Source organism: Prevotella sp. 10(H) (assembly GCF_000711235.1).
GTDB lineage: Bacteria > Bacteroidota > Bacteroidia > Bacteroidales > Dysgonomonadaceae > Dysgonomonas.
Genome location: NZ_JOMI01000003.1, coordinates 461372 through 875588 on the forward strand (window position 1 = coordinate 461372; position 414217 = coordinate 875588).

The 414217-nt window shown below is 39.4% G+C and carries 340 protein-coding genes, 5 tRNA genes, 2 pseudogenes and 4 riboswitches (1 of these 351 only partly in view); of the genes and pseudogenes, 175 read left to right on the forward strand and 172 right to left on the reverse strand.

Going from position 1 to position 414217, the window contains the following annotated elements; translation table 11 throughout:
• The 3 genes from K348_RS0107515 to K348_RS0107525 form a co-directional block, all read left to right on the forward strand.
• On the forward strand, positions 1 to 438 hold the 3' end of the coding sequence (locus K348_RS0107515) for a MalY/PatB family protein (RefSeq protein WP_029904350.1). Its footprint begins 744 nt before the window's first position; 438 of the gene's 1182 nt are visible here — the last part of the coding sequence; the start codon falls outside the window, past its left edge; its stop codon occupies positions 436 to 438.
• 105 nt (positions 439 to 543) lie between these two features.
• A complete protein-coding gene (locus K348_RS0107520; protein WP_029904351.1) occupies positions 544 to 1155 on the forward strand; it encodes a peptidylprolyl isomerase in 612 nt (203 codons plus the stop codon).
• Between the two features lie 199 nt (positions 1156 to 1354).
• The gene (locus K348_RS0107525; RefSeq protein WP_029904352.1) at positions 1355 to 2077 is read left to right on the forward strand and encodes a hypothetical protein; all 723 of its coding nucleotides are present in this window, start codon (positions 1355 to 1357) and stop codon (positions 2075 to 2077) included.
• Positions 2078 to 2153: 76 nt separating this feature from the next.
• Here K348_RS0107525 and K348_RS0107530 read toward each other — a convergent pair whose 3' ends face one another.
• From K348_RS0107530 to K348_RS0107565, 8 genes are all read right to left on the reverse strand, one after another.
• Positions 2154 to 3062 (reverse strand): alpha/beta fold hydrolase, encoded by a 909-nt coding sequence (locus K348_RS0107530; RefSeq protein ID WP_029904353.1) that lies wholly within the window; start codon positions 3060 to 3062, stop codon positions 2154 to 2156.
• Positions 3063 to 3108: 46 nt separating this feature from the next.
• Positions 3109 to 3513, reverse strand: coding sequence for a GNAT family N-acetyltransferase (locus K348_RS0107535; protein WP_029904354.1), 405 nt, complete (start codon positions 3511 to 3513; stop codon positions 3109 to 3111).
• A gap of 5 nt (positions 3514 to 3518) precedes the next feature.
• Positions 3519 to 5000 (reverse strand): DUF3943 domain-containing protein, encoded by a 1482-nt coding sequence (locus K348_RS0107540; protein ID WP_029904355.1) that lies wholly within the window; start codon positions 4998 to 5000, stop codon positions 3519 to 3521.
• A gap of 107 nt (positions 5001 to 5107) precedes the next feature.
• On the reverse strand, positions 5108 to 7747 hold the full coding sequence (locus K348_RS0107545; RefSeq protein ID WP_029904356.1) for a TonB-dependent receptor: 2640 nt from the start codon (positions 7745 to 7747) through the stop codon (positions 5108 to 5110).
• 23 nt (positions 7748 to 7770) lie between these two features.
• Positions 7771 to 8658, reverse strand: a complete 888-nt coding sequence (locus K348_RS0107550) for a GLPGLI family protein (protein ID WP_029904357.1) — start codon at positions 8656 to 8658, stop codon at positions 7771 to 7773.
• 287 nt (positions 8659 to 8945) lie between these two features.
• Positions 8946 to 9926: a ketoacyl-ACP synthase III gene (locus K348_RS0107555; RefSeq protein ID WP_029904358.1), complete on the reverse strand. Its 981-nt coding sequence runs from the start codon at positions 9924 to 9926 to the stop codon at positions 8946 to 8948.
• 176 nt (positions 9927 to 10102) lie between these two features.
• Positions 10103 to 11317 (reverse strand): multidrug effflux MFS transporter, encoded by a 1215-nt coding sequence (locus tag K348_RS0107560; RefSeq protein WP_051697701.1) that lies wholly within the window; start codon positions 11315 to 11317, stop codon positions 10103 to 10105.
• Positions 11318 to 11402: 85 nt separating this feature from the next.
• A complete protein-coding gene (locus tag K348_RS0107565) occupies positions 11403 to 12236 on the reverse strand; it encodes an AraC family transcriptional regulator (protein ID WP_029904360.1) in 834 nt (277 codons plus the stop codon).
• A 136-nt stretch (positions 12237 to 12372) separates the two neighbouring features.
• Between K348_RS0107565 and crcB the strand changes: the two genes are divergently transcribed.
• The 8 genes from crcB (at position 12373) to K348_RS0107605 (ending at position 27712) form a co-directional block, all read left to right on the forward strand.
• Positions 12373 to 12729, forward strand: a complete 357-nt coding sequence (gene crcB / locus K348_RS0107570; RefSeq protein ID WP_029904361.1) for a fluoride efflux transporter CrcB — start codon at positions 12373 to 12375, stop codon at positions 12727 to 12729.
• Between the two features lie 100 nt (positions 12730 to 12829).
• A complete protein-coding gene (locus tag K348_RS0107575; RefSeq protein WP_029904362.1) occupies positions 12830 to 18802 on the forward strand; it encodes an alpha-2-macroglobulin in 5973 nt (1990 codons plus the stop codon).
• A gap of 18 nt (positions 18803 to 18820) precedes the next feature.
• On the forward strand, positions 18821 to 19486 hold the full coding sequence (locus K348_RS0107580) for a murein L,D-transpeptidase catalytic domain-containing protein (RefSeq protein WP_029904363.1): 666 nt from the start codon (positions 18821 to 18823) through the stop codon (positions 19484 to 19486).
• 177 nt (positions 19487 to 19663) lie between these two features.
• Positions 19664 to 20056: a DUF1573 domain-containing protein gene (locus K348_RS0107585; protein WP_029904364.1), complete on the forward strand. Its 393-nt coding sequence runs from the start codon at positions 19664 to 19666 to the stop codon at positions 20054 to 20056.
• 64 nt (positions 20057 to 20120) lie between these two features.
• Entirely contained in the window at positions 20121 to 20891 is a 771-nt protein-coding gene (locus K348_RS0107590) for a M15 family metallopeptidase (RefSeq protein ID WP_029904365.1), read from the forward strand.
• An 82-nt stretch (positions 20892 to 20973) separates the two neighbouring features.
• Entirely contained in the window at positions 20974 to 22830 is a 1857-nt protein-coding gene (locus K348_RS0107595) for an endonuclease/exonuclease/phosphatase family protein (RefSeq protein WP_029904366.1), read from the forward strand.
• Positions 22831 to 22939: 109 nt separating this feature from the next.
• Entirely contained in the window at positions 22940 to 26167 is a 3228-nt protein-coding gene (carB, locus tag K348_RS0107600; RefSeq protein WP_369793887.1) for a carbamoyl-phosphate synthase (glutamine-hydrolyzing) large subunit, read from the forward strand.
• A 105-nt stretch (positions 26168 to 26272) separates the two neighbouring features.
• Positions 26273 to 27712, forward strand: coding sequence for an alpha/beta hydrolase (locus tag K348_RS0107605; RefSeq protein WP_029904368.1), 1440 nt, complete (start codon positions 26273 to 26275; stop codon positions 27710 to 27712).
• 12 nt (positions 27713 to 27724) lie between these two features.
• On the opposite strand, the gene K348_RS0107610 is transcribed toward K348_RS0107605, so the two are convergent.
• The 4 genes from K348_RS0107610 to K348_RS18760 form a co-directional block, all read right to left on the reverse strand.
• Positions 27725 to 28288 (reverse strand): GyrI-like domain-containing protein, encoded by a 564-nt coding sequence (locus K348_RS0107610; protein ID WP_029904369.1) that lies wholly within the window; start codon positions 28286 to 28288, stop codon positions 27725 to 27727.
• 108 nt (positions 28289 to 28396) lie between these two features.
• Positions 28397 to 30151 carry an aspartate--tRNA ligase gene (gene aspS, locus K348_RS0107615; RefSeq protein ID WP_029904370.1) on the reverse strand — a complete coding sequence of 585 codons (1755 nt, stop codon included), beginning with the start codon at positions 30149 to 30151 and terminating at the stop codon, positions 28397 to 28399.
• A 93-nt stretch (positions 30152 to 30244) separates the two neighbouring features.
• On the reverse strand, positions 30245 to 30535 hold the full coding sequence (locus K348_RS0107620; RefSeq protein WP_029904371.1) for a putative quinol monooxygenase: 291 nt from the start codon (positions 30533 to 30535) through the stop codon (positions 30245 to 30247).
• 166 nt (positions 30536 to 30701) lie between these two features.
• Positions 30702 to 31112, reverse strand: a complete 411-nt coding sequence (locus K348_RS18760) for a putative quinol monooxygenase (RefSeq protein ID WP_051697704.1) — start codon at positions 31110 to 31112, stop codon at positions 30702 to 30704.
• A gap of 300 nt (positions 31113 to 31412) precedes the next feature.
• Here K348_RS18760 and K348_RS0107630 point away from each other — a divergent pair, with 300 nt between their 5' ends.
• Both K348_RS0107630 and K348_RS0107635 read left to right on the forward strand, forming a co-directional pair.
• Positions 31413 to 32093, forward strand: a complete 681-nt coding sequence (locus K348_RS0107630; protein WP_029904373.1) for an MIP family channel protein — start codon at positions 31413 to 31415, stop codon at positions 32091 to 32093.
• 237 nt (positions 32094 to 32330) lie between these two features.
• On the forward strand, positions 32331 to 32921 hold the full coding sequence (locus tag K348_RS0107635; protein ID WP_029904374.1) for a sigma-70 family RNA polymerase sigma factor: 591 nt from the start codon (positions 32331 to 32333) through the stop codon (positions 32919 to 32921).
• 73 nt (positions 32922 to 32994) lie between these two features.
• Here the strand turns inward: K348_RS0107635 and K348_RS0107640 are convergent, their stop codons facing one another.
• Positions 32995 to 33948 carry an aldo/keto reductase gene (locus K348_RS0107640; RefSeq protein ID WP_036930337.1) on the reverse strand — a complete coding sequence of 318 codons (954 nt, stop codon included), beginning with the start codon at positions 33946 to 33948 and terminating at the stop codon, positions 32995 to 32997.
• 96 nt (positions 33949 to 34044) lie between these two features.
• Here K348_RS0107640 and K348_RS0107645 point away from each other — a divergent pair, with 96 nt between their 5' ends.
• On the forward strand, positions 34045 to 35004 hold the full coding sequence (locus K348_RS0107645; RefSeq protein WP_029904376.1) for a hypothetical protein: 960 nt from the start codon (positions 34045 to 34047) through the stop codon (positions 35002 to 35004).
• Positions 35005 to 35230: 226 nt separating this feature from the next.
• Complete coding sequence (locus tag K348_RS0107655; RefSeq protein WP_029904377.1) at positions 35231 to 37579, forward strand: ATP-dependent helicase; 2349 nt, start codon at positions 35231 to 35233, stop codon at positions 37577 to 37579.
• A 118-nt stretch (positions 37580 to 37697) separates the two neighbouring features.
• On the opposite strand, the gene K348_RS0107660 is transcribed toward K348_RS0107655, so the two are convergent.
• The 4 genes from K348_RS0107660 to K348_RS0107675 form a co-directional block, all read right to left on the reverse strand.
• Positions 37698 to 39377, reverse strand: a complete 1680-nt coding sequence (locus K348_RS0107660) for a hypothetical protein (RefSeq protein ID WP_029904378.1) — start codon at positions 39375 to 39377, stop codon at positions 37698 to 37700.
• A gap of 20 nt (positions 39378 to 39397) precedes the next feature.
• Positions 39398 to 40435 (reverse strand): hypothetical protein, encoded by a 1038-nt coding sequence (locus K348_RS0107665; protein ID WP_156032823.1) that lies wholly within the window; start codon positions 40433 to 40435, stop codon positions 39398 to 39400.
• A gap of 701 nt (positions 40436 to 41136) precedes the next feature.
• Positions 41137 to 42348 (reverse strand): DUF6348 family protein, encoded by a 1212-nt coding sequence (locus K348_RS0107670; protein WP_029904380.1) that lies wholly within the window; start codon positions 42346 to 42348, stop codon positions 41137 to 41139.
• On the reverse strand, positions 42348 to 42797 hold the full coding sequence (locus tag K348_RS0107675) for a GTP pyrophosphokinase (protein ID WP_029904381.1): 450 nt from the start codon (positions 42795 to 42797) through the stop codon (positions 42348 to 42350). The genes K348_RS0107670 and K348_RS0107675 overlap by 1 nt, the downstream gene beginning before the upstream one ends.
• 417 nt (positions 42798 to 43214) lie before the next feature.
• On the opposite strand from K348_RS0107675, the gene K348_RS19000 reads away from it, so the two are divergent.
• Both K348_RS19000 and K348_RS0107695 read left to right on the forward strand, forming a co-directional pair.
• Complete coding sequence (locus K348_RS19000; RefSeq protein ID WP_081852536.1) at positions 43215 to 44672, forward strand: hypothetical protein; 1458 nt, start codon at positions 43215 to 43217, stop codon at positions 44670 to 44672.
• Positions 44673 to 44763: 91 nt separating this feature from the next.
• A complete protein-coding gene (locus K348_RS0107695) occupies positions 44764 to 46368 on the forward strand; it encodes an OmpP1/FadL family transporter (protein ID WP_029904385.1) in 1605 nt (534 codons plus the stop codon).
• A gap of 66 nt (positions 46369 to 46434) precedes the next feature.
• On the opposite strand, the gene K348_RS0107700 is transcribed toward K348_RS0107695, so the two are convergent.
• From K348_RS0107700 to K348_RS0107740, 9 genes are all read right to left on the reverse strand, one after another.
• Positions 46435 to 47388, reverse strand: a complete 954-nt coding sequence (locus tag K348_RS0107700) for an N-acetylornithine carbamoyltransferase (RefSeq protein ID WP_029904386.1) — start codon at positions 47386 to 47388, stop codon at positions 46435 to 46437.
• On the reverse strand, positions 47388 to 48290 hold the full coding sequence (locus tag K348_RS0107705) for an acyltransferase (protein WP_029904387.1): 903 nt from the start codon (positions 48288 to 48290) through the stop codon (positions 47388 to 47390). The genes K348_RS0107700 and K348_RS0107705 overlap by 1 nt, the downstream gene beginning before the upstream one ends.
• A 27-nt stretch (positions 48291 to 48317) precedes the next feature.
• The gene (locus K348_RS0107710; RefSeq protein WP_029904388.1) at positions 48318 to 49220 is read right to left on the reverse strand and encodes an acyltransferase; all 903 of its coding nucleotides are present in this window, start codon (positions 49218 to 49220) and stop codon (positions 48318 to 48320) included.
• On the reverse strand, positions 49220 to 49402 hold the full coding sequence (locus K348_RS0107715; protein WP_029904389.1) for a hypothetical protein: 183 nt from the start codon (positions 49400 to 49402) through the stop codon (positions 49220 to 49222). The genes K348_RS0107710 and K348_RS0107715 overlap by 1 nt, the downstream gene beginning before the upstream one ends.
• A complete protein-coding gene (locus K348_RS0107720; protein WP_029904390.1) occupies positions 49402 to 50652 on the reverse strand; it encodes a glutamate-5-semialdehyde dehydrogenase in 1251 nt (416 codons plus the stop codon). The genes K348_RS0107715 and K348_RS0107720 overlap by 1 nt, the downstream gene beginning before the upstream one ends.
• Before the next feature lie 2 nt (positions 50653 to 50654).
• Entirely contained in the window at positions 50655 to 51731 is a 1077-nt protein-coding gene (proB, locus tag K348_RS0107725; protein ID WP_029904391.1) for a glutamate 5-kinase, read from the reverse strand.
• A 122-nt stretch (positions 51732 to 51853) separates the two neighbouring features.
• Positions 51854 to 52372, reverse strand: coding sequence for a ribosome maturation factor RimM (gene rimM / locus K348_RS0107730; RefSeq protein ID WP_029904392.1), 519 nt, complete (start codon positions 52370 to 52372; stop codon positions 51854 to 51856).
• A 38-nt stretch (positions 52373 to 52410) separates the two neighbouring features.
• Positions 52411 to 53013 (reverse strand): DUF4290 domain-containing protein, encoded by a 603-nt coding sequence (locus tag K348_RS0107735; RefSeq protein WP_029904393.1) that lies wholly within the window; start codon positions 53011 to 53013, stop codon positions 52411 to 52413.
• Between the two features lie 246 nt (positions 53014 to 53259).
• Positions 53260 to 54990, reverse strand: a complete 1731-nt coding sequence (locus tag K348_RS0107740; RefSeq protein WP_029904394.1) for a S41 family peptidase — start codon at positions 54988 to 54990, stop codon at positions 53260 to 53262.
• 434 nt (positions 54991 to 55424) lie between these two features.
• Between K348_RS0107740 and rfbA the strand changes: the two genes are divergently transcribed.
• The 5 genes from rfbA (at position 55425) to K348_RS0107765 (ending at position 61193) form a co-directional block, all read left to right on the forward strand.
• The gene (rfbA, locus tag K348_RS0107745; RefSeq protein ID WP_029904395.1) at positions 55425 to 56288 is read left to right on the forward strand and encodes a glucose-1-phosphate thymidylyltransferase RfbA; all 864 of its coding nucleotides are present in this window, start codon (positions 55425 to 55427) and stop codon (positions 56286 to 56288) included.
• 18 nt (positions 56289 to 56306) lie between these two features.
• Positions 56307 to 56855, forward strand: a complete 549-nt coding sequence (rfbC, locus tag K348_RS0107750) for a dTDP-4-dehydrorhamnose 3,5-epimerase (protein WP_029904396.1) — start codon at positions 56307 to 56309, stop codon at positions 56853 to 56855.
• Positions 56856 to 56864: 9 nt separating this feature from the next.
• Entirely contained in the window at positions 56865 to 57665 is an 801-nt protein-coding gene (locus K348_RS0107755; protein WP_029904397.1) for a glycoside hydrolase family 25 protein, read from the forward strand.
• Positions 57666 to 57681: 16 nt separating this feature from the next.
• Positions 57682 to 58689, forward strand: coding sequence for a S41 family peptidase (locus tag K348_RS0107760; protein ID WP_029904398.1), 1008 nt, complete (start codon positions 57682 to 57684; stop codon positions 58687 to 58689).
• 215 nt (positions 58690 to 58904) lie between these two features.
• On the forward strand, positions 58905 to 61193 hold the full coding sequence (locus K348_RS0107765) for an NADP-dependent malic enzyme (protein ID WP_029904399.1): 2289 nt from the start codon (positions 58905 to 58907) through the stop codon (positions 61191 to 61193).
• 64 nt (positions 61194 to 61257) lie between these two features.
• On the opposite strand, the gene K348_RS0107770 is transcribed toward K348_RS0107765, so the two are convergent.
• From K348_RS0107770 to K348_RS0107800, 7 genes are read right to left on the reverse strand one after another with little or no spacing between them, the layout of a single operon-like run.
• Positions 61258 to 62874, reverse strand: a complete 1617-nt coding sequence (locus K348_RS0107770) for a hypothetical protein (protein ID WP_156032825.1) — start codon at positions 62872 to 62874, stop codon at positions 61258 to 61260.
• Between the two features lie 47 nt (positions 62875 to 62921).
• Positions 62922 to 64289: a DUF58 domain-containing protein gene (locus tag K348_RS0107775; protein WP_029904401.1), complete on the reverse strand. Its 1368-nt coding sequence runs from the start codon at positions 64287 to 64289 to the stop codon at positions 62922 to 62924.
• Complete coding sequence (locus K348_RS0107780) at positions 64253 to 65227, reverse strand: MoxR family ATPase (RefSeq protein WP_029904402.1); 975 nt, start codon at positions 65225 to 65227, stop codon at positions 64253 to 64255. Before K348_RS0107780 ends, K348_RS0107775 begins: the two co-directional genes overlap by 37 nt.
• An 11-nt stretch (positions 65228 to 65238) precedes the next feature.
• Positions 65239 to 66594 (reverse strand): DUF4350 domain-containing protein, encoded by a 1356-nt coding sequence (locus tag K348_RS0107785; RefSeq protein WP_029904403.1) that lies wholly within the window; start codon positions 66592 to 66594, stop codon positions 65239 to 65241.
• The gene (locus K348_RS0107790; protein ID WP_029904404.1) at positions 66584 to 67285 is read right to left on the reverse strand and encodes a hypothetical protein; all 702 of its coding nucleotides are present in this window, start codon (positions 67283 to 67285) and stop codon (positions 66584 to 66586) included. Before K348_RS0107790 ends, K348_RS0107785 begins: the two co-directional genes overlap by 11 nt.
• Positions 67286 to 67336: 51 nt before the next feature.
• Positions 67337 to 68218, reverse strand: coding sequence for a hypothetical protein (locus tag K348_RS0107795; RefSeq protein ID WP_029904405.1), 882 nt, complete (start codon positions 68216 to 68218; stop codon positions 67337 to 67339).
• The gene (locus tag K348_RS0107800) at positions 68196 to 69167 is read right to left on the reverse strand and encodes a stage II sporulation protein M (RefSeq protein ID WP_029904406.1); all 972 of its coding nucleotides are present in this window, start codon (positions 69165 to 69167) and stop codon (positions 68196 to 68198) included. The genes K348_RS0107795 and K348_RS0107800 overlap by 23 nt, the downstream gene beginning before the upstream one ends.
• Before the next feature lie 124 nt (positions 69168 to 69291).
• Here K348_RS0107800 and K348_RS0107805 point away from each other — a divergent pair, with 124 nt between their 5' ends.
• The 3 genes from K348_RS0107805 to K348_RS0107815 all read left to right on the forward strand — a co-directional run bounded on the left by K348_RS0107805 (position 69292) and on the right by K348_RS0107815 (position 71985).
• The gene (locus K348_RS0107805; RefSeq protein WP_029904407.1) at positions 69292 to 70041 is read left to right on the forward strand and encodes an RDD family protein; all 750 of its coding nucleotides are present in this window, start codon (positions 69292 to 69294) and stop codon (positions 70039 to 70041) included.
• 143 nt (positions 70042 to 70184) lie between these two features.
• Entirely contained in the window at positions 70185 to 70544 is a 360-nt protein-coding gene (locus tag K348_RS0107810; RefSeq protein WP_029904408.1) for a BlaI/MecI/CopY family transcriptional regulator, read from the forward strand.
• Between the two features lie 4 nt (positions 70545 to 70548).
• The gene (locus tag K348_RS0107815; protein ID WP_051697707.1) at positions 70549 to 71985 is read left to right on the forward strand and encodes a M56 family metallopeptidase; all 1437 of its coding nucleotides are present in this window, start codon (positions 70549 to 70551) and stop codon (positions 71983 to 71985) included.
• 62 nt (positions 71986 to 72047) lie between these two features.
• Here the strand turns inward: K348_RS0107815 and K348_RS0107820 are convergent, their stop codons facing one another.
• The 4 genes from K348_RS0107820 to K348_RS0107835 all read right to left on the reverse strand — a co-directional run bounded on the left by K348_RS0107820 (position 72048) and on the right by K348_RS0107835 (position 77449).
• On the reverse strand, positions 72048 to 72407 hold the full coding sequence (locus K348_RS0107820; protein ID WP_029904410.1) for a hypothetical protein: 360 nt from the start codon (positions 72405 to 72407) through the stop codon (positions 72048 to 72050).
• 93 nt (positions 72408 to 72500) lie between these two features.
• Positions 72501 to 74093 carry a polysaccharide deacetylase family protein gene (locus K348_RS0107825; protein ID WP_081852537.1) on the reverse strand — a complete coding sequence of 531 codons (1593 nt, stop codon included), beginning with the start codon at positions 74091 to 74093 and terminating at the stop codon, positions 72501 to 72503.
• 15 nt (positions 74094 to 74108) lie between these two features.
• Positions 74109 to 75380, reverse strand: coding sequence for a glycosyltransferase (locus K348_RS0107830; protein WP_029904412.1), 1272 nt, complete (start codon positions 75378 to 75380; stop codon positions 74109 to 74111).
• Between the two features lie 101 nt (positions 75381 to 75481).
• A complete protein-coding gene (locus K348_RS0107835; protein WP_029904413.1) occupies positions 75482 to 77449 on the reverse strand; it encodes a glycogen debranching enzyme N-terminal domain-containing protein in 1968 nt (655 codons plus the stop codon).
• Between the two features lie 362 nt (positions 77450 to 77811).
• Here K348_RS0107835 and lgt point away from each other — a divergent pair, with 362 nt between their 5' ends.
• Together lgt and K348_RS0107845 are read left to right on the forward strand one after the other, a co-directional pair.
• The gene (gene lgt, locus K348_RS0107840) at positions 77812 to 78879 is read left to right on the forward strand and encodes a prolipoprotein diacylglyceryl transferase (protein ID WP_029904414.1); all 1068 of its coding nucleotides are present in this window, start codon (positions 77812 to 77814) and stop codon (positions 78877 to 78879) included.
• Between the two features lie 2 nt (positions 78880 to 78881).
• The gene (locus tag K348_RS0107845; protein ID WP_029904415.1) at positions 78882 to 80084 is read left to right on the forward strand and encodes an FprA family A-type flavoprotein; all 1203 of its coding nucleotides are present in this window, start codon (positions 78882 to 78884) and stop codon (positions 80082 to 80084) included.
• 443 nt (positions 80085 to 80527) lie between these two features.
• Here the strand turns inward: K348_RS0107845 and K348_RS0107850 are convergent, their stop codons facing one another.
• Positions 80528 to 82168 (reverse strand): sulfatase-like hydrolase/transferase, encoded by a 1641-nt coding sequence (locus tag K348_RS0107850; protein WP_029904416.1) that lies wholly within the window; start codon positions 82166 to 82168, stop codon positions 80528 to 80530.
• A 136-nt stretch (positions 82169 to 82304) separates the two neighbouring features.
• On the opposite strand from K348_RS0107850, the gene corA reads away from it, so the two are divergent.
• Positions 82305 to 83381 carry a magnesium/cobalt transporter CorA gene (gene corA, locus K348_RS0107855; protein ID WP_029904417.1) on the forward strand — a complete coding sequence of 359 codons (1077 nt, stop codon included), beginning with the start codon at positions 82305 to 82307 and terminating at the stop codon, positions 83379 to 83381.
• A gap of 14 nt (positions 83382 to 83395) precedes the next feature.
• Positions 83396 to 84559 carry a tetratricopeptide repeat protein gene (locus tag K348_RS0107860; RefSeq protein ID WP_197027635.1) on the forward strand — a complete coding sequence of 388 codons (1164 nt, stop codon included), beginning with the start codon at positions 83396 to 83398 and terminating at the stop codon, positions 84557 to 84559.
• Positions 84560 to 84564: 5 nt separating this feature from the next.
• On the opposite strand, the gene K348_RS0107865 is transcribed toward K348_RS0107860, so the two are convergent.
• Together K348_RS0107865 and K348_RS19005 are read right to left on the reverse strand one after the other, a co-directional pair.
• Positions 84565 to 85977 (reverse strand): DHA2 family efflux MFS transporter permease subunit, encoded by a 1413-nt coding sequence (locus tag K348_RS0107865; RefSeq protein WP_029904419.1) that lies wholly within the window; start codon positions 85975 to 85977, stop codon positions 84565 to 84567.
• Positions 85978 to 86435: 458 nt separating this feature from the next.
• On the reverse strand, positions 86436 to 86618 hold the full coding sequence (locus K348_RS19005; RefSeq protein WP_231496755.1) for a hypothetical protein: 183 nt from the start codon (positions 86616 to 86618) through the stop codon (positions 86436 to 86438).
• 190 nt (positions 86619 to 86808) lie between these two features.
• Here K348_RS19005 and K348_RS18385 point away from each other — a divergent pair, with 190 nt between their 5' ends.
• Positions 86809 to 87465 carry a hypothetical protein gene (locus K348_RS18385; RefSeq protein WP_036930263.1) on the forward strand — a complete coding sequence of 219 codons (657 nt, stop codon included), beginning with the start codon at positions 86809 to 86811 and terminating at the stop codon, positions 87463 to 87465.
• 339 nt (positions 87466 to 87804) lie between these two features.
• Positions 87805 to 89139, forward strand: a complete 1335-nt coding sequence (gene dgt / locus K348_RS0107880) for a dGTP triphosphohydrolase (protein WP_029904421.1) — start codon at positions 87805 to 87807, stop codon at positions 89137 to 89139.
• 9 nt (positions 89140 to 89148) lie between these two features.
• On the opposite strand, the gene K348_RS0107885 is transcribed toward dgt, so the two are convergent.
• From K348_RS0107885 to K348_RS0107895, 3 genes are all read right to left on the reverse strand, one after another.
• Positions 89149 to 89601 carry an RpiB/LacA/LacB family sugar-phosphate isomerase gene (locus tag K348_RS0107885; protein WP_029904422.1) on the reverse strand — a complete coding sequence of 151 codons (453 nt, stop codon included), beginning with the start codon at positions 89599 to 89601 and terminating at the stop codon, positions 89149 to 89151.
• Between the two features lie 92 nt (positions 89602 to 89693).
• Entirely contained in the window at positions 89694 to 91721 is a 2028-nt protein-coding gene (locus K348_RS0107890; RefSeq protein ID WP_029904423.1) for a transketolase, read from the reverse strand.
• 116 nt (positions 91722 to 91837) lie between these two features.
• Entirely contained in the window at positions 91838 to 93028 is a 1191-nt protein-coding gene (locus tag K348_RS0107895; RefSeq protein WP_081852538.1) for an L-serine ammonia-lyase, read from the reverse strand.
• Positions 93029 to 93608: 580 nt separating this feature from the next.
• Here K348_RS0107895 and K348_RS0107900 point away from each other — a divergent pair.
• Positions 93609 to 94895, forward strand: a complete 1287-nt coding sequence (locus K348_RS0107900; RefSeq protein WP_029904425.1) for an MFS transporter — start codon at positions 93609 to 93611, stop codon at positions 94893 to 94895.
• A gap of 73 nt (positions 94896 to 94968) precedes the next feature.
• On the opposite strand, the gene K348_RS0107905 is transcribed toward K348_RS0107900, so the two are convergent.
• Positions 94969 to 95865, reverse strand: coding sequence for a hypothetical protein (locus K348_RS0107905; RefSeq protein WP_156032827.1), 897 nt, complete (start codon positions 95863 to 95865; stop codon positions 94969 to 94971).
• A gap of 164 nt (positions 95866 to 96029) precedes the next feature.
• Here K348_RS0107905 and K348_RS0107910 point away from each other — a divergent pair, with 164 nt between their 5' ends.
• The gene (locus K348_RS0107910; RefSeq protein WP_029904427.1) at positions 96030 to 97595 is read left to right on the forward strand and encodes an NAD(P)/FAD-dependent oxidoreductase; all 1566 of its coding nucleotides are present in this window, start codon (positions 96030 to 96032) and stop codon (positions 97593 to 97595) included.
• 59 nt (positions 97596 to 97654) lie between these two features.
• On the opposite strand, the gene K348_RS0107915 is transcribed toward K348_RS0107910, so the two are convergent.
• Complete coding sequence (locus K348_RS0107915) at positions 97655 to 98218, reverse strand: sugar O-acetyltransferase (protein ID WP_029904428.1); 564 nt, start codon at positions 98216 to 98218, stop codon at positions 97655 to 97657.
• Positions 98219 to 98351: 133 nt separating this feature from the next.
• On the reverse strand, positions 98352 to 99743 hold the full coding sequence (gene mgtE / locus K348_RS0107920) for a magnesium transporter (protein WP_029904429.1): 1392 nt from the start codon (positions 99741 to 99743) through the stop codon (positions 98352 to 98354).
• Positions 99744 to 99995: 252 nt separating this feature from the next.
• Between mgtE and K348_RS0107925 the strand changes: the two genes are divergently transcribed.
• From K348_RS0107925 to K348_RS0107945, 5 genes are all read left to right on the forward strand, one after another.
• Positions 99996 to 100406, forward strand: coding sequence for a Fur family transcriptional regulator (locus tag K348_RS0107925; protein WP_029904430.1), 411 nt, complete (start codon positions 99996 to 99998; stop codon positions 100404 to 100406).
• Between the two features lie 9 nt (positions 100407 to 100415).
• Complete coding sequence (locus K348_RS0107930) at positions 100416 to 102845, forward strand: TonB-dependent receptor (RefSeq protein ID WP_029904431.1); 2430 nt, start codon at positions 100416 to 100418, stop codon at positions 102843 to 102845.
• Between the two features lie 98 nt (positions 102846 to 102943).
• On the forward strand, positions 102944 to 103534 hold the full coding sequence (locus K348_RS0107935; RefSeq protein WP_156032829.1) for a hypothetical protein: 591 nt from the start codon (positions 102944 to 102946) through the stop codon (positions 103532 to 103534).
• 135 nt (positions 103535 to 103669) lie between these two features.
• Positions 103670 to 105706, forward strand: coding sequence for a TonB-dependent receptor (locus K348_RS0107940; RefSeq protein WP_029904433.1), 2037 nt, complete (start codon positions 103670 to 103672; stop codon positions 105704 to 105706).
• Between the two features lie 10 nt (positions 105707 to 105716).
• Positions 105717 to 106355 carry a YiiX/YebB-like N1pC/P60 family cysteine hydrolase gene (locus K348_RS0107945; RefSeq protein ID WP_029904434.1) on the forward strand — a complete coding sequence of 213 codons (639 nt, stop codon included), beginning with the start codon at positions 105717 to 105719 and terminating at the stop codon, positions 106353 to 106355.
• 63 nt (positions 106356 to 106418) lie between these two features.
• On the opposite strand, the gene K348_RS0107950 is transcribed toward K348_RS0107945, so the two are convergent.
• From K348_RS0107950 to K348_RS0107960, 3 genes are read right to left on the reverse strand one after another with little or no spacing between them, the layout of a single operon-like run.
• Entirely contained in the window at positions 106419 to 107552 is a 1134-nt protein-coding gene (locus K348_RS0107950) for an ABC transporter substrate-binding protein (protein WP_029904435.1), read from the reverse strand.
• Positions 107553 to 107555: 3 nt separating this feature from the next.
• Positions 107556 to 109238: a YncE family protein gene (locus K348_RS0107955; RefSeq protein WP_156032831.1), complete on the reverse strand. Its 1683-nt coding sequence runs from the start codon at positions 109236 to 109238 to the stop codon at positions 107556 to 107558.
• Between the two features lie 23 nt (positions 109239 to 109261).
• Positions 109262 to 111253, reverse strand: a complete 1992-nt coding sequence (locus tag K348_RS0107960) for a TonB-dependent siderophore receptor (RefSeq protein ID WP_036930266.1) — start codon at positions 111251 to 111253, stop codon at positions 109262 to 109264.
• Between the two features lie 107 nt (positions 111254 to 111360).
• Positions 111361 to 111565, reverse strand: a riboswitch (cobalamin riboswitch).
• A 145-nt stretch (positions 111566 to 111710) separates the two neighbouring features.
• Here K348_RS0107960 and K348_RS0107965 point away from each other — a divergent pair.
• From K348_RS0107965 to K348_RS0107995, 7 genes are all read left to right on the forward strand, one after another.
• Positions 111711 to 112913 (forward strand): pyridoxal phosphate-dependent aminotransferase, encoded by a 1203-nt coding sequence (locus K348_RS0107965; protein WP_029904438.1) that lies wholly within the window; start codon positions 111711 to 111713, stop codon positions 112911 to 112913.
• A 48-nt stretch (positions 112914 to 112961) separates the two neighbouring features.
• Positions 112962 to 113810 (forward strand): hypothetical protein, encoded by an 849-nt coding sequence (locus tag K348_RS0107970; RefSeq protein WP_029904439.1) that lies wholly within the window; start codon positions 112962 to 112964, stop codon positions 113808 to 113810.
• 79 nt (positions 113811 to 113889) lie between these two features.
• Positions 113890 to 114471, forward strand: coding sequence for a non-canonical purine NTP diphosphatase (locus K348_RS0107975; protein WP_029904440.1), 582 nt, complete (start codon positions 113890 to 113892; stop codon positions 114469 to 114471).
• 38 nt (positions 114472 to 114509) lie between these two features.
• Complete coding sequence (locus K348_RS0107980) at positions 114510 to 115319, forward strand: carboxypeptidase-like regulatory domain-containing protein (RefSeq protein WP_029904441.1); 810 nt, start codon at positions 114510 to 114512, stop codon at positions 115317 to 115319.
• Positions 115320 to 115493: 174 nt separating this feature from the next.
• The gene (locus tag K348_RS0107985) at positions 115494 to 116990 is read left to right on the forward strand and encodes an acetyl-CoA hydrolase/transferase family protein (protein WP_029904442.1); all 1497 of its coding nucleotides are present in this window, start codon (positions 115494 to 115496) and stop codon (positions 116988 to 116990) included.
• Between the two features lie 89 nt (positions 116991 to 117079).
• Positions 117080 to 117760 (forward strand): RluA family pseudouridine synthase, encoded by a 681-nt coding sequence (locus tag K348_RS0107990; protein ID WP_029904443.1) that lies wholly within the window; start codon positions 117080 to 117082, stop codon positions 117758 to 117760.
• Positions 117761 to 117787: 27 nt separating this feature from the next.
• Complete coding sequence (locus tag K348_RS0107995) at positions 117788 to 119911, forward strand: Tex family protein (protein WP_029904444.1); 2124 nt, start codon at positions 117788 to 117790, stop codon at positions 119909 to 119911.
• 87 nt (positions 119912 to 119998) lie between these two features.
• Here K348_RS0107995 and K348_RS0108000 read toward each other — a convergent pair whose 3' ends face one another.
• Positions 119999 to 120832, reverse strand: a complete 834-nt coding sequence (locus tag K348_RS0108000) for an energy transducer TonB (RefSeq protein WP_029904445.1) — start codon at positions 120830 to 120832, stop codon at positions 119999 to 120001.
• Positions 120833 to 121090: 258 nt separating this feature from the next.
• Here K348_RS0108000 and K348_RS0108005 point away from each other — a divergent pair, with 258 nt between their 5' ends.
• The 16 genes from K348_RS0108005 (at position 121091) to K348_RS0108080 (ending at position 138321) form a co-directional block, all read left to right on the forward strand.
• The gene (locus tag K348_RS0108005) at positions 121091 to 121828 is read left to right on the forward strand and encodes a polyprenol monophosphomannose synthase (protein WP_029904446.1); all 738 of its coding nucleotides are present in this window, start codon (positions 121091 to 121093) and stop codon (positions 121826 to 121828) included.
• Positions 121829 to 121872: 44 nt separating this feature from the next.
• Positions 121873 to 122499, forward strand: coding sequence for a fumarylacetoacetate hydrolase family protein (locus tag K348_RS0108010; protein ID WP_029904447.1), 627 nt, complete (start codon positions 121873 to 121875; stop codon positions 122497 to 122499).
• Positions 122500 to 122638: 139 nt separating this feature from the next.
• Positions 122639 to 123805: a type IX secretion system outer membrane channel protein PorV gene (porV, locus tag K348_RS0108015; protein WP_029904448.1), complete on the forward strand. Its 1167-nt coding sequence runs from the start codon at positions 122639 to 122641 to the stop codon at positions 123803 to 123805.
• A 6-nt stretch (positions 123806 to 123811) separates the two neighbouring features.
• The gene (ispF, locus tag K348_RS0108020; RefSeq protein ID WP_029904449.1) at positions 123812 to 124291 is read left to right on the forward strand and encodes a 2-C-methyl-D-erythritol 2,4-cyclodiphosphate synthase; all 480 of its coding nucleotides are present in this window, start codon (positions 123812 to 123814) and stop codon (positions 124289 to 124291) included.
• A gap of 19 nt (positions 124292 to 124310) precedes the next feature.
• The gene (gene mnmD / locus K348_RS0108025; protein ID WP_029904450.1) at positions 124311 to 124988 is read left to right on the forward strand and encodes a tRNA (5-methylaminomethyl-2-thiouridine)(34)-methyltransferase MnmD; all 678 of its coding nucleotides are present in this window, start codon (positions 124311 to 124313) and stop codon (positions 124986 to 124988) included.
• An 81-nt stretch (positions 124989 to 125069) separates the two neighbouring features.
• Complete coding sequence (gene dusB, locus K348_RS0108030) at positions 125070 to 126053, forward strand: tRNA dihydrouridine synthase DusB (protein WP_029904451.1); 984 nt, start codon at positions 125070 to 125072, stop codon at positions 126051 to 126053.
• A gap of 39 nt (positions 126054 to 126092) precedes the next feature.
• Entirely contained in the window at positions 126093 to 127562 is a 1470-nt protein-coding gene (gene cysS / locus K348_RS0108035) for a cysteine--tRNA ligase (protein ID WP_029904452.1), read from the forward strand.
• A 141-nt stretch (positions 127563 to 127703) separates the two neighbouring features.
• Positions 127704 to 128468 carry a peroxide stress protein YaaA gene (gene yaaA / locus K348_RS0108040; RefSeq protein ID WP_029904453.1) on the forward strand — a complete coding sequence of 255 codons (765 nt, stop codon included), beginning with the start codon at positions 127704 to 127706 and terminating at the stop codon, positions 128466 to 128468.
• A gap of 109 nt (positions 128469 to 128577) precedes the next feature.
• The gene (gpmA, locus tag K348_RS0108045) at positions 128578 to 129324 is read left to right on the forward strand and encodes a 2,3-diphosphoglycerate-dependent phosphoglycerate mutase (protein WP_029904454.1); all 747 of its coding nucleotides are present in this window, start codon (positions 128578 to 128580) and stop codon (positions 129322 to 129324) included.
• A gap of 176 nt (positions 129325 to 129500) precedes the next feature.
• A complete protein-coding gene (locus tag K348_RS0108050; RefSeq protein WP_029904455.1) occupies positions 129501 to 130082 on the forward strand; it encodes a 50S ribosomal protein L25/general stress protein Ctc in 582 nt (193 codons plus the stop codon).
• A gap of 79 nt (positions 130083 to 130161) precedes the next feature.
• Positions 130162 to 130725 (forward strand): aminoacyl-tRNA hydrolase, encoded by a 564-nt coding sequence (gene pth / locus K348_RS0108055; RefSeq protein WP_029904456.1) that lies wholly within the window; start codon positions 130162 to 130164, stop codon positions 130723 to 130725.
• A 77-nt stretch (positions 130726 to 130802) separates the two neighbouring features.
• Positions 130803 to 131228 carry an RNA-binding S4 domain-containing protein gene (locus K348_RS0108060; protein WP_029904457.1) on the forward strand — a complete coding sequence of 142 codons (426 nt, stop codon included), beginning with the start codon at positions 130803 to 130805 and terminating at the stop codon, positions 131226 to 131228.
• A gap of 93 nt (positions 131229 to 131321) precedes the next feature.
• Positions 131322 to 131530, forward strand: a riboswitch (cobalamin riboswitch).
• Positions 131531 to 131657: 127 nt separating this feature from the next.
• A complete protein-coding gene (locus K348_RS0108065; protein WP_029904458.1) occupies positions 131658 to 131885 on the forward strand; it encodes a cysteine-rich CWC family protein in 228 nt (75 codons plus the stop codon).
• Between the two features lie 252 nt (positions 131886 to 132137).
• A complete protein-coding gene (locus K348_RS0108070; RefSeq protein WP_029904459.1) occupies positions 132138 to 133868 on the forward strand; it encodes a phosphoenolpyruvate carboxykinase in 1731 nt (576 codons plus the stop codon).
• A gap of 162 nt (positions 133869 to 134030) precedes the next feature.
• Positions 134031 to 136670, forward strand: coding sequence for a phosphoenolpyruvate carboxylase (gene ppc, locus K348_RS0108075; RefSeq protein WP_029904460.1), 2640 nt, complete (start codon positions 134031 to 134033; stop codon positions 136668 to 136670).
• 424 nt (positions 136671 to 137094) lie between these two features.
• Positions 137095 to 138321: a 3-phosphoshikimate 1-carboxyvinyltransferase gene (locus K348_RS0108080; protein WP_029904461.1), complete on the forward strand. Its 1227-nt coding sequence runs from the start codon at positions 137095 to 137097 to the stop codon at positions 138319 to 138321.
• A 2-nt stretch (positions 138322 to 138323) separates the two neighbouring features.
• Here the strand turns inward: K348_RS0108080 and era are convergent, their stop codons facing one another.
• On the reverse strand, positions 138324 to 139205 hold the full coding sequence (era, locus tag K348_RS0108085) for a GTPase Era (protein WP_029904462.1): 882 nt from the start codon (positions 139203 to 139205) through the stop codon (positions 138324 to 138326).
• A gap of 118 nt (positions 139206 to 139323) precedes the next feature.
• Between era and K348_RS0108090 the strand changes: the two genes are divergently transcribed.
• Together K348_RS0108090 and K348_RS0108095 are read left to right on the forward strand one after the other, a co-directional pair.
• Entirely contained in the window at positions 139324 to 139968 is a 645-nt protein-coding gene (locus K348_RS0108090) for an HAD family phosphatase (protein WP_029904463.1), read from the forward strand.
• Between the two features lie 79 nt (positions 139969 to 140047).
• Positions 140048 to 140947, forward strand: a complete 900-nt coding sequence (locus K348_RS0108095; protein ID WP_029904464.1) for a PfkB family carbohydrate kinase — start codon at positions 140048 to 140050, stop codon at positions 140945 to 140947.
• A 79-nt stretch (positions 140948 to 141026) separates the two neighbouring features.
• On the opposite strand, the gene K348_RS0108100 is transcribed toward K348_RS0108095, so the two are convergent.
• Positions 141027 to 142238, reverse strand: a complete 1212-nt coding sequence (locus K348_RS0108100; protein ID WP_029904465.1) for an MFS transporter — start codon at positions 142236 to 142238, stop codon at positions 141027 to 141029.
• A gap of 476 nt (positions 142239 to 142714) precedes the next feature.
• Between K348_RS0108100 and K348_RS0108105 the strand changes: the two genes are divergently transcribed.
• Positions 142715 to 144094: an aminopeptidase C gene (locus K348_RS0108105; RefSeq protein WP_029904466.1), complete on the forward strand. Its 1380-nt coding sequence runs from the start codon at positions 142715 to 142717 to the stop codon at positions 144092 to 144094.
• Positions 144095 to 144388: 294 nt separating this feature from the next.
• Here K348_RS0108105 and prmA read toward each other — a convergent pair whose 3' ends face one another.
• Positions 144389 to 145231 carry a 50S ribosomal protein L11 methyltransferase gene (gene prmA / locus K348_RS0108110; RefSeq protein ID WP_029904467.1) on the reverse strand — a complete coding sequence of 281 codons (843 nt, stop codon included), beginning with the start codon at positions 145229 to 145231 and terminating at the stop codon, positions 144389 to 144391.
• A gap of 153 nt (positions 145232 to 145384) precedes the next feature.
• Here prmA and K348_RS0108115 point away from each other — a divergent pair, with 153 nt between their 5' ends.
• Positions 145385 to 146080, forward strand: a complete 696-nt coding sequence (locus K348_RS0108115; RefSeq protein ID WP_029904468.1) for a DUF554 domain-containing protein — start codon at positions 145385 to 145387, stop codon at positions 146078 to 146080.
• Between the two features lie 68 nt (positions 146081 to 146148).
• Here the strand turns inward: K348_RS0108115 and K348_RS0108120 are convergent, their stop codons facing one another.
• Together K348_RS0108120 and K348_RS0108130 are read right to left on the reverse strand one after the other, a co-directional pair.
• Positions 146149 to 146655 (reverse strand): DUF4252 domain-containing protein, encoded by a 507-nt coding sequence (locus K348_RS0108120; protein WP_029904469.1) that lies wholly within the window; start codon positions 146653 to 146655, stop codon positions 146149 to 146151.
• A gap of 204 nt (positions 146656 to 146859) precedes the next feature.
• Positions 146860 to 146935, reverse strand: a tRNA-His gene (locus tag K348_RS0108130).
• 220 nt (positions 146936 to 147155) lie between these two features.
• Here K348_RS0108130 and K348_RS0108135 point away from each other — a divergent pair.
• The 13 genes from K348_RS0108135 (at position 147156) to K348_RS0108195 (ending at position 161017) form a co-directional block, all read left to right on the forward strand.
• Positions 147156 to 148400 carry a dicarboxylate/amino acid:cation symporter gene (locus K348_RS0108135; protein WP_029904470.1) on the forward strand — a complete coding sequence of 415 codons (1245 nt, stop codon included), beginning with the start codon at positions 147156 to 147158 and terminating at the stop codon, positions 148398 to 148400.
• 12 nt (positions 148401 to 148412) lie between these two features.
• A complete protein-coding gene (locus K348_RS0108140) occupies positions 148413 to 150251 on the forward strand; it encodes a membrane dipeptidase (RefSeq protein WP_029904471.1) in 1839 nt (612 codons plus the stop codon).
• A 73-nt stretch (positions 150252 to 150324) separates the two neighbouring features.
• Positions 150325 to 151119 carry a thymidylate synthase gene (locus tag K348_RS0108145; RefSeq protein ID WP_029904472.1) on the forward strand — a complete coding sequence of 265 codons (795 nt, stop codon included), beginning with the start codon at positions 150325 to 150327 and terminating at the stop codon, positions 151117 to 151119.
• 92 nt (positions 151120 to 151211) lie between these two features.
• A complete protein-coding gene (locus tag K348_RS0108150; RefSeq protein ID WP_029904473.1) occupies positions 151212 to 152933 on the forward strand; it encodes a hypothetical protein in 1722 nt (573 codons plus the stop codon).
• Positions 152934 to 153155: 222 nt separating this feature from the next.
• Positions 153156 to 153611 carry a 50S ribosomal protein L13 gene (rplM, locus tag K348_RS0108155; RefSeq protein WP_029904474.1) on the forward strand — a complete coding sequence of 152 codons (456 nt, stop codon included), beginning with the start codon at positions 153156 to 153158 and terminating at the stop codon, positions 153609 to 153611.
• A 6-nt stretch (positions 153612 to 153617) separates the two neighbouring features.
• Entirely contained in the window at positions 153618 to 154004 is a 387-nt protein-coding gene (gene rpsI, locus K348_RS0108160) for a 30S ribosomal protein S9 (RefSeq protein WP_029904475.1), read from the forward strand.
• 193 nt (positions 154005 to 154197) lie between these two features.
• On the forward strand, positions 154198 to 155055 hold the full coding sequence (rpsB, locus tag K348_RS0108165; protein ID WP_029904476.1) for a 30S ribosomal protein S2: 858 nt from the start codon (positions 154198 to 154200) through the stop codon (positions 155053 to 155055).
• Between the two features lie 196 nt (positions 155056 to 155251).
• Positions 155252 to 156076 (forward strand): translation elongation factor Ts, encoded by an 825-nt coding sequence (gene tsf, locus K348_RS0108170; RefSeq protein ID WP_029904477.1) that lies wholly within the window; start codon positions 155252 to 155254, stop codon positions 156074 to 156076.
• Positions 156077 to 156222: 146 nt separating this feature from the next.
• The gene (locus K348_RS0108175) at positions 156223 to 156900 is read left to right on the forward strand and encodes a hypothetical protein (RefSeq protein WP_029904478.1); all 678 of its coding nucleotides are present in this window, start codon (positions 156223 to 156225) and stop codon (positions 156898 to 156900) included.
• Positions 156901 to 156946: 46 nt separating this feature from the next.
• Positions 156947 to 158518, forward strand: a complete 1572-nt coding sequence (locus tag K348_RS0108180) for a hypothetical protein (protein ID WP_029904479.1) — start codon at positions 156947 to 156949, stop codon at positions 158516 to 158518.
• A 105-nt stretch (positions 158519 to 158623) separates the two neighbouring features.
• Entirely contained in the window at positions 158624 to 159862 is a 1239-nt protein-coding gene (locus K348_RS0108185; RefSeq protein ID WP_029904480.1) for a pitrilysin family protein, read from the forward strand.
• A gap of 107 nt (positions 159863 to 159969) precedes the next feature.
• Entirely contained in the window at positions 159970 to 160599 is a 630-nt protein-coding gene (locus K348_RS0108190) for a porin family protein (RefSeq protein ID WP_197027636.1), read from the forward strand.
• 94 nt (positions 160600 to 160693) lie between these two features.
• Positions 160694 to 161017: a hypothetical protein gene (locus K348_RS0108195; protein ID WP_029904482.1), complete on the forward strand. Its 324-nt coding sequence runs from the start codon at positions 160694 to 160696 to the stop codon at positions 161015 to 161017.
• A 29-nt stretch (positions 161018 to 161046) separates the two neighbouring features.
• Here the strand turns inward: K348_RS0108195 and K348_RS0108200 are convergent, their stop codons facing one another.
• The 3 genes from K348_RS0108200 to K348_RS0108210 form a co-directional block, all read right to left on the reverse strand.
• Entirely contained in the window at positions 161047 to 162807 is a 1761-nt protein-coding gene (locus K348_RS0108200; RefSeq protein ID WP_029904483.1) for a L,D-transpeptidase family protein, read from the reverse strand.
• Between the two features lie 176 nt (positions 162808 to 162983).
• Positions 162984 to 165077 (reverse strand): M3 family metallopeptidase, encoded by a 2094-nt coding sequence (locus K348_RS0108205; protein ID WP_029904484.1) that lies wholly within the window; start codon positions 165075 to 165077, stop codon positions 162984 to 162986.
• A gap of 58 nt (positions 165078 to 165135) precedes the next feature.
• Complete coding sequence (locus K348_RS0108210) at positions 165136 to 165774, reverse strand: nitroreductase family protein (RefSeq protein ID WP_029904485.1); 639 nt, start codon at positions 165772 to 165774, stop codon at positions 165136 to 165138.
• Between the two features lie 180 nt (positions 165775 to 165954).
• On the opposite strand from K348_RS0108210, the gene ruvA reads away from it, so the two are divergent.
• From ruvA to K348_RS0108235, 5 genes are all read left to right on the forward strand, one after another.
• On the forward strand, positions 165955 to 166536 hold the full coding sequence (ruvA, locus tag K348_RS0108215) for a Holliday junction branch migration protein RuvA (RefSeq protein WP_029904486.1): 582 nt from the start codon (positions 165955 to 165957) through the stop codon (positions 166534 to 166536).
• Between the two features lie 100 nt (positions 166537 to 166636).
• Positions 166637 to 174175 (forward strand): cell surface protein SprA, encoded by a 7539-nt coding sequence (gene sprA / locus K348_RS0108220; protein ID WP_029904487.1) that lies wholly within the window; start codon positions 166637 to 166639, stop codon positions 174173 to 174175.
• 162 nt (positions 174176 to 174337) lie between these two features.
• Positions 174338 to 175909: a sensor histidine kinase KdpD gene (locus tag K348_RS0108225; RefSeq protein ID WP_029904488.1), complete on the forward strand. Its 1572-nt coding sequence runs from the start codon at positions 174338 to 174340 to the stop codon at positions 175907 to 175909.
• Between the two features lie 22 nt (positions 175910 to 175931).
• Complete coding sequence (locus K348_RS0108230) at positions 175932 to 176645, forward strand: response regulator transcription factor (RefSeq protein ID WP_029904489.1); 714 nt, start codon at positions 175932 to 175934, stop codon at positions 176643 to 176645.
• Between the two features lie 309 nt (positions 176646 to 176954).
• Positions 176955 to 178193, forward strand: a complete 1239-nt coding sequence (locus tag K348_RS0108235) for an FISUMP domain-containing protein (protein ID WP_081852539.1) — start codon at positions 176955 to 176957, stop codon at positions 178191 to 178193.
• Between the two features lie 100 nt (positions 178194 to 178293).
• Here the strand turns inward: K348_RS0108235 and K348_RS0108240 are convergent, their stop codons facing one another.
• On the reverse strand, positions 178294 to 179097 hold the full coding sequence (locus K348_RS0108240) for an inositol monophosphatase family protein (protein WP_029904491.1): 804 nt from the start codon (positions 179095 to 179097) through the stop codon (positions 178294 to 178296).
• 156 nt (positions 179098 to 179253) lie between these two features.
• Between K348_RS0108240 and K348_RS0108245 the strand changes: the two genes are divergently transcribed.
• From K348_RS0108245 to K348_RS0108255, 3 genes are all read left to right on the forward strand, one after another.
• Complete coding sequence (locus K348_RS0108245; protein ID WP_029904492.1) at positions 179254 to 179823, forward strand: AraC family transcriptional regulator; 570 nt, start codon at positions 179254 to 179256, stop codon at positions 179821 to 179823.
• An 85-nt stretch (positions 179824 to 179908) separates the two neighbouring features.
• Positions 179909 to 182128: a cation-translocating P-type ATPase gene (locus K348_RS0108250; RefSeq protein WP_029904493.1), complete on the forward strand. Its 2220-nt coding sequence runs from the start codon at positions 179909 to 179911 to the stop codon at positions 182126 to 182128.
• A 30-nt stretch (positions 182129 to 182158) separates the two neighbouring features.
• Positions 182159 to 182374, forward strand: coding sequence for a heavy-metal-associated domain-containing protein (locus K348_RS0108255; RefSeq protein ID WP_029904494.1), 216 nt, complete (start codon positions 182159 to 182161; stop codon positions 182372 to 182374).
• Positions 182375 to 182471: 97 nt separating this feature from the next.
• Here K348_RS0108255 and K348_RS0108260 read toward each other — a convergent pair whose 3' ends face one another.
• Both K348_RS0108260 and K348_RS0108265 read right to left on the reverse strand, forming a co-directional pair.
• On the reverse strand, positions 182472 to 184814 hold the full coding sequence (locus K348_RS0108260) for a GH92 family glycosyl hydrolase (RefSeq protein ID WP_029904495.1): 2343 nt from the start codon (positions 184812 to 184814) through the stop codon (positions 182472 to 182474).
• A gap of 214 nt (positions 184815 to 185028) precedes the next feature.
• A complete protein-coding gene (locus K348_RS0108265; protein WP_029904496.1) occupies positions 185029 to 185760 on the reverse strand; it encodes a phosphodiester glycosidase family protein in 732 nt (243 codons plus the stop codon).
• A gap of 198 nt (positions 185761 to 185958) precedes the next feature.
• On the opposite strand from K348_RS0108265, the gene K348_RS0108270 reads away from it, so the two are divergent.
• On the forward strand, positions 185959 to 187368 hold the full coding sequence (locus K348_RS0108270) for an amidophosphoribosyltransferase (protein ID WP_029904497.1): 1410 nt from the start codon (positions 185959 to 185961) through the stop codon (positions 187366 to 187368).
• A gap of 15 nt (positions 187369 to 187383) precedes the next feature.
• On the opposite strand, the gene K348_RS0108275 is transcribed toward K348_RS0108270, so the two are convergent.
• From K348_RS0108275 to pstS, 9 genes are all read right to left on the reverse strand, one after another.
• Positions 187384 to 189060, reverse strand: coding sequence for a putative transporter (locus K348_RS0108275; protein WP_029904498.1), 1677 nt, complete (start codon positions 189058 to 189060; stop codon positions 187384 to 187386).
• Between the two features lie 149 nt (positions 189061 to 189209).
• Positions 189210 to 189917, reverse strand: a complete 708-nt coding sequence (locus K348_RS0108280; protein ID WP_029904499.1) for an SGNH/GDSL hydrolase family protein — start codon at positions 189915 to 189917, stop codon at positions 189210 to 189212.
• Between the two features lie 205 nt (positions 189918 to 190122).
• The gene (locus K348_RS0108285; RefSeq protein WP_029904500.1) at positions 190123 to 191850 is read right to left on the reverse strand and encodes a cell wall metabolism sensor histidine kinase WalK; all 1728 of its coding nucleotides are present in this window, start codon (positions 191848 to 191850) and stop codon (positions 190123 to 190125) included.
• A 90-nt stretch (positions 191851 to 191940) separates the two neighbouring features.
• Complete coding sequence (locus K348_RS0108290; RefSeq protein ID WP_029904501.1) at positions 191941 to 192642, reverse strand: response regulator transcription factor; 702 nt, start codon at positions 192640 to 192642, stop codon at positions 191941 to 191943.
• A complete protein-coding gene (locus K348_RS0108295; RefSeq protein ID WP_029904502.1) occupies positions 192626 to 193306 on the reverse strand; it encodes a PhoU domain-containing protein in 681 nt (226 codons plus the stop codon). Before K348_RS0108295 ends, K348_RS0108290 begins: the two co-directional genes overlap by 17 nt.
• A gap of 84 nt (positions 193307 to 193390) precedes the next feature.
• Entirely contained in the window at positions 193391 to 194173 is a 783-nt protein-coding gene (pstB, locus tag K348_RS0108300) for a phosphate ABC transporter ATP-binding protein PstB (protein ID WP_029904503.1), read from the reverse strand.
• Positions 194158 to 195036 carry a phosphate ABC transporter permease PstA gene (gene pstA / locus K348_RS0108305; RefSeq protein ID WP_029904504.1) on the reverse strand — a complete coding sequence of 293 codons (879 nt, stop codon included), beginning with the start codon at positions 195034 to 195036 and terminating at the stop codon, positions 194158 to 194160. Before pstA ends, pstB begins: the two co-directional genes overlap by 16 nt.
• Positions 195033 to 195947: a phosphate ABC transporter permease subunit PstC gene (gene pstC / locus K348_RS0108310; protein WP_231496756.1), complete on the reverse strand. Its 915-nt coding sequence runs from the start codon at positions 195945 to 195947 to the stop codon at positions 195033 to 195035. The genes pstA and pstC overlap by 4 nt, the downstream gene beginning before the upstream one ends.
• Before the next feature lie 47 nt (positions 195948 to 195994).
• Positions 195995 to 197065 carry a phosphate ABC transporter substrate-binding protein PstS gene (pstS, locus tag K348_RS0108315; RefSeq protein ID WP_029904506.1) on the reverse strand — a complete coding sequence of 357 codons (1071 nt, stop codon included), beginning with the start codon at positions 197063 to 197065 and terminating at the stop codon, positions 195995 to 195997.
• Between the two features lie 184 nt (positions 197066 to 197249).
• Here pstS and K348_RS0108320 point away from each other — a divergent pair, with 184 nt between their 5' ends.
• Positions 197250 to 198596, forward strand: a complete 1347-nt coding sequence (locus K348_RS0108320) for an MATE family efflux transporter (RefSeq protein WP_029904507.1) — start codon at positions 197250 to 197252, stop codon at positions 198594 to 198596.
• Between the two features lie 7 nt (positions 198597 to 198603).
• Here K348_RS0108320 and K348_RS0108325 read toward each other — a convergent pair whose 3' ends face one another.
• The 4 genes from K348_RS0108325 to K348_RS0108340 all read right to left on the reverse strand — a co-directional run bounded on the left by K348_RS0108325 (position 198604) and on the right by K348_RS0108340 (position 205100).
• Positions 198604 to 199629, reverse strand: coding sequence for a hypothetical protein (locus K348_RS0108325; RefSeq protein WP_029904508.1), 1026 nt, complete (start codon positions 199627 to 199629; stop codon positions 198604 to 198606).
• A 96-nt stretch (positions 199630 to 199725) separates the two neighbouring features.
• Positions 199726 to 201729: a hypothetical protein gene (locus K348_RS0108330; protein WP_029904509.1), complete on the reverse strand. Its 2004-nt coding sequence runs from the start codon at positions 201727 to 201729 to the stop codon at positions 199726 to 199728.
• A gap of 120 nt (positions 201730 to 201849) precedes the next feature.
• Positions 201850 to 204654, reverse strand: a complete 2805-nt coding sequence (locus tag K348_RS0108335) for a pitrilysin family protein (protein ID WP_029904510.1) — start codon at positions 204652 to 204654, stop codon at positions 201850 to 201852.
• A gap of 50 nt (positions 204655 to 204704) precedes the next feature.
• Positions 204705 to 205100, reverse strand: a complete 396-nt coding sequence (locus tag K348_RS0108340) for a diacylglycerol kinase family protein (protein WP_029904511.1) — start codon at positions 205098 to 205100, stop codon at positions 204705 to 204707.
• Between the two features lie 166 nt (positions 205101 to 205266).
• On the opposite strand from K348_RS0108340, the gene K348_RS0108345 reads away from it, so the two are divergent.
• Together K348_RS0108345 and K348_RS0108350 are read left to right on the forward strand one after the other, a co-directional pair.
• Positions 205267 to 206568: a mechanosensitive ion channel family protein gene (locus tag K348_RS0108345; protein ID WP_036930267.1), complete on the forward strand. Its 1302-nt coding sequence runs from the start codon at positions 205267 to 205269 to the stop codon at positions 206566 to 206568.
• A 114-nt stretch (positions 206569 to 206682) separates the two neighbouring features.
• Positions 206683 to 207027 carry a hypothetical protein gene (locus K348_RS0108350; protein WP_029904513.1) on the forward strand — a complete coding sequence of 115 codons (345 nt, stop codon included), beginning with the start codon at positions 206683 to 206685 and terminating at the stop codon, positions 207025 to 207027.
• A 9-nt stretch (positions 207028 to 207036) separates the two neighbouring features.
• On the opposite strand, the gene K348_RS0108355 is transcribed toward K348_RS0108350, so the two are convergent.
• A complete protein-coding gene (locus K348_RS0108355; RefSeq protein ID WP_029904514.1) occupies positions 207037 to 207897 on the reverse strand; it encodes a metallophosphoesterase in 861 nt (286 codons plus the stop codon).
• Positions 207887 to 208510, reverse strand: coding sequence for an inorganic pyrophosphatase (locus K348_RS0108360; RefSeq protein ID WP_029904515.1), 624 nt, complete (start codon positions 208508 to 208510; stop codon positions 207887 to 207889). The genes K348_RS0108355 and K348_RS0108360 overlap by 11 nt, the downstream gene beginning before the upstream one ends.
• A gap of 565 nt (positions 208511 to 209075) precedes the next feature.
• Between K348_RS0108360 and K348_RS0108365 the strand changes: the two genes are divergently transcribed.
• From K348_RS0108365 to K348_RS0108375, 3 genes are all read left to right on the forward strand, one after another.
• The gene (locus K348_RS0108365; RefSeq protein WP_029904516.1) at positions 209076 to 209519 is read left to right on the forward strand and encodes a dCMP deaminase family protein; all 444 of its coding nucleotides are present in this window, start codon (positions 209076 to 209078) and stop codon (positions 209517 to 209519) included.
• Between the two features lie 15 nt (positions 209520 to 209534).
• Entirely contained in the window at positions 209535 to 211253 is a 1719-nt protein-coding gene (locus tag K348_RS0108370) for a S41 family peptidase (protein WP_081852541.1), read from the forward strand.
• A gap of 119 nt (positions 211254 to 211372) precedes the next feature.
• Positions 211373 to 212476: a transglutaminase family protein gene (locus K348_RS0108375; RefSeq protein WP_029904518.1), complete on the forward strand. Its 1104-nt coding sequence runs from the start codon at positions 211373 to 211375 to the stop codon at positions 212474 to 212476.
• Positions 212477 to 212480: 4 nt separating this feature from the next.
• Here the strand turns inward: K348_RS0108375 and K348_RS0108380 are convergent, their stop codons facing one another.
• A complete protein-coding gene (locus K348_RS0108380) occupies positions 212481 to 213677 on the reverse strand; it encodes a glycosyltransferase family 87 protein (RefSeq protein WP_029904519.1) in 1197 nt (398 codons plus the stop codon).
• Positions 213678 to 213821: 144 nt separating this feature from the next.
• Between K348_RS0108380 and K348_RS0108385 the strand changes: the two genes are divergently transcribed.
• From K348_RS0108385 to K348_RS0108415, 7 genes are all read left to right on the forward strand, one after another.
• Positions 213822 to 214379 (forward strand): 5-formyltetrahydrofolate cyclo-ligase, encoded by a 558-nt coding sequence (locus K348_RS0108385; RefSeq protein WP_029904520.1) that lies wholly within the window; start codon positions 213822 to 213824, stop codon positions 214377 to 214379.
• Between the two features lie 100 nt (positions 214380 to 214479).
• Positions 214480 to 215619: a hypothetical protein gene (locus tag K348_RS0108390; protein ID WP_029904521.1), complete on the forward strand. Its 1140-nt coding sequence runs from the start codon at positions 214480 to 214482 to the stop codon at positions 215617 to 215619.
• 71 nt (positions 215620 to 215690) lie between these two features.
• Positions 215691 to 217247: a glycoside hydrolase family 32 protein gene (locus tag K348_RS0108395; RefSeq protein WP_036930284.1), complete on the forward strand. Its 1557-nt coding sequence runs from the start codon at positions 215691 to 215693 to the stop codon at positions 217245 to 217247.
• A gap of 126 nt (positions 217248 to 217373) precedes the next feature.
• The gene (locus K348_RS0108400) at positions 217374 to 219227 is read left to right on the forward strand and encodes a DNA topoisomerase IV subunit B (protein ID WP_029904523.1); all 1854 of its coding nucleotides are present in this window, start codon (positions 217374 to 217376) and stop codon (positions 219225 to 219227) included.
• Between the two features lie 6 nt (positions 219228 to 219233).
• The gene (gene purU / locus K348_RS0108405; RefSeq protein WP_029904524.1) at positions 219234 to 220094 is read left to right on the forward strand and encodes a formyltetrahydrofolate deformylase; all 861 of its coding nucleotides are present in this window, start codon (positions 219234 to 219236) and stop codon (positions 220092 to 220094) included.
• Positions 220095 to 220185: 91 nt separating this feature from the next.
• Positions 220186 to 221268 (forward strand): hypothetical protein, encoded by a 1083-nt coding sequence (locus tag K348_RS0108410; RefSeq protein ID WP_156032833.1) that lies wholly within the window; start codon positions 220186 to 220188, stop codon positions 221266 to 221268.
• A 164-nt stretch (positions 221269 to 221432) separates the two neighbouring features.
• Entirely contained in the window at positions 221433 to 222965 is a 1533-nt protein-coding gene (locus K348_RS0108415) for a peptide MFS transporter (protein WP_029904526.1), read from the forward strand.
• A 227-nt stretch (positions 222966 to 223192) separates the two neighbouring features.
• On the opposite strand, the gene K348_RS0108420 is transcribed toward K348_RS0108415, so the two are convergent.
• Both K348_RS0108420 and K348_RS0108425 read right to left on the reverse strand, forming a co-directional pair.
• Positions 223193 to 223672: a hypothetical protein gene (locus tag K348_RS0108420; protein WP_029904527.1), complete on the reverse strand. Its 480-nt coding sequence runs from the start codon at positions 223670 to 223672 to the stop codon at positions 223193 to 223195.
• A 5-nt stretch (positions 223673 to 223677) separates the two neighbouring features.
• The gene (locus K348_RS0108425) at positions 223678 to 224556 is read right to left on the reverse strand and encodes a helix-turn-helix transcriptional regulator (protein ID WP_029904528.1); all 879 of its coding nucleotides are present in this window, start codon (positions 224554 to 224556) and stop codon (positions 223678 to 223680) included.
• A gap of 330 nt (positions 224557 to 224886) precedes the next feature.
• On the opposite strand from K348_RS0108425, the gene K348_RS0108430 reads away from it, so the two are divergent.
• From K348_RS0108430 to K348_RS0108440, 3 genes are all read left to right on the forward strand, one after another.
• Complete coding sequence (locus K348_RS0108430) at positions 224887 to 225462, forward strand: superoxide dismutase (RefSeq protein WP_197027638.1); 576 nt, start codon at positions 224887 to 224889, stop codon at positions 225460 to 225462.
• 222 nt (positions 225463 to 225684) lie between these two features.
• On the forward strand, positions 225685 to 226593 hold the full coding sequence (locus K348_RS0108435) for a DUF3943 domain-containing protein (protein ID WP_051697716.1): 909 nt from the start codon (positions 225685 to 225687) through the stop codon (positions 226591 to 226593).
• A 15-nt stretch (positions 226594 to 226608) separates the two neighbouring features.
• Positions 226609 to 227394: an isochorismatase family protein gene (locus tag K348_RS0108440; protein ID WP_029904531.1), complete on the forward strand. Its 786-nt coding sequence runs from the start codon at positions 226609 to 226611 to the stop codon at positions 227392 to 227394.
• Here K348_RS0108440 and K348_RS0108445 read toward each other — a convergent pair.
• Both K348_RS0108445 and K348_RS0108450 read right to left on the reverse strand, forming a co-directional pair.
• The gene (locus K348_RS0108445; RefSeq protein ID WP_029904532.1) at positions 227391 to 227996 is read right to left on the reverse strand and encodes an EcsC family protein; all 606 of its coding nucleotides are present in this window, start codon (positions 227994 to 227996) and stop codon (positions 227391 to 227393) included. The genes K348_RS0108440 and K348_RS0108445 overlap by 4 nt on opposite strands.
• 112 nt (positions 227997 to 228108) lie before the next feature.
• A complete protein-coding gene (locus tag K348_RS0108450) occupies positions 228109 to 228615 on the reverse strand; it encodes a peroxiredoxin (protein ID WP_029904533.1) in 507 nt (168 codons plus the stop codon).
• A gap of 417 nt (positions 228616 to 229032) precedes the next feature.
• Here K348_RS0108450 and K348_RS0108455 point away from each other — a divergent pair, with 417 nt between their 5' ends.
• The 6 genes from K348_RS0108455 (at position 229033) to cydB (ending at position 234081) form a co-directional block, all read left to right on the forward strand.
• Positions 229033 to 229464 (forward strand): YbaN family protein, encoded by a 432-nt coding sequence (locus tag K348_RS0108455; protein ID WP_197027639.1) that lies wholly within the window; start codon positions 229033 to 229035, stop codon positions 229462 to 229464.
• A 128-nt stretch (positions 229465 to 229592) separates the two neighbouring features.
• The gene (locus K348_RS0108460) at positions 229593 to 229907 is read left to right on the forward strand and encodes a DUF3467 domain-containing protein (protein WP_029904535.1); all 315 of its coding nucleotides are present in this window, start codon (positions 229593 to 229595) and stop codon (positions 229905 to 229907) included.
• Positions 229908 to 229940: 33 nt separating this feature from the next.
• Positions 229941 to 231041, forward strand: a complete 1101-nt coding sequence (ald, locus tag K348_RS0108465; protein WP_029904536.1) for an alanine dehydrogenase — start codon at positions 229941 to 229943, stop codon at positions 231039 to 231041.
• A gap of 25 nt (positions 231042 to 231066) precedes the next feature.
• Positions 231067 to 231312, forward strand: coding sequence for a DUF4492 domain-containing protein (locus K348_RS0108470; protein WP_029904537.1), 246 nt, complete (start codon positions 231067 to 231069; stop codon positions 231310 to 231312).
• 41 nt (positions 231313 to 231353) lie between these two features.
• Entirely contained in the window at positions 231354 to 232907 is a 1554-nt protein-coding gene (locus K348_RS0108475) for a cytochrome ubiquinol oxidase subunit I (protein ID WP_029904538.1), read from the forward strand.
• Between the two features lie 28 nt (positions 232908 to 232935).
• Complete coding sequence (gene cydB / locus K348_RS0108480) at positions 232936 to 234081, forward strand: cytochrome d ubiquinol oxidase subunit II (protein ID WP_029904539.1); 1146 nt, start codon at positions 232936 to 232938, stop codon at positions 234079 to 234081.
• A gap of 124 nt (positions 234082 to 234205) precedes the next feature.
• Here cydB and K348_RS19010 read toward each other — a convergent pair whose 3' ends face one another.
• Positions 234206 to 234373 (reverse strand): DUF362 domain-containing protein, encoded by a 168-nt coding sequence (locus K348_RS19010; protein ID WP_081852542.1) that lies wholly within the window; start codon positions 234371 to 234373, stop codon positions 234206 to 234208.
• A 276-nt stretch (positions 234374 to 234649) separates the two neighbouring features.
• Here K348_RS19010 and K348_RS0108485 point away from each other — a divergent pair, with 276 nt between their 5' ends.
• A complete protein-coding gene (locus tag K348_RS0108485) occupies positions 234650 to 235375 on the forward strand; it encodes a porin family protein (RefSeq protein WP_029904540.1) in 726 nt (241 codons plus the stop codon).
• Positions 235376 to 235460: 85 nt separating this feature from the next.
• Here K348_RS0108485 and dnaK read toward each other — a convergent pair whose 3' ends face one another.
• Positions 235461 to 237365 carry a molecular chaperone DnaK gene (dnaK, locus tag K348_RS0108490; RefSeq protein ID WP_029904541.1) on the reverse strand — a complete coding sequence of 635 codons (1905 nt, stop codon included), beginning with the start codon at positions 237363 to 237365 and terminating at the stop codon, positions 235461 to 235463.
• A 226-nt stretch (positions 237366 to 237591) separates the two neighbouring features.
• Positions 237592 to 238560, reverse strand: a complete 969-nt coding sequence (locus K348_RS0108495) for a hypothetical protein (protein WP_029904542.1) — start codon at positions 238558 to 238560, stop codon at positions 237592 to 237594.
• A 182-nt stretch (positions 238561 to 238742) separates the two neighbouring features.
• On the opposite strand from K348_RS0108495, the gene K348_RS0108500 reads away from it, so the two are divergent.
• The 3 genes from K348_RS0108500 to K348_RS0108510 are packed head-to-tail and all read left to right on the forward strand — an operon-like array spanning position 238743 to position 241407.
• Positions 238743 to 240011, forward strand: coding sequence for a replication-associated recombination protein A (locus K348_RS0108500; protein WP_029904543.1), 1269 nt, complete (start codon positions 238743 to 238745; stop codon positions 240009 to 240011).
• Positions 240012 to 240029: 18 nt separating this feature from the next.
• Positions 240030 to 240836 carry an alpha/beta hydrolase gene (locus tag K348_RS0108505; RefSeq protein ID WP_029904544.1) on the forward strand — a complete coding sequence of 269 codons (807 nt, stop codon included), beginning with the start codon at positions 240030 to 240032 and terminating at the stop codon, positions 240834 to 240836.
• Between the two features lie 7 nt (positions 240837 to 240843).
• A complete protein-coding gene (locus K348_RS0108510; protein WP_029904545.1) occupies positions 240844 to 241407 on the forward strand; it encodes a GrpB family protein in 564 nt (187 codons plus the stop codon).
• Here the strand turns inward: K348_RS0108510 and K348_RS0108515 are convergent.
• The 7 genes from K348_RS0108515 to nusB form a co-directional block, all read right to left on the reverse strand.
• Entirely contained in the window at positions 241404 to 242192 is a 789-nt protein-coding gene (locus K348_RS0108515; RefSeq protein ID WP_029904546.1) for a metal ABC transporter ATP-binding protein, read from the reverse strand. The two genes, K348_RS0108510 and K348_RS0108515, sit on opposite strands and share 4 nt — an antisense overlap.
• Positions 242193 to 242194: 2 nt before the next feature.
• Positions 242195 to 243085, reverse strand: coding sequence for a metal ABC transporter solute-binding protein, Zn/Mn family (locus K348_RS0108520; protein WP_029904547.1), 891 nt, complete (start codon positions 243083 to 243085; stop codon positions 242195 to 242197).
• A 14-nt stretch (positions 243086 to 243099) separates the two neighbouring features.
• Positions 243100 to 243771 (reverse strand): carbonic anhydrase, encoded by a 672-nt coding sequence (locus K348_RS0108525; RefSeq protein ID WP_029904548.1) that lies wholly within the window; start codon positions 243769 to 243771, stop codon positions 243100 to 243102.
• A gap of 3 nt (positions 243772 to 243774) precedes the next feature.
• Positions 243775 to 244359, reverse strand: coding sequence for a dephospho-CoA kinase (gene coaE / locus K348_RS0108530; RefSeq protein WP_029904549.1), 585 nt, complete (start codon positions 244357 to 244359; stop codon positions 243775 to 243777).
• Positions 244360 to 244371: 12 nt separating this feature from the next.
• Positions 244372 to 245355, reverse strand: a complete 984-nt coding sequence (locus K348_RS0108535; protein ID WP_029904550.1) for a hypothetical protein — start codon at positions 245353 to 245355, stop codon at positions 244372 to 244374.
• A gap of 35 nt (positions 245356 to 245390) precedes the next feature.
• Positions 245391 to 245741 carry a preprotein translocase subunit YajC gene (gene yajC / locus K348_RS0108540; RefSeq protein WP_029904551.1) on the reverse strand — a complete coding sequence of 117 codons (351 nt, stop codon included), beginning with the start codon at positions 245739 to 245741 and terminating at the stop codon, positions 245391 to 245393.
• A 115-nt stretch (positions 245742 to 245856) separates the two neighbouring features.
• Positions 245857 to 246783 (reverse strand): transcription antitermination factor NusB, encoded by a 927-nt coding sequence (gene nusB / locus K348_RS0108545; RefSeq protein WP_029904552.1) that lies wholly within the window; start codon positions 246781 to 246783, stop codon positions 245857 to 245859.
• Between the two features lie 257 nt (positions 246784 to 247040).
• On the opposite strand from nusB, the gene cmk reads away from it, so the two are divergent.
• The 3 genes from cmk to pfkA all read left to right on the forward strand — a co-directional run bounded on the left by cmk (position 247041) and on the right by pfkA (position 249681).
• Positions 247041 to 247730: a (d)CMP kinase gene (cmk, locus tag K348_RS0108550; protein ID WP_029904553.1), complete on the forward strand. Its 690-nt coding sequence runs from the start codon at positions 247041 to 247043 to the stop codon at positions 247728 to 247730.
• Positions 247731 to 248606 carry a 4-hydroxy-3-methylbut-2-enyl diphosphate reductase gene (locus K348_RS0108555; RefSeq protein WP_029904554.1) on the forward strand — a complete coding sequence of 292 codons (876 nt, stop codon included), beginning with the start codon at positions 247731 to 247733 and terminating at the stop codon, positions 248604 to 248606.
• Positions 248607 to 248700: 94 nt separating this feature from the next.
• On the forward strand, positions 248701 to 249681 hold the full coding sequence (gene pfkA, locus K348_RS0108560; RefSeq protein WP_029904555.1) for a 6-phosphofructokinase: 981 nt from the start codon (positions 248701 to 248703) through the stop codon (positions 249679 to 249681).
• Between the two features lie 78 nt (positions 249682 to 249759).
• Here pfkA and K348_RS0108565 read toward each other — a convergent pair whose 3' ends face one another.
• The 7 genes from K348_RS0108565 to K348_RS0108595 form a co-directional block, all read right to left on the reverse strand.
• Complete coding sequence (locus K348_RS0108565; RefSeq protein WP_029904556.1) at positions 249760 to 250284, reverse strand: collagen-like protein; 525 nt, start codon at positions 250282 to 250284, stop codon at positions 249760 to 249762.
• 50 nt (positions 250285 to 250334) lie between these two features.
• Positions 250335 to 251966 carry a hypothetical protein gene (locus tag K348_RS0108570; RefSeq protein ID WP_051697720.1) on the reverse strand — a complete coding sequence of 544 codons (1632 nt, stop codon included), beginning with the start codon at positions 251964 to 251966 and terminating at the stop codon, positions 250335 to 250337.
• 375 nt (positions 251967 to 252341) lie between these two features.
• Positions 252342 to 252752: a secondary thiamine-phosphate synthase enzyme YjbQ gene (locus K348_RS0108575; RefSeq protein WP_029904558.1), complete on the reverse strand. Its 411-nt coding sequence runs from the start codon at positions 252750 to 252752 to the stop codon at positions 252342 to 252344.
• 11 nt (positions 252753 to 252763) lie between these two features.
• Positions 252764 to 253606 carry a lipoyl synthase gene (lipA, locus tag K348_RS0108580; RefSeq protein WP_029904559.1) on the reverse strand — a complete coding sequence of 281 codons (843 nt, stop codon included), beginning with the start codon at positions 253604 to 253606 and terminating at the stop codon, positions 252764 to 252766.
• A 434-nt stretch (positions 253607 to 254040) separates the two neighbouring features.
• Entirely contained in the window at positions 254041 to 255222 is a 1182-nt protein-coding gene (locus K348_RS0108585; RefSeq protein ID WP_029904560.1) for a peroxiredoxin, read from the reverse strand.
• Positions 255223 to 255344: 122 nt separating this feature from the next.
• Complete coding sequence (locus K348_RS0108590) at positions 255345 to 257498, reverse strand: S9 family peptidase (protein ID WP_029904561.1); 2154 nt, start codon at positions 257496 to 257498, stop codon at positions 255345 to 255347.
• A gap of 151 nt (positions 257499 to 257649) precedes the next feature.
• Positions 257650 to 257907: a hypothetical protein gene (locus K348_RS0108595; protein ID WP_029904562.1), complete on the reverse strand. Its 258-nt coding sequence runs from the start codon at positions 257905 to 257907 to the stop codon at positions 257650 to 257652.
• Between the two features lie 257 nt (positions 257908 to 258164).
• Between K348_RS0108595 and K348_RS0108600 the strand changes: the two genes are divergently transcribed.
• Positions 258165 to 261056 carry a PD-(D/E)XK nuclease family protein gene (locus tag K348_RS0108600; protein WP_029904563.1) on the forward strand — a complete coding sequence of 964 codons (2892 nt, stop codon included), beginning with the start codon at positions 258165 to 258167 and terminating at the stop codon, positions 261054 to 261056.
• A gap of 6 nt (positions 261057 to 261062) precedes the next feature.
• On the opposite strand, the gene aroC is transcribed toward K348_RS0108600, so the two are convergent.
• On the reverse strand, positions 261063 to 262139 hold the full coding sequence (gene aroC, locus K348_RS0108605) for a chorismate synthase (protein WP_029904564.1): 1077 nt from the start codon (positions 262137 to 262139) through the stop codon (positions 261063 to 261065).
• A 130-nt stretch (positions 262140 to 262269) separates the two neighbouring features.
• Here aroC and K348_RS0108610 point away from each other — a divergent pair, with 130 nt between their 5' ends.
• The 4 genes from K348_RS0108610 (at position 262270) to K348_RS0108625 (ending at position 266001) form a co-directional block, all read left to right on the forward strand.
• Complete coding sequence (locus K348_RS0108610; RefSeq protein WP_231496757.1) at positions 262270 to 263838, forward strand: DUF3078 domain-containing protein; 1569 nt, start codon at positions 262270 to 262272, stop codon at positions 263836 to 263838.
• A 126-nt stretch (positions 263839 to 263964) separates the two neighbouring features.
• A tRNA-Met gene (locus tag K348_RS0108615) sits at positions 263965 to 264036 on the forward strand.
• A 104-nt stretch (positions 264037 to 264140) separates the two neighbouring features.
• On the forward strand, positions 264141 to 264611 hold the full coding sequence (locus tag K348_RS0108620) for a nuclear transport factor 2 family protein (protein WP_029904566.1): 471 nt from the start codon (positions 264141 to 264143) through the stop codon (positions 264609 to 264611).
• A 196-nt stretch (positions 264612 to 264807) separates the two neighbouring features.
• Positions 264808 to 266001, forward strand: coding sequence for a DUF418 domain-containing protein (locus K348_RS0108625; protein ID WP_029904567.1), 1194 nt, complete (start codon positions 264808 to 264810; stop codon positions 265999 to 266001).
• A gap of 36 nt (positions 266002 to 266037) precedes the next feature.
• Here the strand turns inward: K348_RS0108625 and K348_RS0108630 are convergent, their stop codons facing one another.
• On the reverse strand, positions 266038 to 266529 hold the full coding sequence (locus K348_RS0108630; RefSeq protein WP_029904568.1) for a GNAT family N-acetyltransferase: 492 nt from the start codon (positions 266527 to 266529) through the stop codon (positions 266038 to 266040).
• 107 nt (positions 266530 to 266636) lie between these two features.
• Positions 266637 to 266966, reverse strand: coding sequence for a DUF3192 domain-containing protein (locus K348_RS0108635; protein ID WP_029904569.1), 330 nt, complete (start codon positions 266964 to 266966; stop codon positions 266637 to 266639).
• A 694-nt stretch (positions 266967 to 267660) separates the two neighbouring features.
• On the opposite strand from K348_RS0108635, the gene K348_RS0108640 reads away from it, so the two are divergent.
• The 3 genes from K348_RS0108640 to K348_RS0108650 are packed head-to-tail and all read left to right on the forward strand — an operon-like array spanning position 267661 to position 271609.
• A complete protein-coding gene (locus K348_RS0108640; protein ID WP_029904570.1) occupies positions 267661 to 268878 on the forward strand; it encodes a hypothetical protein in 1218 nt (405 codons plus the stop codon).
• Positions 268879 to 268890: 12 nt separating this feature from the next.
• Complete coding sequence (locus K348_RS0108645) at positions 268891 to 270075, forward strand: hypothetical protein (protein ID WP_029904571.1); 1185 nt, start codon at positions 268891 to 268893, stop codon at positions 270073 to 270075.
• 58 nt (positions 270076 to 270133) lie between these two features.
• A complete protein-coding gene (locus tag K348_RS0108650; protein WP_156032838.1) occupies positions 270134 to 271609 on the forward strand; it encodes a hypothetical protein in 1476 nt (491 codons plus the stop codon).
• A gap of 311 nt (positions 271610 to 271920) precedes the next feature.
• Here the strand turns inward: K348_RS0108650 and K348_RS0108655 are convergent, their stop codons facing one another.
• From K348_RS0108655 to recR, 14 genes are all read right to left on the reverse strand, one after another.
• Positions 271921 to 273021 carry a glycosyltransferase family 4 protein gene (locus tag K348_RS0108655; protein WP_051697722.1) on the reverse strand — a complete coding sequence of 367 codons (1101 nt, stop codon included), beginning with the start codon at positions 273019 to 273021 and terminating at the stop codon, positions 271921 to 271923.
• Positions 273022 to 273076: 55 nt separating this feature from the next.
• Entirely contained in the window at positions 273077 to 273658 is a 582-nt protein-coding gene (locus K348_RS0108660; protein ID WP_051697724.1) for a rhomboid family intramembrane serine protease, read from the reverse strand.
• Positions 273659 to 273669: 11 nt separating this feature from the next.
• Positions 273670 to 274617, reverse strand: a complete 948-nt coding sequence (locus K348_RS0108665; RefSeq protein ID WP_081852543.1) for an ABC transporter ATP-binding protein — start codon at positions 274615 to 274617, stop codon at positions 273670 to 273672.
• Between the two features lie 9 nt (positions 274618 to 274626).
• The gene (locus K348_RS0108670) at positions 274627 to 275493 is read right to left on the reverse strand and encodes an ABC transporter permease (RefSeq protein ID WP_029904576.1); all 867 of its coding nucleotides are present in this window, start codon (positions 275491 to 275493) and stop codon (positions 274627 to 274629) included.
• A gap of 30 nt (positions 275494 to 275523) precedes the next feature.
• Positions 275524 to 277059: a phosphate ABC transporter substrate-binding/OmpA family protein gene (locus K348_RS0108675; protein ID WP_051697726.1), complete on the reverse strand. Its 1536-nt coding sequence runs from the start codon at positions 277057 to 277059 to the stop codon at positions 275524 to 275526.
• A gap of 33 nt (positions 277060 to 277092) precedes the next feature.
• Entirely contained in the window at positions 277093 to 278130 is a 1038-nt protein-coding gene (locus K348_RS0108680) for a PspA/IM30 family protein (RefSeq protein WP_029904578.1), read from the reverse strand.
• Between the two features lie 6 nt (positions 278131 to 278136).
• Entirely contained in the window at positions 278137 to 278859 is a 723-nt protein-coding gene (locus tag K348_RS0108685) for a hypothetical protein (protein WP_029904579.1), read from the reverse strand.
• 196 nt (positions 278860 to 279055) lie between these two features.
• Positions 279056 to 280108 (reverse strand): CDP-glycerol glycerophosphotransferase family protein, encoded by a 1053-nt coding sequence (locus K348_RS0108690; protein WP_029904580.1) that lies wholly within the window; start codon positions 280106 to 280108, stop codon positions 279056 to 279058.
• A gap of 161 nt (positions 280109 to 280269) precedes the next feature.
• A complete protein-coding gene (locus tag K348_RS0108695) occupies positions 280270 to 282237 on the reverse strand; it encodes a RagB/SusD family nutrient uptake outer membrane protein (protein ID WP_029904581.1) in 1968 nt (655 codons plus the stop codon).
• A 79-nt stretch (positions 282238 to 282316) separates the two neighbouring features.
• A complete protein-coding gene (locus K348_RS0108700; protein WP_029904582.1) occupies positions 282317 to 282880 on the reverse strand; it encodes a pentapeptide repeat-containing protein in 564 nt (187 codons plus the stop codon).
• Complete coding sequence (locus K348_RS0108705; RefSeq protein ID WP_029904583.1) at positions 282880 to 283443, reverse strand: L-threonylcarbamoyladenylate synthase; 564 nt, start codon at positions 283441 to 283443, stop codon at positions 282880 to 282882. The genes K348_RS0108700 and K348_RS0108705 overlap by 1 nt, the downstream gene beginning before the upstream one ends.
• Positions 283440 to 283967: a GNAT family N-acetyltransferase gene (locus tag K348_RS0108710; RefSeq protein ID WP_029904584.1), complete on the reverse strand. Its 528-nt coding sequence runs from the start codon at positions 283965 to 283967 to the stop codon at positions 283440 to 283442. Before K348_RS0108710 ends, K348_RS0108705 begins: the two co-directional genes overlap by 4 nt.
• A gap of 72 nt (positions 283968 to 284039) precedes the next feature.
• Positions 284040 to 284495: a BT0820 family HAD-type phosphatase gene (locus K348_RS0108715; protein ID WP_029904585.1), complete on the reverse strand. Its 456-nt coding sequence runs from the start codon at positions 284493 to 284495 to the stop codon at positions 284040 to 284042.
• Between the two features lie 89 nt (positions 284496 to 284584).
• On the reverse strand, positions 284585 to 285208 hold the full coding sequence (gene recR / locus K348_RS0108720) for a recombination mediator RecR (protein WP_029904586.1): 624 nt from the start codon (positions 285206 to 285208) through the stop codon (positions 284585 to 284587).
• 438 nt (positions 285209 to 285646) lie between these two features.
• On the opposite strand from recR, the gene K348_RS0108725 reads away from it, so the two are divergent.
• The 3 genes from K348_RS0108725 (at position 285647) to K348_RS0108735 (ending at position 288974) form a co-directional block, all read left to right on the forward strand.
• Complete coding sequence (locus K348_RS0108725; protein WP_029904587.1) at positions 285647 to 287431, forward strand: ABC transporter ATP-binding protein; 1785 nt, start codon at positions 285647 to 285649, stop codon at positions 287429 to 287431.
• A gap of 76 nt (positions 287432 to 287507) precedes the next feature.
• Positions 287508 to 288167 carry a suppressor of fused domain protein gene (locus tag K348_RS0108730; protein WP_029904588.1) on the forward strand — a complete coding sequence of 220 codons (660 nt, stop codon included), beginning with the start codon at positions 287508 to 287510 and terminating at the stop codon, positions 288165 to 288167.
• 24 nt (positions 288168 to 288191) lie between these two features.
• A complete protein-coding gene (locus K348_RS0108735) occupies positions 288192 to 288974 on the forward strand; it encodes an ion transporter (protein ID WP_029904589.1) in 783 nt (260 codons plus the stop codon).
• A 68-nt stretch (positions 288975 to 289042) separates the two neighbouring features.
• Here the strand turns inward: K348_RS0108735 and K348_RS0108740 are convergent, their stop codons facing one another.
• Together K348_RS0108740 and K348_RS0108745 are read right to left on the reverse strand one after the other, a co-directional pair.
• Positions 289043 to 291163 carry a S46 family peptidase gene (locus K348_RS0108740; RefSeq protein WP_029904590.1) on the reverse strand — a complete coding sequence of 707 codons (2121 nt, stop codon included), beginning with the start codon at positions 291161 to 291163 and terminating at the stop codon, positions 289043 to 289045.
• A 31-nt stretch (positions 291164 to 291194) separates the two neighbouring features.
• Positions 291195 to 292700, reverse strand: a complete 1506-nt coding sequence (locus K348_RS0108745; RefSeq protein ID WP_029904591.1) for an oligosaccharide flippase family protein — start codon at positions 292698 to 292700, stop codon at positions 291195 to 291197.
• A 246-nt stretch (positions 292701 to 292946) separates the two neighbouring features.
• Between K348_RS0108745 and K348_RS0108750 the strand changes: the two genes are divergently transcribed.
• Both K348_RS0108750 and hemW read left to right on the forward strand, forming a co-directional pair.
• On the forward strand, positions 292947 to 294758 hold the full coding sequence (locus K348_RS0108750) for a long-chain fatty acid--CoA ligase (protein WP_029904592.1): 1812 nt from the start codon (positions 292947 to 292949) through the stop codon (positions 294756 to 294758).
• Positions 294759 to 294812: 54 nt separating this feature from the next.
• On the forward strand, positions 294813 to 295952 hold the full coding sequence (gene hemW / locus K348_RS0108755) for a radical SAM family heme chaperone HemW (RefSeq protein WP_029904593.1): 1140 nt from the start codon (positions 294813 to 294815) through the stop codon (positions 295950 to 295952).
• A 57-nt stretch (positions 295953 to 296009) separates the two neighbouring features.
• On the opposite strand, the gene K348_RS0108760 is transcribed toward hemW, so the two are convergent.
• From K348_RS0108760 to K348_RS0108785, 6 genes are all read right to left on the reverse strand, one after another.
• Complete coding sequence (locus tag K348_RS0108760) at positions 296010 to 296657, reverse strand: 30S ribosomal protein S16 (protein ID WP_029904594.1); 648 nt, start codon at positions 296655 to 296657, stop codon at positions 296010 to 296012.
• A 181-nt stretch (positions 296658 to 296838) separates the two neighbouring features.
• The gene (gene rpsT / locus K348_RS0108765) at positions 296839 to 297093 is read right to left on the reverse strand and encodes a 30S ribosomal protein S20 (RefSeq protein WP_029904595.1); all 255 of its coding nucleotides are present in this window, start codon (positions 297091 to 297093) and stop codon (positions 296839 to 296841) included.
• 44 nt (positions 297094 to 297137) lie between these two features.
• A tRNA-Glu gene (locus K348_RS0108770) sits at positions 297138 to 297209 on the reverse strand.
• 195 nt (positions 297210 to 297404) lie between these two features.
• Entirely contained in the window at positions 297405 to 298115 is a 711-nt protein-coding gene (locus K348_RS0108775; RefSeq protein ID WP_029904596.1) for a LytTR family DNA-binding domain-containing protein, read from the reverse strand.
• 35 nt (positions 298116 to 298150) lie between these two features.
• The gene (locus K348_RS0108780; RefSeq protein ID WP_231496758.1) at positions 298151 to 299110 is read right to left on the reverse strand and encodes a sensor histidine kinase; all 960 of its coding nucleotides are present in this window, start codon (positions 299108 to 299110) and stop codon (positions 298151 to 298153) included.
• Between the two features lie 105 nt (positions 299111 to 299215).
• Positions 299216 to 300190 carry a sensor histidine kinase gene (locus K348_RS0108785; protein ID WP_197027640.1) on the reverse strand — a complete coding sequence of 325 codons (975 nt, stop codon included), beginning with the start codon at positions 300188 to 300190 and terminating at the stop codon, positions 299216 to 299218.
• A 378-nt stretch (positions 300191 to 300568) separates the two neighbouring features.
• On the opposite strand from K348_RS0108785, the gene K348_RS0108790 reads away from it, so the two are divergent.
• Complete coding sequence (locus tag K348_RS0108790) at positions 300569 to 302002, forward strand: carbon starvation protein A (RefSeq protein ID WP_029904599.1); 1434 nt, start codon at positions 300569 to 300571, stop codon at positions 302000 to 302002.
• Between the two features lie 94 nt (positions 302003 to 302096).
• Complete coding sequence (locus K348_RS0108795) at positions 302097 to 303785, forward strand: M23 family metallopeptidase (protein WP_029904600.1); 1689 nt, start codon at positions 302097 to 302099, stop codon at positions 303783 to 303785.
• Position 303786: 1 nt separating this feature from the next.
• Here K348_RS0108795 and K348_RS0108800 read toward each other — a convergent pair whose 3' ends face one another.
• Both K348_RS0108800 and K348_RS0108805 read right to left on the reverse strand, forming a co-directional pair.
• Entirely contained in the window at positions 303787 to 305247 is a 1461-nt protein-coding gene (locus K348_RS0108800) for a bifunctional ADP-dependent NAD(P)H-hydrate dehydratase/NAD(P)H-hydrate epimerase (RefSeq protein WP_029904601.1), read from the reverse strand.
• 11 nt (positions 305248 to 305258) lie between these two features.
• The gene (locus tag K348_RS0108805) at positions 305259 to 305921 is read right to left on the reverse strand and encodes a B3/4 domain-containing protein (RefSeq protein WP_029904602.1); all 663 of its coding nucleotides are present in this window, start codon (positions 305919 to 305921) and stop codon (positions 305259 to 305261) included.
• 101 nt (positions 305922 to 306022) lie between these two features.
• Positions 306023 to 306226, forward strand: a riboswitch (cobalamin riboswitch).
• Between the two features lie 43 nt (positions 306227 to 306269).
• Here K348_RS0108805 and K348_RS0108810 point away from each other — a divergent pair.
• The 6 genes from K348_RS0108810 (at position 306270) to K348_RS0108835 (ending at position 312024) form a co-directional block, all read left to right on the forward strand.
• The gene (locus tag K348_RS0108810; RefSeq protein ID WP_029904603.1) at positions 306270 to 307778 is read left to right on the forward strand and encodes a cobyric acid synthase; all 1509 of its coding nucleotides are present in this window, start codon (positions 306270 to 306272) and stop codon (positions 307776 to 307778) included.
• On the forward strand, positions 307775 to 308782 hold the full coding sequence (locus K348_RS0108815; RefSeq protein ID WP_029904604.1) for a threonine-phosphate decarboxylase: 1008 nt from the start codon (positions 307775 to 307777) through the stop codon (positions 308780 to 308782). The genes K348_RS0108810 and K348_RS0108815 overlap by 4 nt, the downstream gene beginning before the upstream one ends.
• Positions 308779 to 309729: an adenosylcobinamide-phosphate synthase CbiB gene (gene cbiB, locus K348_RS0108820; protein WP_369793888.1), complete on the forward strand. Its 951-nt coding sequence runs from the start codon at positions 308779 to 308781 to the stop codon at positions 309727 to 309729. Before K348_RS0108815 ends, cbiB begins: the two co-directional genes overlap by 4 nt.
• The gene (locus tag K348_RS0108825; protein ID WP_029904606.1) at positions 309726 to 310304 is read left to right on the forward strand and encodes a cob(I)yrinic acid a,c-diamide adenosyltransferase; all 579 of its coding nucleotides are present in this window, start codon (positions 309726 to 309728) and stop codon (positions 310302 to 310304) included. Before cbiB ends, K348_RS0108825 begins: the two co-directional genes overlap by 4 nt.
• Positions 310297 to 310812, forward strand: a complete 516-nt coding sequence (gene cobU / locus K348_RS0108830) for a bifunctional adenosylcobinamide kinase/adenosylcobinamide-phosphate guanylyltransferase (protein WP_029904607.1) — start codon at positions 310297 to 310299, stop codon at positions 310810 to 310812. The genes K348_RS0108825 and cobU overlap by 8 nt, the downstream gene beginning before the upstream one ends.
• A gap of 156 nt (positions 310813 to 310968) precedes the next feature.
• Entirely contained in the window at positions 310969 to 312024 is a 1056-nt protein-coding gene (locus K348_RS0108835; RefSeq protein WP_029904608.1) for a winged helix DNA-binding domain-containing protein, read from the forward strand.
• Here the strand turns inward: K348_RS0108835 and K348_RS0108840 are convergent, their stop codons facing one another.
• The 7 genes from K348_RS0108840 to lepA all read right to left on the reverse strand — a co-directional run bounded on the left by K348_RS0108840 (position 312025) and on the right by lepA (position 319334).
• Positions 312025 to 312981, reverse strand: a complete 957-nt coding sequence (locus K348_RS0108840) for a DUF3667 domain-containing protein (protein WP_029904609.1) — start codon at positions 312979 to 312981, stop codon at positions 312025 to 312027.
• Between the two features lie 61 nt (positions 312982 to 313042).
• Positions 313043 to 313810, reverse strand: a complete 768-nt coding sequence (locus tag K348_RS0108845; protein ID WP_029904610.1) for a hypothetical protein — start codon at positions 313808 to 313810, stop codon at positions 313043 to 313045.
• 62 nt (positions 313811 to 313872) lie between these two features.
• Positions 313873 to 315765 carry a biosynthetic arginine decarboxylase gene (speA, locus tag K348_RS0108850; protein WP_029904611.1) on the reverse strand — a complete coding sequence of 631 codons (1893 nt, stop codon included), beginning with the start codon at positions 315763 to 315765 and terminating at the stop codon, positions 313873 to 313875.
• Positions 315766 to 315788: 23 nt separating this feature from the next.
• Entirely contained in the window at positions 315789 to 316256 is a 468-nt protein-coding gene (locus tag K348_RS0108855; RefSeq protein ID WP_029904612.1) for a GyrI-like domain-containing protein, read from the reverse strand.
• The gene (locus K348_RS0108860) at positions 316253 to 316762 is read right to left on the reverse strand and encodes a flavin reductase (RefSeq protein ID WP_029904613.1); all 510 of its coding nucleotides are present in this window, start codon (positions 316760 to 316762) and stop codon (positions 316253 to 316255) included. Before K348_RS0108860 ends, K348_RS0108855 begins: the two co-directional genes overlap by 4 nt.
• Positions 316763 to 316765: 3 nt before the next feature.
• A complete protein-coding gene (locus K348_RS0108865) occupies positions 316766 to 317536 on the reverse strand; it encodes a carboxypeptidase-like regulatory domain-containing protein (RefSeq protein ID WP_029904614.1) in 771 nt (256 codons plus the stop codon).
• Positions 317537 to 317546: 10 nt separating this feature from the next.
• A complete protein-coding gene (lepA, locus tag K348_RS0108870) occupies positions 317547 to 319334 on the reverse strand; it encodes a translation elongation factor 4 (RefSeq protein ID WP_029904615.1) in 1788 nt (595 codons plus the stop codon).
• 310 nt (positions 319335 to 319644) lie between these two features.
• Between lepA and K348_RS0108875 the strand changes: the two genes are divergently transcribed.
• Complete coding sequence (locus tag K348_RS0108875) at positions 319645 to 320193, forward strand: AAA family ATPase (RefSeq protein WP_029904616.1); 549 nt, start codon at positions 319645 to 319647, stop codon at positions 320191 to 320193.
• Between the two features lies 1 nt (position 320194).
• Here the strand turns inward: K348_RS0108875 and K348_RS0108880 are convergent, their stop codons facing one another.
• Positions 320195 to 321247 (reverse strand): tyrosine-protein phosphatase, encoded by a 1053-nt coding sequence (locus K348_RS0108880; protein ID WP_029904617.1) that lies wholly within the window; start codon positions 321245 to 321247, stop codon positions 320195 to 320197.
• A 219-nt stretch (positions 321248 to 321466) separates the two neighbouring features.
• On the opposite strand from K348_RS0108880, the gene K348_RS0108885 reads away from it, so the two are divergent.
• From K348_RS0108885 to K348_RS19015, 7 genes and pseudogenes are all read left to right on the forward strand, one after another.
• Positions 321467 to 322288 carry a Spy/CpxP family protein refolding chaperone gene (locus K348_RS0108885; RefSeq protein WP_029904618.1) on the forward strand — a complete coding sequence of 274 codons (822 nt, stop codon included), beginning with the start codon at positions 321467 to 321469 and terminating at the stop codon, positions 322286 to 322288.
• Positions 322289 to 322743: 455 nt separating this feature from the next.
• A riboswitch (cobalamin riboswitch) is annotated at positions 322744 to 322949 on the forward strand.
• Positions 322950 to 323087: 138 nt separating this feature from the next.
• Positions 323088 to 325139 (forward strand): TonB-dependent receptor domain-containing protein, encoded by a 2052-nt coding sequence (locus K348_RS0108890; RefSeq protein WP_029904619.1) that lies wholly within the window; start codon positions 323088 to 323090, stop codon positions 325137 to 325139.
• On the forward strand, positions 325136 to 326305 hold the full coding sequence (locus K348_RS0108895) for a YncE family protein (RefSeq protein WP_029904620.1): 1170 nt from the start codon (positions 325136 to 325138) through the stop codon (positions 326303 to 326305). The genes K348_RS0108890 and K348_RS0108895 overlap by 4 nt, the downstream gene beginning before the upstream one ends.
• A gap of 21 nt (positions 326306 to 326326) precedes the next feature.
• Positions 326327 to 328132: a PKD-like domain-containing protein gene (locus K348_RS0108900; protein WP_081852544.1), complete on the forward strand. Its 1806-nt coding sequence runs from the start codon at positions 326327 to 326329 to the stop codon at positions 328130 to 328132.
• A gap of 38 nt (positions 328133 to 328170) precedes the next feature.
• On the forward strand, positions 328171 to 328959 hold the full coding sequence (locus tag K348_RS18390; RefSeq protein WP_029904622.1) for a hypothetical protein: 789 nt from the start codon (positions 328171 to 328173) through the stop codon (positions 328957 to 328959).
• Positions 328960 to 328989: 30 nt separating this feature from the next.
• A complete protein-coding gene (locus K348_RS0108910; RefSeq protein WP_051697728.1) occupies positions 328990 to 330879 on the forward strand; it encodes a DUF5074 domain-containing protein in 1890 nt (629 codons plus the stop codon).
• Positions 330880 to 331399: 520 nt separating this feature from the next.
• Positions 331400 to 331621 (forward strand): annotated as a pseudogene (locus K348_RS19015) (transposase); the annotation flags it as partial.
• A 35-nt stretch (positions 331622 to 331656) separates the two neighbouring features.
• Here the strand turns inward: K348_RS19015 and K348_RS0108915 are convergent.
• On the reverse strand, positions 331657 to 332778 hold the full coding sequence (locus K348_RS0108915) for a glycosyltransferase (RefSeq protein ID WP_051697731.1): 1122 nt from the start codon (positions 332776 to 332778) through the stop codon (positions 331657 to 331659).
• Positions 332779 to 332989: 211 nt separating this feature from the next.
• On the opposite strand from K348_RS0108915, the gene K348_RS0108920 reads away from it, so the two are divergent.
• The 4 genes from K348_RS0108920 to K348_RS0108935 all read left to right on the forward strand — a co-directional run bounded on the left by K348_RS0108920 (position 332990) and on the right by K348_RS0108935 (position 335210).
• Complete coding sequence (locus K348_RS0108920; protein ID WP_029904625.1) at positions 332990 to 333445, forward strand: DUF4494 domain-containing protein; 456 nt, start codon at positions 332990 to 332992, stop codon at positions 333443 to 333445.
• A gap of 17 nt (positions 333446 to 333462) precedes the next feature.
• Positions 333463 to 334131, forward strand: coding sequence for a YggS family pyridoxal phosphate-dependent enzyme (locus K348_RS0108925; protein ID WP_029904626.1), 669 nt, complete (start codon positions 333463 to 333465; stop codon positions 334129 to 334131).
• Positions 334132 to 334147: 16 nt separating this feature from the next.
• Positions 334148 to 335089: a hydrogen peroxide-inducible genes activator gene (locus tag K348_RS0108930; protein ID WP_029904627.1), complete on the forward strand. Its 942-nt coding sequence runs from the start codon at positions 334148 to 334150 to the stop codon at positions 335087 to 335089.
• 47 nt (positions 335090 to 335136) lie between these two features.
• Positions 335137 to 335210 (forward strand) — tRNA-Ala (locus K348_RS0108935).
• A 45-nt stretch (positions 335211 to 335255) separates the two neighbouring features.
• On the opposite strand, the gene K348_RS0108940 is transcribed toward K348_RS0108935, so the two are convergent.
• From K348_RS0108940 to K348_RS0108950, 3 genes are all read right to left on the reverse strand, one after another.
• Positions 335256 to 335564: a hypothetical protein gene (locus K348_RS0108940; RefSeq protein WP_051697732.1), complete on the reverse strand. Its 309-nt coding sequence runs from the start codon at positions 335562 to 335564 to the stop codon at positions 335256 to 335258.
• An 89-nt stretch (positions 335565 to 335653) separates the two neighbouring features.
• Positions 335654 to 336190 (reverse strand): redoxin family protein, encoded by a 537-nt coding sequence (locus K348_RS0108945; protein ID WP_029904629.1) that lies wholly within the window; start codon positions 336188 to 336190, stop codon positions 335654 to 335656.
• Positions 336191 to 336316: 126 nt separating this feature from the next.
• Positions 336317 to 336724, reverse strand: coding sequence for a nuclear transport factor 2 family protein (locus K348_RS0108950; protein WP_029904630.1), 408 nt, complete (start codon positions 336722 to 336724; stop codon positions 336317 to 336319).
• 105 nt (positions 336725 to 336829) lie between these two features.
• On the opposite strand from K348_RS0108950, the gene K348_RS0108955 reads away from it, so the two are divergent.
• Positions 336830 to 337294: a TspO/MBR family protein gene (locus tag K348_RS0108955; RefSeq protein ID WP_029904631.1), complete on the forward strand. Its 465-nt coding sequence runs from the start codon at positions 336830 to 336832 to the stop codon at positions 337292 to 337294.
• A gap of 87 nt (positions 337295 to 337381) precedes the next feature.
• On the opposite strand, the gene K348_RS0108960 is transcribed toward K348_RS0108955, so the two are convergent.
• Together K348_RS0108960 and rbr are read right to left on the reverse strand one after the other, a co-directional pair.
• On the reverse strand, positions 337382 to 338632 hold the full coding sequence (locus tag K348_RS0108960) for a spondin domain-containing protein (protein WP_029904632.1): 1251 nt from the start codon (positions 338630 to 338632) through the stop codon (positions 337382 to 337384).
• Between the two features lie 372 nt (positions 338633 to 339004).
• Entirely contained in the window at positions 339005 to 339583 is a 579-nt protein-coding gene (rbr, locus tag K348_RS0108965) for a rubrerythrin (RefSeq protein WP_029904633.1), read from the reverse strand.
• A 251-nt stretch (positions 339584 to 339834) separates the two neighbouring features.
• On the opposite strand from rbr, the gene K348_RS0108970 reads away from it, so the two are divergent.
• Positions 339835 to 341544, forward strand: a complete 1710-nt coding sequence (locus K348_RS0108970) for a SulP family inorganic anion transporter (protein WP_029904634.1) — start codon at positions 339835 to 339837, stop codon at positions 341542 to 341544.
• Positions 341545 to 341624: 80 nt separating this feature from the next.
• On the opposite strand, the gene K348_RS0108975 is transcribed toward K348_RS0108970, so the two are convergent.
• The 7 genes from K348_RS0108975 to K348_RS0109010 all read right to left on the reverse strand — a co-directional run bounded on the left by K348_RS0108975 (position 341625) and on the right by K348_RS0109010 (position 354622).
• Positions 341625 to 343043: a TolC family protein gene (locus K348_RS0108975; protein ID WP_029904635.1), complete on the reverse strand. Its 1419-nt coding sequence runs from the start codon at positions 343041 to 343043 to the stop codon at positions 341625 to 341627.
• Between the two features lie 2 nt (positions 343044 to 343045).
• On the reverse strand, positions 343046 to 346219 hold the full coding sequence (locus K348_RS0108980) for an efflux RND transporter permease subunit (protein WP_029904636.1): 3174 nt from the start codon (positions 346217 to 346219) through the stop codon (positions 343046 to 343048).
• A 90-nt stretch (positions 346220 to 346309) separates the two neighbouring features.
• Positions 346310 to 347422: an efflux RND transporter periplasmic adaptor subunit gene (locus tag K348_RS0108985; RefSeq protein ID WP_029904637.1), complete on the reverse strand. Its 1113-nt coding sequence runs from the start codon at positions 347420 to 347422 to the stop codon at positions 346310 to 346312.
• A 14-nt stretch (positions 347423 to 347436) separates the two neighbouring features.
• Positions 347437 to 347901, reverse strand: a complete 465-nt coding sequence (locus tag K348_RS0108990; protein ID WP_029904638.1) for a MarR family winged helix-turn-helix transcriptional regulator — start codon at positions 347899 to 347901, stop codon at positions 347437 to 347439.
• 261 nt (positions 347902 to 348162) lie between these two features.
• Positions 348163 to 349908, reverse strand: coding sequence for a phospho-sugar mutase (locus tag K348_RS0108995; RefSeq protein WP_029904639.1), 1746 nt, complete (start codon positions 349906 to 349908; stop codon positions 348163 to 348165).
• A gap of 172 nt (positions 349909 to 350080) precedes the next feature.
• On the reverse strand, positions 350081 to 352198 hold the full coding sequence (locus K348_RS0109005; RefSeq protein WP_231496760.1) for a tetratricopeptide repeat protein: 2118 nt from the start codon (positions 352196 to 352198) through the stop codon (positions 350081 to 350083).
• A 132-nt stretch (positions 352199 to 352330) separates the two neighbouring features.
• The gene (locus tag K348_RS0109010) at positions 352331 to 354622 is read right to left on the reverse strand and encodes a cation:proton antiporter (RefSeq protein WP_029904641.1); all 2292 of its coding nucleotides are present in this window, start codon (positions 354620 to 354622) and stop codon (positions 352331 to 352333) included.
• Positions 354623 to 355099: 477 nt separating this feature from the next.
• Here K348_RS0109010 and K348_RS0109015 point away from each other — a divergent pair, with 477 nt between their 5' ends.
• From K348_RS0109015 to K348_RS0109025, 3 genes are all read left to right on the forward strand, one after another.
• Positions 355100 to 357622: a hypothetical protein gene (locus K348_RS0109015; protein ID WP_029904642.1), complete on the forward strand. Its 2523-nt coding sequence runs from the start codon at positions 355100 to 355102 to the stop codon at positions 357620 to 357622.
• 184 nt (positions 357623 to 357806) lie between these two features.
• The gene (locus tag K348_RS0109020) at positions 357807 to 359795 is read left to right on the forward strand and encodes a DUF4954 family protein (RefSeq protein WP_029904643.1); all 1989 of its coding nucleotides are present in this window, start codon (positions 357807 to 357809) and stop codon (positions 359793 to 359795) included.
• Between the two features lie 90 nt (positions 359796 to 359885).
• Complete coding sequence (locus K348_RS0109025; RefSeq protein WP_029904644.1) at positions 359886 to 360911, forward strand: toxin-antitoxin system YwqK family antitoxin; 1026 nt, start codon at positions 359886 to 359888, stop codon at positions 360909 to 360911.
• Between the two features lie 72 nt (positions 360912 to 360983).
• Here the strand turns inward: K348_RS0109025 and K348_RS0109030 are convergent, their stop codons facing one another.
• On the reverse strand, positions 360984 to 361244 hold the full coding sequence (locus K348_RS0109030; RefSeq protein WP_029904645.1) for a type B 50S ribosomal protein L31: 261 nt from the start codon (positions 361242 to 361244) through the stop codon (positions 360984 to 360986).
• Between the two features lie 157 nt (positions 361245 to 361401).
• On the opposite strand from K348_RS0109030, the gene K348_RS0109035 reads away from it, so the two are divergent.
• The gene (locus tag K348_RS0109035; protein ID WP_029904646.1) at positions 361402 to 362601 is read left to right on the forward strand and encodes a lactonase family protein; all 1200 of its coding nucleotides are present in this window, start codon (positions 361402 to 361404) and stop codon (positions 362599 to 362601) included.
• A 4-nt stretch (positions 362602 to 362605) separates the two neighbouring features.
• Here the strand turns inward: K348_RS0109035 and K348_RS0109040 are convergent, their stop codons facing one another.
• The 15 genes and pseudogenes from K348_RS0109040 to K348_RS0109105 form a co-directional block, all read right to left on the reverse strand.
• A complete protein-coding gene (locus K348_RS0109040; protein WP_029904647.1) occupies positions 362606 to 364270 on the reverse strand; it encodes a mechanosensitive ion channel family protein in 1665 nt (554 codons plus the stop codon).
• Positions 364271 to 364455: 185 nt separating this feature from the next.
• A complete protein-coding gene (locus tag K348_RS0109045; protein WP_197027641.1) occupies positions 364456 to 365541 on the reverse strand; it encodes a porin in 1086 nt (361 codons plus the stop codon).
• A 62-nt stretch (positions 365542 to 365603) separates the two neighbouring features.
• Positions 365604 to 366674 (reverse strand): type II asparaginase, encoded by a 1071-nt coding sequence (locus K348_RS0109050; RefSeq protein ID WP_029904649.1) that lies wholly within the window; start codon positions 366672 to 366674, stop codon positions 365604 to 365606.
• A gap of 25 nt (positions 366675 to 366699) precedes the next feature.
• Entirely contained in the window at positions 366700 to 368343 is a 1644-nt protein-coding gene (gene aspD, locus K348_RS0109055) for an aspartate 4-decarboxylase (RefSeq protein ID WP_036930299.1), read from the reverse strand.
• Positions 368344 to 368378: 35 nt separating this feature from the next.
• Positions 368379 to 370079: an aspartate-alanine antiporter gene (gene aspT, locus K348_RS0109060; protein WP_029904651.1), complete on the reverse strand. Its 1701-nt coding sequence runs from the start codon at positions 370077 to 370079 to the stop codon at positions 368379 to 368381.
• Between the two features lie 175 nt (positions 370080 to 370254).
• Positions 370255 to 371670 (reverse strand): collagen binding domain-containing protein, encoded by a 1416-nt coding sequence (locus K348_RS0109065; RefSeq protein ID WP_029904652.1) that lies wholly within the window; start codon positions 371668 to 371670, stop codon positions 370255 to 370257.
• 261 nt (positions 371671 to 371931) lie between these two features.
• The gene (locus K348_RS0109070; protein ID WP_029904653.1) at positions 371932 to 372156 is read right to left on the reverse strand and encodes a winged helix-turn-helix domain-containing protein; all 225 of its coding nucleotides are present in this window, start codon (positions 372154 to 372156) and stop codon (positions 371932 to 371934) included.
• A 31-nt stretch (positions 372157 to 372187) separates the two neighbouring features.
• Entirely contained in the window at positions 372188 to 372394 is a 207-nt protein-coding gene (locus tag K348_RS19020; protein ID WP_081852545.1) for a hypothetical protein, read from the reverse strand.
• Positions 372395 to 372495: 101 nt separating this feature from the next.
• A pseudogene (locus tag K348_RS0109075) lies at positions 372496 to 373395 on the reverse strand (UDP-3-O-acyl-N-acetylglucosamine deacetylase); the annotation flags it as partial.
• A gap of 27 nt (positions 373396 to 373422) precedes the next feature.
• Complete coding sequence (locus K348_RS0109080) at positions 373423 to 374370, reverse strand: 3-oxoacyl-ACP synthase III family protein (protein ID WP_029904655.1); 948 nt, start codon at positions 374368 to 374370, stop codon at positions 373423 to 373425.
• 19 nt (positions 374371 to 374389) lie between these two features.
• The gene (locus tag K348_RS0109085) at positions 374390 to 375130 is read right to left on the reverse strand and encodes a lipopolysaccharide kinase InaA family protein (RefSeq protein WP_029904656.1); all 741 of its coding nucleotides are present in this window, start codon (positions 375128 to 375130) and stop codon (positions 374390 to 374392) included.
• Positions 375127 to 375555 carry a co-chaperone YbbN gene (locus tag K348_RS0109090; RefSeq protein ID WP_051697734.1) on the reverse strand — a complete coding sequence of 143 codons (429 nt, stop codon included), beginning with the start codon at positions 375553 to 375555 and terminating at the stop codon, positions 375127 to 375129. The genes K348_RS0109085 and K348_RS0109090 overlap by 4 nt, the downstream gene beginning before the upstream one ends.
• An 11-nt stretch (positions 375556 to 375566) precedes the next feature.
• Positions 375567 to 376466 carry a phospholipase A gene (locus K348_RS0109095; RefSeq protein WP_029904658.1) on the reverse strand — a complete coding sequence of 300 codons (900 nt, stop codon included), beginning with the start codon at positions 376464 to 376466 and terminating at the stop codon, positions 375567 to 375569.
• Positions 376467 to 376540: 74 nt separating this feature from the next.
• Positions 376541 to 376843: a hypothetical protein gene (locus K348_RS0109100; RefSeq protein WP_029904659.1), complete on the reverse strand. Its 303-nt coding sequence runs from the start codon at positions 376841 to 376843 to the stop codon at positions 376541 to 376543.
• Positions 376844 to 376950: 107 nt separating this feature from the next.
• Entirely contained in the window at positions 376951 to 377565 is a 615-nt protein-coding gene (locus tag K348_RS0109105; protein ID WP_029904660.1) for a TetR/AcrR family transcriptional regulator, read from the reverse strand.
• Positions 377566 to 377839: 274 nt separating this feature from the next.
• Between K348_RS0109105 and K348_RS0109110 the strand changes: the two genes are divergently transcribed.
• Complete coding sequence (locus K348_RS0109110; RefSeq protein WP_029904661.1) at positions 377840 to 378463, forward strand: viroplasmin family protein; 624 nt, start codon at positions 377840 to 377842, stop codon at positions 378461 to 378463.
• A 6-nt stretch (positions 378464 to 378469) separates the two neighbouring features.
• Here the strand turns inward: K348_RS0109110 and K348_RS0109115 are convergent, their stop codons facing one another.
• Entirely contained in the window at positions 378470 to 379057 is a 588-nt protein-coding gene (locus K348_RS0109115; RefSeq protein WP_156032840.1) for a hypothetical protein, read from the reverse strand.
• Between the two features lie 359 nt (positions 379058 to 379416).
• Between K348_RS0109115 and K348_RS0109120 the strand changes: the two genes are divergently transcribed.
• Both K348_RS0109120 and K348_RS0109125 read left to right on the forward strand, forming a co-directional pair.
• Positions 379417 to 381033 carry an ABC-F family ATP-binding cassette domain-containing protein gene (locus K348_RS0109120; RefSeq protein WP_029904663.1) on the forward strand — a complete coding sequence of 539 codons (1617 nt, stop codon included), beginning with the start codon at positions 379417 to 379419 and terminating at the stop codon, positions 381031 to 381033.
• A gap of 77 nt (positions 381034 to 381110) precedes the next feature.
• Positions 381111 to 381596, forward strand: a complete 486-nt coding sequence (locus K348_RS0109125; protein WP_029904664.1) for a hypothetical protein — start codon at positions 381111 to 381113, stop codon at positions 381594 to 381596.
• Between the two features lie 69 nt (positions 381597 to 381665).
• Here the strand turns inward: K348_RS0109125 and K348_RS0109130 are convergent, their stop codons facing one another.
• Positions 381666 to 384314 carry a glycoside hydrolase family 78 protein gene (locus K348_RS0109130; protein ID WP_029904665.1) on the reverse strand — a complete coding sequence of 883 codons (2649 nt, stop codon included), beginning with the start codon at positions 384312 to 384314 and terminating at the stop codon, positions 381666 to 381668.
• Positions 384315 to 384644: 330 nt separating this feature from the next.
• Here K348_RS0109130 and ilvD point away from each other — a divergent pair, with 330 nt between their 5' ends.
• The 6 genes from ilvD to ilvC all read left to right on the forward strand — a co-directional run bounded on the left by ilvD (position 384645) and on the right by ilvC (position 391801).
• Positions 384645 to 386477, forward strand: a complete 1833-nt coding sequence (ilvD, locus tag K348_RS0109140) for a dihydroxy-acid dehydratase (RefSeq protein ID WP_029904666.1) — start codon at positions 384645 to 384647, stop codon at positions 386475 to 386477.
• A gap of 25 nt (positions 386478 to 386502) precedes the next feature.
• The gene (locus K348_RS0109145) at positions 386503 to 387540 is read left to right on the forward strand and encodes a glycosyltransferase family 8 protein (protein WP_081852546.1); all 1038 of its coding nucleotides are present in this window, start codon (positions 386503 to 386505) and stop codon (positions 387538 to 387540) included.
• The gene (gene ilvB / locus K348_RS0109150; protein WP_029904668.1) at positions 387522 to 389225 is read left to right on the forward strand and encodes a biosynthetic-type acetolactate synthase large subunit; all 1704 of its coding nucleotides are present in this window, start codon (positions 387522 to 387524) and stop codon (positions 389223 to 389225) included. Before K348_RS0109145 ends, ilvB begins: the two co-directional genes overlap by 19 nt.
• 107 nt (positions 389226 to 389332) lie before the next feature.
• Positions 389333 to 389887 (forward strand): acetolactate synthase small subunit, encoded by a 555-nt coding sequence (ilvN, locus tag K348_RS0109155; protein WP_029904669.1) that lies wholly within the window; start codon positions 389333 to 389335, stop codon positions 389885 to 389887.
• A gap of 67 nt (positions 389888 to 389954) precedes the next feature.
• Positions 389955 to 390692, forward strand: coding sequence for an acyl-[acyl-carrier-protein] thioesterase (locus K348_RS0109160; RefSeq protein WP_029904670.1), 738 nt, complete (start codon positions 389955 to 389957; stop codon positions 390690 to 390692).
• Positions 390693 to 390754: 62 nt separating this feature from the next.
• Positions 390755 to 391801, forward strand: a complete 1047-nt coding sequence (ilvC, locus tag K348_RS0109165) for a ketol-acid reductoisomerase (protein ID WP_029904671.1) — start codon at positions 390755 to 390757, stop codon at positions 391799 to 391801.
• Positions 391802 to 391875: 74 nt separating this feature from the next.
• On the opposite strand, the gene K348_RS0109170 is transcribed toward ilvC, so the two are convergent.
• The gene (locus tag K348_RS0109170) at positions 391876 to 392466 is read right to left on the reverse strand and encodes a hypothetical protein (RefSeq protein ID WP_029904672.1); all 591 of its coding nucleotides are present in this window, start codon (positions 392464 to 392466) and stop codon (positions 391876 to 391878) included.
• A gap of 382 nt (positions 392467 to 392848) precedes the next feature.
• Positions 392849 to 393790 carry a malate dehydrogenase gene (gene mdh, locus K348_RS0109175; protein ID WP_029904673.1) on the reverse strand — a complete coding sequence of 314 codons (942 nt, stop codon included), beginning with the start codon at positions 393788 to 393790 and terminating at the stop codon, positions 392849 to 392851.
• Between the two features lie 249 nt (positions 393791 to 394039).
• On the opposite strand from mdh, the gene K348_RS0109180 reads away from it, so the two are divergent.
• The 3 genes from K348_RS0109180 (at position 394040) to K348_RS0109190 (ending at position 398191) form a co-directional block, all read left to right on the forward strand.
• Positions 394040 to 394930: a hypothetical protein gene (locus K348_RS0109180; RefSeq protein WP_029904674.1), complete on the forward strand. Its 891-nt coding sequence runs from the start codon at positions 394040 to 394042 to the stop codon at positions 394928 to 394930.
• Positions 394930 to 395424: a GNAT family N-acetyltransferase gene (locus K348_RS0109185; protein WP_029904675.1), complete on the forward strand. Its 495-nt coding sequence runs from the start codon at positions 394930 to 394932 to the stop codon at positions 395422 to 395424. Before K348_RS0109180 ends, K348_RS0109185 begins: the two co-directional genes overlap by 1 nt.
• Positions 395425 to 395806: 382 nt before the next feature.
• Positions 395807 to 398191, forward strand: a complete 2385-nt coding sequence (locus tag K348_RS0109190) for a sodium-translocating pyrophosphatase (protein WP_081852547.1) — start codon at positions 395807 to 395809, stop codon at positions 398189 to 398191.
• A gap of 63 nt (positions 398192 to 398254) precedes the next feature.
• On the opposite strand, the gene K348_RS19390 is transcribed toward K348_RS0109190, so the two are convergent.
• Positions 398255 to 398467, reverse strand: coding sequence for a hypothetical protein (locus K348_RS19390; protein ID WP_231496761.1), 213 nt, complete (start codon positions 398465 to 398467; stop codon positions 398255 to 398257).
• A 241-nt stretch (positions 398468 to 398708) separates the two neighbouring features.
• Here K348_RS19390 and panB point away from each other — a divergent pair, with 241 nt between their 5' ends.
• From panB to K348_RS0109210, 3 genes are all read left to right on the forward strand, one after another.
• Positions 398709 to 399527, forward strand: a complete 819-nt coding sequence (gene panB / locus K348_RS0109200) for a 3-methyl-2-oxobutanoate hydroxymethyltransferase (RefSeq protein ID WP_029904677.1) — start codon at positions 398709 to 398711, stop codon at positions 399525 to 399527.
• Between the two features lie 277 nt (positions 399528 to 399804).
• Positions 399805 to 401901 carry a DNA topoisomerase 3 gene (locus K348_RS0109205; protein ID WP_036930306.1) on the forward strand — a complete coding sequence of 699 codons (2097 nt, stop codon included), beginning with the start codon at positions 399805 to 399807 and terminating at the stop codon, positions 401899 to 401901.
• Between the two features lie 30 nt (positions 401902 to 401931).
• Complete coding sequence (locus K348_RS0109210; protein ID WP_051697736.1) at positions 401932 to 402753, forward strand: FRG domain-containing protein; 822 nt, start codon at positions 401932 to 401934, stop codon at positions 402751 to 402753.
• Positions 402754 to 402839: 86 nt separating this feature from the next.
• Here the strand turns inward: K348_RS0109210 and K348_RS0109215 are convergent, their stop codons facing one another.
• Entirely contained in the window at positions 402840 to 403373 is a 534-nt protein-coding gene (locus K348_RS0109215) for an RNA polymerase sigma factor (protein ID WP_029904680.1), read from the reverse strand.
• Between the two features lie 370 nt (positions 403374 to 403743).
• On the opposite strand from K348_RS0109215, the gene htpG reads away from it, so the two are divergent.
• Positions 403744 to 405633 carry a molecular chaperone HtpG gene (gene htpG, locus K348_RS0109220; RefSeq protein WP_029904681.1) on the forward strand — a complete coding sequence of 630 codons (1890 nt, stop codon included), beginning with the start codon at positions 403744 to 403746 and terminating at the stop codon, positions 405631 to 405633.
• 68 nt (positions 405634 to 405701) lie between these two features.
• Here the strand turns inward: htpG and K348_RS0109225 are convergent, their stop codons facing one another.
• Positions 405702 to 406199, reverse strand: a complete 498-nt coding sequence (locus tag K348_RS0109225; RefSeq protein ID WP_029904682.1) for an OmpH family outer membrane protein — start codon at positions 406197 to 406199, stop codon at positions 405702 to 405704.
• 372 nt (positions 406200 to 406571) lie between these two features.
• On the opposite strand from K348_RS0109225, the gene K348_RS0109230 reads away from it, so the two are divergent.
• Positions 406572 to 407834, forward strand: coding sequence for a hemolysin family protein (locus K348_RS0109230; RefSeq protein WP_029904683.1), 1263 nt, complete (start codon positions 406572 to 406574; stop codon positions 407832 to 407834).
• Between the two features lie 14 nt (positions 407835 to 407848).
• Here K348_RS0109230 and K348_RS0109235 read toward each other — a convergent pair whose 3' ends face one another.
• The 3 genes from K348_RS0109235 to K348_RS0109245 form a co-directional block, all read right to left on the reverse strand.
• A complete protein-coding gene (locus tag K348_RS0109235; protein WP_029904684.1) occupies positions 407849 to 409327 on the reverse strand; it encodes a DUF3943 domain-containing protein in 1479 nt (492 codons plus the stop codon).
• Between the two features lie 163 nt (positions 409328 to 409490).
• Positions 409491 to 409817 carry a multidrug efflux SMR transporter gene (locus K348_RS0109240; RefSeq protein WP_029904685.1) on the reverse strand — a complete coding sequence of 109 codons (327 nt, stop codon included), beginning with the start codon at positions 409815 to 409817 and terminating at the stop codon, positions 409491 to 409493.
• 63 nt (positions 409818 to 409880) lie between these two features.
• Positions 409881 to 410486: a TetR/AcrR family transcriptional regulator gene (locus K348_RS0109245; RefSeq protein WP_029904686.1), complete on the reverse strand. Its 606-nt coding sequence runs from the start codon at positions 410484 to 410486 to the stop codon at positions 409881 to 409883.
• Positions 410487 to 410666: 180 nt separating this feature from the next.
• On the opposite strand from K348_RS0109245, the gene K348_RS0109250 reads away from it, so the two are divergent.
• The 3 genes from K348_RS0109250 to K348_RS0109260 all read left to right on the forward strand — a co-directional run bounded on the left by K348_RS0109250 (position 410667) and on the right by K348_RS0109260 (position 413876).
• On the forward strand, positions 410667 to 412760 hold the full coding sequence (locus tag K348_RS0109250; protein ID WP_029904687.1) for a S9 family peptidase: 2094 nt from the start codon (positions 410667 to 410669) through the stop codon (positions 412758 to 412760).
• Between the two features lie 206 nt (positions 412761 to 412966).
• Positions 412967 to 413040, forward strand: a tRNA-Asp gene (locus K348_RS0109255).
• A gap of 182 nt (positions 413041 to 413222) precedes the next feature.
• Complete coding sequence (locus K348_RS0109260; RefSeq protein ID WP_029904688.1) at positions 413223 to 413876, forward strand: IS1 family transposase; 654 nt, start codon at positions 413223 to 413225, stop codon at positions 413874 to 413876.
• The last annotated feature ends 341 nt before the right edge of the window (positions 413877 to 414217 follow it).

Consider the following 414217-nt stretch of genomic DNA (forward strand, 5'->3'; position numbering starts at 1 on the left):
ATTCCTAATAAGGAGTTAAGGGAAAAATTCGATGCATACCTAACCGCCAGTGAACTCGATGCAGGCCATATTTTTGCTTACCTTGCTACACAGGCCGCATATGAGCATGGCAGCGAATGGCTCGACGAGGCAAAGGATTATATATGGAAAAATGTTACCTTTGTAGACGATTATCTGAAAAAGAATATTCCTCAGATTAAAGCCATGTTGCCGCAGGCATCTTTCTTGGTATGGCTCGATTGCAGGGAATTGGGATTGTCACAGGCAGAACTTGTTTCTTTGTTTGTCAAAGATGCCAGATTGGCACTGAACGACGGTACAATGTTCGGACAGGGAGGTGAAGGATTTATGCGCATGAATGTAGGCACGCCTCTAGCTAATATACAAAAAGCGTTGGATAATCTTAAAAGCGCCGTTGAGGCCAAACAAATTAATTAGAGAATTTGTTTTAAGTCGAATTTAGGCACGATTGTTGTCTTACAAAATAAACAAAAAGAGTCTTTGTCAGACTTGGTTATTAATTTAAACAAACAATACTTCAAAATGAAAATTTCAACTAATAAGTTTGTTTCTTTATCATACGACCTGAATGTGGGTGAAGGTGAAGAACGTGAACTCATGGAAAGAGCCACAGCAGAGACTCCTCTTGAATTTATCTACGGGACTAACTCGATGCTGGAAGCTTTCGAAAAAAATCTTGACGGACTGGCACAAGGCGATTCTTTCGATTTTGTACTAACTCCCGATCAGGCTTACGGTGAATATGACGACGAAGCGGTGGTAGACCTGCCACGTAATATATTCGAACAAGACGGCAAGCTAAACGAAGATGTTATCTTCGAAGGCAACATGGTGCCGATGATGGATTCTAACGGTAACCGCCTTAACGGTTCTGTCGTAGAAGTAAAAGAAGACATCATTAAGATGGACTTCAATCATCCTTTGGCAGGTGAAACTTTGAATTTCTCGGGAGAAGTGCTTACTGTAAGAGATTCTACACCTGAAGAAATTGCCGCATTATTTGCTCCTCAGGGCTGCGGTTGTGGATGTTCAGGCTGCGGAGACGGTGAAGAAGATTCATGCGGTTGCGGCGGTCATTCCGAAAAAGAAGCTGCAGGTGGCTGTGGTTCGGGCTGTGGCTGTGGCGGACACTAAGAAATAGATTTTAAGATATAAATGCAGGGAATATCCAGATGGGTATTCCCTTTTTATTTAAACATCAATTATGAATTATTAATTACTATCGGCATTTTAGTAACAAACCTTTTATGGATATGTAATGTTATAAACTACACTTCCCCCCAAATAACATCCCCGCTATAATTTTACTTGTTCACAATTAAATAAAAGGTTTATGAAAAAGATTTTATTAATGTTCGTTTCCCTTATCGGGGTAACAGGACTTGCGGTTGCTCAGGACGATTGCATGCAGTTTTTCCCTAATACGCAAGGCGCTCAGTTGGTAAATACCACCTACGATGCTCAAAACAATATGCTGAGCACAATGACTTATACCATAGATAAGGTTTACGACTATCAGGATGGTACAAATATGCAGATTGGTTTTACCATGACGGGTAAAGACGGTAGTACAATCGATACGGGTACAATGAATGCCAGCTGTATGGACGGTAGCTTCCGTATGAATATGATAAACAGGGGAATGACTTCGGATATAATGAATGCTATGACAACAGACACTGAACTTGTCGGCGATTTTCTCGATTATCCGAATGTATTTAACGAAGACAACGAACCGATGGAAAGCCCTTTCACAATGGATGGCGGACAATTCCTTGTGCAGTCTAAGAGTGATAAGAAAGAATGGGTGAAAGTAAACATCTATAACCGCCAGTATGTAGGTGATGAAAATATTACTACTCCTGCAAAATCAGCTCCTTTCCATGCTGCTAAAGTTACATTCGATTTCGACGTGACTAAAGACGGCAAGACCACTACTTACAAAGGAACAGAATGGTACGCCATGAATTCCGGAGTTGTACGCGCCGAAACTTATGATAAAGATGGAAATATGATGACCAGCACGATCCTTACTACATTGAAGGATAATAAATAAGTTTAGTTTATGTTAGGTGAGAAAGGCAGGCCATATGGCCTGCCTTTTTTATCTTTAGTTACATCTTAGCATATATCTAATTATTGAGTAAAGCTACTACCTCATTCATGATTAGCTCAGGCTCTTCCAGATATATATAATGCGAACTTTTATCAGTTATTATGTGAGTAAGGTTTCCATATTCTTTGTCTAATTGATTGTTCAACCTAAGATGAACTTTAAAGGCCATTTTATTAAACTCCACGAATTTTTCTTCTATCGGCACTTCTTTAATGGATGTAAATAAATATACCGGAATATCAGAAGGTATAATATACCTTTCATCAGATTTCATCAATTCGGACGTGAAACCTATCTCATCAGCAATCCCGGATGAAACATTGTTTTTAATACTTTCCCAATTACCGACATAATCGCTCCACATTTTCTCAGTTACGGAATTTTTAAGTTCTTTGTAAAACAACTCATGATAAGCATCTATTAAAAATAATGCTTTTACTTTCTCCGGAAATAACTCCGTGTATTTTCTGACAATATATCCGCCCACCGAATGACCTATTAATATGATAGGAGAATTTAAGTCAAGATGATTTATAATTACATCTAACTCCCCGGTCATAGCAGCCATATTCTTACTGTTTGGAATATAGTCCGAATTCCCAAGTCCGTTTCTGTCATAAGAAATTACTCTGGCATGTTTTGACAACTGCTGTTGTAAATCTTTCCATGTGTCAAGACCAAGTGTCAATCCTGAAACTAAAATAATTGTCGTATTACCGGAACCTGTATCACAATAAGCTATTTTATTGCCATTATTCTCAATGTAATTAATATCCTTATTTTCAATGTTTTTTGTCATAGTAGGATCTTCAACAATTTCTATATTTTTGTTTCGGGCTTTCGATTCCGTGATACCTGAATCTTGTCCTTGAACAAACTGCTGCATCAATGAAGCTGTTATCAATAATAATAATATTTTCTTCATGATTTAATTATAGAAAATTCTTTTGTTATACTTTATTGTATATAAATCAGAATTTTCTTTCCATAACTACATATTCGTAGCCGTTCTTTTCGAAGCGTTCATCCGTTTCCACATATCCGAATTTTTGGTAAAATCCTGTTGCACCTGTACGTGCATTGCACCACAGTCGGTTTAGCTTCATATCGTTTGCATAGTCGATAAGCCATTGCATAAGTGCCGAAGCGAAGCCTTTTCCCCGCATATCGGTGCGGGTGGCAAGTTTGCGGAACTGAACATCTCGTCCTTGCAGGAAGATAGACATGACAGACACAAGTTCTTCCTTTTCATATACGCCGATATGAATGCCCATATTGTCATCGGCTAGTTTTACGAATTCTATATCCTTGTCGGGATACATTACTTCTTTGCGCATGGCAAGAACATCCTCGTAGGGTACTTCTGTAATTATCATAGTTTTTAGAATTTATAGCTTAATAATAGACGGCCTTCCGATGTCTGGGAAAACACATCCTCGAAATATCTGTAATTGGTATCGCGGGTATAATTGCTGAATATGCCCGTCAAATAGATATGGTCTGTCAGCTTTAAATCAGTCCTTAGTGTAAAGGCATGCAGTATAGCCTGCGACCTGTCGCCCTGATAATCGAATTCGTGTACATTGATATTATCCCAGTCTACATTTTCGGGATATCCCTTCCATGTAAACATGCGGTACATTTCGTATATAGCCGATACACTGATCTTATCTTTATAAATAAGGCTTCCTCCAATTTTCGAACTGAAGCCGCTCGCAAGATTATAATTGCGCTTGTCTACTACATAGTGGTCGCTAAGTGTTGCCCCCATTAAGATAACCGTACCATGCATAAAAGCGTTGAAACCGATATTTTTCCACCTGTTGCTTTTGTAAATAAGACCTGAGCCGACCGATGCCGGCGTACAGAATTTATATGGAATCTTAGCAGATACGTCAGAAATCGTATCCGAGTCGTAATAATCGAAATGCTGATAGAATCCGAAGCTGAGGAAATCTTTTTCATTATCGATTACCTCCGTGACATAAAGCCGTCCTAATATATTAATCTGACTAAGTAGAGGTTGCGAACCCTGTACACTCAGATTGCTGCGAAAGGTGAAATAATCGTAAGGCTTTTCGTGCTCCGTTGCATAACGGTCACCGTATTCTATATTGATATCGACGGCAGCACCGACCCCTTTATCGAGTATTTGCCCTTTAAGTTCGAGTACACGTACTCCTGAACTTACCTCTACCGATACGTCAGGTACTCCGAATTGCTTTCCGGTTGTAGCGCGCCTGCGCCATGCATCGCCATTCAGCACACGGGTAAGTCCGCGGGTAGGAGCTATAAGGAATCCGGCCAGTTCGCGGCCGAAGCGGTTCATACCCTCTCTGCGGTCGTCCAATACAAGGTCGGATGTGCGGTAAAGCACTTCACCCAAAGCAAGTCCGCCGACAGGAGTAGCGATTATATCATTGATCGAAGGATATTCGTTTTCCATAAACAATTCCCACATGGCACTACCTCCAAGGGCAAATCCTCCCGATTCCCAGAAGTTATATCCGCGCGAACGGGCGGAATTGAAATAGAGGCTGCCATGATAGGGGTGCAGGAACATATTATTTCCCATATCGTCATTGTCCCATACCCATGAATGTTTCAGGTTGCGCCGTATGGTATTTATGCTAATGTATGCATAGTCCTGTTTAGCTACATATCTGTTGAATGCCCATAAACCCATATTGAATGAAAAATTCTGGGCAGCTGCACCCCAGCCGTTTTTCTTCGAATAGTAAGCTATATCGATGGAATCGGCAGGTTTGGATGGAACAACGGTTTTGTGAATCGCAAATTGAGGGTATAATGATGCTGTAGTAGCAAGCATTAACACGATAGTGATGAGAAACTTTTTAAACATAAATAAAGTCCGGTTCATGTCCTTTTCTGGGAGCAAAGATAGAATAATTAACTATTCAACAATAATAATGTGGAATAGTTTAATACACATCTTTATCTACTATTGAACTATTTCAATTTGAAGCGGACTTTCACCAATACTTCGGAAGGACGGAGATCGTATGAATAATAATATCTGCTAACATCGCTGTAAGAAGAAGATACATACTGTTTGGCATTGAATATATTGGTATAGTCTAGCATTATTTCGGCTTTCTTCCATTTATATTTTATACCGAGATCGCCGAATGACATAGACCTGCTGCCCGATCTTATAGCACTATTATAGAAATTCTCATATCTGAGGTTAATAATCAGCCCTTTCATCGGAAAAATATTCAATTGTGCATAATGAGTTGTTGTCCGGATCGGTTTTAAACTTCTGTCGTCATTCTTTATCTTACTTTTGCTATGAGAATACCGCAGTGAATAATCAAAGGAGGCAACAGAACCGAATTTTGTGACGATGCCTGAACCGAGGGAGAAACTGTAATTAGAATAGTCGGTCAATTGCCCCTGACTGATCTGCGAAGAATTATTGCTGTTATAATCGGCTACTAATTTGAAAGTTGTATTTATTGGCTCAATTTCTTTACTACCGTCCATATTAAAATTTATTCCGCTGGTAGTATTAGGTATATCGACACTCGATTGCATTCTCAGTATGCCGTTGTAATAATAATCATAGAGCAGATTGGCTTTGTTATTAAAATAAGAGACATTGAATGACCCGAACAATGAATTCAGTACATTTCTGTATCTGAAATATAGAGCATAGTTCTGCGATTCTTGTTTGAATAATTCTCCATCGTTGCTCAAGAGGTTACGGTATGAGGATAAAATATAACCTGTGTACATGTTATTTATATTGCCCATCGATTTGCTATAGCGGGCATTAAGAAAAGTATTCCAATATCCGGATAACTGATAGCTAAGGAAAAAGGAAGGATTGAAGTGCAGATAGCCTTTAGTTTCTTTATCACCGGCAATCTTATTATTTGTAGTAAGGACAATATATCTGAATGGTAGGTGCAGAGAAGTATTTAGCTTACTGCCTTTGCTATAAGAGTAATTAGGCGAGAATGTCCATTCAAACTTATTTCTCCCTAAATCATTTCTCAAAGAATCGGGGGAGTTGCTCAGACCTGTTTTAGTATCAGCCCGTAATTCCGACTCCATATGCTCTATATCGGTTTTAAATCCAACATTGTAGTTTTGTTTAAATTCTTTTTTCCCAAGCCCTAATGTAACCGAACTGTATGAAGAAAAGTTAGTCTGTCCGACATCCTGTACCATTGCCTCCGGAATAGGCGAGGGGTCGAACAACTGGCTGTATAAGACCGGCTGGATACGCAATGTATGTTCGGATGAACTGTATCCGTTGAAAGAATAGAATGTCCATACAGACTTCTCTTTCGTTTTTACCATATTGAAAGTGTTGCTGATACCATAATCAGGTTTTTTCAAATGTTGATAAACATTTTCATCTGATATAGCGTCGCCCCTTTCCCTGTCCCATACACCTTCCAACTTCAGCAGGTTGTTGAAAAAATATTTAGTTTCGTTTGCATTCAGTTGTATATCTGCATTTACTCTTTCTTTGCGCAGGCGCGAACTAAGTACTTCTTCGATTTTTACGACTTCATCATTCGGAAGGTAATTCTCAGTATATGCATAGCTGTCTCTCTTCTGATAATCGTTGAGGTAATTAATATTCGCTGTCAGCTGGTAATCTTTCTTAATGCTTTTAAGATTATTGAAAGAAACCATATTTGCCATATTATCCAGATAGCGTTTTTCCCTGATCGACGGTGTTGAAGGGCTTTGTACACTCAGCAGGCTGTTATTACTCATTTTCGAAGCATCACCAGAGTAGAACGAATTCAGTTCACGGCTGACATCATCTCCCGAATTATTCCCTTTGTAGGTCGTAATGTTCTGCAACTTTTTCGAAATATACATTCCCGTCAGCTCATTGTTCCAAAGCAGAGGCGAGGCTCCTGCCCCCAGTTGCGCATTGGCTATAATAGTTCCTTTTGCCGAATCTTTAAGTTTAAGGTTTATGGCCGCATCTTCCGAAAATTCACGGTCTTTCAGCGCTTTTATCGGCTGATGATTTTCCATAACCTGTACTGTGGCAACGTCTTTTGCCTCAATATTATTTGTAGCTATCCCGTAACGGCCTTGCAGAAGATCTGAGTCTTCTATGTAAAACTTATTTATCGGTCTGTTCTGATATAAAATTCCGCCGTCGTCTTTAACCTGTATACCGGGTAACTTTTTTAATACATCACCTATAGTACGGTCGTTGGCATCGGTAAAACTTCCCACCATATAATTAAGCGTGTCGCCTGTCATCCTTATTTTAGGCGGTTTTATTCTAACCTCTTTCAGTACTATCGATTCTTCTACAATGTCGAAATTGACAGTCTGGCTGCGGTTTGCAACAGTTTTAGTTTGTTTACCGATATTGAAGCCCGATATTATGATGACTATACTGTCGCTTTTCCCCTTATATTCTATCTCATATTTGCCGGCTTCGTTCGTCATCACATAGGCCAGCATCATAGTACTGTTCTTTTCCTGCAATGTAACATTGATATCGGGCACTGGCTTTTTATCCTCATTTTGCACTGTACCTCTTATTATTGTCTGTGCGTGAGTGAAGCCGGATATTAAGAGAAGAATTATAAGGAAGTGTTTTTTCATCAGACAGTCGGTTTTTCAAAAAACTATTCTATTTCAAGAGGCTGATATTGGTTTTCATTTTTCTTGTTTACTATAACTACATTGCCGCCGTTTACATTTATTGCCGTGCCGCCCGAGCGTTTTCTCTTCAACTTCTCAAGGTCTTTTACGCTTGCTTTGATGTAGTCTGCCATAGGCAGATTAATCTCTACAGGGGAAGCAAGGTTTTCAAGACCGATGATTTCGAATGAAAATAAATTCTCCGTATCGTTAGCTTTCAAAATTAAACCGGGCAGTCCGTACAATTTCCAAGGGCCGTCATTTACCGGAATATCAGGGCTGAACCATACTTCATAATTGCGGCCGCGGAACGAAGTTGTCGCTTTCTGGCAGAGGTAATTCAGTACGGTAAGTGTATCAGTAGTTATATTCCACTTCTGAGCGGGCACAGACTCGGTGCATTTATATTTCTCAGGCCCGTTTTCGGCATTGTCGGTAGTTATCATTTGGCCTGCCTGCCGCTTTTTGTAAAGTTTGGCTGTTTCCCCTCTCGATGTGCCGTCGAATGTAGTGCCTGCACTACCGTCAAAAGCAGAAGGGTCAGCTTCTTTTAATACAGTTACGCTTTGGATGGTGTTGATATCCATTTTGTTAGTCATGAAATCAGTAAGTAAGGAATCTCTTTTCTCACGGCTAGCATCATAATATTTCGATACTTTCCCGCCTATGTCGAGTGTCATCGTATCTCTCACCTGAATTGTTTCCTTATCTACCGTTACTGGTTGTGTAAATTTATAATAGCAACGGATAGTTGCAGCATCCAGTTTTTCCTGTTTGGAACCATCGTCCTTTCTTCCGGCTGCTACAACTACCTGTGCGGATGTGATTAATGAAACAGTGGATAATGTAATTAGTAAAAGTGCTTTTTTCATAATGTATATATTTTAAGTTCTACGACAAATATAGTCTAAAAAATTAGACGTGAAAATATTTTGTCTATTTTTTTAGACAAAATATAAGGGTAATAATTATTTTGTGCTTTGAAGTATCCCTATTGTCGTTGCAGACGATGAAAGAATTTCTATTTCTGTCTATGATTTCAGAAATCCGAAAAGAATGACAGATGTTATAATATTCGATACAGTCGAATTAAGAAATACCCCGATAATCTATTCAAGACTATCGGGGTATTTTTATGAAGTTCTCCAATATGTGAGTTTTATTTTTTCTCTATTTTATTTTGCAGACAAATTCCCGCACAGGTAAGTCCGCCTCCGAATCCGATTAAAAGCAATTGGTCGTCTACTTTTACTTTTCCCGACTCAATTCCGTTGTACCATGCAAGAGGTATAGATGCCGCCGATGTATTTCCGTAGTTCCTGATACTCTCTAAGCATTTATCCATCGGTATATTCAGTCCTTCACAGATGGATTCGAGTATACGGATATTGGCGCTGTGAGGCACAAACCAGTCTATATCTTCAAGTTTGAGATGATTTTTGCCGGCAAGCTCCTCTATCTTTTTTATCAACGTAGTTACCGCCCATTTGAATACTACACGTCCGTTCTGATGTAGTTTATTGTCTGCAATTACTTCTTCGCCATTCACAGGCACATTCTGATATGACAGATAAAGGTCTTTCCCGTGTGAGCCGTCGCTCTCGGTCAGGCCCTCGAATATATAATTCTCATTACTGGCTTCTACTAAAACCGCTCCCGCTCCATCACCAAAAAGTATACAGCTTGTCCGGTCGGTGAAATCTGTAATTTTAGACAGTGTTTCTGCGCCTATCACCAGAACTTTTTTGTGTGTGCCCGCTGCAATAAGCCCTTTTGCCAGAATGATTCCATATACGAATCCGGCACATGCGGCGTATACATCGATGCATCCTGCATTCGGAATATTCAGCGCTGTCTGTACGCGGGTAGCCATGCTGGGCATCACCTGTTCGCCACTCGTAGTAGCTACAATAATAAAATCCACTTGCGACAAATCCTTATTGTATTTGTCGGAAAGATTTTGTGCGGCTTTTACACAAAGGTCGCTTGTATACTCATTTTCGGCAGCATAGAACCTTGTGTTTATACCCGTACGTGTTCTTATCCACTCGTCACTAGTGTCGAGTATACTTTCAAAGTAATGGTTGTCTACTTTTTTCTCAGGGACATAAATCCCGATGGAATCGATAATCGCATTCATTTTGTTACATATTTTCATTTTAGTAAACAAAAAAAATCACAGTCTGGTTTTAATGTGACTTTATCTTTTTCAATTTTCCGGTGCAAATATATACATTTCTGTTAAAATCAATCAAAAAAAGAATCCGGATTGTATGTTACAAGCCGGATTCATAATTATATATGCGTGATAACTATTTATTTAACAATCGTTTCGCCGCTAAATTCTTCTTTCGGATTTATCCTGACGAAAACAATGACAAAAGATACCAAGGCGCAAAGCAGAAATGCAATGCCTAAAGCCACCACTGAGCCGTCGCTTATAAAGTTTGCCAGTATGGAGCAGATGAATGCCATCAATAGCTGTATGGAGCCGAAAAGTGCCGAAGCTGTACCACTGTTGTTGCTATTGGCGAAAGGAGTGATTGCCAGTTCGGTAGTAGCCGGAAATAAGATACCTATAGGGAATACATAGAAGAATAATGCAATCAGAATGACTATCATATTCATATCTAAATACATTGCAGTTAGAAGTACAATGCTGATAACGAGCATGAACGATAAGGCATGTTTCACCAACTTATTTGTCGGTATATATTTCTGCAGCACGTTGGTCAGATAAGAAGCCAGCATCAGCCCGAAAGCATTGGTTGCAAATATGATGCTGAACCAATTGCCGGAGAATCCGCCTTTTTCCATAATCAGGAATGGCCCGTTGGCTACATAAATCATCAGTGCCCCGTTGACAATACCGGCAATAAGTGAATATATAACGAACTTACGCACTTTCAATATATTGGCATAATCACGAAATACGTTCTTTTTTACTTCCGTTTCATTTCTCCTGTATGTTTCCGGCAGGCAGAAAACTGTAAGCAGGAACATCAACACGCCCAGTCCTGCCATGACTTCGAATGCACCTTCCCAGCCTAAAAGTTTCAATACTCCGTTTCCGATTACAGGGGCAATAATAGGCGCTATGCCCATAATGAGAGCAAGTAAAGAATATATCTTTAGTGTCTTCGACTTATCGAAGTAATCGGTAACCACGGCGCGCGAAATTACGATGCCGCCACATCCGCCGATTGCCTGTATAAAGCGCATCACCCATAGTTGCTCGATCGTGTTTACATAAATACAGGCTATAGATGCTGCTATGAAGATGACGAGAGAAAGCAATATAGGTTTTTTCCGTCCGAAACGGTCGGCCATTGGTCCCCAGAATAACTGTCCGATAGCGAATCCACCGAGGAAAGTGGATAGTGAAATCTGAACGGCAGAAATATTCGTACCGAAGGCTTCGGATATTTTGAGGAATGCGGGTAAATACAGATCGATGCTAAGAGGCTCTAAGGCTGTCAGTAATGATAATACAAGAATGACAAGCCACTGCATAAGACTAAAACTTTTCATATGTTTATTCCTTTTGGGTGACAAAAGTAGGAAACAAGATCAGCCCGTCTCTTATAATTTTGGTCCGATTACTTGCACAAATGGACTATTTGTCGCGAAATTCGGTAGGAGTGAGGGAGGTGTGCTGCTTAAAGAAGCGTGTAAAATAAGCAGGTTCGTTAAATCCGAGGTCGAACGCTATCTCTTTCAGGCTCTTCTTACGCAGCCTTATTTCTTTTTTGATTTCTAGAATAAGTTTTTCCTGCAGATGTTGCTTTACAGTCTTTCCTGTTCCTTTTTTACATATTTCGTTTACTCTTCTGTTCGTTACTCCCAGCGTATCGGCATAGAAGTCCGTTTCTCGCTGGCTGATAAAGTTCTTATCGATGAGTTTCATCAGTTCGGCAACGAAAGAATCGCCATTATTTAATGAATGGGTATCATGAAATAGGGCTGATACATGAAAGAGGAAAGCTTCCATATAACTTTCCATGAGTATTAGCCTGTTCCCAGAAGTGTATTCCAGATACATCAGCACCTTTAGTTTTTCGAGAATTTCTTTCGTATTATTATCCAGCGAAATAAAAGAATTGGAAAAATATCCGTTCAGGTAATCGGAATTTATATGCTGAGTAATATTGTAGAAAGTGTCGTTATGAATGGCGAAAGAATACCCTTCTTTTCCCTCGATATTCAGTTTGTCGATTTGTCCGGGGAATATCAGCACGATCTGGTCTTCTTTTATTTTATATTCGTTGAAATCGAGAAAATAGATATTATCCCCCTCTACTTTTGTAAACCAGAGCAGCTGAAAAAAATCATAACGCTGATAATTATCGAATATGGTATCGTCCCCCATATCCTCCAGACGAAAAATCTCTATAAAAGGCTCGTCTTTCAACTGGTTCAAAAATATTTTCTTGCTCTCTTTTTCTATCACATCAGTAAAATTACAGAATCATTGAAAGCCCTAAATTACAAAAAAATGCCCGATACTTATTTTTTATTTTTTTATCCCGCACCATATTACAGCTTATAATCGTTATATATTGGAAATAATAATGTAAATTTGATGCATGCTAAAGCAAATATTATTAGTTGCAACAGGTGGAGCTGTAGGTAGCGTTATGCGTTATCTCACATCGGTGCTGGTCACACGGTCGGAACCATTCGTTTTTCCCTTAGCGACATTTATAGTCAATATATTAGGCTGTTTCTGTATCGGCCTGTTTGCTAATCTGTTACCGTTTAATAATCTGCGTTTTCTTCTTATTGCAGGTTTCTGCGGTGGATTCACTACTTTTTCTACTTTCGCTATTGAAACTTTAACACTGGCCAACAACAACCAGATGGGGATGGCCTTTGTTTATACCTTAGCCAGTTGTGTACTGGGCGTCGGCGCAGTATGGCTGGGAATGTACATCAGTAAATGAAATATTAAGTTGGATAACTTAATTTAACATTTGCTTTTGTGAATATTGTAACATAAACCCGTCTATAATATAGTCGAGAGATAATACAAAACGTAATAATATGAAGAAGAATTTATTAATCAGTCTGTTCTTATTATTGAGCATCAGTATGATAGCACAAACATCAAATAACAAGTATGAGGGGGAATGGAAAAAAGTAGAAGATTTCGATAACCAGAGTCTGCCCCAATCTTCGGCGCAAATTGTAGAAGAGATTTTGCAGAAAGCTATAGCAGATAAAAACAATACGCAGGTTATCAAAGCCCTGATTTACAAAAATAAATACAAAATCCAGATTGACATAGAAGATAAAGAAGGTCTTCTGACCGATCTTCAGGCATTGGTTTCACAATCGGATAAAGCGGAAGAAAAAGCATTGTTGCATTCCATGCTGGCAGAGCTTTATTCCAATTATTTCAACAGGAACCAATGGCAAATCAATCAGCGGACTAACCTTTCGGATGTTGTTCCACAGGACATAAAAGAGTGGAGCACCAATATTTTTAAGGACAAAATAATTGAAAACCTCGATTTGTCTGTAAAAGATGTTGCAACACTTAAACAGCATACAACTAAAGAATATGACGATATAATCCTACTGGGTACCGACGGACAAAAATATTACCCTACGCTATATGACTTCCTTATGGAACGTACTATCGGCATAGCCCAAATGATAGAGGGAATGGGATATAGGGAGTATGACACATCGTCTACAGGCGCAAGCCTCGAACAGTTAATTGCCCCGGCAGATGAATATATTAAGCTAAATATAAATGCCGGTACTGATAGAAGGCACATCATATATATCTACTATCAGCAGTATATGAAAGATTTGCTGGCTAGGAATATGACGCCGACACTTATATTTACCGAGATAGATAAGGTGAAATATATGAGTCGCAATTCGCGGACTTTTTCCGGTGATGTGGTACGGGATGCTTACATAGCATTGGAGAAGAAGTATGAAAATAGTGAGTATTCAACGGAAATTATAAAAAAAATAATCGATTCTTATTATAGCCGTCCTTCGACGTATATAACAGAAGATATATACAAATGGATTCAGAAAGGAATCAGTAAATATCCGGATTCTTTCGGAGGAAAGATACTAAAGGGCAAACTGGTTGAAATGCAAAATCCGTTTTTACAGATTATCGGCGATCAGCTGCAATATCCTGAAAATCCGGTGAAACTCACACTGTTTCATAAAAACCTACAGGTTTTGGAAGACAAGCCTGTTTTTAAACTATATAAGATAGAAAACGGCAATTACAATCCTGTTAAGGATTTTGCTTTAGATTTGGTTTCCCAAGTTCCTTACCGTACGGATACTTTGTTGCTCGATCTGGGTACATTCACTTTCGGAAAATATGCTTTCAGTTCCTTAACGAAAGATCAACTGGAGAAAAGAAAGAATGGTGATGATATCGGGACAGAACGGAATAATACTTTCGAGTTCGCAGTATCTGACCTGATCGCTTTCTCGAGAAACAGCGCAAAGGATGAATATGAAATATTTGTGACGGATCGTATGTCGGGCAAGCCGGTAAAAAATGCATCCGTTAAAATATTCTCTTTTGTAAGGCCGGGCACCGACGAAGTATCAGCCTTGCTGACCACTCTTAAAACAAATGATTTAGGTCTTGCCATTTATAAAGATAAGACGGAAAAGACAGATAAGTACAGATATGCAGTTGCCACCTACAAAGTTGAAATAGGTGCAGATACTTGCCTCCGTGCAGAAAATCTGCAACCACAGGATTACAGATGGATAAGACAAGAAATGGATACTGATGCAGAGGATGCAATCAGCCTTTTCACCGACCGAAGTATTTATCGTCCGGGGCAGACTGCTTATTTCAAAGCTATAGTATTAGATAGCAACTCCAAGCCTAAAGCCAATGAAGAATATACAGTCCAGTTATTCAATACAAATGGGGAAGTAGTCGATGAAAAGGATATAATTACAAATGAATTCGGTTCCATATCAGGCGAATTCATATTGCCGCAAACCGGACTGCTCGGTGGTTATCGTATCGAAATCGACGATGCATCCGCATATTTCAATGTGGAAGAGTATAAGCGTCCGACATTCGAAATTACATTTGATAAGGTCGATAAAACTTATACATTCGGTGAAGAAGTGAGGCTGAAAGGTTATGCTAAAAATTTCTCAGGTATTAGTTTACAGGATACCGAAGTGAAGTACCAAATCAACCGCGAACAGTTCAATTTCTGGTCGTGGCGTTCGGGCAATATTACACCATTTACCGATGGAATGGTAAAAACAAATGCCGACGGTTCATTCGAAATTGTATTTACGCCTGAAGCAGGAGACGGGAACAGGATGCTTCTGCGCACGATTAATGACAAGCAGATTTATACATTTTCGGTAACAGCTACGGTGACTGATGTAAACGGTGAAACCCAATCGAACAATTACAGGCTGGTAGTCGGTAATGTATCTATGGTTATCAATTTGAATATACCGGAACAGATAGAAAAATCCGGAGATTACGATTTGAAGATAGAAGCCCGTAATTTGCAGATGCAGGATATTGAAACTTCGGGCAGGTATGAAATATATTCTCTGGACGATAATGACTCTATAAAAAGCAATGTAATCGGAGGCATATTCAAGACCGGTAAACAACCTGAATTAATGGCAAGGCTTAAAACACTGGCCTCGGGTAAATACCAGATACAGGTGAAAGCAGCCGATAGTAAAGGTAACAATATAGAAGAAAAGAAGAATTTCGTACTTTATTCTTATAAAGACAAGAAGCCGCCTATTAAGACAAAAGAGTGGTTTGTCATAAAAAATATTATTTTCGGCAAAGACAAGCCTGCCGAAATTATTTACGGAACATCAGATAAAGAAGCATATGTGCTTTATCAGTTATCGGATAATAAGCAAATATATGAACGTAAAGTTCTCCGTTTAAGCAATGAGAATAAGACTTTCACTATTCCTTATAAAGAAGAATACGGGGATGAAATAAAAATAACTTTTACCTCGGTTAAAGACGGTAAGATGTATCAAAAGCAGGCATCCCTTTACAAAAAGACCGATGCTCCGGATACAAAACTCAATATAAAACTGGAGGTGTTCCGCGACAAACTGCGTCCGGGTCAGGAGGAAACATGGACTATCAGTGTAAAAGATACGACAAGTCAGCCCGTTCTGGCAGAACTACTGGCATCGATGTATGATACTTCGCTCGATAAGTTATATCCATACATGGAGTGGTCGTTTAACCGTCCGTATTTAAATAACAGGTATGTAGATGCTGTAACTTACAATTTTCCCTGGTATAGCAGGGACTATGGCCAATGGTTTAGCTTCAACTATAAAGTGCCATACGAAAAGATGCAGGAAAGGACTAAAGATATTATCAACTGGTTCGGATATCCTGTATATAATAATAACTTGATTGGTGATCCGCTTCCGTTTAATTTAACATTATCCGAGGAGGACGTCGTAGTTGTCGGATACGGTACTCAAAGAAAGGCTAATATAACAGGCTCTGTATCGCGAATGAAGCCTGAAAGCAATTTTATGATCAGAGGATATTCATCCGTTCCTACTCCGGAGGCTGCCGCTTATGGCGTACTTAACGAAACAATGGTGGTATCATCCGATTCTGCAGCACCGGAAAAAGGTGATGCCGGCGGTGAAATGAATACAGGAGGAACTGCTCCTCAAATTCGTCAGAATTTTAATGAAACAGCATTCTTCTATCCTCAGTTGAGAACGAATGAGAAAGGTGAAGTTCTGATATCATTCACCGTGCCCGAAAGTAATACTACATGGCGGTTCAGAGCACTTGCGCATGATAAGGATGCACGGGTAGGTACATTAGAGCAGTTTGTTGTTACACGTAAGGAACTGATGGTAACGCCTAATATGCCGCGTTTTGTCCGTCAGGGGGATAAGACAAGTATATCGACCAAGATTTCAAATCTGTCGGATAATGATATTTCGGGGGATGTGCGTATAGAATTCTTCGACCCGCTAACTGATAAGGTTATCGATTTAGCTATTCCAAACCAGAAACAGACATTCTCTATAGAAAAAGATGCTTCCACATCGGCAAACTGGACATTCGATGTGCCGAATGATATCGAACTGATCGGTTGCCGCATAGTCGCTCAGAATGCAACATTCAGCGATGGAGAACAGCATGTCTTGGCTGTATTATCGAATCGTATGCTGGTAACAGAAAGCATGCCGATAGATATTACCAAACAGGGTACAAGCACATTTACATTCGATAAACTGTATAACAATAATTCGAATACAACAGAAAATTACCGCCTGACACTGGAATATGCTTCCAATCCGGCATGGTACGCCGTTCAGGCATTGCCTACGATGAGTAATCCGTCGAACGAAAATGCTGTTAACTGGTTTGCAAGCTATTATGTGAATACATTAGGTTCATCTATTGTACGTCAGTATCCGAAAGTTGCAGCTATGATACAGGCTTGGCAGATGCAAGGCGGAGATAAGCAAACATTAGTATCCAAACTGCAGAAAGATGAAGAACTGAAAGCCGTATTACTCGAAGAAACCCCGTGGGTGCTGGATGCGAAAGATGAAACAGAGCAGATGAAACGTTTATCACTGCTATTTGACCTCAACAATACGAAGCAGCAGACAGATGCTGCCACACGTAAGCTAGCCGAACTTCAGACAGGTGATGGTGGCTGGTCGTGGTACAAAGGCCTTTACCCTAGCCGTTCGGTAACGCAATATATACTGTATGGCTATGCCAAACTGCAGCAGGTAGGGCAGGTGCAATATCCGTCTGAAATAAAAGAAATGCAGATGAGAGCTTTACGGTATATCGATAATCAGATAACTGAAGATTTCAAGAACCTGAAAAAGTATAATAAGGATTGGGAAAAGATTACATCCATATCTACCAACCAGCTTGAATTTGCTTACGTACGTTCGTTTTACCGCGATATACCAATCAGTCAGGAAGCGCGTGCTGCCGAACGTTTCTATACGGATGTAGCAAGTAAGAACTGGACAAAACTGAATATGTATGAACGTTCTATCCTCTCTATGGTACTTAAACAAAACGGTGATAAAGACTTAGCAAATAAGATTATAAAATCTATAAAAGAACATGCCGTTAAGAGCCCGAAACTTGGCATGTACTGGCCGAACAACCGCAGCAATGTATTTATGTCACTATCTGCTATCAGTGTGCATACATTCCTCATGGATGCCTTGGAGCAAAACGGAGCCACTGCTGCAGAAATGGATATGATGAAACGCTGGCTTTTGAATCAGAAACGTACACAGGTATGGGAATCTACTCATGCTTCGATAGATGCTATTAGTGCATTGTTGAGTACCGGCACAGACTGGTTCACTACTGAGAGTACACAGGCTGTTATCAAGGTTGGAAATAAAACAGTCGAGCCTCAGAATAAAGAAATGGGCACAGGCTATTTCAAACAGGCATGGAATAAGCAGGAGATAAGTAAGGATATGGGTAAAGTAGAAGTGACTACTAATACATCTCAACCTGCCTATGGCGCTCTTTACTGGCAATATTACGAGAATCTGGATAAGATTACGGAACAGAAAGGTGACCTGAATGTAAGCAAACAGCTATTCAAAGAAAATGTATCGTCTACAGGCAAGAGCCTCACTCAGATTACCGAAAAAAATCCGTTGAAAATAGGGGATAAGGTGATTATGCGACTGACTATCCGTGTTGATAGGGATATGGATTTCGTCCAGCTCAAAGATATGCGCGCCCCTTGTTTCGAACCGATTCAGGCATTATCCGGTGTCCGCTGGGCAGGAGGACTGATTTATTATCAGACTACAAAAGATGCATCGACCAATTTCTATTTCGATCATCTGCCGAAAGGTACTTATGTACTTGAATATCCTGTATATGTAAATCGTAGCGGCGAATATGCCAACGGTATCACTACTATCCAGTGTATGTACGCTCCGGAATTCGTATCGCATACACAGGGGATAAAAGTGACAGTAAAAGAGTAGAAAAATAATCAGGACTACATGAAAATATACGGAACTATTATATTAGCCATTATCCTGCTTGCCGGACTTGTATCGTTTGTGAGGTACAATTCCGGTAACAAGGCAAAACAGCAAGAGGAAGAAATAGAAAGAGTAAGGCTGAAAGAACATAATGAAAAACAAGCTTCTTTCAATCGCCTCAAAACTAAGGCTGATTCAGCATTAGCGTATTGCAAAGCCAAAGGCTTCAATACAAAATATTGCATCCTTATCGATTTCAGCATCCATTCGGGAAAGAAGCGTTTCTTCGTATGGGATTTTGATAATAACGATGTAAAATATTCAAGCCTGTGCTGTCATGGATATGGGAAGGAGAGTACTCAATCGAAGCCTGTATTCAGTAATGTAGAAGGAAGTTATTGCTCGTCACTCGGTAAATATAAAGTAGGAGCACGCGCTTACAGTAGCTGGGGTATAAATGTACATTACAAGATGCACGGCTTGGAAAAAACAAATAACAATGCATTCAAACGCTGGATTGTTTTACATTCTCACACACCCGTATCTAACAATGAAATCTATCCTAGGCATCTGCCTCTTGGCTGGAGTCAGGGCTGTCCTGTAATAAGTAATGATATGATGCGCAAAGTAGACCCTTTGTTGAAAGATGTAAAAAAGCCGCTATTACTTTGGATATATATTTGATTTTTTATTAATGGTCATATTATCAGATTATTATGTTTTGTTTGGTTGTTTTGTTTGTATAAATTATTGCAAAAAATTAAACATGTAAGTAATATAATTGTTACATTTGTAAGTTATTTAGAGTAAAGAACTTGAAAAACTACATATTTTAGAAACAGATAATTAGACATTAACAATATGAAAAAAATTGGATTTATCTTATTAACATTAATGCTGTCTGCAGGTTTTGTTGCTGCACAGGATGCAAAAAAAGAACCTAAGGTTGTTTTTACAAAGACAGTACATGATTTTGGGAAAGTTGCAGAAAGTGCAGGTTCGGTAAGTTGTGAATTTACATTTAAGAATACAGGTACTGCCCCTTTTATTATACAAAGAGTACAGGCCAGTTGCGGATGTACAACTCCGGAATATACAAGTGAACCGGTATTGCCGGGCAAAGAAGGTAAAATAAAAGTTACATATTCTACTACAGGCCGTCCCGGAACAATCAACAAGGATATCACTATATTCTCCAATGTTCCTGATTCAATCTACAGATTGAATATCAAGGGTGAAGTAGTACGTAAGTAATCGATATGGAAATATAAGAAAAGGATATACCAATAATGGTATATCCTTTTTGTTTATAATCAATATGAAAATCAATACGCTGATAGCCTTATTTCTGATTTGCTCATTAGTTATTAATGCGCAGGATATTGCATCATATCCCACTGGCGTGCAAAAATTGCTCAAAGCCTATCCCGAACAGATAAAAGGATATAATGGTTCATCTATTATTTTTACCAATGGTACGAAGATATTGTATAAAGAGGGGGAAAAGAAAACACATGAAGAACTAATCAATAGCTCTGATTTAGCTGATATTTTCAAATATCCATATCTTAAAGGAAAAGTAGAATCAATTCCTAAAAACTATGACCCGGGCCGCATTCGTAATGAAGAATTATTGAAAAACATGTACGGTTCATCTTCGGCGGAGGTACAGAAAAATCTGGAAACTATCATCTGGTGCCCCAACCTTGTCAATCAGAAGCTTCGCGTAACGCGAATTAACGGTGTGGATAAACAACTACAGAAAATTTCGGATGAACTGGACAAACATCCCGCACTGAAAGATTACTTATACAGCGCAGGCACTTTCAACTGGCGTAAAGTAAGGGGTGCAGACCGGCTGAGTTCGCATAGTTTCGGAACGGCTATCGACCTGAATGTAAAATATTCCAACTACTGGCAGTGGGATTGCCGCTGTACTTCGGAAGATACAGAATTAAAATATAAAAACCATATTCCTCAGTTGATAGTGGATATATTTGAGAAGCACGGCTTTATATGGGGAGGCAAATGGTATCATTACGATACGATGCATTTCGAATATCGCCCTGAATTATTAGTAGAAGAATAAATACAGTATTTTCACTCCGATAATTAGATTGTTTTTTAGGTTTTTAATAACTTTACATCTGTTAATCCTGTAAAGTTATAGCATGAAAAGACATATTTTTCTCTGCCTGATATTGGCATCCGTCTGCTCTTTATTTGCCCAGGAAGAGCGTTTCCCGAAAGAAAATAATACAATTCGTATAATGAGTTATAACATCCGTAATGCGCGCGGTATGGACAATGTGACCGATTACAACCGGATTGCAAATATTATAGAATCCATTTCACCGGATATTGTCGCTTTGCAGGAAGTAGATAGTATGACTCAGCGCAGCCATGGGGTAGACGTGTTGGCCAAACTGAGCGATCATATAAAGATGCATGCCGTATATGGTGCTGCCATTTCGTTTCAGGGAGGGAAATACGGTGTAGGCATCTTATCTAAAAAACGCCCCTTATCATGGAAAAATATTCCTTTACCGGGAAAAGAAGAAAAACGGACTTTGCTTATGGTCGAATTTCGGGAGTATATTGTTTTTGCTACTCACTTTTCTTTGACAGAAGATGACCGGAAAACATCTGTAAATATTATAAATGAACAGGCAAAGTCATACAACAAACCGGTATTCCTTATCGGCGATTTGAATGCAAAGCCCGATTCGGAAGAAATAAAATCTCTTTCTGTAAACTGGAAGATGCTCAACAATCCTAAGAAGAATACTTTTCCGGCAGATAAACCCGACAGGGTAATCGATTATATATTCGGATATACTGCTAAAGGTAAAACTTATTCGGTCATTAAAACGGAGGTTGTCGATGAGGCTGTCGCATCCGACCACAGGCCGTTATTCTCGGATATACGATTGAAAACCGATCCTGAAAAAGTAATGCGGACACAGCCTTACCTGCAAAACCCTGCCACAGACGGAATGACTGTGATGTGGCTGACGAATGTTCCGTGCCGCAGTTGGGTGGAATATGGAACAGACAGTACGAATATGAAACGTGCCCGTACTTTTGTGGAAGGTGAGGCAATGGCAAATAATATGATAAATCGCATACGTTTGGATAATCTGATTCCAAATACGAAATATTATTACCGTGCTGTATCACAAGAGATAACCTTATATGAGCCTTATAAGAAAGAATTCGGTGATACCGTACGGACAGCCATATCATCGTTTACCACATGGGGTGATAATAAAACCGATTTCACCGCTGTAATTTTTAACGATCTTCATGATAACTACCAATTATTCGATCAACTTTATGATCACGTAAAGAACTTGGATTATAATGTAGTCTTCTTCAATGGCGATTGTATAGCTGATGTACAGAGTGAAGCCAATGCCGTGAAAACTATATCTCATTACTGCAATAAATTAGGAGGTGATCGTATACCGACTGTATTTATAAGGGGAAACCATGAAACAAGAGGGGCATACTCCATGTTTTTATGGAACCTTCTGGAAAAGAAAGGCGGAGAACATACTTATGCAGCTTTCAATATTGGTGATACCCGTTTTGTATTGCTCGATTGCGGTGAAGATAAAAAGGATAGTACACCTGTGTATTATGATTTGAACGATTTTACCCATTATCGTGAGGCACAGGCTGAATTTCTGCGAAAGGAAATTGCATCGGAAGAATTCAAGTCTGCAAATAAAAGGGTGCTGATTCATCATATCCCTGTCTATTGCGAAAGGCTTAAATATAATCCTTGCCGCGACTTATGGGGATCGGTGCTTTCGAAAGCGGTGTTTGATGTCTCATTGAACGGACATATGCATAAGTTTGAATTTATTCCTGAGGGTAAAGCGGGAAATAAATTTCCGGCGGTAATAGGCGGAGGGCCGTCAGATAAAAACGGTACCGTATTTATATTGCAGAAAAAAGGTGAAAAAATGACGCTAAAAGTACTGAATGTAAAAGGAGAAGAAGTACTCGCTCTCGATTTGTAAAATAATTCTTTCTTTCTGCCGAATGACGGCTTTTCACTAAAGGTTTATTCATAAAAATGCCTTATCTTTGCGCCGTTATTAAAAGATCTAACACATTAGCCATAATTCTATGTCAATTAACCAAAAAATTAAGAAAGTTGTAGTTCTTGGTTCGGGAGCTCTAAAAATCGGTCAGGCTGGCGAGTTTGACTATTCCGGATCGCAGGCATTGAAAGCATTGAAGGAGGAGGGGATATCTACAGTCCTTATCAATCCTAATATTGCGACCATCCAGACCTCGGAAGGTATAGCCGACAAGGTGTATTTCCTGCCTGTAACCCCATACTTTGTAGAGGAAATAATAAAGAAGGAAAAAGTAGACGGAATACTACTTGCTTTCGGCGGACAAACGGCATTGAACTGCGGTACTGAAATGTACCTGAATGGAACATTGCAGAAATACGGAGTAGAAGTACTCGGCACATCCGTAGAAGCAATTATGGCTACTGAAGACCGTGACCTTTTTGTTAAAAAGCTTGACGAAGTAGATATAAAGACCCCGATAAGTCAGGCTGTAGAAACAATGGAAGATGCCATTGCTGCTGCCAATAAGATAGGATTCCCAGTAATGGTGCGTTCTGCTTATGCGCTTGGAGGACTGGGAAGCGGAATCAGCGACAATCTGGAAGAATTTAAGACTTTGTGTGAAAGTTCTTTTGCTTATTCCAAGCAAATATTGGTAGAAGAATCACTGAAAGGCTGGAAAGAAATAGAATTTGAGGTTATACGCGATAAAAACGACCATTGCTTTACTGTTGCCAGTATGGAAAACTTCGACCCGCTCGGTATCCATACAGGAGAAAGTATCGTAGTGGCACCTACCTGCTCGCTCGATGAAAAAGAGCTTACATTGTTGCAGGAGATATCTAAGAAAGCAATTCGCCATATCGGTATCGTGGGCGAATGTAATATACAATATGCATTCAATTCAGAAACTGATGACTACCGTGTTATCGAAGTGAATGCCCGTTTGAGTCGTTCATCGGCGCTTGCATCCAAGGCTACCGGTTATCCGTTGGCTTTTGTGGCTGCGAAGTTGGCATTAGGCTATACTCTCGACCAGATTGGTGAAATGGGAACGCCTAACTCGGCCTACGTAGCTCCGTCGCTCGATTACCTTATCTGTAAGATACCGCGCTGGGATTTGACTAAGTTTGCTGGTGTTTCACGCCTTATCGGTTCAAGTATGAAATCGGTAGGTGAAATAATGTCGATTGGTAAGACCTTCGAAGAAATTATACAAAAAGGTCTTCGTATGATAGGGCAGGGGATGCATGGCTTTGTCGGCAATCACGAACTGGAATTTAAGAATCTGGAAGAGGAATTATCAAATCCTACCGATCTACGCGTATTTGCCATATCGAAAGCTTTCGAAGAAGGCTACAGTATAGATAAAATACATGACCTGACAAAAATAGATCCTTGGTTTTTAGGTAAACTGAAAAATATACATGACTATTCCCTTGTACTGAAAGGCTACAACAAGATTGAAGATATTCCTTCCGATGTATTATTAAAAGCTAAGCATCTGGGATTCTCTGATTTTCAGATTGCCCGCTTTGTGGAAGACCCTGACGGCAACGTGGAAAAGGAATCGCTTCGTGTTCGCACTTTACGTAAAAAAGAGAATATCTTGCCATCCGTTAAACGTATCAATACGGTAGCATCTGAAAATCCAGATTTGACGAACTATCTGTATATGACATACGATAGCTCGGATCATGATGTACCGTATTTCAAAAACGATAAATCGGTTGTCGTTCTCGGTTCGGGTGCATACCGCATCGGTAGTTCTGTAGAATTCGACTGGTGTTCGGTAAATGCTGTACAGACAGCCCGTAAGCTTGGATATAAGTCTATTATGATTAACTACAATCCTGAAACGGTGTCTACGGATTACGATATGTGCGACCGTCTGTATTTCGACGAACTGTCGTTCGAGCGTGTACTGGATGTATTGGATTTGGAAATGCCAAAGGGTGTAATTGTATCTATGGGCGGACAGATTCCAAATAATCTGGCTATCAGGCTGCACCGTCAGGATATACCGATTTTGGGAACATCGCCGCTTTCTATCGACCGTGCCGAAAACCGTCATAAATTCTCCAGTATGCTCGATCAGTTGGGTGTAGACCAGCCGGCATGGCAGGAACTTACCAGTATGGAAGAGATAAAAGGTTTTGTTGATAAGGTAGGATATCCGGTATTAGTTCGACCGTCGTATGTGCTTTCGGGTGCAGCGATGAATGTTTGCTATAACGATGAAGAATTAGATACTTTCCTAAAGCTGGCAGCCAATGTATCCAAAGAATATCCTGTAGTGGTATCACAGTTCCTGCAAAATGCGAAAGAAATAGAATTCGATGCTGTTGCCCGTAACGGTGAAGTCGTTGAATATGCCATTTCAGAGCATGTGGAATTCGCAGGAGTACACTCAGGTGATGCAACGCTTGTTTTCCCTGCACAGAAGATATACTTCGAAACGGCGCGACGTATCAAACGTATCAGCCGTAAGATAGCTAAAGAACTGAATATAAGCGGACCGTTCAATATACAGTTCCTTGCAAAGAACAACGAAGTAAAGGTTATCGAATGTAACCTGCGTGCATCGCGCAGCTTCCCGTTTGTATCGAAAGTATTGAAGCGCAATTTCATAGAAACTGCTACACGTATTATGCTGGATGCCGACTATGAAAAGCCGGATAACTCTAATTTCGATATCGACTGGATTGGAGTTAAAGCGTCGCAGTTCTCATTTGCCCGTCTGCATAATGCCGACCCTGTGTTGAGCGTGGATATGTCTTCAACAGGAGAAGTAGGCTGTCTGGGAGATGATTTCAGTGAAGCATTATTGGTATCGATGATATCGGTAGGATATAACATTCCGAAGAAAAGCGTTATGGTTTCATCGGGTGATAGCAAATCGAAAGTTGACTTGCTGGATGCCTGCAAAATGTTGCAGGACAATAACTACAATATTTATGCAACTGCCGGAACGAAGAAATTCTTAGAAGAAAACGGCGTAAAAGCAGAAGTTGTCGGCTGGCCAGATGAGGATTCGAAAGACCTGAATGTGATGGATCTGATGTCGAATCATACTTTCGAATTGATTGTAAATATTCCGAAGAACCATACCCGCCGTGAGCTTACCAATGGGTATAAAATCCGTCGTGGTGCTATCGACCACAATATACCGTTAATAACTAATGCGCGTCTGGCGAGTGCCTTTATACAGGCATTCTGCGAAATGAAGGAGACGGATATTCCGATTAAGAGCTGGCAGGAATATAAATTGTAATAATAATTATAACAGATAATTGAAATACTACTTTCGGGTCGGAAACTTTATGGATTCGACCCGAAAATATTTAAGCCGACAGTAAAAGGCATCCTTTCTGAAACCATGAATATTATAATCTGCATATTACTATTCATTTTCGTACCGGCATTTATATTTTATGACTTGTACACCAGAAAGATATTGTCTTCTAAATACATTGCTTTTCCTTTACTGATACTGACTAATAATATACTCTTATTTTATGCTTTCTTATCTCAATATCTTGAAGATTCGGGGTTTATATTGAGTCTATCGCTAAAAGCCATTTCATGTATCTTTCTTATTTATGTATGGCTTCGCATACAAATCCTGCCCGTTTCGACAGAAGAAGATGCTTCTGCAAGGGCAAAAATAATATATGGAGGCAGAAGGCTTTTGCATTTATCGCTGGCGTTGTCTATTGTGCAGTTTTTTATACTGTTCGGTTACGGTTATTTTACTCGCACTTTACATATCGAACAAAGCTATTTTATCTATAATAATATTCTTGCTTTTGCCCTTATATTTTTGATTTTCCTGAATGGTTGGCTACGCATCTTTATCTTGTCGGTGCGTTTGCGCCTTGTACGTCGGGCAGTGGTTGCTATGCTGATATGGATTCCTATTGTTAATATTGCTGTTATCCTCTATATGTGTAGGATTGCAATGCTGGAATATGACCATTCATGTAATATGACTTACAATCATAATATGCGACGTGAATCTTTGGTATGCAAAACCAAGTATCCGTTATTACTACTGCATGGTGTGGGTTTCCGCGATTTTAAATATGTAAATTACTGGGGACGTATTCCCAAGAATCTGATTAAAAACGGTGCAACTATCTATTACGGGCATCAGGAGGCGTTCGGCACCATACAGGATAATGCAGCTATGGTCAGGGAAAAGATAATTGAAATAATTCAGAAAACAGGGTGCGAAAAAGTAAATATCATAGCGCATTCGAAAGGAGGACTTGATGCAAGATATACTATCAGCAGCCTCGGAATGGGAGAATATGTAGCTTCCCTGACGACTATTTCTACTCCGCACCGAGGAAGTTTTCTTGTCGATTTCGCAAATGAAAGGTTATCGGAAAAGGCTTATAAATCAGTAGCTAACTTCTTCGATAAACGTTTTCTAAAAATAGGGGATAAAAACCCCGATTTTTATAGGGCTACTCAGCAGTTTACAAAGGAATATGCGGAGAAGTTCAATATCGAAAATCTGGATGTCGAGGGCGTATATTATCAAAGTTATATGTCCGTCATGAAAAACTGTTTCAGCCACACATTACTGACTATCCCGTATCAGATTATGTGCCGTTCGGATAAGGTGAACGACGGGTTGGTTTCACTTGAATCTGCAAAATGGGGTGAATTCCGGCAAGTGTTTACGAGCAAGAGGCTTCGGGGAATATCACATGGTGATATTATCGACCTCGGCAGGCAGGATTATAAGGGTTTCAATGTCATTGAAACGTACATTAATATCGTATCTGAACTGAAAACTAAAGGCTTTTGACTTCCTATCTGTTTAAGGCTTTTCTATTTCCTGACGGTATATTATCGTTTTATTCGGAGTATCGTATATCTCCATGGTAGGGCCGGCTGCTTTATATCCATTTTCTTCTATATAGTTATTCAGCGCTGGATATATTTTTATGATTCCTACCATCACAGACATAAATCCTTTGAACGGGAATTCTGTAACTGTACACGTTTTTTGAGGTATAGTCTTGATTTTGAATTTAGAAGATATCTGAGCCGTCTTTAAACTATCCAAAGGAGAATCCAACAAACAGCCAATATCGGAGCGAAGTTTGCTCTTCTCCACATGCTGAGGATTGTCATAATATATGCCTGCACCTTTTGTGGTCGCGATGCCGTATTCATTCAGTAAGGTGTAATATACAGTGTCCATATATAATGCAGTCTGACCATAATCACCTGTTAAATCGGTATAGACCATCGTTTCACCTCCCGCCTCTTTTACTTCAAAATTTACACTTCTGAAACCTCCGTAATAGGCGTATGTAGCAGTTATGATAACGATTATTGCTATAACAATAGTAAGCAGGAATTTTACAGGGTTTTTCATAAACAGATTTATTGTGATTTCCAGTAATCAAAGATAAAACTATTTGTTAAAAACAGAAAACGCCCCGATGGAAAATCGAAGCGTTTCATTTATATAAGAATAATTTTATCAGTCTTTTATTTCCACTTTCAGATGAAGTTCATCCAATTGCTCCTCATCGATAGTCGACGGTGCATCTACCATTACATCGCGTCCCGAATTGTTTTTAGGGAAGGCAATGCAATCGCGGATACTATCCAACCCCGCAAACAGCGACACAAGGCGGTCTAGCCCGAAAGCAAGGCCTGCATGCGGCGGTGCGCCGTATTTGAATGCATTCATCAGGAAGCCGAACTGAGCCTGCGCCCTTTCTTCTGTAAATCCGAGAGTGTGGAACATCTTATTCTGCAGCTGGCTGTTGTAGATACGTATAGAACCGCCGCCTACTTCTACACCATTAATAACCATATCATAGGCATTGGCACGTACGGCACCCGGATCAGAGTCGAGTAGGGGAATATCTTCCTCCTTGGGACTGGTAAACGGATGATGTTTGGCAAAATAGCGTCCCAGTTCTTCATCTTTTTCCAATAAAGGGAAATCGACAACCCACAGGCAATTGAATTTATTCTTATCGCGTAAACCGAGTTGCTCCCCGACTTCGAGGCGAAGTTCGCAAAGCTGCTTCTGTGCCTTCTCCGTTTCACCGCAAATGATAAGGATAAGGTCGCCCGGTTGTGCCTGACAGCGTTCCGCCCATTTTTTGAGGTCGTCCTGATTATAGAATTTATCAACAGACGATTTTAGCGTTCCGTCAGTTTCGTAACGCACATATACAAGGCCTTTCGCTCCTATTTGCGGACGTTTAACGTAATCAGTGAGTGCATCCAGTTGTTTGCGTGTATAGGATGCCGCACCTTTGGCACAGATAGCGCCTACGTAGTCAGAAGAATCGAATACAACAAAATCTTTGCCTGTAGTAAGGTCTTTGATTTCCACTAATTCCATACCGAAACGTGTATCCGGTTTATCCGAACCGTAACGTTTCATGGCATCCGTATAAGTCATACGCGGGAAATCAGGAATATCGATGCCTTTTACTACTTTGAAAAGATGCTTGGTAAGCCCTTCGAACATATTTAATACGTCTTCCTGATTGACAAATGACATTTCGCAGTCGATTTGTGTAAACTCAGGCTGACGGTCGGCACGCAGGTCTTCGTCGCGGAAACATTTCACTATCTGAAAATAGCGGTCGAATCCCGATACCATCAGCAATTGCTTGAATAACTGTGGCGATTGCGGCAAAGCATAAAACTCGCCCGGATTCATACGTGAAGGTACAACGAAGTCACGTGCACCCTCGGGTGTAGAGCCGACAAGTATAGGTGTTTCCACTTCGAGGAACTGGCGTTCATCCAGATAGCGGCGTGTTTCGAATGCAATCTTATGGCGCAGTTCCAGATTCTTACGAACCGGAGTACGGCGCAAGTCCAGATAGCGGTATTTCATGCGCAGGTCATCGCCTCCGTCCGTTTCATCCTCAATGGTGAAAGGCGGAACTTCCGATGTGTTGAGAACGACCACTTTGCTGACAATAATCTCAATTTCACCTGTCGGTATATTCATGTTCTTGCTCGAACGTTCCTGCACGGTACCAGTAACCTGCAATACGTATTCGCGTCCGAATTTATTGGACTGTTCGTACAAATCGGCGTTCACATCCTTACTGAATGCGAGTTGGGTAATGCCGTAGCGGTCGCGTAAATCGACGAAAGTCATTCCACCGCCCAGTTTACGAACTTTTTGTACCCAGCCCGAAAGGGTTACTTCTTTATTTACGTCTGCAAGAGTGAGTTCTCCGCAAGTATGATTTCTGTACATAATTATAAGTTTAATGTGCTAATATGCCAATTTATTAATATGCCGATTTATTTCATTGGCACATCGGCATATTAGAATATTAGCTCATTTATATTAATATATTTTCTTAATAACGTCTACAGTCAGGCTGTCCACTTTTCCTTCCACACCGGCCACAAATGCCTTGAAGTGTGCACTTTCGTTATGTTCGTCTATTGCAGCCTGCGATTTCCATACTTCGAGTATGGTATATTTTAAAGGATTCTGGCAATCCTGATGGAGGTCGTAAGAAACATTTCCCGCTTCTTTGCGTGTTTCGTCTACTACGGTATGGAATACCTTTTCCAACTCTTTCTGATATTCAGCCTTAACAACAATAACTGCTACAATTTTCAATTCTGTCATAACCTGATTTGTTTAATATTATTTCGGTTACAAAAGTATGGATTTTATTTCTTTTTCGGTCAGTAGAAGGGGAAAATATATATACTAATTCATATCGCTCCGGCCAAACAAAAAAGTTCCTGTTTATAACGACAGGAACTTTAGCTATATTATAAAATGAATCCGCTCAAAGCGCTAATTTCACGATAGTTACATCCGATTTTATAATCATATCTTTAGAAGCTTCCTTGAATGTTTTGTAATGTTCTGTATTATTATGAAAATCGATTGCAGCCTGTGACTCCCACTCTTCCAGCATAATGAATTTAGTAGGATCATTGATATCCTGATGCAGATTATAGTATATACAGCCTTCTTCTTCCTGGCTGCCTTGTACTACGGCCTGAAATACAGGTAATATCTTTTTCACATCTTCCGGCTTCACGGTCATAATAGCCACGATTTTCAGTTCATCGCCTGTCGGTTCTTCTATTTCCGGTTTCACAACGATAGTTTCTTCCTGAGTTACTTCCTGTTTTTTATTACATCCAGCCATACATAAAAGAATAATAGTTATAGCAAATACGATTTTTTTCATGATCTTCTTTTTATTAGTTGTTATTTTATATTTGAGTTATCAATAATTGAAAAGGCATCTAAGTAGTGTGTGAAAGAAAAAGCACAAACTGAAAAACAATAATTTTTCATATTTGTTAGAATTGTGTTTGATAAATTAGTGTGTCAAAGATAGGGAATGATATTCAGAAGAGAGAAGTTTAAGTTAAAAAAAGTATAATTGTTCTTCATTTTATTCAACTTTTATGACTATCTTCGTTCTTTAACTATTAAAAGAAGCATACGGATTTACCGAAGACACAAATTTTTAAATAAAAAATCAATGAAAAAGTATTTCGCAGAAATGATTGGGACGATGGTTCTGGTCCTTATGGGATGCGGTGCTGCAGTATTTGCAGGTGCTTCCCAGCCTTTTGCACCGGTGGGTACACTCGGTGTAGCTTTCGCATTCGGATTAGCGGTTTTAGCTATGGTATATACTATCGGCAAGATTTCGGGATGTCATATCAATCCCGCAATTACCTTAGGTTTACTTCTGTCTAAAAAAATATCCGGTAAAGATGCTACTATGTATATGATTTTTCAGGTTATAGGAGCTATTCTCGGTTCGGCTATTTTGTATATGCTGGCGAAAGATTCGGGTTCTTCCACCACCCATACAGGAGCAAACGGCTTTGCCGAAGGGTCGATGCTTACGGCATTTATTGCCGAAACTGTCTTTACATTTATTTTTGTACTGGTAGTACTGGGTGTTACTTCTAAGGGGGCTAACAACCAGTTTGCAGGCGTAGCTATCGGCTTGGCTTTAGTACTGATACATATTGTATGTATACCGATTACAGGTACATCCGTAAATCCTGCGCGTAGTGTAGGGCCTGCAATATTCGACGCAATAGAAGGAGGAAAAGCATTGTCGCAGCTATGGTTGTTTATCGTGGCTCCATTCTTAGGCGCTGCCATTTCGGCTTTAGTGTGGAAAGCTATCGATACCGAACAGGAATAAGAGATATAGGGGAATAAGGCTTTCCGGATTCCGGAAGCCTTATTAACCCTCATTTTCAGGCATATTATAAAATTAAGTAAAATAGCCTTTCACTGTTAAATAATCTTTTTCTTATTGCCTGATTGATAAATTTATCCTTTATTTGCATTATTAACGCATAGATTTTAAATTAATAACTTCAAAATTTTAGCCTATAGAATAAACATTACTCTTTGTAACTTTTAAATATAAGAGATAATGGATACATTGATAACCATGACCGACGAGCAGTTAGTCACCGATTATTCTAATGGCAACAATCAAGCTTTTGATATCCTGTTGGCACGACACAAAATGAGTGTGTTCAACTACATCTATTTCACTGTACGAAACAGGGAGTTGGCCGAAGATATATTTCAGGAAACCTTCATCAAGGCTATTATAACCATAAAGCAAGGCCGTTATACCGAAACAGGCAAATTCCGCGCATGGATTTCACGCATCGCGCACAACCTTATTATAGACCATTTCCGTCAGGAGAAGAATGAAAACACTATTTCAAACGATGATGCTCCTATCGACCTGTTGAACAATCCGACGCTCTGCGACGGAACCATCGAGGATGAAATGGTACGTATGCAAATCACATCAGATATCCGCAAACTCATCTCATACCTTCCCGACAGCCAGCGCGAAGTATTGGAAATGCGTTATTATCAGGATTTAAGCTTTAAGGAGATAGCAGACCAGACTGGGGTAAGTATTAATACTGCTTTGGGGCGCATGCGCTATGCTATCCTCAATATACGCCGTATGGCTGAAGAAAACAACATCGTACTGACGATGTAATAAGTTGTAGTTTTTTTAGTTATAAGGTTTGGAAAGTTAATAAGCATCCCCGAAAAGGGATGCTTATTTTAGTTTAAGCGAGTATCATTTCTATTAAAGCCAGTTCTTCTCCTGTAAAACGAGAGTTTTCTTTTGCTTTCAGATTATCCTTTAGCTGATTTAACGAACTGGTGCCTATTATGACTGAAGTTACATGCCTATTGTGTAACAGCCATGCCAAAGCCATTTCAGCAAGTGTCTGTCCGCGTTGATGTGCCAGGTCATTCAGTGCGGTTACTTTCTTTATTACTTCAGGCGTAATTTCGCTTTCCTGAAGGAATCCATGACTTTTATGCGCCCGTGAAGTTTCAGGTATGCCGTGTAAATACTTATTCGTCAAAATACCTTGCGCTAAAGGGGAAAAAGCAATAAAGCCGACGCCGTACTTCTCATTAATAGCCATATGCTCGATTTCCGGTTCGCGAACCAGCATACTATACTTATCCTGATAGATAAGGCATGGCACATTTTGCGATTTCAATATATCATATGCCTGAATCAGTTTTTCCGGCGGATATTTTGAGATACCAACATATAAAGCTTTTCCTTGACGAACGATATCTATCAGTGCCTGCATCGTTTCTTCGACAGGTGTCTGCGGATCGTAGCGGTGCGAATAAAATATATCGAAATACTCTAGTCCTGTACGCTTCAGACTTTGGTCGATACTTGCCATGATGTATTTGCGTGAACCGCCGTCGCCGTATGGGCCGTCCCACATCAGATGTCCGGCTTTGGACGAAATTATCAATTCGTCGCGATGTCCTTTCAGTTCTTTTGCCAAGACTTTACCGAAGTTGGTCTCGGCGCTTCCCGGAGGTGGTCCGTAGTTATTCGCTAAGTCGAAATGTGTAATGCCGCTGTCGAAAGCGTGCAAAATCATCGAAGTAGCCATTTCGAAACTGTCTACATCACCGAAGTTATGCCATAATCCCAGTGATATCTCGGGCAATTGAAGCCCGCTGTTTCCGCAAAAATTGTATTTCATGATAAATATTGATTTGTCGATCATAAAGTTAATTTAATTATAGACAAATGTCTAATGAATAATTAAATTTGTGATACAAATAATCACATGTTTTCCATGAAAAGAAGTATTACCTTTCTCATAACGGTTTTGTTTTGGAATAACCTGTCTTTTGCTCAAACTTTGCCTGTCGATACCATTACGATTAAAACAGAGGCTTCCGTTATTTCCGCTACGTTTTACAATGGATATTTTTACTATCTGGATGAAAATCATCGTATTTTTAAAACGAATGCTGAACGGGATAGGGAAGAAATATACAATGCCGGGCGGGAGTTCACCCATATTACAAATGTGAATGGGAAACTTATAGGATTGGAAACGCTCTTCAAGCCCAATAAATATAATACATTCACCGAATATCATTATAATGGTAAAACCTTTAAGAAAAAAGGCCGAATAGATGAAATCAGACAAGAATTATATGAGGATGATAGCTATAAAATAACTTCTGCTTGTCATGGAGAATGGGGCGGTAAAGTATATTTTAAGAATAAGCGTTCTGGTAAAACTTACCAATATCAGGCGACATGCCCGATAGTAATTAATAATATAGGGAAGAGTTATTATGTAACCGCCGCGTTGGCTCATATGGTAGGTTTCACCGAAGTTATACGAATAGATAATCCCGAATCTCTCAAATTACATGAAAAAGAGTGGAAATCGGAAACTGAGAAAGATACCTTAAAAGAAGGTAATTCTGTTCTTGTCGATTCTGTCGGTATTCAGGCTATAACTTCTTTTTTACATAAGGGTGAGTTATATCATATTCTGACAAAATTTTACGATTTGAGTAGGAATCTGCCTGTTTCCTATCTCGCAAAAATAGAAAACGGAAAATTCGAAAAGGTACAAAATATATCCGATCACGTTTTGTGGCGATCTGATTATCATAGGGAGGTATCTTATAAAGACGGATTCCTGTTATCCGTATCAGATGGTGATTCGAATGAAAATTTATTGATAGGTTTTGATGGTACTAAAATTATAGTCGTCAGGTTTGAAAAAGAAGAATAATTGTTTTTTGCATCTATTTGTTTTCGAATAAGCTTGCATGCTAATATTTCAAAGAACTTCATATTATTGATTCTTACTGTATAGATAAATTATATTAAAGTAGATAATGAAGAATGCTGCGGCCTGTAATTTACCCCAGTAACTCGATATTATCTTTACCTGCCCTTTAAAAAAAGGATATATTCCTGAAAAAGCCTTATCTTTGTTACCCGAACGCAAAACTCCTATGAATAATCTGTTAGATCATCTCAATAAACAACAACGTGAAGCTGTCGAGTACATCGCCGGACCCTCACTAATCATAGCCGGGGCAGGTTCGGGCAAAACCCGTGTCCTTACCTATAAAATAGCCTATCTGCTAAAGCAGGGTCTTATGCCTCACAGCATACTGGCTCTTACTTTTACCAACAAAGCCGCCCGTGAGATGAAAGAGCGTGTAGCACAACTTATAGGCTGGCAATATGCCCGTTATTTGTGGATGGGAACTTTTCACTCCGTGTTTTCGCGGATATTGCGTACCGAAGCAGAGAGGATAGGTTTTACCTCCAATTTCACTATCTTCGACTCTGCCGATTCGCGGAATATGATAAAGACCATAATCAAGCAATATCAACTCGACGACAAGGTTTATAAACCCGCTAAAATACAGGCGATAATATCCAATGCCAAAAATGCGCTGATCTCACCTCAGATGTATGCTCAGGATAAAGAGCTGCTGGAGTATGACCAGCGGGCAAAAATACCTGTTGTCAAAGATATTTACCGCGATTATAATAATCGCTTGAAGGCATCCAATACAATGGATTTCGATGACCTGCTGTTCTATACCAACTGTCTGTTCCGCGATCACCCCGATGTGTTGAAAAGTTATCAGGAGCGCTATCAGTTTATTCTGGTAGATGAGTATCAGGATACGAATTTTGCACAGTATCTGGTTGTAAAGCAATTAGCCGATGCACATCACCGTGTTTGTGTAGTAGGGGACGATGCACAAAGCATCTACTCATTTCGCGGAGCCAATATAGATAATATCCTTAAGTTTAAGGAGGTCTATCCCGAATCGAAGCTCTTCAAGTTGGAGCAGAATTACCGCTCTACACAAAATATTGTAAATGCTGCCAACAGCTTAATACAGCAAAACCGTGAGCAGATTAAGAAAACCATATACTCCGAAAACGACGAAGGTGAGCGCATCGAGATAGCTAGCGCTTTCACCGACTTAGAAGAAGGGGGTATCGTATCGAATAAGATATGGGATTTACGGAGAGATAAAAAAGCGTCTTACAGCGATTTCGTTATCCTGTACCGTACCAATTCTCAGTCGCGTGTATTCGAAGAGGCATTACGCAAGAAAAATATACCATATCGCATCTATGGAGGGCTTGCTTTCTATCAGCGTAAGGAGATAAAAGATGTAGTAGCCTATTTCCGTATGGTAGTCAATCCTTACGATGAAGAGGCTTTTCGCCGTATAATCAACTTCCCCACACGAGGAATAGGAAATACTACTGTGGGCAAAATAGCTGACGCAGCGCGCCTGCATAACGTAAGCTTGTGGGAAGTAATTGGCGACCCGCTGGGTTACAATCTGAATGTAAATGCCGGTACAGCGAAGAAACTAAGTGAGTTTAGAATACTTATAGAAAGTTTTATCTCTCAGTTAAAGGAGCTTTCTGCCTACGAAATGGCATCACGGATTGTGAAACAAAGTGGCATTGCCAGCGAAGCTTACCAAGACCAGACACCCGAAGGCATGAGCAGGCAAGAGAATCTGCAGGAGCTGCTCGGCGGTATCCACGAATTCTGCGAAAGCCGTCAGGAAGAAGGCATAGAAGGTATCGGTCTTATGGATTTCCTTGCAGAAGTTTCGCTGCTCAGCGATCAGGATACAGACAAGGAAGCCGATCAGGAGAAGGTGACGATGATGACCGTGCATGCTTCCAAAGGCCTCGAATTCAATAATGTATTTGTTGTAGGAATGGAAGAGGATCTTTTCCCGTCGGCCATGGCAAAGAATGAATTCCGCGGACTGGAAGAGGAGCGGCGGTTGTTCTACGTAGCAATTACCCGGGCAAAGGAATTCTGTATGATAACCTATGCCAAAAGCCGCTTCCGCAACGGACAGATTAATGCATCCAATCCGAGCCGTTTTTTGCGTGATATCGATACTTGTTACCTGAATGTAAATGGCGGTGTATTAGGTAGCAGCAACTTCGGAGTGCTTAACCGTCCTCAGACTTATACAGACGAATTGTTTGATTATACGAATACCCCGCGGACTTCATTGCCCGAGCGTCCGGCTATTCAGCAGCTGCAACCAAATCCTGCGAATGTAAGTCAACCATCTTCACGCGGGAACTTCGTAAATGCCCGCAATGCAACCCTTAAACCCTCGGCAGGAACTAACTCGGGAGAGGTGCAGATAGGAGCCGTTATAAAGCATGAACGCTTCGGAATCGGTAAAGTTACCGCCGTGACAGGCGACCCCGATAGCCGTAAAGCGACGGTGGAATTTGAAAACTCGGGTATTAAACAGTTGTTATTGAAATTTGCCCGGTTCGAGATAGTAGAATAATTTTTATAAATCACCAGAATGCAAAAGATAAGGTTACCCTTAAAAGCAACCTTATCTCAAGTCTGTAATATCCTGAAGCAATTGATAATATTCCGGTATGAATTTTAAAAATGCGATTTTACTTTTTAAAAGGCCGGCTGGTCACCATTTTATTTGTTATAAGTACCCTTTTTACCGTTGGCTCTACCTGATCGTCTGTTTTTATTACCAGATCGGCTTTCAGTGAACGGTAGGCCTCATCTTCATAAGGGCCGGCTTGCGGAGTATTATCCTTTTTCCCTTTTATGTCGTATGGTATTCTTTTCACTCCTGTCGAGCTGTCAAGACGCTGGAATGTTACCAGTTGGGTATTAACATCGTATCGCCATTTGACCTGGTCGACAGTAGCTTCTACAAATGTCTGACCCGAAGGCACAGGTTTTGGAACACCGTTGACTATAAACCTGAACTGGGTAGGATCGATATTCTGTTTTTTTCCTGTCTGTGTTCTACTAATCACACCGTTGTATGCTACATCGTTATCATATGGAGAAATGGTCCCTGTCATCTGGCTAGGATTGATTCCGATAGAATCCATATATGCTTCTGCTGCACGCGGCAGGGATACTTTTATATGCTTTATAATATGGGTGTTGGTGCTCTTTCCGGTTGCGGCAGCAAAACCTATTCTCAGGAAATCGGGTATCTCTGCATCAAGGGTATAAGGATTAGGGTCGTTCGGCGATTCTGCATTATAAGAAAATGGTTCAGGAGTTTCACGATATGTGAAGCTTTCTTTATATTGGTAGTCATCTATTATTACATCGGTCTGATTACCATGTTGTATCTTTACTGTTACATAAAAACCACCGCCGGCCTTTCCGCTTTCGACCGGAAAGAGTTCGATAATCGCTTTTCTATATTCAAGGTTAGAACTACCCGAACCTTGTGTAAGAGAGAATTTGTTTCCGGAATAATTACTTGAAACATGCCTGCCATCATCGGCTAAAATATATCCGTGCCCTTGCTTTGTAGAACGGGTAATCAATACCGGATATCCTGAAAATCCATCGCCGAAGATTTGTGCTTTTCCGGTTTCCGGACCCATTCCGGGATCTGATGATCCTGTCGTTTGCTGATATCTAAAAGTTATTTCCTTTCCTATTCCTTTCCCTCTGGCACCTCTTATGGTTACCTGGTCGCCGGTATCGTCCCCGACAGGTTTCTGGTCATCCAAGTTAAAACGGTTAGGAGGAGGTGTTGCATAAGATATTCCGCCCCTCATCTCATTTCGGTACCAGCGCAAGGCTTTATAATTCCCGTATTCGTCGAGTGCGACCCCCAGATAAGCACCGGTAAGGCCTTCGTATCTTCCCGTGAGATATTGACTTTTAAATACTTGATTATAAGTATATCCTATTCCTGCTCCGGGGGCACCCATCTTTGGTTGACTGACCGAGGCATCAAAGAGGAACATGCTTATCCCGTCTCCTCCCGTACCTCCATACATCATAAATTCGAATTCAATGATAATACCATTTGTACATCCGAATTGCCTGTCGTATATAAATACACCACCGAAGGATGTTTGCTGGTTACTTGTTAACTGAAGTCCTTTTCCCTGTACAAAGGTTGCACTGTTGGTAATATTTTGTGGTGCGGCATAAGATATAGCTGCGGGCTTCCCATTCAAGCAACTTTCTTCATACGGAAAGTTCCCAAATTGTTGTGCATAGGCATTTACAGGTTTTAGAGTGAAAAATATAGCGATCAGGGAAACGCCTGTAAGTTGCAATAATATGTTTATATTTCTTTTCATAAGCTTAGTTTAAAACTTAATTATTTTACTACCAATACAATATTTATATATGAGCAAAAAGAATCGGCAGACAATCCGCTCTTCAATGTATATTTCAGTTTTTTATCGGTGGTCAATTGCACCGATGCGAAGATGTCCTCATCGTAGTCCGTCACATAAAAATTTATATTACCTTTCTCTATTGTGGGCATTGGATCCGGTGAAGAGAATGCTTTCGGGTTGTCAAATTGTGCGAAATATTTATCATACAGATCAATACCATTGGTAGGTGGGGCCTGAGTGAGGTCTATTTTGATTGACGGCATATAGAAGAAATTGAGTTTGCTCAGGTCTGCGGGCGGTATTGTAGCTTCATTTACAACGAATACTATATTTATATATGAGTTGCTCACATTGGTTGGCAGATTACTCTTCAATGTATAAGTCATCATTCCCGAAGAATTTAGTTGTACATTCGAGAAGATTTCACTATCGTAATCCGTCACATAAAATTTAAGGTCTGCCTTATCTATTATGGGCATTGGAGTGCCCAGATCGTTACCGGCTTTCGGCGACATAAACTGGCTTGCATATCTCTGATAAAGATCGATGCCTCCGGCAGGAGGTGCCTGGTCCAGGTCTATCGCAATGGATGGCATGTAAAAAAAATTAATTTTACTCTGGCTGGGCGGCGTTGTCCCTTCGCAACAGCCCGATTTTTGCCATTTTTCGCCGTCCCAGGTATAAAGGCCTTCATCCAGAACATCGCCTATGTTATATACCGTCAGGCCTATATGTCTTTTATGTTGTTCATCCGAGATCAAATCAGCGTCTTGCCAATCGGTGAATGCATTCAGGTTTTTTTCATCTTTAATCACTACACGAGGAAACAATATACCTCCGCTGGTTGACGATATCTTTCCGTCAGCGGCTTCTTTCGTTTTTATATCCAATACAGCTGCCTTTTCAGGCTCTTTTCCCGAACCTATAGTAACCTGGGCCGGGGCAGTTGTTGCCAAAATTAAAAATAATAATAGAAAGATTACACAAGGTCTCATAAAGTTTCTTCTTCGTTTCATATTAATAAGTTTTAGTAAAGTCTTAATAAAATTTATTAGCACTCACAACCTTTATTTTTACATATATATATAGGATATATAATCAAGACTCTTGTCAGTCTCCACATAATCCCGTTCAATTTTATACAAGCAGGATCTACAAGATAATTCGAGCGATAATCAATGAGTACATTATGTAATGTATTGGCTCCTTTACTGGTTTTCGAATATTACCAGTAATTTCATTTTTTGATTAAGGGAATTTTTGTCTCCATTTAGTTTGAGTAAAGTACGTTTTACCTCAAAAAAGAATTTCTTTTATTGATGTCATTCATTATTTTAGAAAGCGGACATTTATTTGAAAGATTGTCTCCAAATAAAATTATATAACAATTTAATATTAACCGTATCACAGGATAAATATATGTCGTAATATCTTACCTGACTATCGATTAATATTCTTATTTAAAAGAAGTCATTTTTTGTAGAATAATGATGTATTGTCCTTGGTTGTTTATATTATATAATGTGATATTTTTGAGATAAAGTCTCATATATGTAATTTTATATGCAAAAAAGTGTGATTTTTTTCATTTCTTGGATTTTTGAAATGAAATCTTTTAAAAGTGAGAATTTATATACGCTGGAATGCAAAAACCAGCAATCACGGTAAAAACCGGGTTGCTTTATACATACTGAATTTCTTTATTGAAAAATGATAATTATTTCTTTTTCCAGAAAAACCAATGTCTTCTTCTTGTTTTTTGCTCTTTAAAATCAGAATGGGAGATTTCTGTTTGAGTAGCTTCTTCCTGCTCTATAACTGGTGGCTCGTAATCAGATAAATATATCATCGGCGGACTAAATGTCGCATTATCCAGATCTTCGGGTTTACTGCCTTCGTTCAGTGCATTGTTATAAGCATTCAGTTCAGCACTTTTAGTAAAGAGTAGTTGGAATTGTTTTTTATCGACACAGCCCTCTTCCATTATTTTCTCGGCCAACTGATATGCATTTGTATAAATAGGTTCATCACTCAGATTAATAGTGAATTGTTCCTCTTTTCCGTTAGTTATAACCGCTTCATCTGTAAAATTCAATTTGGTAATTCCTTTTAGAAATACCCTGCCGAAGGCAAGTGGTATGAATACAGTTGCTTTTTCTGCATCGATAGGAGAGAAGCCTTCTTCAATCATCCTTTCTACAATGGCCTCATTATCTTCTTCCGCCATACATGCCATGATTGCAGCAGCACGGCTTACATCGAAACTATCACGTAAAATACAGAATAAACGCACTGATAAAAAATCCCTGTGTTTAGGAAATTTGAATGTCAGGATTGTCTTTTCTACTGATGTCCATATCTCATTGTCGAGCAATATTTCACTTGATAACATTTCATGCTCCGATTGGGCATAATACAGACGTATCCAATGGCAACCTTCTGTTAACGGCTGTTCCCTTATTAAATTTTCCAGTTGTTCGAGCCAAGGCTGTGGTTGCAACTTTTCATATTGGCCTCTGACGCTTAAGTGGCTCATTACTATGTCGTACATTCGGCCGTTTACCGGCCATTGATAACGGTTTATCTGGTCGTCGAAATCTTTTGTGAAAAAGGCCGAAAGCAGTACATGAAACGAGTTTTGCAGGAAATTCTTCCATGCATCGGCAATAGCGGTTTCTATATTCATTCCAAGGCCTACGCACGATTCGTTGATTTCCCTGCCGAGCCCTATCTCCAGACGGACGTCCAATTGTAATATAAGGGCAGATGATGAAGAGCGGTTGAATAATCTGGTATGGGCGGTCATGAATTCTATCGGAAATAATACCAGATTATCTTTGATTTCACACTTTACTCCATGTTTGCCAAATGCTTCAGCTAAGAAATTATTTAGTTGAAGTTCGTGTCTGATAAGTTCGTCGTCTTTCATCAGTTCAGGTTTTTATTGTTGTTTAATGCCTTTTTCAGGAATAAATAACTTTTATGATATTTCCTCAAGCGTTCGATATCTTTATCGGTGATTTCCTTTAACCGTGTAATATCCATATTGTCTCTCAGGTCGGCCAGCTTTACTGCAGAGGCTATACGATGCCCTGCAATTAGCTCTATATAACAACTATACTCCATATCGGGCGCGTGTGTCAATACTTCGATTTCCTTTACCAGATATTCGGGTATGCCTCCATTTCTCAGATCGTCTGCCGTTACATGAGTGTCTTCTATCACATCGTGCAATGCAGCAACAATTTTTTCCTCTATAGTATTTACATTATCCATCACCCTGAAGGGATGAAATATGTAAGGGTTTCCAGACTTGTCGGTTTGACCGGAATGTGCATCTATAGCAATCCGGATTGCTTTCTCTGATATGCTGTTCATAATATAGAACAAATTGTGTTAGCTGAAAGTTGTTAGTTTGAGTTGAAATTACACAAAACTATATAAAATTAACGGAAAACAGTGTTGTATAGCCGATTTTAACCTGTTTTTACCAAAACTATGTTTCCTCCTGTCAGAAAAGGAGTTTTTTGAATGAAAATGATAAATATTATTTATCTATACTTTTAATTTTATTACTTTTTTAACATAATTATACGCAGCAAATAACGCCCGGGATGCATCTTTCATATATGAAATCTTGAGTAAAAGGAATAAATTCGCTATATTTGTTTCATATATATAATATTTATCGATATAGCATTAAACCTTTTTCAAACGTATTAGTCTAAAGTATAAAAGTCAGCTATAACAAGCACAAGACATAGAGGTTAAAAAATAAACATAGGAGAGCAGATTATGAAAGTAAAAAATTTAGTACTGATGTTTTTGATGTCTGTATTGCCATTCATTGCTTTTGCACAGGATGACTGGGATGACATTTATGCTACTTCTAAATCAAAAGATAATAAGAAGAAAGAAGTAAAAGTCAAAAATACGACCTCTCAGAATCAACAGCAAACAAAACCCTCACAGGTATTAGTGGTCCGCGATAATGGCGAAGTTACTCTCGAAACAGAAGGTAACGTGAACATCGACGTGGATGCTTATAACCGCCGCGGGGGAGATGTGACCGTATACGAAAAGCAATATGACGATTCGTTGGCATATGCAGATCAGTATCAGGATTATGAATATACAGATCGTATAGTGAAATTCCACGATCCGGCTAACAGTGTTAAGATATCCAGCGATAATGAAATCAATGTATATGTCACTAACGACCTCTATAGTAATTACTACCGCAATCGTGGTTGGAACTTCGGTATAAACTTCGGCTGGGGCTGGGGTGGATATTACGGCAGTTACTATCCTTTCTATGACCCTTGGTATTACAGTGGCTACTGGGGTGGCTTCTACGACCCATGGTATTACGGTTCCAGTTGGGGCTGGGGTTGGAGCAGACCTTGGTACTACAGCAGTTGGGGCTGGGGTGGCTGGTACGGCGGCGGCTGGTATGTTGGCGGCGGCTGGTACGGTGGACATCATCACCATCATGGCTATTACGGTTCCCGCTACAGCTATTCGGGACGACCTCGCGCAAGCTACGGATCAGGACGCTATGGCTATTCGGGACGAAATTCATATGGCTACTCAGGCCGAGGAAGCAGTCGTCCGAGTTATGGTACTTCATCGGGCAGAGGATCATCAAGTGTAGGATCATCCAGACCGTCTTCACGTCCAAGTTATGGCAATTCCGGCAGGGGCTCGTCAAGTGGTGTTAGCACAAGGCCATCAACAAGGCCAATCTACGGCACATCTACAGGCAGAGGTAATTCCGGCGGAGTTAGTACAAGACCGTCAACACGTCCTAGCTATAACAGCAGTACAGGTACATCTACAGGCAGAGGTAATTCCGGTAGTGTGACAACAAGGCCTTCAACAAGACCAAGTTACAACAATTCAGGAAGTAGTTCAACTACACGTCCTAGTACTCGTCCAAGTTATAATAGTTCAAACAGTTCTTCTTCTCGTCCGAGCTACAGTGGTTCGAGCAGTTCAAGTTCTCGTCCTAGTTACAATAGTTCATCGAGCAGGAGTTCTAGCTCACGCCCAAGTTATAATAGTTCAAGCAGTTCATCCTCTCGTCCGAGCTACAGTGCTCCTAGCAGAAGTTCAAGTTCGAGTTCTCGTTCAAGCTATAGCAGCGGGTCCAGCAGTTCTTCTTCAAGAAGTTCTTACAGCTCAGGCTCATCTTCATCAAGCCGTCCATCTGGCGGCGGCGGAGGAGGACGCAGTAGCGGACGCGGCAGATAAAATACAGTAAAAATCAACAAAAAAAGCTGTTTCAATGTTTACTTTTGGGACAGCTTTTTTGAAAAGATATAGAAATAATAAAAATTGTATTATGAAACATGTATCGTTACTATTGTTAGCAACTGCGTTATCGTTTGGAGCGGCTCAGGCCCAAAACGAAATGGATGCATACAGATATTCTAAAAACGACCTTGTAGGTACAGCCCGATCGGTATCGATGGGAGGTGCATTCGGAGCCTTGGGAGGTGATATAACGGGTATCTCTATCAATCCGGCAGGTATAGGTATTTATCAAAGTTCGGAGATCGTCACTACTCTTAACTTCCAGAATTCGGAAGTGAAAACGCATATGGTAGGTCCGCAGGTGAATGCAGGCCAATTTAAAGAAAGTAAATTCAAATTCAGTTTTGATAATCTTGCTTTTGTAAATGTGTTTCCTCTTTACAATAATGATGTGGTTAAAAGTATTAATGTCGGTTTTTCATATAACAGGCTTAAGAATTTCAACCGCAAATACCGTATGGTAGGAAAAAACCTGTCGTATGATATGGCTGAATATATGGCTCAAAGAGCTAACTATAATGGTGTTGCAGGTGATAAACTTGACCTTTTCTCAGGAGATAACGATTTCAGAAGGGTTTGGGATTATGAGGATTGGATGAGTGTTTTAGGTTATAATGCAGGTATTATAGATCAAGATGAAGAAGGTTATTATCCGACATCTCCTAATCCTGCGTCATCTAATGATTTATTTGTTGAAGAAAAAGGTTCTATGAGTACTTATGATTTCAATATCGGAACTACATTTTCTGATATCATAAGTATTGGTGCGACAGTTTCATTGACCGATATTAATTATCGACTGTACTCTAGTTATATAGAAGATTATCAAGATAATGGCAGCTTTTGGGGTATGCAGGAATTACAGAACTGGATGCGTACAGATGGTACGGGATGGCAGGTAACTGCAGGTGTGATAGTTAAGCCTATACAGGAATTACGAATCGGAGTATCTTACCATTCTCCTACATGGTATAATATGACAGATCATTTTGCAGCTGATATGTATTATGAATATGGTAACGGACGTAGTGGTACTATTCCTAGCTATGGTGAACCGACAGAAATAAGTGATCGAAACGGTGAAGATGCCATAATTGATTATAAATTACGTACGCCTGATAAATGGACATTCAGCCTTGCAGGGGTTATAGGAAATAAAGCTATTATCAGTGCTGATTATGAGTTGACTAATTATCGCAACAACATGAAGTTGTTTAATGATAATGGAAATGCTTTAGATTATGGTATGGCTGATCCTAATTATTATATCAGTCAGGACTTCCGAAATGCGTCTACTCTTCGCGTAGGTTTGGAATACCGTATTACCGACCAGTTCTCCGCACGTGTAGGTTATGCTTGGATGCAGAGCCCGTTCAAAACAGAGGTAAAGGATCATCCGGGAGATCATGAGGTCACAACAGACAAGCGTTCTATGACCCAATATGTGTTGGATGGTGATACTAATTACTTCACATATGGTTTAGGTTACAGATTTACACGCAATTTTTATACAGATATAGCTTTTGTAATGAAGAATTCGAAAGATGACCTTTATGCATTTACTGCTGCAGATAAGGCCGAATTCAAAACAAATAATTTTCAGGGTGTAATGACTTTGGGATACAAATTCTAGAAAAAGACATATAATGAAAAGGCGCATATTACTACAATATGCGCCTTTTCTATTTTATATTTCAGTTTACAAACTTTCCAGCATCCGTTTAATAACCGTCTGTGCAGAAATCTCACGGTTCGTAGCTTCCGGTATCACAATCGATTGCGGGCTTTCTATCACATCGTCGCTGACAATCATATTCCTTCTTACGGGCAGGCAATGCATGAAGTAAGCATTATTAGTTAATGCCATTTTTTGTGTAGTTACAGTCCAGGACATATCCTTGCTTAGTATCTTGCCATAGTTAGGATCGGTATAGGCAGCCCAGTTCTTAGCATATACAAAGTCGGCTCCTTCCAGCGCTTTATCCTGATTGTATTCTACCCTTGCACCTCGTACAAATTTAGTATCCAGATCGTAACCTTCGGGGTGGGTGATTACAAAATCTACATCCGCTTCGTTCATGAAATCTGCAAAAGAATTCGGTACAGCCTGTGGCAGTGCCTTCGGATGAGGTGCCCATGTCATTACAACTTTCGGACGCGCAGATTTCTTATATTCCTCTATCGTGATCAGGTCGGCAAAAGCCTGCAAAGGGTGTCCTGTAGCAGCTTCCATACTGAATACAGGTTTCCCGGAATATTTTATAAACTGGTTTAGTATTTTTTCTTGATAATCGTCTTCTTTATTTTCGAACTGTGCAAAGGCACGCACTCCGATAATGTCACAGTAGCTGCCCATTACGGGGATTGCTTCGAGAATGTGCTCCGATTTGTCACCGTCCATAATTACACCCCGCTCTGTTTCCAGCTTCCATGCCCCTTGGTTGATATCCAGTACCATTGTATTCATGCCCAGATTCATGCCTGCCTTTTGTGTACTGAGGCGGGTGCGCAGGCTGGAATTAAAGAATACCATCAACAGGGTTTTGTTTTCTCCCAGATGCTTATATGCATAGCGGTTTTTCTTTATTTCGAGGGCTTCCTTTACGGCAGCATTCAGGTCGCCGAGGTCTTTAACGTTGGTATATGTTCTCATTATAAAAATATTTTTATGCGTTTGTTTATTCCGACTATAAAGATAGCTAATAGTATGGATACTATCATTATCAAAGGCAGTTTGTAAATATTATTTGAATCCGAAACGGGTATAATTAGTGTTATAACAAGTATATGTACGTAATATATGGCGGCTGAGAGTTTCCCTGCACTATTTCCTTTCGATATGCTTTTTGAATTTTTTAGGATAAGCATAAATAAAACAGGACAAAGTACCATCAGAGATATGAACAGATTATGATAAAACTCATTCTTATATCCGCAGTAAGATTCTATAATTAATGTACATAAGCTAATGAGTATGAGAGGATACAGATAAATGTTCGGAATGTTTTTTATCAAATCCTTTTTACGAATATACCACCCTAATGCCAAGAAAGGATATCCAAAGAAAATACCATTACAGAATGATCGATAGGGCATATCTGCATTTTCCATAATATATCCTGCCACAAATAGGATTATTCCACTAAGCAGAACAAACAAGTTATTTTGAAATATCTTTTCAACTACGGCAAGCATTATTATACCGATAATCAATGCAGGCAGGAACCAAAGATGATAATACCCCATCAGGGCAAATGTTATCAATGACCGGGGCTCTATTGTATTATAATAAGTAGGGAGATATATAAGAGACCAAATGATATAGACCAGAAGTATATGCAGTAGATATTCTTTCAATACTTGCTTATCTTCCAGCTTTTTATTTATAAAATAACCGCTGATTATAAAAAAGCATGGTACGGCTATCCGGGCAATTCCGTTAGATATCAGCCATCCGTATACAGAATCTTCATCGAAGAGCGATTGTGTATGAATAGTAATGACTAGCAGGCTGAGAATAATTTTGAAATAATCAAGTATTATATTCCGTTCCATAAAATATGTCCGGTTTGCAGAACTTTTCTACAAAAATATCTTAACCTTTTTATTAACCATATAAACGATAAATGAAAATACGGTTGCAAGAAGAAATACTAACGGCAATGCGGTTATTTTGTATTCATCCGGTACACTTATCAGTGAAATAGCAAAGGGGTGCACAAAATAAATAGCTGACGGCAGTGTATTGAGGAATCCTTTGCCGGCCTTCATTATAGGATGTTTAATAATCAGAATAAATAATATAGGGCTTAGTAACAATATCGATAGCATCATGTCCTGATTTGGCCGCGGCGAATACTGGAATGTATAATAAGCTTCATAAGTATTAATTGCAAGTGCGAAAATTGTCAAAGGGATAATATACCAGTCACTCTTCTTTTCCAGCTGCATTCTTCTGATAATATATCCGATAAATACAAACATGAAGCCGATCGTGAATCCGTTGCGGTAAACATAAATTTTATCGTAACTGAGGCTGAGGATATATCCGGCAATATAAAGGATTATAGCCAGAATGAATATATAAGAATCCTTTTTCAGATATTTCTTAGAAAAGTAAAGCATCAATAATCCGACAATCGCAGTAGGCATATACCATAAGTGATAGTATCCTGATAATAATATAATTAATACATCGACAGGTCTTACCGAATCGTAGAAATAAGGGATGTATATTATCGTCCAGACAAGATATATGGTTATAAAGTGTTTTATATACTTTTTGAATGCTTTTGGATCATTCAGTTTAGATAAAACATAATATCCGCTGATAAGCAGGAAAGTAGGTACTGTTATGCGCGATATGCCATTGGCTATATACCAGCTGCTGAACTGCCCTTCTCCGAGTAGGGGCTGCATATGCCCTCCTATGACGAGAATACACAACAGGATTTTAAAATAGTCGAGTAAGATGTTGCGTTCCATTATTCTTCTGTAAAGTTTTTTTTCTGTGTTTTACGGCTGTATACTTTTTTGCTTTTGTGGACGTTCGTCACACGTCTCCATCCTGCCGACCGTTCCAATTCGTTTTCCCTATCAGCCTTCTTAATAGCTTTAATATAATCTTCGACGCTTATTTTACTTTTTTGTTTCTTCTTCTTTTTCATTATCTGGTCTGGCCATTGCCTTCTATTATCCACTTGTATGTGCACAGTTCTTCCAAAGCCATAGGCCCGCGCGCATGCATTTTCTGTGTGCTGATTCCAATCTCGGCACCGAGACCGAATTGCGCTCCGTCGGTAAATGCAGTTGAAGCATTGGCATAAATACATGCAGCATCGATCATCTTTTCGAAAAGGATTATGGCTTCACGGTCTTCGCTTATAATAGCTTCACTGTGCCGGGAACTGTAAGTAGATATATGTTCTATGGCTTCATCGATACCCGTAACGGTTTTGATAGCCATTTTATAATCTAGAAATTCTGTGCCGAAGCTGTCACTATCGGCTTTTTTGAGTAAATCGTATGAATAAAAAGGGAATAACGCGTCGTATGCCGGTTTATCTGCGTAAATAACGACATCTTTTTTCTCCAATTCTTCGCAGAGATAATGCAGGTCTTCGATCCGGTCTTTATCTATTACAAGGCAGTCGAGAGAGTTACATACGCTGACTTTTCGGGTCTTCGCATTGAATATAATATCCTTACCTTTCTGTATATCGCCGTCTTTATGAAAATAAGTATGGCATACACCGGCACCCGTTTCTATTACAGGAATACGGGAGTTATCCCTCACGTAATTTATAAGATCTTTTCCGCCTCGTGGTATAATCAGGTCTACATATTCACGCGCATTCAGTAATTCATCGGTAGCGCCCCGTTCGTTGGATAACAAGGTACATACATTTGGGTTTACACCATTTTCATCCAGTACATTGCGAATAATATCTATAATTGCCTCATTTGAAAAACGGGCATCAGAGCCACCTTTCAATATGCATGCATTCCCTGATTTGAGACAAAGTGAAAATACATCGAAACTTACATTCGGCCTTGCTTCATAAATAATACCTATCACCCCGAACGGTACGGTTATTTTTGAAAGGTGTAAGCCGTTTGACAATGTTTTTTGCATCAGTATTCTCCCCACAGGAGAGGGGAGTGTTGCCACATTGCGGATATCTTTTACAATATCAGCTATCCGTGCTTCATCGAGCAACAGACGGTCATATTTGGGGTTATTAGTATCCATCCGTTGCAAATCTTTCTGATTCTCGGCAAGGATGTAATACATTTTCGATTCTGTCTCCGAAGCTATAGCTTCCAGTATTGCGTTAATTTCTTTTTCTTCCAGTAAGTTCAGACTTTTACCGGCTTCCGATACCTGCTGGAACGTGTTCTGGTGATAATCGTCCATTTTTATTTTTCAATATATAAGTAGTCGTAATGTACAATTGGCTTTTTATTGTTCTTTCCTATAGCCTCTTTTGCTTTTTCGCTGCTATAGCTTGTCCGTCCGATACCGACTTGTTTACCGTTTTCATCGATAATACGTACAATATCGTCAGCCTCAAAGTTACCAATAATTTTTATTACTCCAACGGGCAACAGGCTTACGGCTTTATTTCCGAGCAAAACTTCTGTTGCACATTTGTTTATGTGTATCTCCCCTTTAGTAAATCCTTCGGAGTGGGCAATCCATTTTTTTACACTGGTAGTTCCTTTCGGTGAGGGTTTGAAGCGGGTCGAAACCACGTCTTTACCATTAATGAGTTCTACAAGCACATTCTCTCTGCGTCCATTGGCTATGATTACCTCTATGCCTTCTTCAGCGGCTTTACGGGCAACATTATATTTGGTAGTCATCCCTCCCCGTCCAGTAGCAGACTTAGAAGATTGAATACAATTTTCGATGTCGTCTTTTTTTATATCTATTTCCCTGAATATAAACGCTCCGGCATTGGCAGGGTTATCACTGTATATACCGTCTATATTGCTCAGGATGATAAGCTTCTTTGCACCCATCATCGCCGCAACCAGTCCCGAAAGCTCGTCATTATCGGTAAACATCAGTTCGTTTACCGAAATGGCATCATTTTCATTTACAATGGGAATAACATTATTATCTAACATCACAGACATGCAGTTTCTCTGATTCAGATAATGGCGGCGTGTGGCAAAATCTTCCTTTGTAACCAGTATTTGCCCGCAAACAATGTTATGTTGATGAAATAGATCGTAATAGCGGTTGATAAGTTTTACCTGTCCTATGGAAGAATATAGTTGACGTGCAGAAACCGTATCCAGTTTTGCTTTAGCCTTTATTTCCGATTTGCCGGACGCCACCGCGCCGGAAGATACAAGTATTACCTCCACATTGTTTTTATGCAACTCTGCGATCTGGTCCACAAGGGCAGACATCCGGGTAACATCAATCATGCCGTCTTTACGCGACAAAATCTGACTGCCTATTTTTACAACTATACGCTCTTTCATTTTGATAAGGCTCGAATCGCAAAGTTATAATTTTATTTTAAAGTAAAATGTCGGATAATCAGGAAAAAGGTTGGAAAAAGAATCTTATATTATCGAAAATTATACCAATATGTTAATTTATATCATATGAGCCCTTCCGGTAAATTCAGGTATATCATTTTTTTCTTTGCGTCTATTTTTTCTATAAAGTCTTCTGTTGCAGGTATGATGTGTTCATCTTCTCTGTCCTTTATCAGGAAAAGAGTATTTATGGTTTTGTCGTCTATGTCTTCTATTACTCCCAGCTTACCTGCAATTTTGTCGGTAACTGAAAATCCGATAAAGAAATTCCACGAATATTCGATGTCTTCATCCGTTTCCTCTTCATAATATTTCCGTGGAAAGTAGACATCCAGTCCCGACATGCGGCGGGCTTTCTCTTCATCGTCGATATCTTCGAATGTAATAAGCGCGGTTTCTTTTCCTTTAAAACGGTATTCTTCGATAAAGAAAGGTACAAGTATACCGTCTATCGAGCAGATAAGATATGGGCAATCCACCCTGTCAAATACATCGTTTTCAAAAGCAAAACTTATCTCGCCCTTTATTCCGTGGGGTTTGATAAGCTTACCTATTTTAAAAACTTCACTGTCTTTTATCATCTCCGGCCGTTTTTCAGATTGTACCAACTCGTGTGAGGCTACTTCTTTTTCTGATTTTTCTTACCGTTGTTGTTATTGTTATTATTGCGCTGGCCTAGGTCTTTCATTTCGGGCAATTTGATTCCCGAATCGCGGATATCTATTTTCCTGTTAGACAGATCATACAGATCGATAAATATTTTCATATCGTCCACATCCTTATTCCACTGGATATATGATTTCTTCATATGCGTAGCCACAAGCAGTACAAATTGCTCTTTTTCCTGCGGATCTTCAAGTTCTGTGGCTATCTTCACCATCTTCTCCAATGTCTTGCCATAGTGACGGTACAGCATGTCGGGACGGCTGTATTCGATTTTTCCCGGTTTCGAATATAGTTCTTCTTTAGTCACTATTTCGTAAGGATAATCTATATCCAGTTTGAAATCGGACATAATAGCCAGATGATCCCAAAGTATATGTTTGAAATCATTAACATCGCGCAGATGAGGGAACATATTTCCCATTATGTTTATTATTGTATTTGCACAGCGTTTGCGTTCATTCCGGTCAGGTATGGCCAGGCAATAATCGACCATGTTTTGTATATTCCTTCCATATTCGGGAAGAGCCAGTTTTTTTAATTGCGTATTGTATTCCATTTTATAGTAAAGGATTATGATTCGTTAATTGATTGTTTGCCAAAATCGCACGTAAGCCTTGTAGTTTTCAATCCCCGATTATCGATTTCGGCACTAACAGGACAACAAAGATAATACTTTTAGCTGAATCCTTAATACTCAATAGAAAATATTATATTGGCTTGTCCTATTAGTACTAAAAAAGCACGGTATAATATCCGTGCTTTTTCCTCAGGCGATTTGAAAACGCCATTTTTATCTTTTTATTTATTTCAGGGCAATATTATTTTCTTCAACCGGAGCCGACAGTATTTTATTATATTGCTCCTTATCTTTCAATATTTCGATTGCCTTTGTCAGTTCTTTATCGTTTCTCAGGGCATATTGATATTCACCCTTCTGATAATAATATCGTCTTACGATCTCTGTATTTATCTGGTCTTTGATTTCACTTTTGAAAGTTTCCAGATCGCGGTCGAGATTAGGTACGAGCATTGCTTCCAAGGCTTTAAACTCATTTTCGGCATATTTCATATATCCTTCAAATTCCATGACTTCTTTCAGTGACGACATCGATTTCTCACTCATACGGTCGTACTGGAAATCTTTGGATTTAACAAACGCTTTGAAGCTTTCGTAATCTTCGTCCGTAATGCTGAATTTTTCAGGCACGTCTATCGTTTTGTGTTTTGAAGCCCAGTCAGTTACCCAATCGAATACGATATACTGGTTTGCCAGATAATAGGTTATAGTAGGTGTTTTGGTCTCTTCCAGCGCAATGTCGGGTGAAACCCCTCCGCCATCTCTTACCGGCCGGCCGATTTCAGTTTTATATACGGTGGTAAGACTATCGGGGATTCTTCCTACACTGCCGTCAGGGTTACGATGCGTATAGTCGATAGCCTGTATGCATCTGCCGCTCGGGATATAGTATTTTGAGTTTGTTATTTTAACACCTCCGCCGTAAGGCAATTCACGTGTAGATTGTACCAGCCCTTTACCGAAAGTGCGTTCGCCTACAAGCACAGCCCTGTCCATGTCCTGCAATGAGCCTGCTACAATCTCTGCAGCAGAGGCAGAAGACCTGTCTATGAGTACAACGATAGGAATCTCTGTATCTATAGGTTCGAGGGTAGTACGGTATGTCCTGTCCATCTGTTTCAATTTGCCTTTTGTCGATAATACGACTTTTCCTTTCGGCACAAAGAAGTTTACTAACTGTACGGCTTCTTCAAGAATTCCCCCTCCGTTTTGGCGAAGATCGAGGATCAGGGATGTCGCTCCCTGCTTTTTCAGGTCGAGGAATGCTTTCTTTATATCTGCAGCGCTTTTATCGGAAAATATAGGGCTAAAGTTTATATATCCGGTAGATTCGTCGGTCATTCCGTAATAAGGAATCGGGTCGATTGTGATTTTTTCCCTTACCAATTTTGTTACGATCGGCTTTTTCTCTCCCGGGCGTTCCACTTTAATCTGAAGCGTTGTTCCCGGCTGACCTTTAAGGTTTGTACTTACATAATTGCTTAATGTACGACCGTAAGCTTCACCTTCTACCTTTTCGCAGGTAGTCATATCTTTTCCGTCTATTTCGAGGATATAATCACCCGTTTTTAGTCCGGCTTTGTCAGCAGGTTTTCCTTCAAACGGTTCGGTTATCGCTACCTTGCCGTCCTTGTACTGGATTCCCGCACCGATTCCCGCATATTCTCCTGTAATCTGTGTACTGAATTCCTTCATGTCGTCCTGATTGAAGTATGTAGTATAAGGGTCCAGTGTACCTAGCATATTGTCGATACCGCTGCGTATCGTCTTATTCAGGTCGAGTGAATCTACATAGAACATATCTACCTCGCGCACAACCGAATTGAATATTTCGATATTCTTATTAATGTCGAAATAACGCTGCTGCTGGTTTTTGTCAGGAACGTTTTGTGCTTGTATATAAGTGATTCCGCTGAGAATCGATAGCGTAAAGAATGCAATAAATTTACTTTTCATTGAATACAGATATCTAATAATGTTTTGTACCGTAAAAAACAACACACAAAGGAATACTTTTTTTTATAAAAAGCGAAATCTTAAATGGTTATATATATCTTATTTTTAACAAAAAAACGTAAAAGAATTGATATCAGGCTCTTTACAGCCTATGGGAGCATACAGATACTATGAGCCCCGATTCATTAATTCGCATTATTTGTCTTATATTTGTACCATAATAAGTAATTGTTTAAATTTTATTGGTATTCCTCTTTGGTTATTTTAAGATAGATTTTTTGATTTTTGCTTGCAGGTTTAGCGGGCTAAACCAAGAGAGAAAAGTGAAAAAGATGCTTAAAAGAACCAAAAGGGAATGCCAAAGAAAAAATAAATAGTTACAAAAGAAATGATTTCGTTAAAATTTAAACAGTTACTAAACAAAACTGACTAAGATGAAAGGAATTATCCTCGCAGGAGGCAGTGCCACACGACTTTACCCCTTATCAAAAGCTATATCGAAACAGATAATGCCTGTTTATGATAAGCCGATGATCTACTATCCATTATCTACTCTGATGCTTGCCGGAATACGCGAAGTACTCGTTATTTCCACTCCACGCGATTTACCTCTCTTCAGGGAATTACTGGGTACGGGAGAAGAATTGGGAATGAAGTTCGAGTATATTGTACAGGAAGTGCCTAACGGACTAGCACAGGCTTTCGTTCTGGGTGAAGAATTTCTGGATGGCGAGCCTGCTTGCCTGATTCTCGGCGATAATATGTTTTACGGTCAGGGATTTTCACGGATGCTGAAAGAAGCTGCTTCGATACAGAAAGGAGCCTGCATATTCGGCTATTTTGTAAAAGACCCGCGTGCCTACGGTGTGGTTGAATTCGATGAAAACGGCAAGGTAATCTCATTGGAAGAGAAGCCTGAAAACCCGAAATCGAATTATGCCGTACCGGGATTGTATTTTTATGACAATACGGTTACGGAAAAAGCAAAAGTATTGAAACCTTCAGCCCGTAATGAATATGAAATTACCGACCTCAACAAATGCTACTTGAATGAAGGCACATTACAAGTACAACTCTTTGGCCGCGGCTTTGCATGGCTCGATACAGGCAACTGCGACAGCCTGCTCGAAGCAAGCAATTATGTAGGAACCATACAGAACAGGCAGGGCTTTTATATATCATGTATAGAAGAAATCGCATGGCGAAATAAGTGGATAAGCGACGAACAGTTGCGGGCATTAGGCAAAAAGCTGGACAAGACGGCATACGGCAGATATATACTGAGCCTTTTGGATTAAAGAGAATTAAATTAATATATGAAATTTACAGAGCAGGAAATTAAAGGCGTCTGGATTATCGAGCCCCGTATATTCATCGATGAACGCGGCTATTTTATGGAATCGTATAAAAAAGATGCTTTCGAGGAGCATATCGGAAGAGTAAAGTTTATTCAGGATAACGAGTCAAAATCGACCCGTGGTGTATTGCGCGGAATGCATTACCAGACAGGGGAATACTCACAGGCTAAACTGGTGAGAGCGCTTATGGGCAGCGTATTGGATGTCATAATAGATTTACGGAAATCGTCACCGACTTTCGGTAAATATCTGGCAGTGGAACTGAGTGACGAAAATAAAAAGCAATTGTTCATACCGAGAGGATTTGCCCACGGTTTCCTTGTCCTTAGCCCCGAAGCCATATTTTCATATAAGGTAGATAATGTATATGCTCCTGCTTATGAGGCTTCTTTACTTTGGAACGACCCTACAGTCGGTATCGATTGGGGTATCGATGAAAAAGAACTGATTTTATCGCAGAAAGACAAAGTCGGGAAATTATTTGCAGAAACGGTGCTGTTCGATTAAATCAGATTGATGGCGAAAAAGACGGTAAAGAAAAGAGTTCTCAGAAAGGCAGGCAGGAAAAGAAAATCGAAGAAAACGGATAAAAAGAAGTATATTCTGATTTTTTCAATAGCTGCTGCTGTGTGCCTGTCAGTTATCGCTTTTTTTGTCATAAAAGATAGTTTCGGAGAAGCCGAATCGTTCGAATCGAGCAAGTATTTTGTAAAAGGCGTAGATGTATCACATCACAATCCTATACTGAACTGGGAAAGCGTTCTCGAACAGGGTATTACTTTTGCTTACATGAAAGCAACCGAAGGCACTTCGCATGAAGACCGTAATTATCGCTATAACTATCAACTGGCACGGGGAACGAATATAAAAGTAGGTTCTTATCATTTTTATACCTTCGGTCTGTCGGGAAAAGAACAGGCGCAGCATTTCCTGAAAATAGCAAAGTTCGGTTCGGGTGATATGATTCCGGCTATCGATGTGGAACATTCGCCTGCAAACATCTACAGTAAGGATAAAGATTACATAAAGGGTGTTATCGATGAACTGAAGTTACTGGAGAACGAACTGTACGAACATTTCGGTGTTAATCCCGTTATCTATACCAACAAAGATTGTTACAAACTCTATATAAAAGGGAATTTCCCCGACAACCTGATCTGGATGTGCGACCTGCACAACGAGCCGTCCGATGACATCAAGAACTGGCGCATATGGCAGTTCTCTCATAAAGGGGAACTTCCGGCGGTGGAAGGGCATATAGATTTGAATTACTATCGTTATTCATTTCAGGATTTTAAAGAATTATTATTACCTTGAGTGCCAAAATAAAACAATGAAGTACAAAACTGTTATATTTTTTGCGTTAAGTATTCTTCTCACTTCTTGTTTCAGTGAGGAGAAGTTCGAAAATTCCCGCAAAGGCAACTTCGAAGCCTTGTGGAAAATAATGGATGAGCATTATTGTTTTTTCAGCTATAAGGATGTAGACTGGAACGAAGTACATACACGTTATTCGGCTCGTATCAGCGAAAATATGAGTAACGATGCCTTGTTTACAGTATTAGGGGAGATGCTCGCAGAAGTAAAAGACGGGCATGTAAATCTGGTGGCTTCCCACGATGTGGCGCGTTATTGGAAGTGGTATGAAGATTATCCTTATAATTTCGATACCAAGATACAGGATAATTACCTTGGAACGGATTACAGTATCTCAGGCGGACTGAAATACAAAGTACTTGAAGATAATATCGGATATGTCTATTATGGTAGCTTTTCGAGCGGGATAGGAGACGGAAACCTTTCTCAGGTGTTCAGTCGTCTGGCCGTATGCGACGGCGTTATTGTGGATGTAAGGAATAACGGAGGCGGTAAGTTGACAAACAGCGAAAAACTGGCATCATATTTCTTCAATGATAAGACGCTGGTAGCCTATATGCTGCATAAAACCGGAAAAGGGCATGACGACTTTTCCAAGCCCTATGAAATGTATATCGAACCAGCCGAAGGGCTGCGTTATCAGAAGAAAGTGATAGTGCTTACTAACCGCAGATGTTACAGTGCTGCCAACGATTTTGTCAATGCAATGCGTTATGCGCCGAATGCCGTTATAATGGGCGACCGTACAGGAGGCGGTTCCGGTATGCCGTTTACTTCCGAGCTTCCGAATGGCTGGTCGGTACGTTTTTCGGCCTCTCCAATGCTCGATGCTTCGATGAATCATACTGAATTCGGTATCGACCCCGATCCCGGTATGGAAGTGCATATGACAGAAGAAGATATGGCAAAAGGGCTGGATACAATGATTGAGAAAGCACGCGAGGTGTTAAAGGCTTCAAAATAAACATTTTTGATAAAATCTATTTTCTATTAACTTTTTGATGTTAATGAAGTTTAAAAGCATTGTTGATGATGTTTTTTAGATGTGTAATTGTGTTTAAAAGTGTTATTTTGTGTCATAATGTTGGATTTAATCTTGGTTATATCCAATTCATTTTTCGTAACTTTGGAATATATACAGCACTAGCTGATTAGTCAAACTCATAAAAACTGGAGATTATGCCTAAAGTTACAAGAGAGGCTGCTTTAAAGTATCACTCGTCAGGCAGACCGGGGAAAATTGAAGTTGTTCCTTCAAAACCCCACAGTACTCAAACCGATTTATCCTTAGCTTATTCACCCGGCGTAGCCGAGCCGTGTCTTGAGATCGAAAAAGATGCTCAGACAGCATACGATTATACCGCAAAAGGGAATCTTGTTGCCGTAATATCGAACGGTACTGCCGTACTCGGACTGGGAGATATCGGTGCTCTTGCAGGAAAACCTGTCATGGAAGGCAAGGGATTATTGTTTAAAATTTTCGGTGGAATCGATGTCTTTGATATCGAAATAGACGAAAAAGACCCCGAAAAATTTATCCAGACTGTTAAAGCGATTTCTCCTACTTTCGGTGGTATCAATCTTGAAGATATAAAAGCGCCCGAATGTTTCGAGATAGAGCGTAGGCTAAAAGAAGAACTCGATATACCCGTAATGCATGACGACCAGCACGGAACAGCTATCATTTCGGCTGCTGCCTTACTGAATGCCTTGGATATAACAGGAAAAAATATAGCCGATATAAAACTGGTGGTAAATGGGGCAGGGGCTTCGGCGATAGCCTGCACCAAACTGTATATGAAGTTTGGCGTCCGCAAGGAAAACATCATTATGTGCGACAGTAAAGGCGTGCTTACTACCCGCCGGAATAACTTGAATGATATAAAGAAATGTTTTGCCATAGACAGTGATATAACTACCCTGGACGAAGCACTCGATGGAGCAGACGTATTTCTTGGTTTATCCAAAGCCGATATACTGACTAAGGAAATGATACGGAAGATGAACCACGATCCGATCGTTTTCGCCTTGGCAAATCCTAACCCCGAAATATCATATGATGAAGCAATGGCTTCGCGGGAGGATATTATATTTGCTACAGGGCGTTCCGATTACCCGAATCAGGTAAATAATGTATTGGGATTTCCTTATATATTCCGCGGCGCACTCGATGTGAGGGCTACGGGCATAAACGAAGAAATGAAAATGGCTGCTGCAAAAGCTATTGCCGACCTTGCAAAAGAGCCCGTTCCGGATGTGATAAATACGGCCTATGAAATTAAACGTCTCTATTTCGGAAGGCAATATATTATACCTAAACCGCTTGATCCGCGGTTATTGACAACGGTATCTACTGCTGTTGCCAGAGCTGCTATGGATAGCGGTGTAGCACGCCGTCCGATAACCGACTGGGAATCGTACGAAGATAAACTGGTAGAAAATCTGGGATATAGCAATAAGCTGGTTCATAGGTTGACCAGTTTGGCTAAGAGCGATCCTAAACGGGTTGTTTACTGTGAGGGTAACCATATCAATATGATTAAGGCCGCTATATTTTCCAAGAAAGACAATATCTGTATTCCTATATTATTGGGAAGCGAAGACCGTATCAGGAATATAGCAAGAGATAACGGGCTAGACCTGAACGGTATCGAAATTATAGATCACCGTAATATATCGGAAGATAAGCGCCGCAGCCGTTACGCAAGGAAGCTGAGCGATAAAAAATCGCGCGAAGGCATACGTTATCAGGAAGCTTTTGAAAAGATGAGCGACCGTAACTATTTCGGAATGATGATGGTAGAGACCGGAGATGCCGATGCTGTTATAACGGGTATTTACAGCCATTACCGCGAATTTGCCAAAACAGCGCTCGAAGTAATAGGCTTGCGTCCTCAGTTCAATCATTTCGGCGCTATGCATATCGTGCAAACAAAAAAGGGCCCTTATTTCCTTGCAGATACGCTAATTAACCGTTGGCCGGATGAAGATGTGCTGATTGAAATAGTGAAGCTGACGCATGATGCCGTGCGCTATTTTGCAACTGAGCCGGTTATGGCAATGTTGTCCTTCTCGAATTATGGCGCTGATGACAACGGTAGCCCGAAAAGTATTTCGAATGCAATAAGATATTTCCATGAAAATTATCCGGAATATGATATCGACGGCGAAATGCAGCTTAATTTTGCAATGAATAAGGAATTGAGGGATAAGACATTTCCGTTCAATTCATTGAAAGGTAAAGATGTGAATACGCTTATATTTCCTAACCTGAGTTCTGCGAATATTTCAAGTAAGTTGCTGATAGAACTCGGTATAGCAGGCGAGAGCATCGGCCCTATACAGATGGGATTGCGCAAGCCTGTGCATTTTACCGATATTGAAAGTTCTGTACGCGATATTATAAATCTGACGGCTGTCGCTGTAGTAGATGCAATGGCTAGTCAGGGTGGGCTTGAAGAAGATTAGAATTAGTGGACAGTTGATAGTTGACAATGTAGAACTATCGCTATCAACTGTCCATTATCAATTGTCAATTGAAAGGGAATGCCTTAATGCGAAGTGTATGCGGATATGTCCATTCACCGCCAATGTATTTTGCGTCGTATGAGGTAAAAGATGTAATAAGTTTGTTGCCGCATTCTTTCATTTCAAATCCTGTTAATCCGAAATAAGCAGGCGTTTCCATTTGTTGGATGAGATTCCCTTCTTTATTGAAAACAAAGATAAGCATGCTTAATACACTATTTTCTACAGATTTGTCGCGAATAAAGAGAAAAAATACAAAATCTCCATTTGCACGAAGAAAACCTTCCGAACTATTGATATATGGTATCTCATAATTATTAGGGAATTCAAATTTTATCTGCCATAAGACAGTACTATCTGAGTGGTTCAGCTTTTCAAATATAGCCTCGTTTGAATTTATCTTTTTTTCTTTTATCAGATAAGAGCAATCGGTAACTTTGTCCTCATACATTACATTATAACTGGACCATGACTCGGTTTCATCAGGTAATGATTCATCATTCTCTTCTGTTTCACAATTATATTCCTCGCCACTTTTGGAATCATCACCCGCTTCCTGTTCTATACTTTCACTTTCATCATTTTCTTCCTCTTCTTCGTCAGAATCAGAATCATAGTCATAATCAGGTGCAGAAGGTCCGCGATAAAAAGAGTAATAAGGTTCTTTGTCGGAATAATCGGCTGTTATTTGTAATTTCTCATTAACCGAAAATCGTATGTGTGTACTGTAATAGGTTCCATCAGCGGCATCCGATTTAGTTCCCTCTATATAGTAATGATCCTTATCTGGACTTATACTGCTGATAGAGGTTTGCGGATATTCATTAAACTCATTCAGATATATTAAATCCAAATCTTTATTCAACATGGCAATGAATGGAATTTCTTCTTCGTGAAGACGTCTTACATCACCTATGAGAAAAAGTTTGTCGTTAACATTTTTCAAAGATATAGAGCCGATGGATACAATGCCTTTTATTAACAGACGATCGAGCAACAGTTCGGTTAGGTTTTTTTCATGTAAGCTACTCTCAGCATAATTATCAGAAAAAGAAAATCTGTCTATCTGCCTTGTCTTTAGTTTATTGCGCATCTTTACTTCTTCAGGGTCTTCATATACGGATTTATTCAGATAATCCATCTCCTTCATCAGGTAAAGTATAAAACCGCCTCTATTATCGGTAATGACAGCCGGCCTGTATAAATCGTACTTTGTTTTCGGTGTTACACTTATATTTTGTTTTAGCAGTTCTTTGCCCTGATTGTCCTGTATCAGAATAAGAGGTTTGTATTGGTAGTCACCGTCTCCTTCCTCACCGATAAATAGCAGATTGCCATTGGATAATTCGTTTATGGTCCTAAAAGAGCCCTTTTCAACTTTCAGATCATACTTCCATAATACTGATGAATTGTATTCTTTGGAAAAACGGATTATTGATTTTTTGCGAATACTTTCATTTTCTTCATTGGTGTCATCCAATTGATAATTATCTGCGATAGGTGTATAAGTGTGAACATCTATGTTTGTAGTTTGCTGTAGATTTTTCTTACAGGAACCCCCAAATATACATAAGCATATAATGTAAGCAAAGAGTAGATGATAGTTAGTTTTGTAAGTCATATGTGTGAGGTAATGGTGGATAGTTAAGAATTATAACTCATAACTAATTAAATCAGCCCTCTGGACTTGAATTCCAGATATTTATTAATCGAGTCTATCGTCAGATTCTCCGGCTTTGAGAGGATAGTATAAATTCCGTGGCGGTTCAGTTCCTTTACTATCAGTTGCTTATCATATGACAGCTTTTCGGCCATACCTTTACGGAATGTTTCTTCAATGTTTGTCGGTGTGGTATCCAAAACCTCGTTGAATTCGGAATTCAGGAAGAAAGCAACCAGTACAAGGTGGTCTTTAGCCAGACTGCTCAGATATTTCAGCTGTCGGCGCATACCGTTTACCGTTTCGAAATTGGTATAAAGTATGATGAGGCTGCGTTGCGTCAGTTTTCGGCGAACGGTTACATAAAGGCGCTCGTAGTCCGATTCCTTGAAGTCGGTTTTTTGTGCATACAGCGTTTCCAGTATTTTGTTGCGCTGGCGGCGGTGTTTATCGGCAGGAAGTATTTCATCTATTCCTTTCGAGAACGTGATAAGCCCGGCTTTATCGCCTTTGTTGAGCGCCGTGCTACACACCATTAATGTCGAATTGATCGCATAATCGAGTAATGTCAATTCATTGAAAGGCATCTTCATGGTACGTCCTTTATCGATAAGGCAATATACAGGCTGCGATTTTTCTTCCTGATAAGTATTCACCATAAGCTGGTTCATACGTGCTGTAGCCTTGTAATTGATCGTGCGCGGGTCGTCACCAATAGTATAGTGCTTTATATGGTCAAATTCGGTTGCGTGTCCTATCCTCCGTATTTTCTTTACGCCGTAATCGGTCAGACGGTGCGATGCAGCCAGCAATTCGTATTTGTGCATTTCGATGAAAGACGGATAAACAGCTACATCTTTATGGTTGTCGAAAATATACCGTCTGCTAACGAAGCCGAATAATCCGGCAGCATAAATATTCAATGCACCGAATTGGTATACACCGCGTTCGGTTGGGCGCAGATCGTAGTGAAGTACTTCGGTCTTATCCATTCCAAGAGAAAACCGGAATGACAGATCTCTTTTCTGGAACTGGAAAGGAACTTCTTCTACAATCTTTAATTTCAGCCGGAAAGGGTAGCGGTTGGTAACGGATATGGATATTGTATTCGGGTCGCCGTTCGATAATCTGTCGGGACAAGTACGCGCTGCTACTATGCCTTTCTTTTGCCTGTATACAGTGAATATGTCGAGTAAAATGAATACAAAGTAGGTACCCAGCACAAGCTGCATCAGGTAATAGTATTCATCGAAAATAAAGCATGCGAAGAATCCCAGCACACATAAAGCCAGTGTGATGAAAAACAGGTTTGTAAGATACAGGCTCTTAAAAAACCGGATTATCGGGGAACCTCCGCCTTGTCTATCAGCTGCCATATAATCGTATCGGTAGATGTACCGTCCATTTCTTTTTCAGGAGTTAATAATACCCTGTGGCGAAGCACAGGCACGGCCATTTCTTTTATGTCGTCGGGTGTAATAAAATCACGTCCGCGGATTGCTGCCAATGCTTTCGATGCATTCAGTATTGCCAACGATGCACGCGGTGATGCACCCAATGTTATCCAAGGGCTTTGACGCGTAGCCGATACTATTTGTGCGATATATTCCAGCAGATGATGTTCTACCAGCACTTTTTCCACTGCCTGACGTAAACGGTTGAGTTTCTCTGCTGTAAGAACAGGATTGATGCCTATGTCGACAGTAAGTTCGCCTTTATTCTGGCGGTCGAGTATGGCGATTTCATCGACAATATTCGGATAGTCCACTACAATCTTGAATAGAAAACGGTCAAGCTGTGCTTCGGGCAGACGGTAAGTGCCTTCCTGCTCGATAGGGTTCTGCGTAGCAACCACGAGGAACGGATAATCCATTTTATAAGTTGTTCCGTCGTTTGTTACCTGCCGTTCTTCCATTACTTCGAAGAGTGCTGCCTGTGTTTTGGCCGGCGAACGGTTTATTTCGTCTATAAGGACGATATTTGAAAATATCGGCCCTTTCTTGAATTCGAATTTAGCGGCTCCCGGCAAGAAAATACTTGTTCCCAATACATCGGAAGGCATCAGGTCGGGGGTAAACTGTATACGGCTGAATCCTACATCGATTGTCTTGGCGAGTAGCTTTGCCGATAAGGTTTTTGCCACGCCGGGCACACCTTCTACAAGGACATGGCCGTTTGCCAGAATAGCCACAATCATCTGTTCTATCAGCTGATGCTGGCCGACAATAACACGTCCTATTTCACTCTTTATGCTCTGAACGCTCTGGCTCAATTCGGAGAAATCTATTCTCGACTGGAATTCTAAATCTGACATATATGTTATGTTTATTTGTTTTTCACGGTTCTGTAAAATTCTTCCAAGAGATTATTATACCTCAGGAAAGGTTGTATTTCTATAAAGGCCAGTGTGGATAAATCTTTGTAGACAAGGAATAATTCACTGAGTTTATCCTTATCCATTCCCGATTTTGCACTGAGTACATTTACAAATTCGTTATCGATATTTTCGGTCGACATATAATAACTTTTCCTGATGTAATCGAGGAAAAACGCATGCCGTTTTTGCAATATCGTACTGAAATCCTTTTTCCTGTAATAGAGATTGCTTATCGTTCCTAAAAACTCCAGAGATGAATTTACAGGCGGGTTTATGATTGGTATGGCCCTTTGTATCCTCTTGGAACGGAATAGCATAAAGAGCAAGAATCCGCAAAGAATGACATACAATGCTGTCCGCAATGCAGGATTATTAAGTATTACCTGCAGGTCGCTGCCTTCGCCTATCATTCCCTGTTTCTGGTATTCGTCCCAGATAATATTGCTGTTTTGAGGCAGGTAAGAAAGGCAACGGAATCCGAAATCGTATTTCTCGTTCTGCAGCATGTTTATATTGGCAAAAGCCGATGGAATCGAATGTAAATAAATATGTCCTTTACCATATTTCACATCGATGAAAACAGTATCATTCTTCTTATTTGTAGCCAGCACCCTTACCGGAAGCTTGCAGCTGTCGGTATTGAACTTTGTTTGCCCCTGTACATTCTTAAACCTGTATCTTTCGGTCTGATAATCTTTTAATGTATATACTGTGTCTGTTTGGAAATATTGGATATTTGTCTTTATCTTCAATGTATCCAATAATTTCCGATCCATTACTTCGGCAGAAATAAAGACATTGTTTCCTAATCCCACAAAGTCGAGCATATATTCCATATCCAGTTTATCGAGTGAGAAACGGGAATTTATGAAAAGGTATGAAGTTGTGTCTGAAATATTGTCCAGCTCATTGTACCATTCAGACGGATCGTAGTCTTCATTTGCTATAATATCCGATGTCTGCGGTTCGCTTTCTGTGTACTCTGTATCCGTTTCCGGAGATTCTTCATATGTATCGTAATATTCCCTGTCATATGTCGGACTGTCTTCTTCATACAGCAGGTATTCACCGACGTTGTTTTTCAGGTTGTTGTATATCGGCATACGTGTAGAACGGATTTTCTTTTTTTCGAATATATCGCTCAACAGCTGATAGGTGATGTAAGTACCGTAAGGATCTGTCTTGATATTGATAAAAGTAGGAGACCAGTCGATAGGTCTAGGGCCTCTCGAACGGGCAAATGACAGTCCGAAAACTAAGAGGACGATCACTACGATCAGTATTATCATCTTCTTATCTTTCATTGGCTATCATTTTTGAGAATGAATCCATTTTGCCGTATATCGCCGGGAAGTTAGATTCCGAAGGAATAAACTCACCGTACCATATATAGTCGAACAGGAGCGTGGTTTCCAAGAATCCCGACCGTATATTCGAATTTTCGATCTCGTACTGGTAGCTGTAGTTGGTTTTATTGGCTTTCCATTCTATGATCTCTTTATCCGATAAGAGTTTCAGATTTTTCAGATACAGAAAACGTACTACGAGGCGATAATCTTTATTCTTCATAGCTGCGGCTATCAGCGAATCGAAATCCATTTCATGAACATTCTCCGTGTAAATATCGATTTCGGGCGTGTCCATTTTCTTTTTCCGGAATGCCGTCCGGAAATCTACACCCATAAACTTCAAAACCACAAGGCAGATGATAACGATAACAGCTATAATAACCACATAGCCCGGTACGCCCGAACGCACTATGCCTTCAAACAAGGTAGCAAAAAGTTCGCCAAACCAGCCCATGAGCTTATCCCACCACGATGGCGTTTTCTCCACCCTTTTGTATTGAAAACGCGGGTCGTCCTGATATTTTTGTAGTTTCTCTTCTTTGGGAACGCGGAAGTCAACAGCCTGTTCTGATATCGGGGTAGTAACTACCTGAACCGAGTCGGCTGTTTGCGCAGGCAGGTATAGATATAAACAGGTTAAGAGCATCAGTAGAATGCTCTTGCCCAGTGTTATATTTTTTATGCCCGACACTATTATTTAATAAGAGTTGTTCGGATAATTGTTTGACCCGATGCTGTCTATTTCGGTTTCCATATCCACACCCTCAATCTTATTGCGATGACTGTAGTACATGACACCCATAGCCATATAAAAAGCTGAATAAATGAATATGTATCCTACAAAAAGAATCATTGTTGAGATGATAAAAAATATTTCACTGGACAGAATTTCCACCTGAAGCATACTCCCTATCAGCCCCACATAGAAAGGTACAACAAATACAATGCTGACCATACCGATAATAAATGAAAAAGCCAGAGAGTAGCCTAATGTCACCCAAAAATTATTCTTGACTAAATCCATACTCCGCTGGAAAGAATCAATAATACCAATATCTTCATTTATATAAGCATAAAGATAAAATCCGAGATATACACCGGCAATAATACCCGGGATATAGCATAATATACCGCCAATAATAACAGCTAACCCGAAGAGAATCGCTCCCCCGAAAGCAGGCAGAGCTACTTTAGATACTTTCGCCCATACATCTTTACTATCTACTACGCCGTCTTCCGATTTTACATAGAGCGCCATGTAGGATATCACATACACACCCATAATAAACAGGGTAAGCATGATAAGTAGATAACCCCCTACTGCAGCCAGTACGGTAAAGACTGAATAATCGTCAAAAATGGTATTTGCTACATTCGGATTGTACCTGCTCGAACCCAGTGTATAATACATTTTGAACAGGTTTGGCATAAGAAATGCCGCTACCAGTAACACAGGTATCAGATATGAAATTCCTCTGGCTATGGGAGCAAAATTTTGTTTGATAAATTTGATTGACATGTCGAAATTACCGCTGAAATCGCGGCTTCCGAACAATTTAATTTTTTCTGTCGGTTGCATTCGTTTTTCTATTTACGAGATAAGGATAAATAATAAAATACCATATAATAAATAAGGCGGAAAGGCCTATTATTGTGAGTTTAAGATAAAGCGGCATTTCCGTAAGCCGCGTAATATAACTTTCGATAAAGGCGGCAACGATAAAGACGGGGATCAGTCCTACAACTATCTTTACGGCATCTTTCACTGCCCGCTGCACTGCATCGATACGCTTATAGCTTCCGGGAAATAATATACTGTTGCCAAGAATCAGTCCTGCGCCGCCTGCTATAATAATCGCCGATATTTCGAGTGTGCCGTGAAGCCATATTATAGATGCAGATTCACCCAGCAATCCTTTGGTATAAAAAAAGTACTGAAAAACGCCGAGCATCACACCGTTCGAAAACAATACATAGACTGTACCTACCGAACAAAGTATTCCCAATATGAATGCATAGAAAGCTACTCTTATATTGTTGGTTCCGATTCCGAAAAACATCAGCGCTTTAGAATCGTCCTTATATACGGCCATCGGATCGCCTTTTTCAATATTCTCCAAAGTCATATTCACATATCCCTGACCGAGCACTACACTGGCAAAATTCGACTCCTGCTGAAGCGAGAATATGCCCAGTAATACTCCTGCAAACATAGCAAGAAATGCATACAGCATATTTTTCCTGTAGCGGTACATGATAAGAGGCAGTTCGGTTTTCCAGAAACGGAAAAAGCGCCCGTTATCTTTCTTGCGATATTGGTAAATATTAATAAAATACCTGCCGGCCAACTGGTTTAGGTATCTTACCGTCTGCGATCTGGGATAGAAAGTCCTTGCGTACGAAAGGTCGTCCGTGAGTTCTACAAAGTTGTCTGCTAATGTTTCAGCCGGAATATTCTTATCTCTGGTCTGGCTGTCGATCTGCTGCCACTTATTTCTATTCTCCTTTACAAATGCGGCTTCTCTCATCAAACAATAGTTCGCTTTTTTTAATATTCTCACAAATATAGTCCTTTGTATAAAAAGAAAGAAAAAAATATACTAATAATCATCTAAAAAAATTAATTTTGCCAAGGTATATAATATTTCCGCGATGATCATAGAAGTTCAAACCACTCAGAATGTAACCATAGACTACGAAACAGCAGGTGTGGGCAAACGTATACTTGCCTATCTCCTCGACTGGATTTTTATTATCGTGTGGGTTGTCGGCTGGTTCTGGATTATGGGCATGGTTGCTTCTGTGGCCTTAAACAGCGCTCTTGATGGAGAAATAACAGCTATTTTATTGATAGTTATTATATTTTTCCCCGTGCTCTTCTACGATCTTTTATTCGAAACATTAAACAAGGGGCAGAGTCCCGGAAAAATGATAATGAAAATACGGGTTGTGAATGTAGACGGTACGGCGCCTACGTCCAGTTCTTTTCTTATCAGGTGGCTGTTCCGACTTGTAGACTTTTCAATGACCAAGGGTTTCCTTGCCGTCATCATGGTAGCTGTGACAAAGAAATCGCAGCGATTAGGTGATATGCTTGCCGGAACTACCGTAGTCGATCTCAACCTGAATAGCCGCAACAGGGAATTGTCAATTACCGACCTCGATTTTCACGAGGACTATAAAGTAAGTTATGTCGATGTATTGGATAAATTATCGGATAAAGACATACAGACTATCACTTCTATTATCGAAGACCAGCGTATGCGAGACAGCGATTATTTCAACCAGCGACTGGCAGAACGTATAAAGTCTATAACAGGCTACAAATATGACGGCCCCGATAGAGTTTTCCTACGCAAAGTAGTAAGCGATTACAATTATCTGGCAGTGCAGGATATGTAGTTGATATCTATTCTCTTACCTTTTTATTATTTCATTCGAATAGATTAATTAATGTTAATCTTACGGATTAACTATGTCTTGTAGTTGTGTAACTATAAAATATAGTTATATTTGTGATGTATTCAATACTAATTCGGAATATCATGAAGAAACTGACTCCAAAAGAAGAAGAGATATTATCTTATTTCTGGTCTAACGGCCCAATGTTTGTACGGGAACTACTCGACTTACACGATGAGCCGAAGCCGCATTATAATACATTATCCACTATTGTGCGTACACTCGAAGAAAAGGGCTATATCGGATATAAGTCTTACGGGAATACTTACCAGTATTATGCGCTGGTATCGGAAGACGATTACCGGAAGGCGACATTAGGAAATGTTGTAGACCGGTATTTCGGCAATTCCTATACGCGGGTAGTATCTACTTTGATAGAAGAGGAAAAGCTATCGGTAGACGAATTGCAGGAACTGATCAGGCAAATAAAGAATAAATCGTAAGGGGATGGAAGCTTTGCTGCTGTATATAATTAAATCGGGAATATGCCTTACCATATTTTATCTGTGTGTGAAGACATTCTTGTCTAATGAAACATTCTTCCGTTTCAACAGGATTGTTTTGCTTGCAGGAATGGCTGTATGTTTGTTATTGCCATTCATAAAGATCAATGTAAATGAGTTGACAATAGTACAGAAGCCTTTCATTGCCATAGAAGAAGCCTTTAAGCTGGAAAATAAAAATGGCGAGATAGAAGAAAATATTGAAATTGCAGAAAACTCTAATATTTCAGAGTCTTCACCGGAAAAGGCATCCATTAATGTCGGTAAATTATTACTTGCTATATATATGCTGGGAGGCGTTGTGAATATAACTCTCGTATCAAGATCATTCTTTAATATGCATAGCCTTATCCGTTCGGGAAAGAAAAAAACTCTGGATAAATATATACTGGTAGTTATACCAAAAGACATTACACCTTTCAGTTGGGGAAAATACATAGTACTCTCCGAAAAGGATTATGATAATCATCCCGATGAAATCATTACACATGAGATCGCCCATGCAAAACACCGCCATTCCATCGATCTTTTTTTTATGGAACTGATTGTGGCGTTCCAATGGTTTAATCCGGCAGTATGGCTACTCAAAAGGGAATTGAAAGATGTACACGAATATCAGGCAGATATGAGTGTCTTGAAATCTGGCATCGATGCAACCAAATATCAATTGTTATTAGTGAAAAAAGCTGTTGGCACAAGCTCCTACACTCTGGCCAACAGCTTCAATCACAGTAAAATTAAAAAGAGAATTACTATGATGTTAAAAGAAAAATCAAACAAATGGGCGCGGCTCAGGCTGCTTTTGACGCTGCCGCTGGCTATACTGTCGGTATATGCCTTTGCCCGTCACGAAGTGAATGAACCGTTACATTCATTAGTCAATTACGAAAGTATGAATAATTTTCAGAAAAAGAAACAGGTACCGCCTCCACCGCCTCCTTTACCTGCGGAGAAGCAAAAGGGTGACAAAAAGGCTCCGCCACCTCCACCTTTCCCGGCTGAAAAAGATAAGAAAGCTTCGTCTTTGACAGGGAAATATACTACTGTAGCTATTAGTGAGATAATCTCCGAAGAAGCTGATGGGACTAAAAGCGTGACAGTGACAATAACTCAGCCTAATGGTATTGTAAAGTCCTATCCTATTCAAATTAATTCTACAGGTAACAAGAAATTTAAAGAACTGAAAGACCCTGTGGTGAGAATTATTCCTAAAAGGGGAGAGCATGGTGTAAGTGGTACAGTTGAAAAGATACCCGATGAAGGAAAGAGGGTATATGCCATACATAATCCACCCGGCAAATATGATATTGTAGTCGATTTTCAGGGTGTGAACGAAGAGGGTACGGTTGGTCCCGTGCTGCTTATCTTACCGCCGAATTAATATAAAAAAGCTGCTTTCGATGAAAGCAGCTTTCCTTTACATACTTTTTTCAGGTTAAATGATTACATGAGTATCCCGATAACAAAACTTCGGTTTATAAGTCCGATGGATTTTACTTTTGTTTCAGGGTTACTATTTTTTCTGTCCACATTGTTTATTCTCAAAGCAAATTGTTGGGACTCCGGATATTCTATAAAATTTAATTGAAAAGAACCTTCAATATCGGTTTTTATATTATCGACATAATATACACGCTCGCTATCATCGTGCTTACGGGGTTTACCCACTACCACTTTGATGTGTTTTACAATGTGTTTTCCTGCTTCACTATTGATCAACGCCTTTTTACCGAAAGACCCGCCAATAAGCGTAAGCAGCGAAGAATAAAATTTTGAACAAGCAGAAAGCATCTTTATTTTCATAGGTGTAGATTATTGAGTGTTCTAAATACTATACTACCTAATAATAAAGATGCTTTCTGTTTTCAAAAAGCTGCATACCTTAATAAGGACAGCTTATTTTTTTTCCGCTTTTTCCTTCGCTTTGGCTGTGGATGCGGTTTTTGTGCTGATTGTTTTTTCTTTTGGTTTAGCAACAGCTTTTGTTTTAGGGGTTGAAACGGCTTTTGTTTCAGCTTTTACTTGCGGTTTAATATTTTTAGTCGTTGTGGCCTTTTCCTTTTTTGCAGCGGTTTTTGGGGCAGGAGCTTTCTCTTTCACTTCTGCAGCTGTTACTTTTTCTTCTTTTTTTACAGTTGCAGGCGCCGCCTTCTCCTTTTTCTCAACCTTTGGTGCTGTTTCTTTTTTCACCGGGCTTTTAGACGCAGGGGCTTTAGCATCCGTTTCGAATTTCTTTATTTTCTCATTCAGTTTTTCTATTTCGTCGGCCTGATTGTGTATCGTTGTCAGCAAGGCGTTCAATTCTTCATTATCGATTGAACTAGGGAATTCGGCATCAACTCTTTCCTTGAAATCGCTCAACACATTCATATAGGTATTAAATGCTTCATACGGCGATGCATAGGGGCTGAAAGGCAGGTCGTTCTTAGTTCCCATATAGTAGAAATGATCGCTCGACTGCAAATAAGTCCAGTCCTGAAGCAATCGGCGCGACTGGCTCAAACTTACGCGTTCGGCTATTTCATACAATTTGTTGAAAGCTTCCTGTTGAAGCGTATTTCCCAACCATGCAGAAATATCTTTTTCTTCTCCAATCCACGAAATCGGATGCATGGAAGAAATAGTGTCTACAGGTTTCATCATGCTCAATACCTCGGACGGAGTGGCGAACCCGATATTTTTTTCAGCTGCAAAACGAGGTAAGGCTTTCATAAACTCGAATATACCGGAACTTTTCTTTTGGAAATTGCCCAGCGCTTCGTAGTTCATAAAAAGGTTTATCACTTGCTCTTCTTTCGGTGTGGCTGCGATCCAGCCCATGAATTTATCTGCCGTAAGCGGATATTCACTCCAATTGTAATTAGAGAAACGGGTAGAAATATCATCACTGAAACGCGGATTGCGTACTAACAGTTTTAGTTTTGGCTGAACTGCCGATTTATAGACATAGTTCGGGCTTTTCCATCCCAGTGTCCTTTTGGCGCCCGGTGTTAATACACCCGTATATCCCATTTCATAAACGAGTTCGGCTATATCGTCGGAATAGATAAGTTCCGTATTGCGGAATACTTTCGGCTTTTGTCCGAAAAGGCTTTCTATTTTTTCGTCGTGATCCTTTACCTGCTTTTTAAAGCCTTCGGGATCGATCAACGAGGCAAGTGAATGTCCCTGAGTTTCCGAAAGGAACTCAACGCATCCGGTATCGGCCAGCTCTTTGAACCCTTCAATGACTTCAGGGGCATAAATTTCCAACTGGTCTAACGCTACTCCTGAAATGGAAAACGCCACTTTGAATTTACCGTTGTTTTCGCGAATCATGTCCAGCATCAGCCTGTTGGCCGGCACAAAGGAAATTTCAGCTACACGTTGTATAAAATCTTCGTTGGCAAAGTCGTCATAGTAATAATGATCTCCTCCTATATTGAAGAATCTGTATCTTTTTAACCGGTGCGGCTGATGTATCTGGAAGTAGAAACAAATATTTTTCATAACTATATTGTTGTATTATTGTTGACTCATTCCTGTTAACTGATTGTATATATTCCTGACTTTCTGTCCTGCATATTCCCATTTGATATTGTCTACTTCAGCTTTCCCTTCCTCGCTGAGGAATTTAGCCATTGCATCGTATGTACAAATAGAGTATATGGCATCGGCCATTCCGTCTACATCCCAATAGTCGATTTTTACGGCCTTGTCAAGTATTTCGGCACAACCCGATTGCTTGGATATAATGGTCGGTATGCTGCATTGCATCGCTTCCAACGGGGAAATCCCGAATGGTTCGGATACGGACGGCATCACATATACATCGCTGCGTTTGAGCATTTCATATACCTGTTTTCCTTTGAGGAAGCCAGTGAAATGGAACCTGTCCGATATACCTTTTTCGGCAGCCAGATAGAGCATCCGCTCCATCATATCGCCACTGCCCGCCATAACGAATTGTACATTTTGGGCTCTTTCCAGTACTCTGGCAGCGGCTTCGACAAAGTATTCAGGGCCTTTTTGCATGGTGATGCGGCCGAGGAAAGTGACGACTTTGTCCTTTATTCCTTTTCCGGGATTGATCGCCAGTATTTCGGGGCTTAACGGCTCTACCGCATTGTGTACGGTAGTTACCTTAGCCGGATCCTGATAATATTTCTCGATAACTGTCTGGCGTGTAAGGTTACTCACACATATGATATGATCGGCATTATCCATGCCGTTCTTTTCCATCTGGTACACCTGCGGATTGACATTCCCGCGGCTACGGTCGAAGTCGGTAGCATGCACATGTATTACCAAGGGTTTGCCTAGCACATTTTTGGCATGTATTCCGGCAGGGTAGGTGAGCCAGTCGTGTGAATGTATGATATCGAAATCGTGCGAGCGCGCAATCACTCCTGCCACTATGGAATAGTTATTTATTTCCTCAAGCAGGTTATCAGGATAACGTCCTGAGAATTCGATACATCCCAGATCGTTGGTATACATATAGCTGAAATCGGCGTATATATGATCTCTCAGGTTGTAGTATTCCTGCGGATCCATATATTTAGAGAGCCTTTCATTCACATAATCCCAATGGACATCTTTCCATACGATAGGCGTATTGCATGCGCCGATGATTTTCAGAAAACTCTGGTCTTCATCGCCCCACGGCTTAGGTATCACAAATGTAATATCCATATCGGGCTGTAGTGACATCCCTCTTGTTAGCCCGTAACTCGCCGTTCCGAGCCCTCCCAATATATGAGGAGGAAACTCCCATCCAAACATCAATGCTTTCATATGCTTTCAATTTTAGACATTAATGATTCGGAATAAATAACGACTTTCAATTTCCTTTCTCCCATTAATAATAATTATTATATGGTTAATACTTTTTATACTTATAATTCGTCTGCAATAGCCCTTTGCAGATTCAAAGCCCTAATCACTCCGGCAACGCTTATTGCATACGATATAGGCCCGTGGCCGAAATACGGTATGCTGCCGTCATACAAGGCTGACAGAGAGGCAATGCAATCGTTCGACATCTCGTCTTCTACTCCGATGAGTAGCCTGTCGAGGAATGAAAAGCCACTCCGCTGGAAAATTTTCAGATATGCTTCCATATACGGCCCTAGCAGCCATGGCCATGAGGCACCGCTATATGCACTATGCACTTTATCGTTTATCGTACCTTCACATCGAGGCATAAAGCCGATACTTTTCGGGCTCAGAGAACGTATGCCTTTCGATGTCAACAGTTCCTTGGTTATTATATCTATCACGGATTTGCTTTGCCGCCTATCCAGTATAGGGTAATCGAGTGAAATAGCCAGTAACATATTCGGACGTACACTCCAGTCTACATAATTCCCTGATACATAGTCGTAAAGATATCCTCCGTCGTTGTAGAATAGCTCTACGAATGAAGTTTTTACCAGTTCTGCATGCAGTCCCATCTTCTTTTCGAGACGCTCGTCTTCCAGATACAGGGCAATATCTTTGTTGAACATCAATGCGTTATACCAGAATGCATTGATTTCTACCAGACAGCCTGTACGTGGCAATATCTGATAATTTGCAGCTGCTTCGTTGTTCATCCAGCTGGGAAATCCTACACGGTTGTCGACAGTTAGCAAGCCATTAGTCAACGGTTTAAGATTCGGGTGTTTACCTTCCTGAATGAAAGCTATAATCCTGCAGACAAGTGATGCATATTTCTGATAGAATCTTTCTTTATTAGCATCCGAAAATCTTTTCATTGCCCATATTAACCAAAGCAATACATCCGAGTTGCCTATGTCTTTCAGGAATCCGTTTACAGGTTCTCCTTTCATAAATGCTTCTATCGTCGGTATGGCAGTATCGGCGATTTCTTCGAATGCTTCGGGTTTGTCTATTCCTATGGTAAGCCCCGGCAGAGCCATGAATTGCTCTCTGGCTGTTACTTTTCCCCATGGGTAGCCGTTCAGCAGGTACAGTTCGTCTTTTGACGGACGGAAATAGAATTGATGACCCGAGTTTTTAAGGCAATTATAGAAAGATGAACGCGGCGTACGCGCTTTTTCTCCCTCATCGAACAAAGCGGCCAGCCTGCTAGTATTTGCTTCTACATCGCTTGCTGAGAAAATGATTGATTCACCCTTTTTGATCGGTAATTCAAAATAGCCGGGTACATACAGGTCTTCTTTAAATGGTAGCCCGTCTTCTTTATCGCGTTCGTATTCTATTCCTTTGTACCAGTTAGGGTCGAATACAAAGTCTACCTTTTTGCTGAACTGCATGAATAATTCAGGATATCCGCTGTACATACACATACTGATGCCGTTTTCCACTTCCTTGTAGCCATGTTCGGCGACGGTATTTTCTCCGGTCAATGTGTTAATTTCACGGAAAGCAAGGAATGGCTTAAAACGCATTGTAGTCGGCGAATGCGCGTCCAATAAGGTATAACGGATAAAAATAGTATTGTCTTCGAGTGAAAACATCTTTTCTTTTGACAAGATGACGCCCCCGACACGATATATCGTCTTCGGCAAAGAGTCGCAACTGAACTCACGGATATATTTGTGCCCCATCGGACTGTAATTGTTGCCGTCGTACTTGTGTATTCCCAGATTGAAATCGGCGCCGTGCTGTATTACGGTTTCATCGAATGACGAAAGCAGTACATGATTTGAATTGCCGAGCTTGGGCACCGGCATCACCAGTAATCCGTGCTGTTTTCGCGTATTGCATTCTACAAGGGTAGTGCAATGGTAGGCACCGCGGCGGTTTGTCCTGAGTATTTCCCTGCGCAGGGAATATTCAAGGTTAACCATGCGCGATTTGTCGAATTTCAAATACGTATTTGTTTTGTTATAATCCATAATTTATTAACAGTTACACTGTTTATACATAGGCCATTGAGCATATAGATATTGTTCCGGGCCTTTTTCTGCTTTTAAAGATAGTAAAAATGTTAATAAATCTTCCAATTTGATCATAATGTTTATTAACATAAAAGTCAGGCTGTATTTATATGCTGCAAACTCTTGGTTTTTTAGAATTAATTTACATTATATGCATGTTTAACGTTATAACAAAATAATAGTGATTGAGTTTTTAGTAATACCGAAATATTGGCATTTAATTTAACTTATTCACCAAACGATTACCGATTGAATACTATTTTTATATCTTTGTAATCCGTAGAATTGCGGTAGTTTGTGTAAAATAAAAATAATCAAATATGCTTTCTTTCATCACATGGGACGTCGATCCCGAAGCATTTTCCATATTCGGACGTGGAATACGCTGGTATGGAATTTTATGGGCAGGAGGGGTTCTCCTTACTTCAATGGTTGTACAGCGGATGTACAAATGGGAAAAACTGCCCGAGAAATGGTTCGATAGCCTGTTTATCTATGTAGTGGCAGCTCTTGTTATAGGTGCCCGCATCGGTCACTGCCTGTTTTATGATCCGGTACATTACCTGTCCAATCCCCTTGAAATACTCAAGGTATGGGAAGGCGGGCTTGCCAGTCACGGGGGAGCTATCGGTATGACGATAGGGGTATGCCTCTATGCACTGAAAATAACCAAGCAGAAAATGAACTGGAAGCATTTCGGCATATTTGCCGCGATAGGTCTGGTATTGGGTGTTGCTGTTCAGTTGGGCTACAGTATGATATCAGGTACATCTACAGCGCTGGGTATGTGGGAAGCAGGTTTTATGGGATTATTGATAGGCATCTGTGTATCTATGGTATATACTACCCGTGAAACCACGATAAAAACGCTCGACCGCCTTGTTGTAGGGGTTGCTATAGGTGCAACATCTATCCGGCTAGGTAATCTGATGAATTCCGAAATATACGGCGGGCCTACCACTTTGCCGTGGGGCTTTAATTTTGTGAGGGATAGGGATTGGCATGAACCGCTTAGTGCCGGAGGCTCAGGCGAATTGCCATGTCATCCAACACAGATATACGAAGCGCTTATTTACCTCTTTATATTCGGACTGGGGATGTATCTGTTCTATAAAACGACTGCCCGCAACAAGACAGGACTGATATTGGGTATTTCGCTGATAGGCATTTTCCTCTCGCGTTTCTGTATCGAGTTTATAAAGAATCTGCAGGAACCGTTCGAAATAGATATGGTGAATACGTTCGGCATAAATATGGGGCAACTGCTCAGCTTACCGTTTATCATCTGGGGTATATGGCTGGTATGGAGTGCATTGACCAGAAAGGAGCAACCGATAGCCGCAACGACAAATAATACAAACAATATAAAAAAGAAAAATACTAAATAGTGATGTTGAAACCAATAGCTATTAAGAATGATTTGTTCTATATCGGTGTAAACGACCGTACAAAGCATCTTTTCGAAAATCTATGGCCTTTGCCTAAAGGCGTTTCTTACAATTCATATCTCATCTCGGACGAGAAAACAGCATTGTTCGATACAGTGGATGTCTGCTATTCCGATATTTTCTTCCATAAACTGGAGATTGCGTTGGACGGCAAACCGCTCGACTATGTTATCATCAATCATATGGAACCCGACCATTCAGGTTCGCTCGGTCTGCTTAGAAACCGTTATCCGAATGTACAGGTAGTAGGCAATAAACGCACGGCCGATATGGTGCAGGGCTTTTACGGTATTACCGACGGCGTTATGGTGATCGAAGATGGTAACCATTTGTCGCTGGGTAAGCATAATCTGGTCTTCTATATGACGCCGATGGTGCACTGGCCGGAGACAATGATGACTTACGATACTACCGATAAGGTTATCTTTTCGGGCGATGCATTCGGTACTTTTGGCACATTGGACGGGGGAATTACCGACACTCAGTTGCATCCCGAACGTTATTACGACGAAATGATACGCTATTATTCGAATGTAGTCGGTAAGTTCGGTTCACCTGTTCAAAAGGCTCTCGAAAAGTTGAGTGCCATAGATATTAAAATGATCTGTTCTACTCATGGCCCTATCTGGACAATGGACGACCAGATCAAGAAAGTGATTTCTATCTACGATAAACTTAGCCGCTATGAAGGTGACGAAGGTGTAGTGATAGCATACGGCAGTATGTACGGAAATACTGAACAAATGGCCGAAACTGTAGCTTATGAACTGGCGCAGCAAGGAATAAAAGAGGTTATCCTGCATAATGTATCCAAACGTTCACATTCGTATATTATCCGCGATATTTTTAAATACAAAGGTCTTATTGTGGGTTCTCCTACATACAACAATAAGTTATTTCCCGAAGTGGAATATTTACTTTCTAAAATTGAAGGCCGTGATATGAAGCACCGTTACTTCGGTTATTTCGGCTCTTTTACATGGGCGGGGGCTGCTGTAAAGCGTCTGGCCCAGTTTGCTGAGGATACCAAATTCGAGGTAATAGGTGAGCCTGTGGAAATGCGTCAGGCTATGCGCCTAGATACTTACGATGCGTGTATTTCATTGGGTAAATCGATGGCGGAAAGACTAAAGCTGGACAGATAAGTTTTTTACTGATAAATTATAAATGATGAGTTATGGATTGAGGTTCATAACTCATTTTTTATTTGAGGTCGCTTTTATTCTGCGCGTAATTGAAAATTACTTGCGTTCCTTTTGCCCAAAGCCGCAAAAGGAACCAAAAACGCTTTAGCGCCCCGCTTCAACGTCCGACCCGTAACGGGCTTAAAGGCTAAACGAAAAAACTCGCTCGCAACAATTATAAATATCGTAATTCCAATAAGCTCAAACACGTTTTCGTTTTTTAGCCTTTTTCACCCTACGGGTACCCCGTACTTGAAGCTAACGGCGCATGCTGACGCATAACGAGAGTTATAAATAAAAGATTGCTATAAGTATTATGACAAAAGGATGAATAATCCCGGTAAGGGACGGCCGAAATGAGCTGTCTTTGAAATATTAACTAAGTATTAATAACTTGTCTTTATTTATTTCCCCTCAAATTTATTCTTAATATCTTCATATTTCTTTTCCCCTACATAGCGTCTCTTCAGTTCATACTTCTTCGAAAACAGGCTTCTGGTATCATTATAATCTTTATATTTCAAACCGGCAAGATCGGAAACGGAATATATAAAATCTTCGGTGGAATAGGGGAGTTCCGGATTAAAGATAAGGTCTTGGCGCGTTTCCCTGTATGACGGCGACATCCATACCATAAACGGCACTTCGCTCATTGTCGGCGATACTTTTTCATAAGCATGCCCTGCAAATTCACGGTAATCGTATAGCTCTTCGCCATGATCGGAAAAATATACCATGACGGCATCCTGCCCCTGAAGACTTTTCAGTGTATTGATAATGCTGTTTATAATATAATCGTTGTATAGTACCGAGTTGTCAAATTTATCGATTGTCTTTTTTGCTTTTTCATCTCTGTAAGGTGCATCCGGTACGAGATTATCTTTCTTATGGTTGAAGACGATGTATTCTTTCGGGTAACGGAATTCGTAAGCCATATGATTACCTATAAGATGTATAAGTATAAGTCTGTTTTTCCCGTTGTTTTCGGGATTTTTAAATATTTTCTCCATTACGGGCAGTACAATATCGTCGTGTTGCTTAAATGGGGCGACGTTATATTTTTTCTTTGCTAGTGTCAGCAGGATGTCATAGCTGGATTTATATTCTTCGCTGAATTCCTGATTGCTGATCAGGTAAGTGTCGTATCCTGCACGGTTGAAAAGTTCATACAGCGACGGCTTTTGAGTAAAATATGACGGATGAGACAGTTCCGACATCGACATCAGCGAGCGCATTACAGGAATGGTATGTACCTGCGGCGCAACTAAATCCTTATAAACTACAAGGCTGTCACCTAATTTCTTTAACAATGGATTGGTTTCGCGTTGATATCCGTAAAGCGACATGTGGTGTTTATTCAACGATTCACCTATTACCACTACCAGTGTCAACGGTACGGAATCCGGCCGGATACTTTCTACTTTGTAATCTACATTCTGCCGTTCCTTTATGGTCTTTACTTCGTAGTTTGTCCGGATTTTATAACTGATGTAGGTTCTGTAAAAGTTGACAAAATACACCGAGCGTGAAACTCTTTCTATACCGACGATGCATAATATAACAGCTACGCTCAGTACAAACAATACTTTATTATTTCTTACTCTCAACCGTTTGAACGATTTCATCGAACAAATCATTACAATAGGTACGGCTGCATAAGCCACTACACCGGCGATAACCCACAGGCTCAGATAATGTGCAACGAATTCCTTACTTTCTTCCGGATTGGTTTCGAAAAGGCTGGTGACACTGTTTTGCTCCATCATCACATGGGCAAACAGCAAATAAGCAAGATAGATAGAGCCGGGAATAATAGATATGGCGAGCATTACCGAATAGACGATCTTTTCAGATTTGGAACTGATAAAAAGCGAGATCACCCATATGGCGGCAAAAAATAACCCGCAGACGAGAAAAACGGCGACTTTATCGAGGAAAGTAAAATTTTCGGCCAGCGGACATAATATAGGTACAAGAAGCAGGATATAAAACAGAAAGAAGAATTGTATCTTTTTCTGCTTCAGTATAGATAATACCTCTCTCATTGGCAGCTTGTTTACAGTTTCGTTTTTTCTTAATAGTCATGTTGCAGAAAACAAAATAATCCCGCAATCGTTACAAATATAGTATTTTATTCTTACTTTTGATACAACTTATATTATGGTTAACGCTATAAGTGACATGAACAAACGAACGTCTAGGAAATCAAAGAAACAGACATCCCCACATCGTTACCTCCTTACCAAACCTACATATTTGGGTGATAAGGATATACCTATGAGTATCGAACTGATGCAGTACGATGTATCAAAGGCGGAAGTCAAAGAATTACAACTCCAGACCTCGTTAAAGGACAGCATTGACAAAACAAAGGTGAACTGGTTCAGGGTTACCGGAATTTCAGATGCTGCTACGGTGAACCGCATTTGCCGCGAATTCGACCTGCATGGCTTCGATGTGAAGGATTTATTATCCGATCAGCAGGTAGTAAAAGTACTTGCTTACGATAATGTGACCTACATTTTGATGTCTGCTTTCTATCAGGAAAAAGAGAACGCAGAAACCGATGACATACAGATTGCATTTATACTGGGCGAGAATTTTGTCGTAAGTTTTCAGGAGGCTCTTCTCCCTGTTTTCGATGAGGTGAAGCAGGATATTGAAGAGAATAACGGGCTGATAAGGCAGAAAGGAGCCGATTTTCTTTTGTACATCCTATTGTGCGCAGTCAATTTATCGAATGTCAATCTGGTAATGACTGTCGAGGACAGGCTGGTGGAAATTGAAGACCAGCTTATAGAGAAGAAGAATTCGGGAAATATACTGCAGTTTATGCACAAGTGCAGGGTAAATAATACACATATAAAGCGTTCTGTAATGTCATTACGCGAAGAGTATAATAACTTGCTGAATAATACCAATAAACTTATAAAAGACGAAAATATAGTCTATTTCAACGATTTTGATGACCGTATGCGTATTACCCTGAGTGATTTAGGCTCTCTGCACGAAACGCTCGCATCGTTACTCGATCTGTATTATAACAACAACAATCTGAAATTGAATGAAATAATAAAGCGGCTGACCATAGTTTCCACTATGTTCATCCCGCTCACATTTCTTGTCGGTGTATGGGGTATGAATTTCAAATTTATGCCCGAAACAGATTGGGAATACGGCTATCTCTTTTCTTGGATAGCAATGGCAATTGTCGCTCTCGGCACATACATATGGATGAGAAAACAAAAATGGTTCTAAAATATAACACAACAATGAAAACATTCGCATTCTTATTACTGGCTTCCTTATTTATCTGTCCTGCTTTTATGGATAGCACAACTTTACAATCAAAGAATTTTCAGGTGGTGAAACCGCGTGCCGCTATTAGTATCAAACAGATGTTCGAAAACGGGCAATATTCCGAGATTATAGAAAAATACGGGAAAACTCCCCGTACCTCTACAGCCGACCAGTTGGCTTACGTGGCCGAATCCTATCTTCGCCTCGATGATCTGACCAATGCATCGCGCTATGCTGATCTGGCAATACAGAAAAGTGCAAAGAATTCACAGGCACTCTTTATAAAAGGTTCTGTGAACAGTGCTAACGGGAAGTATACGGAAGCTATAGCCGATTTGCAGAAAGCTATCAGCCTTTCTCCGAAGCAATCCGGTTATTATGCGGGATTGGGCGATATATACTTTGCACAGGAAGATTATACAAAGGCTATGGATAACTACCGTAAGGCTATAAATCTACCGAATCCATCGGAAAAAGCCTATTATATGATTGGAGCCGTTCACGCCAATCAGAACAATCTGAAACAGGCGCTTGATACTTTCTATGTGGCAAAATCTAAAGTGCAGAAGGATAAGGAATTATATGTAACTATCCTTTATAATATAGGAAAGACGGAGTTCGATGCAAAGAACTATTCGCAGGCGTTAACCGCATATACCGAACTTACAGATCATTTCCCGGACGATTATTATTCTTTGGAAAAACTGATAGAATGTAACAATGCCTTAGGCTATTACGATCAGGCAGATGCTGCTAAAAAGAAATTATTCACTGCTTATCAGAATGGTGAATTATGGTCGACAAGTATATCCGATATGTGTTGCGTCGATCATTTTACAGTAGGAGATAAAGAGGTTTCTGCGTATGAACGCTATGAAGATGCACCTTGTAGTACTATTGATAAATACATTTTCTACGTAGCCGATAAAGACGGGCAGATAGGTTCTACTATCACACTTGAATTAACGCCTGCCGAAGAAGGCAAATCTGCACGTCTTGATCCCGTAATGGTAAAAGGTGATAATAAGTATGGTTTCAGTATAGTGTATGATGCCAATCTGGCTTATACAACTATCCGCACGCTTGTTCAGGATATAATACAGGGAAAAGTGGAATCTATTCCGTATGTGAAGTAATTGATTTAAGCATTACGGTCTCTTTTCTTTACCCTTACCGCATCGCCAGCATCAGGTGTCAACTTGGTATATCCGTAGAGTGATATAATGCCTAATGCAGCAACAAAGATAAATGCAAGACGGAAGTCTGCCACGCTATAATGTGGCGTGCTTCCGTTTATCATATTCGAAAATCGCAGGAATACGGCACCCATAGCAATACCCATACCTGTCGACATCTGCTGTACGGTACTGTATAATGTATTGGCGGCTGTCATCCTCGGCTGGGGAATATCGGCAAAGGCGAGTGTCGTAATAGCACTGAACTGCATAGAGCGGAACATTCCCGAAATAAACATCACTACCACAATCAATATTACCGGAGTAGTAGGCAGTAGCAAGGCTGTAAAGAATGTGAATAATGCTACCATAAATCCATTAGCGATCAGTACTGTGCGGAAATTATAATGGCGCATAATCCAGATTGTAGCCGGTTTCATCGCCAGATTACCCGCCATAGTGGCAAGGAATAGTGTTCCCGATTCGAACGGAGTCAGTCCGAATCCTTCCTGAAACATCAATGGAATAAGATAAGGGGCAACCCCTATTACCATGCGCGACAATGAGCCTGTAAATATGGTTACGCTATAGGTCGGTATCTTAATCACCGAGTAATCTATCAACGGATTGGATATATGGCGCGAGTAGCGGATATTGAAAGCCAGCAGGCCTATACTAACCAGTACCATTATTACCGAAACATAATACGGCACTTCGGTACGGCTTAGCAATTCCACCCCATACATAAAACCAGCCAGTGCAAGCCCGCTGAGCACAAAGCCGACGAAATCAAACCTACGCCGTGCGGGATTCGTATCCTTTTCTTCGGGAATATGGTGCCATGCCAGAGCAACACAGACGATACTGATTGGTATATTCAGGTAAAATATCAGGTTCCAGTTCCAGTATGTTGTCAGATACCCCCCTACAAGCGGCCCCAGTATAGGAGCAACCAGTGCAGGCCATGTGATATAGGCCATAGCGGTCACCAGATTTTCTTTCGGTGTTGTCTTCAATACAGCCAATCGTCCTACAGGTGTCATCATTGCTCCTGCCATTCCCTGAAAGATACGGAAGATAACAAACTGAGTCAGATTTTGGGACGTTCCGCATAGCGCCGAGGCTATAATAAACAGGACGATTGAAGTACAGAATACCTTGCGCGTACCGAAACGGTCGGCAATCCACCCGCTCACGGGAATGAATATAGCCAATGCTATCAGGTAAGAAGTAACACCCGCACTCAGATGCACAACGTCCGTCCCGAACGACCGCGCCATTGCCGGCACAGCCGTATTCACTGCTGTCGTGTCCAGCCCCTGCATAAAAAATGCTATGGCTACAATCAGCGATACGGTGTAGGACTTGTCTATCTTCATGTATGAATGCGAATTGTTAATCAGGCGCAAAGATAACTCTTTTTTGTATGGCTATACAGCCTTATGTGTCTGACAAATATGTCAGGTGATAATTTAATGTTTATGGTTAATAAACGCAAGGAATATGGAAAAGTTTATAGATAATATGTTTAAAGACTCTTTTTATTTTATCTAAAATTTCAATCTTTATTTGATATTTCAAATTATACTCATTGCTGCCGCGCCCTCCCGGGCTTGTCCATTCTTTTTTCTTGATAAAAAAGGATGCAAAAAATCAAGGCTTCATCCCTCGGCGACCCAAAACCGCAACTACGGCGAAGCAAAATAATACGGACTCATCGGCGTATTGGTTATCAGTACCCTATAGCACCAACCCTATTTTGCTTTTCGCCTTCGTTTTGCGGATTGGGAGCCCCGCCTGCGGAACAGAGGCCGGAATCGCAATGCGACGACAAGAATTAAAAAAGACCTGATGGCAGTCTGTATTCTTGTTGTGCGTTAGCTCTCCGTGCATTAGTTCCCAAGTCGGGCACCTGTCCGGTGAAGACGGCGTAGAAAGGGACGGGGCGAAGCCCGTTTGTCACTTTCAGCCGGCAAGCCGTTGACAGGTCGACGGGGAACGGAGCACTAGCCTTTTGCATCCTTTTGGGCAATGCCAAAAGGATGGACAAGCCCGGGAGGGCGCGGCAGAAAGAAACAAAACTCAATAAATATTACAAAAGTGAAATTTGGATAAAGACAATAATCCATTTGGATACTACCAATTTGCTTTATTAACAAAGTTTTAAAACAATTATCTATACAATAAAAACCCTTTAAAACATTATCATCATGGCAAAATTTAACAACAAACTTGCAACCCGTATTATAGAAATGATAGAACAAGACCTCTTCGGTATCTCCGAAATCTGTAAAATACTTCACATTGCCCCGAAAACATTTTACGAATGGAGAAAAACAAAGCCCGAATTCAATGAAGCTGTAGAAGCTGCTATCGACCACCGCGAAGAATCCTTGGTAGCATCTGCCCGCATGGGATTGAAACAACTGCTCGAAGGCTATATCCAGAAAGAAGAAAAGATTACATATATTCCCGATAAGAACAATCCGGCCGAAGATATCGAAAAGAACAGAATAATAAAGAAAAAACACTGTGCCCCAAGCATCCGCGCTATCAGGTATGTACTCGAGCGGAACGATAAGATGAAAGAAAAGAAAGCGGAGCAACCTTCCCAACAACGCCCGTTAATAATAGAAGTCCCCGATGAAGAGACGAAGCGCCAACTGATGATTTTCCGCAAGAATGATTTCCATACAGGTGGGGCAGAAAATGCGAAGATAGTTGTGGCTGTTGATGAAGAGCTGGAAAGGGAACGCGAGAAAAAAGCGCAAACGAAGAGGATAGAATCGAAGAAACAGAAAATATCGGAAATATTGCCTTCATCCATCGATTGCTGTTTACCTCCGGGATATACCAGAAGAGGATGATAGCCCCTCCAACCTCCCTAAAGGGGAGACTTTCCCCACTTCGGGGGCTAGGGGACCGATATCCGTTACTTTCGTTACTTTTTAACAATATAGTTAATAAATGTAAGAATGATTGAATGTTATTAATTATGAGTAACTCTTTACTCCATTGGCATATCGGCACATTTGCTAATTTACACATTGATTTTCGTTACTTTCGTTACTTTTTAACAATATATAGTTAATAAATACAAAATGCATATAGCCGGATTTCGTCTATACTCTATAATTATCAGATACTAAATATTCTATGAAGTCGAAAATCCTTATCTTTGGCACAACCAAAAACCAAAAGATGATATGAATTGGGAAAAGCTTCTATCGGCAAAGCGTTTCGGGATGGAGAAATACCACGACGAAAAGCATCATGACAGGACTGATTTTCAGCGTGACTACGACCGTCTGATATTTTCGTCTCCGTTTCGTCGCTTGCAAAACAAGACACAGGTATTCCCGCTTCCGGGCAGTGTTTTTGTTCACAATCGGTTGACGCACAGTATAGAAGTGTCCTGTGTGGGACGTTCGTTAGGAGAGATAATCGGCAGGGAACTAAGAAAAAGATACCCAGATTCGCAGGCGCATTTTGAAGAAATCAGTTCAATCGTAGCCGCCGGATGCCTTGCCCATGACCTTGGGAATCCGCCGTTCGGACATTCGGGTGAACGGGCAATTACAAGCTTCTTTGTGGAAGGTAACGGCCGGCATCTGGAAGAGAAAGTCAGAGCAGAAGGCGGTCGCTGGGAAGATTTCGTCAATTTCGAAGGGAATGCCAATTCTATCAGGATGCTTATTCACCAATTTAAAGGGCGTCGTCCGGGCGGGTTTGTATTGACCTATTCTACGTTAGCCTCTATTGCCAAATATCCCTATTCGGCTCTGGCTGCAGGGAAGAAAGGCAAGTTCGGATTTTTTCAGGCTGAGGAAGAAGATTTCCGTAGAATAGCCGACGGGTTGGGTATGCTTTGCCTACAGGAATCCCCTTTGAAATATGCGCGGCATCCGCTGGTATATTTAGTCGAGGCGGCAGACGATATTTGCTACAGGACAATGGATATCGAAGACGCGCATAAGCTGGGCTTGCTGTCTACAGAGCAGACTAAAAGCCTGTTCATGAATTTCTTTTCAGAAGAAAGGCAGGAAAAGATGCTGAGAACTATGGAGCGTGTGAGCGATACCAACGAGCAGATAGCTTATCTTCGGTCGAGCCTTATCGGGTTGCTGGTGGAAGAATGCACAACGGTGTTTCTGGATAATGAGCAGCTTATACTCGACGGCACTTTTGAAGGTGCGCTTATCGACCATATTTCACCTTTGCCGAACAAAGCAAATAAGGTAGCCGGAGATATCAGCTTCAGAAAAATATACAGGGCTAAAGATGTGGTAGATATTGAACTGGCCGGATACCGTATCATCGGCTTCCTACTCGATACCTTTATCTCAGCTGCTACAGCGGAAAATCCGAAAGGAAAATATGCGGAACTGGTATTGAGCCGTGTTTCGGAACAGTTTGAAACGGATGCACCGACACAATACGGGAAGATATTGGCTATACTCGATTTTATCTCGGGAATGACCGATATATATGCACTAGACCTCTATCGTAAGTTAACGGGAATGAGTCTGCCTAGTGTGTAATTCAGATAATCAGCAAGGGATTTTATCGATTCTGTTCTGATGTCTTCCGCCTTCGAACAGGGTATTGAAGAAGACTTCGATCATATCATAGGCTTCTTTCTGGTTGATAAATCGTCCCGGCAAGGTCAATACATTAGCATCGTTGTGCAGTCTGGCAAGCCTTGTTATCTCGGTGTTCCAGCACAAAGCGCTCCTTACATACTTATGATGGTTCAGTGTCATATTGATACCGTTGCCCGATCCGCAGACAGCAATACCTTTGTCGCACTGGCCTGAGTCGATAGCTTCTCCCAGTTTGTGGCCGAAATCGGGATAATCGACACTATCGGTGCTGTATGTACCGAAGTCGATATAAGGAATATCCTCACTTTTGAACAAGGTGATAATGTATTCTTTGAGAGAAAAGCCGGCATGGTCGCTGGCAAGGCCGATTGGTTTATCGGGAGTAGGGAATAAACTCATGTGTTTGAATTATGAATAATGAGTTATGAACTTTAAACATAAGCTGCAGGCTGAGAGCAGCCTGCAACTATATAGTGATTGTTAAATGTCAATTATTTAAGAAATTCTTTGACCTGATTGTATACATTCTCCGGAGTAAAGCCGAGTTTCTCATCCAGTACCTTGTATGGTGCGGAGAAACCGAATGATTCCATGCCCCATACCTTTCCTTTGCTGCCTACAAGGCCTTGAAGGGTGACTGGCAATCCGGCGGTAAGACCGAACACTTTCTTATCTTTAGGAATCACATTCTCCTGATAAGCAAGTGTCTGTGCACGGAAGAGGCCTTCGGACGGCACCGATACGATGCGTGTCTTTATATTGTCCGCTTTCAGCAATTCTGCTCCTTCTACAAGAGTGGATACTTCCGAACCGGATGCTAACAGGATAATATCGTAGTTGTCGTCTTCCTGTACAATGTATGCTCCTTTTTCTGCCTGAAGAGCTTCTGTATAACGGTTTGTTTTAGCAGGAAGGTCGTTTATATTCTGTCGAGAGAAAATAAGACCTGTAGGAGTCGATTTGTTCTCCATAGCCATTTTCCACGATATGGTAGCTTCGGTAACATCGGCAGGACGCAATACCAGCATAGAGTTATGTCCGTGGTGGTTCTGCAATTTCTCAAGCAGGCGAATCTGTGCTTCCTGTTCTACAGGCTCGTGAGTAGGGCCGTCTTCACCGACACGGAAAGCGTCGTGCGTCCAGATGAACTTAACAGGTAGTTCCATTAAGGCAGCCAGACGAATAGCAGGCTTCATATAATCGGAGAAAACAAAGAAAGTGGCACATGCAGGAATAACACCGCCATGCAGGCACATACCGATAGTAAGACAGGCCATTGTTAACTCTGATACTCCGGCTTGTAGAAAAGCTCCCGAGAAGTCGCCTTTCTTCATGCTATGGGTATTCTTGAGGAAGCCGTCTGTCTTGTCCGAGTTGGAAAGGTCGGCAGAAGAAACAATCATATTCTCTACCTGTTTAGCCAATATACCCAATACGGTTGCAGAAGCTGCGCGGGTAGCCTGATTCGGTTTCTGTTCGATAGATTTCCAGTCTATCGGTGGAATATAGCCGTCGAACCATTGCTGAAGTTTGGTAGCCAGTTCAGGGTTTTGTTTTGCCCAGGCTGCTTTAGCTTCTTGTTTCTTGGCTACTATTTCTTCGAGTTCTTTGGCTCTATTGTTATATAGCTCTTGTACTTCAGGGAAGATTGCAAACGGGTTTTTAGGGTCACCGCCGAGGTTTTCGATAGTCTTCTCGAAAGAGGCTCCTGCTGCAGTCAGTGGCTGTCCATGAGTATCCGTTTCATCTTCGAAACTGCTGCCATCGGCTTTTACAGCACCTTTACCCATAGTAGTATTACCTATTATAAGGGTAGGTCTTTCTTTTTCCTGTTTGGCTTCGGTAAGAGCGGCGCGGATTTCAGTGACATCGTTACCGTTAATAGTAATAACACGCCATCCCCAAGCTTTATATTTTGCGGCTACATCTTCTTCGGAAACTTCTGTAGTCTTAGTAGAAAGCTGGATGCCGTTGGAGTCATAGAACATAACAAGGTTATCAAGACCTAAGTGTCCGGCTGTGCGGCCTGCACCCTGTGAGATTTCTTCCTGTATACCGCCGTCGGAAATGTAAGAATAGATAGTGTGATCCATACATTCACCGAAGCGATGACCTAAGAACTTGGCAGCAATGGCAGCACCTACAGCAAAGGTATGGCCTTGGCCTAACGGGCCGGAAGTATTCTCGATACCGCGCATTACATCGCGTTCGGGATGCCCGGGAGTAACGCTGCCCCATTGACGGAACTGCTGAAGATCTTCAAGTTTGAATTTACCCGCCAGACAAAGGGTACTATATAGCATGGCCGACATATGACCGGGATCTAAGAAGAAACGGTCACGGTTTTCCCACGTAGGATTTTTCGGGTCGTAAACCAGAAACTCTGTAAACAAGACATTAATATAGTCGGCACCACCCATAGCACCTCCGGGATGTCCGGAATTGGCCTTCTCGACCATCGAAGCTGATAAGATACGTATGTTATCAGCACTTCTGTTGAGCAAATCTGTTGAAGTCATTATGATATAAGTTAATTAATTTACGTTTGCACAAAAATAGGAAATAAGCCCGTAATACCGAACTAAAGTCGTATAAATGTTATATAAACGCAGCCGTCTTCTTTATTGTTTATCTTTTAATCAAGATTCACAGCTAAGCCTCCGGTAGATGTCTCTTTGTAGAGGCTAGGTAAGTCATGACCTGTCTGCTGCATGGTACGTACCACTTTATCGAAGTTGATAAGATGCTTTCCGTCCGACAACATTGCGAAAGAGCATGAATCGAGGGCACGCGCTGCAGCAAAAGCATTTCGCTCGATGCATGGAACCTGAACCAGACCGCATATCGGATCACAAGTCAGTCCGAGGTGGTGCTCGAGTCCCATTTCAGCAGCATATTCAATTTGCTGAGGAGAACCGCCAAATAACTGGCAAGCGGCACCTGCAGCCATTGCGCAGGCTACCCCGACTTCACCTTGGCAACCGACTTCCGCACCTGATACCGATGCGTTGGTCTTTACTATGTTGCCTATCAATCCGGCCGTCGCTAAAGCTCTTATAATTTTTTGCTCACTGAAGTCATGATTCATTTTCAGATGATATAATACTGAAGGAAGTATTCCGCACGAACCACAAGTGGGAGCGGTAACAATAATATTCCCACTGGCATTCTCCTCCGATACGGCCAGCGCATAGGAATATATCAGTGCCCGGCTTCTCATCGATCCCTGATAGCCCTTTGCCTTGATACTATACATAGACGCTTTGCGTTGCAGGCCTAAACCTCCGGGTAATAAACCTTCTGCATCCATTCCACGATGAATAGCGCTTTCCATTGTTCTCCAAACAGTGAGCAGATAGTCGTAGATTTCCTTGCCTTCGGTATCTTCGACATATTCCCAGAATGTTTTGCCTGTTTGCTGGCACCATTCCAGAATGTTCTTCATAGTGCTCTTATCATATAAGGATTCTTTTTTTGTTTCGGAAGTACCGTCCGATAGATCGCCTCCTCCTATGCTATATATGATCCACTCTTTTACAGATTGGCCTTTTACCACTGCTTCGAACTTCATTCCGTTGGTATGATAGGGCAGAACTATCTCGGGTTTCCATACTATTTCTGTTTGATAGGGTTGTAACGTGTTTACAATAGCTACATCTGTCATGTGCCCCTTACCTGTTGCCGCCAGACTGCCGTATAAGGTAACCCTGAACGAATCGGCATATCCGTTTTCTTCTTTAAACCGTAGTGCTGCTTTTTGAGGCGCCATAGTATGGCTGCTGGAAGGCCCGTGACCTATTTTGTACAAATTGCGAATAGATTCCATTTATTTACATTTTTCTATGTGATAGTCTATAATGGCATTCGTTTGCCGGAAATAATTATCCAGTATAAAGATAACCTTATTAAATATTGTTAAACGAATTTTCAGAAAAGACAGAAGTTGTAAGAAACCATTATTATAATATCAATCTGCATATAATTCTCTATTTAATTATATTTATATATGATTATGCGATGGATAAAATATATTAATCTGTTAATATACAGACTATTATTTTTTATTGCTTTAAGGTGCTAAAAGTAGTCAATTTCGTTCTAATAAAAAAAGAATATGGCCGGATGTAAAAAGATATGATATCTCAATACGATTTTTTATGTTATACAACACGTTTTTTGGTGTCGTAAGCTCAAAATGTATAAGTATTTTTACAACGTTTTTGAGTAAACAATCTTCACTTAGCCTTTTAAAACCATGAAATCGGATACATTAAAAACCTGATGTATCTTAAATAAGTCAGGGGGTAATTGAGTTATTTATAAGATTTAATTACTCCCTGAATAATTTAGGCTATGAAAGGAATAGAGAGAACTTTAATAATATAAAACATCTAAGTAAATTTATCATGAGTAGTACAGAGAAGAAGAATTATGTATTGCCTATTATAATGATGATCGCCCTCTTCGGGATGATTTCATTCGTAACGGGCTTACAAAACCCAATGGGGGTTATTGTAAAAAGCCAGTTCGAGGCATCGAACTTTATGTCGCAGCTTGGTAACGCTGCGAACTTTATAGCCTATGCCTTTATGGGGCTTCCGGCAGGTTTGTTGCTTCAACGTATTGGTTATAAGAAGACTGCACTGGCCGCTATCGCTGTAGGATTTATCGGTGTAGGTATCCAGTATCTTTCGGGACAGGCTGAGAGTTTTGTAGTCTACCTTATCGGTGCATTCGTAGCCGGTTTCTCCATGTGTATGTTGAATACAGTGGTTAACCCGATGCTGAATACGCTCGGTGGCGGTGGTAACAAAGGAAACCAGTTGATTCAGGTAGGTGGTTCTTTCAACTCGTTGATGGCAACTATCGTTCCAGTATTGGTAGGTTACCTGATCGGTAATGCTGCTCAGGCAACTATAAAAGATGCGAACCCTGCATTGTTTATTGCAATGGGTATCTTTGTACTGGCATTCATCGTTCTGTTCTTTGTAAATATTCCTGAGCCTCGTTTGGCTAAGGCTGCAGCTACTGTAGAAAAACCGAAACACAGTCCTCTTTCTTTCCGTCACTTTATATTAGGTGCCGTGGCAATCTTTGTATATGTAGGTGTTGAAGTAGGTATCCCTAACATCACAAACCTTTTCATGACAGAAGGAGTAGACAAAGGCGGTCTGGGTATCGATACTACTATTGCCGGCACGGTAGTAGGTACATATTGGTTCCTGATGCTTATCGGACGTCTTGTAGGTGCATCTATCGGTGCTAAAGTATCCAGTAAGATGATGCTTTCATTCGCATCTCTTCTCGGTTTGGTTTTCGTTTTACTGGCTATTATGATGCCTGTGACAACTACAGTAAGTATGCCTGTATTCCAAGCTGATATATCATTCGGTATGGCTTCAGTGCCTATCGGTGTCATGTTCCTTATTCTTTGCGGTCTGTGTACTTCTATCATGTGGGGTGGTATCTTCAACCTTGCAGTAGAAGGCTTAGGTAAGTATACAGAAGCTGCGTCGGGTATCTTTATGGTGCTTGTTTGCGGTGGTGGTATCCTGCCTCTTATCCAAGGATCGGTTGCAGACTCGTTCGGATTCATCTCCAGCTACTGGGTTGTAATCGCCGGACTTGTTTATCTGTTATCTTATGCTTTGATTGGTAGTAAGAATGTAAATAAAGATATCCCTGTGGAATAATCAATATAGTATAATATAGAACAGGCGGTAAACATTATGTTTACCGCCTGTTTTATTTATATAATATCTTTCCTTAAAAGGCGATAACTGCGCGAACAGCGGATTCTGATTTATTGAGATTATCATATGTCAGACTCTTTGATGCATATGTACCACTAAGGCCGTCGGTAGTATCGAAGCAGATTCCTGTCGCAATTTCTGCTGAGAATTGGGAAGACGTCCAGTACCATACTTTTAAAGGACTGATTGGTGTACTACCGGGTATTTTATTGAGGCTTGTATTTATATTATCCCTGTATTTTCTTAGTCTATTCAATTCCTCGCTGGACGGCAGATACCATTCAGGCCCTTTTGCTATGCACCACTTGAAAGCAGGATAATCATCAAGATTATAGTTGGCTTTTATCCGGTCTGTATTTACTTTTCCGTCGTTTGATGTACAGTCGGTATCTACCTTATGAACAGACCATGCCAGCCTTTTTGCTTCGTCTATTGATATTGCCATGCCATGCACACCGGGTACTTTATTGTCTTTAATCCAGAATACTACTCCGGTAGCCGAAACGGCATCATCAGGGTCAGGATAGAAGTCTCCGATTTTGTATTTTACACCGGGTTCTTCCTCTATAGTAACGAATACTGCATACATCTCCTGAGTTCCATTTTCGGCAGTTACTGTATAATAAACTTTCCCGTTGCTGAAATCTGTTACAGTTCCCGATGCCGGATTTATCCTGGCTTTATCCGATACTATTATAGTCGGGGAAAGTTTGGTAGCATCGGTGTCAAAAGGTAATGAGATATTGATTGTCTTTATATTTTCTGTAATTATTGCCGCTTTTCCGTTAATGGAAAACTCCAGTATTTTCTTTTCATCTGAACGGGTATCCGTTTCATCATCGTTAGAGCAGGATGAAAAAAATGTAAGAGCCATGATTAATAGCATGGACAAAGTGTTGAGCTTCTTCATAAAAGAGTGTGTTAATAGTTAATAGTTTTGTGTTTGTTTAAGAAAGTACAATGTTAAGCTATTTAACCGGATTGTGCAAGGAATATAATATGGTTATTTTGTGAGATGAGAATCATAGTTCAGCTAAATGTACTTACCTTTGCTGTTCAAATTTATTACATTCCATGCAAAAAGATATTGACTTACGCATTACGCCAGAGCAGGCGTCGAATATTGAAAAAGTCAGGCTCATATTTTCTTCCCAAACGGGAATTCCCCTCAATGATATTAATTCGGTACGTATTCTCCGCCGATCGATAGATGCCCGGCAACGGAATATTTTTGTCAATCTGCGGGTGAGGGGATATATCGATGAAGTACAAAACGACCCGGTTTTCATCAATACATATTATCCCGATGTAAAAGATTGTCCGCAGGCAGTTGTGGTAGGAGCCGGTCCTGCCGGACTGTTTGCTGCATTAAGACTAATAGAACTGGGCATTCGTCCTATTGTGATTGAAAGAGGAAAGAATGTACGCGACCGCAAGCGCGATACGGCATTGATGAATCGCGAACATGTAGTAAACCCCGAATCAAATTATTGTTTCGGAGAGGGTGGGGCAGGAGCCTATTCCGACGGAAAGTTATATACCCGCAGCAAAAAGCGTGGCAATGTGGAAAAGATACTGAATGTATTTTGCCAACATGGAGCCGATCCGTCAATACTTGTCGACGCTCATCCGCATATAGGTACGGACAAGCTTCCGGGGATAATCGAAAAAATGAGGGTACAGATTATCCTGTCGGGTGGCGAAGTACACTTCGAAACGCGCATGGATAAACTAATATTAGAACAAGGAACGGTAAAGGGCATAGAAACCAATACGGGCAAAGCATTCATGGGGCCTGTTATTCTTGCTACCGGACATTCTGCCCGTGATGTGTATTATATGCTCTACGAACAGAAGATTAAAATAGAGGCTAAAGGGCTTGCCGTAGGTTTCCGTGTAGAACATTCATCGCACTTGATAGACCAGATACAGTATCATAATCAGGAAGGGCGGGGCAAATATCTTCCTGCCGCCGAGTACAGCTTTGTAGTACAGGCAGGTGGACGCGGTGTATATTCATTCTGTATGTGTCCGGGTGGAACAATTGTGCCTTCTGCCAGCGGGCCGAAGCAGGTTGTTGTAAACGGTATGTCGCCCTCGAACCGAGGTTCGCGTTGGTCTAATTCGGGAGTAGTGGTAGAAATTCATCCCGAAGATTTTCCGGAATATGCCAAATATGACGAGTTATCTTTGCTGAAATTTGTGGAAGACCTAGAAGAACTGGCGTGGATACATGGCGGTAAAACACAGGTTGCTCCGGCTCAACGGCTATATGATTTTGTCAACGGGCGGAAAAGCATCTCATTGCCGGATACTTCATATGTTCCCGGAGTGGTTTCATCACCTATGCATGAGTGGATGCCCCAATTTGTATCTACACGTTTGCAGGAAGCATTCAGGAAAGTAGGGAATAGTTATAAAGGATACCTCACTAACGAAGCAATAGTATTAGGTGTCGAAAGCCGCACTTCTTCACCCGTACGCATTTTACGCGACAGAGAAACAATGCAGCATGTACAGGTTGAAGGATTATATCCATGCGGAGAAGGTGCCGGATATGCTGGCGGGATTGTGTCTGCTGCCATGGACGGAGAACGCTGTGCAGAAGCCTTGGCTGCAAAAATAAAACAGCCAAAATAAATACTGTAAGCCTATTTCATGTAGGCTTACAATAAAATAATAAAGCAGAAGGAAATATATCAATCGACTTCGACAGTCGTATCTATATATTTTATCACTTTTGCAGGATTGCCTCCGGCAATCGCATTGTCAGGAATATTTCTTGTAACGATACTACCCGGAATAATCAAGGCATTATCGCCTATAATTACACCGGGCAGTATGATTACTCCTCCGCCAATCCATACATCATTGCCGATAACGACAGGTAATGCTGGTCTGACAGATTCTTCTTTTACGGGATTTATTGCTGTATATATCCCTACATCAGGCCCCAATAATACATTGTCTCCAATATCGATTCTTGCCTCATCGAAGAATTTACAACCTGTATTTGCATAAAAGTTGTTTCCGATGATTATATTATTTCCGTAATTGCATGAGAAAGGTTGTTCGAGTTTGAAATTTACTCCAATACTTCCGAAAAGGTCTTTAATAATACGTTCTTTTTCTTTTTGTTCCGATGCGTACAGGCTATTATACTCACGTATTATTTCTTTAGTACGCTGTTTTTGACTACTTAATTCATCGTCGGAAAAGTCTCCGGCTTCTCCTTCCTGAATTTTTCCTTTATTACTCTTCATTAGTTTATATTTGTGGGTGTTCCCGAGAGAACACTCGTTGATATATCAGGCTGTATATTATCAACAATATTGTTACTGTCCTTGTTTAAAAATTAATCCTTTTTTTACATTTACAAGTCAGTTTTAACTTTTATCACCCATGCATTAACGGTCCGAAAATCCAGCTCGCTATTGTCAGGTATATCATAAGTCCTGTAACATCCACTATAGTAGCCACAAAAGGCGCGGAAGATGTTGCCGGATCGGCACCCAAGCGCCTGAGAATAAATGGCAACATAGAGCCTATCAGCGAACCCCATAGTACAATGCCTATCAGAGCCAGCGAAACAGTCGATCCTACCATTATCCAATGTTCGCCGTATAAATCGGGAAATATCAGATGCCATATATAAATTCTGAAAAATCCGATTGTTCCAAGTATGATACCGAGGCTAAGTCCTGAAATTATCTCTCTGCGGAATACCTGCCACCAATTCTTTAATTTTACTTCTCCGGTAGCCATAGCCTGTATGACAAGTGTAGAAGCCTGAGACCCGCTATTACCACCACTCGAAATCATAAGTGGAAGAAACAGGGCAAGTACAATAACCTGTGCCAACTGCTCTTCGTAATATTGCATTACAGAAGCTGTAAGCAGTTCGCCGATAAATAAAATAATCAGCCATCCGGCCCGTTTCCATATCAATTTGTATACGGGTAAATCCAGATAAGGTTCGTCGAGGGCGGAAGTACCCCCCATACGCTGCATATCTTCCGAATATTCTTCATTGGCTGCCCACAGAATATCGTCTATGGTAACAATTCCGAGTAAAGCCCCTTGCGAATCGATTACGGGCAATGCGACTCTGTTATTCATTTTGAATATTTTGATACCTTCCTCTACAGGGTCGAGGGCATTAAGATAAATCAGCCGTCCGTCCATCAATTCGGAGATAGGAACCTGCGGCTGGCTTATCAGTAATTCTTTTATACGCAGGTCGTCTATCAGTATACCTTCTTCATCCAGAATATATATTACATCGATTGTTTCCGTATTTTTACCATTCTCACGTATATAAAGCAAAGCTTCATCAACAGTATAATCTTTTGAGATAGCAAGAAAATCCGGTGTCATCAGCCGTCCGATGCTATCTTCGGGGTAGGAAAGAAGGGTAAAAACTTCTTTACGGTCTTCGGGTGTTAAAAGAGAAATCAGGCGGTGCTGCAAATCCTGATCGCGGAGTTCACCGAACAGGGATGTGCGGTCATCGGGCGGCAACCCGTTTATGATAGCGGACAACTTCGTGCCCGAAAGTTTATTTATTATACGTTCTTGTGTCGGTACATCCAGTATCCTGAATACATTTATCGCTCTCTTAAGGCTTAATGTATCGATAAATAAGGGAGCATACTCCGGTAATTCGTCGATCAGGTCTTCTACATCCGAGATGTTCAGATCGTCGAGATATACGCGCAGCATAGCCACATCTCCGGCTTCAACCAGAAGTTTTGTCTGTTCGGTTAGTTGTTCGATATTCTCCTTCATCCGGCTTATGAATTATATTGTGAACTAATACAAAAACAGTTTAGTCTCAGATACTGTTTTTGGGATGAATTAGCATTAACAGGCTGTAGATTAGTGATGTTTACACAACGTCATGATTAAACCCGGAAATGCGGTGCAAAGGTAATCCTTTATTCTCGAAATAATATTTATTCAGGAATTTTTTTCAATATAAACTTTTTCAAAGAAACATTGTTATATTTGCAACATTGTTTCATTTGCGATTGATAATATATGAATGCCGAACAGATATTGAAGCACCACAATCTGAAAAATACGGGTTGCCGTAAGTTTATAATCAACGAATTACTTACAAACGAAAGCGCATTGTCGGAAAACGAGATCAAGAAAACTTTGCCCGACCTCTTCGACAGGGTTACCTTCTACCGTTCACTAAAGACACTGGAAGAGAATAATATAATACATCGTATTGTCTTGCATGATTCTACAGTAAAGTATGCTATCAATAAAGAAGCTGTGCCTGTAGCGGATCATGCCCATTTCCATTGTAAAAAATGTGATTCGGTAACCTGTCTCGAAACGCAGATGCAAATGCCTGTTTCTTTACCTGCCGGTTTTTCGGTCGATTCTGTAGAGGTATTGCTCGAAGGTACATGTCCTGAATGTATAACTAAGAATGTCTGAATTGCTTTTATGAAAAAGATATTACCGTTACTCTTCTTTTCAATTATAAGTCTTCATGTATTGGGGCAATCGACATGTGCGATATCGGGCAGAGTAACAGACAGTGGTACAAATGCTCCTGTCGAAGGAGTAGCCGTATCTGTAAAGGGTACAAATATAGGTACGCTTACAGACGACTCAGGAAATTTTAATTTTTGCCACATGAATGGTAAAGACTTTATTCTTATAACAAACTATATTGGTTATGAATCGGATACGATAGCTATAAGATTACTTAAAGATACAGTTCTTAATATAAGCCTAAGACCAAAAACAATGGTGCTGGGTGAAGTAGAAGTTTCTGCAACTTTAAAAGGAACTACACAGTCAAGACCGATAGAATATGATAAACCGGCTCTCTCATTCAACAAGCAACTAGCTCTCACTCCTGGAATAACGACAATGAACATCGGTGCAGGCATATCCAAACCTGTCATAAGAGGTTTCAGTACCAACAGGGTTTCGGTTATAAACAGGGGAGTGGAACAGCAAAACCAGCAATGGGGTGCCGATCATGGTATTGAAATAAGCCAGCTGGACGTATCACATACAACCGTATATAAAGGGCCGAATGCTTTATTACTGGGGTCGGGCACGATTACCGTTATCGATATCCAGCCTGCCGGATTTAAAAATAAAGATTTTTTCGGTGGTAAAGCTCAGTTATGGGGAGCATCTAATAATAATTTGTACGGAGCAGGTATCTCAGCCGGGTGGCAAAAAGACAAATGGTTCCTGCAAGGTTCATATGAATATAAAGATTATGCTGATTACAGGCTCCCTGCAAAAGATGCAATGTACGAATCGCATACAATAGAATTTCCAGACAAGCGTTTTCCCAATTCGGCAGGGAAAGACTACTCGATATCAGGAACCTTGGGCTTCAGGGAAAAGAATGTCACCACTTATCTGAATGTAAGCAACGGCTACCAGAAATCAGGGCTGTTCCATACTCCGGAAGACCATTCGGGACACGATCACGGAGAGGAAGACCACGACCATGACCATAAAGACGATCATCATCACGACCATGATCACGAAGTTACCGACGCTTCGCATCGGAATATCAGCCTGCCGTATGCCACTGCCAATCATTTTGCAGTAACTAATAATACCGAGTGGACAACTTCTGCTTTCCGCTTATTAATCAACACAGGATTTCAATACAATCATCGTCGCGAATACGAGCATTTCCATGAACATTACGAAGGACAGGCGGCTCCTCAGATGGATGATGATATTGCCGTTGATTTCAAACTGAAAACTTATTCTATGAATGCGCGACTTTTCCTTGACGAGAATAAAACATGGACAAAGGCGATCGGTGCAAATGTACAATATCAGCAAAACAAAGTAGGTGGCTTTGAATATTTCTTACCTGAATATAGCAATATTTCAGGTGGCCTTTCATTTGTGAATACATTCAAACCCTCTACGGAATGGATCTTCACCGCCGGAGTAAGATATGATATCGGACATATGGATATTACAGGTTTTTATGATAAAACATTGGCTGCACATCTCGAAGAAGAAGGACACGATGCTGCTGTGATCGGTCAGTATGCACAACGCTCGTATGATGTAGACCGTAATTTCGGTAACGGGTCGGCTAGTGCAGGATTTGAGTATAGACCGGATGCAAACAGGAATCTGATGTATAAATTGAATATCGGAAAAACATTTCGTTTCCCGTCAGCTAATGAATTGGCGTCGAACGGTGTACATCATGCTGCTTTCCGTTACGAAATAGGTAATCCCGATTTGAAAGCAGAGAACGGTTATACACTTGATTTAGGTATTAACTATAAAAATAAGAACGGTTTTTCCGCGGAATTTACCCCTTTTCTAAGTTATTATTCAAACTTCATATATCTGGAACCTGTAAAGGAGATTGCAGTCGACCTATATCATGAAAAGCCATATCGATATTCGCAGGCGAAAGCAATATTCGGAGGAGCGGAATATAATATATCATGGTTATTTCTCAATAATTTTCAATTATCATCTATGGGAAGCCTTGTAATAAACGAGAATCTGGACGATGATAAACCGCTGCCATACACCCCGCCATTTATGATGACAAACGAAGCAAAATATCTGAAGAATACCGGTAAAAAGAAAGGATTGACTTATTATCAGTTTTCAATATCACATCAATTGTATGCAAAACAAAGTAGGGTAGGATATGACGAAGAGAAGACTGACGGAACGAACTTATTTCATTTGGGTACGGGTTTCGACTACCGCTTCAACAGAAGATTTGCAGTAAATATGAATCTACAGGTACAGAATATATTCAATACTCGTTATCTGAATCACATGAGTCTTTATCGCCGTTTGAATATCCCTGAACCGGGCACGAACATTCAACTGTTTATAAGTATTCCGTTTGGAGGCTGATTAGAAATAAGTATCTATAGCCAAAAAACTGATGACTCATAACTTATAACTCGTAACTTTGTACTATTTTCGTAGTCGGTAATTTTATGAAAAGTCCAATGAGAAAATTTTGTCTGTCGGTATTATTCTTTGTTCTTCTGCCTGTCTTTTATTTTTCATCCTGTGCTAAAGATGAGAACGATGAAAGCGAATTCCCTACTATATCGGATGTCCGTGTGAATATAAACGATACGTTAAGGTACGGACAATTGGTAGTGAGAATTAATGACAGCTTAAATACTAACCCGCAACGGCTGGATACATTAATTTCTACAAAATGGATGTATATATCGGCACGATTTACTGATAACCATGGCTTGTCTTCCTATAAAGTGGAATTGTATCCGCTGTATAAAGATAAAAGAGGACGCGAAGACAGGGATTCGATTATGCCATTTATAAAACTGGGACAGAGAATATTCAACCAGACAGATATCACCGTACACCGCAACAGGCTCGGACAAATCCCCGATACTATCAACAGAGTTTATAAGACAGGCGAGCGCGATACATTGGTCTTAGTACATGATACTTATAATGCAAAAGTAGCTGTTATCGATAAAGCCGGAAATGCCGATTCAATAACGAATCATAAAGTTGTTTTGCTTAGCAGAAAAGCCCTGTATGACATACGCGTAGGAACAGAATAAATTTGAAAAATAAATAAATGAGAGCATGATTCTTATACGGATTCATGCTTTTTTATTTCTTAACGTTAGTATACTTCATTTTAGAATCCGTACTTTTGCGCCGACACTTTTATTTTATTAACAAATTCTAAAAAAATGAATCAAAGACATTTTGAAGAAAGAGGAGCCTACCGTTTCAAACGATTTGTACGGAAGGCTTACAGTGCATTTAACAGTATGCACCGAATTGTAAACATCGGAGTGGTAAGAGGTTGCGCCATTTCGTTTCTCACTGTATCGACAGTTGCGGCCCAGACATCCGCCGACGGAGAACAACAGCAGAAAGTATTGGAAAAGGAACTGGATGAAGTGATGGTGACAGCTTCGCGTATTGAAACACCAATCAATCAAACTGCAAAACAAGTTACAGTATTATCTAAAGAGCAGATTCAGCAGGCTCCCGTCCAGAGTATCCAAGACCTTCTCATCTATGCAGCCAACATAGATGTAGTGCAACGGGCCGGACACGGCGTACAGGCAGACATCTCGATTCGCGGAGGATCAAAAGACCAGACAGCAATATTACTCAACGGCGTTAACCTATCCAATTCCCACACAGGACTCTACAGCCTCGACATTCCCATCAACCTTTCAGACATCGAACGTATCGAAATCATTCACGGGCCATCTGCATTGATATATGGAACAAGTGCATTTGCCGGAGGGGTCAATATCATTACCAAAAAAAATGTAGACGCTAAAGGATATGCGCGTATCGAAGGCGGAATGCATAACCTTCGCGGCATGGAAGTACGCGGGGCAACCAAACAAGGTATTACGACGACCAGTCTTTCGGCAGGATATAGTTCCTCGGATGGCTATACCGACAATACCGATTACAATATGTATAACATATTAATGCAATCGCGGTTTCAGTTCAAGGAAAATTCACAGCTCGATTTGAATCTGGGTTATAATGATAAAAAATATGGTGCCAATAGTTTTTATACAGCAGCATTCCCCAATCAATATGATCATACGTCCCGCTACATAAGTTCGCTGAAAGGAGAATTTGGCTCGAAACTTAAATTTATACCTATCCTTTATTGGTTCAGACACTATGATACCTTCGAGCTTCGGAGAGGCTCAGAAGAAGGGAAAAATTACCACAGGGGAGATACCTATGGAACAAACCTTATTATGCAATATACGTCAAAACTGGGAAGTACAAGTTTAGGCGGAGAACTCAGGCGTGAAGATATAATGAGTTCTAAGTTGGGTAAGGAAATGGTAGAACCACACCGAAGATATACGAAATATGACGATCGCTTGAGTTCCAGCGTTACTTTGGAACACACTGCAAGAATAGATCGCTTTGTAATCTCGGCAGGTGTATTAATGAATCACAATACGATGGAGAAAGGAAAATATAAATTCTATCCTTCTGCCAGCGTGGCATACAGACCAACAGACCAGATCAATATATATACTACTTGGGGAAACTCGACCCGTATGCCCTCATTTACGGAATTATATTATACAACAGAAACACATGAAGGTAATGAAAATCTGAAACCCGAACGTTCTCAATCCGTAGACTTAGGATTCAAATACAAGAATTCACTTATCAGTGCCTATCTGACTAGCTATCTGATGTGGGGACGGAATATAATCGACTGGGTAAAGAAAGAAGGAGCAGACGGGAAGCCAATCAGTGCATCATGGAACCACACAGCCGTAAATACACAAGGCTTGGAAATGGGTGTGCGTTTCAGGCTGGTGGATATACTACCTATACTGGGTGAGAACTCGTCTTTTTCACTGGATTATACCCGTTTGCATCAGGATTGTGATACGAAAGGGGAAATTTCTGAATTCAGGCTGAATTATCTTCGCGACAAGTTCACAACAACATTCAATCATCATATATACAAAGGATTTTCGGCAGGATGGTATCTGCGTTATCAGAAGCGTATGGGAGGATATACTGTTTACGAAAATGCTGTGAACACAAAGAGATTGGAACCGTATAAGGCATTCTCGACACTGGATGTAAAACTGAACTATAATCACGAAAATTTATTATTATACGTGAAGCTAAATAACCTCTACAATACAAGGCATAACGATATGGGCAATATAGCTCAACCTGGATTCTGGCTCACCGGAGGCATAAGTTATACTTTCCTTTAATTCGTCTGATATGAAGAAGATTTTATTATTAATTATTCTCCTCTTGTCGGGGATGATTCTATATGCCCAGGATTTCAAACTTCAAAACGGGGATTTGATTTTTCAGGAAGATTGTGCCGGAAATACTGACAATACAATAAAGGCAGTCACGGCAAGTATCGGTGATTACCGGTTTACGCATGTCGGTATTGTTTATATAGACAATAAGGACAGTGTCTATGTTTTAGAAGCCACGCGGCCGAAAGTTGCATTAACTCCTTTGAATGAGTATCTATATCCTAATGACAAAGATATCTATCCGATATCGGTAGTAGGACGTTTAAAGGAGCAGTATAGAAGTTGTATCCCCGATGCGCTAAAGGAAGGTCTTTTGTTGCTTGGTAAAGATTATGACGACGGGTTTATATTAGGTAATGATAAATATTACTGTTCTGAACTCATTTATGAGATATTGCTGAAAGCCAATGGCGGTGTTCCCGTGTTTCCTTTGAATGTGATGACTTTTAAATCGCCGGATACGGGAGAAGTAACCGAGGGCTGGAAAGCATATTTCCGGAGATACGATCTGCCTGTCCCCGAGGATGAGCCAGGTATTAATCCCGGAGCCATGTCGAGGTCGGATGTGATCGATATTGTTCATTATTATTAATGCAAAATGAAAAAGGCTTTGGTGAAACATTCATCCAAAGCCTTTTTACAAACCTATATACATTTACTCTCCGATTTTCTTGTAATATTTCGGCGTATAATCCGGGAAGAGTTCGGGATGAAACACATACGCCATATCTTTCAGAATATAATCCGGATGGATAGGCAAATCTTCATAATAACTCGAATTAGCCGTATTACATCCGTAAATATTCTTTTCTTTAAATGCCTTAAAATATGAATATGGCTTATATTCTTTTTCCAGTGATTTATAAGTCATATCCTGCGGCCAATTGTACTTTATAATCCAGAAATCTGCATCTCCGGCCTTATCCAGTACCGACTCGAATGACAATGGGGCATAGGTGCCCTCTATCTCATCCGACCACGGATATGATGCCCCTGAATCAGCAAGCATATTTGCCATAAAGCTTTTTCCTCCCGGCATATTCCATTTACCCTGATAGCGCAGGTCGGTCAGTACGGATGGGCGGGTGGATGTTTTGGCGACGGCATCCTTCACCTCATTGTAATTCTTTTCAGTGATAGCAAATAGGGAATCTGCCAACTTTTCCTTACCTATAAAGAGTGAATAGTAGCGTATCCATTCGGCACGTCCCAGCGGATGCGATTCGGTATAATCGGTTGTCTCGAGAATTGGAATGCCCGTTTTTTCTATACTGCCATATGTCCAGCCTTGTATCGGGGTGGCGAAAATAGCATCGGGGCTGAGCATAATCAGTTTCTCCGTATCCGGTTTGCTTGCCATGCCCAGATCGACGATTGCTCCGCTTTTAATTCCGTCCTGAATATTTGCCAGTTTTATATACTGTGGTTCGCAGACACCTTTTATTATATTCACTGCATCCAGTTCGTTGAGTGACGAGCAGTGGATTGTGGAATAAGTTGCCACTACTTGGAGCGGTGTACGTACCAGCGTGCCCTGCGGTAAGTTTGCAGGTAATTCCTTATTCCTGTCTACAAGGACATAGGTCTGCAACATGCGGGTCGAATCCCACGGGTCGCGCACCGATATACTAGTATACTCGTCGTACTTCTTCACCTGAAAGCCTTTGGCATAATGTACTTTATACTCTGTTTCGGCCTGCAGATTATCCTGTCCGGCAGGCTTCGGTTTGTTGCAGCCTGCGAGGACTAGGATAAATGAAGTAAGTAGTGTTATTTTGAAGAATTTCATAAATTATTTTACTATCCAACTGGCATAATAAGCGCCCGCTGGCGATATACCTCCGGTATCGAATTTGTTGATAAGTTTACCTTCAGCGGAGAAAATATACATATCACCATTATTTGTATAGTCGGATGTTCCGATATATACATAGTTATTTACCGGATCGGTAGTTATGCTAAATGGTTTATTGACGACAGTACCGTCGGTAATGAATTTGTCAGTTATTATCTTCTCGGTTTTTGTATCGTATACACTGTATGTAATTACCTGATTCCAGTTAGCGTCATATTGAGAATAGATAATGTATAATTTATCATTATTAATATTCATCCATGTGGCATTACCAACATTGGTTACTTTGTGCGTTTTGGCATCGATTCTTTGCAGTGTGTTTGGTATCGTCTTATAATCACCATTAGATATAACATAAATATCTCCCTCGCTGTCAACAGCCATTTTATCAGGGTTGATTACAACCGGGATTTTTGTTGTTTCTTTGAATGTGGCAATATCTACTACCGATACAAATTTGTCATATCCTATAGGATTATTATAATCCAATCCGCCCGAATTGGCTACATATAAGTTATTATTTGCTACACGTACATATTCAGGATTACGTCCTACAGGTACCTGTGCTTCTATTTCCATCTTCGTAGTATCTATCTTTGCCAGATTTCCGTCGAAGTATGTAACGTATACTTTCCCATCGTGTGTTGTAAATCCGCGCGGTTGTTGTGCCTTTCCGTTTTTAACAGATTCAATTTTACCCAATTGTTTGCCTTGTTTGTCTGTCACAAAAATAACACCGGAGCCATACACAGCAATATACATCTTGGTACCGTATACAATTATATCCTGACCTGTATCCCCAAGGCTGATACCATTAGCTGCTTCGAATACTTTCGTGCTGAGCGTTTTTGCAGTCAGGTCATAAAAAGACATATTTGCATTATTGTGTCCTTGCTTACCACTATTCAGTATATATATGCCGGAAACTTCGTAAGCGTCTTTAACTTCTGTTTTAGCGAAGTCTTCCACTTCTTTATTTTCCAGATCGGTAGCCACTACGATAAAAAATTCAGTCATACTACGGCTTTCCACAATATATTCTTCAATGTCAGTGTCTACTTCTGCTATTTTATCCTTTTTGGTAGTTCCATCTTCCGATGTGTAAATAATGTATTTTGAAAGATTGACAATACCTGTTGGTTTTGTCCACGTCAGTTTACCGCCGATTTTTCCTTTAGCATAATCGGTATCATCAAAGCTTAGGTCGGTGACAACATTGTTTCCGACTTCGTCTTTCAACTCTATCTTAGCAAAAGTGTTACCCTCCACATTGTTTTTGTTTTTAGGAACAAGCAATAAATATTTAGCATAGTTTATTCCTGTTAATGTGTATTTTTCGTCATTAACGGGTATTTCTTTTAACTTGGTTTCTTTATTTGTTCCGTCATTGGATGTGTAGATAACAATGGCAGAAAGTTCGGATGTATTTACAGGTTTTGTCCATGTCAGGTCACCGCTTATTTCACCGCCTTTCAAATTTATGTCTTCGAAAGCAATGTTAGTAGGAAGCGTTTCGGCAGAATTGATGAAGATATTGTCATCATCATCGTCGTCACTACAAGAAGAAAAGCCAATGGCCAATAGTGCGATAAAAAGGAAAAGATTGAATAGTTTACTCATTTTCATGACTTTAAATATTTATATTAAAATTGATAATTTGCTGAGAAAGTAAATGATCGTCCCGGCATCGGATAATATTTTATTATCTGGTAATTTTTATTAGAAAGGTTGGTGAGATTGAGTTGGAGCCGCAGATTATGGTCTCTTATAGAAAAAGACTTGTTAAGGGAAATGCTATGATCAGTATATGATTCTATTTCGTTGTCGGGTATATTTTGGTCAAGAGCATATCTCTTGCCTGAAATTATAATAGTATAAGCAATATTTACCCAAGGGTTCTCGATACTAATCGATCCCGAACCATAATGGCGAGGGGTATAAGGAATCTGGTGTTTGTAGTTTTTATTATTTTCATCAGTAACATCAATTACTTTCTGATAACTGTAATTTCCTGCAATATCAACTGATAATTTATTGATAATAGCAATATGTGCACGGGTATTAACATCCAGTCCCGTCATGTCCACTTTCCCATAATTGCGCATTTTAAAGATATTCATTGTAGGGAACGGTACTATTTTATCATCTACCTTATTCTTATATCCGTCAGCCGAAATGCTAATTAAGTCGAACATGTCCGAAATCCTTCCTGTCCATGTTAATCCGGCATTGTATTGGGTTGCATATTCCGGTTTAAGGTTTATATTTCCCATGCGTACATAGTACAGATCGTTGAAAGTGGGTACTCTGAAAATCTTTTTATATGACGCACGTATTCTCAAGTTTGTCTTCAGAAAAGGCAAATATGAAACGCTGATAGCGGGAGTTATTTTTTTCTTGTCATCAGGTTCTTCTCCCGATCTTACTTTCTCATCTACATATGTTGCCAGCAAGCTCCCTGTTATAGTAAGATGTCTATTGCTGAACTGTGCTGCCAATGCTGTCAGAGATGATAATCTTGTAGGTTTGTCTACATCAGCAAAGTTGCTGTGCAGGCGGTTTTGAAACACATCTTCAAACAAGCTGACAGAAAAGTTTTGTACAGGTTTATACACTATACCTGCCGATGCGTAATATTCGAACTGAGTAATACGATCTTCCTGTAGATTATTCCCAATATTATTATTTACAGATATATATTTATAATATGTCCGGCTGAATTTGGCTTGTGCCTTTAGTTCAAGTTTTTGTGAGAAAGTATTTTTATAATGCAGCTGGGAAAAGAAGTCTTTGTTCCACACACGTTCATCATTGTCATCTTTATAGAAAATGATAGAACCCGGCAATCCTCTTTCAGAATCGTAATAATTGGCTTTAAATTTCAATTCTCCTCCTTTTCCCAGATTACCGTAAAGATTAAATTCGGTACGCCATATATTCACATCGGAATTCCTTCTTTTTCTTTCTTCGGTTTTGTCAGCATTCTTATATGTGAATTTATACATTCCATCGTTGCGTTCCCATCCTACGTTTGTTGCTATAGAAAACTTCTTATTGAGCCTTTGTGCATAATAAACCATCGGATTGAATAGACCAAACGACCCGGTCTTGGCTTGTATATTTAATTTATATGATTTGTTGCTGAAAACAGGTTGTGATGTATTTACCTGAAGCAGTCCTGCTGATGCATACGACCTTGCAGACTGAAATATGTCATCTGACTGGCCTATCGATAATGAAATATCAGAAATATTATCGAGAGAAAAACGTCCGATATCTATTTGTCCTGATTGTATGTCGCTTATAGTTACACCATCATAACTCACTGCCGTATGCTGAGCCCCCATTCCTCGTATAGAAACGGTTTTTATACCGCCTATTCCTCCATAATCTTTTACTGTAACGCCAGAAAAGCGGCGCACAGCATCCGATACGGATAGTATTCCTATGCGTTCCATTTCGGTGTTGTCAATTACCTGGAGGGGAGTCGTAGAACGAGACGATGAGGGTTTTACATTTGCAGAAACTTCCACTTCCGACAAATTCTGTGTCTTTATAGTATCGGTGGTCTGTGCTTGCAACAATTGATAACCGGATAAAATAAGAAATAAAATAACTGAAAGTGAAGTTCTCATGTATGCAAAAGCAAATTTTAAAATCAATAAATTGCTTTCGTTAAGAACAAAGAAAAGAAAATGGTTATATCTTTTGCAGATGTTTCTTAAGCCTTATTCCACGAAAGCTATCCGAATAATTGCTTTGCAGGTCTTCTGACTTGCTCTTGTTTATATCACCTTCCCATTATATTATAGTAACAGTGGTATTCTGATATAAACATTCCCAGAGCTTACAGCAGCGGGTCTGTTCAGGATTTTCACCTGATTCCCTTTTAATCCGTATAGGATAAGTAATTATCCATTAACGGAACAAAGCGGTGCAAAGGTAAGAATAAAAATGTGAATTATTAATATGGATTGTTAAAAATAGGAAGCTGATTTGCTTTATAATTCATAACATATAATTTACAATTCATAACGATAAATTCGTATATTTGTGCCTTATTGATTGAATAATCTATAGAATACTAACATTATGCCAAATATATCGCAACGTGGGATAGAGATGCCGAATTCTCCTATCAGGAAACTGGCTCCGCTATCGGATTCTGCTAAAGCAAGAGGGCTTAAAGTCTATCATCTGAATATCGGCCAACCCGATCTACCGACACCACAAGAAGCACTGGATGCAATAAAGAATATTGACCGTACGATACTAGAATATAGTCCGAGTGACGGCTACCGTTCCTACCGTGAAAAGCTTGTCGGCTATTATGCCAGATATAAGATTAATGTATCGGCCGATGATATAATCATTACCACAGGAGGGTCGGAAGCAGTATTATTTGCTTTTCTTGCCTGTCTTAATCCGGGCGATGAAATCATTGTTCCCGAACCTGCTTATGCTAATTATATGGCTTTCGCCGTTTCTGCCGGTGCGGTTATACGTACAGTGCCGTCGTCTATCGAAGAGGGATTTGCATTGCCGCCGATAGAAAAGTTCGAAGAACTTATCAATGAGCGTACAAAAGGTATAATGATCTGTAATCCGAATAATCCGACAGGTTATTTATATTCCCGCGCCGAGATGAATCAGATAAAACATCTGGTGCAGAAATATGACTTGTATTTGTTTTCGGATGAAGTATACCGCGAATTTATATATACCGGTTCACCCTATATTTCAGCCTGTCATCTTGTAGGCATAGAAGAAAATGTAGTATTGATAGACTCCGTTTCGAAACGCTACAGCGAATGCGGAATACGTATCGGGGCATTGATAACAAAAAATAAAGAATTACGTAAGACGTTGATGAAATTCTGTCAGGCGCGTCTTAGTCCGCCGCTTATTGGGCAGATTGCAGCAGAGGCTTCTCTGGATGCCAGCCCCGATTATTTGCAGGATACATACGATGAATATGTAGAAAGGCGTAAATTCCTTATCGACCGCCTGAACCGCATTCCGGGTGTATATTCTCCCATCCCTATGGGGGCATTTTACACTGTAGCCCGTCTGCCGGTAGATGATGCGGATAAGTTCTGTGCATGGTGCCTGTCTGATTTCGAATATGAGGGGCAGACTGTGTTTATGGCTCCGGCTTCCGGTTTCTATACAAATCCTAATCTCGGAAGGAATGAAGTACGTATAGCATATGTATTGAATAAGGATGATTTGGGCAATGCGCTGACTGTATTGGAGAAAGCATTGGAAGCCTATAATAAATTGGACGGCGAATAATTATTTTTATATAAACACTTTCTTTTTAAACTACATATTATAATTTTTATGAAATGGAATGTACTGGCACTCTCCGTATTGCTTGTTGTACTGTTTGGTTCATGTGCTTCGAATAAATATACTGTCTATTATTCGTCTTTAGTGATAGATAGTACAGCTACAGATATGGAGATTTATTCGAAAGACCGGAGAGTAAACGCAGAATGGATGGGGAACGATGGAAAGAAACAAGACATATCTATGTATTTAGATATATCGCAAGATGACATAGAAATGAATATGAAATGTTCGGCACCGGTCTATATTGATCATTCGAAAACTAAGATTTGCATTAATAATGAGTGCTATCGGTTAGAGAATGGTTTTGGAACGTCTAAAGGCGATTCGATAGTGGAAATTACCGAACATATTTCAAGTGTTGGCTTAGGAAATGTTGATATATCCGATACAACGTTCTATAAAGTGTATAATTCTTTTGCCGATAGTCTCTATTCTTACTCGACATATATAGCTGAATCTGATGATAAAGAAAAGGAAGTCACAGTGGCTTCACTTTCATTTTCAAAGATAGAAAGTCCTTTGAATATTTCAGGTTATATGGTTTATTATACTGATTATCTGTATAAAGAAGAACAAAATCTAAGCATAAGTCTTTATCAGAATAATTTACAAAAAGTAGTAGATACTCGGGAAAAGCAGCCATTAACAGGCAGAGCCTACGTAATCGACAAGTACTACACTACTTTTCTTATAACTCAAAAAACAGGAAAATACTGGGGATGGTATGAAATAAGAAGAGGACTTTTGCAGGGGACTGCTATTATACTTTTCCCTGTTATAATGGTTGGTGGAGGGCTTTATTCTTTAGGTAGGGCAATAGCAGGAGGTTATGATTAGTTTCGTTTGTTAGTATTTCATCCTTTTACAGGCTAAAATGTTTTGTGAAAATCAGTTCGATTATAAACGCTCATTTATTATGAAAAGAAAACTTGTATTTGCTACCAATAATGCTCATAAACTCGACGAAGTAAGAGAAGTTGTAAAAGATAATTTCGAAATTCTCAGCCTGAAAGATATAGGTTGCTACGAAGATATAGCCGAACCGGGCGAAACACTCCAAGAAAATGCTTTAATTAAAGCCCGCTATGTAAAGGAGAAATACGGCTATGACTCTTTCGGGGACGATACCGGTCTGGAAGTGGAGGCTTTAGACGGCGCACCGGGAGTATATTCAGCGCGTTATGCCGGAGAGGGGCATGATGCAAAAGCAAATATGAAAAAACTTTTAGAAAATCTCAAAGGAATAGAGAACCGTAAAGCCTGCTTCCGTTCGGTAATTGCTCTTATTCTCGATGGAAAGGAATATTTGTTTGAAGGGCGGATAGACGGGGCGATCATAGAAGAAGAAAAGGGTAGCGCCGGATTTGGCTATGATCCTATATTTATGCCTGATGGATATAATGAAACCTTTGCCGAGCTTGGTATGGATGTCAAGAATAATATTAGTCATCGGGCTCTGGCTGTAAAAAAGTTATGCGAGTTTCTTAAAGGTATTTAATCCGGATATTAAAATCAAATATCGAACCTTATGAATATATGAAAAATGCAATCCTGTTTGTTTCACTATTCTTTTTTACTTTCAGCCTCAACGCTCAACAAAAAAAGATAACAGGTATTGTAACAAATAATAGCGGTGAGACATTGATAGGAGTAAATATACGTGTGAAAGGTACAAATAACGGAATTATTACAAATATTGACGGAGAGTATGAGCTTTGGGCTTCTGCAGAGGATATTCTGCAGTTTAGCTATATCGGTTATTTGTCACAGGAAACAGTAGTCGGTAATCGTGATCAGATAAATATCAGATTAGAAGAGTATTATGATGATTTAGGACTTCCCACTGAATATTATCACGGAGGTAATATATCAGGTTCGGCTCAGGCAACGTATACAGGAAAGACCTTTGGTTATGCTTTCGACGTCCGTTCTACGTTTCCTTACTGGTGGTCGTCGCGGAAGAATGATTACATCACTTTTTACGATAAAATAAAGGGCAGAAGCAGTTTTGGATTCAAAATGGCGAAAACCGACCCATCTGTGGATAACTGGAAAGTGAGTCTGTCTTTACAGGCAAATGTATTAAACCGCCTAATAGAATTTGACCGATTGCTATATATTCGCCCGTATCTTTACGCAGGCATTTATCTTGATACATATGATAAGCAAATAAAATCGCAGAACTTAGAATACGGAGGAGGAGTCGATATCAAAATTGACCGTCGCTGGACTTATATATTTAGTTTTACGGCAGGTTATCAGGGGTTTACCCGGCGCCACGAGAGTAATAATTTTTTTCTGGGTATCCGTGTGACACCCAGGCCGATACCTGTCATTTATTACTGATAGTCTTTGATTTCACATATTAAGTATCATTATTATTTGATACTCTTTTGCTTATAAAATTTAATGATTTAAAATAGCAGTTAAGATTTTTATTTCGTACTTTTGCACCGCCAAACAATAAGGCGTATACGAATCGCAACTAAATAACTTATATAAATCATACATTTTAAAAACATGGCATTAAAATTTATGACTGCTGAAGAGGCAGCCGCACTTATCAGCAACGGCGACAATGTGGGATGCAGCGGTTTTACACACGCCGGATGCCCAAAAGTAGTTCCGGGATTCATCGCTAAACGCGCCGAAGAAGAACATGCAAAAGGAAACCCGTTCAAAATCAATATTTTTACGGGCGCTTCTACAGGCGATAAGCTTGACGGGGTGTTGTCGCGAGCAAAAGCAATCAATTTCCGTGCTCCTTACCAGACTAACAAAAGCATAAGAGAGGCCATTAATAGCGGTGAAGTAAAATATTGCGATTTACATCTTTCCACTATGGCACAGGATATCCGTTACGGATATTACGGAAAAATAGATTATGCCATAATTGAAGCCTGCGACGTAACTGAAGACGGAGAAATTGTGCCTACCTGTGGTGTCGGTATCTCTCCGACTGTAAGCCGTCTGGCTAAAAAAGTAATAGTAGAACTTAATGAGTGGAATCCGAAAGAAATGCGTGGAATGCATGACATTCCGGAACCTTTGGATCCGCCTCATCGCAGAGATATTCCTGTATATGCCGTTCGCGACCGTGTAGGAAAAAACCATATAAAAATAGATCCTGAAAAAATAATCGTAGTAAAAACTAACGAACCGAATGAAGGCAGTGGTTTTGCTCCGGTAGATGAAGTAACAGCCAAAATCGGTGCAAATGTGGCCGCTTTCTTTGTGAAAGAAATGGCAGAAGGCCGTATGCCTAAGACATTCCTTCCGGTTCAGTCGGGAGTAGGTAATATAGCCAATGCAGTACTTGCAGCTATGGGGGATAGTAAGGAAATTCCTGATTTCGACGTATACACCGAAGTTATTCAGGATGCTGTTATCGGACTGATGGAATCGGGACGTGTTAAGTTTGCCAGCGGCTGTTCACTCACAGTAAGTAATCCGTGCATCGAACATATCTATCAGAATCTCGATTTCTTTAAAGATAAAATCGTTCTGCGTCCATCCGAATATTCAAACAATCCGGAAGTTGTACGCCGCTTAGGTGTTATCGCTATCAATACTGCTATCGAAGCGGATATTTATGGTAATGTCAACTCTACTCATGTAATGGGTACAAAGATGATGAACGGAATCGGAGGTTCGGGTGACTTTACACGTAGTGCTTATGTATCTATTTTTGTTACACCTTCTGTCGCAAAAGACGGTAAGATCAGTTCTATTGTACCGATGGTAACGCATGAAGATCATAGCGAACATTCGGTGAAGATCATAGTAACAGAATACGGAGTGGCTGACCTTCGCGGTAAATGTCCTACAGAACGTGCCCAGGAAATTATCAATAAATGCGCTCATCCAGATTATCGTCCTCTATTGCAGGAATATATCAAGAATGCACCTCAGGGCAATACTCATTTCGATATGTATAATGCTTTTGCGTTTCATGAAGCATTTCAGGAAACAGGTGACATGAAAAATGTTACATGGAGGAAACCAAAAAAAGCTTAACACATAAATATTGAACATTATATCTGAAGAAGCCTTTCGATTTCCAATCGAAAGGTTTTTCTTTGTAGTAAATATAGAGATTTATAAAAATGACAGTTCTCTACGAAGATAACCATATCATTATAGTCAATAAGGCTGTATCGGAAATAGTACAGGGCGATAAGACCGGAGATAAACCACTCTCAGAAATCGTAAAAGAATACCTGAAAGAAAAATATAATAAGCCGGGCAATGTCTTCTGCGGCGTAACTCATCGCCTTGACCGGCCTACAAGCGGTATTGTAGTTTTTGCCAAGACAAGCAAAGCTTTGCCCCGGCTGAACGACATGTTCAAGAATAAAGAAGTAAAAAAGACATACTGGGCAGTAGTAAAAAATACACCTAAAAAAACAGAGGGTACACTCAGGCATTATCTGGTAAGGAATGAGAAACAGAATAAATCATATGCATTCGATTCGGAAAAACGATTGTCGAAATTGGCAGTTTTACATTATAAACTTATTGCCAAGTCAGATAATTATAGTTTGCTAGAGGTAGATTTGGAGACAGGACGCCATCATCAGATACGTTGCCAACTAGCCAAAATAGGAAGCCCTATAAAGGGCGACCTGAAGTATGGAGCGGATAGGTCAAATCCCGACGGAGGTATAAATCTGCATGCCCGTAGTATATCATTTGTACATCCGGTATCTAAGGAACTTATACAAGTTACTGCTCCTGTTCCTGATGATAATTTGTGGCAGACTCTAGAAAAAACTGTACAGGAATAATTATACATATAAAACAATCTCAAACATATGACTATAACAGACCTTATATCTTCTGCCTTAAATATCAAGGCTTCACAAATAGATAAGACTATCGAATTACTCGATTCCGGTGCTACTATTCCTTTTATCAGCCGTTACCGCAAGGAAGTGACAGGAGGGCTGGACGAAGTTCAGATAGGAAATATAAAAGAACAAAACGATAAGTTGAATGAACTTGTCAAACGTCGCGAAACAATACTGAAATCGATAGACGAGCAGGAAAAACTTACACCGGAACTGAAAACCCGTATCGAAAACTGCTGGAACAGTTCAGAACTAGAAGATATTTACCTGCCGTATAAACCGAAACGGCAGACCCGTGCTGAAATCGCTCGAAAGAAAGGCTTGGAACCTTTGGCTAAAATAATTATGGCACAACATCCGGCGAGTGTTGAACCTCAAGCTAAGCCATATGTAAAAGGAGATGTAAAAGACATAAAAGAGGCGATTGCAGGAGCGTGCGATATTATTGCCGAATGGATAAATGAGGACGAATATGCCCGTAATTCAATCCGCAATCTTTTCGAAAGGGAAGCTGTAATTACATCCAAGGTAGTGAAAGGAAAAGAAGAGGAAGGAGATAAATACCGCGATTATTTCGACTTTTCAGAGAAACTGAGCAAGTCGTCTTCGCATCGTATTCTGGCTATCCGTCGTGGTGAATCGGAAGGTTTTCTGCGTGTCAATATATCTCCGGATGAAGATGCCGCATTGGAAAGGCTGGATAAACGTTTCCTGAAAGGAGATAATGATAATGAAGCTACCAACTATGTGGCTGATGCTATAGAAGATTCTTATAAACGTTTGTTGAAGCCGTCGATAGAAACCGAGTTTGCCGCACGTTCCAAAGAGAAAGCAGATGAGGAAGCTATCCGCGTATTTATTGAGAACCTGCGCCAGTTGTTACTCGCGCCCCCATTAGGACAGAAAAGAGTACTGGGCATAGACCCGGGGTATCGTACCGGATGCAAACTTGTATGCCTCGATGCAGAAGGCAATTTGTTGCACAACGAAACTATCTATCCACATCCACCACAGAATGAAACTTCGAAAGCTGCTGCTAAAGTATCCAAGTTGGTCACTACTTATAATATAGATGCGATCGCTATCGGTAATGGTACGGCCAGTCGCGAAACGGAACGTTTTATTACAAATATCCGTTATGAAAAGGAGGTGAAAGTCTTCGTTGTTAGCGAAAACGGCGCATCTATCTATTCTGCTTCGAAAACTGCCCGTGAAGAATTTCCCGATTATGATGTGACCGTAAGGGGGGCCGTTTCTATCGGTCGTCGACTAATGGACCCTTTGGCCGAACTGGTAAAGATTGACCCGAAATCGATTGGAGTAGGGCAGTATCAGCACGATGTAGACCAGACAAAACTGAAGAATTCACTCGATTTGACCGTGGAAAGTTGCGTAAACCTTGTAGGTGTTAATGTAAATACGGCTAGTAAGCATCTCTTGACATACGTATCTGGTTTGGGGCCTGTACTGGCGCAGAATATAGTAGATTACCGTGCTGCTCACGGTGCTTTCAAATCGCGTAAAGAATTGATGAAAGTAGCCCGTATGGGAGAAAAGGCATTCGAGCAGTGTGCCGGATTCCTTCGAATTTCCGAAGCAGAGAATCCATTGGATAACTCGGCTGTTCATCCTGAGAGTTACTATGTTGTAGAGAAAATGGCTAAGGACTTAAATTGTACAGTCAAAGACCTGATTCAAAATAAAGAATTAAAGAAATCACTCGATCTGAAGAAATATATAACCGATACAGTCGGTTTACCTACATTGAATGATATTATAGAAGAGTTGGACAAGCCCGGACGTGACCCGCGTAAAGGTATCAAGATGTTTGAGTTTGATCCGAATATACGTACTATCGAAGATTTACGCGAAGGTATGATTTTGCCGGGCATAGTAACTAATATTACCAACTTCGGATGCTTTGTTGATGTAGGTATTAAGGAAAACGGCCTTGTACATATATCGGAACTGGCCGACCGCTTTGTTTCCGACCCTAACGAAGTGGTATCGCTTCATCAGCACGTAGAGGTAAAAGTCTTATCTGTCGATTTAGGTAGAAAGAGGGTACAATTATCTATGAAGAAATAGAAAATTTAGAATAGTAAAATGGCCGGAAACTTTCTTCCGGCCATTTTACTATACTAAATTTATTTTATTGTTGCAGCAAATGTCTCGTTATTTCAATTTATATACAATTGGTATAGTAAAGTATACCGGAACCGCTACTCCGTTATTCTTGCCCGGTATCCATCTCGGCATACTCTTCACTACTCTCATTGCTTCTTTATCACATGTTTGGCTGATGCCTTTCAATAATTGGAGATTAGTAATTTCACCGGTTGGGCTTACTACGAAGCGTATTGTAACACGTCCCTGGATACCCATTTCCTGATCTACAACCGGATAGTCTATATTATCATATATATATTTATACATTTCTGCTTCTCCACCCGGGAATTGAGGCATAAACTGTGCACTAACAAAAACTTCGGGTTCTTTAGGGGCTCCCCCGCCTTGTCCGTCACCTACAACATCTCTTTCAAATTCTTTTCGTACGGCGTCGGCATCTGTAGAGCCTTTTTCCACTTCAAATGCTCCGATAGCAACTTTACTGCTGGTAAGATCAGCCATGTTTGTCATCGTTTCATCAGTGGCTTTATCATCTTCTACAATTTTAGGTGGTGTAAATTTTTGCATAGCCACATATTTTGGCGGTTCCGGAATAGTAGGCTGGATAACTTCCGGTTCGGCTACCTTATTATCCATTTCCATAATAGTTACTACTTCATCGTATTTTCCGGTATCTGCTTTGGCAGTAGCGGCATTTATAGTACTGATAATTGCAGGCAGACAGGATACAACAGCTGCGAACAGCACGATTATACCGAATGCAATAAGATGTCTCTTTGTTGAAGACTGGCGCAATTCAAAAGCTCCGTATGATTTATTTTTACCTTCGAAAATAATATCACACCATTCAGCGGAATTTAAGTTAGCTAAGTTTTTCATGACTATAAGTTTTATATGTTATTACTTCTTTTCCCCTTTTGTACCTAATAGATAGAGAATGGTATGAAATTCCATAAACAGGTGTAAATATTTTTTAAAATGATATGTATACAATCCTTTTTTGATACGGTTGACTTTATGTGAATTAATTATTAAAGCTCTGTATTTTTGTTATTTTTAGTTATTAATATTTCTCTAATCAATTCTTAAAATGCTACATTTGTGGCTTAAATAAAAAAGGAGCAAAAAGAAAAGGATATGTCTGATTCCATAGTTATAATACCTACTTATAACGAAAAGGAGAATATAGAAGCAATTATCAAAGCTGTTTTGGACTTGCCTAAAGTATTCGATATTCTGATTATTGACGACGGTTCTCCCGATGGCACTGCAGCCATTGTGAAGAAGTTGCAGTTGGAATATCCGGATCGATTGTTCCTTATAGAAAGAGCTGGCAAATTGGGATTGGGAACAGCATACATAGCAGGTTTCCATTGGGTGTTGGAACGCTCTTATCAGTATATCTTTGAGATGGATGCCGACTTTTCTCATAATCCTAAAGACTTGTTGCGGCTTTACGATGCATGTAAAATTGATGGTGCCGATCTGGCTGTCGGTTCCCGTTACTATAGTGGAGTCAATGTAGTGAACTGGCCAATGGGGCGTGTACTGATGTCATACTTTGCATCTAAATATGTACGCATTATAACCGGAATGAAGGTACAGGATGCTACCGCAGGCTTTGTCTGTTACAAGCGGGAAGTGCTCGAAACTATCGATCTTGACAATATCCTTTTCAAAGGTTATGCTTTTCAGGTGGAGATGAAATATACAGCCTATTGTCTGGGCTTTAATATAAAAGAAGTATCTATCATATTTGTTAACCGTATGCTGGGAACATCAAAAATGAATTCCAGCATCTTTGCCGAAGGTGTTTTTGGCGTATTAAGGATGAGATTCAGACATTTATTCGGCGGTATAAAGAAAAAACAATAAAACTTGTTTATCTTTGCATCGGGTATATTAATTCAGAAGTATAAATGAAAATTATTTGCGTAGGTCTTAATTATCAGACGCACAATAAAGAAATGGGAAGGGCATTGTCTGATAAAGACGATGATCCGGTTTTGTTTATGAAGCCCGATACAGCTTTGCTTGCAGGAGATAAGCACAGATTTTATATACCTGATTTTTCATCTGATATTCATTACGAAGCTGAACTGGTGGTACGTATCGATAAAATGGGCAAGAATATAGCTGAACGCTTCGCTCATCGTTATTATAATGAGATAACACTCGGTATAGATTTCACCGCCCGTGATATACAAGCAGGACTGAAACAGAGAAGCCAGCCTTGGGAGATATCCAAAGCTTTCGATAATTCCGCTGCAACAGGCATATTTGTTCCAAAAGATAAATACGGAAAAGATATCCAGAGCCTTGATTTTCAATTGAAAAAAAATGATTTTCAGGTGCAATCGGCTAATACATCCGAAATGCTTCATTCTGTGGATAAAATTATTGCATTCGCAAGCCGTTTTTTTACTTTGAAAACAGGCGACCTTATATTTACAGGCACTCCTGCCGGGGTGGGAAAAGTTGAGGTCGGCGACAGGCTTGCGGGTATGGTTGAAGGCGATGAACTATTGGATTTACATATTTGTTAGAATATATATGTTAAATAATAAAATAAAAATAATAAATATCATAAATCGTAGTTATTAATAATACTGAAGGATATACAAGCTATTATAAACACCTTAACCAAATTAGAATTAATTACGTAAAAAATAAACAGTGGAATTAATGAAGAATCTTTTAAGAAAAGTCTTACTGGTAAATGTTTTTGCTATTACAACATTTAGTCTGACTGCTCAGGATAATATCAATCCTATACTGACAGCTGTGCCGTCGCTCTCTATTGCTCCTGATGCAAGGGGAGGAGGTATGGGGGATGCCGGAGTGGCTACTGCTCCCGATGTATACTCTCAACATTGGAATCCCGCAAAATATGCTTTTGCACCGAGTAAAGCCGGATTCGGGTTATCTTATACCCCATGGTTGAGAAAAATTATAAACGATATAGCTTTGGTTTATGGTGTAGGCTACTATAAGCTTGGAAATGAAAACAATCAGGCGTTGAGTGCTTCGGTTCGCTACTTCTCGGTAGGGGATGTTAGAATTGCTACCGAAGATGGCCGTTTTTCAGGACAGACGTTAAGCCCTCATGAGTTAGCGATCGATCTGGCATATTCCCGTAAGCTGACTGAAACTTTTTCCGGTTCGGTTACAGTACGATATATCCGTTCCGATTATTCGGGCGCCGATGAAGAAACTTCTCCGGGTAATGCGTGGGCTGCCGATGTAGCCGGTTATAACGAATCGTATATAAATATCGGTCAATCGGAAAGCTTACTTAGCTTCGGTTTTAATATTTCTAATATAGGAACAAAGATTGCTACTACAGGAGGCCCAAGAGATCAGTTCCTGCCTACCAATCTGCGATTGGGAGCATCATTAATGTATCCGTTAAACGAAGTAAGCACTTTATCATTCAGTGCAGATATCAATAAATTGTTGGTTCCTACACCGCCTGTACAAAAAGATGGCGAATTAGATGAGGATTTTCAGAAAAGGGTACAGGAATATAAAGATATCAGTCCTATTTCGGGTATTTTCAAATCGTTCGGTGATGCACCGGGGGGATTTTCCGAAGAGATGAAGGAAATCATGTGGTCTTTGGGTGCAGAATACGATTATGATAATAAATTCCGTGTGCGTACAGGTTATTTTTATGAAAATAAGATGAAAGGTAACCGTCAGTATCTGTCATTCGGAGCAGGATTCAAGCTTACTGCTTTCCAGCTCGATGTAGCTTATATGCTGGCTACGGCACAACAAAATCCGTTAGATCAGACGCTTCGTTTTTCTCTGGCGTTCGATATCGAAGGTATGAAGAATTTATTCAGATAATAAATAATGAAGATACGTGTAGGGTTTGGATACGATGTACACCGTCTTGCCGACAATCGCGACTTGTGGCTTGGAGGAGTAAAGATCGACCATACTCAGGGCCTAATGGGACATTCGGATGCGGATGTACTGATACATGCAATATGCGATGCTTTGCTGGGCGCAGCAAATCTGCGCGATATCGGATTCCATTTTCCCGATACTGCCGGAGAATATAAGGATATAGACAGTAAAATACTTCTTGCCAGAACGCTGGAAGTAATTACTGAAAAGGGATATGCAATAGGGAATATCGACGCTACTATTTGTGCCGAACGTCCTAAAATGAACCCGCATATTCCGCAAATGCAAAAGATAATGGCAGAGATACTGAAAATCTCTGAAAACGATATTTCTATTAAGGCAACTACATCCGAAAAGATGGGATTTGTAGGCAGAGAAGAAGGTTTTGCCGCATATGCCGTTGCACTTATAGAAAAACAGTAATAGTTAAACACAGTGTAAGATGAGTGTGAAACCTGTAATAGAGTTAACAGCTGACGGGTCTCACACTCTTTTTATTCCCGAACTCGACGAGCACTACCATTCGGTAAACGGCGCCGTACAGGAATCTACCCATGTATTTATTGAAGCAGGACTGAAACATTGCCTGAAAGATAAAATTCATATTTTCGAAGTAGGCTTCGGTACAGGATTGAATGCTTTTCTTACTTTATCAGCAACCCGAAATTTATCAAAGAAAATATACTACACTGCTATTGAAGCCTATCCTTTGGCGGAGGCTGTCATAAGTCAATTGAATTATGCGAATTCCTGCAATCCCCAAGAAAAGGAATTATATCATAAATTACATTCAGCCGATTGGAATAAAGAAATTGAAATAACGGATAATTTTTATTTAAAAAAAATACAGTCTGATTTTACAAATTTCGATTTCAAAAAAATAACCGATAAAATCGATCTGATTTACTTCGATGCATTCGCACCCGACAAACAACCGGATATGTGGACGCAGGAAATTTTCGATAAACTTTACACTGTTTCTGCCGATGATTGCATACTGGTTACATATTGCGCAAAAGGTGTTGTACGACGGATGATGCAGCATCCAGGATATTCAACAGAACGCTTGCCCGGCCCTCCTGGAAAGAGAGAAATGCTGCGGGCAGTGAAACATACATGATGTTATTTACCGTTAAGCTTTTCCAGCCTTTTTCCCATCTTATAAAAGTTGTCTATCTTTGCACTTCGAATTAAGATAAAAATGAAAATAGGCAATATAAACTTCCCTGAAAATCCGGTATTTCTTGCACCTATGGAGGATGTGACGGATATGGGATTCCGGCTGATGTGTAAACGCTTCGGTGCAGATATGGTATATACAGAATTTGTATCGAGTGATGCGCTTATACGCCATGTGAACAAGACAAAGGCAAAGCTGACTATCAGTGACGAAGAACGTCCTGTAGCCATTCAAATATACGGGCGTGAAGTGGAAGCAATGGTAGAGGCCGCAAAAATATGTGAAGAAGCCAATCCTGACATACTGGATATAAATTTCGGCTGTCCCGTAAAAAAGGTAGCAGGGAAAGGAGCCGGTTCGGGTATGATGAGGACACCCGACTTAATGGTGGAAATAACGAAGGCTGTTGTAAATGCTGTGAAAATTCCGGTGACAGTAAAGACTCGCTTAGGCTGGGATAATGATTCTAAAATCATTTTTGAACTGGCAGAACGATTACAGGATACAGGTATACAGGCTTTGACAATTCACGGACGTACCCGTTCGCAGATGTATACGGGAGAGGCTGACTGGTCATTGATAGCCGCTGTGAAAAATAATCCGCGAATGCACATACCTATTATTGGCAACGGTGATGTAACAACGCCCGAGATATGTAAAAGGCGTTTCGAAGAAACAGGTGTAGATGCTATAATGATAGGGCGGGGGAGTATCGGCTGTCCGTGGATATTTCAGGATATAAAGTCATACATTTCTAAGGGTGAAGTGCCTGTTAAAAAAGAGTTTACATGGTATGTCGATATTCTCAAAGAGTTGATCAATAAAAATATAGCCCATTCGGGTGAACGTGGCGGCATTATACATAGCCGCCGTCATTTGGCTGCAAGCCCTTTGTTTAAAGGTATCCCCGATTTTAAGAAGACGCGAGTAGCTATGCTTCGTGCAGATTCGGTCGAAGAACTATTTTCAATTATTGATAGTATACCTGTTCAGTTTGATATATAATTTCGTATTTTTGTACCTCTAAAAAATTACACTCCGATCATGGAACAGAAACTATCGATTTACAATACACTTACACGCACAAAAGAAGTTTTTGAACCGCTGCATGCTCCTCACGTGGGAATGTATGTCTGCGGTCCTACAGTATATAGCGATGCCCATCTGGGGCATGCCCGTCATGGCGTAACCTTTGATTTATTGTTCAGATACCTGCAGCATATCGGTTACAAAGTGAGATATGTAAGAAATATAACGGATGTAGGTCATCTCGAAAATGAAGAAGGAAGCGGAGAGGATAAGATATCTAAAAAAGCACGTCTCGAACAGCTTGAGCCTATGGAAGTCGTGCAGTACTACAGCAACCGTTACCATAAGGTGATGAACGACCTGAATACATTACCGCCGTCTATCGAGCCGCATGCATCGGGGCATATTATCGAACAGATAGAATCCATAAACGAAATACTGAAAAACGGCTATGCATACGAAAGTAACGGTTCGGTTTATTTCGATGTAGAGAAGTACAATAAGGATTACGATTATGGTATCCTTTCGCACCGCAACATAGAGGAAATGCTGAATACTACCCGTGAACTCGACGGACAGGATGAAAAGCGCAGTAAAGTCGATTTTGCCCTATGGAAAAAGGCATCTCCCGAGCATATTATGCGCTGGCCTTCACCGTGGAGTGTGGGTTTTCCCGGCTGGCATCTCGAATGTTCTACAATGAGTATCAAATATCTGGGAAAAGAATTTGATATTCACGGCGGAGGGTTAGACCTTATGTTTCCTCACCATGAATGCGAGATAGCTCAGAATACTGCTATGGAAAAGCATCAGGTGGTAAAATACTGGATGCACAACAATATGATTACTATTGGAGGCCAGAAAATGGCACGTTCACTGGGTAATTTCATCACTTTAGAACAATTGTTTGCGGGTGAGCACGAACTGTTGGAGAAAGCATACAGCCCGATGGTTGTCCGCTTCTTCATTTTGCAGGCGCACTACCGAAGTACTGTCGATTTCAGCAATGAGGCATTACAAGCAGCAGAAAAGAGCCTTTCGCGTTTGCTTGAATCATACAGCCGCTTGGATAAATTAATTGTATCGGAAACATCCACAGTAGATATAAAAGATATTCGTCAGAAAAGCTATGATGCCCTCAATGACGATCTGAATTCGGCTATCGTTATTGCTCATCTTTGCGAAGCCAGTACAACGATCAATTCGGCTATTGCAGGTAATATATCTCTGACAAAGGAAGATGTTGCCGAATTAAAGGATTTGTTCGATACATTCCTATTCTCGATACTTGGTATCCGTAACGAAACTGCTTCGGCAGGAAATAATGAAGCGTTTGGAAAAGCTGTAGACCTGTTACTCGATATCCGCCAAAAGGCTAAAGAGAATAAGGATTGGGCTACTTCCGACCAGATACGCAACGAACTGGCTAAAGCCGGATTTGAAATAAAAGACGGCAAAGACGGTGCAGAGTGGAAACTGAAGTAAAAAAACTGATATAGTTAATGGGCGGAAGGATATTACATTATCTTTCCGCTCTGTTTTTGTTACCTTTGTTGGATAGCTGGAATTGAACCTTCTTTATGTTATTCTGTTCATAATACATACACATATAAATTATATAATGATATGATTATTACGATGTCGCCTGCCAAACTTCAGGACTTTAAGTCGTCCGTATCGGTAAAGAAATCAACAACACCGCTATATGCAAAGGAAGCCAAAGAATTATATGAATCGATGGAAAGGCTGTCCGCTTCGGAAATATCATCACTGATGAGTATCAATCCGCAACTGGCTCACGATGTATATCAGTATATACATGCATACCCATTGGCTAAAACACCTCAACGTCAGGCAGCTTTGGCTTATAACGGTATATCATATCAGGGACTGGATGCAAAGACATTTTCGGATAAGGACTGGGAGTTTGCACAGAAGCATCTCATTCATGTATCGGGCCTTTACGGAGTGCTTCGCCCATTGGATCTGATTAAACCGTACCGCTTGGAAATGCAGATACCATGGCCTAATGACAAAGGCAAAGATTTATATGCTTTCTGGTCGGATACGATAAGCAAATATCTGGCTAAGCAAATGAGTGCAGACGATAACGTATGGATTAATCTTGCCTCAAAAGAATATGCAAAGGCTGTAAACCGTAAATTATTACCAAAAGGATATAAAGTAATAACGCCCATATTCAAACAGCAAACCGATAATGGCGGTTATAAACAAATCGTAGTATACGCCAAGAAAGCGCGCGGTATGATGACCCGCTTTATCATTCAGAATCAGATAAAGGATGTTGAGCATCTGAAAGGATTCGATACCGAAGGTTATGTGTTTGCACCTCAGCTTTCGGACGATAAAGAATGGGTATTTATAAGATAAAGCTATTTCTATTTTACACGAAAATCTTATAAGCCGTGGCTTGTAACTTGTCACTATTTTAAATAACTTTGCGCTGCGAGAAAAATCACAATTAAAAATAAAAAATAAGATGAAAAAAGTAGTATTGATTCGCCATGGTGAAAGCGTTTGGAATAAAGAAAACCGCTTTACAGGATGGACAAACGTAGACTTGTCGGAAAAAGGAGTAGAAGAAGCAACAAAAGCCGGAAAACTATTGAAAGAAGAAGGCTTTAAATTTACACTGGCTTATACTTCTTATCTGAAAAGAGCGGTAAAGACATTGAATAACATCCTTGACCAGATGGATCTTGACTGGATTCCGGTTGAAAAAACATGGCGGTTGAATGAAAAGCATTACGGTATGCTTCAAGGCTTGAACAAGGCCGAAACTGCTGAAAAATACGGCGACGAACAAGTATTGGTTTGGAGAAGAAGCTACGACGTGCCGCCTGCACCGCTAGATCCTAGTGACGAGCGTTCTGCTTCGCAAGATCCACGTTATGCATGCGTGCCTAAAGCATATATCCCTGAAACAGAAGCATTGAAAGAAACAGTAGAGCGTATTCTTCCTTACTGGATGGAAGTTATATATCCGTCGTTGATGTGCCATGATGAAATCATTGTTGCTGCTCACGGAAACAGTCTTCGCGGTATCATTAAGTATCTGAAAGGAATTTCTGATGAAGATATCGTAAGTTTGAACCTGCCTACTGCAGTACCTTATGTTTTCGAGTTCGACGATGATTTAAACCTTGTAAAAGATTATTTCCTCGGCGATCCTGAAGAAATCAAAAAACTGATGGATGCCGTTGCTAATCAGGGCAAAAAGAAATAAATAACCCAATATAACAGAAGAGAGCATATATCTAAAAAATATATGCTCTTTATTTTTTATAAAGCTAGGAAAATAAAAACAAAACGATTATCTTTGCACCGCTTTTATAAGCCCGTACGTGTGATGGGAATGAGGAAGCAATCCTTAATTTGAGTAACACATTTTAAAATTAAAAAATGAAAACATTTGAACTAAAAGGCGAAGTAAGAACAGACCTTGGCAAAAAAGCAACTAAAGCTTTCCGTAAAGAAGACAAAATCCCTGCTGTAATTTATGGCGGAGAAAAAGCTGACGCAGCTATTCACTTCGTTGTCACAAACAGCGATGTGCGTAAATTGATCTATACTCCTGAAATTTTCCTGGTAGACCTTGCTGTAGGAAAAGACAGTTATAAAGCAATATTGAAAGATGTTCAGGTGCATCCTGTAACAGACGAAATACTTCATCTGGACTTTCTTCATGTATTCGAAAGCAAACCTATCGTTATCGATGTACCGGTTGTGCTTGACGGACTTGCAGAAGGTGTGAAGGCAGGGGGTAAGCTTTCTCTCGACCTGCGTAAACTGAAAGTAAGGGCTAACTACGATAAAGTTCCTGAAAAAGTACATATCGATGTTACAAATCTTGCTCTTGGTAAATCTGTACAGGTAGGTGAACTTCATTTCGAAGGTCTTGAACTGCTGAATGCTAAAAATGCAGTAGTTTGCCGCGTACAGTTGACTCGTGCAGCAAGAGGTCTTGCAGCTAAGAACGGCTAATATTAATTATGAATAATGAGTTATGAATTATAAGTGTTCGAAAACTCTTGTAACTTGTAACCCGTAACTCGTAACTAAAATGAAATATTTGATTGTCGGCTTGGGCAATATTGGTAGAGAATACGAATATACCCGCCACAATGTAGGATTCAGAGTATTGGACGCTTTAGTTAAAGCGTCCAATACTGTTTTTGCAGACAGGCGATATGGCTTTGTTGCCGAAATGAAGGTAAAGGGGCGTATGCTTATTCTGCTCAAGCCGTCTACATATATGAATCTCAGCGGTAATGCAGTCCGTTACTGGTTAAATAAAGAAAATATTCCGATCGAAAATATGCTTGTTGTTGTCGACGATCTGGCTCTGCCATTCGGTACATTACGGCTCAAAGGTAAGGGTAGTGATGCCGGTCACAATGGGCTTAAGCATATACAGACAATTCTGAGCACACAGGAATATGCGCGTTTGCGCTTTGGCATAGGAAGCGATTTTCCCAGAGGAGGACAGGTAGATTATGTGCTGGATGATTTTTCGGATGAAGAAGAAAAAGAGCTTCCTGCCAAGTTGGAAACCTGCGGAGAAATAATAAAGAGTTTTTGTCTTGCAGGCATACAAAACACCATGAATCAATATAACAATAAATAGCTGATAGCTTATAGCTGTTAGCTTTTATTCTTGTAACTCGTATCTGCCCGCAGGGCGAAGTAACTTGTAACTAAAATATGAAAGAACCAAAGAATGAAGTGCGGATAGATAAATGGCTTTGGGCAGTACGGCTGTTTAAAACGCGGTCCATTGCTATAGAAGCCTGCAAGAAAGGACGCATAACCATTAAGGGGGTAATTGTAAAGCCGTCACGGACGATTAAAGTTGGTGATGTGATTGAAGTGCGCCGTGCTCCTGTAACATATTCGTTCGAGGTGCTTGCCTTATCCGAAAACAGAATGGGAGCGAAGCTTGTTCCTGAATTTATGCGGGATGTAACACCACCGTCGCAATTGGAAATACTGGAAATGTCAAAGATGTCCGGTTTTGTCGACAGGGCGCGTGGTACGGGTCGACCGACCAAGAAAGACCGCAGGGAACTGGAGCAGTTTACAGACGATTATTCTTTTTTCGATGACTGGGATCTGGAGGAAGAAGATTGAAATACGAGATAAGGATGAAGTTAATTTCATCCTTATTTTTTTATTCTGTTAATAACTTCCTGGCAAAATAGTATGACGTTTTCTTTAATTCTATATCTTTGTTTTTAGTTTGGTGTCACAAATCTGCATGCCGGATAAGTGATGAAAAGGGAATCAGGTGAAAGTCCTGAACAGTCGCGCTGCTGTAAGCTCCGATAAGCGTTTGTGCAAATCCTCAAGCCACTGTTTCGATATCTTAGAAGCGGGAAGGTAGTACAAAACGGGAGTAAGTCAGAAGACCTGCCAATATAACATTTTCATCTTTCGCGAAAAAGGATTGAAAACACGAATTATTATTCGTAAATATTAAATCGGTGATTATTAAGATGGGCTGTGTTTTTAGAAAACATAATTCATTCTGTAATTGCAAAATTATCAGAATTAAAAGTAATGGAAAAGATATGTGGCAAATGTGCTGCTGTATTTGTTTGCAGGCAGGATAAAGTAGAATTGTGTCATTGCAGCAAGATAAAACTCAGGGAAGGAATAAGACAGTATATAAAAGAAAATTATGCTAATTGCTTATGCTCTAAATGCCTGGAAGAAACAAATAATAATTTTTATCCATTAGATGTAAATCCGGAATTTTTGAATAAGAATAAAATAAATGAATTGTAATGAACTATAAAACAACTGAATAGCAAAAACTTGTTTTTAATTTACAATTTATTATAAAATTAGTCATTAATTCGTTTAATTGTATAGGTAAGTTTCCTTAAATTTGAAGTTAGAAAAACATCCCTGCTACGTACGATTGAGGCAGGTTGTATCGGTTTATAATCTCCTGTTTGTGTATAAAAACAAGCGGGAGGTTGTAGACTGAAAAGTATGCAGATAAATAGAAAAATAATAATAATAAACAAATCAAACATGTTACAGGAATTTACTTTAGGAGAAGGTAAAGCAATAATTAACTTCACACTCAAATACTGCGACACGCGGCAGAAAATACTTAACAGTTACGGTTTTCACAGAGTAATAGAAGTCTTTCTTCAAAAGCTGAAGAAAGAAGAAGTGATCATTTACGAATATTACATCAAAGAATTCAAGACTGATGAGGAATTTGAAAAAACACTGATAGAAGCATTTAAATTATTGACAGTCTGCAATCCGGATGAGGTTCAGAATGTACATAACAAATATGCTATCTTCTTCAACGATAAGAATCTGTTCATAGAATTGATAGAACTTTTATATGGTTTCTGGCGCAGGCTCGAACGTTATACTATTGTGCATAACAGTACAATAGGTAACGGGCTTCAGAGTGTACGTTTTATGCAGGCTAACGAATTGTTCAACGAATTGGTTCTGTCTATTTACCGCCGTATCGAAGAAACTGTTATCGGGTACCAATACAGGGTATACCGTCAGCTTAATGCAGGGGCCAATGCAGCGCTAACATTGAGTGATATCAACTGGAATTGTCCTGTGGAATATAACGGACTGACATCTATTCCATTTATTACCGGAGTAATGTTCAAACCGCCGTTTTTCTCATATACCAAGAGAAATACACGCGACGGTATATTCCATGAGCATCAGGAAAACCCGATAGAAAATGTAGTACTCAACGAAGACGATTTCTTCCTTTTCCCTGCCAAGGTAGGCAGTATGCTGACCTTTGTATACTTCCATAAAGACTTTATGGTACACGGATTTTCTTTGTCTAACCTCTTCGAACTTGCAAAAGAAGACGAATATATAGGAAAGAAGCCGGATATTATCTATGTTTTCGGGTATCCCGACGGGCATGAAGAGAAACGTACTTTCTATTATAAAGACAAAAAGAATGATATCCTTATCGGCTACGCAAACCATTGCGACGATATCGACTATTTCGGATATATGAAGAAAATGCTCCTCACCCTCCACAATGTGAAGCAAATGGAGAAAAACCGCCTGCCTATACACGGTGCAATGGTAAATATCGCATTGAAGAACGGTAAAGAAGCCAATATCGTGATCATGGGCGATAGCGGTGCCGGAAAATCGGAAAGCCTCGAAGCATTCCGTACGCTGAATGAAAAATATATCCGCCATATGCGTATCATTTTCGACGATATGGGATATCTGAATAAAGAAAAAGACGGCAGCATTAAAGGTTATGGAACAGAAATCGGAGCGTTTGTGCGTATCGATGACCTCGATCCTACTTATGCCTTCGAACAACTGGAAAGAGGTATTTATACAAATGCCGACAAGGTAAATGCCCGTATAACAATACCTGCTGCTACCTATGATGTAATTATGAAAGGCTATAAAGTAGATTACTTCCTATATGCTAACAACTATACCGATTCTGATACAAAAATCAAGTTCTTCGATCATCTCGATGAAGCGATAGAAGTATTTGAGGCAGGTGCGCGCAAGGCGAAAGGCACTACTACCGAGAAAGGCCTTGTGACATCTTACTTTGCCAATCCGTTCGGGCCTGTACAGGAAAAAGAATTAGCCGGAAAGCTTATTCAGCAGTTCTTTGCCGATATGAGTAAAAACGGTGTCAAGATCGGTGAGATTTATACATCGCTCGCTATAGAAGGCAGGAGCAAGGACGGCCCGCGCGAAGCAGCCGAAGAATTGTTTACACTGATTAACGATTAAAATATATCAACCCCTGAAAGTTGGCTCAGAAAGCTTTCAGGGGTTGAATTATACCGGATAATTGTTAACGAAAATAAAGATTTAACAATTATATAAACTTAAGACTGTTTATTCTGTTTTACGGATATACTACTAAATAATCATAATAAATAATATCAGACTATGAATAATTTACCGCAATCTTTGATGCACAACAATATCAAGTTGCTGGGTGACATGCTGGGGAAAACCATCAGTGAAGCCAAAGGACAGGATATGGTTGATCTGATAGAAACAATCCGCAGGCTTTCCAAAGCTTCGCATTCTGGAGATATCGAGGCGCATAAATCATTGGTAAAAACCTTACAGAATCTTAAAGATGAAGAGTTTTTGCCTGTTGCGCGTTCTTTCAACCAGTTCCTGAACCTCACCAATACAGCAGAGCAATATAATAGTGTATCGCCTCATGCGCAGGGTGCAGAGAATCCGGTAAATTTTCCTGAAATATATAAGAAGCTGAAAGCAGCCGACCTGAGTGATGAGAAAATAATAGAGGCAATAGAAAACATATCTATCGATCTTGTACTTACTGCTCATCCTACAGAAATAAACAGGCGTTCACTTATCAATAACCTTAACCAGGTAGATCATTGCCTTGCACTGCTCGACCACGATGATTTGGCAAATTACCAGAAAGTACAGATACTGCTTCGTCTGAAACAATTAATAGCACAGTACTGGTACACGGATGAAATCCGCCAGAACCGCCCGACCCCGAACGAAGAAGCAAAATGGGGATACGAAGTGGTGGAGAATAGTCTATGGTTTGCAGTTCCGGCTTACATCAGGGAACTGGACGACCAGATAAGAAATACAATATCGTACCGTCTTCCGATAGATGCGCGCCCAATCCGTTTTTCATCATGGATGGGAGGCGACCGCGACGGTAATCCGAATGTGACGGCAAAAATAACACACGAAGTATTGCTCGACAGCAGGAAACGGGCAGCCAAATTATTCCTGTCCGATATAGAAGTGCTTGTTAAAGAGCTTTCTATGGCGACCTGTACTTCCGAGTTCAGGGATTATATAAAGGATTATGAAGTTCAGGAACCGTATCGCGAACTGATGAAGCGCCTGAGAACAAGGCTTAGGGCAACGATAGCATATCTCGATGCACGAATAGAAGGAAAAAATCCGGAACTGACAGAAGATATATTTATTCATAACGACCAGTTGTGGGAGCCGTTGAATGAATGTTATAAATCGTTGGTAGCATGCAGGATGCAGATCATAGCAGATGATAAGCTGCTGGATACTATGCGTCGCATACGTTGCTTCGGGCTTACATTGACCCAACTCGATATCCGTCAGGAAAGTACCGTACATACAGAAGCCTTATCCGAGATTACACGATATTTGGGCTTAGGAGATTACGAGACTTGGTCGGAAGAAGACAAACAGGCATTTTTAATAAAAGAACTGAATTCAAAACGTCCTCTTATCCCGCGTAACTGGGAACCGGGACCGCAGACGAAGGAAGTACTGGATACATGCCGTGTAATAGCAGAGACTCCGGTCGGCTCTATCCCGACATACGTAATCTCGATGACGCGTACACCGTCCGATATACTGGCGGTATATCTGTTGCTGAAAGAAGCGGATTGCCCGTATACATTGCCTGTAACTCCATTATTCGAAACGTTGAACGACCTCAATAATGCGAACGGTATTATGCAGCAATTGTTTAATATCAGCTGGTACAGAGGCGTTATTGAAAATAAGCAAATGATAATGATCGGTTATTCCGACTCGGCAAAAGATGCAGGTTCCCTTGCAGCAGGCTGGGCGCAGTACCATGCACAGGAAGCACTGATTAAGACTTGTCAGGAAGCTGGAATTGCACTGACACTGTTTCATGGACGCGGCGGTACTGTCGGTCGTGGCGGCGGCCCTGCCAAAGTAGCTCTTTTCTCACAACCTCCGGGTTCGCTGAAAGACGGGTTGCGTGTAACAGAGCAGGGAGAAATGATACGTTTCAAACTCGGCTTGCCCGATCTGGCGATCAAAACATTATCATTATATGCAGACGCAATATTGGAAGCAAATCTTTTGCCTCCTCCTGCACCTAAACAGGAATGGCGCGATCTGATGGATCAGTTGTCGGATATTTCCTGCAAAAGTTATCAGGGACTTGTACATAAAGACCCCGATTTTATTCCGTATTTCTATCAGGCAACACCAGAAGCCGAACTTGCACGTTTGCCGCTCGGCTCTCGTCCTGCAAAACGCCGTCCGAACGGTGGAGTTGAAAGCTTACGTGCTATCCCGTGGATTTTCGGATGGACGCAAAACAGACTGATGCTTCCGGCATGGCTGGGCGCAGGGGAAGCATTGCAGCAGGCAATCGATGACGGAAAGATGGATATACTGAAGAGCATGTATAAAGACTGGCCTTTCTTTGGTACACGTATCAGCATGCTCGAGATGGTCTTTGCTAAAGCCGACTCGCGTATGTCGGAATATTATGACGACCGGCTGGTAGAGCCAAGGCTGCTCGATATAGGCAAAAAGCTCAGAAGCCAGTTGAAAAACGATATAAATACAATACTCAGAATATCAGAGGATGAATACCTGATGGAAGGATTGCCGGAAGTGGCCGAAAATATTGCCATGCGTAATATATATACCAATCCGCTGAATCTTTTGCAGGTAGAATTACTATACCGTACCAGAAAAGACGATGTACATTCATCCGAACTCGAACTTGCCCTGATGATAACAATATCGGGAATTGCGGCAGGTATGCGTAATACCGGATGATAAAACAGAAAGCTGGATGCCGTTGTAAAGATTATATTTGGGTAGATTATAATTTTTTGATAGGTAAAAGCTTTTGCATGCCGACAACAGGGAAGCCATAGATATAAGAACGGCTGTGATCAAGCGGTATTTTTATTCTAAGCTATATTTTTTCTGAAATAAGGGAATCGTGGCAGTATCAGATGGATATGCTGGTGCTGCACATGTATGACCTAAGCACGTCGATGAAAAGAAAAATTAGCCTGGTACCTGTAAAATAAGTGATAATATATAATTCGGATATATAAAAAAATGCATGTGGAGAACATAATTTATCCGAATTTCGGTTTTGTTAATTAAAATTATAAACTGTTTCTTAATCTATGTTTAAACCTTTGTATTTAATGGGTTTTTACTTAATTTCGAAAGAAGATTAAATCACGCTATGCAATATAAAATTACGGCTCCGAAAGCCTTAAATTCGACCATACAGCTGCCTGCATCGAAAAGCATCAGTAACAGGGCGCTTATATTAAATGCACTGAGTTTGTTTCCGTCCAAGTTGATTAACTTATCTGATTGTGACGATACGAATGTGATGGCAGATGCTTTTACTTCGGGCAGTAACCTTATAGATGTGAAAGCGGCTGGAACTTCGATGCGATTCCTTACTGCATTTCTGGCGATTACACCGGGAGAGTGGATTATAACAGGTACCGAACGCATGAAAGAACGGCCTATCAATCTACTTGTAGATGCGCTGATATCGTTAGGTGCACGTATACAGTATCTGGGAAATGTAGGCTATCCACCCCTGAAAATAAAAGGGACTTCATTGAATGGCGGTGAGATTTATTTATCGGGTGATGTAAGTTCGCAGTTCATTTCAGCCTTGCTGATGATTGCCCCTACAATGACAAAAGGACTGACAATACATCTCGAAGGTGATATTATCTCTGTTCCTTACATTAAACTTACGCTGGGCATGATGGCTCAGTTCGGTGTAAAAACACACTGGGACGGACGGACGATAAAGATACATCCTGAAGAATATAAGACATTGAACTATACAGTCGAGTCTGACTGGTCGGCAGCTTCGTATTGGTACGAAATGGTTGCTCTGGCAGATGAAGCGCGTGTGGAACTTAAAGGCTTGTTTAAAAACAGCATGCAGGGAGATTCCAAAGTTGCGGAGCTATTTCTCGATCTGGGAGTATCTACGGAATATACGAAAGACGGCGTAATACTGAAAAAGGCCGGAAAGGTAACAAAAAAGATGTTCCATAATTTTGTCAATGAGCCCGATCTGGCGCAGACTTTTGTCGTAACATGCTGCATGATGGGGATACCTTTTATGTTTACAGGTCTTCAAACACTGAAGATAAAAGAAACCGACCGTATAGAGGCACTGAAAGCCGAGATGAAGAAACTCGGTTATTTACTTTACGACAGCGAAAACAGCATATTGGAATGGAACGGTGAACGTTGCGACCCGGAAGCCGAGCCGGTAATAAAAACATATGAAGATCACCGTATGGCAATGGCTTTTGCCCCGGCTGCAATAAAACTGGGGCATATTAATATAGCGCATCCTAAGGTGGTGACTAAATCTTATCCTCGTTTTTGGGACGATCTCAAATCGGTAGGATATGTAATAGAAGAGGGCGAATAATATCAGTCTAAACGATATCCGTACTGGCGGAGCAGGTTGTCCCTGCTTCGCCAGTCTTTTTCTACCTTGACGAATATTTCTAAGAATATCTTTTTGTCAAAAAAATGTTCCATATCCTTTCGGGCAGTAGTGGCTACTTTTTTCAGGGCGGCACCTTTATGTCCTATTATGATCCCCTTTTGCGTATCGCGTTCTACAACAATAAGTGCCCTTATATTTATAATCTTTTTCTCTTCCTTAAATTCTTCTACTATAACTTCCACTGCATATGGCACTTCTTTCTGATAATAGAGAAGTATTTTTTCGCGGATGATTTCCGTAACAAAGAATCGTGCCGGACGGTCTGTCAGTGCATCTTTTTCAAAATACGGCGGAGATTCCGGAATTAAATCCAGTATCCTTTTCTTTACCATATCTACATTGAATTTATTTAATGCGGATATCGGATATATTTCAGCTTTAGGCAGTAGTTCTTTCCATTGTCCGACCAATGTTTCCAGTTCCTGCTGGTTGGTCTGGTCTATCTTGTTTATCAATAAAAGGACAGGGGCGTCTACTTTCTGTACCTTATGGAGAAACTCTTCGTTTTTATCGGTTTTTTCGATTACATCCGTCACATACAGTAATACATCTGCATCTCCCAATGCAGATTCGGAAAAATTGAGCATTGTTTCCTGCAATTTATAGTTGGGGCGCAAAACCCCCGGTGTATCGGAATAAACCACCTGATAATCTTCAGTGTTGACTATACCGAGTATACGATGACGGGTTGTCTGTGCTTTGGAAGTGATAATAGAAACTTTTTCGCCGACAAGCAGGTTCATTAGGGTCGATTTGCCGACATTAGGATTACCAACAATATTTACAAATCCGGATTTATGCATTCGATGTATATTCTTTGTTATTTGAGGACAAAAGTACTAAATAGTTACGAATAACGTTGGTAAGGATAGAATTATGATGCAAAGATTTACTATTTTTGCAGACGTAAATATACTTATAATGAAAAAAATAACCTGCGCTTTATTCGACATGGACGGCGTGATGCTCGATACCGAAAGTCAGTACGATATATTTTGGAAAGATGCCGGCAAGAGATACGGCATAGATATACCTAACTTCGAGAAAGTGATAAAAGGTACTACCTTGCCCAATATTCTTAAAAAGTATTTCTCTGAGTTTACAAAAGAACAACTGGATATTCTTGTGGAGGAGATAGATAAATTCGAACAGCAAATGGTGTATCCTGAAATTCCCGGTTCGATAGCCTTTGTAAATAGCCTTAAAGCCTTGGGGATGAAAGTGGGTTTGGTTACCAGTTCCGGAATTACCAAACTGAAAGAAGTGTATAAGGTAAAGCATTTCGATACGCTTTTCGATACCATTGTTTACGATGCGCGTATAACACATGGTAAGCCTGCACCTGATTGCTATCTGCTAGCTGCAAAAGATCTCGGTGTAAACCCTGAAGAATGTGTGGTATTTGAAGATTCATTTGCCGGAATAGAATCCGGTCTGGCGGCGGGTATGACAGTCATCGGTCTTTCTACTACTCACCCTGCCGAAAAAGTGAAAGAAAAAGGAGTAAAAGAAATTTCTGATTTTACAGAAATGAATTACGACAAGTTATTGGAACTGGTTAAATGACAGCCTTAATCTTAAAAGGACATAAGCGTCTGTAACTTGTTACTATTTTTACTACTTTTGCATCTCAAAATACAGAATAATGCATAAACATGATCTTTGCTGTGTAGGGCACATCACTTTGGATAAAGTTGTTACGCCCAAACGGACGGTGCATATGCCCGGAGGCACGGCTTTTTACTTTTCGCAGGCTATCCGCCATTTCGACGATATAGATTATTTTCTGGTAACGTCACTCGCAGAGTCGGAAATGAGAGTTGTAGACGATCTGCGGTCTAAAGGTGTCGATACACAGGTTATTCCCAGCCGAAACTCAGTATATTTCGAAAATATTTACGGAGAAAATCAGGATAATCGTACACAGCGGGTTTTGGCAAAAGCCGACCCTTTTTCAATAGACGGCTTTAAGGATGTAGATGCAAAGATATTTCTTTTGGGCGCATTGCTTGCCGATGATTTTCCGCTCGAATTGCTTGAATTCCTTTCCACAAAAGGTTTAATTGCTGTAGATTCGCAGGGTTATCTGCGTGAGGTTCGCGATCAGAATGTTTACCCGATAGACTGGAAGAATAAATTGGAAACACTGAAGCATGTGCATATACTGAAAGTCAACGAACTGGAAATGGAAGTGCTGACAGGTTCATCAGATATTAAACAGGCAGCACAGCAATTATACGATTGGGGCGTGAAGGAAGTCCTTGTTACTCTCGGCAGCATTGGTTCAGTTATTTACGACGGAAAAGAGTTTTATAAAATACCTGCGTACAAGCCGACCGAAGTGGTCGACGCTACAGGTTGCGGCGATACGTATGTAACAGGATATCTGTACAAGCGTGCAAAAGGAGCAGGCATAGAAGAAGCCGGAAAGTTTGCCGCAGCTATGGCAACAATAAAAATCGAAGGGTCGGGACCTTTCTGCGGAACAAAAGAAGATGTGGAAAGAAGGATAAATACGGCGGAGAATATTTTTCCGGAGTTGTAAGAGGTTATAAATATCATATATAATAAAAAAGCATCCGTTATGAGGATGCTTTTTGTTTCTGTTATAATGTATTTCTTATTTACTTTCTCAATGCTTTGCCAAAAGCAGCGATAATTACAATACATCCGCCTAATAATCCGACAGCCAGATAAGCCCATTCCAACCCGTAACCGTCGGATATAGCGCCCACTAATAGCGGAGCAACCAACGGCCCTATAAAGCTTATACTCGACATGATAGTAAGGGCGATACCTACCGGCGTAGTTGCTTTATCACCGACTATACTATATAAGGTCGGTACTACGCACGATATTCCCAGTCCAATCAGCATAAAGCCAATGGAATTTATAACTACTTTCAATATCAGCGTATCTGCAGTATGGATGAACAGCGAAGAAATAACAAACCCGGCTAAAATCAAAGCACCCGCTATTTTGAGCACGGTTGTTTTTTGCCAGATGCGGTATGCATAGTTAGTCAGCATACGGCCTGAGAACATCATCACCATAAATACAAGGAAACCGACCTGCAGCGATTCCGGAGCTTTTATCACCGACTGGAAATATACATCGCTCCATTCGAACATCGTATTTTCTACTATCAGCGCAAGCAACCATATCAGACCGAGTTGAATAAGCAATGTTTCAGGCCAGCGGAATCCTTTTTTCTTTTCAGTGATCTTCTCTTCCTGTTTTTCTTCTGCATTTGTAGCTTTAGGTTCCTGCAAGTATTTGTAATTGATAAATATAACTACCAAAGCTAATACCGATATTATGGCAAAATGGTAAAATGTACCCACTTTCAGGTTGATCATTCCGTATCCTATCAATGCCCCGATACAGGCGGCAAGGCTCCAGCTGGCATGGAAAGTGGCGATTATCGGCCTGCCGTAAATCCGTTCCACTTCAATTGCCTGTGTATTCAGTGAAATATCGGTCATATTCCAGAATGTACCGAACAGGAACATGGCTATTCCCAGCCCGGTAATACCCGGCATGAGGCTGACCAGAAACAGCGAAAGGCTATATCCTGTAATGCTTATCAGTACAGTCTTTTTACTCCCTATACGCGGCAACAGGAAACCCACCAGAGGTATAGCGATAAATTTGCCTATCGGGATCAGGAACATCAGTAACCCGTAATGCAGGTAGCTTTCTACATTGAAATCCCTCTTTATATCAGGTAGCCTGCTTGCCCAGCTGGCAAAGCACATTCCCTGAGCAATGAAAAGGGACATGACGGCATAACGTATTCTTTGTTTGGAGTATGTTGCGGATTCTGTTCCGGTCATTTTACAGTGTGTTTTTAATAAGATGCTGCAAAGATAGATTCTTTAGTGTAAAATCGTTGTATGTCAGCCGATTTTTATAGTAAATATTTATCTATATTGTTTTAGCCGGTAGCTTATAGCTGTTAGCCGATAGCTCTTTGATTTTTTTTAATTGACAGTTGATATGTTGAATGTTGAAAGTGTGTTGTGGGCTACTCATTGTCAACTATTCACTGTAACGTTACTTTTGTTACCTTTTAACTATATATTGTTAATTTATGTGAGTACGGTATCTGTTTTTCTACATCAAGCGAGACGAAGTAAAAAAAGCTAATGGCTAAAAGCTAACAGCTAATAGCTGAAAAAAGTTACTTTCGTTACTTTTTAACATAATATAGTTAATAAATGTAAATAGGGTTTATTAACCGTTCATTATTAATTATTCATCGATTTCTGCTATTTTTGTAATACTAAACTATTAAATGAATTATCTATCTATGAAAAAAATTATATTGACAGGAGCCTTGTTATTTACGGCAGTGTTTCTTTCTGCGCAAAGTATAGCGGAAAGTGATCTGCAGGACATTCAATCGAGTTTCAAACGGGATGCATCTACCAAAGCAATCCAGAATATTCTGACTACGAATGCTAATATAACAGCCAATGCACTGAATCATGACCTGCAAGGGCAAATAGATCATTATTTCCGATACAGGGTCAAGGTAAGGGGGATTACCGACCAGAAGAGTTCGGGTCGTTGCTGGATGTTCACTTCAATGAACGTGCTGCGTCCGTCGATAATGGAGAAATATAATATCAGCGAGTTCGACTTTTCCCATAATTACCTTTATTTCTGGGATATATTTGAAAAGGCGAACTTATTCCTCGAAAATATTATAGGTACAAGCAAAGAATCATTTGGCGACAGGGCGGTAGAATATCTTTTCAAATCTCCTGTAAGTGACGGCGGCGTGTGGAACCTGTATTACAATGCAGGAGAGAAATACGGGGTTGTGCCCAAAGAAATAATGCCTGAGACGGCACATTCCAATAATACAAGACAAATGCTTGGATTAGTGAATGAAAAGCTTCGTGCGGGAGGTTATGCTATAAGGGAGCAGGCAGCATCGGGGAAGAAGCTGAATGATCTGCGGAAAGAAAAGACAGTTATACTTAAAGATGTATACCGCATTCTTGCATTATGCCTAGGTGAACCGCCTACAGAATTTACATGGAGATATAAAGACCGTAACGGGGTAATAAAAGAGTTGAGAAATTACACTCCGAAACAGTTTTATAAAGCCATTACACCGGAAGATTACTCGCCTGACAATTATATTATGGTGATGAACGACCCTACAAGGGAATATTATAAAATGTACGAAATACAGAATTATAAAAATACGATAGAAGGTATTAACTGGATATATCTGAACCTGCCGAATGAAGACATTAAGAAAGCAGCGCTTGCATCTATAAAGAACGATGAAGCTATGTATGCTTCGTGCGATGTGGGTAAGCAGATGAACCGTGAATCGGGTATTCTCGATCCTTCGATGTATGATTACCAGTCGCTGTTGGGAGTGGATTTATCGATGGATAAAAAGGCGCGAATTCTGACCCGTCAGAGCGGATCGAGCCATGCCATGACATTGATCGGCTGCGATACCGATGTTAGCGATTCTCCGGTGAAATGGGAATTTGAAAACAGTTGGGGTGCTTCGTCGGGCAACAGGGGATATCTGACATTTACCGACAAATGGTTCGATGAGTACATGTTCCGGCTTGTAGTGCACAAAAAGTATCTGGATGCGAAAGCAGTGGAATGTTTAAGCCAGAAGCCAATACAGTTGCCGATGTGGGATTATATGAACTGAAAAGAATAGTGGCTGAAAATCAAGTGTATAAGATTCAGGTAGGATTTATCTTTTTTCTTTACGAAGAATGAATGTAATGTTAAAATGGTTTAATATATATAGGTTTTAGGTGTCGAAATGTTAGCATAATTTATAAAAAATATGTTTTATAATATGTTTTTTTATTTGGTGAGGTTCGTTTTATGTCGTTCCTTTGTACCGATAACCAAACAATCTTTATTTACCTTAAGCCTAATACCTAATTTAACTCACACATAAGAGGAGGTTTCTAAAAGGAGCCTCCTCTTATGTCTTTTATGCCATTTTAGTAAACTTTACCGCCACCCAGTTGTCTTTGGTTATATTGTTGTTAAATACCAGCCCGTTTCTTTGGCACTCTTCTTGTATGGCAGGTATATCCTCTTCATAGAAGCCACTCATAAATAGACAGCCTCCGGCATTGAGTACCGAAGAATATACATGGATGTCATTTAGTAAGATATTGCGGTTGATATTTGCCAATATGATATCGTAACTGTTGCCGCCGAGTAATTCCGCCCCGCCTATTTCTACCGATACGTTTTCGATATAGTTAAACTTCAGGTTCTCGATAGCATTGTCGTATGCCCATTTGTCGATGTCTATAGCGGTTATTGGATTTGCGCCGCACATAGAGGCTAATATCGCAAGTATGGCTGTACCGGTGCCCATATCTAATACAGACTTCCCTGCGAAATCATTATTCAGGATTTCCCTTATCATTAACTCGGTTGTCTGGTGATGTCCTGTACCGAAAGCCATTTTTGGGTCGATATATATATTGTATTCATATGTAGCGGGTACATTGTGGAAGGTACTCTGGATAATGCAACGGTTGTCTATAATCAGAGGCTGGAAGTAGTTCTTCTCCCATTCTTCGTTCCAGTTTTTATCTTCTATACTTTTGAAAGTGTAGATGATTTCCGCTTCGATGGGCAATTCGTTCAGTACTCTGTCGAGTTCCGGAACATCGAACAAGCTACTTTGTATATATGCAGTTGTTCCGAGTTCGTCTTCGACAAAACTTTCGAAACCTATTTCTGCAATAGTCGCAGATAATACACTGTTGACAATCTCGTTATTGGGCGTACAGATGAATTTTACTTCTATATAGTTCATGACAATTTTAATTTGATGCAAAGGTACATTTATTATTTCACTTTTATTTTATCTATACAAACGGATATTTGCTTGAATATTTACCTTCAAAATAAAAATGAAAATATATTTTTTACTTTTGTGAGAAATAATCTGAACGGTGAAAAACTATTTATGATAGGGACGTTAATAAATACAGGAGCAATTATAGGAGGAAGTCTGCTGGGGCTGGCAATACACTCTCGCCTTTCTTCCAAAATGACAAATATTATTTTTCAGGGCATCGGGCTTGTCACTATGACGATAGGTATATCTATGGCCTTGAAAACTGAAAGTATGATTCTTGTATTGGTCAGTATTGTGTCCGGTGCCATTATAGGGCAGGGAATAGATATCGATAAATATATCCGTAAGTTTTCCGCTTATTTGCAATCCAAAAGTAAGGGTCTTAAAACGGATAGGGACGATACTTCCGACCGCTTTACCGAAGGTTTTATTACGGCATCTGTTCTGTTTTGTGCCGGTTCACTGGGGATATTAGGGGCAATAGAAGACGGAATAGGGAATTCTCCCGACCTGTTGGTGACAAAATCGATAATCGACGGTGTTTCCTCTGTGGCTTTGGCCGCTTCTTTCGGTATATGTATACTTTTCTCTTCCGTTCCCGTGCTGATTTATCAGGGAGGGATTACTTTATTCGCCGCGTTTATTATGCGTTATATGAGTGAAGATATGACTGCTAATATGACGGGAGTAGGGGGCATTCTGCTGATAGGGCTCGGTATCAGTATTCTTAAGATAAAGGATGTGAATGTGACAAATATGCTTCCTGCCTTAATTATCGTGGTGATACTTTCCTATTTCTTGTAAATAATGATTCTATTTACATAAAAAAGGGCCGAACATTATGCCGACCCGATATAAAGAGAAAGAAGGGTTTATTTTTTACCTTTTATGGCTGATTCTTGCAATGTTTTGAGAGCCTCTTCTTCAAAATTGCCTTTTGTTGAAAAGATTGTCACTTTTTTATTAGAAATTACTACAACACTGATTTCTTTACATATATTTCCTTGCTTAACAACAAATGCCTTCCCAACAATGTCAGACTCATTTGTATCTATCTCAGTATGTCCTGCTATTGTTCTGAATAGATCTATTGCTTCCTGGTAGAATTTGTCGAGATTGGGGTTCTTACCTTTATACTCTATATAGCAGCTTTCATCAGTTTGCATCAATATTTTTCCTTGTTGGCCACCGACCATATGCGCCATGGATTTTATGGTCTTCATTTGTTCTTTTGTTGAGATAGCAGATGTGAAGCCTTTAGTATTTTTATATTTACTAATTAGTTTATCGACTGGTTCCTGGGCCTGAATGGCGGATGAAAAAAGGAGTGTAATGATACAAAAAAGAGCAGGAAGAGTAATGCTTTTAAAATTTGTCATGTCTTTAATTATTAGTTTTGTTAGATGTGTTAGTTATAATTACAAAAGTCTATTCTCAAGCAGAATATCTGCAAAAGTATAAAATTTAACTTATAGAATAGAGAGTTATCTAAAATAAAAAGCATTATCTACTTTTCATTATTGAGGCAGATATTACTAAGTAGTATAAACAAAATAAGCTGCTATCTTAGCAGCTCATTTTCCGGGTGAAAGACGGGGCTCGAACCCGCGACCTTCGGAACCACAATCCGACGCTCTAACCAACTGAGCTACGATCACCATTTTTGCAATTGCGGTGCAAATATATGTATTTTTATTGTAATAACAAGAGATACGAAAGAAAAAATATTTTATCTATACTATAGAAATTTTGAAGATAAAGACTATCAGAAACATGCTTATTGAACAAAATATAATTTAAATTTTAAAGAATTAAAAAATTTAGGCTTTCTCACCTCGAAAGTGTATTTTTGTAAACAGACTTTTTATCTGTTTTTTGAATGAGCATACTAAAGAATTACGCATTCACCCTGTTGCTGCTTGGGGGGATATTGACAGGCGGTATATGCGGCATCGTCTTCGGGGAAGATGCTTCCGTAGTGAAGCCGGTAGGGGATATATTCCTCAATCTGATGTTTGTACTGATAGTGCCTCTGGTATTTTTTAGCGTGTCGTCGTCAATCTGCAATATGAAGCGGTCGAATGTTGTAGGAAAAGTAGTGACGAATATCATAGTCGTTTTCCTGCTTACGTCGGTCATAGCTGCGGTAGTAGCTTACCTTTTCACTTTGTTCTATAATCCGCTGGAAGGTGTCAGCCGGACGGATGTTTCGACTGTTATGCCGGAGCAGGTAGTAAGACAACTGACATCCGCAGAGATATTTGTCAATTTGTTTACAGTATCTGACTTTCAGCAACTGTTCACCAAATCGAACCTGTTGCCCCTGATTATATTCTCTATATTCTTCGGCTTAGCTACGGCATTTTCTAAGGAGAAAGGAAAGGTAGTCGCTGATTTATTGAACTCGGTAAATAACATCATACTGAAAATGATGGGTATTATTATGCTGGCAGCACCTGTAGGATTGGGATGCTACTTTGCCGATACAGTAGGTAAACTGGGCGGGCAGATACTGAACGGTTATATGCATGTGTTTATCCTTTACCTGATATTGACGGGTATATCGTTCTTTGTGCTTAATTCTGTATACGTGCTGCTGGCAGGCGGACGCAAGGCTTTTTTCACTTTCTGGCGCAATATTCCTACACCGTCACTGATGGCAATTGCTACTTCGTCGAGTGCAGCCTGTATACCAGTGAATATTGAGGCATCGAAACGGATGGGTGTTTCTGAGAGCATTGCTGAAACGGTTATTCCTTTGGGAACGAATATCCATAAGGACGGTTCGGTAATGGCGGGAGTATTGAAAGTAATATTCCTTTTCTCTATATTCGGACACGAACTTACTTCGTCTTCCAACATGTTCATGATTATCGGAATGGCGCTTCTGGTAGGGGCAGTGATGGGAGCAATACCCAGTGGGGGAATGACGGGAGAATTGCTGATATGTTCCGTGTTCGGTTTTTCACCTGAATTGGCAGGAACACTTATGATTATCAGTACTATTGTGGATATTCCGGCTACATTGCTCAATTCGACCGGAAATGTAGTGAGCGCCGTATTGGTAGCCCGACTGACGGAAGGAAAAGCCTGGATTAAGAATAAAATAACGCAAACAGAATAGACCAAACAACAAATGAGAAAGATTACATCGATATTATTCACATTATCCTTATTAATAACCGGATATGCCAAAGGGCAAGTTGCAGAAACGCCGGATTTATCAGCTCTTTACAAATCGATAGATTCGGAAGTAAATCCGAATCAAAAATCAGCCCCGCTTATCGGTATATCAGCCGGTCGCACAAAAACCGGAAGCTCGGTTGTGCAATGGACGTATATCGAAGCGGTAGTTAAAGCAGGCGGTAAACCCTTTATTATTCCGGTTATAAAAGATGCAACTATGCTCAGGGATATGGTAAAAGACCTCGACGGGCTGATAATGATTGGGGGAGAGGATATAAATCCGCCGTATTATAAAGAAAAGGCCATACCAAAAATGAATGATATAGACTCTGTCCGCGATATTTATGATTTTACTCTATTGAAACTGGCTACCGACCGCAATGTGCCCGTACTCGGTATTTGCAGGGGAATACAATTAATCAATGTAGCTTTTGGCGGAACGCTCTATCAGGATATACCCACTCAACTGAAGGATAAAAGTGTAAACCATAAGCAGTCAGAACCGCGCGAAGTCGGTACACATACAATAAGCATAGAAAAAGATTCGAAACTCGCAGAGTTTCTCGGTGTGACAGAAGTGTCGGTAAATACGATGCATCATCAGGCAATAAAGAAAGTCGCGCCAAATTTTAAGTCGGTAGCTTCGACATCGGACGGTATTGTAGAAGCTATTGAGGCATATCCCAACCGTTCAATTATGGGAGTAGAATGGCATCCCGAGGGACATGTTTCAGGTGGCGATACTACTATGCTTAAACTGTTCAGATTTATAGTAAAAGAAGCAAATACTTTCCGTAAAGCCAAAGAACTACATCGACGTATCCTGTCGGTAGATACCCATTGCGATACTCCTACCGAATTCAAGAAGGCAGGACTCGATATAGGCAAACGCGAAGAGAATCAGGTGAACATTCCTAAAATGGAAGAAGGAATGCTCGATGCTATTTTCTTTGCCGCTTATACGGCGCAAGGCCCGCGTGACAAAGTCTCTTCACAAAAGGCGGTTGACAAAATAGAGAAATATATAAAAGATACGCATCAACAGGTAGAAAATAATAAGGAGATTTGTGGCATAGCATACAATACGGCTGACCTTATACGGCTGAAAAAAGAAGGGAAGAAAGCTATCTTTATCGGAATAGAAAACGGATACGGAATAGGAAAGGATATTTCGAATATTGCCCGTTTCAAAAAGATGGGAGTGAATTATATAACTCTTTGCCACACAAAAGACAATGATATTTGCGATACGTCTAGCGATACAAAGCATGAGTGGAACGGGTTAAGCCCTTTTGGTAAAGATGTGATTAAAGAAATGAACCGCCTGGGCGTATTGATTGATGTTTCTCATGTCGGGGAAAAGACATTCTGGGATGTGATTCAACTTTCTACGCAGCCGATTATAGCCTCACATTCATCCGTACAGGCGCTGTGCTATCACGACCGTAACCTCACCGATAAACAAATGCAGGCAATAGCCAAGAGTGGGGGAGTAATTCAGATATGCCTTGTCGACCTGTTTATAAATAAAGACCGTAAAAAAGCGAGCTTGACAGACGCTATAGACCATATAGACTATGCAGTGAAGGTGGCAGGTATCGACCATGTCGGCATCGCTTCCGATTTCGACGGTGGTGGCGGGCTTATCGGCTGTCAGGGAAATAACGATATGATAAATATTACTGTTAAGCTGATGGAAAGAGGTTATTCGGATGAAGATATAGCAAAAATATGGGGCGGCAATTTCCTTCGCGTACTTGATGAGGTGCAAAAGGGAGCGAAAGAATAGCGAAGTCAATCCTTTTTTTGCGACAAAATAATCGTATTTTTGTACTTTCCAACAGTAAAATATAAATCCACATATGAAGCAATATCACGACTTACTTAAACGTGTCCTTGCAGAGGGCATTCATAAAAGCGACCGCACGGGAACGGGTACAATCAGTGTATTTGGGCATCAGAGCCGCTACAATCTTGCAGATGGCTTTCCTGTGTTGACCACCAAGAAGCTGCATCTCAAATCAATTATATATGAACTGCTGTGGTTTCTTGCCGGGGATACCAATGCGAAATATCTACAGGAACACGGAGTCCGTATATGGAATGAGTGGGCCGATGAAAACGGTGATTTGGGACATATTTACGGATACCAGTGGCGTTCTTGGCCGGATTATAACGGCGGATTTATCGACCAGATAAGCGATGCGGTAAACACAATCAAGAATAATCCGGACTCGCGCCGTATCATTGTCAGTGCGTGGAATGTGGCCGATTTGCCGAATATGAATCTGCCGCCGTGTCATGCATTCTTCCAGTTTTATATTGCAGATGGTAGGTTAAGCCTGCAATTGTATCAGCGAAGTGCCGATATATTTTTAGGAGTGCCATTCAATATTGCTTCCTATGCTTTATTGCTGCAAATGATGGCACAGGTGACAGGGCTGGAAGCCGGAGACTTTGTTCACACGCTCGGTGATGCCCATATATATACCAATCATCTGGAGCAGGTAAATCTGCAGTTGACGCGCGATTTCCGTCCGTTACCGCGTATGGTAATCAATCCTGATGTGAAAAATATCTTCGATTTCAAATATGAAGATTTTCAACTGGAAGGATATGATCCGCACCCGCATATAAAAGGAGAGGTTGCTGTATAATAATTAGTAAATTTGAAAATTAGTAGATTTGAGAATGATTCTATTGTCTGATTTGCTAATTTACTAATCTGCTAATCTGCTAATTAAGAACAATGCTTGTAAATCTGCTCTCATGGATAGTAATATTTTTCGTCCTCTTTAGTTTTGGGGATATATTACTTTCATTGTATAATAAGGTTCGCAGACAAAAGGAAGAATATAATCTGTTAGACAGATTATTGATTGGACTATGCTCTTTAATTATTCCCTTATCCGTATGGTCGTTATGGCTTCCTTCCAATCAGATTTTTCTCTGTGTTATTTTAATCATATCGGCTGTTTATTGGATTATTTGGCGGAAGAGAGCAAGTAGTATTTTTGAGAATATAAAGGGATTGATGAACGGACTTTCTCAGGCACAAAAGGTTGTTTTATTGTCATTCATCTTATTCACCCTTTATTTCTTTTCGTGGCAACAGGAAGTGTATGACTCGTTATTCTACCATTATCAGAATATTCGCTGGAATGAAGAATACGCCGTTGTGCCGGGAGTAGCTAATCTTGATGACCGCTTCGGCTTCAACTCTAATTACTTTTTGCTGAGTGCCGTATTTACTTTCCGTTTTTTATTGCACGAAGCTGTATATCCGCTCCAGCCATTGATTGTTACCGCAATAGGATGTTGGATATTATATCAAGTATTTGTATCTAAATATGAGGTTAAGAGAGTAGTTATTCTTATCACTTATCTTTTACTATTCTGGGTTTCAATTACCTTTCTTGGAAATACCTCGACTGATATACTTCCTAACTTTATTTTATTCTATATTGTTGCACGGATTATTCTATATCCGCAACTATTGAAAGATAATTATTTGCTGGGTTTTATGCTTCCGGTTTTTCTCCTTACATGTAAGTTGTCTTTCTTTCCTGTGGGTTTAATCAGCCTCTATTTATTATACATGCTTATTAAGCAAAAGAAATACAAGGTTATTGTATTCTTATGTCTCATAAGTTTATTAATATTGGTTCCATGGTTAGTCAGAAATGTTATAATCTCCGGATATATAATTTACCCACTTTATCAACTCGATTTATTTTCATTCGACTGGAAAGTGCCGAAAGAAGTTGCTATCAGAGAGAAAGACTACATATTTGAGATAGGTTATTATTTTTTCAGGACTGCAGTCCGTTATCCTCATGAGAGTGTCAGGGATCCGCTGGTTATAAATATACTGACAAGTATTATATATTTGCTGTCTCTTTTATCGTTAGTAGTAATGACTTATTTATCCTTTAGGAAAAGGCGAAGTACAGAAGTATATATAAAGCTTCTTTTTGCTGTGTTTTTATTGACTATAGTGGTGTGGATGTTTGGTGGGCCGGATATTCGTTTTGTTGCAGGTGTATTGTGTGCTTTGATCATGACGGCAGGAGTCCTATTCGTTAGGAATAGTGGTAGACAGCTTTCTGCTTATGGAAAAACAACTGTTGCGATTTTCCTGATTGGTTTATTATTATGGCCTGTATATTGTTATCATGGCTTTCAAAAATATACAAAAGACGAAAAAGATTACCCTTTAGCGCACATTTTAGTAAAGCCATATTCAGTTATCGATCAGCATAAGGCGAAGGGCTTGGATATCACAGCTGATTTTATAGAGTATAAAATAAATAACGGACAATCTATGTGGATAAGTAAGGGATTTCCTTATGATATGCCTCCGCCTGTCAGTATTGGTAGTCATTACTCTAAGTTCTTACCGATAGAATGTGTTGAAGCACGAGGTGACTGTATACAGAGTGGTTACAGACCAAAACCGGATTGCAGATGAAAATCTACCAGTTATCTGCTAATTTACGAATCTGCTAATTATTTTCCCGCTATTATTCTTTGTTAATTCATTGATAATTTGTAATTTTGCGAGCCGATTATTACGAAATAAAACGTAAAAAATTGATTAGCAAACAATTATCGCTTATTATATCTTAGCTCGATAAGCGGATAAGAGTTGTGCGAGTCAAAAAAGTAATTAACCAAATTAATTTTTAAGTAAGTGGATACTTTAAGTTATAAGACCATTTCAGCGAACAAAGCAACCGTACAAAAAGAATGGGTTGTGATTGACGCAACAGGACAGACACTTGGACGCATGGCATCCAAAGTGGCCAAACTTCTGAGAGGGAAGTACAAACCGAGTTTTACTCCGCATGTAGACTGTGGCGACAACGTAATCATCATCAATGCTGATAAAGTTGTACTGACAGGGAACAAGTGGAACGATCGCGTGTATCTGAGATATACAGGCTACCCGGGAGGTCAGCGTGAAACTACTCCTGCCATGTTGATGGAAAAAGGAGCCGACCGTCTGGTACAGAAAGTTGTAAAAGGTATGTTGCCTAAGAACCGTCTTGGTGCAGCCCTTTTGAAAAACCTCTATGTATATGCAGGCACTGAGCACAAACATGAGGCTCAACAACCGAAAACAATAGATATTAACGCACTTAAATAATTATTAATGGAAGTAGTAAATGCAATAGGAAGACGCAAAGCTGCCATAGCTCGCGTATTCGTAAGCGAAGGAACCGGAAAAATAGTGATCAACAAACGTGAACTAGACAATTACTTCCCTTCAACTATTCTTCAATATGTTGTTAAACAGCCGCTAAACAAACTGGACGTTGCTGAGAAATACGACATCAAGATCAATCTTAACGGTGGCGGATATAAAGGACAGGCAGAAGCTGCACGCCTTGGTATTGCCCGTGCTCTGGTTAAGATCAACCCTGAAGATAAGCCTGCTCTTAGAGCTGAAGGATTTATGACTCGCGACCCACGTGTTGTTGAACGTAAAAAACCGGGACAACCAAAAGCAAGAAAAAGATTTCAGTTCTCAAAACGTTAATTTGGATATTATTTTACCCAATTACGCTTTTTGGGCTCTTGCGGCTTAAAAGTTATAAGTTGGTTAATATAAACGATGAGTCGGCCTCATCTCTAAAATTACGTTTAGTATCTAAATTGCCGGGACTTCTGAAAATGAGCTACCCGACAATTCGCTAACAGAAAAAGAAAGTAAACGAAACAAAAAACTAAAAATGGCTAAATTAGAATTCGACCAATTATTAGACGCTGGCGTACACTTCGGTCACTTGAAGAGAAAGTGGAACCCGGCAATGGCTCCTTACATTTTCATGGAGCGCAATGGTATCCACATCATTGACCTTTATAAAACAATTGCTAAGACCGAAGAGGCTGCTGCTGCTTTGAAGCAAATAGCTAAATCGGGCAAAAAAATATTGTTTGTTGCTACAAAGAAACAGGCAAAACAAGTTGTTACCGATCTGGCAACATCAGTGAACATGCCATACGTGGTAGAACGCTGGCCGGGTGGTATGTTGACAAACTTCCCTACAATCCGTAAGGCTGTGAAGAAGATGTCAACTATCGATAAAATGATGAAAGACGGAACTTTCGAGACATTGTCGAAAAGAGAAAGACTTCAGGTTACACGTCAGCGTGCAAAACTTGAAAAGACACTCGGTTCTATTCAGGATCTTACACGTCTTCCATCGGCATTATTCGTTGTAGACGTAATGAAAGAGCATATCGCAGTGAGAGAAGCTAACCGCCTTGGAATACCTGTATTTGCTATGGTAGATACAAACTCCAATCCGGATGATATCGATTTCGTTATCCCTGCAAATGATGATGCAGCAAAATCTATCGAACTTATACTTGGTAGCCTTTGTGAAGGTATCAAGCAAGGTCTTGAAGAAAGAAAGATCGAAAAAGCTGATTCAGCTGCTGCTGAAGCGCAGGACGAAGAAGGCGGCGCTCCAAGAAGAGAACGCAAAGCTAAAGCCGGTGCTAAAAAACCAGTAGTTGAAAAAGAAGATCAGGACGCAATCAACGCTGCTGTAGCTAGCAAGTTTGCGAAAGAAGACGAAGAGTAAATTAGAATAACGGACTAAGAACTAGCCTCTGAGAGTTTTCTTAGAGACTATTTCTTGGTCTTTTTTATCTAGTTACAAGTTACAGAGTTACGAGTTACAAGAATTGAAACTCGATTACTTGTAACTTGTAACTGCCCAAAGGGCGAGGTAACTCGTAACTTATAAAATTATAAACCATAAAATAAAAGTAAAAAACATGGCAATTTCTATGGCAGATATCCAACACCTACGCAAGATGACAGGCGCAGGTATGATGGATTGCAAAAATGCTTTGACAGAAGCAGAAGGAGATTTTGATAAGGCAATCGAAATAATTCGTAAAAAAGGACAGGCTTTTGCTGCAAAACGTGAAGACCGTGACGCAACAGAAGGTTGTGTACTTGCTGCAACAAGCGGTGATTTCGCTGCAATGGTGGCAGTAAATTGCGAAACAGACTTCGTGGCAATGAATGCCGATTTCGTAGGAATGACAAAAGCTATCCTCGATGCTGCATTGGCTAACAAGCCTGCTGATATGGATGCATTGAAAGCATTGAAAGTAGGTGACCGCACAGTTGCCGAACTTGTAACAGACAGAATGGGTGTTACAGGAGAAAAAATGGAACTGAACGTATTCGAACAGATTGCAGCTCCTACCGTTGTAGCATATATTCACCCGGGCAACAAACTTGCTGCTATTGTTGGCTTCAACAAAGCAAATATAGATGCTCAGGTAGCAAAAGATGTCGCAATGCAGATTGCTGCTATGAATCCTGTAGCTCTTGTTGCAGAAGAAGTGTCAGAAGAAATAAAGGAAAGAGAACTTAAGATAGCACGTGAAAAGGCTATTGAAGCAGGTAAGCCTGAAAATCTTCTGGATAAGATTGCAGAAGGTGCATTGCAGAAATTCTATAAGGAGTACACTCTTCTTCAACAGGAATTTGTGAAAAATCCAAAACAGACAGTTTCACAGTATCTTGCAGCTTATGATAAGGAATTAGCAGTTACAGCTTTCAAACGCTTTACATTGAACGCTGAATAAGAAATAACTAAATATTATCTTAAAATAGGCAAGTCTTTACAATAAGATTTGCCTATTTTTTTATCTTTACATTCAGAAAGACATTTTATTATATAAGACAATATAGAAAACCTGCTAAAATCAGGTAAATACTACACACAAAACCTATGAAAAACAGACTTATAATACTATTATTTTCCTTAATTCCTATTTTACCCTTAGTTTCTCAAAATAATAAAGATATACTTAAGTATCTGGATGACGGAGGAATAGCTACATCAAGATATATAGGGAAAATTAATTTGACTTCAATTTATGAAGGAGAGATTGGTATTAGCTTAGAGCGCCTTATCAGCGACAATTTTGCAATTGAAACAGGAGTGGGGTTGCTGTTACCTAATTACAAGGATCCTCTCTTTTATGATTTGCTATCCGATACCCATTCGGAAGATTTTACATTCAATGACCCTAAAACCGGTTACAGCATTATGATAAATCCGAAATATTATCTGAAGGAACTATCAGAGGGCTTTTATTGGGCTTTGCCTCTACGGTACAGGATATATCCGGGACAAATTCATCTTTTCGATTTCTCGATGAATGCAGGTATACAATGGGTGTGGGATTCGGGCATTGTCTTAGACTTTTCGGCCGGAATAGGTGCTACAATGCAGAATTCAAGAGATAAAAAATCTTATATATTCGATGCGGGCAACAAGGTTGATATAAATTGGGAAAGCAATAATATAGTACCGGGTAATGGCATTGAAAATTCCGAACCATCTAAGATAAGATTTCAAATACCGGTTTCTGTAAAGATAGGATATCGGTTCAAAAGCAAATAATGTTTACAAATACACAAATTAGCCTATAATTAAAATACTACAAACAATGAAAAAGAGACAATTCTTCCTGACATTTTTATTCTTAACATCTGCATTAGTCCTGAATTCATTCGCGCAAACAAGCAAAGAACCCGTTATAGAATGGACTAAAAAACAACATATGGCTAAGGGTTTCGTAAATACCCTCACGCATATGAGTGCCAAGGATGATTCTTTCATATTTTTATACAGAACGGTTGCTGAGGGCAGTTTCAGTAAACCGCAAAGCTACTTTGTGAAGATGGATATGACTACCGGTAAACCGGAGAGTATCAAAGTAGAGTTAAAAGATAGCGGTGTGAAGCGAAACTGGCAACATATAAGGGGATTGGACGACCGCATCTATATATTCTCGACTTTCCAGAATAAGAAGGATAAAAGGCATTACGTTTTTGTAGAAACCCTGAACCAGGAAAAACTACAGTTTAATAATGATGCCCGCAAAATAGGTGAAATAAGCTATAAAGATATAGATGGTAGCAATCTGAGAAACTTTGTAGTGACAGTTTCTCCAAATAAGGAGAGGATACTGTTATCATATTCTATTGTTGACAAAAAAGAGATAACCGGACTTTGCATTCAGGTTTTCGATAAGGATTTAAATCCTATCTGGACACGGGAAAGCGATTTTCCACGGGTAGAAGGAAAAGAGGTGTATATTGGCAATTATACTGTTGATAATGAAGGTAACGTATATGTGGGACAAAATACCTATGATAAGCAAAAAGGGGTATGGAACCTTTATCTTACATGTTTTCCGGTGAATAACGGAGAGCCGCGGATACAGGAAGTGAAATTTTCGGGAGATAAATATGCCCGGAATGAAACATTTATCTGTACTCCAAAAGGGGAAGTGATATGCGCTGGATTATATTCTGCACCTAATAAATCAAGTGTTTCCGGTACTTTCTCTTTCTTATATTCTCCTCAATTGGGAACATTGTTGTCGAGCAATGAAAAAGAATTCGATGAAGAATTCATTACGATGGGAATGCGGGATAAAGATGCAGAAAAGATAATGGAAAATAAGGAGAAAGGTAAGGAATTCGATGAAGGATTCAAATATTATATAGACAAGAAATTTGAGAGAAAAGACGGAGGATACACTCTGATAGCTGAAAAATTTAAGCTGCAGGAACAAACAAACAGAAATGGTAATATGGTCTTTACCACTTATTACTATAGTTATAATGATATACTGATTCTTACCTTTAATGCCGACGGTTCGGTACGCTGGATGCAGAAAGTGCCAAAAGCCCAACGGCTAATAAACGCAGAACGATTATTCGGTTCTTACAGTGCTACTATAGATGATAGTGATAATATCCATATTTTATATAATGAGAATGTACGGGATAAAATGTCAGACAAGGCACAACCCTTAATGGTCGATTTAGATAAAGAAGGTAAAATGTCGTATGTAGAATTATTTAAGAATGATGAAGATTTTAGGAAGTCATTTTCACCTGTTCTGGCACGTAAGCTTCCGAACAATAAATATTTGCTTTCCCGTGTCAATCTTACCAGATGGGGTGCAAAAGGCACATTTATTCATTGGGGAATAACAGATTTGGAATGATATGACAATTCAATTTTATATTCTGTCTGTTTATAAAATAGTCAATTTAATGGTTGGACTATCCCCTCGGATATAAAAACTATTATCTTTGTCATTTCTAAATATATGACATCAGAAGAGATAAACTATTATTCACATACATTATCCAATGATCTCCGCATAGTGCATAAGCCTATGGTGGGGAATGTTTCATATTGCGGATTTCTTGTAAATGCCGGAACACGTGACGAGAAACAAGATGAACATGGTATGGCTCATTTTGTGGAACATATGTTGTTTAAAGGAACAAAGAAGCGCAAATCCCGTCATATCATAAACCGTATGGAGCATGTAGGCGGAGAATTGAATGCTTATACCAATAAAGAAGAGACTGTAGTCTATGCTATATTCTTGGAACATGATTTTGTCAGGGCATTCGAACTGCTTTCCGATATGACTTTTCACTCGGAATTTCCGCAACCGGAAATTGATAAAGAGATAGAAGTAATAATTGACGAAATACATTCATACGAAGATAATCCGTCAGAACTGATATTCGATGAATTTGAGGATCTGGTCTTTAAAGATTCTCAGTTGGGACACAATATCTTAGGCACTCCCGATGTTTTGGCCGGTTTTAATACCTCGAAAGCTAAAACATTTACCTCTACATTCTATAATCCTTCCAATACAGTATTTTTTTCTTTGGGGAATACTGATTTTAAGAGAATCATATACTATGCGGAAAAGTATCTGTCGGATTTATCGAACACAGTCTCTGTGAATAATGAACGGATAATACCGGAAAACATATCTGCTGAAAGTAGGCAAGAGGATAAAGATACTTCACAGGTACATGCTTTAATTGGTTGTCGTTCTTATTCGTTATATCAGCCCGAAAGAAAGATTCTGCATCTGCTTAATAATATATTAGGTGGCCCGGGGATGAACAGCCGTCTGAATATCTCTCTTCGCGAAAAGAGGGGCTATGTATACAGTGTCGATTCAACAGTGACGGCTTATACAGACACAGGCTTGGTTTCGATATACTTTGGCTGTGACAAACGCAATGTGAATAAATGCATCGACTTAGTGCATAAAGAGCTAAAGAAATTGAAAACCGATAAACTGACTACATCACAATTGTCGATTGCAAAGAAACAGCTTATAGGACAAATCGGTGTTATGAATGATAATCACGAAAATATAGCTTTGTCGTTAGGGAAGAGCTTTTATCACCATAATCATTATAACAGCTTGGAAGAAACTATTCGCAAAATAGATTCAGTAACGGCTAAACAGATACAGGATGTAGCGAATGAAATTTTTAACGAAAACAGGCTCTTTAGTTTAATATATAATTAATTCTCTTAACTTTGTGTTACGATATAAGCTTTATGAAAATAATATATAAAACATTCCTGCTTGCCGGACTTTTAGTTTTAGTATCTTCCGCTATAAATGCTCAAACTATGAGAAAGCGTATAACTTCTGATTTTGTTTTCGGTTGCAACTTTGCTTCAATGGATATAAAAGACGGCAATATGTATAAGGAGCCCAAATTTGGCTTTGTTATAGGTGCAAATGTCAATTTTAAGATATTACAGAACATTCAGCTTCAGACAGGTGTTTATGTCTCTAAGAAAGGGTTGCGACAACACATAAAACGTACAGAATATAATACCGGAGCAGGGGTTGAATATTACGGCGATACTCTCCGCAATACTGCTGCAGACTATTTGCAGGTTCCGTTATGTCTTGGATATGAAGTGTACCTTTCCAAGCATTTTGCAATCAATTTTAATGTGGGAGGATATGCCGCTTACGGATTTAAAGGTAAGAACAGGGGAGAGGCATTTACTACAACCATAAAGAATGGAGTGCAACAAGGAACATCTGTCGTTATCGATCCATACGAAGAAGAAACTTTTGCTTTAAGGAAATGGAACCGATGGGATTATGGAGCCTTGGGCAGGGTCGGTTTGATATATGATATATATACTATAAACTTGACCTATGAATACGGCTTTCATAATGTAGCCGACGATGGGCGGGAACTTATGAACCGGAATTTATCTCTTACCGTTGGATTCAGATTTTAGAGTTACTTCGTATATTACTGTTTAAACACCTTATTCAAACTTTTACTAAAAGATTTTGTTCTATATCTTATACAACAAATAAATCAATCGGAATATGGAAAATTTAGTAAAGAGATTACAGACAGAAGTAGGTTTGACGGAAGATGAAGCTATCAAGAGCATTTCTGTTGTAAAAGATTATATGGATAAAGAAGGCTTGGAGATAGACTGGGAAAAGTTCTTCAAGGGAAAATCACAGGAGTTTATTGTAAAAGCTAAGGAAATGTTCGAATCTATTTCGAAACATACTCACGTTTATACTGATAAATTTGTCGATAAAGTAGACAATTTTACAGATAAGGCCAGGAAAAGCGCTCATGACTTTAGTCAGAAGGCGGCGGACTTCTTCGATGAAAAGAATGACGATATCAATAAATAAAAAAGGAAGCGAATAGCTTCCTTTTTTATTTATATGTTCTGAGGATTTAAAGCATCCAATATCAAGCCATCATAGTCATATATGTCATCGGCGTAATATAAATTCTGGTCTTCCGGGAACATGTATGCTGTATAGTAATCTATAAAGAGTGATATAGGATTATCCTTGTCTATATTGATAATATCCGGAAGTTTTTTGAGCTTATTTGCTTTCAATAGTTTTTTACCTTCTTCCGATACCGGTGGCTTATTTATGCTATAATAAAATTGATCTTTATATGCTTCTTCTACAGGAGAAGAACAGAAGAAAGCAAGATCGAAAGGCCTTTGTACTCTCACACAGCCATGACTTACGGCCCTGTTCTTCCTGTTAAATGCTGCTTTACTCGGTGTATCGTGCAGATAAACAGAGAAAGCATTGTTAAACATGAATTTGACAAGCCCCAGTGAGTTTCCGGCTCCTGGATTTTGCTTTACTATGTAATGGAATTTGCTCGGGGTGACTTCTTTCCAATCTATGGAAGATACATCCACTTCTTTGCCTCCTTTATATAATTTCATGTTATTACGCTTGATGTAGGTAGGATCTCTTTTTTGCAGTACAGCGACTTCTTTTTGTGCTATACTGGTCGGTACATTCCAGTACGGGTTGAGGTTCATATAGCTGATATCGCTTTGCAGAAGAGGAGTTTTATTCCTCACAGAACCTACACATACTCTTGATATCAGAGGCAGAGTATCGCTATTGGCATCAGTGGCTACCAGCATAAAGGATGCAACATTAACCTCGATATGCTTATTGTGTTTTTTCTTTGTTCGTCTCCAGCGGTAACGTTCCATGTTAACGCGAATCTTAGCCATATAGTAATCGAAAGGGCGGTTAAGGGCTGTAACAGTCAGTTTACCGACTTCTTTCTCTTCGGGATATGAATTCTTTTTCCTGAAAGCATTGATTGCTGCCAGCAGTTTTTCGTCGAGTTTTTCGTGCAGGCTATCATTGCTTAGAGAGTCCGGTGCATATTCGCCCGTAAGCATAAGCCTGTCGGCAATCGTTTTGATGTGCTTACTTTTGTCACCCAATTTGTAAGTTGCTTCGCCTGAAGCAATTTCTTGAAAGCCTTTTTCTTTTTTATTCACCAGAGATTTATATTCCTCTTGTAGTTTCAGATATACCTCTTCCTGTGGCTGAGAGTTGAGTAATGCTGCAATCGGGTCTTTTTTTAGTTCCTTATATAATTCGGTATAAAATACAGAATCCGGTTTTGCCAAAGTAATATCATAATTCTTTTTATACAAATCCTTTGGATTCACAAATCCGTATTTCATACCTGTAATATACTTTATAGCTGACCTTGTGGATGTTTGTTCGAGATCTAGTATTATTTTATATACAGTATCAAGATTATTGATATACATTCCCGAATCGATAGCATCTGTCATCGATTTAATATCTGCTGTCGAAAATAATTCGGTAGATAAGCCATGGTCTTCTGCATGACTAAGTATATCGATAAATTTGTATAGCCTTTTCGTATCTAAAGTATCGTGTATCCATACCGGATTGTATTCCGTAACTGTATACATGTGGTTCAATGCAGAATCCAAAGAAACTTTATTCATCAATGATTCCCGTAAAATTTTTGAATCGAATTCCGGATAGTTTTTGGCGAATTTGGAACGTACAACTTCTTTTTTGCCTGATTCGCTGACTTTGGTGTGCTCTTTCTTCTTACAGCATACGATAGAGAAACAAAGTATCAGAAGAAAAGAAATACGGAGAATATATTTCATATAGGTTAATAAAAAGTGTCAAGCGCGTAATTTGTTTTAATACGATATATGTGATACAAAATTAATAAAAATTCACTGAATGGCAAGATTTGTAAATTCTTTAACACATCTGTTATCCGCAATAGAAAAGGCTATCAGATTTCCGATAGCCTTCTCTACAGTATATTTATATATAATTATTTCTTTATTCCGTTTCTTTTCAGTAATGCATCTATAGTAGGTTCTTGGCCGCGGAACTTGATATAAAGGCTCATCGGCTCTTCTGTATTTCCTCTTTCCAGAATATTCTTGCGGAAAGATTCAGCTGTCTCTTTATTGAAAATACCTGTTTCTTTGAAGAGCGAGTAAGCGTCTGCTTCAATTACCTCCGCCCACTTATAACCGTAGTATCCGGCAGCATACCCTCCCGAAAATATATGCCCGAAAGAGGTCGACATTGCCATTCCGTCTACCAATGGCAGCATCGCGGTCTTAGACATGGCATTGCGTTCAAACGCAATCACGTCGCCCGTATACGGCTGTGTCAGTGTATGCCATGCCATATCCAGATAGCCGAAGGACAGCTGGCGATAGCACATATATCCTGCATTGAAATTTGAAGCATCTATAAGCTTTTGCACTAACTCGGCAGGAATCTTTTCACCTGATTTGTAATGTACGGCAAATTTGTCGAGATATTCCTTTTCGGTCAGCCAGTTTTCCATTATCTGCGAAGGGAGTTCCACGAAATCATGCAGTACATTTGTTCCTGATAAGCTTTCATACGTACATTTAGTCAATATACCGTGCAATGCGTGCCCGAATTCATGGAGGAATGTTTCTACTTCATCGAATGTCAATAGTGCCGGATCGCTTCCCGTAGGACGGGTAAAGTTCATTACGATAAGTACATGCGGGCGTGAGTCTTTACCTTTCTCTATATACTGACCTTTAAACTCGCTCATCCATGCTCCCTGCCTTTTACCTTCGCGCGGGTGAAAGTCTGTGTATAGTACAGCCAGAAATTCTCCGTTTTCGTCCAGTACATCGAATGCTTCCACTTCGGGATGATAGACTTGTATCTTGGTGTTTTTACTGAATGTGATGCCATAGAGGTCGGTTGCCAGCCCGAATACACCTTTCTTTACATTTTCAAGTTCGAAATAAGGGCGTACAAGTTCATCACTGACGCTGTATTTTGCATCTTTCAGTTTTTCAGAATAAAATGACCAGTCCCAAGGCTTCAGATCGATCGATTTATTCTCAAATCCTACGGCAAAGCCTTCTACCATCTTCACATCTTCGCGGGCAGCTTTACCATATGCATCGAAGAGGTTGTCGAGCAAGTTGAATACATGCTGTTTATCTTTAGCCATTTTGTTGCGCAATACATAAGTTGCATAATCCTGATATCCCAAAAGATTAGCTAACTGCATGCGTGTTTCTGCAATTTGCTTAACATTCTCCTGATTATCGAATTCCCCACCCGAAACACACTGTGAGCCATAGGCCTTGTATAATTTCTCGCGTAAATCACGACGGGTAGAATATTTCATGAAGGCTATATAGCTAGGGGCAGAAAGGTCGAATAGCCAGCCTTCTTTACTCTTTGCTTGAGCTTTTGCCTTAGCGGCGTCTTTTACCATCTGCGGCAACCCTGCCAGATCGGCTTCATCGGTCAAAAGCATTTCGAACTTATTGTTTTCTTTCAGTGCATTTTGTCCGAATGTCAAACTCAACTGGCTTAGTTTACTGGATAGCTCTTTATATTTATCCCTGTCGGCACCTGTCAAATTAGCACCGCTGTTTTCAAATCCCTGATATGTCTTTTCCACAAGCCGGATTTGTTCCGGATTAAGATTTGATTCGAATCGTTTCTCATATACAGCTTTTATCTTCTGGAAAAGCCCTTCGTTCAGGCTTATTTCATTGGAATGTGCAGAAAGTTTAGGTTGTACGCGTTGTGCTATCTCCTGCATTTCGTCGTTGCTTTCGGCGCTCAGCAGATTGAAGAATACCGAAGTAACGCGTGATAACAGCTTACCCGATTCTTCGAGCGGAAGTATCGTATTCTGGAAAGTCGGCATCGACTTAGCCATTACTATTTTATTTATCTCAGCCGTATGGTCTTTTATGCCTTTATCGATAGCCGGCTCATAGTGTTCGTTCTTTATTTTACTGAACGGCGGTGTTTCATAAGGCGTCTTATACGCAGAGAAAAAAGGATTTTGAGCTTCAATTGTTGTCATTGTCATTATTAATAATAAAACAGAAAAAACGAATTTTTTCATAAGGGTCAGATGTATATGGTTATTAACTATTTTGCAAGATATATTGTTCGACTGAAGGCTATCTCCATTCTGTTATTTCATCTACAGAAAAACGCACGGTATCTTTCGCTTCTTCGGCCGCTTTACCTATAGATAAAAGCAGTGTCGGGATGTAACGTTTAGCATCCAACCCCAAGGCTTCGGTAAATTCTTTCCGCATAAATCCTCCGATAGGATTGGTATCATATCCGTAACTTTTAGCTGAAAGCATCAATTGCATAGTGACGAATCCGCAGTCCATGAATATTGAATTTTTAAGTCTTTCTTCGGTATATGACGCGCCATAGGCCATCATTATTTCCAGCATCTTCTGCTTATATTCTTCAGTCATTAATCCGTTATCGACATTGGCAGACAGTATCTTATCCGCATAGGAATAATTCTCCATATCGCCGTATATGGCAATGATAGCCGAACAGGTTTCCCATTGCAATTGGTTAAACATCATATAAGGTTTTATCATTTCCTTACCTTCGTCACTGTCTATAACGAAGAAACGCCAAGGCTGCAGATTGAATGAAGAGGGTGCAGTCATTGCATCCTGAAGTATAGCTGACATTTCTTCTTTGCTGATTTTTACCGACGGGTCGTATTTCCGTATTGAAATGCGTTCAGTGAACAAGGCGTTAGCCGGATTCTTAACGTTCTTTAATTGCATAGTTATTTTTTCTGGTTAATAGACTAAGACAAAGGTATAAAAACTAATCTAAAAACTTTATCTTTGCGCATCAAATAAGATATCGGGAAGATTATACTATTGAAAATACTTCCAATATGTTATATACTTTTTTTAATGTTTTTTCGTTATAAATTAACTGGTACAATTAGAGAGTAAAAAATGATCGATTATATAAAAGGAGAAATTGCAGAGTTAACCCCTACATCGGTTTCTTTAGAAGCCTATGGCGTGGGTTATTTTATCAATATATCGCTTAATACATATACAAATCTCTCGGGCAAGAAAGATGCGCGGATTTTTATATATGAGGCGATAAGAGAGGATGCTTATCAGCTTTTTGGATTCTATGATAAACAGGAACGTGAGTTGTTTATGTTGCTGATAAGCGTTTCGGGTATCGGTGCTAATACGGCACGTATGATGCTGTCGTCGATGAATACGCAGGAGTTGGCAAATGTCATTGCTTCGGGCAATGCCGATATGCTGAAAACAGTTAAAGGTATCGGGCTTAAAACAGCCCAGCGAGTGATTGTAGACCTGAAGGACAAGATAAAAATATCGGGAATAGAGCAGGCTGATATATTTCCGGCTCTTCATCCGTCGGGAGAGGAAGCGGTTGCAGCACTTGTGATGTTGGGATTCCCGCAGCAGGCCTCTCAGAAAGTAGTGGCTAGAATATTAAAGGATAAGCCTGACAGCGCAGTTGAACAGGTGATAAAAACAGCATTGAAAATGCTTTAGAAGAGTATCTGCAAAAAGCAGACTCATTACTTAACAACGCTATAGGCTCATCTTTACTCAATGACACAATAGATTTTAGTTTAATTATTTTTTTACCGGGTTGAAAAAATATATAAAATATTCATTTGTAATAACACTTCTTGTATGCTCTGTAAGCCTGTTTTCCGGCATTTCCGGCGAAGCAGACCTCTCTGTTGTGTATGCAGGTGAACTACAGCCCCAGGATACTGTGCCCCGTTATCCGGTAAAGAAAACGCAGATAACGACTTATAAAGATTTGAAAGATAATCCGCCTGCCGATTTGAAAACGCCTTCTAACATAACTACTACGGTCGAATATGATCCGAATACTAAATTATATATTTTCCGTACTAAGCTGGGCGATCAGGAGATATCGACTCCGTTTTCACTGACTCCCGAGCAATATATGGATTATACCCTGAAACGGTCTATGGCAGATTATTTCAAGGGTAAGAATGTGGAAACATACGATAAGAAAGATGTAAAGGATGAGTTCTCCCTGAAAGATATCAAATTAGATATAGGCCCTGCCGAGAGGCTATTTGGCCCGGGAGGAGTAAAAGTAAGGACGCAGGGCTATGTAGAGGCTACAATGGGCATCAAACATAGTAGCACAGATAATCCTACTTTATCGGAACGGAACAAGAGCAAGACTGCTTTCGATTTCAGCGAAGATATACAGATGAACGTAACGGCATCCGTCGGAGATAAGATCAATTTCGATATGAACTACGATACGAAGGCTCTCTTCGATTTTGATTCTAAAAAGCTTAAGCTGGGCTATGAAGGCAAGGAAGATGAGATCATAAAGCGTATCGAGGCCGGGAATGTGAGTATGGCTACTACCAATTCACTCATTAATGGCGGTACTTCCTTATTCGGTATCAATGCGGAATTGCAGTTCGGCAAATTACGTGTTAATACTGTTATATCCCAACAGGAATCCCAAACCCAGTCTACCAGTTCGCAAGGGGGGATACAATCGCGTGAATATGAATTTAAGGCTGACCAATACGATGCCAACAGACATTTCTTTTTATCCAACTACTTCCGCGACAATTACGACAAGGGAATGGCCAAGCTACCCTTTGTACAATCGCCCGTAAATATTACGAATATAGAGGTGTGGGTAACAAACAAGAGGGGTGATTATTCACAATCCCGTAATATACTGGCATTTGCAGATATCGCTGAGCATACTAAAATAAAAAATACAGGTAAATGGCAGTCTGTCGGTGGAAGGCCCGACAATCCGGATAACAGGGGAAATAATTTATATTCAACAATTCTGGAGCAAAAAGCCGGTGTCAGGGATTTTACGCAGATAACTACTATTTTTAGCGGTTATCTGGAGAGCGGGCTCGATTATGAAAAGATAGAGAGTGCGCGCCTACTTACTTCTTCGGAATACACATTCAATCCGCAACTGGGTTACATATCACTTACTTCGGCATTGCAGGCGGATGAAGTACTGGCCGTGGCATATACATATACGGCAAACGGAAAAGATTATCAGGTAGGGGAATTGTCTACGGATATTACAGATAAATACGATCCTAATAATAATACAAAAGGATCAGGAACTTTGTTTGTGAAACTTATAAAGCCTGTTTCATTATCGCCGCGTTCCTATACATGGGATATGATGATGAAGAACGTATATAAGATCAGTGACAACTCCATACAGCAGGATCGATTCCGCCTCAATATTTCATATCAGTCTGATACGATAGGCACCTATATAAACTATATTCCGGAAGGAAGAATAAAGAATGAACTGTTGCTGCGTGTTATGAATCTCGACAGGCTCGACTCCCGAAACAATGAGGTATCGAATAAAGAAGGTTCGAAAGGTGACGGTATTTTCGATTATGTTGAAGGATATACTGTAAACTCACAGAACGGACGAATATTCTTCCCTGTTGTGGAACCTTTCGGCTCGCATCTGAGAAGGCAGATCAGAAATAATGCCATTGCCGATAAATATGTATATCAGGAGTTGTACGATTCTACATTGACTGTGGCACAGCAGATAGCTGAAAAGAATAAGTTTAAAATTTATGGTTCGTATCGTGGTTCGGGTACAAACAATGCCGAAATAGACCTCAATGCCACAAATATACCGCCCGGATCTGTCAGATTGACAGCTGGGGGCGCTGCATTAGTAGAGGGTGTCGATTATATTGTCGATTATATTTCCGGAAAAGTGACTATTATCAACCAAAACATTATCGATTCGAATACACCGATAGAAGTATCGTCGGAAGGACGTACTTTCAATATGCAGCGCAAAACGCTTCTCGGTCTCAACCTTAGCTATGATATTTCCAAGAATTTCAATGTTGGCGGTACCATAATGCATTATTACGAAAAACCGTTGACTACCAAAACGGTAATTGGCGATGAATCCGTAAAGAATACGTTATGGGGTCTGAATACATCTTTCAAAACGGAATCGATGTGGCTTACAAACCTTGTAGATAAACTGCCGTTTGTAGAAGCTACACAACCGTCGCAGATAACATTCAATGCCGAGTTTGCACATATGATACCCGGCCATTACCAGAGCAAGGAAGCCGGAGGCTATTCTTATCTGGATGATTTCGAATCTTCACAGTCGCGCATCGATATTAAAAATCCGTATGCATGGACATTGGCTTCTACTCCGGTAGGAGCAAAAGGTAAAGACGGAAAAGAACTTTTCGAATATGCAAAACTGAGCAATGACATAAGATATGGCATGGACAGGGCGATGCTTGCATGGTTCTCTATAGACGGAATATTTACTCGTAAAAGTTCTAATCTTACTCCCAATCATATAAAGAATGACAAGGAGCAGCTTTCAAATCATTTTGTGCGTGAGATAAATATGCGTGAAATATATCCGAATAAGGATGTTCCATATAACGAATCTTCTGTAATACCCGCACTCAATCTGTCTTATTATCCAAATGAAAGAGGTCCTTACAACTTAGATGCGACTTATATTGATACGGATGGTAAACTCCTGAATCCGGAAAAGAGGTGGGGAGGGATTACCCGCCGCATGGATGTGCGTGATTTCGAAGCTTCGAATATCGAATACATCGAATTTTGGCTTATGGATCCTTTTGTATATGATACTGTTCCGACTGTAAAAAAGAATGTAGGAGAACTATATATAAACTTGGGTGAAATATCGGAAGATGTGCTGAAGGACGGGAAGAAATTTTTCGAAAACGGCCTTCCGGTGAATGACGAACCCGATGCGGTGGACTTTACTGTATGGGGTAAGGTGCCGAAACGTCAGTCTACTGTATATGCGTTCGATGATAATTCGGGTCGTGATGCCCGCAGGAAGCAGGATGTAGGGTTCAACGGGTTGAGTACCGAAGAGGAATTTACATTCCAGACCTATACAGATTATCTTACGGCATATCAGGCAAAACTTTCTGCAACTGCTAAAGAAAGATTGCAAAACGATCCTTTTTCTCCACTCAATGATCCTGCTGGCGATACATACCATTATTACAGGGGTGCGGACTACGACCAAAATCAGGTAAGTATTCTCGACCGGTATAAATACTATAACAATACAGAAGGAAATTCTCCTAATTCAGATGAAAGTTCTGAAAGTTTTTCAACCGCATCCCGCTCTGTGCCAGATGTCGAAGATATCGATCAGGACAATACATTGAATGAAACGGAATCTTACTTTCAGTATAGGGTCGAACTCGATCCGGATAAGATGAAAGTCGGTCAGAACTATATTGTAGACAGCCGTAAAGTAACAGTTCCCCTGCGTAATGGAAAGGATGGAGAAGTAACATGGTATCAGTTTAAAGTTCCTGTACGTCAATGGGGTGAGAGAATAAACAATATTCAGGATTTTAAGAGTATCCGCTTTATGCGAATGTTCCTCACAGGATTCAACAGGACGACATTCCTGCGTTTCGGTACGCTACAGCTTGTGCGTGGCGACTGGCGCGTGTACGAGCAGACATTAAATAAGAATAACGAGGTTTCGGGTAACGGGAAGATAGATGTTGCTACTGTAAATATAGAAGAGAACTCAGACCGTAAACCTGTAAGCTATGTACTTCCTCCGGGGCTGAGCCGTGCAATCGATCCCGATCAGGCACAACTGATGCAGGAAAACGAGCAGTCTTTATCGATGCGCGTAACGAACCTGAGTGCAGGGGATGCACGTGCTGTTTATAAGAATACTTACTACGACCTGCGGAGATATAAGCGCCTGCAATTATATACACATGCCGAACAACTCGTAAATGGAGAGGCACTCACAAGAGGCGATTTATCCGTATTTATCCGTTTGGGTTCCGACTATAAGAACAATTATTATGAATATGAGATACCATTGGTAATAACGCCGGAGGGCAATTACAGCAATAATAATTCGAATGACAGGAATATGGTATGGCCTGCCGATAATATGTTCGATTTTCCTTTGGAATTGCTTAAGGATGTAAAACTTCACCGTAACCGCGAAAAGCGTAAGGCTGGATCTAAAGTTTCCTACACTACTTTATACCATGAGTATGACCCTGACAAGCAGAATAACAGAGTCAGCGTGATAGGTAATCCTTCGCTATCGGAAATTAATGTGATAATGATAGGAGTGAGGAATAACAGCACAGTCAACAAATCGGGAGAAGTCTGGATTAACGAACTTCGCCTGACCGACTTCGACGAGGAAGGCGGATGGGCAGCACAGGGTAATCTCAATGTAGCTTTGTCCGATCTGGGAACATTCAATATATCGGGCAGAAAAGAGACCGTAGGCTTCGGCGCATTGGATCAAAGCCTGATGGAGCGGCGTTCCGACGATTATTATACATACAGCATTGCCGCCAGTGTAGAACTGGGTAAATTCTTCCCGGAAAAAGCGAAAGTCAGCCTGCCTGTATATTATTCCTATTCGAATCAAACGATAACGCCTAAATACGATCCGTTCGATCAGGATGTTACCCTTAAAGAATCGTTGAGTATTGTCGATACCAAAGCCGAGAAAGACTCAATAAAAAGCCTTGCGCGGGATAAAACCACCACCAAAAGTATAAGTTTAAACAATATAAAGGTCAATATACAGAGTAAAACGCCGATGCCGTACGACCCTGCTAACTTCAGTTTCGGTTATTCTTACAGTCAGAGCGAAACTAAGAATCCGACAACGGTTTATGACCTCTCAAAAAATTATAAGGCGACATTCAACTATACTTATTCGCCTATAGTCAAGGCATGGGAGCCATTCAAAAATAATAAGAGCAGATCGGGTGCAGCTAAATTTGCACGATCTTTAGGATTTAACTATCTGCCATCCAACATAGCATTCAATTCCAATATCACACGTTTCTACACCGAAACGGTTTTGCGGGACATTGAAAGCTACCGGTTAGGAGGAGAAAATAACAGCCAGTTCTTATCATGGAGCCAGTCGTTTTTATGGGATAGGGATTTCAATATTAACTGGGATTTCACTAAAAATCTGAAATTCTCATTCCAGTCAGGTACGAGAGCCGAGATAGAAGAACCATACCTGCAGGTGAATAAGAAACTGAACAGGGATGATTATGATATATGGAAAGATGCCGTGATGCGCAGCCTGAAATCTTTAGGTGATCCATTATCTTATCGTCAGACGGCGAGTGTGACCTATCAGCTTCCTTTCAGGAGTATACCCGCAATGGACTGGATAACATCGAACGCAGGATATTCGAGCGGATATCAATGGGATAGGGGAGCGCATATCGATAGTGTCGAGATTGGCAATACGATAAGCAATACGATGACATTGGAGTTGACCAACCGTTTCGATATGACGGCATTGTATAATAAATCTTCTTTCCTGAGAAAAGTAAATGAACGCTTCGGCACCAGAAGGCGCCAGCAATCACCTACCCAGCGTGAACGCGAGAGACGGCAACCGGAAAGACGTCGCTTTACGCAGGATGTCATACTTCAACCGGATACGACAGCTACCGTAAGTCATGGCTTGAATACAAAAAATATACAAGTGCTGGCAAGAAAGGACGGAAAAGCATATTCCGTTAAATTTAAGAAACTGGATGAGAATACAATACTAATAACCAATAAAGACTCGGCCAATATACAATTGAGTATTGAGAGCAAAAACAGGGAACCCGGCTCATCTTCTCAGCTATGGACGGATATAGCCGAATATTCTGCACGCGGACTGATGTCGATACGAAGTGTAAGCTTTAACTATTCACGGCATAATGAGACTTATATCTCTGGCTTCAGACCGGGAATAGGTGATGCTTTCGGGCAAAAAGGTTCTGATTACGGAATGGTGCCGGGCTTGGGATTTGCATTCGGTCTGGAAGGCGGCGATGATTTCATAAATAAATCGATTGACAGAAACTGGCTGGTAGGAAATGAGATGAATGTGTCGCCGTCGGTATTCAACAATGCCGAAACGTTCGAATTCAGGGCACAGATAGAACCTTTCAAAGATTTCAAAATAGAACTGAATGCCAAACATGAAAATAATAAACGCACAGAAGTTCAATACACAGTACTCGAGAATGGTGTACCGAATACTTTAAGGACATACGGTGGGAATTTCTCCATGACTACAATTGCTTTGTCGTCGGCGCTGAAAAGCAGCAATGCGAAAAACAATTATCAGTCCGATGCTTTCGATAAATTCTTAAAAAATAGATACAGAATAAAGAGCAGATTGGAAGCTCAATATGGTAATGTACGTTATCCGGAAGGGGGATTTATATCCGAAGAAAGGCCAATGCTCGCAAATAACCCTTACCATCCGTCAAATGGTCAGGTCGATATTAATTCTGCCGATGTACTTGTACCTGCATTTATATCTGCGTATACAGGGCGTGACGCTAAAAAAATCTCGCTGACCGCATTCCCTTCATTATTGTCTATGTTGCCGAACTGGACAGTGACTTATGACGGACTGGTTAACATACCTGTTATAAAAGACAAATTTAAGACCTTACGTTTGAACCATGCATATACCTGTTATTATCAGGTAAGCAATTACTCTTCATTCTCCAACTGGCTACAGGCAGACGATGATCTCGGTTTTATACGTGATGTGCTGAATGGTAATCCTGTTCCTTCATCTCCATATAATATATCATCGGTAGGCATATCCGAGTTATTCAATCCTTTGTTCGGGGTAGAAGGCACCCTCAATAACAATATGACTATCAATGCGCGGTATAATAACGCCCGTACATTGACATTGAATATGTCTTCTTACCAGATTATCGAATCCCTTCAAAAGGAATTTGTACTAGGATTCGGATACCGTATCAACGAATTCAACAGGCTTATCGGCCTCACACCGAAAACAGCAAGACAGTTTAATAACGACCTTAATATCAAGGCTGATGTGTCGCACAGGACTGTTGAAGCGCTATTGCGTAAGATTGAGGAAAATTTCACACAAGCTACGAGTGGCACGACTATTGTAACGTTAAAATTGTCGGCAGACTATGCAATGAGCAGATCTTTGACATTGAGAGCCTTTTACGACCGGATACTGAATAAGCCGTTGATTTCGTCTTCTTCTTATCCCACAACAAACAGTAATTTTGGAATAAGCTTAAAATTTATTTTGCTACAATAAAAATTATTTATAAGCTTGCATAGAAAAAATATTTCCTTTATGTTTATTTTTTCAAATGTTAAACAATATCTTTGTCTTAATTGTTAAATAGGAAAATCGGAGGCACTAAATTATATATAATATATATAAATTTGATTTCGATTAATAATAGAGAGGGCTAAAATGAGAAAATCGACTATATGGATACTTGCCGCCATTATGGCATTTGCGTTCTTTGGCCTGTTGTACTTACAAATAACCTACCTTAGAGAGTCCATAAGGTTAAGGAGCGACCAGTTTAATGAAGCTGTAAACAGAAGCTTGTCTCAGATATCGAGAAATCTTGAACTCGACCAGACTCAAAAATATCTGAACGAAGCTTTTCTTGAAAGCCAGAAGAAACAGGCAGCTTATAACCGATCATTGTCTCTGCGAAACCAATTGGAAGAAGAAACGGTTACACATCAGCAAAGGGTGAAAATGACGGCGCCCGACATGGAAATAAATATGGAAGTGAACATGTCGTCTACAACCCAGCGCCCAAAGAACCAGATTTTTCAGTCGCAGGGAGGAACTAACGCTATAGCGCGGACAATATTCGATATGCAGGACGAACAGAAAAAGCGTTTTCTGTATGAGAGCGATATAATGAACGAGGTTTTGAACAGGCTTATCAATACGGCAAGTAACATTCCGATTGAAGACCGTGTAAATCTCAAATCACTGGAAACCGCTATCAGAAACCAGATAAAATACAACAATATCGAACTGGCATTCGAGTATGAGGTAGTAGATAAAAATGACAAACCGATATACCGGCAGCCGTTTTTTACAATGGAGGGTAGGAAAGATTATTATTCCCAGCCATTGTTCCCGAACGACCCTCAGGATAAGGTGACATATCTGAAAGTTTACTTCCCCGACAAAGAAAAATACTTGTTTAGTGAAGTAAAATTTCTATATCCGTCAATTTTATTTACCTTTATACTGTTAGTTACGTTTATAATAATCATTTACATCACTTTCCGCCAAAAGCGTTTGTCGGAAATGAAGAGTGATTTTATGAATAATATGACTCACGAATTGAAGACTCCCGTATCTACTATATCGCTTGCAGCACAGATGCTTAAGGACGGTTCGATCACTAAATCTCCCGAAGTATTCAAACATATCTCCGGTGTGATAAATGACGAAACCGAACGATTAAGTTTTCAGGTAGAAAAGGTATTGCAAATGTCTTTGTTCGAGAAGCAAAAGGCTACCCTGAAAATGAAGGAGTTGGATGCTAATGATGTGGTCGTGAGCGTGGCTAATACATTCCAAATCAAAGTAGAGAAATTCGGAGGTAATCTGGATATCGATCTGGAAGCTACAGATTCGGCTATAGAGGCAGATAAGATGCATTTTACCAACGTATTATTTAATCTGTTGGATAATGCGGTAAAATACAGGAGAGAGGATATTCCGCTGGAACTGATGATACGTACTTGGAACAGTAATAATAAATTATATATTTCGGTGGAAGATAACGGAATAGGTATAAAGAAAGAATACGTGAAAAGAATTTTTGAACGGTTCTACCGTGTATCTACCGGAAACAGACATGATGTTAAGGGCTTTGGCTTAGGTTTGGCATATGTAAGGAAAATAGTTGAAGATCACAAAGGCACGATAAAGGCTGAAAGTGATATAGGAAAAGGTACCAAATTTATAATTTGTCTGCCGATAATGAAAAATAAAGAGCAACTCAAATAAATTGTATGTAAATAAGTAAGTTATGGAAGAAAAATTGAAATTATTTTTATGTGAAGATGATGAAAATCTTGGTATGTTACTAAGAGAATATCTTCAGGCAAAAGGTTATGATACTGACCTTTATATCGATGGAGAGGTAGGTTACAAAGGATTTGTTAAAGAAAAGTACGATCTGTGTATCCTTGATGTGATGATGCCTAAAAAAGACGGTATCACATTAGTTAAAGAAATCAGGGCTATAAATACAGAGATCCCTATTATATTTCTGACAGCCAAAAACATGAAGGACGATATCCTTGAAGGATTCAAAGCCGGAGCTGACGACTATATTACAAAGCCGTTCAGCATGGAAGAACTCGTTCTGCGTATCGAAGCTATTTTCCGTCGTGTTAAGGGCAAGAGAAACAAAGAGCAGCAGGTTTATCAGTTTGGTAACATGAACTTTGATACTCAGAAACAAATACTGACTATCAACGGTGAAAGTACTAAGTTGACAACTAAAGAAGCTGAGCTTTTGGCCTTGCTCTGTGCTCATGCTAACGATATTCTGGAGAGAAATCACGCCCTGAAACAAATCTGGGTAGATGATAATTACTTCAATGCTCGTAGTATGGACGTGTATATCACTAAGTTGCGTAAGCTGTTGAAACCGGACCCAAGTATTGAAATTATCAATATACATGGTAAGGGTTACAAGCTTATTGCTCCTGTAAACGAAGAAGAAGGTGCTGAATAATCAGTATGACTATAGATTGAAAAGCCGGTTGATACCGGCTTTTTTGTTTTTGGTCAATTATCTTTCAATTAAGTAGAGATTGAGACGGTGTACATTATAATATCTTTTTAGATGTGTTTCAGAATGTGGTTGCCGGAGTTTTCGATGAAAGGTTGTTAGGATATCTGCATAGAAAATAACCAATCTAATAGGTTTAAACAGGATATTGTCAATCAGATACTCTTTCGTATTAAATTTTTTAATATTACTTTTTATATATATCTTTGACGCATTAATTCGAGTACAAAGACAAATATCACTTTACAGATTATGACACAATTGAAAAGATTCATCCTTTTTGTTTTTTTATTCATGTTTTTAGGATTTGGTTCTTTCTTATTTTCCCAAGTAACTGTTGGTTTAGATGCCACTCCTGCCCATGGTGCTATGCTGCAGTTAAAGGAAAATAATAATGTTCAGGAAAATTCAACCAGAGGAATGATGCTTCCACGTGTATTCCTCACTGATTTGAGCAAACTAAAGATGGATGCCCTAACGGAATATACAGGTGTGGAACGTAATAAACACATTGGGCTGACTGTATATAATGTGAATGAAGACCGTTGTCAGAAGGACCCTATTTATAAGGCAGTCTATGTATGGGATGGAGAGCATTGGACGATTCTTCAACCAATGGATCAGGATTATATCGTAGAGACGGATCAGGAAGGACAACCGTTTAAAGCCCGAAATTTTGGCAGCAGGGCCGGTATATGGATGATTGAAAACCTTGCTGTTACAACATATGCCGATGGTACGCCCATACCTTTGCATAATGGAACAGCTGCAGTTTCAGAATCTTATATTTATCCCAATATAACTTCTACGGCATGGAATACTCCGATGGCAGTATGGGAAAGAAGCCATGGCCTGCTTTATACTTTTCCTGTTATAACCCGTGGATATACTCCTACCCAGCCTGATCAGGCTGCTGAACCGGGGGATACTCCCGGTTCAAAAGAAATAGAATCTGTGTTGGAAACATCGGCAGGAGCAAAGAATGGAAAATTGCAAGGCCCTTGCCCTACCGGTTGGCATGTACCAAGCGATAGAGAATGGAACACATTAGAGGAAGTGATATATAATAATATGTCGGCATATAGTACTTATTCTAAGGATGATAAGCCGACTCCACCGGCTTGGGATAATACCTGGAATTCCGTATCGATATATTATGACAGGCCGCAAACTGTTGCCGCTGGTACCCATGCCCATGGACTGGCTATGATAAATCCTTGTCCGACGCCGGGAACTACCAAGAGTACTGGCGGAAAAAGCCTTTTAGCTAGTGAAGGTGGATTTGATGTGCTGTTAACAGGACTTGGTACTGCATACGTAAATGATCCGATAAAGGCATCGTCTTATTCATCAAGAGCCTATTTATGGTCTGCCAGTAACAGGAGTACATCTGATGGCATAATGAGAAGATTTACACCTTCCGATTCGAGGGTTTATCGAGGCCCTTCCAACAAACATATATTACTATCTATCCGTTGCAAAAAAGATTAATAGACTCTACTAAGCGGCTTACAATCAAGCCAATATAATAACCGACTCTTTGATTTTAATCTATTGACTTTCTAAAAGAAATTGTGTCCATTGAAATATTTTAGATGATATCAGGAATAAATGGTTTTATGAGATCATAAATTTCAGCATGTATAACTGTATTGTTGGATGCAATAATATGATGATTATCAAATAAGAGTTCATCATTCTCAAAATTCGTAACTTTTCCGCCCGCTTCTTCCACAATAAGCGCACCCGCCATAAAATCCCACGGCTTGATAAATGCCTCGCACCATACGTCGAACCGTCCTGCAGCAACATAGCATAGCGACATAGCGGCAGAACCATTGATACGAATACTCGATGCCTTACCGTATAGTTTATTCATCAAATGATTCATTAATGGCTTGTACTCTTTATCATTGTAGGGTAGATCCAGTCCGATAAGGGCTTTGTTTATATCTTTATTGACAGATACGGAAATAAGTTTTCCATTGAGGAATGCCTTACCGCCCTTCCATGCATAAAAACACTCGTCACGGCATACTTCATAAATAACACCGATAAGTGGTTTTTGCTTATATGTGAGGGCTATGCTGACGCAATACGGCGCATTGTCATGTATGAAATTTGTTGTACCGTCCAAAGGATCGATTACCCAGCAATAGTCTTTTTCTTCAGTTTGTATGGTATCTTCCTCTGTAATAAATCCGGCTTCGGGTAATAATGCGGATAGTTTTTTAACCAGCAACTTTTCAGTTTCTTTGTCTACATACGATACATAATCGTGTGCATTCTTTTCTTCTACCTTATCCGTGCTGAATACTTTCCTTTCCGTTGATAAAAATTCTGCCCCTTGTCTTGCTATTTTGCATACTTCGGAAGCCATATATTTCAAATCCATAGATGCCTGTTTTGAGATTCATACAAAGGTAAACAAATGACATGTAATTTATTCTTTGAAGGGATTTTTTTGATATGTTTGTCAAAAATACCAATTTTCGATTTTGTTGAATAATCGAATACATGGTACGCTTTTTGAAGATAATTAGATATCGATATGAACAAGGAAGTATTATATATAAAGAATATGGTTTGCAACCGTTGCATAATGGTTGTTGAATCCGAATTGAAAAAACTTGGTGTAGAACCCTTCTCTGTCGAATTGGGAGAAGTGCAGCTTGAAAGTGCTCTTACGAAGGAGCAAAAAGAGCAATTGACCGAACGGCTTGAATCCCTCGGTTTCTCACTGATCGACGATAGAAAGGGGCGGCTGATAGAACAGGTGAAAACGCTCATTGTAGAACTTGTTCATTATAATAACAATGATTTGAAAATCAATCTGTCCGATTATATTAGCGAAAAACTTCATCACGACTACAATTATATCAGCAATCTGTTTTCGGAAGTTGAGGGAACGACTATCGAAAAGTATTTTATTGCACAGAAAATAGAAAAGGTAAAAGAATTACTGGTATACGATGAGCTGACACTGAACGAAATAGCGTTCAAGTTGAATTATTCTAGTGTCGCCCATCTCAGTGCACAGTTCAAAAAGGTGACAGGGCTGACTCCCAGCCACTTCAAGCAAGTGAAAACAAATAAGCGCAAGCCTTTGGATAAGGTGTAAATCTTATAAACTATACAAAAAATAATATAACAACTTCCAGCCCTTTTGTTGCGACCTTTGTATATTCTTATTTGAAGAGTATATAATGAAAACAACAAACCGGATAATAAAGAAAACGTTTCCAGTCTTACAGCTTTCCTGTGCTTCCTGTGCAATCAATGCGGAGAGCATAGTAAAGGGTATGAACGGAGTGGAGAATGCCTCAGTCAATTTTGCTACAGCCACACTGGCGGTAGAATATAATCCAACGGTAATTTCACCGGAAGATATGCGCACTGCTATTCAGGACGGGGGATACGATCTGCTTATCGAAGAAGATGAGGATACAGCAGCCGAGACTTTGGAAGAAATCCATCAAAAAAGATTTGGCGAGCTTAAGCAAAAAACTATATTGGCTATCATCTTTTCATTGCCTATAGTCATTATAGGGATGTTCTTTATGCATATACCTTATGCCAACGAAATAATGTGGATACTCTCTACTCCGGTTGTCTTCTGGTTGGGGAGGGACTTTTTCGTCAATGCATGGAAGCAGGCAAAACTCCGCTCTGCAAATATGGATACACTTGTGGCTTTGAGTACGAGTGTGGCATACCTTTTCAGTGTATTTAATACGCTATTTCCAAGTTTTTGGATAGAGAGAAGCGTAGAGCCCCATGTTTATTTTGAAGCAGCAAGTGTGATAATCGCCTTTATTCTCCTAGGACGTTTGCTGGAAGAGAAAGCAAAAGGTAATACTTCATCTGCCATAAAAAAACTAATGGGTCTGCAACCTAAAACTGTCGTGCTGATAAAAGATGACGGTAGTCACGAACAGGTTCCTATTGAAAATGTAGGTATCGGAAATATCATTCTGGTTAAACCCGGAGAAAAAATTGCAGTAGACGGTATTGTTACCGCCGGTGAATCCTATGTAGATGAAAGCATGCTGAGCGGAGAACCAATCGCCGTATTGAAACAAAAGAATGAAAAAGTATTTGCCGGAACAATAAACCAAAAGGGTAGTTTCCAATTCAGGGCAGAAAAGGTCGGTGCAGATACCATGCTTGCCCAGATTATAAAAACGGTGCAGGAAGCGCAGGGAAGTAAAGCGCCTGTACAAAAGTTGGTTGATAAGATAGCCGGAATCTTTGTGCCTGTAGTGATGAGTATTGCCCTCCTTGCTTTTGTCCTTTGGATAATATTTGACAGTACCAATGGCTTTACACACGGATTACTGGCATTGGTTACCGTACTGATTATCGCCTGTCCTTGTGCTCTCGGATTAGCTACTCCCACAGCAATTATGGTCGGAGTCGGTAAAGGTGCGGAGAAAGGTATATTGATAAAAGATGCCGAAAGCCTCGAACTGGCAAAGAAAGTTAATGCAGTTGTATTAGATAAAACGGGAACAATTACAGAGGGCAAACCGGTTGTAACAGATATCTTCTGGCTAAATAACAATGACAGTAAAAAAGAAATATTACTTAGCTTGGAAAAACAATCGGAGCATCCTTTAGCCGATGCTGTCATACAGTATTTCAGCGGACTGTCTTCACTTCCTGTTTCTAACTTTGAAAGCATTACGGGAAAAGGAGTGAAAGGAGTAGTTAACGGAGAAATATACTATATAGGGAATATCAAATTATTGGAAGAAAACAATATAGCGACCAACCCGGATCTTTTACAACAGGCAGATAAACTATGTACAGAATCAAAAACCGTTATTTGGTTCTCGGATGATAAAGCTGCGATGGCGGTTATTGCCATTGCTGATGAAATAAAAGAGACATCACTTGCAGCAATAAAACAATTACAAGATTCCGGAATAGAAGTGTACATGCTTACCGGAGATAATGAAGCAACAGCTAAAGAAATAGCAGCCCGTACCGGAATAAAACACTACAAAGCAGAAGTTTTGCCGCAACAAAAAGCGGATTTTATAAAGAAATTACAGGATAAAGGTAAAACTGTTGGTATGGTCGGTGATGGTATCAATGACAGCACGGCATTGGCTCAGGCCGATTTAAGCATTGCTATGGGAAAAGGCAGTGATATAGCTATGGATGTGGCTAAAATGACAATCATCTCTTCCGACCTGAATAAGATACCCGAAGCAATTAAATTATCGAAGCAGACAGTTGCTACTATCCGTCAAAACCTTTTCTGGGCATTTATATATAATATGATAGGAATACCCATTGCTGCGGGTATCCTTTATCCGATAAACGGATTCCTGCTTAATCCGATGATAGCGGGTGCAGCAATGGCTCTGAGTAGTGTAAGCGTGGTAAGCAACAGCTTAAGGCTGAAATGGAAAAAATAATTCAAACAACAAACAATAAACAATAAGATTATGGAAGCAAAGACATTTACATTTAAAACGAATATCAATTGTAGTGGATGTATCGCTAAAGTTACTCCCTTTCTTGATGAAGTTAATGGAATCTCAAACTGGAATGTAGATACGGTAAATAAAAACAAAGTGCTGACAGTAGTGTCAGACGGAATTACCGAACAGGAAGTTATTGATACGGTTAAGAAGGCAGGTTTTAATATAGAAGTCTTCTAAACCTTTTGTTTTCACATCATCATAAGAAATGAAGAATCTCATCAAAAGAGAGATTCTTCATTTTATTTAGTATCAAAAATAAGGATAATATTTAAATTTAGTATTTAGGCTGACTACCCATTTTCAATTTCAGCGTGCCTCCCTTTTCTAAGTCGGCAAAAGGAAGTCGCAGACTTTCATTTACTTTTCCATTAAGGGAAGCCTCCTGTATGTAGATATTCTGCTTCGAATTGTTTTCTGTTTCTATTACGAATTTTCCTTTCCTGATATTATCTGGCAATTTTATCGTAATCCTGTCGAATAACGGGCTGCCGACTTGAAACGATGCGTTTGGAGCAGTTAACCCTTTCACATCGAAGAGCCCCATACCTGACAGTACGTACCATGCTCCTAATTGCCCCTGATCTTCATCCTGTCCGTAGCCGTATCCGTGAATGCCGTCGTTTCCGTAAAACTCGTCGCAAATAGCCCTAACCCACTTCTGAGATAAATCCGGCCGGCCTGAGAAATGGAACAGCCACGAAATATGCAGGTTAGGTTGGTTGCCCTGATTGTAGAGGCCTTGCAAGCCTGCGAAAGCGTCGATGGTTTTACCGCCACCGAAGATATTCTGTTGCGATATGGTAAATATACTGTCCAGCCGCTGATTGAATACATCTTTGCCCAGAGTTTCCACCAATTCTTCGGCATCGTGCGGTACATAGAATGTATATTGCCACGCATTTCCTTCCTGAAATCCTGTCCACGGCTGAGCCGGGTCAAAATCTTTTATAAACTCACCGTTTATATCTTTCGGGCGCATAAATTTAACGGATGAATCGTAAATCAGCTTCCAGCTTTTGGCAAGTTTCGACAGTTGTTCGTAATCTTCCGTTTTGCCCAATTCTTTTGCGAACTGTGCTACAGCATAGCTGCTGAATGCATATTCCAGCGTATGCGAGGTACCGAATACCGAGCCTTCGGTTGTGAGTTCGCTTGCCACTCCGGGCTGTGGTGGTATGTAAGGACAATATCCTCTTTGCACGAAAGCACCTACATCCATTTTTCCTGCTCCGGGAATGCGGTCTTTCCACTCCAGTTCGTTTTTTCTGGCAGCTTCATAAGCTAGATTTATATCGAAGTTGCGTATACCTACGTTATATGCTGCAGCAATGGCAAGGCTTGTAAAATTAGTACCTACACCTGATACGTACTTGCTCGTGGCAATACCATCGCCGAGCCATCCGGCATCCTTATACACAAGCAACTGACTCTGTATCCAGTCGGCATAGTATTCGGGGTAGGCAATAGCCCACAGTTGAGTGAGATTCCAGAATGCACCCCATATAGCATCAGTATTGTAATGATGATGAACAGGCTTGCCATTGGAATCCAGTTCTATCTGTCCTATAGTACCGTCATTTTTAGGATATGCGCCGTTCACATCGCTTGCCAGACCCCGGCCCTGTAGGGCATGGAACAGGCCGGTATAGAATTTAGTCTTATCTTCCGCTGTACCGCCTTCGGCATCTATACGTCCCAGATAATCGTTCCATGTCGCTATTGCTTGCGTTTTGGCGTTATCGAAAGAAAGATCTTTCGCTTCTGCCTCAAGGTTTTTTCGGGCGTTTTCGATAGATGTATAAGATAGCCCCACTTTTATGTTTATGGCTTCATTGGCATTGGTGCTGAATATCATATAAGCCCCTGCGCCCACGGCTTTTATTTCTTTTTGTCCGGCTACTATGCTGTCGTAGATAAATGTACCGCAGGTTTCAGGAGTTTTGTCTATCACAGCAGAAAAGTACATGCTGACGGTTGCCCCCGCCTGATATTTCTTTACATATTCGGGACGTGTAATCACATAGCCTTCGATATGTGTATCGTCCACTATCTTTACTTCTGCATCTATAACCTGTCCGCTTTCGCCCATCTTACGGCCTATGTCGAAGATGATGTTCGATTCTTTCGACTCGGGAAAGGTATAGCGATGAAAGCCTACACGTTCTGTTGCTGTCAGTTCGGCTTTTATATTATAGTCTTTCAGCAAGACAGAGTAATAGCCGGCTGTGGCTGACTCGTCTTTCTTGTCGAAATTAGAACGGTATCCCGATTCCACATCTTCAAGCGTTCCCGGTATGGTTTGCAGTTTGCCCACGGTAGGAGCGAATGTTACTCCTCCTATCTGAAATTCGTGAAAATTGGGGAAACCTTCTATTGAAGAATGTCGTTCGTCGTATCCCACGGCTTCCCATCCGCCGGGATTGCCATAGCTACCATTGGTAGAAGGTGCTAGTTTTGCCATACCGAAGGGCTTAGAGGCCGGAGTGTAGAAAAACCATCGGCTGTGTGCCGTGCCTATATTGGGGTCTACATATTGGGTATAGTCTTGTGGTGATTGAGCAGATTCACAACTAGCAAGCAACCCGATAATAAATAAAAGAGATAGGTTTTTTTTCATAAGAGTATTTGATTTATATGTACATACATACCTACAAATATAGCGATAATTTTAAAAAATAAAAATTTGTACAGGTTTTATCAGCCTCCCTTTTTGAGTTATTTGAAATATATTTTTCTGCTTTTGGTTACTGGTTTAGCGGATTAAAACCCATAACAAAGAGCACATCAAATATTTCCTAGTATTTGATATTAGAGCTTGACGAACATCTCTCTTATTTTGTTATACCGATAATCACTCCGAAGTCTCCGTCTTTAGGCTTTAATAGTTTTTCAGGTAAATACATCCGCGATACGAATCCATCGAGATATAAAGCATTCTTGCATCCTTTCGATTTGAAATAAGATGCAAAATCAAAGAAATTCACTTTTGCCGTAGATATGGCAAACAGAATCTTTCCATCGGGTAATATGCCTACTCCGTTTCTTATCTGAATATTAGCAGAGCCTTCTTTTAAAGCAGGATGTAATTCCCCGTCGATAATCAGCATGGGCCCCGACTGAGTAGCATATTTTATATTCCCGTTATCTATAAAATCTTCAGTCTTACAAACTGCAGCTATATTATTGTCCGTAATATAAAAAACACCGTTCGGTTTCAGATAGAAATTGCCCTCGCCGGATGAAGTATCCAAAGCCTTTAAAATTTTGTACTTTTCTATATAAAGTCCTTGTGGGGCATAACTAGGGTCGAACATGCCTCCATTCATGGCAAATACTAATTCTTTGCCCTTTCTTTTTTCATAGATTTTCAAATTCTGTATACTGCGGATTACTTTACCGCTGTCGTCTTTCCAATAAAAAGCTATATTTTGTGATTTAGCATCGGCAATATAGCTGATAACCTTGTCGTCTATCGGGCTATTACAGTTAGTCGTGAAAGAAACCGCTACGATAATAGTGGATATCAAAAGAATAGTAAATATGATTCGTTTATATAGATTCATTCATCCGGATTTTACGTTGCCAATTTAATAATTATGTGCTTTCCGGCAAAATATTTGCAAATGGTTGCACTTATCTGTGCATGCATGAAAAGTTATGCACATTCTTATATTAAACTCTTGGTTTTTGTCCTGTTTTCTCTCAAAAACTAGTACTTTTATACCCCAATCTGAAAATTATAAATAAAAACACATTATACAATGGGTGGTTTTTTTGGAACGATATCTAAAACAGCCTGTGCAACAGACCTTTTTTACGGCACAGATTACAATTCACACTTAGGAACCCGCCGGGGTGGTATGGTCACACTCCATGAGGGAATATTCAAGCGGGCAATACATAATCTTGAAAATTCATATTTCCGGCTGCGCTTCGAAGCCGATTTAGATAAGTTCCAGGGAAATTCCGGTATCGGTATAATAAGTGATACCGACCCGCAACCGATATTTATCAGTTCACATCTGGGCAAATATGCCGTAGTGACAGTTGCCAAAGTGAATAATATAGCCGAACTGGAAAAAGAATTGTTAGATAAAGGATGCCACTTTTCGGAATTCAATTCAGGGCAAATAAACCAGACAGAATTAATAGCATTGATTATTTCACAGGGTAATACTTTTGTGGAAGGTATCGAGCTGGTACAGGAAAAGATAAAAGGTTCGTGTTCTATGCTTATTCTCACTGAAGACGGAATTATTGCAGCCCGCGATAAATGGGGGCGTACACCTATACTTATCGGTAAAAAGAATGGCGCATATGCAGTATCGAGCGAGCCGTGTAGTTTTCCGAATCTCGATTACGAACTCGATTATAATATGGGGCCGGGCGAGGTGGTTATGCTGACAGCCGACAGTATGACACAGTTGCGCAAACCAAATAAGAAAATGCAGGCTTGCTCATTTCTTTGGGTATATTACGGCTATCCGGTTTCAGATTATGAAGGAATAAATGTAGATGCAGTACGTTATGCCAGTGGAAAGGCTATGGCAAAGAAAGACGATACTGAGGCCGACTATGTCTCTGCTATTCCGGACTCGGGTATCGGTATGGGGCTTGGTTATGCCGAAGGTAAAGGAATCCCGTATCGCCGTGCAATAATTAAATATACGCCTACATGGCCGCGCAGTTTTACTCCTGCTAATCAGAAAGTGCGCGATCTGGTAGCTAAGATGAAGCTTATTCCCAATCGTGAACTGCTTAGGGATAAAAGAGTAATATTCTGCGACGATTCCATTGTTCGTGGTACACAGCTAAACGATAATGTAAATATACTTTATGGTTACGGGGCTAAAGAGGTGCATATCCGCCTCGGAAGTCCTCCCATTTTATTTTCGTGTCCTTATATCGGATTTACAGCAGCAAAATCTCCGCTGGAGCTGATTGCGCGTCGTACAGTGCTGGAACTGGAAGGCGACCATGAAAAGGATCTGGACAAGTATTCTACTTCGGGTTCGGAACAATATAACAATATGATAGATTCTATCCGCAAGAAGCTGAATATTACTACACTGAAATTTATGCAAGTGGAAGATCTGATTGCATCTATCGGCCTACCGAAAGAATGCGTATGCACGTACTGCTATAACGGGGCAAAACCGGACGAAGAATAATTCCTGCGTTCAGCTTTAGATAAAAAACATTAACAGCATTTGAGTAAATACTATCCGTGCAAACATGGATACAGGATATACTGTTGCATAAGCTACGGACGGTTCATCATCTTCTATGATAGAATTTACATAATTGAGCGCCATCGGATTTGCCATACTTCCACAAAGCATACCAACGCATCTGCCATAGTTGATTTTGTATATCTTCATGGCTATAATGGCAACAATAATTACAGGGACGACAGTCAGTATAAAGCCGAAAGCTATCCATAATAAGCCTTCTGTCTGGAATACCGTTTCGAAGAAGTGCTCACCTGCACTGATACCCAGACAAGCCAGATAAACAGTAAGCCCGAACTGGCGCATCAACAGATTGGCGCTTTGAGTAGTATATGTCGTAAAACGAAAACGCGGACCGAATGCACCCATCAATATTCCCACAATGATAGGTCCTCCGGCAATGCCCAGCTTTACAGGGAAACTCATTCCCGGAAAGGGTAGGGGCAACGCTCCCAAAATAAGACCTAATGCAATACCTGAGAATATAGCAATAAGATTAGGTTTATTCAACCTTTTCTCTTCATCTCCCAATATTTTAGCCACATTATCGATAGATGCTTTTTCTCCTACAACAGTCAGTTTATCACCTATCTGTAATGAGAGATCGGGAGAAGCCAGCAGGTCTATACCGGCACGATTGATGCGGGTGATATTTATTCCGTAATTATTTCTGAGCCTTAGCGCGCCCAGTTTTACACCGTTCACTTTATTACGGGTAACAATGATACGGCGCGAAACCAGTTGGCTGTTGTCGATATGGTTCCAGTCTATATCTTCTTTATTCCAGTCTACATCTTCCTGTTCGCCAAATAAGACTTTTATATGTTCAACATCCGACTTTATAGAAATAACCAACAGGTGATCATCGCTTTGCAATACGGTTTCGGATGTAGGTATCGTAACTTTTCCATCGCGCCAGATGCGTGAAATAACAAAACGCTTAGGTGATAGTTTCATTATCTCACGAATGGTTTTTCCGTCGATTGCCGGATTGGTAATGTGGAATTCGCCTATATAGGTATCATGATTTTTCTTTTCAGTAGGTGTAGCATAAGCATCACCCGATACAAAACACTTTTTAAGGAATACAATAGCAAGAATTACCCCGACAACTCCCAGAGGATAAGCTACGGCAGTAGCAAGCGCCATATCGGCGACCGCTTTCATATCTCCGCCTGTGATTTGTTTCAATGCCTGTTGGGCAGCACCAAGAGCAGGAGTATTTGTTGTTGCTCCGCAAAGGATACCCACCATATTGGGTAACGATATTTGACTTGTGTAGCTGAATATAAGAGCCATAGCCAAACCTAGAAATACAACGCCGAGCGCCAGCATATTCAGCCTGAGGCCACCTTTCCTGAGAGAAGAAAAGAATCCGGGACCAACTTGTAAGCCGAGTGCATATACAAAAAGGATAAGTCCGAAGTTCTGGGCAAAACTGAGCATATCCTTATTCAGGTCGAGATTGAAATGCCCGAGTACGATGCCGACAAAGAAAACAAAGGTGATACCCAGTGAAATATTAAAGAGTTTAAGCTTTCCAAGTTGTAAGCCAAGGGCAGACACAACTGAAATAACTATAATAGACTGAACCGACGACGGTTCGAAAATGGTTTCCGTTAACCAATCCATAACATTACATTAGAAATGCAGCTGCAAAGGTAAGACAATAAAAATGAATGCGCCAATATTGTGTGCTTGAAAATAGTGGAACGGCATTCAAATAAGCTCATAAAAAAAGCACCTGTACAACAGATGCTTTTTGAGATTGTAAAGAACGATTACCTATCTATAAAATATTCCATAATAAGTTCTTTTACAATCTTATGCCCTTCACCGTTAGGATGATTGCCCTGACTCATATAACTATTCAGGTCTTCACCATTCAGCTTTTTATTTTTAAAGGCTTTATAGCTGTCAATAAGACCAGTCTTATATTTCTTAGCCAGTTCCCTTATTTGCTTACTATGCAGTTCGAGCGGAGCGTTACTATCTCTTATATCTTCTCCCAAATCGGGGGTAGGTGTCATAAGTACGATTTTTATACCTTTAGTTGTAGCCTTTTCTATCATGCTGATCCATGCCTTTTTAGCTCTTTCCAGACCAATGCCACGGTCGTTAAGGGCATAATCTATAAATATTACATCCGGCAGGTGGTTTAATACTTCGTTTTCGAATCTTAAGGCGCCTTGTTCTGCATTTTCTCCGCCTATCGAAGTTGTTAGGGTGTTGACCACAGCGTAAGGATAATGCTTTTTGACGGCAAGCAGTGTCAGATGCGGATAGGATTCTAAGGTATTGACGGCCGGAGTTTTGAAATATCCGCTGGGTACACTATGTCCGTGAAAAACGATATTTATAGTTTTGTTTTCGGGAAACTGTTTTGCAAGCTCCTGCTTAACAGGTCTCAGATAATCCGAATATGTTCCGACTTGTGCATGAAGCACCATTGAAGTAAAAAGAGAGAATATAATAAATAACTTTTTCATGATATGCTTAAAAACCTTTTTTATTCTTTCTGTAATTTACAAATATAAGAAAAATAATATTTTAACATTTACCAAAAATGATATATAAATTTATAATATTGGTAAGAAGTAAACCTCGGATGTATTGCTATAAAGGTTGGTGATATCGTAAAAATATAAAAGCACGGAATATTTATCCCGTGCCTATTCTATAATAATATATATTTTACTTTCTGAGAGTGAAGAAGAATTCCAGTCCGCCTTCCGCACGGTTTTTTACCTGAATTTCTCCTTTATGGAATAAAACTGCATTCTTAACGATAGATAATCCTAGTCCCGAGCCTCCGGTATCGCGTGTGCGACCTTCATTCACCCGGTAGAAACGTTCGAATAAGCGTGGCAGATATTTCTCATCTACACCAACACCTGTATCGCAGTAGCTGAAATAGAGATAATTCTCATCTTCCATATAGTTTCTGATGTTGATATTCACATCACGGCCGGCATAACTTATTGTATTGTCTACCAGATTACGGAAGATAGAGTAGAGTAAGGTATAATTTCCTTCAATGAAAAGGTTGTCTTTAAGAAATACATTTAGTCGTATATCGTTGGACTTCAAACCGTCGGTCAGGTCTATCCTCACTTCTTCCACAAGCTGCGAAATATCCACCTTTTCCAGTTGAAATTGTGAGGGTGCTTCTTCAATTTTACTGATGAGGCTTACATCCTCAATAAGGTTCGATAAACGTATCGTTTGCAGATGCGCCCGATGTATGAATTGCGTCTGCTTATCTTCGTCCAGCTTCTGTGCATCGAGCGTTTCCAGATAGCCGCGCAGGCTGGTGACAGGCGTCCTTAGTTCATGGGCTATATTATTTGTCATTTCCTGTTTCAACAGGCGCGTCTTTTCCAAGCGGCTGACATCCTTTATCGTAATTTCAAAACTATCGTCTTCGAATACGATAGTTTGTATCGAAAATATCTTGCCGTTTTTCTTTAATTGGAATATATGGAAATTTTCATCTTTTTTCCTATTGCTGATAAATTCGATAGCCGGATCGAATATTTCTTCTTTAATAATAGCTTCCAGATTAAAAACAGGCTGATCAACGATAAAATTGAAATACTGGAAAAAGTGCGTATTCGCATATATCTTTTTGAATTCTTTATCAAAAATACAGATACCTTCATTTGCATATTGAAAATGCTGTATCAGCTTTTCGCGCTCCATTTCCAATTCTTCTTTACTCTTCTCTTTCTGTTTCAGTATTGAAACGAGTTGTCTGCCGATTTCACCCAGTTCGTCATCAGGGAATTCGATTTTTTCAGTTAATGGTTTATCTTCCTTTATCTTGGTTGCAAGCGTTTTTAGCTGTGATATGGAACTGCCGAAGCGCCCTGCGACATAATTAAGTAATATAAGGACAATGACAAACATTCCGACAACAATGTATATAAAGAAGTTATCGGCTTTTAGCATACTTTTTGTCTCTATATTATAAGGGAGCGCTACACGCACAAAATAATCTTTGTAGTGTTTAGCATAATAGAGATACTTTTGTTGTGTAGAAGCAGACATGCGAATATTCGAACCTGTATTCTGATATAAGGCATTGCGGATTTCTGGTCGGTCGAGGTGATTATCTAATTTGCCGATATCCTCTACATCCTTATCGAAAAGTACATTCCCTTCCGGATTGATAATGCTTATGCGGATATCTTCGGGGAGGATAGTCGACAATGTATCTACTTTGGCCATATCACTGTCGGATAAGTGGCGTAGGGTCATATACTCGTGTATCATTTCGGCATAGCTGTCGAGCCTGTCTTCAAGCGCTTTTGTCCGCTGTGCTTTTTCTTCCTTTTGTTCGAAAATAATGATACATACGGCAAATATGGTGAAGATGACAAGGAAATAAGAAAATATTCGTTGCTTATAGCTTAGTTTCATAATCTTTTGAGTTATAAGTTACTTCGCCCTGCGGGCAGTTACCAGTTACGAGTTCTTTTTTTCTTGTAACTCGTAACTGGTAACCAATAACTATTTATTTTGCATATTGAATGTATACCCGTATCCTGTACGGTTTATAATATAATCCCCGTATTCGCCGATTTTCTTCCTAAGGCGTGCAATATGTACATCTACCGTCCTTTCCAGGACTATGCCGTCGTCTTTCCATGCTTTGTCGAGTATATCGGCGCGGGAAAATATACGGCCCGAGTTCTCCACAAGCAATACCAGTATATTGAATTCGGTTTTTGTCAGTTCCACCATTTCTTTATCTACTGTGACAGTCTTGGTATCGAAATCTATTTCAAGATTGTTTACATTCAGGATATTATTATCAGAAGTTTTATCCTGATTCTCTGTTCTTTTCAATACGCTTCGTACCCGTGCTACTACCTCTTTGATAGAAAACGGCTTGGCTATGTAATCATCACCTCCGATAGAAAAGCCAGTCAGCATATCGTTTTCGGTATCTTTCGCCGTCAGGAAGATAATAGGTGTATTATTACCTTCTTTCCTTAATTGATCGGCAAACTTAAATCCCGAGATACCCCCCATCATCACATCCAACAGTATCAAACGATGTTTCGGAGTAAGCATTTTTGCTGCCTGTTCGGCCGATTCGGCAAGGTCGATATTATATCCTTCATTTTGCAGGTTGAACTGCAATATCTCGCGGATATCCGGTTCGTCGTCTACTATCAATATAGATATGTTCTTATTGTTTGTTTCCATGCCTGATGTCTTTTCCTTCGGTTAAATATATGGCAGCTTCAGCTATATTTGTGGCGCTGTCGCCGATTCGTTCGAGATTGTGAGCTATAGAATTTGCATTTACCATGTTCTGTATTTCGGCTTTACTCAAATGCTTATTGGTAAAATGTTCCTGTAAAGATAAACCTATTTGATGATATAATTCGTCTACTTTGTCATCTTCTTCTATTACCTGATAGGCTGTATGGCTATCTTCATTCGAGAATGAGAAAATGGCATTACGGAGCATCTCACTTGTATATTGCACCATCTTATATATTATCTTCCGGATGTTTTCGAAGTGAGGAGCGGATAAATCTGTTTTCTTAAGGAAGTGAATAATATTCAGAAGCATATCGCCTATCCGTTCCAGATTTGTCGTCAAATCCTGATAAGTGATTATCTTTCGCAAGTCGGCAGCAATGGGATTGAATTGGAAAATGGTGAAAACGACTTCCTCACGGACTTTAATTTCAAGCCTGTCCATTATTATTTCGTTCGATTCGGCCTCTTCATAGAGTGATTCAAGTGTATTGTCATGCAATAGCTTAGTTGTTATCTGCATCTGTATCATGGCTGTTTTCGATAATAATTCGAAATCGTGGAGAAGCAGTTCGAGTTGCTTGGCTTTTATATTTGTTGTCATGTTATCTTAATTTGAAAATTTGTAAATTAGCATATTAGCAAATTATTTTTCATTTTCAAATTTGCTAATTTTCGAATTGATACATTAACTAAATACCCCTGTCAGATAATCTTCAGTCCGCTTATCCTTCGGTTTGGTAAACATTTGCTTTGTGGTGCCATATTCCACCAGTTCGCCCAAATACATAAACATAGAATTGTCGGACAGGCGCGCTGCCTGCGACATATTATGCGTAACAATCACAATTGTATATTGTTTCTTCAGTTCGAATATAAGTTCCTCTACACGGTTGGTAGATATAGGGTCGAGTGCAGAAGTCGGTTCGTCCATAAGTAAGACTTCCGGCTTTAGGGCTAATGCGCGGGCGATACATAACCGTTGTTGTTGTCCACCCGAAAGGAAAGTACCTTTCTTTGTCATCGAGTCTTTCACCTCATCCCACAGAGCCACACTGCGAAGGCTGTTTTCTACGATTTCATCGCGTTCTGCCTTATTCAGTTTTATATTATTCAGTTTATAACCTGCAATGACATTTTCATAAATACTCATTGTAGGAAAAGGATTCGGACGCTGGAATACCATGCCAGCAAGCCTTCTTACTTTCATCGGATTCATATGGAATATATCCTTTCCTTTTAACAATATTTCGCCTGTGGTCTTAATATCAGGATATAATTCGTGCATACGGTTAATAGCGCGCAGCAACGTACTCTTGCCACATCCGGAGGGACCCATAATGGCAGTAACGGTGTTTTCTTTTATCCCAGCATTTACCATATTTACGGCGTTTTTACCGGGAGTGTAGGATACCGAAACATCCCTTAGTTCCAATATATATTCTTCCTTCAAATTTATTGAATTTTCCATTTTTTTGCTATACTTTTTGCGAAGAGATTAATACCCAGAACGAAAAGCAAGAGTAGCAAGGACGAAGACCATACAAGGCTTGCAAGGTTAGGGTCGTTATAGAATTCCCATATCAACAGCGATATGGCACTTGTCGGTTGTGTGGCGTCCCAGTTTACAGATGCAGCGCCAAGCGCAGTAACCAGTAAGGGTGCGGTTTCGCCCATTACGCGCGATACGGCAAGAAGTGAACCTGTAAACAATCCACTAAAAGCCGAGGGCAGTAATACCCGTAATATAACGGTGGTATATGAACCGCCGAGCGCCAGTCCGGCTTCTTTCAGCGAAGCGGGCAGCATTTTTATACTTTCTTCGGTGGAGCGTATTATCATCGGCAGCATCATAATGGCAAGGGCGATACTACCCGCCAGTGCCGAGTAGCCAGACATAGGTACTACCACCCATATATAAACTACTACCCCGATTACGATAGAGGGTATTCCCTGCAGTAAATCACTGAGGCTACGGACAAAATTAGCCATTCGCTTTTTCTGGTTTTCGGCAAGGTATATCCCAACCATAATACCTAAAGGGATAGCTATAACGGTAGCAATAGCCAGAATCAGCAATGTACCTGTTATCCCGTTCAATATGCCGCCCGGAATAGGGCTGTCGCTGATACGGGCAAGCATAGCTTCCATCGATGTGGGGGCTACTTCGGTGAACAGGCTAAGATTGAATTGTTTATATCCTTTCTTTATCAGTTCCCAGAGGATGAGAAAAAGAGGAATCATCGTAAGGCCTGATAGCGTGCAGACTCCATAGAAGAACACTTTATTCTTCGCAAGCCTGAATTTAGCGGTGGATGTCAGTCTCTTTTTCATTTATTTACCATTTTCATGATGTACTTGGCCACAAAATTGATACATGCTGTAATAAGGAACAGCAATAGTCCGATAGCCATGAGTGAACTCAGTTTCAATCCGCTGGCTTCGCCGAACTGGTTAGCAATAATACTTGCCATTGAGTTTCCTGTATCGGATAGTGCCATTGGAATGTTTATCGTATTTCCTATAAGCATCGTTACGGCCATTGTTTCTCCCAGTGCCCGACCAAATGCCAGTACATACGAAGCGAATATTCCCGAGCCTGCAACCGGAAGATTTACACTGGTGATAACTTCCAGATTGGTCGCTCCGAGACTGTAAGCACCTTCCTTCAATTCGTTGGGTACCATAGCTATAAATTCGGCGCTCAGAGATGATGCATACGGGATAATCATAATAGCTAGTACAATAGATGCCAGCAGTACGCCGAATCCCTGATCACTTACACCCATATCTATAAGTATCGGGCGCAGGGTATAAAATCCCCACAACCCGTATACAATAGATGGTATTCCTGCCAGCAGGTCTACAACCGAACTGACTATTGTCGATATTTTTTTATTCCTGAAATATTCACCGTTGAATAAGGCAACCGATAGAGAAAATGGTATACAAAATAATAATGCAAGTATGGATGTCATCATTGTGCCGACAATGAATGGCAAGGCACCGTACACATCATTTCGCGAGTCCCATTCAGTAGAAGTGATAAAGCCAAATCCAAACTCGGAGAATGCCCCGATGCTTTTGCTTACCAGTCCGTAGATGATTCCTGCGGTGAGGATTATAATGAAGCAGGCAGCAACGAATAATATGGCTTTAAATATTTTATCTTTGAGCCCCTCCCCACCTCCCCGGGGGGAGGCTTTAGTAAACCCTGATAATTTTTTAGTCTTTACATGAAGCATGTTATATCATTTTATAACCTCCCCTTTGGGGAGGAATGGAGGGGCTCTTAGTGAGCAGTGTCTTTAGCAACTGATAGTTGATAGGTTTCTATTTTATTTCCACCGTATGTCATCGATTCTATCAGGGCCTTAGTCTTTTCTACGGCAACGGCAGGGAGTGGTGCATAGTGCGTTTTGGTTGCAATGGCCTGTCCTTCTTCACTGATGATATAGTTTAGTAATCCGACGAGTGCTTTTGCCTGAACTTCCGACCGTGCGTTATAGTTCTGTTCTTTATAAGCGATTATCCACGTAAAGGTACTGATCGGATAGGCCTCGGGATTCGCTGAATTGGTTATAACAACGCGTGTATCATTCGGTATATCTACATTTGCAGATGCTGAAATGCTCTTACTGTCTGCCGCTATAAAGTTTCCGGCACTGTTTTGCAGTAATGCCGATGTCATATTCAATGCCAGTGCATATTCCGAACCGATATATCCGAATCCTCCTTCCGTTTCGGCAATGATGCCCGCTACTCCCGGATTACCTTTTGCTGCGATTCCAACGGGAAATTTCAATGATTTGCCTTCGCCGATTTCAGTTTTCCAAGCCGGGTTTACTTTCGACATATATTCCGAGAAAACCGATGTTGTACCGCTACCGTCCGAGCGGTAAACTACTGTAATTCCTTTATCGGGAAAGTTCAGGGAAGGATTCAATTCCTTGATTTTAGCATCGTTCCAGTTTGTGATCTTACCCAGATAAATATCAGATATAATATCTGCCGTCAGTTTAAGGTCTTTCACGTCTTTCAAATTATAGGCCAGTACCACACCTCCTAATGCTGTAGGTATATGTACCACATCTGCTCCCATGTCCTTTAGTTCGGCATCGGATAAAAATACGTCCGAGGCTCCAAAATCTACAGTCTGGTCTTTCAAACTACGGATGCCACCGCCACTACCGATGGCACCGTAGGTTACCTTGCTGCCTATTTTTGAATATTCTTTGAAAACTATATTGTAGAAAGGGGCGGGGAATGTGGCTCCTGCTCCCGATAAATTGCTCTCTTTGTTGCCGCACGAACTAAGTGCGATTGCTAATACTGCTGTTACGAATAATAATGTTTTTTTCATTTTCTTTTACCATTTTAATTCTGCTGCAATATTATTATGTTATTGCAACAAAGGAACTAAGGTTCTGTTACGAAACAGTTAAGATTACGGGATGTAAAGAATTCCCTGATTTCGGCGGGGAGAAAATTATTCGTACTTTTGCACCCGCTAAACATGATAAATAGAGGGAATCGGATTTTCGAAAATGAAACAGCTTTTTTATAAATATAAATCACATTATATAGCCCTATTGTATCTGGGACTGCCGATTGTTATCGGACAGATAGGCATGATTATAGTCGGCTTTGCGGATACACTCATGGTAGGACATTACAATATGGAGGGGCTTGCGGCAGCTTCTTTTGTAAATAATGTATTCAATCTGGCTATAATATTCGGTACAGGATTTTCATACGGACTTACGCCTGTAGTGGGCAGTTTGTTCGGTAATAAAGAATTGCCCGTAGCAGGCAGAATGCTGAAGAACAGTATTTTTGCAAATGTACTGGTAGCAATACTCCTTACACTGATAATGACCGTCTTATATTTCAATGTAGAGAAGATAGGACAACCCGAAGAACTGATACCACTGATTAAGCCATATTATATAGTACTGCTTATATCCATTATATTTATAATGCTTTTCAATGCCTTCAAGCAATTTGCCGACGGGATAACCGATACGCGTACTGCGATGTGGATTCTCCTCGGCGGGAATGTGTTGAATATAATAGGCAATTACATACTCATATACGGAAAACTGGGTATGCCCGAACTTGGACTGCTCGGAGCGGGTATCAGCACATTGGTTTCCCGTATAGTGATGCTTCTAGCGTTTGTGGTTATCTTCTTTTTCACTAAAAGATATATGCAGTATCGCGGAGGCTTTTCGCGGTCGAAGATTAATAAACCCGACTTCAAAAAACTGAATAAACTGGGTTGGCCTATTGCTTTCCAGATGGGTATGGAAGCGGCCTCTTTCAGCCTTAGTGCCGTAATGATAGGTTGGCTGGGGGCCATAGCTTTGGCTGCGCACCAGATTATGGTAACGGTTTCTACCGTCAGCTTTATGATGTTTTATGGTATGGGTGCGGCGATAGCTGTGCGTATCAGTAATTTTAAGGGAACAAACGATATATTGAATATCCGCAATTCGGCTTTTGCAGGTGCGCATATTATCATTGTGATGGCGATTATAACCTCTTCAGTTATCTTTTTCTGTAGAAATTATATTGGCGGTTGGTTTACAGACGATAAAGAAGTGGGCATGGTGGTTGTTTCGCTTGTTTTTCCTATGTTGCTGTATCAGTTCGGCGACGGTATGCAGATTACATTTGCCAATGCACTTAGAGGTATTGCAGATGTAAAGGCAATGATGGTAATAGCTTTTATTTCTTATTTTATAATTGCTTTACCCATAGGATATATATGCGGCTTCATTCTTGACTGGAAAGTACCGGGTGTTTGGATGGCATTTCCGTCAGGGCTGAGTTGTGCGGCTATACTGATGTATTGGCGTTTTCAGAAGAAAACGAAGATGGTAAGTCTATAAATAAAACCTACAAATTAAATTCAATATTTATATAAGCGTATTGTTCCGACTTACTTCTATCTGCATTGATATTGCGGAAGTTAGGAGCTATCTTCAATTGTTTAAGCGGCTGGAACTCTACGCCTATCATCATTAATTGTCCGTCGAGGCTGTTCCAAGGCGAAGTGAAATTGTCGGGATTTGTAGAATCCATAAGGTCATAACGGGCAAATACTCTCCATTTAGAAGCCACTTTTCCCGATGCATAGGCCGAATAACCGTAATAATCTTTCTTTTCTATGAATCCTTTGTTATACACCCTGTTGTATTCCACACCGCCCGATATGTTTTTATCCTGATATCCTGCAAAAAGAGACAGACTATATTGGTCTTTATATTTTGCATCCGTTGCGCTTTCCGGTAATGCATCCCGGCCTGCTTCGTCGTCATTGTATATATCGGCATATACTCTTAATATCGTATTTTTTATAGGGTGCAGGCTGATTCCCGCGGCATAGCGCATATTATTGTCTTTCTTTATCTTCTTATATCCTTCACCGTTGGTAATGCTTACATCTGCCGAAATATAATCGTTGAATTTATATTCTGCTGTAACGCCTAAATCCACACTCGGAGCCATCTTGTTTAAATCCTGAAATGATTTCAGGACATAGCGGTGCATAAAGTAATTTTCCTGGATGCTGAACTGCATTAAACCGGTTAGGCCTACGTTGATATTGAAGCCTTTATCGCTCCAGTTAACAAAAGCATTACGGAGGTGTACTTCAATATCATTGGAAGAGCTTTTGCCCGATGCCCCGTCTATTATTACCTGTCCGGAAAATGTACGTGTGAATTTATAATTATAACCGAGAAATGCCCGTGTGATATCGAATCCTTTTTCGTGGTTTACGTGTCCGAATCCCGTACTATAATCGATAAAACTGCGGGCTATTATCTTCCCCGATGGCTTGAATGCTGTAGAATCCTGAGCAAAGCAGGAGTTTATTCCCTGTAATATGATTATGCAAATAATGAAAGAAAGTTGTTTCATACCCATTCCTAATTTTTTCACAAAGTAAAGTGTAAAAATTTGAAAACAACATTGTAACCTCATTAAGGTTTCGTTAAGATAACGTTACATAATATACTATAGTTCAATATCGATTTTTTGACCGCTTTTGCCTTTTATCGATTTTACAAGCTTTCCGTTTATATATATGTCTGTTTTTATTCTGTCCTGTACTTTATTTACATCTATATCGATTGATTTTTTATCGAAAGCTATTATGTTTTTCAATTGCATATACTCCCAGTCGTTAGGTAGCTGCGGTGTTATTGAAAAACTGTTTAATCCCGTAGGTCTGAATCCGAAAATACCTTCGGTTACCACACGGCAATAAAGTGCGCTTTCGGCAGACAGATGCCTTTGATTTCCTTCGGGCCATGCTTCCACAGCATACGGAACGTGGTCGCCCAGCAATCTCCTTTTGGAATAATCGGTAAGATAAGGCAAGGCTCTTTCTTTTGCACCTGCGGCAAATGCACCGCGCAGCCCGTATAAGGTCGACCTGTCCCAGAATGTCTTATCGCCTGTAATGGTTAACAATCCGTCTTTCGTCCAAAGGAGGGGGGAGAAGAGAGCGTCTACTGTACCATTGGCACGTTCGAAGATATCTACAGTAAGGGGTATGCATATCCAAGAGCGTAAAATATCGTTGCCTTCATAATACCGATAGGTGTCAAATCCCTGTACATCCGCACCGAAGAAGCTGTTTATGTTTTTGTGTAACTGCTCTGCAAGTGTTTTGTATTCTTTTAATTGTTTTTGCGGTATACCCAGATCCCTGCCCAGATAACAGGCTGAAACCAATGCATCGTAATAAAGCGAAGAGGTGCAGAGGTTTGCATCTCCTGACGGAAAACGGTTTTCCAGTTCATCACTATCCGAAGCCACCACTCCGTTTTTATTAATCTTACGCTTACAATATTCGAGGCACCATTCTATCAGCGGCCACACTTCTTTCGCTTTTTCTCTATCGCCCAAAGCTAGTGCCGAACGTGCCGCGCCATACGCTATCATGGCTTGATCGCCCCTGTCGCCTGCACCGTTCCAGTAGCTGTCGCCTTCGGCTATAATCGAGCTTGGTATCGGCTTATATTGGGGATTCATATATTTTGCAAACCATTTCCATGAGGTGAGTACGCTTTCTATGGCTGTATCGTATCCCGTATATGCGAAAAACGGATTAGCATATTCCGCCTGATCGTTTGCCCATATGGCAGCATAATATCTCGAACCGCCGGGCCCGTGAACAAGGCCTGCTTTTGTTTCGTAAATGCTTTCCATAGAGCGTATCTTGGCGAAATCGAACATTTTGTTCAATGTTTTATCCGGACAGTTAAACTGAATGTTTTTGAAGATCAGGTCTGTAAATTCTTTACGCTGTGCGATTTCTTTGTCTATGTCTATATTTGTAAATGCAGCCGAAGAGGTTCTTCGCCCGGAATAAACAACCGAGAAAGAAACGGATTTTCCGGATTGAACTTTGAATACTCCGCTATTGTGGGTTTCTGCTTTTATTTCGTATGCCCCATATACCCCGTTTTCCTGATGCGTGCGTGATGTTTTCTGCATGTCTTCTATATCGACAGTGATGGCATCTTTCCCGTTATTTGTAATCGTGAACTTCTCTACGGCATGAGGCTTATCCACAGACGGAGTTAATTCGCGGCGGAGTACAGAGTTGAAGCCTATATCGGATGTCGACTCCCATATACCTTTCAGATAGAACGAAGATGCTTTCTCCTGAATGACCCTTTTATTGATTTTTATTACCGGACGCGCATCGTCTGCAAATGTATGCATAAGGCTGGCATGGGTATCATTCGGTATCGTCCTCAGCATGGGGAATACCAGTAGCTTCTTGCTAACCAGCAGGCCGTTCGGGTCGGTTCCATAGGTTAGAATAACCGAGATATGCTTGCCGCTCATTTCTATATGGTCGGTATGGATATCATTATTACCGACAGTCCACATGATACCGCCTGCAGCATAACCCGATTCCTCTTTATCCAATATCTTCCAGCGGTTCTGCGCTGTTATTCCCGAAATGCAAAATAATAAACTGATAAATAATGTAATGTTTTTCATATGTAAGGCATTTATAATCACTTGTAAAATTAGCAATTAATTATTTAGTGGCAGCAAACATAAAAAAGAAAAACCGCCCGGATATATATCCAAGCGGTTTTAGACTATAACAATATACTGTTATTTCTTAGGGTTCATTATCACCTGAATGAAATTATCCTGCGATATAAGCTGTTTTGTGATATTCCTGACATCATCTTTTGTCAGAGCATTAACGATAGACTGATAATTAGAATGATTATCTTCCCCATAGAAGTAATTAGCTCCCAGAATACTTACCCAGTAACCGTTCTGCTTCTCATCTTCCTGAAATTTCTTCAGCATGTATTCTTTCACTTTCTGGAAGTCCGCATCTTCAGGGCCTTTCTCGGCGATGTTCTTTACTTCCCGCTCTATGATAGGAGAAATAGCGGTTACCCGTTCAGGATCGGTGTCGAAAGACATCTGCAATGTAGTTTGTCCGTCAGGTATGCGGCCAATGCCTGCTCCTGTCCTTACTCCGTAAGTACCTCCGGCTTCTTCCCTTACTGTACGTTGATATACGATATCGAGTATTTGCTTAAGGGCAGAAATTGCTATCTGGTTCTTTTGATTTCTTTCAATTGTACCGCTGTAAAGCTCAAATACAGAAGTCTTTGGTGTTTTCATTTCCTGTTCGAAAGAATCTTTGAATGCACCCTTGCGTATATCTGTATTCCGTTTCGTATATGTGGCATTCTTATTTCCCGAAGGCAGCGAAGCCAGATATTGTTCAACCAATGGTTTCAATGTTTCTTCATTTATATTTCCTACAAAGCTGAAGGTAAATGAGCCCGGATTGGCAAATATCTCTTTATATATTTCGATGATACGGTCATAATTCAGTTTCTCTACGTCTTCCAGCTTCATTTCTTTCATACGCGGATTATCTCCATACCGTGCATCACTTGTGTGCAGGCTCATCACATATCCCGGGTCGGAATTCAGGTTATTGATCTGATTCTTGATCACATCCATAAGGGTTGTATATGCGCCCTCGTCTTTTCGTGGAGCGGTAAAGTGCAGATAGGCGAGCTGCAACATGGTTTCCACATCTCTGATATTGGACGAGCCGTTTATCCCCTGCGTCCACGACGATATATTCGGATATACCCTTGCCGATTTTCCTGCCAGCACTTTTTTCAGTTCGGTAGCGCTAAAATTGCCTATACCGCCTACATAAGGAACCATAGATGCCATATTGGCATTGTATATATCCGAATCATCGATAATGGAAGTGCCTCCATATCCATTGGATGACATGATAATCTCATCATCTTTAAAGTCAGTCTTCTTTATCACGACCTTCATTCCGTTGGATAGAGTCCATATCGTTGTTCCCAACTTCTCATCGGTCGTGGAATTCACTACTTTACCCGGTTGAGGCAGCTGCGTAATTAGCGGTTCATTGGAAACAGTCTCCGCATATGGAGTTATTTCTTCTGCTTCTGCAGCATTGAATATTCGGAGCAATTCGTCTTTGCTTGGATATACCATGCCTTCTTTCTCAGGTCCGACAACAGTAATAATTACATTTTTCTTGCTGATAAGCCCCTGAACCATTGAATTGATTGCATGCGCATTTAGCATAGGAGCCATTTGCTTCACGAAATTGTATTCGTATTCTATGCCCGGAATACCTTCATTATCTGTAAAACTACTCACATACTCCTGTACATATCTGTCATTAAGCTGTTTGTTGCGGTTGTTGTACATATCTTCGTACCTCTGCAACAAACTGGCTTTAGCTCTTTCCACTTCAGCTTCGGTAAATCCGAATCGTCTTATACGTTCGTTCTCCCTTATCATAGCAGCCAGTGTTTCGTCTATCTGCCCTTCTTTGCTTAATGCAAGCGTAGTCCATGCATCTTTTGTTTTAGATACAAAGAAACCTCCGTCGTAAGCATAAGATGATGCGAAAGGCGCATCGGCCTTTTGTGATATTTCATTCAGCCTGTCGGATAACATGCTGGAAGATAAATTTTTCACAATAGATATCATTAACTCAGCCTGCGTTTTTTTCAGGTTTTCGGGTATGATATCATGTTTTATGTAAAGGCTGACAATGGTTTGTACTGCTTCCGGGTCGGTAACTACCGAAATTATAGGCTCGTCATTGTCCGGTACGGGGTGATATATTCTTTCGGCCGGATTAACAGGTTTAGGTATATCGGCAAACATTGTCTTTATCTTTGCTTCCACCTTATCTACGTCGATATCTCCTACGATAATTATCCCCTGCAGGTCGGGTCTGTACCATTTGTGATAGTAATCCTTGAGTGTCTGATAAGGAAAGTTTTCCACAACTTCCATTTTACCTATAGGCATACGGTCGGCATATTTACTACCTTCGAATATGACAGGCAGTTGCTTGTCCCAGATACGTGTTTGGGCACCGCTGCGTGTACGCCATTCCTCTTTAATCACTTTACGTTCTTCGTCTACCTGCTCGTCCGTGAGGGCAATAAAGCTAGACCAGTCGTGCAATACCAGCAGGCATGAGTCTACTATCGTTTCTCGTATCACCGGTACGTCTGAAATATTATAGACTGTTTCGTCGAAAGAGGTATATGCATTTACATTTGCACCGAATTTTACACCTATACTTTCCAGATAATTCAGCATTGTCTTTTTACCCGGAAAGTTTTTTGTTCCGTTAAAAGCCATGTGTTCAAGAAAATGCGCCAGTCCGGCCTGATTGTCTTCTTCCTGCATCGACCCTACTTTCTGGGCAATGTAGAAATCAGCTCTTTTTTCAGGATACTCATTATGCCTGATGTAATATGTCAGGCCATTTTCAAGCGTACCATACCTTACCTGTGGATCTACGGGCAGCGTTTCGGGGGCTTGGGCTTTTATGAGGCCTACGATAGCCAGAAAAGCAATTAAAATAAATGATTTCCTCATACTTGATCGTTTTTGTTTAGTGAAACGGATATAGAGTTATTATTTAATTATTATTCTAGTGATGATATCAAATCACATATCCTGGGTAGAAAGATAATTACACCACATACTACCGATATGACAGCGGCCAGAAATACTGCGGCTGCAGCGAGGTCTTTTATTTTCTTTATTGTCTTATGCCATTCGGGTGAAATATAGTCACATATATTCTCAATGGCAGTATTGACGATTTCGAGGCAAAGCACCATTCCTATCAATATCAGGATTACAAACCATTCTACAATAGATATATCCAGAAAAAATCCCAATGCTATTACTACAGCCGACGTAATAATGTGGATACGGGCATTATGCTCCTCGAGCCATAATGCTTTGAAACCGCTGGACACATGCTTGAATGTTAATAACCTCTCCTTTATAGAAAATTTCTTTTTACCTCTTTCCATACTTATACCCTGTAGCAAACAATAGGAGTTGCTAATGTATGAAAATAAGCTGTATATTTTTATCAGGATACATCTAAATTTTAACTTTTTATTAATTTACGGCCTATTCTACTAGGCTGGACTTCTTAAATTCGTTATTTTTGAGGAAAATCAATGCAAATCGATTATGGATATAAATGATTTACAAAACGACTACGAGTCGATGACTCTTACAATAGCAGGCTGGATGCAAAAAGTGCTGACAAATATGGGTGTTCCACAGGAATGGATTATCTATGTCAAACTTGTTGTACTATTGACATTGGTCATTGTGACTGTATACATCCTGCAATGGCTGGTAAGAACGGTGCTGACTTTTTTGTTCCGCAGGGCAGAGAAGATAACAAAGATGTCGTTCTTCGGGTATACTGTTAATAATAAGCTGCCTCATTATCTCGCACTTGTGATTCCTTACTCTTTTGTAAGGGGAACGATACCTATTGTTTTCTTCGACTTTAAGGGAGCGATCGGCCCACTGATAAAGCTGACGGATATCTATCTGGTATTTATGGTCATATGGACTGTAATGGCACTCCTTAGGTCATTCGGCGATCTGCTGCAGGAAAAGCCTGCATTTAAGCAGAAGCCGATGAAAAGTTATTTTCAGGTTATACAGATGATACTTTTCATATTCGGGGCGGTGGTAGTATATGCCATACTTACAGGACGTTCGGCAACAGCATTCTTTGCAGCTATGGGTGCGGCTTCGGCGGTCTTGTTACTCATGTTTAAAGATTCCATTATGGGATTTGTGGGCAGTATACAGATTACTACTAACGATATGGTGAGAATAGGGGACTGGATAACAATGAACAAATATGGTGCCGACGGAAATGTGGAAGATATTACACTGACTACAGTGAAAGTCCGTAATTTCGATAAAACAATAACTACTATACCCACTTATGCCCTGATATCGGATTCTTTCCAGAACTGGCGCGGTATGCAGCAGTCGGGAGGACGACGGTTCCGGCGGGCACTGAATGTGAAATATGAGAGTATACGTTTTCTGACCGATGAAGAACTGGAAAAATTTAAGAAAGTAGACGGTTTAGCCGAGTATATTAAGAATAAGCAGGCTGTTTATGCCAAACTGAATAAAGCTAGTTCGGATAGTGAATTGCCATTGAATAAGCATGCGATAACAAATTGTGACCTGTTCATGCAGTACGGCATCTATTATCTGCGCAATCATCCGGATATAAATCCGAATCTGACTTTATTGGTAAGGCAGTTGGCTTCGACTACTCAGGGTCTGCCTATCGAATTATATACATTTACAAATACAACTGTATGGGCTGAATATGAAACTATTCTGGCTGAGATAATGAATCATCTTATCAGTGTAATAAAATATTTCGGTCTTGTGATATATGAAGAGTCGTCGGGTAGTGACGATTATAATGTGTATATGAAACAACTGGACTGATATATTGTTAGTAATTAAAGTAAGAAAAATAAGCTTTTATTTTGTGGAATTTGCAGGTGTTCTTTATCAAATAATATAAAGAATAGATAGCTTTATAACTTAAAAATATTTGATATGAAAAAATATATATTAATATTCAGCATCCTTTCTATATTTGCCTCATGCAGTACCAACCAGTATGATCTGGAAAAAATGGCGGGCGCTGTCAAAAGCCATTTGAGATACAGGGATGCCGAAAAAGGGACTATAACAAAGATTGAAGTCTTAGATCCGGTTTCGTACGAAAAAATACCCGAAGATATGCGCGAGAATCCCGATGAAGTCTATTTATGCAAGATATATATGCGGGGCACTTGGGCTTATGCCGACAGCTATCGTATTTATAATATAGATGATACGATTAAAAGCTATTTTAGTAAGGATAAGACCTTTATAAGGCTTGACGATGATAGGAAATAGAGCGTTTGCCTAATTAGATAGTGTAATCTCCACGATTTCAGGTGCTGCAAAAAAGCGGAACGGTATACCTCCTACGCCTATTCCGGAAGTTACATATAGCCTCATATCATCTTTGCTTTTCCAGCCGTAACGATATTTCTGATCGGTATTCAGATATCCGAGATCCTGTCTTCTAAATTCGGTACGCGGCATAGCAGGGGCGAAAAGCCCGAAGAAAGTTATCTGCCCGCCGTGTGTATGCCCCGACAGCATGAGGTCTACACGGTTGCCTTCCAGGAGTTCCAGATAGTCGGGATTGTGTGAAATAAGTATACAAAAGTCCGACGGATTTACATCGCCGGTTGTATTTTCAATTAACTGCTTATCTTCCCAGAAATCACCAACACCGCCTATTTTGATGCTGTCACTGCCTTCTTTTATCCAGTATGACTGATTGTCGCAGATATTGAAACCGCAATCTGTGAGGCCTTTTTGTATAAGCCTTGCATCTTCCCAGTGGTCGTGATTGCCCAAAACGGAATAAACGCCATAGGTGCTTTTCAGATTCTTTATTTCATTGAAAAATGGTTTTGTATATGTCGAATCTTTAAGAATGTAATCACCGCCGAGGATAATGATATCGGGCTTCCTTTCGTTTATCTTCTCTACCAGTTCTGCAACATCATCAGGAGTAAAATATCGGTTGCAATGGATATCGGAAACGAATATCACTTTCTTTCCGATAAAGGATGCAGGTATGTCTTCATCTGCAAAAGACATTTCCCTAATTACGATATGTCTTGCTTCCCAATATCCGTATGTCAGGCACAGGATGCCAAGACAAAAAAGAATACTTATCGATACGATAAGTAGCTTCTTTTTAGATTTCATTCCTGAAAGCAATATCGTAATCTTCTATTGCCATACGTATGACCTCGCGGGCCGTATTTACATCATAAATATCGGTGAGTATACAGCGGGGCGATTTATCTCCCGGCAAGTCTTTATATGTGGTAAAGTAATGTTTCAGTCTTTCAATAACCATAGTCGGTAAATCGGTTATATCACGTAAACATCCGTAAATGGCATCATTCTCCAGCACGGCAATTAGTTTATCGTCGGCCTGATTATGATCCAGCAGCCTGAACCCGCCGATAGGACGCGCTTTTACGATAATATCGCCGTGTGTAATATCCTTTTCGGTCAGTACACATATATCTACAGGGTCATGGTCGCCTTCAATATCGGTAGTTCCCAATGCTTTATTCGTGATTTCTGCTACACGGTCGGCACTATAGGTTTGCGGGACGAATCCGTACAAGGCAGGTATAATGTTTGAATATTTCTGCGGACGGTCTATCTTCAGATATCCGGTTTCTTTGTCTACTTCGTATTTTACGGTATCTGTAGGTACTATTTCTATAAAGCAGTTTACTATTTCGGGTGCGTTTTCACCCCTGCTGATCCCGTGCCAAGGATGGGCTTTAAATTTCTGTCGGTTCATTTTCTCTTTTACTTTTGTGTAAATCTTCCGTTTTCGGCGGACAAATTTACGTTATTATTTTGTTATTGCCATAAAGACTTTACAAGCGGGGGATTATTAACGGAAATTCGTAAAAATTTATCTATGTTATAGGATGATATTATAAGAGGATAACAAATGGTTCTGACGAATGGTTTTTTGAAATGTTTTTTTGTAGTTACCCTATCTAGGTGAAAGTTTTTCAAGTGACTGAATTATTAATTATTCTTTCTTAATTGATTTCTGTTACTTTCGTTACTTTTTAACTAAATATTGTTAACGAATATGAATACAAAAAGAGATACTTATTACATTCACGCAACAAACGGAAATTGTTGATTTATTATCCGAAATCCGTTACTTTTGTTACCTTTTAACTAAATATGGTTAATTAATGTAAAAACAAAAAATAGAGCTACACAATAGAAAATTCTTTTTGCCAAATTGAGAAAGATTTGCTAAAAATACTCAGCTATAAAAAACAGGCTGATAAAGATATATCGCGAACTTTTCATTATATTTGTGCTTCTTAAACTAGGTAAAATTTATGGCTAAAAATAAGCAGCAATTGTTAGACGAACGCTATATGAGAATGGCAGCCATATGGGCAGAAAATTCATATTGTGTACGCCGCAAAGTTGGTGCTCTCATCGTAAAAGATAAGATGATAATTTCGGACGGATACAACGGCACTCCGGCCGGATTCGAAAATATCTGCGAAGATGAGAACAATGACACAAAACCATATGTTTTACATGCCGAAGCAAATGCTATAACAAAAGTTGCCTGTTCGCACAACAGCAGTATGGGAGCGACAATGTATGTGACTACATCGCCCTGCATCGAATGTGCAAAACTTATTATACAGGCAGGCATAAAAAGAGTAGTATACAATCAGAAATACAGGCGCAGTGATGGTGCGGCATTGCTGGAAAGAGCAGGTATAGAAGTGGTTCTTATTGAGATGGACGAAATAGAAAGTAATAAATAAGCGTGTTAATAATAAATGAAAAGTAATAAGAGGATATATATATGGCTCCCGCTATGCATCGCATTCAGCATTGCCATAGGGATTCTTATAGGTAATATGTTTTCGGTGTTTACTCCGGTGCGTAAAATGTTCGGGGCTAATAAGCTGGAAACCGTATTCGAATATATAAACAGGTCGTATGTAGATACAGTAAATGTCAACGAACTTGTAGAGGATGCCATTCCCTCGATAATAGCCGGGCTCGACCCTCACTCGGTATATATTTCGAAAGAAAATATGGAGTTGAGCGGCGACGAACTCGAAGGCCATTTCAGTGGAGTAGGAGTAGAGTTTATCATCAAGAACGATACTGTCAATATTGTGAATGTTTTACCGGGTGGCCCGTCGGAAGCTGTCGGCATTATTCCGGGCGACAGGCTTGTTTATGTCAACGACAGTCTTTTTGTTGGTAAAGGTCTGGGTGAAGAAAAAGTATTCAGGACACTGCGAGGAAAGAAAGATACGAAAGTAAAGATCAGGATAAAAAGAGGCACCAGTGAAGACCTCATCGATTTTGAAGTTACCCGTGCCGATGTGCCTGTAAAAACCGTACCGGCATCTTATATGCTCGACGATAAAACGGGCTATATTAAGGTTACGAAGTTCGGCAGTACTACATACAATGAATTCATTACGGCTATCGCCAAACTGAAAAGCCTTGGCTGCGAATCGTTCATTGTAGACCTTCAACAGAACACAGGAGGATACATGGGCGCTGCCATTATGATGACAAACGAATTCCTTACCAACGGAAACATGATCGTGTATACCGAAGGCCGTTCATATCCGCGTGAAAATGTATTTGCTGACGGTTCGGGAACATGCAAGGATAACCAGCTGATTGTACTTATCGACGAAGGAAGTGCTTCGGCCAGTGAGATTTTTGCGGGAGCCATGCAGGACAATGACCGTGGGCTGATAGTAGGCCGCCGTTCATTCGGAAAAGGTCTTGTGCAGAACAGATTTACATTTAAAGACGGTTCGGCATTGCAGCTGACTATCGCACGCTATCATACTCCGTCGGGAAGATGCATACAAAAGGCATATAAGAAAGGCGAACGTAAGGATTACGACATGGACTTACTGAATAGGTACAACCGTGGTGAATTCTCGAGCCGCGACAGCATAAAACTGGATAATCTGCCGTTGTTCCACACACTTGCTGGCAGACCTGTATACGGTGATGATGGTATCTTATCGGATGTGTTTGTGCCTCGGGATACTGTCGGCATCAATTCGTATTACCTGAGGGTAGCCAATAGCGGAATGATGCGTGAGTATTCTTATGTATACACCGAGAAGAGCCGCGAAGCTTTAATGAAGTATAAGACATGGCAGGAAGCCGATAAATACTTATCGACACAGCCGCTTGTTGACTATCTCGTAGAGTATGCTTATGCCAAAGGTATACGCCGTCAGCCTTATCTGATTGCCGAATCGAGGAAGCTGTTGCAAACTCAGTTGCAAGCCTTTGTGATACGCAATATTTTTGGTGAAGAAGGTTTCTATCAGGTATTCCAGCGGGATGACCTGATCATAAAAGAGTCCATGAGGTTGATTAAGTCCAACAAAGCGACAAAGGATGCTATCAGGGAAGGACTTTATAATACGGTTTCGGATAATATGAGAATGACCGGCCCGGGACTTATACTGTCGCCGATGCAATACTTCGAACGTCAGATACTGGTAGTCTAAATAACAATCAAGATATAAAATATAAGCATGGATGTAATATTCCATGCTTTTTTTATCTTTACCGTGTAACTTTTCTGTTGTCATATACGTCATAGTAGAAAATATAACCAAATACACCTATGAAATACTTTTATCTGTTTCTCATCTTTCTTTCCTTATCCATATTTACATATGCACAGAAAGATAAAACTTATGTGGTGAAAACTAATACCGATAAAGTTAAGCTTATTGTAAACGGTGACACCTCAGAAGATGATTTGCAATTTTCGAAAGAGAAGAGCGATACAGTCCGGATTTCGATAGCCATTGAACCTTTAAATATATCGATGATTACGGATATAGACAGTATCTCAGTCCGTGTTCCGGAAGATGAAAGAGGTATATTTATATTTCAAAAAGAAGGAATGAAACCGCTTGTAGCCATTTTTTATAATGGAATGGAGAAGAATAATATTAGTTTTGACCGGATTAATAAAAACTCTCAGTTCAGGTTCATTTATGAGAAAGGAGAAAATAATCCTTATTTACAAAAGCTAAGAGCAGAATATCCTATCGATAGTATTGCCTCAAAAGGCGCAACCGATATTGAAAAAGTTCGTCATATTGCATCATGGGTTCATAACCTCTGGAAGCATGACGGATATAACGAACCAAAGCAAAGCGATGCATTATATATACTTGAGCAGGTAAAACAGGGACAGCGTTTTCGTTGTGTGGAATATGGTATTGTTACCACTGCCTGTCTGAATTCAATAGGCTTGCCCTCACGAACATTGGCACTCAAGACGAAGGATGTAGAAACAAGACCGTCGGGCGCAGGGCATGTGGTATTGGAAGTTTTCCTTAAAGACCTCAACAAATGGGTGATGGTCGATCCACAATGGGATGCAATAGCCTATCTGGACGGAGTTCCTCTCAATGCAGTGGAGTTTCAGGAGGCAGTTACTCACAAGAAGGATGTAGATATAAAATCTAGTGATAAGGAGATTTCCAAAGAGCAGTATAAAAGCTGGATATATCCTTACTTATATTACTTTTCTTATAAATTCGATAATAGAGAGAATATTTCAAGAGAGGATCGTTTTACCATCGACGGTAAAACAGATATTATGTTGGTGCCTGTAGGAGTGAAAAAACCTACTGTATTTCAAGGGCGTTTCCCAATCAACTATTGCATTTATACGAATTCTATTCAGGATTTTTATGGTGCTCCTGAATTATAAATCACTATTCAGAACCTTTGCTTTCGGTGAAATAAAGTGATGAAAGTTTATCAGAGGATTTTTTGAATGTTATAAGCTGATAAACCAATGTCAGCCACACTATCAGGTAAGGAAGAGCCTTAAGTGAATACGGCCTTATTATCTCTTTCCTAACAAATCCGGGAACGATGTCCGAACCTGCACATAGCGTGACAAACAATGTGAATACAAACAGTATAATTACATATTTGCTTCGGGGCTTCTTTTGTATCAGAAACCATAAAGCTACTCCTGTAATAGCAATAATATAGGTGCTGTTTTCCGACCCTGTACTGAAAAGGACAATGCACATCAGCGCTGATGCCAGCAGCCCGTATTGATATACCGGATTATTATATGCTTTTACCTGTATGTATTGCAGTGCAAACAAAATGAAAGCCGGTAAGAGTATAAATAAATTAAGTCCTTGAATACCTGATACCCGCTGAATCATTCCCAATGCAGAAACATTCTGATAGATAGATCCGGCGTTCAGCTCATTTTTTAAGGTCAATGATTCGTACCAGTCGGCATAACTTTGGACTATGAACTGGGGCGAGGATATAATCATCGGAAGAACGAAGAATATAACTCCCCATAGAATCAGATAACCGATAAGTTTTAGCTTATGGCGGGAGAAGAAAAAGAAAGCGAGTCCGACTATTCCATATAGTTTGATGAACAGCCCCAGCATAATAAAACAGGCTGCCCAAAAGTCTTTTTCGGACTTTATACAGATAAAGGTACCTATCACCAGAGCGGCTATAAGTGTATTAGTCTGGCTATTGGTAGCATTCAGATAGACCTCATGCATGGCAATCCAGTAAATGATAACCTTACCTTTCCACGACATGGGCAGTTTGTATATTGCTATTAGCAATGTGGCGGCAATAACCATTTCCCACAAAGGTATTCCAAGGAAATCGGGTAATAATGCAAACGGCGCTATGATTATACTGAATAGCGGGCCGTAATGATTGGTATCGAAGTATTGTTCAGGGTATTCGGCATAGAGATTGACCTGATCTATGGTATGATAAAATACATGCTTGAATATCTGATAATTGTTTGCCTTATGGATGTGGCTGATCCCCGCTATCAAAGCGGCCCCTATCCAAAGTGCAAAAATAAGCCTTTTATCATAGAATATTGGTCTCTGAAAGAATCTGGATATGGCATTCATGCTGACTGCTTTTATAGTTTTGGGTAACAATATCATTTTAAGCCTCAAAAATAGGATAATATTACCGAAGAAATGTATTTTTGTCGGAGATTTCTATTTACGGGCTGAGATAAACCGGATATAACAGCCTCAAATCAGACAAAAATGAATAATATACCACAAGCAAAAGATAAGCTCAGAAAGGAAATATCTTCGTTGAAAAGGGGATTTACACAGGCAGATTTAGCCAATCGTTCCGAAGAAGTCTTATCCGTCCTAGAACTGACAGGTGTTTTTCAACAAGCTAAAAATATATTTATCTATAACAGTATGGAAGACGAAGTGCAGACTTTCAGCTTTGTACATAAATGGGAGGCAGAAAAAAACTTCTATATGCCTGTCATAGTCAATGAAGATATGCTTTGGCGAAAATGTACATCGTCTACTGTCTTTAAGCAGTCGGCTTACGGCATTATGGAACCTGTCGGAGATGAGTTTACCGATTATAAGAAAGTTGATCTGTTAATAATTCCGGGAATCGCATTTGATCGTAAGATGAACCGGCTAGGAAGGGGTAAAGGATATTACGACCGTTTTTTGCCTCAAATAAAATCACCTAAAATGGGTATATGTTTCGAGTTTCAATTATTAGATCAGATTCCGGCAGACAAGAACGATATAAAAATGGATTACATAGTGTCCGAAAATGAGTTGATCTGGTGATCTGGTTTTTAATGTTTTTATACAATTTACTCGTAGCTCGTAACCTGTAACTTGTAACTAAATAGTATCTTTACACCCGTAATAAAACAGGAATATAAATATGTCTGTATTAATAAAAGAAGTAAGTGAAAGTGACAAGGCTTTGAAGAAAGCATTTGTGAAATTTCCTATCAAATTATATAAAGATTGCCCGTATTATGTGCCCTCTCTTATTCTAGATGAACTGGATACGTTGGATGTAAAAAAGAATCCGGCTTTCGATTTCTGCGAGATGCAGCTTTTCCTCGCCTATAAGGATGACAAAATAGTCGGCCGTATAGGTGCTATTATCAATCATAAAGCCAATGAAGTGTGGAATGAAAAGCATGCCCGCTTTAGCTTTGTCGATTTCATCGATGATAATGAGGTGGTAGACGCACTGTTTTCAGCGGCTATAAAATGGGTAAAAGGCAAAGGTATGAATGCCATTGTCGGCCCTATGGGATTTACCGACCTCGATCCTGAGGGGATGCTTATCAAAGGATTCGATCAGGTAAGTACAATGGCTACAAAATACAGCTATCCGTATTATGTGACTCAGATTGAGCGTCTAGGCTTCGAAAAGGAAGCCGACTGGAACGAGTACCGGATTCCGGTGCCTCATGAGGTTCCGGAAAGACATCAGCGCATAGCCAATATGGTAGCGAAACGATATGGGTTGAAGGTATTAAAATTTAAGAACCTGAAACAGATAACACCTTATGTAGACAGGCTGTTCCGATTAATGAATGAAGCTTATAAGCCTCTTTATGGCTTTGCACCGCTCACTCAGAAACAGATAGATCACTATGTGAAAATGTATGTTCCTCTTTTGCGTTGGGATATTGTATCAATCATCATCAAAGAGGAAACAGACGAAGTGGTCGGTTTTGGAATAGGTATGCCCAGCCTTTCGCGCGGACTGATCAAATCGGGAGGTAAACTATTCCCTTTCGGTTGGTATCATCTGGTAAAAGACTTGAAAAGCAAGAAAAACCCGGTTATAGACTTGCTGCTGATAGGTATAGCCCCCGAATATCAGGGAAAAGGTGTGAATGCTATAATCTTTAACGATTTTATCCCGTCGGCTTACAAATGCGGATTTCAATTCGCCGAATCTAACCCTGAACTTGAAATGAATAATAAGGTCGCATCGCTTTGGGACGGATTTAATGCCGAAAATCATAAGATGCGCAGGGCGTATATAAAGCACATCGATTAAGCCTCTGCAATACTTGTGAATACAGGCAGAAGATATAATTCTTTTGCTAACTCTATAACCTTAATCTTACTATGTATAGACAATTATTATTGATCTGTTTATCACTCATTTCGTTGTCTGCTTTCTCTCAAACGGGTAATGATGGCAAAATGGATTCGGAAAGTTATCGTCCTCAATTTCATTTTTCGCCCAAAGAAGGATGGATGAGCGATCCCAACGGTCTTGTATATTACGATGGCGAATATCATTTATGTTATCAACATATCCCCAATGGTTCATCAGGGCAGCATTGGGGGCACGCCATAAGTAAGGATTTGCTGCATTGGGAATATATGCCTATAGCACTTTATCCGGATAGTTTGGGTTTCATTTTTTCAGGATGCACTGTTGTCGATCATAATAATACATCAGGACTAGGCTCGAAAGATAACCCTCCGTTAATTGCGATTTTCACATATCATAATGGAGTAGCTGAGAGAAACGGCGATATCAGAACAGAATCGCAGGCAATTGCATACAGCTTAGATAAAGGCCGAAGCTGGATCAAATACGATAAGAATCCTGTTATACCAAATCCCGGAATTAAAGATTTCCGCGATCCCAAAGTCATTTGGAATAAGCAGACTGATAAATGGCTTATGGCGCTTGCAGCAGGGTCTGTCATCAAATTCTACGAATCGGAAAATAGTCTCGACTGGAAATACCTCAGTGAATTTGGCGAGGGTAAGGGGTCGCATGTCGGCCCATGGGAATGCCCTGACTTCTTTCCTTTGAAGGTAAAAGGCAGCGGGGAAACTAAATGGGTTTTACTTGTCAGCGTTGTAGATTTTACTAATACCCCTGATCGTTTGACTACCGCGACACAGTATTTTATCGGTGATTTCGATGGAAAAGACTTCTCTTGTGATCAAACGGATACATTATGGATCGATCATGGGAAAGATTGCTATGCGGGAGTGACTTTCGATAATGCACCGGATAACCGCCGTATTTTTGTGGCCTGGATGAATTCACATCAGTATGGAGGGCAGGCCCGGGGTATATTTACACATCACTGGTCGGGTGCAGCGACATTTCCTCGCGAACTGTCATTGGTGAAGGACAAGAATAATTATCGTTTAGATATTCAGCCTGTAAAAGAAATTGTAGGATTGTATGGAAAACAAGCCAAATTAGATAAGGCAAAAATTGAAGGAACTCTGAATATCTCGGATAAATTACAATTCAAAGCCAATCAGGCGGAACTGAAATTAAACTTTTCTTCACAGTCACTTCCTGAAAAATATGGAGTATGTCTGAAAAATAATAATGGAGAGTTTATAGAGCTTGGTTTCGATAAAAAACTGCAACGCTTTTATGTGGACAGGACAAATGCTACGGGAGTTAAATTTCACGATAGATTCGCATCTTTTCAGACCTCTTTGCCTTATAATCCGGAAAAAGAAATACAGTGGCGTATTTTAGTAGATGTAAGTTCTGTCGAAATGTTTGTCGGAGATAATCAGATAGTGTTTTCTGACATCTTTTTCCCTTCATCAGCATTCGACATTATCGAAATATTCACAGAAGGTGGTACAGTTAATCTTAAAAGCGGTTCTGTAACGGAATTGAAGTCTATTTTGAAATAGTCTATATTAGCCACGTTATAAAATGATCTTTTTAACGAATGACTTGATAACTTGGTATTCATACTTGCCATTTTTTTTGTATTTTTACACTGCGTTTTTCATTATTAGTGTTTTATAAAATTTTGTATGGAAGAAGAGAAAATCGAACTACCCGAAATTAATTATTCCGATGATGATATAAAAACCCTCGACTGGCAGGAGCATATCCGTCGCCGTCCAGGGATGTATATCGGTAAGCTGGGCGACGGCTCGTCTGCTGATGACGGTATCTATGTGCTGCTCAAAGAGGTGCTTGATAACTCTATCGATGAATACATGATGGGATTTGGAAAGACTATCGAAGTAACTATCGAAGAGGGTGCTGTCAGGGTGCGAGATCATGGACGTGGTGTACCTCTCGGAAAGGTAAAAGATGTTTCATCTAAAATGAATACGGGCGCTAAATACGATTCCAAAGCATTCAAAAAATCAGTAGGATTGAATGGGGTAGGGATCAAGGCGGTAAATGCTCTTTCGTCCATGTTTATGATGCAAAGTTTCCGTGACGGGCAAACTACATCGGTTGAATACAGCAAAGCACTGGTAACAAAAGAAAACGCGATAGAATCTACAACAGAAGACAACGGAACCCTCATCGAGTTTATTCCTGACAATACTATCTTTACGAATTACAATTTCAGGGACGATTATGTCGAAAGCCTGTTGAAGAATTATGTATTCCTGAATACAGGGCTTACAATAATCTATAACGGTAAAAAGTTCTTTTCCAAAAACGGACTTGTCGACCTGCTGAATGAAAATATGACTTCTGATCCTCTTTATCCCATTATACATCTTAAAGATACGGATATCGAGGTGGTGATTACGCATACCGATCAGTATGGAGAGGAATATTACTCTTTTGTAAACGGCCAGCATACAACACAAGGCGGCACGCATCAATCCGCATTTCGGGAATCGCTTTCCCGTGTGATAAAGGAATACTATAATAAGAATTTCGACTATGCCGATATCCGCAGTGGAATTGTCGCTGCTATCAGCGTGAAAGTTGAAGAACCTGTCTTCGAATCACAGACAAAGACCAAACTAGGGTCAAAAGATATGGGGCCGGGAGGGCCGTCGGTACAGAAGTTTATCGGTGATTTCCTCAAAAAAGAACTCGATAACTTCCTACATAAAAATACGGAAACATCCGAAGCCCTCTTAAAGAAGATACTGGAGTCGGAAAAGGAACGTAAAGCGATAGCGGGAGTTACCAAACTAGCCCGCGAACGTGCCAAAAAGGCGAATCTACATAATAAGAAACTACGTGACTGCCGCATCCACTATAATGATAATAAAGGCGACAATCTCGATGAAACCAGTATTTTTATCACCGAGGGAGATTCGGCCAGTGGCTCTATAACCAAGAGCCGTAACCCTAATTTGCAGGCAGTGTTCAGTCTGCGAGGTAAGCCTCTGAACAGTTTCGGCCTTACCAAAAAGATTGTGTATGAAAATGAAGAGTTCAACCTCCTACAGGCGGCTTTAAATATTGAAGACGGAATAGACGGATTACGCTACAACAAAATCATAATAGCTACCGATGCCGATACGGACGGGATGCATATACGTTTGTTGATACTGACATTCTTCCTGCAGTTCTTTCCCGATCTTATAAAGAAGAATCATGTATATATCCTGCAGACACCGCTTTTCCGGGTTCGTAACAAGAAGGAAACATTTTATTGCTATACGGAAGAAGAGCGCATTGCTGCAATAAAAAAATTAGGCGCAAATCCGGAGATAACCCGATTCAAAGGTCTGGGTGAAATTTCACCAGATGAATTCGTACATTTTATAGGTAAAGATATGCGTCTCGACAAAGTATCGATGAAAAAGGAAGACCTTGTAGGAAATATGCTCAATTTCTATATGGGTAAAAATACACCGGAGAGACAGGAATTTATTATAGATAATCTTGTCATAGAAGAAGACTGATTTACAATGAAAAACGACCACGCGATCATACTTATATCCTCACCCGATCAGCCGGGTCTGGTAGCGGCCGTTACGGACTTTATCAATGTTAATGGCGGTAATATTATCAATCTGGAACAGCACGTAGATAAGCAGGAGAATGTATTCTTCATGCGCATCGAGTGGGATCTGACTAACTTTATCATTCCCCGCGAGAAGATAAGCGATTTTTTCCAGACGATGTACGCCAATAAATATGACATGACATTTCGTCTTTACTTTAACGACTATACACCACGTATGGCCGTTTTTGTTTCCAAGATGTCGCATTGTTTGTTCGATATTCTGGCGCGTTATACGGCAGGTGAGTGGAAAGTGGAGATACCTCTTATTATCAGTAACCACGAAGATATGCGTCGCGTAGCGGATAAGTTTGGCATAGAATACCATGTACTGAAGCTGAACAAAGACAATAAAGAAGAGATAGAAGCCAGACAACTGGAATTACTGAAAGAAAAAAGTATCGACTTTATTGTTCTTGCCCGCTATATGCAAATACTTACTGATAAGTTCATCGAAGAATATCCGAATAAGATAATAAATATTCATCATTCTTTCCTGCCTGCCTTTGTAGGTGCACGGCCTTACCATGCCGCTTATGAAAGGGGAGTAAAGATCATCGGAGCCACTAGCCACTATGTGACTACCGAACTGGATGCCGGCCCGATAATAGAGCAGGACATAACCCGCATAACCCATCGCGACAGTGTGGAGAATCTTGTGCGTAAAGGACAGGATTTGGAAAAGATTGTATTATCGCATGCCATAGAATATCATCTCGACCGTAGGGTACTGGTATATAAAAATAAAACTGTCTTATTTTCATGAAATGAAGTATTTCAACAAGTTAATTAAAAGTGGAGTAATTATCTTTAGTTTTGTTCTTTTTTTTATTATATACATATTGGTAATAAAATATATGTATAATGAAGATTTGAGTTATCATGCCAGATTTTCTTTAGAAATAATGAAAGGAGAAAGACCGATGTTTGGTAATTTTCTTCTTTATATGCTAGTTCCTGTATTTGCCGGTTTTAGTAAAAGTTTGCTTTATCATAAAATAAGCTTATGTTTTTTAATTGCAATTGCCACCACAATTAAATTTGTATGGGCCAAAAACAAGATTAACGAAATAGGATTGTTTTCGTATGATATAAGTAAAAGATATTGGATGTCGGTGCTGATTGCATTTTCTTTAATATTTGTATATGTAATACCCATACCGAGTTATTTATTATTCGACAGATTTTATTTAGGGAATTTTGTGCCTAATACATGGCATAATTCTACTACTATATTTCTGTTTCCATTTGCTATTCTTCTTTTTTATCAGAGTTACAAACAAATCGTGGAATACGACTCGAAAAGGAACATTATCATATTGATACTTATGATAGTGAATATCTTTATAAAGCCTAGCTTCTTTTTTGTTTTTATATGTGTTTATCCTCTTTTTATGTTTATACGTCATAAACTATCCAAGCCTTTCTGGATATCATTGTTGATTTTGTTTATCGGAGGCTTATGTTTGGCTTTAGAATACTTCTCGATTTATTTAATAGGAAAAGATGAAACACAAGCATCGTCCGTGGTAATTAATATTTTTTTCTGTTATGAAAACTTTTCTCCTTTGAGTATGTTACCGTTTGCTATCATTTTTTCATTGTTATTTCCACTTGTTTATTATATCATGAATTATAAGAAACGAAAAAAGGATATTTTAACCTGGTATATTTTAGCGATGCTAATTGTATCATTTTTAATCTATTTTATTTTAGCAGAATCAGGCTTAAGGGCAACACATGGAAATTTTTATTGGCAAATAATAATATGTGTCTGGATATTTTATTTCTATGCATTGTTTTTCTTATTGAAAGATATAAAGGACCAAGGCTTTTCTTTAAAAAATAAAATTCTGACGGGTTTATATTCCGTACATGTCCTTTTAGGATTAATATATGTGATAAGATTGTATAGCATAGGCTCTGCTTTTCTAGCATAATTATCTTTAAATTGAAAAATAAATATTTTCTAACTGTCTAATTATTTTATGTTCTTTAATATACTCCGATAAAGTGATTATTCGCCATGTTTTCTTACTTTTGTACAGCTTGGTGCTAATAAACAGATGAAATAACTTATAATACTAATCTTAAATATAATTTTATGTTTAAAAATCATCCTAAAGGTCTGTTAGCAGCCTCATTATCTAATATGGGAGAACGTTTCGGCTTCTATATAATGATGGCTATTCTTTCACTTTTCTTAATGTCCAAATTTGGGCTGGAAAAATCGAATGCGGGAGTAATATATGCTGTGTTTTATTTCTGTATTTATGCTTTTGCACTTGCCGGAGGTTATATTGCAGATAAAACAAAAAAGTATAAATCAACCATTCAGGTTGGTATAGTGTTAATGGCTATAGGCTATCTTATTATTGCCATACCCACGCCTACACCGGTTTCCAGTTTTTGGCCATTTATAATTCTTACTTGTTTCGGATTATTTGTTATTGCTTTTGGGAATGGTTTATTTAAAGGGAACTTGCAGGCTTTAGTCGGGCAGATGTATGACAATGAAGAATACGGAAAAATGCGTGATTCCGGTTTTTCTTTGTTCTATATGTTTATAAATGTAGGTGCGATTTTTGCTCCGATGATTGCAGTTGCCGTGAGAAACTGGTGGTTGAAAATAAACGGATTCATTTATAATCCCGACCTTCCGGCACTTTGCCATCAATATCTGGGGGGAACACTGACAGGTGAGGCAGCCGAACGATATACAAAACTGGCTCCGGAAGTTAGTCTGAACGGTGCTCCGACAGATTTAACATTGTTTGCTAATGAGTACCTGAATGTGTTTAATACCGGATTTCATTATGCCTTTGCTGTAGCTATTGTTGCGATGATAATTTCGTTTATTATTTATACTACCAATAAGAAGCAATTGCCGGATCCTGCTCTTAAAAAGGTAGTGAAAAAATCAGATGTAACAGCTCCTATCGTAGAAGAAAAAGTAATGGATGCAAATGAAGTAAAACAACGTTTATATGCTTTGTTTGCTGTATTTGCAGTTGTTATATTCTTTTGGTTCTCTTTCCATCAGAATGGCTTGACTCTTACATTCTTTGCGAATGACTACACATTATTGAAAATTGGTTCGTGGGAATTTTCAGCAGAATTATTCCAATCCTTTAACCCGTTATTTGTTGTCTTGCTGACTCCGGTAGTATTAGCGGTATTCGGTTGGTTGCGCGCTAAAGGCAAAGAGCCGTCGGCACCTAAGAAAATAGCAATAGGTATGGGTATTGCTGCATTCGCATATGTTGTGATGTCTTTAGGCTCTTTAGGCTTACCATCTGCGGCTGAAGTAAAATCAATGGGAGGTTTGGCAGATACTGTGCGTGTAACGCCGTTCTTACTTATAGGAACGTATCTGATACTAACTATAGCCGAATTATTTATCAGTCCGTTAGGTATATCTTTTGTTTCGAAAGTAGCACCTCCACAGTATCAGGGTATCATGCAGGGATGCTGGTTAGGAGCTACAGCTATAGGTAATCAATTATTGTTTATCGGAGCCATATTGTACGAAAATATCCCGATCTGGGCTACATGGTGTGTATTTGTGGCTGCCTGCTGTGTTTCCATGTTTACAATGTTATTCATGATCAAATGGCTTGAACGTATTACGAAATAAAAAATTGGTTTACACCAAAATATTAAAGTCCGGTTTCATTGGGAAACCGGACTTTCTTTATCTATATATAAACTATAAGCGTATAGTTATTGTATTACTTCTGGGTTTTATCAAATGAAAAAGTAAATTAATCCGTTACTTCTGTTACCTTTTAACTTAATATAGTTAATAAACGTAAATTTAATTATGAGTGATAAGTTATAAATTATGAGTTGGAGTTTGTTGTTTTATTCTAACTCTTCATCTATACCGTCGGGCGGAGTTTCGATTACAGGCTCATCTATAATCTCTGTTTTGCGACGTGAAACTATGATAAGGTAGATAATCGTAAGAATCGATGTAGCGCATAACAGGTATATTCCGCTTCCGTATTTCGGAATTTTGTAAAATAAATTAAGTGATACGATAAAGGCTAATATGCCGTCCATAAGCAAAAATATACGGGATGTTTTCTTTTTCAGTGCAATCCAGAACAAGGCGCTCATAATACTCAGCACCGGAATCATATATACAACATAGGTAGTATAAACCGATTCTTTATTACGGGAGAAGAAATTTGTTACTTTTGTTACCTTTTTTTGAATGTCGGGTATATCCCAGCCTACAATCTTTACCAGCCCCATATCGAGCCACGGCAGGGAGAATGCTACAATAAATAAGATAGCAAATAGTAGTTCGAAAGAAATGTATCTGTTTACTTTTTCCATAGTTGTTAAAGTTCTATTTCGTCCGCTGTGATGTAACCGTTTGTTATACAGTAAAATATCAGTCCGGAAACTGTTTTGATGCCGAGTTTGGCCGTTATATTCTTGCGATGTGATAACACTGTATTGAGGCTTATATTCAGCTTGTCGGCCACTTCCTTGTTGAGAAAGCCAAGCGCTATAAGGCGAAGTACATCGAGTTCGCGTTGCGATAGGGGTTGTGTTTTCGATGCTTTTACGGCATGGCTGGCTGCTATTAATTCTTGCAGGTCTTCCATTCCCGATTCGGAAAGGTCGTCAATCATCGGCTTGAGTATCTTTTCCCTGATGCGGTTGTGCTTTTCCAGATCGCGCTGGAAGCTGTCGATAGTAAAGATCACTGCATAACACATATTTTCGTTGAAGTTTCCTGATATATGCTTGATTATTATGCTTTTCAGGTCGGTGAGTAGTGCAAGCGGAGTATCACCTTTTACTAAGCCCTGTTCGATTTGACCTGTAAGTTCGTCTTTGAATTCGGTAAATAACCTGCTTATCAGCTTTAACTGCGGATTATTGGGATCGCTCATCGAAATGAAAGCGTTCAGATGTTTTTCCAGATTATGCAACTGTCCGTGCACCAGATAGGCATCGGTTTGCTTGATATAGGAAACCACCGGCTCGATGTCAAACTTTTGAAGCTTACGTTCCGGAAAGTAGTCCTCGTTGAGGAAAGTGTTTAGTATAGCAAGAAAAAACTCGGTATTGATATTTGCCTTAGAGCATATATCGCCGATCGTTTTATCTCCCAGACCGAGTTTGATTCCAAAACGGTTGATGACAGGGATCAGCTGGTGATTTTCTTGTATTATTTCCGATAGTATGGATGACGATTCTACAAAGATCATAACTTTATAATGTTTCGGTAACAAAAATACATATTAATTCTGATATGTTTTTTCTAAAACTTTATCTATAAGTTAAAAGCTCTGAACTATTGTAAGGTATAGGAAGATTATAGATAAAGACAATGAAATGTTAAAAACAATTTATGATAATTATAGATATATTAAATAAACAAATTTTACATTCGGATTGTTAATCATATACGTACACTGAAAACCCATTGAATTATGAAGAAAATCCTTTTAATGAGTCTAACGCTTTCTGTACTTTTTACGGGTGCAGTAAAAGCTCAAAATATAAACAATAACAATAATAATCAAAAAACAAGAACTATGAAATTTGAATTACCAACATTGCCTTATGCAACAGACGCTTTAGAACCGGTTATAGGAAAACAAACCGTAGAATTACATTACGGTAAACATCTTCAAACATATATTACCAACCTGAACAATCTTATTCAGGGAACAAAATTTGAAAATGCCGATCTGGAAACAATCGTAAAAGAAAGCGACGGAGCCATTTTCAATAATGCAGGACAGACATTAAATCACAATATATATTTCCTTACTTTCAGCCCTAACGGAGGCGGAGAGCCTAAAGGAAGATTGGCTGAGGCTATAAATAAGAAATGGGGTTCTTTCGAAGATTTCAAAAAGGAATTTAATAAAGAAGGGGCTGCAGTGTTCGGTTCGGGCTGGGTATGGCTTGCAAAAGATAAAGACGGTAATCTGGAGATTACAAAAGAATCGAATGCAGGCAACCCGATAACTAAGGGTATGACACCGCTATTGGGATTCGATGTATGGGAACATGCATACTATCTCGACTATCAGAATCGCCGTGCAGATCACCTCACCGAATTATGGAAGATTATCGATTGGAGCGCAGTAGAAGCTCGTTATTAATAAAGTAGTGTTCATTATATTATTAAAAAGCAATCCTCATGGATTGCTTTTTATTTGTAGGCATGTGATCATATTTAAGAATCTTAAAGAGTAAGTGGTTTTTGTTAAAATTTGATATAATTTTCAAGGTGGGGACTAAAAAACGGTGGTGGAAAAATGTATTATAGCAAAAGTTTTTACTTTTAACATAAAGCGTTATTACAAATTCTAATTTGCCTGAAGATGAATAATAATAATGCCATAGGAAGACGACAATATAATAGAGGCTACTTTTCCTTATTATTACTTCTATTCGTGTTTACTCTTAATGCTCAGAATAAACCGGATACAATTATAGGAGAAGTAAAGCATGATACCGTACGGACTATTTCTCCACTGACAGAAAAATCTTTCCAAATTGATAAGGCTTTTGCAGACAATGTACATAAGGAGAACTTTAAACTTGTCCCTTCTAAGATAAACATCTATGATATGCCTTATTCCATGACAGCCAATTACCCTAATTATAAAAGGTTGGCACTGAATACAGGGGTGTTGGGAGGAGCAGGACTATTGACACTGGGCGTATTGCAATTATTGCCGGAAGATGCTACCAGCTGGAACAAGAAATCGATTACCAGTGTGCCTCCATTTCGCAGGTGGGCACGTAATGTAAGGAAAGGGCCTGTTTGGGATAAAGATAATCTGGTATTTAACTATGTGCTTCATCCATATGGGGGAGCAGCATTTTATATGGGAGCCAGAAGTCAGGGCTTTAATATCTTTTATTCTTTCCTTTATTCGGCAGGTATATCTACTATTTTATGGGAATATGGAATTGAGGCTTTTATGGAAATACCTTCTATTCAGGATTTGATTGTAACACCTGTGGCAGGAACTATTCTGGGTGAGGGTTTTTATTTGCTGAAACGCCATATCGTATCTAATGATTACAGGCTCTTTGGCAGCCGCTTTGTTGGAAACTTTGTAGCCTATCTTATCGATCCGGTGAACGAAGTAATCGGTATATTTGCCGGAAATCCGAATAGAAAAAAGTCAGGCCGTTCGGATAATTCACTATCTTGTACACCGTGGTTTAATACCACAGCTTATGGTAAGACGGCCGGATTTATGATAAGTTTATCTTTCTAAATACAATTATCGAATATGAAAAGAACAGCTATACTGGGTATCGACTTGCAGAATGATTTCACTTTACCTACAGGCTCTTTGTCTGTACAGAACGCCCAAGAGGATGTAAAGCGCATTGCCGATTTTATCCGTCACAATCAAGAGAATATAGATTACATAGCTTTGTCAATGGATTCGCATCAGCCGATTCATATTGCTCACCAGATATATTGGAGAAATGCAGACGGAGATTTCCCGCCGTTATTCTCTGTCATTACTGCCGATGATGTGAGGGGAGGCAAATGGGTACCTCAATATAATAAGGATCATGCTCTTACTTACCTCGAACAATTGGAGAAGAAAGGCGAAGTATGCACTATATGGCCTATGCATTGTATACTGGGTACTACGGGTTGGGCTATCGATAAACAAATAACTGATGTACTAAGTAACTGGTGTATTCATAACGGCAGATCTTATGAGTTGTTTTACAAAGGTTATTCCCAATCCACAGAGCATTACAGTATCTTCAGAGCGGTTGTAGAATGGGCAAATGAACCGGAAACTTATCTTAATAAAAAGCTTTTATTCAAGCTTAATTCTTTCGATGAAGTATTGCTTGTAGGTGAGGCGGCAGATTATTGTGTAGCCAATTCCCTGAATGATATACTGGATGAATGTCCTGAACTGGCACAGAAAATAGTCGTGTTTACAGATTGTATGTCATGGATTAATCCCGATAATCAACGGGCAAAAGACATATTCAGTAAAGCTGAAAAAATAGGGGTGAGGTTTGTTGAGTCGGGACGTTACTCACTTTAGTCTTCTTCACTGCTGAAAGGAGGAGGTGTATCTATAAATATATTCTTAGCTATTTTCCCGACAATCTTTGTCGAAACCGCATCATATGATCCGCCTACTATTCCGCCAATTACCGGAACGGCCTTTCCTAAAGAAGTAATACCTTTCTGGCCTGCTTTGGTCGCCATTTTGACACTGACTTTCTCCACGAGTTTATTGAGCATTTTTTCGCTGGCTTTAATGCTGATATCTTTCAGCAGTTCTTTAGCACCGTTTCCGGCCATACAGATATATACCATAGATTTTACTTTGTCATCCTTGATGTCATAGCCACCCATATAAGCAATAGCTGTGATCATGCGTATTTGTACATACATTACACTGGCAATGTTTGCTGGAACAGTCAATGGCATAACCATCATACCGCCTAAGCCTGTAAGAAATCCGCTGGTAGCTGCTTTGGTAACCTGCCATTTGATAAGGGAATCTACCTGTTGCTCCAGCGTTCCGGCTTTCTCCAGATAATTATTACCTAACTCATAAGCCGATTCCACTCCTGTAAAACCACCTAAGGCTCTGGCGTAAGCCCAATCCATTGTTTTAGCTATTATACTTTTACTCATATATAATCTCCATATTATTCTGACTAATAATAAACAATAACTATGCCATAAACTAAAAGAATAAAGCGTCTCATTTACTTGAAATGAAACGCTTTAATAATAGTAAGTTAAATTAATTCTCATTCAACATTCGATCCAAGTCATTTGGTGTAAGGTTCATTGCTACAATTACCCCGTTTTCATCAATCAGGTAATTTTTAAACCCTCTTTCCAATTGATACTGTTCGAAAAGGCCGGAAGAAACATCCCCTTTAGCCAGAAATTGATACTTAGCATCAATTTTATCCATGGCTAATGTCTTCTCAAAGACCGATTCGCTCTTGTCGAAAGATACTGATACCATTTGCACCGGATATTGCTTATTCTCAATAATATGAGAAAGCAACACATTGTCCTTGTGCGAATAGGCGTCGTATGCCGCCCAGAAATTTACCAATACTTTCTGACCTCTCAGATCAGATAAACTAATCTTTGTTCCTGACTCATTTTCTAGATTTTTAATATCAGGCAACAGGTTTCCCGGATAAATACCTTCCGAAAGACTAGAAGTTCTTGATGTATTGGATGATAAGCTTATAAAGATTATCCCCATAACCAAGAAATACTTCACATACTTCATAAAATAATCATTAGGTTACCACTCAAGCTCTTTATCCACACTTTCCTCCCAGAAAAGAATAAAGAGCCCTCCCAACTTTTGGGAACAGAACCATAATCCTACGCTTAGAATTATCATGTTCTGTATTTCGGGCACAAAGATAACACAATTTGACGAATTGCCGAAATTTGCACCGTTGAGTTAGTAACAATTAAGGTTATTTGATTGTTTTCAGCGAACTTATTTTATTGATAGCCAGAACCTATATTATAGCATAGACCCGGTATTGTGAGAGACTGTGCAGTTAATGAGCAGATAGAGTTGATCACATGAATGGATAATTAACATATAATATTGACCTGCATATTATTTAATCTCATACTTTTTCTTTTACTTTGTTTTTATTGGTAAACAAATAAAGAACATACACGCACAATAATGAGATATCTATACATTACGTTAGGGTTTATTACTCTAAGTCTGGGCGTATTGGGTATAGTCACTCCCGGCTTGCCTACCACTCCTTTTATTCTCCTTACCGGTGTCTTGTTTGCCAAAAGTTCCCCGCGATTGCATCATAAACTGATGAATAACAAATTGACAGGTAGATATCTACATCGTGTTAATGACGGGTTTACATGGAAAGGACTGTCGATATCTATCGGTATCATGTGGTGCATGATATGCTTTACGGCTTTCGTGGTATTTGATTATGGCACAATGCGTTTTGTTATGTTAGGTCTTGGCATTATAGGCACTATATCACAGATAATAGTTTTAAGACGGAAAAGACGTCTGAAGACAAGAAGAAGTAATATAGAAATCATCGATGAGCATATAGATAAAGATAATATACACAAAGCATCGTGAAGATTTAAAATATGTATATTTGTGTTATTAAATATGCATATTTTCTTTTGATGTTATATGATATTTATTTTCCTTTGTATGGATGGGTAAGGAAATCAGCGGTTTTGAACTAAAAATGGAAAAGTAATATGGAAAACAGAAATGAACAGGATAACCAGATTCAGATAGAACTCCCCGAAGACATAGCCCAGGGAACTTATTCGAACCTTGCTATTATAGCGCATTCTTCGTCCGAATTTGTAATTGACTTTGTTCGTATCCTTCCGGGTTTGCCGAAGGCAAAAGTACAGTCTCGCATCATACTTACACCCGAGCATGCCAAACGGTTATTGTATGCATTGAATGAAAACATAAACAGGTTTGAAGACCAGAACGGACCTGTTTCGGCCGATAATTCAGGCGGATTTTTGCCTCCGCTCAACGGACCTATAGGAGAAGCTTAGAACTATTTTGTTAACTATTAAATAATACATCGTATGAAAATCGGAATTCCTAAAGAGTTGAAGTCATATGAAAATCGGGTTGCAGTAACACCTGCAGGTGTATATGAATTTGTTGCCGACGGGCACGAAGTTTTTGTTCAGACCAATGCCGGAGTAGGCAGCGGCTTTACTGATTTGGACTATACGAATGCCGGAGCTACGGTTTTATCCACTATTGAAGAAGTGTATGCAATAGCGGATATGATAGTGAAAGTAAAAGAGCCGATAAAAGAAGAATATGATCTGGTGAAGGAAAATCAAATTGTATTCACCTATTTTCATTTTGCATCCAGTCGCGAATTGACCGAAGCTATGATTAAAAGCAAGGCTGTCTGTATAGCTTACGAAACGGTTGAACTACCTGACCGTTCATTGCCTTTACTTGTGCCGATGAGCGAAGTTGCCGGACGTATGGCTATTCAGGAAGGTGCGCGCTTTTTGGAAAAGCCTCATTTGGGAAAAGGGGTTCTTTTAGGTGGTGTGCCGGGAGTGAAGCCTGCTCACGTCGTTGTCATAGGCGGGGGAATAGTAGGAACACAATCAGCAAAGATAGCTGCAGGTATAGGTGCACGAGTTACCCTGCTGGATAAGAGCTTGCCACGTTTGCGCTACCTGAGCGATATTATGCCTGCGAATGTTACTACCCGTTATTCCGATGCCCATACTATTATGGAACTATGTAAGGATGCTGACCTTATAGTAGGTGCGGTATTGATTGCCGGAGATAAGGCTCCACAGGTTATCACAAGAGAGATGCTGAAGGATATGCAGGCGGGTACCGTACTTGTCGATGTGGCTATCGATCAGGGTGGATGTTTCGAGACGTCACGACCTACGACACATCAGGATCCTGTATTTGTTATCGATGATGTCGTGCATTATTGTGTAGCGAATATACCGGGCGCTGTACCTATGACTTCTACCTTGGCACTCACAAATGCTACATTACCTTATGCGTTGGAAATAGCCAATTTAGGCTGGGAAGAAGCATGCCGGGAGCACAAAGATTTACGTAAGGGCTTGAACATTATAAAGGGAGATATTGTTTACAAAGCGGTTGCTCACACGTTCGGCCTTGAATATAAAGAATATTAATATCATTTTAAGCATTCAAAATACCATGGAAGAATCTATTCCAAAATTTAACTTCTTTACAATGTTCAGAGACGGGTTTAAAAGTATGACTCTGGGTAAAACATTATGGACAATAGTGATTATAAAGCTGATTATCATGTTCCTGATTTTGCGCCCGTTCTTTTTTCCTAACTTTCTGAATTCGAAGTTCGATGACAGCCAGAGCAAGTCGGACTATGTAAGTGAAGAACTTGTGAAAACATCAACAGTTGACGAAACAGTAAATAATTAAATTGAAATCCTCATATATTTACTAATATAAAACTATTATTTATGGAACTACTAAGTACATCGTTAATAGACTGGTCTAGGGCCCAGTTTGCTATGACTGCAATGTATCACTGGTTGTTTGTTCCTCTGACCCTCGGGTTGGGGATTATAATGGCAATCATGGAAACAATGTATGTGCGTACAGGTAACGAGCAATGGAAAAAAACTGCAAAATTCTGGATGGTTATTTTTGGTATCAACTTTGCCATTGGCGTGGCCACCGGACTTATCCTCGAATTCCAGTTCGGTACCAACTGGTCAAACTACAGTTGGTTTGTAGGCGACATTTTCGGAGCGCCGTTAGCAATTGAAGCTACAGTAGCATTCTTTCTGGAAGCTACATTTATTTCCATTATGTTTTTCGGTTGGAAACGCGTAAGTAAGGGAGCCCACTTGGCTGCTACATGGCTCACAATAGCCGGGGCTACAATCTCTGCGCTGTGGATTCTCGTAGCAAATGCATGGATGCAATATCCGGTAGGTATGGAATTTAATCCTGATACTACCCGCAACGAGATGATGGATTTCTGGGCTGTAGCATTATCTCCTGTAGCTATCAACAAATTCTTCCACACAGTCTTATCCGGTTGGGTACTAGGTGCCGTATTTGTAGCCGGAGTTGCTGCATGGTACATGTTGAAGAAAAGAGAAGCGGAATTTGCCCGTCAGAGTATGAAAGTTGCAGCAGCATTCGGGCTGATAGCATCTGTTCTTATTGCATGGACAGGACACGGTTCAGCTCAGCAGGTAGCAGAAAAACAACCGATGAAACTGGCTGTAATGGAAGGTCTTTATGAAGGTGGTGAAGGGGTAGGACTCATTGCTTTCGCTATACCTAATCCGGCAAAAGAATCGTATAAAGACGATGTAGACCCTTATTTGATAAATATAAGTATACCGAAAGGACTGTCATGGCTCAGTTTTAGTGAACTGGACGCATATGTTCCCGGAATAAAAGACATAATAGATGGTGGCTATAAGGAACCGGACGGTTCTACCGCACTTTCTTTCGCTGAAAAGCAAGCGAAAGGCAAGGCTGCTATCCAGGCATTAGCCGATTACAAGAAAGCAACAAAAGATGGCAATGAAGCCGCAGCAAATGGATATAAAGAATCACTGAAATCCAACTATGCATATTTCGGATATGGTTATCTGGATTCTCCTGAACAATTGATTCCTAATATTCCGCTTGTGTACTGGCCATTCCATATCATGGTTTATCTGGGAGGTTATTTTATATTACTGTTCCTTATTATATCTTTCCTTGTTTATCGCAATAAGGATATGAGTAATAAGAAATGGCTGCTTTGGGCATGTATATGGACAATTCCATTGGCATATATTACCGGACAGGCAGGTTGGATGGTTGCTGAGATCGGGCGTCAGCCATGGGCTATACAGGATGTTCTGCCGCTGCAGGCCGCCGTATCGGCTCTGTCGGCAAAATCTGTAATAATTACTTTCTGCTTGTTCCTGCTTCTTTTCACAGGATTACTTATTGCAGAGATTCGCATTATGCTCAATCAGATTAAGAAAGGTCCGGAGGACTCTCACTAATATTTTATAACTAAAAAAAGATATAACTATGGATTATTCATTTTTACAACATTATTGGTGGTTCCTTATATGCCTGATCGGAGGACTATTTGCATTTCTTCTCTTTGTTCAGGGCGGACAATCCATGATCTTTTCTCTGTCAAAAGAAGATAGGGAACGCATGATACTTGTGAACGCTTTAGGCCGTAAATGGGAATACACATTTACCACGCTGGTAACATTCGGAGGGGCTTTCTTTGCATCTTTCCCATTGTTTTACTCTACCAGTTTCAGCGGAGCTTATTGGGTATGGATGCTTATTTTGCTTTGCTTTGTGGTACAGGCGGTATCTTATGAATACCAATCTAAACCCGGCAATGTATTTGGACGTAAAACTTATCAGTCTTTCTTGTTTATAAACGGTGTATTGGGCACATTCTTAGTAGGTGCAGCACTGGCAACATTCTTTACAGGATCGGATTTTACTGTAAATAAAGAAAATATGACGGACGTCCTGAGTCCGGTAATAAGCCGCTGGGGCAGTGAATGGCACGGGCTTGAGGCCTTGGCCAATCCGCGTTGCTGGTTGCTTGGATTAACAGTGCTTTTCCTTGCACGTACTTTGGCTTGTCTATTCTTTATCAATCGTCTGCAGGATGAGAAATTAGTTAATCGTTCGCGTAAGTTTTTAATGTATAACTCGCTTCCGTTTGTTGTATTTTTCCTTGCATTCGTTATCTGGTCTTTGTTCGCAGAAGGTTTTGCGGTCGATCCGGATACAAAAGAAGTATTCATGCAACCTTACAAATACTTTATCAATCTGGTTGAGATGCCGATAGTAGGTATTGTATTTGTGGTGGGGGTACTTCTTGTATTGTTTGGTATAGGTAAGACTTTGATAGATAAGAATTATAAGTGCGGGATATGGTTTACAGGGATAGGTACTGTGCTGACTGTTTGCATGCTGCTGCTTATAACAGGTTATAATAATACGGCTTATTATCCTTCGGCTACCGACCTTCAAAGTTCGTTGACTATACAGAATTCTTCTTCTAGTGAATTTACATTGACGGTGATGAGTATCGTATCTCTAATTATTCCATTTGTATTGGCGTACATTATATACGCATGGAATTCGTTAGAAAAGAAACCTTTCGATGCAAAAGACCTGAAAGATGACGGACATGTATATTAATAAAAATATATATACCAAGATAAAATTAAAAGGATACTCATGAGTATCCTTTTGCTTTATTGCCAGTAAATAAAAAAGGAAGCTGAAAGCCTCCTTTGTATTTAAATTCCTGTATATCTTCCTATTATGCAGGGTGGATTGCTTCAGTTGGACATGCATCAGCACAAGTACCGCAATCGGTGCAAGTATCAGGATCAATTGTATAAATGTCGCCTTCTGAAATTGCGTTTACCGGACACTCATCGATGCAAGTACCGCAAGCAATACAATCTTCATTAATTACGTAAGCCATGATTTTCGAATTTTAATATTATTACTAACTTTGATACACAAATATAAAGAGTTTTTTTCGTCAGCCAAAACGGATATTGTTAGATATTATATATATAATATTACTACTATCTATTATAAAATACTTACTTGGATGTAATGGTTTGAATAATAGATTTTTACTGAATATTTTCAAATAAGGATATAGATTTGGCAAATAGCTTATTTTTATTCTTTCTAAGTAATATTAATAATACAAAACGGTATAATAACAAGGCTGAATAAACGTTTATAATAAATGATACTGAAATTAAAGGCCGAAATATATATAATTATTTTAAGTACATTGTGCATCTTATTAGTAAATGAGATACATGCACAAACCCGCAAACCTTTAAACCAGCCGTTTGCCGATCAGAAAATGTATCATCTCGGTTTTTCGATCGGTATAGATGCTCCCGATCTTATTTTTTCGCATAGCGGTTATACGGCAGAAAACGGCGAGACATGGTTTGCCGAAATACCGTCGTATTCGATTGGTTTCAATGTAGGGATAATAGGGGATAGGTATCTCAATGAGTATTTTAATCTGAGACTGGCACCCAGCCTTCATTTAGGTGAAAGACGCTTTGTGTTCCGGGAGCAGGTAGGAGGTGAAGAATATAAGACTTCGCTGAAGGCCAGCTATCTTACTTTGCCTTTACATCTTAAATTCAGTGCTCCACGTATTAATAATTACCGTCCTTACGTACTTGCTGGAGGGTACGCTTCTATGGATATCGGTTCCAAAAAAGATGAAGCCTTACGTTTTAAGAAAATGGATTATGGTTTGGAATTTGGTATAGGTTGTAATATTTATTTACCCTTATTTAAATTATGCCCTGAACTACGTTTTTCTTTCGGTCTGGCCGATCTTATAGATAAGGACAGAAGCGATATCACTGATAACGATATGCTCAAATACCGTGAAGCTGTTTCATCCGGTAAATCGCGGATGATCTCACTGATATTCAATTTCGAATAATACGAAAAACAATAATACGAAAATAAAAAATGGCCGACGGGATTAATCTGTCGGCCATTTCTTTGTAGTATATAAAGTGCGTATATTATTTCACTTCTTCAAAATCTACATCAGTAACATCACCATCATTATTTGGCTGGCTTCCTGTATTACCTCCGGCCTGTTGTCCCGGATTTGCTCCGGCTTGTTGCTGTTGATTATACATTTCCTGACTTAGATTCTGGAATAATGTATTCAATTCATTCATTGCAGTATCGATACCGGCCAGATCCTGAGCCTTGTGAGCATCTTTCAATTTAGTCAGTGCTCCTTCGATAGGTGCTTTCTTATCGGCAGGAACTTTATCTCCAAGTTCAGTTAATTGCTTTTCAGTCTGGAAAATCATAGAGTCGGCCTGATTCAGCTTATCAATTTTTTCCTTCTCTTTCTTATCCGATTCGGCATTTGCTGCAGCTTCGTCTTTCATTTTCTGGATTTCAGCATCGCTAAGACCTGATGATGCTTCGATACGGATCGATTGTTCTTTTCCTGTAGCCTTATCTTTTGCCGATACACTAAGAATACCGTTAGCATCGATATCGAATGTTACTTCTATCTGAGGTTCGCCACGACGTGCAGGCATAATACCGTCCAGATTGAATACACCTATTTGTTTGTTGTCTCTCGCCAATGGGCGTTCACCCTGCAGTACATTTATTTGTACAGATGGCTGGTTGTCGGCAGCGGTAGAGAATGTTTCACTCTTCTTTGTAGGTATGGTTGTATTTGATTCTATCAGTTTTGTCATCACTCCACCCATAGTTTCTATACCGAGAGAAAGAGGAGTAACGTCAAGAAGCAACACATCTTTCACTTCACCTGTCAATACACCACCTTGTATGGCTGCGCCTACAGCAACTACTTCATCCGGATTAACCCCTTTAGACGGAGTTTTACCGAAGAATTTTTCAACTTCAGCCTGTACAGCAGGAATACGTGTAGAACCACCTACAAGGATTACTTCATCTACATCGGAAGCCGAATATCCTGCATCGCTCAAAGCCTGACGGCATGGATCGATACATTTACGGATAAGCGTATCTGCCAATTGTTCGAATTTAGCACGGGTTAATGTTTTTACCAAGTGTTTTGGTATTCCGTTAACCGGCATTATATATGGTAAGTTAATCTCTGTAGAAGTTGTACTAGAAAGTTCTATTTTTGCTTTTTCAGCAGCTTCTTTCAGACGTTGAAGAGCCATAGGATCTTTACGAAGGTCCAGACCTTCGTCTTTCATGAATTCTTCTGCCAGCCAGTTAATGATTACCTGGTCGAAGTCGTCACCTCCGAGGTGAGTGTCACCATTAGTTGATTTTACTTCGAAAACACCGTCACCAAGTTCGAGGATTGAAATATCGAATGTACCGCCACCAAGGTCGAATACAGCGATCTTCATATCTTTGTGAGCCTTGTCCAATCCGTATGCAAGAGCAGCGGCTGTCGGCTCGTTTACTATACGCTGTACTTTAAGTCCTGCAATTTCACCTGCTTCTTTTGTAGCCTGACGCTGAGAATCGCTAAAGTAAGCAGGCACTGTGATAACGGCATCAGTTACTTCCTGTCCAAGATAATCTTCTGCTGTTTTCTTCATTTTTTGAAGAATCATAGCTGAAATTTCCTGTGGAGTATACAGGCGACCGTCTATATCGACACGCGGAGTATTGTTATCTCCTTTTACAACTTTGTATGGAACGCGTGTTACTTCCGTTTGTACCTGATCCCAAGTTTCTCCCATAAACCTTTTTATGGAATATATCGTTTTTTCAGGATTTGTAATAGCCTGACGTTTTGCAGGATCACCTACTTTACGCTCGTTTCCTTCGATAAATGCAACAACCGAAGGAGTCGTTCTTTTTCCTTCATTGTTAGCGATAACGATTGGCTCGTTACCTTCCAACACGGCAACACAAGAGTTTGTGGTACCTAAGTCAATTCCAATTATTTTTCCCATTTTAGTTTAATATATTTATTTGTTTTCTTTTGTTTAGTTATATTTTTCCACCTTTCAGTGACATGATCTTTATTTCAAATGCTGTGCCAAACTGGTCATATTTTAAAGAAATTATAAAATATGACGATTTGTCATAACAAATAATAACATCGCTATATGAATACAGAACCCGTATTCACAAAAAAACAAAAATGGGACTTTTATAGTTCGGGACTATTTATATATTTTACCTCAAGGTATTAACGGCTTGCCGTTGCGCTTTAAGGAATCTGATCCTTTGCTCTTCGCCACTTTCCGAAATAAGGGTTGATACCCTTTTGAGCGACTGTATCCTTTCCTTCATCCTTATTAGTGTCCGTTCGTCAAGTGCTACAAGATAATTTAAGGCAAAGGCGCTGATCATACTTAATTTGATGAAGTTGGTTTCCAGATAGGAATATCCGGTGTCGGACGGAATTTCTGAAATGTATATCTGCACTTTATTGCCATTATCAAACTTGCCTTTAGTTGTGATCTTTTCTATATAATCCAAAAATTCGAACAACTCGTTCTTTAGCAGTAATATGCTTTCAGCATTGATAAGCCCTATATTTGAAAAGTATTTGATTTCTTTTACTATGCTCTGAAAAATATTATTATCCCATATGTATGAAGTTCTGCTTATATTCGTAGATTCATCAACAATCTCCCTGCAAAGCTTATCCATTCTCTCGGGATAATTCATCTCATTAAAACTCTTTACTCGATCCATTGTTTCATTTAGATACATCCATCGGAATGAACTGTATTTGGCCAACATATAGTATCGGTGAGAAGGAAACTGGGGAAAAATATTAGATGTAAAGACCTGTTCGGAGTTAGTATCTTCTTTTGCCAATTTAAGCGTATTCAGATATTCTTCCAGCATTTGATAATCAATCTCACTAAGATTATAGAATTGCTGCGGTTTCAGTTCAAAAATCGAATTCTCAATAGGTTTCACATTAATAATTTTATCTAATGAGATATTTAACTTATGAGCGATTAGGGTAGCTTCGTAAAGCGAAAAACCGACTTCGCCTCTCAATCTGCGATAAGCAGCCTCTTTACCGATAAATAAAATTTCTCCTATTATTTTTGCTATGTTGGTTTCTTTGGGGAATTTGTTTCTTATAGCTTCCTGTAGTTTGCTGTTTAATATTTCCGTGCTAATCATTGGACATGTATTTTTGATATCTTTGTAAATTAAACGACAAAATAAAGCTTTTTTTATTTTATTCCAATATGTTGTTTTATATATTTGATTTATAGATAAATATATTAACATCGATTTGGGATTATCCGTTTCGGGGTGAGAAAAACTTTTTGTAAATTTGACTTACATTTTTCATTTTTTTTATGAGTCAACCACTAGCAGAGCGATTGCGTCCACGTACGTTGGACGAATATATAGGCCAGAAACATCTTGTAGGAGAAGGTGCCATTCTTCGCAAAATGATAGAGTCGGGGAGAATACCGTCTTTCCTCTTATGGGGACCTCCGGGTGTAGGTAAGACCACTTTGGCGCAGATCATAGCCAATACGCTGGATACGCCTTTTTATACATTGAGTGCTATCAATTCGGGTGTAAAGGATGTACGGGATGTGATAGAGCAGGCAAAAAGGAATCAGTTTTTCAATACGAAAAGTCCGATTTTGTTTATTGATGAAATTCATCGATTTTCTAAGTCGCAGCAGGATTCGCTGTTGAATGCTGTCGAAACCGGTGTGATTACGTTGATAGGTGCCACAACCGAAAATCCTTCTTTCGAAGTTATTCGTCCGTTGTTGTCGCGGTGTCAGGTATATGTTTTACAGCCACTGGATAAAGAAGACCTGATCGAGCTTGCTCATCGCGCAATCACTCAGGATGTTATACTCAAAGAAAGAAATATACAACTAAAGGAAACAAATGCCTTATTGAGATTCTCCGGTGGAGATGCCCGTAAACTGTTGAATATACTCGATCTGGTGATCGGGGCGGATGTCAGTGACAAAGTTGTCATAACAGATAAAGTAGTGACAGACCGCTTACAGGAGAATCCTGCGGCTTACGATAAGGGCGGGGAGATGCATTATGACATAATTTCTGCTTTTATCAAGTCGATTCGCGGCAGTGATCCCGATGCTGCTATTTATTGGCTGGCGCGTATGGTAGCAGGGGGAGAAGACCCTAAATTTATTGCCCGCCGACTGGTTATATCTGCTGCTGAAGATATAGGACTGGCGAATCCCAATGCATTGTTGCTGGCAAATGCCTGTTTCGATACATTGCATAAAATTGGTTGGCCCGAAGGGCGTATCGTTTTGGCTGAAACAACTATTTATCTAGCCACCTCTCCAAAAAGCAATTCGGCATATATGTCTATAGATGCAGCTATTGCAACGGTAAACGAAACAGGGAATCTTCCTGTTCCATTACATTTGCGTAATGCGCCTACTAAGTTGATGAAAGAGCTCGACTATGGCAAAAATTATAAATATGCCCATAGCTTTGAAAATAACTTTGTCGATCAGGATTATGTTCCACAAGAAATAAAAGGCAAACGATTTTGGACTCCGCAACCAAATGCTTCGGAAAATAAGATTGTGGAATGGCTTAAGAAATTGTGGAAAGATAGGTATTGACATTATATTGGTCTTACTATGAAAAAGCATTTAATTAGAATTATCACTATCATAGCTGCATTATATATTATATTCTGTGGCTTTTTTTACTTCTTTCAGCAGGAATTTATATTTCATCCGCAAAAGTTGAATACTACTTATACCTTTCATTTTAAACAGAATTTTGAGGAAATAAATATAAAAACTACTGATGGGATTTTACTCAACAGCCTTTTGTTTAAAGCTAATGACAGTAAAGGACTGATTTTATATCTGCATGGTAATGCAGGGGCACTGGACTCGTGGGGACGTATAGCTCCGGTATATACAGATTTAGGTTACGATATATTATTTGTTGATTACAGGGGCTTTGGAAAGAGCGGGGGAGAAATCGATAATGAGGAACAGTTGCATAGCGATATGCAATGCGTATATAATGAAATGAAAAAAAGCTACGAAGAAGATAAAATTATTGTTCTCGGTTATTCTATCGGTACAGGTCTGGCTGCAAAAGTCGCATCAGAAAATAGCCCCCAAATGCTGATTTTGCAGGCGCCATATTATAGTCTGACAAATGTCATAAAATCGATATGTCCTATTATTCCGGATTTTACTATCAGGTATAAACTGGAAACTTATAAATTCATTCTTAAATGTAAGATGCCAATTGTAATCTTTCATGGAGATAAGGATAATGTAATTGATTATAGTAATTCTCTTAAATTGAAACCATTATTAAAAGATACGGACAGGTTGATAACATTAAGCGGAGAAGGACATAATAACATTACTGAGAATCAGGAGTATCGAAGAGTATTAACAGGATTGCTGAATGATTCAAAATAGAGCTATTATGAAAAAGTTTTTAAAAGAAATGACCGATGAAGAACTCTGGCAACTATTTCCTGTAATACTGAGCGAGCATAAAAGTTATTGGAAAGACTATTATAATACTGAAAAATACTTACTAGAAAGAATTATCGGAGAAAATATTATCTGTATAAACCATATAGGAAGTACAGCTATTCCCGGATTAATAGCTAAACCCACAATAGATATACTGATGGAGATAAGCGAAAATACGGATACCGCACAGTTGCTTCATATAATGGAAGGCAACGGATATATTTATACTCCTCAGCCTAAAAATCCGGCTCCACATATGATGTTTATGAAGGGATATGCTCTGCAGGGCTTTGAAGAAAAGGTATTCCATGTCCATATAAGATATAAAGGTGATTGGGATGAGATTCATTTCAGGGATTATTTGTTATTTCATCCCGAAGTAGCAGAAGTGTATGGATTAATAAAGTTAGAACTCAGGCAAATATACGAACATAACAGGGATGCATATACTTTAGCTAAGTCAGATTTTATAAAGAAGATAACAAAATTAGCGAGAGAAAGCGGCTATTAATCATTGTCTTTACAGCAGTCGCAACCTTCATGCTTTCCCAATACACGATGAGGCAAATCTCCATGCCCGATAATCTCTATCGGACAAGTAGAGTAAGATTCTTCAAGCCATTCTGTAGATATATTAGTTCCCGAATGATAATGCAGTCCTTCATTAACACATGCAATATTTTTAACTGATGAAATGACAGTACCTATATCATGCGAAACAAGAATGATGGAAGTACTCTTATTTATATCTTCAAGTATTTTGTAGAAATCGGATTCAAAGCGTTTATCGACATATGAATTGGGTTCATCCAGTATCAATAAATCCGGATTGTCGATAATAGCACGTCCTAGAAGTGTTCGTTGCAATTGCCCGCCCGATAATGCGCCTATGGGTCTGTCAACTAACTTATCCAATCCCATTTGCCGTGCAATAACCTCTACTTTCTCCTTTTGTGCCTTCGTATATGGGGAGAATATCCGTCTTTTGATTGTCAATCCTGACAAAATTACATCATGAACTGATATTGGGAATTTTTTATCTATCTGATTAATTTGCGGTAAATAGCCTATATTAATGTTATCGGTTTTTACTCCGTTTTTGAAAAAAGAAACATGTCCTTTGATTGGTTTTACCAAACCGAGTATTGTCTTTAACAGGGTGGTCTTACCACCTCCGTTCGGCCCGATGATTCCCAGAAAGTCTTGATCAAATACATCTAGATTAACGTTAGTCAGAACATTCGGATGATCCTCGTAGCCTACCGATAAGTTTCTTATTTCAAGTATTTTATTCATCTCTATTCGTTAGCAAGTGCCTTGGCTATTTTTATCATTTCGTCACTCCAGTTGTATGATAAGAGATTCAGAGGAATTGTTTTTCCTCCGATTGCTTCGGCTATAGTTTCAGCATTTTTAGTATCGAACTCCTGTTGAATGAAAACCGTTTTTACACCTTCTGCCTTTGCTTTATCTATCAGTTCTTTCAGTTGCGAAGGAGACGGATTTTTTCCTTCATGTTCTATCGAATATTGTGTCAGCCCGTATTCATCGGCAAAATAACTCAGTGCCGGATGATAAATAATAAAGGACTTACTCGGTGCTTTTGCCAGATATGATTTTATAATGCTGTCGGTCTTATTAACCTCGGTTGTCAGTTTCTCGTAGTTAGCTGTATAATCGGCTTCATTTTCCTTATCCAGTTCCAGTATAGCTTTATACATATTTTCCACAATGATTCGTGCCGATTTTACAGAACTCCATGTATGCGGATCACCCCCTGCATGTCCGTGTGCATGGCTATGGTCGTGTCCATCTTCTCCGCAATGTATATGCGGGTCACCAATTTGCTTTATACCTTCCGAGCAATCGATAACTTTTAGGTAAGGATTACTTTTTGTTACTTTGTCTATCAACGTGTTTTCAATACCTAAATATCCTATTTTGAAATATGCGGCACTTTTATCCAAAGACATCATTTGCGACGGGGAGAAGTCTGCACTTTCGGGATTTGCTCCTGATGGTACAATGCAATTTACATTGTAATGATCTCCGACAATTGTACCAAGGAAATATTTCTGAGGGTCTATAGTTACAGATAATGTCTTAGTCTTATTATTTCCGGCAGGTTTGCATCCGTTGAGGAATAATAAGCATGAAAATAAGGTTAGTATAATATATTTGTAATTCATTCTTCTTAAGAAATCTATTCAGGATTATGCCCGGAATCGTTACCTTTAGTCAGATCGTATATTTTACGGATACGGTTTAGTTCTTTCCGGAAATCAATATTCAGATCGTGCAATATACCGTCATTCAGATCGTATACCCAGCCTGCCACGCGTGGATAACTCTTTTCCAGATATGATTTCTGAACTTCTGCGGTCTTAATTATATTAAGGCATTGTTCGTATACATTTATCTCTACCAGTCGGTTATATCTTTCATGCGGATCGGTTATAGCATCCAGTTCTTTTTCGTGAAGACGGTATACATCACGGATGTTTCGCAACCAAGGATTCAGTATACCTAAATCTTTAGGTTCCATTGCTGCCTTGATACCGCCGCAGTTATAATGACCGCACACTATAATATATTTTACATGCAGGTGCTCAACCGCATAGTTTATAACAGACAATACATTGAGGTCGTTATTTACTACCATATTGGCAATATTCCTGTGCACAAATACTTCTCCGGGTTGCAGACCCATTATTTCGTTGGCATGCACACGACTGTCGGAACAACCTATATACAGATAGTCAGGATTTTGTTCTGTAGCCAGATGAGTGAAAAAATCAGGGTTTTCCTCGTTTACCTTTTCCACCCATTTTTTATTTGCTTCGAATATATCCTGATAAGAATTTTGTATCTCCATAACTTAAGAGTTTTTGAGTTGTTTCATGACGTTAAGTACTTGTTCTATTAACGAATGTGTATTGTCATTAACAATTACAAAGTCTGAAAGTTTTACTTTTTCTTCATCTGCCATCTGATTTTCAATTCGTTCCAGTACTTTCTCACATGATGCATTATCCCTTTTCATCGTACGCTCGATTCTCATTTCAAGCGGAGTATATACCATTACCGTTTTATCCATCAGTTTGTCAAAACCCGATTCGAACAAAATAGCCGCTTCATGTGCTATTAATTTCTCGTTTTTATGCCGGAACAGCCATTCTTCAAAATCTTTAGCTACTTCGGGGTGAATAATGGAATTAACCTGCTCAAGATCAGCCTTATTGTTAAATATATGTGATGCCAGTAATGCTTTGTTCAAAATCCCCCCTTTGTACAATTCTTTGCCATATATTTTTATAAGCTTTTCCTTTATAACAGGAGATGTCGCAACAAGCCTTTTACTTTCCACATCAGCAATGTATACAGGGATACCGCATAAAGAAAATATTTCAGAAACGGTCGATTTGCCACTCCCTATACCACCTGTAATGCCTAATTTTATCATGGCTCGATGAAATTATTTTTGCTCCAGTACGAATTCCACTTCGGAAGGAATCGGAAGCTTGGTCTGGATGTAGTCGGGGCTTTCCGTGATACGTATTGGTACAGAAGATTCTTTCAGATCTTTTATTTCGTTATAATCGATGATAATCTGAAAATCTTTAGCTGAAATGTCATTGTATCTTTTCAGTCCAACGAAGAACGGTATCTTTACGGATGATGGGAAAAATTTGATAATAAGATTATTCGGCAAATTAATGCATTCTACAGGAACTTCTACCTCTTTAGATGTAAACTCATCTACCGAGATATTCAGTTCCACAACATTCGGGATAAACCGTAAACCTTTAGCCTGACGCATGGCTACCAGCATTTTTTTATCTCCGGTAACTTCCAGCAGGGTATCACTCACTGTATGCGCATAATGCAAAGTATCGAGTGCTGCACGGCTTCCGTATACAGTGACGGAATCCGGTTTGATTGTAAGTTCTCCGTCGATAAGATAGCCCGATGCAAGACTTATGTACCCGTCGTATATGACAGGCAATTTTTTCTGTCTCAATACGGCATACGTAAAAGATAGACGGGTAGGAGAGTAACTTATCAGTTCGGATGAATTGAAAAGCATACTGCGTATCAGTTGTTCGAAGTTTCTTCCTTGGATTACTTTTTCCTGCGAGTTGTATATTATATCCCTGACGTCTACTACCAACGAATCGTTTCTGCGTGTGAAGTAATATCTGAAAATAGCTGCCCCGTCATCTTTTATGCGTACATAAATGCTTTCAGGAAACTCATTCTCAAATACAATACTATCGGGAACATTAACATATTTAACGGGTATATTGAGGTTCGACTCAAATTTCTGGCGATAGACCTGCATCAACCAGAAACTTAAGGACAACAATACAAAAAACAAAAAAGTCAGAATCTTTTTCCATGAAATGTTTTTGAAAAATGATCTGACTTCTTGTATTATTATATCTTTAGTATCGCTCATATAGCTATACCCGATTATGTTCCGTTAATAGATAGTTATCTGTTGTTAGCCTGAGTGTCGGCAGCAGAAACGTAAACAGATGACTTCTCTATTGTTATTTTAATACCGTCAGCAATTTCCAATACAAATGTTGTATCGTTCACATCTTTTACTTTACCGTGTATTCCACCGGCAGTAACTACTCTGTCGCCGACCTTTATCGCATTGCGTGCCTCTTGAAGTGCTTTTTGCTTCTTTTGCTGTGGGCGAATCATGAAGAAATACATGATAGCAAACAGCAATATCATCATCACTATCATACTGCCACTGCTACCTAAGCCTAAAAATCCTCCTCCGGCGGCAGCACCACCGTCAGCTGCTTGTAATATTACATTCAATAAATTCATAAGTCCTTTAATATTTGATTTATATTATCCTTAATTTTTATCCTTTCGTAAAGAGTTTCACAAATATAATCTATTATTTTGAATTACAGTGAACTGCCAAATACGATAAATATTATTATTTCTTAATTATCTTGTTGCTTTCTTTCAGTTCTTTTACAATCGCGTCTAATATACCATTGATAAATGAAGCACTTTTTGCCGTACTGTACGATTTAGCAATATCTATATATTCGTTCAGTGTAACACTTACAGGTATGGATGGAAAGTTCATAATTTCGGATATAGCTATCTGCATGATTACCATATCCATAAGTGCTATACGTTCCGATTCCCAGTTTTGAGTATATTTATCGATCAGTTCGCGATATTCTTTTCCGCTCCAGAGCGATTCCCTCAATAGCTTTACCGCAAATTCGCGATCAGTTTCATCCTTGAACATAGGTAAAAGTTCTTGTTCAGTCCCTTTCTCTTCTTCGAAGCGTTTGATTGTTTTTATTACAAAAGATTCGATGATCTCTATATCATCGTTCCAATAGAGGCTTTCGTCTTCCAGTAAGTTGTAAAGGTCTTCTTCGTTACAAATGATATGTTTGAAAACCTTACGCCAGAATTCCCGGTCATCTTCATAGCTTTCCGATCCATTGGCTAAGTAATCTTTGTATGTATCCGAACTTAAAATAGTTTCCAGCATTTTGCGGATGAAAGCTTCGTGGTCGTGCCATGAAAACGGCCTGTCAGAAAGGTACTTCTTCAATTGAGGGTTGTCCTGCAATTGAGTTATAAACTTATTGGATAATAATTTCGTATTCGGCTTAATATCTTCTTCGGTCGGTAATAATTTCGATCTGCGGTTATCCACTTTATGGGCATATGCTTCGGTCAACTCTACCAAGAGCGACAAGAAGTAAAAATACAGATCGTATGATTTTTGCAAACTGAAAAGAAGCTCATTTTCAGCTTTTCTCAAATCGGTAGTCTCGCTATGACTACATGAAAACAGTATCTGGACAACTCTGATACGAATAAGAACGCGGTTTATCATTTCTACTATAAGAATGTTTCAGGCTGCAAAAATAAGCAATTTTTTGTAATTAAGACAGGCTTTTGCAGATAAGTTGGAAACTTAACAGATACGCATCTAAAATAGGCTTGTAATCATTCTGCTATATCGGCTTATAAATGTTATTAACAGCCTGCCCAGAGTTGACGGATTTAGATTATCTTTGTCTGATTATATTTAACATAATCTATTATAAACAGGATAAACATTTATCTGTATCATACGTTTTAAACTTGAATATGAAGAAAATTGTTATCGCAATCGATGGTTTTTCATCAAATGGTAAGAGTACTATGGCGAAAAGCCTTGCTAAACAAATAGGATATATATATATCGACAGCGGAGCTATGTACAGAGCAGTAACTTTGTATTGTATCGATAACCATCTCTTCAATGGTGATAAGCTGGACGAAGAAAGGTTGCATAACGATATTAAGAATATTAAGATAGAATTCCATCTGAACAAAGAAGGCTTGCCTGAAACCTATCTTAATGGAAAGAATGTAGAATCGGATATTCGCAGCATGGAAGTGTCTTCAAAAGTAAGTATCGTAAGCGCCATACCTTTTGTCCGCCATGCTATGGTTGCTTTGCAGCAGGAAATGGGAAAGTTGAAAGGTATTGTAATGGATGGAAGAGATATCGGAACTGTCGTATTCCCGCAAGCCGAAATGAAAGTATTTGTAACTGCAGATGCTGAAATAAGAGCGCAGCGCCGCTTCGATGAACTACGATCCAAAGGCGATACACAAACGACTTATGAAGACGTATTGGAAAATTTAAGAGCTAGGGATCATATGGATCAGACACGTGCCGAAAGCCCGTTGGTGAAAGCCGATGATGCCATTCTTCTCGACAATTCGTATATGACTATTGATGAACAGATGCAATGGTTGCTGGAGAAGTTCAAACAAATAACAACAAACTAAATGAGCAATATAGAGATAGACGCAAAATCGGGTTTTTGTTTTGGTGTGGTCAACGCCATCAAAAAAGCTGAAGAGGAACTTGCAAAAGGAGGAACATTGTATTGCCTTGGCGATATTGTTCACAACAATCTGGAAGTCGACAGGTTGGAAAAATTAGGTCTGAAGACAATCAATCACGAAGAATTCGCCAAACTCAGAGATGTAAGAGTCTTATTGAGGGCACATGGCGAGCCCCCATCCACTTATAAAATAGCAAAAGCTAACAACATAGAAATTATTGATGCCTCATGCCCGGTTGTACTTCGTCTTCAAAAGAAGATACACGACAAGTACGACCTTGAAAAAGATAATAATACGCAGATCGTCATTTATGGAAAGAATGGACATGCAGAAGTAAACGGCTTGCTCGGACAAACAGATTCGACAGCTATCGTCATAGAGAAGAAAGAAGACTTGGATAAACTTGATTTCTCGAAGAATATCTGCCTGTTTTCACAGACCACAAAACCTCTCGACGGATTTCAGGAGATAATAGATATCATCCAGAGCCGTATGAAGGGAGATGCCCGCTTCGAATACTTCGACACTATTTGCCGTCAGGTTTCTAACCGTATTCCTAATATTAAGGAGTTTGCTCTTAAGCATGATATTATCTTCTTTGTAGCCGGTGAAAAGAGTTCTAACGGGAAAGTCCTCTTTGCAGAATGCAAGAAATACAACCCGAATTCTTACTTCATAACAACCCCTTCAGATATCAATCCTGATGTTGTAAGTAAGACGGCAACTATCGGAATCTGCGGTGCTACTTCCACTCCTAAATGGCAAATGGAAGAAGTTGAAGCCAAGATAGATGAGATCAGAGCGGTGCCGGTTTAACCAAAATGCCACACAAAAGTTGATAATATAAGCTATTTTATTCGTATTTTTGCACCGGATTTCTAAAGTGCAATAGAGAATAAAATGTAAAGCTATGTCTACAATTAAGTGTATTGGTATTTTGACATCCGGAGGAGACGCTCCGGGTATGAATGCTGCAATTCGTGCTGTCACCCGTGCTGCCATATTTAACGGTTTGGAAGTAAAGGGCATCATGCGGGGTTACAAAGGTTTGATATTCGATGAAATCGAGCCTTTCAAAAGCAACAGCGTCAGTAATATTATCCAACAAGGCGGTACTATCCTCAAAACTGCCCGTAGTAAAGAGTTTCAAACTCCCGAAGGACGTCAGATAGCATACGAAGCCTTACAAAGAGAGGGTATCGATGCGCTGGTAGTTATCGGAGGCGACGGTTCACTTACAGGTGCGCGCATTTTTGCTCAGGAGTTCAACTATCCAATTGTGGGCTTACCCGGAACAATCGACAACGACTTGCAGGGAACAGACCTTACTATCGGTTACGATACAGCACTCAATACCATTATGCAGGCTGTAGATAAGATACGCGATACAGCTAGTTCACACGAGCGGCTGTTCTTTATCGAAGTCATGGGACGTGAATGTGGTTTCCTTGCCTTGAACGGAGCTATTGCATCCGGTGCAGAAGCTGCTATTATACCCGAAATGATGCTTCAGCAAGACCAACTCGGCGACCTTATCTCCAACGGATTCCGTAAGAGTAAGAATAGTAGTCTTGTGCTTGTTACCGAAGGTGATATAACCGGAGGTGCTATGGCCATGGCCGAGCGTGTAAAGACCGAATATCCGCAATATGATGTGCGAGTAACTATACTCGGACATGTGCAGCGCGGTGGTTCTCCGACAGCCAACGACCGTATCCTAGCCAGCAGAATGGGGGCAGCGGCGATTGATGCTTTACTGGATGGACAGCGCAATGTAATGATTGGTATACAGAACGATATCATTGTTAATGTGCCGTTTTCTAAAGCTATAAAGAAGAATAAGCCATTGCAGCAGGATTTACTCAACACTCTGAAAATACTTTCTATTTAATAATATAATAAATATCCTGATATAATTAAAACGTAGCGTCTATCAACAGACGCTACGTTTTCTTTTAGAATATATTGTCTACCACATCAGGACTACATGAAAGGTTTCTGCACCGGGTTTAACTTTTGTGCTGAAATCGGAGTAGGTCAGATAGAATCTTATATTTCCTACTTGGAAATCAAAATCGTAGGTCTGCGTCCAGAAGAATTCGCCTTTGTCATCTTCATCTGCTTTATGTAATACCAGAGGCATTCCATTTTTAATACCATTATCAGTTTCGATATAGGCTATGATAGACCCTTCATCGTAAATAGCTTTAGTCAATTCTTTCAAAGGCTTATCTACATAGTAGAACGAGTTCAACTCGTTAGGTTGCCCATTGAGTTTCCAATCACTCGCATTAACGGTAATGGCTGTCGTATACCAGTTCGATCCGTGTCCGGGTTCCCCGTTTGGTCCTTTAGGTCCCTCGGGGCCTTCGGGTCCTGTTGCTCCTGCAGGACCGGCAGGTCCATTCATACCCATTGGTCCTTCGGGTCCCATTGGTCCTTCACAAGCCATAAATAAGAATGCACTCACCAAGAATAATAATACCTTTTTCATAATTGTAAGATTAAATACGTTAAACATTTTGTTATTTTAGTCTATATTTTTTAGCGTCTTCTGCTGCTTTCAGCATTTTGCCTTTCTTGTTGTTCTCTTTGCCTGCGGTTCTCAGATTCGCGACGTTCTTGTTCCTGTCTTTCCTGCTGTTCGCGCTGGCGTCTGCTTTCGGCTTCCCTGCGTTCCTGCTCTTGCCTTTGCTGTTGCTCTCTTTGTCTGCGGTTCTGAGCTTCGCGCCGCTCTTGTTCCTGTCTTTCCTGCTGTTCACGCTGACGTCTGCTCTCGGCTTCCCTGCGTTCCTGCTCTTGCTTTTGCTGTTGCTCTCTTTGTCTGCGGTTCTCAGCTTCGCGACGCTCTTGTTCTTGTCTTTCCTGCTGTTCACGCTGACGTCTGTTCTCGGCTTCTCTTCGTTCCTGCTCTTGCCTTTCCTGTTGTTCTTTTTGTCTGCGGCTTTCAGCCTCGCGTTGCTCTTGTTGTTCTTTTTCCTGCTGTTCGCGCTGGCGTCTGCTCTCGGCTTCTCTTCGCTCTTGCTCTTGCTTTTGCTGTTGTTCCCTTTGTTTGCTGTTTTCGGTTTCGCGACGTTCTGTATCTTGTCGCTCTTGCTGTTCTCGTTGACGCCTGCTTTCTGCCTCTCTGCGTTCTTGCTCTTGTTTTTCCTGTTGCTCTCTTTGCCTACGGTTTTCTGTTTCACGTCTTTCCTGCTCTTGCTTCTGTTGTTGTTCTCTTTGTCTGCGGCTTTCGGCATCGCGTTGTTCTTGTTGTTGTCTCTCCTGTTGATCACGCTGACGTCTGCTCTCGGCTTCCCTACGATCTTGTTCTTGCTGCTCTCGCTGTCGTCGGTTTTCAGTTTCCCTACGTTCTCTTTCCCGTAAATCGGATGATAATCCCGGTGCCGGTCTGGTATTATTATTGTCCGGTTTTACGATAGATCCGGGAACAGGTCTATCGGATGTCCTGATGTCATTAGGTTGTTCAGGTCTTATAACTGATCCGGGTCTTGGCCTTTCAGAAGTTCTTATACTATCCGGTCTCTCCGGTCTAACAGGCGGTCTCGGTGGTTGAGGCCTTACAGGAGGCTTCGGCTTATGAGGCGGCCGTGGTTTATGAGGGCGGTTAGGTTTATTCGGTTTGCCGGGCTTATATTCCGGATATGACGGATAATAATAGTGATCATCGAAGTAATAGTCCTCATAGAAATAATTATCTATTTGCAGAGGATAATAAAAATCTTCATAATAGTAATTATCAATTTCATAATTGTAGACAGGATAATCCTGATAACTATCATTTCCCTGATAATAATCGTACTGACCGGAGCTACTCAAATCATAATCTTCATTTGTAATTATATTGTCAGTATTTATAGCATCGGGTACTGTAGCCAATATATAGAAGTTACTTATGTAATCATTCATGTAGGCTTTTTCTCCATTTTCCATGTTGTCGGATAGAGTTGTATTCTCTTCCTGTCCTGTCGAATCGGCTTCCTTTTTATATACATTTTCCACTATTTGATAATCGATCGGATTCAGGGTATCGGCAGGTTTGATTCTGATACCGTCACGGGTAACAAAAATTGTATCCGGCTCATTGCTCTGATTTTTATTATCTGTCTTATTTCCACAACTTTGTAGTAGAAAAAGCTGGCTGATAAAGCACAAAAAGAATACTGACCTTCTCATAATGATAAAGTATTAGCTGTTGGTAATAAGTAAAATTTTCAGATTAGGTTAAAAAAAAGATGTTGTTCGAATAATTTGCTGAAATTTTATTTAATTACGTTTTTAGATTTTTGTCTCATTTTCTATAATTTTTAGACTTATTGTTTAATCTAAGGTTTAATTATATGTCAATTTGTTCTATATGTTCTCAAACATATAATTTTTATGAAATACTGATTAAACCTTTTTAAACTCGTACTTATGACTAAAAAAATATATACAGTTAGCTAATATCATAATGAAAGAATCAGATTCTATATAAGTATAGATAATCTGTTTTCATTTTGATAATGAAAAAGTTGAAATTCGGTTGGAAAGAAAAGGTAAAGTAAGTGCTTAGCCGATTACCGTAGCCACAATATGACGGCTCCCGCCATGATTACGGAATTCACACAAATAGACACCCTGCCAGATGCCGAGGTTGAGGCGTCCCTTTGTAATAGGTATAGTGATACTGACTCCCGAAAGAGTGGATTTGGCATGTGCAGGCATATCGTCGTCGCCTTCAAGAGTATGCACATAATAGGGTTCTCTTTCACGTACCAGACGGTTGAAGATAGACTCCATATCGATACGTACATCGGGATCGGCATTCTCATTGATTGTCAGCGCTGCGGATGTATGTTGTATAAACAGATTCAAGATACCGGTCTGAGGTAGCTCAGGCAGGTTTTCCATTATTTCTTCTGTCACGAGGTGAAAGCCTCTTTTACGAGGGCGTAAACTGAATTCTGTTTGTTTTACCATTTCTTGTTCTTTTAGAGGCAGTTTTCTGCATGATATGATGAACGCACAAGAGGGCCGCTTTCTACATATTCGAAACCCTTATTCATTGCTGTTTCTTTATAAAGCTTGAATTCATCCGGATGTATATATGCAGCTACAGGCAGATGTTTCCGTGTCGGTTGCAGGTATTGTCCTATAGTAAGTACAGCGCAATTCACCGAACGAAGATCGTCCATTAGCTGATATATTTCTTCAGTAGTTTCGCCCAGTCCGACCATTATACCCGATTTTGCTTTCAGCCCGTTTCCGGCTATGCGCTCCAGTACCGACAGGCTCACATCATAACGGGCAGCGCTGCGTACTTTGGGTGTAAGGCTCCTCACAGTTTCCATATTATGGGAAATGACATTAGGCCTTGCCTCGCATACCAAATCTATCAAGTCGTTCTTTCCCTGAAAGTCGGGGATAAGCACTTCTATAGTAGTGGTGGGATTGAACTGGCGGATTTTATTAATGGTATTCACCCAGTGCTGCGCTCCCTGATCGGGTAGGTCGTCCCTGTCGACAGAAGTGATTACAGCATGCTTCAGCCCCATTAACTGTATAGATTTCGCCACATTCGAAGGCTCATTAAGATTTAAAGCCAGAGGCTTTCCTGTCTTTGTATTGCAGAACTTACAGGAACGGGTGCATATATCGCCGCCTATCATAAAAGTAGCCGTACCACGTCCCCAGCATTCACCCAGATTGGGGCATTTGCCACTGGTGCAAATAGTATGCAGTCCGTGCGATTCTACTATATCTAAAGTTTCGGAAAAATGATCACTGCCCCCCAGTTTAATTTTCAACCAGTCGGGCTTTTTTACATGTTCCATTTATTTTGTGCGTTATATCTTTAATAATTGAAACAAAGATAAGTCTTAGAAAGTTTTTAATGAAAGTATGAGGCTAAAAAGTATTAGCTTTCCAAATTATCTCATTTGCATTTATTAACAATATTATGTTAAAAAGTAACGAAAGTAACTTTTTTCAGCTATTAGCTGTTAGCTTTTAGCCATTAGCTTTTTTTACTTCGTCTCGCTTAATGTAGAAAAACAGATACCATACTCACATAAATTAACAATATATAGTTAAAAGGTAACAAAAGTAACGTTTTTCACTGAACGTTGATAATGGATAGTTGGTAACGAGGAATAAGTAGCTGTCAACTATAAATTTAAAAAATTCAAAGAGCTATCGGCTGACAGCTATAAGCTACCAGCTAAAACAATATAGATAAATTTCTCTTATAAAAATATGTGAATAATAATCAGTTAGCAGATAAATTCTCTTGTATAATTTTCTTTGTAGGTTCTAAAGCATCTGTATATCCACGGGTCAACGTTTTTCCTTCGGGAGATATAAGCATAAGAATCGGAAACCCTGCAAAATAATAATCTTCACCGATAAATTTATTTGCTTCATTATCGGTATATACTGTTGTCCATGGCTGGTTAAATAATATTTCCAGTTCTTTGGGAGTATCAGCCCGCGGTTCTCCTTCAAAATAGTTATCGGGAGTAAAACCTATAACTTCGAATCCTTTATCATGAAATCTGTTATATAGTTCAAGCAACTGAGGTTGCGCCCATATCGCACCCGGACACATTCCCCAATGATAAATCAACACATATTTACCCCGGTAATCGGAGAGTTTTAATTTATTGCCTTTATTGTCAATCACTGTAAAATCGGAAGGATTGTTACCGACTTCGATATTTTTCAGCACTTTGCGCATATGGTTTAAATGTTGACCCATAAAAGAATCCTGTATATCTTTTGTGTATCGTGCAAAGCGTTCTTCCAACTTTTGATAAGGTATATCATATAAATCTTGCAGATAGAGTAGCACCGAAAATTCACTATCGTTTACCTCATCCTTAATATATTTTTCTAAAAGTTTGTGTTCATCCGACCGCTTGTGACTATTATATATACCCGCGTACTTTAAAATACTGTCTTCCTGCTTTGTCTGGCGGGCATTATGCAGGTCACGATATAGGTCTATAGACTTTGTGTAATGGATACTTTCTAGCTCGTTAAGACGTGAAACAGTAGGATCATTATAAAAGCCTCCGCTAATCTTCAATGCCCCGAAATATCTTTCGTTTCCTTTGAGCGTAAGTTTATCACCCGGCGAAGCTAGTAAAGTTGCCCCCCGAATATTCGTTATCGCCTTCGGTCTGTCTTTGGGTAAATGCGAGAGCATAAGAAATGCTGTATTGGGCAGTTCTTTATTGTAGACAAGGACATCAGCCTGCTGGGCTATGATAGTATCGCTCTTTTCTATTTTCCAGTCCGGAAGAAGAACATAATCTATATTTATAGTATCTCCGGTTTTTAATCCGTCTATATGGCCATTGATTATGAAATTACCTGTATTTTGTGCAATAATTATTTTGCAGAATGATGATAATATAAGAATTAACAAGACAAGTTTTATGGTTTTCATAATGTATCTAAGATATAGGTTATAAAATATATTATTATAACGGGCTAAGGCTATTATTGTAACAAAATAAATAAAAAAGCACGGAAAAACCGTGCTTTTACAAATATATTGTGGTTCTCTGATTACATATTCGTTTTCAAAAACTTAATTACCTTCTCAAAAAGATAAGTCCGGTTTGCCGAACCACCGATAGAATGGTCTTTATCTGTAAATACAAACATATCGAACTGCTTATTTGCTTTAATCAATGCAGCTGTATAATCCATTGTATTCTGGAAATGTACATTATCATCTGCCGAACCGTGTACTAAAAGAAGATTACCTTCCAGTTTATTTGCCAGATTGATAGGAGAGCCGGCAGCATATCCGGTATCGTTTTGCTGAGGCGTACGCATAAACCGTTCCGAGTAAACCGAATCGTAGAATCGCCAGTCTGTCACAGGAGCAATCGCCACTCCGGCTTTAAATGTACCGTTTCCGCGGCTCATGCTCATCAGTACATTATATCCGCCGTAGCTCCATCCCCATATAGCCATCTTACTGCCGTCGATATAAGGAAGCGATGCAAAATATTTAGCTGCGGCTACCTGATCATCGGACTCATAAATACCGAGATTCATATAGGTGCATTTACGAAAATCCTCGCCACGTGCGCCTGTTCCACGCCCGTCCACACAGGCAACTACGAAACCTTGTGTTGTCAGGTAATCAGTCCAGTCTATACCGTAGCTGTCACGCACCGATTGTGAATTAGGGCCGCTGTATTGCACCATAAGTAATGGATATTTTCGCGAAGCATTGAAGTCGGCAGGCTTCATAATGTATGCATTCAGGTCTTGTCCGTCAGCCGACTTCACCGTAATAAATTCTTTCTTCGGTAAAGTTACCGATGATAAAGTACGATTCAGGGCAGCATTATCTTCCAGTACGCGCAGTTCTTTACCTGTAGCATCGTGTACGGTCACTAATCGTGGAGTAGTAACATTCGTATAATTATTGATAAAGTATTTTCCGTTTTCGCTGAATGTAGCACTGTTCGAGCCTTGTTTTGCCGATAGCTTTGTTTTGGTTCCTTTTACCATATCCACTTTGTAGATAGCGCGCTGTAACGGGCTTTCTTCGGCTGCTTCATAAAATACCGTTTTCGATATAGGGTCTACAGCCAGTAGTCCGGTAACATCATAGTTGCCCGATGTCAGTTGTTTCTGCATCACACCCGTATTATCATATAGATATATGTGTGCATAACCGCTCTTTTCGCTCACATAAGTGAACTGGTTGCCGAAGAATCTGATCGTATTCAATAATTCCGAATCTACATAACGGTCGTTTATCTCATTCAAAACAGAACGTGCAACAGCAGAACGTGCATTGGTAAAGAACATTTCGAAACGGTTCTGATCGCGATTAAGTGTCATAATAGCCAGTTCATCACCTTCGGGCAGAAATTCTATACGGGGAATATACTCGGTGGTTTCGGGTATATTCATCTTGCGTATGGTCTTGGAATCGATATCGAAAACATTGCAGGTTACTTCCGAGTTCTGCTCTCCGGCTTTCGGATATTTGAATGTAAACTGCCAAGGGTATAGCTTATTCTCATACATCTGCATACTGTATTGCGGTACTGCGGTTTCATCGAAACGGACAAATGCCAACAGGCGTCCGTCAGCCGAGAAATCCATAAGGCGGGTTGTTCCGAATTCTTCTTCATACACCCAGTCGGTACCTCCGTTGATTATCTTATTTATTTCGCCGTCCCTTGTTACCTGCGATTCGGTATCGTAGTCGAATTTGGTAAGCCATATATTATTGTCAATTACATAGGCAAGCATACGTCCGTCGTGAGAAAAAGTCGGAATCGACTGCTTGCCTTTATTTTCAGTAAGCTTGCGTACCAGATTACGGCGAACATCGTAATAATAATAATTCGCTTTAAAAGAATGGCGGTATATACGTTCGTAATCGTTAAATACAACTAATCGTTTTTCATCGGGGCTAATAAGGAATCCCTGAAACGAATCGAATGTACAGTCGCGTGCCGTTTTTACATTGAAAATCGTATCGACAGGCAATCCTGTCTTATAGGAGTATTTGATTATCATTTTGTTTTCCCTGTCGGCCTGAAAGTATGATTCGCCGTCGGCAGAGGAAGTTACGGATTGTACGCCACGTGCATAATATTTTCCCGAATTTATATCCCTTAGATTCAATTGTTGTGCATTGGCCGTAGTGAAGAGCAAACCCGCAAGCAGCAATCCAAAAATATTTTTCATATTATATCAGTTTTTGTTTGATTGCAAATATACCGATTTTTGAATGAGTGAAGATTATTTCCTATAAAAAGATATTCTTTATAACGACTTTTATCAAAAACAAAAAAGGATCGAAATCTTCGATCCTTTTATATTTTAGCAGAGATAATAATTATTCTTGTTCCTTATACCATTTGTAGAGTTTTCCGTCTACAAACTGGAAATACCACAAGTTCTTAAATTTGTCCTTGTACATGATGGTCTGGTTAGCGTAGTTCTTTTCTTCAACTACCGTGTATTTCTCACCCATCAGAGATACAATCTGATCCTGAGTCATCCCTAACTCTACTTGTTTAAGTTGAGTGTTGTAAGCTGTACCACAAGCCGAAAGCAGAATGGTCATAAATAAAACGAAAAGAAATTTCTTCATAATTATATTTTATGGTTTGTAATTATTTTATTGTTAATAACAACCAATGTCATATATAAGTTCAAACTCTTTTATCTTAAAAAATAGAGCGGAACGGGCACGCTTGATTATATTCTCTCGTGGTAAATTTTACTTAATAAGACAAAAGTATATCTTTTAATGAATATTGCATAATATAACTATATTATTTTGGCTATACAGGTCTTATTATTTTAATTATTATTTTTGTATACACTTAAAGAAAACCAAACAGGATAATGATCCCATTCCTCTATAATGTTGCTCAGGCTTATTACAAAGCTTACGGACAAGATATCAGCCGTTATACTTTCGTCTTTCCCAACCGGAGGGCCGGAATCTTCTTCCAGCATTATCTGTCGCAGATTGTGGGAAAGCCCATTTTTTCACCGGAGATACTAACCGTTACCGATCTGTTTGAAAAGCTGAGCCCTTATAAAAAGGCAGACCGGATAGAGATGCTTTTCCTTTTATTCGATATATATAAGAAGATAAGCTCATCAGCCGAAACTTTCGATGAATTCGTCTATTGGGGAGAGATGCTGCTCAACGATTTCGATGATGTAGATAAATATCTTGTTGATGCACAACAGCTTTTCCGTAATATACGCGACCTGAAAGAAATAGATGCGGGTTTCGGCTTTCTCACAGAGAGCCAGATCGAAGCCATACGCCGCTTCTGGTCTAATTTTCTTCCTGTTGGCGAAAACGATAAGAAAAAAGACTTTCTGGAAATGTGGGAAGTCCTTTTCCAGCTATATACCTTGTTACGGGAACAGCTTCAAAGCCGTGGACAGGCATACGAAGGGATGATTTTTCGCGATGTGGTGGAGCGCGTGTGGAAAGATGAGGACTATAAACTGCCGTTCGAAAAAATCATATTTGTTGGACTTAACGGGCATAGCAAATCGGAAGAAACTTTACTGCGTTTTATACACAAATGTGGTATAGCCGATTTTTACTGGGATTACTCTTCTCCATTGGTGAGGGATCCCAATAATAAGGCTTCATTTTTTATCGACCGTAATAAGATGCTTTTCCCGTCGCAATTATCTTTAGAGCCGGAAGAGCTGAGTATAGATTTGCCTATAGTGGAAGTTGTCGGGATACCTTCGGCAGTAGGACAGGCGAAATATGTACATACGATTATAAAATCATTGCTCGATGAAGGACAGATAACATCTTCCGACCATGCAATGAATACGGCTTTGGTATTACCTGATGAAAACTTGTTGTTACCTACATTATATTCTATTCCGGAGGAGATAGATAAGATAAATGTAACGATGGGGTATAGCCTGATGAATAGTTCTGTATCAGGATTAATGGAACAGATTTTCGAACTTCAGCGTAATATCCGTAAGTCGGAGAATTATACCAGATTTTATTATAAGCCCGTTCTGGCTATACTGAATCACAGGTATATATCGAACATTGCAGGCGATGATGCAAAACTATTGAAGCAAAACATTATTCAATATAACAAGACGAATGTTTCGTATGAAGATTTGCAGTCACACCCTTTCTTACGATTAATATTCCAGCCAATCACAGACTGGAAATCCATACCTGATTATTTACGGGATATTTTATCTGCATTAAGGATAAAACTATCGGTGAATGATGAGCTTGAAAGAGATCAGGAAAATATAAATGCACGATCTATCGATATTGAATGTGAATTCATTATAGAATACTACAAGACAATAAATAAAATGGATGAATCATTGAAGAATGTTTATCCTGAAATGTCTGTCGATACTTATTTTAAACTTCTCCGCAAACTCATTGCCGGGATAAGCGTGCCTTTCAGCGGGGAGCCATTATCCGGCCTACAGATAATGGGGGTATTGGAAACCCGTGCGCTCGATTTTGATAATCTGATAATTATGTCGATGAATGAAGGGATATTTCCGTTGAAGAAAGCCGCCAGTTCATTCATTCCTTATAATCTAAGAAAAGGTTTCGAATTGCCTACCTATGAGCATCAGGACAGTATCTTTTCATACCACTTCTACCGGATGATAAACCGAGCAAAACGGATATACCTCCTTTACGATACCCGTACCGAAGGTTTACAAACCGGAGAAGTAAGCCGCTACTACAGCCAGATAAAACATTTGTATGCCGATTCGTTCGACATAAGGGAAAAACTTGCCGTGTATAAAGTTACATCTACCGAAAGCCTTGCCATATCAGTTCAAAAGACCCCGCAGATAATGGAGAAAATAAATGTGTTCCTGCAGGGAGGGGATAAGCGTTTGTCGGCAAGCTCTATCAATACATATATAAATTGCCCTTTACAATTTTACTTTTCGGTGGTGGAAGGTATGGCCGAAGAGGATGAAATAGCAGAAACAATCGAAGCCAGTACTTTCGGTACTATTTTCCACTCCGTGATGGAATGGCTGTATGAACCGTTTAAAGGGAAAATGGTAACGGCCGATCTGTTGCACAATATAAGTAAGAATGATAAATTGCTGACAGAAGTAATAGAACGCTCTTTTGCCGAAAATTATTTTAAATCGGAGAAAATAAGACGACTGACAGGTCAGAATTATCTGACGGGTGAGGTTCTGCGGAAATATATCCGTCAGGTATTGGCAACAGATGCTAAGAATACTCCTTTTATCTATCTGGATTCGGAGGAGCGGATAAAAAAGGATTATACTTTGCCGTCGGGAAAAACTATTTCACTGAAAGGTATTATCGACCGGGTGGATGAAGTGAAAGGCCATACGCGTATTATCGATTATAAAACGGGAAAAGGCGTATTGCGCTATCGGGATATGAAAGACCTTTTCGATAAAGAGATGAAAGACCGTCCCAAAGCTGTGATGCAGGTATTCATGTATTCGCATCTGTATTTACTCGATAATCCGGATAAGATACTGGAACCGGGAATATATTACCTGCGCAATCTGTTCGATACTCGGTTCCATCCGGGTGTTATCTGCAAACAGGGTAAAGAAGATTGCCGCATAACTGATTTTGCGGAATACAAGGATGAATTTAAAGGATATTTCGATACTTGCCTTGAAGAGATATTCGATCCGCAAACACCTTTTATACAGACTCCTACCGGAGAAGCCTGTAAATGGTGTATATTCACAAATATCTGCAAAAAGTGATGCTGATTATAGCAACGCTTTATTTATTTTACTCAATAAAAAATAGTCGAGAATAGTCATTGCAGCCATAGCCTCTACAATAGGTACAGCACGAGGTAGTACACAGGCATCGTGGCGTCCGCGAGCTTTCAAATATGTATTCTCTCCGTCTTTGTTTACGGTGTCCTGATGCATAAGTATTGTAGCTACAGGCTTGAATGCAACGCGGAAGTAAATATCCTGTCCGTTTGAAATGCCGCCTTGTATACCCCCTGAGTGATTTGTGCGGGTGCTTATCTTACCTTTATCGTTGTAGAATACATCATTTACTTCCGATCCGCGGTGATTAACGTCGAATCCATCGCCGTATTCGAAACCTTTCACGGCATTGATGCCAAGCATCGCATTGCCCAATGCAGCATGCAATTTGCCGAATACAGGCTCGCCCAAACCTGCAGGAGTGCCTTTTACGACACAGGTTATAACTCCGCCTATAGTATCGCCTTTCGATTTTACTTCTTCTATAAGCGATATCATTTCTGCTGCCTTTTCGGGATCGGGGCAGCGAACTTCATTGGATTCTATCAGGGAAAGATCGTATTGATCGTAATTCTTTTCCAGTTTTATCGGTCCTGCCTGTGAAGTAAATGCCTTGATATCTATATTCAACTGACGTAGTGCAAGTTTTGCTAAAGCACCTCCTACACACCGTGCTATGGTTTCGCGTGCAGAAGACCTGCCGCCGCCGCGATGATCACGTATGCCGTATTTTTGGGAATAGGTATAATCGGCATGTGACGGACGGTAAATATCTTTCAGATTATCGTAATCGGATGAATGCTGATTACTGTTGCGGATAAGAAAACCGATAGGTGTTCCGGTAGTTTTGCCGTCGTATATGCCGGAGAGAAACTCGATTTCATCGGCTTCTTTGCGTGGAGTGGTTATTTTCGACTGGCCCGGGCGACGCCTGTTCAGTTCGTTTTGTATAAACTCCATATCTACGTCGATCCCTGAAGGACAACCGTCTATAACTCCGCCAATTGCAGCACCATGCGATTCACCGTAAGAAGTGAGTCTGAAGATATTACCGTATGTATTCATTGTTTTCGTTTCTGAAATATTTTACAAATTTACATCAAAATATTCAAATGGCATTCAAATAGTTTATTTTAGCATTGCTGTTATGAAATCTGTCAATTATAACAATATATAGCATTTAATATAAATTAAAATGAAAATTAAGATTAAATTGCTAAATTTGCAGCTTAGTAAAAAGCTGTCTAAATTCTTCATCGAAAAAAGAGAATCGAAAATGAAAGAATTCAAATTCTTTTTCAGTCTTATTGTATTTTTTATTGCCTTCGCATCTACGGGTATTGCCCAGAATAGAAATAATCCCAGAGCCAATAAGGACAGTCTGTTGAATAAAATAACAGATATCGATACCCGCTTGAAAGAATTTTCAACCAAAGATACTACAAAAGGGTTTTCGGCTCCGCTTGTCATCGATACTGCGTATGTTTACAAGATAAATGAAGCCAATCTGCAGCCGGCAAGAGATGCCAACGGTTTGCTGATTATGGAGAAGGACTGGATTCCTTTCAGCGATTATATGTCGTTCCGGGATACAATTATTTTTGAACCTGCATTCCTTCCTGTTGTTTTTGACGGGAAAATACTACCACCACGGTTGGACTTCACAACGAAAGATGAAACCAAAACTCAATCCGAAGAGTTTCATTTGATATCTCCTGACAGTACTTTTGCTCCTATGCTGAAACGTGTAGAAGAAATAGAGGCTATGCGGCGCATGTATTATATAAATAATCCGCAGCGTATAAAACTGAATGCATTAAATTTCAAAGATGCGACGGTGATTGATGAAAAAGTGGTAGAGCAGCGTAATCCATGGAAAGAACTTATAACAGCCGATAATCCGGTAGAGTTCAGTGCTCCTGAGATAGAAAAGATCAGAATTAAGCCTGTATATTGGCTGAAGAATGGTACTCATAAACTTGATCTCAGCCAGAATAGTTTTTCTGATAATTGGGCAGGAGAGAACAACTTCAATATATATAGTGAACACAAGGTAAACCTGAATTATAAAAAGGATAAAATATATTTCAACAACCTGTTTGAATGGCGTCTTAGCATTCAACAAATGAAAGCTGATACAGTGAATAAGGTGAATATACTGGATGACTTATTCAGGACATACAGTACTTTTGGTGTGAATGCATATAAGAATTGGTCTTATTCTACCAACCTCGAAATGAAAACACCTTTATTCAACCGATATAATGTAAATGATCCGAATAAAGAGAGACAGCGTGCATTCCTTTCGCCTTTCGAACTGAATCTCGGGGTCGGTATGAGATATGCAAAAGAAATAGTATCTAAAGCTGATAAGTACAGAAAATTTAATATTACAGCAGACCTTTCCGTGCTATCTCTTAACTATAAGTATGTAAGAAGTGATAAAGTAAAAGAAGTTTGGTTTGGAATTGATGAGGGTGATAAAGCCAAAACAGAGTATGGTTCTACGTACAATTTGAATGTTAGTTATAGCCGCAACAGATATACGAATTTTAATTCGCGTATCAAATACTTTACTAATTATGAGCGGGTATATGTTGAGTTCGAGAACTCTGTAAATTTCAAACTGAATAGCTATTTCAGTACCTCTTTATACTTATATATTAAATATGATGATAATATTCCATTTGATAGAAAAGATACAAAATGGGGATATTTCTCGTACTACCAGCGGGTAGGCTTCGGATTATACTATACTTGGTGAAAAAAGTTTTATACTTAACGCCTTTTCAATCAGCAAGAAGGATTCAAAGCAAAATTTTTTTTATTTATTAATGCCGTTTTTATTTGGAGCGTTAGTATAAATTCCATACTTTTGCACTCACAATATCGCGGGGTGGAGCAGTGGTAGCTCGCCAGGCTCATAACCTGGAGGTCATCGGTTCGAATCCGGTCTCCGCAACTAAAGGAAAAGCAATCGAAATATCGGTTGCTTTTTCTTGTATAAATAAATTGGAAGATATGGATAAATATTTATCTTTAAACTTCATTTTAAATTAAAATATTATGAAAACTATCCTATTGATCATTCTTTCTTGTTTTGTATTCAGCTGTAAAAATTCTGAAACGCACAATTCAGTAAACAAGCAAGATATTGAAAAGGAAGCATGGAATACGGTTAGAAATATTAACAGGCATTGGGCTATTACAGAAGATATGGATAGCTTGAGTATGTTTATACATCCCGATATGGTTCTTATTTCTCCTGATGGGACAACTTATGGGAAAGATAGCATTATCCAAGCATATAGGAAGTATGCGGAATATGCAGAAACTATAAGTATGGAAGAGACAGAGCCTATGATACATCTTTATAACGATAACAAAACAGCTATAGTAAATTATAAAAATACATTAAAGATAAGGACTGCTACAGATGAAATTCAATCTTTTTCTTGCAGGGACTTATATACACTTATCTTTGAAAATAATAAATGGATCGCCGTAGCACAGCATTATTCATTTATAAAAAATTGAGATGCTGATTTCAAGTCCTTAATAAATCCCTCAATATCTTGATAGGTGAGAAGTGAAGGGGAAAAGATTACAGAAAAGAGTTTTTTATTTCTCTAATTTCGAAATAATAGTTTTCCCCCATTAGTGAGTTATAATGCCCCATTTCTTCGTTATATTAGAAACTATAACTCGATTATCCAGGAAAACATACCAGTTTATGCAACAAGATCAAATTTCAAAAATTTCCCGAATAGAAGTAGTAGATGCCTTGAGGGGATTTGCAGTAATGGCAATTCTTCTAGTGCATAGCTTAGAGCATTTTATTTTTCCTGTCTATCCGGATGCGTCTTCTGTTCCGGCTTGGCTGAATACCTTGGATGCAGGAGTAATGAGTGTCATCTTTTCTCTTTTTGCCGGAAAAGCATATGCAATCTTTGCTTTATTATTCGGATTTACGTTTTATATACAATATACTAATCAACAAAATAAGGGTAAAGACTTCGGCTATCGGTTTCTTTGGCGGTTAATCTTGCTTGTCGGGTTTGCAACCATAAATGCAGCTTTCTTTCCTGCTGGCGATGTATTGCTCTTATTCGCTATTATGGGAGTAGTATTATTTATTGTTAGAAAGTGGAGTAACAAAACCATTTTAATTCTGGCTATAATCTTTCTTTTGCAACCTGTCGAATGGTATCATTATATTATGAGTTTAACCGTTTCAGACCATGCCATGCCTGATTTAGGTGTCGGGGCGATGTATGAGGAAGTAGCCGAATATACCAAAGAGGGTAATTGGGGGAAATTTCTTTTGGGGAATATTACTTTAGGACAGAAGGCTAGTTTATTCTGGGCAATTGGAGCAGGCCGGATTTTTCAGACTGCAGGGCTTTTCTTACTGGGATTATTAATCGGCAGAAAGCAATTCTTCATCGCTTCCGAACAGAATATCCGTTTCTGGATAAGAGCATTAATTATTGCAGCTATTCTTTTTGCACCCTTATACCAGCTAAAAATGGAACTTACAGCTAATGGACAACAACCTATTATTCAAAATACTGTAGGTGTAATATTGGATATGTGGCAAAAATTAGCATTTACTATTGTTCTAATCTCATCTTTCGTATTATTGTACCAAAAGCAATCCTTTCAGGCTCTTACATCTAAACTTCGTTATTACGGAAAAATGAGTTTAACAAATTACATTACACAATCTATTTTGGGAGCTTTTATTTATTTTCCGATAGGTTTGTATCTTGCCCCATATTGTGGTTATACAATAAGCTTGCTGATTGGTATTCTAATATTTCTTATGCAAGTTTCATTCTGCAAGTGGTGGCTTCAAAAACATAGACAAGGTCCACTTGAATATATATGGCATAAATTGACGTGGATAAAGGTAAATAAAATATAGCTGAAAGGAAAAGTAACCGGATTTCCGTTTGCTTTTCTATTCTAAATACTTATTCATCATACAAACCCTGAATGGAAGGTGCTCGTAAGATTTCACTTCCACTTCCATGAACCCCTGTTCTTTATACCAATTCTTTAATTTGGTATTTGAATCAATTAATCCGATAGAGATTTCTTCACCGCCCAGATCTGTAATTTTATGAGTGGCAAAATCCATTAATTGTTTTCCGATTCCTTTTTTTCTAAATTCAGGATGGACAGCAACTTTCTCTATATAAAAAAGCTGCCCATTACGCGATGACTTTTCAATTGCAATAAATCCTATGATAGTATTATTCTCTTCAAAGTAAAAGAATTGTCTTTCCTTTTCTGTTAATTGAAACCTTAATTGTTCCTCTGTGATGAAAGCATTATTAGTCGGACTGTTTTCTTTTGTCAGGTCAAACTCAGTAGCAACAGTAAGGAAAGAATCATTCAATAGCTTTGTATAGATGCTGAAATCATCATTTAAAGTAACTTTCTTAATCATTTTAATATTATTTATTGAGGAAATATAGCAATACTTTTTCAATTAAAAATGACTAACTAAAAAAGAACCACAATTTTGTGATTCTTTCTATGTCATTAAATATACATTTAATCATCGGATTTTTCTTTTATTATCCGCACATCCTGCTGGTATGGTGTAGGCGGTATATAGCGGTGAAACTCTGATAGGTTGCCATCAATAAAATACAACAGATAACTTGGATAATAAGTCGAACGGAAAAACAAAACCTCTAATTTCCCTTCTTCAACCTGCGATACTGATTCTACAAAATAATTTTTTCCCATTATATTTATTGTTTCCTGCTTGGTCATTCCTAAATCAAGCCGTTGAACCTCTTTTTCCAAATTTGGGCCATAAACTGCGGCACAGGAAGCGAACAATAGAGAGATCGATAATATGAATGCATATTTTCCCATAATTAATATGATTTTTAGGTTTATTATTTAGACTCTCCATTTATTAAATAGTTTAAAAAGAATTACTATATAATTCCATCGTATGAAACTTGATTTTGATAATCAGCTTCTTATTCTTAATTTATCAAAAATATATTTGTATAATTCGTTAAATATTTCCTATATTTGCCACAGATAAGGCAATCTATACAACGACATATAGGACAAATAAAGACAAAAGACAATCTTTGGGATGTTTTTAACGCTCATTTTTTTACAAAAAACTACAACTTGCCCTGCTATTTCTCTGTTTGAAAATTTGGGAAAGGATTTTGTTATTTCTGCAAAAGAAACTACGAGTTTTATATTATTCCAATCATTTTTAAATCAATTTAAAATACAAATTGTCTGTATCAAGGCTTTATTATGCAGAATAATTATAAAATACAGGATCCCGTGCAAGTTTACGGCGGTGAAGAAGCCCAAGCTACTTATCTATAATTTGGGCTTGTCTTCTAAATTGTCTTCGCTCTCTATCCAGCAGCTTGTGAAAGTATCTGGCAATAGTATTATTGCCCGCTTTAAGCGACGTATCGGATCCTGTTTTTATGAGATAAAAGATAGAATAATAATGTTCAGACCTAACTATATTTTATACATGACAGATATACTGATGCTCCGACAGATTTCAACTTAAGAATCAAGTACAGTAAAAATGAAGACTACAAGCAACACACAGAAACTATTATTACTTGCCCTTCTTGGAATTATATCTCTTACTATAAAGGCTCAGGTTACAATCGGATCGAATACTCCGACAGAATCTTATGAAATCCTGAGAATCGACGGTAGTAGTGACAAGGGTTTACGTTTATCGAGGTTGACTCAAGCCCAAAGGGATGAGATGACCAATAATCTGATAACCATCTCTACAGCTAAGAAAGAGGCAGCTAAAGGCTTGGTTATTTATAACACTACATATGGCAGGATTGAATATTGGAACGGCGATGAATGGTATGTATTCGGTAGCCCTTTCAATCTTTCAAACGGACTACGCCTAGAAAGCAATACGGCAAAATTGGGAAATGATTTGACAGAAGATACCCAAATCGACCAGCAGGGATATAATATGTCGTTCCGTACCCGCAGAGGCTTATTAACCATTAATACAGATGCTTTGCATGTCGATAGCCTCGATGTAAAGAACAACAATCTGGATGAATTTTATGTCGATACAGTATTTACTGTGAAAAATAAAAAGGATGTGGCCCTTAATACCGGAAAATCCGGCTTCTCTGTAAACAACAATACACTAAGAATTGTAAATGATTCTGTAAGGATAAATAACAATTTCCAGTATCGTGATGGAAATGAGCATTTGGCAACAGCCACCACCAATATAATACTGGGCAGCAAGAGTACTACAGGTAAGTCAAACTGGAAAGAGTTGCTACCCTCTGTAGTAAACAGGCCTTTCAGGATTACGTGGAACATTGGAGATCAGTCAGGTACCGGACCAAATTTCCTGCCGGATTATTGGCATCAGATAACGAATAACCTGCAATTGGAAAAAGGGAAATGGCTGCTAATAGGACGTCTGGCTGTTTATTCCAGTTACGCTACAAACCAGTCATCCGGCGATTATGCAAATTATATGAGCTATATAAGGCTAGTAAAGGACGACTCAGGTTCGGGAACAGTTTTATATACATCTTCCACTTTGCCCGAACGAAAATCGACAGGAGGTAATGAAAATGGGGGATCGTACAGTGTTCCGCAGATGATATATTATCTGGATGCTTCCGATAGTGCCACATATCATATCGAATTTAAGACTAAGAAGAAGAACACATGGCGTACAGCTTACAATAATAGTTCAAACTTTAATATCGGAGGAAGCCAGTATTTCTATGCTATTAAATTGAATGATTAAAAACAGGACTTTATGAAAACTAGCATATATAAACTATATAACATATTGTGGATAATCTTACTGTTTTCTATTACACCGCTTCACGGACAGGTGACAATAGGCTCTACTGACAAGCCCGAAAACTTCTCGGCATTACAGATAGATGGTAATAACGGCGGACTGCGCTTGCCCCGACTGTCTGAAACTGAAAGGGATAATCTAGGTGTAGATGACACATCGGCCGGACTTCTTATATTTAATGATACCAGCAAGTCTATCGAGTACTGGGATGGTGTGAAATGGTCGATGATCGGCGATACGATAAGGATATACAACGGTATATATAAAGATAATTCGGATAAGCTGGTTAAACTTGGCGGTAAGTTGGAGCTACCTACCGAAATAAATCTGAACAGTAATAAGCTGGAACTTTTTACGGGAGATGCTAATAGCCATGGATTCTCGGTTAACGATACTGTATATGTTGTTAATGGTAGGGTAGTAGGTTCAAAACCGGATGCTTTCAATGTTAATAGGAATACTCTTAAAGTAAAAGAAAACGGTAGCAGTGTTACTGTGGCTAACACGCTCAAAGTTAAAGTAAAGGATGATAACCTGCGTGTGAGTAACGATAGTGTATATCTTCACGGACAATTATCGATCAACACCGGTAAGGCAAATATAAATAATAAGGTATTGATCTCGAAATTAACCGGAGATGCGTTCTGGGGGTCACTTAAGCCGGATATTGAAATCGGTAAAACGTTCCTGAAAGGTAATATAAAAAGAGCCGGAACAGGCAATAATACGGTATGGGTAAGGAATAATTCTCTTGGTATTGGCTCTAACGATTCACCTAAAAGATATGACCCGTCTATATCCGACACACTTACATTGACTCCCGGAAAATGGATGATATTCTCAAAATTTGCTACAAGAACAGACTATACGGCCCAGCAGATGTTTACGTGGTCGCATTTGTTTATTCCCGGGCAAACAGATCCCACAGCAACCATAGGTGCCGATGTGGAGGACGATACCAAGACATCGTCGCCTCAGTTGGCATACTTAATGGATGTGAAAAGTAATACAAAGATTTTTATAAAAGCAGGTACTTCCAACGATAAGTCATGGCTTATAGAAGAGTATGGTGATTTGAAATTCGGGGAGCCGTATTTCTTTGCCTTGATGATTGAAGATTATTCGGAGGGAGATTAGAATAAACAGAAATTGATTAGCTGTTACCGGAAGAAATACAACACACAAAACAATGACTATGGGATGTAAATATATTATAATAATGCTTCTGGCCCTTACTATGGCCATAGGGCTTAATGCGCAGATTGTTGTCGGCGGCGATAAGCAGCCGGAAGACTTTTGTATTGTAGAAGTGGAGGGATCGCATGGTGGTATAAGGCTTCCCAGATTGACGGATGTAGAAAAGGATGCCATGATACCTTCATTAAGAAGTAATCCTAAATCCAGCGGACTTGTTATTTATAATACTGTAGACAGTATAATAGAATATTGGGATGGTGATAGGTGGATTATTCTGATGAATAACCTTGGGGCTGACAACGGGCTTACAAAAGAAGACCGGAAAATTCGACTTGGGGGCCCATTAAATCAACCGGTGACTACCATAGATATGGATGACAAGGCTTTCAATTTTAAGAATAGTGCTGCTGCCAAATTTATGATTAATGATACGATGGTTGTGGTAAATAATAAAGTCGTTGATATCCGTCCTGCGCGCAGATTTACTGTAAATGATACAGTAATCGATATAAGGGGAAAAGTTGTGGATATCCGTCCGGGCAATTTCTCGGTAAATAACAGCACTTTCACCATGAGTGAAGCAGACCGGACCAGCATTAAAAAACATTTCCGCTATACCGACGGCAATCAGGCGCAGGGACGTCTTCTCGCTGCCGATAATGAAGGAAATGCATACTGGGGTGCATTAAGGCCTCTGGGAACATTATTGGATGCGAAATTAAATAATAGCAAGATATTTGCAACAACTACTGTGGATATAACGAACGGCTATCTGGAACTAACTGCCGGACAATGGCTGATCTTTGCAAAGTATAATTCCAATATGACTGCCTCACCCGACGGGATGTATCACTGGATTCATTTATCTGCCCGAAAAAAAGGACAGACGACTTATTCGGATGTTGCAATGGCAGGAGCAAACCCTGAAAAGAAAAATGCAGGGTGGGGCATGTCTTATGCTACACCGTATCTTATGCATTATGTAAATATCAAGGAACCACATCAGTATATTGTCAGGGCAGGAACAAGTAATGCAGGAGGTTCTACAACTGTGGACGAGTCTTGGATAGGGAAATCTTATTTTTATGCGATGCGTATCGATATTCCTACCGACGAATCTACTTTTACTACGAACAATCTTAAAATAATTTGTCCGGCCGGTACTATTAGCCTGAAAAGAAATACAAATATTGCAGATCAGACCATCAGCCTGAATTATACCCTAACAGGTAGCGATTCGGAAAAAATTGCTTCTTCTTTTATAGGATACAGAGCTTGTACTACTACTAATACGAGGCATCTTAGAGTAGATATGGATACACCCGGAGCAGTGCTATCTCCCGGCTCCGGAACAATCTTAGTCAAACTATCGGGGCAGTCACCTGTCAATAGAACAGCAACAGGGGCTAATAATAATATAAAGTTGCAAATAAATGAAGCGATATGCGACTTAAAAGTAACAATTACAAACTAGTCATACAACAACATTGTTCATTTTTTACTTTATCATTTTAGGCAAAACTGGAAGATGGATTGTAATAAATAGGCGACTACAGATAAATGTAACAATGAGAATAAGATAAAGGATATATCTGTAAGGACCCTACATAAATAAAGGCTGCTATTTAGCGACCTTTATTATTAGTTTTAATAAAAGAAATGGTTGTCATCCCGACAACCAATCTTCATTGTTAACCTTAAATCTAATACTATGAAAAACACAAAATTATAACGTCCCGTATTATCAAATAGTTCACCGGACGTTAAAAATAAATTGTTAAATAATTATAAATATTTAATAATACTTTCCATTTTATGGATAGCATTATCCCAGCTAAAGCGCTGTACATAATCGTTTCCACTCATGGCAAGTGAAATGCGGCAGTCATTGTTTTTTATGAGAAAAATTATACGTTCTGCCATTTGCTGAACATTTTTTACTTCAACAAGTAAGGCTGTTTTACCCTCGAATGCATATTCCTGATGACCTTCGATATCTGTGCAAACTAATCCGCAACCGCAAAACATGGATTCTACCGAAACTAATCCGAAACCTTCCGTGAAGCTGTTCGAAATAAATATAGCATTGCGGTTATATAGGTCGCAAAGGTTATCCGGCTCTCTGTAATATTTTATCCATTCGGGCAATCCTTCGGGGAAGGGAGAGATGCCGAACATTTCCACTTGCAGTTCAGGGATTCTTTCCTTTACAAGTTTTAAAGCTTGTAACCCGTATTTTGAACCCTTTATTTCCTGTATGGAATAGTTCATGGCTACAGTCGCGGGTTTACGCTTAGCTATGTCGTTTGTAATATGATATTTGGTGTTATCAACTCCGTTTTCAATCAGTTCTATTCTGTTTGTAGTGTGTTCGGCAACAATCTTTTTCAGGTAAGATGCAACTACAATGTTTAAAGTATCCTTTATATTATATGATGCGAATAATAAGTCTTCATGGCCTTCCCAGTTTTCAAAGCCCTGTATAAGGTTTATCTTCTTTCCTTTCTTTTCGCTAAGGGCACCCATTTCAAGTACGGTAGACCACCATGTAGCTATAACTATATCTGCATCAGGTATATATTTATCTTTTACCTCAGGCACATATGACATTGTAATAGAGGGTTCGAAATGAAACCACTTATTTGCATTAAAGCTTTCTATCTTTGATAAAATATGACGGATGAAATAGGGTAGGCGATATTTCATATATGCTGTCTTTAGCGGGTATATCAAATGTATTTTATAACCGCGCTGCGCCAGACGATTGGCATATTCATACATGACCCTGAACCCGCCCGCCGGACGCCGAGGCTTAAAAGGAAGTATGAATGTTATCCGCACATCTTCCTCTTTTACATCAGAAAGGTCATGTTTATACTTATACATAAACAAATGCTTATTTCTTACAAAGATAGGGAAAAAGAGTTTTAATTATTTCCGATCAGATGTTTTGCAGCTGTTTCCGGAATATATATGCCCATATCAGACCACTTATAGCACCGGAAAGATGCCCTTCCCAAGAAACTCCGTTGTTGCTAGGGAATATGCCCCATATTAGACCGGAATAGAGAACTACGACAATAACAGATGCTATAATAAGCTTGAAATTGCGACTAAAAATACCTCCGAAAATAAGAAAAGAAGCCATTGCATATATCACCGAACTGGCGCCTATATGCCACGACGGCCGTCCGATCAGCCATGTAAGGAATCCCGAAGTAATCCATGTCAGCAGATAGATGAGGAATACATTCTTTTTGTAAAAGAAAAAGATCAGGAATGTGAGAAAGAACATGGGAAGCGTGTTGGCAATAAGATGCTCGAAATTACCATGTATCAAAGGAGCGGTGATTATACCAGCTAATCCAAAAGTTTCACGCGGGTAAACTCCCAGTGTATAAAAAAAGTCTAATCCGAACAGTGACTGCACTATCCGGATTATCCATAATATTATCAGTATCGAAAGAGCATATTCCAATGAAGTCTTTGCTTCTTTCAAAGTTACTTTCATTTTCTCTTTCATCCTTTGCGTATTTAATCTCCTTTACTCATTTGAGTCATGATGCCGTCAATATAATTAACATACTCATTCAGTTTCTCCGTTTTTTTCAACGATGCATCACGAACCTGAGGCAGGTCGATATCTACGATTGTATGTACTCTTCCCGGATTTGCCGCCATAATGTAGATGCGGTTACTTAGTAACACAGCTTCATTTATATCATGTGTCACGAAAATGACTGTCGGGTCGAGTTCTGCGCTGTTATAGATGTCGAGCAGTGTATTCTGCATGCTTGTACGCGTTGCAATATCGAGAGCGCCGAACGGTTCGTCCATCAGCAATATCTGTGGTGATGCTATGAGACTGCGGGCAATAGCTACACGTTGCAGCTGTCCGCCGGAGAGTAGTGGATACTTGGCCCATTTATGTTCATGACCTTCCAATCCGACCGTCTTCAGCATCTGGTTAGCTCTTTCGTAACTTTCTTCTTTCGATATGCCTCTCATCCTGAGCGGTAAAGCTACATTGTCGAGAACTGTTTTCCACGGGAAAGAAGAATATTGCTGAAAAACCATAGGAATGGTATCTTTTTCAGTTTTTTCTTTTCCGTAAATAAGGATTTTTCCGCTTGTAGGCTGTTGTAATCCCGATATATAGCGAAGAAGAGTAGATTTTCCGCATCCCGATTCTCCGAGAATAGATATGAACTGTCCCTGATCTCGGAAGTCCTTAATGTCCATATTGAGATCTTCGAAAAGCACAAAATCCGTTTTCTTACCTACGTAAACCTGTGAAATATGTTGAAGGTTTATAACGTCTACATCTTCATATCTCTCATCTTTTGGCGCATTGAAAACTACATTCGCTTCAGCAATAACTGCTTCTTCCTGTACCTCTTCCACGAAATTCTGCTCTTCTGCTTTTTTCTCTTCTTCCGGATCCTGACTGAATATATTGGCTGTTGAATTTATATCTTCCATCTTTGCTTATTATTTAGGTTGTACCGGTTTGAAGAAAAGAGTTTTCAGAAAGCTCTCTTTATTGTATTTCGACGGGAATAATGTCACATCCAACATTTTGAACAGGCGGTCTTGCAAGAAGCCTATCAGAATGATAAGGAACAATAAAGCAAACACTTCCGGAGTTCTCGATTGGCGTCCCAATGTATAGATCATTGCACCTATACCGCCTTCTTTGTTCAATAGTTCGGCTACAATGATATATGTCCACGATATAGCAGTCAATACGCGTATATCTTCTGAAATCTTTTCAGTTACATAAGGGAAATATACATGGCGGAATTTCTGCCAGTTAGTTGCACCTAATGTCTGAATCGTTTGCAGATATACATAGTCTTTACTGTTCGACGGGTTCTGCAACTCTGCAATTCTCTGAACGATAACAGGCAACAGGTAAATGAGGATACCGAACGACAGGAAAGATACTTTCATATCGAAACCGATGCCGAACCATGCAATAAATATCCCTGTAATGGCAGTCAGGGGCAGAAAGCGGAAGGCATCGATATACTGGCTAAACAAACTCCTTGCAATCGGGAACATACCGATGAAAAAGCCGATCGGCAAAGCTAATACTATAGCTGTCACATACCCGTAAATATTAAGCTGTACCGAATACCATACATTACCCAGCAATTCATAATCGGTAAACAATTCGCCATAAGATTTTATTACAGCTACGGGGTTAGGCAAAATCTTGCTAGGTATTATTTCTCCCGTTGCGGTGAGGAAATACCACAGGGCAAGAAGTATGACAAGCCCTATTAAAGCAATAACGGTGGAAGTGAGTTTGTTCACACTTCCACCCATTTTAAATAATCCTTTAAAATTTATCATTTTGTGTATTTTCTTCTATATGCGAGGTAATTAATCGGTTACAAGCTGGAAGTCAGTTGTGCGATAATTTACGTTCGAACCTACTACTCCGGCATCTACTGCATGTTTAGGGCCGTTGCCCACTACAATAAAGCGGTTAGTATCGAATTTATATTCCCTGATCAGATAATCGACTACAGACTGCGCACGTTGTTTCGACAATGCTACATTGGCCGCATAATTACCAGTATTGTCTGTATTTCCTTCCACGCGGATACGTGCTCCGCTGAATTGTTTGGCTATGTTTACAAATTCCTGATCGATAAGGGCTTTCGCATCGTTCGAAAGCATAGACTGATTAACACCGAAGTTGATAGTCAGTTTCTTGTTCGAAATCGCTTCTTTCTTTTCTACTTCAGCTGATGCTTTTGAGAATGTTGCACCTGTTTCTGCATCCTGATCACCTTTTACGTTTCCGGCTTTTTCTATAGCCTCTATCACTTTAGGGTAAGAAACGCGTCTCCAAGGCATAGGCTTTTTAGTCAGGCGAAGAGATTCGTATACACGCGCCATTTTGCTGTAGAGGTCGTCGCCTTTCACACCTGTATAGTTAGTATTCAGCCCGTAGAAATTCAGTTCATCGCCTAAAGTTGCGAAACGGATATTCTTGCATCCTTCGATACAAAATGCTTCGTCTGTTCCGAATCCTTTAGCAAAGTATGCGGCAGCTTCTCTTACTGCTGCGGGATCGTCGTTCATTTTCGAGTTGGCATATAGGATAGCGCTTACAACTTTTGCTACATTCTCCTGATTCTTATCAAGGAATTCTTCTTTGGCAATAAGTCCGTCGCAGATTATGTTAGTTGCTTGTTTTGTACTAATCAATACTTTTGAGCCTTTAACTGCTTCCACGCAATCGATATCGTCCGGCGACCATGTTACACATGCATCTACCTGCAATGCTTTGAACATTTGTGCGGCCTCGATTCCGTTCTCAACTTTGATAATAGATATTTCATCCGGATTTATTTCATTTGTTTCCAGCGTGTTTATCAATAATGTATGTGCAGCGGTTCCTTCTGCTACAGCCACTTTCTTACCTTTAAGGTCAGCAACTGTATTTATATATTTATTCACTACGATAGCATCCGCACCGCGCGACCAGTTAAGCAGCATGAAATGACGAACATCAGTCATATCACCGCTTTCCGACATTTCGGTAGGGAGTGCGTCGGCAGTACAATATATCATGTCTATCTCACCTTTTTTCAACCCGTTACGACCGGCTATAAAGTCATCCTGAATAACGATGTTTAGCATAATACCGTATTCTTTGGCAATTTTAGATTCTTCATTCGGTTTCAAACCTCCGTTAAGCCAGATAATCGGTGTGAATCCCGCATAAGTGTTTACACCAATTGTATATGTCGGCATCTTATTGCCAAATAAACCACCACTTTTACTACCCGAAGAGTCGGAGTCGCCTCCCATGATTCCACTATCGCGCAGGAATATGATTCCCCCAGCTATCAAAGCTACTACTAAAACGGTTAAAGCTACTTTAACCCAAGGTCTTACATTACCCATTTTTTATAAAGTATAAATGTTAAAATTCAATTGTTATTTTCCAAAATATTGTTTATCTCCACTGTCAGAATCTCTTTTCTGTTCTAATGTTTTATATTCGTTAGGTGCGAGGTATATCGTTTTGTTGTTGTCGTTTGTTATTTTGACGTTGTTTTCGAAAGTTTTAAAGATACCTTCTATACCCATCTCGTTATATTTATCAATCAGTTCACTTCCTTTGAATGAAGCCACTTCATTATCGGCCTCGAATTGATCGATCAATCCACCTGTACTGCTGATGACACGTTCCATTTCGCCGAGTTTCATCTCTATATCGGTGCGCATGGCTTCGAGTGCTTCATTGAATAAGGCGAGTTCGTCCGGATCTCCTTCCATAACAGACATTACAGATTTGAAAAGCTTATGTTGACTCTTAGCCATTTCATATTCTTCTTTCTGCATATTTACTTCATTACGGGTATCCAGTACGGTAAGTTTGGCCATCTGGCTAAGTTTGTCGAGGGACTCGTACCAGCGTTTCGAATCTTTTAGCAACCCTAAAAGTTTATTTATATACTTTTCGAGACGGGCTATCTGACGCTCGTCTATTACGGCAGCATCTTTATTTCCCTTTGCGCGGTACACTTGTGCGCGTTGCAGAAGCTTCTCCATCTCTTCTTTTTTAGATGCGATAGAGCCTTCCAGTTTGCGTATCTGACCTAACAGCCGTCCCATACTTTCGTTCATTTTCTGGATGGAACGCTCCATCATTCCGAGACGACGTTCGATAATCCCGATAGGATCGATATCTACGAACCAAGATGTGATCTTACGCATCAGAAGGAAATAACCGACACTCACTACCTGCCTGAATTTCTTATCGAAAAGTAAGAATATAATTAATCCTATTATCAGCAGCAGTAAGCCGAAGTATAAGGTGTTTTCTGCTAACTTAATAAGATAAGGTAAGATTTTGTAAAGAAATACTAATGCACCCACGCCTAATCCGGCCATGACGGCAATTCCCAGTTTACCCCCGGGTTGTTCCCATAGTTTCTTTTTGGGAGTATTACTTCCATCAAGTTGTAACATTTGTTTCTAGTTTGTTTTTATTATAGTTTCTATTTTATTCTTGTCCCCTTTAAGCTGATTTACTATTTTGTCTACAGTTGCGTTAAAGTCTGCTTCCTGAATAGCATATTCATTCTTTTTATTAACGATTTCCATATTGGCTTCGGTAACAAAAGCAGTAAGCTTTTGTATTTCAGCCTTCATCTTGTCTATGTTTGCGATTGATTTTTTGATTTCCTCTTCTTTTTTGTCTACATTTTGTTTGCGAAGGTTGTTAAGCTGATCCAAGCCTTTCTTTCGTTCCTGTTCCATCAGTACTATATACTGATCGATAGTCTGGCTCAGATTTTCCCTTGTCATAGAAGGGTATGTGGCTTTCAGTGTGAGATATGCAACGGTAAAACGTACGGTTTCGTCAGGCTGTATTTCTTTGAGAGAGTCTACCGACTTTTTAAACTTCAGATAGTCGATACCCTCTACCGTCTGCTTGTCCAGAACCTCGCATAACTTATTCAGCAATTCCTGATCTATTTTCCCATAAATAAGAGACGGGTCTATAGCCTCCATTTTAGGAATATCGGAAAAGCTACTTGAAAGCGGAGCTGAAGGTGCAGGTGTTGCAACAGGTGCAGGTGATTCCTTTTGCACTTTATTATTAGTCTTGATGTTTTCAGTCTTATTTACAGGCTCTTCAGGTTCTTCAGTGCCATCGTCTTCAAAAATAAGCTTCTTTAACCAACTTTTTGCCATTATTTGTGTGTATATGTAAGTAGTTTTAATATTATATATTCATAGTTTAGCAAAAATAATAAATATAATGCAAATTTATTTAATCTGTAAGGAAATATTTTGAAATTTAAGATATTGCAAAGGCTCTATATTGCACTATTTTTAAAAAATAACAGATGTTCTGTCTTTTCGATATCACTTAATATATAGATAATCTTTATTTGTTTTTGTAACGTGGACCGAAGGGGTAATAACCGGTTTTTTTTCGTAGTTTCAGTTTTCGGTAAAGGATCAACGGCTTTTTCTTTAATTTACCTTTATAATTTGTAATAAAGTCGTCCACAGCATCGAGAATGCGTGCAGACGATTTTCCGTCACGAAACGGATGCACCTGATTCATGAAAATTCTGATATTCTCCATTAAATCTTCAGGATGTTGCAGTGCTTTGTCTATTGCCTGTTCAAGTTGTTCGGGATTGTCGATATTGATAAGATGATTGTCGGGAAATGCATTTTTATAGGTTACTGCCGGTTTGTTGAACCATAGAAACTCGTAGATAACGGATGAATTATCACTCAGCATTACATCTGACTGCCGGAATAGTTCTGCCTTATCTTCAGTTTCGCAGAAAGTTGCATTGTCGTATTTTTCTGCCAGCTCCTTATATCTGTCTAAGATTTCCTTATCCATCTTAGGGTGGAAAGAAAATAGCCATATCCAATCCCTATCTTTTATAAGATCTTCTATTTTGCCATGAAGGACAGAGGCTGATTCTATGCCTTTTGTGAAGGTCGGTGCGAAGATAATAACTGGCTTTTCATTAGGTGTTTTTTCATTGTTAACAGGCAACCATCCGTCAAATTTACTCCATCCGGTTTCATATACTTTAAAGAATCCGTACTTCTTTTCCAGCTCTTTAAATCTTGGTGTAAACATAGGGCTGGTAGTACAATAAATATCGAAGAATCCACGTATTTTATAATGATCTCCGTAGTCTCCCCTTTTATAATACAAGCCGTGAAATACTTCGACTTTTACCCCCGGAAAAAAATCATATACACGTACTCCCGGCACAAAGACAGCTATGGGGTTATACTCCATTACTTCTTTTATTGTCTTCAGATGTTTTTCTCCTTTATGTAAACAGACGGGAGCAGAATTTTCAATATACCATGCCACATCGCTACCTCTTCGCCATATTTCATCCTGTAAAGGACGCAATATAGTGTAGGAATAAGACAGAGAAACAAAGAAGAGGTATCTTTTCACGGGTGTATGACATATTTGTTATTACCGCGACAAAAGTATAAAAAATGCTTTAAAGTATAATTATGATGTTAGTTATTTCCTTTTGCCTATTATCTTCATCCAATAAAATAACAAAAGACAACCATAAAGGCTGTCTTTTGCTTAAAGTTATTTCAATGTTTTTAATAACCCGGGTTTTGTTTAAAATTCGGATTGCTATTTATCTCATCGAATGGTATAGGTAAGAGGTTGTTATAATCCCGTGCCCCTTTATCGCCTAAGAAGTAAAGAAGCTTACCCCATCTGTTAATAAGCATATAGGTTATTCCTTCTTCATTAAGTTCGTCGATCCATATATCCTGTATAGCGTCTCTCAGCTGTTCTTTTGTCATACTTGCATTTAGCATTGGCTTGCCATTCACAGCTAATATCTGGTTTGCATATTGTAATGCTTCTTGTATATTTCCAGACTCCAACACTGATTCGGCATAGGTAAGCAATACTTCTCTGTAGCGTACAGGATGAGCGTATTTACCTTTCAGGTCGATATTTTCCGGAGTATATCCACCCAATAAAACTTCTTTGTTTGACGGTGTATCCAGCGGTTTATTATCTGCTACAAGAGCGTAATCCCCCTTGGTGATGATTTCTTTGGACAGATTTGCTGCTTTTGCAAACTCTCGTTCATTGGCCCACAAGCGAGCTGTAAGGGCTTTCACTGCATCGGCATAAGGCTGGCTTACTTGCGGAATCAGGCTTTCTATATATTGAATTACTTCCTTTCTTGTATTTTGCCGAAGATTGCCCACTTGTTCCGGTTTCACTACTTCTGTAACTAATATTATATTTCCGAAATAGCTTGCCAGAGTAGTATAAACATGCGCATATTGTGCCCAATGCTCTCCGGCAGTTTTCTCCCATTCTGTCTTTACGTTTGCAGGGCTGTTCGGCCTGTTAAGTATTTCATATATGGCGTGAATCCTGTTTATAAAATTGTAACCTGTTCCCCATATTATATTATCATTACTTAATTCCGGTAGAGAAGGATATGTCACTTCCGGTTTGATCAGTTTCCGATCCATTGTATAATTATATGAGATAAACGAGGTAAACAGACTATTAAGTTGGATCTTAATTTGAGGAATGTCTTCCAGTTTAATAATTTCTTCAGCAAATAGGTCGCCTGGGGTAACAATGAAGACATCCTCTTGCGAATTACTTTCTGCATATAAATATTCCGATAGCATTTTATCTCCGGCATTGATAATACCGTCACCGTCAAGGTCGGCGAGTTTAAGTGTTCCGGGTTTTGTATAGTCAAGACTGGTACCTGTTTGGTATTGAGGATAAGTATCTATCTCCGCTTGAGTTGTGAATACGCCTTTCACCAGATAGTCATAATAAAGGGCTCTTTTCTCGCCTTTCTTAACCATATAAGTTACGCCATCCGCTTCGTTATGATGGTAAACAGCAACACCTTTATTATCAGATTTTATACTGTCTATTGCTGTATATATTCCATTAGTGTTTTTATAGAAAACTACATAGGCTCCTTCCGACGGAGAACTTTCCTTATTGTTTTCTATACTCCATTCTTCATTGCATTCTTGTATGTTGAAAGTTATCTTATATTTTTTTACAGGAATGTCTTTGATTTCCGGCACGGTAGCAGTAATAATATATATATAACTGTCACCGACTTTTGTAGGAGAAGCAGAAGCTAATGGAATCCCGTTAATGAGAATTTCCCCGTTCAACTTTGTTGCATACAGGATATCATCAGATATACTTTTAAGTATCAGGGTATCACTGCCTAGTTGGCTGAAATCCTGAACACCTTTTACAATGTGACGTTTAAGTGTCTCATTACTAAAGCCACTTGTGTTTTCCGTTGCTTTTTTAGGCTCTGGATTTTTTACAGCCAGTACAGTCAGTTTATTTTCATCGAAATCAAGATCGGGTGTAATTCTTTTCAAAGCATCCGTAAAGTTCGATACATCTGTAATTTTCTCAAGTTCTTTTACAATTTCCTCTACTTGTTTCTGACCGGCAGACGGTGGAGGCGGATTGTTGTCATCATCGTCGCTACATGCGATTGTTAAAAACAAAAAGAAGAACGCGGCTAAGCTTAAGTGTAGGGCTTTTTTCATTGTCTCTTAGATTATTTAGTTAATATTTGCGTGCTAAAGATACTTAAAGAAGTTTGCTAAACAAACGTTAACACAAGTTTTATTCTATTATGATATTAAACTGATTTAACAAACCGGCTAACCCGTCTCTCGAAAATCTGGCTTTCTTTGCCTGATTCTGACTCAGGTCTATTGTATAGTTAACGGCTGAGGTGAAATCAACCTCCTGCAAGTTAGTATTCTGGAAAATTGTTTCGTTGAGATCACAATCGGTAAATCTCGATTGCTTCAGATCTGTACCAACAAAATCCACACCCTTCAGCGAACAGCCTTTAAAATGTGTTTTTGTCATCTTCCTTTTTTCAAATGAACTGTAATCCAGTATACAGTTTTCGAAACCAACCTGAAATATAAAGTCGTGGCAATGATTGAATTTTACACCTAGTATCTTGCAGTTTCTGAACTCATTGTTGTTCAGTGTAGATTGTGATAAATTTGCCATAGACAAATTGCAGTCGGCAAAAATGCAATCGGTAAAGCTACTGCCGATAATAGCGGCATTTGAAAAGTCGCATTTGGTAAAGGTGCACTGATCGAATACTTCCTTATTCAATCCTCCTATATAAGAGATGTTTTCCAATACTTTATCTTCGTGTATAGCCATTATTCCCTGATAACTTTTACTTCTCCAGACTTCCCTAGCTTTATAATGCTCGATGCCTTCGATTTACTTGTATCGTCTTGCCGATATTCTACAATATAATCGACGCCATTTCTGATTTCTTCGCTTATCTCACTGAAATTGGCGGGAGATGTTTCTCCGCTGATATTCGCCGAAGTAGAGACCAGTGCTTTGCGGAAACGTTTACAAAGCTCATGCGAGAATGTCTCTTTTGTAATGCGTATGGCTAGGCTGCCGTCTTCGGCGATCAGGTTAGTAGCCACATTACGTGCATTATCATATATGATAGTTAGCGGCTTATCGGCCAGTTCTATCAGATCCCATGCAATTTCAGGCACACCGTTTATATAATAATCGAGCTTTACCGGATTGTCAAGTAAGGTAATGAGCGCCTTACTGTCTGTCCGCTTTTTCAGTTCATATACTTTGCGTACAGCCTCTTCATTTGTTGCATCGCATCCTATTCCCCATATTGTGTCGGTGGGGTAGAGTATAAGTCCTCCGGCAACCAATATATCGAATGCCTTCTTTATATCTTCGTTCATATTTGGTTTAGCAATTGCGATAGTTGGACATCTTCGAATGAATCGCCGCGTTGTACCCAGTCTTTCAATATACCTACTTCTTTGTAACCGGATTTTCTGAAGAGACCAATACTGTTTACGTTGCTGACCGATATATACGCATATAGCTGGTGCAGATAAAGGAATCCGAAAGCATACTCCTGCATCAGTTGCAGCGCCTCCGAAGCCAGTCCTCTTTTGCGGTACGCCTCATCGATCAGAATACCTATGCCTGCACGACGATTGTGTGCATCTATATCATATAAGTCTATTGTACCCACAGTTGTAGCATCTTCCGTGAGATCGATCATAAGGCGTAATTGACGGCTCTGAAATATATCCATCTCCAAAGCATCGTTTATATACTGTCGTAAGACAAGTTTCGAATATGGTGCCAGCGTATTTCCATGCACCCATAAGGCTGTTGAATTTTCCCATCTGTACAGCATATCCAGATCTTCGGGTTCCACTGCCCGCAATAATATCTGTGAATTTTTTAGAAGCATATGTATATAGTTATGAGGTATGAATGAATAATTAATTATGAGTTAGCCCCGTACTATTTCATTCAAACATGTTTAGTATCCGTTATTTTCGAACATCTCACCCAGCCGGATGAAGAAGTTCTTTTTTCTGCGTCTTACACGTTGGTTTTCTCCAGACGACATCATTATCCGCTCGAAAGAGGTTTCTCCTTTTTCCATTGCTTTTATCGCATGGTAGATAACGCCCCAATCGGGTAATCCGCCGAGGTTACGGTCGTCGATGAACAAGTCTGCATTCAGTTTGCGCGAAGCATTAGCAACATCTTCGTCAGGATGATTCTTGTTTGCCGCATAAAATTTCAGGCCTTTCTTTTCGCAATAGTCGACAGCTTCCTGCAGCATCTCTCCTGTACGTACAGTCCACATGAGCAGTATATGACCGTCTCTTTGCAATTGCAGTAAGGTTTCTATTGCAAAAGGTATAGATTTCCCTATTTTAGGGTATTCATGTTCCACTATTGTTCCGTCAAAATCTACTGCAATTACCATGTCTTTTTGTATTATATGATCGTTTTGTTCAATGTGTATTCAATACAAATATAATGTATTTATACTGAATCTGTTTGATTTATCCGATATTACATCCTGTACGATTCGTTAAACAGGGTGCGGTTCAGTATCGAACGTCCAAGTGTAACCTCATCGGCATATTCGATTTCATCGCCTATAGAAATTCCCCGTGCAATCATCGATACCTTTATATCGTACGCCGCCAGCTTTTTATAAATATAAAAGTTTGTCGTATCTCCTTCCATAGTAGTACTCAAGGCAAGGATAACTTCACCGATATCACCTTTTGCTACCCTTTCCACAAGGCTCTCTATCTCGAGGTCTGCAGGTCCTATACCGTCGATAGGAGAGATAATGCCGCCAAGAACGTGATACAAACCTTTGTATTGCATTGTATTTTCGATAGCCATCACCTCTTTTATATTCTCCACAACGCAAATTGTAGAAGCATCGCGCGATTTATTGAGGCATATAGGGCATACATCGGCATCGCTGATATTGTGACAGACTTTGCAGTATTTCACCTCATGCTTTAAAGCAACAAGTGACTGGGCGAATCCGTCCACCATTGCATCGTCCTGTCGAAGAAGATGAAGGATAAGCCTTAAGGCTGTTTTTCGGCCTATTCCCGGTAGTCGGGCAAATTCATTTACCGCATTTTCTAATAATATTGAAGGATATTTTTGATTCATAAAAGTCTCTGAAATGAGGTATCAAAGATAGCAAATATTTGGCAGTTTTTAATATCAGGTTGGTTAACTGTAAGATGTAAGAGTAAAATTAATTCGCTTCTGCATTTACAAATATTAACCATATTTGGTTAAAAAGTAACGAAAGTAACGGAAATCAATTAATAATTAACAATGAACAATTAAATGTTCTCTTTGCGATCCTTAACAGAGAGAATCATTTATTCTGTATTTTACAAATATTAACTATGTTTAGTTAAAAGGTAACAAATGTAACGAGTTTTCCACATTTTTATTTTCCGCATTTTAAGGTTTACGGGAACAAATTCACGACATTTTGAGTTTATTATTTCAAAGAACTAATAAAACCGGATGTTTCTGTAGTATAGATAAATTTCAGGAAGAAATATTCAGTTTATATATGTTTTAAAAACTATACAAATGACATTGTTCCAGTTATTTAAAAACCTTCGTCCTTACGTACATCCTTACCGTTGGCTGGTGATACTTACGTTGCTGCTCACATTGATCGGTTCGTTGACCGCACAGGTCAATGCATGGGTGCTGCGGTATACAGTGGACGAGATCAACGGGCTGGTAGAAGCACATAAGGGTTTGCAGGAAGGGATTAATATCCTAGTTACTATCACTGTCATATTGATTAGTAAAGAGGTTATCAATTCTTTTATACAGTTTGGGCAAAAGTTTTACGGGGAAAAGCTGCGTATCTTTATTTCCAAAGACCTTGCACAAGCCGTAATAGATAAAATACTTACTTATCGGCTGGCTTTCTTTAGCTCGGGTGGCAACCAGCCGGGAAAAATGCAGGCGCGTATAGACAGGGGAGTGGAGAGCCTGACACGCCTTGTTCAGAATTTTTTCATTGATATCCTTCCCTTATTTGCCAATTCTATTGTCGCTTTAGCAATGATGTTCAACGCTAACTTTTATGTCGGGCTTGTAGGATTGTGTATAGTTCCTATATACTATTTTGTAAGCCAGCGGCAGGCTGTACGCATGAGTGGCACACGGCGTGTAATAAAAGATTTGCGCGAAAGTAAAAGTCAGGGCATATTGGGTATTCTAGAATCCATAACAGTTATAAAGTCATTTATCAGGGAAAATATCGAAAGCGATAAACAGATGGCACTACAAAACAATCTGACAGATGCCCAGATGCGAACCCGCAAAATGAGCTTTATATTCGACGGATTGAAAAGCTTCATAGAACAGATAGGGATAGTTATCATTATTATACTTACAGCTTATTTTGTGCTGGACGGCAAAATGACTATCGGCGCTATTATGTTCCATATCCTTTTGTTTAATAATGTATCTGCACCTATCCGCCAGTTGCACCGTATCTACGACCAGATGAACGATGCGCTTATATATTCCGAAAGCTTTTTCGACGTGCTGAAAGCTGATCATCAGATAGAGCATTCGGGACATTACAGGCCGCACCGTATCAAGGGTAAATTCGAGATAAAGAATGTAAATTTCACTTATCCCGACAATGAAAGCCCAACATTGTACGATATAAATATGAAAATCCTGCCGGGACATACAACAGCTTTAGTAGGACTTTCGGGGGCAGGAAAAAGTACATTGATAAATCTTCTCGATAAATTTTATGCACCCGACTCGGGTGATATATTACTGGATGGTGTTTCTCTTGAGGATTATGATACTGCCTATCTCCGTGAGAATATCGGACTGGTACTGCAAAAGAACCATATATTTAACGGAACGGTGGAAGAGAACATCCGATACGGGAAGCCGAATGCAACCTTTCAAGAAGTGGAGGACGCTGCAAAGAAAAGCTATATCCACGACCAGATAATGCTGCTCGAAAATGGCTATCAGACCTCGGCGCTCGCCTTATCAGGCGGACAGCAGCAAAAGATTGCCATTGCACGCATGTTCCTTAAAAATCCGCCGGTTATATTTCTCGATGAACCGACTGCCAGCCTCGATGCAGTATCGACAGAACAGATAAAGAACAGCCTCGATGCCATAAAGCAAAACCGTACAGTCATTATTATTTCGCATAGTATTTCACAGATTATCGACTCGGATTGTATCTATGTGATGAAAGACGGGAGGGTAGTGGAGTCCGGAACTCATGAAGATATATACCATCAGAACGGCACCTATAAAGAGATATTCGATGCTATGGCGCGCAGCCTCAACATAGATAAGATATCGAAAACACTGGATGATTAATGTAGTTATGGGAACATTCTCCGAAATTTATTTCTGATTTTTTATATCTTTAAACCTTGAACCGATTAACTACTGCATGACACTAAAAGAATACAAGGAACTATACGAAGAAGAAAATCCCGTTGGATGGTGGGAGATAGACAAGGCTATAGAAAAGATATACGGCAATGTAGAACCACGTCATTATGCCCCGCAACTCCATTATATGCTCGGAGGGGAAGACCCGCTGGACGGCGTAAGCATATTCGATTCTGAAAAGCAGGAATTTCATCGTCATCTTATAAGTTACGGCATGTCGGAGCTTTATTATAACGAAGAAGTCGTAGGAGGCGAATTCAGTAAATGGGGCTTTGAATTTACTTTTCGCCTAAAGCCTTTCCAAGATGATGCGGACGACCCGACATGGGTAGTTAACCTGATGAATAATCTGGCACGTTATGTAATAAAAAGTGAGCGCTGGTTTGAAGAAAATCATGTTATACCCGCTAACGGTCCTATCCGTATAGGAGGTAAAATAGAAATTGATATCGTAGGTGTGGCGTTTACACTCGACCCAGAACTGGGAAAGATACAAACTCCGTACGGTGAAGTGGCTTTCCTGCAAATGGTAGGGCTTACATCAAATGAAATGGAGCGCATAAAAGCATCGGAGTCGGCTTTCGAAGAAGTAAAGAAAATACTGGAAGAAATAAGGGAAACAAATCCGCTGATGATTACCGACCTCACACGCAGATAAATTCCCATATTACAATATAAACACATGCTGAAAATACTACTCAATAACCGTTTTATCGGTGCCTTTATATTACTCAATGCCATAGTCACCATACTATTGACATTCAATACGCCGATAGATGGACTTTTACGCATCCTCGACCACGCGATAACAATCCTGTTCCTTGTAGAGATATTCTATAAAATATATGTTTACAAGAAGGATTTCTTTAAGAGCAGGATGAATGTATTCGATCTGGTAATAATACTTGTAGCATCCCTGCCGCTGTTCTTCCTGTTCAGCGAGCACGACCCGGCCGATTATAACTATATATTATTGCTAAGGGTTTTCAGGATATTTAAGTTTATAAGATTCGGCAAATTCATACCTAATTTCTCCCGCTTGATCAGAGATTTGGGACGGGCTGTAAAGGCTTCACTTAGCCTTATTGTGGGAGCACTGGTAATGATGATCATTATCAGCACTATACTTACCTATATGTTCAAAGATGCCTATCCGACGCTTTTCGGCAATCCTTTCGAATCGGCTTATACCGTTTTCCGCATGCTGACTATCGAGGGTTGGTATGAAATTCCCGATTTTATGGCGGAAGATATTCCTTATACATATTCGGTGTTGATACGTCTGTTCTTCTCTTTGTTTGTCTTTTTGGGCGGTATGCTGGGGATGTCGTTCTTCACTTCGCTGATTGTAGACGAAATGGTATCGGACAATAACGATGAACTGGTAGAAAAGGTAGAGTCGCTTGAGAAAAAAATCGATGAACTGCACCGCATGAATAAAGAACTTATTGATAAAATCAAGTAAAAACATCTGAAAATAAAAAGGCTGCCAATTTTTTATCGGCAGCCTTTTCTGTATAATTTACTCTGTAATTATTTTACCACTTTCAGTTCTTCAATCAATCGCGGGCATTTCATCACCTTGTCGATAATGTAAAGTACGTAACGGATATCCACACTGATTGTACGCTGTACTTCCGGATTGAATACGATATCGCCGCTCAGAGCCTCCCAGTTTCCGTCGAAAGCTAATCCTATCAACTGCGCTTTTCCGTCGAACACAGGACTACCCGAGTTACCTCCTGTAATATCGTTGTTCGATAAGAAGTTGACATGCATTGTTCCGTCAGCATCGGCATATTGTCCGAAATCGGCTTTACGCAGGTCGTCGAGAATATATTCCTGTACATTAAATTCGGGATCACCCGGTTTTTCTTTCTCCAATACACCTTTCGATGTTGTATAATAATCGTAAGTAACGGCATCGGCCGGATTGTATCCTCCGATAGAGCCGTAGCTGAGGCGTTGGGTGAAGTTTGCATCCGGAGAGAATGTTTTGTTAGGCTCCATTTCCATTAATCCAGCCATGAATAAGCGTTCTCCTTTGTCTATTTGCGACAGGTAAGGAGCGGATTCTTTTTGCAGAAGCTTTAGTATTGGCTCCAGTGATCTGGCATATTCCATTGCAGGATCTTTCGCTATATCTTTTTCACTACCGTTTACGATAAGTTTTATCATACCGTCTAGGGTTGTGAATTTCGTATTCTTATAGAACCATTCGGCATATTTATCGTAATCTCCTTTAAATTTATTATTTATAGTTTCATAAACCGCAGGGCGATAGGCAGCAGACACTCTTTCTGCATATAGTTTTAATAATACAGGCATCACTTTGCGGTCTAATGAAGGCTCATAATCTTTATAAGCATTCGTCATTCTTCCTTTCAGTTCTTCTTCCCGTTCGCTTTTATCCATTTTGGAAACGAAGAGTGCAGTATTAGCAAAGCGTGTAACTTCGATACCATTGTAGAATGTTTCGAAGAAATATGTCTGCAATTTGACAACGTCCATTGTAGAGGTATAACCATCCTTAAGCATTGCCAGTACATCGCCGTATTTCGCAGAATTATTGGATGAAGCAACCCATTGCGAGAATTTATTTTCAAGCTGTTCCTTACCTTGTATGACCTTCAACTTTGCAATAGCTTCATTCATACCCATTGCGTTTTTCCAGTAGTTCGAACTGCCTGCATATTTCGATGCATATTTAATACGGACAGCATCGCTGGCATTCATTGCTTCTCTCCATATATCCTGTTTTGCACCACGTACTTCTATGCGGGGCTTGTGAGTAGATTCCACCATTTGATTTATTCCCCATGAAGACATATAGCGCTCTGTGCTTCCCGGATAGCCGATTGTCATTGCATAATCTTTATCCTTAAAGCCCTGAATAGATACAGGTACGGAATATTTGGGAGTATAAGGCACATTATCAGGGCTGTAGTATGCAGCCTGATTGCTCTTATCAGCGTATACGCGGAATACCGAGAAGTCACCGGTATGGCGCGGCCACATCCAGTTGTCGGTTTCACCTCCGAATTTACCTACAGATGACGGCGGAGCAAAAGCCAGTCTTACATCGCGGAATACATCGTAGATAACGGCATAATATTTATTGTGAGCATAGAAAGGCACTACCTGTGCCCGTATAAAATCATTTCCTTTATACTTTTCCAGATATACGCTCGTCATAGAATCCACTTTCTGGTCGCGTACATCTTCCGTGTCGTCAGCAGATACGCCCGATAGGATGAAATCGGTAATATCTTCCGTTTTTTGAAGGAAAGCAACCATTAGGCCCTCTGCAGGTAACTCCTGCGCAAAGTTATGGCTTACGAAACCGTCTTTCAGGTAATCATGTTCTACAGAACTTAATTTCTGGATGTTTCCATATCCGCAATGATGATTGGTGAAAATCAAACCTTGGTTTGATACTGCAACGCCTGTGCATCCGCCGCCGAAAATAACTACGGCATCTTTTAGCGAAGGGTTTGTTTCACTGTAAATACTGTCGGTAGAAAAGGAAAAACCAAGTTCTTTCATACGGGCAAGACTCTGCCTGTTCAGTTCTTTGAGCAGCCACATCCCTTCGTCGGCTTTTACCAGAAGAGCCGCGAGAAAGAGGACTGAAAACAGAAATATTTTTCTCATTTGTTCAAGTGTTATTTATAAATATAATTTGTTATTTCTTCTTTTTAAAGTATTTGTTGATAATGGGGATTTCGCTCAGCGGCAGGTCTTTCTTTATGATGATTGCAGCAAAGGCAATCAGGTATAGCGTACGGTATGCCAGACGCAGCACTTCATTGTCTATCTGTGGATACATGGCTGCAGCATAGAATATTACTGCCAGAGCAAAATAAAGGAATATATTCTTCAGGTCGTATTTGATAGGGAAGTACTTCTGTCCTATAAAATACGAAATCGCCATAATAATCAGGTTGCAGACAAATGTAGCCCATGCACTGGCTATATATCCGTATATCGGCACAAGGATTATATTCATAGCCACCTGTATCACGCACCCTAAGATAGAAAAGTATGCCCCGTATTTGGTTTTGTCAGTCAGCTTATACCATACGGAAAGATTGAAATAGATACCGAAGAATATTTCGCCCATCATCGCTATAGGAACAACGATAATCCCTTCGGTATAGTTCCCGCTGACAATATATTTCAGTATATCGAGGTAAAACATTACCCCTAGAAATACCAGCAATGAAAAGATGATGAAAAACTTCATTGCATCGGCATAAGTCTTTGTACTGCCGCTCTCTTTATTCTTACTAAAGAAAAACGGTTCGTATGCATATCTGAAAGCCTGTGTAAATACGGTAATTATAACAGTGATTTTAATACAAGCTGTATATACGCCCAGTTCGTGGAAAGCCTGTGTCTTATCTTCGAACAGAAAAGGGTAGGTGAGTTGTGCAACTGTCTGATTGATAACTCCGGCAATACCAAGTATCAATAGCGGAAATGAGTATCTTAATATCCTTCTCAGGAGTGCGTTATCGAACCGGAATTTCAATCCCTTCATTGTATTCGGGATCAGTAAAATAAGAACGGCTAATGTCGATATTAAGTTAGCAAGGAAGATATATCCTATACCTATGCCCGGGTGATAATATTTGCTTAATACAAAATCGGGATAGTTTTTGTATACCAACGGACAAATAACAAGGAAAAACAGATTGAAAAATATATTGAAAAATATATATGACAGTTTCAATGTTGCAAACCGCAGCGGACGTTTCTGATACCGCAGATAGGCAAACGGTATTGCCATAAAAGCATCCAGGGCAACCACTATTACCATCATCATGATATGTTCCTTGTGGTCGTAATTCATCAGATCGGCAATCGGACTGATGAAACTGAAGCACAATAGGATAAATAATAATGAAGTCGTTCCTAACGAAATCAGCGATGTGGAATATACTTTCGACGGATTCTCATCCTGTTTGTTCATGAAACGGAAGAAGCCCGTTTCCATTCCGTATGTCAGCAATACAAATGCTAAAGCGGTAAATCCCTGTATATAGCCGACTTTCCCGTATTCGGCAGGGTTTGTAAAGATATATACATGTAGCGGAACAAGACAATAGTTAAGGAATCGACCTAGGATACTGCTCAATCCGTAGATTGCAGTATCTTTTGCCAAACTCTTCATTCCACTTCCAGCCATAGGTATATATTTGGCTACAAAAGTACTAAAATTACTTATCAGTTACAGTTTATCCGTTATAGTTTTTCAGTGATATGAAAATGCATATCGCCCTGTTTTTGCATATATAATTATTATACTGTTATTTACTTAGATAATTACCACGCCAATAGGTGTTTATGCAACTATAAAAAATACAATTACATTACATAATTTCCATATTTAAAATTACCTTTGTATATATTAAACGAATCAAAGAGAAGTCCCATGAACTATTATCACTTATCTATTCTGGTACATCGCCAGGCACTTAGGTATGGAAAAAGAACAGCTTTAAAGTACCGCAATCAGGACGAAAAGAAATGGAAAAATATTTCGTGGAAGAAATTTTCGGAAAATGTAATGAAAGTAGCCTGGGCTATGGCCGAGATAGGTGTAAACGAGGGTGACAAAGTAGCTGTTTATTCGCAGAATATGCCGCAATATCTCTTTGCCGATTTCGCATCCTATGCCAACCGTTGCGTATCGGTACCTATTTATGCAACTTCTTCGCCTACGCAAGTAGAATATATTATCAATGATGCGAATGTGGAACTGCTTTTTGCTGGCGAACAATTCCAGTATAATAATGCATTTAAGGTGCAGCAAAAGGCTTCATCACCGCTGAAAAGAATTATAGTATTCGATAATAAAGTAAAATTCCATCCCGAAGATAAAACTTCAATATATTTCGATGATTTCATCGCTTCGGGAGAAAATTCGAATACAGAAGTTATCGTGCGTGTACGTATGAAGTCGAGACAGGAAAATGATATCGCCTGTATCATATACACTTCGGGCACGACGGGTGAGCCCAAAGGCGTTGTTCTTCCGCATTCATGCTTCCTGCAGGTATTCCGTATACATGACATACGCCTGACCATGACATCGAATAAAGATGTATCGATGAACTTCCTGCCGCTTGCACATATCTTCGAACGGGCATGGACATGCTATGCTATCCATAAAGGGATGACGATAGCGATCAATCAGGATGCAAAGGAGATACAGAAGTCTATACAGCAGGTTCGACCTACTATTATGTGTAGTGTACCCCGTTTCTGGGAGAAAGTATATGCAGGTGTAAATGAGAAGATATCCGATTCGAAAGGATTTATGAAATGGCTGTATACCAATGCTATAAAAACAGGGAAAAGATATAATCTCGATTATAAAAATAATAATATACGCGCGCCATTCGGTACGCGGGTAAAATTCTTTCTTTATAATAATACCGTATTCCGTATTTTGAAGATGGTAGTCGGTATCCAGAACGGGAATGTTTTTCCATGTGCGGGAGCGCCGTTATCGGACTCTATCAATGAATTTCTGCAATCGGTGAATATTCCTATTATTGTTGGATATGGATTAACAGAAACTTCTGCTACCGTGAGTTTTTATCCGGAGAGGGATTTTGTGATCGGCTCCATCGGAACGGTAATGCCGGAAGTGGATGTAAAGATAGACCCTGAAAATAATGAAATACTGGTAAAAGGTAAGACTGTGATGCGCGAGTATTATAATAAGCCCGAAGAAACAGCCAAAGTATTTACCGAAGACGGATACTTCCGTACCGGAGACTCCGGACGACTTGAAGGAAATACTCTGTTCATGACAGAACGTATAAAGGACTTATTTAAGACGGCTAACGGAAAATATATAGCTCCGCAGGCTATAGAAACCAAGGTGTCTGAAGATAAGTTTATCGATATGATTGCCGTTATTGCAGATGAGCGTAAATTTGTGAGTGCTTTAATCGTACCAGACTACAAAGCATTGGAAGAATATGCCGAAACGCACAATATACATTATACTAAAACTGAAGACCTGCTTTCCAATGTAGATATCCTGCGTATGCTCGACGGTCGCATTGAATTGCTACAAGCGAACTTTGCCCCTTACGAAAAGATAAAGAGATACTGGCTTCTGCCCGAACCTTTCACAATGGATGGAGGGGAGTTGACAAATACACTAAAGATCAGACGTAAATTCGTGGCAGAGAAATATAAAGACATCATAGATAAAATGTACAAAGAATAAGTTGACAGCTCTTATTCATTGTCCACTATTGACTATCTATTATCAACTAAATAAATGGCAGGCATATATATACACGTCCCATTCTGCAAAACGCGGTGTATCTATTGCAATTTCTATACCCGCACCGATATGTCGCCTAAAGACGATTATGTATTTGCAATATGTCTTGAAATAGAACTCCGCAAAGATTATCTTTCCGGTGAAATTATAAAAACTATCTATTTTGGAGGAGGGACGCCTTCACAATTATCATATGATAATTTCCGTCAGATATTTGCTGCTATAGCAGATAACTTTGAAATAGCCTCGAATGCAGAAATAACATTAGAGGCTAACCCTGATGATCTTGATTCTGTATATATCGAAACATTGAAACAATTGCCTTTTAACCGCCTGAGTATAGGTATCCAAAGCTTCGATGATAACGAATTGAGATTTCTTAAGCGCAGACATTCTGCCGCTAAAGCTATCGAAGCGGTAAAACGGTGCCAGTCGGCAGGTTATAATAATATCAGTATCGACCTCATGTACGGGTTGCCGAACCAGACAATGGAAATATGGAATAAGAATCTTGAGCAGGCTATTGCACTCGGTATACAGCATATTTCTTCTTATCATCTCATCTACGAAGAGGGCACACGTTTATATAAGCTTTTTAAGACAGGGGAAGTAAAACCTGTGGATGAAGACCTGAGTGTGGAAATGTTTTCAGTGATGATAGATAAACTCGGTGAAGCCGGTTTCGAACATTACGAAATTTCCAATTTTGCTAAGGACGGACTTTATTCAAAGCATAACAGTTCATATTGGTTGGGAGAGAAATATCTCGGCCTTGGGCCTGCCGCTCATTCATATGACGGCCGGAACAGGGCTTGGAATATAGCTTCTATATCCAAGTATATAAAAGGAATAGGGCAGGGTAGTCTTGATTTAGAAACAGAATTTCTTGACGATAATACCCGCTACAATGATTTTATACTGACAGGTATGCGTACCATGTGGGGAGTCGATCTCACGGAATTAGAGAAAAGATATGGAACTGATAAAAAGAATTATTGTTTGAAGAATGTCAGGAAATACATTGATGACGGATTCGTTACTAACGATAATAATATACTCAAGCTAACACGTAAAGGTATTTTCATCTCAGACGGTATAATGAGCGACCTGATGTGGGTGGATAAAACAAGATAAAAAAATAGCTTCAAAATTTCGAAGCTATTTTTTTATGCTGTATATCAATTTTAAATCTTATTCAGCACTTTTTTCTTCTTCAGCAGGAGCGTCAGTTTCAGCAGCCGGAGCCTCTGCAGCTGGTGCAGGTGTTTCAGCAGCTTCTTCAACTACAGGAGCCGGAGTTTCCTCAGCAGCCGGAGTTTCCACGCTTTCTTCTACTGCAGGAGCAGCTTCTGCCTCAGCTTCAGCTTGTGCAGCATTCGCTTCAGCTTTCTTTTGTGCTACAGCATCAGCTTTAGCCTTGTTTGCTGCTTTTTCAGCATCTAAACGTGCTTTTGCCTCAGCTTTCGCCTGAGTTTCATTTTTGTTGATAGCAGCCTGAGTGCCTTTTTCCTTTTCAGCTTTCCATGCTTCAAATTTCTTTTCTGCATCGTCTACTGAAAACGCACCTTTAGCAACACCACCAAGAAGGTGTTTCTTCAATAAAACTCCTTGTTCAGAAAGTATGTTGCGTGTAGTGTCGGTAGGTTGAGCACCAACTTGCAACCAGTACAAAGCCCTATCGAAATTTATAGTTATTGTAGCAGGATTTGTATTCGGGTTGTAAGAACCCACCTTTTCAATAAATTTTCCATCACGTGGAGCTCTGCTATCTGCAATGACGATGTGGTAGAAAGGGTAACCCTTGCGTCCTCGTCTTTGTAAACGGATCTTTGTAGCCATTTTTCTTTCTTTAGTTAATTTTTAATTATACATAATTGTAATTAGCGGGTGCAAAGATAGGAATAAGTTTTAATAAATCATCCGATATTTGCTTTTTATTGCAGTATATATAAAAGAAAAAGGTCAAACTTTTTTAAGTTCAACCTTCTCTTTATATAGTAACAGTTTTATATTAGTAACGTTATGCTAACGATTTAACGTGAGCAGCTAATTTTGATTTTAAATTACCCGCTTTATTTTTGTGGATAACGTTCTTTTTAGCTAATCTGTCGAGCATAGAACATACCGAAGGGTATAGCTTTTCTGCTTCTTCCTTGCTAGTCAGGGTACGGAACTTTCTAACTGCATTACGGGTAGTTCTTGCTGAATATCTGTTTCTCAAGCGTCTTACTTCTGCTTGTCTGATTCTTTTTTCTGCTGATTTGTGATTTGCCATGTTGACTAATCCTTTTTTAAGAGTATTTTATTTCTTTTTATTTGTAGCCCATAGGGGAGTCGAACCCCTCTTTCAAGAATGAAAATCTTGCGTCCTAACCGATAGACGAATGGGCCATCCTGTGGAGTCTTTTCTGTATTATCAGTTCGTTTCTCCTCTCGAATGCGGATGCAAAGGTAATTGATTTTTGATTACATGCAAACTTTTGAATATGTTTTTTTGAAAAATCTTCGTCCGTATTTATTATGCCGTTGATTTTCAATTGTGTTTGTTTTCGTCAAAAAACTAAAATTTTTCATACAGCTATATACTCAGGATTTTTTTGACATGAAATCCTCGAAAAACGAATCCCTGTACATGTTCCCTATAGCAATCTCAAAGTTTTTAATGAAAATGTCGTTATTGTCGAACGATTCTATCTGATTCTTATTAACTATATATGACCTGTTTACCCTCAGAAAAGCGCTTTTAGGCAGCATGTCGTGTATGGTTTTCAGGTTCAGTTTGGTGATTATTCGTTGCCCGTCCAATTGGATGATAACATAATCTTTTAGCCCCTCGATAAAGAGGATATCTTTAAGGTTTACCTTGAAGTATTTCCTGTCTGATTTTACAAAGATATAGTCATCTTCAACATTTTCTACGCTTTTCTTTTCTTCAGACAATAACAGGCTGTGATAGGCTATCGCTTTGTCAACTGCTTTTCTGAACCTGTCGGCTTCTATCGGTTTCACCAGATAGTCTATTGCTTCCACTTCGTAGCTGTCGAGCGCATACTCCGAATATGCCGTCGTGAAAATAACCAATGTATCCTTGCTTATATTTTTAGCAAATTCGATCCCTGTGATCCCCGGCATCTGTATATCGAGGAAGATAAGTTCTACAGGGTGGTTGAGCATATACATGGAGGCCGCTTCGGCGCTGTTGAAACTGTCGAGTAGTTCCAGTTCGGGAATCTGGTCTACCAGATTTTTCATCCCTTTGCGGGCAATAGGTTCATCGTCTACTATTATGCATTTCATAAGTTCTTATTTAGTTGTTATTCATTATTTTAGTCTTATAGAGTAAGTTGAAGGCTGACGGTATAAGTCGTTTCGGCATCCTTTATTTCCAGTGAATAATTATTTCCATATAAAAGGTCGAGTCGTCGCCTTATATTAGCCAGTCCCAATCCACCGACTTTTCTTTGAGAGGGTTTTTTAGGCTTTGAATTTTCACACTCGAAGATAAGCTGTTTATCTTTTACTAAAAAACAGATGTGGACGTAAGAAGTGTTTTCGCTGTCGGAGTTATGCTTTACTGCGTTTTCTACAAAGGGAATAAACAATAGCGGTGGAATTTCTAAATTATCCATATCTTCTTTTTGTTTAATACTAAAGTCGAACTTATCACGACGGGTTTTCTCCAGATCGAGAAACTTTGTCAGGAAATGTATATCGGCGCTCAGCAGTACCTTATCCTGTATGCTGTCGTTTATCTGGTACCTGAGCATATCTTCGAGTTTTACCAATATCTGCGATGATATTTCGGGGTCTTCTTTTACCATTATGTTGGCATTGTTCAGCATATTGAAAAGAAAGTGCGGATTTATCTGGCTTTTCAGGAATTTCAGTTCCGATTCCAGTGTGGCCGATTCCAACATGCTTATTCTGCGGCTGTTGTTCATCCAGTGTTTAAATAGCAGGACTGTTGTGGTTCCGGCGAGCATCAGCCCGATAGTTATTGTCGATGAAATTATACCCAGTAATGCCGATGAATTGGGATTCTCTATCTGGTTTCCGTCATCCGATCCCCAGAAATAATTTTGTAAGATAACAATTTCTGCGATTGTGACCCATACCAAAAGCAACGCTGCTATGAGATAAATAAGCAGCTTGTTTTTCAGAAGCAAACGGGGTACAAGCACGTACATATTAAAGTAAATAACCAGATTGAAAGACAGAAACTGACCGGCCCAGCCATAAACCCTGTCTGAGGTTATAATCATTTCATCGGGCTTGATGAAAAATATACTCATTGTAATTGCAAAAATGATAAATTGCAATAATAAGTGCCTGTAGATTCTATATTTTGGATTTAACAGGAACTCGGGAACTATATCTTTTTTTTCAAGCATTATGCTTTATAAATTTAATTTCAGTTCAATTTTATTTTCTCGCGCAGACAAAGTGTAATTATCTTTGTACAGTAGGTCAAGCCTGTGTTTGATACGCGATATTCCCTCTTCATTCAATTCTTTTAGGGAGCTACTGCATGTAAAAATTAGAATATTTTTATTTGTTTCGAAATGTATTTGGATAAAAGAAACCTCATCCTTTTCTGTCTTATTTACAATGTTTTGAATAAAAGGAATGAATAGCAACGGTGAAACAAATATTTGATTCATATTTTCGACATTTGCAGAAACAGAGAAAGAAAAGTTATCGGAATACAGCTTTTGAAGAGCAAGATAATTATTCAGGAATTTTATTTCCGAACTCAACAGAACTTTATCCCTGCTGCAATCGTATAGCTGATATCTTAGCAGCTGGCTTAGCCTGTATAACATATCCGAAGCCTTTTCCGGCTTGACTTTGACTAATGCAGATGTACTGCTGAGTATATTGAAAAGGAAGGTCGGATTAATCTGGTCTTTAAGTTGTTCCACTTCCGATTGTATATGTATTTTTTCCAGTTCGTTCACCCTTTCGCTTTCCATCATCCAGTATCGTAGTAATACGGTTATCGAGGAGCCGGATATGCATATCAGAGTGAGCATAAAAGTAGAAAAACTATCGATAATCACAGGCAGATTTAAGTAATGTTCGCGACGGTGTCCTGTCCCCAGCAAAGAAAAAGCGACATATTCCATTACGATCTGTACGAGCACTATCATCAAAACAGACAGCGAAAAGAAGATTGCATACTTCAGATATCGTTTTTTTAATAAGAGTGTGGGTACCAGTTTATAGATATTTGTATAAGTTACTGCCAGATAGGTTAGGAAGGCAATGAATGCAATCAGGTATATCCAGTTACCTACATCATCAGCCTTGGCCTCATAATTTACAAATATTTGCTGAGATGAAACGGCTCCCAAAGCAACAAGAAGCAACATATGTCTTAAGAGCCTTAACCGGGGGCTTGCCAGTAGTTTATATAAGAAAGTTTTCTTTGTGTTTTCGAACATATACCGCATACGTTAATAAGCTTCGAATTTAATACTTTATTTTTATTTACAGATAAGAAGTTACCCTCTAGCATTTGCTTAAAAGCTTTTATTTTAGAACTGTAACAAAATTAATTTTAGCGGCATATATGATTTTAAATAATATACCAAACAGGCTTTCAGGTAGATGAACTTCGTCATTTTGTAGACGAAACATAAAAGAGATAAGAAATCAATAGTTTTGTCCGTTAAATCGCATTTTTTGTATATTTATGCTCAAAAATCTTATATACGACGGTAAATAGTCAAAACGCACACACTTATAATATGATAACATTTCTTATAGCGATAGTAATTCTGGTTGGCGGATATTTCATCTACGGTTCGTTAATGGAGCGTATATTCGGTGCCGATAAGAACAGGCAGACACCTGCCTATACCTTGCAGGACGGCGTTGATTATGTACCTATGGGCTGGAGTAAAATATTCCTGATTCAGTTTCTTAATATTGCAGGTCTGGGGCCGATATTCGGAGCTATAATGGGTGCCGTATATGGACCGTCCGCCTTTCTGTGGATAGTCTTCGGTACGATTTTCGGAGGAGCGGTACACGATTATTTTTCGGGAATGATGTCGCTGCGCAATAATGGTATCAGTTTGCCCGAACTCGCCGGAAAATATATGGGCACGGCCTTTAAGCAATTTATGAGGATATTTACCTTGTTTCTTATGGTTTTGGTAGGTGCGGTTTTTATTGCAGGGCCTGCCGGATTACTGGCTAAGCTTACGCCCGAATATCTCGATTTTACCTTTTGGGCGATAGTCGTTTTCATTTATTATGTATTGGCTACTTTATTACCTATAGATAAAATTATTGGTAAAATATATCCGGTATTCGGTTTTGCACTTCTTTTTATGGCTGTCGGTATTGCCGGATCGATTATTTATTACTGCGCTCCGGTGCCTGAAATCATTCCCGCTAATCTGGTAAATATGCATCCTTCGCCGGATAAATATCCGATATTTCCCATGATGTTTATATCGATTGCCTGCGGTGCCATATCGGGCTTCCATGCGACTCAATCGCCTTTAATGGCTCGCTGCCTTAAAAATGAGAAGCTGGGGCGGCGTGTATTTTACGGTGCAATGGTTGCCGAAGGTCTTGTCGCCTTGATATGGGCTGCTGCGGCTATGAGTTTTTTCGGATCGGTTGGGGGCTTGCAATTATTCCTTGCTGAAAACGGCAACAATGCTGCTGTAGTAGTGGATAAAATCACAGAATCTTGGCTTGGCAAAGTAGGAGGATTTCTTGCTATTCTAGGCGTAATTGCGGCTCCCATTACATCGGGAGATACGGCATTCCGCTCGGCGCGCCTGATTGTTGCCGATTTTATTAAATTCGACCAGAAACCACTGAAAAACAGATTATATATTTCTATTCCGTTGTTTATTGTCGGATTTATATTACTACAGGTCAACTTCGATGTGTTGTGGCGCTATTTTGCATGGGCGAACCAGATGCTGGCAACAGCAACACTATGGGTGATAACGGTATATCTGGTAGGTGAGAAGAAGTGTTTCTGGATAACTTTACTGCCTGCCATGTTTATGACAATGGTTGTTTCCACCTATATTTTAATTGCTCCCGAAGGTTTTCAGTTTTCTAATACGGTAGGCTATATAGGAGGGGGAATATGTACATTGCTTTCATTAATTCTGTTCTTTTCATGGAAATATAAAAAGAATAATCTTAAGATTTGAATTAAGATTGTTTAATAAATCATGATAGATAAGTTATTGAATACTCGTCTAAATCATCTACTTTTGCATGGAATTCTACAATTAATGCAGACAGATGAAAAAGATCATTTCGCTTCTCTTCCTTATATATTCGATAAATTCGATTGCTCAGGTCACTTACAGATCTCCGCTCGATATACCTCTTATTCTAAGTGCCAATTTCGGCGAACTCCGCCCCAACCATTTCCATTCGGGAATCGACCTCAAGACGCAGGGCGTTATTAATAAACCTGTATACTCTATTGGTGACGGCTATGTATCGCGTATTTCTGTTTCTCCCTCGGGATACGGCTTAGCCTTATATATAGCACATCCCACAGGGCAGACAAGTGTTTACGGGCATATGGAAAAGTTCGCACCCAAAATAGTGGAGTATGTAAAAGAAAAGCAATATGAGCAGGAAACTTACAGAATCGATTTATCCTTAGAGGCGACAGAACTTCCGGTAAAAGCGGGCGATCTGGTTGCTTACAGCGGTAATACAGGATCTTCCGGAGGTCCTCATGTTCATTTCGAAATAAGGAATACCGAAGATCAGGTGGCACTCGATGCCCTCGAATACTATAAAGACAGAATTAATGATAATACTTCTCCGGTAGTAAAAGGTATAGCGGTATATCCTGTCACAGGAAAAGGTGTCGTAAATAATAGTAATGAACCTTACCGTAAAATAATCGGTGCGGTACAGCCTAAAAAGAAAGGGGCAAAAGTTAAGCCTGATTCGATTCACGTTTGGGGTAAAATTGGTGCAGGTGTATATGCAAATGACCGTATGACGGGAACGAACAATATATACGGGGTCAAAATTGTACGGCTGTCATGCGACGGGAAAGAAATATTCTCATCCGATGTTTCTTCTGTCGATTTCGACAAAACAAGGATGATAAACAGTATGACCGATTTCGATTATTGGTACAGAAAGAAAATATTCTATATGAAATCGTTTATCGAACCGGGAAATACGCTTCAGATTTATCAGGCTGTTGATAATGGATATATCGATATCAACGAAGAAAAGGAATATAAGTTGAAATATGAACTTGAAGATTTATACGGTAATAAAACATCATACAGCTTTAATATATACGGGAAGAAGCAGGATATACCGCAGCAGGAAAATTGCGAACAGATGATGGCTTGGAACGAAGACAACTATTACAATGGCAATATGTTCTCTATCTCCTTGCCTAAAGGCGCATTATATACCGACCTTTGCTTTAATGTAGCACGTACTCCTTCTGCCAATTATAAATCTGCAACTTATAAAGTAGCGGATAAATATGTTCCTTTAGATAAGCCTTGCGAGATGACAATAAAATTGACCAAAGATTCTATGATAAATAAATCCCAATACGGTATTGTACGGATAAACGGTAACCGTGATTCGTGGGTAGGCGGAAAATATAATAACGGTGCTATAACGGCTCGTATCAGGGAACTGGGCGGTACGTATGCCGTCAGCACGGATACGCAGGCTCCGACCATTACGCCTGTCTTACCTGCCAAATGGGTTACTCAGGGTGAAATAAAGATAAGGCTGACAGATAATAAAAGCGGCATTTCATCTTATAGAGGAACGATAGACGGGCAGTTTGTGCTCTTCGAAAACGATGTAAAATCTCCGGTATATTCGTATAAATTCGACCCCAAAAGATTGACAAAAGGAAAAATTCATACGCTTATTTTCACGGCTAAAGATGCCTGCGGAAATGAAAGCAGCTACGAATATGAATTCAAATATTGATTCAGATAGCTAAATCATCTATCAGATCGCGGCTATTCATTCCCTCCAACCCGTATTTTGCAGCGGCCTTATCGCCTGCCAGTCCGTGCATATATACCCCGAGGATAGCTGCATGTTCACTTTTATAGCCGCGTGCCAGTAATCCTGTGATATATCCGGTAAGTACATCGCCACTGCCGCCTTTTGCCATTCCGCTGTTTCCTGTCGAATTGAAGTAGCAACGGCCGTCAGGCATGTATATCATGGTATGCGCACCTTTTACTACGATAATCGATTTGAGATTGGCGGCCAGTCTTTTCACATTATCCAACTTTTCTTCTTCGTTTTGCCATTTCCCGATAAGCCGTTCCAATTCTTTCGGGTGTGGAGTCAGTATAGAACCTGCCGGAATCTTTGGCCTGAGTTTGTAATGTTCCGAAATTATATTCAGGGCATCAGCATCGAGAACTACGGGATTGTAAACTGTATTTAATGTCTGCCGTAAAGCCTCTGTCGTTTCAGTGGATTGCCCCAATCCCGGGCCTATGCCGATAGATGTATATGCCGATAGGTTTGGCGGTAGTTCCGAAAACTGATAACCACTATCAAGGCTTAAAATAACCGATGGGTAGGTTGCCTGAACGGCAAACCTTTCACTTTCGGGTATATGAAGCGTAACTAACCCGCAGCCCGACCGCAAAGCTGCACCTGTAGAGAGAACTGCCGCCCCTGCCATTCCTTTCGAACCGCAAATTAGTAAGGCATGTCCGTATGTACCCTTATGTCCAAATTTACTCCGTTTTAGTTTTATGTTTTCTATCAGTTCCTCTGTTATATAATTGTATCTGGTTTTTGCATTGTTGATAAATTCTTTATCCAGTCCGATAGGTAATATTTTTATTTCCCCGCAATATTCACCCGCTTCGGGAAGTAGCATAGCCAATTTGGGAAATTCTAATGTTAGCGTAATATCAGCTTTGACAATCTTTTGATTTGCATTGCCGAATTCGCTTATCATACCGGATGGTAAATCTATTGATATAACTGTATTTGTTAATGAATTTATTTTATCTATAACCGAAGCCAAAGGCTCTTTCAGTTCTCCTTTTACCCCCGTACCCATCAGGCAATCAATTATAATAGTATCCGTGCCGATATTATCTAACTCTTTATTATTAACTCCGTTAGGCAATCGTTTCAGATTATAAGAACTTTCTTCCGAAAGCTGCTCTTTATCGAAAGGCAGATACACCGAACAGTTATATCCCGAATGATAAAGTATACGGGCAACAGCTAAGCCGTCGCCGCCGTTATTCCCTTTACCGATAATGAAGAAAAGAGGCTGCTGTTTATCGATATTATTGTTTATCCATTGCGCGATAGCATTCGATGCTCTCTCCATTAAATCGACAGAACTTATCGGTTCATTTTCAATGGTATATCGGTCGGCTTCTTTTATCTGAGTACCTGTTAGTATTTTCATAGGAGAATCTTTTAATAGTAAATGACCTGTATCTCTTCTGCTTCGGCAAATTCAACAAGTAAAGATTTCATATAGTTCACTGCATCTACCAACCCTTCTTTCCCATTATATCCATTGAAAAGTGCGAAAAAAGCAGTCGTATTCAGTTCTATTTTTGTACGTTCGTTATCACTTGTGGGAGTACCTATTCCACCTACATTATCACGGTAAACCGGAAGTCCGTCTATATTCATCATGCCGCGCCCGATAGCTTCGTACGGCTCGTTTTCTTTTCCGACACCTAAAGTAAGTACATTGCCTTCTATCTTATCTGCATCGAATCCACCTATCGAATAGCCCGTCTTTATCGAAACCAGATTGATAAGGTCGACCAGCGTATCTATTTGATATAAACCTAACTCCCTGATTATACGGCGGCATAATGCTTCCGCAGAAGGACGATAGCGGTTCGGGTCTTTTCCCAGTTTTTTATAAACTGCCCGGGTAGCAGCAATCACAGGATTTTTCTTTATATCCTCAAGTTGATGATTTGCCTTATATTCATTGATAGAAATATCTATTTGCTCCCATAACTTTTCATTATGAGGTGTATTTTTTACCTTGGCATATATGGCAGCTCCCGCAAAAGCCGAACAAGCATTTTTTATTTCATCCGAAACACATATTGTTATCATTTTTTACCTAAAAATTAAGATAAGAATTTATCAAAGGTACGATTTTTAATAATTGCATATAATCTACCTGTATACATTTCCTGTTAGCCCGATAAATATTTTATCTTTGCACATGTTTTGGTGATGCGAACAGACAATCGTCTCTTTGCATGAAAAGGGAATCCGGTGCGAATCCGGAACAGTGCCCGCTACTGTGGTCTCCATTAATTTTTTTAAGCATTCCTCTTGCCACTGTTCGTAAAGAAACGGGAAGGCGCTTAGAAAAGGAGCAAGTCAGGAAACCTGCCGGACATTAATATTTGCCGAATATTTCCGGGGTCAGGAATGCGGTTATAAACAATCGATAAAATGTCTCAACAAGAGAAAACTTCAAAGAAATTGCACCCTCTGATGTTTGCCGGAACAGGCAGCGATGTAGGTAAAAGTATCATTACATCGGCTTTTTGCCGTATATTTCTGCAGGACGGCTATCATCCGGCACCTTTCAAGGCTCAGAATATGGCGCTTAATTCCTATGCCACACCTGATGGTTTGGAAATCGGGCGTGCACAGGCAGTTCAGGCCGAAGCGGCAGGTATACCGTGCCATACCGATATGAATCCTTTGCTGCTAAAACCTACTACAGATAAAGTCTGTCAGGTAGTGCTCAACGGGAAGCCGACTGGTAACCAGCATGCGTACGAATACTTTAAGAAAGAAGGACGGGAAGAGTTAAGACAGGAGGTATATAGCGCTTTCGACCGCTTGCAAGAAAGATATAATCCCATTGTGATGGAAGGTGCAGGGAGTATATCTGAAATTAATTTGCGGGAAGTCGACCTTGTAAATATGCCGATGGCAATGCACGCGAAAGCAAATGTGATACTGGTAGCCGATATTGACCGTGGAGGAGTCTTTGCCTCTGTATACGGCTCGGTGATGCTGCTCACGGAAGAGGAACGCAAATATGTAAAAGGAATACTGATAAATAAATTCAGGGGAGATATCCGGCTGTTTGAATCAGGTGTGAAAATAATCGAAGATTTATGCGGAATACCTGTTATCGGAGTTGTTCCTTATTACAAAGATATTTATATAGAGGAAGAAGATTCCGTGATGTTGCAGACAAAGAATTTGCAGGCGACACATGGCAAGGTGAATGTAGCCGTTGTTCTGTTACGTCATTTGTCTAATTTTACTGATTTCAATGTACTGGAACGTGATCCCCGGGTACATCTTTATTATACGAATAATACCGATGAAATCGAGAAAGCCGACATTGTGCTTATTCCCGGCAGCAAGAGTACGCTCTCCGACCTCTATGAACTCAGGAGAAACGGCGTGGCTCAAAGTATTATAAAAGCTCATAAAAACGGGGCTACAGTAGTCGGTATATGCGGAGGTTTTCAGATAATGGGGCAGGAGGTATGCGACCTTAATCACGTTGAAAGCAATATAGACCGCTTGCCGGGACTGGGTTTGCTGCCTATTACTACTCAGATGGAGGGAGAGAAAGTTACTCGTCAGGTGCAGTTCTCATTTCTGGATACAGATAGCATATGCGAAGGATACGAGATACATATGGGTGCGACTGTTCCTGTAGAAGATGCAAAAGCATCTCCTCTGAACAATCTGAAAGACGGTAGAACCGACGGCTATTTTCTGAATGAAAAATGCTTCGGTACCTATATTCACGGTATACTTGATAATAGTGCCGTTATAGACTATCTGCTGGCACCTTATGCAGATAAACTTTCGGAAAAAACATTCGATTTCAAGGCTTTTAAGGAAGAGCAATATAATAAACTGGCAGAGCATGTGCGTAAGCATGTAGATATGGATTTGGTATACAGAATAATGGAGGAAGGCGTGGTATGATATTGGGACACGGAGATGATTTGTACGCAGTGGACGGGAAGAAGATAATAAGCAATTTCAGTTCCAATGTATACGGACGGCAGGATATGTCGGCATTACAGGATTATTTGCGCCTGCATATCGATGCTATTCATTCCTATCCTGAACCGGATGCTTCTTCATTAGTAAAGTTATTAGCCAAAAAGCATAATGTTGAAAATGATAATATTCTTGTAACCAATGGTGCTACAGAAGCGATATATCTCATAGCTCAGGCTTTTGCCGGAAGAAAGTCAGCAATATTATCACCGACATTTAGTGAATATGCTGATGCCTGTTCCATAAACAAATATATGGTACAATTAGTATCTTCTTTGAACGAAATAAACGATGATACTGATTTATTATGGCTATGCAATCCAAATAACCCTACAGGGAAGGTAACGGATAAAAATACTTTGAAAGAGTATATAGAAAAGCATCCGCAACAGAATATAATCATCGACCAGTCTTATGAGCATTTTACAAAAAAAGATTTATTTACTGTAGAAGAAGCCATTCAATACAATAATGTAATTTTATTGCATTCGATGACGAAAAGATATGCTATTCCCGGTTTGCGTTTAGGTTACATATCTACCCATGAAGATACATTAGGGTCTATTAAGAAGTACCGTATGCCTTGGTCTGTAAACGGATTAGCTATCGATGCCGGCAAATATCTGATAAAGGAAAATGTTAATAGTATAGATATTGATAACTATCTGAATGAAACCGCACGATTGCAAAACGAGTTAAAAAAAATATCAAGAATAACAGTATATCCGACTGATACTCATTTCTTTTTATGTAAATTTGAAGGAAGGAAAGCCTCGGAACTGAAAACATATCTGATTGAAGAATATGGTATTCTAATTCGTGATGCATCTAATTTTTACGGACTGGACGAATCATATTTCCGTATTGCGACCCAATCTGTTGAAGAGAATAATACATTGATAGAAGCATTAAATAGATGGATATAAATCTGCTCTTTATTTTACTCCCTTTACTACTGGGGTGGCTTGCCGACCGTCTCATTGGCGACCCGTCGTGGTTGCCACATCCTGTAGTGTGTATGGGGAAGGTAATAGCATTTGGTGAAAAGAGGCTCAATAAAGGAAAGAAGAGAATGCTGAAAGGCGCTTTTCTTGCTGTTATCCTTATTGCGTTGAGTTATGCTTCTATTTATTATATTATAAAAGGATTAAATCAGCTCAATCCCTATCTTTCTATAGCTTTTTCTGCAATCATAGTATTCTATTGCCTTGCAGGGAAAACGTTGGTAAAAGAAGTGAAGAACGTATTTATTGCAGTCGATTCTTCCGTTGAAAAGGGTAGGATACAGGTCTCTCGTATTGTCGGTCGTGATACTTCAAATCTTTCCCCGCAGCAAATTCGTGCTGCAGCCTTGGAAACATTATCAGAAAACCTAAGCGACGGAGTTATTGCTCCGCTTTTCTGGTATATGATTCTGGGAGTGCCCGGCATGTTTGCCTATAAGATGATAAATACCCTTGACTCGATGATAGGGTATAAAAATGAACGGTACATGCAATTTGGTTGCTGGGCTGCACGTATCGACGATATCGCCAATTATATACCCGCCCGTTTAACTTCATTATTGATGATTATTGTAAGCGGCAAATTTTCTCTATTTTTATTCGTTGAGAAATATGGACGGCAACATGCCAGTCCAAATTCGGGATATCCGGAAGCTGCCCTTGCGGGTATATTAAATTGCCGGTTTGGTGGTCCTAACGTATATTTCGGGAAAGTGGTCGATAAACCTTATATAGGCTATCAGGATAAAGAGTTGACTTCTGCAGATATGCGAACTGCAGTATCAATAAATATACGGGCAGAATTACTCATGCTTATTTTAGTAATGATAATCGAAGCGGTTTACTATATAAATTTCAAAATGCTATGAGAATATATACCAGAGGAGGTGATAAAGGGAAAACCGGAATTTTCGGCGGACAGCGTGTCGATAAAGACGATATCCGTATCGAAGCAAACGGCACGATCGATGAACTGAATGCATCTATCGGTGTTGTACGCGCTTATTTGCCTGCCAATCATGAATGGCAGCAGCTTCTGTTCAAAATACAAACGGAAATAATGACGGTTATGTCGCAGGTGGCTACACCTTCCAATATCAGAGAGACCAACATAAATGTACTGGACGAAAATCTGGATAAGTTCTGTGAAGAACAAATGGATAAAATGACAGAAGAAATGGGGCCGAGCGAATCTTTTATTTTGCCGGGAGGCACGCTGGTATCTTCGCAATTACAATTATCCCGCACAATAGCACGCCGTGCCGAAAGGCGCTTGTGGGCATTGAATAAACAGGACGAAGTGCCTGCTTCGGTGATGCGGTTTATCAACAGGTTGTCCGATTTGTTTTTTACAATGGCACGCTATGAGATGTATAAGGCAGGTAATATAGAAGAACGATGGAAAGATTTCCTGTATAAAAGAAAGAAAAATAACAATGGCTAAGCGAATTATCCTTATAACCGGAGGTCAGCGCTCAGGTAAAAGCAATTATGCCCAAAAACTGGCTTTATCGGCTTCCGACAATCCTGTATATCTGGCTACATCGCGGATATGGGATGAGGAGCATCGTAGGCGTATTGATCGGCATAAGGCCGAGCGTGGTGAAGAATGGATAAATATAGAGGAAGAAAAAGAATTAAGTATACATGATTATACAGGCAAGATAGTACTGGTCGATTGTATTACCTTATGGGCTACAAACTATTTTTTCGATTTGCAATCTGACGTACAGGCTGCTTTGGATGCCCTGAAAAGAGAATTTGACAAGCTTATCGGACAAGATGCACAATTCATTTTTGTTACCAACGAAATAGGCATGGGCGAAATGTCTCAAAACGAGCTGCAGCGCAAATTTGCCGATCTGCAAGGCTGGCTGAACCAGTATATCGCTAATAAATCGGATGAAGTTTACCTGATGGTATCGGGTATTCCCGTAAAAATAAAATGTTAAAAATATTTGATTAAATAATCCTAATACTATTGGATTTTTAGTACCTTTAGATGCTCAATAGAGTTTCTATTAATAGAAATATGTACTAGCAAGAGATTGCGGACAACCTACAACCTTATATAAATTCCTCATTATTTAATAATTTACAGACAAACTATGGATATAATAGATATCGCTACACTTAGGCTTGCCAACCAGCAGCTGGTGAATACTAAATTCAAAACTCCCCGTGAAATAGTTTCGTGGATGGGCGCTATGCAGGCTCAGGATTTCAGCATGGCTAAATGGGGTATCGGAGTACGTTTACCGGGCACTACCGATAAACAGATAGAAGAGGCTGTGAACAATGGAGATATTATACGTACACATATCCTGCGGCCTACATGGCATTTCGTGTCCCGGGACGATATTCACTGGATACTCCAGTTAAGCGCTCCAAGGGTAAGACTTGCAGCACGATCGGTCGATAGGGAGCTCGGTCTTACTGACGATGTGTTGATAAAAGCTCATTCTATTATATGTAAATCATTGGAAAAAGAGCCGAATCAAACCCGTCCTGAGCTGGCTAAAGCGCTGGAAGAAGCACGTATAGTACTGAGCAGCCGCCGGATGAGCCATATTATGTTTCATGCAGAACTGAATGGTCTGATATGCAGCGGCACCTTAAGGGAAAAGGTTCAGACTTATGACCTTTTAGAACGGAAAGTGCCCAAAACCGAGGTGAATAATCTCAATGAAACTTTATACAGACTGGCTTATAAATATTTCCAAAGCCATGGCCCGGCTACTCAGCAGGATTTTATCTGGTGGTCGGGATTGACAGGGACAGAAGCAAGAACAGCACTGGCTCTTATAAAGCCTAATTTTGTATTTCAGACGATAGGTAACCAGACATATATATTTCACCAAACATCTTTAGACTATAAGCATAAGGAGGATATGGTACACTTTCTTCCTGCATTCGATGAATTATTAGTGAGTTACAGAGACCGGAAAGAAGCACTGTCTGTAGAACATCACAAAAAAGTAATTACCAAAAATGGTATTTTCAGACCGGCTGTCTTTCACAATGGCAGGGTAATAGGTCTGTGGAAAAGAACAGTTGGCAAAGATGGAATGGTAATAGATACCGATTACTTTTCTTCTCCGGAAAGATCTTTGCAAAACCTTATAAAAAAGGCTTCTGCCGATTATGAAATCTTTATGAAGTAATCAGTTACTCACATAAACCATATAGAAAACCAGGGTTGCATAAAGAGCTGTAATTAATATGATCATGAGAGTATTTATCATGATCAGGGCAAATGATATTAGTCCTGATAAGAATCTGCTTTCCCCGTAAAATTTGTAGCAAGCCTTGAAGAAGTAGAATGTTATATATAATATCATTATTGTCCAAAACCATTTATTAAGGCTATCGATACCAATCCAATTACATATATTGCTCAGTATTATGCAGATAGTGACAGAAAATAAAACCACTGAGAAGAAATGTAAGGTAAAGACTCCGCTGTCGAAATAATACCGCTTCTTCTTATTGTGGAGCAGCCACAACAGGAAAGCAAAAATAGGCATATACACAAAAAGGGTTTTCGGGATATTGTGTATGAAATATTCTACAGCCTTTTGCTTCATATGCTTATCATTGGATTTTTCAATTGCCGCCATACCTATCTTGTATGGAAGCCCGTCAGGAGAAATGATCTGATCTTCCTGAGAGAGTGCTCTGTATGTGGAATCCAGCTTTGATGCGGTAATTTTATCTTTTGGATTTGCTGCGATCAAGCTGTCTTTATTGCGCATGGCCTCATCTATTTCTGCCTTAATGATTACTTGTTCACCTTTAGGCTCAGGATCGGGTAGGACAGACGGTATAAAAAAAGCAAGGAAACTGATAAATATATAAAGCGTGAACGGATTCACATATGCCTTGCGCTTTCCGTTCATAAACTCAATAGAAAGCCTGCCCGGATATAGAAACAGATATTTGATAGTGCGCCAGAACGAACTGTCGTAATGTAGGAAATCGGAAACAAAATGGGTAAACAAATGATGAAAAGACTGACGGCTTTCGCTGTTTTCCTGACCGCAATGGGGACAATAATGCTTATGTACAAACGAGCCGCAATTCAGACAGGTTTTACTTTTCCTTATTTTATGTTTAGCCATCTTTATATCAATAAATCAGTTAGACATTTATAAAAAATAAGAGAGCTGATTATACTGTTTATTATTCCGTTACAATTTCAATGCCTAATTCTTCTTCGGGTTCGATAAATAACAGACCGGGATAGTTTATAATAGCCGTTTTGCCATCCATAGAGAATGTTGCCTTATCGTTGCTTATACTTTTAATTTTTGTAGGAAAATGATATCTTACAATCATTTGTCCTTGAGAGAATAATCTTTTGAATGAAGTTGACATCGTTTCATCTAAATTGCCTGATGATCCATCAGCATTTTCTTCATCCAAAGGTTTTTCATCCTTTGTATCGGAAACAATTACATTCCTTTTTAGCGTTTTTCCATCCCATGTAAAAGGGGTGTGACTGAAATAATCGTTAGAAAATAGTTTGGGATTTTTACCTTGCTGTACTTTTATGTAATTCTGTAATTTATTCATTGAATTAAAAGCGTCGGATAAAGACTGAACATCTTTGAAATCCCCATAAATCGATATTTTGAAAGTTTGTTGTTCCTTACTGCTCTCCATCCGCATAAATAAAGGTTCTATATTCTTTATATCCTGCTCTAATTCGGGTGATATCGTTTTCAATGTGTCTTTCAGCAGTTCAGAGAAAGATATCAGTGTATCTTCCGGCATTTTACCGTTCATATCCACAGATGATTTTCCCGATAAGGCCATAAACTCGCTTGCATCTATAGCTGTCTGATACTTTACGCTGCCGTTCTCCATAAAATAAATATCTTCATAGACTGAACAACTGCTGATAAATAAAGTAGCTAAAAATAAAATGATGTATGTAATTTTTTTCATAGTCAGATAGTTTAAAATATCCCCTTCGTTATGTTCAAACAAAGGGGATTATAATATTATATTTATTCAAGATATGTATAGCCGTAAAGACCAGAACGATAGTTGGATAAGAATTCTTTACCTTCTTCTACAGTTATCGAACCCTTCTTAACACTGCTGGTAACCCATGTTTCCACAGTGCGGACAAGTTTCTTGGCATTATATTGTGCATAATCCAAAACTTCGGCAACAGTTTCACCGTCGATCATCTGTTCTATTTCATATCCGTTTTTGTCTACGGAAATGTGAACGGCATTGGTATCACCAAACAGGTTATGTAAGTCACCTAATATCTCCTGATAAGCTCCTACAAGGAATACTCCGAGATAATACGGTTCGTTCTTTTTCTTTGTATGTACAGGCAGATAGGACGACTGATTTCCGTTAGAGATAAAATTATCTATCTTACCGTCAGAGTCGCACGTTACATCCTGCAAAGTAGCCGTTCTGTCCGGTTTCTCGTCCAGTCTGTGAATAGGTATTATGGGAAATACCTGATCGATAGCCCATGAGTCGGGTAGGGACTGGAACAAAGAAAAATTACAGAAGTATTTATCCGGCAACAATTTAGATAACTGTTTCAATTCTTCCGGCGCATGTTTCGCCCGGCCTGCAATATGAAATATTTCGCGGGCAATGGAGAAGTATAAACGCTCTACCTGAGCCCTTGTTTTCAGTGCTAATAACCCAAGACTGAACAGGTCTAACGCCTCTTCACGTATTTGCTGGGCGTCGTGCCAAGCCTCGAGCATACGCGTCTGGCTAAGATTATCCCATATATCATAAAGTTCACGAACCAGTTCGTGGTCGTCTTCCGATATTTCTTCATTTTCATCCCATTCGGGTAATGTAGCGGTTTCCAATACTTCGAAAACAAGTATGGAATGGTGTGCTGTTAAGGAGCGGCCCGATTCGGTAATAATATTCGGATGAGGGATGTCATTCTTGTCCGCTGCATCTACCATGGTGGCAATAGAGTCGTTCACGTATTCCTGTATGGAATAGTTCACGCTGCTTTCGTTGTATGACGAGCGAGTACCGTCGTAATCGACGCCCAGTCCACCGCCTATATCCACAAATTCCACTTTAAAGCCCATTGTATGCAGCTGTACATAGAACTGTGCAGCTTCACGCAGAGCGGTTTTAATACGGCGTATTTTCGTAATCTGGCTACCGATATGGAAATGAATAAGGCGAAGCGAATCCTGCATATTTGCCTTTTCAAGGTAAGATAGAGCTTCCAACAGTTCGCTCGAATTCAGTCCGAATTTGCTGCCGTCACCTCCCGATTCTTCCCACTTGCCGCTTCCCGAACTAGCCAGTTTAATGCGGATACCTATATTCGGTTTTATTTTCAGCCGTTTAGCTATCTTGGCAATGAGCGGTAGTTCATTCAGTTTTTCCACCACAATGAAAATGCGCTTGCCCATTTTCTGTGCCAGCAATGCCAGTTCTATATAGCTTTCGTCTTTATATCCGTTACATATAATAAGGGAATCTGAGTCGGTATTGATAGCGATAACGGCATGAAGTTCAGGCTTAGAACCGGCTTCTAGCCCGATATTGAACTTCTTCCCATGACTGATAAGTTCCTCAACTACAGGGCGCATTTGATTCACCTTTATGGGGTATATGATATGATTCTGTGCCTTATACTCGTACTCCTCAGCTGCCAGTTTGAAGCAGGTCGATATTTTTTCGATACGGTTATCCAAAATATCGGGAAATCGAATAAGCACAGGCACCGATACATCACGAAGTTGCAATTCGTCCATCAGTTCCTTTAAATCAACAGCCACTCCGTCTTTGCGAGGAGTTACGACAACGTTACCTTTCTCGTTGACAGAAAAGTAATTAATTCCCCATCCCGGGATGTTATACAGCTCGGATGAGTCTTCGATGCGCCATTTTCTCATTCTTCTAGTTAAGTGATAAAAAATTATTTAATAGATAAAAAAGTTGTGATCCGTGCATTGGCCGGGTCTTTTGCATCCTCGCCATATACATCGAAATCAGCCAAGTATCGTCTGTCGATATCCGATTGCCAGATGTGCGCCCACGTCCTGCCCACTGCGTAAGGCAGTTCACCTTCGGATATGTATTTGTAATATTTACTTTCGGGGATTTGCTTAATAGTCAGGCTTAAGTTGGTAGGGATGCTTTCCGCATCGGTTACCTTATAGCCTATGACTGTAGTATACTCGCCTGTATAGTCGCTTTCGTAGTCGGTATAGATGCAATATATATCATCAGATACCTTGTTTGGCAGCGACTGTATGATGCCATTTCTGAAAAAAGCCTGCCACAGTTTCACAATATCATCTTGTGATTGGTGATTTTGATTGGTAGTCCTGACGGAAATACCTACCACTGTAAACTTATCCAGAGTGACCTCTTCGTATTTCATTCCTTTTCTAATATTTTAGTAACTTCGGCGATATAGAGATAATGGAAATCTTTTTCTGCATACCATTTGTTAATCAAATGCTTATCAAGAAATGCGCTTTCGTGGATAGGCTGAACGAAAAGTTTTTTCGCAAAAATCACTTTCTCTGCTTCTTCAAAGTAAGGAATATCATTATCCTTTGCAACGGATAAGCCTGTTTTAGCAATCTTATCTTCATCCCTGCCAGAAGCTTTTCCCAGATATGCAAGCGCCTTTTTATGGCTTTCATCAAAGAAAGTCAACGACAAAGTATCGCTATTGTCTACAAACTCTTTTGTATACCTCTGTGGTCTTATAACGATGAAAACGACCTCTTTGTTCCACATCACGCCGAAACCACCCCAACTGGCTGTCATCGTATTCACTGTGCCGTCGTTTTTGGCAGCGGAAATCAGCATCCATTTGTCTTTAAGTTCAAATGGGTTTGAAAGATAGTTTTTTATATTCGTTTCTTTAAACTTTTCCATTATTTAATTATTTGTTCTTTCATTGAATTGAGGTATTTCATAAAAGTAAATACTCTCACCTTTTTCATTATATTCTTTATTTTCAGCTTCTACCCTGAATATAATATAGGGTTTATCTGTCTTTTTTGTAGGATTGTCTACCTGAAGTACATATCCTGCTATTTCAGAAATTCCTTTCCCCATAAAAACATCCACCCGTTTGATTGAATTTATTTTCAATGGTTCTTCATCGGCGAAAACCTTTACATCCAGATTTTCGGGAGCAATAGATATATCTACCTGTCTTTCGGCTTCGGCTTTATTGAGATATACTTCTTTAGAATAGGAAATATATTTTGTTACACTCATTGGCCTGAAGTAAACAAAAAGGCCGCTAGACCCGCCAAATTCTTGAAAGACCGTAGTACCGTAAGTTTCCAGTTTATGATATCGCGGATTGATAGTAAGGTCTCTGTCTGCTATTATATTCCAGCCCCAGAACTCAAGTCGCATATCTTTTTCAGGTACTCCATTCGAACGGGGGTATTCTTTGAACCGCATGGCGAATAAAGAAGTATATTTTCCTTTTTTCACGCCCTTTAGTGTATAATATCCATCTTTATCCGTATAAGTTTCGTAAGCAGTCGAAAAATCAGGATAATTCAGCTTTACTATACTGCTATCGATCGGATTCCCGTCAAAATCGGTCACCCGGCCTGATATGGTGATTGTTTCCTGAGCATTAATATAGCCGATAAGGTAAGAGAATAGTAGGGTAAGGATAATCTTTTTCATTTTTTTTATTTTAATCCAATTTTAACACTGCCAAAAACGCTTTCTGAGGCACTTCCACATTTCCTACTTGCTTCATTCGCTTTTTACCTTCTTTCTGCTTTTCCAATAATTTGCGCTTACGTGAAATATCACCACCGTAACACTTAGCTGTTACATCTTTACGTACCGCTTTGATTGTTTCGCGGGCAATGATTTTTGCCCCTATAGCGGCCTGTATGGCGATATCAAACTGCTGGCGAGGTATGAGTTCTTTCAACTTCTCACACATACGGCGACCGAAAGTCACAGCATTGTCGATGTGTGTCAGTGTAGAAAGTGCATCGACCGATTCACCGTTGAGCAGGATATCGAGCTTAACCAGTTTTGCTTCGCGGTAATCGTGCATATGATAATCGAACGAAGCATAACCTTTCGATATACTTTTCAGTTTATCATAAAAATCGATAACAATTTCGCCCAATGGGATATCGTAGATAATTTCTACGCGGTCGCCCGATATATAATCCTGTTTGATAAGGATACCGCGTTTACCGAGACAAAGCGTCATAATCGGCCCAATGTATGCCGTATTGGTTATCACAGAGGCACGTATATATGGCTCTTCAATATAGTCGATGAGTGTTTGGTCTGGTAATCCGGCAGGATTATGCACTTCCTTCGTATTCCCTTTCTTATCGTGTACAATATATGATACATTAGGTACGGTAGTTATTACATCCATATTAAACTCCCTGTCGAGACGCTCCTGTATAATTTCCATGTGCAGAAGTCCGAGAAATCCGCAACGGAAACCGAATCCCAACGCTACGGACGATTCCGGTTGGAATGTCAGTGAGGCGTCATTTAGCTGAAGCTTTTCAAGCGATGCACGCAAGTCTTCGAAATCTTCACTGTCAATAGGATATACTCCGGCGAAAACCATCGGCTTTACTTCTTCAAATCCATCGATTGCCTCTTTACATGGATTTTTTACATGGGTGATTGTATCGCCCACCTTGACTTCCTTAGAAGTTTTTATACCGGATATTATATAACCTACATCCCCGCAGGATACTTCACTTTTAGGTGACATTTCGAGTTTCAGTACACCTATTTCGTCAGCATCGTATTCTTTCTCGGTAGCAAAGAATTTAACGCGGTCACCCTTTCTGATTGTACCGTTTACAACTTTGAAGTATGCAATTATACCACGAAAAGAATTGAAAACGGAATCAAAAATGAGAGCTTGCAACGGAGCCTCCGGATCTCCTTTTGGTGCAGGGATACGTTCTATAATGGAATCGAGGATGTCATAGACGCCTTCACCTGTTTTCCCGCTGGCACGGATAATTTCGTCACGTTTTACCCCGAGTAATTCAATAATCTGGTCTTCCACTTCATCAGGCATAGCGCTTGGAAGGTCTATCTTATTAAGGATAGGAATAATCTCCAGATCATTTTCAATAGCCATATACAGGTTGGAAATTGTCTGCGCCTGTATTCCCTGTGCTGCATCCACAATAAGTAATGCGCCCTCGCAGGCAGCAATAGAGCGTGAGACTTCGTATGAAAAATCGACGTGTCCGGGAGTATCAATCAGATTGAGTATATATTTTTCACCCTTGTACATATATTCCATCTGTATGGCATGGCTCTTAATGGTAATACCGCGCTCGCGTTCCAGATCCATATTGTCGAGCACCTGTGCCTGAAGGTCTTTCCCTTCGACGGTTTTTGTGTATTCTAAAAGCCTGTCTGCCAGGGTACTCTTACCGTGGTCTATATGCGCAATGATGCAGAAATTTCGTATTTTATTCATCTATATAATTTGGTTCTTTTATTACTCTTCAAACCGGAATAGATATACTACCCCAAATTAGAGTGCAAATATACAAAAGATATGTCAACTTTTTAGCATCGGAGAGCGCAAGGTTAAAGCAAAGCAGCGATTTTTAATTTTTGCTTTACCTGTTTTGTTTTCTCTGAATAAATATGTTCCTTTGTATTACCACATCACATACATTATTCCCTTCAACCCTTCTTCTCTCAATTTTTGAAAATGATACTTCTCGATGTATGTTCTATACGCCATAATTCAATATGAATTAATATATTAACTTTTATGCAACATGAAAACAAAAGATAATTTTTATATCATAACCGGAGGTCCCGGTGTAGGTAAAACCACTCTATTAAATGAACTGGAATCGCGGGGATATAATTGTGTTCCCGAAGTCGCACGTAATATTATAAAAGAGCAAATAAAATCGGGTGGGAATGCATTGCCATGGGGTGATACACGACAGTATTCCGATTTGATGCTTTCATGTTCTATTAATGATTTTATTCGTCTTTCTGATAAAGAAGATATATATATTTTCGATAGGGGGATTCCTGATACCTACGGATATGAAGTATTAATGCATTTCGAAATGGATGAAATATTGAAATCAGCTGTTGAACAATATCGATATAATATGACGGTGTTTATATTACCTCCGTGGAGAGAAATATATGAAACGGATAACGAGCGGAAGCAGGATTTTCAAACGGCTATCGATACTTACCAAATCATGATAAAGATTTATAAAGAATTAGGATATAATCCCGTCGAAGTGCCGTTGTTACCTATAAAAGAAAGAGCAGATTTTGTCCTTGAAATTTTAAATCCGAAATAATTCAATCCAAATACATTTCCCTCATTTTCTGAATATCCACATTTAATACCTTTGTCAGGTAATTTTCTACCGAGCCATGGTCTTTTTTAATCCTATCCAGCCCGGCCTGCAAAAATTCAGTCTTTACTTCAAATAAGGAAGCAATGGCCGGATATTGGGCTTTATAACTTGCGTATTTGTTGGCCAGATATACGTTAGATAAAAGGTAATCTTTTATAATTGTCTGTTCGTCGACACCCACTGCAGAAAGAACCAATGCTGCGCCCATTCCCGTACGGTCTTTACCAGCCGAACAGTGGAACATGAGAGGCGCTTCTTTTTCATCCTGCAATAGCCTGAAAAACTCTCTGTATTGATTTATACATGCCGAATCGGTAACGAGAAGTACATTCATATCCATCATCATCTGATCTGCCTGTTCCGGTTTTATTTTATCTATTCCCTCTTTTACAGCGGCCATCAGGTCGCCCGGATTGATTGACAAAGGATAATTCATCTTTACTGAAGACGGATTTTTATCAGGTGCCTGCTGCGTCTCTTCTTCCGAACGGAAATCGACTATCGAAGTCAATGGAATCGAAGCTAGATAATTCAAGTCGGCATCGGTAAGGTTGTGTAGATCATCCGAACGGAATATTTTACCCCATTTTACATATTTGCCATCTGTTGTTTTATAGCCTCCCATATCGCGAAAATTATAACCGCCTGTCATCGGCAGATGCCTGTCAGAAACGATTGCCTTACCCTTTTCGGTTTCCACTTCAAAATATGATCGGGCATCATCAGGAACATTTAACGGAAAAGTACCGCTGTCGACACCTTGTGCTATGGGCTGCGAAAAATCTATGTTGTTCACAGATGTTCCTCCATAAAGAGCCCATTTCCCCTGCGTATAAATTTGCAAGGTTGCAGCTTTATCTGATTTGCTCCTTATAATAGATACATCTTTCGATATGTCTTCACCGGAGTATTCCGCCTTATTTTGAGTTGTTTTTTTGTCACATGAGGTTGCAATGAGGGATGTCAGAACCATTGATGTAATTATTTTTTTCATTTGTCAAGTATATTTTCAATATGCAAAAATACGCTGTATTGTTTTAGAAAACAAGATAATAATATAATTTTAGGTATTCATCCTGAATTTCTTAACTAATTCATTGTGTTGTAAACACTCAATGTCAAAAAATGTAATAAAAGGTTAAATAGTAAATACTTATTAAACCTCATGGTTAAAATAGAATCTAAGATTCATGAAACATTTAAAAATGACATTATGAAAAGATTATTATTATCATTAGCTATAATAGCGTGTATATCGTTTAATGCATCGGTAAGTGCGCAGGACGCAGCAAAAGGCCGTAAAGGTAAATTTGATTTCAAGAAAGAACTTAATCTCACTGCTGAACAGCAACAAAAGATGGAGTCTGTAAACAAAGATTTCAAATCAAAACTTGCAGACCTAAAGAGTAAATCTGACCTTTCGAAAGATAACAAGATGGCTAAAGTAAAGGAATTGCGGGAGCAGCATCAGGCTTCTGTAAATAGTATCCTTACCCCTGAGCAGCAGGCCAAGATTAAAGATATGAAAGCTAAAAGAGGCGACAGAAAAGGTAAAGGCATGGCTATGAAAGGTAAAAAAGATGGTCGTGATATGAAAATGAGAGCCGATAAAGGTCAACGTATGAAAGGGCTTAATCTTACGGACGATCAAAAGCAAAGAATCAAAGCTTTGAATGAAGATTTCAAAGCTAAATCAAGAGAATTGGCAAAACAGCACCGTGAAGAACTAAATAAAGTATACACTCCCGAACAGCAGGCCAAACTGAAAGAGTTCAGAAAAGATTTCAATAAAGACGGCCGTTTTGCATACCATGCCCATGGTAAAAGAGGCTTGGGGAAATTGGATGAAGCAAGTAGAAACAAACTCAAATCATTAAAAGAAAATTTTGAGAAAGAAAAAAGCGCGGTAGAGCGTAGCCGTATTGCTCCGGATGCACAAAAACAAAAAATAGCAGACCTGCGGCAGAATTTCAGAAAAGAACGTCAGGAAATATTTAAGGGAGCACGTAAGATGCAACAAAGTAAACCAGTATAAAATACATTTATTATATTGAAGAAAAGGCCGTCATGTACGGAATAGCCCTTTTAAGGAGTAATAGTCTGTATATCAGATGTAAATATTTGTGATTTTTGCCTTATCCTGCATAGATGCCTACACAAGGGCTTGGTTATTACTACATTTATATGAATGCAAATATACAGTTTGTTTTAATTAAAAACCGATAAATGAAAGACTTCTAAATCTTTTCATTTATCGGCTTTCTGCCTTATTCGAATAAGTTTATTTATCTACACTGTAATTTATTCTTCATTTTTTGATTATATATTTTAATTATACCCCTATTTTATATATCTCGAATCTTTTTTAATTCAATTGAACTTATTTTCTCTCTGTATTCATAATGAGTTAGCAGTCTAATTTAACCCTAGTATCTTTTTTGCATAGCATAATTATCGTTTAATATTTTTTTCATATAAAAACAATTATTTACCTTTGCACCAGATTTTGGTGTCATAATTCCGCAACTTCGGAAAAGTGATGAAAAGGGAATCAGGTGTAAATCCTGAACAGACCCGCTGCTGTAAGCTCCGCCAAAGTCTTTGAACAATACTCAAAACCACTGTTCAGTAATGAATGGGAAGGGCGTTCAAAGATGGAGTAAGTCAGAAGACCTGCCAAGATTGATTAGTTTAAAGCTTTCGGGAAATAAAGCTGAAGAACACTGAAAAGAAATCAATCTTTATAATTACATCAGGTATACTGATTTCTTATTCACTCAATCTTCAATTTACCATTTTCAGTAAGCTATTTGATAACGATCATTTAGCAAAGAATGTATTTGTTTAACACTAAAAAGCTCAATTCAATAGTCTTACTATTGATTCTTTCCCAATTTGCTTATACTCAAAGTAAGTTGGACAGTCTTCAACACCTCAAAGAAGTTGTAGTAACCGCTAAAACATTTAATGAGGTTATCCCTGCTCAAAAACTTACAGGGGACGATCTGAAAGCCTTAAATAGCTTCTCTGTTGCCGATGCAATCCGTTATTTCTCGGGTATACAAGTTAAAGATTATGGCGGTATCGGAGGGCTTAAGACTGTAAATATTCGCAGTTTGGGAACTCATCATGTCGGTGTTTTCTATGATGGCATACAACTCGGAAACGCTCAAAACGGGCAGATAGATTTAGGGAAATTCTCACTTGATAACATGGAGGAAATATCGCTGTATAACGGGCAAAAAAGCGATATTTTCCAACCGGCTAAAGATTTCGGGTCATCAGGGTCAGTATATCTGCGTTCGAGAACGCCACGATTCATGCAAGGAAAGAACTTCAATCTTAAAGCTACAGTTAAAACAGGTTCGTTCGATTTAATCAACCCTTCGATTCTTTACGAGCACAAAATAAACAACAATATAAGCGCATCATTTAATACCGAGCTGATAAATTCATCGGGAAAATATAAATTCCGGTATAAAAGGGTTTACCCGGGCACGAATCAAGTGATGTATGACACTACAGCAGTAAGAAAGAATGGAGATATATTTTCATTTAGAATAGAAGGTGGTTTGTATGGTAATATTCCCGATGGCTTTTGGAAAGTAAAACTTTACTATTATGACTCAAATAAAGGAATTCCCGGGGCTATAGTTAATAACCGGTGGCTCAACTCACAACGTCAATGGGACAGAAGTTTTTTCTCACAAGGATCGTTCCAAAAAAACATTTCAAAAAAGTATGAAATGCAGGCCAATATAAAATATGCCTATGATTATATGCATTATCTCAATCCGGATACCACTCTAATGTTGATTGATAATACTTTTCGCCAAAAAGAAATATATGCGTCTTTAGTCAACAAATATTCCATAATCAAGAATTGGGATATATCACTCTCCACAGACATTCAGTATAATACCCTAAACTCAAATATGGCAGGTTTTGTCTTTCCGAAGAGAGTCTCTACTTTGATTGCAGCTGCAACGGCTGTGGAACTTGGAAAAGTAAAAATGCAAGGTAGTATTCTCGCAACATTTATTGATGAGAAGATAAATTCGGGAAATACAGCAAGGGATGACTCTGTTAAAGCCGCCCCTAACAAAAAAGAATTTACACCAGCCTTTTTTATCTCCTACAAACCCTTTCGAAATAAAAACTTTAATATAAGGGCTTTTTATAAAAAAATCTTCCGAATGCCGACATTCAACGACTTGTATTATACAGATATTGGTAATATAGCTCTGAAGCCCGAATTTACACATCAATATAATGTCGGATTCCAGTATAGCAAATCATACAATAAAGGGTTAGTGAAACAATGGCAATTACAGGCAGATACGTACTACAATGAAGTCACAGACAAAATTGTCGCTGTCCCAAAAGGAAGCGGACAGTACCGATGGATGATGATCAATCTGGGATATGTGGAAATACGGGGACTTGAGGCTTCCTCTTCCGGCACTTTCCGATTACCTTCCGATATTTTATTAAATCTTAAACTTGCTTATACGTATCAGAAAGCGCAGGATTTCACTAAACGAAAAAGTGAAGAGTTACAGAAGCTGACGTACGGCGGACAGATACCTTACATTCCATGGCATAGCGGTTCGGTAATTACCAGTGTAACCCATAAATCCTGGCAACTCAATTATAGTTTCATCTATGTAGGCGAACGTTACCATAGTTCTGCAAATATCAGGGAAGATTACGAACAACCTTGGTATACACATGATATGGCAATCATTAAGAATTTCAAATTTAATAAAACGAATATGCGTATTGCTGCTGAGATTAATAACCTGTTTAGTCAGGATTATGAAGTCGTACTGAACTATCCGATGCCAAAGCGCAATTATAAGATTTCCTTAACAATCGAATTATGAAAAAGTCAGTTCACTTATTAATGTTTGTTATCACATTTCTCTTTATTGTTACCGGATGTAGAGACGATGTGGAAATAATTCTTTCAGAGGAAGAGATTATAGGTAAACCTCAAGAAGTAATTGGATATAAGGGGTTTTATTTACTTAATGAAGGAAATATGGGGAGTAATAAATCTACTCTTGACTACTATGATTTTTCAACCGGAATTTACAAAAGGAATATCTATGCAGAAATAAACCCAACAGTACCCAAAGAATTAGGTGATGTAGGTAATGATATTGGTATTTACGGAAGTAAGCTCTATGCTGTTATCAACTGCTCTAACAAAGTGGAAATAATGGAAGCCGCAACAACTAAACGGATTGTACAGATAGAAATACCAAATTGTAGATTTATCAAATTCCACCATAAATATGCTTATGTAACATCCTATGCCGGTCCGGTAATGATTGATCCTGAATATAAGCAAATCGGGTTTGTTGCAAAAATAGATACTACAACCCTTAAAGAAGTTGCCCGATGTGAAGTCGGATTTCAGCCTGATGAATTGGAAATAGTTAATGGTAAAATATATGTAGCAAATTCAGGTGGATATATGGGTGCAGGACACACTGAAGGCTATGAGCGGACTGTCTCTGTAATTGATATTGCAACTTTCAAGGAAGAAAAGCGGATAGATGTCGCCTATAACCTGGAACGCATAAAAGCAGATAAGCGGGGCAATATGTGGGTTAGTTCGCGTGGTGACTACAAAGGGCTACCGGCACGCTTATTCTTTCTGGATGCTGAAAAGCAACAAATAACAGATACAATTCCAATTGCTGCGACTAATTATTGGATTGATGATGATTATCTCTATGTGTATGGCACAGAATGGAGTTACATAACAAACGACTGGACTATTTCATACAGTATTGTAGATACCCGCACCCATGAGATTATAACAAAGAATATCATCACTGACGGTACAGACAAAGAAATAGAAAAGCCTTACGGAATCATGGTACATCCCGAGACGAAAGATATTTTCATAACTGATGCGGGAAACTATGTTACACCGGGACTACTGTATTGTTTCGACAAAGACGGCAAAAAGAAATGGGTAGTCCGTTCGGGAAATATCCCGGGACATTTTGCCCTGAACCCTATATATAAAGAAGAATAAAAAACACCAAATTCTTATATTATGAATAAAAAAAATTATTTAATCCCGTTAATGTTCCTGCTTATTTTATTTGCAGGATGTTCAGACAGTAACGATGATGAAGAATTATTAGCGCCTGTTATCTCCGGTATCGAAGACAAGTATACCGTATTGGAAGGAGACGAATTGGAATTTACTCCTGTTGTCACAAATGATAACTATTCGGATTATAGTTGGCAAATCGATGGCAAAGAAGCTGCAAGTACATTGAAATACACCTACAAAGCAACTGTAGAAGGGGATTACACTCTCGCTTTCAAAGTAGTGAACAAAGGAGGAAGTGCTAGAAAAGAAACTTCAATCACAGTAGTAAAAAGGGATTCTCCTCCCGTTATTTCAGAATTGGAAGAAAAATATTCAGTTGATGCCGGTACCGAATTAAAGCTTAACCCTTCGGTTATCAGTGATAGTGAAGTAAGCTATTCCTGGTTCATGGATGATAAGGAAGTGGCTAAGACTAAAGAATATATATTCAAAGTATCACAACCCGGAAAATACAAGTTAATTCTGAAAGCAACTAATAAAGAGGGTGTATCTGAGAAAGAACTTTCCATTATTGTAAACGGGGAAATTGCTAATATCGAAACATCTGTTTACACTATTATATCTCTTGAAACACCTTCATTCCTGACGGATTCGGAGAATATTCAGTGGGAGCTTTTAAATTCTCCTTCAGAGTTGTACAGGCTTTCAGATAAGAATACTAAGACTCCTATGTTTATTGCCGGAAAAGAAGGTGAATATCAGTTACTGGTAACTGATGGAGAAATTAAAAGTACGATGAAAGTTATAGTAAAAAAGTCAGTAAAGAAACAATCACCTTATATATCAAAAGTATTTGATTACCTCCCGGCTCCCGGTCAGTTTGTAAATGTACTCCCGGAATACAAAGAAGGAGATACGCATGCGGATATGGTGAAAAAAGCACAGGAGTGGCTGGTCGGTGAAGATGCATGGATGATTACGCTTGGAGGCTGGGGAGGATATGTAACTATTGGTTTTGACCATACGATTTTAAACATTCCGGGCAAACGTGATTTTCGCATCAACGGAAATGCGTTTGGCGCAGATTATGGACGTCCGGGGGCTCCTTTTGGAGGAAGTTGCGAACCGGGTATAATCATGGTCGCCTATGACAAGAACAAAAATGGAATACCAGATGATGATGAATGGTACGAGATTAAAGGCAGTAGTAACTTTTCGGCAGAAAAAGAGCCTTGGTACAGTTATGCCGTTGAAAATGGAAACGATACTAAGGTCTATCGTGATTATCAAATGACTTATTACAAACCGACTAAAGAAGCTCCTGAAATTATCGGAGAGCCGGACAACCCTAATGCATATATGACAATAGAAAAATATATCCGTTGGGAGGATAATAAAAATAACAACGGATATAAAATAAAAAACGTTTATCATCAACAAACCTATTATCCGGCTTGGCTGAAAGACAACCAGCTTACTTTTAAAGGAATACGTTTACCCGAAAACGGGATTAATGAAGGAAAGTATGTTCCCGGAATCAATGAGGGCAGCACCTACTATGTTCTTTACGGCTTCAGGTACGGCTATGTAGACAATTATCCTAATATACACGACAATTCTGGTATTGATATAGATTGGGCTATAGATAAAGACGGTAATAAGGTTGACCTGCCGGGCATTGATTTTGTGAAAGTCTATAATGGTGTAAATAAGGAAAACGGCTGGCTCGGAGAATGTTCGACGGAGATAGAACGTGGCGAAGACTTGCATATGCTTGGAAAAAGTATAGAAACAATCAAATAATATTATTTTATTTTTCATATAAACAAAGAACAAACACAATGAAAAAACTATTTTCTTATCTGGTGCTGATTTCTCTAATAGTATTTTCTTCCTGTTCGGAAGAAAATGCAATTATGGATAACTCAAATCTATCCGTTGCAACAGAGAATGCATTTACTGTACAAGGACAACCTTATGATTTATCAAAATCAACAATTAAGGGTATCAAATCAACGTATTCTACAAAATCAACTGATACCTCAAATGGCGGAGACCCTAATTTTACAATGAAAGACATTAAGTTCTGGGTCGGAACCGGGACTAATAAAGCAGCAATGGTAATCGAATGGCATGATGGTAAAAGTCCTGATGCATTAGTTTGGGGGTATAAATGGGATGGAGATGCTTATGGTATCGATATGATACGCGAAATAGTGAAAGCTGATCCAAGGTTAATATTTTTAACGCACATGACGGGACCGATGGGATATACAATAGCTGGTTTTGGTTATAATATTAATAAGACAGGTAATCATTATCTGATATATGACAACCAGACAAGTAATCCTAGATATGCTGTAAACGGGATCGTTTATACGGATGCATATAATTATGATAGTTGGACTTATTCTGATTCTGCCGATCATTGGCGTGCCGGATGGTACAGCGGATATTGGAGCTACTTTGTGAAAGATTCCGGAACCGAAGCATGGGAATATTCCAATTGGGGAGCATCAAGCCGGAAACTCATAAACGGAAGTTGGGATGGTTGGTCTTTCCTCGATGATATGACTGAATGGGAAGGCAGACAATTGGGCCGGAAATTCTCCTCAGCATTACCAAACTAAAAACTATTCTATAAAATAATATATACTATAATGAAAAAAGCAGTAAATTATCTATTTATCTTATTAAGCTGTGTAATTATATTTAACAGTTGTAGCGATGATTATGACGATTCTTTCCTTAGAGAAGAGATCAATAAAATTAAAACGGATATCGAATCCTTGAAAAAACAGATTACATCAGTAGAGAGTGTTGTAGATGCTCTAAATAAAGGAAAAGTCATCACCGGGGTGGAAGCTCTAAGCGATAATAAAGGACACAAGATCACATTTAACGATGGAACATCAATTGAAGTCCTGAATGGAGAAAAAGCTCCGGTCATTGGTGTTGCGGATTCGCAAGGAACATATTATTGGACAATAACAACTGACGGCAAAACTGATTTCCTGACGGATAAAGACGGCAATAAATTGCAAGTTTCGGGCAAAGACGGCGAATCACCTAAAATGGCCATTGATTCGGAAGGTTATTGGACTATAAACGGTACTCGTATCAAAGATGCAAATGATAGTTATGTAAAAGCACAAGGGGACTCTTTCTTTAAAGAAATTGTAGAAGATGAAGCAACCGTGACTTTTGTCTTAGCTGATGATAGTGAAATCATCATACCTAAATCCCAAGGTACATTCTTAATGTTCGAAAGTGAAGACGGTAATCCTTCATTCGTATTTAATCCGAATCAGGCTAAACGATTAAGGATTAAGTTTGCAAATATCCAATCGATGGAAATCATATCAAAACCTGAAGGATGGACAACGAATATTCACATTCCTGATAAATATGTAAATGTCGTAGCTCCCAAAGAAGGTCATGGTATAGGAGAAATCAGGCTTCAGGGGCTAGATAAAAATGGATTGACCTTTTTGGCTATAGCAAAGGTTAGTATTACAGGGAGTGGATTTTCTGCAATTGATGGTGTCTTTATTCTAAATGAAGGCAATATGACTACAGAGAATGGTTCTCTTATCTATATTTCTCCTGACGGACAATTATATGACCGTATTTATGCGAACATGAATGGAACTGAACTCGGAAATGTAGAACAGGATATGTTTATTAACAATGGGAAAATATATTTTATTTCTCAAAACGGTAGAAAGAATCCTATCGGTACCGGATTTGTTAATGACGGAATGCTGATCGTTGCCAATAGCGAAACAATGAAAAAAGAAGCTTCGTATAATGATGAGCTATCTATCTTAAGCTGGCCAACACATCTTGGAGTCCTGAATGAAGAAAACATTTTCATCAGGGATAATAGTGGAGTACATTTATTTAACAGTACATCCAAGGAATTAAAGTTCGTTAACGGGACAAAAGGGGCTGCAAAAAACAGGATGGCTGTTGTAAACAATAAAGTTTTCGTTCCTGCCGGTAAAAAAATATTTGTACTGGAAGCCGGTAATACCGAAATATCTCAAACCATAGAAATGGACGCAACTATCAGTGGTGTTGTAAAGTCAAAAGACGGGCATATATGGGTATCTACAACAGGGTCGCCCCATAAGATATCAAAAATAAACAGTCAGACCTATTCTGTTATAAAAGCAAATGATATAACAGAAGGAAAAGTTAGTGCGGGATCGGCTGCTACTCCGGGCATTACAGCAAAAGGAGATACGTTATACTATAGTGGAGCTTCAACAAAAATATACCGCCATATTTTTACTACCGGAGAGTCTAAGTTAATGGTTGATGCCAAAACTTATGTTGATAATGCTAATATTGTTTATAATAATATTGCTGTACATCCGAGAACAGGCAAAGTATATCTTAATACAATAAAAGCCTTTGGCTGGGATTTTCTTATTAATAATATAAGTGTTTTCGATCTGGAAAGTACAACTCCTGTTCTGGATAATAACTATCAGAATTATACCCATTTTCCTGCCGGAATATTTTTCCCCGCGGATTTTAAGTAAGTTATATAGCATGTTGATATGTATATAGATATTACTTGAATTAAACAGGAGAGTCTTATTGACTCTCCTGCTTTTGTTTTCTATTTTTTGAAAATAACTATATAATTGTTCAAAAATTAAACATGAAGATTATGTATAGCAGATAGCAGTTTATCCTTTATAATTGACTGTATTACATACAATCACTTTTCCTACATAATATTGCTAAAACAATTCATTCATATGTTTCCTCATTTTGTCCTTATTGGTATTGGCATAGTAGTATTTATATATAGTTTGCGGATTATTGCCCACCTGTTCAGTTATCTGTAAAGGATGGTATCCCTCATCAATCAGCTTCGTAATAAAACAACTGCGTGCTGTACCCCATGTTACTTTTTCTGTAATACCCTAATGCCTTCGAAAATGAATATCTAAAAAAGTTATAAGCCTTAACACAGAAAAACAAAGGGCAGAATCCATCCAGGATTTAAGGCTTACCTTTCCACTTTCATCCATATTGGAAGTAGCACGGATGGCTAAAAGTATGTCCAGAAAAGCTAATTGTTTAGATAATGCAGTTATGGAAAATTTCTTTGGACATTTAAAATCCGAACTATTATATTTGCACAAGTTTGAATCAATACCACACTTCAAAAAGGAGCTGGAAGAATACATCTATTATTATAATAATGACAGAATTAAATTGTCTTTAAACAAACTGAGTCCGGTAAAATACCGAACTCAATCTAAATATAATTAATTATTTTGTCCAACTTTTGGGGGGGCACTTCAATATTAACTTTTTAGAAATTTATAATAATTGTAGATTGAAGTTAGTGGATTTTTCCGTTTTTTGATAGGGATACTCCTATAAAGATTTAAGTAAAAACTCATATGTCTTTCCAAGGTATATGAGTTGGCATATTTAATTTGGTCTTCAATAAATGCATCATTATTGTAGAAAGTTTGTATATTATCCGTTATAATATTTTTCATATATTCAGGATCGAAATTTTCCCAGAAGAAGGCATATTTATCTCCGATTTCGGGTAAGCTGGTACATGACGAAGAGAACACGGGCTTACCGAATAGCATAGCCTCGATGACGGGATAACCGAACCCTTCAAATTTAGAGGGAAATAGGAATGCTTCGCAGTATCTATACATCCATACTTTTTCCTCAGCGCTTATTGTTCCTGTAAGGGATACATTTTCAATGTTTTCGTCGGTAATCCGCTGTTGGATATATTGCGCGTATTCGAAACTGTTGTCGCCGCATATGTATAAATTATATTCGGGCATGAGTTTCATCATATCCAGCAATATATGGAAGTTTTTCTTTTCTACTATCTGACCAATGGTGAAAAAGAATTTTTTGTCTGTATCTGCCCAGTTCGGTGTTTCGGCTTTATCGTTGACGATACTACGTTCCCCCACATAATTTAATTGCACTGTTTTCCCTTTTAGATTGAGATGTGTTTCAATTTCACCTATTGTGAAATGTGATATAGCTGTGATTGCATCGACAATATCAATAATGGCTTGTTGGCGTTTCAGTTTTCTTTTAGCTTTTGAGGCACTTCTTTCATAAAGAAAGTTCAGGTCATGTATGCTAATAACCCTCACTGTATTACTGTCAATGGAAATACATTTAACCTGTTGGGTTATACTATGCCAAATATCGTAATGGGGGAGAAGGAAAGGATAAAATTTATACTTGCGTTTAAATTCCAGATATTTTATATGATCGCCAAACTTACCTATATATTGTTTAGGTACAAGCAGTGTGATATCGAGATCTTGTATTTTGTCTGCGTTATTTTTTATATAGCTGCCATAGTTTAATGACAATTGGCCGAAACCATTAGTGAGGTATTCCAGATATCTCAGATCGATTAAAACGCTTCTTTTTTTCATTGGTTTAATTAATAGAGAACAAATGTATGAAGGTTATTTAATTTATCTTCTATATTGCGGAAAATACTTTTTTTACACATTCTTCGTTCTGTTTTCAAGAAAATTATTTAATAAACCATATACATAATTTATTGAACAATAGATATTATGAATTAAATTTGTTAAATTTGTAGCGTCAAAATATAGATTAAATTAATAAGGACTTGTATATATGCACAATTGGTTTGAATGTAAAGTCAGTTATGAAAAAATGCTGGAAAACGGCATGCAGAAAAAGGTAACTGAACCCTATCTTGTAGATGCTTTATCTTTTACGGAAGCTGAAGCACGTATTATTGAAGAAATAAAGCCTTATATAACAGGCGAATTTACTATAACAGATATTAAGCGGGCAAAGCTGTCGGAATTGTTTTTTAATGACAATGGCGACCGCTTTTTCAAAGCTAAAGTATTATTTATTACTTTGGATGAAAAGAGCGGTACTGAGAAGAAAACAGCTGCGCAAATGCTAGCACAGGCGTCTGACCTGAAGGAAGCACTCAAAGTTGTAGAAAAAGGGATGGAAGGCACTTTGGCGGACTATGCAATCGCTTCACTATCGGAAACTACAATAATGGATGTATTTCCATATTCGGAAGATCAGAAAAAGAAAGTAGTACTGGTTTAAGCTATTATCCTGCAGATATGAGTATATCTGAAAATTTACATGTGATAAAAGACAGGCTGCCGGCAGGCGTAAAGCTCGTAGCCGTTTCTAAATTCCATCCGGTGGAAGCGATCAGGATTGCTTACGAGGCTGGGCAGCATATTTTTGGAGAGAGCCGGATGCAGGAGATCAGCCAGAAATATCCTTTATTGCCTCAGGATATCGAATGGCATTTTATCGGTCATCTGCAGACAAATAAAGTAAAATCGATTATACCTTATACGCATACGATACATAGCGTCGATAGCTGGAAGCTTCTCTCAGAGATAGAGAAGTATGCATCGAGAATAGGAAAGCGGATACGTTGCCTGCTTGAGATATATATAGCGCAGGAAGATGCCAAATACGGACTTTCTTTCGACGAATGCAGACAGCTTCTTGCCGGAGAACAATGGCGGGAATTCAATTTCGCATATATCGGCGGTGTAATGGGTATGGCATCGAATGTGGAAGATGAAAATCAGATCAGAAAAGAGTTTAAAAGTTTAAAACTTTTTTTCGATGAGATTAAAAATGATTACTTTTCGGATAATAACGATTTCTGCGAAATATCTATGGGTATGTCGGGAGATTATAAAATAGCAATAGAAGAAGGTTCAACGATGATAAGGGTAGGGTCTTCTATCTTTGGTGATCGCGAATATTAACACAAAATAAAAAAATATGAATATACAGCAACTGGAGTATATTATAGCAGTGGACAACCATCGCCATTTTGCTAAAGCAGCTGAGGCATCGTTTGTTACTCAACCTACATTGAGTATGATGATACAGAAGCTGGAAGATGAATTGGGTGTGAAAATATTCGACCGCAGCCAGCTGCCTGTTCAGCCGACTGTAATCGGTACCCAGATTATCAATCAGGCACGGGTTATAGTTTCGCAGGTAAAGCAGATAAAGGAAATAATACAGGAAGAGAAAGGTATTGTACAGGGTGTTTTCAAACTAGGAATTATTCCTACAATTGCGCCATATCTTTTGCCTAAACTTATGCAGATGCACGATCAGAACGGATACGATATCGTTTTGGTAATAGAAGAAACTACAACAGGGCAGATAATAGAAAAACTGTTGAACGGGGCTTTGGATGGTGCGATATTGGCAACTCCGTTGAAGAACGAAAAGATTACAGAGCATCCTATATATTACGAACGCTTCTACGCCTATGTGTCTCCTCGCGAGACGTCTTTATATGCCAAGAAAGAATTGGAAGAAGAGGACTTGAATATCAATCGTCTTTGGTTGCTCGAAGAAGTACATTGCTTCCGCGGACAGATACTGCGTATATGTAATATGCGTAAGCGTAAGAGTTCGCATTCCTTATTTTCATATGAGGCCGGAAGTATAGGTACATTGATAAACATTGTCGACAACAATAGCGGTTTAACAATAATTCCTGAGATGGCTATAGATGAACTTACTGAGAAACAGAAACGAAATATACGTCCGCTGAAAGGAATATCGCCTGTACGAGAAATCAGCCTTGTGACCCGTCGTGAATTTTTACGCGAGAGAGTACTCGATATTATCATTTCTGAAATAAAGAAATCGGTGCCTCAGCCTTTGTTGAATAAGGAACTGAAGAAATTTGTAGTAGATATTTGAAAAAGATATTGGCGGATAACAAAAAATACTATCTTTGTATCCGAATTGGGGCACTAGCTCATCTGGCTAGAGCGCAACGCTGGCAGTGTTGAGGTGATCGGTTCGAGTCCGATGTGCTCCACAAATAAATAGTCCTCGCATTGTAAAATGCGGGGATTATTGTATATCAATCTTCCGTTAATTCAGGATATTCTGAAAAATAAATATCCATTCCGATTTTAGCCATTATTTTCATAGATTCAGAACTTAATACGGCTCCGCCCCCTGCGGCTTCTTTTCTGATATCAAATCCGATATCAGCAACATATGAATCTTTGGGTAGTAATATGCCTTTTGTTTTAAGCCATTCTCCTAATGAATCAATTTGACCCGGCAAATCCCAAATACCTTCGCATAGATAGTCAATACGATCATAATTACGTTTATAAATATTTATTGGCATAGAATTTATTTGTATTTTCCATAAATCTACCATTTTCTAACAATCCTCACAAAAAGAGTTCGAGACTTTGGTGCTATTCTTAAAGGGAATCAATATTTCACCAATAAAAATATTGGAAGATTTCATTTCTTCACCCACTCTTTCAATTGACTTATTAAACCTTCTTTATTACTAGGCCTTTCTGCTCTTTTTACCACAATATTACCATCCTTATCCACTATGGCATATTTTGGTATGGATATATCATATTCGCCTTTGTCGTTTTTGAGAAATAAGGTCTCAACATCTGAAGCAAAGTTTGCAGCACCATCCTGAGGAGGCTGATATGGCACGAAGTATCCTTTAGCATTATATTGATTTAAAAGAGATAAACATTTATCTATATCCTGCCTTTGATCTATGGATATATATATTTTAATAATGTCGTTATCCTCAAAAAACGAGTCCAGATTCTTAGACTCTTTCAGCTCCACAATACAAGGCTTACACCATGATGCCATTACGTCGATATATATCACTTTCCCTCTATATTGGCTAAGTAAATCATTTAAAGAAGAAGGGTATCTCAGAATCTGTATTTTAGCGCTATCATTCAGGGGGTTAGCACTCGTATTTATTGATAGACATGCTAATAAAAGGAGATGAATGGCTTTTTTCATTGTATTCTGATTGTTTAATTAGATTTATAAAGCTAACAATTTATTCCAAAATTCTTTTCATGCATTCATATATTATGATAAAAGAAATTCAGGATGCTTAATACATAATATAATAGTTAAGTAAGACTATATACATTTATCAACCCTGTTTATAATATCCATTACAATAATATTATCTGCATAAACCTGCCATTTGCTTACCTGATTATCCTTTATTATGGCAGTCCAAGCTGCCGGAATTCGCCAATAATTAGAGTTCTCATTGTTTTTCAAATTCTTGTATGTTCCACTGGCATAGCCAAGCAGGCAAATAAGATTATCCTTTTCTAGTATATCCTGTACTTCAATCTTATAATCGGGAAACATCTTAAAATAATCTATCCATGATTGTTTCATATCGTTTCTACCAATCACGTTGTTGTCATGTGCATCGATAAAAAGATGATTGTCAGTCATCAAAGAATATAGTTTGTCAACGTTCGCATTATTTATCGCTTCAACATATTCGAGGGCAATATCTGTATATGTTTTCATTGCTTAATATTTAGATTATGAATAAAGTTAATGAGAAAACTAATAAATTCAATAAACAATACATAAAGAGGATGCGTTTTTATTAAAAAATAAATATAAAACAGTATGAGAAAAATATTAAATATAATTATCCCGGTACTGATATGCTTCCTGATAGGAATGACTGCAAGCTATTTTCAGAGTGATTCAATAGAAACATGGTACCCGACATTGAATAAACCACCGCTTACACCCCCTAATATTGCATTTCCGATTGCTTGGAGCATAATATATTTACTGATGGGTATTTCAATAGGTCTTGGTTTGAATAGTAATATCAGAGACAAAAGAAATATCATTCTTTTGTTTATTATACAATTGATATTCAACTTCACGTGGAGTATCAGCTTTTTCTATTTACAAAATCCGTTATTGGGATTAGCTAATATTTTAATTCTTGATATTCTTGTTGCCGTATATATAATAACTACATTTCGCATCTTAAAGGTTAGTTCATACTTGTTCATTCCATATATGTTATGGATTGTTTTTGCAACTTATCTGAATGGTTATATTTTTTATTATAATTAAGTTGTGCTTATACAAGATTATAAAAAATAAAAGAGATTGCTAATTAGCAATCTCTTTTATTTTTTTTCTGAAAGTATATCAGTATAGTTACTTGATAGTTACCTTAATAACATTTGATACCTGAGGTACAGGATATGTAGTATCTACTTTCTTGATATCAACGTCTTCTGCTTGTGGTGTTCCACCAAACAGAGCCTGATGGTTTCCTGCTCCCGGATATTGGTTTACACCTGTTCCGCTATCCAATAATACAGTTTTAGCAGTCATATCACCTTTAGAGGTAGCTTTGATTGTTTCACTGTTTGAATAGAACCAGTCATTTGAATATCCGAACATAGTAGCATAAGCGATATTATCGTCTTTCCATGCTTTGTAACGTACATCGTTGCTTTCGCCCGGTGCCAGACTGTTACCTATTACGTAGACGTGTCTAACGTTTGTCATACCTTCGAGAGAAGCTTTCAATACAGAGGCATCACCTTTCTGTGTAAGTTCTTTCAAACCGATCTTTTTGTCCTTAGTGTCTAATTGATAAATAGGGTTGATATCGCCACTATATACAACTACTAATACCGGAGAAAGACCTGTTATGATCCCAGTCATATCTGTAACTAATTCTCCAAGAGGAGCATTATTACCTTTTTCAACTAATTCAGTAAGTTGTGCAGATGATTTTTCGTTCAATTTGAAGAATGGTTCTGCTTTCACCAGATTACCACCTAATACATTCGAAACTGCCCATACTCCCGGAGAAAGAGGGGTTTCATTAATAGTTCCTCCACTATTGTTCCTGATAGTCAGCGTAAATTCAGAAGTGTTGGCATTAAAAGCCAGATTCAGTTTTACAAGTTCTCCCGCCGGTCTGTAAAGATTACCCTGAGCATCTTGCGTTAGAATTTTTTGTATTGTTCCTGTATCAGCTACACCCGGATGTTCTAAACTTGAACTAGGCTGTTCATTCACCCTTGTTCCGTTATCCCACAATTGCATTTCAGAAGATACATCACCAGTTATCGCAGTTCCGTCATCGTTGAATAACTTAAGCCCCGGGTTTTCAGGTGCAAAGAACATGTCGTTAGAATAACCGTACATTGTTGCAAACATCAGGTGCTGACCTTTTGCAGCATGGAATTTTACAGTAACCGATTCACCTACAGCTACTCCTGCGAATTTTCCACTCTGGACAAACTCTTTAAGTGGTGTAACATTTTCGAATAAGATGGTAGATTCTGTGTCATAATAAACATCATCATCGTCGTCATCACTACAAGATGTAAATGCAGCACCTGTCAATAAGAATGATGCAATTACAGCAAATGATAAGAATTTTCTTTTCATAATTTTTTTATTTTACATTAAATACCTAATTTGTTTAGAAATCTCCGTTATCAGGCATACTCCTACTAAAACTTAAAAACAAAAACCATTATGAAAAGTTCATGTTAAAATTTAACTTAAATAGTTGATAATGTGTAATTAAAAGTGAATTTTTTAAATGATTCTATCCTAAACTAATTGATATATTAGTATATATGATTTAGACTAAGAATATAAAATAGGTTAAAACCATACAGGCGCTTTTCATGAGATTACTATATATAATTTGTTAATGTAATAAATGATTATTGAAAATTAACACCGTCTCATATGCTCAAAATAAAAAAGGGTTGCATTTCCGCAACCCTTCTCATATTACATAATATATTCTTATTAGAAATTCCACTTAAGCGGCTCAAAGTATGCCTGAGGATGTAAACATGCCGGACACATTTTTGGAGCCATCCTGCTCTTAATTACAAACCCGCAATTGCGGCATTGCCAGTCGATCGGTTCTTCACGTGTAAATACCGTATTGCTCTCGACCCTAGCCAGAAGTGCTTTATAACGGTCTTCATGCATGTTTTCCACTTTTGCTACCATACGATACATTACTGCTACTTCTTTAAATCCTTCTTTTTCAGCTATTTCTGCAAATGCAGGGTAATCTATAGCCCATTCTTCATGTTCTCCGGCTGCAGCTTCTATGAGATTTTCGGCTGTTGTTCCAATCTTGCCTGCAGGATACATAGCTGTAATTTCCACCATGCCGCCCTCAAGGAACTTGAACATACGTTTTGCGTGTTCCTTTTCCTGATCAGCTGTTTCTAAAAATATAGCTGCAATCTGCTCGAATCCTTCTTTTTTAGCTACACTTGCAAACATCGTATATCGCATTCTTGCCTGGGATTCACCTGCAAATGATTTCAACAGGCATTTTTCAGTCTCCGTGCCTTTAATACTTTTTTCCATAACTTCTTCGATAGTTTAAATTGATAGTTGTCACAAAATTAATATTTATTGTGTTTTAAAGGAAATCGAACCAAATCATTTTGTAACTTTGCCGCCTTAAAAAAGTATAATAAGGAGCTGTTTTTAAGCGCGTTAATTAGACCTGTTCTAAACTGGTCGATATGAGGGGTAGATAAACAGCTATATATTAATATATTGGATGTCGATTCGGTAAATACTAATTAATTCTAAATAGTTTTGTCGGTTTTATTATGAAAAAGGATCTCTTAAAGGACTTTACGCCTCAATTGCTGATTTCACTAAAGACGTACGATAAAGAAAAATTCATTCGTGACCTCATGGCGGGTCTCATAGTGGGTATTGTAGCATTACCTCTGGCATTGGCTTTCGGTATTGCATCAGGTGTCACGCCCGAACAGGGAATAATCACAGCTATAATAGCCGGATTTATTATCTCTTTTCTGGGAGGAAGCCGTGTACAAATAGGGGGGCCGACAGGTGCGTTTATAGTTATCGTGTATGGCGTGGTGCAAACGCATGGCATCAAGGGTTTGCTGATAGCGACAATTATTGCGGGAGTAATTCTTATTCTTTTAGGTGTATTTAAATTGGGTAAGATTATAAAGTTTATCCCATATCCGATTATAGTCGGATTTACCAGTGGTATTGCAGTCACAATCTTTACGACTCAGATAGCCGATATTTTCGGACTGGACTTCGGAGGAGAAAAAGTTCCGGGAGATTTTATCGGAAAATGGATTATATATTTTAGACATCTTGATACAATAAACTGGTGGAATACAATAGTAAGTATAGGCAGCATACTGATTATTGTATTTACTCCGCGACTAATGAAAAAGATTCCGGGATCACTGGTCGCTATAATTCTGGTTACAGTAATAGTTTACTTTCTGAAAACACATTTGGGGATCACAGCTATCGATACTATTGGAGACCGCTTCCGAATTAATGCCGCATTGCCTGATGCCGAAATTCCTGATATCAATATGGCTGCCATAACGGATTTATTACCTGTCGCTATTACTATCGCCATGCTTGGAGCAATCGAATCTTTACTGTCGGCAACGGTTGCGGATGGTGTAATAGGAGGGGAGAAGCATAATTCCAATACAGAACTGATTGCACAGGGTGTTGCCAATATTATCACGCCATTATTCGGCGGCATTCCTGCCACCGGTGCTATTGCGCGTACGATGACAAATATAAATAACGGCGGGCGTACTCCTGTTGCGGGTATTATTCATGCAGTAGTTCTGTTACTGATACTTTTATTGTTGATGCCTTTGGCTCAATATATCCCGATGGCTTGCCTTGCAGGTGTATTGGTCATTGTATCATATAATATGAGCGAATGGCGTACATTTAAGGCACTCTTGAAAAATCAAAAATCCGATGTAGCTGTTTTGCTTATTACCTTCTTCCTGACCGTTATATTCGATCTTACCATTGCTATCGAAGTAGGTTTATTATTGGCTGTTGTCCTTTTCATGAAACGTATTAATGAAGTAACGCATGTTTCCGTTATAAAGAATAAACTCGACCTGACAGACGAAAGCGAATTTACACAGGATGAAGAAATCCTTACTTTACCCGATGGTGTTGAAGTATATGAAATCGACGGCCCTTTCTTCTTTGGTATTGCTAATAAATTCGAAGAAAGCATGCGTATAATAGGGGATAAATCGAAGATACGTATCATCCGTATGCGTAAAGTACCGTTTATAGATTCGACAGGACTTCACAATTTGGAAAGCCTCTGTACTAAATCGATGAAAGACGGTATTCAAGTCATTTTATCGGGTGTAAGACCTAATGTACACGCCATGATAAAGACATCAGACATACCCGGGATGATAGGTGAAATAAATATTTGTGATAATATCAATATCGCGATTGCACGCGCAAATACAATTATAAATGAACTGACAGAATCGAAGTGAAATTTATTATGATAATAAATAGAAGAAGGGATATTTCGTATGAAATATCCCTTCTTTGTTGTATATGTAAATCGATTGTTCTACTCGATGCCTCCTCCCAGTGCTCTGTATAGATCTACACAGGCCTGTAGCTGTTCGAGTTTATCATTCACCTGTGCAAGTTGCGCCTGCAAAAGGCTTTGTTCAGAATTCAATACTTCTGTATAATTAGCTTCGCCGGCAGTGAGTAATTCTTTAGTATCGTCTACTGCTGTAAATAAGGCATCTACTTGTTTTGCCCTGTCTTCATTCTTGCGGAGTGAAGACTCATATGTAAACATAATGTCCGATACTTCCTGGCTTGCTTTCAATACAGTTTGCTCGAAAGTAAGCAATGCTTCTTCCTGTTGGGCTTTAGCTATTTTCAACTGGCCTCTCAACTGGTTACCTGCAAATATCGGTTGTGTAAGCCCTCCGACAATATTAGCCAGAATATTTGTAGGTTTAAAGAATTGCGTCAGCGTATTTGATGCATATCCGACAGAAGATCCTGTACCTAATGTGAGAGAAGGATATAATGAGCGCTGCGCCACATTTTTCATCTCAAATGCATATCTGAATCCCATTTCTGCCTGTTGCACATCCGGGCGTTTAGCAAGCATCTGCGCTGGAACACCAAAATCGAGATATGTAGGAACATTCTGATTGTCGATAGATGTCCTTGCAATAGGTCCCGGTTTACGGCCTACCAGCACGCTTAGGGTATTTTCCAACTGTCTGATCTGGCTCTCCAATGTAGGAACGCTTACCATTGTATTATACAATAATGCTTCGCTCTGCTTTACACCTGCACGATTGAGGAGTCCTGCCTGCATCATATCACTCATAGTCTGAGTACTCTCTGTCAATAAGCCGATAGTCTCTTTCGTGATCTTCAGTTGTTCATCAAGTGCCAGAAGAGTATAATAAGTAGTAGCGATATTTGCAACCAAGGAAGTCTGTATCAGGTTGCGATAGGCATATGTGCTTACCAGATTGGCATATTGCGCTTTAGACCTGCTATTGAGTTTGCCCCAGATATCGGCTTCCCATTGTACTGCAATACCTAGCGACCATGTGTCACCGCCATTGTAACCGAGCACTTTTTCTCTACCGCTGCTATTTACACTTGCCTGTCTATGCTGTACACTTCCTGCAAGGGCTAGGGTTGGAAAATAAGCCGATTTGGCGATAAGAAGTCCTGCCTCAGCCTGCTGAATACGTGTATAAGCAATCCGCAGATCATAGTTGTTAGTCAATCCCTCATCGATTAACGATTGCAGATCAGGATCGCTGAAATACTCTCTCCAAGGGATATTGGCTATAGTAGTCGTATCTGTCGGGTTTTCATCTCTGAACATATCCTGCGTATTTACTTCAGGAGCTTTGTATTTGTTTGAGTTCAGTACCCCGCAGGAGGCAAGCCCCATTGAGAGTGTTACTCCCAATAGAACGATGCCTTTTGTATATTTTCTAGTCATAATTATTTATCTTTTTTATTGATGAATTCATCATTCGAATTAACCATTCCCGATTTACTGAATTTATCCTGAATAGATTGGAATATGATATACAGGGAAGGTATAACCAGCACCCCGATCATTGTTCCTATAAACATACCACCTACGGCACTGATACCGATAGACCTGTTACCGATAGCACCTGCACCCGAAGCGAACATCAGCGGAAGCAATCCGGCGATGAATGCAAAAGATGTCATAAGGATAGGACGAAGACGGGCCACGGCTCCGTTAACGGCTGCCTCTACAATACTCATACCCTGTTGGCGGCGCTGCAATGCATACTCCACAATAAGGATGGCATTCTTCGCCAAGAGTCCGATGAGCATGATCATGGATATCTGTACATAGATATTGTTTACAATACCTTGTGATACTCCGAATATCATCAGGAAGATGAATACACCTGCCAGACCGACCGGTAATGAGAACAGTACGGCCAATGGTATAATGTAACTTTCGTACAAGGCACATAACAACAGGTATACGAAGATGATACAGATGCCGAAAATCAATACTGTCTGGCTACCACTACCGGCTTCCTCGCGCGTCATACCTGCATATTCGTAAGTATAACCGTCAGGGAAGATCGTTTTATCGGTAGACATTTCCTCTACGATTTTGAGGACGTCACCCGTACTGTAACCACTCAACATATTAGGTATTATGGTTACGTCCATAGACTGGTACATATTGAAACGGTCCAGTGTAGGAGGAGCAGTAACATCGGATACATGGATAAACTCTGTGATAGGAGCCATATCTCCCGATCCTGTCTGGATAAATATACCATTCAGGTCTTCCAGCTTACTTCTGTATTCAGGGGCTGCCTGCACCATTACGCGGAACTGCTTACCATACAGGTTGAAAGTAGATATATACGAACTACCGATATTTACCTGCAATGTATTCATTACCTGACTGAGCGTTAATCCTGCAGCTTTTATTTTAGGTATATCGGCTTCTACAAGCTTCTGTGGGAAGTTAGGGTTGAAGTTGGTCATAGCCATCATCACCTCTTCCCGTTGCTGGATTTTGGATACAAAATTGGTTGTGAGTTCGTAGAACTTATTTATATCACCACCCATTCTGTCCTGCAACTGCATTTCCACACCGGCTCCAAGACCGAATCCCTGTAGGGTAGGAGTAGCCATGAAGAAGAATGTAGCATTATTTATATTGCTTGTTTTTTCTTTCAGTATAGCCGATACTTCATTTGTGGAGAGTTTACGTTGGCTCCATGGTTGCATTTTTACAATCATAGTACCATACGAACTACCCAGACCGGCCATAAAGTTCACCCCTGTGATATTGGTTACATATTGCACACCGTCTATTTCTCTTGCAATCTTAATTACTTCGTTTACCACAGAATCGGTTCTTTCAAGAGATGAGCCGGGAGGTAATGTTACGAATCCCATAACACCACCACTATCTTCCTGAGGTACAAATCCGGTTGGAAGCATCTTCATAAGTCCGAACAAAATACCCGATGCAACAACGATGATAGCTACTGTAATCCAGCGATGTCCTCGTCTACCTAAAAAGTGAAGACTCTTTTTGTATTTTTGAGTGGCACTGTTGAAGGTCATGTTGAAGTAATAATAGAACTTCTGCATGAAATTCTTTTTCTTATGCTCTTCGTCATGTGGCTTTAAGAACAGCGCACAGAGAGCCGGACTCAATGTCAAGGCATTCACAGCCGAGATAAGGATCGATATGGCAAGTGTCAGACCGAACTGCTTAAAGAATATACCCGTAGTACCTCCAATAAAGCTGACCGGAATAAACACGGCCGACATAACCAATGTGATGGAAACGATAGCCGGGGCAATTTCCTTCATCGCCGTCATTGTCGCCACTTTCGCATCCTTTTCTCCTGCATCCAACTGCGCATGGACGGCCTCGACGACGACTATGGCGTCGTCCACCACAATACCGATAGCGAGTACCAATGCAAAGAGAGTAAGCAAGTTTACGGAGAATCCGAATACCTGCAGGAAGAAGAATGTACCTACAATAGCTACCGGAACGGCAATTGCCGGAATAATGGTAGACCTGATATCCTGTAGAAATATAAATACTACAATAAATACAAGGATAAAGGCTTCGATCAGTGTATGTATTACTTTTTCAATAGAAGCATCGAGGAATTCACTGGAGTCCATCAGGTAATTTATAGATATACCTTTAGGAAAAGTTTTTTGAGATTCATCCAAAACGGCTTTTACATTCGTGATAACTTCCTGTGCATTCGACCCGGCAGTCTGACTGATAGCAACGAATACCGCCTCATAGCCATTTGTTCTTGAATATACACTATAGTTCAGTGATCCGAGCTCTACATCGGCCACATCTTTAACCCTTAATATCTGGTCGCCCTGCGAACGGATAATTATATCGGCAAACTGTTCCTGTGTTTTCAGCTTACCTGTATACTTTAATGTATACTGGAACGACTGGTCACTATTCTGCCCCAACTCACCCGGAGCAGCTTCGATATTCTGATCCTGTAGTGCAGCAATAACTTCCTGTACAGATATTTTGTAAGCAGTCATTACATCAGGTTTTAACCATACGCGCATCGAATAGTCTTTTGCCCCGTATACATTTGCATTACCTACCCCGTATACACGCTTGATCTGAGGTAAGATATTGATATTTGCATAGTTTTGAAGGAATTCTCCATCATAGTCAGGATTATCAGTGGAAAGCGTAAAACCGAGTATTGTACTGTTCTGTTGCTTTTGTACTGTAACCCCGATTTGTGTTACTTCCTGCGGTAAGAGCGGAGTAGCACGGGCAACAAGGTTCTGTACGTTAACGGAAGCAATATCCGGATTAACTCCTTGTTTGAAGAATATCCTGATTTCTGCCATACCGTTGTTCATAGCCGAAGATGTCATGTATGTCATACCTTCCACCCCGTTGATCTGTTCTTCGAGCGGTATAACGACACTATTCATTACCACATCCGCGTTAGCTCCGGGGAAGGTGGCCGATACCTGCACTGTCGGCGGTGCAATATCGGGATACTGCTCAACCGGTAGTGTAGCCAGACCTATTATACCCAATACAACGATGATGATTGATATAACGGTTGACAGTACGGGTCTTTCTATAAATGTTTTTAACATTGTTTTCTGTATTTTTTTGTTATTATATAACCCCTCCTTACTCCCATAACCAGGGAGAAAGCCTGCTATAAAAGGAAGGAACCTATATTATTATTTCACAATGATTTTCTTTCCGTTAGATAATGTTATGATACCGTCTTCTACGATGCGGTCACCGGATTTAAGTCCATCTGTCACAACATAATTTTTTCCGTCAGGGGTAGGGATAACCGAAATCAGTGTAGATACTACAGAGTCGCCTTGTACTTTATATACCAGATATTTGTTTTGTTGTGTGAATGTTGATTTCTGAGGAATAAGGATAGTGCTGTCGATATTCCTTGGAATAGACAAATTACCACTGAATCCGCTTCTCAGTACTCCGTGAGGATTAGGGAATTCAGCTCTTAGCGTAACCGAACCTGTATTAACATTTACAAGTCCTGTTATGGTTTTTACTTTTCCTTTTTCTTCATAGATAGTACCGTCAGCCATTTTTAGAGAAACTTCCGGTAGGTTTGTGATTTTCTCTGCCTGAGTTTTTCCGGATAATTTATCCAACATGTTTACTAATTCTTTTTCGTTGATAGAGAAATATGCAAATACATTTCCTGTACTGGATACAGTTGTCAGTACATTCGCATTATTTACCAAGCTACCGAGACGATAAGGGATCGATCCCACAACTCCGTCTACAGGACTGGATACATTTGTCCAGCTTATCTGAGCTCTAGCATTTGCCAGTTGTGCTTCTGCCTGTGCCAAAGTGGCCATTGCAGCAAGATAAGTATTCTGGTAAGTATCCAATTGTACCTTACTCACAATACCTTTTTCGGCAAGCGGTCTGAATCTGTCTACATTCAGCTGTGCTGTACTTACCTGAGCTTTTGCACTTTCTACTGCTGCCTGAGCTGTTCTTACTGCCTGTTCTGCATTTGGTGAATTGATTTTGAATAAGGCCTGTCCTTTTCTTACCACTGCACCTTCATCAACATACATAGCTTCGATAAAACCATCGATGCGCGGCCTTATCTCTGTATCGTCCTGTCCCTTTATGGTTACGGGATATACTGTTTCCAATTGAACATTCTGTTCGTTTAATACCCTCGTAGGATATTCTTTCGGAGTATCATCCTGTTCTCCAAAAGGATTGGCATTCTTGTTCCCACAAGAAACCATTACAGTTAGAGCAAGTGCTCCAAAAACAATCTTCTTTACATTCATACCTAAAAATTTATTTAATTGTTTGATTTACTTATTCTGTCCATTTCCTGTAATAGAATACTCAGTTGAGTTTTCAGACCTTCCATGTCAATGTTTTTGAATAAACGATTTTGTTCTGTCTTTAGTTTTATGATAGCTTTTTCAAATAGTTCTTCTCCCGCAGGAGTTGTTTCTACAATACGGGCTCTTGTATCGGTTTCACTTTCCCTTCTGCTTATCAGTCCCTTTTTTTCTAAGTTCCTTAATATTGTAGAAGTTGTCATAGGATCGATATCTGTCTCCTGCGACAGAATAATTTGCGTAGCTTCCATCTTATGCTTGCTCATATGATAGATAGCTCCTAATAATTCCATCTGCGACGAGGTGAGTCCGAATTCATCCAATACTTTGTGCTTGCCTCTTTGCCAGTATTTGGAAACACGCCATATTAAATATCCTACATCCTCAGTCGGATTTCCTAATTTGCAATTTCCATCCATTTAATATAAATTTTGATTTGCTGGCAAATATAATAAGTGTACTTATAATAAGTACGCACTATAGTAAGTAAAATTTACTTTCTTAACATTTTTTACGAAAAAACATGCTATAAAACATATTTTTGAAGAATTTGGTAGGTTAGTTTCTTGAAGTTTGTAAATAAAAAACCATTGTAATGTGTTGTATATTAAGAAGAAATTAGTGGTGCTGTAAAACGGTAATCAAAAAAGCCGGATATACATCCGGCTCTCTTATTTTTATCAGATTCCTAAATCTTTACAAACTTGCTCTATTTTCTTTTCGGTGTTTGCGTCCACCGCATCATAGTCTGCCCTCGATTTAAGTTTTGCTTTTACTTCTATATAGAATTTAATCTTTGGTTCGGTACCTGAAGGCCTAATCGATATTTTTGTACCGTCTTCTGTGAAGTATTGCAGTACATTGGATGTCGTTGGCATCTCCAAGGTATATTCCTCATTTATGTTTAAATCCTGTGCTTTTAAAGTCACGAAATCTTTTATAAGGGTCACTTTCGATCCGGCAAGTTGCTTAATAGGATTTTCCCTGAAATTTTTCATCATGGCTTCAATTTCTTCGGCACCGCTTCTTCCTTCTTTAGTTACAGAAATTCCCTTTTCTTTAGAGAAACCGTATTCTACATAGATATCCTGAAGCATTTCGTACAACGTTTTGCCATTGTCTTTTGCCCATGCTGCAATTTCACCGAATAATATGGCTGCAGAAACAGAATCCTTATCACGTACGAAGTCTTCAGCAAGGAAGCCGTAGCTTTCTTCACCTCCGCCGATATATTGGCGTTTGCCTTCAAGTTCACGCATAACGGCGGCAATCCATTTGAAGCCTGTGTAGCATTCGAACATTTCCACACCGTTCTTTTCAGAAACCACTTGTGTAAGTGCGCTGGTAACAATGGTACGTACGGTATATTCTTTGCCTGTAAGCAATCCCAGTTCTTTTCTCCTTGTTATTATATAATATATAAGGATGAGCATTGTCTGGTTGCCGTTCAGCAAGATAAATTCTCCTTTATCGTTGCGGATACCGGCACCGAAACGGTCGGCATCAGGGTCTGTAGCAAATACAAGTTCGGCATTTGTTTCTTCCGCTTTTTTCACGGCAAGAGCCATCGCTGCAGGGTCTTCGGGGTTAGGAGATACCACCGTGGGGAAATCACCGCTCAATACGTCCTGTTCGGGAACATTGATAATGTTTTCGAATCCGCAGGCTTTCAAAGCCTTCGGGATAACTGTAAATCCTGTACCGTGGAGAGGGGTATATACGATACCTATATTATTATGGCGTTTGATAGAATCTGGAGAAAGCAGGATCGTTTTTAAATCCTTAATGTAAGCATCGTCCATATCTTTACCTAATATCTCTATCAGTTTCTTATTGCCTTTAAATTTGATGCTTTCGACATTTACACGGTTTACTTCGGCTATAATATTTTTGTCGTGTGGCGGAATAACCTGTGCACCGTCTTCCCAATATGCCTTGTATCCATTATATGCTTTCGGGTTATGCGAAGCGGTGATCATTATACCACTCTGGCATCCCAGTTTACGGATAGCATAAGATACTTCTGGTGTAGGGCGAAGGTCCTCGAATAGATAAGCCTTGATTCCGTTAGCAGAAAGAATATCTGCAGAAATCTCTGCGAATTTACGGCTGTTGTTACGACAGTCATGCCCGATCACCACCTTAATTTGTTTTAGGGCAGAGAATTCTTTCAGCAAATAATTTGTCAGTCCTTGAGTGGCTGCACCTATTGTATATATATTAACTCTGTTGGTTCCGGCTCCCATTATCCCACGCAGGCCGCCTGTACCAAATTCGAGGTCTTTATAGAAAGCTTCGATCAACTCTGTTTTATCTTCTTTATCTAATAATGCTTGCACTTCTTTCCTCGTTTGCTCATCGTATTTATCGGAAAGCCACATTTTGGCCTTGGCAGTCACTTGCATTAGCAAATCATTATTTTCCATCCTTGTTTCCTTTAGTTTTTATTATATTTTTTGTTGTAATAACAAGTTTTATGCAAACAACAAAAATAGTAAAATTTGAATAGGGATAATCAGAGAAAAGAAGAAAATATTTATAAAGTTATAAACAGTTATTTCTTGCCTGTGATTTTCAAAGCATTAAATAATCAGATGATTACTTAGCTGCATATTTTACCTGATCGAACAGGAATGGAAACAGCTGCTCATTCACACCATGATCGACCAGTGTTGCCTTATCCGCATCAAAAAGCATCTGGAACAGTTCGAAATCATTATCCTGATACAAAGCATTCTTGTAATGTTCAATAGCTTCCTTTTTATTGCCTATGCATAGTTCAACATGTCCAGCATTAAGATAATCATGTACATTCGGTTTTCCGGACAGGATCTGTTTATAATATTTCAGAGCCGTATCGTACTTTTTCATAAGGAATGCTGTCCATGCAATAGGGCGTTGCGCTTTTGTTCCTTTGCTATCCAGAAGTTCTACTTTGAAATAAGTATTCAATGCCTGTTCGTAATCGTTGAGTTCGAGATAACAATGTCCGATATTCAATTCTATATTTATATTGTCGGGGGTCAGCTTAGCTGCTTTCTTATAATAATCGAGCGAAAGATCCGGTTTTTTCTGAGTCCTGTACAATTGGGCAATTCGCTTTATTATCCACGAATTGTTTGGTTTCAGGAGATCGGCCTGTAAATATGCCTCTAATGCACCATCAAGATTATTGAGCATCTGCCGGCAATAGCCTATTTTCTGCCAGATATCCTCGCTTTGGTCATCTATAGCAATTAATCTGTTGAAAATATCCAGAGCTTCACTAAAATTATTTTTTTCGAAACAATAAAGTGCGATTTTCTTCATACTGTCGATATCCGATATAAGAGGAGCTATGGATTTTTTGTCATAGAAATTGAGGCTTAGCTTGAATATATCATAGAAGTTATTCTTATACGGATTAAGCTTGAAGAAACGGTAGAGATCTTGTATATACTGGTTCGATGCAACTTCTTCATCGGCGGTCGGGTTCATTTCCTGTGCTTCTTTCTGCAATTGTTTTATTTCTTCCGATTCGGCTCCCATGCGGCCCAGCATCATTTCGCGTTGAGCGGCAGGTATCTGTAGCAGACTGAAGCAGAAGGAATATTTATCGGAATTACACATATGTCCGGAATCGACAACTGCAGCCTTTAAAAGGTCGCTTGTGTTATTCTCGGGAAATAATATAGAAAATTCCGAATATGAGGGATCGAAAGGTAGGAACCAGTTGCTGATTTCGGAGAAGAACGGAAAATGTTTGAGACTCGAAAAGGTTGAATGAAATACATCTGCCCCTTCCATCTGTAGATTTGAATATTCCTGCAATTTTTTACCTAAACCGGATTCTTCAAGTTCTTTTTGCCATTCGGGGTTTTTCTCTGAAAAGTCTGAGTCGCCGCCCATCAGTTCATCCATATTGAGTTTCCTCCCTGCCAGATTGTTGAATTTCATCATTTCGGGGAGAATTTCTTCTTTTATCTTTTTTGTTATCTGTTCGGTTTCGCGGGAGCGTATCAATTGTATGATAGTTCGTAACACCGATTTCCGGAAATCCGGTTTTTCAGATAAAGCATCCAGCTGTGTCTGCAGTTCGGGATATAGTGGCCAGCGGACATCATACATCTGCATCATAACTACCAGTCCGACAATTGCTCTTGCACGCAATTGTATGTTGTCAGATGTGACAGCCTGCATAAGCACTTGTATTTTTTTTGCATCGAAACGATGAAACAGGCTAAGTGTGATAGCCGACAGGAAAATATTGTTTTCCCGTACAGGCAAGTCTATGTTGCTGATGAAGGATAAATAATCTTTGAGGTCTTTATCTTCGGCACGCGGAGATACATATACTGCATAAAACATATCGGAGCCAATACGCTCACGTTTTACCGATAATTCTCTTTTTCTACTTGTCTTTTCTTCTCTGTTTTCCAGCAAATCAACCAGTGCTATGGAGTCGATAATATCTTTTAATTGCGAATGATAGTCGGTTATCGAATCACTTCGAAGTGCATTTGTACGAAGTTTTTCAAAGAATATATTCGGAGATTCCAGTTTCAGCAATTCATCGGCGGAATCGTCCGTTAATTCATATAACGACCGCAAAAGATTGCGATATACATTCTCCCTCTCAGGGTCTTCCACACCTTCGAAAAGGTAATGAAGCATGAATTTATAATTTGTTTCCAGTTCGCTTAAGGTTTCTGAAATTTTCCAGTCTTGTGTGTTCACGACTAGCTTCATTAATAATTCAAAGGCATCTTTTAACTGTCTTTTTGACAGGTTTTGTAAAATGTCTTTTTTTAATGAAATTATATCCCGGCTGTTCATCTTTAGTGTTCTCTTTGTTCTGTTTACCAATAATTAGTTTGTAAGAACCAGTGTAGAAGGCGCTTCCTTCATCAGTTTCGGGTTTCTGCTATCCAATTCTTTCCAGCTGTTGAGGCTTATCATTATCAAATCCTGTTTTTTCAGTATATCTGCACCAATCGGTATATTATTATTCCAGAGTTGAAACAAATAAGGATTTATTGCCTTGATTGCACGGACCGATTTTATAAAGTCTATCGAATTGTCCATCAGTCCGATAGCATCCCATAAAGTAATCCTGACATAAGAATTTTCAGCCAGACGTTCCATAAATTCGCCGACGAATATATCGTCTTCGTCAAGAATTGGAACGAAAATGTTACGCACGCTCACCAGTTCCTTTGCAATACCTTTATCAATAAATATGCCAACCGGCATATCGCTCTTCGATACCATGGTACGGGTGCCTTCATCGAGGGGAGCCATCAGCATTCTCCGCCATTTTTTCTGATTACCCAGTTTTGTCAGTAAAAAGTTGGGTAAGTGCAGCAATCTGTTGGAAAATCCCAAGAAGCGTCCCAGAAAATTATTAGAAAGTACTGAACCCTGATAGCCGATAAGAAGAAAATCATATTCACCTTTATTTGCTATTTTGGCAGTACTGGTATTCGGGTCGCCTACCACCTTAAACATAGGGATGTAATTTTGTTGCAGGCTGCGGGCTTCTTGTTCTACAGGTTTGAACATTTCTTCTTCTTCCTCTTCTATGCCATACTGGTAGAGAAGGTTACCTTCCGACAAATGCAGCATTGTAACTTCCGAATTTGCCTGTCTTTTACGAATAAAGCTGTTTGCAATAAATAAAAGCTTTCGCCCCATTTCTGAGTTCTGAAATGAAACCAGTATCTTATATTTTCGTTCGACAGCAATCTCGGTTTTATCCTGTTTCCTTTTAAATATTTTATCAATGAGGCTAAGCAGGGGAGAAGTCATAAAAGTAGTTGTCAGCGCCATAACGACCATCATGGCAAATACTTCAGGGGTAAGTATGCCCAAGTCTAATCCAATATTCAGCACTACTAGTTCCATGAGTCCGCGTGTATTCATGAGTGCACCAATAGTGAGGCTATCTTTCCAGTTATTGCCGACAAACCGGGCAGCAATAGCGCTTCCCATTGTTTTTCCCATTATGGCAAGGAATACGATTCCTCCGCAAATCATCCACATGCCGGGCTCATTCAGTAATCCTATCTGTGTGCGAAGTCCGGTATATACAAAAAATAGGGGGAGTAATAAAACGAGGGCTATATCTTCTATTTTTTCTGTAAACAGATTGCGGAAGCTAAGATTTGGTGGCATAATTACACCTGCCAGAAATGCTCCGAAGAGAGCATGAATACCTATTACTTCAGTAGCATATGCCGAAAGGAAAAGAATGAGGAAAAATATTCCGATAGCAGATTTACTTATCGTTCTGTTTGATGATTGCAGGTCAGCTATTCGCTTAAGGAATGGTCGTACTACCCTGAACATAACCAGAATATATAATATTGCCAGAACAATTATAAATAATGAACTGGCAAAAGAACCGGCTTTTACAATTGCTATTACCGCCGCCAGCAGGCACCATGCGGTAATATCGTCTATGGCAGCACAGGTAATTATGGTTGCTCCTAGAGGTGTCTTATTTATACCTTTTTCGTGTACAATACGCGCCATGACGGGAAAGGCCGCGATACTCATCGCTATACCCATAAACAAAGCAAAAGGAAGAAAAATAGTATTCTGATGCGTAAATTGTCCGAACAGATAATAAGCAACAAATACCCCTAATGTAAAAGATACCGCTATGCTTGTATGACTTATAATTAAGGCATTATTAGCCCTGCTTTTTATCGTTTTCAGGTTTAATTCCATTCCCACAATAAACATGAAAAGTATCAGCCCGATCTGACTAAGGAACTTTATGTTTTCGAGAGAGGTGACAGGAAAGATAAATTCGGATACCATAGGGAAATAATGCCCAAGCAAAGACGGGCCTAAGACCACACCCGCTAATATTTCTCCAACTACGGTCGGTTGTCCTATTTTCTGACATAGCCATCCGAATATTCTTACTGCCAGAAGAATAACTACAATCTGAAGTAATAAAATAGCCATTGGCGCAGCCAGATCATCTGTAAGGTGGCGTATAAAGTCACTCCATGCAGATGAGGTAGAAGCTAAGCCGTATACATTTTGCTTTGCTTCCAGATTATGCCGTCCCATCCTGACAATAATATATATCAGAACAGAAAATATACCTATGATAGATGTGTAAAATACAAGGTTTTTATATTTTTTCATAAACTAATCCCAGTGTTTATGAGGCTGAATTTCCTTATCAGATGCAAATATACAATTTTAAAGTGACAATTCGACAACAGCCCATAAACCGGATTTAGAAAGCAAATGAGTGTGGACGGTATACGTCGATCTGTTTGGATATGTATTTATGAATATACTAAGGACTAATATTCTGAATTTTTAATAAAGAATTATGAGTAAATTTATTATCTTTACATTCTAAACTAAGTTGTTAGAATAACTATCTTTTGTTTGTGGAGTCGGAAGAAGAAGTTATAATGTTATCAGGATGCTTACTAAAGTGTTAAATAAAGAAGTATTTGTTAAATATTTACTTTATTAATATGTTTTAATACAAAAATTAAAACAAAAAAGTGTCTGAGATTTGGCATATTATAACTATCTTTGCACCGTTTTTCTAAAGCTATTATATTACAAAACTTTACGATATACGATTCTCGAGAAAAAATTAACTTTATGAAGAAAGAAACTTACAAACTATTGCCGCGAATATCGTTTACTCATGCTTTATCCTTGTCGGTGGTGGCGTTTACTGTGATGTTTTCCTGTTCTACATCAAAATCTGTTCGGGAGATACGTGCTTCACGCGAACAGTATCCAAATTCAATACCACAGACTGTGAAAGTCAAAGTGCCTGTAACAAAAGACGATGCTTTGACAAAAGAACTGTTTATGTACTCACAGGCAAAACGCCCTAATATAGAACTGCCTTATATAGAAGGTATGGACAAGGGATCAGTTATTGTCTCGGAAGAAGTAACTTATACGAATGCGGAAAGTATATCCCAATCTAAACCGGATGCAAATAAAGTAACAAACCTTAGCGAAGTACAGCATTTGAATGAAGTAATAGTGACAGCAAAATCCCGTTTCACTCCGGAGCAAAACGGAAAGGTAAACGTCGATTTTATTGTCAGGGTGCCTAAAGAATTGCTTTCTACTAATTTCCGCATGATAGTTTCACCAAAGCTTTTGCACAACGATTCTGTTGTTCCTCTCAAAGATGTGGTAATTAAAGGACAGGAATTCTCAAATAAACAAAAACAGTCATATGCCGATTACGAAGCTTTTTTGAATTCGATAGTAGACCGTGCTCATTACGACAGTGTTTTTGTCGACTATGACGGTGTGAAACAAGATATGGAATTTCAGCAGAATTTTTATTACAACCAGTATCATAAGGAATGGAGCCGTCAGGCCGATTTCGAAGAATGGAAAGCCAGTAAAGATGATGCTGAAGCATTGATGATAGCAAGGCAAACAGGCTATGATCAAAAAGTGTACTACGAGAATGTTCGCAAGGCACGAGAAAAAGCAATGAAAGAAGTTGCTAAAGGCAAAGATACCACAGGCTTCTTTGCGCGCTATATGAAGAGTGTATCAAAACCCGGCGATTTGAAGAAAGGTCGTAAGGTTGTAGAGCAAAAGAATGATTACCGCCTCGATTTCTATAAAGAATATTCCGACAGGGCAAAAGAGCAGGTAATGCGCGACTGGGCGGCCGGTAAGGACACAGTAGGTGCCTATGCCCGTTACATGAAAGGATTCGATAAGAATCTGAAAACTTTGATGCTCGAAGGAGACGATATGGATAAGATTCCGGAAAGATTCCGGGATATATTCCGTGAAGGCCGTAATATGGCTGAGATAAAGAATCAGTACCTGACAGAAAAAGACTCGGTCGAGATAGCTAAAAGCCGTTATAAATATGACGAAATAGCTATCAATGAAATGAAGAGAGAGAGAAAAGAAGAAAAAAGAAAAGAAATAATTATATTCCCTTACGAAGAAGATACCCGTATCGACAGTGTTGTCACAACGGATAGGGATTTTGTATATTATTACAAGCAGGATTATCCGGTGACACCGGGTATGAGAAGGCTTCGTCTGGTGATGGATTCTAAAGTAGATGCTATAGATAAGAGCCAGTTTGTACCATCGGTATCCGATACATTATCTTATTTTATATCCTCTTTATCGCAGTTGGCTGATTCTTCTCTGATAGCTAAGACAACTACCGTGCACCGCGATGTATATAACAGTATGGTTATTTATCCTAAGTTTGCACCGGGAAGAGCTAACTTCAACATCAACTATAAAGACAATAAAGACCAGACCGAGAAAGTGCTGAACACTTACCGTACATTTACCGGTGAGGGAAAATTGATTATGGATAGTGTTGTTATAAGGGTATCAACTTCTCTTGACGGTTCGTATGACGATAATGTTGAACTGTCAATGAAACGTGCAAATGCTTTGAAGGATTATTTCTCTAAAACATTAGGAAATAAAGCCGAAATGGCAATGATATTCAAGACACGCTACAGCGGTGAGGACTGGAATACTATGGCCCGCCTGATTATGAAGAGAACAGATATGCAGAACAAGTCCGAAATATTGGATATGTTGACTCAGGCAGTAAATCCGGATCAGTCGGAATTGGAAATAAAGAAAAATTATCCTACTGATTACAAGATCATAGTAGATTCGATTTATCCTCAACTGAATAAGGCTGATATAGTATTTAACATGACCCGTCCGGGAATGACAGAAGAGGTTAAGGTGAATACCGAAATCCGTCCTGATTATGCTCAGGCACTCCGTTATCTGCAAGACAGGGAATACTGGAAAGCACTGGATATCTTGCAGGCTTATCCTGACTATAATACAGCTCTGTGTCTTGTCTGTATGGGATACAATGCCAAGGCATTGGAACTGCTGGAAGGTCTGAAACAAACAGGCAATACTGAGTACTTGCTCGCGATACTTTCTATCAGGGCCGGTAATGACAATCAGGCTATAACTCACTTGTTGAAAGCATGTGAATTAGATCCGACTAAGGTATACCGTGCTCCACTCGATCCTGAAATTTTTGGATTGGTACGCAAGTACAAGTTGCAGGATCAGATGGAAAGTAAAGCAGCTGCATCGGAGATTCCGATTGAAGATATGCCTGCTCAGGAAAATACACAAGAATAATAAATTATTATAAATAATCGTGGTACCCCTGATTCATAATATGAGTCAGGGGTATTTTTTTATATACAAATAAAATAATTTTAAGAAATAAAATATTGTTCTGCTATTTCAGAAGGTAAATAAGCCTCAAAATATTATTTTTGTACGATCTAAAAATAATAATAAGAAATAAAATCTTAACAACATGAGTTACAGACTTCTGATGCCCAAAGAAATAGATGTAATGAAATCACAGGATTGTACTGCAGATAACTGGGATAATATAACAGTCGCCACTGATTTTAACCCTGACTATATAAAGCATGTAAACTTTTCGGGAAAAATACGGTTGGGAAAATTTGAAAAGGAACTTTCACTGCCCGGCGGATTGAAGAAACATTCGGGTATTCACCATGCTTGTCTTCATAATTGTGAAGTGGGTGATGATGTGCTTATTGAAAATATCCAGAACTATATTGCTAATTATAAGATAGGTAATAATGTGCATATTCAGAATATACATTATCTATATGTCGACGGTGAGTCTTCGTTTGGTAATGGGGTAGAAGTTTCGGCTTTAAACGAGACTGGAGGGCGTGAAGTGCTGATATATAATAAGTTGAGCGCTCACTTTGCTTATATTCTTTCAGCATACCGTCATAGGCCTGTACTTACGAAAAAGCTTCAGGATATGGTTATGAATTATGCTAAAGAGTGTACTTCTTCGATGGGTGTAATAGGAAACAATGTAAAAATAGTAAATGCAGGTGCAATAAAAAATGTCTGCGTAGGCGATTGTGCCGTTATAGAAGGGGCGCGTCATCTCGAAAACGGCACGATTAATAGCAATGAGTATGCCCCTGTTCATATAGGATACAGCGTTATAGCCAATGATTTTATTATTTGTTCCGGCTCGCGAGTAGAAGACGGGACAATGCTTTCCCGCTGTTTTGTAGGGCAGGCTTGTCAGTTGGGACATACCTATTCTGCCAGTGATTCATTATTCTTTAGTAATTGTCAGGGCGAAAATGGAGAAGCCTGTGCCTTGTTTGCCGGGCCATATACAGTGACTCATCATAAGTCTACTCTGCTAATTGCCGGTATGTTCTCTTTTATGAATGCGGGTTCGGGTTCGAACCAGAGCAACCATATGTATAAGCTGGGGCCGATACATCAGGGAATAGTAGAGAGAGGCGGTAAGACAACCAGTGATTCGTATATATTGTGGCCGTCGAGAATAGGGGCTTTTTCCCTGATTATGGGACGACATTATCATAATACGGATACCTCCAATATGCCGTTCTCATACTTAATAGAAGATAAGAATGAAACAGTGCTTGTACCGGGTGTAAATCTGCGAAGTGTAGGTACTATCCGCGATGCCCAGAAATTTCCGAAACGCGATATGCGTAAAGATCCGGAGAAGCTGGATCAGATTAATTTCAATCTCTTAAGTCCGTATACTATTCAGAAAATGTTCAAAGCGATTGATATATTGAAAGGTATGCTGGATACCTGCGGAGAGGCGAGCGATTTTTATTCATATAAAGGTTGCCGTATCAAGAATTCATCTTTGAAAAAAGGATTGAAATTATACGATATGGCTATCAATAAGTTTCTGGGTAACTCTATAATTTCTCGTTTGGCAAACTGTTCTCTTGAAAGTAATGATGAAATAAGAAAATGTCTCAAACCTGATACGGATATAGGCCTTTCAGTATGGAGCGATATAGGCGGAATGCTTGCTCCCCGTTCTGAAATAGATAAGCTTATATGTGATATCGAATACGGAAAGATAACGCAGGTAAGCGAAATAAATGCCGTATTCGAGCAGCTTCATAAGGATTATTATTCTTTGGAATGGACATGGGCATGGGAAAAGATACAGGAATATTATAACCTGTCGTTGGAAACTATAACAGCCGCCGATATTATTAATATCGTCAAAAGATGGCAGGAAGCGGTAATAAGCCTCGACAAGATGATATACGACGACGCTAAAAAAGAATTCTCGTTATCCTCGCGTACCGGATTCGGGCTCGATGGCGACAGGGCTCAACAAAAGGATGATTTTGAGCAGGTACGCGGTGTATTTGAAGAGAATGCTTTTGTAAAAGTCGTATTGACTCACATAGAAACAAAAACAAAACTGGGAAATGATACAATAGAACGTTTACAAAAAGCTATTGTATAACTTTTCTTTTTGATTTATATGATATAATCCGCAAATCTTTCTAGTTTTGTGGATTATGTATTTATTATGATGTAATACAAAACAACCTGAATGAAGAACATACTTTACATACTTCTTTTTATCCCTGCTTTTTTATTGTCACAAACTATAAGCAATAAACTAGAGCTGCGAAAAACTTATCATGACAATGGGGAATTAAAAACCGAGATATCCTACCTGAACGGTAAAATGCATGGAAAATACATGTCATATTTCACTACGGGTAAAGTGAATGAGGAACGGCATTATGATAATGGTCTGGGCACAGGTGTATGGAAATCATATATCACGTCGGAGAATATCTATCACATGCGTGAAGAGTTTATCTGGGCGAAGAAAGCAAAATTTAAAACAGGAACTCTTAAGGCTTATTTTCCTGACGGGAAGTTAAAGGATATAAGAGATCAAATGAACGGATTACCTCATGGAGAATATAAAACCTATAATAAGGACGGTATTCTGATATATGAGGCGAATTATAAAAATAATAAATTGGAGGGTTTATCAAGGTCTTTCAGGCAGAATGGTAGTTTAGTTTCCGAATCCAATTATAAGAATAATAAAAGGCACGGAGTCCAAAAATCTTATAATGATAAGGGGCAACTGATACAGGAAGAAAATTATAAAAACGGAAACAGGGACGGTGTATACAGAATATTCGATCATAAGGGGGGCATCACACGGGAAACATGGTACCGGGGAAATAGTAAAAGGACATGTGAGAAGTACTTTTATCCGAATGGAAATATCCGGTCTGAATATTTTTACAGAAAAAACGGCTCTTATAAAGTACAAAAAGAATATTATGAAAACGGTAACCTGAAATCAGAGCTATATTATAATGATAAAAGTAAAAGGGGGAAAACCCGGTATTACTATGAGAATGGTAATCTGAAAGAGAAATATAATACATTGGATGGTTACCATGACGGAAATTATAAATCTTATTACGAAAACTGCGTATTAAAGGCAGAGGGTCTTTATATAAGAGGTTATAAGATCAGAACATGGAAAGAATATGATGCGAAGGGTAAGCTGATTTCCAAGACAAAAAACAAGAGGACTTCCAATAATTAATTATTTCCTGATATAAATAAAAATGCCCTGTAATATTTACAGGGCTTTTTCAATCCGGCATATACTTGCCGCTTATTTCTTTGGCTGAGTACGTTTTGCGTAACGGCTCATAAACTTATCAACACGTCCTGCAGTATCCACAAGTTTTTGTTTACCTGTGTAAAAAGGATGCGATGAACTGGTAATTTCAAGCTTAACCAGCGGATAAGTTACACCATCTATATCGATAGTTTCTTTCGCATTGATAGTTGAGCGTGAGATAAATACCTCATCGTTTGACATATCTTTGAAAGCCACCGGACGGTAATTTTCTGGATGAATATCTTTCTTCATTTTATAGTAGTTTAAGTTATTTCTTCTTTTTCAGCCGACAAAGATAGGCTTTTTATACTATTAAAACAAAATATTTCACCCGAATTTTATTCTTAAAACGTGCAGTAAACTGATAAATTTTGCTTTCTTTTGTTTTGTCAATAATTTAACGGATATTATGCGCAATTTAATCATAACTTCGGTTATTGTGGCTTTCGCCCTGCTTTCATGCAGTAATAAAAAAAGTAATAATAACAATTCAACTAATAATATGACGGATTCGACAGAAATAAATATGGAGTCTGTATCGGCCGATGCAAGCATGTATCTGCTTGTAGGGACATACACATCGGGTGAGAGTGACGGAATTTATGTATATCAGTTCGATACGGTATCGGGGTATTCCGTATTTAAGAGCATGATAAAGGTTACAGATCCTTCATATCTGGCAATCAGTAAAGATGAAAAATTTGTATATGCGGTATCGGAAACGAATGACAAACAGACTGCGGCTGCAAACGCTTACAGTTTCGATAAAAAAGAGGGAAAACTAAAACACCTCAATACCCAGTTAACCAATGGTACAGCACCTTGTTATATTACAATAGATGAACAGGGAAAGCATGTTATCACAGCAAATTACATGGGCGGTAATATTTCTGTATTCGATGTAAAAGAAGACGGCTCGTTGGATAAGGCAGGGCAGGTTATAAATTTTCAGGGCAGGGGAGTCGATGCCGAGCGCCAGAAACAACCTCATTTGCATAGTGTAATGTTTTCTCACGACGGAAAATATTTATTTGCTGATGATCTGGGCACGGATAAGATACATAAATTTAATGTAAACGATAAATCATCCGGTAATTACCTGACTGCAGGAAATCCGCCTGCATTCAAGGTTGCAGACGGCTCTGGACCGCGTCATCTCGATTTTCATCCGAATGGTAAATACGTTTATCTGATTAACGAATTGTCAGGGGCGGTGATAGCTTTCAATTACGAGAGTGCAAATGGTAATCTTACAGAAATACAGTCTGTCCAGGCCGATACGCTTAAAGCAAAAGGTAGTGCGGATATTCATGTATCACCTGACGGAAAATTCCTGTATGCATCCAATCGCCTGAAAGGTGACGGCATAGCTATCTTTTCAATTGATCAAAATGACGGGAAACTGACAAAAGTCGGTTATCAGGAAACTGGCATACATCCCCGTAATTTTGTTATAACGCCTAATGGAAAATATTTATTGTCAGCCAGCCGCGATAGCGGCCTTATTCAGATTTTCCTGATCGATAAGAATACCGGATTGCTGGAAGATACATTTAAGGATATAAAACTGGATATGCCTGTTTGCCTTAAATTTGCATCATTCAGATAATTAATTATTCATTTACAGGAGGTTTTTCGTTCATCTGAATTTCGTCGTTAAACTCATGAACATTTTTATTTACCCTGTAGTGCGGTGACAGAAGTTCTATTCCCGCCTCTCTGAATACATCTTGTATATTCTTACGTAAATCGGAATATATATCGTTCATCTTGTTGGCATCTTTGGTGTACACATTCAACTGGTATTCTACATAGAACTCATTCAATGCCGCCTGTAAGATGAAAGGTTTCTGTTTCCTGTTCAGGTTTTCTGTTTTATAAGCTACTTTAAGAAGTAATTCGTGCACCTGCCGCCACGGCACATCATATCCGATTGTTACAGTGGTATAAAGAATCAGTCCGTACTGGCTTGCCGAGAACGTGTAATTTACGGTCTTGGTGCTCATTACACTGGAATTAGGTATGGTAATTATCTCATTCTTTGGCGTCTTTATACGTGTTACAAGTGCAGTCTTTTCTATTACGTTGCCTACACTGTCATCCATTTTCACGCGGTCGCCCACCTTAAACGGCCTCATATAAGTTATAACGAATCCGGCTATGATATTTCCTATAACAGAAGTCGAGCCCAATGAAATCATAAGTCCTAAGAATACCGATACTCCTTGAAATGCCTGTGAATCAGAGTTTGGCAAATAGGGAAAAATCAGAATAAAGGTGAATATCATTAATATGCCGATAACGATATTATAGGTCGGTTTAGCCCAATCGGGATAGAAGCCTTTAAATGTTATCTTATTCTCTGTTATCTTATCGGTAATGGAGCGTAGGAACTTCTTTACATATCTGAATATTAATCCTATGACTAGTATCGTAAATAAGTTAGGCAGATAATTCTTGAAGCTTATCACCACTTTTTTAACCGGAGATATTACATAGTCGAGCAGTTGATCCGAAATATCGGTTGTATGCGGAAATATTTTAAAAAATAATAAAATGCATGTAAATAATGATGCAATAATCAAGGCTAAACGCAGCAGCTTAATCAAAAAGAATATAATCTGCTCTTCTTTCTCGGCTTCTATGATGTTAAATAAGCCTTTTATCCTTTTATAACGCTGCTTGCGGATGAAAATCTTCAGCCTGCGGTATCCGTAATGCATGCCTCGCAGAAAGAAATATTCTCCTGCAATAATGAGCACAACGAATAAAATCTGCAATCCTATCCGTTTCCAACTCGTATCGTAATGTCTTTTTTCTATAGCGTTTACAATGATATTACGATACGAATCAGCCAGTTCCAATTTCGATTTTCCGTATATCTGAGCCTGCAATGTGTCGATGCTGGCTATTGTCTTTGGATGCTCATATTTCTGATCGTCATATGTGATATTGATCTGGTCGCTGAATTCAACCAGTTTGAGCGAATCGGAATTATAATGGGGATATTCTTCCAATAGCCGGATTTTATCTTCGATAGCGGCAGCCCTTTGCTCTACGGTAAATGAGCCGACACCGCCGTGTATCATAAACAACGTATCGATAAACGGAGCTACCGGAGCGCCCTTTGCCTGAGTTAGAACGATTTCCGTTGAATCGACTTTGGCGATAACTGGTTCTTTCTTAAGATTGGATTTCTTCTGTCCGTAGACAGAAGATACAAACAGGCACAATATAATCAAACCTGTTATTTGCAGTAGCTTAGAAGCATTATTCATGTCTTATACAGTTGTGCTTAAAACGCGGCAAATATATACAAGTTAACGGATATAAAGAGTTAAAATCGTGGAAATAAAATTTTATTACAGCTTTATTTTGGTATGTGTTTTATAATGAATACTATATAAAAAATAAAAGGTACTGAATGCAGCACCTTTTATTTTTTATATGATAATACGATTTCTTATTTTGCCTTGAACAACCATCTTGTACCCACCAGCAACATGTGAGTATCTTTGTTGTTTTTGTCTGCAAATTCACCCTGAAAATTGGTATTTCCATAGGCATATAGGGCATGGAAACGCAAATCTTTCACTAAAGGATTGGTGAACGGATAGAATTCCATTGCTGCCTGAATACCCATCGATTCGTAAGCGTTGTTATCGAATTCTTTATCGAAACGCTGATTCCATGTGCCTTTTACGAATGGTCTCCATTTCCCTAAATTCAGTTTAAGATTTAAAGATACGGACTGGTCACGTACATACCTTTCACCTAAGTCTGTATTTTCTGTAACATCGCTGTAGTCCATCATACGGTTGCCCATATAATAGTCTAGTTCAGTTGAGAATTTGCCCAGATTGAGTTGTATACCCGGTGTAATCCACTGGTAAAATTTACTCTTTGTATGCTGGAAAGCCCCGTATCCCCAACGTGTCTTTATCTTTCCGTCCATGAGGCTGCCTTCCCACAATACGTTCACAGCCAAAGCTTTATTTTTATAATCATCACTGGCAAATTGCGGCGCATCGGAATTGACAACCTGCAGGTGCAATGTTTGTCCGATAAATTTATAGGCTACATCGATACCTGTTTTATAAGCATCCAGATCATTGAAAGCCATGGTTGGTTGATAAATATCGGCAGGATTGTAGTCATATTCGAATGTACCGAACTGTACCGATTGTTTTCCTGCTGTAATTGTCCAGTTCTTACCTATATCGAATGCTACCCATGCTTGGTCGGTAGCAGCAGAATAACCCTCACGCAAAGGCGTCTGAGGTTTATTCAAACGGTGACGAACACGGTAACGGATACCGGGAATAATTTCACCTACCAGCCAAAGTTTGAATGTCTGCCCGTGGAATGTGGCTTCATCCAAATCATTGTTGTTAAAGGTTGTCTGGAAATCGACACGTGTGTCGAGCATAATATTCAGCATTTTATCGTCCCGGAGGAGCTTATCGAGTATATTCTGGCTCTCTTTATGCTGTGCGAAGCCTCCGAGGCTTAGAAATAAAGCCCCTAAAATGATGTATAATTTTTTCATCTGATTTGTGAGTTTGAGAGGTATGCCTTCCCGTATAGTCACCATACGGGATGACAAATATTTTAATATTCAGAGAACATACGTTGTATCTCTTTATAATCCTTTGTTTTGGTCAATGCCAGCATGAGAAGTACCCTCGATCTGTAAGGATTTATAAACCACGATGCGGAGAAATTCAATTTATCGTCATCTACTTCGTCCCATTGTGCAGTAGGCCCGGTCATAATACGTGATGAACGTACCACTGCAATACCGTGATTCTTCACTGCTTTTTCCAAAGCATTTTGCATAAGAGTAGTCAGATTACCATTACCGACACCGGCAGTAACAATACCTTTTACATGAGCTTTTACGGCAGCATCTACAAATAAGGCTGTTGCATTCGAATAACTGAGAATGATCTCTACTCTTGGTAGTTGATTCAGATTCATAATGTCGAATTCCGAATTTGAAGTATGACGTTTTACCGATTGGCGGGTGTATATCGGTTTACCATTATAAACGATACCTAACGGGCCGTAATTTGGATTTTCGAAAGTACCCACACTTAGGGTATTGGTTTTTGCCAGATCATCGGCACCCAATATCTTATCATCCATCACTACCATTACACCTTTGCCTACCGATTCGGGAGCAACGGCTGTAGCCACAGAATTGTAAATATTACGTGGACCGTCGGCGCTGATTGCTGTTGACGGGCGCATAGAGCCTACAAGGATGACAGGCTTATCGCTTTTCACAGTAAGATTAAGGAAATAAGCGGTTTCTTCCTGTGTATCTGTTCCGTGAGTAATCACGATTCCGTCGACATCGCTTTGGCTCAATAGTTCATTTACACGTTTGCTCAGCTTCAGCCATACCTCGTCGTTCATATCCTGACTTCCGATATTGGCTACCTGTTCGGCCTTGATGTCTGCTATATTCTTAATCTCAGGCACGGCACTTAATAATTCATCTACGGTAATTGCTCCGGCTTTATATCCGGCTGTAACTTCAGTTGCACCCTGTCCGGCAATAGTACCTCCGGTAGCCAGAATGTAAACCGTTTTTTTTGCCTGTGCACTGATCACAACAGAAACAAACAAAGCTACCAGCATGAGGCTGAATGCTTTTCTTATTGAATTTTTATTCATAACTATATATGTTTTAATTTCTCTTTTATTTTTTCTTAGTACTTTCCCAAGCTTCTACATATTCCATCATTGTTTCATGAAGTTCCTTGCCTATGACACTATAATCATCATCTTCAAGATTGGCAAGGGAAACACGTACCGACCATTCAGGGCCTGCAAATCCGCCGCCGTTCAGCAATACAATAGATGATTTTTCAGCCAGACGGAATACGATGTCTACAGGTTCGAAGTTCTTTTCAAGAAATGTAATAAAATCTTTTCCGTAATTCTTCATTGCCCATTCGTAAATATCGATTGTACAGTAATATGCTGCTCTTTCAATATCCGGATAGATAGGGAAAGCCATACCGTCCCATAGAAGCTGGTAACGATGATGAAGAAGTTTTATACAATCCTCTTTATATACATTTTCTGTATCGAGGAGTGCATATGAAGCAAACAGAAGCATCTGCATCTGCTGAGGTGTAGATAATCCTGCTGTATGATTGAGTGCTATCTGACGGCTGTCTGCAACAAGCCTGTCGATAAATTTCAACTTATTAGGGCTTAATGTAAGACTTTCGTACTGGGTAGCCAGTTTTTGTTTTTCCTTTTCGGGAATTGCAGAAAGCATATCGTCGTAAATATTGTCTTCATATAGAGCGATAACACCCAGACGCCAGCCTGTAGCTCCGAAATATTTAGAGAAAGAATAGACACATAATGTATTCTGAGGCAGTTCGTTCATCAACGATGTAAAGCCGTGAACGAAAGTGCCGTATACATCGTCGGTAAGTATCATCAAATTCGGATTCAGATTCTTTACAACCTTTACCAGATATTTTCTGCTGGCATCTGCCATTTCTACAGATGTAGGGTTACTAGGGTTTACGATAAAGAAAGCTTTGATAGATTTATCTCCCAACTTATCCAGTTCTTCATCCGGATACTGGAAGTTAGAATTACCATCTTTATCTTTGGCCGAACCATGGATATAAGTTACTTTAAACTGGTAACGAGCCAGTTCGGGAATCTCCAGATATGGAGTAAATACCGGAACACCCAGTGCAATTCTGTCGCCTTTCTTAAGCAGGCCGTTTTCCATAAGTGAGTCGAAAAGGTAGCACATTGCTGCCGTACCTCCTTCAACAGCGAACAGATCGTATTTACCGTTGCGTACAGGTTTATTACCGCACATTTCCTGTATCAGGTAATCATGAACGATTATTTCAGCATGTTTCAGCATTCTTACCGGACTTGGATATTGATCGCCTATAACACCTTCGGCCAATTCGAATACCCAGCTGTCAGGATCAAAATTATGCTTCTGAATGCCATATTCATACATTTTTTGAAGAAGGTCGATTCCTGCCAATTGTTTATTTTGAGATAAAAAATCTTCAAAGCGTTTTGCTATCCCTGCTTTTTGCGGGATGCCCGATATACCTGAAGGATTATCCATTGCCAGCCTGCATTCCGATACACCGAATTGTCCTAAAGTGAAAAATGCTTCGCGAGGCACCGATGCTGTCCAGTTAGGGTTTCCCCTTCCGGCATTTAGCATGGTTTTTATAGGTTTCTTTTGTTGGTCGGAAGCGAGGGTTATCAGATTATCTTTTAGTTCGAACGGGCTTAAATGCTCGAGTTGTTGTTCACGTTTCCGCGTTGTTTTTAATTTATCAATATCCATGATCTTTATTTTTATTGTTTATGAAATTCTGATTATCAACTCATAAGGAGTACTATGACTACACCCCAGATGATGAGTAATGTATTGCCTACTGCATAAGTCGTTGTATATGATATGGCAGGAACCCTGCTTTTAAGTGAATCTTCCAATGCGCCGAGTGCTGCGGTTGTAGTACGTGCTCCGGCACAAGCGCCAAGAGTAATTGCTGGTTGGAATTTAAATACATATCTTCCAAGGAGAAGACCTATGAGCATCGGTACAAGGCTTACAAATATACCTGCTACGAACAGGCTTACCCCTGCTGCTTTCAATCCGGCAATGAAATCCGGCCCTGCATTTATACCCACTACTGCGATAAATACATTCAGCCCGAGGTTATTCATCAGCCAGATAGCAGGCTCGGGTACGGCGCCGAATGTAGGGCGTAATGAGCGTAGCCATCCGAATATGATACCCATAATGAGTACACCACCACTGGCACTAAGGCTCAACGGTACATTGCCTGTGCGGAGAGTAAGTGAACCTAGCATTGCCCCGAGGAATATACCTGCGCCTACATACAGCAAGTCTGTAATATTAGTCGGGCGTTCAGGAAAACCGAGATATGCGGCAAAGCGGTCGACGTCTGTTTTACGTCCTTCCACTTCAATTATATCGCCACGCTGAATTTGTACTTCTTTGAGCAATGGTAAGGCTGCTTTGCCCCGGGTTATCTTTCTGATGATTACACCGTGACGTTCCTTGCTTGTTTTCATCTCGCGAAGGGTCTTGCCTTCTACTGCCTTGTTGGCTACAATAACCCTGAGAGCTTCGGAACTGAAGTCCAACAGTTCTACGTCGGCTACTTCCTGACCGATAGAATTTTCATCTTCGATGAGTGTGTCTATAGGGCCATTGAGGACGAGGTTATCCCCTTTATTGATTTTATCTTCGAGTTTCGGCTCGTTATTTATTTCGCCTTTCCCGTTGCGGATGCGCTCGATATATACCGGCCATCCGTTCGTTACAAGCATATCTTCGACTTCCTGTACAGTTCTTTCCTGACTGAAAAAATCGCTACTTGCCTTTATAACCCTGAATGTTGTGCCGTCGTATGCAGCTTCTTCACTGGCATCGGCTTCGTGAATAGAACCGCCTAGTGTAGCTTCATACTCTTTTGTTTGTTTCGCAACATCTTTACCTAATAATTTAGGGCCTATCGAAGCAAGGAACCATGCTGTTCCGGCTGTTCCGAAAATATAGGTAACAGCGTATGCAACGGGTATCTGATTGATAAAAGTATGTTTCTGGTCTTCACTGATCGACAACTGATTTATTGTGTCGGTAGCTACACCTATTACTGCTGAAATTGTATTTGCTCCGGCAAGCAATCCTGTGGCATTACCCACGTCGAATCCTGCTATCAGGGCGGCTATCCATGCGGTTGCAAGACAGCAGACACAGACTATGGCTGCAAAGGCTATTTGCGGCAATCCTTCTTTTTTGAGTCCGTGAATGAATTGCGGGCCGACACTGTAGCCGACTGCAAATAAGAATATTAAGAAGAATGTAGATTTTACGGTAGGGGAGATGGTGATATCCAATTGTCCGATAAGAACTCCCATAAGTAAAACTCCCGTTACAGGCCCCAGCCCAAACCCTTTGATCTTAACCTGCCCGATGGCAAAGCCCAGTGCAAGAGTCAGGAATATGGCTATTTCCGGCGAGTTTTGCATAGTTTTTATTATCCATTCCATAAATTGGTTTTAACTTAAATTGGTATTTTGTGAACTTTATAAAATAAACAAGCAGGCATGTATATTGTTTCGCAACGGAAGAAGTATTTATCGGATATTTTATTTCAATTCTGATTTAATTCACAAAAAAAGCAGGATATTAATACCCTGCTTTTTAAATTATTTTTACTCTGGATTAGAATATGATATCTGTATTCGCCCTGTTTTCGTAGGTATAATTATCTTCTACATTTCTTGCGTAATGTACAATATCACTCACTGTGATGCTTGTTCCCGGATTATTCAAAATGTATTGCACATAGAATCCGCGAACGTATCCGTGAGGCAATTCTTTGTATCCTGTAGGAGCGGGAGCATCCATATCCAGTTTCTTTATATCTGTCTGTGCATCGTTAATGTATAATTTATAACCGAGTTCGATATCGGAAAGTCTTCTACACCAGCGTACATTCAGCAGATGGTAGCTTAATGCTTCTTTAGTATCTACATTATCGTGCAACATGACAGCACCTACAGAAAGTTCATCGTTCCAGAGTTGTACAGCCATATATGCAGTATAGAATAAGTGATAGATATCCCCTTTCTTACCGTCAGGATAACAGCCATGTACAGGTCCCAAACCATTACACCACGGTCCGTCGCCATTCAAGCGGGCTCCTCCGGGCATCAGGTTGAATTTATATTTGTTAGTGTTATTTTTCTGGTCGAACCAATATGTTTTATATACTGAGCCTCCATTAGGATCGGCAATGTTGTAAGCCATCGGATTTTCATTCGGACGCGGGCTCAGGGCAAAACGGACATCACGTTCGTTGAGTCTTGTATGAGGCGCATCGTTTGTCGTATTGAACGGCGACATGGCAAACAATTGTCTGTAATCTTCGGGTGCAGGTATCTTCCAGCCTTTTATATCGTTATTGTTCTGGTCGCGCATTACACCATATTTATTCATATACAGAATGCTCGGATAGCTGTAATATCTGCCGTAGTATTTTTCGAAATTGTTGATATCCTGTAATTGGAATTGTGAAGGATTTATCCGTATACGTTCCAGATACTTATTAAGGACATCCTGTGTAATAGGGAAAATATTTTCGAAGTCGTTGCCCCATTTCACAAAGTGATTGAAGTTCTGGTCTACCCAGTAATATTCGCCTACACGTACTGCATTATATTCTCCTAACACCTGACGAGCTTCGGTTGAAAAGAATTTTACTTTCACCGATTCAGGAAGTTCTCTTGTTTCTTCATCTATATATTGAAAAATGAAGTCTTTAGAATTACGGTTGAAGTACAGATATTGCATTTGTTTTTCTTCACCTACATATCCTTTCGGAGCAGTTACTTCAACAATCGTATAATTTTTAGCAGGCAAATTAGTTACTTCTACAGTTCCTTTATCGAGTGTATAAGTCGCTACCACCTGATTGTCGATATTCAATACCTGATATGTTCCTCCACTAATCAACTCGTTAGTTGCTACGTTTTTTGCTGATATAGTGAAGTGTGCCATTTCTACATCGTTACTGTCGTCGGTACAAGCATAGAGTCCGAAAAATAACAGTAAATAAATTAAAAAATTATTCTTCATTTCATTTTATAATTAAAATTCGGTTAGCTAAATGAAATGATAAGATCTGTCTAGTGTGATGAAGTGCGGATAGATGAAGATGTTCCCGACATCTTTGGTTATATTAACATGAGGGTTTAACTTTTGTTTAAATGGGAAAGTTAAAGAAATGAAACAGTTTTGCCTCCATGAACTTTTTTAACAAACTGGAATCCTGCATTTAAGCACAAAAAAAGCGCTATCACAACGATAACGCTTTTTTTCTATTACGAATAAATTAAATCAATAATATGTTTCTGATACGGAGTGGTTTAACTCGATGTAGAGATGATCGTTCTCGCTAAAGAAACGTATCTTATTTTCTCTCGACAGCCAACCCAGAGCCATATTTATCGGCGAGTCCTTAAAATTTGTAAGTTCACCGATTTCCCTTAACGTTAGTTTTCCATTTTCAGCCAGCAAGTTCCAAATTATACCTGCATTGATTCCAATATCACTTTTCAGCATAATTGTGTAGTTTAAAGTTTATATAAATAAATTAAATTTTTTTAGTTCTTAACAGGCAGGAAATAAACCCGCCCACAATGATACCGAAACTACAATTCACCCAACATTCGGAAGACAAGGGATAAGTGCCCCAGTAGCATCCGAAGTAATACCAATGTGCAAAACCAACCATTAATCCTAACAACATGCCCAATATGACAGTCCCATTGTTGGTAAGAAAGATATGTAGCTTTTCCATAATGTATTTATTTATCCATGTTTCCAATAATACTGTTGTCCTGTATGAGCAGTTTCAGCCAGCATTTTTACTGTGGCTCTTGGTTTCGATTCTACCATAGCTTCGCGTATAGCTCTTGCAAACATATTATTTATACGGTGTCCGGGACAGTTGGCGATAATTTTTCCTTTTATAAAATGCCCTACCAGTGCAATATCGCCTATTATATCCAGCAACTTGTGCCGTGCCGGTTCGTTAGGATAGAGCAAGGGTTTGTTCATTATATATCCGAGCTTGTTTGCATCCTTCCGGCGTACACCCATCAAATCGGCGAGATGATCGTATTTCTCCTGTTCGATAGGCTTATCGTATATTACGATAGCATTGTCCAGATCACCACCCTTTACAAGGTTGTTTTGTAAAAGAGGCTCTATCTCGCGTACGAAGACGAATGTCCGCGCAGAGGCAAAGTCCCTTGTAAATTCTGAAAGATCGTTCAGGCTGGCATCCTGTCTTCTTAGCAAAGCCGAGTCGAAAGAGATATGCGACTGGATACTGAACGAATCGTCAGGCAACAGCAGCATAGACGAGCCGGTAGCTTTGTCCACGACCTTAATTCTTTTACGCTTGAAAGTTATATATTTTCTCGGAGCATTCTGGAATTGTACTCCGGTTTCTTTTATCTTACTTACAAATGCCATAGCACTTCCATCCATGATAGGAACTTCGGGTGCATCTATATCTATCAGGCAATTGTCTATCTCGCAGGCGTAGAGCGCAGCCAAAGCATGCTCTACAGTACTAACCTGTACTCCGTTTGCCGAAAGGACAGTGCCTCTCTGGGTCGCCGTTACATTTTCAGCTAAAGCGTCTATTACAGGCTGTCCGGGTATATCGGTACGTCTTATTTTATAACCATGGTTTTCCGGTGCAGGATTGAAAGTTATGTGTATGTTCAACCCTGTATGCAACCCTTTTCCGCTGAGCGAGAAACTTCTTTTCAATGTTCTTTGATTAACCATAACAAATCTTTTTTTAATTGTTTATATTCAGGGCATCTTCAATAAGCACGCACCGGCCGAGTATCCTCCGCCAAATACAGAGATGCACACCAAATCTCCCGATTTATATTTGTCTGTATTCTGTGCGTATACAAGCATAGCACTTGCCGAGCCTGTGTTACCTAATTCTTCTATATTCGATAATATCACATCATCTTTTAGTTCCAAACGTTTAGTTACGTTTTTTATTATCCTCATATTTGCCTGATGACCAATGAAATAAGACAGGTCGCCGAGCGAATAACCATTAAATTCTACTATATCTTTCGTATTCTGGGCTATATAGCTGCATGCATACATAAAGACATCCTTTCCGTAAGGCATCTGCAGCCCGCAGTTTTTAGGATCGAGATATACTCCCTGAGGGCCTAAACCTACGTGTCCCAGCCCCTGTGTCGTAATATCGAGTACATGGGCATCTTGCGGAGAGCAAGAGGTGTCCGAGAAGAAGTATGCTACTGCCCCGTCGCCCCATAAATGACCCGACATGCAGTCCGTATCGTCCGAGTATGTCGAGTTGCGGTCGGCACAGATCATCAGAGCCTTGCTGGCTATCTGCGAAGAAAAGAACGAGTATATAATTTCCATTGCATTGATAGCCGAAGAACATGCCGAAGATATGTGGAACACTTTTGCTTCCGATATATTATATTCGCGCTGTATATAGTGGCCTGCCGTAGCTATAGTATCGGACGGTGTGTACGAGGCAAATATAATAAGGTCTACATCTTCTATATCATAAGTCAATTGAGGCAGGGCATCCTTTACTGCCTCTGCGCACATATAATTTATAGTTTCTTTATCAGAAGCCCTCGATCGGGTGCTGATTCCGGTTCGCTGCAATATCCAATCGCTTGTCAGACCGTTTACTTCCGTGAAGTAGTCGTTCGAAATCCTTTTTTGGGGGATATAATATCCGGTTGCATTAATATACATATTCGATGTTTTTTATTGCTCAATATTGATTTTCACATTCCGGATGCCGTAATAAATACTTTTTCCAGAAACGGCGATTATACAGTTGTATTAAGTTTTGGCATATTTTCTCATCATATTTACGAACTTTTGAATATTCTTCACCTATATAGTTTAACGTATCGTCGTTAGCTTTCAGCCTGCTGAAACTTCGGCAGCTGTCCATCATATTTATATTCTTAAAGCTCATCCGGTTGAGGTCTACGAGGTAAAATTCGTATCCCTTGTCTGTAGTCTTGTACAGGATATTTCCGGGCGAATAATCTTTATGGAATATTCCTTTCTTATGTATTTCGGCAGTGAACATCGTAAAGGCCTGAATCAGTTCTTTGCTTTCTTCTTCTGTCTGATTGTACACCTCTTTCATTGTTCCCTCTACCTTTTCGTGTATTGATATATAGTAGGATTGCGCTAACAACCTGTTTTTGTATATCTCTATATACGCTATAGGTTTTGGTGTTTTGATTCCGCGTTCGAGGATTGTCAGAGCATTGAGGAACGATCTTTCCGCTTTCGATTTACGGAGATACTTATATACAAACCTGTTTATCCATATCGGCTTCTTAAATGATTTTACATTGATATCATAGCCGTTTACGTGGAATACTTTTATTGTATTGCGGGCGTTGTATATCATTTCACCTTCTTGCGAGAATATTTCAGGAACAGAATATATGAAATCCAAAAGCTCGCTATATCCGGGATTTATCTGTACTTTCATTTTGTTATCCTGTTATATATGATTTTCAAATTGGATTCGGGTATCACACCCACCATTCGTTCTATTTCCTTTCCATTCTTAAATATTACCACACTCGGCACTCCGGATATCTGATGCTCTATTCCTTTGTCCGGATATTCATCTATATTTAATTTATAATACTTAATACTTGACTCATCAGGTAATTTGTTGAGATTATACTCCATTTTATTGCACAGATCTGAATTTTTTTTGTGAAAAAATACAAAATCGATCCCTGAAGAGAGTGCTTCGTTGAATGTCGCCTCGTTGAGTTCTACAAATCGGCTGTTTTCCACACGAGAGGGAATGCTGTTAACAGCCTGCGTACCCAGAATGTTGGTAATAATGATCAATGTGATAAGCATCAGGCCAAAATGCCATGTTCTGAATCTGAAATTTTTCATGTCTCATGATTTTAAAAGATGCTGTAAAAATCCGGTTTAATACATATCCCTACACGGATATTCATCGTGTATTTGTCATAATCCAGCAGGCTCTCCCCGTATCCCTGAAAGAAACGGGCAAACAGATATTGATTCGATCTTTCCGATATCCTGAAGCCTGCAGTCAGTGTCGTATTCACATTTCCAAACCCTTTTCTCGGGTTTATATCGGCCGAAAGCCACCAAAGGTGCTTATTACTTGTATAATTGAATGATAAGTATCCCAATCCTCTGAAATCGAGTAAGTCTTTATTGTTTCCCCCGTCAACGTACGGCACCCAGAACTCACCCGAAATATTGAACCGTGCATTAAAGTAATATTTCATCGACAGGCTGAGATAGTTCCAGCTGCGTGACTCATCGCCTGCACGTCCGTTCGATTCATGTTTCAGCTGAACGAAGGCTGCGCCTACCAGTTTATTATCGTGGAATACATATTTCCCCAGTCCGAGTCCGGGATTATAATTCGTATCCCTGAAGGGGCTCGATTCTGCGTATATATCCCAAAACGAACGCTGGGTATATGTCAGATATAAGAATGACTTCAGGGGGAGCACACTTCGGGTCAGGCGGTGCCTTATACTGATCTGGAACGTGGCATCGGCCGAAGATGATGTTATCTCCCTGTTCAGAGGTACTCCTGTTACAAAATAAGTATCTTTATAAACTGCGAAAGCAGGAAGTTTATCTGCTACCTTTATAGCTTCTTCTTCTGATATTTCCAAGTGTTTAGGCTTGAAAATATTAGGGTCTTCCATTGCTTTGGTATACTGTTCCCTGATACTGTCATTAGTGATATATATCAAATCATCCTGGGCGGATAAGTTGATTGATATAACAACCGTTAATATGATTAAATAAGCTTTTCGCATAATTTGAAATCAGCTCTGTGATCCCTCACTTTTTAGTTACGTTAGGTTTATTAGTGTGGTGCCGGGCACCGTTGTTAGTCGAAAACGAATTGATTGATAAATCTGTCATCCGTTATTTCATCTTTGCATTTTGTAATGATTCCTATTTTGTATAAGATATTTTTAAGATCTGTACTTATACTGTCAGTATAAATGAGTGTTACTTTTTTCAAGGCCATCAACAGAGAAAAATAATTATTCTCCGTACTTTCCAGTTTAACGCTTTCTACACCTTTTACATTGTTGCCTTCTATCTCGAATAAATTTACTGTCGTGTTTTCTTGTATGCCTTTGCTTAATGCTCCTTTTTGAGTGAGTATAGCTATTATCTTTTCCATGTCCTTATTGTTTAGTTTATGAACAATTGTTCACTAGTTTAGTGCGTAATAATTAGTGTTTGGCTTTTTTAAATAGTGAACTATCGTTCACTATTTTTTGAAAAAAATTAGATTTTGATCAGACTATACAAATAATCAAGGACTTCCTTTTTCTGATCCATTTGCCTGTTTACATTCTTTACAAATTGAGATTTGTCGCATGCATCATCGGAAGATTCTTTGATTCCTGCATTGTTGAATAGTATACACATAATCTCAATATTAATGTCACTCCTGATTTCCTTCATCTCGATGCTTTTTCTCAATGCATTTCTCCAATGATCGAGGAAGTGCCCGTTGATAACGCTGAAACGGTGGACAAAGTCCGGGTAATGTTTTGCCGCCTGAATCATGAGCCCGGTATAGTTCAAAAAGGTAGTGTGTGTTACACCGGCTCTCATAAATGCGCTGGCAATAAGCTTTTGCAGACGGTGGATTACCTCTATCAACTCTGTTACTGTCAGGTCGTCCTTAATTCCTTTCAATATTTTTTCAAATACCTTGAAGAAATATTCATCTATCACGGCAAAGAATAATTCTTCCTTGTTTTTGAAATACCTGTACATTGCCCCGCGGGACATACCCAGTTCTTCTTGCAACACTGAAATGGAAGCGCTATCGTATCCGATGTTCATAAAAACATCAAACGCTCTTCTTAATATGTATTCTCTGCTATACTTCATATTGTGAATTATACTTCTTTTAATAAGTGAACAATCGTTCACAATGCAAAAATGCAATATTAAATTTAATTAGCCACTATTTTTAATGTTAAAAAATATTTTAAAATATTACGAAATGATTTTTTGCTATGGAAGCTATTGGTTTATAAAGAGAAATAGCATTTCCCGTAAAAATTATCATTTTATTATAATCCACTATGCTATTTCTTTTTCGCACTATTCTTTGTTAATTTGCACTATTAACGGGAATAACAACGAAATATATATAATATAGGTGGCAAAAAAGAACTTTTACGTAGTATGGAACGGGGTAACGCCCGGAGTATATTCGGACTGGAGTAAGGCAAAAGCCCAGATCGAGGGTTACGAAGGTGCTATTTATAAGTCATTCCCGACAAAAGAGGAAGCCGAGAAGGCTTATAACGATAATCCGTGGCAATATATCGGTAAAAATGCTGCAAAGAAGAAGGTATCCATTAATAACATTCCTGAGATAATAAAAGATAGCTTGTCTGTCGATGCTGCTTGCAGTGGTAATCCGGGCTTACTGGAATATCGCGGTGTATACGTTAAGACCGGTGAACAGGTTTTCCATCAGGGGCCATTTGAAAAAGGCACGAATAATGTAGGCGAATTCCTGGCTTTGGTGCATGGACTGGCCTTGCTGAAGCAAAAGAAATTCAATATACCTATTTATTCAGACAGTGTGAATGCCATAAAATGGGTAAAGGATAAAAAATGTAAGACTAAATTGGAACGGGTGCCTGAAAACGAATCACTGTTTTACATGATCGAGCGTGCCGAAAAATGGCTGCGTAAGAATACGTATACCACTACTATAATAAAATGGAAAACGGATGAATGGGGAGAAATCCCTGCTGATTTCGGAAGAAAATAACAATCGTTACCTGCTCCACGGATTGAGCGACATCAGAAACCGCCATCTGTCCACATCGAATTTGTAGAGGTAGTATTTGCCATACGAGCATTCATATCCGCAAATGTACACCTTATATATAAGTACGTATTCTTTGTTTCGGGAAAAGAGGGGGATCGAATAATAATTAACGTTCGTGTCGTCTTTCTTTTTTGCTGAAATCATTTTTTTACCTGACATACCTTGATGCCATACGGAATCTTTGATGGATATATATTGTTCGTAGAAAAAGTTCCTTTCTTCCTGATTGAAAAGCGTGTCGAGCCCCGATGATTTTTTAAACAGATATTTATTGTCGGGTTCAAGATGGCTAATATCATACTGGCCGACATATTTGCTGATAAAATTGGCTGTATCCCAAGGCATTATTTTGTAAGATACCTTTTTATTGTTTTTGAGAAATTTTATTTCGGTTTTTTTGTCATTTTCTGTCATCCAGTTCAGAAAATTATAGATTTCTTCATCGGATATAACCGAACTGTATGTATATTTTTGTGCAACAGCAAATTGCACACTAAGAAGTGTTATTAAAAATAATAAGGTCCTAAGTTTCATATAAGTTTGAGTATATTCTTTTTGCAGAATCAAAGGTAATAAAAAAAAGAATTTCTATAAAATTCTTACTGTTGTTTTCATTAACAACTTTATCTATATAATGGAATTTTGTAGTATTTAGCTGTTGGCTTTTAGGTCTTTGAAATGAGTATTTGAGTATAATTAGATTTTGAGGATTTGCGTTACTTTCGTTACCTTTTAACTCAATATAGTTAATTAATGTAAATTATTCAATTAGATACAAGTAAACGGTAAACAAGTAGACAAGTCTTTCAACTAGTATCTTGTTTACTGGTCAACTGAAGTTTCCGTTACTTTTGTTACCTTTGCACCTCGAAAAAATTAAAGGAAAAATTCAAATGTTGATTGTAGACAGTCTGAAAGTAGAATTAGGGGATAGAGTCTTATTTGACAATATCAGCTATATAATAAACGATAAAGACAAAATAGCGCTGGTAGGCAAAAATGGGGCAGGTAAGAGTACAATGCTGAAAATTCTGGCCGGTGTTAACTCAAATTATAAAGGTTCGGTAACAGGGCCCGATGGTGTTACAGTAGGATATTTGCCGCAGGTGATGAAAATTACCGATGGCCGCACAGTTCGTGAAGAAGCATCTTTAGCATTCTCCCATATTTTCGACTTGCAGGCGCAGATCGAGGATATGAATAAGCAACTGGAAACCCGTACCGATTACGAATCGGATGATTATGCCAAACTGATAGATGATTTTACGCATGCTCATGAACGGCTTGCGATGGTAGAGGGCGTAAATTTTGAAGGAGAAGTGGATAAAGCGCTTTTGGGTTTAGGCTTCAAGCGTACCGATTTAGATCGTCAGACAAGTGAATTTAGCGGCGGATGGCGTATGCGGATAGAGTTGGCAAAGCTCTTGCTAAGAAATCCGGATGTGATGCTGTTGGATGAGCCTACAAATCATCTCGATATAGAATCTATCGGTTGGCTCGAAGACTTTATCAATACACAGGCAAAGGCTGTAGTGCTAATCTCGCATGACCGTGCATTTATAGATGCTGTCACTACCCGTACTATCGAACTGACTATGGGGCGTATATATGACTATAAAGTAAACTACTCTAAATATGTAGAACTCCGTCAGGAACGCCGCATGCAACAGATACATGCCTGGGAGGCGCAGCAAAAGCAGATTGCTGAAATAGAAGAGTTTATAGAGCGGTTCAGGGCACAGGCAGCAAAGGCTGTCTTGGTTCAAAGTCGTATCCGCCAGTTGGAAAAGATGGAAAGGGTAGAAATCGATGAAGAAGACAAGTCGCATATACGCATTCGTTTCCAACCTGCAACGCGATCGGGAAATTATCCGCTGACAGTGGATATGGTAACTAAAAAATACGATGACTATCTGGTATTTGAGAATGCCAACTTGATGATAGAGCGAGGCGAAAAGATAGCGTTGGCCGGAAAGAACGGTGAAGGAAAGTCGACCTTTGTAAAGTGTATAATGGGCGAAACGCCATACGACGGTACAATGATGCTCGGGCATAATGTCGAAGTAGGATATTTTGCACAGAATCAGGCTGATTTGCTGGATGAAGACCTTACTGTATTTGAAACTATCGATCAGGTAGCTGAGGGAGATATCCGTACTCAGATCAGAAATATACTGGGAGCCTTTATGTTCAACAGGGACGACTCCGATAAGAAAGTGAGGGTGCTTTCGGGAGGCGAACGTACGCGTTTGGCAATGATCAAATTATTACTTGAGCCTGTAAACCTGTTGATCCTGGATGAGCCGACCAATCATCTCGACCTGAAAACAAAGGAGGTTCTGAAGAATGCTTTGCTTGATTATGACGGGACTGTTATTCTCGTTTCCCACGACCGTGATTTCCTTGACGGACTGGTAACTAAGGTCTTTGAATTCTCTGATAAAAAGGTGCGGGAACATATCGGAGGCATTAAAGAGTTTCTGGCAAAGAAGAGGGCTTTAACATCTTAATGTATTGTTTTTCTAGTATTTTTACTTATTTTTGCCAAAAAGTCAAATTTATCTAAAACTACTAAATTAAACTTAACATGAAGAAAATCACCCTTTCCTTACTGGCTGTTTTGTTTGTCTTTGCCTCTTGTGGCGGACCGGATGCCGTAAAATTTAATGATGCTATTGCTAAGGCAAATGCTACTATTACTCAGGTGAGCGTATCGTATGACAGCGACCTTACTAGCGCTGTAAATACTGAAAACTATGAAGCTATTGCTGCTAAAACAGATAGTGCTCTGGCTAAAATCGATGCAGAGATCACTATTGTAAAAGCATTGGATGTACCGAAAGGTGGTGCAGATTTCAAGGAAGCGGCTCTGAAGACTTACGAAAGTCTGAGGGGTGTTGTTGAAGCTGGCAAAGGCTTTGCTTCTCTGACTAAGGATTCTGCTCCGGAAGATGTTAGCAAGTTACAGGAAACATATCAGGCTAAAGTGGATGAGTATTCGAAATCATTTGAATCTTTGACAGCTGCTCAGCTTGAATATGCTAAAGAAGCCGGCTACGAGGTAAGAAAGTAATCTTAATTATATAAGAAGCAAAAGGGCAGGATTATATAATCCTGCCCTTTTGCTTGTATATCAGTCTGTTTATCTTTTATTTAGTGTGTATTTGAAACTGTGCTTGCCGGCTTCCAGCTTTTGTGTTCCTTTCTCTTTTACATAGTCCGGTAAATAGAGTGTAGCAGAGCTGTTGGCTGGTATCTCTACAGTATAAGTGATTGTGTTCTTCTTACGTTCCCACTTCGAAACAATCAAACCGTAAGGCGATTTGTGCTTAGCCTCAAAGTGATTAAGGCCTTCAACAAAGTTCGGACGTAAGATAATGTGCTTGAATCCCGGTTGTGCTTCATCAGGGAAGATTCCGCCCACACCTTTGTAGAACCAGCCGCCGATTTCACCGAACATCATGTGATTGTCCGAGATGTCTCTTTCGGCTTTCAAATCCCAGTTTTCAAGTAGGGTAGTAGCACCGTTGACAATCCACCAGCCCCAAGAAGGGTATGTATTCTGAGCCGCAACTTTGTATGCTGCTTCTACATGACCGTTTTCGCTTAACGCATTCAGGATAGCTTTTGCTCCTAAAACACCTACATCGAGGTGGAATCCGGCTTCTTTAACTTTATCTGCAAGGCTTTGGGCTACTTTGCTTATTGATTCTTCCGGCACGACTCCCCATTGTAAAGGAACGCTCAGTTCGGTCTGTGTACCACTTGCATAGATTCCTGTTTCCTTATTGAGGTATTTAGCATTGATAGCATCCTTGATCTTTTCGGCTAAAGCCGAATAATAAATATAGTCATCCTGTTTGTTAAACAGTTTTGCAGCCTTAGCTAAAATCTTGGTGTCTACATAAAAATAGATTGATGACGTCAGTTCCTTATTCGAACGGGATTTCACCGGAACCCAGTCTCCGCGTCCCCACGATGTGAGATGCTCCGGACTTCTGCGGTCAACATAATTTACATAACGCTTCATGTTCTCATAACAATCGGCAAGTAACTTGCTATCACCGTAGAACATGTATATTTCCCATGGGATAATGGCAATCGTACTTGTCCAGTCCAAACCGTTTTCGGTACCGTATCCCCATCCGCCTGTCGGGATGATATCCGGTAATACGCCGTTCGGCTGTTGTTCGTCACGGTGGTCGGCCAGCCATTTTTCGTAGACTGTAATACCGTCGTAATTATAGAGTGCTGTTTCGATTGCCAGATGTCCGTCGCCTGTCCAGCCGTTCTTTTCACGTTGAGGACAATCGGTCGGGAAGCCCATCAGATTAGACAGGTAAGCATTATTGGTTGCCCACCAAAGTTTGTTGACCAAATCGCTGGACGTATTAATCTCTCCCACCTGAGGTACATCGCTGTGCATAAAGAAAGCAACGAGATTACTACTGTCGAGTTGGATGGGCTTACTGCTGGTAACTTCTACATAGCGGAATCCTTTATAGTTGAATCGGGCCATGAACTCATCCTCACCTTTTCCACTCAATATAACTATATCAGTCTGGAATGGGTCGGAACTGTCTACCGGACGGTGATAAACATCTATATTAGACATATCTATATGCCCGTTATCATAAAGTCTTTCACCGTGCTTCAGCCTTAATACTGTTCCTTCTTCTCCAGAAATCTTTAGCTGGGTAACCCCCGACATATTCTGAGCGAAGTCGAATACATAGGTTGTATCGTTTATCTTATTGATTGTCTTTGCTTCAAATCTGGTTACATTTCTGATCGGTCGTACTTGCTGCGCTGTTACATTTTGCGAAGGTACAGGCCTGTATCGTACGCCACCCCATTTCGAATCGTCAAAATTCACGGTATTCCAGCCTTTCTGTTCAAGGCGAGCATCGTAGTGTTCGGCAGTATATATACTATTGAATATAAGTGCACCTGAGGACGTTTTCCAATCTCTTTCGGATGGGATTACTTCTGTTGTTCCGTCTTCATATGTTAATCTCAAATCCATACAAAATGCAGGACGATTACGCCACGGGGCATTATGGAAATCCCATACACCCATCGACTGATGATTGTACCAACCGTTGCCAAGTAATACTCCTATGGCATTCTTTCCATTTTGTACCTGCGGAGTGACATCAAATGTTACATAATAATTCCTCCTGTCAAATCGGGTGTACATCGGGTCGAGGCGATGATTGCCGATTTTCTCACCATTTATATATAATTCATATAGTCCGGCTGCGGCAATGGATACCCTTGCCGACTTTACCTTTTTCTGTGTATCGAATACTTTCCTGAAATAGGGTGCAGGCTTATAGTCCTTATTCCGGCCGTCGCCTATCCATGCTCCCTGCCAGTTCTTCATGTTCATCATACCTGTTTCGAACGAAGAAATATCAGACGAAGACTGTATTCCGTCTTTATCCCATACATTTACTTTCCAGTAATATCGGGAAAACGGTTCCAGCGTTTTCCCGGCATATGTGGCGAGAATGGCATCGGCATTTTTCCTGCCGGTATCCCACATATTTCCTTTGTTATTTACTACTTCAAGAGAATCTTTTCCTACCACTATCTGATAGGCGTTTTGTGTAGCTCCCTGTCTCGGATCATTTATCATCCATGATAATCTCGGATTTGGATTATCTATACCAAGAGGATTGGTGAGGTGTTCGCAACTGAGATTTTGTGGTTTGCATGATTCCTTGTTTTGGGCAAAAAAAGCATTGCAGCTTAATAGGGCAATGGCACTTACTAAAAATATTTTCATCGTATATGATTTATTAAGGCTGTAAATGTAGTAAATCTTTTATATTATATAATCTTTATTATATCTAAAAAAGTGATGATAAAATTTGTATTTAAAAAAAAGTTTATAACTTTGTGTTCACTTTTTGGTATAAAAATATGACAAATTGCTTTTTACATGTCCTCATTCTTGATATTCTCCTCGTCGGCCGGAATAAATGAGAAAGGTGTGTATATCAGCATGATAATATAAGGAACAAAAATATAGGCCTTTCTCATTCTTGGGGAAGGTTTTTTTATATAATGGGGTTTTTAAAATAGAAACTGAATCGACAGTCAAAAATAGAAAAGTATGGGATTCGAATTAAGAAGTTCAACGAGCACACAAGGACGGCGGATGGCCGGAGCAAGAGCTCTATGGAGGGCAAACGGGATGAAAGAGGAACAGATGGGAAAACCTTTGATCGCTATTGTCAATTCATTTACACAATTCGTTCCGGGGCATGTTCATCTCCACGAAATAGGGCAAAAAGTTAAAGCGGAGATAGAAGCGCTGGGATGTTTCGCTGCCGAATTCAACACGATAGCTATTGATGACGGTATCGCTATGGGGCACGACGGCATGTTGTACTCACTTCCATCGCGCGACCTGATAGCCGACAGCGTAGAATATATGGTAAATGCCCACAAGGCCGATGCAATGATATGTATCAGCAATTGCGACAAAATTACACCGGGTATGATGATGGCAGCCATGCGATTGAATATACCGACTATATTTGTTTCCGGTGGTCCTATGGAAGCCGGACGACTTTCAGGACAACAACTCGACCTAATAGATGCCATGATAAAATCGGCAGATGAAACTGTATCGGACAGAGAAGTAGAGGCTATAGAGAAAGCGGCCTGTCCGACATGTGGTTCGTGTTCGGGAATGTTTACAGCAAATTCCATGAACTGCCTTAATGAAGCTATCGGGCTTGCTCTGCCGGGTAACGGAACTGTTATTGCTACACATATTAACCGTATGGAGTTATTCAAAACAGCAGCCAAGCAAATCGTCGATAATGCATACCGTTATTACAGGAATGGCGACGAAACGGTACTTCCGCGTAAAATAGCGACTAAATCGGCTTTCCTAAATGCAATGACACTCGATATAGCTATGGGAGGTTCTACAAATACGATACTTCACCTTTTGGCTATTGCTCAGGAAGCCGAAGTAGATTTCACAATGGATGACATTGATAAGCTTTCCCGCAAAACGCCTTGTCTGTGTAAGGTGGCACCCAATACTCAAAAATATCATATACAGGATGTAAACCGCGCCGGAGGTATTCTCGGTATAATGAACGAACTAGCTAAAGGTAACTTGATTGATACTTCTTTGCCGCGTGTCGACGGGATGACGCTAGCACAAGCTATCGATAAATACGATATCACTAAAGAAATGATTATAAGCCGTGAAGCTGAACTGCTTTATAAAGCGGCTCCGGCTAACCGTTTCAACTTAGAAATGGGTTCACAGGATTATTATTTCCCGACTTTCGATACAGATAGGGAAAACGGCTGTATCCGTGATATGGCTCATGCTTATACCAAAGACGGTGGGCTTGCTATATTGAAAGGAAATATTGCCCTGAACGGATGTGTGGTGAAAACTGCAGGTGTAGACGAAAGCATATTTAAATTTAAAGGTACTGCTAAAGTCTTTCATTCGCAGGATGCTGCTTGTGAGGGCATACTTAAAGGACAGGTTGTTGCAGGAGATGTGGTAATTATAACTTACGAAGGCCCTAAAGGAGGTCCGGGTATGCAAGAAATGCTTTATCCTACATCCTATATCAAATCGAAACACTTGGGCAAAGAATGTGCCTTGATTACAGACGGACGTTTTTCAGGTGGAACATCAGGATTATCTATAGGGCATGTTTCTCCGGAAGCGGCTTCAGGCGGTGCTATCGGTTTGGTTCGCGATGGAGATATTATAGAAATAGATATACCGAACCGTTCGATCAATGTAAAATTATCCGATGCTGAACTCGATGCACGCCGTCAAGAAGAGTTGGCGAAAGGTAAAGACGCATTCAAACCGAATCGTGAGCGTGTAATATCCAAAGCACTTAAAGCATATGCAAGTATGGTAAGCTCGGCAGATTTGGGTGCAGTTAGGATAATAGAATAAATTCGGATATAAATTGGGTAGAGCAATGGGTCAAGTAGCCAATACTATCACACTAAACAAGAGAATGGACATCGTATTTTGTATAGATGATAATTATATTATGCCTTGCGGGGTTACAATGATTTCTTTATTGGAAAACCATAAAGACGATATAATTACTTTCCATACATTAGGTTTGGAACTAAAAGAAGAATCAAAAAAAAAGCTATCATCCATTTGTTCCCGGTATCGTAATGCATCGATATTATTCTACGATGTAAAAAAAGAGTTGCTAGATTCATATAAATTATCCTTGCAAAATTCCAAACACCTGAGTGTAGCCACATATGCCAGACTTTTCATTGAAAATATGTTGCCGCATGATGTGGATAAAGTTTTGTACTTGGATTGCGATCTGATAGTTGTTAACAATTTGTCTGAATTATGGAATACAAACATAGATGGTTATGCAATTGCCGGAGTTCAGGATTTTTATATATGCAATTCACGTCCGGATACTTTTGATAGATTAGATTACTCCAGTATAAAAGGTTATGTAAATGCCGGAGTATTGCTTATTAATCTGAAATACTGGAGAGAGAAAAAGTTGATAGATGTTTTCCTTAATTTTATCAGAGAAAAATATGACAATCTTGCATTCCATGATCAGGATGTTATCAATGGAACATTATACGACAGCAAGTTGTTTTTGCCGATAAAGTTTAATATTCTTAATTCATATTATATGACAGTGAATAATGATATAAACGGTCATGAAAATGAAGTATATAGGGCATTGGCAGATCCGGTAATCATTCATTATACCTCACCCGAAAAGCCTTGGCTCAGACTAAGCATGCATCCATTGAATCGAGAGTTTATAAAATATAAAAATCTCTCTCCCTGGAAAGAAGAGGCTTTAGCTTGGCCGAATATAAGCCTAAGCAGGAAATTCAGATATTACAAAAGAAAGGTACTATACGTATTAGGGTTGAAAAAGCCGAAATATATGGACATAAAAAAAGATTCCAGCACTGGAAAATATAATATAAAAAAAGGTAACATATGGATAACACAAAAATAACAGGAAGTGAAGCTCTTATCCGTTCATTGATCAATGAAGGAGTAGATACCATATTCGGATATCCGGGCGGTGCTATTATGCCCGTATTCGATGCTTTATACGATTTCAAGAAAGAAGTGAACCATATACTTGTTCGCCACGAGCAGGGAGCAACCCATGCTGCACAAGGATATGCACGCACTTCGGGTAAAGTCGGTGTGGCTCTGGTTACTTCGGGACCTGGTGCAACGAATGCCATTACAGGTATAGCCGATGCGATGCTCGACAGTACGCCGATTGTTGTTATCTCAGGTCAGGTAGTTTCTTCATTGCTCGGTAGCGATGCCTTTCAGGAAGCCGATGTAGTAGGTATCACACAGCCGATATCGAAATGGGCTTACCAGATACGCCGTCCCGAAGATATTGCATGGGCAGTAGCACGGGCATTCTATATTGCTTCCACAGGCCGGCCCGGCCCGGTTGTATTAGACTTGGCGAAAGATGCACAGTTCGGCCCGGTTGAGAATTTTGAATATAAGAAAGCTACATTCATCCGTAGCTACCAGCCTAAACCGGAAGTTAAACTTTTTGAAATAGAGGTTGCCGCACAAATAATAAACGAAGCTAAAAAACCGCTGGCATTAGTAGGACAGGGTGTAATACTCGGTAACGCCGAAAAGGAATTACTTGCATTTCTCGAAAAATCAGGAGTTCCTGCAGCATCTACCATATTGGGGCTTTCGGCTATTCCAACAAACCACCCTCTGCAAGTTGGCATGCTTGGCATGCATGGCAACATAGGGCCAAACAGGAAAACAAACGAGTGCGATGTGCTGATAGCTATCGGTATGCGTTTTGATGACCGTGTAACAGGAGATTTGAATACCTATGCCAAGCAGGCTAAAATCATACATTTCGATATAGATAAAGCCGAAATAAATAAAAATGTACCTGTAACAGCACGGGTATTGGGTGATGTTAAGGAGTCGTTACCATTGGTTACAGAAAGGCTAAAAGGTAATAAATATCCCGAGTGGCTTGCCGAATTTAAGGTATGCGATGAAGAGGAGTATAACTTTGTAATTAAAGACGAATTATATCCCGAATCGGGCCAATTAAAAATGGGTGAAGTAATAAATAAAGTATCGGAAGCAACAAATAATGAAGCTGTGCTTGTCACCGATGTAGGGCAGCATCAAATGTTGGGAGCACGTTATTTTAAATATAATAAAAGCCGCAGTCTTGTAACTTCGGGCGGATTGGGAACAATGGGCTTCGGCCTGCCTGCTGCCATCGGTGCCAAGTTCGGTGTACCTGATCGTACAGTTTGCCTTTTTGCAGGGGATGGCGGTATACAGATGACGATTCAGGAACTGGGTACTATTATGCAGACAGGTATCGATATTAAGATCATAATACTTAATAATCATTTTCTGGGTATGGTACGCCAGTGGCAGGAGCTTTTCTTCGAAGAAAGGTATTCGCAAACGGTAATGAAAAATCCTGAGTTTACTAAGATAGCAGAGGCGTACAATATTCCGTCGAAGAAAGTGGAAAGCCGTGAGGAGTTGGATGCAGCTATTCAAGAGATGCTAAACCACGAAGGGCCTTACTTGCTTGATGTACAGGTTGAAACTAAAGGTATGGTTTACCCTATGATTCCTGCCGGAACTTGTGTTACTAATATATTGCTGGGCAACGAATAAATAATTAGTAAATTTGGATATTAGCAAATTCGAAAATGATTTTAAGATATATTGTATTTTTATTATTTGCTAATATGCTAATTTTCAAATATTCAAATTAAAAAGCTATGGACAAAACATTATATACCATTACCATATTTTCAGAAAATACAGTTGGCTTGTTGAGTCAGGTAACCAGTGTTTTCACCCGCCGACAACTGAATATTGAAACCCTTTCTGTTTCTCCGTCGGCATTGCAGGGGATACATAAATTTACGATTACAGTATTCTGTGACGAGGAAACGATAAAGAAAGTTGTCCTGCAGATCGATAAACGTGTGGATGTCCTGAAATCATATTTTAATACCAACGATGAACTGGTATTTCAGGAAATAGCACTCTATAAACTGTCTACTGCCGAATTCCTTAAAATAGAGTCGGTAGAGGGGCTTATACGGAAATACAATGCCCGCATCCTGGATATTAATGAAAATAGTGTTGTTTTGGAAAAGACAGGCCACTATCAGGAAACGCAGGATTTATTCGAAGAACTGGGAAAAACGATAGGGGTACTTCAGTTTATCCGCTCGGGACGTGTAGCTATAACTAAGTCGAAAATAGAACGGCTGAGTGATATGCTTACCGAACTGGATAAGAAGCATAACCAACCTATTAATAATTAATAGTTATCAATAATCGTTAATACAGATTAGCTAACTTTGTGTTCCGGATCTTTAATTCTTAATTCTCATGATTGACTTTATCGGCAGATACGAATTTACTATAGATGCATACCTGACGGATTTCAGAGGAAAAGCAACTCTTCCCATGATTGGGGGATTTATGCTGCAGGCAGCTACCAAACATGCCGACGAGCGCGGCTTCGGTTATTCGTCCATGACTTCACAAAAGAGGGTATGGGTACTTTCGCGTATGGCGATAGAGGTGTTTGAATACCCGAAGAACGATACCGTTATGATTATCAAATCGTGGATTGTGAGCGTCAACAGGCTTTTCACGGAGCGCCATTTCGCAATGGAAGATTCTGAAGGGAAATTAATCGGATTTGCACGGTCTCTGTGGGCCTCAATCGATCTGGAAAACCGAAAGCCGACCAATTTACTTGAACTGGACGGTCTATCCGACTATGTGTATCAGAATCAGGATTGCCCGATAGAAGGCTTATCAAAAATTCCGGCACTCAAAGACAACTATGAACTTGCCACAGACTTTGTAGTCAAATACAGTGATGTGGATATCAATAAGCATTTGAACAGTATGAAGTATATAGAGCATTTTGTAGATGTATTCGATATCGATATGTTCAGGGAAAAGGAAATCCGGCGTATTGAAATCAATTATGTATCGGAAGGTAAATATGGTACGAAACTCGATATCAGGAAAAGGGAAGAATCCGAAGGAGTATTTATATTGGAAATGCGGGACGGCGATACCAATGTCTGTTCGGCAAAAGTAATATGGAAGTGATATAATCTTGAAACTTGAAATAATAAATTATAGTTCTTAATCAATTTAAACAAAACAGAAAAATGGCAGAAATGAATTTTGGCGGCGTTGTAGAACAAGTAGCCACCCGCGAAGAATTTCCATTGGAAAAAGCAAGAGAAGTATTGAAAAATGAAACTATCGCGGTTATCGGTTACGGTGTACAAGGCCCGGGACAAGCGCTTAATCTCCGCGATAACGGTTTCAACGTAATCATCGGTCAGCGTAAAGGTGGTAAGACTTGGGAAAAAGCAATCGCCGATGGCTGGGTTCCGGGTGAAACACTTTTCGAAATAGAAGAAGCAGTACAGAAAGGTACTATTATACAATATCTATTGTCCGATGCTGCCCAGATAGAAGTATGGCCTCGCATCAAACCATATCTGACTGCAGGTAAAGCTTTATATTTCTCTCACGGATTTGGTATCACATACAAAGAACGCACAGGAATTATTCCTCCGGCAGATATAGATGTTATCCTTGTTGCACCAAAAGGCTCGGGAACAAGTCTTCGCCGTATGTTCCTTGAAGGACGCGGATTGAATTCCAGCTATGCAATTTTCCAGGACGCTACAGGCCGTGCTAAGGAAAGAGTTATCGCTCTTGGTATCGGCGTAGGTTCAGGTTATTTATTTGAAACGGATTTCAAACGCGAAGTATACTCTGACCTTACAGGTGAACGCGGTACATTGATGGGTGCCATTCAGGGAATCCTTCTTGCACAGTATGAAGTATTGCGAGAAAAAGGACATACTCCGTCGGAAGCATTTAACGAAACGGTAGAAGAACTTACTCAGTCGTTGATGCCATTGTTTGCAGAGAAGGGAATGGACTGGATGTATGCCAACTGTTCTACTACAGCTCAACGCGGAGCTCTCGACTGGATGGGGCCTTTTCATGATGCGACCAAGCCTGTATTCGAGAAATTGTATAACGAAGTAGCTTGCGGAAACGAAGCTCAACGTTCTATAGATACGAACTCTCAACCGGATTACCGCGAGAAACTGGAAGAGGAATTGAAAGCGCTTCGTGAAAGCGAAATGTGGCGTACAGGAGAAGTTGTCAGAAAATTACGTCCTGAAAATAATTAAGAAGATATTATCTATAAAATAAAAAGACCGGATTCAAACAGAATCCGGTCTTTTTTATAACTGTTATTTATTCGTTAATTAGAGTATTGCGGAAGCGGTATCTGCTGGTAATATTGCAATGTCCGCTTTTTAGTAGCAGCGTCTTTCACGATAATATCCTGATTTATATAATCAGTCCATATCGTGCGTACCTCATCGCTTTGGATGTTTGAAGTATAATTTCCACTATTGCTAATCACATCTACAATTCTCTGAAACTTTTTGCGCTGGTCGGTACATTCTATTGTGAATGATGCTTGCTGGTTGTTTGTAGCAAAGAAAATGAGTGTATCTATATTTTCTTTCCTGATATATTTAAACATAACTATCTCGTTTAAGAGAGTGGAATAAATCATCTTGTTTTGCAGAGTTACAACCAGATTTGCATTAGAAATATTTATGACGTATGTTTTTACAAAATATTTCTTAAGCAAAAAATACAAGATTATTATTGCAGGGATTGTGATGAGAAGGAACGATTCAATGCCATTATCCAACATAGTCTGAGATAAACAGATAATAGCGGTCAGAAAAGCCAGGAGTATCAACGAAGCACTTATTATTAAGGCTTTTCTATTGAAGGTTTTAAGCTTGTATGATTTCATTATTGCTTTATTGTGTTCCATTTATGTTATTAAGAAAAATCCTTTTTAACATTTTTATTATTAGAAACTAGCACACTGCCTATATGCCACTACAGGCTATCAACTTATTTTCTAAACTTAGAAAATCATTATTACCCAAACATCTGTAATTAAAGAAGTCTAGATCTGGGCTCAATTATTACTTAATAGTCAAAGTAAAAACACATTTCATCCTTTATATAATTGTAAATCCAATACAATTATTACTGAACATTCTTTAAAATAATTTCACAAAAGTATGAAAGTAATTTATAAATAAAAAATATTTAATATTAAAAATATTGATATGTAATAAAATGTAAAGAAGAAGGCATATATCCGAAACGGATATATGCCTTACTTGTAACTTTATGCTATTATTTTGTTAGATAGCTTTTATTTCTTTCAATATGACATTGGTTTTATGAACTGCTGCTGCCGATGCCTCAAATTTTTCTTTTTCTTCTGCAGAGAGTTTCAGGTCTATAATCTTTTCCCAACCGTTTTTGCCGAGCACTACAGGAACACCGATGCAAATATCATTTTGTCCGTATTCACCTTCCAGTGTTACACAACATGGAATAACTTTCTTCTGGTCGTGTAGGATAGATTCTACCACATATGCTCCGGCAGCTCCGGGTGCATACCATGCTGAAGTTCCCAGCAGACCTGTAAGAGTGGCGCCTCCAACCATGGTGTCGGCCACCACTTTATCCAGAACTTCTTTAGAAAGAAACTCCGAGACAGGAATGCCTTTATATGTGGCAAGACGTGTAACCGGTATCATTGTAGTGTCGCCATGTCCCCCGATTACCATACCCTCTACTTCATTCGGGTTGCAACCGAGTGCTTCGCTCAGATAATATTTAAAGCGTGAACTGTCGAGCGCTCCACCCATACCTACGACGCGATTTTTAGGTAGTCCGGTAACTTTAGAAGCAAGATATGTCATGGTATCCATAGGATTGGAAATGATAACGAGAATGGCGTTCGGTGAATATTTAAGAATGCTTTCAGCTACGCTTTTTACAATGCCTGCGTTTACACCGATCAGTTCTTCTCTTGTCATACCCGGCTTGCGCGGTATACCTGATGTGATAACTACTACATCTGAATTTGCAGTAGCTGCATAATCGTTAGTTACACCTTTGATACGGGAATCAAAACCCAATAACTGGGCTGTCTGGTTCATATCAATAGCTTTTCCTTCCGAAATACCTTCCTTTACATCCAGCATTACCACTTCATCTGCTACTTCATTGAATGCAAGTACGTTTGCACATGTAGCACCAACATTTCCGGCTCCTACGACTGTTACTTTTGACATAATATTATTTTTTTATATTGTAAATGAATAACTTTGATTCTGGTATTTTAATAGTCGGCCATATCCCGTTTATCATATAGTATGTGTCTGAAAAAGACTAGCAAATGTACATGCTTATTCTGATATAAAGAAGATTTTTATACTCAAAAATGCCCTGATTTATTAAAAAAAGCGAAAGCCTGCTGTCCTATTGTTTATTATACTCAAAAACATATATATTTGTAGTCGCGTAATATTTTTAACATAATCATGGACACAGAAAAGAAGGATAATTCTAAAATATTAATAATCATTATAGTATTATTGCTTGCGGCTATGGCCATTGGTGGTTATTTTATATTTAGTCAGAAAACTCAGATAGACGAACTTCAGCAAGAAAACAGCCTGAGTAAACAACAACTGGAAGATGAATATGAAAGTTTGTCGATGCAGTATGAAGGTTTCAAACTGAATATCAAGAACGACTCCTTACTTCAAAGGCTGACTAACGAACAGGCTAAGGTTCAGCGTTTGCTTGAGGAATTGAAAACCGTAAAAGCAGATAATAAGGCTGAAATTAACCGCCTGAACAATGAATTGGCTACCCTGCGGAAAGTCCTGAAATCTTATATAATACAGATCGACTCACTTAATAAGGCTAATGAGCAATTGAGGCTGGAGAAAAAAGAAATTACAAATAAATACCAGGAAGCTACGCGATCGTTGAATGAAGTTTCTCAGCAGAAACAAAATCTGACAGAGAAAGTTACGCTGGCAGCTAAACTGGATGCCACAGGTATAAGTGTGCAGGCAACCAATAATAAGGGAAAAGTACAGAAAAAGATAAAGAAAATAGAACAGTTGATTATAAACTTTACTATCACTAAAAATATAACAGCCGAGCCGGGTGAGCGTACATTATTCTTACGCATAATGAAACCCGATAACGATGTGTTAACCAAGAGTAGAACAAATGTTTTCCCATTCGAAAATAAGGATATAAACTATTCTATAAAGAAAATTATCGAATACGGAGGAGAAGAAGTGCCTGTTACTATGTACTGGAATGTGGAAGAATACCTTATGCCCGGCACATACAGGGTAGATATATTTGCAGACGGTAACCGTATAGGAATGAAATCATTTACACTGGAAGACTGATGAAAATAGTAGAAGCTACCGAAGAACACCTGTTTATTATTCAATCCCTTTCGGACAAAATCTGGCCGCCTACTTTTGCCGATATACTTACCGAAGAGCAGATTGTGTATATGATGGATATGATGTATAGCACCGATTCGTTGAAAAAGCAGATGGGAGAGTTAAATCATCATTATCTGCTGGCTCAGGAAGACGGCGAATATTTAGGATTCGTATCCTACGAAACTAATTATAAAGAAGAGAATATAACAAAAGTACATAAGATATATGTTTTGCCTTCACTGCATGGTAAAGGCGTTGGCTGTTTCTTTATAAATACTGTCGGTGAGATAGCGATGAAGAACGGTAATAAAGAATTATCTTTAAATGTTAACCGCTTGAATAAAGCCATTGATTTTTATAAAAAGATGGGATTTGAAATTGTAAAAACAGAAGATATCGACATCGGCAACGGATTCCTTATGGAAGACTACATAATGAATAAAAAGCTCTGATCAATTAATCAATTTTTTACATTTATCTGTTGTTTATTCAACAAATAATATATATTTGCAGAATACAAGTTATCTGTGCCGATTTGTTATGCCCCTGTGTAATCTGTGCATTTGATTTGTTCGCGAGTGATTTATAGAGTAGTAACAAGATTTTCAAACCAATTATTTCTATTATTTTCGGAATACCCAGAATTTGTTTCGAATAATTTCGGTAAAAATATTACCTAAAGATAATATTTGTTAATAATTATGTTATATTTGCCTCTTAGTCGGTAATAACAAGAGCAATAAAATCATAAAATAAAGTAAGTATATCACTTTATAAAGTTTGTACGGCCTTTTTTATTATATTTTTGCTTCGTTTGTTGACAATGTGATAAAAGTGAATATTAATCAAAAAAAATTAATACGCATGAAAAAACTTCTAACCCTATCTTTAATTTTGTTTCCAATGAGCCTTATGGCCAGTGAAGCAGACTTAAAAGTTCCTGATCTGGGAAGTGGATACAATCTTCTGCTTTGGGGCCTTTTAATTCTGTTGCTTGGCATTGCGTTTGGCTTAGTGCAGTATTTTCACATTAAGAAATTGCCTGCACATAAATCGATGCTCGCTGTATCGAAAACAATTTTTGAAACATGTAAGACCTACTTGCTGCAACAAGGAAGGTTTTTATTTTATCTACTGATAATCATATCGGTAGTTATGCTTATTTACTTCGGTTTCCTCTCCAGTCCTGAAATAGTGGCCTCGGGAGAAGTCAGTCGCGCTATGTTCCTTACCTTCGTCCTTTTCTGGACGGTGTTAGGTATTCTGGGTTCATATGGTGTGGCATGGTATGGTATCCGTATCAATACGCTGGCTAATTCGCGTACCGCATTTGCTTCACTACGCAAGCGTCCGTGGGATGTAGTAAGTATACCTCTGAAAGCCGGTATGAGTGTGGGAGTGATGCTTATTACGGTCGAACTTATAATGATGCTTGTTATACTGCTCTTTGTTCCCGGAGATATGGCGGGTGCCTGTTTGATCGGTTTTGCTATCGGTGAATCGCTGGGGGCTTCCGCTTTGCGTATTGCCGGTGGTATCTTTACCAAGATCGCTGATATCGGTGCCGACCTTATGAAAATAGTATTCAACATCAAAGAGGACGATCCGCGCAATCCGGGTGTGATAGCCGACTGTACCGGAGACAATGCCGGAGATAGTGTAGGGCCGACAGCCGACGGTTTTGAAACATACGGAGTAACAGGCGTTGCTTTAATTTCTTTTATTATACTTGCTGTACTCAATGTAGAATATCAGGCTGTATTTATTGTATGGATATTCGTTATGCGTCTGATGATGCTATTCACTTCTATATTGTCATATTATATTAATCAGGGTATAGCAACAGCTAAATATAAAGCTGCCTCAAAGTTCAATTTCGAAGTGCCTCTTACTGCCCTTATATGGATTACTTCTGTGGTATCTATCATAGCGACCTATGTTGCTAGCTATTTCATGCTGAAAGAAATGCCTAGCGGATTGTGGTGGAAACTCGCTTCTATAATAAGTTGCGGAACATTAGCCGCAGCAGTCATACCGGAACTTACAAAAGCATTTACCAGCTCGGCATCGCGCCATGTGAAAGAAGTGGTGATAGCTTCGCGTGAGGGAGGCCCGTCTTTAAATATCCTTTCGGGTATGGTAGCCGGTAATTTCAGCGCATTCTGGAAAGGGCTGACTATCGCAGCACTTATGGCTGCAGCCTATTTTATCTCTACTCAGGAACTGAGCGATATAATGATGCATCCTTCTATTTTTGCTTTTGGTCTTGTCGCTTTCGGGTTACTTGGTATGGGGCCCGTTACTATCGCTGTCGACAGCTATGGTCCGGTAACAGATAACGCCCAGTCGGTTTTTGAACTTTCGCGTATAGAGCATCTGCCGGAAATATCTTCGGAAATAAAGAAAGATTTTGGTTTCGAACCTGATTTTGAAAAAGGTAAGGAATTCCTTGAAGAAAACGATTCAGCAGGAAATACTTTCAAAGCAACAGCCAAACCTGTACTTATCGGTACAGCAGTAATTGGTGCTACTACAATGATCTTCTCTATAATCCTTGTGTTGGAGAAATTGGGATTACTCAATATCGATCTTATCGCTGCCCCTGTATTATTAGGCTTTATTTGTGGAGGAGCAGTTGTTTATTGGTTCTCCGGAGCATCTATGCAGGCGGTTACTACAGGAGCATATCGTGCAGTGGAGTATATAAAGAAGAATATTAAACTGGATAAGGATGAGGCTGATATCGAGGATTCTAAGGCCGTTGTAAAAATATGTACCCAATACGCTCAGGTAGGTATGTGGAATATATTTCTGGCATTACTTTTCATTACTTTAGCTTTTGCCTTTATCGACCCTAATTTCTTTGTAGCTTACCTTATATCCATAGCAGTGTTCGGTCTGTTCCAAGCCATATATATGGCTAATGCCGGAGGTGCGTGGGACAATGCCAAAAAGATCGTAGAGGTAGAACTGAAAGAACGTAATACGCCTCTACATGAAGCTACAGTAGTTGGCGATACTGTAGGTGATCCATATAAAGATACATCTTCCGTATCATTGAATCCGATAATTAAATTCTCTACATTGTTTGGATTGCTGGCGGTGGAAATAGCTATCGAGTTACCTGATTATTGCCACTGGGCGGGATTGGTATTCCTTGCAGCTGCACTTGTATTTGTATACCGTTCATTCTATTCGATGAGGATTTTAAAGAAGTAAGTAAAACATTATATAATTTGGAATAGGAGGCTAGTGGATAAGTTTATTCGCTGGCCTTCTGTTTTATTCATGCGAGTTTAGGCTTAAAAATATTGTTCTATTCAATAAAAAAATATGAAATTCTTTTTGTGCGTCAGCTCTCCGTGCATTAGTTCCCAAATCGGGCACCTGTCCGGTGCAGTCGGCGTAGAAAGGGAGGGGGCGAAGCCCGTTTGTCACTTTCAGCCGACAAGCCGTTGACAGGTCGACGGGGAACGAAGCACTAGCTTTTTGCATCCTTTTGGGCAATGCCAAAAGGATGGACAAGCCCGGGAGGGCGCGGCAGAAATGAGATAAAGACTGAATGTCAAACAAAAGATGAAAATTTGATAGAGATAATAGAGCATTTTATTTCAACCCCCGATATGCATTAAAAAATATACAGCGATAATCTGCAATATTGACATACTGTTTTACACAGTCATTCCTATATTTATTTATAACTTTGCGCAGATTTATTCACGTAAAAAAAGAAAAAATGTCAACATACACAGAAGACAACCGCAAGGTTACAACACGCCGCCTGACAGAAATGAAGCAGCGCGGCGAAAAAATATCGATGCTCACAGCCTATGATTATTCTATGGCTTCTATTATCGATCAGGCCGGAATGGATGTCATACTGGTGGGAGATTCGGCTTCTAATGTTATGGTGGGAAATATTACAACCCTGCCGATGACTCTCGACCAGATGATATATCACGGGCGTTCGGTAATGAATGCGGTGAAACGTGCCTTAGTGATTGTAGATATGCCATTCGGTACGGTTTCGGGCAATCCGTTGAAATCGTTGGAATATGCTATCCGCATGATGAAAGAAACCGGAGCCGATGCTCTCAAAATAGAGGGTGGGGAAGAGATTATCCCGGATATAAAGAAAATTATCGATGCGGGTATTCCTGTAATGGGACATCTGGGATTAATGCCGCAGTCTATCAATAAATACGGTACATACAATGTCAGGGCAAAAGACGATGCCGAAGCTGATAAACTGATAAAAGATGCCCTTTTACTTCAGGAAGTAGGCTGTTTCGGTATGGTGCTGGAAAAGATTCCGTCCGAACTAACGAAGACTGTCAGCAGTCAATTGACTATCCCGACTATCGGTATCGGAGCAGGCCCCTATGCCGACGGACAGGTACTTGTTGTACATGACATGTTGGGGATAAATAAGAATTTCTCACCTAAATTTTTACGCCGTTATGCCGATTTATATACGGTAATGACGGAAGCTGTGCAGAATTACATTAAAGACGTGAAGACAACTGATTTTCCAAACGAGAGCGAAAGCTATTAAAATTTATCTATATATTAGTTTATAGCTCTCCGGATGTTCAATTCAGAATTGAATATTTAAAGAGGGGAAAAATCGTTACCTTTGTTACTTTTTAACTACGTATAGTTAATAAATGTAAAATAATAGATACGAGTAAACAGGTAAATAAGTAAACGAGTTATTTAACTTTTATCTTGTATCTTGTTTACTTGTCAACTGAAATTTCCGTTACTTTCGTTACTTTTTAACTATATATGGTTAAAAAATGTAATTTATGTTTTTCTAACTCTATAAAAAAATGAAAGTCTGTATAGCCGAAAAACCAAGTGTAGCACGCGAAATAGCCGGAATACTGGGAGCTAATGCCCGCAGAGACGGATATTTCGAGGGTAATGGCTATCAGGTAACATGGACTTTCGGGCATTTCTGTACCTTGAAAGAACCGCACGAATACGCTCCGCAGTGGAAGCAATGGTCACTCGATCTGTTACCTATGATTCCGCCCCGTTTCGGGATAAGGCTGATAGAAAACGAAGGTGTGAAGAAGCAATTCGGAGTAATAGAGAAGCTGATTTCGGAAGCGGAAGAAGTTATCAATTGCGGTGATGCCGGACAAGAGGGCGAACTTATCCAGCGCTGGGTAATGCAAAAGGCGCAAACCAAAATTCCGGTGAAACGTCTTTGGATATCATCCCTTACCGAAGATTCTATCCGTGAGGGCTTTAATAACCTGAAAGATCAATCGGCATTTGATAAGTTGTATGAAGCAGGGCTTTCCCGTGCGATAGGGGATTGGCTACTGGGTATGAATGCCACACGCTTATATACTGTAAAGTATGGACAAAACAGGTCTGTACTGTCCATCGGGCGGGTACAGACGCCGACTCTGGCACTGATTGTAAACCGTCAACTGGAAATAGAAAACTTTAAGCCCGAGCCTTATTGGGAATTGAAGACTGTATATCGAGATACGACATTTTCTGCTACTAAAGGACGTTTTACCGTAAAGGAAGAGGGTGAAAAATTTCTTGAAGAAATTAAGCAGTCCGATTTTGAAGTAACCGATGTTTCGACAAAGAATGGCGAAGAGCTTGCGCCACGACTGTTCGACCTCACAGCCTTACAGGTGGAGTGTAACAAGAAATTTGCTTTCTCGGCAGAAGATACCCTAAAGACTATACAGTCGTTATATGAAAAGAAGCTGACTACTTATCCACGTGTGGATACAACTTATCTGAGCGATGATATGTATCCAAAAGTACCCGCTATATTGCGCGGACTGGCAGGATATGAAGAACTGGCAAAGCCTGTGCTGGCTTTACCCAAAATACCGAAAACGAAAAAAGTATTCGATAATAGTAAAGTGACAGATCACCACGCCATTATCCCTACCGGAGTACGGGCAAATAATATATCGGCTGAGGAGAGGAAAGTATACGATCTTATCACACGCCGCTTTATCGCTGCTTTCTATCCGAATTGTAAGATTGCAACTACTACCGTATTGGGTGAAGCCGCCAAAGTTGAATTTAAAGTTACAGGCAAGCAGATACTGGAGCCGGGGTGGCGTGTAGTATTCGAGAAGCCGTCTAATAATCCGAATCAGGAAGAGGAAGAAAACGATAAAGGGGATGAAAACCTATTACCTGCCTTTGTAAAGGGAGAAGTCGGCCCTCACGAACCCGCCTTAAATGAAAAATGGACACAACCGCCAAAGTATTATACCGAAGCGACCTTATTGAGGGCAATGGAAACTGCCGGAAAACTGGTTGAAGACGATGAACTACGAGATGCATTGAAAGAGAATGGTATAGGGCGCCCGTCTACACGTGCGGCAATAATAGAAACTTTGTTTAAGCGGAATTATATCCGCAAAGAACGGAAAAACCTCTATGCTACCCAGACAGGTGTGGAACTGATAGGAACGATAAAAGAGGAATTGTTGAAGTCTGCAGAACTCACCGGCCTTTGGGAAAAAAAACTGCGTCAGATAGAAAAGAATGAATACGACCCGCGGCAGTTTATTGATGAGTTGAAGCAAATGCTTACTGAAATTGTGGCGAATGTGAAAAGTGACTGGGGTAGCCGGATTACAATAACTGAAGCAGTGAAAGTGGAAGCTGAAAGACCCAAAAAGGCGCCTAAAGAAAAGAAACCTGCTTCGGAGAGAAAACCGAGGGCAAAGAAAGAGAAAGCAGAAAAGGTTGTTGCTTTGGATAACCAACAAACTATTAACCCTGAGAAACTTATCTGTCCGTTCTGTAAGAAAGGAACCGTCCTGAAAGGAAAAACCGCCTATGGATGTTCCGAATGGAAATCGGGATGTAACTTTCGCCTGCCGTTTGAGGAAGCGGGTGAAGATCCGGCAAACACTATTGAGAAAATGAGAACTTAGTCGTTAATTTTGTACATAACCATATATACCATGAGGCACATTACACCAGAACTAACTGCCAGCCTGTTTGATCATTTTGGAAATCCACGTCAGGAAAGAATAGGGGATAAGCCTGCTTACCGTATAGAAACATTCAGGGAACTAGTAGAGCATGTTGCCGGATTATCTTTTAAGAACAAAGATCATTTGTTGTATTATCGGGGCCAGAACGATGATTACAGGAATAAAGCTAATGTGTCTACATTTTATCCCAGTATCTATCGGGGTGATCGTTTATCACCAAAAGAACTGACAGAGCGTTTCAAAAAACTGAAAGAAGCAGGACGGATTCTTTCCGACTTGTCAGAAAAGCAAAAAATAGAAGGGCACAGGGAAATAAAGAAAAGAAGGAATGTGCAATGGAGTATTCTGCAACATTACGAGGTCTGTGCGACGCCTTTTCTCGATATTACACACTCTTTGCGTGTTGCCTGTTCGTTTGCTATTCTAAATAATCCGGCAGAAAAAGCTTATGTATTTGTTTTTGCCATGCCTTATCTTACCAATCGTATCAGCATCAATTCGGAGCATGACATAATCAATATACGCCTGCTCAGTATATGCCCGCCAACAGCTTTCCGTCCATATTTTCAGGAGGCATATCTTGTGGGCACCGACGGCATTTCAGATAAGTATGAAACCAAAGGAGAACTGGATTTCAATAACCGGCTTGTAGCCAAATTTGAAATACCAAACGATGAATCTTTCTGGGGAAAGGACTTTCACGGCATTCCTTATGATTTGTTGTATCCGGAGAATGATCCTATATTGGATTTATGCAGGGAAGTGAAGATATTAGCTGACGGCCTGTAATATACAGTGTAGATTATGAAGAAAATCAAAAGAAAAAGCCTGCAAATAATTGCAGGCCTGTATTGTATATGGCAAGTTCTAAGTATTTATTCTCTGTCCTGATATTTATAATCTGCTAATAGCTCTTGCAGACGTTTTCTGGCAAAGAAAATACGGCTCTTTACCGTACCGATAGGCAGGTTTAGCTGTTGAGCTATTTCTTCATATTTGAAGCCTGTAACGTGCATTGAGAAAGGTACCTTATATTCATCTGAAAAGCTGTTTATCACCTTAGTTATTTCAGATACGGTATATGCACCTTCGGGGGTATCGAATCCTGAATCCTGTGGCATATTCAGATGATACAGGTTTTCAGTCTGGTCGATCATAGTCTGGCTACGAACTACCCGGCGATAATTGTTAACGAAAATGTTGTGCATTATAGTGAACACCCAACCTTTGAAGTTCACATTTTCGTAATATTTTTCTTTGTTGTCAAGAGCTCTTAATGTTGTCTCCTGTAAGAGGTCTTTTGCTTCTTCTCTGTTTGATGTAAGAGTGAGTGCAAAATTCATCATATTATTCTGTAAGTCAATTAACTTATCTTCAAAACCATTGTTATTTTTACTTATAGTTGCCATGTTATATGTGTTTTAAGTTGGCGTAATCTTAATTATTTATTATAGTCACAACCATCTATTTTAATAACGCTTTATTTCTTTCTCTGGTTGCTTGAAACAAAGGTATCTACTTTTTCAGGTTTAACTTAAAAAAAAATATTGTGGCGGTTCAAAAATGTTAAAATAGCTTATTCTGAATTGGTAAGTATTTTATTTTTAAATGGTTAGTAAAATTTAAAAATGCTTATATATGTCATAAATAATTTCTATCAATTAAAAAAACATATAAATAATATTTCTCTGTCCACGACAAAATGTCATCACTGACTCATTTGGCATTTATTTTGTCATCATCTCCGAAAACAAATATACAACTAAAATATTAATAATCATGCAACAAAATGGAAAAATCGGGGTTACTACTGAGAATATTTTCCCCATAATAAAGAAATTTTTATATAGTGATCATGAAATTTTTCTACGCGAACTGGTTTCTAATGCCGTAGATGCTACACAAAAACTAAAGACTTATGCTTCTTTGGGCGAGTTTAAAGGCGAGTTGGGAGAACTCTCTGTAACTGTGAAGATAGATAAGGATAACGGTACTCTTACAATATCTGATAAAGGTATAGGAATGACCAGTGAAGAAATAGATAAGTATATCAATCAGATTGCGTTTTCTTCTGCTAATGAGTTTCTTGATAAGTATAAGAAAGATGCAAATTCCATTATAGGGCATTTCGGACTTGGTTTTTATTCTTCTTTTATGGTTTCTAAAAAAGTGGAAATCGTAACCAAGTCATTTAAAGAAGGGACGGATGCGGTGAAATGGAGTTGCGACGGTTCTCCGGAATATACAATTGAAACAGTCGAAAAAGCAGACAGAGGCACAGACATTATATTATATATAGACGATGAAAACAAAAACTTTCTGGAAAAAGGAGAGATAGACAAATTATTGAAGAAATACTGCCGCTTCCTTCCTGTACCTATCGTATTCGGTAAAAAAACAGAATGGAAAGACGGAAAATCAGTTGAAACTGATGAAGATAATGTAATAAATGATACAAATCCGCTTTGGACACTTAAGCCTGCCGACCTGAAAGATGAAGATTATAAGAAATTCTATCAAGATTTATATCCTTTCTCAGATGAGCCGATGTTTTGGATACACCTGAATGTAGACTATCCTTTCAAATTGACAGGTATTCTTTATTTCCCCCAGATAAAGAGTAATGTAGATATGAATCGTAATAAGATTCAGCTATATAGCAATCAGGTGTTTGTAACCGATTCGGTAGAAGGTATTGTACCTGAATTTCTTACTTTGATGCACGGGGTGCTGGATTCACCTGATATTCCATTGAATGTGTCACGTTCATATCTGCAAAGTGATCAGAATGTGAAAAAGATTTCAAATCACATTACTAAAAAAGTAGCAGACCGCTTGGAAGAGATTTTTAAAAACGACCGTACGCAATATGAAGAAAAGTGGAACAGCCTGAAACTGTTTATAGAATACGGTATGCTTACCGATGATAAATTTTATGACAGGGCACAGAAATTCTGCCTGTTGAAGAATGTGAACAGTAAGGCTTTCACTTTTGAAGAATATAAAACATTAATATTGTCCAATCAGACGGATAAAGACGGTAATATTATTTATCTGTATGCTAATAATAAAGACGAGCAATACTCATATATCCGTACGGCGGAAGATAAAGGATATGACGTTATTCTTTTCGACGGACAACTGGATGTCCACATGGCAGGCATGTTGGAACAAAAATTTGAAAAGAGCCGTTTTGTAAGGGTTGATGCCGATACTATCGATAATTTGATTCCAAAGGAAGATAGTAAGGAGGTGACCCTGACTGATAGACAAAAAGAAGAGCTTAAAGAAGCTTTTATATCACAAATACCCACAATAGATAAGACTGAATTTATAGTAGATTATAAAGCGTTAGACGAGAAAGCTCAGCCGATTCAGATAACTCAGAACGAGTTTATGCGCCGTATGAAGGAAATGTCGGCTATGCAAACCGGAATGGGATTCTATGGTGAGATGCCGAATAGCTACAATCTGGTATTGAATGTAGAGCATCCTCTTATCAAAAATATTATGAGAGAAGTAGACGGTAAGGAAAAAGAAGCCGTGGATGCATATGCAGCAGAAAACTCAAATATCCGCCAGCTGATAGATTTGGCTTTATTATCTAATGGTATGTTGAAAGGTGAAGCTTTGAATGATTTTGTAAAACGAAATATGGAAAATATCTGATCTGCAGATATATAAAAAACAAAGGCTTAAGAATCATTCTTAAACCTTTGTTTTTATTTGTTTATCAGTTAATTAGTAATCCCTAATTTGGCTTTCACTTGCGGATTTGCATCGATAGCTCCTGTACCTACATGTAATAATGCATTTGCACTTATTATATAAGTATAGCTGTTTTCATCGCCGACATCTTTTATGGCCTTCATCAGTTTCTGTTGAAGGGGAGCAAGAAGAGTTTGCTGCTCTTTTTCTATTTCTTGCTGGCTGTTTTGTACATATGTACGGTATCTTTCCTGAAAGTCCTGTATTTGCTTTTGCCTATCGTTCAGAACCGCTTCAGTAAGGCTGTCAGTGGGTGTTTCTCCAAATCTTTTGAGCATGGCATCGTATTCAGCTTCCATTGCCGCAATATTTTTCTTCGCAGCCTCTGCCTTATTGTTCATTTGAGTTTCCACATCTTTCAGTTCCGGCATTTTTGAAAATACTTCATCTGCGTTTACATGAGCTACCTTATTCTGAGAAAAAAGAGATAGCGGTAAAAGTAACAGCACTAATAAAAAAGGTTTCATAGGTGAATATGTTTTGTTTTTAATAAGGTTTATATCACAAAGATAATATACTTTCTTATGTAAGTGTTTATCTCAATTATATGGCAACTTGTATTTATATATTATTAATAATAGATAAACGGCTGATATATAGAGTTTAACTATTAGCCTTTCGCATATGTTATAATTATTGTTGTCTGATTATCAATAATTAAATGCTTCCGGCTCGGATATTTTTTTATAATAACGAACATAATCAAAAAACAGAAAAATAAGATTTTTTAAGCAATGTATATGTAGGGAACAGAGTAGGAGAGGGATAATCTATTTTGACGATAGATTTGGATAGGATAACAATTGCAAATATCTTTATGCTTTTAATAATGATAAAATATGGAAATTGCGATTATAATCATATTGATTTTACTAAACGGGATGTTTTCTATGTCAGAAATTGCTGTAGTTTCAGCCCGTAAATCAAGCCTGAACAGTGAAGCTAAGAAAGGAAATAAATCTGCACAGGCAGCATTGAATCTAGCCAATCATCCTGACAGGTTTCTATCTACTGTGCAGGTTGGTATTACCCTCATAGGGATAATCACAGGGCTCTATTCCGGTGATGTATTGGCCGATGATTTTGCTAAAATCTTGAGTAAAACAGGTATTCCCGATCCATATGTGCTTACTGTTGCCAAAGTTAGCATAGTAGTAGTCGTTACATATTTTACAATTGTTTTTGGAGAGTTGGTTCCAAAACGTATTGGGATGAGTGCTTCGGAGAAAATATCCAAGTTTATAGCTCGTCCGATGCATATACTATCAATTATCGCTTCGCCTTTTGTCTGGATATTGTCAAAAAGCACATCGTTAATCTTTAGTTTATTGGGTGTAAAGTCCGGTGATACGAAAGTTACCGAAGAAGAAATTAAATCGATGGTTCGCGAAGGTGCGGAAGACGGTGAAGTGCAGATAGTGGAGCAGGATATTGTTGAGCGTGTATTTACACTCGGCGACAGAGACTTGGAATCGATAATGACGCATCGTGGAGATATTGTATGGATAGATACGGATATGACAAACGAAGAAATCATTAATATTATTCACGATTATCCTTTTGATAAATATCCTGTAGGAACTAAAGACCTCGATCATATTGAAGGCATTGCACATATCACGGATATGTTTGGTAAAATAGATAGTCCGGATTTTAATATATTGGATATTGTGCGTCCGGTTCATTATTTTTATGAGAATATGGAAGTTTACAGTGCACTGGAAGAAATGAAGGAGAAGCATATGCAGTATTCTCTTGTGTGTGACGAATTCGGGACTGTAAAGGGTATAGTTACATTGAAAGATATTCTGGAAGCATTAGTGGGAACCATACTTGATCCTCATGAAGAACCTGACATAGTTCAGCGACAAGACGGCAGCTGTCTTGTCGACGGGCAATGTTCGTTCTATGATTTTCTAACTTATTTCAAAAAAGGAGATTTATACTCAAAATATGAATATAATACTATAAGCGGTCTGATACTTGATTTACTCGGGCATATTCCCAAAACGGGTGAGCAAATTGAATGGAAAGGCTTTTCAATGGAAATAGTAGATATGGACGGCGCCCGTATAGACAAAGTTTTGGTAAAGAGAGATTAATATCCTTGAAGACACTAAAACTTATAAGTTGCCATAAGGCGTGCTTCGGATGTTTTGGAAAAGACATTTTCAAAATACCTGTAATTTGTATCCCGGGTATAGTTATAACCGATTCCGGTAAGGTACCATTGATTTTTCAGTTTCAGATCTACCCGTATGCAAAGTGCATGCAATATAGCCTGTGAATGATCGCCCTGTGCATTAAGGGTTTTTTCATTTACTGTTTCCCAATCTATATTCTGGTCATAACCTTTCCATGTGAACATACGGTATCCTTCATCACTTAACGATACACTTATTTTATCTTTGTAAGAAAGACTTCCCCCGAGCTTCCAGCTGAAGCCGCTGGCAAGGTTGTATATGCGGTCATCTAGTACATAATGGTCGCTAAGGGATGCGCCCAAAATAATTCCATTAAAATGTGCGAATGAAGAGAGTTCAAAATTTCTGAATCGTTTGCTTTTATGAATAAGTCCGGCTCCGAATGAGGCAGGAGCACAGAATTTATAAGGCACACGCGAGGAAACATCCGATATCGTATCAGAATCGTAATAGTCGAAATGCTGGTAAATTCCGATACTTAGGAAATCTTTAGAATTATCTATGAGTTCTGCCGAATAGAGGCGTCCCATAATATTTAATTGGCTGAGCATCGGTTGGGCTCCCTGTCCGTTTATATTGGCTTTGAAAGTGAAATAATCGAAGGGCCTTTTGGTTTCCGCCTCGAACCTGTCGCCATATTCTACATTTATATTCGTAGCAAATCCGATCCCTTGGTCGAATATTTCATCTTTCAATTCCAGAACCCTGACACCCATCGATACCTCTACGCTTATATCGGGTACGCCGAATTGCTTTCCTGATGTAGACCTTTTTTTCCACGCATCTCCCGTCATGATACGGGTAAGACCACGCATGGGGGATATTAGGAATGCTGCAGCTTCGAGACCGAATCTGGATGCACCAGTACGCCGGTCATCCAGTATGATATCGGATGTACGGTAAAAAACCTCACCAATAGCCATCCCTCCGATAGGAGTAGCTATAATATCATTTGTGGAAGGATATTCATTTTCCATAAACATTTCCCACATTGCACTCCCGGCTAAGGCAATACCTCCGGATTCCCAATAACTGAAACCGTTGGCACGTCCGGCATTGAAATGTAAATTACCGTGGTACGGATGCGCAAACATATTGGTTTCCATATTATCATTATCCCAGATAAAGCCTTTTTTGAAATTTCTTTTTACCGACTTCATACTGATGTATGCATAATCTCCCTTTTTTATATATCGGTCGAATGCCCATAAACCTATGTTGAATCCGACTGTAATCCCCCCGGCACGGTACCAGTTTTTTTTAGAATAGTAGGCTATATCTATCGAATCTGCTATCTTGGGCTTTGCTGTTTGATGACGCATCGTTATTTGTGAATACCCGCAAATAGGAATTAAGAAAAGGAGTAAAATTATGGTAAAATATTTGCGCATTCGTTTGTCAGGTTATCATTAAAGTAATGTCTATTTTTACAAAAATAAAATAAATCCATTATGCTTATAAGTGAAACAAAAAAGACAAAGATAGTCTTTGTCTTTTTTAATATATTTTCACATAAATATATTTTTGTGATACTTTCAGATTAAATTAATATAATCAGTGTGATACGGCTTTCAAGCCTACAACTGATGCTATTAATGTAAATATAAAAAATATCCGCATCAGATTTGCCGGTTCCTTAAATACGACTATTCCTAAAAGTACTGTACCTGCCGCACCGATACCGGTAAATATGGCATAGGCTGTTCCCATCGGTATAGTTTGAGTAGATTTTATTAATAATCCCATTCCCAAAAGGAGACATACAGCGAAAGCTATATACCAGTATGTCGATGTCGGTGCGGGTGCTATTTTTGCTTTAGATATGCAAAATGTAAACCCCACCTCAAATAAGCTTGCTAGTAGTAAATAAACCCAACTCATAATATTTTTATTTAATTTGATTTTCATTGAATGATCGTTCAATATATGAATAAAAAATATATCCTATTTTAATAGTTCAATATAATGGCTAAGTGATTTTTCGAGATTTTGTATCATATTTTGACCTTCGTATGAAAAAATGATCTGAAACCAGATACCATCCGTTATTGTAAATAGCTCGTTTGCAGATATCTTCACATCTATATTGTCTCTTATTTCTTTTTTTGAAATACTATTTGTTAATGCATATTCCCATCCGGTACGTTCTTTTTCTGTTGTTATCCGGTAATTGTTGCGGAATATGGTATCTCTTTGCATTACCTGATAGAATAAGAAGTGGTAATTCAGCATAGAGGCCTCTTTCACAATTTCTGTTTCATTAACGATATCAGCTATTGTTTTGTTTATCTTATCGAATCGGTTGCAGATAAATTCCGTAAATTCCTTTAGCGTGAGATCTTTTACTTTTCGTAACTCAAAATCGAAAATCTGGACAAAATATTTCTCGGTTACCTGTATAAACAAGTCTTCTTTATTTTTAAAATAATGATACAAAAGTCCTCTCGACAATCCGGTCGTATGCTGGATATCGGTAATAGATGTAGCATCGAAACCTTTAAGCAATAGAAGGCTGAATGTCTTTTTTAATATCAAGTCTTTTGTATCCATATTTTATTGTTGAACGATTGTTCAACAAAGGTAATGTTTTGAAACAACATAATCAAATGTTATTAATAAATATTTCTTAATATATAATTTATAAGGTATACATATCTTTTCATCCTTTTGTTTTAGTTGTACGGATTACAAAAAACTAATACCTTTGATTCCATAAAATTAATTAAATATATGAAATACAAATTTATTATGGCATTATTTCTTGGTGCGTCCCTACTATCCTGTAACTCTGTTGATAAAAAAGCAGAAACAGAAAAGGAAGCGCCTATTATAGGTAAGGTTGCGATTAAAGCAGAAAACGGAATAATGACTCCCGAAATCCTTTATAGTTTTGGGCGGGTATCCGACATACAGGTTTCTCCTGACAAATCAAAAATCCTCTATGGAGTTACGTATGTGAGTGTGGAGCAAAATAAAACTAATAGGGAATTGTTTACTATGAATGTGGATGGTTCCGATAAAAAGCAGATAACCCAGACTCCGAAGAGTGAAAATAATGCGGTATGGATTAAAGGCGGTGCAAAAATAGCCTTTCTCAGTAGTGAAAGCGGTTCTTCTCAAATCTGGGAAATGAATGCCGACGGTACTGGACGAATGCAAATCAGTGATATAGAAGGAGGGGTAAACGGTTTTGCTTTTTCGCCTGATGAAAAGAAAATTTTGTATTATAAAAATATCAAATTTGGTGAACGTACATCGGATAAGTATCCCGACTTACCGAATGCCTCGGGTCGCATTATAGAAGACCTGATGTATAAGCACTGGTCGGAATGGGTGGAAGAAATACCTCATAGCTTTGTTGCCGATTATGACGGAAGCAAAATGGCGGAAGGTATTGACATACTTGGCGATGAACCATATGAATGCCCTATGCTGCCATTCGGTGGTATGGAGCAATTGGCATGGAGTCCGGACAGTAAATCTATAGCCTATACTTGCCGAAAGAAAAAAGGTATGGAATATGCTTTGTCTACTAACTCGGATATCTATTTGTACAATATCGATACAAAAGAAACCAAGAATCTCACAGAGGGTATGATGGGGTATGATACGAATCCTGTCTTTTCCCCCGATGGTAAATACATTGCATGGCAGAGTATGGAGCGGGACGGCTACGAATCGGATAAGAACAGAATATTTGTCATGAACCTTGCGACAAATGAGAAAATATACGTTACAGAGAAATTTGACTATAATACAGATTATCTGGTATGGAACGATAATGAGAGCATCTATTTTGTATCGTGCGTAGAAGCTAAAACACATCTCTTTAAGGTTTATGTTCATACAAAAGAAATCAATCAGATAACAAAAGGCGATTATGATTATGAATCGTTTGGCATAGCCGGGGATAAATTAATCGCCCTACGCCATTCTATGTCGGCCCCTAACGAAATATATTCAGTAAATACATCTGACGGTGCGGCTCAGGAATTAAGTTTCGAAAATAAAGAAATAATGGGTCAGCTAAAAATGGGCAAAGTAGAAGAACGCTGGATAACTACTACTGATGGAAAGAGTATGTTAACATGGGTCGTTTATCCTCCGGACTTTGATCCGAATAAGAAATATCCCGCACTATTGTATTGTCAGGGAGGACCACAGAGTACGGTCAGCCAGTTCTGGTCGTACCGTTGGAATCTGCAAATGATGGCGGCCAACGGATACATTATTGTTGCCCCTAACCGTAGAGGACTCCCAGGATTCGGGCAAGAATGGCTGGAACAGATAAGCAAGGATTATGGTGGTCAGAATATGAAAGACTATTTATCGGCTATCGATGCTGTAGCAAAAGAGCCATATGTGAATGCTGATAAATTAGGCTGTACAGGTGCCAGCTATGGAGGCTTCTCTGTTTACTGGTTAGCAGGAAATCACAACAAGCGATTCAAGGCTTTTCTGGCTCATGCCGGTATCTTCAATCTGGAAGCTCAATATTTAGAAACCGAAGAAATCTGGTTTGCGAATTGGGATTTGGGCGGATCATTTTGGGATAGAAGCAATACTATAGCCCAACGTTCTTATGCTAATTCCCCTCACAAATTCGTTGAGAAATGGGATACGCCTATTATGGTTACTCATGGCGAGTTGGATTATCGTATTCTGGCTTCACAAGGTATGATGGCTTTCAATGCTGCTAAATTGAGGAATGTTCCAGCGCGTATGCTTATTTACCCAAATGAAAATCATTGGATAGCACAGCCTCAGAACGGGATATTGTTTCAACGGGAATTTTTCCGTTGGTTTGATGAATATCTGAAATAGATCAAGCAAAGTTTCTATATCTCAAGAGCCTGATGAAATAATATGCATCAGGCTTTTTGTTTAATTGTTTAGAAATGAATTCTATATAGAATTCGGATCGAAAAAGTTTCATTTTAATGTGAAAAATCTTTCTAAACCTATTGCAGGATTCAAATCCTTGTCCTATCTTTGCATCGCATTTGAGAGATAATGCAACTCCTAGAAACGGTGTGGTAGTTCAGCTGGTTAGAATACCTGCCTGTCACGCAGGGGGTCGCGGGTTCGAGTCCCGTCCATACCGCCGGGTAATGTATCAGATTAGGGGCTAGTAAGTTAATAGTCTGATAATCATTACAGGATTTACAAAAACAAATAAAAAAAGATGGCTATTCAGTCATCTTTTTTTATTTTTGTGCCCTTAAAATTGAAATAAAATGAATCAAAGGTCTTGTAATTGACCTTCATGTATCAGATTAGGGGCTAATGAATTGTAAATATTGTAACGGTAAGTGCAAAAAGGATGGATTTCAGAGAAATGGTTGTCAAAGATATAAATGTAAAGAGTGTAAAAAGAAACAACAAAAAGCATATAAATATCATGCTTACAATCCGCAAATAAATAGCACTATTATAACTTATACAAAAGAGGGGATTGGAATAAGAAGTGCTGCAAGACTTCTGAAAATATCTACTACAACTTTACTTAATCGAATAGTTTCAATTGCTAAGAACATAAAACAGCCTATTATAATATCCAAACAGGTTTATGAAGTAGATGAAATTAAAAGCTTTGTAAAATGCAAAAAAAATCTTATATGGATAGTATATGCTCTAAACCGAAAAACTAAAGAGGTTGTAAGCTACAATGTGGGGAATAGGACAAATGCTACATTAGAAGTAGTTACTAAAACTCTTGATCTATCTAATGCAACAAAAATATATACAGATAAATGGAGAGGCTACAAGTCATTAATAAATGGAAAAATTCATAGTACGTTTAATCGTGGAACGAATCATATCGAAAGACACAATCTGACACTTAGAACTCATCTCAAAAGATTGACAAGAAGATCAATCTGTTTTAGCAGAAGTGCAGTGATACTTTCTGCTGTTTTGAAGATTTACTTTTGGGGATAATAGCTATTTAATGTATTTTTTTAATAATACGATAATTACAAATCATATAGAAATCATAAAGTATATACAACAAATACGGATAAAGATAAAAACATTTTATAAATTTACGGTTTAGTTAACTTTCAATGGATTTACAATAAAAAAACTATAGATTATGAGGGTTCTTCATCAATTTTCTCATCTAGATGCAATTAGTATTCTTAAAGAAAAAAATTATATAATGAAATAATTGAATCACTCCATTTGGAATATATAAAAATGGAGAAAGGATTGGCACGTCCTATTAATGAAAAACTATCCGTAATTTTTAGTAATAATGGATGGGGAGATAACATAAAAGT

What these genes read in the sequence shown, in the direction of transcription:
- K348_RS0108600 (WP_029904563.1), top strand. Translation starts at nt 258,165, where the DNA reads ATGATCCCATTCCTCTATAATGTTGCTCAGGCTTATTACAAAGCTTAC.
- K348_RS0108005 (WP_029904446.1), top strand. Translation starts at nt 121,091, where the DNA reads ATGTCTGATTCCATAGTTATAATACCTACTTATAACGAAAAGGAGAAT.
- K348_RS0109040 (WP_029904647.1), bottom strand. Translation starts at nt 364,270, where the DNA reads ATGAATAATGCTTCTAAGCTACTGCAAATAACAGGTTTGATTATATTG.
- K348_RS0108910 (WP_051697728.1), top strand. Translation starts at nt 328,990, where the DNA reads ATGAAAAAAGCAGTAAATTATCTATTTATCTTATTAAGCTGTGTAATT.
- K348_RS0109105 (WP_029904660.1), bottom strand. Translation starts at nt 377,565, where the DNA reads ATGAAGTATAGCAGAGAATACATATTAAGAAGAGCGTTTGATGTTTTT.
- K348_RS0108350 (WP_029904513.1), top strand. Translation starts at nt 206,683, where the DNA reads ATGAAAAAATATATATTAATATTCAGCATCCTTTCTATATTTGCCTCA.
- K348_RS0108200 (WP_029904483.1), bottom strand. Translation starts at nt 162,807, where the DNA reads ATGAAATATATTCTCCGTATTTCTTTTCTTCTGATACTTTGTTTCTCT.
- pth (WP_029904456.1), top strand. Translation starts at nt 130,162, where the DNA reads ATGAAATATTTGATTGTCGGCTTGGGCAATATTGGTAGAGAATACGAA.
- K348_RS0107655 (WP_029904377.1), top strand. Translation starts at nt 35,231, where the DNA reads ATGAATAATCTGTTAGATCATCTCAATAAACAACAACGTGAAGCTGTC.
- ppc (WP_029904460.1), top strand. Translation starts at nt 134,031, where the DNA reads ATGAATAATTTACCGCAATCTTTGATGCACAACAATATCAAGTTGCTG.
- K348_RS0108340 (WP_029904511.1), bottom strand. Translation starts at nt 205,100, where the DNA reads ATGGAAAGAGGTAAAAAGAAATTTTCTATAAAGGAGAGGTTATTAACA.
- K348_RS0107945 (WP_029904434.1), top strand. Translation starts at nt 105,717, where the DNA reads ATGAAGAAGATTTTATTATTAATTATTCTCCTCTTGTCGGGGATGATT.
- K348_RS0108685 (WP_029904579.1), bottom strand. Translation starts at nt 278,859, where the DNA reads ATGGCAAAAAGTTGGTTAAAGAAGCTTATTTTTGAAGACGATGGCACT.
- rimM (WP_029904392.1), bottom strand. Translation starts at nt 52,372, where the DNA reads ATGATAAAAGACAGTGAAGTTTTTAAAATAGGTAAGCTTATCAAACCC.
- K348_RS0107850 (WP_029904416.1), bottom strand. Translation starts at nt 82,168, where the DNA reads ATGAGAGAGGTATTATCTATACTGAAGCAGAAAAAGATACAATTCTTC.
- dusB (WP_029904451.1), top strand. Translation starts at nt 125,070, where the DNA reads ATGAAAATAGGCAATATAAACTTCCCTGAAAATCCGGTATTTCTTGCA.
- K348_RS0107925 (WP_029904430.1), top strand. Translation starts at nt 99,996, where the DNA reads ATGAATGCCGAACAGATATTGAAGCACCACAATCTGAAAAATACGGGT.
- panB (WP_029904677.1), top strand. Translation starts at nt 398,709, where the DNA reads ATGTCAACATACACAGAAGACAACCGCAAGGTTACAACACGCCGCCTG.
- K348_RS0107740 (WP_029904394.1), bottom strand. Translation starts at nt 54,990, where the DNA reads ATGAAAAGTAAATTTATTGCATTCTTTACGCTATCGATTCTCAGCGGA.
- K348_RS0108175 (WP_029904478.1), top strand. Translation starts at nt 156,223, where the DNA reads ATGAAAAACAGACTTATAATACTATTATTTTCCTTAATTCCTATTTTA.
- K348_RS0107775 (WP_029904401.1), bottom strand. Translation starts at nt 64,289, where the DNA reads ATGGCAGCTGATAGACAAGGCGGAGGTTCCCCGATAATCCGGTTTTTT.
- K348_RS0107995 (WP_029904444.1), top strand. Translation starts at nt 117,788, where the DNA reads ATGACTATAACAGACCTTATATCTTCTGCCTTAAATATCAAGGCTTCA.
- K348_RS0108620 (WP_029904566.1), top strand. Translation starts at nt 264,141, where the DNA reads ATGAAAACTATCCTATTGATCATTCTTTCTTGTTTTGTATTCAGCTGT.
- cydB (WP_029904539.1), top strand. Translation starts at nt 232,936, where the DNA reads ATGGATTATTCATTTTTACAACATTATTGGTGGTTCCTTATATGCCTG.
- rpsT (WP_029904595.1), bottom strand. Translation starts at nt 297,093, where the DNA reads ATGGCAAATCACAAATCAGCAGAAAAAAGAATCAGACAAGCAGAAGTA.
- recR (WP_029904586.1), bottom strand. Translation starts at nt 285,208, where the DNA reads ATGAATCAAAAATATCCTTCAATATTATTAGAAAATGCGGTAAATGAA.
- K348_RS0108875 (WP_029904616.1), top strand. Translation starts at nt 319,645, where the DNA reads ATGAAAACAAAAGATAATTTTTATATCATAACCGGAGGTCCCGGTGTA.
- K348_RS0107545 (WP_029904356.1), bottom strand. Translation starts at nt 7,747, where the DNA reads ATGAAAAAACACTTCCTTATAATTCTTCTCTTAATATCCGGCTTCACT.
- mgtE (WP_029904429.1), bottom strand. Translation starts at nt 99,743, where the DNA reads ATGAAGGAGAATATCGAACAACTAACCGAACAGACAAAACTTCTGGTT.
- K348_RS0108280 (WP_029904499.1), bottom strand. Translation starts at nt 189,917, where the DNA reads ATGAAAAAGTTATTTATTATATTCTCTCTTTTTACTTCAATGGTGCTT.
- K348_RS0108205 (WP_029904484.1), bottom strand. Translation starts at nt 165,077, where the DNA reads ATGAAAAAATTCGTTTTTTCTGTTTTATTATTAATAATGACAATGACA.
- K348_RS0108840 (WP_029904609.1), bottom strand. Translation starts at nt 312,981, where the DNA reads ATGGCTAAACATAAAATAAGGAAAAGTAAAACCTGTCTGAATTGCGGC.
- K348_RS19390 (WP_231496761.1), bottom strand. Translation starts at nt 398,467, where the DNA reads ATGCAAAAAGCTAGTGCTTCGTTCCCCGTCGACCTGTCAACGGCTTGT.
- ispF (WP_029904449.1), top strand. Translation starts at nt 123,812, where the DNA reads ATGAAGATACGTGTAGGGTTTGGATACGATGTACACCGTCTTGCCGAC.
- K348_RS0109170 (WP_029904672.1), bottom strand. Translation starts at nt 392,466, where the DNA reads ATGGAACACAATAAAGCAATAATGAAATCATACAAGCTTAAAACCTTC.
- dgt (WP_029904421.1), top strand. Translation starts at nt 87,805, where the DNA reads ATGAATTGGGAAAAGCTTCTATCGGCAAAGCGTTTCGGGATGGAGAAA.
- K348_RS0107635 (WP_029904374.1), top strand. Translation starts at nt 32,331, where the DNA reads ATGGATACATTGATAACCATGACCGACGAGCAGTTAGTCACCGATTAT.
- K348_RS0108970 (WP_029904634.1), top strand. Translation starts at nt 339,835, where the DNA reads ATGAAAAAGGATCTCTTAAAGGACTTTACGCCTCAATTGCTGATTTCA.
- K348_RS0109025 (WP_029904644.1), top strand. Translation starts at nt 359,886, where the DNA reads ATGAAGAACATACTTTACATACTTCTTTTTATCCCTGCTTTTTTATTG.
- K348_RS0107865 (WP_029904419.1), bottom strand. Translation starts at nt 85,977, where the DNA reads ATGAAGATAGACAAGTCCTACACCGTATCGCTGATTGTAGCCATAGCA.
- K348_RS0108790 (WP_029904599.1), top strand. Translation starts at nt 300,569, where the DNA reads ATGATAACATTTCTTATAGCGATAGTAATTCTGGTTGGCGGATATTTC.
- yaaA (WP_029904453.1), top strand. Translation starts at nt 127,704, where the DNA reads ATGATTATTACGATGTCGCCTGCCAAACTTCAGGACTTTAAGTCGTCC.
- K348_RS0108400 (WP_029904523.1), top strand. Translation starts at nt 217,374, where the DNA reads ATGGAAGAAGAGAAAATCGAACTACCCGAAATTAATTATTCCGATGAT.
- K348_RS0108645 (WP_029904571.1), top strand. Translation starts at nt 268,891, where the DNA reads ATGAAAACTAGCATATATAAACTATATAACATATTGTGGATAATCTTA.
- K348_RS0108800 (WP_029904601.1), bottom strand. Translation starts at nt 305,247, where the DNA reads ATGAAAATACTAACAGGTACTCAGATAAAAGAAGCCGACCGATATACC.
- K348_RS19010 (WP_081852542.1), bottom strand. Translation starts at nt 234,373, where the DNA reads ATGGCTTACGTAATTAATGAAGATTGTATTGCTTGCGGTACTTGCATC.
- ald (WP_029904536.1), top strand. Translation starts at nt 229,941, where the DNA reads ATGAAAATCGGAATTCCTAAAGAGTTGAAGTCATATGAAAATCGGGTT.
- K348_RS0107700 (WP_029904386.1), bottom strand. Translation starts at nt 47,388, where the DNA reads ATGAGAACATATACCAACGTTAAAGACCTCGGCGACCTGAATGCTGCC.
- K348_RS0108590 (WP_029904561.1), bottom strand. Translation starts at nt 257,498, where the DNA reads ATGAAAAATATTTTTGGATTGCTGCTTGCGGGTTTGCTCTTCACTACG.
- K348_RS0108975 (WP_029904635.1), bottom strand. Translation starts at nt 343,043, where the DNA reads ATGACTAGAAAATATACAAAAGGCATCGTTCTATTGGGAGTAACACTC.
- K348_RS0107585 (WP_029904364.1), top strand. Translation starts at nt 19,664, where the DNA reads ATGAAAAAAATTGGATTTATCTTATTAACATTAATGCTGTCTGCAGGT.
- K348_RS0108265 (WP_029904496.1), bottom strand. Translation starts at nt 185,760, where the DNA reads ATGAATCTATATAAACGAATCATATTTACTATTCTTTTGATATCCACT.
- K348_RS0108180 (WP_029904479.1), top strand. Translation starts at nt 156,947, where the DNA reads ATGAAAAAGAGACAATTCTTCCTGACATTTTTATTCTTAACATCTGCA.
- K348_RS0108990 (WP_029904638.1), bottom strand. Translation starts at nt 347,901, where the DNA reads ATGGATGGAAATTGCAAATTAGGAAATCCGACTGAGGATGTAGGATAT.
- K348_RS0107830 (WP_029904412.1), bottom strand. Translation starts at nt 75,380, where the DNA reads ATGAAAGCATTGATGTTTGGATGGGAGTTTCCTCCTCATATATTGGGA.
- K348_RS0109085 (WP_029904656.1), bottom strand. Translation starts at nt 375,130, where the DNA reads ATGAAAGTACAGATAAATCCCGGATATAGCGAGCTTTTGGATTTCATA.
- K348_RS0108865 (WP_029904614.1), bottom strand. Translation starts at nt 317,536, where the DNA reads ATGAAAAAGATTATCCTTACCCTACTATTCTCTTACCTTATCGGCTAT.
- proB (WP_029904391.1), bottom strand. Translation starts at nt 51,731, where the DNA reads ATGAAAGAGCGTATAGTTGTAAAAATAGGCAGTCAGATTTTGTCGCGT.
- K348_RS0108955 (WP_029904631.1), top strand. Translation starts at nt 336,830, where the DNA reads ATGAGAAAAATATTAAATATAATTATCCCGGTACTGATATGCTTCCTG.
- K348_RS0107820 (WP_029904410.1), bottom strand. Translation starts at nt 72,407, where the DNA reads ATGAAAATAAAGATGCTTTCTGCTTGTTCAAAATTTTATTCTTCGCTG.
- K348_RS0108630 (WP_029904568.1), bottom strand. Translation starts at nt 266,529, where the DNA reads ATGATTAAGAAAGTTACTTTAAATGATGATTTCAGCATCTATACAAAG.
- K348_RS0108395 (WP_036930284.1), top strand. Translation starts at nt 215,691, where the DNA reads ATGTATAGACAATTATTATTGATCTGTTTATCACTCATTTCGTTGTCT.
- K348_RS0108135 (WP_029904470.1), top strand. Translation starts at nt 147,156, where the DNA reads ATGAGCATACTAAAGAATTACGCATTCACCCTGTTGCTGCTTGGGGGG.
- K348_RS0107535 (WP_029904354.1), bottom strand. Translation starts at nt 3,513, where the DNA reads ATGATAATTACAGAAGTACCCTACGAGGATGTTCTTGCCATGCGCAAA.
- K348_RS0108290 (WP_029904501.1), bottom strand. Translation starts at nt 192,642, where the DNA reads ATGGAAACAAACAATAAGAACATATCTATATTGATAGTAGACGACGAA.
- K348_RS0108275 (WP_029904498.1), bottom strand. Translation starts at nt 189,060, where the DNA reads ATGGATTGGTTAACGGAAACCATTTTCGAACCGTCGTCGGTTCAGTCT.
- K348_RS0108650 (WP_156032838.1), top strand. Translation starts at nt 270,134, where the DNA reads ATGGGATGTAAATATATTATAATAATGCTTCTGGCCCTTACTATGGCC.
- K348_RS0108185 (WP_029904480.1), top strand. Translation starts at nt 158,624, where the DNA reads ATGACATCAGAAGAGATAAACTATTATTCACATACATTATCCAATGAT.
- rfbC (WP_029904396.1), top strand. Translation starts at nt 56,307, where the DNA reads ATGAAATTTACAGAGCAGGAAATTAAAGGCGTCTGGATTATCGAGCCC.
- K348_RS0108420 (WP_029904527.1), bottom strand. Translation starts at nt 223,672, where the DNA reads ATGGAAAAAGTAAACAGATACATTTCTTTCGAACTACTATTTGCTATC.
- K348_RS0109095 (WP_029904658.1), bottom strand. Translation starts at nt 376,466, where the DNA reads ATGCGAAAAGCTTATTTAATCATATTAACGGTTGTTATATCAATCAAC.
- K348_RS0107710 (WP_029904388.1), bottom strand. Translation starts at nt 49,220, where the DNA reads ATGGAACGCAACATCTTACTCGACTATTTTAAAATCCTGTTGTGTATT.
- K348_RS0109050 (WP_029904649.1), bottom strand. Translation starts at nt 366,674, where the DNA reads ATGAATAAAAATTCAATAAGAAAAGCATTCAGCCTCATGCTGGTAGCT.
- K348_RS0108640 (WP_029904570.1), top strand. Translation starts at nt 267,661, where the DNA reads ATGAAGACTACAAGCAACACACAGAAACTATTATTACTTGCCCTTCTT.
- K348_RS0108360 (WP_029904515.1), bottom strand. Translation starts at nt 208,510, where the DNA reads ATGAACCGACAGAAATTTAAAGCCCATCCTTGGCACGGGATCAGCAGG.
- rpsI (WP_029904475.1), top strand. Translation starts at nt 153,618, where the DNA reads ATGGAAGTAGTAAATGCAATAGGAAGACGCAAAGCTGCCATAGCTCGC.
- hemW (WP_029904593.1), top strand. Translation starts at nt 294,813, where the DNA reads ATGGCAGGCATATATATACACGTCCCATTCTGCAAAACGCGGTGTATC.
- K348_RS0107890 (WP_029904423.1), bottom strand. Translation starts at nt 91,721, where the DNA reads ATGACTTCAACAGATTTGCTCAACAGAAGTGCTGATAACATACGTATC.
- nusB (WP_029904552.1), bottom strand. Translation starts at nt 246,783, where the DNA reads ATGATAAACCGCGTTCTTATTCGTATCAGAGTTGTCCAGATACTGTTT.
- K348_RS0108095 (WP_029904464.1), top strand. Translation starts at nt 140,048, where the DNA reads ATGCATAAACATGATCTTTGCTGTGTAGGGCACATCACTTTGGATAAA.
- coaE (WP_029904549.1), bottom strand. Translation starts at nt 244,359, where the DNA reads ATGATAAAATTAGGCATTACAGGTGGTATAGGGAGTGGCAAATCGACC.
- K348_RS0108575 (WP_029904558.1), bottom strand. Translation starts at nt 252,752, where the DNA reads ATGGTAAAACAAACAGAATTCAGTTTACGCCCTCGTAAAAGAGGCTTT.
- K348_RS0107990 (WP_029904443.1), top strand. Translation starts at nt 117,080, where the DNA reads ATGACAGTTCTCTACGAAGATAACCATATCATTATAGTCAATAAGGCT.
- K348_RS0107575 (WP_029904362.1), top strand. Translation starts at nt 12,830, where the DNA reads ATGAAGAAGAATTTATTAATCAGTCTGTTCTTATTATTGAGCATCAGT.
- K348_RS0108100 (WP_029904465.1), bottom strand. Translation starts at nt 142,238, where the DNA reads ATGACCGGAACAGAATCCGCAACATACTCCAAACAAAGAATACGTTAT.
- K348_RS0109260 (WP_029904688.1), top strand. Translation starts at nt 413,223, where the DNA reads ATGAATTGTAAATATTGTAACGGTAAGTGCAAAAAGGATGGATTTCAG.
- K348_RS0108660 (WP_051697724.1), bottom strand. Translation starts at nt 273,658, where the DNA reads ATGAAAGAGAAAATGAAAGTAACTTTGAAAGAAGCAAAGACTTCATTG.
- K348_RS0109080 (WP_029904655.1), bottom strand. Translation starts at nt 374,370, where the DNA reads ATGTATATTAATGCAACCGGATATTATATCCCCCAAAAAAGGATTTCG.
- K348_RS0108245 (WP_029904492.1), top strand. Translation starts at nt 179,254, where the DNA reads ATGAACAAGGAAGTATTATATATAAAGAATATGGTTTGCAACCGTTGC.
- K348_RS0108985 (WP_029904637.1), bottom strand. Translation starts at nt 347,422, where the DNA reads ATGAATGTAAAGAAGATTGTTTTTGGAGCACTTGCTCTAACTGTAATG.
- pstC (WP_231496756.1), bottom strand. Translation starts at nt 195,947, where the DNA reads ATGCTTCATGTAAAGACTAAAAAATTATCAGGGTTTACTAAAGCCTCC.
- K348_RS0108780 (WP_231496758.1), bottom strand. Translation starts at nt 299,110, where the DNA reads ATGAGTATATTTTTCATCAAGCCCGATGAAATGATTATAACCTCAGAC.
- ilvN (WP_029904669.1), top strand. Translation starts at nt 389,333, where the DNA reads ATGGACAAAACATTATATACCATTACCATATTTTCAGAAAATACAGTT.
- K348_RS0108190 (WP_197027636.1), top strand. Translation starts at nt 159,970, where the DNA reads ATGAGAAAGCGTATAACTTCTGATTTTGTTTTCGGTTGCAACTTTGCT.
- K348_RS0108440 (WP_029904531.1), top strand. Translation starts at nt 226,609, where the DNA reads ATGAAAAGAACAGCTATACTGGGTATCGACTTGCAGAATGATTTCACT.
- K348_RS0109215 (WP_029904680.1), bottom strand. Translation starts at nt 403,373, where the DNA reads ATGGCAACTATAAGTAAAAATAACAATGGTTTTGAAGATAAGTTAATT.
- K348_RS0108665 (WP_081852543.1), bottom strand. Translation starts at nt 274,617, where the DNA reads ATGGAAGATATAAATTCAACAGCCAATATATTCAGTCAGGATCCGGAA.
- K348_RS0109115 (WP_156032840.1), bottom strand. Translation starts at nt 379,057, where the DNA reads ATGAAACTTAGGACCTTATTATTTTTAATAACACTTCTTAGTGTGCAA.
- K348_RS0108225 (WP_029904488.1), top strand. Translation starts at nt 174,338, where the DNA reads ATGAGAAAATCGACTATATGGATACTTGCCGCCATTATGGCATTTGCG.
- K348_RS0109240 (WP_029904685.1), bottom strand. Translation starts at nt 409,817, where the DNA reads ATGAGTTGGGTTTATTTACTACTAGCAAGCTTATTTGAGGTGGGGTTT.
- carB (WP_369793887.1), top strand. Translation starts at nt 22,940, where the DNA reads ATGTCAATTAACCAAAAAATTAAGAAAGTTGTAGTTCTTGGTTCGGGA.
- K348_RS0107815 (WP_051697707.1), top strand. Translation starts at nt 70,549, where the DNA reads ATGGAAGCTTTGCTGCTGTATATAATTAAATCGGGAATATGCCTTACC.
- K348_RS0108940 (WP_051697732.1), bottom strand. Translation starts at nt 335,564, where the DNA reads ATGGTAGATTTATGGAAAATACAAATAAATTCTATGCCAATAAATATT.
- K348_RS0108250 (WP_029904493.1), top strand. Translation starts at nt 179,909, where the DNA reads ATGAAAACAACAAACCGGATAATAAAGAAAACGTTTCCAGTCTTACAG.
- K348_RS0108680 (WP_029904578.1), bottom strand. Translation starts at nt 278,130, where the DNA reads ATGTTACAACTTGATGGAAGTAATACTCCCAAAAAGAAACTATGGGAA.
- K348_RS0108670 (WP_029904576.1), bottom strand. Translation starts at nt 275,493, where the DNA reads ATGATAAATTTTAAAGGATTATTTAAAATGGGTGGAAGTGTGAACAAA.
- K348_RS0108295 (WP_029904502.1), bottom strand. Translation starts at nt 193,306, where the DNA reads ATGACAACAAATATAAAAGCCAAGCAACTCGAACTGCTTCTCCACGAT.
- K348_RS0108930 (WP_029904627.1), top strand. Translation starts at nt 334,148, where the DNA reads ATGAATATACAGCAACTGGAGTATATTATAGCAGTGGACAACCATCGC.
- K348_RS0108775 (WP_029904596.1), bottom strand. Translation starts at nt 298,115, where the DNA reads ATGAAATGCATAATAGTAGACGATGAACCTATTGCCCGCAAAGGGATG.
- K348_RS0108255 (WP_029904494.1), top strand. Translation starts at nt 182,159, where the DNA reads ATGGAAGCAAAGACATTTACATTTAAAACGAATATCAATTGTAGTGGA.
- K348_RS0108585 (WP_029904560.1), bottom strand. Translation starts at nt 255,222, where the DNA reads ATGAAAACCATAAAACTTGTCTTGTTAATTCTTATATTATCATCATTC.
- K348_RS0108715 (WP_029904585.1), bottom strand. Translation starts at nt 284,495, where the DNA reads ATGGTAATTGCAGTAGATTTTGACGGAACAATAGTGGAACATGAATAC.
- cysS (WP_029904452.1), top strand. Translation starts at nt 126,093, where the DNA reads ATGGAACAGAAACTATCGATTTACAATACACTTACACGCACAAAAGAA.
- K348_RS0107695 (WP_029904385.1), top strand. Translation starts at nt 44,764, where the DNA reads ATGAAACATGTATCGTTACTATTGTTAGCAACTGCGTTATCGTTTGGA.
- K348_RS0108890 (WP_029904619.1), top strand. Translation starts at nt 323,088, where the DNA reads ATGTATTTGTTTAACACTAAAAAGCTCAATTCAATAGTCTTACTATTG.
- lepA (WP_029904615.1), bottom strand. Translation starts at nt 319,334, where the DNA reads ATGAATAAAATACGAAATTTCTGCATCATTGCGCATATAGACCACGGT.
- K348_RS0108895 (WP_029904620.1), top strand. Translation starts at nt 325,136, where the DNA reads ATGAAAAAGTCAGTTCACTTATTAATGTTTGTTATCACATTTCTCTTT.
- K348_RS0108980 (WP_029904636.1), bottom strand. Translation starts at nt 346,219, where the DNA reads ATGTTAAAAACATTTATAGAAAGACCCGTACTGTCAACCGTTATATCA.
- ilvC (WP_029904671.1), top strand. Translation starts at nt 390,755, where the DNA reads ATGGCAGAAATGAATTTTGGCGGCGTTGTAGAACAAGTAGCCACCCGC.
- pstB (WP_029904503.1), bottom strand. Translation starts at nt 194,173, where the DNA reads ATGGAAAATTCAATAAATTTGAAGGAAGAATATATATTGGAACTAAGG.
- K348_RS0107760 (WP_029904398.1), top strand. Translation starts at nt 57,682, where the DNA reads ATGAAGTACAAAACTGTTATATTTTTTGCGTTAAGTATTCTTCTCACT.
- K348_RS0108235 (WP_081852539.1), top strand. Translation starts at nt 176,955, where the DNA reads ATGACACAATTGAAAAGATTCATCCTTTTTGTTTTTTTATTCATGTTT.
- K348_RS0109120 (WP_029904663.1), top strand. Translation starts at nt 379,417, where the DNA reads ATGTTGATTGTAGACAGTCTGAAAGTAGAATTAGGGGATAGAGTCTTA.
- K348_RS0107795 (WP_029904405.1), bottom strand. Translation starts at nt 68,218, where the DNA reads ATGCAACCGACAGAAAAAATTAAATTGTTCGGAAGCCGCGATTTCAGC.
- K348_RS0107785 (WP_029904403.1), bottom strand. Translation starts at nt 66,594, where the DNA reads ATGAAAGATAAGAAGATGATAATACTGATCGTAGTGATCGTCCTCTTA.
- pfkA (WP_029904555.1), top strand. Translation starts at nt 248,701, where the DNA reads ATGTCTACAATTAAGTGTATTGGTATTTTGACATCCGGAGGAGACGCT.
- K348_RS0109250 (WP_029904687.1), top strand. Translation starts at nt 410,667, where the DNA reads ATGAAATACAAATTTATTATGGCATTATTTCTTGGTGCGTCCCTACTA.
- K348_RS0108655 (WP_051697722.1), bottom strand. Translation starts at nt 273,021, where the DNA reads ATGTATAAGTATAAACATGACCTTTCTGATGTAAAAGAGGAAGATGTG.
- K348_RS0108410 (WP_156032833.1), top strand. Translation starts at nt 220,186, where the DNA reads ATGTATAATGAAGATTTGAGTTATCATGCCAGATTTTCTTTAGAAATA.
- K348_RS0107610 (WP_029904369.1), bottom strand. Translation starts at nt 28,288, where the DNA reads ATGAAAAACCCTGTAAAATTCCTGCTTACTATTGTTATAGCAATAATC.
- K348_RS0109225 (WP_029904682.1), bottom strand. Translation starts at nt 406,199, where the DNA reads ATGAAACCTTTTTTATTAGTGCTGTTACTTTTACCGCTATCTCTTTTT.
- K348_RS0107720 (WP_029904390.1), bottom strand. Translation starts at nt 50,652, where the DNA reads ATGGACGATTATCACCAGAACACGTTCCAGCAGGTATCGGAAGCCGGT.
- K348_RS0108695 (WP_029904581.1), bottom strand. Translation starts at nt 282,237, where the DNA reads ATGAAAAAAGCCCTACACTTAAGCTTAGCCGCGTTCTTCTTTTTGTTT.
- K348_RS0107630 (WP_029904373.1), top strand. Translation starts at nt 31,413, where the DNA reads ATGAAAAAGTATTTCGCAGAAATGATTGGGACGATGGTTCTGGTCCTT.
- K348_RS0107520 (WP_029904351.1), top strand. Translation starts at nt 544, where the DNA reads ATGAAAATTTCAACTAATAAGTTTGTTTCTTTATCATACGACCTGAAT.
- K348_RS0107885 (WP_029904422.1), bottom strand. Translation starts at nt 89,601, where the DNA reads ATGAGTTTATTCCCTACTCCCGATAAACCAATCGGCCTTGCCAGCGAC.
- K348_RS0107790 (WP_029904404.1), bottom strand. Translation starts at nt 67,285, where the DNA reads ATGCTCTTAACCTGTTTATATCTATACCTGCCTGCGCAAACAGCCGAC.
- K348_RS0108760 (WP_029904594.1), bottom strand. Translation starts at nt 296,657, where the DNA reads ATGGCTACAAAGATCCGTTTACAAAGACGAGGACGCAAGGGTTACCCT.
- K348_RS0109180 (WP_029904674.1), top strand. Translation starts at nt 394,040, where the DNA reads ATGGACACAGAAAAGAAGGATAATTCTAAAATATTAATAATCATTATA.
- K348_RS0107860 (WP_197027635.1), top strand. Translation starts at nt 83,396, where the DNA reads ATGAAAACATTCGCATTCTTATTACTGGCTTCCTTATTTATCTGTCCT.
- K348_RS0107805 (WP_029904407.1), top strand. Translation starts at nt 69,292, where the DNA reads ATGATCATAGAAGTTCAAACCACTCAGAATGTAACCATAGACTACGAA.
- K348_RS0108470 (WP_029904537.1), top strand. Translation starts at nt 231,067, where the DNA reads ATGGAAGAATCTATTCCAAAATTTAACTTCTTTACAATGTTCAGAGAC.
- K348_RS0108785 (WP_197027640.1), bottom strand. Translation starts at nt 300,190, where the DNA reads ATGTTGCTTCTTGTTGCTTTGGGAGCCGTTTCATCTCAGCAAATATTT.
- K348_RS0108565 (WP_029904556.1), bottom strand. Translation starts at nt 250,284, where the DNA reads ATGAAAAAGGTATTATTATTCTTGGTGAGTGCATTCTTATTTATGGCT.
- mdh (WP_029904673.1), bottom strand. Translation starts at nt 393,790, where the DNA reads ATGTCAAAAGTAACAGTCGTAGGAGCCGGAAATGTTGGTGCTACATGT.
- corA (WP_029904417.1), top strand. Translation starts at nt 82,305, where the DNA reads ATGAACAAACGAACGTCTAGGAAATCAAAGAAACAGACATCCCCACAT.
- K348_RS0109020 (WP_029904643.1), top strand. Translation starts at nt 357,807, where the DNA reads ATGAGTTACAGACTTCTGATGCCCAAAGAAATAGATGTAATGAAATCA.
- K348_RS0109070 (WP_029904653.1), bottom strand. Translation starts at nt 372,156, where the DNA reads ATGCTGAAAAGTGATATTGGAATCAATGCAGGTATAATTTGGAACTTG.
- K348_RS19005 (WP_231496755.1), bottom strand. Translation starts at nt 86,618, where the DNA reads ATGCAAAAGGCTAGTGCTCCGTTCCCCGTCGACCTGTCAACGGCTTGC.
- K348_RS0107555 (WP_029904358.1), bottom strand. Translation starts at nt 9,926, where the DNA reads ATGAATGCGATTATCGATTCCATCGGGATTTATGTCCCTGAGAAAAAA.
- K348_RS0107800 (WP_029904406.1), bottom strand. Translation starts at nt 69,167, where the DNA reads ATGAGAGAAGCCGCATTTGTAAAGGAGAATAGAAATAAGTGGCAGCAG.
- aspS (WP_029904370.1), bottom strand. Translation starts at nt 30,151, where the DNA reads ATGTACAGAAATCATACTTGCGGAGAACTCACTCTTGCAGACGTAAAT.
- K348_RS0107525 (WP_029904352.1), top strand. Translation starts at nt 1,355, where the DNA reads ATGAAAAAGATTTTATTAATGTTCGTTTCCCTTATCGGGGTAACAGGA.
- K348_RS0107810 (WP_029904408.1), top strand. Translation starts at nt 70,185, where the DNA reads ATGAAGAAACTGACTCCAAAAGAAGAAGAGATATTATCTTATTTCTGG.
- K348_RS0109145 (WP_081852546.1), top strand. Translation starts at nt 386,503, where the DNA reads ATGGGTCAAGTAGCCAATACTATCACACTAAACAAGAGAATGGACATC.
- K348_RS0108450 (WP_029904533.1), bottom strand. Translation starts at nt 228,615, where the DNA reads ATGAAGTATGTGAAGTATTTCTTGGTTATGGGGATAATCTTTATAAGC.
- K348_RS0108520 (WP_029904547.1), bottom strand. Translation starts at nt 243,085, where the DNA reads ATGAATTACAAATATATTATACTAACCTTATTTTCATGCTTATTATTC.
- K348_RS0108150 (WP_029904473.1), top strand. Translation starts at nt 151,212, where the DNA reads ATGCTTGTAAATCTGCTCTCATGGATAGTAATATTTTTCGTCCTCTTT.
- K348_RS0108725 (WP_029904587.1), top strand. Translation starts at nt 285,647, where the DNA reads ATGACATTGTTCCAGTTATTTAAAAACCTTCGTCCTTACGTACATCCT.
- K348_RS0108635 (WP_029904569.1), bottom strand. Translation starts at nt 266,966, where the DNA reads ATGGGAAAATATGCATTCATATTATCGATCTCTCTATTGTTCGCTTCC.
- K348_RS0109125 (WP_029904664.1), top strand. Translation starts at nt 381,111, where the DNA reads ATGAAGAAAATCACCCTTTCCTTACTGGCTGTTTTGTTTGTCTTTGCC.
- K348_RS0108285 (WP_029904500.1), bottom strand. Translation starts at nt 191,850, where the DNA reads ATGAAACTAAGCTATAAGCAACGAATATTTTCTTATTTCCTTGTCATC.
- lgt (WP_029904414.1), top strand. Translation starts at nt 77,812, where the DNA reads ATGCTTTCTTTCATCACATGGGACGTCGATCCCGAAGCATTTTCCATA.
- pstA (WP_029904504.1), bottom strand. Translation starts at nt 195,036, where the DNA reads ATGAAAAAGAGACTGACATCCACCGCTAAATTCAGGCTTGCGAAGAAT.
- K348_RS0108745 (WP_029904591.1), bottom strand. Translation starts at nt 292,700, where the DNA reads ATGGCTGGAAGTGGAATGAAGAGTTTGGCAAAAGATACTGCAATCTAC.
- htpG (WP_029904681.1), top strand. Translation starts at nt 403,744, where the DNA reads ATGCAACAAAATGGAAAAATCGGGGTTACTACTGAGAATATTTTCCCC.
- K348_RS0107900 (WP_029904425.1), top strand. Translation starts at nt 93,609, where the DNA reads ATGAGTAGTACAGAGAAGAAGAATTATGTATTGCCTATTATAATGATG.
- K348_RS0107935 (WP_156032829.1), top strand. Translation starts at nt 102,944, where the DNA reads ATGAGAAAATTTTGTCTGTCGGTATTATTCTTTGTTCTTCTGCCTGTC.
- K348_RS0108090 (WP_029904463.1), top strand. Translation starts at nt 139,324, where the DNA reads ATGAAAAAAATAACCTGCGCTTTATTCGACATGGACGGCGTGATGCTC.
- K348_RS0108060 (WP_029904457.1), top strand. Translation starts at nt 130,803, where the DNA reads ATGAAAGAACCAAAGAATGAAGTGCGGATAGATAAATGGCTTTGGGCA.
- K348_RS0108805 (WP_029904602.1), bottom strand. Translation starts at nt 305,921, where the DNA reads ATGATAACAATATGTGTTTCGGATGAAATAAAAAATGCTTGTTCGGCT.
- K348_RS0108950 (WP_029904630.1), bottom strand. Translation starts at nt 336,724, where the DNA reads ATGAAAACATATACAGATATTGCCCTCGAATATGTTGAAGCGATAAAT.
- K348_RS0109160 (WP_029904670.1), top strand. Translation starts at nt 389,955, where the DNA reads ATGATTGACTTTATCGGCAGATACGAATTTACTATAGATGCATACCTG.
- tsf (WP_029904477.1), top strand. Translation starts at nt 155,252, where the DNA reads ATGGCAATTTCTATGGCAGATATCCAACACCTACGCAAGATGACAGGC.
- K348_RS0108610 (WP_231496757.1), top strand. Translation starts at nt 262,270, where the DNA reads ATGAAAATTAAGATTAAATTGCTAAATTTGCAGCTTAGTAAAAAGCTG.
- K348_RS0109235 (WP_029904684.1), bottom strand. Translation starts at nt 409,327, where the DNA reads ATGCGCAAATATTTTACCATAATTTTACTCCTTTTCTTAATTCCTATT.
- K348_RS0108855 (WP_029904612.1), bottom strand. Translation starts at nt 316,256, where the DNA reads ATGAAATACGAAGAGGTCACTCTGGATAAGTTTACAGTGGTAGGTATT.
- K348_RS0107965 (WP_029904438.1), top strand. Translation starts at nt 111,711, where the DNA reads ATGCCAAATATATCGCAACGTGGGATAGAGATGCCGAATTCTCCTATC.
- K348_RS0107765 (WP_029904399.1), top strand. Translation starts at nt 58,905, where the DNA reads ATGCCTAAAGTTACAAGAGAGGCTGCTTTAAAGTATCACTCGTCAGGC.
- pstS (WP_029904506.1), bottom strand. Translation starts at nt 197,065, where the DNA reads ATGAAAAAAACATTATTATTCGTAACAGCAGTATTAGCAATCGCACTT.
- K348_RS0107780 (WP_029904402.1), bottom strand. Translation starts at nt 65,227, where the DNA reads ATGTCAGATTTAGAATTCCAGTCGAGAATAGATTTCTCCGAATTGAGC.
- aroC (WP_029904564.1), bottom strand. Translation starts at nt 262,139, where the DNA reads ATGAATACATACGGTAATATCTTCAGACTCACTTCTTACGGTGAATCG.
- K348_RS0107735 (WP_029904393.1), bottom strand. Translation starts at nt 53,013, where the DNA reads ATGGAATACAATACGCAATTAAAAAAACTGGCTCTTCCCGAATATGGA.
- rfbA (WP_029904395.1), top strand. Translation starts at nt 55,425, where the DNA reads ATGAAAGGAATTATCCTCGCAGGAGGCAGTGCCACACGACTTTACCCC.
- K348_RS0108065 (WP_029904458.1), top strand. Translation starts at nt 131,658, where the DNA reads ATGGAAAAGATATGTGGCAAATGTGCTGCTGTATTTGTTTGCAGGCAG.
- yajC (WP_029904551.1), bottom strand. Translation starts at nt 245,741, where the DNA reads ATGAATTTATTGAATGTAATATTACAAGCAGCTGACGGTGGTGCTGCC.
- K348_RS0107940 (WP_029904433.1), top strand. Translation starts at nt 103,670, where the DNA reads ATGAATCAAAGACATTTTGAAGAAAGAGGAGCCTACCGTTTCAAACGA.
- ruvA (WP_029904486.1), top strand. Translation starts at nt 165,955, where the DNA reads ATGATCGATTATATAAAAGGAGAAATTGCAGAGTTAACCCCTACATCG.
- K348_RS0109230 (WP_029904683.1), top strand. Translation starts at nt 406,572, where the DNA reads ATGGAAATTGCGATTATAATCATATTGATTTTACTAAACGGGATGTTT.
- K348_RS0108230 (WP_029904489.1), top strand. Translation starts at nt 175,932, where the DNA reads ATGGAAGAAAAATTGAAATTATTTTTATGTGAAGATGATGAAAATCTT.
- K348_RS0107845 (WP_029904415.1), top strand. Translation starts at nt 78,882, where the DNA reads ATGTTGAAACCAATAGCTATTAAGAATGATTTGTTCTATATCGGTGTA.
- K348_RS0108325 (WP_029904508.1), bottom strand. Translation starts at nt 199,629, where the DNA reads ATGAAACAACTTTCTTTCATTATTTGCATAATCATATTACAGGGAATA.
- K348_RS0108925 (WP_029904626.1), top strand. Translation starts at nt 333,463, where the DNA reads ATGAGTATATCTGAAAATTTACATGTGATAAAAGACAGGCTGCCGGCA.
- K348_RS0108240 (WP_029904491.1), bottom strand. Translation starts at nt 179,097, where the DNA reads ATGGATTTGAAATATATGGCTTCCGAAGTATGCAAAATAGCAAGACAA.
- cmk (WP_029904553.1), top strand. Translation starts at nt 247,041, where the DNA reads ATGAAGAAAATTGTTATCGCAATCGATGGTTTTTCATCAAATGGTAAG.
- K348_RS0108495 (WP_029904542.1), bottom strand. Translation starts at nt 238,560, where the DNA reads ATGATTAGCACGGAAATATTAAACAGCAAACTACAGGAAGCTATAAGA.
- K348_RS0107970 (WP_029904439.1), top strand. Translation starts at nt 112,962, where the DNA reads ATGAAATGGAATGTACTGGCACTCTCCGTATTGCTTGTTGTACTGTTT.
- K348_RS0108915 (WP_051697731.1), bottom strand. Translation starts at nt 332,778, where the DNA reads ATGAAAAAAAGAAGCGTTTTAATCGATCTGAGATATCTGGAATACCTC.
- K348_RS0108510 (WP_029904545.1), top strand. Translation starts at nt 240,844, where the DNA reads ATGAAAAAGTTTTTAAAAGAAATGACCGATGAAGAACTCTGGCAACTA.
- K348_RS0108815 (WP_029904604.1), top strand. Translation starts at nt 307,775, where the DNA reads ATGATATTGGGACACGGAGATGATTTGTACGCAGTGGACGGGAAGAAG.
- K348_RS0108460 (WP_029904535.1), top strand. Translation starts at nt 229,593, where the DNA reads ATGGAAAACAGAAATGAACAGGATAACCAGATTCAGATAGAACTCCCC.
- K348_RS0108595 (WP_029904562.1), bottom strand. Translation starts at nt 257,907, where the DNA reads ATGAAGAAATTTCTTTTCGTTTTATTTATGACCATTCTGCTTTCGGCT.
- K348_RS0108920 (WP_029904625.1), top strand. Translation starts at nt 332,990, where the DNA reads ATGCACAATTGGTTTGAATGTAAAGTCAGTTATGAAAAAATGCTGGAA.
- K348_RS0107985 (WP_029904442.1), top strand. Translation starts at nt 115,494, where the DNA reads ATGGCATTAAAATTTATGACTGCTGAAGAGGCAGCCGCACTTATCAGC.
- K348_RS0107530 (WP_029904353.1), bottom strand. Translation starts at nt 3,062, where the DNA reads ATGAAGAAAATATTATTATTATTGATAACAGCTTCATTGATGCAGCAG.
- K348_RS0108705 (WP_029904583.1), bottom strand. Translation starts at nt 283,443, where the DNA reads ATGAACGAAGATATAAAGAAGGCATTCGATATATTGGTTGCCGGAGGA.
- K348_RS0108260 (WP_029904495.1), bottom strand. Translation starts at nt 184,814, where the DNA reads ATGAAAAAAAACCTATCTCTTTTATTTATTATCGGGTTGCTTGCTAGT.
- lipA (WP_029904559.1), bottom strand. Translation starts at nt 253,606, where the DNA reads ATGGAACATGTAAAAAAGCCCGACTGGTTGAAAATTAAACTGGGGGGC.
- era (WP_029904462.1), bottom strand. Translation starts at nt 139,205, where the DNA reads ATGCATAAATCCGGATTTGTAAATATTGTTGGTAATCCTAATGTCGGC.
- K348_RS0108435 (WP_051697716.1), top strand. Translation starts at nt 225,685, where the DNA reads ATGAATAATAATAATGCCATAGGAAGACGACAATATAATAGAGGCTAC.
- K348_RS0107715 (WP_029904389.1), bottom strand. Translation starts at nt 49,402, where the DNA reads ATGAAAAAGAAGAAGAAACAAAAAAGTAAAATAAGCGTCGAAGATTAT.
- K348_RS0107825 (WP_081852537.1), bottom strand. Translation starts at nt 74,093, where the DNA reads ATGAAAAATATTTGTTTCTACTTCCAGATACATCAGCCGCACCGGTTA.
- K348_RS0108570 (WP_051697720.1), bottom strand. Translation starts at nt 251,966, where the DNA reads ATGAGAAGGTCAGTATTCTTTTTGTGCTTTATCAGCCAGCTTTTTCTA.
- K348_RS0109045 (WP_197027641.1), bottom strand. Translation starts at nt 365,541, where the DNA reads ATGAAAAAATTATACATCATTTTAGGGGCTTTATTTCTAAGCCTCGGA.
- rpsB (WP_029904476.1), top strand. Translation starts at nt 154,198, where the DNA reads ATGGCTAAATTAGAATTCGACCAATTATTAGACGCTGGCGTACACTTC.
- cobU (WP_029904607.1), top strand. Translation starts at nt 310,297, where the DNA reads ATGGCTAAGCGAATTATCCTTATAACCGGAGGTCAGCGCTCAGGTAAA.
- K348_RS0107590 (WP_029904365.1), top strand. Translation starts at nt 20,121, where the DNA reads ATGAAAATCAATACGCTGATAGCCTTATTTCTGATTTGCTCATTAGTT.
- K348_RS0108320 (WP_029904507.1), top strand. Translation starts at nt 197,250, where the DNA reads ATGAAACAGCTTTTTTATAAATATAAATCACATTATATAGCCCTATTG.
- ilvD (WP_029904666.1), top strand. Translation starts at nt 384,645, where the DNA reads ATGGGATTCGAATTAAGAAGTTCAACGAGCACACAAGGACGGCGGATG.
- K348_RS0107560 (WP_051697701.1), bottom strand. Translation starts at nt 11,317, where the DNA reads ATGAAAAGTTTTAGTCTTATGCAGTGGCTTGTCATTCTTGTATTATCA.
- K348_RS0109245 (WP_029904686.1), bottom strand. Translation starts at nt 410,486, where the DNA reads ATGGATACAAAAGACTTGATATTAAAAAAGACATTCAGCCTTCTATTG.
- aspT (WP_029904651.1), bottom strand. Translation starts at nt 370,079, where the DNA reads ATGGAATGGATAATAAAAACTATGCAAAACTCGCCGGAAATAGCCATA.
- K348_RS0108270 (WP_029904497.1), top strand. Translation starts at nt 185,959, where the DNA reads ATGGGTGGTTTTTTTGGAACGATATCTAAAACAGCCTGTGCAACAGAC.
- porV (WP_029904448.1), top strand. Translation starts at nt 122,639, where the DNA reads ATGAAGAATCTTTTAAGAAAAGTCTTACTGGTAAATGTTTTTGCTATT.
- K348_RS0107930 (WP_029904431.1), top strand. Translation starts at nt 100,416, where the DNA reads ATGAAAAAGATATTACCGTTACTCTTCTTTTCAATTATAAGTCTTCAT.
- K348_RS0108455 (WP_197027639.1), top strand. Translation starts at nt 229,033, where the DNA reads ATGAGATATCTATACATTACGTTAGGGTTTATTACTCTAAGTCTGGGC.
- K348_RS19020 (WP_081852545.1), bottom strand. Translation starts at nt 372,394, where the DNA reads ATGGAAAAGCTACATATCTTTCTTACCAACAATGGGACTGTCATATTG.
- K348_RS0107645 (WP_029904376.1), top strand. Translation starts at nt 34,045, where the DNA reads ATGAAAAGAAGTATTACCTTTCTCATAACGGTTTTGTTTTGGAATAAC.
- K348_RS0107950 (WP_029904435.1), bottom strand. Translation starts at nt 107,552, where the DNA reads ATGAAATTCTTCAAAATAACACTACTTACTTCATTTATCCTAGTCCTC.
- K348_RS0108880 (WP_029904617.1), bottom strand. Translation starts at nt 321,247, where the DNA reads ATGAAAAAAATAATTACATCAATGGTTCTGACATCCCTCATTGCAACC.
- K348_RS0108195 (WP_029904482.1), top strand. Translation starts at nt 160,694, where the DNA reads ATGGAAAATTTAGTAAAGAGATTACAGACAGAAGTAGGTTTGACGGAA.
- K348_RS0109185 (WP_029904675.1), top strand. Translation starts at nt 394,930, where the DNA reads ATGAAAATAGTAGAAGCTACCGAAGAACACCTGTTTATTATTCAATCC.
- K348_RS0108330 (WP_029904509.1), bottom strand. Translation starts at nt 201,729, where the DNA reads ATGAAAAACATTACATTATTTATCAGTTTATTATTTTGCATTTCGGGA.
- K348_RS18390 (WP_029904622.1), top strand. Translation starts at nt 328,171, where the DNA reads ATGAAAAAACTATTTTCTTATCTGGTGCTGATTTCTCTAATAGTATTT.
- crcB (WP_029904361.1), top strand. Translation starts at nt 12,373, where the DNA reads ATGCTAAAGCAAATATTATTAGTTGCAACAGGTGGAGCTGTAGGTAGC.
- K348_RS0108535 (WP_029904550.1), bottom strand. Translation starts at nt 245,355, where the DNA reads ATGAGCGATACTAAAGATATAATAATACAAGAAGTCAGATCATTTTTC.
- K348_RS0109035 (WP_029904646.1), top strand. Translation starts at nt 361,402, where the DNA reads ATGCGCAATTTAATCATAACTTCGGTTATTGTGGCTTTCGCCCTGCTT.
- K348_RS0107580 (WP_029904363.1), top strand. Translation starts at nt 18,821, where the DNA reads ATGAAAATATACGGAACTATTATATTAGCCATTATCCTGCTTGCCGGA.
- K348_RS0108710 (WP_029904584.1), bottom strand. Translation starts at nt 283,967, where the DNA reads ATGCTTCTAAAAAATTCACAGATATTATTGCGGGCAGTGGAACCCGAA.
- K348_RS0108945 (WP_029904629.1), bottom strand. Translation starts at nt 336,190, where the DNA reads ATGAAAAAAGCCATTCATCTCCTTTTATTAGCATGTCTATCAATAAAT.
- K348_RS18385 (WP_036930263.1), top strand. Translation starts at nt 86,809, where the DNA reads ATGGCAAAATTTAACAACAAACTTGCAACCCGTATTATAGAAATGATA.
- K348_RS0109100 (WP_029904659.1), bottom strand. Translation starts at nt 376,843, where the DNA reads ATGGAAAAGATAATAGCTATACTCACTCAAAAAGGAGCATTAAGCAAA.
- K348_RS0108515 (WP_029904546.1), bottom strand. Translation starts at nt 242,192, where the DNA reads ATGAATAAAATACTTGAAATAAGAAACTTATCGGTAGGCTACGAGGAT.
- K348_RS0108080 (WP_029904461.1), top strand. Translation starts at nt 137,095, where the DNA reads ATGCAATATAAAATTACGGCTCCGAAAGCCTTAAATTCGACCATACAG.
- K348_RS0109015 (WP_029904642.1), top strand. Translation starts at nt 355,100, where the DNA reads ATGAAGAAAGAAACTTACAAACTATTGCCGCGAATATCGTTTACTCAT.
- K348_RS0108835 (WP_029904608.1), top strand. Translation starts at nt 310,969, where the DNA reads ATGGATATAATAGATATCGCTACACTTAGGCTTGCCAACCAGCAGCTG.
- K348_RS0108375 (WP_029904518.1), top strand. Translation starts at nt 211,373, where the DNA reads ATGAAATACTTTTATCTGTTTCTCATCTTTCTTTCCTTATCCATATTT.
- K348_RS0108740 (WP_029904590.1), bottom strand. Translation starts at nt 291,163, where the DNA reads ATGAGAAAAATATTTCTGTTTTCAGTCCTCTTTCTCGCGGCTCTTCTG.
- K348_RS0108995 (WP_029904639.1), bottom strand. Translation starts at nt 349,908, where the DNA reads ATGGAAAATAATGATTTGCTAATGCAAGTGACTGCCAAGGCCAAAATG.
- K348_RS19000 (WP_081852536.1), top strand. Translation starts at nt 43,215, where the DNA reads ATGAAAGTAAAAAATTTAGTACTGATGTTTTTGATGTCTGTATTGCCA.
- K348_RS0108525 (WP_029904548.1), bottom strand. Translation starts at nt 243,771, where the DNA reads ATGGAGATACAAAATTCTTATCAGGATATATTCGAAGCAAATAAAAAA.
- K348_RS0108730 (WP_029904588.1), top strand. Translation starts at nt 287,508, where the DNA reads ATGACACTAAAAGAATACAAGGAACTATACGAAGAAGAAAATCCCGTT.
- purU (WP_029904524.1), top strand. Translation starts at nt 219,234, where the DNA reads ATGAAAAACGACCACGCGATCATACTTATATCCTCACCCGATCAGCCG.
- K348_RS0108900 (WP_081852544.1), top strand. Translation starts at nt 326,327, where the DNA reads ATGAATAAAAAAAATTATTTAATCCCGTTAATGTTCCTGCTTATTTTA.
- K348_RS0109130 (WP_029904665.1), bottom strand. Translation starts at nt 384,314, where the DNA reads ATGAAAATATTTTTAGTAAGTGCCATTGCCCTATTAAGCTGCAATGCT.
- K348_RS0108475 (WP_029904538.1), top strand. Translation starts at nt 231,354, where the DNA reads ATGGAACTACTAAGTACATCGTTAATAGACTGGTCTAGGGCCCAGTTT.
- K348_RS0108120 (WP_029904469.1), bottom strand. Translation starts at nt 146,655, where the DNA reads ATGACAAATTTTAAAAGCATTACTCTTCCTGCTCTTTTTTGTATCATT.
- K348_RS0109065 (WP_029904652.1), bottom strand. Translation starts at nt 371,670, where the DNA reads ATGAAGAATAATTTTTTAATTTATTTACTGTTATTTTTCGGACTCTAT.
- K348_RS0108145 (WP_029904472.1), top strand. Translation starts at nt 150,325, where the DNA reads ATGAAGCAATATCACGACTTACTTAAACGTGTCCTTGCAGAGGGCATT.
- K348_RS0108700 (WP_029904582.1), bottom strand. Translation starts at nt 282,880, where the DNA reads ATGGCTATACACGAAGATAAAGTATTGGAAAACATCTCTTATATAGGA.
- K348_RS0109030 (WP_029904645.1), bottom strand. Translation starts at nt 361,244, where the DNA reads ATGAAGAAAGATATTCATCCAGAAAATTACCGTCCGGTGGCTTTCAAA.
- K348_RS0108825 (WP_029904606.1), top strand. Translation starts at nt 309,726, where the DNA reads ATGAGAATATATACCAGAGGAGGTGATAAAGGGAAAACCGGAATTTTC.
- K348_RS0108885 (WP_029904618.1), top strand. Translation starts at nt 321,467, where the DNA reads ATGAAAAGATTATTATTATCATTAGCTATAATAGCGTGTATATCGTTT.
- aspD (WP_036930299.1), bottom strand. Translation starts at nt 368,343, where the DNA reads ATGGATATTGATAAATTAAAAACAACGCGGAAACGTGAACAACAACTC.
- K348_RS0108355 (WP_029904514.1), bottom strand. Translation starts at nt 207,897, where the DNA reads ATGAAATCTAAAAAGAAGCTACTTATCGTATCGATAAGTATTCTTTTT.
- K348_RS0108385 (WP_029904520.1), top strand. Translation starts at nt 213,822, where the DNA reads ATGAATAATATACCACAAGCAAAAGATAAGCTCAGAAAGGAAATATCT.
- K348_RS0109010 (WP_029904641.1), bottom strand. Translation starts at nt 354,622, where the DNA reads ATGAAAAAATATAAAAACCTTGTATTTTACACATCTATCATAGGTATA.
- K348_RS0107620 (WP_029904371.1), bottom strand. Translation starts at nt 30,535, where the DNA reads ATGACAGAATTGAAAATTGTAGCAGTTATTGTTGTTAAGGCTGAATAT.
- K348_RS0108345 (WP_036930267.1), top strand. Translation starts at nt 205,267, where the DNA reads ATGGATATAAATGATTTACAAAACGACTACGAGTCGATGACTCTTACA.
- K348_RS0107755 (WP_029904397.1), top strand. Translation starts at nt 56,865, where the DNA reads ATGGCGAAAAAGACGGTAAAGAAAAGAGTTCTCAGAAAGGCAGGCAGG.
- K348_RS0108070 (WP_029904459.1), top strand. Translation starts at nt 132,138, where the DNA reads ATGTTACAGGAATTTACTTTAGGAGAAGGTAAAGCAATAATTAACTTC.
- K348_RS0109205 (WP_036930306.1), top strand. Translation starts at nt 399,805, where the DNA reads ATGAAAGTCTGTATAGCCGAAAAACCAAGTGTAGCACGCGAAATAGCC.
- K348_RS0108860 (WP_029904613.1), bottom strand. Translation starts at nt 316,762, where the DNA reads ATGGAAAAGTTTAAAGAAACGAATATAAAAAACTATCTTTCAAACCCA.
- K348_RS0107605 (WP_029904368.1), top strand. Translation starts at nt 26,273, where the DNA reads ATGAATATTATAATCTGCATATTACTATTCATTTTCGTACCGGCATTT.
- K348_RS0108845 (WP_029904610.1), bottom strand. Translation starts at nt 313,810, where the DNA reads ATGAAAAAAATTACATACATCATTTTATTTTTAGCTACTTTATTTATC.
- K348_RS0108960 (WP_029904632.1), bottom strand. Translation starts at nt 338,632, where the DNA reads ATGAAAAGAAAATTCTTATCATTTGCTGTAATTGCATCATTCTTATTG.
- K348_RS0108140 (WP_029904471.1), top strand. Translation starts at nt 148,413, where the DNA reads ATGAGAAAGATTACATCGATATTATTCACATTATCCTTATTAATAACC.
- K348_RS0107980 (WP_029904441.1), top strand. Translation starts at nt 114,510, where the DNA reads ATGAAAAATGCAATCCTGTTTGTTTCACTATTCTTTTTTACTTTCAGC.
- K348_RS0108365 (WP_029904516.1), top strand. Translation starts at nt 209,076, where the DNA reads ATGGCTAAAAATAAGCAGCAATTGTTAGACGAACGCTATATGAGAATG.
- ilvB (WP_029904668.1), top strand. Translation starts at nt 387,522, where the DNA reads ATGGATAACACAAAAATAACAGGAAGTGAAGCTCTTATCCGTTCATTG.
- K348_RS0107665 (WP_156032823.1), bottom strand. Translation starts at nt 40,435, where the DNA reads ATGAAACGAAGAAGAAACTTTATGAGACCTTGTGTAATCTTTCTATTA.
- K348_RS0108430 (WP_197027638.1), top strand. Translation starts at nt 224,887, where the DNA reads ATGAAATTTGAATTACCAACATTGCCTTATGCAACAGACGCTTTAGAA.
- K348_RS0107835 (WP_029904413.1), bottom strand. Translation starts at nt 77,449, where the DNA reads ATGGATTATAACAAAACAAATACGTATTTGAAATTCGACAAATCGCGC.
- K348_RS0107955 (WP_156032831.1), bottom strand. Translation starts at nt 109,238, where the DNA reads ATGAGTAAACTATTCAATCTTTTCCTTTTTATCGCACTATTGGCCATT.
- K348_RS0108555 (WP_029904554.1), top strand. Translation starts at nt 247,731, where the DNA reads ATGAGCAATATAGAGATAGACGCAAAATCGGGTTTTTGTTTTGGTGTG.
- K348_RS0108000 (WP_029904445.1), bottom strand. Translation starts at nt 120,832, where the DNA reads ATGAAAAACTTAGCTAACTTAAATTCCGCTGAATGGTGTGATATTATT.
- K348_RS0108810 (WP_029904603.1), top strand. Translation starts at nt 306,270, where the DNA reads ATGTCTCAACAAGAGAAAACTTCAAAGAAATTGCACCCTCTGATGTTT.
- K348_RS0108735 (WP_029904589.1), top strand. Translation starts at nt 288,192, where the DNA reads ATGCTGAAAATACTACTCAATAACCGTTTTATCGGTGCCTTTATATTA.
- K348_RS0108390 (WP_029904521.1), top strand. Translation starts at nt 214,480, where the DNA reads ATGTCTGTATTAATAAAAGAAGTAAGTGAAAGTGACAAGGCTTTGAAG.
- K348_RS0107550 (WP_029904357.1), bottom strand. Translation starts at nt 8,658, where the DNA reads ATGAAAAAAGCACTTTTACTAATTACATTATCCACTGTTTCATTAATC.
- K348_RS0107915 (WP_029904428.1), bottom strand. Translation starts at nt 98,218, where the DNA reads ATGAAGAGTAATAAAGGAAAAATTCAGGAAGGAGAAGCCGGAGACTTT.
- K348_RS0107595 (WP_029904366.1), top strand. Translation starts at nt 20,974, where the DNA reads ATGAAAAGACATATTTTTCTCTGCCTGATATTGGCATCCGTCTGCTCT.
- K348_RS0108050 (WP_029904455.1), top strand. Translation starts at nt 129,501, where the DNA reads ATGAAAACATTTGAACTAAAAGGCGAAGTAAGAACAGACCTTGGCAAA.
- K348_RS18760 (WP_051697704.1), bottom strand. Translation starts at nt 31,112, where the DNA reads ATGAAAAAAATCGTATTTGCTATAACTATTATTCTTTTATGTATGGCT.
- K348_RS0108485 (WP_029904540.1), top strand. Translation starts at nt 234,650, where the DNA reads ATGATACTGAAATTAAAGGCCGAAATATATATAATTATTTTAAGTACA.
- K348_RS0107540 (WP_029904355.1), bottom strand. Translation starts at nt 5,000, where the DNA reads ATGTTTAAAAAGTTTCTCATCACTATCGTGTTAATGCTTGCTACTACA.
- K348_RS0107975 (WP_029904440.1), top strand. Translation starts at nt 113,890, where the DNA reads ATGAAAAGAAAACTTGTATTTGCTACCAATAATGCTCATAAACTCGAC.
- K348_RS0108210 (WP_029904485.1), bottom strand. Translation starts at nt 165,774, where the DNA reads ATGCAATTAAAGAACGTTAAGAATCCGGCTAACGCCTTGTTCACTGAA.
- K348_RS0109090 (WP_051697734.1), bottom strand. Translation starts at nt 375,555, where the DNA reads ATGAAAAATTTCAGATTCAGAACATGGCATTTTGGCCTGATGCTTATC.
- K348_RS0108750 (WP_029904592.1), top strand. Translation starts at nt 292,947, where the DNA reads ATGAACTATTATCACTTATCTATTCTGGTACATCGCCAGGCACTTAGG.
- K348_RS0107660 (WP_029904378.1), bottom strand. Translation starts at nt 39,377, where the DNA reads ATGAAAAGAAATATAAACATATTATTGCAACTTACAGGCGTTTCCCTG.
- speA (WP_029904611.1), bottom strand. Translation starts at nt 315,765, where the DNA reads ATGAGAAAATGGCGCATCGAAGACTCATCCGAGCTGTATAACATCCCG.
- K348_RS0108505 (WP_029904544.1), top strand. Translation starts at nt 240,030, where the DNA reads ATGAAAAAGCATTTAATTAGAATTATCACTATCATAGCTGCATTATAT.
- K348_RS0107705 (WP_029904387.1), bottom strand. Translation starts at nt 48,290, where the DNA reads ATGGAACGGAATATAATACTTGATTATTTCAAAATTATTCTCAGCCTG.
- K348_RS0108415 (WP_029904526.1), top strand. Translation starts at nt 221,433, where the DNA reads ATGTTTAAAAATCATCCTAAAGGTCTGTTAGCAGCCTCATTATCTAAT.
- K348_RS0108795 (WP_029904600.1), top strand. Translation starts at nt 302,097, where the DNA reads ATGAAAAAGATCATTTCGCTTCTCTTCCTTATATATTCGATAAATTCG.
- mnmD (WP_029904450.1), top strand. Translation starts at nt 124,311, where the DNA reads ATGAGTGTGAAACCTGTAATAGAGTTAACAGCTGACGGGTCTCACACT.
- K348_RS0107770 (WP_156032825.1), bottom strand. Translation starts at nt 62,874, where the DNA reads ATGACTTACAAAACTAACTATCATCTACTCTTTGCTTACATTATATGC.
- K348_RS0108115 (WP_029904468.1), top strand. Translation starts at nt 145,385, where the DNA reads ATGATAGGGACGTTAATAAATACAGGAGCAATTATAGGAGGAAGTCTG.
- K348_RS0108625 (WP_029904567.1), top strand. Translation starts at nt 264,808, where the DNA reads ATGCAACAAGATCAAATTTCAAAAATTTCCCGAATAGAAGTAGTAGAT.
- gpmA (WP_029904454.1), top strand. Translation starts at nt 128,578, where the DNA reads ATGAAAAAAGTAGTATTGATTCGCCATGGTGAAAGCGTTTGGAATAAA.
- K348_RS0107675 (WP_029904381.1), bottom strand. Translation starts at nt 42,797, where the DNA reads ATGAACAGCATATCAGAGAAAGCAATCCGGATTGCTATAGATGCACAT.
- K348_RS0108445 (WP_029904532.1), bottom strand. Translation starts at nt 227,996, where the DNA reads ATGAGTAAAAGTATAATAGCTAAAACAATGGATTGGGCTTACGCCAGA.
- K348_RS0108500 (WP_029904543.1), top strand. Translation starts at nt 238,743, where the DNA reads ATGAGTCAACCACTAGCAGAGCGATTGCGTCCACGTACGTTGGACGAA.
- K348_RS0107905 (WP_156032827.1), bottom strand. Translation starts at nt 95,865, where the DNA reads ATGAAGAAGCTCAACACTTTGTCCATGCTATTAATCATGGCTCTTACA.
- K348_RS0108335 (WP_029904510.1), bottom strand. Translation starts at nt 204,654, where the DNA reads ATGAGGAAATCATTTATTTTAATTGCTTTTCTGGCTATCGTAGGCCTC.
- K348_RS0109210 (WP_051697736.1), top strand. Translation starts at nt 401,932, where the DNA reads ATGAGGCACATTACACCAGAACTAACTGCCAGCCTGTTTGATCATTTT.
- K348_RS0107895 (WP_081852538.1), bottom strand. Translation starts at nt 93,028, where the DNA reads ATGGAATCTATTCGCAATTTGTACAAAATAGGTCACGGGCCTTCCAGC.
- K348_RS0108370 (WP_081852541.1), top strand. Translation starts at nt 209,535, where the DNA reads ATGAAAAGTAATAAGAGGATATATATATGGCTCCCGCTATGCATCGCA.
- K348_RS0108380 (WP_029904519.1), bottom strand. Translation starts at nt 213,677, where the DNA reads ATGAATGCCATATCCAGATTCTTTCAGAGACCAATATTCTATGATAAA.
- K348_RS0107640 (WP_036930337.1), bottom strand. Translation starts at nt 33,948, where the DNA reads ATGAAATACAATTTTTGCGGAAACAGCGGGCTTCAATTGCCCGAGATA.
- rbr (WP_029904633.1), bottom strand. Translation starts at nt 339,583, where the DNA reads ATGGAAAAAAGTATTAAAGGCACGGAGACTGAAAAATGCCTGTTGAAA.
- prmA (WP_029904467.1), bottom strand. Translation starts at nt 145,231, where the DNA reads ATGAACTATATAGAAGTAAAATTCATCTGTACGCCCAATAACGAGATT.
- K348_RS0108010 (WP_029904447.1), top strand. Translation starts at nt 121,873, where the DNA reads ATGAAAATTATTTGCGTAGGTCTTAATTATCAGACGCACAATAAAGAA.
- K348_RS0108105 (WP_029904466.1), top strand. Translation starts at nt 142,715, where the DNA reads ATGAAAAAAATTATATTGACAGGAGCCTTGTTATTTACGGCAGTGTTT.
- K348_RS0107910 (WP_029904427.1), top strand. Translation starts at nt 96,030, where the DNA reads ATGCAAAAAGATATTGACTTACGCATTACGCCAGAGCAGGCGTCGAAT.
- K348_RS0108675 (WP_051697726.1), bottom strand. Translation starts at nt 277,059, where the DNA reads ATGGGTAATGTAAGACCTTGGGTTAAAGTAGCTTTAACCGTTTTAGTA.
- K348_RS0107670 (WP_029904380.1), bottom strand. Translation starts at nt 42,348, where the DNA reads ATGAAAGACGACGAACTTATCAGACACGAACTTCAACTAAATAATTTC.
- K348_RS0108425 (WP_029904528.1), bottom strand. Translation starts at nt 224,556, where the DNA reads ATGATCTTTGTAGAATCGTCATCCATACTATCGGAAATAATACAAGAA.
- K348_RS0107960 (WP_036930266.1), bottom strand. Translation starts at nt 111,253, where the DNA reads ATGAGAACTTCACTTTCAGTTATTTTATTTCTTATTTTATCCGGTTAT.
- dnaK (WP_029904541.1), bottom strand. Translation starts at nt 237,365, where the DNA reads ATGGGAAAAATAATTGGAATTGACTTAGGTACCACAAACTCTTGTGTT.